The following is a 455,343-nucleotide window of genomic DNA, read 5'->3' on the forward strand; positions in this document are numbered from 1 at the left end:
TCGCAGTATGCAGACCGTCGAGCGTGTGCTTCCAACGCTCCTGCGCATCCCGGTACATCTGGTCGCCGCTGACGGTGGCGGCGTATTGCTCCGGGTACAGACGTGCGAACTCGCGGTCGAGGTTCTGCACATCAAAGGCCAGTCCCTGCGCCTCGGCGATCAGCCGCTCGGTCGTCGCCAGCGTCGAGCGCAGCCGGTTGACGATGTTGAAGTCCAGGCTCGCCAGGTTGCGTGCCTGGTTGATGAGCATCTGTGCTTCGTTCTGGAGCTGCTGGATCTGGTTGTTGATCTGCTCCAGCGTGCGGATCGCGGTCAGCGTGTTCTGCACCAAGTTCGTGGGATCAACCACGACCCATTGCGCCTGCGCGGTGGACACGGTGCAAAGCATGGCCGCGATGGCGGTGGCGATAAGACGCTTCTTCATGGCAGGTTCTCCTGTGGTGGTGGGGAAAGGACGGAAGGGGCCAATGGCGCGGCGCCGGGGAACTCGGCCAGCAGGTCGGCGGCCCAATCGAGGCCGCGATGGCGCAGCCACGCGCCGGCAAAACCGGGCACGCCGGCTTGCGCCAGCACGCGGTCGATGTCGCGCTGGTCCTGCGGGGTCGAAGCGCCCGCGAACGCGAGCGCGGCCGGCCCCAGGTCGAGGTCGAACAGGCGATTGCCCAGGCGCGACTGGTAGTAGTAGTCGCGCTTGGGCTCGGCGGTGGCAACGATCTCGATCTGCCGGCTGTTGAGGCCAAAGCCCTCGTAGATCGTCCGTATCTGCGGCTCGGTGGCCTGCGGGTTCGGCAGGAAGATTCGGCTGGCGCAGCTTTCGATGATCGCCGGCGCGATGGTCGAGTCCTTGATGTCGGCCAGCGACTGGGTGGCGAAGATGACGCTGACGTTCTTCTTGCGCAGCGTCTTGAGCCACTGGCGGATGCGCGCCGCGAAGGCCGGTTCATCGAGGAACAGCCAGGCTTCATCGAGGATCAGCAGCGTGGGCGCGCCGTCGAACCGTTCATCGAAGCGGGCGAACAGATAGCGCAGCACCGCTTGCACGGCGGCCGGGCTGTGCATCAGCTCCTCCATCTCGAAGCCCTGCACGTCGGCGCTGCCCAGCCGGTCGAGGTCGGCGTCCAGCAGCTTGCCGTGGGCGCCGCCGAGCACGTAGGGCGAGAGTGCCTGACGCAGCGCGTTGGATTGCAGCAGCACGGAGAGCCCCGTCATCGTGCGCTGCTCCGGCGGCGCACCGGCGAGGCTCCCCAGCGCCGACCAGATGGCGGCCTTCTCGTCCGGGCCGACGGTGACGCCTTCGTGCAGCAGGCGGCCTTCCACCCACTCGGCCGCCCAGGTGCGATAGCCCTCGCTGTCGATACGGGCCAAGGGCTGGAACGCGATGCCGCCATCGGCACCGAGGTCGTAGTGCTCGCCGCCCAGGCCCAACACCGTCGCCCGCATGGACCGCCCCATGTCGAAGGCAAAGATGCGCGAGCTGAAGTAGCGCCGGAACTGCATCGCCAGGACGGCAAGCAGGACCGACTTGCCCATGCCGGTCGGGCCAGCGACCAGCGTATGCCCCACGTCGCCGATGTGCGTCACCAGCCGGAACGGCGTCGCGCCATCGGTGCGCGTCACGATCAGCGGCGGGCCGTCGAGATGGTCGTTCTTCTCCGGCCCGGCCCATACCGCCGACAGCGGCATCATGTGTGCAAGATTCAGCGTCGAGACGATGGGCTGGCGCACGTTGGCGTAGGCGTGGCCGGGGATGGACGACAGCCAGGCGTCCACGGCATTGAGGGTTTCGGGGATGGTGACGAAGCCTCGGCCCTGGATGGCGCGCTCCACCATCCGCTGCTTCTCGTCGGCCACGGCCGGATCGGCGTCGAGCACCGTCACCGTGGCGGTGAGATAGCCGAAGGCGACCTGATCGCTGCCCAGTTCCTGCAAGGCGGCATCGGCATCGGCCGCCTTGTTGCTGGCGTCGGTATCCACCAGCGGCGATTCCTGCTGGAAGATGGTTTCGCGCAGCAGCGCGATGACGTTCTTGCGCTTGGCGAACCACTGGCGGCGCAGCCGGCCGAGTTCCTTTTCCGCTTCGGCCTTGTCCATGCACAGGAAGCGCGTGCTCCAGCGGTAGGCGAACCCCAGGTGATTGAGGTCGTCCAGCAGTCCCGGCCAGGTCGAGGTCGGAAAGCCCCGCACCGTCACCACGCGCAGGTGCTGGTCGCCCAGCGTGGGCGCCAGGCCGCCGGCCAGCATGGAGTCGGCCAGCAGCGCGTCGAGATAGAACGGCACCTCGGGCACCGCGACCCGATAGCGCCGGGTGGATACCGTGCCATGCAGGTAGGTCAGCGTCTGACTGTCATCGAGCCAGGCGACTTCCGGCATCACGCCATCGAGCAGATCGAACACGCGATCGGTTTCCGCTACGAAGGCGTCGAGCCGGCCGCGCCAGTCCACGCCATCGCCGGGCGTGTTCTCATAGAGCAGCCTGGCGGCACGGGCGCGCGATTCCTCCGGTGGCAGGAACGCGAGCGTCAGGTGATAGGCGCTCTCGAAATGGTGGGTCGATTCCTCGAACGCCGCGCGGCGTTCCTCATCGACCAGCCACGACAGCGGTTCGGGGAAGTCGGAATGCGGGTAGTCCGCCGCCGGCTGGCGTTCTGCCTCCACGAACAGCGCCCAGCCCGAACCCAGCCGGCGCAGCGCGTTGTTCAGCCGTGCGGTGGTGGCGATCAGCTCGCCCTGCGTGGCGCTATCGAGGTCGGGGCCGCGGAAACGGGCCGTGCGCTGAAAGCTGCCGTCCTTGTTCAAGACGACACCCGGCGCGACCAGCCCGGCCCAGGGCAGCCAGTCGGCCAGCAGCGCGGGTCGCTGGCGGTATTCGGCAAGGTTCAGCATGGCGGCATCCCCTCACACGTCCAGCAGCGGGCGGTGCTTGATGTGCCGGGCGAAGACCTGCATGAACTGCGGATCGACGCGCGCGCCCCACACGGCCAGCGAGTGGCCGACGATCCAGAGCACGACGCCGGGAATCCACAGTTGCAGGCCCAGCCCGACGGCAGCGGCCAGCGTGCCGTTGGCGATCGCCACGGTGCGCGGTGCGCCGCCCAGCAGGATCGGCTCGGTCAGCGAGCGATGCAGCGGCACCTCGAAGCCGAGCGCGAAGCCCGGCGTGCCTTCATCGGCGGCACTCATACGACGGCCCCGCCGGAGAACGAAAAGAAGGACAGGAAGAACGAGGATGCGGCGAACGCGATGGACAGGCCGAACACGATCTGGATCAGCTTGCGGAAGCCGCCCGACGTGTCGCCGAAGGCCAGCGCGAGGCCGGTCGCGATGATGATGATGACGGCCACGATGCGCGCGACCGGCCCCTGGATCGACTCCAGGATGGATTGCAGCGGCCCTTCCCAGGGCATCGAGGAACCGGCAGCCTGCGCGGTGCCGGCCGTCATCAGCATGATGGCGGCCAGCAGCAGGCCGCGATGGGCCGGCCGGGCCAGGCGCCGGAGGCGTGCAAGGATGGGAACCGGATTTACGGAAAGGCGGAAAGCAGGAACGTGCATCTGCGTCATGGCAGTTCTCCAAGTGGGTCGAGGGACGGGGAAGGCGCAGCGGCGGCGGCTGCGAGGGAAACCGGCGGCAGCTCGGGAAACGGCGTTTCCAGCGCGTCCGCCAGTTGGTAGCCGGCGGCGTCGAAGCCGACGACGCGGGCGATGCTTTCGACGTGGCGCTTGCGGCCACGCCCGGCGATGTGGATCACGACGTTGACCGCCTCGGCGATCAGCGCACGCGGCGGGTTCACCGCCACTTCGAGAATCAGTTGTTCCAGGCGCAGCAGCGCGCCCAGCGCGGAACCGGCGTGGATGGTGGCGATACCGCCGGGGTGGCCGGTGCCCCACACCTTCACCAAGTCCAGGGCTTCGCCGCCGCGCACCTCGCCGACGATTACGCGGTCGGGGCGCAGGCGCATCGTGGCGCGCACCAATTCCTGCATCGACACGACGCCGGCGCGGGTGCGCAGCGGCACGTGGTCGCGGGCCGCGCATTGCAGTTCGATGGTGTCTTCGAGCACCAGCACGCGGTCGCCGGTGGCGGCGATCTCGGCCAACAAGGCATTGGCGAGCGTGGTCTTGCCCGTACTGGTGCCGCCCGCGATCAGCACGTTCTGCCGTTCGCGTACCGCCCGCCGTAGGAACTCGGCCTGTGGCGCGGACAGGATGCCGTCGACCACGTAGCGATCCAGGCCGATGATGCTCACGGCCCGCTTGCGCAGCGCGAAGGCCGGGCCGGGCGCGGCCGGCGGCAGAATGCCCTCGAAGCGTTCGCCGGTTTCCGGCAACTCGGCGGTCAGCAGCGGCTGGCCGCGATGCACTTCCGCACCGACATGCGCGGCCACCAGGCGGATGATGCGTTCGCCATCGGCCTCGGACAGTTCGACGCCCAGCGGGGCGCGGCCCGACGACAGCCGATCCACCCATAGGGTGCGGTCGGGGTTGAGCATGATTTCCACCACGTCGGGGTCTTCCAGCGCGGTGGCGATCAGCGGCCCCATTGCCGTGCGCAGCATCTGGATGCGGCGATCCAGAGCAGCGGCGGTGGATGACTTCGGTGCGGCGCTCATGACGCACGCTCCCGCGCCTCGGCCAGCGCCGCCGCATCCTCCATCCGCACCGGGTCAGGGTGCAGTTCTTCCACCACGTCGCGCACCAAGCTGCGGCCGCGCAGCAGGTGGCGGCCAAGCTGTTCCACGAACTGCTCGAAGCGCGCCTTGCCCTGCGCGCGGGCCGCGTCCTGATGGGCTTCGGGAATCGGCGTGCTGACGGTCAGGAAGTAGCGGATGAACAGCGCCAGCGTTTCGATTTCGATGTTCTGGTCGCGCTCCAGGCGTTCGGCCTGGCGCGACAGGCGATCCAGCCGCCTGGCGATGGCCGCCTCGCGCTGGTCGCCGGCATCCGGCGATAGCCAGGACGCCAGGGCGGCGGCAACGATGCTGGATTTCGAGACGCCTTTCTTGGCGGCCAGTTCTTCGAGGCGCTTGGCATGTTCGGGCTGGATGAACAGGTTGAGGCGGTACTGGCTCATAGTTCGATTCCGTCGTTGGGATTCAGCGATGCCAGCCGGGCCGTGCGCTGCATGGCCGGGTCGAGCTGGCCGGGAAGCGGCAGCGGCAGGTCGTCGTCGTCATCGAGCAGCGCCAGGTCGTTGCCTGCGTGCTGCGGCTCGGGGCTGTATTCGGCGACTTCGGATAGCTCGGGCTGGCGACGTGGGCCGCCGTCGTCGGCGGTGCCCAGGCCATCGGCGGATGTCGTTGCAGGGGCGTCGGGCACGGCAGGAATCGCCAGGCCGCTCCAGTCATCCGGCCGCGAGGGCGGCGCATCGGCGTACTGCCCGGCTGCGAGCGCCGGCGGCGGCAGCACGCGCCGCTTGAAATTGGCGTCGGCGTAGTAGCGCAGCTTGTTCGCCTTGATGGGCGCCACGCTGGACACCATCACCACGGCCTCGTCGGGCGGAAGCTGCATCACTTCGCCCGGCGTCAGCAGCGGGCGAGCCGTCTCCTGGCGCGACACCATCAGGTGGCCCAGCCACGGCGCGAGCCGGTGGCCGGCGTAGTTGCGCTGCGCACGCAGTTCGGTGGCGGTGCCCAGCGTCTCGGAGATCCGCTTGGCGGTGCGCTCGTCGTTGGTCGCAAACGTCACGCGCACATGGCAGTTGTCGAGGATGGAATGGTTCTGGCCGTAGGCTTTGTCGATCTGGTTGAGCGACTGCGCGATGAGGAAGCTGCGGATGCCGTAGCCCGCCATGAAGGCCAGCGCCGTCTCGAAGAAATCGAGCCTGCCAAGCGCCGGGAACTCGTCGAGCATCAGCAGCAGCTTGTGGCGGCGCGCGATGCCGTCGCTGCCGTCGAGCGATTCCGTTAGGCGCCGGCCGATCTGGTTGAGGATCAGGCGAATGAGCGGTTTCGTCCGCGAAATGTCCGAAGGCGGGACCACCAGATACAGCGAGACGGGATGCTCGGATGCGATCAGGTCGGCGATGCGCCAATCGCAGCGCGAGGTGACTTCGGCCACCGTGGGGTCGCGGTAGAGGCCAAGAAACGACATGGCGGTGCTCAACACGCCCGAACGCTCGTTATCCGACTTGTTGAGCACTTCGCGCGCAGCGGACGCGACAACCGGGTGCGGTGCATCGCCCAGGTGCTTCGTCGTCATCATCCGGTGCAAGGTCAGCTCGAACGGGCTGGCCGGGTCGGACAGGAAGTTGGCGACGCCTCGCAGCGTCTTGTCCTCGCCCGCGTACAACACATGCAGGATGGCCCCGACCAGCAGCGCGTGCGAAGTCTTCTCCCAGTGGTTGCGCTTCTCCAGCGCGCCTTCGGGATCGACCAGGATGTCGGCAATGTTCTGCACGTCGCGCACCTCATGCGCGCCGCGCCGGACTTCCAGCAGCGGGTTGTAGGCCGCCGACTTCGCATCCGTGGGGTTGAACAGCAGGCAGTGCGAGAAGCGCGAGCGCCAGCCTGCGGTGATCTGCCAGTTCTCGCCCTTGATGTCATGGATGACGGCCGAAGCCGGCCAGGACAACAATGTCGGGACGACCAAGCCCACGCCTTTGCCCGAGCGCGTGGGCGCGAAGGTCAGGACGTGTTCCGGGCCTTCATGTCGCAGATACTCGTTGCGATACTTGCCGAGGAAGACGCCGGCCGGCTGCGTCAGCCCGGCTTTGCGAATGTCGTCGGCTTCGGCCCAGCGCGCCGAACCATAGGTCGTGACCAGCTTGGCCTGCCGCGAGCGCCACACCGACATGGCGATGGCCACCACCACGGCCAGCAGGCCGCTGCCGCCCGCGAAGGCCCCGCCGATGTCGAAGACCTGCGGCGCGTAGGCATCGAAGAAGAACCACCACTCGAACAGCCGCCAGGGGTGATAGACCGGCGTTCCGAAGAAATCGAACCAGGGCGAGCCAAGGCGTAGTTGATAGCCCAGGGCGGCGGCTGTCCATTGTGTGGCACCCCACACACCGGCGATCACGATGCCGAAGACGGCGGCGATCTGCCCGAACAACACGCCCTGACCTTGCATGACTGGCCTCCGATTTCCTCTGCGCTGATTCCTCGTTCACGCGCAGCACAAGGACGTGCCGCATGAAGTGAGGATCAGTGCCGGGTCGGTGCCGGTCAAAGACCGTTATCGGGAGAAAGGTCGAGTAATCGGAAAGAATTGGGGCTGCATCGCGCCAAAGAAAAACGCCGCAAGCGAAGGCGCGCTGCGGCGTGTCGAGCAGAAAAGCAGAGGTTTCGTGGTGGAGCACCCACGGTCAGAACTTCGGCGGACTCTCCGGCGGCGTGTAGGGCGTATTGCCGTCGCCATAGAACCGCTTGCGCGTGGCTTCGGCGACTCGATTGCAAAGCACGTCGCCCAGCTTGGGGCGATCCGTCTTGCATTGCTGGCGCAGTTCTTTCAGCCGCACGGGATCGGATGCCAGTTCTTCAACGCTGGGCGCGTCCGTCTTCTCTGGCGTGTCAGTGGGGCCGCAGGCCGTCAGCACCGCAGCAGCCAGCAGGAACGGAATGGTCTTCTTCATGGTTCGGATTCCTCCGGGACATCGGGTTCATCGCCTGGCGTCGGCCTGGCGGCCTCGGGCGAGTCGATGGCCTGCACGCGCTCGATGAAGCGAGCCAGCGTCTCCGATGGTTCGGCATCCAGGCGCAGCAGATAGGTGGTGAGCACGGGCGAACATCCCGCCAGCGCCCGTGCGACCACGCCTTGTTCGCGGCTGGCCGTGATGTGCGCTGCGCCCGTCAGCCCTAGGGCGAACCCGGCCGATACCAAGGCCATCATCAGGTCGCAGGACGCCACCCGCTCGGCCACCAGCGGTTCCATGTCCACGCGGCGCAGCAGGCGATCCACTTGTCGCGCGTGGCCTTCGCACGCCACCGGGTCGCAGAGCACCAGTGGGAAGCGCAGCACTTCTTCCAACGGAATCCGCTTGTACCTGAGCAGGTCATGCCGGGCCGGCACGGCCACCATCAGCGGATCGTTCCAGACAGGCATCGCTACGATGCCGTCACCTGCTTCGTCGGCGCGAGCGAACCCCACGTCGTACAGGTCGTCGTGCAGGCCCTTGATCTGCTGCGACAGCGGCACCTCGGTCAGGCGGATTTCGACTTCGGGTTCTTCCTGCCTGCACAGCGCCAGCAAGGCCGGCAGACGCGACGGCGTAATGCCGTCGGACAGGGCGATGCGCAACTGGCCGTGGAAGCCATTGGCCGCGGCCTTCGCACTGTCGCGCGCCTGCTGCAAAGCAGTGAACACGCGCGGCACGTGATCCAGGAACAGTTTGCCCGCACGGGTCAGTCGCGTGCTGCGCGTGGTGCGGGCGAACAGCGCCACGCCCAGTTCTTCCTCCAGCTCCTTGATGGCGCGTGACAATGGCGACTGCTCGATGTGCAGGCGCTCAGCTGCACGGGCGAAGTGCAATTCTTCGGCGACAGCCAGGAAGCAACGAAGATGGCGAAGCTCCATAACGTTCGCTCATTCCAACCAGGTAATTGGCTGAAAATCCACGGATTCACAGCATGCTCGCACGCGCGCCACTCCATCCAAGAAGTACGGCGTATGCTCGTGTCGGAACAGTGCCTCGGCATCGACCCAACGCTCCAGCAGGAAAAATCGGTTTTCCGATAGGCTTCCTCGGGCAATGCGATAGTCCAGACATCCTGGATCTTGAATGGCGGCCTCGCGTAATGCCTGCAGCACGTCACGCATTTCCTCTATGCGATCACTCGATGCCTTCAATGCGATGATCAATTCAACAACCGGCATGTCATCCTCATTGGAATTCAGCGGCATCGTCTCGTAGGCATACATGCTTGCCACCTTCGACAGTTGATGGAATCAAAGGCCATTTTGATGTCTTGGCGCTTTCCCTTACCGTCTACCACCACCAACCGCGGTAACCCCAGACAGGACCGTAGTAGGGATATGGATAGACCACGCGCGCTTCCTTCGTTTCGGGCCACAGATAAATCACGCTGGCATTGACTCTGGGCAATGTGTAGTCGTACTCGCCGATCTTGGTCGTGGTAGTACCTTCGATCGTGCCCACGACGGTGACCTCGCGTCCCGGGGCGAACACGACTGGATCGTAGAAGTCCGCGTGACAGGCGACGAAGCGTCCGCCTGCCGCATCCGGTGTGCTGCGGTTCGGGCGAGCATGGCTGTCGAGAGGTCGAGAGATCAGTTGCACGCAGGTCGAGTCCGGTCCTGGCTTGGTTTCGACGATGCTGCCACCCCAGCGCACTTGCGCAACGGCCTGCGCGCCGGCCGCCACATCGTGCGGGCTAACTTGGGTGAATGTGCCTTGCAGCGGCTTGGGCGCGGTGGCACAGGCGGTAAGGGCGATGCAGGCAGCAAGGGAAAGCAGGATACGAATTTCCATGAAGCTCTCCGATGGAGCAAAGGACGAGAATTGCAGGGACGGCCGTGATGGGGCCAATAGGACCCGAAACTCGCGCAATTTCTTCCCAAGGGCGGTAAGGTGGGCGCCGCTACGGAGACGGCCAGAGGGAGGAGAATCCGCCCCGCAGCGGCACCCAGACAAGCATCAGCGGCAGGACACCACCTCACCCGAGGCGTTGGTGCAGCTGCCGGTGTGGGTGAGCGTGCCGTTGCTGACTTCGGTCGAACCGGAGTAGCTGTTGCCATTGCGACCAGTCATCTCAGTGCTGCGGCTGCCGGAATAGCTTCCATCGTCGGTCTTGGCGAAGTTGCTGCTGCGACTAGCACTGCCCCCATTGGCACCTTCGACCGAGGCGTTGTAGTTGTAGCCGGCATTGCCTGCGCCATCCCGGTAACCGTTGGCCGTGCGGCTCGCACGCCCGCCATTCGCCCCTTGGACGGAGGCGGTCGCGCTCCTCCCGGCGCTGCCATCGGCATTGCGATAGGCATTGGCCTGATAATGGGCGCTCCCGCCATAGATGGTGCCGGCGCTGCCGGAGCGACTGGCGCTGCGATTGCCGTTTCCGTCGGCGCTGAAGTTACGGGTACGAGCATAGACGGCCGAGGGGTGTGTTGGCGTCGAGACGATGACCGGCGCGGGTTTCCTCACAACGACGGCTGTGGCGGGCGGTGCTGGCACCGCGACTACGACTGGCGCCGGTTTCCGTACTACGACGGTCGCTGCCGGCGGCGCGGGCGGCGGGACTACGACAACCGCAGCGTGCGCGCTGCTGATGTCCGCGAAGGGGATGGCGACGGCGGCCAGGACGGCCAGTTTCGAAATGATTTTCAGTAAATACATGGTGGGACTCCTGTGCTATGGGATAGGGGAAATGGCGGCGCGGGGACGCCGCGCTTGAAGGTGCCGGCGGTGGGAATCGCACGCTCTGCCAAGGATGCTCACCGACCATGCGTCAACATCCGCATACACTTCCCACGCGCCGGCGTAAGTAGGAGTGGCCGGTCTTGCTCCGATCTACCGTCAGAATCGACGTGCCAGGAATGCAGACATGCTGCGCTGGGTCTCGTCCTCGACCAGCGGACTGGCGCGCGCTTCGGACTGCAGCCTCGCGATCCGCAGGCCCGCGCCGAGGATCCATTTGGGAGATACCGCGTAACTGATCCCCGCCTGCATCGCGATTTCCTGAAGGCCACCGGAAGGCTCGTATTGCGCGAGTTCGGTACTGCCAAGCGGGACACCGAAGTAGGTCCGCATGTTTTCGTCATCTGCCCAGGTCGCCGACGGTCCGAAGGTGATACGCAGCCTGGGATTCAGGGTAATAACGCGCTCCAGACGGAGCGTCGCGATCATTCCTTGTTCGCTGTCGCCCAGCGCCTTGGCTCCGGTCAGCGTGGCCGATACCTGCTCATAGTTCCATTGCGCGAACACCAATGCGGCGCTGCCTCGCTCGATGTCTTCCACACCCGCTTCTCGCTGGCGATTGTCGGCTTCGCGAGGCTCGTTGGCTTGGGTGGAAAATCCTGCGCCGAAACGCCAGCCGCCATCGGTTTTCCATGCTGCGCCGGCTTGAAGTGGCGATCCGCCAAACGGGTTTCCCACGTAGAACGCACTTCCCGAGAAGCGCAGGCTCAGGACAGGAAGAGGAATGGTTCGCTGGTCATCGCTTCCCGGCGCATCCGGGATTGACGCCGCGCCCAGGCCGATCAGACCATGCATCTTGTGATCGTCGTCCGACGACCATGCATCTTGCGCACGCGCGTTGATCGGCTTGGCTGAAAGGAAGAGAGATGCGAGCGCAAGCACCGCACCCGTGAACTGCTTTGGCATCGGGCGATTCCTCGCGAAGGAAGAGAGCCCCGTTCACCGGCCCGGGAGAGACCGGGAGATGGGTGTGCCGGTGAACGGGGAGGAAACTGGCTATGCGAGGCTTAGTTGCCCCTGCCGGCCGCGGCCGCTTGCTGGGCGAATGCGCGGAGCTGATCCAGGGTCACGTAACCGTTTCCGGCGGCGTCGATCTTGGAGAAGTTCTTGGCGATCCGAGGCATGCCCCTCTCGGCCTCGGCTTGGGTCAGCTTGCCGTCCTGATCGGTGTCGGCCTGCTTGAACCGCGCTTCCAGCTGCTCGGCGGCCTTGGCACGATCAGCGCCGCCGAACTGCGGCGCGGCCAGGGCCAATCCAGGCAGCACCAGCAAGGAAGTCAGAATGAGGGATCGCATTTGGCAGTACTCCTATTGGGTTGATGGAATCAGGCGGAGTAGATCCGGCCTGATGAATCCATGCTAGGAAGTGCTGCTGCGAGAGGTGTTGCGCTCGGTAAGGCAGATGTTTCATTTCCTTACAGAGGTTTGGCGCGTACAGATGACCTTCAGTTCGGCGATGCCTGAACGGGCAGCACGATGGTCGCATGCAGGCCGCCTTCAGGCGGACTTTCCAGGCGCAGATCCCCGCCATGAATCCTTGCCAGGCGGTCCACGATCGCCAGACCCAGACCCGTGCCTCCGTTGTTCGAGCGTGCATCGTCGGCACGCGTGAATGGCCGCGTCAGGTACTCCACCTGGTCCGGCGGAATGCCGGGGCCAGCGTCACGAACACGGATGCTCACACATCCATCGCCGACCTGCGTGTCTACGGCCAGCCCTGTCTTGCCGTAGCGCACGGCATTTTCCATCAGGTTGGCGATGGCACGTTGCAATGCCAGCGGCCGCAAGCACATCGTAGGAAGGGCAGGGTCCAGATTCAGAGCGAAAGTGTCCCCACGCTCGCCGAATTCCGCGGCAAGCTGCTGTACGAGGATGTTGACGTCGAGTATGGACGGTGCCTCGTCACCCTCGGTTCGGCCGAAGTCCAGGAACTGGCCGAGGATTGCATCGATCTGCTGGATGTAGCCGCTGGCGGTGTGCTCGTCCAGCTGGTCCATGGCCAGCAACAGGCGCAGCTTGGTCAACGGCGTTCGGATGTCGTGCGAGATGCCGGCCAACATCAGCGTACGCATGCCTTCGTTGCGTTCCAGGTTCTCGGCCATGCGATTGAACTGCCTCGTGACCGCTGCCAGTTCGCTGGGTCCGTCTTCGGGCAGTCTACCGGGCGCCCGGCCGCTACCCAGGGCATGGGTTGCGCGTTGCAGCTGCCGTAGCGGGCGATTGATTCTTCGCTGGATGAGCCAGGCAGCCAGCAACATCAGGCCGACGATCAGCCCCGAAGTGGCCACGGCGACGGTCATGGCCCGGTCGCGCAGCTGCACATGAAGCGGTAACGATAGCCAGTAGGCCTGATCACCCACCTGCATCCGTACATGGGCAGCGCCCAGGTGCGTGATCGCCGGCCGGCTGCCTGGCGGCAGTTGTCTCTCCAGGCGCCGGGCAAAATCGGTCAGCCAAATGCCGCCGCTCTCCTCCCCGTGAGAAGCATTCCCCTCAATGGCGGGGCTGATCTTCATGGCGCCTTCGGCGTTGATCCGCCGGATCACGTCGTCGCGCTCGCCAGGAGGCAGTGCCGCGAGGATGACGCGTTGGGTGTTGATCTGCGAGGCGACAAGCGTCGCCAGCCCTTCGCTGCGGGGCTTCTGCAGGAGTTGGTAGAAGGTCGCGAACACCGAGAACTCCAGCGCCAGCGCCAGAACCATCAGCAGCAGAAAATTACGCGCCAGTAGCGACCTGGGCCAGGGCAGTTTCATTCGGAGGCCTGGGCAACGAACATGTAGCCTACGCCCCATACCGTGCGGATGTAGCGTGGTGATGACGGGTCGTCCTCGATCTTGCGTCGTAGACGCAGGACCTGCACATCCAGGCTGCGATCGAGCGAGTCGTACTCGCGCCCCTTCAGCTTCTCCAGCAGATGCTCGCGGCTCAAGGGGCGCCCGGCATTGGTCGCCATAATGCGCAAGAGCTGAAATTCCGAACTGGAGAGCGCCAGTACCTCACCATGGCGTGTCACCTCCATCCGAGTCAGATTGAGAATGAAGGGCCCGAAGTGGATGACGTTGCCACCGGCCCAGCGGCCATCGCAGTTCACCATGGACTGCCGGCGCAGGATCGAATGCAGCCGTGCAATCAGCTCGCGCGGGTCGAAAGGTTTCGCCAGATAGTCGTCAGCGCCCATTTCAAGGCCCAGGATCCTGTCCACCGCCGCCCCGCGTGCGGTCAGCATCAGGATGGGAACGGTGCTTCCCTCCGCGCGCAGGCGACGGCAAATCGACAAGCCGTCCTCGCCAGGCATCATCAGGTCCAGGATCAGTACGTCGAAGGGTTCACGCCGTAGTCGTTCGTCGAGTCGGTCGGCGGAAGCCAGAATCTGTACGTCGAAGCGATGCTCGCCCAGATAGCGGCGCAGCATGTCGCGCAATTCCAGGTCATCGTCGACGACCAGTATTCGGTGCGGTGCATCTTCCACGGAGTCTGCCATTCACGAAGGGTTAGACAAATTCTTCGCGCAAGAGGCGTTGCCTTGCAACCGCAACCGCACCGTCAGGGCATGATGAATCTCGGAAATAGCCCTTTTGTTTCAGCCACTTGTCCATGACGGTCGACCAAGGCTGTAACCGAATGTAACAACATGTGCGCAGTTTGAAGCCGATTGGGCAGGCGGCGTTCGTACCATGCCGCCCCGACGAGGAAGGTTCGTAACGGCCCCGCATCGATCCATGCCGATCGGGGCTCGGCCCTTCCTTCTCTCCCTTCCTTGCTTCCGTGTGGCCTATTCCAGTGAAAGTCCGACGTTGGCGCCCTGTGGCGCTGCTTACCCTTTTGCTCGTTGTGATCGTTCTCGTAGCCAGCTTACTAGTTAGACATCGTCAAGCAGGCCAAGGCGACGAGAATGTATCGCGGGTCGTGCGGACCACAGCGATCGCCGTACGCGACGTGCCTGTATTTCTGAACGCGGTCGGTACCGTCACGCCATCGACCACGGTCATCGTGCGTGCCCAAGTACAAGGCACGTTGGCCTCGATCAACTTCAGGGAAGGACAAGTGGTCGCCCGCGGCGATCTGCTGGCTACGATCGATGATCGTGCGTTGCGGGCGCAGTTGCAGACGGCGGAAGGCGCGCTGCTGCGAGATCGCGCACAACTCGCCAACGCGCGCCGCGACCTGGATCGCACGCGGGCGCTGGTCGACATTGGCTCCGCCTCGCGCCAGCAGCTCGACACGCAAGAGACTGCGGTCCAGCAGGCCGAGGGCATAGTCAAGGCGGACTCGGGCTCGGTGGACAACCTGCGCGTACAGCTGAGCTATACCCGGATCACCGCGCCCATCGACGGTGTGGTGGGCCTGCGGGCGGTGGATCTTGGCAATCTTGTGCAATCCGGTGATGCCAACGGCGTTGCCACGCTGACGAGCGTATCGCCGACGACGGTGAAGTTCGCGCTATCGATCGACCAGATGTCCCGTGTACTCAACGCACGGCGACAAGGTCCTGTACGGGTTGATGCGTTGGGCCGGGACGGCGGCGACGTGCTTGCCGAGGGCAGCCTGGAGGCCATCGACAACCGCGTGGACGCCGCAACAGGAACGGTGATGTTGCGCGCCCAGTTCAACGATGCCGCGCACCGATTGTTTCCCAACCAATTCGTCAGCGCGCGGGTCCATCTGCAGACACTGGAAAACGCCATGGTCGTGCCGCTTTCGGCGATCCGGTACGGCAACCAGGGTGCCTATGTCTTCATGATCAAAGACGACAAGGCGCATCTGCAGAACGTAACGATGGGGCCGACCCTGGACAGCCAAAGCGTGGTGGTCGCCGACGCGCTCAAGCCCGGCATGCAGATCGCAGTCGACGGCATCGACGCGCTGGAGGACGGTGTTGCGGTGCGCGTGGTCGCGCCGGCGCAAGCCGGGCGTTGAACCTACGCCATGAATCTCTCCAGCACCTTCATCCGCCGGCCGGTGGCCACCGCACTGCTGATGGTCGGCGTACTGCTTGCCGGTCTTATCGGCTATCGCAGCTTGCCGATCTCGGCACTGCCAGAAGTCGACTATCCCACCCTGCAGGTCTACACCGAGTATCCCGGCGCTGGACCCGACGTAACCGCGAACACCCTTACCGCACCGCTCGAGCGCCAGCTGGGACAGATCGCGGGACTGGAGCGTATGCGGTCGAGCAGTGCCAATGGTGCCTCGGTCATTACGTTGCAATTCGGCCTGTCCACCTCGCTGGAGGAAGTGGAGCAGGAAGTGCAGGCCGCGATCAACGCGGCGCGGGCACGCCTGCCCGACGACCTGCCTTATCCCCCGGTCTACAGCAAGGTCAACCCAGCCGACACGGCGGTGCTGACGCTCGCCATGACGTCCGACGTGCTGCCGCTGACGCAGGTGCAGGCGTTGGCCGAGACGCGCATCTCGCAGAAGATCTCGCAGATGTCCGGTGTCGGGCTGGTAACGGTCAGCGGCGGCCACCGTCCCGCAGTCCGCGTTACGGTCGATACACGCCAGCTCGCCAGCCACGGGCTGACGCTGGCAGACGTCGAGGCGGCCCTGACCGCCGCCAACGTCAACCTTCCCAAGGGCACCATAGACGGTCCGACGGTCGCCTACGCGATCGGCGCCAACGACCAGTTGGTCGAACCGGAAGAATATGCATCGTTGGTGCTGGCCTGGCACGATGGTGCGCCGCTGTATCTGCGCGAAGTGGCGCAGATCGCCACCGGAGCGGAAGACACGCGACAGGCGGCCTACGCGAACGACACGCCGGCGATCCTGATCAGCATCCAGCGCCAACCCGGTGCCAACGTGATCAGGACCGTCGACGGCATTCGCGCCGCGCTGCCGAGCCTGTCGGCCGCCCTGCCCAGCTCGGTCCGTCTGCAGATACTGAGCGACCGAACCGAGACGATCCGCGCATCGGTTCACGACGTGCAGGTCGAACTGCTGATTGCGATCGTGCTGGTGGTAGCGGTGATCTGGGTATTCCTGCGCAACTGGCCAGCGACGATCATCCCGGGCATCACCGTCCCATTGTCCCTGCTTGGCACGGTGGCGATCATCTATGGGCTGGGGTTCAGCCTCAACAATCTGACCCTGATGGCGTTGACCGTGGCCACTGGCTTCCTGGTCGACGATGCCATCGTGATGATCGAAAACATCAGCCGGCACATGGCGATGGGCAAGTCGCGCATGCAGGCCGCTTTGGAAGGTGCCGGACAGGTCGGCTTCACCATCGTATCGCTGTCGGCAGCCTTGATCGCGGTAATGATCCCGCTGTTGTTCATGGGCGACGTGGTTGGCCGCCTGTTCCGCGAGTTTGCAGTGACCCTCTCGGTGGCCATCGTGGTGTCGGCAGGCGTGACCCTGACGCTGGTACCGATGCTGTGCGCGCGCGTGCTCAAGCCGGAGGCCGAGCACGACGAGGCAGGGTTCTTCGTGCGCCTGGAGCGTGGCTATGCACGATTGCTGGATCGCCTGATGCAGCGCCGTGCGGCGGTCATGCTTGCCGTGGCCGGCGCGACGGTGCTGACCCTGGCGCTGTTGTGGGCGCTGCCGAAGGGCCTGTTCCCGGTGCAGGACACCAGCATGCTGCAGGGCGCGCTGCAAGTCGATGCGCACAGTGCGTTCTCGCGCATCCAAGAGCGCGAGCAGGCCGCAGCGCGGCTGGTGGCTGCCGATTCGGCCGTGGAGAACATCTCCATCAGCGCCGGCGTGAGCCAGACCAACACCGCGCTCGGGACCGTGCCAATGCTCGTGCGCCTGAAGGCGGGAAAGGACACCAGCGCCACAGTCATCAAACGCCTCGCCGACAAGGCGCAGCGCGCCGGTATGGTGCTGCACCTGCGCCCGGTCCAAGACCTGACACTCGATACCCAGTCCTCGTCCATGCCCTATGCGGCAGGCCTAGAGTCCACCGATCGTGGCCTGCTGGCCGAGTGGACGTCGAAGCTGATGGCCGCCATGCGAGCCGATCCAGCGTTCTCTGCGGTGGACAGCCAGGCAGCCCGCCGGGGCCTGCAGGCACGTTTGGACGTGGATCGGGTCGCGGCTTCGCGCCTGGGCGTGAACATGCGCAGTATCGATGACACACTGTACGCAGCGTTTGGTCAGAATCAGGTCTCGACCATCTATACCGACCTGAGCCAGTACCACGTCGTACTGGCCGCCAAGGGCGGCCTGCAGGACATACGGGACGTGCTGCAGCGCATCCACGTACCCGGCACCAATGGCACCCCTGTCTTGCTGGCCGCGCTGGCCACGATCGACGCGGGGGACGCGCCGGTATCATTCGAGCGTCAGGGGCAGTTCCCTTACGCCGATATCGGTTTCGATCTGGCCGATGGCGTCACCCTCGGCGACGCGGTGAAGCGGCTGGACTCCATTGCCAAGGACATCGGCCTGCCGGCTGCGGTCACGCTGCATCTGGAAGGCGCGGCCGGCAGCCTGGGCGGCGCCATGTCCGGCCAAGCCATTCTGATGCTGGCGGCGGTGCTGGTGGTGTATCTGGTGCTGGGCATGCTCTATGAGAGCTTCATCCACCCGTTGACGATCCTGTCCACCTTGCCCTCGGCAGTGTTGGGTGCGCTGGCGGCGCTGATGTTGAGCGGCAGCCAGTTCGACGTGATCGGAACCATCGGCGTGGTGCTGCTGGTCGGCATGGTCATGAAGAACGCGATCATGATGATCGATTTCGCGCTGGAGCTGGAGCGTGACCACAGCCTGGACGGTACCGAGGCGATCAAGCGCGCCTGCGAGCAGCGCTTCCGGCCGATCCTGATGACCACGCTGGCCGCATTGCTGGGCGCCGTTCCGCTGGCGTTCGGCAGCGGCATGGGCGCGGAGCTGCGCCACCCGCTGGGCCTGGCCATCATCGGTGGGCTGATCGTGAGCCAGTTGCTGACACTGTTCTCCACGCCGGTGATCTACCTGTTGCTGCGTCCGGCCGAGCAGGCCCTGGCCAAGCGGATCTAAGCCATGGCGATCGATCTGTCCGGTCCGTTCGTGCGTCGGCCGGTGGCCACCACTCTGATCGCCGTCGGCATCATGCTGCTGGGCCTGCTGGCCTTTCGCATGCTGCCGGTGGCTTCGCTGCCGCAGGTGGAATTCCCCACCATCGCCGTTACCGCCAACCTTCCCGGTGCCGATCCGGATACCGTCGCCAGTTCGTTGGCCACGCCACTGGAGCGCCAGTTCAGCGCCATCGCCGGGATCACCGACATGACGTCGGTCAGCTATAGCGGCTCGGTGCGCATCGTGATCCAGTTCGACCTGGCCCGCGACGTGGACGGCGCCGCACGCGACGTGCAGGCCGCCATCAACGCCGCGATGAGCCGCCTGCCCAGCGACATGGACGGCGTGCCGACCTATCGCAAGGTCAACCCCGCCGAAGCGCCAATCATGGCGCTGGCGCTGACCTCGCAGACCGATGACAGTGCCGCGCTGTACGACGCAGCATCCACGTTGCTGCAGCAGAAGCTGCTTCAGACCGAAGGCGTGGGCGATGTGCAGGTCGGTGGCGGCGCGCTGCCGGCCGTGCGTGTGGAGCTGGACGGGCAGCGGCTGAGCCAGTACGGGATCGGTCTGGACCAGATCCGGCAGTTGCTGAACGGTGCCAATGCGCGTCGCGCCAAGGGATCGGTGCAGGTCGGCGACGCCGAATACGCGCTGGCCGCCAACGACGATCTGCTGCAGGCGGCCGCCTACCGGGACCTGGTGGTGCGCGACAACGCCGGCGCGGTGGTCCGGCTGTCCGACCTGGGCTCGGTCACCGATTCGACGCAGAACGTCCGCAGCTTCGGCTTGATGAACGGGCGGCCGGGCGTGGCACTGATCATCAGCAAGCGCCCCGGCGCCAACGTGGTCGAGACCGTGGACCGGGTCCGCGCGCAGCTGCCGGAATTGCAGGCCGCCGTGCCCGCCACCATGAAGCTGGACGTGATGCTGGACCGGACCCAGACCATCCGCGCCTCGCTGCACGAGGTGGAGCTGACGCTGGTGGTGTCGATCCTGCTGGTGATCGCGGTGACAGCGGTCTTCTTCCGCGACTGGCGCGCCACCCTGGTGCCGGCGGTCGCGGTGCCGCTGTCGCTGCTGGGTACCTTCGCAGTGATGTGGGCGCTGGGCTACAGCATGAACATCCTCTCGCTGATGGCGCTGATCGTCGCGGCCGGATTCGTTGTGGACGACGCCATCGTGGTGGTGGAGAACATCATGCGCCACCAGCAGATGGGCAAGAGCCGCGTGCAGGCGGCGCTGGACGGCGCGCGCGAGGTTGGTTTCACCGTGTTCTCAATCAGCGTCTCGCTGGTGGCGGTGTTCATTCCGCTGCTGCTGATGTCTGGCCTGGTCGGACGCCTCTTCCGCGAGTTCTCGGTCACGCTTGCGGCCGCGGTGCTGGTATCGATGGTCATCTCGCTCACCGTCACCCCGATGATGAGCCGCATGCTGTTGCGTCCGGCGGACGACGCGCGGCACCCCGATGGGCAGGGCGCTTCCCCCGATGGCTTCTATGGACGCACACTGCGCTGGACGCTGCAGCGCCCGCGGCTGATGGCCTGGGCTACCGCTGCGGTCGTCGGCCTGGGACTGGTCGTGTTCGCGGTCATGCCCAAGGGCTTCTTCCCGCAGCAGGACACGGGCTTGCTGCTGGGCCAGGTCTATGGGCCGCAGAACATCTCCTTCGGGCAGATGCGCGATCGCTTCAGCGAAGTGGTACGCATGTTGCGCGGCAATCCGTCCGTCGACCAGGTGATCGGCGTCCTCGGGGCTACCGGCAGCAGCGCCTCCAACGCCGGCGCGCTCTACGTCACGCTCAAGCCGCTGCACGATCCGCGCCAGGACAGCGCGGATGTGGTCATCGACCAGTTGCGCAAGACCTTCGCCAATGAGGCCGGCGTGCAAGTGACGCTGCAGGCCGTGCAGGACATCGGCGTCGGCGGGCGGCAGTCGGCCGGGCAATATCAGTTCACCTTGTCGGCCGACAACCGCGCGGCCCTGGATGTGGCCGCTGCGCGGGTCGAACAGGCCATGCGCAAGGTTTCGTTGATCACCGACGTCAGCTCCGACCTGATGGACGGCAGCGTCGAGGCGCAGATCGAGATCGACCGGCCCGCTGCCGCGCGGCTCGGCGTATCGGCGCAGGCCATCGATCAGGCGCTCTACGATAGCTTCGGCCAGCGCCTAGTTTCCACGATCTACCGGGAAATGAACCAGTACCACGTGGTCATGGGGCTGGACCCGTCGCAGGCTGGCAACCCCGCGACGCTGGACCAGATCTACGTCACGCCTGGTCACGGCAGCGAGCTGGTGCCACTGTCGGCAATAGCGCGCTGGAGCGTGCAGAAGACCAGCCTGTCACAGTCCCACCAAGGCCAATTCCCCGCCGTCACGCTGTCCTACAACCTCAGTCCCGGCGCTTCGCTGGGACCGGCGCAACGCGCGATACGGCAGGCGGTCGATGCGCTGCACCTGGACCCAGGCATCGCCGCGGCGCCTGCAGGCAATGCCAAGGCCTTCGCCGACACGGTCAAGACGATGCCGTTGCTGATTGTCACCGCGCTGCTGGCCGTATACATCGTGCTGGGCATGCTCTACGAGAGCCTGCGTCATCCGCTGACCATCCTCTCCACCTTGCCCTCTGCCGGCATCGGTGCGCTGATCGCGCTGGCGGCGGGGGGCTTCGAGTTCAGCATCATCGCGCTGATCGGCGTGATCCTGCTGATCGGCATCGTCAAGAAGAACGCGATCTTGATGATCGATTTCGCATTGCAGGTCGAGCGCGCCGAGGGACTGTCTCCGCAGGAGGCGATCCTGCGTGCCAGTCTGGTGCGGCTCCGCCCCATCATGATGACCACGCTTGCGGCAATCCTGGGAGCAGTCCCCCTGGTCATCGGTTCCGGCTACGGCTCCGAGTTCCGGCAACCACTGGGCGTGGCGATCATCGGCGGGCTGATGCTCAGCCAGGTGCTGACGCTCTATTCGACACCGGCGATCTATGTGCTCATGGATCGATTCGGCACCCTCCACCGCAGGACCCCACCATGACACGCATTTCCCGATCTCGCAGGCGCCTGCTCGCCAGCGCGCTACTGCCTCTGGCGCTGGCGGCCTGCACCGTGGGCCACGACTATGTCCGGCCCGACCTGCCCGTCCCCGAACGGTTCGAGGAGGGCGGCATGGTGTGGACGCGTGCCGACCCGGAACCGACTGAATGGTACGGCGAGGCCTGGTGGCAGGCCTGGCACGATCCCGACCTCAATGAGCTGCAAGAGCGCGCGCAACAGGCCAACCTGTCCATTGCGGCAGCGGACGCCGCGTGGCGCCAGGCTCAGGCGGCAATCGGCGAGGTCCGTGCGGCCGGGAGGCCGCAGGTCAGCATGGGCGTTTCGCAAAGCCGCAGCGAGAACACGGCGGCTGCGCAGGGGCTGGGCGAGGGACAGGTGCGCCAGCAAGCTACTGCACAGGGTACCGTGAGCTGGGAGCTGGACCTGTGGGGAGCCGTGCGCAGGCGCGCCGAAGCCCAAAGTGCGCAGGCCGAGGCCTCGGCGCAGGATCTGCATGCGCAACGGCTGAGCATCGCCGCGACCGTGGCCAGCACCTATCTGTCGTTGCGCCAGACCGAAGTGCAGATGGCGCTACTGGAGAATCAGGTCGATGCCAACGGCCGACTGCTGGAGATGACCGAACGGGCGAATGAGCTTGGCACCGCCTCGCCCAACGACGTGGTGGAGACGCGCAACGCACTGGACAGCAGCATCATGGGACTGGAAGCGGCCTCGGCCACGCGCGCCCGGTGCCTGCATGCGCTGGCCGCGCTCACCGGGCAGGCACCGTCATCGTTCGTGCTGGCTCCCAGGCCCGAATACGGGTTCGAGGCACCGGCGCCCCCGGCGGTGATGCCGGCCGAACTGCTGCGGCGCCGCCCCGACGTGATGGCGGCCGAGGCACGGGTCAAGGCTGCCAATGCGCAGGTGGGAGCCGCGCAGGCCGCGTATTTCCCGAGCCTGGGGTTGTCGGCCAACGGTGGCTATGTCGGCGGCAGCGTCGACGATCTGCTCGATGCGCCGCTGCGAACCTGGTCGCTCGGCGCGCAACTGCTGGGCACGGTGTTCGACGGTGGTGCGCGTCGATCGCAAACGGCGCAGGCGCGCGCCGGCTACGAGGCTACCGTTGCCCAGTACCGTCAGAGCGTGCTGGGCGCACTACAGGAAACCGAGGATGCGCTGTCGGACTATGGTTATCAGCAACGCCAGGCCGCATACGCGGCGCGTGCGACCTTCGACCGCCAGGAAGTCTGGCAGCGCAAGCAACGCGAGCAGATGCTGGGCACGGCGAGCGAGCGCGACGTGCTGGTGGAGACGTTGAGCATGCTCGATGCGCAACAGACCGCGCTGAGCGCGCAAGGCGCATTGGCCCAGGATGCGGTGGCGCTTTTCAAGGCGGTTGGTGGCGGCTGGCAGGAGTAGCAAAGTAGTCGAGGGATTTTCCAGCAACGCCCGCCGATCGGCATCTTCGGCGACCTGGACTCGACGGTTCGAGTGCTAAACCAGCAACCCATCCATCGGGCGCACCTTGCCGCTATCCGGGAACACCGCCGTGTCCAGTGTTCTCATGTCCAGCCGCAGGTGCCCGGCAAGCACGCCCTTGAACAAGGCCCTCATGTCCGTCGTCACGCGCACGTCCCGACCTTCGTTGAGATCGCCCGGAGCCAGTCCAGGCCACTGCCCGGCAATATGCCCCCCGCGAACCGCCCCGCCGGCCAGCAAGGCCAGCCCTCCCGTTCCATGGTCGGTCCCCCCGGTGCCGTTGACTTTGGCGGTCCGGCCAAACTCGCTCACCACGACCACCACCGTGCGGTCCCAGATCGGCTGCGCGGCCTCGTGGAAGGCCCGCAGTCCCACGTCGAGCTCGGACAGCTTGTTCTTCAGGATCGCGGCTTCGTTGGCGTGGGTGTCCCAGCCGGAATCCTCCACGAACCCGATTCGCGGTCCGTCGGCCTTGGCCATGAAGCGCCCCGCCGCCGTGGTGGCGGCCACCATGCGCGCTGCGCGGCCGCCCACGCCGGCGACTGTTCCCTGGGTGGCCATTGCCCGGGAAAAACTGGCGGATAGCGCCGCGTCATGCGAATAGAGGGGCTCGAGCCGCTGCAACAGGATCGGATTGACGTCCTCCGGCAGGGGCGGCGACCAGGTCGCGGCGTCCCCCGGGCCACGCATGATCAGCGGCATCACGCTGCCGATGGCCAATGCCTCGCCATCGGCCATTGCGCCGGCACAGCGGTTGAGCCAGCCGGTCCCGGCGCCACTGGGGCGACCGGTGCCATTCTCCAGGCAGTTCTGGGCGTCGAAATGCGAACGCTCCTGATACGGAGGGGCCACCGCCACCACCGGCAGCAGCTGCTTGCGCCGATAAAGATCGTGCGCGAAGGACAGCGACGGATGCAGCGCGAAGCTGCCATCCAGCGCCGGTGCATCGTCGGGAACCAGGCTGCCGCGCAGGCTGCGGTATTGGGGATCGTCGCGGGGAATCAGCGTATGCAGTCCATCCAGTCCTCCGCGCAAAAGCACGACCAGCAGCCGGGTATCGCCCGCTGTCCGGGCCTGGCCCTGCCACGGCCACAGGGTCAACGTGGTCACCGCGCCGGCAGCGCCCAGGAACATGCGTCGGGTCAGCGTCATGGTCAGATCCTCCACTGGAAGGCGGGGCTGGCGAACAGGAGGGCGAGGCCGTCACGCGGCGACTCGGCCCGGCGCAGGGCGGACCGCGTTTCTTCGTCCAGCGTGTCGGCGAAGATGGCGCGGGCGGTACCTTCCGGATCGAGCCGATCCTCCGGTACGGCCTCGGCCAGCGCCTGCGCACTCTGGATCCGCTTCCAGAGCGCATCCGGACCGCTCCACTGTGCGGCCTCGTCGGCGAAGCCGGCGGGCGAGCGCGGGGTGAACGGCGGTTGTCCCATCCTGTCCAGCAAGGTGTACAGGGCCTGCGGGCGGGAGCTGTCCAGCACGCCGCCGGCGCGCACAGCCGACAGCAGATAGTCGTCGGGCGTCTTGAACTTGCGTGCCGACTCGCCCCAGGCGGCCGGATGGCGGATCAACGCGGCATATACCTGCGCCAGGTCGCCGCCGGAAGCGAGCCAGGTTCTTGCCATCGCCTCCACCAGCGCCTGCGGCGGCTCGTCGCTGACCAGGTGGCGGGCGATCTTCCACGACACGTGCCGTGCGGTGGCGGGATGGACCGCAAGATCGGCCAGGACGGCCTGGCCCTGCGCCAGTCCGTCCTCGGCGTAGCGCTTGCCCATCACCACGCGCGATCCGCCTTCATGGGCGTTGGCGCGGAACATGAAGGCACGCACCGGCGCGCCGCGCTCGAAGTCCTGCGGCGCCGGCACGCTCCATCCGGTGATGGCCTTGGCCAGCTCGGTCACGTCCGCCTGCGAATACCCGCCTTGCACCCCCAGCGTGTGCAGTTCGAGGATCTCGCGGGCCAGGTTCTCGTTGAGCCCGAGTTCCCGCTCCGGATTCCGCCGATGTGCGCGGACTGCCAGTTTCGAGTCCGCCCCGGCCGATCGCGTGTTGTCCAGGAATCGCAGCATCGCCGGATGGGTTTCCACCGCCAGCAGCATGTCGGCGAATCGCCCCAGCACGTGCGGGCGGATCGCTTCGCGCTCCATCGGCGCGGCATAGGGCGCCGCCACGCGCTTGTCCACGGACACGGCGAAATGGTTCGACCAGAACCGCACCATGCGCTCCCTGAAGCTGGTCGGGCTGGCCACGGCAACCTGGTGGCGCAGCAGCAGTTCATGCAATTGCGCCTGCCGCTGGCGCCTGGCCAGCGGCATCGCGCCCCCGGCCGGGCCGCGTTGCCTGGATTCGCGCCGGGTTTGCCGCAGGGCAATGTCCTGGCGCAGATATTCCAGGCTGCCGGGCAATTCGGCCAACGCCGGCTCCGAAGCCGGCATTCGCAACTGCGCCAGGAGCCATTCCTGCGGGTCGGTGATCGAATCGATCTCACCGGGCCGGGCGCCCAGGCCAAAACGATTGGCCGCGCTGACAGCGTGCTGACGGTTCATGCGTGACGACCTTCAGTGCTCATGTGATGAGACATCGTTCGAGGTGGCGTCCGACAAGCGGGTCCGGGACGCACGTTCAACGGCAACGGTCGAACCGATCCGGCGATGCCCCCGGCCCGCCGCGCCAGCCCGGCGGGTTTTCCCAGTTGGTGCCCCGGCCACCGGCCGGACCTGGCGGGTTGTTGTCGATATCCATCCAGCAGCGGCGGCCCTGGTTCCACAAGCCGTATCGCGGATGCCAATAGCCCCAGCGCGGGCTGTAGTAATAACCGCCGCTGACGAGCTTGAACTCGTAACGCACGCCGTCGCGCCGGTAGAAACGCTGGTTGGGCGAAGCGCCCGGACCGCCACGCCAGCCCGGCGGGTTTTCCCAGTTGGTGCCGGGGCCGCCGGCGGGGCCGGGCGGATTGTTGTCCCAATCCCGGTGCTGGGCGGCAGCACAGCCGGTAACGGCCAGTGTGGAGAGCAGCATCGGGGCGATCCAGCGAATGGCAGTGTGCATTGCATGCTCCTTCTTGCTCGATGTGGAAGACACGCCAGGGACAACGCCTTGCTGGATGCCGCGCTGACGTGTCAAGTGATCACATTTGGGTAACAGCCAGCTACGTGATCGCCCCAGTCAGACGACCGGGGCGCCGCGCGTCTGGCTATCAAGGCCGCTTGATGCCATAGCCATGGGCCTGGCCTTTGCCTCGTACGGCGGCCTTGCCCTTGACGGAACCATCTCCGATGGCCACGCCCCGTCCGGCCACCGAACCGGTGCCCGATTTGCGGTGGATCCGGCCATCTTCGCCCCGGTAATACACCGTCCCCGTTCCGCTGGCCTGACCTTTGCCGATGGCCGCCCCTGTTCCCGTGGCCGTGCCGCTTCCGATGGCACCGCTGACAGGGGTGTTCCCATGCGTGGGCCGGACGGCGCCATCCCCTTCGACCCGCCCATGGCCGGCGACCAGTGCCTTTCCGTCCACCTCGCCTGCGCCCACCGCGACGCCACGGCCATCCACGGTTCCGGTACCCGATTTGCGATGGATAAGTCCATCTTCGCCGCGGTAGTAGACCGTGCCGGTCCCGCTGGCCTCCCCTTGGCCGACAGCGAGGCCTTGTCCATTCGCCGAGCCTTGGCCTGCCGCCATCCCGTTGCCGCTGACGCCGGTATCCTGGGCGGCCCACGCCGGTGGAACGGCCAAAACCAGCATCAGGATCACCGTATTCTGCTTCTTCATCGTCGTATCTCCATGACTGTCCCGGATCGGACACCGCCAGTCTCGAGAGCGATATCGGAAGGAATCCGGAAAGCCGGCTGGATGCGCTGCGGCTGGTTGGTTTAGGTTTAGCCGGCACCGCAGAGGCACCCCATGCAGCAGAGCCCCCGCATCCTGGTCGTCGACGACGAACCCAACCTGCGCCGCGCCGTGGAAGTCGCACTGCGCTTGCGCGGGTTCGAGGTCGACACGGCCGCCAACGGTCGGGAGGCGTTGGCGCGCATCGCACAGCGCCGCCCGGACGCCATCGTGCTGGACCTGGCCATGCCCGACATCGATGGCCTGGCGCTTCTCCCGCTCATCCGCAAACGCACACAGGTGCCGGTCCTGATGCTCACGGCAAGCACCGAACTGGGGGACAAGATCGTGGCGCTGGAGGGCGGGGCCGACGATTACCTCACCAAGCCCTTTGCCATGGACGAACTCAAGGCGCGGCTGGTGGCGCACCTTCGGCGCGGAGCGGGATCGAGCGACCTGCTGGCGTATGCGGATCTGCGTGTCGATCCACTCAGGCGCCGCGCATGGAAGTCGGATTCGCCATTGGCCCTGTCCGCGCGTGAGTTCGATCTGCTGGTCGGCCTGATGCGCGAGCAGGGGCGGGTCTTCCGCAAGAGCCAGTTGCTGGAGTCGGTCTGGGGAGTGGACGCCGAAGTCGGTACGGAAACGGTGGATCGATTCGTGTCCTTGCTGCGTGCGAAGCTGGAGGCCGATGGAAGCCCGCGTCTGGTCCAGACCGTGCGCGGCGTGGGCTACACACTGCGCATCGAGGAGAAAATCGGATGAAGCGCTCCACGCGAACGGCTTGGATTTCGGCCGCGGTGTGCTGCGTGCTGGCGTTGGCGATCCTGCTGATGGCCTTGCTGGTCTATCCGCGCGTGGGTCCGGGCGTGCTGAAGCGCTATTGGGCAGTGTCGGCCATCAGCCTGGTGCTGTCGGCGCTGGTCGGATACCTGATCGCGCAACTGGCCCAGGCCACGGTCGCACGCGACGCCCAGGCAAAGGAGTCAAGGTTGCGAAGCCATCTGGCCGAGGCCGGGCACGAGTTGCGAACGCCATTGGCGGTGATGTCCGCCTCGCTCGACAACCTGCGGCACGCCATCCGCCCTGGCGATACCAGCGCCTATACCCAGCTCGATGGCCTGCAGCAGGAGGTCAAAAGGATGAGCGCCCTGGTCGCCGACGTGTTGCTGCTGGCCCGGCTGGATGTCATGCGTCGCCCATCGAACGAATGGATCGCGCTCGTGCCGACGCTGGAAGAACTCGCGGCCGAGGTCAGGCAACTGGAACCGGATCGCGTGATCGCCGTACAGGCGGCTCCCGGACTTCGTGTTTGCATGGACCCGACCATGCTGCGCGAGATCATCCGCAACCTGCTGGACAATGCGCGCAAGTACGCTCCCGGATCGCCCATCGACCTGCGGGCGACCGCAGACAACGGCATGGTCCTGATCCAGGTCGGCGACCACGGCCCCGGCATGGACGAGGAAGACCGCATCCTGGCCTTCGAGCGCCACTACCGCGGCAGTACGTCGGTCGGGAAACCGGGCAGCGGGCTCGGGCTGGCCATCGTCCAGGCGGCGGTGTCGAAGCACGGCGGCTCGGTTGATCTGGACAGCCAGCCGGGCCGAGGCACTTACGTCCGTGTTCGCGTCCCCATGAATCAATGAAATTCATCCTGCAGGCTTGTCCGCCCACCCTTCATAACTCCAATGACAGATTCAACTCGAAAGCCGGGCGCAGCTAGGACGGAAGCGCAATGGTTCAGGGTCACGCCGCGGCACTATTTACGCCAGCCTGTGACCCAATTACCTACCTGATGCGAGTACCGTCGATCGCCAGAAGGTCTGGCAGGGCAAGGAGCGCGGACAGGTATTGGGAATAGTGAGCGAACGAGACCCGCCGATAGAGAAGTCGAGCATACCGCGCTCACAGGTGCATTGGCCGCAGGATGCGGTGGCGCTTTTCAAGGCGGTTGGTGGGGCTTTGCTTATGAGCAACAGTTCTATCCGATGCCAGGCCAGCGCTGAGGCCCAAACTCCCAGGACACCCCGCCACCGCGCACCGTCGCGGCGAGTTGCTGCCCCAGCCGCTGTTCGATCACCGGCCGCCACGGTACCAGGCTGAACCCCATGCCATCATCGAGCATCGCGTAGCGACCGCTGGCGAGCATGACCGAGCGACGGTAGATGCCGGCCACGCGCTGACCGTCGGCGATGGGCCTATGCTCCAGTCCGGTGTCGGCGGCAATGTCTTTCGTGGCTTGCGCCAATTCCCGATTGCGCAGCGTAGCCAACAGATTCCGGGTGAGGATCACGCGCTGGCCGCGCTTCTCGGCCAGCCCCCGTTCGGCCAGGAAGTCGGCACGCTGCTGCATCGCCTGCTTGGCCTCGCCACCAAAGCCCAGGTCGCCCAAGCCTCGGCCGCCGTTAATCAACTGCTGATCCAGCCAAGTGGCGCCGATGACGCGGGCCTGCCGCTCGATGGGTAGGTGCGATTTCAGCTCCACCGCCACACCGCCCAGGCGCTGCGCGTCGTAGCGGCGGCCACGCTCGGCCAGGTCGTCCGGCACCTTCCATAGCCCGTCGGCCACGCGCTCCACGATGCCGGCCCGGCGCAGGGCTTCCAGTCGGCGGACATGGGCCGCAACGACTTCCTGCGGGTCACGACCGGGCTTGGCTCGGCCTTGCTCAATCGCCAGGTGATGATCGGTGCGATACAGCCCATCGCTCGCCAGCGCGGCGATGTTCCTGTCGGCGGCGCGCACGTCGGCCGATCCCTTCACCTCCACCACGGCGCCGGTCGGATAGTTCGCCAGCTCGTCGCGGGCGTTCAGCGCGACGTAGTGGGCCTTGCCGTCCACGCCGTCGATGACCAGATAGCCGCGGTCGTGCAGTTCGTCGGCCAGCCCCTTGGCTGCTACGCGGCCGAAGATGGTGCGGCCGTCATCGCCCGGCTCGAACACCGCCAGCTCGCGCGGCTGTCCGCTCATGGCGCGCTGCATCGTGCGGATGATGTCGCCACGCTCGCCCAGGGCGCGCAAGGTCTTCTCGGCATCGGTATGGATGGCCCAGGAGCCCGGCTGCGCCTCGTCGGCCAAGCCCAGGCGCTGCAAGCGCTGCAGGCGGCCGATCAGCAGCAGGCGCTGGCGCTGCAAGCGGGGTTCGTTGAGCCGTTCGACATGCACCAGGCCATCGTCGCTGGCCTCGCGCTTCAAGGTGCGATCCAGGCTCGTCCACCGCTCCTGTTCCACCTCGCGCCCCAAGGTCTGCTGGATCTCCAGCTCGGTGCGCGGCCCCAGCCATTCGGTCGCCAGCTCGGCGGCGCGGTGGCGGAAGCCATCGGCGATGTAGTCGCCCGCGATGATGAGGTCTTTGCCGGTGTCGTCGCGCCCGCGCACGATCAGGTGGGTGTGCGGGTTGTCGGTGTTCCAGTGATCGACCGCCACCCAATCCAGCCGCGTGCCCAGGTCGGCTTCCATGCGATCCACCAGATGCCGGGTGTAGGTGCGCAGGTCGTCCAGTTCGGCCCCGTCCTCCGGCGAGACGATGAAGCGGAAATGGTGGCGGTCATCGGCGCAGCGTTCCTTGAAGGCATCGAGGTCAGCTTCGTCGGCCTGTGGCCCGTAGGCCCGGCCCGGTTCGCCATCGCGACCCGCGCCGTCGCGCTCGATGTAGCGCAGGTGCTTGGCGAGCGACTGTGGGCTGGCCCGTTGGTGATTGACCAGCAAGGTTTTGATGGTCACGCGCCGCGACATGGGCGTCAGCTTCGCGCCGGCGAAGCGCGCCGCCGTATGGCCGCGCCCCAGGCGTGAGCCGGGACGCTGGCCGGTGGCAGCCGCCCCAGGACGGCGCACCGCCGACTTGCCGCTGCTGGCTTTTCCGGCCTGCTTGAGCACCTTGGAAACGAAGCTCTGCCCCTGGCCCTTACCCCGGTTCTTCGGGGCGCTGGGGCGCACGCGGAAATCGTCGTCGCGGCGGTCGGTCATGGCCGTTCTCCCTGCAAGCTCTGGCGTGTCCGGTCGTGCGAAGCACGCGGACATGCCCGCATTGGCGCGACCTTCGCGCCGAACGCGGCACGGCGGCGAAGCCGCTCCGTGCCGCGCCACCCCCATGTGCAGACTGGCTTTCGACGCGGCCCGGTGCCACGTCCTTTTGTCTTGCCTTCCGCCTTTGCCCCTCGCTGTCGCTCCGGGCGTCGGCGGCCCGGCGGCGCTGCGCTGCTTGCAGCCAGCCCGCCGGCGAACGCGCCAATGGCCGCAGGCCGGGCGCGTTCGAGGCAAGACGCCTGCACGCTGGACGGCTGCGCCGGATGTTGCGCGAAGCGCGGCGCGAATGCGCCCGCGCTGCACGCGCGACGACACGGCGGCGGCAGCCGGAACGGCATGCCCGATGGCACGATGAGAGGCACGGCAACGTGCAGTGAATCGGCGGCCATCATGGGCGTGTCTTCAGCCAGACCGGGTGCGCGACGCCGATCACGGCGGATGCGCTGACCGGGCCGAAATAGCGGCTGTCGAACGACGCCGGATTGGTCACGCTCAACAGGAACAGCTCGCCCGGTTCGAGGCGGCGGCAAAGCTGCAAGGATGGCAGCGGCCGGCCCAGCCGGTCGGCAGGCAGCGCAGCGGCCGCAGGCACGCCGTCGATGCGTAGCTGCCCGGCGACGATGCAAACGTGTTGCGGCGCGACTGCGCCCACACGTTTGAGCAGCGGAACGCGGGTCGGCAGGTAGCCGCGCTGCGCAGCCAGCATGGCGGCCCTGTCGGGCAGCGGCACCAGCACGATGCTGTCCACGGACAACGGACGTGGCAGCGAGGCGGTGCGCGGGTCGAACGGTTCGATGCGATACCAGCCGATCGCCACGCTGTCGGACGGGTTGTAGGTCAGACGCGGCAGCGGCGACACGAAAGCCGCCCAGGCCAGCGCAGCGAGGCCGACGGCAGCGAAGCCCGCCAGCACGATGCGAACGCGCAGGCGCGAGCGAGGATGCGGCGCGACTTCGTGCGTGCATGTGGTGTTGGATTGGGTCGTCATGGCAGCGCCTTTCCGGCCAGCCGGGCGGCGTGCCGCTCGGCGGTGTATTCGGGCAGCGCCAGGCGGGCCGCCAGGCGGTTGCCCAGCGTGCGCCAGTACGCGGGCGACACGTCGATGGCGGCGATGCCTTGCCCTTCGATGCCGTCGATGCGTTCCAGCACGGCACGCACCGCGTTTTCGCCTTCGGCGTGCAGCAGCAGGCGTGCGCCTGGCCGCACGCCAGGGATACGCTGCATGTCGTCCAGCGGCGTGGCGGCTTGCATCACCATGAGCTGCCAGCGGATCGTGCCGTAGTCGTTGGCTTGCCAGCGGATACGGCAGAACACCATGCGCGGCAGGAACACCGCACAGCGCCGCCAGCGGTCGAGCCGCAGCGTGCGCGCAGGTTCGCCGAAGCGCAGATAGAGCTTGAAGCGCGGCTCGATGTAGGCGAGCGATACGCGGGTCATCGGCACGTTGCCGGGTCGGCCGGCGAGTGTTGGAAGCGAATGCGGCGGCGTAGCCGTGGCCGCGTTCGCGGCGGTCGCGGCGGTCGCGAGGGATGCGTTCATGGCGTGCTCTCCATGCGGTTCTCGGGAAACTCCCGTTCCAGCAGACCGCGCAGCAGTTCGGCTACGGTCACGCCCTGGCCGAAGGCGGCGATCTTGATGCGTGCGCGCAGCGCGGGCGTCACGTCGAGCGTGAGGCGTGCGGTGTAGAGGTCGCCTTTGTTGAGTGCATCGGCATCGCCCTGGCGAATCCACGCCTCGGCGTGCGGATTCGCGGGCGGACGTGCGCCGATGCCGACGCGCTTGCTGCGCGGGCCGCTCATGTCGGCCACCGCAGCAGTTCATCGGTGAGCGCGGCGATCTCGCGTGCGGCGGCGCTGTCGGGCGCGATTTCGCGGGCGAGCCGGCCAGCGGCCACGCTGTCGGCGAAGACGATGCGCTGGCGCACTTCGCTGCGCAGTGCCGGCAGCGGCTGTTCGGCCAACGATTGCCGTGCTTCCCTGCCGATGATGGTGGTACTGACACGCCGGTTGATGACAAAGGCCGCGCGCAGCGCAGGCCGGAACACCTGTGCCTCGCGGATCAGCGCCACCATCTCGGCGCTGGCCCAAAGGTCATACGGGCTGGGCTGCACGGGAATCAGCACGCGCTCGGCCGCCAGCAGCGCGGAACGCGCCAGGGCGGCGATGCGCGGCGGGCCGTCGATGATGATGTGATCGGCGCGGCGGGCCAGCTCCGGCGCTTCCTGATGCAGCGTTTCGCGGGCGAGGCCCACGGCGCTGAACAGCCGTGGCAAGCCCTGCTGGCTTCTGCGCTGCGTCCAGTCCAGCGACGAACCCTGCGGGTCGGCGTCCAGCAGGATGACGTGCAGACCGCGCATCGCCAGCTCGCCGGCGATGTGGGTGGCGAGTGTGGTCTTGCCGACGCCGCCTTTTTGATTGAGAAACGCGAAGATCATGGCGCGGCCCTCCCTGCTGGAAAGCCGGCCTGGCCGTGCCGTTTTGCGGTTGTCCACCGAAACGGCGCGCTTCTACTAAAAGTTAGAGATTTATAGTTAGGTAAGTTAGAGGGGGCGAAAACCCGCGCCGTTACTGGCTTTGCGGCGTTTTCGTACTCCTGATAGCACGATAGGCGTACTCCCGATAGCACGATACCCTGTACTCCTGATAGCACGAGGCCGTCCACACCTTTTCCCTCAGTTATCCCCGTGCCGTGAACGGCACGGGCCGGAAGGTCAGCAGTTCCAGCCTTTCGCCCGGCATCGGCTCGATGCCCAGGACGTAGCCGGGCAGCGACTGCCGCGCGACCAGCACGCGCAGGTCGTAGGCGAAGTCCGAGAAGCGCGCCGCGCTGCCGGACTTCCGGTGCAGGTGCCGGAAGTCGAATTGCCAGCCGTGTTCCTGCCGCCCGCCGTGCTTGCGCACCAGGCGGTACAGCCAGCGTTCGATACCGCCCTTCAAGCGGAAATAGGCCGGGTCGATGGTCAGTACCAGGGCGGCGTCGAGTACGCCGGCATAGAACCAGTCCGGCAGGATCAGTTCGATGCCCAGCGGCGTGCCGCTGGCGTCGGCCAGCTCGCGCCATTCGTTCACCCACGAAAAGCGATGCAAGCGCCGCCCGGTGGTTTCGCGGATGGACGTGGCCACGCTGGTCGATTGCAGCCGGTCGAGCGCGGCTTTCAGGCGCTTGTAGTCGTTGAGGGACGTGCCGCGCCCGATGAAGCGCAGGATTTCGTAGGGCGTGGCGTGTATCCAGCGCGACGGGCGAATGCCTGCGTCGCGCGCCTCCACGATCTGCGAGGCCGCCCAAATCAAAACGTCGGCATCCCATATCGTGGCGATGCCGTGCTCGGCCGTGCCTTCCACGCGGATGGTGATGTTCCCGCTGCGGAAGTCGATCGGCGCCGTGCGCCGCGACTTCGCCAGCGAGAAGAACGGAAAGGCCATCAAGTCCTGGCTGTCGCGCGGCGCCATGCCGTCGCCCGGCAGCGCGCGGAACAGGTCGAGCTGTTCCCGCTGCTGCGATCGCTGCCTCGACGGCAGCGATGGGCTGGACATGACGATGGCCACCGGCGAGCCGACGATCAGCGGCCATCACGGTAGTCGCCCGCGTGACGCTCGGCATATTCCGGGTCGGACGTGGCCTCGTAGCTGCGCTGGTCGGCCCAGGCATCGAGGTCGGCCACCGCGTACATGACGCGGCGGCCGAACTTGCGGAACTTCGGGCCGCCGCCGATCACGCGCTGTTTCTCCAGCGTGCGCGGCGACAGCCGCAAGTATTCGGCGGCTTCGTCGTTGGTCAGGTAGCGTTGGGGCTGCACGGGCGCAGCGACAGCAGTGGCGGCAGGCCGCAAGGGAGCGGGTCGCATGGGATGTACCTCCATCAAGCCCGGCCACACCACGCAGCCGGATAGAGGCACTTTCAAGAAAGCAAGGCTTCCTGCTCAGGGACGTTTTGCATGGGATGCAGCGCGTCCCTGTGCAACGGGCGGAAGCTGTGCAAGGCGGCGGTAGCCGCCGCGCATCAGCGCATCGCCCCGGCGCACCAGTCGCCGCACGCGGGCGCGCAAGGCGCTATCGGCGTACCAGTCGTCTGCGACTGCATCGGCACCGAACAGTCCTTCGGCCACTTCGCGCAAGGATGCGCCCGCCAGGGTGCCGTCGAGCGCCTGGAGCGTGTTCAACTCCAGCAATGTGGCGAGTGTCGGCCGTGGCCGTGCCGTTCCCGCGGGTAAGGTGTCGCCAGCGATGGCCAGCTTGTCCAGCTCAGCCGCCAGTGCCTGATAGCGCCCGCAGGATGCGCCGCAGGCGCGAATGGCATAGGCGTAGGCCATACCGTCGGCCAAGCCGGGAGCGATCACCAGCCGCAGGCAGCAGCCCGGCCATCGTGTCAGCAGCACCAGGCGCTTGCCATCGTGGACCAGGCGTTTCTGGCCGGGAATGCGCCAGAACGCGAAGGCCACCGCATCGGGTGGCGGGTCGGCATCGGGATAGAGTTGCACGACAGCATCGTGGTCAGGGAACCAAGCCGGATGCGCGTCGCGCGCATCCAGGGCGGGATCTTCCAGCAGGCGCAATCCCCAGCGCGCGGCGGCCTCTGGCCGGCGGCGCCGGCGCAGCCAGTCGCGGCGGTAGTCGGGGTGGCGACGCAGGTATTCCCACGCCAGCGCGGGGCCGTCGAGGTGCAGCGTGTAGAGATACGCGGCGGTCGGATACCAGTGTTCGGCGCTCGGGTCAGCCATGACGCAGCCTCCTGTCATTCAGCAGGAACGTCGCCACGGATTCCGCCGTGCGGGAGCTATCGAGTCGCCATCAAGTCGTCATCGAAATCGGGATAAGCTGTAACTGCTGGTGTCAAGACTGATTCGCTCCAGGGCATTGCGGAAATCGTCTGAATGCGACGGCTGGGCCGCCACGAAAATGGCGCGCAGCATGGAGCACCGTGCAGCAGCCCGCACCAAAGATCATGACTGTTTGCAACAGAACGCACCGCTTCGGTGCAAGAGTGCGGATTCAGACTGCGCAGGTCTTGGGTAAGACTGAAATAGTCAGAATGCGCTGTTGTTGCTGGGGGTTGGTCAGTCGGTGATCGAGCCGTTTTCTTCGGCCAGCCGCAGGTACTCCGATAGCCGCCGCACCGGCTGGAAGTAGCGATCACGCATCACCGGCTGCTTGCGCGGCCCGACGATGGACGCCAGATCGGACAGCTTCACATGGCCCAGGCCGGGCATGCCTATTCCGAGGTCGATCAGCCCCCAGGCCGTATCGCCATCGGCCGGATCGAGTGCGGCCAGCAGCCAGGTGGCGTGCGCGTCAGGGGTGAACAGTCGCACCACTGGCATAGGGTCGATGCTCCGGCCGTCGGCGCGGCACGCGCCGACGGCGAGCAGTTGCGCTCGCTGTTCAGTGGTGACAAGCGGCTGGGTCATCCCCCGAATCCCCACGCATCCGAGGATGCACGGATACGATTTTCCAACGAAGCGCGGAACCGCTGAAGCGGATGCGTGCTTTGGCGGGAAAGCACGAAGGCGCAAGCCATCGAATCCGTACATGCACGGAAACGCAGAAGCGGAATTACGCAGGCCAGGAAAGACACAGATGCGGCGCCCCGATTCTGTTGGAACCCGTCCATGCGGATTCCCGTAAAGACACGAAGCGGATTGCTTCGCAGAAATGAACACTATAGATTGTAGCCCTATTGGGTTCAATGGGCTGTCATCTTGGTTTTCTAGGGGAAACCAAGTTGGCGGCAGCGAAACACTCATTGGCGACGGCCATACGGACGGTCAGGAAGGCGCGTGGCTTGAGCCAGGAAGCGTTCTCCGACGTGTCCAGCCGTACCTACATGAGTTCGTTGGAGCGCGACTTGAAAAGCCCGACCATGCACAAGCTGACCGAGCTGTGCGAGGTCATGGACGTGCATCCGCTCACGTTGCTGACGCTGGCCTATGCAGGCGACGACATGGACAAGGTAAGGCGTGTGCTTAAGCAAGTAGAGCAAGAGCTGCTATCTATCGAGCAACGGGATGTTCATGGATAAGAAGACCCAAGGCGCGTGGCTGTTGCACCACGCAAGAAAACTTCAAGCAACAACGAACCAAGATTTCGACTCGATCGCCTTCGCTGGGAAAAGTGGCACGTTGTTATCCGCAATCTCTGCGGAAAGGCAAAGCGTTGTCACGCAACAACGCCTAGAGGCACTCGCACGTGCCAACCACATCAGCCCCAAAACGGAACTCCCTGCAATCGTTGCCGAACTCGCGCGGCAAAGACTAATCCTGCCGGGCAACGGGGGGGTGGAAGTCCTTGGCTTGACTGGACATAGTGTGCTTGAGCACACATCCAGAATTTTCGATGAAAGCAGCCACGAGGCACATGAAGAAGCCGTAATCTTCGTATCAGAGATTGCCTCCGAGACGCCCACGACGGACAAAGCTATCGCCGAGGTCGTTTCCGATCACTTGAAGCTTTCACGCAAGGAGGTCGGTGATACGTTGGATCTTGCGACCAACATCGGCTTCTTTGACTCTGAGCCGATCTCGGCTCAAGAGAAACTGCTTTTCAATGGCAACCTGTTCCGGCGCGATGATGCGCGGAAGGTCAATGCAATTCTATCAACCTTGAAAGCCCCCGAGGCTGCGCTTCTGACAGAAGTTAATCAGAAGCTTCAAGAAACAGGTTGCCTGCCATTGGAGACGGTTAACAGGATTCTAGGGCAGGATCTTTTCGCACGTCTTCACTCCATTGGTCTGTTCGATGTCAGCGTTGTCGGCAATGATCAGGGCAAGAGCCACTTCGTTACCCGTCCGGCTGCATTCTCCAAATTCAGCAACTCCATTGCGGACGATGCGCTGGATTTAGCCAAGGCGCTGGTAGCCTCGCTCACCTACGGGATGACCGTCAGCAGCTACTACCGCGGCCGTATCCAGATGGTCTCGGCACTCATGAATAAGCTGATCGCAGGCCATAGCGTCGGTCCCGCCACCGCCATTGGAAGCGACTATCAAGCCCTTGAGTTGAAAGGCGTCGTCGCTGTGACGCCTGCTGATAACGGCATGTTCACCATGAGGCTCCTGAAGCCAGAAGTGGGGCGACTTGCGCTCGCCGTAATCGAAGATGGCGACATAACGGCCGAGAGCGTTTCGCATATTCCTGGTGCACGTATCACTGAATACGTCGCGCCGGAATTGAATCGAGAGGTGCAGCGGAAAAATGCCACAGAGGCAGTGAAACTGAAGGCGCGCAACCTGCTCCAAGAAATTCGAACCGGCGGGCTCAAGCGATGAAAAGCCAACCACTAAAGGGCTCTGTCGCCGAGGAAGCACTGCGGAATTATTTCCTAAGCATTGGCTACTATGTTGCCAGAGGCATCAAGTTTACATTCCATCGATTCGATGTGACGGATGTCGATCTGTGGCTATACGCGCGCAATTCGCCTCTCAGCAGAGAACGCATCTGCGTCGACATCAAGAACAAGAAGACACCGCAGGCTCTTGAACGCATTTTTTGGGCAAAGGGCCTACAGTCAGTTCTAGGTCTTGACTCGTGCATTGTCGCGACAACGGATTCTAGGCCGGATGTTCGCGAGTTTGGCCTCCAACACAATGTCCGGGTATTGGATGGTAAGTTCCTTTCGCGATTAACCAATAGCGCACGCAGCCACAAGGAGCGCATCACCGAGGAAGATTTCCTTGCGGATCTTGAATCGGGCTCTCTAGGTCGATTAAGTGGTGACTGGCGTGGTAGGTATGAAGAAAGCAAATCTCGCCTGCTTCACTCCTTGAACTTCGACGGATGCAATGCCTGGCTTGAAGACATCGAATATTTGCTGGCCCAAATCGCCTCCGGAAATCGGGCATGGAGACTCTTCTATGCCTCATGCTCGCATTTCATGATCGCGATGGACTTCATCCTCAGGGAATTCATTGCTGAGGATCAGGAGCAACGCCGTCAGATCATCGAGCGTGGAATACGCTACGGCGTATCAGGGCAGGCTTTCACGGAGAAGGTCGGTCGCATGGCGGCAGCACTAGTGGAAGGCGTTGCGGCTCAACCTGGTCTCGCTGATACGCTGCAACAGGAACTTCAGCAACAGGCTAGTAACGTCAAAGCCGATCTGTTGGCCGAGTTCTTCGCCAGAAACCTAACGGGGTCAGCGGCGTTCGATGTGGCACTTGCGTTAGAGTCCGCAGCCTTCTCTCCCCAAGCTCCCACGCCATCCGCACTGCCTTCACAGGCGCAGGCGGTGGTTGGGGTGATCGCTGATTTTTGCGGCGTAGATCGGAAGATTGCGCTCGCCTAACGCTCAGGCGAGCGATTGGAACTGAGAGATGCCGCGCCCCGCCGCAATGGGCGGGGCGCGGTGGGCGGCCGTCAGGCCGCCTTGGGCTTGCTGCGCGACCAGATCAAGTCGTGCGTGCCGTCCTCGTTCTCGATCAGGCGGGCATAGACCGTCGCCGGGAACGAAGGGTCGTCTATGCTCACGGACAGGTACTCGCGCCCGGCCTCACTGGTCTTCTTCCACGCCGCGCCGATCTCGTGGCCGGCCGCCTGAAGGTGGAAGTCGGGGGCGTTCTCGCTGTCGCCCTTGTCGTTGGGAACCAGCTTGACCTTGACGTTGAGGGTCAGGGTGCGGAGCTGGCCGGTGAAGCCGTCTTTCTCTGCGGTGAAGGTGCCGATGTTAGCCATGATGTTTCTCTCCTTTCGGTTTGAACAAGGTCGCGCCAGTGCGTCCTTGTTGTGATCCGGCCGGCGGGGGATGGGCTGGCCGCACCGCGCAGCGGTCGCAATACCGTGGAGAACCTGGAAGCGAAAAGAATTTGTCCCGCGAGGAATGCGCGCAGCGCAGGGGAAATTGTTTTCGCTGGAAGGTTGCGGCCATGAAGCCCAAGGCGCAGCCGTGCCACCGCCAGGATTCACGACAAGCCAAGGACGCACGGGCCGCCCGCTCCCGAATGGAGACGTGGCCGACTCGGCATCCCCGCGTGACGGCTTCACCGGCTTGCGCCCTGACACTGGCAAGGCCAACACCCCAACGACAGGCGAGAACGCTTCTTGCCGCAGATTGCGACGACGTGATTGAGGCGTGGCGTGGATGCGCCATAGCGAAGCCGGGTGGCTTGTCGGTGAACCGTCCTTCGTGACGTACAGGCGCGAACCGCCAGCGTCGAGGACGGCACGCTTTGGCACAACCTGCCGCAGCAAGCCGGGGCGTAGCCCCACAAGCCCCGCCCATTGCGGCGGGGCGCCATCGAAACCTTGCCCGCGCCAGCGGGCGCCGATCGCCGTACCGCGCGCAAGGCACTTGCACGTCCGCCACGTCGCCGCCTGGTCGAAGGCGGCGACGTGGCGATTTTGCTTTGGACGCTGGAACCGGGCGCGGCCACCGCCGCGCCCGGATTTTCGACCACCGGCCCCAAGGCGGAACGGCTTGGGGCCGGTGCGGCTCGTTATTCCTTGGTTTCGATAATCCACCACATGGCACGCGGCAAGGCGCGGCCCGTGATGGGGTGAATGTCGGTGAGGTCGGCGCGGGCCGACCAGCCCGAGGGTGGGCGGTAGCCGCGCACGTCGCCTTCGCCGTGCCAGCGGCGGGCGCGTACTGCGCCGGGCGCATAGATCGCCGCCATGCGCGGGCGGCTGGTGGTGGTGCGGGCCATGGGGGCTTCTCCTTCAAGCGAAGCGCCCCGGTCGAGGCCGGGGCGCTTGCCTTCGGCGCGGGTCAAGCGGCCAGTGCCTCGGCGGGTTCATCCGCCATTGCCTCGGCATCCTCCGGGGCGTCCTGCGCCTGCGTTTCCTCCGGCGCAGCTTCCGGGCCTTCGGCCTTGAAGATGGTGGGCATCCAACCCGTACCATCGGCCAGCCGTTCCGCCTCGCTGGCAATGTCGGCCTTCTTCAACTTCGTCAGCCGGGCAGCGTGCGACGGTGCAAAATCGCCCACGGCTTCCAGAATCGCGGCCTTCGGCACATGCTGGAAATACCCGTCTGCGGTGGGCTGCCACCATGCGGCCATGTCCAGCCCCACAGCCTGCGCCAGTTCCGCGCCCGGCTGCTGCGCCGTGGCGCGAGGCGTCACCACGTCCACGGTCGCCGCCACACATACCGCCAGCAGCCGCACCAGTTCGCCTTGCTCTATCGCCAGCAGCGCGGCGAACAGTTCGGCGCTGTCCTGCGGCAGCGCTTCGCCCGCGACCTGCTGCAACTCGCGCAGGGCGACGGCGGCGGGCGACTCGGGCCAGTCGGGGGCCATGCCTTCCAGCCGGTCTTGCACTTTCAGGCTCACGCCCAGCGGCAAGTCGTGGCCGTAGTGGTTGTCCTGCAAGACGCTCTGCACCATGCCATGCACCAGCGCGGCCAGCGCGACTTGCGGATGGCGGGCGACTTCGATTTGCAGCGCGGCGGTGCGGTGCGCGCTCAAGCGCTGCGCCAGCCGGTCGGACAGGCTCGCGGCCTTGGGCTGTTCGGCGTCCTCGCCTTCGTCGTCGTTCCCGGCTTCGCTTTCCGCGCTGCCGAACCCCTGCCGCAAGCGTTCCAGCGTGCGCAACGCCTTGGCTTCGGCCTCGCGCAGCAACCCGCGATGAATCATGGCTTCGCCGCTGCGGTCGAGGGTGACGATGGCACCGGCCACGGCGCGCACATCCGGGGCGTAGCCCTGCAAGGCTTCCTCCACGGCTTGCAGTTCCCCGGCAACCTGTTCGCGGCGCGGTTCCAGCGCTTCGGTCTTGTCCTCGTCCTCGGCGTCGTAGGCTTCTTCCAGTTCGGCGTAGATCTTGTCGAGGCGGGTTTGCAGCGAGGCGATGCGGCGGGCTTCGCGGGCGTTCGGTTCGCGGCGCTGGCGCGGCGCGTTCTGGAACGCCTGCCGCTCGGCGTAGCTCATATGCGGCACGGCTTCGACCCACGCCCAACCCTCGGCGCGCACGTCCCCGGCCAGCGCATCCAGCTTGCCACGCACCAGCGTTTCCAGCAGCGCGGCGTCGGTCAGGTAGGTTCCGGCATCGCCTTCCGCGAACAGGTCGCGGCGGATGCCGCCGCCCGCCGCCGTGTAGGCGTCCAGCCCGGCGAAGCGCACCAGCGGATGCGTGGCGTCGATTTCGCGTTCGGTCAGGCGTTCGCGCAGCGCGGACGCGCCACGCTGCCATTCGGGCGCACCGTAGAACGCGCTTTCCTGTGCGGCGTGGTCGTCGGTGATGGTCAGGGCCATCAACTGTTCCAGCGTGACGGCTCCGGCCCGGTAGTCGGCCAGCAGGCGCGGCGAGACGTTGGCGAGTTTGAGACGGCGCTGCACCACCAGCGGGGTCACGCCGAAGTCGGCGGCAATGTCTTCGATGGGGCGGCCTTCCTTGACCAGTGCGGCGAACGCCTCGAACTGGTCGGCCGGGTGCATCTGCTCGCGCAGCAGGTTTTCCGCGAGGCTGACGGTACGGGCCGAAGCGTCGGGCACCAGCAGGCACGCCACTTCGTAGTCGGCAGGGATGCGCTTCTTCTTCGCCAGCAGCTTCAAGGCGGTCAGGCGTCGGTCGCCGGCCACCACTTCGTAATGCTCGCCATCAGCGGCAAGGATGACGACGAGGTTTTGCAGCGGGCCGACGCGGGCAATGCTCGCGGCCAGTTCGGGGATGGACATGCGCGAGGTCGTCCGCGCGTTGCGCTTGGAGCGGCGCGGCAGCAACTGCGAGAGCGGAACCAAAATCAGGTTCTTGGTCGGGTCGGCCACTTCCAGCGGCGCGGCGGTTTCGATGGCGCGGGTTTCGATTTGGGTATCGGCGTTCATGGTGATAACTCCTTGCGGTTAGGGATGCAGCAGCGAGAGAAGCGGCAAGGGCTGCTGCCTGCCCCTGCCGCGTGGGGATTCAGGCTTTCAACTGGCGCATGCCATCGGCCAGCAGCCAAAGCGCACGGTTGAGGCGGATGTTTTGGTCGATGCCCTGCACCGGGCGGGTTTGCTGGCGGCGTCCGTTGGCGCTGCGCCCGCGCAGGCCGCCTTGGGTCAGGTTCTCTTGCGTGCGGTTGAACACGCTCCACAAGTCCGGGCGGCGGTCGTCGTGGCGGCGCGGCATCAGGATTTGCGATTCCGTGATGGGCGCGGGCTTGTCGGGGTCGTCGTACTTGAGGGCCAGCGCGGCGCGGGCGAACACTTCGGATTCGCCATCGCTCAAGGTGATGGCGCGCATGGAATCGCGGGATTCCTGCACGCGGTCGAAGCCTCTCAACACTTCGTAAGCGCCTTCGATGATGGAACCGGCCACGTCGCCTTTGTGGGGCACGCGCACGTCCGCCACCGTGTCGCCGCAGACAAGACCATTGCTGCACACGAACCGGAACATTCCGGCCAGCATCTGATAGCTGCTCGTGCCGTCATGCGAGTTCAACAGCACGATTTCATTGGCTTCCGCGCCGTTGATCTGGCTGGCGTGGCGCAGGCGCAGCATGTGCTTGGTGTAGTCGCGGCGGTCGTCGTGGCGCACGCGGGTTTGCGCTGCCATAAAGGGTTCAAACCCTTCCTTGCGCAGTTCTGCCAGCACGGCGGCGGTGGGGATGTAGGCGTACCGTTCGGAACGGCTTTCGTGCGGGGCGTCCGCGAAGATGGACGGCGCGACCTTGCGGATTTGATCGTCGGACAGCGGGTAGTCGCTGCGCAGCGACGGGGAACGGGAAGCGAATCGGGATGCGAGTTGCATTGCATTTCTCCTGACGAAAAGGGTTTGCTGTTCAAACCGCACACCGGATTCCTAGATTCGGAGCCCAGCCTTTCGGCTGTTTGGTGCGGTCGGCACGAGGAACCCGGTTGGCCCTGTTGCCACCGTCTTTCCTGAGTTCATCGCCCGCGACGGTCAGGAGCGCGCGGACGGGGGACCGTCAAGGAAACAAGCGCAGGGTTGGTGCGGCCCGCAGGCGCAGCCGAGGACACGGCCCTGCGCGCCTTGACGGCACACGGGCGCGGGCTACAGTCGCGGACAAGGTGATGAAGTCAGGGGAGACGGCTGGACAAGGCAATGCCCCCCCAACACGCCGACCGTACGGCAAGCGAAGCGCGCAGGCCCGGATCGAGGAATCCGGGCCGGAGGCGTCAGCCGAGCGGAGCGAGGGAACGATGGAAGCCCTGCAGGGGCGAGACGCTGCAGGCGGCTCGATGCGCTACGCGCACGACAGCGCGACCGGCCATCTCCCAGGTGGCCGGGGACGCCCGGACTGCACCTGCGTGGGTACCTCAGAGTCGGTTCATCGACAGTCGCTCGGGTACCGACAAATCCGGCAGGGTTCAATACGCTGTGAAGGGTCTAAAACATCAAGGACAAGACCGTGAGTTCGTCTCAAACCATGATTCCGCAGCAAGCCTGCGAAAAACTCCTCTTGGAGGGGAGGCAGTACAACATCGAACACCACATCCTGCCCAGCGAGAACGCTGTCGCGGATCGACTGCTGGCGCGTGGCGTCGAGTTGAAGGACGCCTATGATGAATTGCACGAAAAGCTCCATTCCCACCCGCCGGCGCTCCAGGTCTTTCTTGGCCTCGTGTTGAGCACCGCCGCTTTCTGGAATCCACAGAAGATGCAGGAGGCTCGCGCTGCACGCAGCGATCTATCCAACGTCAATCGGCAAATCGCGAGGAAGGCAGACGAGTTGGCGGCGCTGCTGGAACAGCGCTCAGACCTGCACGACACCTCGGGCTTCAGCAGCGAAACCCACTATCACGTTGGCGAAGTGATCGAAGCGGCATCCCGGGACAACTACCTGTTTCAGTCTTACGTCCAAGAGAAGCTGGATGCACTTCGTGGCCAGTTTGATTTGAAGTATTGGCCCTCGCTGAGTGACTTCATGCGCGAACTGGCATCGGATGCGGAGAAGGCGGAGATGGCGGCCACAGACCCGCTGACGGCCGCCGCCACTGCGGCGACACGTCCCTCCAATGCCGACTTCTTCAAGGCACTGTTCGCCTCGATCGAGGAAAACAGCGCGGAGAACCACGGCCAACTGCCGAGGGGGTTCAAGCTCACAGACCGGACATTGGCCTCATTGGCGAACTGTGCGTTGGATCTGAGCCCGCACGAGCTGCTGGACGAGGCCTACGTGAAGCGCCTGCGTCAGCGTGAGCGCAACGGAACCGAGTAGCGGCTCGATTCAGCCTTAAGGGCTCAACGCTAGGACAGGCGAAACGTACACGACAACTTCATTCGATGTAGGCCACGAAGTTGGCGAGTGAGGAATTAACACCCATCTCATGGTCTGCTGGAGAAATACTCACACAGTCGCCTTTGGGGGTAAGCGGAACGCGCAGGCCCGAGTGGGCCGGAGGCGCCAAGGATCAAAGCAGGATGGCCGCGACTCTGCACGTGGCGCGGCCCGCGAACCCGACGGCGGAACGCGCCGGGACGCACAGCCTTGGCTTTCGTGGATGTTGGGCCGCGGGTCGGCCAGAATGTGCGAAGCGCTTTGTTACTATTCCAAAGGCTGGTCCCGGGCGATCGGGCATCCGGAAGAATCCAAACACATCTGTAGGGACGACATGACGACGTCACAGCCGACCACCTTCGGTCAACAACTTTTCTTCAGTCCGGAATCCGGCGCTTGGAAGTCCCTCAGGCCGGATGTAACTGGCGAGGCTGACGACGCAAAGAGGCAGCAGATTTTGTCTGAAGCCGCTGCTGCACGCGAAGAACTGAAAGCGGTATTGCTTTCCTCGCTTCAGATGCAGCATGTGGTCGCCCTTGCAGGAAGTGGGACGTCTCTCGGAGAGATCAACGGTCCTTCGATGTGGACGTTGTGGGATCACTGCGTGAACTCGAATCCTGACACTGGAAAGGATGAGCGGAAGCCGACCGAACAGGCTAATGCCGTAATTGCTGAGATCGGCTATGAGACTGCCGTTGAACAGGAGAACATCGAGGCTTTGCTTTCGCGTTGCGATGCATATCTTCAGATCAAAAAAAGCGAGCAGGTCGAGAAATTTGTCTCCGTCTCAAAGGGTGTGATCTTAAAAGAATGTTCCGCCTTTCTCGATGGCGCCGACGATTCCAAGTTGGCGAGCCATCGCACTTTCCTGCATCGACTGTCTCGACGCCGCGTTCGCGACTCGCGGATGAAATTGTTCACGACGAACTACGATCTTTGCTTTGAGCGCGCTGCGGGCAAGCAGGGGCTGGTTTTGCTCGACGGCTTCTCATTTACACAGCCCCGGCAGTTTGATCCGCGGTTCTTCCTGTACGACATCGTCCGTCGGCCTTCGACAGGCGATGAGGTTGGCAACCCGTTGGAAGGCGTGTTTCACCTGTACAAGCTGCATGGTTCGGTTAACTGGGATCAATCCAGTTCGGGCGATATCGAGATCAAGACTGACCCGACTCCGGAGACGGCCTGTCTGATCTATCCCGCCAAAGGTAAATACCAACAGTCCTACGTCCAACCGCACTTGGAACTGATCTCGCAGTACCTGGCGGCGCTGCGAGAACCAAATACTTGCCTCATCGTATCGGGCTTCGGTTTCAATGATGATCACTTGTCGGAACCCATTGTCGCGGCGGTTCGCACCAATCCGCATTTGCGGTTGATCATCGTCAATCCCTCGGCGGATGATCTGACCTCTCGGAGCAAGGAGAACAACCGATACTGGGATGCGCTCTACAACCTCGCCAAACAGGGCGAGGACGTGTGGCTGATCAATGCCACGTTCAGCGAGTTCGCCGAGATGATTCCGGACCTCAAATCGCTGACGCCCGCGCAGCGGCTCACGCGCGACATCAAGTCGCTGGTCAAACCGACATGAGTACCGCGCTTGACGTCACCGACGCTTTTCCGCGCGGATTGCTCCGACCGGAGTTGTATGTTGGCCAGTTGTGCTCCGTTTCCGCCCAGGTGGTGAAGTTCAATCTCAACGAGGCGGGCTCGCCCAGCGGTTCCCACTTTCTGGGTGGCCGATACGGAAAGGGTGAAGTTGGAGAGTTCGTCCTGATCGAGGGACAGATCAACCTCCTGCTTGGACGGGTGGTCGAGATCCATTTGCCAGATGCCGACAGGCGCCTGATCGACACCTCGCATGGCAGGGTGCCAGATTTGGACGGCATCGGGACGATCCAACTGCTGGGCTCCATCGCAATGGACTCACTTCGAATCTCGGCGGGCGTTGACTCCTATCCTCGCCTGGGCGACCGCGTCTACGCTGCGCCGCACAGCTTCATCGCCAACTTACCGAAGTTCATGGAGGCGGCGGAGGCCGAAGCCAGCCACGTCCTTCTCAAGCTGGGCTCGATCGATGTCGCGCCTGAAAGCTACGTGTCGGTCAAGCCGGAGAAACTGTTCGGCCGACACTGCGCGATTCTGGGCGCCACTGGCGGCGGCAAGAGTTGGACGACCGCTCGGATCATCGAAGAATGCCTGCGCTACAAGACCAAAATTATCCTCTTGGACGCGACGGGGGAGTATCGCGGGTTTGACGGAAAGCACGTCTCCAACTTTCACTTGGGCGCGCCGGTCAACACTGCGAAGTCGTCCTCTCCTTGCGCCTTGCCGCAAACGTCTTTTATTGAATCGGACTTCATCGCGCTGTTTGAGCCTGCCGGCAAGGTTCAGGGACCGAAGCTGCGCGCGGCGATCCGCAGTCTTCGACTTGCCACCCTCGCTCCCCATATTTCGACTGGTGGGATCATCAAAAAGATCGATCAGTCCAAAGTCCCGATCTTGGCAGAAGAGGCCAAAGCTGGCATTGCGGAGAAGCTCGACGATCCACAGCAAGCGTTCGACGTGTGGAAGCTCGTTTCACAGATCGAGCAGGAGTGTGTCTACCCGGACGGATTCGGTGTGGCCCGGGGGTCGAAGGACACCACCAAATGGGGTGGCGACTCAGGCGAGGTCTCGTACTGCCTGTCCTTGATGTCGCGCATTAGCGGCATTCTCAGTTCATCTTCCTTCGATTGTGTCTTCAAGTCGAAGGCTCCTGCATTGACGGAAAGCATCTCGTCCTTCGTCTCCAACGAAGATCGGTTGCTTCGGATATGCCTGAGCGGCGTTGCCTTTGAGTTCAAGGCGCGCGAGATCATCGCGAACGTGATCGGACGGCATCTTCTCAACATGGCACGCGATGGCGCATTCAAGAGTTGCCCTGTTGTCATCATCGTCGACGAGGCACATAACTTTCTCGGGCGGCATATCGGAGGCGATGACGCGGTCGCCCGCCTGGACGCATTCGAGTTGATCGCCAAAGAGGGCCGGAAGTACGGACTCAACATCTGTCTGTCAACTCAGCGCCCACGCGACATAACGGAAGGTGTTCTGAGCCAGATGGGAACACTCGTGGTGCATCGGCTCACGAATGATCGGGACCGCGAGGTTGTCGAACGCGCCTGCGGCGAAATTGATCGGTCCGCTTCGTCGTTCCTGCCCAACCTGAAGCCCGGCGAGGCTGCGATCATCGGCGCCGATTTTCCTATTCCGTTGACCATTCAAGTCTTCCCGCCGAGCGCGAAACCTCTTTCTGACGGCCCCAACTACCAAACCCACTGGAAGGCGTAGTTCTTATTCGCGCTGCGCCCGCCAGACTGCGTCAGCCTACCGGCAGTCGAAGCAGCTTGAAGTAGAGGGGTAGGCACAGATACATCAGACTCAGAACCCAAAGCCTTGTTCTTGATGATCTGTATAAGTAGACCTTGGCGTTAAATCCATTCGAGCGATGTAATGCTTGCCTGTCCGCCCGATCCAACCTCGACAAAGAGTGCGTGCTCGTATCCCAGTTGGCGTTTGTAGCCGAGGAGCTTCCGGCGATCAATACTTCGGTCTACGTGGCTTGTTGACTTCTTGAACTCGACAACGAGAAAGTTCTCTTTCTTTCCGCGCCGATGGGCTATTACATCTGGAAAGACTGTTTTCGCCTCCTCGTCCTCGCTGTCTGGATATAGCTCCATGTGGCCAAGCCGCTTGGGCTCGACGCCATCTCGGTTGAACTCGCAGTCGATCTCCCATTCCCTCAGATGGGACTGCAAATGCATAGCAAAGCGGAAAGTGATGGAGCGCTCGTTGGCATCGATGTAGAGTAGGCGACTGTCTCTTTCCAGCAGATCGCGCAAAGCAAGCAGCACAGCTTCACCAGGCGGATAAAGACGCAGGTAGGCTTCTTGTTCCGCTAAGAGGGGACGAAACACTGACTCAAACGAGAAAGCCTCCATCGCTACCAAGCCTTCGTCCTGAAAAGCCTCCCGTGCTCACCCTCGTCGTGCAATGTGACCACGATCTCATCGGCCGAGAACACCGGCTCATCGTCTTCGGCCCGCGTTGGCAGGTCAGAATCAATCAGCGTGATGATGGGTTGGAGCCCCAGGTCGGCATACCGGCGAATGACCGTCAGCAGATTTTCCTTTTTGCGATCATCCAGAGACTCGAACACGCCGTCGTGGTAAACGAAGCGCGGGAACTTGTCGTCCAAGTGGGCTCGCAGGATGGCCAAGTCAAAGGCGATGCACAGCAGTTTCCTGTACGTGTGCCCAAGGTCGGCGCTGGTTGCGTTGCCTGATTCGTCAAGAATTTCCGCCCTGAACTCCAGATGCCCCGCTTGGTTCGGCGATACGCTCAGCAGCGCCTTGCGGTCGATCACCTCTTCGACAATCTCGCTGAAGAACACGCGGATTGCCGAGAACAAACTGTTCTGATCGGAGTTCTGCTTCTCGACATCCGCCTCGATCTGTGTCTGTAGATGCCCACGCTCTTCGGTCAACGCCCTTATCTCGGTTCGCAACTCCTGCAAACGATGCAGGAAGCCGCGTTGACGCTCCAGGGAAGTGATGTCAGCGCGCAGCGTCACCATCTCGTCCGAGACCTGCTTGTACTTGCCAAAGATGTCGGTTCCACTCAGAAATGAAAGCATTTCCGATCGTTTTTTGCCCAAGGTATTCAGTTCTGCATTGATGCGCTTAAGCTCAGCTTCGACCTCTGCGCGTTCTTCCTGCAGATAGCCGCGGCGCTCATCGGTAATTGCCCGATTGAAGGCAATCAACTGCTGGAAGTCTTTCTTGATCTGCCCCTTGAACAGAACGCCGGCTTCCTCGAACAGGCGCTGCGCTTCGTCAGGGTTGAAGAGGATCTGATCCTCTTCCAGCGAGGTGATGATCTTCTTCTTGTTCTGGTTGAGCGAGTAGCGTTCGGCATTGAGCGACGCGATGCGTTCGTCGATGTCATCAACCAACTGTTTGGTGCTGTCCTTGTCCTGGGCGCGGAAGTCGAAGGCGTCAAGCAGTTTCTGCTTTTTCTCAGCCTCTTTTTGCTTGAGCAGCAGGATGCCCTCGATCTTGCTGATGTCCTCAATGGACCCGCCCAGCTCGTTCTTGATGGTCTGCGCGGTGGACTGCTTCTCCGCAAGCTGCTCTTCCTTCTCGTAGTGCTTCGCCACGAGTTGAGCGTCAAAGCCGAGAACGTGAGCCAGGAAAGGCTTCCAATCCGAATGCGCAGCCGCGAACTTGCGCAGATGAAACACATCGCGGAAATCATCCTGGGAGCGCAGCAGGTAGCCTAAGCCTTTGCGGAACGCCCAAGGCTTGAGTGCGCGCCAGTCAAGCAATCCATCCAACAGGTCACGCGCCCGCTCGAAGGGCATGTCCTGGTGATCCCATTCCACCAGCGGTAGCCCCGACAAGTCCTGATGCCCGGCCTCATGGCGCTTGAAGCTGATCTTGGTGGCTTCTTCCACACCGCGCCGGATCGTCACGAACGAAGCATCTTCCAGCTCGATCTCCAGGAAGAAGATGAAGTCCTTGAACAATTCGACGTGTTTGAAAAGAAAGAACTTGGGATCGCGCTTGGCAAGGAAGCCAAAGTCGAGCAAACGCCCAAGCGTGGTCTTGCCGAGGTTATGGGTGTCCTTGTTTCGGTTCTCCGGCAGGCGAATTTCAGCCATGACGACGTTCAGGCCCTGGACGAACTCCACAGGCTCGAACAAGTCAGGCTTGCTGGAATAAAGTCTAGACAGCTTCATTTGGCCCCATGTATTCCACGGCGTCGGTCTTGGGGCGATATTCGATCAGGCCCATGAGATACAGAAAATTCAGTGCCGGCAGGAACAGCACGTCCCCGCCGACGACACTTTTTTTCGCGAACGTGCGCAGCACGTCGTACTCATCCACGCGCCGGGCCTTCAGGCGAGCCAGCAGCAGCAACGAGACGTTGATGACCGTGCGATCAGGATGAGAGTGCTTGGTCGGCCGCAGCATCGCCCACCTCCCCGATATCGCAATTCCAGTACATGTAGAACAGCACGGCGCGAGTCAGGCGCTTGTGGGCGTGCTGCCGCAAGACAGGATCGCGGTTGAACAACAGGTCCACTAGATACTCCATGACCTCGTCGAAGGTCTGGTAGTCCTTGCGCTTCGCGATGATCTTGAGTTGGAACTCATCGACCACCGACTCGTACATGCGCAGCAGGTCGAGGTTTTCCGGTGCTGCCAAGAAAGCCCGAATTTGAGCCGTCTCCTTCAGGTATTTCCGCCGCTGCGCCTTGGCGTAGTCGGCACTCATGTTGTTGAGTGCGTTCTTCTGCTCGTACGTCACGCGCGCAGTCGGTGGATCGTCTAGCAGTGCGATCACGCCGTCTTTCTGGCGCGCCAATGCCTGCACTACTTCGGCCAGATCATCGGGGCTGACGATCAACGGTGAATCGACCGGATCAAGGTCTGCTTCCCTCGCAACCTCGGGGAAGCGCTTCAGCCAGATTTCCAGTTGCTCCAGTCCGCAGAGATAGATCGACGAGGCGGGAATGCCGCACTGAGACGCGATGTAGTCGCGTATCTCGGTTTCGGCGTTGCCTGCCAGCCGACGGTTGGCGAACAGCATGTAGTGATCGAGCTGCCTGGCCTCGCGCAGTTTCTTAACGCGGGGAATTTCTTTGCCCAGCACAGTGTTCGCGGCCGTCGTGCTGAAGAAGTCGGACTCGGAGAAGTTACGGTTATAGCCGTTGGTATGCTTGGCCTGGACGATGGTTGTACCGACCCACGGGACCGTCTTGCTCGGGTGCAGTTCCGCCGTTCCTATGAACTTGGCATCGCGCCCGCCATCAGGCCCTTTCGCAAATCCCTGTACCGAGACCCCAAGCAACCGCTGGCACAGGAGAACGACTAGTGTCTCGAACTGGCCATCACTGAGGTCTTCGTATGCGAATTTCATTGCGGCTCTTGCTCGCTCGAATCGTTAAGCTGCGACCGTGATGCCGGCGGCATGCGCGCGCCGCGCCGGCCGAACGACGATCTCGACATGCTGGTCCAGCGAGACAAGCGCCTGCATCAAGCGTTCAAGTGAGATGTTTTGCAGCTTGTAGCGTCGCACCTGAGACACCTTAGGCTGTGTCATGCCGGTGATGTGAGCGGCTTCGGTCTGGCTGAGGCTACGCTTGTCGATCAGCTCGTTCAGCTTGACCGCCAAGACGGCTTTCGCCGACAGCTCTTCCGCGTCGGCGAATCCGAGGTCGGCCAGCACGTTGTCGGTGCCTTGAGGATGGTCTTTGCGCGTCATCACGATCTCCCGCTCGCACCATATCGGGCGAGCACTGCCTTTAACCGCTTCTCGATCAACTCCACGTCCGGCTGCGGTGTGGCAATGCCGGACTTGGACTTCTTCTGAAACGCATGTAGCACATGCACCGCATCGCCGACCCGTACCGTGTAGACGGCGCGGAAGGTGTCGCCCCGATGGTCTTCCACCAGCTCGTACACCCCGGAGCCGAGCCCCTTCCAAGGCTTGGCCACGTCCGGCGTACCCCCCAACTGAACGACGAACAGTGCCACGCCCATGTCTTTCTGCACGGGGACGGGGAACACCTTGAAGTCCTTCTTCGAGGAGCCTTCCCAGAACAGGAGCTTGCGTTTCTCCCTCATCATTATATCTGTTCGGATATAGAAGGCAAGTATGGAAATTGTCGCAACTGCGATGCGACAATCGAGCCATGAGGTTGGGCGCTCGGATACGGCAGCTTCTCCAGCGTCTCCAGCGCGACGGCGGATAGCCCAGGAAGCCCGAACTGGATCATGCCGTCGCCTCCGCAGGGCGCAGCGCACCCGTGATGGCCTGCCGCCGGCTCGCCACCAGTTCGGCCGCATCGCGCACCGGCTTGTCCTCGGTGTGGACGTAGTGCATGAACATCGCCACCGTCTTGTGGCCCGTCAGCTTCATGCCGACCTTGGTCGGCACGCCCGAATTGGCAATGTCGGTCGTAGCCCGGTGGCGGATACCGTGCGTGCCGACATGCGGCACACCGGCGGCCTTGAGTACGCGCTTCCAGCCGCCATAGTGTTCGCCATGCGTCAGATGCCGGGCCGGGTCGTTGGGCGACGGCAGGACGTAGGGGCAGCTCTCCCGGCGCGGCGCCGTCGAAAGCAGCCGATAGGCTTCTTCGCTCATGGGCTTGGAAATGCCGCCGGTCTTGCTGTCGGGCCAGACCACGCGGCGCTTCTCCAGATCAATCCAGTCCCACTCCAGCGGACAGATTTCGGAGCGGCGGGCGGCAAACTCGAATTGCAGGCGAATCGCCAGCGGGATGACGTAGTTCTCCAATCCTTCCGCCTCCACGTGTTCCAGATGCCGGAAGATCCTCACCAGCTCGTCGTCCACGATGAGCCGGGTTTCCTTGCCGGGCGGGAACATCGGGACGTGGCGGCACGGATTGGTGCCGTCCGGACGCAGCCCCCACACTTCGGCCAGGTTGAACATCTTGCGCAGCACGCCGAAGGTGCGGTTGACCTCGGCCGGCTTGTGGGCCAGCTTCTTCATCAGCGCGGCCACGTCCGGGCGCTTCACGTCCTGCACCTTCATCCGCCCCATGATCGGGATGATGCAGCGGTCGATTACGCCCTGATAGCCCCGCTGAGTGCTGGGCTTGTTGCGCTGCCTGGAGTAGTCCTCCATGAAGGTGAGGCAATACTCCTTCATGGTCTGTGCCTTGCGGGCGGCAGCTTTGGCCGCGCTCGGGTCGCCGCCCCGGCGCACCTCGGCCAGCCACTCCTGCGCCATGACACGGGCCTGCTCGACGGTCAGTTCCCCGTACTGGCCCAGGGCGGGCTTGCGGCGCTCGCCGGCGTTCGTGCGGTACTGGAGCATGAACACCTTGCGGCCGGCCGGGGTGATCTTGCACAGGAAGCCGGGCACCACGGTGTCCCGCAGTTCGATGGCCTGCGCCTGGGGCTTGGCGGCATCGACAGCGGACTTGGTGAGTTTGATTCTTGCCATGATGACTCCTCGGAAACCTCGGATTCCGAGAGCCACATGGGAGCCACGCGACCGGAAGCCGGGTCAAATTTCGGAAAGCACCGGCATATGATGGACGCGCCTAAGTCATTGATAAACCTGCTGTAGCGGGTTTGGGCGCAGTCCAGCGAAGTGCCGGGCTGGAGTCATCGTCAAACAAAAAAAAAGGCCCGCTTGCGCGGGCCTTTTTCATGTGACGGCTGCAGACCGGTCAGATCGGCTGCACGGCGTCGGCCTGCAGGCCCTTCTGGCCCTGCACGACGGTGAAGGTGACCTTCTGGCCTTCCTTCAGGCTCTTGAAGCCCTGGGTCTGGATGGCGCGGAAGTGCACGAACACGTCTTCGCCGTTTTCACGGCTGATGAAGCCGAAGCCCTTTGCATCGTTGAACCACTTGACAGTACCGTTCTCGCGTTCGGACATCTCACTAACTCCCTGATGACTCTCTCTTGTTGTTGGAAACGCCTTGTGGGCGGCTGACAAGCAAGGGGGAAGCGAGGTGCATCGATGCAGCGGATCGGGAAGATCTTGCTTCATCAGGCCACGATCCACGGTGACCTTGCCAAGCTCAGCGACTGCAACTTAACCCGGCCAAAACGAAAAAGCAACTGGCAAAATCTTTCACTGTCAACCCCAAAAAGACAACCATACGGGACAGCATGGGCCTCTCATTCATCTTGTATCTGCTAGCGGTCATTTTTGTCCTGGTTGGTATAGCCGGCATCGTCCTGCCGGCACTTCCAGGCATCCCGCTGGTGTTCGTCGGCCTGCTGCTGGCGGCGTGGGCCGACGGCTTCACCCATGTCGGCTGGCCGACCCTGCTGGTACTGGGCGTGCTGACCCTGCTTTCACTGCTGGCCGATGTGCTGGCCACGGTGGTCGGGGCCCAGCGTGTCGGGGCCAGCCGCAAGGCGCTGTGGGGCACCTTCATCGGCAGCATCGCCGGTCTGTTCTTCATGCCCATCGGCCTGTTCGCCGGCCCGCTGGTCGGCGCTCTGCTGGGCGAGTACTGGCACACGCGCGAGCTGGGCCGCTCGACCAAGGTTGGCCTCGCCACCTGGCTGGGCATCCTGCTGGGCCTGGCGCTGAAACTGGCGATGGTCATCGCGATGCTGGGCCTGTTCGCGTTCGCCTGGTTCCTGTAACGCACGATCTTCACGCCACGCGCACACCTGCGCCGGGCATAAGACTCCGTAGGGCTGGCCGTTGCTGCGGGCAGCCGCCACACTGTGCGTCTTCCCGTAGTCATCCCGAAGGGCCTGCTGCAATGACCCTCCCGCCGTTGCTCCCCCGTCTGGCGCCGTTGGCGCTTGCCCTGGCCAGCGCGCCGCTGGCCGCGCAGGAAATCGCGCCTGCCACGACCACCACGCCGGCCGGTTGCGCGGCCATTGAAACCGACGCCGCCCGACTGTCGTGCTACGACCGCCTGTTCGGCCGTACCGCACCGGCCACCGCCGAGGCCGATGCCGCCGCGCAGCAGGCCGCGCAGGCGCTACGCGAACAGCGTCGCGCCGCCCGCCTGAGCCAGGGCGAAGAGAACCTGCGGGCGCGGGTCGGCGATGTGCTGCGCCCCGCCCCCGACGACAGCGCCCTGGCCAATGCAGGCCGCGGTTCCCTGCTGGACAGCCGCTGGGAACTGGCGGAAGACTCGAAGCTGGGACCGTTCCAGCTGCGGGCCTACAAGCCGGTGTACCTGCTGCCGGCGTTCTGGACCAGCGACAAGAACCAGATGCCGCAGTCGCCGAATCCGGCCAACAGCGTGACCGGGCCGCAGGCGCTGGACAGTGCCGAGCTGAAGTTCCAGATCAGCTTCAAGACCAAGATCGCCGAGAACCTGTTCGGCGACAACGGCGACATCTGGGCCGGCTATACCCAGAGCTCGCGCTGGCAGGCCTACAACGCCGAGAATTCGCGCCCGTTCCGCGAGACCAATTACGAGCCGGAAGTGATGATGGTGTTCCGCAACGGCTACTCCATTGGTGGCTGGCGCGGACGCATGACCGGCATCAGCCTCAACCATCAGTCCAACGGCCGCGCCGATCCCCTTTCGCGCAGCTGGAACCGGGTGATGCTCAATGTTGGGCTGGACCGCGAGAACTGGGCGCTGGTGCTGCGGCCCTGGTACCGCATTCCCGAAACGCGCAGCGATGACAACAACCCGGACATCGAGGATTACATGGGCCGCGGCGACGCGACCCTGATCTGGAACCGCAATGGCCACGAAGTGTCCCTGATGGCGCGCCATTCGCTGCGTACCGGCGACCGTTCGCATGGCGCCCTGCAGCTCGACTACGGTTTCCCGATCAGCAACCTGCTGCGCGGCCACATCCAGGTCTTCGACGGATACGGCGAAAGCCTGATCGACTACAACCACAAGGCCACCTACGTGGGCGTGGGCGTGTCGCTGCTGGAATGGTTCTGATGGGCGTGACGATCTGGCACAACCCGGCGTGCAGCAATTCGCGCGGCGCACTGAAGCTCATCCGCGACGCCGGCATCGAGCCGGAGGTGATCGAGTACCTGCAGGCACCGCCCGACGTGGCGACCCTGCGCCAGCTGCTTGCCGAATCCGGGCTGGCCGCCGCCGACCTGGTGCGCAGCAAGGAACCGGAGTTTGCCGGTCTGGCGCTGGCCGGGGCCGATGAGGCGACCCTGCTGGCGGCGATGGCGGCGCACCCGCGCCTGATCAACCGGCCCGTGGTGCGCACGGCCAAGGGCACGCGCCTGTGCCGCCCGCCGGAAACGGTGCTGGAGATCCTGTAGCCCGGACGCACCACCCGGCAGCGCCGGGCCATGCCCGGCGGCACGCACTCGGCCCAACGCCGACGATCACCGCCAGTCGCTGATGCCTTCGCGTCGATAGACTTCCGCGAAGGCGGGGCGCGCCTTCAGCGCGGTTGCGTGCGCCTTCAGCACCGGCCAGGTGTCAGTGGGCCGGGGCATGTTGCGCGACCAGCGCATCAGCATCACCAGCATGAAATCGACCACGCTGGGCGCGTCGCCCAGCAGGTAAGGCCCGTGCGCCTGCAGGTGCGCAGCCACGTGCTGCCAGGCCGCCTCCAGCTGCTGCCGGGCCATCGCACGCGTTGCCTCCACGCAGGCCTCGCCCGCCGCTTCGTGCGGATAGAACCATGCACGATAGGCAGGCTGCAGGGTGTTGGCGCACCAGAACATCCAGCGATAGGCCTCGCCCCGCGCGGGCGTGCCCACGGCCGGCAGCAACCCCGCTTCGGGATGGCGGTCGGCCAGGTACAGTGCGATGGCCGCCGCCTCGGTCAACAGCAGGCCATCGATCTCCAGGGTCGGCACCCTCCCGGCCGGATTCAACGCCAGGTAGTCCGCCGCCTTGTGCTCGCGCCTGTCGAAATCCAGCAGCACCAGTTCGTGTTCGATGCCCAGCTCGATCAGCAGCCAGTGCACGACCAGCGAAGCAGTACTCGACGAACCATACAGGGTGGTGCTCATGCGCGGGATCCATTGCGGGTGGAGCCAGCGATTATGCGCCCGCCCGGCGGCCACTGCTCAACCGCAGCTGCTCATGCAGGTATCGCGACGTTCGCCGCAGCTCATCATCGGCTGCCGCAGCGTGCAGTCATGCGCCTTCAGTTCACAGGAGCGGCGCAGATCGGCATTGGCGATGTCCTTGCAGCGCTTGTCGGCAGCCGGAGCCATCTGCTGTTCGCAGCTGCTCTGCCGACTGCCCAGGCTGTCCGCCTGCGCCATGCAGCTGCGATGGCTGGCCTGGCACTGCATGCGGCATTGCGCCGATGCGCTGAAATCCGCTCCTTCATACGAAGAGGAGGTGCTGCTGCAGCCGGCCAGTGCGAACAGCCCGGCAAGCGCGAAATTCCGTAACAGCGGCATGAACGTTCCCGGTTCGAGTCGCATGGAAACTAGCAGATGTTCCGTGCCGGCTCGTTAAACGACAAACGGCGCCAACAGGCGCCGTTTGCCACCAAGCGTGTGCCGCGCTTACTCCACCACCACCGGAATCTTGCCGATGCGGGCCTGCCATTCGCGCGGGCCGGTCTTGTGCACCGATTCGCCGGTGGAGTCGACCGCCACTGTCACCGGCATGTCCTGCACGGTGAACTCGTAGATCGCTTCCATGCCGAGATCGGCGAACCCGACCACCTTGGCCGCCTTGATCGCCTTGGACACCAGGTAGGCCGAGCCACCGACCGCCATCAGGTACGCCGACTTGTTGTCACGGATCGCCTCGATCGCAGCCGGGCCGCGCTCGGCCTTGCCGACCATGCCCAGCAGACCGGTCTGTTCCAGCACCTGGCGGGTGAACTTGTCCATGCGCGTTGCCGTGGTCGGCCCGGCCGGACCGACCACTTCATCGCGCACCGGATCGACCGGGCCGACGTAGTAGATGAAGCGTCCCTTCAGATCGACCGGCAGTTCCTCGCCCTTGTTGAGCATGTCAACCATGCGCTTGTGCGCGGCGTCGCGGCCGGTCAGCAGCTTGCCGTTGAGCAGAAGCGTCTGGCCCGGCTTCCAGCTGGCCACCTCCTCCGGGGTGATCGTATCCAGGTCCACCCGGGTGCCCTTGGAGGCGTCGTAGGTCAGCTTCGGCCAGTCCTCCAGCGACGGCGGATCCAGCATCACCGGACCGCTGCCATCCAGGGTGAAGTGCGCGTGGCGGGTCGCGGCGCAGTTCGGGATCATCGCCACCGGCAGGTTGGCCGCGTGGGTCGGGTAATCGTTGATCTTGATGTCCAGCACCGTGGTCAGGCCACCCAGGCCCTGCGCGCCAATACCCAGCGCATTGACCTTCTCGTACAGCTCCAGGCGCAGCTCTTCGATCCGGTTGGACGCTCCACGGGCCTGCAGCTCGGTGATGTCGATCGGCTCCATCAGCGCTTCCTTGGCCAGCAGCATGGCCTTCTCCGCAGTGCCGCCGATGCCGATGCCCAGCATGCCCGGCGGGCACCAGCCGGCCCCCATGGTCGGCACGGTCTTGAGCACCCAGTCGACGATGGAGTCGGACGGATTGAGCATGGCGAACTTGGTCTTGGCTTCCGAACCGCCACCCTTTGCGGCCACGATCACATCCACCTTGTTGCCCGGCACGACCTTGACGTTGACCACGCCCGGGGTGTTGTCCTTCGTGTTGATGCGCTTGCCGGCCGGATCCGCCAGCACCGACGCACGCAGCTTGTTGTCCGGATGCAGATAGGCGCGGCGCACGCCTTCATTGGCCATGTCTTCCACGCCCATGGTGGCGTCGTCCCAGCGCACGTCCATGCCGATTTCCAGGAACACGGTGACGATGCCGGTGTCCTGGCAGATCGGACGATGGCCTTCGGCGCACATCCGCGAATTGATCAGGATCTGGGCCATCGCCTCCTTCGCGGCCGGCGACTCCTCGCGCTCGTAGGCAGCGGCGAGATTCTTGATGTAGTCGACCGGGTGGTAGTACGAGATGTACTGCAGCGCGTCGGCGATGGACTGGATGAGGTCTTCCTGCTTGATCGATGTCACGGCTTGCTCGCTTGCTCGTGGCTGGCGGGGGTAATCCGCCCATTTTACCCCCTCCCCGGCTGCGGGTAGAGTCTATGGGGTCAGAACCCTTTCCCGGGGAAAGGGATCTGACCCCAAGCCCTTGTCACGCCCCTGCCCGCTGCGGCGTCCTTGCCCGCATGAACGCCGAAACCGCCTTCCAGACCCACCGTCCGCGCCTGATGGCCCTCGCCTACCGCCTGCTGGGCAGCCGCGCCGACGCCGAGGACGTCGTCCAGGACGCCTGGCTGCGCTGGTCCGGCGCCGACCCGGCCAGCGTCCGCGATGCCGAGGCATGGCTGGTCACCACCACCACGCGCCTGGGACTGGACCGTCTGCGTGCGGCCAAGCGCGAGCGCGCGCATTACGTGGGCCCGTGGCTGGCTGAACCGATGGCGGTCAGCCTGGAGCCCGACCCGGCGCCCGGCCCGGCCCAGTTGCATGCCCTGGCCGATGATGTATCGGTGGCCTTCCTGACCCTGCTTGAACAGCTCGGCCCGGAGGAGCGCGCCGCGTTCCTGCTGAAGGAAGCGTTCGACCACGACTATCGCGAGATCGCCGACCTGATCGGCCACAGCGAGGCCAACTGCCGGCAACTGGTGCACCGGGCCCGGCAGCGGCTGCAGGCCGGCCGGCCGCGCTTCAATGCCGACGCCAGCCAGCACCGGCAGTTGCTGGCACGCTTCATGGATGCATCCCAGCGTGGCGACAGCGAGGCGATCCAGGCCCTGCTGCATGCCAACGCGCTGATGGTCTCCGATGGAGGCGGCGTGGTCACCGCAGCGGTGCGCCCGCTGCGGGGTGCCGAACGCATCGGCCGCCTGTTCTGGGCCATTGCCCGCCGTGGCGGCACGCACCCGGCCCGGCTGGGCTACGTCAACGGCGAGCCGGCCATCCTGGGCTTCGACGGCGATCGCCTGCATTCGGTCACGACCATCGAGGTGATCGATGGCCGCATCGCGCGCCTGTACAGCGTGCTCAATCCGGAAAAACTGCCTGCGGTTGTCACGCACGCAGACGCGGCGGCGTCCTGGTAAGGGAAGGCGGCCATCGGGGCCGCCGTGGAGCCCACGATGTCCAACCCCGCCTCACCCCGCGTTCCCTATACCCGCCTGGCCGCCAAGGCTTTCAAGGGCCTGCTCGATACCAGCCAGGCAGTGCATGACAGTTCGATCGATCCGACCCTGATGGAACTGGTGTTCCTGCGCGTGTCGCAGCTCAACGGCTGCGGCTACTGCATGGACATGCACGGCACGGCGCTGCGCAAGGGCGGCATCGAGCCGCGCAAGCTGGACACCCTGCCCGCTTGGCACGAAAGCCGCTTCTTCGATGCGCGTGAGCGCGCTGCGCTGGGCTGGGCCGAGGCCCTGACCCGGCTCACCGACGGCGCGCCATCGCAGGCGGCGTTCGATGCGCTGGCACCGCACTTCGATGAGAAGGGCATCAGCGACCTGAGCATGGGCATCGCGGTGATCAACGCCTGGAACCGCCTCGGCGCCGGCCTGCTGCCGCCGCTGCCCTGATCCACAAGAGTGCGGGGCCTCGCGCAGCGCGGCTCCGCACCGGTGGCGCGCTGACGCGCGCTCCCTGCGGGCGTCGCATTCATGCCTTCGCCACGGCTCCGGCGCGCACAATGGCGACATGCCTTCAGCCGAAAAGAAACCCAGCCTGCGCCAGCGCTTCAATGCGATGCGCAACGTGCCACCGTTCCTGCGGCTGGTGTGGAAGACCAGCCCCGCACTGACCCTGGTCAGCCTGGGGCTGCGCCTGATCCGTGCCCTGCTGCCGGTCGCCATGCTGTATGTGGGCAAGCTGATCATCGACAGCGCGCTGCAGCTGAGCCGGCACGACGCCGGCTTTCCGCCGCTGGGCGAGGCCCTGGCCAGCGGCCTGCTCAATCCGCTGCTCGGGTTGCTGGCCCTGGAGCTGGGCCTGGCCATCGTCTCCGACCTGCTGGGCCGGATGGTGGCCTACGCCGATGCCCTGCTGTCGGAGCTGTTCGCCAACGCCACCAGCATCCGGCTGATGGAGCACGCCGCAACGCTGGATCTGGAGGACTTCGAGGATCCGGACCTGCAGGACAAGCTGGACCGCGCACGACGCCAGACGATGGGCCGGATGAACCTGATGAGCCAGCTGTTCGGCCAGGTGCAGGACGCCATCACGGTGGTCAGCCTGGCGGTGGGCCTGCTGGTCTACGCGCCGTGGCTGATCCTGCTGCTGGCGCTGGCCCTGGTGCCTGCCTTCATCGGCGAATCGCACTTCAACGCCGCCGGCTACAGCCTGAATTTCCAATGGACGCCCGAGCGCCGCCAGCTCGACTACCTGCGCCAGCTCGGCGCCAGCGTGGAGACGGCCAAGGAAGTGAAGATCTACAACCTGCACCGCTTCCTGGTGGAGCGTTACAGGAGCCTGTCGGTGGCGCTGTTCAAGGCCAACCGGGCGCTGGCCCGGCGCCGTGCCGTGTGGGGCACCCTGCTGGCCGCGCTGGGCACGCTGGGTTATTACACCGCCTACGCCTACATCGCCTGGCGCACGGTGCGCGGCGATTTCTCGATCGGCGACCTGACCTTCCTCGCCGGCAGCTTCCTGCGCCTGCGCCAGCTGCTGGAGGGCCTGCTGATCGGCTTCTCGCAGGTGGCCAGCCAGGCCCTGTACCTGGACGATCTGTTCTCGTTTTTCCAGATCCAGCCGGAGATCCATTCGCGCGAGGGCGCCGCAGCCGTGCCGCAGCCCATCCGCCAGGGCTTCGTGTTCGAGAACGTCGGCTTCCGCTATCCCGATGCCGAGCAATGGGCCGTCCGCCACCTCGATTTCCAGCTGCATGCCGGCGAAGTGCTGGCACTGGTCGGCGAGAACGGTGCCGGCAAGACCACGCTGGTCAAACTGCTGGCACGGCTGTACGAGCCTGACGAGGGGCGCATCCTGCTCGACGGCCGGGACCTGCGCGACTATGACCTGGATGACCTGCGCGCCAATCTCGGGGTGATCTTCCAGGACTTCGTGCGCTACAACCTGAGCGCCGGGGAGAACATCGGCGTTGGCCAGGTCGAGGCGATGGCGGACCGCGAACGGGTTGCCGATGCCGCGCGCCGGGGCATGGCCCAGGAAGTGATCGAGTCGCTGCCACGCGGCTACGACCAGCTGATCGGGCGTCGCTTCAAGGAGGGCGTGGACCTCTCCGGCGGGCAGTGGCAGAAGATCGCCATCGCCCGCGCGTGGATGCGCAATGCGCAGGTGATGATCCTGGACGAGCCGACCGCAGCGCTGGATGCGCGCAGCGAGTTCGAGGTATTCCAGCGGTTCAGGGAACTGGCGGACAATCGCACTGCCGTACTCATCTCCCATCGCTTCTCGTCGGTGCGCATGGCCGACCGCATCCTGGTGCTGGCCGATGGCCGGATCGAGGCCAGCGGCACCCACGAGCAGCTGATGGCCCAGGGCGGCCGCTACGCCGAACTGTTCGAGCTGCAGGCCGCCGGCTACCGCTGAGAACGCCTCTCGTTCCGCCTAATGAGAACCTGTCTCATTTGAGATAGAATTACCCCGACGACTTCCAACAGATACGCCCATGTCTTCCGCTTTCGGCGCCGAAACGGTGCTTGAGGTCCGCCACTGGACCGATGCCTACTTCAGCTTCACCCTCACCCGCGACAGCGGTTTCCGCTTCGAGAATGGCCAGTTCGTGATGATCGGCCTGGAAACCGACGCCCGGCCGCTGCTGCGCGCCTACTCCATCGCCAGCGCGAACTGGGAAGAGCAGCTGGAGTTCTTCAGCATCAAGGTGCAGGACGGCCCGCTGACCTCACGCCTGCAGCACATCAAGCCCGGCGACAAGGTTCTGGTGGGCAAGAAGCCCACCGGCACCCTGCTGATCAGCGATCTGCATCCCGGCAGGAACCTCTACCTGCTGGGCACGGGCACCGGCCTGGCGCCCTGGCTGTCGATCATCAAGGACCCGGAGACCTACGAGCGTTTCGAGAAGGTGATCCTGTGCCACGGCGTGCGCTACGAGAAGGACCTGGCGTACCGCGACTATTTCGAGAAGGACCTGCGTGAGCACGAGTTCCTCGGCGAGATGATCGGCGACAAGCTGTTGTACTACCCGGCCGTCACCCGCGAACCGTTCGCCAACCAGGGGCGCCTGACCTCGCTGATGGAAAGCGGGGAAATGCAGCGCACTCTGGGCCTGCCGGAACTGAGCCCGGAGAATGACCGCGCGATGATCTGCGGCAGCCCGCAGATGCTGGCCGACCTGCGCACGGTGCTCGATGCCCGTGGCTTCCAGGTCTCCCCGCGCATCGGCCAGCCCGGTCACTACGTGTTCGAGCGCGCCTTCGTCGAGAAGTGACCCGTAGCGCCGGGCCTGCGTCCGGCGCTGCTGCGGGAAGCGGCAGCCCTTACTGCCGGGACTGCAACGCTTTCTCGATGTCCCCGCGAAGGTTTTCCGGCTTGTCGGTCGGCGCGTAGCGTTTCAGCACCTGCCCGTCGCGTCCGACCAGGAACTTGCTGAAGTTCCATTTGATCGCGCTCAGCCCCAGCAGGCCGGTCTTCTCGGACTTCAGCCACTTCCACAGCGGGTGTGCACCGTCGCCGTTGACCTGGATCTTCTCCGACAGCGGGAAGTCCACTGCATAGGTCAGCGCACAGAAGCTGCGGATCTCCTCGGCATTGCCCGGTTCCTGGTGGCCGAACTGGTCGCAGGGGAAGCCGATCACCACCAGGCCCTTCGGGCCGTACTCGCGCCACAGCGCCTCCAGTCCCTCGTACTGCGGGGTGAAACCGCACTTGCTGGCCACGTTGACCAGCAGCAGCGCCTTGCCGCGGTACTGCTCCAGGGCCTGCGGCTGGCCGTCCAGGTCGGTGAAACCGAAATCGAACGCAGTGGTCATGGCAGATCTCCGCAATGGGGGGTTCCGATGGTATCCCCGCCCATGCCTTTCGACACAAGCCCGATCCCATTACCCCGGGTTAACCTCGGGCACTTGTCTGCCTTACCGGAGTACCGCCTTGACCACCCGCCTTGCCCTTGCCGTGGCCATGACCCTCGGCCTTGCCCTGCCCGCCTATTCCGCCGGCGCCGCCACCCCGGCTGCCAGCACCACCGCACAGCAGGCCAACCCGTTCTTCGCCGAAAGCCCGCTGGCACTGCACTATCCGCAGTTCGACAAGATCAAGGACGGCGACTTCGCTCCGGCCTTCGACGCCGGCATGGCGCAGCAGCTGAAGGAAATCGAGGCCATCGCCAACAACAGGGCCAAGCCGACCTTCGACAACACCATAATCGCCCTGGAAAAGAGCGGTGACATCCTTGACCGCGCGACCACCGTGTTCTTCGCCCTGGTCGGCGCGGACACCAACGACACCCGCAAGAAGCTGCAGGCCGACTACTCGGCCAGGTTCGCCGCGCACAGCGATGCGATCGCCCTGAACAGCAAGCTGTTCGCGCGCATCCAGGCGCTGTATGACACCCGCACGCAGCTGGGTCTGGACGCCGAAGGCGTGCGCCTGGTCGAGAAGTACTATGACAACTACGTGCGCGCCGGCGCCAAGCTGTCTGACGCGGACAAGGCGAAGCTGAAGGAAATGAACGCCGAGCTGGCCAACCTCGGTACCCGCTTCAGCCAGAACGTGCAGTCGGAAGTGAACGCTTCGGCGATCACCGTTGATGACGTGAAGGAACTGGATGGTCTGTCCAGGGAGCAGATCGCCGCCGCCGCCGAAGCCGCCAAGGCCCGTGGCCTGGATGGCAAGTATGTGATCACCCTGCTCAACACCACCGGCCAGCCCCCCCTGACCAACCTGGCCAACCGCGCCCTGCGCCAGAAGATCTACGAAGCATCGGTCAGCCGTGGCAGCCGCGGCGGCGAGTTCGACAACACCGCCATCGTCTCGCGCATCATGCAGCTGCGTGCCGACAAGGCCAAGCTGATGGGTTTTGCCAACTTCGCTGCGTACAACCTGACCAACCAGACCGCCAAGACCCCTGAGGCGGTCAACGCAATGCTGGGCAAGCTGGCCCCGGCCGCAGTGGCCAACGCCAAGCGCGAAGCGGCCGACCTGCAGGCAATGATCGACCAGGAGCAGAAGGCCGCGGGCAAGCCGACGTTCGCACTGGAGCCGTGGGACTGGGCCTTCTACAGCGAGAAGGTGCGCCAGGCCAAGTACAACTTCGACGAGTCGCAGCTGAAGCCGTACTTCGAACTGAAGAACGTGCTGGAGAACGGCGTGTTCTTCGCCGCCAACCAGGAATTCGGCCTGACCTTCAAGCAGCGCACCGACCTGCCGGTCTATCACGATGATGTCACCGTCTACGACGTGTTCGACGCCGACGGCAGCCAGCTGGCGATTTTCCTGTTCGACCCGTACGCCCGTGCCTCCAAGCGCGGCGGCGCATGGATGAACTCGTATGTCTCGCAGTCGAAGCTGACCGGCTTCAAGCCGGTGGTGGCCAACCACCTCAACATCCCCAAGCCGCCGGCCGGCCAGCCGACCCTGCTGACCTGGGATGAGGTGACGACCACCTTCCACGAATTCGGCCACGCCCTGCACGGCATGTTCTCGAACGTGAAGTACCCGTACTTCTCGGGCACCTCGGTGCCGCGTGACTTCGTCGAGTTCCCCTCGCAGGTCAACGAGATGTGGGCCGATGACAGCGCCATCCTGAAGAATTACGCCAAGCACTACCAGAACGGCACCGCGATGCCGCAGGCACTGCTGGACAAGGTGATCGCCGCGGCCAAGTTCAACCAGGGCTTCGCCACCACCGAGTACCTGGGTGCGGCCATGCTGGACCAGCGCTGGCACCAGATCGGCCCGGATCAGGTGCCGGCCGCCAAGGACGTGATGGCCTTCGAGCGCGCCGCGCTGGAGAAGGACGGCATCTACTACGCACCGGTTCCGCCGCGTTACAAGACCCCGTACTTCAGCCACATCATGGGCGGCTACTCGGCCGGCTACTACGCCTACATCTGGTCGGAAGTGCTGGACGCCAACACCCAGAAGTGGTTCCGCGAGAACGGTGGCCTGAGCCGCAAGAACGGCGACCACTTCCGCGCCACCTTGCTGTCGCGTGGCGGCAGCGTCGACGCGATGCAGCTGTTCCGCGATTTCGCCGGCCACGAGCCGCAGATCGAACCGCTGCTGGAGAAGCGTGGCCTGACCGGCACCGGCAACTGATCGCCGGTACGCTGAGCTGAAAACAGAACCGCCCGGGAAACCGGGCGGTTTTTTCGTTGTGATTGGGGTCAGAGCCCATTTCTGCGAAAGGGATCTAACCCCGCTCTGGCTTCATCGCGGCGCCACATAGCCTCCCGGCACACCTTCCGGCGACAGCACCAGTTGCCACAACTGCGCGTGCCGGCAACGGAAGGTCGCCATCGAACCGGCCAGATAGAAGCGCCACATCCGCCGGAAATGCTCGTCATAGCGCGCATCCAGCCGCGGCCAGGCCGCCTCCACGTTGCGCCGCCACGCCTGCAGGGTCAGGTCGTAGTCGGTGCCGAAATTGTGCCAGTCCTCCAGCACGAACCGCCCCTCGAATGCCCTGCTGATCTGCGCCGCCGAGGGCAGCATCGAGTTGGGAAAGATGTAGCGCGCGATCCACGGATCGGTACGATGCCGCGACACGTTGGTCCCGATGCTGTGCAGCAGCAGCAGGCCACGTGGCGACAGGCAGCGCCGCGCCACCTCGAAGAAACTGCGGTAGTTCTTGTCACCGACGTGCTCGAACATGCCGATCGAGAAGATCGCATCGAAGGGTTCGTCCAGCGCGCGGTAGTCCTGCAGGCGGATCTCGATCGGCAGACCGGCGCACAGCTCGCGCGCGAATTCCGCCTGCTCCTGCGAGATCGTTACACCGACCCCGCTGACTCCATAGCGTTCAGCAGCGAACTTCAGGGCCTCGCCCCAGCCACAGCCGATATCCAGCACCCGCTGGCCCGGGCGCAATCCCAGCTTGCGGCAGACCAGGTCCAGCTTGGCTTCCTGTGCAGCGTCCAGGTCATCGGCCTGCCGCCAGTAGCCACAGCTGTACACCAGGCGCCGGCCCAGCATCGCCTGGTACAGATCGTTGCCCAGATCGTAGTGGCGACGGCCGACTTCGTAGCTTCCCTGCCCGGCCTGCAGGTTGAACAGGCGCGCCTTCAGCGCGTCGGCCACTTCCCGCCAGCCGTGCACCCGTTCGTCCAGATGCGCCTGCATGAGGTGGACCAGGAATTCGTCCAGGACGTTGGCGTCCCACCAACCATCCATGTAGCTCTCGCCCAGGCCGAGCGAACCGTGCGCCATGACCCGTGCGAAGAACCTCGGATCATGTACCTGGATGTCCTGTGGCCGGGAGCCGCCAATGCGGACCCCGGCTTCGTGGAGCAGGCCGCTGACCCGCTCCTGCAACCCTGTATCCACGCCCCCTCCTCGTCTGCGCTCAACCGCGTGCGAACAGCTCCACGTAATCCTTGGCCACGTGCGGCAACAGCACCGCCGCCGGCACATCGGCGGTCTGCGTTCCATCCGAGTATGGACCCACCTGGTAGGGCGGGAAAACAAAGCGCAGCGCGGTGATCTGCCCCTTGTCGTCGGTCAGCGGCTGGAACTGGCTGAAATTGTCGGGCTGCGGGCCGGTGCCATCGGCGATCATGCGCGATGCATTGCGCAGCGACTCCTGCAGCTCGGCCGGCTCCATGTCCTCGCCGCTGAGGCGTGTCGCCACGCGCTCGCGCAGCTGGTCCGCGACGAAATCGCTGATCGCCTTCCAGCCCTTGCTGTCGGTCACCAGCTTGTCGGCGCTGAGCATCTGCTGTTGCTCCGGCAGCCAAACGAAACGTGCCACCAGGGGTTCGCCGTGGGCGCCGCCGGTGTAACGGCTGCCATCGGCACTCACCACCACCAGCTGCGGCGTCTCCAGCACCTTCTCGAAGCTCAGCGAGAGTTCGTAGGGCATGGTCGGCTTGTCGTTGCCCAGCCCATCGAGCGCCTGCTGCAGCTCGCTGCGGGCCGTGGTGGCGTAGTCCTGGAGCGCACGCGCCAGGCCCGGATAACGGTCGATGCCTGCCGGATAGCTGATGCCCACCACCTCGCGTTCGTTGTTCTCGATCACGTCGCGCAGGTCGAGCGGTGCTTCCGCAGCGGGCGCCTCGCCCGTGGCGGAGGCATCGACCGCCGGCGCCGCGTCGGCCACCGGTGCCGGGGTTTCGGCTTCACGCTGGCAGCCCGCCAGCAACAGCACGCCTGCCACACCGGCCAGCACGCTTCCGCGCAGCAGCCGGTTGTTTCCAATCTTCATCGGGATCCCCTGTTCATGTTCATCCATCATCGCCCGCCCTGGCTTAAGCGTAGCCCGCTGGCGTCATCCCGCCAGAAGGTCGTGATACTCCTCATGCCGCTGCAGGAATGCCTCGGCGTAGGCACACGCCGGCACGACCTTGTACTTCTGCTCCCGCGCGAACCGCAGCGCCACGCGGGTCAACTCGCCGGCGATGCCCCGGCCGGCGATCGGCTCGGGCACCTCGGTGTGGGTGATGACCATGCGTCTGCGCTTGATCTGGTAATCGAGCACCGCCACCTGTCCACGCACACGGGCAGTGAAGCGATGGTTGGCCTGGTCGTGATCGACCTCGTAGGCCAGACCGGGGGGCGTGACCGAAGCCATGGGACTGTCTCCTGCGGCGACTGCGTGGATGGTGCGCAGCCGGGCGCCATGATCGCGTGAAGCCTGAACAGGGGCAAGTCCAGGCCCTCCACGTCAGTTTGCGACCCTAAAGCTGGAGCGCCCGCGGCCGCTATCGCCTGCGGAGGGGTCCGGCCACGCTGGCACGGCCCTTGCGACCGTAGACCGTGCGACTGCCGTGGAGGCCCCCGATGCACCCCAGCGATTCCCATTCCGATACCGACCGCGCCCTGCTGGAGGGTCTGCTCCAGCTCGCCGTGGAAGGCCAGACCGACGAGCAGGCCTTCCAGCGTATCGGCGAGGAAGTCTTCGCCCGCCTGCTGGACACCTACGGCCAGCAGACCCGGGCCTGACCACGAGCGGGGGCCCTGCCCCGGGGCCGGATCCAGCGGATCCGACCCCAGGCCCTCAACCGCCGCCCAAGCGGAAGGTCGGGTTGGACAGTTCGCGCAGGAAGTGGGTGAAGATGCTCGGCTGCATGGCCAGCATGAAGATCACGCCGAATGCCGCGCCGGCCAGGTGCGCGCTGTGGTTGATGCGGTCGCCGCCGCGCTTGTCCATCCAGATGCTGTAGCCGACATAGAACGCGGCGTACACGATGGCCGGTGCCGGGATGAAGAACACCAGGATGATCGACCACGGCTTGATCAGGATGAAGGCGAACAGCACCGCCGACACCGCACCCGAAGCCCCCAGGCTGAGGTAGTTCGGATTCTTCTGGTTCTTCAGGTAGCTCGGCAGGATCGAGACCACCAGCGCGCCGATGTAGAACGCCGGATAGGTCAGGTAGCTGCCGGTCAGCTGCACCATCACGCTCTCGATGAATCCCCCGAAGAAGAACAGGGTGATCATGTTGAAGATCAGGTGCGACCAGTCCGCGTGGATGAATCCATAGGTCACCAGCCGGTCGTACTGGCGGTGGCGGTCGATGGCCGGTGGCCACAGGATCAGGCGGTCGGCCAGCGCGCGGTGGTTGAACGCCCTCCATGACAGGATGGCGGTGATGGCGATCAACAGCAGATTGACGGGGGTCATGTCAGGCTCAGGCAGCGCGGTAGTTGTCGACCATACGATAGCGTTTCGCGTACCAACCGAAGGCCAACGCCGCGATGAAGGCGAAGCCGGCGAAGAAGAACATCAGGAAGGCCGCCTCGCTCAAGCCGGTGCCGGCGATCTGGTGGGTCACCGTTTCGTTGCGTACGGCCGCATTGGACAGCAGCACCCACAGGTTGCCGATGGTGGTGGTCAGGTTCCAGAAGCTCATCACCACCCCCTTCATCGCCTGGGGCGCCTGGCTGTAGGCGAACTCCAGGCCGGTCGCGGACACCAGGACCTCACCGAAGGTCAGCAGCGCGTACGGCAGGATCTGCCAGAAGATCGACATGGCATTGCCGCCATCCATCACCACCTGGATGCTGCCGACGACGATCCAGGCCAGGCCGCTGAAGGCGATGCCGGCGGTCATCCGGCGCAGCGCGGTCGGCTCGAAGCCGAAGCGGCGCAGGGCCGGGTACAGCACCAGGTTGTTGAACGGGATGAGGATCATCACCAGCAGCGGGTTCAGCGCCTGCATCTGGGAGGCGGTGAACCAGCTCGGCATCTGCATCTGCTGTCCCTGCAGCACCCAGGTCGAGGCCTTCTGGTCGAACAGCGAGAAGAACGGCGTGGTCAACGCGAAGATCACCAGCACGCGCAGCACCGAACGCACGCCCTCCACGGCTTCGGCCGGATGGTGCGCGCGGGCGCGGTCCAGCTGCAGCCAGGTGCCGCCACCGACACCAGCCAGAATCGCCACCAGCGCAAGGCACAGGCAGATCACGATGCCCAACGAGCCGACCAGGCCGAACGATGCCACCGCCAGCACCAGGCCGGCCACGGCGATCGCCAGGCCCGGACGGCCCTGGCCCGCCACCCGCGCGGTCAGCGCCGTGCGCGCCACGTTGGCGAACGAATGCGGGTCCTTCGGCGGCAGCGGCACCAGTACGTAGCGCTTGCGGCCAAGCCAGAACACGAAGGTCGCCACGAACATCAGGATGCCCGGAATGCCGAACGCCCACTGCGGGCCCCAGTTCTTCAGCACCAGCGGAATCAGCAGCGACGCAAACAGCGAGCCGAAGTTGATGATCCAGTAGAAGGCATCGAACACCAGCTTGGCCAGGTGCTTGTTGCTCTGGTCGAACTGGTCACCCATGAACGAGGCCACCAGCGGCTTGATGCCACCGGCACCCAGCGCGATCAGGCCCAGGCCGAGGAAGAAGCCCTGGCGGCTGTTCTCGAACAGCGCCAGGCACAGGTGGCCGGCGCAGTAGACCAAGCTGAACCAGAGGATCGTGTGGTACTTGCCGAAGAACCTGTCGGCCAGCCAGCCGCCCAGCAGCGGGAAGAAGTACACGCCGATCATGAAGCTGTGCATGATGTCCTTGGCTTCACCGGCACGGCCTTCCGCAGTGATTTCCTGCAGCAGCAGCGAGGTGATCAGGAACTGCACCAGGATGTTGCGCATCCCGTAGAAGCTGAACCGTTCGCAGGCCTCATTGCCGATGATGTACGGGATCTGGCGCGGCATCTTTCCCTGGCCGGCGATGGGGGCGACTGCGTCGTGGCTCATCCTGTAAGGCATTCCTGCAAAGCGAAAGCCGCAAGGTTACCGGAACCTGCGGGCTGGAAGCACGCTGCGGGGCTGCATGACAGCGCCGCCGATCCATGGCAGGCGGTACCGGTGCCCTGCCGGAAGTCACGGCACCTGCACGACAAAAGCGTAAACTTATCGTTATGCGCGCCCTCGTCCTCGTCCGCCCCCTGCTCGGCTGCTGCCTGTTGCTGCTTGCATTGCCGGCACCGGCGCGGCCGCAGCAGGCCGCGGACACCGCGACCCTCGACGCGCAGGCCCGGCAGCTGACCGTGGCGGCCCTGGAACTGCCCGGGCGGGACGATGCGCAGTGGAAGCAACGCCGCGAACAGGTGGCGCAGCTGTTGACCGAGCTGCAGCCGGACGTCATCTCGGTGCAGCAGGTACGGCAGCAGCAGGGGCGCAACCCGGCCTGCTGGCTGGCCAATCGGCTGCGCTACAGCTGCGACTTCGTCACGGCCGACCCGCCCAGCCAGCCGCTGCGGCACGGCAATGCGATGCTGACGCGGCTGCCGGTCAGCGAGGATGGCGTGACCCTGCTGCACCCGCCCGGTACGTTCAGCGCGGCGGGCATGATGCGGCTGCGGCTGGGCGAGGCCCTGGTCAATGTCTACGTGACCCGCCTGCGCCCGGAACCGGATGAAGCGGCGGCCCGCCAGCACCAGACCAGCGATCTCATGGCCTGGATCAGCGCGACCGCAGAAGGCCTGCCCAGTGTGATCGCAGGCGATTTTTCCGCCGGCACGGTGGAACTGGTGCGCGCTACGCCGGGCTTCCAGCCGGCCCGGCGCAGCCCGGGCGGCCGGGCGGAAGCGTCAGCTTCCGGTGCCAGCGGCGCCAGCGGTCACGGCCTGGATGTGCTGTTCCAGGTCAAGCATTTCGGTGGCATCCGCCAGCAGCCCATCCTGCTGCCGGCCGACGGCGAGCTGCCTGGACTGCGCCTGGGGATGATGGCCACCCTGCGCCTGCAGGGCGATACGGCCACCGCGGAATAGGCCCGCCCTTGGCTCCGGTGGGTGCCGACCTTGGTCGGCACATTCCCACCGCGCTCGCACCATCGCCCGTGCCGACCAAGGTCGGCACCCACCAGGTCCCGCCCGACGTCCAGAAGCTGGCAAACAAAAAGGCCGGGGTCTCCCCCGGCCTTCTCATGTCATCCCGTCACCGCCTTCAGGCGATCGCGTCCTGGTAACGGCGCTCGACTTCGTTCCAGTCGATGACGTTGAAGAACGCGCCGATGTATTCCGGACGACGGTTCTGGTACTTCAGGTAGTACGCGTGCTCCCACACGTCCAGACCGAGGATGGGCGTGTTGCCTTCCATCAGCGGGCTGTCCTGGTTGCCGGTGCTTTCCACCACGACCTTCTTGTCGGGGGTGACGCTCAACCATGCCCAGCCGCTGCCGAAGCGGGTCAGCGCCGCCTTGGTGAAGGCGTCCTTGAACTTGTCGAAACCGCCCAGGTCCTTGTCGATGGCCTTGGCCACGTCGCCCACCGGGTTGCCGCCCGCGTTCGGTGCCATCACCGTCCAGAACAGCGAGTGGTTGGCATGGCCACCGCCGTTGTTGCGCACCGGGCCCTGCAGGTTCTCCGGCAGCGACTTCAGCTTCTTCACCAGCTCTTCCACCGGCAGGTCAGCGTACTCGGTGCCTTCCAGCGCCGCGTTGACGTTGTTGATGTAGGTCTGGTGATGCTTGGTGTGATGGATCTCCATCGTCGCCGCGTCGATATGCGGCTCCAGCGCGTCGTAGGCGTAGGACAGCTTGGGCAGGGTATAGGCCATGATGCATCTCCTGATTGCGAGGGCACCCGACGGTGTCGGGTGTAGCGCGGTGAATGATGGGGACAGACCACTAGATTACCAAGGGGGATGTAAAGGAAATTGCGTCCTGCCGGTGAGCATGCCGGCAATTGTTACGCAGCGGTGACGCGGCGGTTCCTCATGCAGCGTGCAGCGCACAGGCGCTACAGTGCATGCACCACCCTCACCCGTTCGTGCCCATGCGCAACCCCCGGCTGCTGATCACTGCCATCGCCCTGCTGCTGCTCGGCCTGGTCGTCAACCACGTCATGCAGCGGCCGCCGGCACCGCAGTTCGCGCCGGACCTGCAGGGCGCCCCGACCCGGACTGCCCCCACCCCGGCACACCGCGATGGCGCACGCAGCGGCCTGCCCGCCTTCCTTCCCGCCGAAGCACGCCAGACCATCACCCTGATCCAGCGGGGCGGGCCCTTCCCGCACCGCCAGGATGGCAGCACCTTCGGCAACCGCGAGCAGCGCCTGCCGCAGCGGCCGCGTGGCTACTACCGCGAGTACACGGTCGACACCCCCGGTGCGGGCAACCGGGGGGCACGCCGCATCGTCACGGGCGGCGATCCAGCAGAGGCGTGGTACTACACCGATGACCATTACGGCTCATTCCGCAGCTTCACCGTTCCATCCCCCGGAGACGCTCGATGAGCCACGATGATTTCGGCCTCGGCCTGCACGACATCAACAACGCCGGCGTGTATGCCATCGACAGCGCGGACATCGGCGCGCTTGCCGCGGCCATGCGCGATGCCGGCCTGAAGGTGATCCGCATCGATCTGGAGGGCGTGACCGACAAGCGCACCCTGCTGGCGCGGCTGTCCGCGCAGCTGGACTTCCCGGCCGGTTTCGGCGGCAACTGGGATGCCCTGTCGGACAATCTTCGCGACCTGCAGTGGCTGCCGGCCAGCGGTTATGCGCTGTTCCTGGCGGATGTCGACGCGCTGCGCGCTGGTGCAGCCAAGGATTTCGACACCCTGCTCGACGTGCTGGACGAAGCCTGCCGGGATTGGGTCGGCCGCGACGTGCCGTTCTGGGTGTTCCTGTCACAGAGCGAGTAAAGGGGCGACGCCGACCAAGGCCGGCCGCCCGCAATGGTTCCGGCGAAGAGCCCCCCTTGTTGTTCAAAGGGGGCGCGCCAACGGCGCGGGGATAAGGAAACATGCGTGGACAATGGGAGCCGCTAGCGGCTCCCATTGTCTTCCTGCAGTTCCTTCTTGAACGGGATATCCGGCGGCGGCCGGGCCACGGCCGGCTGGTCCTGCATGTTCGGGTCGGTCAGGCCGCAGCCGCCACCCGCCTGCAGAATGGAGATGACGCAGGAAATCCGGGTGCTGGTGCCGGGAAGCGGAATCTCCATCGCCTTGACGCCCTTGCGCACCCACTCGGCCAGCAGCGACTCCTGCGGCACCCAGTATTTGTCGAACGAGGTGGGCGTGTAGTCGTAGGGCGGTCGCTTCAGCCATGTCCCCGACTGGGCGATGCGTTCCTTGCTCCAGCCGTCGTTGTCCCCCCCGGGAGCGCCGCGCTCCGCATTGCCGGGGCCGTCCTGCCCCGGTACCCGCACGCTGCCGTCGGCATTGAACAGGCCGTTGCCCCGGCCCGCGCTGCTCGCCTGCGCGGCGCCGCTGCGGGCGCCATCACGAGTGCGATCGGAGGCCCCCCAGTCGTCGCCCCGGGCCGGCGTAGCCCAGTTGCCCGGGGTCGGCGTCGGGCGGGCACCGGCCTGTGCCGGTGTCGTGGCGGCGGCTGATGGGCGCGCCGCGGGACTGCTCACCGCAGCCGCGCTGCCCTGGGCTGCGGGGGCGGAGGTTGCCGCACTGCCACTGGAAGGCGCAGGCGAAGCGACCGGTGCAGACGCCACCTCACGTTCGCGCACCTGCACGTCGCGGCCTGCGGGCGCCCGTACTGCAGGCTCACGGCCTGCGATCGGCGCCATCCGCACCTGCGGATCGACAACCGCCTGCACTTCGCGTTCGCGCACCTGCACATCCTGCTGCGGAACGCGGATCGGTACTTCCGCTGCGCGCACCGCCGGAGCCACAACGGGTGTCTCCACGATGGCCACCTCACGTTCCTGCACCTGCGGCTGGCGGATCTGCGGCACCCTCACCTGCACATCCGGCGTGCGCAGCGCTTGCGGTGTGGGCGGCGCCTCCAGCGGCTGCACGCTGCGCTCGCGTACGCTGGGCGTTGTGTCGCGCGGCACGATGCTCACTTCGGTGCGCGGCACGCTGACCGGCGGCACCACGAAATCGGTCGTGGCCTGCGCCACGTCGGTCGCCTGGACCGGCGAAGGCGGCGGCGTGGCCGGTGGGGCCGGCTCGGTCGGCATGGCTTGCGGAGGCGTACTGGCGGCAGCGGGGGCCGCAGCAGGGGATGGCTGCGGGCGCGCCGCGACCGGTCGCGGCTGCGGCGCAGTTGCCGATCCTGCCGCGTCTCCTGCAGCCGTGCGGCCGGCTGCAGCTGCTGCAGCCGATTCGGCGCCGGGCTGGTCGCCTCCGCCCTCCTGGCTGGCGCGGCCGACAAACTCGATCTGCACGCGCTCACCGTCGGATCCCTGCTCGGCGGGCACCGAGGTGCGGATCACCGCCACCCACAGCAGCAGCAGGAAGAACAGCAGGTGCAGCAATGCACTGGCGACGGCCGACGTCCAGCGCATCCAGCGCTGGTCACGCGGCGCCGGCTCCCAGTCCTGCCACAACAGGCGCCGCAGCGCCTGCCAGCGGGGCAGCACCGGCAGCGTCCCGGGGCGTCCCGGCAGAGGCCTGGGCAGCAGCACCGCGATCACCTCGCGGGCATGGAACGGGCGTGGCAACGGGCTCAGCGAGCGCAGCCACAGCGCCCAGCCATAAGGCAGGCGCGTGTTCTTCTCCAGGATGATCGGTTGCTGCTGGCGCGCCAGCAGCAGGTCGATGAGTTGCTCGGCTCTGGGCAGAGGCACGCGTCGGCGATCAGGCGGCGTTGCCGCGCGGGATGTACGGTGCGTGGCCGCTGTCGTGGTCGGTCGCGTCGCGCACTGCGGTCACGCCGGGTACCCGGCCCATCAAGGTCTTTTCGATGCCCTGCTTGAGGGTCACATCGGCCATGCCACAGCCCTGGCAGCCACCACCGAAACGCAGCAGCACCACGCCCTCGGCCGAGACTTCCTGCACTGCGACCTTGCCGCCATGGGAGGCGAGCTGTGGATTGATTTCATTCTCCACCACCCAGTGCACACGCTCGACCAGCGAAGCGGCCTCCCCGGGCGCTTCGCCCTTGATGCGCGGCGCCTTGATGGTCAACTGCTGGGCACCTGCCGCGCCAGCCACGATGTCGATCTCCGCACCATCGAGCCAGCCGACGCTGCCGGCGTCGACATACAGGGTGAACCCGTCGCAGTCCACGGCCCACTCGTCGCCGTGCAGGTCCGAGGGTTCGGCAAATTCCAACCGCGCATCGGCACGCGGAGTGCCGGGATCGACCGCGCTCAGGCGTACGCCCATGCCGGGCGCGCCCTCGCGTTCGATCAGCTTGCGGAAATGGGTCTGGGCAGTGTCGGAGATCTGGATCATCAGGCTATTCTAGCCAAGTAAGTGTCAACCGCTCATTCGGTTTATACACCGTCCGGCGCATTGTTCAGTCAACACGAGGTGGAGATTCCCATGGCCGACCTGATTCCACTGGCCCAGGCCCGTTGCGTACCGCGCAAAGGCAGCGACCACAAGCTGGGCGAGGCCCGGCTGGCCGAGCTGCTGCCGCAGATTCCCGGCTGGGAACTGGCCGAGGGCGGCCAGGCGCTGCTGCGCACCTTCCGCTTCAAGGACTACTACGCCACCATGGCCTTTGTGAATGCACTGGCCTGGATCGCCCACCACGAGGATCACCACCCGGACCTGGGCGTGCACTACGACCGCGCCGTGGTGCGCTATTCGACCCACGACGTCGGCGGCCTGAGCGAGAACGACTTCATCTGCGCGGCCAAGACATCGGCCCTCACGGAGCAACTGCCATGAATGTGCGAGTGCTGAGCCTGTCCCTGATCGCCGTGACCGGCCTCGCCGGCTGTGGCGCCTCCGAGCCGTCGCCGCCCGTGCCGCCGCCGACCGAGGTGGCTGCGGTGAAGACGCCGCCGCCGCAGTACCCGCTCGAGCTGGCCTGTACCGGTACGGGCGGCACCAGCACCTTCAAGGTGACCATCGGCACCGACGGCAAGCCCAGCGAAGTGACCCTGCTGAGCGGCGCGGGCAACCCGCAGCTGGATGAGCTGGCCAGGAATGCCGTGCAGGGCTGGCAGTTCAAGGCCGCCACCCGCAACGGCCAGGCCGTGCCCGCCACCATCCAGGTGCCGGTCAGCTTCAACCCGCCGCAGCCGAAGCCGGACCAGTGTTTCGCGGTGGAAGAGCGCCTGCGCCGCGGCGGCTGACCGCACACCATGACGAGGCCAGCCGACGCCCGCCTCGCCCTTGCTGCCCCGGCAGTGCCCGGGGCGGTTGTCTGTTGACCAGGACCGCGTCGGTACATGCTGCAGATCCCCCCCGAAAACATCTGGATCGCGCTGGCGGTCACCCTCGCGGCCGGCCTGGCGACCGCCATCGGCAGCCTGCTGGTGCTGTTCTCGCGCCGCCCCAATCCGCGCCTGCTGGCGTTCGGCCTGGCCTTCGCCGGCGGCGCGATGGTCTACGTGTCGCTGTCGGAGATCCTCAACAAGTCCATCGCGTCGTTCGCCCTGGCCTATGGCGAGCGCACCGGCTTCACCTACGGCACGCTGGCGTTCCTGGCCGGTGTGATCGTGATCGTGCTGATCGATCACTTCATTCCCAATCCGCACGACAGCCTGGACAAGCAGGACCCTGCGTTCCGCGAGAACAGCCGCGAGTACCTGAAGCGGGTCGCGCTGCTGACCTCGGTGGCGATCACCGCACACAATTTCCCGGAAGGGCTGGCGACCTTCTTCGCTACGCTGGAAAGCCCGTCGGTGGGCATGCCGCTGGCCTTCGCCATCGCCATCCACAACATTCCCGAGGGCATCGCAATCGCGGTCCCGGTGTACTTCGCCACCCAGAACAAGTTCTATGCGTTCGGCGCCAGCCTGCTGTCAGGCCTGGCCGAGCCGGTGGGGGCCATGCTGGGCTACTGGCTGCTGTCCGGATCGCTGTCGCACGCCACGTTCGGCTGGGTGTTCGGCCTGATCGCCGGCGTGATGGTGTTCCTGGCCCTGGATGAACTGCTGCCGGCGGCCAAGCGCTACGCCAAGGGTCACGAAACGGTGTACGGCCTGGTTGCAGGCATGGGAACGCTGGCGGTCAGCCTGGTGCTGTTCAAGTGGTGAGCGGGTTGCGACCAACGGGCTGAGCCCCCTCGCGGCTGGCGGAGCGAGATCCCGGGGTTGGACCAGGCTCTGACAGGCTATAGGCGCGCCAGCCGCGCGATGAAAGAATGAAAAAGCGAAGCCCGCGCTGCGCGCGTCAGTCGAGCGTGGCTCGACTGTACAAGGGCTGCGTGCGGGTATGGGTCTACGCTGCGGCTGTCAGGTCCGCCTTGTAGCGAGCCGAGGAGCGCAGGGCACCGGCGCGCAGCGCCGGCGCGGATGGCGGCGTGTTTCTTTGGCTACTTTCTTTGCACGAGCAAAGAAAGTGAAAAGCCCACTCATCGCAGGGAAGCGACGGTGCCGACCAAGCACCCGGCGCCGCCGAACCGCCGTCAGCGCAGGCGGTCCAGCGCCTCGACCAACTCATCCGCCAGCGGAGCGTTCAGCACGTAGGGGGTCTTGCCGTCGTCCAGCGCGAACTCCAGCGAGGCCGCGTGCAGGAACAACCGCTTCAGGCCGATCTGCTCACGAAGCCGCTTGTTCACCGCAGGATCGCCGTACTTGTCGTCACCGGCCACCGCATGCCCCAGATGCTGGGCGTGCACCCGGATCTGATGGGTCCGGCCGGTCTCGATGCGCACCTCGCAATAGGAATGGCCCCCACGCCGCTCCAGCACGCGGAAATGACTGATCGATTCCTTGCCGATCGCATTGACCTGGACATGTCGCTCACCGCCCTGGCGCAGGCCCACGTGCAGCGGCGCGTCCACCGTCATCACCCCGTCGGGCATGCGCCCGGTCAGCAGGGTCAGGTAACGCTTGCGGATGCCGGCGCCATGGTCTTCACGCAGCAGCGCCTGCAGCTCGCTCAGCGCCGAGCGCTTCTTGGCCACCACCAGCAGGCCCGACGTATCGCGGTCGAGACGGTGCACCAGTTCCAGCGTCTGGCCCGGGCGCAGGGCGCGCAGGGTCTCGATGGCGCCGAAGCTGATCCCGCTGCCGCCATGACTGGCCACGCCCGAGGGTTTGTTCAGCGCCAGCAGCCGTGCGTCTTCGAAGACGATGGCCTGCTCCAGACGCCGCATGAACGACTCGGGAGGGCCGGCTTTGTCTCCCTCCTCGGTGAGACGGACCGGCGGCACCCGCACCTCGTCGCCCGCCTCCAGCTTGCGCTCGGCCTTGGCGCGGCCGCCATTGACCCGCACCTGGCCGCTGCGCACCAGCTTGTAGACCAGACTGCGCGGGGCCCCTTTCAGCTGGCCGAGCAGGAAATTATCCAGGCGCTGGCCGGCGCGGTCGGCGGGAACGGTGATCATGCGCACGGATGGCTTGTCGCCAGCTGGCTTGGTGGGGTCTTGGGCGGTCATCAGGCTGTTTATTCTGTTACACTCGGGGGGCGAGATAAGGGATTGATTTCGTTGGAAGTTACTCAGGGCCAGAAGCCCAGCTTCCGACGAATCCGGCACAGTGCGCGACCACCGCCCGCGGGGCGGCCATGTTAGCGGCTCACCGGCCTTCCCGGCCATCGCCGGATGCCTGACACGCAACCGTGCTGAACATGTCCCGCGTGGCGCTCCAGCCTGGCTGACAGCTGCCTGCGGCCCTGCAACACCCCAAAAACCATATGAGTGAAGCGCTCCCGCGGCCTGCCGTGGTGTCGTAGCGCTGGAAACCCAAGCCCCCCTCCCCGCGCTTGCGCGAATGGGTGGCGAGCCGTATCCAGAGGCGAAACCCCATGGCGTTCCGCGCGGTAGCCGCTTGCGAGGAACGCAACAATGAAGCGAATGCTGATCAACGCCACGCAGGCTGAAGAGCTGCGTGTTGCCATCGTGGATGGCCAGTCGTTGTATGACATCGACATCGAGCAGCCGTCGAAGGAACAGAAGAAGTCCAACATCTACAAGGGCCGGATCTTCCGCATCGAGCCCTCGCTGGAAGCCGCCTTCGTCGAATATGGCGGTGGCCGCCATGGCTTCCTGCCGCTGAAGGAAATCTCCCGCGATTACTTCCAGGCCGGTGTCGACCACAACAAGGCCGGCATCCGCGAGCTGCTCAAGGAAGGCCAGGAAGTGGTGGTCCAGGTCGACAAGGAAGAGCGTGGCAACAAGGGCGCCGCCCTGACCACGTTCATCTCCCTGGCCGGCCGCTACATGGTGCTGATGCCGAACTCGCCAAGTGCCGGCGGCGTCTCCCGCCGCATCGAGGGCGAAGACCGGGCGGCCCTGAAGGACGCACTGGACAAGCTGAACATTCCCGACGACATGGGCGTGATCATCCGTACCGCCGGCGTCGGTCGCGATGCGGAAGAGCTGCAGTGGGATCTGGACTACCTGCTCAGCGTCTGGCGGGCGATCGCCGAGGCGGCGCTGAGCAAGCCGGCCCCGTTCCTGATCTACCAGGAATCGCGCCTGATCGTGCGCGCCCTGCGTGACTACCTGCGCGCCGACATCGGCGAGATCCTGGTGGACACCGAGGAGATGTACGAGCACGCCAGGGAATTCATGCAGCAGGTAATGCCGCAGACCCTGCGCAAGCTCAAGCATTACAAGGACGACATCCCGCTGTTCAACCGCTTCCAGATCGAATCGCAGATCGAAGGCGCCTACGAGCGCAACGTGCGCCTGCCGTCGGGCGGCTCGATCGTGGTCGACCAGACCGAAGCACTGACCGCCGTCGACGTGAACTCCTCGCGCGCGACCAAGGGCAGCGACATCGAGGACACCGCCTTCCAGACCAATCTGGAAGCGGCCGAGGAAGTGGCCCGCCAGCTGCGCCTGCGCGATCTGGGCGGCCTGGTGGTGATCGACTTCATCGACATGTCCTCCAACAAGCATCAGCGCGAGGTCGAGAACCGCCTGGCCAACGCGCTGAAGTACGACCGCGCACGCGTGCAGGTCGGCCGCATCTCGCGCTTCGGCCTGCTGGAAATGAGCCGCCAGCGCCTGCGCCCGAGCCTGGGCGAATCGAGCCAGATCGTCTGCCCGCGCTGTGATGGCCATGGCCGCATGCGCAGCGTCGAGTCGCTGTCGCTGTCGATCATCCGCGTGGCCGAAGAGCACGCGATGAAGGAGAACACCGGTCAGGTGCTGGTGCAGGCGCCGGTGGAGATCGCCAATTACCTGCTGAACGAGAAGCGCAGCGCGCTGCGCGAAATCGAACAGCGCCATGAAGCGCCGATCGTGATCGTCGCCGACGAGCAGCTGCACACCCCGCACTACACGGTCACCCGCCTGCGTGAGAACGAACTGGGCGAGGAAAGCAGCCGTCCGAGCTACCAGCGTGGCACTCCGCGCAAGCTGCCTGTGCACGCCCTCACCAAGGGCCAGCTGAACATCCCGCCGCCGGTGGTGACCCAGGTCAAGCACACCTCCCCCGCCCCGGTGCGTGAGGAAGTGGAGCCGGCTGCAGCGGCACCCGCGCCGGTGGTGGCTGCGCCCGCCGCCCCGTCGACCGGCGGTGGCGTGATCGGTTGGATCAAGCGCGTGTTCGGTGGTGAGCCGGCACCCGCCCCGGCGCCGCCGGCCGCCCGCCAGCCGCAGCAGGACGGTGGCCGCAGGGAGCGCAACAAGGATCGCAACAAGGACCGCAAGGACCGTCGCGACGACAATCGCGGCAACGGCAATGCGCAGCAGCAGAAGGAGGGCGGCAACCGCAAGGATCGCGGCGAACAGCGCAAGGACGGCCGTCAGGGTGGCAATGGCAACACGAACGGCAACGGCCAGCCGCAGGGCAAGCAGAAGGACGGCCAGCAGCCGCAGCAGCAGAACAAGCCGCGCAACGAGCAGCAGGGCCAGAACCCGCAGCAGCCGAAGCTCAAGCAGCCGAAGCAGCCGCGTCCGCAGCAGGACGGCGACAAGCCGGCCGAGAAGCCGCAGCGTGGTGCCGCAGAAGCCCAGACCGACACGGCGACGGCATCCGCTGCGGTGGCGGCCAGTGCCATCACCGCTGCTGCGGTGGCCGCGCGGGAGGCTACGGCGCCGGTCGCGCCGGTGGTCGCACAGCCGCCGGTCGAAACCGCGGCGCCGGCCGAAGTCGCGCCTGTCACCGCCGTTGAAGGTGACGCCACTGCCGTGACGGGCGAAGAGGCACCTGCCGACACCACGGGCGAGCAGGCCGGCGAAGGCGCGACCCGCCGTCGTCGTGGTCGTCGTGGTGGCCGCCGCCGCCGCCGTGGTGGCGCCGAGAATGCGGCCGGCACCGATCCGCTGGGCGAAGACCAGGATGACGGTGACGAAGGCGATGACGCCGACAGCACCGACAGCGCCGAGCCGCGTGTCGACCACGCTGCCGGGTCAGCACCGGTTGCAGCCACGCAGCCCGCCCGCTCGCAGCCGGAGTTCGACTTCGATGATGACGTCGAGCCGTCCATCGTCGAAGGCGAGAAGCCGGCCCGCGTTGCGGCCGCTGTCGCCGCCGCACCGGCCGCCGTGGTCAGCAGCGCCGTGGTTGAAGCCGCCGCGCCGGTGACCGCCGCGCCTCCGGCACCGGTCGAGACCGCTGCCAAGGCAGAACCGGCACCATCGCCGGTGCAGACCAGCATGCTCGACGCCATCGACGCCGCGACACCCGCACAGCCCGTGGCGGCGGCAACCCCGTCGGCGGACGCCGCACCGGTGATCGAAGCAACGCCGGTCGTGGCCGAAGCGGCCCCTGTGGTGGACGTGAAGCCGGTCGTGGTCGAGCCTGCACCCGTCGTGGAGTCGAAGCCGGAGGCTGTTGAAGCAGCGCCCGTGCCTGAAACCGCACCGGTGGCTGTTGAGGCGGCCCCGGTGGTTCAAGTGAAGCCGGTCGTCGAGCCTGTCGTGGTTGCCGAAGCCCCGGTCGCACCGGTGGCCGTGGAAGCCCCGCCGGTGGACGCCCCTGCGCCGGTCGCCGATGCCGTCGTGACGCCGCCCCTCGACCCGGTCGCGGATGGCCATGCCGATGCTGCCGCCCAGGCGGCCGAAGCCAAGGCTGACGAAGAGGACGACGAGGCCGCCAAGCGCACGCCGCCGGCCAACTGACCGCTCGTTGATCGGGTGACAGCAGAACGGCGGGGATCGATGATCCCCGCCGTTTCTGTTTGTGCATCGGGCTGTATCGTGCCGACCGGGGATAGGCCGCTGGGTCGTTGTTCAGGGTTTCGGCGCGAACTGCAATCGCGTCCAGACGCCGTAATGGTCCGAAGCCCAGCGCCCGCTGTCATCCGGCTGGTCGAACAGAAGCCTGGCCTCACGCGCAACCAGCTGATCCTGCTGGAAGAAGATGTGATCGATCCGCGAGGGCGCCTGGTAATAATGCCGGTTGAGGGTGCTGACAGCCGCCAGGTCGGTGTTCACATGCACGCTGCCATAGCTGTCGCCATAGTGGCTGCGCAGCTCGCTCAGGTCACCCGCATCGACCAGCGCGTTGAAGTCACCTGCGATCACCACCGGCGCGCCATCCGACGTTGCGGCGATGAAGCGCAGCAGATCTTCCACCTGCGTCCGCCGGATGCGCTTGCCGCTTTCATCGCTGCGCTCATTGAGATGGGTTGCATAGAGGTTGACTGGCCGGCCCTCCACCTCGATGCGCAGGTGCGCCACCGTGCGGTAGTCGTCCAGCGGCAGCAGCAGGTGCTCGCCCTGGGCGAGGATCGGCTGTCGCGTCAACAGTGCGTTGCCGTAGCGCTTGGGCGCGCCGACCGGATCGGTGGACACGAACACGTATCGGTAGCCCAGCTGGCTGGCGAGCCATTGCGCCTGGTTGCGCACGTTGCGCCGCTGGATCACTTCCTGCAGCGCGATCGCATCAGGTTGCAGGCGCTTGAGTTCTGCCAGGATGGTACGACGCCGGCTGGGCCAGTCCTCGCGGTCGTGGTGCAGGTTGAAGGTGACCATGCCCATGCCAGGCGCGCGCGCGGCTGCGTCCCCATCGTCCGCCGGTGGTACGTCCGCCATCGCCGCGGCAGGCAGCGCCAGCGCGATCGCCATGCCCAGTGCGGACGCTGCCGCGCGCGCACGCCATGCCTTCCTACCCATCCTTACTGTCCCTTGCGCTCGGAGCGACGCACTGCCGCCGGCACTTCGATCTCGACGCGGGCCGGCAGTTCGTGCACATGCAGTTCGCGGTCGATCCATTCACCCGGCGCGCCATTGATGGTGGCGTCACCCGGTTCGCCCGCATAGGGCCACGGAAGCACGACGCCTCCAGCCGGTGGCACCAGGCCGGGCTGCACCTCCAGCACCAGCAGCTTGTCACTGCGCCGCAACCGGTAGTTCAACTGCCCCTGCGGCGTACGCAGGCCCTGCACCGCGATGCCCTCACCCTGCAGCCAGGCCGTTGGAACGCCGCCGGCCAGCACCAGTGACTCATCCATGTCGCGGCTGTAGGCGAACATGTCCAGCGCCGAGCGCACGAAATCCGACGCGACCCATGCATGCGGCAGGTCGCCGACGAAGAACGGCTTGCGCGCTGTCCGCGAGACCACTTCCGCCCATTGGTTCCATGCCTGCGGGGCACGGTCCTTGAAGAAGAACTCGGTCGCCTGCCAGGCGCGGTCGCGCCAGCCCAGGCGCACGAAGGCGGCGACGTTGCGCCACTCATACGGCGTGTAGTCCTTCCATTCGCGCTTGCCATCGCGACGCGCGACGAATTCCTTCCAGTAACGCTCGAAGGTTGCTTCCAGGGCCTGCTGCGGCAGCCGGCCCTGCTCGCCCCCGGGCGCCAGCGCGATGGTCGTCGATGTCGCATCGAAATCGCCCAGCTCGGCCGAGCCCGGCAGGTAATCGATGTTGTGCTGCTGCATGGCCGACAGCAGCGATGCCTGCAGGTCGTCGCGGAACTGATCGCGTGACTCGGCGATCTGCATCGCCTCCACCTTGCCCAGCTGCGTCGCCAGCAGCGCAGCGTCCTTGTAGCCACGCAGCGCCCAGAAGTTGTCCCAGTACGAATGCATCGGCTTGGCCGAGTATCCTTCGTGGCTGATCGAGGCCGGCATCATCCCGTAGAAGGCCGGGTTGCGTGCACGGTTCTCCTCGGTGCGCTCGCTGGCACGCAGCTGCTCCATGTACTGATAGGCCCCCTGCACATGCGGCCACATCAGTTCCATGAACGTGCTGTCGCCGGTGTAGCGGCCATACTCGGCGATGTTGTAGATCAGCTCGCCATGGCTGTCGTTCTCCGGCACCGGGTCGCTGCCACGTGCGTCGACGCAGCACGGCACCTTGCCATTCTCGAACTGGAACGGCGCATACCAGTTGAGGTAGTCACGCACCGCGTCGCTGCGGCCCATGCGCAGCAACCCCTCGGAGATCATCGCGCCGTCGCGGATCCAGCTGCGCGCATACGAGCGCGTGCCCGGCTGCAGGCTTGGCCCGACGCGCGAGATCAGCATGTGCGCTACCGCGGTGCGCAGCGTATCGACCATCGGCTGGCCCGCCTTCGGAACCTGCAGCGACACCACGCCGAGCTTGGCACGCCACATGTCGGCAACCTGCTGCTGCGCCTTTGCCACGTCCACGGCCTGCGGCGCCCAGCCACCGGTCTGCGGCAGTACCACCGCCACTTCGCGGCTTTGCCCGGGTTCCAGGGTGATCGTGTACAGCAGCGCGCCCGACGCCATGCCGGTGCTGTCCTTCACCGTGGTCGTCGCCGGCAGCTTGCCCGAGGCGAGGTGCATGGCATCGAGCTTGCCGTCGAAAGAGGTGGCAAAACGCGCATCAGGTACCTGCAGCGGGTAGATGCGTGGCTCGCCATTGATGCGGACCAGCTGCTCGCCGACGTCGAGGCTGTCGATGCGGCTGAAGCCGCCGGTGGTGTTGAGGAACTGGGTTGGCGGATTGACCTGCCAGGGGCGGATGGCCAACGCCAGCGTGTACTCGTGGGCCACCTTGTCCGGATTGCTCAGGCGGTAGCGACCGATCAGCTGCGCACGCTCGGGCGTGCCCTGCACGAATCCGGTGACCGCCAGCCCCACCTTCTCATGCACCCAGTCGACATTGGCGATGGGCAGGTAGCGATCCTGCAGCGACTGGGTGATGGCCACATCGCTCCAAGCGATCAGCTTGCCATCCAGGCGGACGAACGGCTCGATGCTGAAGCTGCCCTTGGCAGGCTCCAGCGCACCGTCTTCGCTGATCAGCGCCTGTTGCTGGCCGCCATCCAGACCCAGCAGGGTCCAGTACGGCTGTTCGCCCACGAACGCGCGCGGTACCGCACCGCGTGGGAGGTCAGCGGCAACCGACGACAGGAATGCATTGGGCGTGGCTGCGAAGTCCAGTGGCTTGAGCGTGATGTCACGGATGCCATAGCGCCAGTTCGGACCTCCCTGCAGGTCGAAGCGCACATAGCGCGCATCGGTATCCGGCAGCGCCAGCCAGTCACGGCCACCGCCACCGGCGGTCACTTCGCGTGCCGTGCGCCAGTCGCGTCCATCCACGGACGTGCGCACGGTGTAGCGGGTCGCCTGCAGGTCCGGCAGCCAGTCGATCACCGCGCCGCCGATCTCGCGGCTCTTGTGCAGGTCCAGGCTGATGGTCTGCTGCTTCACCCCACCGCTGATCCAGAAGGTATCGCTCTTGCCGTCCACCATCCGGTCCTGCAGCGCCGTGGCGGTGTCGGCGATCACCTCCGGCCGCAGCGGCGATTCGTCCCGTGCGGGCAGGCCCTGCAGGGTCAGTCTGTCGAAGCACACCGTGCCGCGTCCGCCGACCTTGCTGTAGATCGTGAACTCGACTGCGGCGCTGCGCGCCATTTCCTTCTCCGGCGACGGCCCCCACGCCTTGTCGATCTGCCGACGCCGGTACTCGACCGGCGTCCACGACCTGGGGAAACTGTAACCGGGGCGGTTGACCCACCACACGTTGTCACCACTGGCGTCGATCAGCTTGAACTGCAGATCATTGGCCGGTGAATCACCGCGCAGCTGGAAGCCGAAGCGGTAGTTGACCGGATACTCGACCGCCAGCGCGCGACGGATGCCGACGTAGCCCGATACGTTGTGGAAGTCGTAATCCAGGCACAGCGCGCGGCCGCCACCCGCGCCGCTGACCGGGCGCAGCGAACCGCTGACCTGGTCGGACAGCACCAGCTTCCAGGCACTGACATCGTCGAAGTCGTCCAGCACCTTCGGCGCCGGCAGCGCCGGAGGGGCGGCGATCGCCAGGGAGGTCCACAACAGGCCCAGTCCAACGGCGATCGCACCCTTCATCCCTTCACGCTCCCCAGCAACAATCCTTGGATGTAGTACCGCTGCAGCACCAGGAACAGTGCCAGCACCGGAACCACGGTAACCACCGCGCCGGCCATCATCATTTCCACGTCCATGATGTGTTCGCGCGAGAGGGTGGCCAGGGCCACCGGCAAAGTGTAGTGCTCCTGATCGGTCAACACGATCAGCGGCCACATGAAATCGTTCCATGCGCCCATGAAGGTGAAGATCGCCAGGGTCACCAGCACCGGCTTGAGCATCGGCAGCACGATCTGGAAGAAGATGCGCAGCTCCCCTGCCCCGTCGATGCGCGCGGCCTCCAGCAGTTCGTCCGGGATCGAGCGCGCGTACTGCCGCACCAGGAAGATGCCGAACACGCTCGCCAGCGCCGGCACGATCACGCCACCGAAGCTGTTGACCAGCCCCAGCTGCTTCATCAGCAGGAACAGCGGCAGCATCGCCACCTGGGCGGGAATGACCAGCGCCGCCATCAACACCTGGAACAGGCGCTCACGGCCAACGAAATTCAGCTTGGCGAACGCATAGCCGGCCATCGTATTGAGCAGCAGCGAACCCAGCGTGATCGCCAGCGACACCAGCAGGCTGTTGGCGAAATTGCCGCCCATGCCGGTACGCGCGAACAGCTCGTGGTAGTTGTGGGTGGTCACCTGCGAGGGCAACAGCGGAGGCGGGAAATGGCTGGCCTCGCCCTGCGGCATGAACGAGACCGAGACCATCCACAGCAGCGGCGCCAGGCTGACCAGGGCCAGCACCAGCAACGCGCCGTTGATCCACCACGGATGCCAGCGCGACTGGCCGATTTCACGACTCATACCAACTGCCTCCTGCGGCCAAAGCGCAGCATCACGGTGGTCACCGCCAGGATGATCAGGAACAGCAGGAATGCCACCGCGGAGGCGCGTCCCAGGTTCCACCACTTGAAGCCTTCCTCGAACATGAAATACAGCACGCTGACCGTGCTCTGCAGCGGGTCGCCACGCGTCATCACGTAAGGCTCGGCGAACAGCTGGAAGTAGCCGGAGACGGTGATCACTCCGACCACGAGCAGCACCGGGCCGAGCATGGGCAGGGTGATGTGCAGGAACTGCTTCCAGCGCGAGGCACCGTCGATCCGCGCCGCTTCGTACAGATCATGCGGGATCGCCTGCAGGCCGGCCAGGAAGATCACCATGTTGTAGCCGAAGTTCTTCCACACCGCGAACAGCATGATGGTAGGCATCGCCCAGTTCGGATCGCCCAGCCAGTCGATCGGGCTGATGCCCAGATGGCCCAGGCCGTAGTTGACCAGGCCGTAGCTGGTATGGAACAGGTAGCGCCAGATCACCGCCACCGCCACCAGCGTGGTCACCACCGGCGCGAACAGCGCGGTGCGGAACAGCGCCTTGAAACGCGCGGCAGGCGCGTTCAGCAGCATCGCCGCGCCCAGTGACACACCGATCGACAGCGGCACACCGATCAGCACGAAGTAGCTGGTGTTCCACAGCGACTTCCAGAACATCGGGGTCTGCAGCAGGTCGATGTAGTTGCCGAGGCCGACGAAACGCAGGTTGCTGCTGTCGGCCAATGCGTACAGGTCGAAGTCGGTCACGCTGAGCGCCAGCGCCGAGGCGACCGGCAGGCCGAAGAACACCCCCAGCACGATCAGCGATGGGCCTGCGAAGATCCATCCGGCCAGCGAAGTTCGTTTCATTGCGCGCTCCCGTCGGCCAGGGTGCTGCTTGAACGCGTCGGCGAAGGCGCGCGCTCCTGCAGGCGTTGTTGTTCATGCATCCAGCGACGCTTGGCCAGCACCTTGTCCACGCGCTGGTCCAGCTCGGCCACGGCGTCGTCCTGGGGCATCCCGCCGCGCACCACCTTTTCGGTGACGATGCGCATTTCCTGCACGATGCGCTCCCACTCAAGCACCTTGGGCGTCGGCCTGACCCGCTCCAGCTGGTCGCGGAACGCCGCCGCCAGCGGATCACCGGCCAGGGACGGTGCATCCCAGGCACTGCGACGCGGCGGCAGATCACCGATGATCGAATGGAAACGGGCCTGGATTTCCGGGCGCGACAGGAACTCGATCAGCTTCCAGGAGGCTTGCTTCTGCTGCGATTTGCGGAAGATCACCAGGCTGGTACCGCCGGCGATGCCCGCACCGGGGCCATCCGGACCCGGCAACGCGGCGGTGCCCCACTGCCCTTCCAGCGCCTTCGGCTGCAGCTTCTTGAACTCGCGGATGTTCCAGGGGCCGGAGATGTAGAACACGTTGAAACCGCGGAAGAATTCATCCCAGACATTCGAGATCTGCGTCTCGGACATCTTCGGCGCCCAGCCCTGCTCGAACATGTTGGCGTAGAAGGCCAGCGTGCGGCGGAAGCCCGGGCTGGAGAAGTTGCCACGGGTATCGTCGTCGCGCAGCAGCGGATCGGGTTGCTGCAGCGCCAGCGACAGCTGCTGCTCGAACTCGTTGATCGGCATCAGCACGGCATAGCGGTTCGGGCCCTGCATGCGCTTGATCGCCGCCATCTGTTCGTTCCACTCCTGCCAGGTCCGCGGCGGGTGGTCATAACCGGCCTTGGCCAGCAGGTCCTTGCGGTAATAGATCAGGCGGGTATCGACGTACCACGGCACGCCCACCAGCTCGCCATGGATCACGTTGGTATCCCAGATGCCCTGGAAATAATCCTTCGGGTCGACCACCGCCGAGCGCTGCACGAACGGTTGCAGCGGCGTCAGCGCATCGAGCTCGGCGAATTCGGGAACCCAGGTGTTGCCCAGCTGGCAGACATCGGGCAGGCCATCGGCGGCGAACGCGGTGAGCAGCTTCTCGTGCGCCGCGGTCCATGGGATGTTCTGCACATCCACCTTGATGCCGGGATTCTCGGCCTCGAATTCGTGGATCAGCTCGCTGACCACTTCCGCTTCGCGCCCCATCGCCCAGAAGCGCACGGTGGTGGTGCCCGGTTCGGTACGGGCGCAGCCCGCCACGACCAGCGCGGCCAGGGCCGGCAGCGCCCAGCGGCGCATGCGATGGAGCCAGTTCTGCACAGCGTTACTTTCCCTGGCCTGTGGTGCGGTTGGCATTGTTCTTCTGTTCCTGTGCGGCGGCCGCGCGTGACTCGGCGATGCCGACCGCGCGCGCCGATGCAGCCTTCTCGTCCTTCTGCAGTTCCAGCGGCTGGAACGAGCCCTCGGGGGCCAGCCAGCCGCCGCTGAATCCGGCGCGCTCCAGCCCCTTGCGGATGTAGGGGTTCTTCTTCATGACTTCCCACACGAAGTCGTTGCGGTAGTTGGCGATCATGGTCAGGATCGGGCCTTGGTCGATGGCGATGTAGTCGCTGGCGACCCAGCCACGATCCGGCACCAGGCGCCCGGTCTTGATCGGAATGTCGTAGCTGAAGCTGGGATTGAACGAATCCAGGAAGCCGTAGCTGGAATAGATGTAATCGCCGAAGCGCTTGTGCATCTCCAGCGTGGCCGGAATGACCTGCTCCGGGGCGAACACGATCGAGGCCACCGCCGCGGTCGGCGCGATGGTGCCGTCGTCGAAGTTCTCGCGCAGGCCGGCGCCGCGCGAGGAGTAGTGGCGGAACTGGCGCTGCTCGCCGCGATATTCCTGGGTGGTGTTCTGCGGACCATCGCTGGCGGTCAGTCCCCACACGTTCTCACCGTACTCCTTCCACTGCATCGGGTTGGCGATGGCGTACTCGCGCTGGGCCAACGCGGCCGAGCGGCTGTTGAGGAAGTAGGTGCTGCCGCGCTCGCGCATGTAGGCATCCTGGATATCGCGGAAATCGATCCAGACATGGCTGTACTGGTGGCCGAACAGTGGCCCGAAGGACAGGTATTCCTGGCCCTGGTAGACGCCCCAGTCGTTATCGTAGGTCCGGGTCCACACCGTCCATGCGTCGGGGCTGACCGGATGCGTGGGCGAGCCGAGGGCAAGGATGTACACCATCATCGCCTCGTTGTAGCCCATCCAGTCGTGGTCGATGAAGCCGCTTTCGGGGAACCAGCCCATCGAGATCAGCGGCGCGCGCTGCTGCAGCCACGGCCAGTCGATCTTCCTGTACAGGGTATCGGCAATCTGCCGGATTTCCTTCTCGCGCGGATCATCGCCGTCGTAATAGGACTGCGCGAACAGCACGCCCATCATCAGCAGCGCGGTATCCACCGACGACAGTTCGACCCAGCTGTCGTAGCGGCGGCCTTCCTGCATGTCCAGGAAGTGATAGTAGAAGCCCTTGTAGCCGGCTTTGCCGGTGCGCTGCGGGCCCATCGGCACGTCACGGAAGAACTTCAGCGTCGTCAGCGTGCGGTCGATCGCCTGGTTGCGGCTGACCCAGCCATTCTCGATGCCGATCGGATAGGCGGTGAGCGCGAAGCCGACCGAGGCGATGCTGGCGAACGGGCGTGACGGATAACGGTCCGGTGTCAGGCCGTTCACTTCATTGGTGGTGTCCCAGAAAAACTGGAAGGTGCGGCGTTCAATGTCATCGAACAGCGGCGGCAGTTCCGGCTTCATCGGCCGCGGCGGTGCGTCGGCCTCGATCAGGATCACCGGCGGCCGGGGTTTGGCGGGCTCCTGCTGGGCCGGCTTGCAGGCGGCGATGGCCAGGGTCATCGCTGCGGCGGACAACAGGTGGCGTGCCTGCATGGCGCGGTTCCTCCGGTGGACTGATCGATGGGAAAGCATAACGTCCAATGATCTGAAATCGTTTACAAACCACACATTTAAAAAAGCCACGGGAACGTGGCCTGACAGCGCGATCATCGCAGTTGCCGATGCCGCCGGCGAACCGGCGGCATCGACTCCTGCAGCAGGCGTACCCGCTTAGAAGCGGAAGCCCACTTCCGCCTTGATCTGGCGGGGCGTACCGATGATGTCACCGGTCTCGTTGTAGCTGGCCTGCAGCTTGCCGTTGGTCTTGACGTAGTTGTAGGTGGAGAAGTTGTCGAAATCGAACACGTTGATGATGTCCAGGCGAGCGTACAGCTCGGTATCACCCGGCATCTTGAACGTCTTCGTCGCCTGCAGGTCGACCGAGCGGTAGCCGAAGATCTTGCCACCCACCAGGAACTTGCCGTTGGCGTTGGGCACGGCCGCCTGCGGGGTCGGCAGGGTGTAGCCGCTGGCCTGCGGCACGGGGTACCAGTCGTTGACGGCCGTCGGCGTTGCCAGGGTGATCTTGCCGCCGAAGGTGATGCCCCAGAAGCCCGCGTACGAACCGGTCACCACCAGGCGGTGACGGGGAGCGCCGTTGGAACGGATGGTCGGGTAATCGCCGATCAGGCCACGGTCGAAGGCGTACTTCTCGTTGATGTCGCGGTTGTGGCGTGCGGTGGTCCAGGTGTAGGCGATCGAGGTGCCCCAGCCGCTTTCCTTGGTGAACGGCTTCTGCGCCGACAGCAGCACCTGCGTGGCGCGGGTCTTGATGCCCTGCTGGCCGATGATCAGGCTGCCGAAGCCCGGCACGTTGCAGCTCCAGGCCTGGCTCAGGCCCGGCTCGGTACCGCCGCACAGGCGCGGATCATCGAAGAACTGGCCGGTCGGGTAACGGTTGCCCAGGGTGAAGGCGAAACCGTCGTAGCTCAGGGTGCGGGCGATGGTGGCATCGGTCAGCCAGTCACCGATCTGGTTGCTCATGCCCAGGCTGAACTGATCCGAGTACGGCGCCTTCAGCTTGTTGTTCAGCAGGTCGACCTCCAGGCCGGCGTTGCTGGTCGATCCCACCAGCGCCTGCAGGTTGCCGATGCCGTTGAGCAGGTTCGGATTCCAGTCGTAGCAGGCGGCCTGACCGTTGATGCAGGTCCCGGTGGCCGGGTTGCGGAAGTAGATGGTCGGCTGCGGCAGGGCCAGCTTGGTGGTCTCCAGCTGCAGGTTGTCGAACAGGTCGCGGTCGTAGGAACGGCCGGCACCACCGTGGATCACATGCTGCTCGTCGGCGTTGATGTCATACGAGAAGCCCAGGCGCGGCTGCCAGGCATCCTTGAATGCCTTGCGGTTGTGACCGTTGCTGATGTAGTCGCTGATGTCCAGGCCGCCCAGCGCCAGCGAATCGGCGTAGGTCTGGCCGGCGGGTGCGCGCGGATCCTGCGAATAGATGGCATCGACCACCTGCTGCGGGGTCACGAAGTCCAGGTAGGACGGGGTCTTCTCGTAGTCCCAGCGCAGGCCGATGTTCAGCTGCAGGTGGTCATTGACCTGCCAGTCGTCCTGGATGAACACGCCGTACTGCTTGGACTTGGAGCGTACTTCGCCGGACACGCCCGACACGCCGGTCACCGGCTTGACGAACTGCGCCTTGTACGGAATGGAATCCGGGAAGTCCGGATCACCCAGGGTGTAGGTGAAGGTCGGGTTGATCTGCGCCGCATCGGAAGCGTACAGGTCGATCTGCTTGTACTTCACGCCCATCTTGACGGTGTGGTCGCCAGCCCACTGGATGCCATCCAGGGTCAGGTTGTCTTCGATCGACCAGCCCTTCTGGCCCTTCACCTGCGAGTCCAGTGCCGAGGCGCCACCGATCTTCACGATCGTGCGGTCTTCAGGACCGTCCGGCGCGGTGTAGGTGATGCCGTTGGCCAGGGTCAGCGGGGTCGGGTTGTTGAACGAATCTTCGTGGGTGACCATCAATTCGTTGTAGTAGCGCTCGCCGCTGTGGTTCCAGCGCAGCGCGTAACGACGGTCGGTATTGACCACTTCACGGCCGGCTTCCGGCGAGGTCTGGCCACTGAACTGCGACTGCGTTTCGTCGCGGTCCTGGAAGGTCAGCTCGATGCGATCGTTGTCGGTCGGCTCGAAGTCGATCTTGCCGAAGATCAGGTCCTGCTGGAACGGCTGGCTGGCCGGGCCGAGACCGGCGGCGCCGGCGGGCGGCAGCAGACCGGCGGCACCGGTGACCGCACCGTCCGGTGCGATGGTGACCGGCAGGTCGAAGCGCTTGGCTTCGTAGGTCACGAAGAAGTGGGCCTTGTCCTGGATGATCGGGCCGCCCAGCGCGAAGCCGTATTCCTTCTCGGCCGACACCTGCTTGTCCTTGCCGCCCTGGCGTTCGGCCGGGGTCTTGGCGCGCATGTCCTCGTCGGTGTAGCGATAGAACGCCTCACCCTTGAATTCGTTGGTGCCGGACTTGGTCGCGGCGGTCACCGCAGCGCTCGAGACCTGGCCGTACTCGGCCTTGTAGTTGCCGCTGATGACCTTGTATTCGCCAATGGCCAGCTGCGGGAAGGGGTTGCCGGCGCTGCCGGACTGGCCGGCCACACCGCCGCCCTTGACGTAGCTCTTCTGGCCCACGCCATCGATGTACACGTTGGTGCCATCGGCATTGGTGGCGCCGCCGCGCAGCGAGGTGTTGCCCTTCGCATCACGGGTGAAGATCAGGCCCGGCACCGCGTCGGCGAACTCCAGGAAGTTGCGCGACACCTGCGGAGTGGTCTGGATCTGCTGCAGGCTGACGGTCTTGCCGACTTCGGACGTGCGCACTTCCTGCAGCAGGGTCGGCGCGACGACGTTGACGGTGTCCAGGTTGGTGGCCGCGGTTGAACCCGGGGTACTGCTGGCAGCGCCAGCGAAGTTCAGGGTGGCGGTGGAGGCCACGGTCACGGTGACCTTCTGGGTCTGGCCGTTGGCCACCACGTCGTAGGTGCCCGGGTCCAGGCCCATCAGCGAGTAGCTGCCGTCGGCGCGGACGGTGCCGCGGCGCACGGTGCCGGTCGCAACGTTGGTGGCGGTGACTTCCGAACCGGCCTGTGCGCCGGCAACCTGGCCGCGCAGGCTGGCGTTGGCCGACTGCGCCAGGGCGTTCGGGGCGGCGGCCAGCATCAGGCAGCTGACCAGTGCGGTGCTCAGCAGCCGGCGCGCCGGCGTGCGGATAGTGGAATGCATCATCAACTCAATCTCCGGGTGGCGGCGACCGCGTGTGCGGTCCCCTGCGATCAATCAAAAAAGAAGGAACGCCTCCGGCTTCAACGGCCGGATGGCGGAGTGGTGGAATCGCGAACAACGAGACGGGGTACCAGGGTCTGCTTGTCCCCGGCCCCTTCCGTGGAGGTGCCGTCCATCAACTGCATCAGGCGCGTCATCGCCCGATCGCCGAGCTCGGCGATGCTGACCTGCATGGTGGTCAGCGACGGGTGAACGAAACGTGCCAGCGGAATGTCATCAAAACCCGCCAGGGCGACATCGGACGGAACATGGACGCCTGCCTGCGCAAAGGCGTACAGGCAGCCAAGTGCCATCATGTCGTTGGCGGCGAACACGGCATCGGGCAGCGTGCCGGCTGCCAACAACTCCTGACCGGCGCGATGGCCGGAAGCTTCGTCGAAATCACCGGGCAGCTCGATGCCTTCGGCGCTGCCGCCGGCAGCCGCCAGCGCGTCACGGAAGCCGCGCAGGCGCTCGCGCGCGTCGAAGTTGAGGTCCGGGCCAGAAATGAACGCGATGCGCCGGTGACCGGCATCGAGCAGATGACGGGTCATCGCCATTGCGCCCGCGTGGTCGTCGATGCTCAACACCGGATGATCCTGCCCAGGCAGGTAGGTGTTGATCAGTACGGTGGGCAGCGACTGCGGCAGGTTGTCGGTCAGGAAGCCGGGGCTCTCGGCATAGGGCGAGAGCACCAGCAGGCCATCGACACGCCCGCGCATGGCGCGCAGGGCAGCACCCTGCTGCTCCTGGTCGCCGTGGTAGCTGGACACCAGCAGATGCTGGCGGCGGCTGCGGGCAACGCCGTCGATGCCGCGCATCAGCTCGGAGAAGAACTCGCCGTACAGGTCCGGCAGCACCACGCCGACCGTGTTGGTGCGGCGGCTGCTCAGGCTGCGGGCGGCGGCGTGCGGGGTGTAACGCAACCGTGCGGCCACCTCCAGCACAAGCTGGCGGACCGGTTCGGCGACATTTTCATGCCCGTTGAGCGCGCGGGAAACCGTGGCCACGGAGACCCGGGCTTCGCGTGCGACATCCTTGATTGTAATGGCTGCCTTGTTCACGAAGCCGCCCTCCACGGCTTGGACCTACCAGCATTGGCGCGGAATGTAAGCGTTTCCATCTGGGCTTGTAAACTGTCCGTTAGACGAATGTCCTGAAATGGACATGGAAATCTGTCCCTGACGGCCCACGCACGGACCGGCAATGACAGTGCGGGACAAGGGCTCAGCCCTGTTCTGACGGTGCCAGCGCGCGGATGGACAGCGCGTGGATGTCGGTCTCCATCATCGCGCCCAACGCCGCGTATACCGCGCGGTGGCGGGCCAACGGGCCGAGGCCGGCAAAGCGCTCGCTGACCACATGCACGTTGAAATGGCCACGGCCATCGCGCGCGCCAGCGTGGCCGGCATGACGATGACTGTCGTCCTCGATCTCGAGCACGCTCGGGGCCAGCGCCTGCTGCAGCGCATCACGAATTCGCTCGATCCGGTCCGCGTTCACGGCAACACCTGGCGGAAGGGCCGCACCTGCACCCTCACGTAGACACCTGCGGCCACATAGGGGTCCGCATCGGCCCAGGCCTGTGCCTCCGGCAGCGACCCGAAGCGGGCGATCACCACCGAACCACTGAACCCCGCCGGGCCTGGATCTGCGCTGTCGATCGCCGGACAGGGCCCGGCCAGCAGCAGTCTTCCTTCATCACGCAGCGCGTGCAGCCGCGTCAGGTGTTCCGGCCGGGCCTGCAGCCGTTGCGTCAGTACGTCCTGGCCGTCATAGCCTTCAATCACATACCACACCGGCATTTCCTCGCTCGCGTTGTCGGGTCCGCCGATTCTAGCCAAAGCCCCCTCGCCCTGGCCGCAGCTGGACACTGGCGCGGCAAAGGCTTACCCTAGAGTCCATTGCACGTGGCTGGATGCAGCAACCCGTCGGTTTTTGCGGCCAACGCAGCCCCCGACGACCGACCTGCCGCTTCCGGGCAGGCCACGTAGACGACCTCCCCGTAGTCCCGTCGCTGCCGTCTCCTGCGGCGCGTCCTGCTGTTTGATATGTGTGGAATCGCGCCGAGACAGGCGCGCCTGGTGCCTTGGGGCCCGCGGTGCACGCGCGGCACCGGGTGCCGCGACTGGTCCGTTGCAATCCTGATGTCCATTAGATGACTTCCGAACTCGCGCTCGACGCGAACCCGCCAACCCGGCCGCCCGCCCCCCAGCAGCAGGAAATGCCGCTGGCCGTCGTGCATGGGCAACCGGTCCTGCAGATCCCGCAGGACCTGTACATCCCGCCGGACGCACTGGAAGTCATCCTGGATGCCTTCGAAGGTCCGCTGGACCTGCTGCTGTACCTGATCCGCCGGCAGAACCTGGACGTGCTGGACATCCCCGTGGCCGAGATCACCCGGCAGTACGTGGAGTACATCACCGTGATGCGCGAGCTGCGCTTCGAACTGGCGGCCGAGTATCTGGTGATGGCAGCGATCCTGGCCGAGGTGAAGTCGCGCATGCTGCTGCCGCGCCCGGTCAGCGACGAAGGCGATGAAGCCGATCCGCGCGCCGAACTGGTGCGTCGGCTGCAGGAGTACGAACGTTTCAAGCAGGCGGCGGAGGACATCGATGCCCTGCCCCGCCAGGACCGGGACACCACGGTGGCCCATGCCTTCATGCCCGAACGCGCCACGGTGAAACTGCCGCCGCCGGTGGATCTGAAGGAGATGCTGCTGGCGCTGCACGATGTGCTCAAGCGCGCCGAGCTGTTCAGCGGCCACGCGATCAAGCGCGAGGCGTTGAGCGTGAGGCAGCGGATGGGCGAAGTGCTCGGCCGCATGGAAGACGGCAGGTTCTACCGTTTTGAAAGCCTGTTCACTGCTGAAGAAGGCAAGCTGGGCGTGCTGGTCACCTTCCTGGCCGTGCTGGAACTGGCCAAGGAACAGCTGCTGGACATCGTCCAGGAGGAACCGCTGGCGGCGATCTACGTGAAGTCGCTGGCGGCCGGCAACACCAATGCCCCGCTGCAGTTCAGCAGCGAGTTCGACGACAACGACGCCGCCAACGAGAACGAGTGAGCGCTGCCTGCCGATGGATCAACCGCTGATCAACCGCATTGTCGAAGGTGCCCTGCTGGCCTCCAGCCAGCCGCTGACCCTGGCCCAGCTGAAGGACCTGTTCCCGGAGGAGGAACCAGCACCGCCAGGCAGCATCGAACGTGCGCTGGAGCACCTGCGCGAAGGCTGCGAAGGCCGCGGCGTGGAACTGGTCGAGGTCGCCTCCGGCTTCCGCTACCAGGTCACCGGCGAGGTGCATGGCTGGATCAGCCGGCTGTGGACCGAACGCAAGACCCGCTACACCCGTGCCACCCTGGAAACGCTGGCGCTGATCGCCTACCGGCAACCGATCACCCGCGGCGAGATCGAGCAGGTGCGCGGCGTCGCTGTCAGCAGCAACATCATCCAGGCACTGGAAGAACGCGAATGGATCCGCGTCGTCGGCCACCGCGACGTGCCCGGCAAGCCGGCACTGTTCGGCACCACCAAGGGCTTCCTGGATTACTTCGGCCTCAAGCGCCTGGATGAGCTGCCGCCGCTGTCGGAGTTGAAGGACCTGGGCGAGCTGGAACCACAGCTGGCCCTGGACCGCGATGCACCGGCTGCCGCCAGCGCCGACGGCCCCGACGTCTCGGCCGAGCCGGACGGGGCCGCCAATGATGATGCCGGCCTGGCCGGTGACAACACCCCGCATTCCGCCGACGCAGTCCCTGCGGCGGCCACCGATGAGCAAGCACCTTCGCCCCTCGATGATGGGCACCCCGATTCCGCGCCGGGCGAGCGCGCGGTGCCAGTGAACGAACGCGAAGACAACGCCGTCGCGACGACGACCGTGGCTGTTGACCAAGCCGATTCCGAACCAGAGGCCGACCTCGAAACCGTCGGCCGGAGCAAAACTGATGAGTGACACCCCTCGCAAGCTGTCGTTGAACAAGCTCTCGCTCAAGCGCGAAGCCACCTCCGAACAGTTCAAGTTGGAAGAACGCCTGCACAAGGTCCTGGCCCAGGCTGGCCTTGGCTCGCGCCGCGCGCTGGAACAGCGCATCGCCGAAGGCCTGGTCAAGGTCAACGGTGAAGTCGCGCAGACCGGCATGTCGGTCAAGAGCGGCGACAAGATCGAACTGGACGGCCGCGGCTTCGTCGCCACGGCCCTGTCCGAACCCTCGCGCGTGCTGGTCTACAACAAGCCGGAAGGCGAAGTGACCACCCGCGAAGACCCCGAAGGCCGTCCGACCGTGTTCGAATCGCTGCCGCCGCTGAAGGGCGCGCGCTGGATCGCGATCGGTCGCCTCGACATCAACACCACCGGCCTGCTGCTGGCGACCACCGACGGTGAACTGGCCAACGCGATGATGCACCCGTCCTTCGAGGTCGAGCGCGAGTACGTGGTCCGCGTGCGTGCACCGGAAGGCCAGGAAAAGGTGGCCGATGCCATCGTCGACCGCCTTGCCCGTGGCGTCGCGCTGGAAGACGGCCCGGCCAAGTTCGACGAGATCGAACGCATCGGCGGTACCGATTCGCACGACTGGTTCCGCGTCGTGGTCAAGGAAGGCCGCAACCGCGAAGTGCGCCGCCTGTGGGAATCGCAGGGCTGCCAGGTCAGTCGCCTCAAGCGCACCCGCTACGGCCGGGTCAGCCTGCCGCGCGAACTGGCCCGTGGCCAGTCGGTCGAGCTGCCGAGCGCCCAGGTCGAAGCGCTGCGTGCTGAACTGAAGCTGGAAGAAGGCGCTCCGTCGGCCCTCACCCTGCAGCCGGTGATCGGCCAGCGCCGCGCCGCCAAGACCACCGTGCGCGTGCGCGAAGGCGGCCGTGGCAACGCTTACGTCAATGGCCACAGCACGGCCGACGAAGGGCGCGAACTGCGCCGTTTCGACACCCTGCGCGAAGACCGTGGCCGTGGCCGCGGCGGCAAGGGCGGGGGCTTCAAGGGCGGCCTCACGGTCAGCGGCGAAGCCGCGGCCAAGCAGTCGCAGAAGCCGTTCAAGCAGCGCAAGCCGAAGAATGACCGTTCGCTGCCGGAAGGCAATCCGGCTGCGTTCCGGACCTGGTACGTGCCCGATGGCGTCAGCACCGGCCCGAGCGGCCACCGCAACGCCGGTCCGGGCGCGCGTGGTCCGGGCGGCGGCCAGGGCCGTCCTTATGGCAAGCCGAAGGGTCCGGGCGCCGCAGGCGGCCAGGGTCGCGGCGGCGCCGGTGGCCAGGGCCGTCCCGGCGCGGGCAACCGCAGCCAGGGCGCGCAGGGCAACAAGCATCCGTACGGGCATCCGGGCAACGCCCCGAGCTTCCCGTCCGACCACGCCAACCCGGGCTTCAATCCGTATGGCAGCCCGAAGCCGGCGCAGGGTGCCCGTCCGGGCAGCCGCGGTCCCGGGGGCGGCAACCGTGGCCCGGGTGGCCCCGGTGGCAATCGCGGCCCCGGCGGTCCGGGGGGCAACCGCGGTGCGGGCGGCCCCGGCGGCAATCGTGGCCCGGGTGGCCCCCGTCGCGGCGGCCCGCGCGGCGGCTGATCGGCAGCACGCCTGACATGAAAAACCCCGGCATTGGCCGGGGTTTTTCGTTATCGGGTGCCGCCGCGACGGGAACTGATCAACGCCGGCTGATGGTGAAGGCCGTGCCGTCCACACCCAGGTCCCAGCCCTTGCCGGTACCGGACAGCGCCAGCGAGATGTCGCCCTTGGTCATCACCTGCGCATTGCTGGATTTCACCGCACCGGCATGGGCCCCCACCGACGCGTAGGTACCGAGCAGTTCATCCACGCTGACGGCGCCGGTGAAGCTGCCGCGCCCGTCGGTGATCTTCGATTTGCCAACGGTCAGGCCACCGCCCTTCATCTGGATGCGCACCGGCAGACTGGCACCGTTGCTGCAGCTGACGGTGCCGGTGCCCGAGGCCGTCTTGTAGATCAGCGACCAGCCGGACAGGTTGTAGCGCAGGTGGCAGTCGAGGTTGCCACCGGCATGCGCGGCCGGAGCCAGGGAGGTGGCGGCCAGCGCCAGCAGCAGGGCAAGGGACTTGTTCATCGGCAGGACTTCCACAGCGTTCGGACTGCCGGCGAATCTAGCAGCGCGCGCGTGCAGGGTGAATGCAGGCGCGCACGGTGATGCGGGCAGCGTTCAGCCCTTCGTTCAGGCCTGCACGTCCAGATGGAAAGCATCGGCATCGAGCATCGCCGGGAAGCGCGCACGGTGCAGCGCCAGCGCGTCGGCCGAGAGGGTGGTGGTCACCACCTGCTCGCGCTCGCGGATCTCCACCTGCGGCTGGCCGAGGAAATCCAGCACGGCGCTGTCGCCGGCATAGTGCAGCTGGTTGCCGTCCACGCCGACACGGTTGACCGCAGCGACGAAGCACAGGTTCTCGATCGCACGTGCGCGCAGCAGCGTCTTCCACGCGTAGGCACGCGCCGAGGGCCAGTTGGCAACGAAGATCTGCAGATCGAAATCCAGCTGTTCGGGCCGTTCCACGTTGTAGCGGTTGCGGCAGAACACCGGGAACCGCAGGTCGTAGCAGACCTGCGGATTGATGCGCCAGCCCTTCCATTCCACGCAGAGGCGGTCGCGGCCGGCGGCATAGCGCTCGTGCTCGCCGCCATAGCGGAACAGGTGGCGCTTGTCGTAGTACTGCAGTCCACCGTCGGGGGTCGCGAACAGCAGCCGGTTGTACACGCCCGCGCCGTCGCGCAGCTGCACGCTGCCGACCACCGCCGCGTCCAAGGTTCTGGCCTGTTCGCGCACCCAGGCGACGGTGGGGCCATCCATTCCTTCAGCCTGTGCGATGGCCTCGTTGGAGAAGCCACTGGTGAAGGTCTCCGGCAGGATCACCAGATCGGTGGTGCCGGCGAGCGGCGCCAGCAGCGCGCCATAGTAGGCGCGGTTGCCGGCCGGGTCATGCCAGCGGGTGTCGCCCTGGACGAGGGAAATGCGCAGATCCTGCATGGTCGTCACTCCGCTCACAGCAGGCGCAGGCGTTCGATCGCCGCGTCCAGGGTCGCCTCGTTCTTGGCGAAGCACAGCCGTACCAGGCGCTGGCCGGTCGGTGCGGTTTCGTAGAACGGCGACAGCGGGATGGCGGTGACGCCCTTCTCGATGGTCAGCCACTTCACGAACTCATGGTCGGGCAGATCGCTGATGGCCGAATAATCGACCAGCTGGAAGTAGCCGCCCGGCACCGGCAGCGGCTTCAGTCGCGTACCGGCCAGCTGCTCGCGGAAGCGGTCACGCTTGGCCTGATAGAACGCGCCCAGTTCCAGGTGGTGCTCCGGTTCGTCGCGGATCATCGCGGCAAAGCCATACTGGGCCGGGCCGAAGCTGGTGAAGGTGTTGTACTGGTGCACCTTGCGGAATTCCGCGGTCAGCAGCGGCGGCGCCACCGCATAACCGATCTTCCAGCCGGTGCAGTGGTAGGTCTTGCCGAAGCTGGAGATGACGAAGGTCCGCTCGCGCAGTTCCGGGTAGCGCAGCACCGATTCGTGGCGGCGGCCATCGTAGATGATGTGCTCGTACACCTCATCGGAAATCAGGTAGATCTGCGTGCCACGCAGCACGTCGGCCAGCGCCTGCATGTCGGCCTCGTCCAGCATCGCACCGGAGGGGTTGTGCGGGGTGTTGACCATCAGCATGCGGGTGCGCGGCGTGATGGCCGCACGCACGCGGTCCCAGTCCACGGCGAACGTCTGCGGGTCCAGCGGCACGTGCACGGCGGTTGCGCCGGCCAGCTCGATGGCCGGCTCGTAGCAGTCATAGGCCGGGTCCAGCACGATCACTTCCTCGCCGGCGCGCACCACGGCGTGGATGGCGTTGAAGATGGCCTCGGTCGCGCCGCTGGTGACGGTGATTTCGGTGTCCGGGTCGACCTGGGCGCCGTACAGGTCCAGTGACTTCTGCGCGATGGCCTGGCGCAGCGGCGCCACACCGGTCATCGGCGGATACTGGTTCAGGCCGGCCGCCATCGCCCTGGCGGTTTCGTCGATCAGGCGCTGCGGCGCGGAAAAATCCGGAAACCCCTGGCCCAGATTGACTGCACCGTGCTCGGCAGCGAGCTGGGACATGACGGTGAAGATGGTGGTACCGACCTTGGGCAGCTTGGTGGTGGGTTGCATCGGCCTGGGCTAATGGGAACAAGGGCTGGAAGTGTACGAAATCCGGACCCGGCCTGCGGCGCGGGCCGGTCGTGACGGGTCATGCCGGGCGGCTGTTTGCACATGCCCTTTCAGCGGGATACCGCGCTTGACGCTCGCCGGGCGTGGCCCGGCGCTACCGGGCGGATTTCATCGCTACAATTGCCGCCGCACTCCGGCATGAAGATCCCTGCCCCTTGGACACCCCTGCATTGCTGGCCGCCAGCGGCCTGAGCTTCTCGCGCAATGACGCGCCCGTGTTCGGCCCGCTGGACTTCCACGTGGATGCTGGCGAGGCGCTGCTCGTGCAGGGCGGCAACGGTGCCGGCAAGACCACCCTGCTGCGCGTGCTCGCCGGCCTTGCGCGACCCGGCGCCGGCCAGGTGCGGATCGACGGCAGGCCCGCCAGCAACGCCGAACGGGCGCGCTATGTCGCCTATCTCAGCCATCTTCCCGCGCTGAAGCCGGACCTGGACACGCTGGAGAACCTGCACTTCCTGTGCGGCCTGCACGGGCGCCGGGCGCGGCAGATGCCGGGCAATGCACTGGCCATCGTCGGCCTGGCCGGGTATGAGGACACCCTGGTGCGGCACCTGTCCGCCGGACAGAAGCGGCGGCTGGCGCTGGCCCGCATCTGGCTCTCGCCCGCCCCGCTGTGGCTGCTCGACGAGCCCTACGCCAACCTCGACCTGGAGGGCATCACCCTGGTCAACCGGATGATTTCGGCACACCTGCGCGCAGGTGGCGCCGCCCTGGTCACCACCCATGGGGCCTACGCCGCACCACCGGTGCGTACCCGCCAGCTCGACCTCGGCGGTGCCGCATGATCGCCCCGGGTACCGAACCAGGCCTGTGGCAGACCGCGCGCGCGCTGGTCAGGCGTGACCTGCGCCTGCTCTGGCGCCGCCGCGGCGATGCGTTGCAGCCGCTGCTGTTCGCCCTGCTGGTGGTGGTGCTGTTCGCACTGGCACAGGGACGCGATCCACAGCCGCTGGCGGCGACCGCTGGTGCGGTGCTGTGGCTGGCGGTGCTGCTGGCCGGGCAGCTTGCGCTGGATTCGCTGTTCCGCTCCGACGCCGAGGATGGCTCGCTGGAGCAATGGCTGCTGGCACCGGTGCCACTGGCGTGGCTGGTGCTGGTGCGGGTGCTGCTGCACTGGGCCACCACGGCCCTGCCACTGATCGTACTGAGCCCGCTGCTGGCGGAAATGCTGCATCTGCCGCATGACCAGCTGCCGATGTTGCTGGCATCGTTGCTGCTGGGAACACCGTTGCTGAGCCTGATCGGTGGTGTGGTCGCTGCACTGACCGTGGGCATCCGGCGCTCTGGTATTCTCGTGGCGTTGCTGTCGTTGCCGTTGTACGTGCCGGTGCTGGTCTTCGGTGCAGGCAGCCTGGCTGCAGCCAGCCGTGGACAGGATCCGGTCGGCGCGCTGCTGATGCTGGGTGCCGGCCTGCTGGTGGCACTGGTGCTGGCACCGCTGGCGACTGCCGCTGCGATTCGTATTTCTCTGAGTTGATCGAGCTGAGAGCCAATCCACCCCTGCTGGATAGCCGTCACGCATGAATCCGATTGTCCGCTGGTTCCACCAACTCGGTTCTCCGCCCACGTTCGATCGTTTCGCCGCCCGCTGGTCGCGGGTGTTCTACCTCGCGGCCGTGCCGGTCCTGCTTGTCGGAATCTGGCAGGCATTGCTGGTGGTGCCGCCGGAAGCCCGGCAGCTGGACAGTTTCCGCATCCTCTACATCCATGTGCCCAGCGCCTGGATGAGCCTGTTCGTATTCGCGCTGATGGCGCTGTACGCCGCCATTGCCCTGATCTGGCGGATCAAGGTCTGCGAGATCCTGGCCATGGCGTGCGCGCCGATGGGCGCGGGGTTCACGCTGATCACCCTGCTCACCGGCAGCATCTGGGGCAAGGGCACGTGGGGGACCTGGTGGGACTGGGACCCGCGCATGACCAGCGAACTGGTGCTGCTGTTCCTGTATCTGGGCGTGATCGGCCTGTACCACGCCATCGAGGACCGCCGCAGTGCCGCCCGTGCGGCCGGCCTGCTGGCCATCGTCGGCGTCAGCCTGCTGCCGGTGATCCGCTATTCCGTGGACTGGTGGGGTGGGTTGCACCAGCGCCAGTCGATCAACGTGTTCGGTGAATCGGCCATCGACAGTGCCATGATCGCCCCGCTGTGGTGGATGGTGATCGGTACCAAGTTCTGGTTCGCCGGTTCGGTGCTGGCCAAGGCGCGCGCCGACAATCTCGACCGCGAGGCCGGCAAGGCCTGGGTCGGTGGCCGCATCGACGCCGCGCAGGCTGCTGCGGAGAACCCGAAATGAGCCACCTGCCCTACGTGATCGGTGCGTACGCTGTGTTCGTGCTGGTGCTCTGCGCCGACGCGCTCGGTTCCTGGCTGCGCCTGCGCGCCGCCCGGCGCATGGCACAGGCCCGGCAGCAGCGGCAGCAGGCACGTGCCAGCGCCCAGGATGTCCCGCCGTCGCTGTCCACGGAGCTGGAACGATGACACCGGTCCAACGCCGCCGCCTGGCCTGGGTCCTGCTGGCCCTGCTCGCTTCCGGCCTGGCCACCGCGCTGGTGGCGATGGCACTGGAGCGCAACATTGCCTACCTGTACACGCCCTCCGAAGTGCTGCGTGGCGACGTCGAGCCGCAATCTCGGTTCCGCCTCGGCGGCATGGTGGTGAAGGGTTCCTTCAATCGCCCGCCCGGCTCGCTGGAAGCCCACTTCCTGGTCACCGATGGCGATGCCCAGCTGGCGGTGACGACCTCGCGCATCCTGCCGGACATGTTCGCCGAAGGCACGGCCGTGGTCGCCAGCGGCCGCCTGCAGGAGGGCGCGCTGCAGAACGCCGTGTTCGTCGCCGACGAAGTGCTGGCCAAGCACGACGAGCAGTACGTGCCGAAGGAAGTGGCCGACAAGATGGGCCAGGCCCATCTCAAGCACGACGTGCCGGTGACGGCACCCGAGGTCCGCTGAGTGCTGCCCGAACTGGGTCAGATCCTGCTGCTGTGCGCACTGCTGGCGTCGCTGCTGCTGGCCGGCCTGCCGCTGGCCGGCGCCCATCGCGGCAACGCGGCGTGGATGGCGGTGGCACGGCCGGCCGCTTACGCGCAGCTGCTGCTGGTGGCCGGTGCATTCGCGGTGCTGACCGCCACCTTCGTGCAGCAGGACTTCTCGGTGCGCTACGTGGCCGAGAACTCCAACTCACTGCTGCCACTCATCTACCGCTACTCGGCGGTGTGGGGCGCGCACGAAGGCTCGCTGCTGATGTGGGCGCTGGTGCTGGCGCTGTGGACTGGAGCGGTCGCGCTGTTCTCACGGCACCTGCCCCGGCACGTGCAGGCGCGCGTGCTGGCGGTGATGGGCATCGTCAGCGTGGGCTTCCTCGCCTTCCTGATCTTCACCTCCAACCCGTTCCTGCGCTTGAACCCGGCCCCGCTGGAGGGCCGTGACCTCAATCCGCTGCTGCAGGATCCGGGACTGATCATCCACCCGCCGATGCTGTACCTGGGCTACGTGGGTTTCGCGGTGCCGTTCGCCTTCGCCGTGGCCGCGCTGCTGGAGGGACGCGTGGACGCGCGCTGGCTGCGCTGGACGCGGCCATGGACCAATGTCGCCTGGGCGTTCCTGACCCTGGGCATCGCCCTGGGCAGCTGGTGGGCCTACTACGAACTGGGCTGGGGCGGCTGGTGGTTCTGGGATCCGGTCGAGAACGCCAGCTTCATGCCGTGGCTGGTGGGCGCCGCACTGATCCACTCGCAGGCGGTCACCGAGAAGCGCGGCACCTTCGGCAGCTGGACCCTGCTGCTGGCGATCGCCGCATTCGCGTTGTCGCTGCTGGGCACGTTCCTGGTGCGCTCCGGCGTGCTGACCAGCGTGCACTCGTTCGCCGCCGATCCTTCGCGGGGCCTGTTCATCCTCGTGTTCCTGTCGCTGCTGGTCGGTGGAAGCCTGCTGCTGTACGCACTGCGGGCGGGCCAGCTGAGCATCGACGCCGATGATGCCCGCCGCGGCTTCACCGCGACCTCGCGCGAAACGCTGCTGCTGGCCAACAACCTGCTGCTGGCCACCGCCTGCGCGATGGTCCTGCTCGGCACGCTGTACCCGCTGCTGGCCGATGCGCTGTCGCTGGGCAAGATTTCGGTCGGCCCACCCTACTTCGGCAGCCTGTTCCTGCTGTTGATGGCCCCGTTGGTGCTGCTGCTGCCCTTCGGCCCGCTGGTGAAATGGCAGCGCGACCAGCCTTCGCGCGCCATGGCCCTGCTCGCCCCCTGGCTCGGCCTGGCGGTACTGCTCGGTGCGCTGGCCTGGTGGCAGGCGCCGCAGAACGGATGGAAAGCCGGCATCGGCGTCGCCGCGGCGGCCTGGGTCGCGCTGGGCACCGCCCGCTTCGTCTGGCAGCGGTTGCGTGGCAATGGCCGCTTTACTGCCGAAATGCTCGGCATGATCGTTGCCCATGCCGGCGTCGCCGTGTTTCTGGCGGGCGCGTTGCTGGTGGAAGCGCTGAACGTGCAGCGCGAAGTGGCGCTGGCACCGGGCCAGCAGATCGTGGTCGGCGGTCACGAAGTGCGCTTCGAAGGCGTGGATCACCGCGAGGGCCCCAACTTCATTGCCGACCGCGGTCATCTGCGGGTGTTCCGCGACGGCCGCGAACTGGCCCTGCTGCATCCGGAGAAGCGGCAGTACGCCAGCGGTGGCCAGGTGATGACCGAGGCCGGCATCGATGCGCGCATCGGCGGTGATGTCTACGTGGCATTGGGTGAGCCGCTGGGCAACAATGCATGGGCAGTCCGCGTCCACATCAAACCGTTCGTGCGCTGGATCTGGCTGGGCGCGCTGCTGATGGCCCTGGGTGGATTCATCACCGCCGCTGACCGCCGCTTCCGTCGTCCGTAGGAGTTTCCATGTCCGAGTCCCCCGCCCCGCGCCCCTCCCGCCCGCTGCCGCCGGTCGCCATCGTTATCGGCGTGCTGTTCTTCTTCGGCCTGCTCGGGTTGATGATCTACGGCGTGATGAAGTCGGGCGACCCGCAGCGCGACGTGCTGCCTTCGGCCCTCATCGACAAGCCCGCCCCCGCCTTCGCGCTGCCGGTGCTGCACGATCCGCAGATGATCGTGCGCAGCGAAGAACTGCGCGGTGCGCCCTATCTGCTGAACGTCTGGGGCAGCTGGTGCGCGGCCTGCCGCGAGGAACACCCGGTACTGACCCGTTTCGCCGAGAGCAAGCGCGTGCGCGTGATCGGCTACAACTGGAAAGACGACCCCACCGATGCCCTGCACTGGCTGGAACAGCTGGGCAATCCGTTCATGGTCGTGCTCAGCGACATCGAAGGCCGTACCGCGATCGACTGGGGCGTAACGGCCGCGCCGGAGACCTTCCTCGTCGACGGCAGCGGCATCGTGCGCTGGAAGTACAGCGGAGCGATGACGCAGAAGGTGGTCGACGAGAAGCTGATCCCGGCGCTGGAGAAGATCGAGAAGGCTCAGAACGATGCGGCCGGTTCGCAGCGCGTTGCTCCGTAGCGGCCTGCGCGGGCTGCTGGTACTGCTGCTGGCCGGGTCGTTGCCCGGCCTGGCGCAGCAACCACTGCATGACCCAAAGCCGCTGCAGTTCCGTGATGCAGCGGAGGAGCGTCGTTTCCACGACCTCGCCGCGCAGCTGCGCTGCGTGCAGTGCCAGAACCAGTCGCTGGCCGATTCCAACGCCCAGATCGCCCAGGACCTGCGCCGGGAGGTACTGCAGCTGATGCAGCAGGGCCATGACGATACGCAGATCAAGCGCTTCCTCGTCGCCCGCTATGGCGACTTCGTGCTTTACCAGCCCCCACTGCAGCCGGGCACCTGGTTGCTGTGGGGTGGTCCGCTGCTGGTACTGGGCGCCGGCGCGCTGGTGGTGGTGGGCATCGTCCGCCGTCGTGCCCGCACCGTGGCCGCCGCACCGCCGACATCGGCCGACGTGGGAGAGGACTGGTGAACGATTGGCTGCTTTTCGCGGCTGCCGCCAGCGCTGCGCTCACTGCGCTGCTGGTGTTGTGGCCGCTGCGGCGGCAAGGCCGCACCGGCTTCGTCGTCGCCGTGGTTGCCGTGGGCATCGCCGGCGCCTGCCTGTACCAGCTGGTGGGGAACCCGCAGGCGGCACGGGTGCAGCCGGCGCCATCGGTGGCGACCCTGCGCGAGGGCGTGCAGGCCCTGCAGGGCGCGCTGCAGCGCGATCCACAACGTGCCGATGGCTGGGCCCTGCTCGGCCGCTCGCAGAGCGAACTGGGCAACGCCGCCGCGGCTGCCGAAGCCTTCGCACGCGCGGTGGCACTGGCACCGGACGACCCGGGCGTGCTGGTGGAAGCGGCACAGGCGCGCGCCCAGGCCGATGCCGGAAAGCAGTTCGACGACACCGCTGTATCGTGGCTGCAGCGGGCGCGCACGCTGGCGCCCGAAGCCGAACGGGCCAGCTGGCTGCTCGGCATCGCCCTGCGCCAGCGCGGCCGCAACAACGAAGCCGCCGATGTCTGGAGCGGCCTGCTGCCGCACCTGGAACCGGGTGCCGCGCAGGCGCTGCAGGCACAGATCGCCATTGCCCGCGAAGCGGCCGCACAGGCACATGATCCGGCCCCGGCGACCTCGCCTGCACTGCTGCAGGTGCGTGTGCAGCTGCCCGTCTCCGTGCAGCATGCGCAATGGCCCGCGGGCGCGCAGATCTTCGTGCTGGCACGTGCGGTCGGCGGCCCGCCGATGCCGGTCGCGGTGCGCAAGCTGCCTCTGGCTGGTTTTCCCGGCACGGTCGGACTTGGCGACGGCGACAGTCCAATGCCCACCGCCCCCCTGTCAGCGCATCGCGAGGTGGAAGTGCTGGCGCGGATCTCGCGCAGTGGCAGTGCCAATCGCGGCGACGGTGACCTGCAGAGCCTGCCGGTAAAGGTGACCCTGCCGCATGAGGACGTGGTGGAACTGCGGTTTCCGTAACACCGCACCGCTGCGCTCGCCGGGCACGGCCCGGCGCTACCTGTGCGCTTGCCATCGGTAGCGCCGGGCCATGCCCGACAGAGGGTTGGCGTGCGACATTCGCCCGCTGATGGAAACCAGCGTGTCGCCAGCTCCACATGTGGCCCCGCTAGAATGCCCGCATGACCGAATTCATTCCGCCCGGCACCCGCTTCCATGCCCTGCCTTCGCCCTTCCCGTTCAAGCGCGGCGGCGCCCTGCACGGTGCGCGCGTGGCCTACGAGACCTGGGGCACGCTGGCTGCCGATGGGGGCAACGCGATCCTGATCGTCACCGGCCTGTCGCCGGACGCACATGCCGCCGGCAACGCAGGCAATCCCGCACCGGGCTGGTGGGAGGCGATGCTCGGGCCGGGCAAGCCGATCGATACCGACCACTGGTTCGTGGTCTGCGTGAACTCGCTGGGCAGCTGCAAGGGCTCGACAGGACCGGCATCGATCAATCCGGCGACCGGCGAACCGTACCGACTCGACTTTCCCGAACTGTCGATCGAAGACGGCGCACGCGCCGCCGTCGAGGTGGTGCGTGCGCTGGGTATCGAACGGCTGGCATGCGTGATCGGCAACTCGATGGGCGGCATGACCGCGCTGGCGGTGCTGATGCTGCATCCGGGAATCGCGCGCAGCCACATCAACATTTCCGGCAGTGCGCAGGCGCTGCCGTTCTCCATCGCCATCCGATCGCTGCAGCGGGAAGCGATCCGTCTCGATCCACGCTGGAACAGTGGCCGCTACGACGACACCCAGTACCCTGAATCCGGCATGCGCATGGCGCGCAAGCTGGGGGTGATCACCTACCGCTCGGCGCTGGAATGGGACGGCCGCTTCGGCCGCGTGCGCCTGGATTCGGACCAGGCCGACGACGATCCGTTCGGCCTTGAGTTCCAGGTCGAAAGTTATCTCGAAGGCCACGCGCGCCGCTTCGTGCGCTTCTTCGATCCGAACTGCTATCTGTACCTGAGCCGCTCGATGGACTGGTTCGACCTGGCCGAGTATGCCAATGGCGATGTCATGGCTGGACTGGCCAGGATCCGTGTGGACAAGGCGCTGGCCATCGGTGCCAACACCGACATCCTGTTCCCGGTGCAGCAGCAGCAGCAGGTGGCCGACGGCCTGCGCGCCGGCGGCGCCGATGCACGCTTCACCGGACTGGACTCGCCGCAGGGCCATGATGCCTTCCTGGTCGATTTCGATCGGTTCGGCCCGGCTGTTCGCAGCTTCCTCGACACGCTCTAGTGGGATGGCGGCGTCATCTCGCGCTGGCCGCCTTCGGCGCGCTGATCGCACTGACGATCAGCGGCGTTCTGCCCCTGTGGCTGGGCGGCTGGTGCCTGCTGGCCAGTGCCGTGTCGTTTGGCCTGTATGGCCATGACAAGCGCGCCGCACAACGCAACCACCGGCGCATTCCGGAACGGACACTCCAGCTGCTGGCCTTCGCCGGCGGCTGGCCCGGCGCATTGCTGGGCCAGGCGACGTTCCGCCACAAGCATCGCAAAGCCGCGTTCCAGTGGGTGTTCGGGTTGTGCGTGCTGGCCAATGTGGCCTCGATCGCCGTGATGCTGCGCGAATTTTCCTGATGAGGCGCGCCGCTCACACCTCGCGGATCAGCACGCCATCGCGCAACCGGTACTGCGCGTCGACCACGCCATCGGGCAGGTCGTCATGGGTGATCATCAACAGGCTGCGACCGTCCAGCAGGCCGGCCAGATCCTGCAGCAGCGCATGGGCCGTGTCCACGTCCAGGCCTTCGGTCGGTTCGTCCAGCACCAGGATCGGCGCGTTGCGCAACAGCGCGCGGGCCAGCGCCAGGCGTCGCGCCTGACCCGCGGACATCGTCGCACCGTTCTCGCCAACCCAGGCCAGCAGGCCACCATTGCGCTCGGCCCACTCGCCCAGCCGCACCCTGTGCAACACCGCCCACAGTGCAGCATCGTCGGCATCAGGATCCCCCAGGCGCAGGTTCTCCGCCACGCTGCCGGCGAACACCGGGGCGTTCTGCGGCAGCCAGGCCAGCTGCCGATGCCAATCGGCCTGGGCGAAATCACGCAGGTCCCGCCCGCCATAGGTCAGCCGGCCCTGCTGCGGATCCCACAGGCGCAGCAGCAGGCTGGACAACGTGGTCTTGCCGCAGCCACTGTCGCCACGGATCGCGATGCGCTCGCCGGGCGCCAACGTCAGCTGCAGCCCGCGCAGCACCGGGCGTACCGCCCCCAGCCACTGGAAGTGGACGTCATCCCAGTGCACGCGTGCGTGCAGCGGAACCGGCTGCGGTGCCAACGGTTCGTCCACGGCCGGCGGCTGCTCGACGATGGACTGCAGGCGATCGGCCGAGATGCGACCGGACTGCAACGACTGCCATGCCAGGCCCATCCCCGCCCACAGTTCGATCAGCGCCACCGTCAGGAACACCAGTCCGGCTGCCATTTCAGCCGCGATGCGCTGCTGCTCGGCCGCATGCAGGGCCAGTGCCAGCATGGCCACCAGGCCGAGCCCGGCCACGCTGCCGTGCAGTGTCGACGCGGCGATCAGGCGCCAGCGGCGACGGCGATCACGCGCGGCCAACTGCTTGGCGGCCACCCGCACCTTCAGCTGCCACGCCGCATCGGCATGCAGCGCCGCCAGATCACCCGCGCCTTCCAGTCCTTCAAACGCGGCCGTGCGCAGTGCGGCTCGATGCGCGGCGCGATCCGCTTCCTCGCCATCGCGGCCACGCACGCCCAGCCACGGCACACCGAACGCAATCAGCGCAGCCAGCACCGCCAACAGCACCGCTGCCGACGGCAGGATCATCGCCGCCGACAGCACGGCTACCATCGACAGTGCCCCCAGCGCGACCAGCGGGCCCAGCGCGCGGACCAGCAGGCCGTCCACTTCACCGATATCACCGAGCAGGCGCGCGAGCAGCTCGCCGGTGCGGGTGGCACCCAGCCGCGCGGGCGCCAGCGGCAGGGCACGCCGGAAGAACCACACCCTCAGGTCGCGGGCGATGCGCAACGTGGCATCGTGGCCAACCAGCTTCTCGAAATAACGGGAAACGATGCGTGCCATGGTCAGGCCACGGATGCCGGCCGAAGGCGAAAAGAAGTTGAAGCCCTGGCCGAGACCGGCGGCACCGGCCAGCGCCGCTGCGGTGAGGAAGCCACCGGACAGGCCAAGCAGGGCGGTACCTGCCAGCATCGTGGTCCACAGCAGCAGCATGGTCAGCAGCAGGCGCGGCCGCTGCTGCAGGAACACCGCACGCAGCGTATCGGGCGAGCGGCTCATGTGTGCACCGCCTGCGCCGGCTCGACCAGACGTCCTTCCGGCAGCAGCAGGCAGCGATCAGCCCAGGCGATCACGGCCGGGCTGTGGGTGGCAACCACCACGCTGCGACCGCGCGCGTAGGCGGCAAGACTGCGCAGCAGCGCGGCCTCGGTATCTGCATCGAGGAAGGCGGTCGGCTCATCCAGCAACAGCACCTGCGGGTCGCGCAGCAGCAGGCGGGCCAGGCCGATGCGTCGTGCCTCGCCTCCGGACAGGCCGAAGCCGCGTTCACCGATGATCGTATCCAGCCCCTGCGGCAGCCCCTGCGCGAACGTGAGCACCTGCGCTGCCTCGGCCACCGCGCGCAATCGTGCATCACTGGCGCCAGGATCGGCCAGCCGCAGGTTGTCGGCGATGCTGCCGTGGAACAGATAGGGGCGCTGGCTGGCATAGGCCACCTGCACGCCGGGGCGCAGCATCAGCCTGCCCTCGCGCGGCGGCAGCCAGCCGGCCAGTGCCTCCAGCAGCGTGCTCTTGCCGCTGCCGCTGGCACCCACCAGTGCCAGCCGCTGGCCTGGCTCCAGCAGCACATCCACGCCCTGCAGCACATCCTGCGACGCGCCCAGCGGGCGCAGCACCAGGCCCTGCGCCTGCAGCGGCGGCAGGGCGGCCTCGGCCGGCTCCACTGCCAGCGGCACGACCTCGTTCTCGATCAATCCCTGCTCATCCGGCAACGACTGCAGCAGGCGCTCCACTTCGGCTGCCGCGGCCAGCGCGTTGGCACGATCGTGATAATGCGCGGCCAGCCGTCGCAGCGGTGCATAGAATTCCGGTGCCAGCAGCAGGCAGAACAGGCCGGCGCCCAACGTCGGCACGGCCGCATGCAGCGACATCATGCCCAGATAGCTCAAGCCCAGGTACAGCGCGACCATCGCCACGCTGACGGAAGCGAAGAACTCCAGCACCGTGGACGACAGGAACGCGATCCGCAGCACCTTCATCGTCCGCATCCGCACGCCCTCGGCAGCGGCTTCTATGCCCGCCAGCTCAGCCTCGCCCCGTCCGTACACGCGCAGCAGGCCCAGGCCCTTGATACGGTCGGCGAAATGGCCGCTCATGCGCGCCAGCTCACCCAGCTGCGCGCGACCTGCCGCTTCGGCGCCCCACCCCACCAGCATCATGAAGAACGGCACCAGCGGCGCCGTGAACAGCAGGATCAGCGCCACCACCCAATCCACCCAGGCCACCGCGGCCAGGATCAGCACGGGCACCACCACCACCTCAGTGCGCACCGGCAGGAAACCGCTGTAATAATTCTCGATCGCATCACCGTGATGCAGCAGCAGCTCGCCCAGCTCGCCGGTGCGGCGCTGCCGCAGCCACAGCGGCCCGTGGCCGAGCAGGCGGGCGAACACGCGCTCGCGCAGGGCCAGGCGGGCAGTGTCGGCAACATCGCCGACGGCAGCCTGGGTCGCGCTGCCCAATGCCGTGCGCAGCAGGAGGATCAGCGCCAGTGCGGCCAGCACCGGCAGGCCCGAGGACAGCGGCGCCTGCTCCACCAGCACCTGCTGCACCAGCCAGGCGATGGCGGCGGCCTGGCCGATCAGCAGCGCGCCGGACAGGCTGATGCATACGGCCGCCAGGCGCTGGCGGCCCCGTGCCCCCCGCGCAAGGTCGGCCAGCCACGCGGTGCGGGCACGCCGCTGCCGGTTCGTCTCGGCTTCCGGCGAAAGGACGGTCGGTTCGGCAGCGCTCAAAGGGTCTTCACAGGGAGTGGAGGATGGATGGCATTGTAGGCACAGGCAACAGCCTCCCCCTGCGGCCAGGGGTCGCAGTTTTCACAGGGCCCGCATACGATCTCTTCGCGTACCTGTTCATACATTGATCTGGATCAAGGCTGTCTGAAGTAGTCGGTCACATCATTCACGTCGTAGACCACCCTTCCCGCCACCTGCAACGGCACTATCCAACGAGGTAGCCAGGCCATGATTGATCAGACAGTCGTAGAACTGTCGCGGCTGCAATTCGCGCTGACCGCGATGTACCACTTCCTATTCGTACCACTCACCCTGGGCCTGTCGTTCATGGTCGCCATCATGGAGAGTGTGTACGTGATGACCGGCAAGGAGATCTGGCGCCGGATGACCCTGTTCTGGGGCGTGCTGTTCGGCATCAACTTCGCCATGGGCGTGGCCACCGGCATCGTCATGGAATTCCAGTTCGGCATGAACTGGTCGTACTACAGCCATTATGTGGGTGACATCTTCGGTGCGCCGCTGGCGATCGAAGGGCTGATGGCCTTCTTCCTGGAAGCCACCTTCGTCGGCCTGTTCTTCTTCGGCTGGAACCGCCTGAGCAAGGTCAAGCACCTGACGGTCACCTGGCTGATGGCGCTAGGCACCAACCTGTCGGCGGTGTGGATCCTGATCGCCAACGGCTGGATGCAGAACCCCACCGGCGCGGTGTTCAACCCGGAAACCATGCGCATGGAAGTGGTCGATTTCATGGCTGTGGTGTTCAACCCGGTGGCGCAGGCCAAGTTCGTGCATACCGTCAGCGCCGGCTACGTGACCGGCGCGGTGTTCGTGATGTCGATCAGCGCCCTGTCCCTGCTGCGCAACAAGCACAAGGACCTGGCCCGCCGTTCGTTCGCGGTGGCCGCGGCGTTCGGCCTGCTGTCATCGCTGTCGGTGGTGGTGCTGGGCGATGAGAGTGGCTACGCCGCCAGCGAGCACCAGAAGATGAAGCTGGCCGCGATCGAGGCGATGTGGGAGACCGAGCGTGCCCCGGCGGACTTCACCGCCTTCGGCATTCCCAACCAGCAGACGCACCAGAACGACTATGCGGTGAAGATCCCGTACCTGATGGGCCTGATCGCCACCCGTTCGCTGGACCAGCCGATCCCGGGCATCCTGGAACTGGTGGAGCGCGCCGAGCACCGTGTACGCGGCGGCCAGCTCGCCTACGGTGCGCTGGAACGCCTGCGCGCCAACAAGAACGACGTCGAAGCCCGTGAGATGTTCGACCGCCACTGGCAGGATCTGGGCCATGGGCTGCTGCTCAAGCGCTACCGCGAGGACATCCTCAACGCCACCCCCGAACAGATCTCGCAGGCGGCAATGGATACCGTGCCGCGCGTGATGCCGCTGTTCTGGACCTTCCGCGTGATGGCGGGCCTGGGCTTCTATCTGATCGCCTTCTTCGCATTGGCCTTCTACTACTCGTGCCGCAACAACTTCCAGGACAAGCGCTGGTTCCTCACGCTGGCCCTGTGGACGCTGCCGGCACCGTGGATCGCGATCGAATGCGGCTGGTTCGTGGCCGAGTACGGCCGTCAGCCCTGGGCGGTTGATGGCGTGCTGCCGACGTTCTACGCGGCATCGGGCCTGGCCCTGCACCAGATCGTGCTGACCCTGGCCGGCTTCACCGCGATCTACACCGCACTGATCGTGGTCGAGATCAAGCTGATGCTCAAGGCGATCCGCAAGGGTCCGGACGAGGTGCTGCCGTCGCTGCAGTCGCCCCGCCCGCATGCTTCCCACAATGCCGCAGCGCCGGCCGCCGGCCAGGCCTGAGGCAGGAGAAAACCAAGATGGATTTCATTCTTCTGGACTACACCACGCTGCGCGTGATCTGGTGGCTGCTGCTCGGCATCCTGCTGATCGGCTTCGCGGTGATGGATGGTTTCGACCTGGGAGTGGGCACGCTGCTGCCTTTCGTGGCCCGCACCGACGCCGAGCGCCGGCTGGTGATCAACACCATCGGCCCGGTATGGGAAGGCAACCAGGTGTGGCTGATCCTGGGTGGCGGTGCGATCTTCGCCGCCTGGCCGCCGCTGTACGCGGTCAGCTTCTCAGGCTTCTACCTGGCGATGTTCGTCATCCTGTTTGCCCTGATCCTGCGCCCGGTCGGCTTCAAGTTCCGCAGCAAGATGCCGGGCGAGCGCTGGCGCAACACCTGGGACTGGGCGCTGTTCATCGGCGGCTTCATCCCTGCGCTGATCATGGGCGTGGCGGTGGGCAACGTCCTGCTGGGCGTGCCGTTCCACTTCGATGACAGCATGCGCATCTTCTACACCGGCTCGTTCTTCGGGCTGCTGATGCCGTTCGCGCTGCTGGCCGGCCTGCTCAGCGTTTCCATGCTGGTGGCCCACGGTGCGGCGATGCTGGTGATCAAGACCGACGGCCCGGTGGCTGAACGCTCGGCGCGCTTTGGCAGCATTGCCGCGCTGATCGCCTTCGCACTGTTTGCGGTGGGGGGAGCCTGGGTGGCCTTCGGCCTGCCGGGCTACCAGATCACCTCGCAGGTGATCACCGACGGCGCCACCAACCCGCTGCTGAAGAGCGCCGAGCTGGGCGCGGCCGGCGGCTGGATGCGCAACTACAGCACCATGCCGGCGACCCTGCTGGCGCCGCTGGTCGGCCTGCTTGGCCTGCTCGCCAGCGCGGTGCTGCTGCGTGCCCGTCGCGGCGGCCTGGCCTTCATCGCCTCCGGCGCAGCCATCGCCGGCATCATCCTGACCGTCGGCTTCGCGATCTTCCCGTTCCTGCTGCCGTCCTCCAGCCAGCCCACCTCCAGCCTGACCGTGTGGGATGCCTCGTCCAGCCATCTGACCCTGTGGATCATGCTGCTGGCCACGGTGGTGTTCCTGCCGATCATCCTCGCTTACACCACCTGGGTGTACCGCGTGCTCAAGGGCAAGACCACCAGCGATGAAATGGGCAGCAACCCCAACGCCTACTGATCCCCTGCCTCCCAAGGAGAACCGAACATGTGGTATTTCGCCTGGATCCTCGGCGCCGGCCTCGCCTCGACGGTCGCCATCCTCAACGGCATGTGGTTCGAAGCCCGCGAACAGAACCGCATCGACACAGAGAATCGTCGCTGAAATGTAAAAAAACCTTGCCGCCCAGGCCTTCACACGGTATCTTAGGCGGCTCCTTCGGGGTGTAGCTCAGTCTGGTAGAGCGCTACGTTCGGGACGTAGAGGTCGCAGGTTCGAATCCTGTCTCCCCGACCACTTCGGTGGTCGCATTGAAGCCTGGTGAAGTCGTCCAGGCTTTTTTGTTCCCTGAAGAGCCGCTGCCCCGGCAGCGTGAAGGAAACGGCGTTCACCCCTTGCCGCCATCGGGGTGAATGGCTAGAATAGGCGGCTCCCTTCGGGGTGTAGCTCAGTCTGGTAGAGCGCTACGTTCGGGACGTAGAGGTCGCAGGTTCGAATCCTGTCTCCCCGACCACTCCGGTGGTCACCAAGAAGCCTGGAAGACGCCATCGTCCTCCGGGTTTTTTTGTGTCTGCGGTCCAGCGACCCGCCGGACGCGACGCCGGAGAGGCGCGCCGCAGCGTGCCGGAAAGTGCCGATAGCGACAGATTGCGCCGACAGGACCTCGCCCCGCCCGCCAGCCACGTACAATGATGTCCACTCCCCCACCTGCCGCGTCGGCGTAGACCGATGCCGGCGCTGCACGCCACTGTGGCGGCGTGCGACACCTGCAAGGACCACCATGAGCTCCTCCTCATCCGAATCGCCGTCGCTGCTGCACGGCCGCGTTCTGGCATTCGCCGCCATCCTGCTGGCGGCGGTCAACCTGCGCACTGCCGTCACCTCGATCACCCCGCTGCTGGACGTACTGGGCCAGCAGTTCGGATTCGGCACCACCATGACCGGCGTACTGGGCATGCTGCCGACCGCCTCGTTCGCGCTGTTCGGCGTGGCCACGCCGGCCGTGGCCCGGCGCCTGGGCCTGGAGCGCACCACCCTGTTGGCGATGATCCTGGCCACGGCAGGCCTGCTGCTGCGCTCCAGCGCCGGCAACGTCGGCACCCTGTTGCTGGGCGCGGTCGTCGCGCTGGCTGGAATGGGCATCGGCAACGTGGTGGTGCCGCCGCTGGTGAAGCGCTATTTCGCCAACAAGGTCGGCACCATGAGCACGCTCTACATCAGCGTGCTGCAGCTGGGCACCATGCTGCCGGCACTGCTGGCGGTGCCGGTGGCCAGCGCGGCCGGCTGGCGCGTATCGCTGGGCATGTGGGCATTGCTGGCATTGGCCGCCGCGCTGCCGTGGCTGGTACTGGCCAGGCGCGCGCCGAAGCCGCAGGCCGACGCTGCCGATCCCACCGCGCAGCCTCACGGCAAGGTCTGGCGAACCTCGTTGGGCTGGAGCATGACGCTGATGTTCGGCATGACATCGTTGATGACCTATTCGATGTTCACCTGGCTGCCGCGCATCGTGGTCGAAGCCGGCGCCACACCTGCGTTCGGTGGGGTGATGGTGGCGGTGTTCTCGGCGCTGGGCCTGTTGCCGTCGCTGGTCATTCCGTCGATGGCGGTGCGCCTGCAGAATCCGTTCCCGCTGGTCCTGATCGGCTATTCGTCATTCGTGATCGCCTTTGCCGGCCTGCTGCTGGCCCCCATGAAGGCGCCGCTGCTGTGGGCCTGCCTGCTCGGCGTGGGCCCCTCGACCTTCCCGCTGGCACTGACCCTGATCAATCTGCGCACCCGTACCCCAACCGGTTCCGCCGCGCTGTCCGGCTTCATGCAGGGCGTGGGTTACAGCTTCAGCTGCCTGGGTCCGTTCCTGGTCGGTTGGCTGCATACCGTCAGCAACGGCTGGACGCTGCCGTTCGGCTTCCTGTTCGGCTGCGCCACGCTGATGCTGTGCGCATCGTGGGTGGCCTGCAAGCCGCGAAAGCTGGAAGACCTCTGGTAAACGGCTCGCCGCCGGCGCAGGCCTGGCGGCTGCCGGGGTCAGACGCGCGTCTGACCCTCGCCGCGGACCACGAAGCGCTCGACCGTGAGCGCCTCCAGGCCCATCGGACCATAAGCATGCAGGCGCGTGGTGGAGATGCCGATCTCGCTGCCCAGCCCAAGCTGGCCGCCGTCCGAAAAGCGCGAGGACGCGTTGACCATCACCACCGCCGAGCGCAGCGCATTGACGAACCGCTCGGCATTGACGGCATCGGTGGTCGCGATCACTTCGGTGTGATCGGAGGTGTAGCGGCGGATATGCGCGATTGCCCCATCGAGATCATCGACGACGCGCACGGCCAACACCAGATCGAGGAATTCGGCTGCGTAGTCCTCGTCGGTCGCCTCGGTGCTGCCCGGCAGCAACGGACGCGCGTGGGCATCCGCGCGCAGTTGTACGCCCCGTTCGCCAAGCGACTGCGCCACGCGCGGCAGGAACTCCGCCGCCACGCGCCGATGCACCAGCAGCGTCTCCAGTGAATTGCATGCGGCCGGCCGGCTGCACTTGCCATCTACCAGCAGGCCGATGGCCTGGTCGAGATCGGCGCTGGCATCCACGAACAGATGGCAGACGCCCTTGTAGTGCTTGATCACCGGCACGCGCGCGTGTTCGGCGACAAAGCGGATCAGGCCTTCGCCGCCCCGCGGAATCGCCAGGTCGATCAGCTCGTGCAGCTGCAGCAGCTCCAGCATCGCCTCACGCCGCAGGTCGGTCAGTACGGTCACCGCTGCGGGGGGAACGCCGTTGGCCTGCAACGCACCGGCCAATGCCTGGGCAATGGCGGTATTGGAATGGATCGCCTCGGAGCCCCCACGCAGGATCACGCCATTGCCCGCCTTCAGGCACAGTGCGGCCGCTTCGGCGGTCACGTTCGGGCGCGCCTCGTAGATCATCGCGATCACGCCCAGCGGCACCCGCACTTTCTGCACGCGGATGCCATTGGGGCGGACGTCGTTGCGGGTCACCTGCCCGACCGGATCGGGCAACGCGGCAACCTCACGCACCGCGTCGGCCATCGCCAGCAGACGCGGCGGGTCCAGTGCCAGCCGGTCCAGCATGGCACTGCCGACGCCCTTGTCGCGCGCGGCGGCCAGGTCGCGTGCATTGCCGGCCAGGATCTGGCCGGCATTCACTTCCAGTGCCTGTGCCATGGCCCGCAGCAGCGCGCGCCGCGCTTCGCTGTCGAGGCCTGCAACCGCCTGCGCCGCATCACGGCAGGCGCGTGCCTGTGCTTGGATGTCACTCATCGGGGTGTCCTGCGGTCCGGTCATGGCAGCACCAGATCGTCACGATGGACGACGCTGCCCCCATAGTTGTAGCCCAGCACGGCCTGGATGTCGCGCGAATGGCGGCCAGCGATGCGGCGCACGTCGTCAGCCGCGTACTGGCTGACACCACGGGCAACGCAGACCCGCCCTTCGGCGGTGTTCCAGCACACCTGCACCATGTCGCCCCGGCGGAAATCACCGTCGGCACCGGTGATGCCGCCGGGCAGCAGCGAAGCGCCCTTCTCGCGCATCGCCTGCGCCGCGCCGGCGTCGATCACGATCGCGCCATCGGCCAGGGGGGCATGGCGCAGCCAGTGCTTGCGCGCCGCTTCACGGCTGCGTGCGGCATGGATCCGGGTGCCGAACAGGCGATCCTGCGCCAGCGCGCGCACCACCTCGCCGCTGCGGCCGTTGAACAGATAGGTTTCGATACCCAGCCGGCCGGCCTTGGCGGCGGCCTCCAGCTTGGTACGCATGCCCCCGGTGCCCGCGCGCGAGCCGGCGCCGCCGGCCATCGCCAGCACGTCCGGGCCCAGTTCCGGCACATCGTGCAGCGGCCGTGCGTCGACCACGGTGCGCGGGTCGGCGCTGTACAGGCCATCGATGTCGGTGGCGATGAACAATGCGTCGGCATCGACCAGCGCCGCCACGGTCGCGGCGAGGTTGTCGTTGTCGCCGAGCTTGAGTTCATCCACCGAGACGGTGTCGTTCTCGTTCACCACCGGCAGCGCACCCAGCCGCAGCAGTTCGGTGAGGGTGGCGCGGGCGTTGAGGTAGCGGCGGCGGTTGCGCAGGTCGTCGTGGGTCAGCAGCACCTGCGCGACCGGGCGCTCGAAGAAGCGCTGCCACAGGCCGATCAGCTGCGCCTGGCCAAGCGCAGCCAGTGCCTGCCGCGCGGCCATCGCAGCGCCCGGCGCATCGGCACGCGGCAGGATCGCGCGGCCGGCGGCGACCGCGCCCGACGAGACGATCACCACTTCGCGGCCAGCCAGCACATTGGCCGAGACGAACTGGGCCAGGCCAAGCGCGTGGCGTGGCGACAGGCCGCCTCCATCGGCAGCGAGCAGGCTGCTGCCCACCTTCAGGACGGCACGTCGCCATGGCGGCAGCGCCTGTTCGGGAAACGGCGAAGCGACGGGGGCGGCGTGCGGGGTCATGGCCGGGCTCTCAGCGCGTATTCCATTCGTGCACGGTCAGCTCGGAGGCCTGCATCGTCACCAGCGGATCCGTGGCGACGATGGCCTGCGCCTGTGCGAGGCTCTCCACGTTGCACAGCACGTAGGCACCGCCGCTGCCGTCGGCGAAACCACCGGTGAGCTGCAGTTGGCCCTGCGCACGCAGTCCATCGAGGAAATCCAGATGCGGCTGCACAGCGGCGGCACTGAAGCCGGGCCGGCGCATGGCCAGGACCAGATAGACGGTGCCCGCCATCAGGACAGCGCCTGCCAGCGCGCGCGCAGCTCATCCAGGCGCAGGTCCGATGCCGAACCCGGCGAGACACGCGCGGCCAGGCTGCCCTCCGGCGTGCGTCCCTGCCCTGCGCTGTCGGCACCTGCCGCGGCGGCCTTGTAGGCGTCGCGGAACGGCACGCCGGCCACGGCGGCCTCGACCGCGACGTCGGTGGCATACATGCCGGAGTCGATCGCCGCGCGCAGCCTGTCCTCGCGCCATTCCAGATTGGCCAGCAGCGCCGGCAGCAGTTCCAGCGCGGCCAGGCCGCGACCGAAGCCGTGGAAGATGGCCCCCTTGGACGACTGCAGATCACGATGGTAGCCGGACGGCAGCGACAGCAGCTGTTCGATTTCGGTGCGCGCCGCAGCAACGCTGGCATGGGTGGCACGCATCAGTTCGATCACATCGGGGTTGCGCTTGTTCGGCATGATCGAGCTGCCGGTGGTGTACTGCGCCGGCAGTGCGACGAAGCCGAATTCGGCGCTGGTGAACAGCGACAGGTCCCAGGCGATGCGACGCAGGTCCAGGGTAGCGCCACCCAGCGCCTCCAGGGCGGCCAGCTCGAACTTGCCGCGCGACAGCTGTGCATAGATCGGTGATACCTGCATGCGCGCGAAACCGAGCGCGGCCGTGGTGTGTTCACGGTCCAGCGGCAGGTTCACGCCATACCCGGCGGCGGTGCCCAGCGGGTTGGCATCGACCAGCGCATGGGTGTCACGTGCACGGATGGCATTGTCGATGAAGGCTTCAGCCCAGCCGGCCCACCACATGCCCGCCGAGGACACGACGGCTCGCTGGATGTGCGTATAGCCCGGCACCGGCAGGTCCTTTTCCGCCTGCGCGCGGTCGAGCGCGACCTTGGCCACCTCGGCGCTGAGCTGGGCGACGCGCTGCAGCTTTTCCTTCAGCCACAGGCGCGTGGCGACCAGGATCTGGTCATTGCGGCTGCGACCGGTGTGGATCTTGCGGCCGGCATCACCCAACCGCTCGGTCAGGCGCGCTTCGATCGCCGAGTGACCGTCTTCATAGCGCGTATCCAGCACGAAACGGCCTGCGCGGAAGTCGTCTGCCAGCACCTCCAGCTCGCGCAGCAGGCCCTCCAGCTCGCTGGCGGCGAGGATGCCGATGTGCTGCAGGCCCTGTGCATGCGCGGCGCTGGCCGCGATGTCATGCAGGAAGAACTCACGGTCGAGGATCACGTCATCGCCGGCGAGGAAGGTCTGGATCTGGGCGTCGACAGCGACGCCGGGTTTCTGCCAAAGAAGGTCTGCCATGGGGGCTCCGGATGCGGGTTCAGTGCGGGATCGACGTCAGTTCGTCGATGCCCAGCGCAAGGTTGAGATTCTGCATGGCCTGGGTGGCCGCGCCCTTCAGCAGGTTGTCCAGCGTCGCCACCACCACCACCCGCTTGCCACCCGGGGCCAGGGTGAAGCCACCGATCTGGGCACCGTGGCGGCCGGCGATGCGGCTGACCCACGGCGCGTCATCCACCACCTCGATGAGTGCTTCGCCGGCATAGGCCTGCTGGAAACGCTCGACGATCTGCTCGCGCGTCTGTGCGCGGTTCAACCACAGATTGGCGGTCAGGGTGATGCCGCGGAAATGGGGCGCCACATGCGGCATGAACTCCACTGCCACCCCCAGCTGCACCGACACCTCGCGCTCGTGCACGTGGTTGGTCAGCGCGTACGGCATCAGGTTGTCGGCCAGCAGCTCGACGTTGTTCTTGTCGGAGGGCGTGGTGCCCGCACCGGAATAGCCGGACACGCCGAAGCACTGCGGCGGCCCGGCCAGCAGGTCCAGCAGCGGATGGATCGCCAGCTGCATCGCGGTGGCGTAGCAGCCAGGATTGCTGATGTGCTTCTGCCCGGTGTAGCGACCGCGGGTCAGCTCCGGCAGACCGTAGTACCAGCTGTGATCGAAGCGGTAATCGGCCGACAGGTCCACGATCACCGTATCGGGCCGGGCGCTTTCAAGCGCGGCCACGAACGGTGCCGCCAGACCATTGGGCAGCGCCAGGATCACCGCGTCCACGCCCTTGGCCGCCACCGCCTCGGCGTCGAGATTTTCGTAGCGCAGGTCACCCTGCACTTCCGGGTGATGGTCAGACAGGCGCTGCCCTGCACGTTCGCGCGAGGATACGAACGCCAGGCGCAGGCGCGGATGCGCGGCAACGAGCTTGATCAGTTCGGCACCGGTATGGCCACGGGCACCGATGATGCCCAGGGTGAAAATCGAATCGTTCATGCGTGGCTGTCCAGACGGTACTGCAGGTGGCGCTTCACGCCCTGCCATTCCGCATCGATGATGGAAAAGATGACGGTGTCGCGCGGCGTGCCGTCGGCATGCCGCTTGTGGTTGCGCAGCACGCCATCCTGCTTGGCCCCCAGGCGGGCGATGGCGGTGCGCGAGGTGGTGTTGAACCAGCTGGTTTCCAGCACCACGCTGATGCAGCCCATGACCTCGAAGGCATGCTGCAGCAGCAACAGCTTGGCCTCGGTATTGGCACCGGTACGCTGCGCGCGCGGTGCATACCAGGTATAGCCGAGACTGAGCTTGGGCACGGCGGCATCCAGGTCATAGAAGCGGGTGCTGCCGACGATGTCGCCAGCGGCATCACGGATGACGAAGGGCAGCACCCTGCCCTCCGCCTGCGCCTGCAGTGCGGCCTGTACGTAGGCGCCTGCCTGTGCCGGCGCCGGCACCTGGGTGTACCAGAGCCGGTCCAGTCCGCTGCCTTCCAGCGCGGCACGCAGGCCGTCCACGTGTCCCTGCTGCAAGGGCTGCAGCGTCACATGCTGGCCGCGCAGGGTCGGCACCGTCGCCCAGGTGTCGGTGACGGTCATCGTTCAGCCCTGCAGGCTCGGTGCGCGTGCAGCGCAGTGATCGACATAGGTGCGGATGCGGTCGATGCCATCGGCACCGAACCAGAAGACCTTCCACTGATCCTGCTTGTAGCAGCCGTCGGATTCGGCGTAGTAGAAGTGGTTGATCGGATTGCCGTGACGCGAGCGCCAGAACAGCTGAGGCGTTTCCTCCAGCATCACGTTCCAGACCGCACGCCCCAGGCCCTCGCCCTGCGCATCATCGAGCACGGCGAACTTGTCCAGATAGACACCTTCGGCCTCGTTGGTCAGGATGACGGCCGTCCGATAGTTCTCGCTGACGTACGCGCGCAGCAGCCTGGTCTTCTGGAAGTAGTCCGGCACCAAGGTGCGGCCGAAGCTGGATTCGATCAGGCCCTTCAGGCGTGGCAGGTCCAACGCGTCCCACGTGGCCGCACGCAGCACCTTCTCGCCCTTGCGCACCAGCGTGCCTGAGCCCTTGTGGGTAAACAGTTCCTTGGCCAGATCAGCCGGGCGGGTGATCGACACCGACGATTCCAGCGGCAAGCGATCGAGCAGATCCTTGATCTGTTCGATCTTGACCTTCATGCCGCCGTGGATCCACGGCTGTGCGATCAGGTGGTCGTACTCGGTGGACAGGTTGATCGAATCGATGACGTTCCCCGCCTCGTCCAGCAGGCCACCGGTACCGGTCAGGAAGATGATCTTGTACGGCTGCAGTTCCTGCACCAGTTCGTTGGCGGCAAAGTCGGCATTGACGTTCAGGATCTGTCCGCCGGCGGTCTCACCCAGGCTGGTGATGACCGGGATCGATCCGGCGCGCAGGCTGGCTTCGATCGGCGCCAGGTTGACCTTCTTCACTTCACCGACCAGGCCGTAGGTGTCCATGTCCAGGTACTCGGCCTCGAACACGCCACCGGTGATCGAGGTGGCACGCGCTCCATTCTGCTGCAGAGCTTCGACCAGGCGCAGGTTGGATTGCTGGAACACCCGGCGCACGATCGCCAGTGCTTCCGGCGAGGTCACGCGCAGGCCGTTGACGGTCTGCTTCTCGATGCCGGCAGCGGACAGCTCGGCGTCCAGCTGAGGGCCGGCACCGTGCAGCACGATCGGGGTCAGCCCGACTTCCTGCAGGAAGGACAGCGAGGAGGTCAGCGCTTCAAGATCGTCGCGCAGCACGGCGCCACCGACCTTGACCACGGCGAAGCGCTTGGCGTCCAGCTGCGAGAAGCGCTTGAGGTACTGGCTGATCTCCTTCGCGCTGGCCATGCTGGACAGCAGGCGCACGATGGTCTGGCGGGTCTGGCGGTGGGGCTGGAGGGCAGGAGACATTTCGGTTTCGTCACGGGCGGCGGTCGCCGCGTTGCAGTTCCACCATGCCGGGGCGTGGCGGCGTTGTGGGGTTGATCAGGCGCCGGCGCCGATGATGCGGTGCACGGCGTCGGTATAGCGTTGCAGCTGCTCCAGCGTCACGAACTCATCGGCCGTGTGGGCCTGGGCAATGTCGCCGGGGCCGAACACCAGCGTGGTATAGCCTGCCGCGGAGAACAGCGAGGCCTCGGTCCAGAAGTCCACCGCGTTGCCGATCGGCAGCTCCAGCGCATCGGCCACGTCACGCGCCAGCAGACGGCGGTTCTCGGCTTCGGCGATGTCACCGGCCGGGAGGCTGGGGCCACGGAAGGTTTCGGTGAACAGCGCGGCTTCCGGTTCGGCAAGACCCGCGAAGGTCGCCAGCAGCGCATCGATGTCCATCGAGGGCAAGGGGCGGAAGCCGAAACGCACTTCGGCTGCCGGTGCGATCATGTTGGCCTTGATCCCGCCTTCGACGCGCCCGATGTTGAAACGCAGGCCGGTCAGGCCACCGAAGCGTGCAGATGCAAGGGAATCCACATGATCCAGGGCCCGATTGCCCCAGCGCATCGCCTGGTGCAGCGCACTGGCGGCGGCATCCTGCCTGCCGGACGCATGGCCCGCACGGCCGGCGAACTGCATCAGCACCGAGCTGATGCCACGGTGCGCGAGCACGGCCTCGCTCATGGTCGGCTCGGCCACCAGCACCGCGTCATAGGCAATGCCACGGGCCAGGAACGCGGCGATGCAGCGTGGATCGTTGGCTTCCTCGTCGCTGGAGAACAGGAACGCGGCGTCGCCGTCACTGGCATTGGCCGCAGCCACCAGCGCCGCCGCAGCGCCCTTGATGTCACACACGCCCAGGCCGACCACACGATCGTCCAGGCGGCGCATCACGTGCGGGTCGGCAGTCCAGTGTGGCGAATCCGGCACCGTGTCCAGATGCACGTTGAACAGGTACTTCGGTGTGCCGCGCACGGCATACAGGCTGACCGCACCGGCCCCGTGATCGATCACTTCAACGGTGAAACCCGGCAGGTTGGCGCGCAGGTAATCGAAGATGCCAGCGGTGCTGATCGCGCGCGGCGGGTTGCGGGTGTCGAAGGACACCAGGGCCTGCAGGTGATCGAGTGTCTGTTCAAGCATGAATCAACAGTTCCTGTGAAATTCCGCCGGGCATGGCCCGGCGCTACCGTATCGCCTCTGCTGGAGCGCCCCAGCGCAATCGCGGTCAACCGCGATTGACCTGCGCGTACAGCGTGGAGCTCATGCCGAACAGCTTGATGAAGCCTTCCGCCTCTTCCACGCCCCAGTCGGCCGACTGCGCATAGGTGGCGCCCTTGGTGTTGAGCAGATGCGGCGACTTCACCGCCACCGCGTCCACGCGCCCGCCACGGGTCTCCAGTACCACTTCGCCGTTGACCTTGGCCTGCGAGGACTTCAGGAACGCTTCGATGTCGGTCTTCAGCGGGTCGTGATAGAAGCCTTCGTAGACCAGCTCCACCCACTTGCGCGCCACGTCCGGCTTGAAGCGGTTCTGCTGCTTGGTCAACACCGCGTCTTCCAGCGCGCGGTGGGCGGCCAGCAGCGAAACCAGGCCAGGGGCCTCGAACACGATGCGGCCCTTCAGGCCGATCACGGTGTCGCCGGTGTACACGCCACGGCCCACGCCGTACGGCGCGAACAGCTTGTTGAGCTGGGCCAGGATCTGGTCGCCCGGCAATGCCTTGCCGTCGAGTTCGACCGCTTCGCCCTCGACGAACTTCAGGGTGACGGTCAGCGCCTGTTCCGGCCATTCACTGCGCGGCGAGCACCAGCCACGTGCGCCCTCGCCCGGAGCTTCCCAGCGGTCGATCTCGCCACCGGACATGGTCACGCCCAGCAGGTTCTCATTGATGGTGTAGGCCTGCTGCTTGGCGCGCACGCCGAAACCACGCTCTTCCAGGTACTTCTGCTCGTAGGCGCGGGTCTGGGTGTGTTCCTTCTGGATTTCGCGGATCGGCGCGATGATCTGGTAGTCGCCCAGCGCCTTCACCGCCAGATCGAAGCGGACCTGGTCGTTGCCCATGCCGGTGCAGCCGTGGGCGATGATGTTGGTGCCCAGCTCGGCGGCACGCTTCAGCGCGGCATCGACGATCAGGTAGCGGTCCGAGACCAGCAGCGGGTACTGGCCCTGGTAGCCCTCGCCCGCCCACACGAACGGCTTGACGAAGCCCTCCCAGATGGCCGGGCCACCGTTGACGGTGACATGGCTGGTCACGCCCAGCTCGGCGGCACGCTTCTCGATGAAATCACGCTCTTCATCATCCACGCCGCCGGTGTCGGCGAACACGGTATGCACGTTGTAGCCGCGCTCCTGCAGGTACGGCACGCAGAAGCTGGTATCGAGGCCACCGGAGAAGGCGAGGACGACGTCTTTGTTGCTCATGGGGGGTAATGTCCTGGTAGCGCCGGGCCATGCCCGGCGGGGTTTTTGAATGGGAAAGAATCAGCGCCCGGCAACCGCCGCCATGATCGCCTTCTGTACGTGCAGGCGGTTCTCGGCCTCGTTGATGGCGATGCACTGCGGCGAGTCCATCACCGCGTCGGTCGCCTTCACGTTGCGGCGCAGCGGCAGGCAGTGGCTGAAGACACCGTTGTTGGTCAGTGCCATCTTGCGTTCGTCGACGATGAAGTGCTTGAACTGGTCGCGGATCGGCTTTTCCGGCTCCCAGTTGCCGAAGAACGGCAGCGCGCCCCAGCTCTTGGCGTAGACCACATCGGCACCGGCGTAGGCGCTGTCGATGTCATGGCTGATCTTCAGCGAACCGCCGCTCTCGGCCACGTTCTGCTCGGCCCAGCCCATGTAGCGGTCGTCGAGAATGTAGTCGGCGGTCGGGCACAGCAGGGTCACGTCCATGCCCATGCGGGTGGCGATGGTCAGCGCCGAGTTGGCCACGGCGGTATTCAGCGGCTTGGGATGATAGGTCCAGGTCAGCACGTACTTCTTGCCGCGCAGGTCCTGGGTGCCGAAGTGCTCCTGCAGCGCCATCACGTGAGCCAGTTCCTGGCACGGGTGGGTGATGGTCTCCATGTTGATCACCGGCACCGGCGAATACCTGGCGAAGCTGTTGAGCACGATGTCCTGGCGGTCATAGGCCCAGTCCACGAACTTCGGGAACGCGCGCACGGCGATGATGTCGCAGTAGCGGCCCAGCACCTTGGCCACTTCGGCGATATGTTCTTCGGTATCGCCGTCCATCACCGTACCGAGGTTGAACTCGATCGGCCACGCATCCTTGCCCGGTTGCAGCACCACCGCGTGCGCACCCAGCTGGAACGCGCCCAGCTCGAAGCTGGTGCGGGTGCGCATCGACGGATTGAAGAACACCAGCGCGATCGACTTGCCCTTGAGCTGGTCGCCGAGCTTGTTGCGCTTGAACAGCGCTGCCTGGGTCAGCAGCGCATCAAGCTCGCTGCGGCTCCAGTCCTGGGTGTTCAGGAAGTGCTTGGGGGACATCATCTTTCCTTGCGTGGCGGCGTCAGGTTCGACGCGGTGGAAGGGAAATGCGGAAACCAAAGGTGGGGTGAAATCGTTGCAGTTGAAGCTTTCAGGAAGCGGAAACGAAAAAACCCAGCCGGCGGGCTGGGTTTCTATCGGACGAACAGCAAAAAGCTCCGGTTACCCAGCGAGAATGTGGGGTTCCGGTCGACGGGCACGCGAGGTCATGCCCGACGCCTGTCGGGCTGCGCTGCTGTCGTGCTGGAAGTCGGTGAGCTTCATGGCCGGGCATCTTTGCACGCGGCCGGCGCCGGCGCAAGGGGCCGGGGTCCCAGAATCAGGGATTGCTGGCGGTGCCCTGCTCCGGGCCGACCCAGGGCGTGATCGAGACCCGGACCTTGAGCCGGTTGCCAGGGTCTTCCGGCAGGCGCGAGCGGTACTTGGTGCCCCTGTAGACGTAATCCACGTCGTAGGCGATGGGCCGACGGAACTCGCGCCCGACGGGAACGATCCGGCAGTCGCGGGTCAGCATCGGCCCGTTGTTGGTGGGACCGGTGGGCGCGGCCGGCGTCTCGGCTGCGGTCTCGTCCACCGCCTCCTCGTCGCTGCGCTTGAACATCGAGCGCACCGAGTCCCAGAAGCGGCTGATCCGGCCCTTGTCCTCCGTCGGCTCCTCGCCGGTGACGTTCACCGGGGCCAGGGTCCGGGTCGACACCGGCTCGCAGTGCTCCTCGGTCCGGGTCGCGCGCAAGGTCTGGAACACCGGCTCGACGTTCAGCACCTGGGCGTAGTCGAACTTCACGTTCTCCACGATCACCACCCGGTTGCGGGGCTCCCCCTCCTGGGCCAGAGCCACGGCCGGCAACGCCGACAGCCAGGCCAGGGTCAGCAACGCGGTGGATTTCATTGGCGACGGGAGCAAGGACACGGCAATAGTGTAGGCAGTGACGAGCGCAAGGGGCTGAACATTACCCGTCCGCGCCGCTCCTGCCCACCCCACCTGGGTGGCCCCTGGGTCCACCGGTGGCAGGCGGTCGCCCCAAAGGGGGCCGACACGTTCTAAAATCGCAGGCTTGTCCCCCAGCCACACCCCCATGACCCTGCGCCTGCACAACAACCTGACACGCCAGCTCGAACCGTTCATTCCGCTCGACCCGGCCTGTCCGACCCTGTATGTGTGCGGCCCGACGGTCTACAACTACGTGCACATCGGCAATGCCCGTGGGCCGGTGGTGTTCGGCGTGCTGGCCGACCTGCTGCGGCGGCGTTTCGGCGCCCTGCGCTACGCCCGCAACATCACCGACGTGGATGACAAGATCAACACGGCCGCGCGCGAACAGGGGGTGCCGATCAGCACCATCACCGACCGTTTCGCCGCCGCCTACCGCGAGGACATGGCCGCGCTGGGCGTGGTGCCGCCGGACATCGAACCGGAAGTGACCGCGCACATGCCGCAGATCATCACCATGATCGAGCAGCTCATCGCCAACGGTCATGCCTATGCCGCCGAGGGCCACGTGCTGTTCGCCGTTGCCAGCTTCGATGGCTACGGCAAGCTCTCCCGCCGCGACCCGGAAGAAATGCTGGCCGGCGCCCGCGTCGATGTCGCGCCGTACAAGCGCGATCCAGGCGATTTCGTGCTGTGGAAGCCGTCCACCGACGACCTGCCGGGCTGGGCCTCGCCGTGGGGCCGTGGCCGCCCCGGCTGGCACATCGAATGCTCGGCGATGGCTGCCGCCCATCTGGGCGAGACCATCGACATCCATGCCGGTGGTGTCGACCTGCAGTTCCCGCACCACGAGAACGAAATCGCGCAGAGCGAATGCGCCCATGGCGGAAAGATCTTCGCCCGCTTCTGGCTGCACAACGGCATGCTCAATTTCGGCGGTGCCAAGATGAGCAAGTCGCTGGGCAACATCGAACGCGTGCACGACCTGGTGCGCCAGCACCCGCCGGAAGCGCTGCGTCTGGCCCTGCTGTCGGCCCACTACCGGCAGCCGCTGGACTGGTCCGACGCGCTGATCGAACAGTCGGTGCGCACGCTGGACCGCCTCTACGGCACCCTGCGCGAGCTCGCCGCGGTTCCGGCCGTGGCGGTGATCCCGGCCACGATCGAGGCAACCCTGGATGACGACCTCAACACGCCGCAGGCACTGGCCGAACTGGCGCGCATCGCCGCCGAAGCACGCCGCGCCATCGAGCCGGCCGAACAGGCGCGCCTGAAAGGCGAGCTGCTCGGTGCGGGTCTGGCGCTGGGCCTGCTGCAGGCCGACCCGGCGCAGTGGTTCGGCACCGTTGCCCACGATGATGGCGAGGATGCGCGCATCCAGGGCCTCATCGATGAACGCGCCGCCGCCAAGAAGGCGCGTGACTTCGCCCGCTCCGACGCCATCCGCGACCAGCTGGCCGCCGAAGGCATCGTGCTGGAAGACACCCCGCAGGGCGTGCGCTGGTCGCGCAAGCGCGGCTGATCCGCGCCCGCCACGCCCCCACCGAAGAGATTGCAGTGATCGACTCCCCGTTCCCGCTTGAACCCACCACCGCCGAGGCCCAGGCCGCCATCGCCGAGGAATTCGGCTTCTTCGGCGACTGGTCCGAGCGCTACCAGTACCTGATCGACCTCGGCCGCAAGCTGCCGGCCTTCCCCGAAGAGTGGAAGACCGAAGAACACCGCCTGCTCGGCTGCCAGTCGATGGTCTGGATCGTTCCGGAAGGCAATGCGCAGTCGCTGCGCTTCCACGCCATCAGTGATTCGGCGATCGTCTCCGGCCTGATCTTCCTGGCCCTGCGTGTCTATTCCGGGCGCTCGGCACAGGAAATCCTGGACACGCAGCCGAGCTACATCCAGGACATCGGCCTGGCCCGCCATCTTTCGCCGACCCGCAGCAACGGCGTCGCAGCGATGCTGGCCTTCATCCGCGAGACGGCGCAGGCCCAGCTGCAGCGCGGACACCCGTGAGCGGGACCGTCCCGGCCGAAGACACGGCGCTGGGCCTGCTGGCCCGGCCGGGCTTCGCCAAGCTGCTGGCCTACCGCATCTTCGCCATGTTGTCCTACCAGGTGGTGGCCGTCACCGTCGGCTGGCACATCTACGAAGTTACCCGCAATCCGTTCTCGCTGGGCCTGATCGGTCTGGCCGAAGTGCTGCCGTTCTTCTGCGTGGCCCCGTTCGCCGGCTATCTGGTCGACCATCTACCGCGGCGCAAGCTGGGAATGGTCGCCTGCTCCGGCCTGATCGCCACCGCACTGGTACTGACCAGCGTCGCCATGGGCTGGCTGCCGTTCCACGGCGTATGGCCGATCTATGCGGCGATCGCACTGACCGGCATGGTCCGTGCCTTTCTTTCGCCGATCTACAATGCATTATTCGCCCGCGTGCTGGCGCGCGAGCAGTTCGCACGCGGTGCGGGACTGGGCGCCGTGGTGTTCCAGGCCGGCATGGTGGTGGGTCCGGCACTGGGCGGCGTACTGGTCGGCCTGGGAGGCAAGGGGCTGTCCTATGGCGTGGCGACGGCCTTCGCGTTGGTGGCAGTGGCCTGCCTGGCCACGCTGAAGGTGGAGGAACCGGTGCACAGCGGCCCCGCAGCACCGATCTTCCAGAGCATCGCCGAAGGTGCGCGCTTCGTGGTCGGCAACCGCATCATGGTCGGCGCGATGGCGCTGGACATGTTCTCGGTGCTGCTGGGCGGTGTGGTGGCAATGCTGCCCGCCTTCCTGCATGAGATCCTGCACCATGGACCCGAAGGGCTGGGCATCCTGCGCGCTGCGCCCGCTCTGGGCTCGATCGGCGTGGGCCTGTGGCTTGCCCGGCACCCCCTGCACCGCAACGCCGGCCGGGTGCTGTTGTCTGCGGTCGCGGGCTTCGGGTTGTGCGTGATCGGTTTCGGGCTGTCGCAGCACTTCTGGCTGTCGGCGCTGATCCTGCTGTTCTACGGCGCCTTCGATGGCGTGTCGGTGGTGGTCCGCTCGACCATCCTGCAGCTGGCGACGCCCGAGGAAATGCGTGGGCGGGTATCGTCGATCAACGGCATCTTCATCAGTTCGTCCAACGAACTGGGCGCCTTCTATGCCGGCACGATGGCACGACTGCTGGGCCTGGTACCGGCAGTGGTGCTGGGGGGCTTCGCGGTGCTGAGCGTGGCCGGCATCACGGCATGGAAGAACCCGACGCTGCGGAAGTTGAATCTTCGCGACCTGCAGTGAACCTGTAGAGCCGAGCCCATGCTCGGCTGCGCATTTCCGTGCGCCCACGCAGCGGTTGCGCCGGGCCGCGCCCGGCGGGCTTCTTCCGCGACCGCGGCGGGGTGTAACTTTCTTTGCTCGTGCAAAGAAAGTCACCAAAGAAACACGCCGCCATCCGCGAGCCGGCGCTGCGCGCCAGTGCCCTGCGCTCCTCGGCGAATCAGGGGACGGCGCGGAACTCGCTTCGCTCGGACACCCGCGCCTCTTCGCCCCTGATTCCCCTGCGGTGCTCGGCTCGCTACAAGGCGGACCCAACAGCCGCGAGCGCATGCATGACCGCTCCTGGTAGAGCCAAGCCATGCTTGGCTGCTTTTGCTATTCCTTGCCCTCCGGCTTCGGCCTGAGCCGAGCGTGGGCTCGGCTCTACGGCCGCGCACGCAGGGAAGCGTCGAGAGCCTGTCGGTGGGGGCCGGGCAGAACCGTCCGCGGCATGGATACCGCGGCCGAGCTTACACCCGCGGGCTCCACCCGATACCCGGAAGGCGCTGCTTTAAACAGCCAACGTGAACCCAACAAAAAACCCGGCCAAGGCCGGGTTTTCTGCATGACCAGACAACGACCGGGAATCAGTCGCCCTGCTGCTTCTGCAGGTGCTCCCAACGCTCCTGGGCGTCGATGGTGCGCTCGGCCGTGAGACGGGCTTCCAGGCGCTCCAGACCGATCTCTTCACCCGTGTCCACGCAGTAGCCGTAATCACCGGCTTCCAGGCGCTTGAGCGTGCTGTCGATCTTGCCGATCAGCTTGCGGTAGCGGTCGCGGGTGCGCAGTTCCAGCGAGTTCTCGGTCTCGCGGGTCGCACGCTCGGCCTCGTCGCCGATATCACGCACTTCCTCGCGCAGATTCTCGATGGTCTGCTTGGACTCCTCCACCAGGTCCGCGCGCCAGTTCTGCAGGCGCTGGCGGAAGTACTCCTGCTGCAGCGGGCTCATGTATTCCTCTTCCGACGACGGCTTGTAACCGGCCGGCAGGATCGGGCGGCCGGTGGCCTCGTCGGTCTTGTACTCGACGACCTTGTACTTGCTGCGCGGGGCCGGGGCGGCCGAGCGGGCGGCGACGGCCACGGCGACCTTGCCGACAGGGCGCGACACGGTCTTCGGAGCGGGATCGGATTTCACGGCGGTTTTGGCAGGCGATTTCGAAACGGGCACGGGATTCTTGGATTGCGGGGCGGTCGACGCGGAAGGTGCAGCGGCCGAGGCCGGCTTGGGTGCCGGTTTGGCTGCAGCACCTGCCGCGGTCTTGGCCGGGACAGGCTTGGCCGGAGCCTGCGTTGCGGCAGGCTTCGGTGCGGACTTCACTACGGGGGCCGGTGCCGGCTTTGCAGCCGGCGTGGCGATATTCTTGGTGACCTTCTTTACAGCGGCAGGCTTGGCCGCCGGCTTGAGCGCCGCGGCCTTCTTTGCCGCTGGCGGTGCAACCGGCTTTTTCACCGCCGCCTTCGGCGCCGGCTTGGCTGCCGGCTTCTTCGCAGCCGGTTTGGCAGCAGCCTTCTTGACCGGCACCGCCTTGCTGGCGGCCTTTTTCACTGCCGGCGCCTTCTTGCTGGCAGCAGCAGGTTTGGCCTTGACCGGCGCAGCGGCCTTCTTGACGGCCGCTTTGCTTGCCTTGGCCGGCGTTTTTTTCGCGGTGGCCTTCCTGGCCGCCGGTTGCGAGGACGCTGCCTTGGTCGCCGGCTTGGCCGCCGGCTTCTTGACAACGGGCTTTGCCGCCAACTTCTTCACAACAGGCTTGGCGGTTTTCTTGGCGGCCTTTGCGGCCTTCTTTGCAGTTTTTTTAGCAGCCACGAAACGCTCTTCCTTGGATTCCCCGGGGCCCGGGAAAGCGGGCCTTTATAGCCTACCCGACCCGCAGCAGCAACCTCGACAGCCCCGCTCCATTCAGTCCTGGAGTCAAGGCCCCCAAGGGGCAGTCCGACGAACACGGACCGCCTCGCGCGGTACGGAACCTGGCCGGCACCCGAAGGTGCCGGTACCGGTCGCAGGCCATCGGCGACATGCGACCAACGGCCCATCCTGCACAAATGCGGCCTTCATGCCAACTGGCATAAGATGACTGGGTGATCTCGCGCCTGCTCATTGCCCTGCTGCGCTTCTACAAGCGCTTCATCAGCCCCCTGCTGGGGCCACGCTGCCGTTTCGTGCCCAGCTGTTCTGAATACGCGATGGAAGCCATCTCCCTGCATGGCCCGCTGCGCGGCAGCTGGCTGGCCGCGCGCCGGCTCGGCCGCTGCCACCCCTTCCACCCCGGCGGTGTCGACCTCGTGCCCGAACGCACCGACACCCCTTCATGCCGTTGCACAGGAAAACACTGACATGTCCTCCACGCTCATCACCAATGCCCGCATGGTCAATGAAGGCCGCACCTTCGACGGCGACCTGCGCATCGAGAACGGTCGCATCGCGCAGATCGGCACCGGGCTGGCGCCGCGCGAGGGCGAAGAGGTGGTGGACGCCGCCGGCCGCTGGCTGTTGCCCGGCATGATCGACGACCAGGTGCACTTCCGCGAGCCGGGCCTGACTCACAAGGGCGATATCGCCAGTGAATCGGCAGCGGCCGTGGCCGGTGGCCTGACCAGCTTCATGGACATGCCCAACACCAATCCGCCGACGCTGGACTCCACCATCCTGGAAGCCAAGTACGAACTGGCGCGTGGCCGCGCCTGGGCCAACTACGGCTTCTACCACGGGGCCAGCAACGACAATCTTGAGGCCATCCGCCAGCTCGATCCGAAGAAGGCGCCGGGCGTGAAAGTGTTCATGGGCGCGTCCACCGGCAACATGCTGGTGGACAACCCGGAAACACTGGACGCGATCTTCCGCGAGTGTCCGACCCCGATCATCACGCACTGTGAAGACACGCCGATGATCGATGCCAACCTGAAAGCCTTCCAGGAAAAATACGGCGACGCGCTGACCCCGGACATGCACCCGGACATCCGTTCGCGCGAAGCCTGCATCAAGTCGACGCGGCTGGCGCTGTCGCTGGCACGCAAGCACGGCACCCGCCTGCACGTCCTGCATATCTCCACCGCCGACGAACTGGCACTGTTCGAGAAGGGCCCGCTGATCCGGGCCGATGGCAGCCGCAAGCAGATCACCGCCGAAACCTGCGTGCACTTCCTTCACTTCGCCCGCCCGGATTACTCCACCAAGGGCAACCTGATCAAGTGCAATCCGGCCATCAAGGACGTGGCCGACCGCGAGGCGATCACCGCCGCGCTGGCCGACGACGTGCTGGACGTGCTGGCCACCGACCATGCCCCGCACACCTGGGAGGAGAAGCAGAAGCCCTATGCGCAGGCGCCGTCCGGCCTGCCGCTGGTGCAGTACGCGCTGGTGGCCGCACTGGAGCGCGTGCACGAGGGCAAACTGACCCGTGAGCAGGTGGTGCAGAAATTCGCGCATGCCCCGGCCCAGCTGTTCGACGTGGAACAGCGCGGCTTCCTGCGCGAAGGCTATTTCGCCGATCTCGTGCTGGTGGAAGACGTGCCGTTCACGGTCAAGCGCGAGGACGTGCTCTCCAAGTGCGGCTGGTCGCCGTTTGAAGGCACGACCTTCCGGTCGCGCATCGCCTCCACCTGGGTCAACGGCCAGCGGGTGTGGGACGGCAGCACGCTGGTGGGCGAGCCGGCCGGCCAGCGCTTGACCTTCGACCGCTGATGCGTGGGTTCCTCATGCTGGGGGTGCTGGTTGCCGCCCCCCTCTGGGCCGTATCTGCGGCACAGGCCCAGGATGGCATCGGCAGCCTGATCGACAGCCGCGTGGTGTTTCCTGCCAGTGCGTCGCAAGGCGCGCTGGTGATCGGCAAGGTTCCCGCCGGCAGCCGGGTGCAGTATGCCGGCCGCTCGCTGCGCGTGAGCGGTTACGGCAGCGTGGTGTTCGGTATCGGCCGTGATGAAAAGGGACCGCTGCGCGTGCAGGTGCAGCGCCCGGACGGCGGCAGCGAAACGGCCACCATCTCGGTGACGCCGCGTGACTGGCCGACCGAACGGGTCAACGGTGTACCGCCGAAGACGGTCAATCCTCCGCCCGCCATTGCCGAACGGATCAAGCGCGAGCAGGCACAGGTAACCGCCGCGCGTGCCCGCGACGATGACCGCACCGACTTCACCCAGACCTTCATCTGGCCGGTGCAGGGCCGCATCAGCGGCCGCTTCGGCAATGCCCGCGTCTACAACGGCCAGCCCGGTGCCGGCCATTCCGGCATGGACATCGCGGTACCGACCGGCACGCCGGTGAAGGCACCCGCCGCCGGGGTGGTCACCTTTGCTGGCCCCGACCTGTACCTGACCGGTGGCACGCTGCTGATCGACCATGGCTACGGCGTCAGCTCGAACTTCCTGCATCTGTCGCGCATCGACGTAAAAGTTGGCGACCGTGTGGAACAAGGCCAGGTGATCGCCGCAGTCGGCGCCACCGGCCGTGCCACCGGCCCACACCTGCACTGGGGCATGAACTGGTTCGAGACCCGCATCGATCCGCTGCTGGTGCTGGAGCGGAAGTAACCCGCGTGCCCCCTCGCCGGGCATGGCCCGGCGCTACCAGAGCCACCAAACGGTAGCGCCGGGCCATGCCCGGCGGCGCAGCGGCAACGGAATCAACAACCTGCAACCCGGTAGCGCCGGGCCATGCCCGGCGAGCGCAGCGGCAACGGAATCAACAACCCGCAACCCGGTAGCGCCGGGCCATGCCCGGCGAGCGCAACGGCAACGGAATCAACAACCCGCAACCCGGTAGCGCCGGGCCATGCCCGGCGGCGCAGCGGCAACGGAATCAGCGACACGCGACCCGATAGCGCCGGGCCATGCCCGGCGAGCGCAACGGCAACGGAATCAACAGCCCGCAACCCGGTAGCGCCGGGCCACGCCCGGCGGCACAGCGGCAACGGAATCAACGACACGCAACCCGGTAGCGCCGGGCCATGCCCGGCGGCGCAGCGGCAACGGAATCAACAACCTGCAACCCGGTAGCGCCGGGCCATGCCCGGCGAGCGCAGCGGCAACGGAATCAGCCGCGTGCGGCCCACCACACCCGCAGCAGGGTGCGCAGCGGGGTCGCCTCGATCGGCTTGCCGGCCGCCTGGGCCGTCAGGCGTGCACGGGCCAGGCTGGACCACACGCGGCGCGGGCGCGGGCCTGGCACGCGCGTGCCCCACCCCTTCAACAGGTGCTGCGCCCAGCGCTGCGCGGCGGAGCGGGTGTCCTCGTCCAGCAGGCTGCGCGGCACGCCGGCCACGCCTGCGTCCTGCAGGCGCTGGGCCAGCGTCTGCAACTGCACGGCCCGGCCCGCACCGGTCCGCGGCCTGTCATCGAACAACACCACTTCCACGGCCGCGACCGCTTCAGCGTAGCGGGCCAGCGCGGCTTCGGCACTGGCCGCATCCGGCGCGACGGTGCGTGCCTCCACCAGATCCGGCAGCGTTTCCGCCAACCGCGCCCACGGCGCACGCACCGGTTCCAGCACACGACCCAACGGATGGCGCGAACGCTGTCCTTCCCAGCTGCGCAGCTCCTCGCCCCACCATGCCAGCTTGGCATCGGCCGGCAACGGATCGCCGCTGGTATTGAGCATGTCGTCGAATTCCTGCAGCAGCGCGAACCACGCTACGGCCAACTCACGGTGCGATTCGGCCACGAACGGCGCGGCCACCGACCATTCCGGCCAACGGCTGCGCCATTTGTCGAGGAAGCTTTCCAGCGCGGTGCTGCTCACTACGATCGTCCTTACGGGAGGGCCGGGCGTGCCGGCCGGGTTGGCCACAGGCTGGCCAGTTGCAGAAGTGCGGCGTTCTCGACCAGTACATCGGCCTGCCAGGCCAACGGGTCGTCGCTGTGCAGGCGGTAGCCCCACAGCGCTGCCACCGATGGCATGGCCGCGGCGCGCGCCGCGATGATGTCGCGCTCGTCGTCGCCGACATACACGCAGTCGCTTGCCGCGACACCGATCGCCTGCGCAGCGTGCAGCAGCGGCAGCGGGTGCGGCTTGCGCTCGGCCAGGCTGTCGCCGCCGACCAGCACGGCGCAGCGCTGCTGCCAACCGTGCTGCGGCAGGATCAACCGCGCCAGGTACTCGGGCTTGTTGGTAACGATGCCCCATATCGTTCCAGCAGCATCGAGCGCGGCGAGCATGCCGGCGACGCCATCGAACAGCACCGCGTGCTGGCCGATCAACGCTTCATAGCGCTGCAGGAACTCCGGGATCAGCGCGTCGCGCGCATGCGCATCCAGGTCCGGGAAGGCCGCCGCGATCATCGCCCGCGAGCCCTTGGACACCACCGGGCGCAGCTGCGCCGGATCGATCGGCGCGCGTCCACGCTCGGCCAGCATGGCGTCGCAGGTGGCAACGAAGTCCGGCGCACTGTCCAGCAGGGTGCCGTCCAGGTCGAACAGCACCGCGCGCGGGAAGTGCGTGGCGGTCATGCCGGCTTGACCGCGTAGGCCAGGTAGTTGATGTCGGTGCGGGTGCTGAGGCGGGCACGGTTGCGCCACGGCTCGTATGCCATGCCGCTGACATCGGCCAGCTGCAGATCAGCCTCGCGCAACCAGCGTGCCAGTTCGGCCGGCCTGATGAATTCCTGGTAGTGGTGGGTGCCCTTCGGCAACAGGCGCGCCACGTATTCGGCACCGACAATGGCCACCGCGAATGCGGCGGCCGTGCGGTTGATGGTCGACAGGAACAGGTGCCCCCCCGGCTTCAGCAGCCGCCTGCAGGCCTCGATGATCGCGCCGGGGTCCGGCACGTGCTCGAGCATCTCCATGCAGGTCACCACATCGAAGCTGCCCGGCTGTTCAGCGGCCAGGTCCTCGGCGGCCTGCACCCGGTAGTCGACCTTGGCACCACTTTCCAGTGCGTGCAGCCGCGCGACCTTGACCAGCTCCGGGGCCAGATCGATGGCGGTGACATCGGCGCCGGCCTGGGCCAGTGCTTCGCTCAGCAGGCCGCCACCGCAGCCGATGTCGAGCACGCGTGCGCCGCGCAGCGGCACGCGGTCGGCCACGTACTTCAGGCGCACCGGGTTCAGTGCATGCAGCGGCTTCTGCGGACCATCGGCGTCCCACCAGCGGTTGGCCAGTGCGGCGAACTTGTCCAGCTCGGCCTGATCGAAATTGGAGGAAGCATGGGGGGCAGTCATGGGGAATCCTTGCAGCGCCGGGGTTCAGGCGCGGATATGGCGGATGCGCTCGCGCCACTGGCGCGCGTTGGCGATGATGCCCGGCAGGTCCATGCCGACCAGCTCGCGCTGCACCAGCTTGGGCTTGCCGGCAATCCAGACGTCGCTCACCTGCTGCCGGCCGGTGGCGTACACCAGCTGCGAAAGCACGTTGTGCAGCGGCTGGGTTTCCAGCGCGGACAGGTCCACGCAGACCAGATCGGCCTGCTTGCCCACCTCGATCGAGCCGATCCGCTCGCCGAAGCCCAGCGCACGGGCACCGCCGAGCGTGGAAGCGCGCAACGTGGTGGCCGCGTCCAGCGCAGTGGCGTCGTTGGCGACAGCCTTGGCCAGGATCGCCGCGGTGCGGTTCTCGCTGAACATGTCCAGGTCGTTGTTGCTGGCACAGCCATCGGTACCGATGGCCAGGTTCACGCCTGCGCGCTGCAGGGCGCAGGCGGGGCAGAAGCCGGAGGCCAGTTTCAGGTTCGATTCCGGGCAGTGCACCACGCTGACGCCACGCTCGGCGCACAGGTGGATCTCCGCGTCGGTCAGCTGGGTCATGTGCACCGCGATCAACCGGTCATTGACCAGGCCCAGGCGATCAAGCCGCGCCAGCGGACGCTGGCCATGCAGCCTGATCGAGTCGCTGACTTCCTGCGCGGTCTCATGGGTATGCAGATGCACCTGCATGTCGAGCTGGTCGGACAGCATCCGCACCCGCTCGAAATTGGCATCGCTGACCGTGTAGGGCGCATGTGGTGCGAACGCGACGCCGATCAGACTGTCGTTGCGCCACTGGTCGTGCAGTTCCCCGGCCTTGGCGAAGTACTCGTCGTCGCTCTTCGCCCAAGCGGTCGGGAAATCGATGATGACCGCCCCCACCAGCGCGCGGAAACCATGCTTCTTGTAGACCGCCGCCTGCACGTCGCCGAAGAAGTAGTTCTCGTTGGCGCAGGTGGTGCCGCCGCGCAGCATCTCGGCAATGGCCAGCGTGGTGCCGTCGGCGACGAACTCGGGGCCGATCACCGCCGCTTCCACCGGCCAGATGTGCTCCTGCAGCCAGGTCATCAGCGGCAGGTCATCCGCAACGCCGCGCAGCAGGGTCATCGGGTTGTGCGTGTGCGCGTTGACCAGGCCCGGCATCAGCGCGGCGTCCGGACGGCTGACCACCTGCGCGGCACGGAAGCGCGCCCGCGCTTCGGCACGCGGCAGCACGGCCACGATCTCGCCGCCACGCACGGCTACGGCATGGTCTTCCAGCACCACGGCATGCGGTTCGATCGGAACGACGTAGCCGGCTTCGATGAGCAGGTCGCAGGCTTCGGGGAGGTGCGGGCTGTCGCTCATGCAGGCTCACTTGGCTGGGGGGAGAACCTCACGGGAGGCGGTAGCGCCGGGCCACGCCCGGCGGCTGTCCGTTGCGGCACCGAGGACGCCGGCAACGGGTTCCGGGCGATGCCCGGAAAGCCGGGCCTGGGCCCGGCTCACAGGTCATCCGGCTGCGCCGGATTACTTCACGCGCGAGGAGTACTCGCCCGAACGGGTGTCGACCCGGATGACTTCATCCTGGTTGACGAACAGCGGCACGCGGACCACGGCACCGGTTTCCAGCGTGGCCGGCTTGCCGCCACCGCCGGAGGTGTCACCGCGGACGCCCGGATCGGTTTCGGTGATCTTCAGCTCGACGAAGTTCGGCGGCTGCACGAAGATCGGCGCACCGTTGAACAGGGTCACGATGCAGGCTTCCTCGCCCTTCAGCCACTTTTCGGCGCCGCCCATGCCGGCCTTGTCGGCCTGGACCTGCTCGAAGGTCTCCGGATCCATGAAGTGCCAGTACTCGCCATCGCTGTACATGTAGTTCATGTCGGTGTCGACCACGTCGGCCACTTCCAGGTCGTCGGTCGCCTTCATGGTCAGTTCGACCACGCGGCCCGAACGGATGAAGCGGTACTTGACGCGGGTGAACGCCTGGCCCTTGCCCGGCTTGACGTATTCGGTATCGGTGATGACCGCCGGTTCATTGTTGACCAGGATCTTCATCCCGTTCTTGACGTCATTCATGCCCACAGTGGCCATGCTCAAGCTCCTCAAATGGCAAAACCGCCGCGGGTGCGGCGAGCCGGTAGAATGGAAAGCCCACCGGATGCCGGTGGGCGACTGTTTTTCTGCCCCCATGATAACCGCAGGCCCCCTCTCCATGCAGCTTTCCGCCTTTCCCCGCCCGTCGTCGCCGGGTGCACCCGCACGCTGGCAGGAACTCTGGCGCCAGGCGCTGCGCGACCCGCACGCACTGCTGGCGCGGCTGGAGCTGGATCCGGTCGCACTGGGCGTGTCCGAGGCGGCCATGGCCCAGTTCGCGCTGCGCGTACCGGACGGGTTCGTGGCCCGCATGCGCAAGGGCGATGCGGCCGACCCGCTGCTGCGCCAGGTGCTGCCGGTCAATGACGAGATGCAGGTCGTTCCCGGGTTCAGCTTCGACGCGGTGGGCGATGGTGCGGCCAGGAAGGCGACCGGGGTCATCCAGAAGTACCGGGGCCGGGCGCTGCTGATCGCCACCGGCAGCTGTGCAATCAATTGCCGCTACTGTTTCCGCCGGCACTTCGACTACGCCGCTGAGAATGCCGCCAAGGGCGGCTGGTGGGAAGCGGTGGACGCCATCGCCGCCGATCCGGATATCGACGAAGTGATCCTGTCCGGGGGGGATCCGCTGTCGCTGGCCACCCACAAGCTGGTCGAACTGACCGACGCGCTGCGGCGGATTCCGCACATCCGTCGCCTGCGCATCCACACCCGGCTGCCGATCGTGCTGCCGCAACGGGTCGATGACGAGCTGCTGGCCTGGCTGGGCAGCCTGCCGTGGCCGCTGGCGATCGTGGTCCATGCCAACCATCGCAATGAGTTCGATGCCAGCGTGGACGCGGCAATGGCGCGCCTGCGTGGCACCGGCGCCCAGCTCCTGAACCAGGCAGTGCTGCTGCGTGGCGTCAACGACAGCGTGCAGGCGCTGCAGGAACTGAGCGAACGCAGCTTTGCCGCCGGCGTGCTGCCCTATTACCTGCACCAGCTGGACCGGGTCGAGGGCGTGGCCCACTTCGAGGTGGATGACACCCGCGCCAGGGAGCTGATCGCCGGCCTGACCGCGCGCCTGTCCGGCTACCTGGTTCCCAAGCTGGTGCGGGAACTCCCCGGCGACCCGAGCAAGCGCCCGCTGTAACGATCCCGCCGGGGTCAGAGCCGTTTCCTGCAGAAAGGGATCTGACCCCTGAACCAGGATTCAGACGCCGGACTCGATCATCCGCACCACTTCGGTCGCGGTGACCGGGTGGCTCAGCCAGTAGCCCTGGCCAAGATCGCAGCCGCGCTGGGCCAGCAGCTCGAACTGCGCCTGCTGCTCGATGCCCTCGGCAACCACCGTGATGCCCAGCGCGTGGGCCATGGCGATGATCGCCGTGGTCAGCGCCAGGTCGTCCGGATCACGCTGCATGTCGGCAATGAAACTCTTGTCGATCTTCACGCCGTCCACGGGTACCTGGCGCAGGTGGCTCAAGCCCGAGAAGCCGGTGCCGAAGTCGTCCAGCCACACCTTGACGCCGGTGCGATGCAGCTTGTCCAGCAACTGCGCGGCCACCATCTCATCACCGATCACGGCGGTCTCGGTCAGTTCCAGATGCAGGCGCGAAGCCGGCAGCCCCGACTCATGCAGGCACTGTGCGACCAGTGACGGCAGCTCGCCGCCACGCAGCTGCCGGGGCGACACGTTCACCGACACGAACAGATCATCGCCGCCCGCACTGCGCGGCCACTGCGACGCTTCCATGCAGGCCGCGCGCAGCACCTTCGGCCCGATCACCTCGATCAGCCCGCTCTGCTCGGCCACTTCGATGAACACCGACGGCGGGATCGTGCCCAGAGTGGGGTGCTGCCAGCGCAGCAGCACCTCGACGCCGACCATCCGCCGGTCGCGGGTGCGGAAGATCGGCTGGTAGGCCAGGCGCAGCTCGCCGCGCTCCCAGGCGCCGCGCAGTTCCTGTTCCATGTGCACGCGGCGCTCGACAGCATGGTCCATCGCCCGGCTGTAATACCGGTAGCAATTCTTGCCGGCCATCTTCGCCTGGTACATGGCGATGTCGCCGTTCTTCAGCAGTGTGGTCGCGTCTGCGGCATCGTCCGGGAACAGGGTCACGCCGATGGAGGTGCCCAGGAACAGCTCCCTGCCCTGCACCACCAGCGGCTTGCCCAGTTCGCGCACCAGCACCTCGGCCAGCAGCCGCGCATTGGCAGCGACATCGCCGTCGCCGACCAGGATCACGAACTCGTCGCCGCCAAAACGGGCCAGCAGCGCCTCATCGCCGCCGGCCTCGGCGACGGCGCGGCCGATCCGCTGGGCAAACTGCAGCAGTGCTTCGTCGCCCGCTTCATGCCCGAGCGTATCGTTGACCCGCTTGAAATCGTCGATGTCCGCAAACAACAGGCCCAGCCGCTGCTTGGACGCACGCGCGGCCATCAGCCGGTGGTCCAGGGCTTCGCGGAACGCCAACCGGTTGGTCAGGCCGGTCAGTGCGTCGGTGTAGGCCATATGCCGCACCTCGCGGTCGTGGCGGGCGATGGCATCACGCATGCGGGCGAACCCCCGCACCAGCTCGCCGACCTCGTCGTCGCGGGTATTCTCCAGCAGTGGCGCCTGGTAGTCGCCGGCTTCGATGCGACGAGCCGCCACCGCCAGGTCGCGGATCGGCGCGACCAGGGTGCGCTGCACGTAGAAGATCACCGCCACGCCGATCACCACCAGCAGGCCGAGCATCAGCAGCAGCCAGCCCAGATGACGGCTGCCGACCTGCTGCAGGCGCTCGCCCAGCGTTGCGTTGGCGGCCTGCTCGCGCTGCTGCACTTCGTCCAGCGCCATGCCGACGCGGACGCCGCCGATGCGCTGGTTGCCGACCATGATCGGCATCGTGTTGTCGAGCACCTTTGGCGACTGCTGCACCACCAGCGTCCGCGCGGCGATCGCGCCCGGCGCAAGGGGGTCTCCCATCGGCTGACCGAAGGCGGCGACCTCCACCGAACCGTCGTGCACCAGCCGGCCACGTTCGTCGAACACCAGCACATAGCGCACCACGGGCTGCCGCGACGTGCTGCGCACCAGTGCGCCGACCTGGTCCAGATCGTGGTAGTACAGCGGGTTGGCCAGCGCATCGGAAAGCTCACGGGCGATCGCTTCGCCGCGGCTGCGCACGCTGCGGTCGAACAGTTCATGGATGACGCCGCCGCTGAGGTTGCGCACCTCGCTCTGCATCGCCGCCTGCCGCCCCAGCAGCACCGCCAGGATCGCCACCACCACAAGCATCGCCCCGCCCATCGCGAGCAGGAACCGCGCCTGCATTCCCGAGCCGAGCCACTTCATTCCACTTCCATCCGCACGCGCGTCAATCCTTGTTTCAATTCATCCAGCCGCTGCTGCGCATGCGCGTCGACGCGGTGGAAACCGGAAGTACCAAAAAAACGGTGCAGCGCTACCTGTGCCTGCGGATCACTGGCCGCCTGCAGCAGGACCTCCTGCAGGCGATCACGGACGCGTGCATCCAGGTCGGCGCGCACCACCTCCACGGCGCGAGGATAGGGCTCCGTGCGCAACAGTTCTCGGAAGTCGCGCCGGAACGCCCGCGGCATGCGCCGCTCATCGTTCCAGTCCACGCTGCTCACCGCGCCCGCATCGGCCACGCCCTTGTGCACGTAGGTGGCGATGTTCAGCTCGCTGCGGGCGAACACATAGCCGACGCTGTCCGTGCCCGGAGCGTCCCACGTACCCGCGAGGATCTGTGGGGACAACCCGTGGCCCAGCAACGTCATCACCGGCACTAGGTAGGCGCTGGTGGATGCGGTGTTCTGCAGCGCAAGGCGGTGGCCCCGCAGGTCCTCCAGCCGCTGGAACGGGCTGTCGCGGCGCACGAAGAATACGGTCTGGTACTCACGCACGCCATTGCGCTCGGTCAGCAGCAACGGCCGCGCACCGCTGCGCTGCCCCAGCGCCACTGCGGTTCCGGCGGTTTCCGTGACCCAGTCGACCTGCCCCCGCCGCAGATAGCTGGCCATCTGCTGCGGATCACGCGCCATCAGTATCCTCCCCTCCTGGATGCCGACGTCCTGCATGCGTGCCACCACGTAGTCCAGCAGCGGCTGCAGCTGCTGGTAATGGGCCTTGGGATCGTCGCTGATCCGGCCCAGCACCAGCACCGGATCCGGCGCAGCACGCACCGTTCCGGCCAGCAGGACCATGGCCAGGCTCAGCAGCGCCCCCTGCATTGCCGTTCGCAGACCCGACACCGGTTTCATCCCCCCCTGGGTATCCGGACAGACTACCCGAAAAAATGAGAACGTCGTCAGCCGTTGTGACTGCCCGGCTTGGCCAGACGCGCCATGCGCTGGGCATCGGCCAGGATGCCGCGCAGCAACCGCACTTCCTGCTCGCTCGGCTCGCTGCGCAGGAACAGGCGGCGCAGCTTGCGCATCGCCGACTCCGGCGCACGGCCCTTGTGGAAATCGATCTCGTCCAGGGTGTCGCCAAGCTGGGCGAAGAAGCTCTCCATCTGTTCGTGGCTGGCCACCTGCTCACGAAAGCCCGGTTCGGCGCCAACGGCAGGCTGGGCGCCAAGCAGCTGCATGCGCACCTCGTAGGCCAACACCTGCACGGCGGCGGCGAGGTTGAGCGAACTGAACGCCGGATCGGACGGAATGTGCACCGCCGCGTGGCACAGCTGCAGCTCCTCGTTGGTCAGGCCGGTCCGTTCCCGGCCAAACACCAGCGCCACCTCGGCACCCTCACCGGCCTTGGCGACCGCACGGGCCGCTGCGTCGGCGGGCAGGTACTCCTCCAGCTGGACCCGGCGTGCGCGGGCGGTACACCCCAGCACCAGACGGCAGTCGGCGACGGCCTCGGCCAGGGTGGCCACCACGGGCGCATCGCCGAGCACGTCCTCGGCGCCGGCCGAGCGGCGGAATGCCTCCTCGTCCAGCGGTTTTTCCGGGGCCACCAGTACCAGGCGGGCCAGGCCCATGGTCTTCAGGGCGCGGGCGGCGGCGCCCATGTTGCCGGGATGCTGGGTTCCGACCAGGACGAATCGGAGGCGGGTAGCGGCGGGGAACTGGGACATGAACAGGGAAAAGGTCGAGCTGGACGATGACCAATGGTAAACTGTGCGGCCGGCCACTGCGCCGGACCCGCTCTTTTCCCCCGCCAGCCCTACCCTTCTGCCTTTCCGGGAGCCCACGCCATGCAGAAACCCGCCGTCACCGTCATGGTCAAGGCCGCCCGCCTCGCCGGCAACGTCCTGTTGCGCAACATCAACAAGCTCGAGGCACTGAACGTGGTGCAGAAGGGGCGGATGGACTACGCCAGCGAAGTCGATGCGGACGCGGAAAAGGTCATCGTCAAGGAGCTCAAGCGCGCGTATCCCGAGTACGGCGTGTTTGGCGAGGAAGGCGGCGTGCAGGGCGAACATCGCCACATGTGGGTCATCGATCCGCTGGACGGCACCAGCAACTACCTGCGCGGCGTGCCCCACTACTGTGTATCGATCGCCCTGGTCGAGAACGGCGAGCCGACCGACGCGGTCATCTTCGATCCGCTGCGCAACGAGCTGTTCACCGCCAGCCGTGGCGCGGGCGCCGTGCTGAACGACCGTCGCATCCGCGTGGCGGATCGCAAGGACCTGGGCGGCACCATGATCCAGACCGGCTTCGCTCCGCGCGAGCGCGCCCGTGCCGGCGCCCAGTTGAAGGCGGTCGATGCCCTGCTGGTGCAGGCCGAGGACATCCGCCGTACCGGTTCCGCTGCGCTGGACCTGGCCTATGTCGCCTGCGGTCGCGCCGACGCCTACTTCGAGGCCGGGGTCAAGGCCTGGGACATCGCGGCCGGCGTGCTGCTGGTGCGTGAGGCCGGTGGCAAGGTGTGCGATTTCAAGGGAGCGCCGCTTGCACGCATGGACAACCGCGGTCCGGAAACCCAGCAGGTGGTGGCGGGCAACCTGAAGGTGGCCGAGTCGCTGCAGAAGGTGCTGGTCAACACGGGCTATGCAGCCGAGTTCGACGCGAAGTTCTGAGCTTCCCTGTAAAGCGGTTCATGGAGACGGCACCTGCGAAGGTGCCGTTTTCGTATCCGCAGTGATCGTGCTTGTCACTTTCTTTGCTCGTGCAAAGAAAGTAACCAAAGAAACACGCCGCCAGGACGCGAGCCGACGTGCTGTGCACGCCGGTTCCCTGCGCTCCTCGGTCCGTCGAGGGACGGTGCGGGAACTCGCTGCGCTCAGACACCCGCACCTCTTCGCCCTCGCCGGACCTGCGGTGCTCGGCTCGCTCAAGGCGGACCCAAGGTCAAGAACCACAGCTGCACGACGATGACGGGTAGCGCCGGGCCATGCCCGGCGAGCGAAGCGGCCGCTTCGCCTTCGACCTTGAAAGTGACACCCCTCCGCAGTCGCGGAAACGATCCTGCGGGCGCGCGTCGATGCTGCCGACGCGCAAACAGAAACGCCCGGCACGGGGCCGGGCGTTCCTGTAGCAGTGCGTTGCAACCGGAGGCTTACACCACCGTCGAGGCCCGCAGCGCGGCGATGCGCTCTTCCAGCGGCGGGTGGCTCATGAACAGCTTCTTCGCGGTCGAACCGGCGATGCCGAAGGCGGCGATCTGGGTCGGCAGCGTGCTCTGGCCGTGGTTGAGCTGCAGGCGCTCCAGCGCGGCGATCATCTTCTGGCGACCCGCCAGCGAGGCACCACCGGCATCGGCGCGGAACTCGCGATGGCGCGAGAACCACATCGAGATCATGGTCGCGAACAGGCCGAACACCATCTCCAGCACGAACACGATGATGTAGTAGGCGAACCCGCGGCCGCCGCCTTCGCGGTTGCCCGACAGCGCGCTGTCGATGACGCCGCCGACCACGCGCGCCAGCACGATCACGAAGGTATTCAGCACACCCTGCAGCAGCGCCATGGTGATCATGTCACCATTCGCCACGTGGGCGATCTCGTGGCCCAGTACGGCTTCGGCCTCATCTTCGCTCATGTTCTGCAGCAGACCGGTGGACACCGCCACCAGCGCGTTGTTGCGGTTGGCGCCGGTGGCGAATGCGTTGATCTCCGGGCCATCGTAGACCGCCACTTCGGGCATGCCGATGCCGGCCGCCTTGGCCTGTCGCTCGACGGTAGCCAGCAGCCAGCGCTCGGTCTGGTTGCGTGGCTCGGTGATCACCACCGCGCCGGTGGAGCGCTTGGCCATCCACTTGGACAACAGCAGCGAGATGAAGGAACCGCCGAAGCCGAAAATCGCAGCCATCACCAGCAGGCCGCTCATCTGGTTCGGATTGACCCCCAGCAGCGACATCACGATGCCGGCCAGGATCAGCACTGCAAAGTTGGTGGCTAGAAAGAGTGCGATGCGGGTAAACATGGGAAATTCCGGCTCGGAAGGGGTCGATATCCGCCAATTTGCGGTGCGGTCAGCTTGAATTCAAGCACCAACCTGACCGACGATTCAGCCAGCATGACCTCCCCCCTTTCCTGCGGCCGCTTCGCGCCCTCGCCTACCGGCCTGCTGCACCCCGGCTCCCTGCTGGCTGCATTCGGCAGCTGGCTGCTCGCGCGCCATCACCATGGCCTGTGGCGGCTGCGCATCGAGGACATCGATCCCCCACGCACCGTGCCCGGGGCTGCTCACGCGCAGTTGCAGGCACTGGCGGCATTCGGCCTGGCCCACGATGGTCCGGTGCTGTGGCAAAGCGAACGTGGCGATGCTTACCAGCAGGCTCTGGACAGGCTGCTGGCCAGCGGGCAGGCCTTCATCTGCCACTGCAGCCGCAGCGAACTGGCAGCCCGGGGCGGCATCCACCATCGCTGCGTCGCGCGTCAGCCCCGACCGGACCCTGCCGTCCGCTTCCGCGTACCGGCCGGCAGCGTGGTGCAGTTCGACGATGGCCTGCGCGGCCGCCAGGTGCAGGACGTCCACGCCGAGGTGGGTGATTTCGTGCTGCGCCGCGCCGACGGGTGCTGGGCCTACCAACTGGCGGTGGTGGTCGACGATGCCGCGCAGGGCGTCACCGACGTGGTGCGCGGCGCCGACCTGCTCGACTCCACCGCGCGGCAGATCCTGCTGCAACAGGCACTCGATCTGGCAGTGCCGCAGTACTGGCACCTGCCCCTGCTGCTGGACGCCCCGGGGCGCAAGCTGTCCAAGTCGCTGGCCGCGCTGCCGGTCGACAGCGCCCGCCCGGTGCCGGTGCTGCGTCAGTTGTGGGGCCTGCTCGGCCAGTCGCCCGCCGCGCTCGAGGGTCACGACGATCTGCACGACCTGCTCGCGGCGGCCCGGCAGGCATTCGATCCGGCCCGCCTGCCGCGCACGGACATCCTGTTGCCGACGGGCGCACTTTCCGCGCCGATGTTGCAGAATCCCCCTTCCCCCACCTGAAACCCGGACTGCATTCCATGACATCTCGCGTCGCACTGGTCACCGGCGGAACCGGCGGCATCGGCACCGCCATCTGCCAACGCCTGGCCGACCAGGGCCACCGGGTCGCCACCAACTATCGTGATGAAGCCAAGGCCCGCGCCTGGCAGCAGGCGATGACCGAACGCGGCTTCAACGTGTCCATCTTCGCCGGCGACGTGTCCGATCCTGACAGTGCCGAAGCGATGGTGCGCGCCGTCGAAAACGAACTGGGCCCGGTCGAGATCCTGGTCAACAACGCCGGCATCACCCGCGATACGACCTTTCACCGGATGCGTGCGGACCAGTGGCATGACGTGATCAACACCAACCTCAATTCGGTGTTCAACGTCACCCGCCCGGTCATCGAAGGCATGCGTCGCCGCGGCTGGGGCCGGGTCATCCAGATCAGCTCGATCAACGGTCTGAAGGGCCAGTATGGCCAGGCCAACTACGCCGCCGCCAAGGCCGGCATGCACGGCTTCACCATCTCACTGGCGCGCGAGAACGCGGGCTTCGGCATCACCGTCAACACCATTTCGCCGGGCTATGTCGCCACGGACATGGTCATGGCCGTGCCGGAGGAAGTGCGCGCCAAGATCATCGCAGACATTCCGACCGGGCGCCTGGGCAAGCCGGAGGAGATCGCCTACGGCGTGTCCTTCCTGGTGGCCGAGGAGGCCTCGTGGATCACCGGCAGCAACCTGGACATCAACGGCGGCCACCACATGGGCTGGTGATCCGCGCGGGCGCGGCCGGTCACGTGCCGGACCGCACCTGCCTGCGGTCATGCTGCGCAGCACGCAAACCCTTGTTGCGCAACATGATCCGCCGTGAAAGCCAAGCCTGGCGGGGGCTGGGGCGGTTGCAACGGCTGCTGCACTGCGCCATGCTGCGCGTCTACTGTGACGAGTGACCGCTTCATGGCTGCGACCCGCATCATCAAGAAGTATCCGAACCGCCGTCTCTACGACACCGAGATTTCCAGCTACATCACCATCGAGGACGTCCGCCAGCTGATACTGGACGGTGAAGACTTCGAGGTCCGCGACGCCAAGAGCGGTGACGACCTTACCCGTTCGGTCCTGCTGCAGATCATCGCCGACCAGGAGCAGGACGGCGAGCCGATGCTCTCCACCCAGTTGCTGAGCCAGCTGATCCGCTTCTACGGCGACTCCCTGCAGGGATTCATGGGCAACTACCTGGAACGCAGCATGCAGGTGTTCCTGGACCAGCAGCAGCAGTTCCGCCAGCAGATGGGCAACCTGCTGGGCCAGACGCCGTGGGCGATGATGAACCAGCTGACCGAACGCAACCTGGAGCTGTGGCAGGAATTCCAGCGCAGCATGGGCACCGGCTTCGGCGGCCCCCGCGCCGGCGGAACCGGCACGGGAACCGGAACCGGCAGCAAGCCGAACGAACCGGGCACCGGCACCGGCGGCAAGACCCGCCGCTGAGCTACGGCAGGGACTGACATGAAAACGGCGCGCCACTGGCGCGCCGTTTTCGTCTGCGGGTCATCCGCAGGCAGACGTCAGCGCTTCGCCTTGCACGCCGTGCAGACGCGCTCGACCTTGTAGCCCTTCGCCCTGAGCTTCTCGACCACGCCATCGCTGCCGAGCAGATGCAGCGTGCCAACCACCACCAGCGTGCCACCCTGCCCCGCCTGCAGATAGGGCACCAGCTTCGGCACCCAGGCATCATTGCGGCCGGTATTGATGCGCTGATACAGCTGCGGATACTGCTGGCGCATCTCGGCAGCCATTTTCGTCCACAGCAGGCGCTCGTCACCGCGGCGCCATGCGTCGTGCAGCATGCGCGCCTGTTCATCACCCTTGTCGGCCTGATCGAGGGCTTCGGACAGCATCTGCCGCTGCTCCTGCACCGACATCCCATCAAGCATGCCGATCTGCGTATCGATGTCCTCCAGACCACCGGTGCTGCGCCCGGTCGCCTGTGCGCGCTCCATGAAGTGACGGTCCAGACCGAGGGCCGGGTCCAGGCCCATCTTCTGCATCTGCCCCACCGAAATGCTCAGGCCGACAAACCAGGGCTTCATGCCCTGCATCTGCGCCAGCGGCAGCTTGTTCACGGCGGCGAAGGCCTGCAGCTTCTGCCAGGTCGCTGCATCGAGATCACGCTTCAGTTCGCTGCCGTCGGTGCGCACGGCGGCCTGCACCATGCGGCTGGCCAGCTGCGGCGACTGCATGTCTTCCGGCGAGAGTTCGAACAACACGCGCTGCGAGGCCCCGAAGGCCTGCTCCACGTCGGCCGACAGCGGATAGTCCTGCGGCTTCAACAGATGGAACGAGCCCAGCAGATACAGCCGTGAATCGCCGGGACCGGTGACCTTCCACAGCAGCGGTACCGGCGGCTTGACCGACGCACCTTCAGCGGCCGGGGCATTGCGGCCCTGCGCCAGAGGCGCCACCGCGCAGGCCAGCAGCAACACGGCGGCGTGGAACAGGTGTCTGATCATCATGTCAGCCTTCTCCTTCAGGCAGGTGGTAGGCCTTTTCGCCCGCGTCCACGCGAAGGTCCAGCCGGTTCTCCGGCGGCGCCAACGGGCAGGTCGCGTAGGGCGTGAACGCGCAGGGCGGGTTGTAGGCGTGGTTGAAATCGATGAGCACGCGGCCATCAGCGCCGGGTGCGCCGGTATCCAGATAGCGGCCAGCGGGATAACTGCCGCGGCCGCTGGTGCGGTCAGCGAAGATCAGGAACAGGGGCTCGCCGGGGGCACCGATTGCCTCCAGCCGCCAGGTCCGGCCATCACGCTCAAACTCGACCGCACCGGCGTTGGGCATATCGGTGGTCAGTCCGGTGATGTCGACGATCGGCAAGGTCTTGCCCGGTGCGTGCGCAACGAAGCGCGCCTGCACCTGCCAGTCGGGCCCTCCCGGCCAGTACTGCAGGCCGGCGAAGTCCCGGCGTGCAGGCGCGTCGGCATGCTTGACCCTCAGCGCATCGCGCGGACCACGCCGGATCAGGCTGAGCTGGCCCTTGCCACCGTCGAAGGCAAGCAGGGTGGGCTGCGGATCCTTGTCGGTATCCATGCGGATGCGCCCTCTTACCGGCTGGCCGTTGTGGGTGAGCTCCGCCCCGGCTTCCGGCGTGAACCACCATTGCCGCCCCTCGCGCCGCAGCAGGCCGAGCTTGTCCGGCCCCACTGCCAGACGGATGCCATTGGTGGCACCGCTGCCAACGAAGTGCGAGCTGTTCTGCAGCCAGTGCAGCCCGACCAGCGCCGTCCAGCCATCAGGCCGCGTCAGATCCTGATAACGCGCCACGCGCCATTGCGGCTGCGCTGCGGCGTATGCCGGGTCTTCCACCACCGCAGGCGCCGGCGGCGGCGCCGGGCTGCAGGCTGCCAGCAACAAGACAGCCAGAAGGCCGCCCATTCCCCGATACGCCATCGATGCTCCCCTCAACGTCCGCGCAGGAACCAGCGGTCGATCTCCGCCAGCGAAAAACGGGCCCAGGTCGGCCGGCCGTGGTTGCACTGGCCGGATCGCTCGGTGATCTCCATGTCGCGCAGCAGGGCGTTCATTTCCGGCACCGTCAGCCGGCGATTGGCACGCACAGCGCCATGGCAGGCCATGGTCGACAGCAGTTCATCGCGCGCGCTCGCTACGCGGCGGCTCTGGCCGTGCTCACGCAGGTCGGTCAGCACATCGCGCAGCAGCCCCTCCGGCTCGGCGTGGGCCAGCAGCGCGGGAATGCTGCGCACATGCAGCGAGCCCGGGCCGGCCCGCGTCACCTCGAAACCAAGCGAGGCCAGCGTCGCGGCCTCGCTCTCTGCGGTATCCGCTTCGCGTTCGCCCACCGCCAACGTGATCGGCACGAGCAACGGCTGCGACTGCAGGCCGATACCATCGTGCGCGTTCTTCAGCCGCTCGTAGCCGATGCGTTCGTGCGCCGCGTGCATGTCGACCACGATCAGGCCTTCGGCATTCTCGGCCAGGATGTAGATGCCGTGCAGCTGCGCGATCGCATACCCCAGGGGCGGCACGCCCGCGTCCGCACGGGTGTCCGGCAGGCCGTTTCCGCTCTGCATCGCAGGCTGCGCGGTGTCGCCTTCGCCTGCAGCAGGCGTGGCATAGAGCGCAGCGTAGGCGGCCGGCGCATCGGCAACCTGCAGGCCCAGCGGCTGCTGCGGGCGCCATCCCTGATATCCGCCACCGCCGCCCGCCCCCGGAGCAGGACCACGGACCAGACCGAATCCGGACGCGCCCACGGTCGATGCCGCCGCTGCTGCCCCCGCTTCCGCTGCCTGCCCGGCACCTGCACCGATCTCCTGCGCCGACACGCCGGCTCGGGTATCGGCCAGCGCGTCCTTCAACGTGCGATAGACGAAATCATGGACCAGCCGCGCATCACGGAAACGCACTTCGTGCTTGGCCGGATGCACGTTGACGTCGACGCGCGTGGGGTCGAGTTCCAGGAACAGCACGTAGGCCGGTTGCCGGCCATGGAACAGCACATCGCCGTAGGCCATCTTCACCGCGTGGGCAACGCTGCGGTCGCGCACCGAACGGCCGTTGACGTACAGGTACTGCTGGTCGGTACTGGCCCGCGAATAATGCGGCTGCGCGATCCAGCCGTGCAGGCGCAGGCCCGCGCCGCTGTGGTCCACGCGCACCGCCTGCAGCGCGAAATCATCGCCCAGTGTCTCGGACAGGCGCGCGTCCGAATACAGGTCACCCGGCTTGTAGCGGCGTGATGCCTTGCCATTGTGCGAGACCCGCAGCTCGACGTCCGGCCGCGCCAGCGCCAGCGAGCGCAGCCATTCTTCGATGTGCCCCAGTTCGGTGCGCTCGGCGCGCAGGAACTTGCGTCGCGCGGGCACGTTGTAGAACAGCTCGCGCACTTCCACCGTGGTACCCGGTGCGTGCGCGTGCGGCGTGACCTCGCCGATCTTGCCGCCATCGATCTGCAGCGCGGAACCGTGCTCGTCATCTGCGCGGCGCGACGCCAGGGTGAAACGACTGACCGACGCGATCGATGGCAGCGCTTCGCCGCGGAACCCGAGCGTGGCCACCGACTCCAGATCGTCCAGGTTGGCGATCTTGCTGGTGGCGTGCCGCGAGACGGCCAATGGCAGCTGCTCCGCTGCGATGCCACTGCCGTTGTCGCGGATGCGGATCAGGCGCACGCCGCCTTCTTCCAGGTCGATGTCGACACGGCTGGCGCCGGCATCGATCGCATTCTCGACCAGCTCCTTGACCACCGACGCGGGGCGCTCTACCACCTCGCCGGCGGCGATCTGGTTGATCAGGATGTCCGGCAAAGGCCGGATCGGGCGCGGGCCGGGCGCGCTCATGGGGCAAGGTAGGCAGCAGACTTCATGCGTCGATGATAGCGGAGGTACCGCGTGGAGAGTCGAGCCGGGTCACCTGCGCGATGCCGATGATGCGCCACGCCCCAGGCATGGCCCGTCCAACAGGGTGCGGCCTACTTGCTGCCGCCGGCCATGGTGGCGGCCGCGTCGATCTCGGCCTGTGCGCGGGCCGCGTAGAGCGTCCCCGGCGGCGGCTGCCGGCTGAAGAACGTGTGCACGCCATCAAGCACCGCACCGGCGATCTTGCGCTGGTAGCCCGGGTCGATCAGGCGGCGCTCCTCGTCCGGATTGGAGATGAAGGCGGTTTCCACCAGCATCGCCGGCATGTCCGAGGTGCGCAGCACCGCGAAGTTGGCGCGCTCGATGTTTGGCTTGTGGTTGTTGCCGATCCGCTTCAGTCCACCCAGTACGTGGCCGGCCGCATCTTCGGACGCTTTCATGTAACCGCTCTGCGCCAGATCGAGCAGAACGTTGGCCAGCGTGCCTTCAGTCTGCTGCAGGCGCACACCACCGACCAGATCGGCGGCGTTTTCCTTGTCCGCCAGCCAGCGCGCACGCTGCGACGAGGCACCCTTGGTGGACAGCACGTACACCGATGAACCGGTCGCCGAGCGGTTCTCGGCGGCGTCCGCATGAATCGAGATGAAGATGTCAGCCTTGTTCGCGCGGGCCTTCTGTGCGCGCATCGGCAGCGGGATGAACACGTCGCTGTCGCGGGTCAGATAGGCTTTCAGGCCCGGCGTGGCATTGACCTGACGGGCCAGCTCACGCGCCACCGCCAGGGTGACGTCTTTCTCGCGCTTGCCGGTGGGCCCGATCGCGCCCGGATCCTGTCCGCCGTGGCCGGGATCGATCGCCACCACCAGGTGCCGCATGCCAGGCTGCATGCGGATGCGCGAAGCGTCGCTGGGCATCGCCGGACGCGGCGGTTCGGGCGGCGGCGATGCCGGTACCGGTGCCGGGGCTGGCGGATTGCTCACCACCGCAGCGGTGCGCTGGCCGGCCAGGATCGCCGCGGGCGACGATGCCGGCGGGGCACTGCTGGCGCTGGTGCCCGCAGCGGCCACCTGCACGGGCGCGGTGGACGGCGCCGGCGTGGGCGCGGCCGGGGCGGCAGCCGTGGCACTGGCCTGCTGCTGCACCTGCGCGGTCAACAAGGCGGTAGCGCGGGCGGCGTCGCTGCGCGTCTGCATGCTGGGTGCCGTCGTCTGCGTGGTCGTGGCAACCGGAGCCGGCGCCGCAGCGGCCACGCCCGGGCTGTCACCCGGCCATTCGATCACCAGCTTCGACGCCTCTCCTTCGCGCTGCATCTGCGGGCGGAACGGCGCCACGGACTCCGCAAGATCGAAAACAACACGGAAGGTGCCCGGAACCGGTTGTCCGGTGCGCACTGCCGTCACCACGCCCTGCGCGGCCGGCATCTTCAGGTTGCGCACGGCAGTGGAGTCCGGGAAATCGACCACCAGCCGGTTCGGGTTGGCCAGCGACAGCGTCTTGTAGCCGCCACTGCCAACCAGAGAGATTTCCGCGCGGGTGCCGGTGGAACCTGTATTCAGCTGTACCTGGCGGACTTCACCCGCCCACGCGCTGAGGCACGCCAGACCCAGTCCGACGGCGGCACAGATGGCGATGAGACGGTTCCCCAGGCGCATGGCTCAGGATTCAATCACCGCGCTGAACGGAATGCAATACCTTTTTCCTTAATAATCCGTAACCTGCCGATCTTTGTTCTCGTCAGGCGACAGAAACAGGCCGCAAGTCTCCACCTTCGGCCAACCGCTGCAGCCATTCCCGGCCGGCGTCGCTGAGCCCACTGAGACGCGCCCGGCGCCCCTGGCCCTCGATCTCCAGCGCCACGACCAGGTCCGTCGGCGGCAATGCGCCCGCCCCCCGTTCCGGCCACTCGACCAGCCACAGCACCGCACTGCCCTCGTCCAGGCCCAGGAAATCCAGTTCCCCGGCCTGGCCGATGCGGTACAGGTCCAGATGCCACGCCTCGCCACCACTGGCCAGCGGATAGCGCTCGACCAGGGTGTAGGTTGGGCTGCGGATCGCACCCTGCACGCCCAGCGCACGCAGCAGCGCACGCGCCGTGGTGGATTTGCCGGCGCCGAGGTCGCCGCGCAGCTCGATCAACGCCTGCGGCGGTCGCGTGGCCGCCAGCCATTGCCCGAGACGTTCGGTGGCATCGCTGTCGGCAAGGAAGAATTCGTTCATGGGGAGCGTTCCGGATTGGCCAGCCGCCGCAGGGGCGCCAGCAGGTCGGTGGGAAGCAGACCACGCGCGCCGTCGATGGCAGCGGCGTCGCCGGCAAGCGCGTGCAGCAGGGCGCCGCCTGCTGCGGCATCGAATGCGTCCAATCCCTGCGCGCGCAGTCCAGCAATGACGCCGGTCAGCAGATCTCCCATGCCGCCGACCGCCATGCCCGGATTGCCGGCCGCGATCAGCCGCGGCAGCCGCGCAGGTGCCGCGACTACACTGCCGGCACCCTTCAGCACCACCGTGGCGTGATAGCGCTCGACCAGCGCCTGCGCGCTGCCGAAGCGATCGGCCTGTACCTCGGCGGTACTGCAGCCCAGCAGGCGTGCAGCCTCTCCCGGATGCGGCGTCAGGATGGCATCAGGCACCGCGTGCGGGTTCTGCGCCAGCAGATTCAGGGCATCGGCGTCGATCACCAGCGGACGCCCGCAGGCGAGCACGCTGGCATGCAGCGCACGCGCCCAGTCGTCCTGGCCAAGGCCCGGCCCGATCGCAACCACCCGTGCGCGGTCCAGCAGCGCAGGCAACGCCGCGCCATCTTCCAGCGCATGCGCCATCGCCTCGGGCAGGCGCGCAAGCATCGCCCCCACATGCTCACGACGGGTGCCGACACTGAGCAGTCCGGCACCGGCACGCAGTGCGGCCTCGGCCGCCATCACCGCTGCGCCACCACTGCCGTGGTTGCCGCCCACACACAGCACATGCCCGGACTCGCCCTTGTGGGTGTTGGCCCGGCGCGGCGGCAGCAGCGCCCGCAGACGGTCGCCGACCCAGCGTTCCGCGCTGGCCGCGATGCCTTCCCGCGCCGCCTCCGGCAGGTCCAACGGCGCCAGCCGACGCTGGCCGACATGATCCAGCGCGTCGCCGGTGTACAGGCCCCGGTGGCAGACAATGAACTGCAGGGTGACCGCCGCGCGCACCGCAACGCCGGGAACGCCGCCCTGATCGGCATCGACACCGCTGGGTACATCCAGTGCCAGCACCGGCGCCGGAGAGGCGTTGAGTGCTTCGATCAGCGCCTGCGCCATGCCGGCCGGGGCCCGATCCAGGCCGAGACCGAACAGCGCATCCACGCCGACGTCGGCGACCGGCAGCTGGCCGTCGAATTCGATGCTGCTGCCGCCGGCGGCAGCGAATTCCGCCGCTGCCTGCTGCGCCAGCGGCGTGGCGGGCAGCCTGCCCGGCAGGGTGATCACCTGCACCTGGCGGCCCGCCTGCAGCGCATGGGTCGCCAGTACGTAGCCATCGCCGCCGTTGTTACCGGCGCCAGCCACCACATACAGACTGCGGGCATCCGGCCATTGCTGCAGCAGGCACTGCCAGCCCGCCAGGCCAGCCTGCGCCATCAGGCTCCAGCCACCATCACCGGCAAGCGCCGACGCGCGGGCGTCCAGCGCGCGCGCAGCAGCGGTGTCGAACAGAAGAGAGAGATCGGGCATGCCGGGATTTTATACTGGTGCACATGTCCTCCGTCCCCGCCCCTGCCCCAGCCGACCCGGTCCAGGCCGTGCAGCGCATCCGCGAACTGGCCCGTGCACACGGTTTCCAGCGCTGCGGCATTGCCGGCATCGAGCTGGGCGAGGACGAGGCACACCTGGCCGACTGGCTGGGCCAGGGCCTGTACGGGACCATGGACTGGATGGCACGCCACGGCACGCTGCGCGCACGCCCGGCGGAACTGCTGCCGGGCACGGTGCGGGTCATTTCCGTGGGCATGGACTACAGTCACCGCGACGATACCGAAGCCTGGGCGACCCTGGCCGATCCCGGCCGCGCCTACGTGGCGCGCTACGCGCTGGGGCGCGACTACCACAAGCTGATGCGCAACCGCCTGCAGAAGCTCGCTGCGCGGATCAACGATGAAGTCGCGCCACTGGGCTACCGCGTTTTCGTCGATTCGGCACCGGTGCTGGAACGGGCCCTGGCCCGCAACGCCGGGCTCGGCTGGATCGGCAAGCACACCTGCCTGATCGATCGCCAGGGGGGCTCATGGTTCTTCATCGGCGAGATCTACATCGACCTGCCGTTGCCGGTCGACGCGCCCGCCACTGCGCACTGCGGCACCTGCACGCGCTGCATCGACATCTGCCCCACGCGCGCCATCACCGGCCCGCAGCGGCTGGATGCGCGCCGCTGCATTTCCTATCTGACCATCGAGCATGACGGCGCGATCCCCGAGGACATGCGGCCACTGATCGGCAATCGCATCTACGGCTGCGACGACTGCCAGCTGGTCTGCCCGTGGAACAAGTTTGCCAAGCGCACCGATGAAGCCGATTTCCGCGCACGCAACAACCTGGACACCGCGCGCCTGGATCAGCTGTTCGCCTGGGACGAGGCGGAATTCCTGCGCCGCACCGAGGGCAGCCCGATCCGTCGCAGCGGCCATGAGCGCTGGCTGCGCAACATCGCTGTGGCACTGGGCAACGCGCCGACAGCGCCGCAGACCCTGGCCGCACTGCAGACCCGCATCGATGATCCCTCGCCGCTGGTGCGCGAGCACGTGCAGTGGGCGCTGGCACAGCACCGCACGACCTGAGCCGGGCGTGCCCGGCGCGCGCCAACGTGCGATCCTGAGTGCCCGCTCCACCCGCAGCGCGCCGTACCCATGCAGCCACGCAACAACGACATTCTCACTCCCAGCCAGCTCAACACGCTGGCGCGCGACCTGCTGGAAGGCAGCTTCCCGGCGATCTGGGTCGAAGCCGAACTGGGGAGTGTGGCCCGCCCTGCGTCCGGGCACCTGTACTTCACCCTGAAGGACGCACGGGCACAGCTGCGTGCGGCGATGTTCCGGATGAAGGCGCAGTACCTGAAGTTCGTACCGCGCGAGGGCATGCGCGTGCTGGTGCGTGGCCGGGTGACCCTGTACGACGCACGCGGCGAGTACCAGATGGTGCTCGACCACATGGAGGAAGCCGGTGAAGGCGCGCTGCGGCGGGCGTTCGAGGAGCTGAAGGCGCGCTTGGACGCCGAAGGCCTGTTCGATCCTGCACGCAAGCGGGCGCTGCCCGCGCATGTGCGGCGGCTGGCGGTGATCACCTCGCCGACCGGCGCCGCCGTGCGCGATGTGCTGAGCGTACTGGGCCGTCGTTTCCCGCTGCTGGAGGTGGACCTGCTGCCGACCCTGGTGCAGGGCTCCAGCGCCGCCGCGCAGATCACCCGCCTGCTGCAGGCAGCCGATGCCAGTGGTCGCTACGACGTGATCCTGCTGACCCGCGGCGGCGGTTCACTGGAAGATCTATGGGCGTTCAACGACGAAGCGCTGGCGCGCGCGATCGCCGCCAGCGATACGCCGGTCGTGTCGGCCGTCGGCCACGAGACCGACTTCAGCCTGAGTGATTTTGCCGCCGACCTGCGCGCGCCGACACCGTCGGTGGCGGCCGAGCTGCTGGTCCCCGACCAGCGTGACCTGGCCCTGCGCCTGCGCCGCAATGCCGCGCGGCTGGCACAGCTGCAGCGCCACGCGGTAGGACAGGCCATGCAGCGCGCCGACCGTGCGCTGTTGCGATTGAATGCGCAGAGTCCGCAGGCCCGGCTGGACCTGTTGCGGCGCCGCCAGCTTGAGCTGGGCCGGCGGCTGCACGCGGCCTTCAACCAGCAGCAGGAGCGCCGTGCCGCGCGCCTGCGCCATGCTGCCGCGGTGCTGCGTGGCCATCATCCGCAGCGCCAGCTGGACGCGATGCAGCGTCGCCTGTCGGCCCTGCGCGGACGCCCCCATGCAGCGATGCAGCGGCTGCTGCAACGCGATGCGCTGCACCTGCGCGGCCTGGCCCGGTCCCTGGAAGCGGTCAGTCCATTGGCCACGGTGGCACGCGGTTACAGCATCGTGACCCGTGCCGATGATGGTGCACTGGTACGACAGGTTGAACAGGTCCAGCCCGGCGACGCACTGCAGGCACGCGTGGGCGACGGCGTCATCGACGTGCAGGTCACCTCGGTCAGGTAAGCGGGGGCCAAGGCGCAGCCCGGCGTGCGCCTTCCTACCTGGCCGCCTCGCAGAACTGCTTCCGGTACTCCAGCGCCTTCGGCATCAGGGCCTGCAGATTCTGGATCCGGGTTCCCGGGTTGGGATGGGTGGAGGCAAACTCCGGCGGCGACTGACCACCACTGGCCTGGCCCATCCGCTGCCACAGCGGCACCGCTTCGCGCGGATCGAAACAGGCAGCCGCAGCCAGCATCAGCCCCACCTCATCGGCCTGGGTCTCGTGGCTGCGTGCGTAGGGCAGCAGATAGCCATAACCCATCGCCGACATCACCATCTGCTGCTGCTGCGCATCCATGCCACTGGCAGCCCCGGCCATCTGCCCGATCTGGGTCAGCTTCTGCTGTGCCATGCGCTGCGCTCCATGGCGCAGCAGCGCATGGGCGATCTCATGCCCCATCACCACCGCCATCGCATCCTTGGTCCGCGCCACCGGCACCAGACCGGTATAGACCGCCATCTTCCCGCCCGGCAGGCAGAAGGCGTTGGCCTGCTCGGAGGGGATCACGTTCACCTCCCACTGGAAGCTGCGCGCGAAATGGGCCGGCTCCACGCCATGCTCCCGCGCCAATGCGGTCTCCACCACATCGACCTTGGCGATCAACCGCTCGGCAATCGCACGCACGTCACGCGAGATCTGCGCGTTCGGGTCCAGTGGCCGCTCCTGCGCCAGGATCTGCTGGTAGGCCTGCAGGCCCAGCGCGGTTTCCTGCTGGGCATCCAGGCTGCTGTCGATCATGACCTTCTCGCCGGTATAGGGATCGACCGTCCGGTTCGAAAACCAGTAAAAGGCCGCGTAACCCGCCGCCAGCAGCAGTACCCACCAGCGGATGTTGCCGAACAGGCCACGCCGCTGCGGGCCCTGCGGCGAGCGGGAAAATGGGTCGTTGCGCATGCGGTGGTCTTCCGGCTGGCCCCGCCGGCCGGCGGGCACGGCGCAATCTTAGTGTGCCGGAGCCCGCGCCGGGTGAAGCCGGCCGCTCAGATGCCGCGTACCAGGCGGAACCCGATGCGGGCGTTGGTGGTGTCCGAGTCCTGCGACTGCCGCCAGGCCGCCCGGGTCTGCTCGGGAGAGTTCGCCCAGTTGCCTCCGCGGATCACCCGCGCCCGGCAACCCGGGTTGAACCAGGCCACGCCGTCGGAGGGCGCACGCCGGTAGCTGGAATGCCAGCAGTCGGCCACCCATTCGCTGAGATTGCCGGCCATGTCGTGCAGGCCGAACGCGTTGGCCCGGAAGTTCGCCACCGGCGCCGGGCCCCACCAGCCATCGCCATAGCCGATGAACGCGTTGTGCCAATGCCGGCCAGACGGCGAGACATCCTTGCTGCCGGTGAAGTTGCCGCTGCCCGGCGGGGGCGTGCCTGCATCCCCCCAGGGATAACGGCCGCTGCTGCCGGCGCGCAGCGCATACTCGAACTCGGCCTCGCTGGGCAGCCGGTAGCTGTAGCCGGTCTGCTCGGACAGCCACGCGGCATAGTTTTCCGCGTCGCGCACGCTCACATGCATCACTGGCGCATTGCCCAGCGCGCGCGCGCCGTCGTAATCCGAGCGCCAGTCGACACCGCTGCGGCGGATGAAGTTGCCGCTGCGCTCGTCATAGACCACCGAATGACCGCGACGGGTCGCGCGTGGGCGGGCATTGGTGGCTTTGACGTAGCGCTCGAAATCGCTGACAGTCACCTCGGTGATGGCCATCGCGAAACCGCGGTCAAACCGCACGTAATGCGAAGGGCGCTCGGCATCGGTGGCGCCGGGCTCGGCATCCCCTGCGCCCATCTGGAAGCCGCCATGCGGCACCACCACCATCTGCGGGCCACGCCCGCCATCGCGCATCGCGTCGCTGAACACCTGGCCGGGACGGAAGCTGCCGTAATGGGTTGCCAGATCGATGCGCTCGCGCAGCTGCGCCACGACCGCGTCGCCGGGCAGCGCGATGCGCAGTGCTTCGGCCAGCTTCTCGCGTGCAGGTTTCAGGCCCTGCGGCGTCGCCAGGTCGCGCAGGCCCTCGTCGCGCAGCTGCGCCAGGGTGTTGGCCCGGATCTGCTCGATGCGCTCGAAGGCGTCGGCGATGGTCGGAGAGGAATCACGGACCTTGCTGGCTTCGGCCAGCCAGGTGCCGGCACTGGCGAAGTCACGGCGGCGGGCGGCCTCCTCGGCACGCCGGATCAGGCCGCTCTCCGCCGCAGCAAGGCCTTGGCGTGCGCGGCGGTTGCCCTCGTCAAGCGCCAACGCCTCGCGGAAACTGCCGATCGCGCCGTCACCGTCCTCGCCGATCCGGTCCGCGCGCAGGTCCTCCTCGCCGGCCCGGTTGTAGGCCACCACGCGTTGCGCGATCTCCACCCGCGCCTGCAGGGCACGCACCTTTTCATCGTCAGGGGCCAGGGTCAGCAACACCAGCGCCTGGCGTCCCGCTTCGGCCAGCGCCTCGCGCTGCTGCAGCGGCCGTACCAGCAAGGCGTCGGTCTGCTGCAGCAGGCGCTGGCGGGCACGCTGCAGGCCAGCACGGGCCTGGCGGTCGTCAGGCACCTCCTCCTGCACCGCCAGCCACAGCGGGATGGCGGCATCGCCATCCTCGTACAGCCGATCCTGGGCAAACGCCTGCTCGGCGGCCCTGCGCAGCTGCGCCAGGCTGCGCCCCTCCCGATCGACACGGGGCGGCGTCCACTGCTGCACGTCTTCGGCGGCATCCTGACCGGCGATGGTCACGCTGCCCTGCACCGCCGGCCGATCCTCCGGCGCCGGCGGCGATGCCGCCTGGCCGGAACCCTCGCCGGCCTTGCCTGCCGGTGTCGGCGGTGACGGGGTGCAGGCGACCAGAGCCAGGGCCAGGCTGGCGCACAGCGCGGACGACAGCGGAAAACGCAAGCAGAGCCTCCTTCGGCACGGACGCGGACCGACGTTAGGCTATTCTCCCCTGCCTGAGCAAACCCGAGTAGCAGGCCCTGACCCGTGGCAATCTGGATCACCACCCCCGCCGAGCTGGATGCGTACTACCAGCAGCGTCCCACCCGCATCGGTCTGGACACCGAATTCATCCGTGAACGCACCTTCTGGCCGCAACTGGCGCTGGTGCAGATGGCGGTCGGCGAGGACATCCTGCTGATCGATCCGCTGATTCCCGGCATGCCCGAAGCACTGGCCCCCTGGCTGACCGATACGTCGATCATCAAGGTGATGCACAGCGCCAGCGAGGATCTGGTGGCCTTCAAATGGACCTGCGGCGTGCTGCCACGACCGCTGTTCGATACCCAGATCGGCGCGGCGCTGGCCGGCATCGGTGCCGGCATGGGCTACCAGAAGCTGGTGCAGGAGATCACTGGCGTGACCCTGGCCAAGGGCGAGACCCGCTCGGACTGGATGCGCCGCCCGCTCTCCGAGTCGCAGCTGCAGTATGCCGCCGATGACGTCGAGCACCTGTTCGCGCTGCATGACGCGATCGACGCGAGACTGCAGGCGATGGGACGCCAGCAGTGGCTGCACGACGACGCTGAACGCCTGTTGGCCAGCGTCGCCAACGATGAGGACCGCTGGCCGCACCTGTCCATGCGCTCGGCCCAGTTCCTCGATGCCGAGGCACAGCGACGCCTGCTGCGCCTGCTGCGCTGGCGCGATGTGCAGGCACGCCAGAGCGACCGGCCGCGCAGCTGGATCCTGGACAACGAACTTGCCGCCCTGCTGGCGCGCTCGCCACCGGCCGATGTCGACGCGCTCGCCAAGCTGTTCGAGCCGTTCCCGAAGGCGCCGCGCAAGCTGACAGCCGCCGTGTGGCAGGCCCTGGACACTCCGCTGGCCGACGAGCAGGACGCGCCGCTGGCAACCCAGCCCACCGACAGCAGCAAGAAGACGCTGAAGAAAATGCAGGACGCCGTGGCCGAATGCAGCCGCGAACTGGGCCTGGCGGACGGCGTACTGGCCTCGCGCAAGCACCTGGAAAGCTACCTGGAGCACCGCCAGTGGCCGTCGGCGCTGGCCGGATGGCGCCAGCAGGCGCTGGAATCGCGCCTGCAGCCATTGTTGCCGGTGCGCTGACAACCCGCTGCAGCAACGGAAAGGGGCGGCCAGGATCACCGGGCCGCCCCTTCCCGCAACCGTTCGATTACCAGTTCATGTTCAGCGACACACCCACGGTACGCGGCTCGTTGTACACCGCGGCCATGTAGTTCTCGATCACGCCCTTGAGATTCTTCTCGTTGGTGATGTTGCGTGCGAACAGCGCGACTTCATAGGCACCGTAGTTGCCGGAGTAACCGATCTTCAGGCCGCCCTCGAAGTCCCCCTTGGAGTTGAACTCCTTGCTGTCATACAGCACGAAGCTGGTATAGCCCTGCTTGTTCCAGTCGGTGGACACGAACATCGTGGCCGCGTCGCTGACCGGGAAATCGTAGCGTGCGGCCAGGTTGACGTTGTACTTCGGTGCGTTCGGCAACGGGTTGCCGTCGATCTGCGCGAAGGTGTTCGCACCCACCTTGATGGTCGGATCATCCACCGTGCACACCACCTGGCCATTCAGGCCGCAGACCTGCGCGTACACGCGCTTGTCCTTGATTTCGCTGTGCAGCAGGCTGACACCGGCGCTCAGGGTCAGGTTGGGAACCGGACGCAGTTCCATGTCCGCTTCGAAACCATACGCCTTGGCCTTGTCTGCGTTGAACAGCACGCCGTTGCCGTCCGAATCGTTACCGTTGAGCTGGATATCGTTGACGGTGTAGGTAAACGCGGTGGCGTTCAGGCGCAGGCGGTTGTCCCACAGGCTGCTCTTCACGCCGGCCTCCCAGGACAGGATGGTCTCCGAGTCGGCGGTGGTGAAGTCGGCATTGAACACCGCCGAACGGCCCTGGATGGTGGGCCCACGGAAGCCGCGCGCCACCTTCGCATAGACGCTGACGTCCGGCGTGATCTGGTACATCGCACTCAGGTCCCAGCTGGGCGTGGTATCGGACATCCTGACGTCGGTGCGGCCCTTGTAGGTCACCACCCCGGCAGCGGTGTCGGCGGTCTTCAGCAGCCGGGTGTGCTTCTCGTCGCGGGTCTGGCGCAGGCCGGCGGTCACCGTGAACCTGTCGGTGAAGGCGTAGCTGAGCTGGCCGAAACCGGCCCAGGAGGTGTTCTTGTTGCGCAGGCGTACCCAGTTGTTCGGATTGCGCGCAGCGCCCTGCAGGAACCAGGCACGCTGGTAGAAGTCGGTGGTGTCGCTGCCGTTGAAATAGAACGCGCCGGCCTGCCACTGCAACGCGCTGTCGTCATGGCTGGCCAGACGGAATTCCTGGGTCCACTGGTCCAGGTCGCGGATCCGGCCCATCGACTGGCCGTAGCCGTTGGGCACGCCGTTGACCGGATAGTTCACCGCAGCACCGCCATCGGTATCGCCACGGCTGTAACCGGAGGTGGTTTCATACGCGGTGATCGAAGTGAAGTCGATCGCGCCGAAATCATAGCGCGCCTTCACCGAGCCACCGTAGGTCTTGTAGGCCTGCGGGTTGTTGTCGGCTTCGTCGTAGGCGACCTGGTCGCGCGGCACGTCGGTGCGGTTGGAACCCTTGGTCAGCGCACCGCGCAGGAACAGGGTCGAGGTGCCTTCGTAATCGCGCGCGTGTGCCGAGGCAAGGATCGAGAACTGCTCGCTCGGCGTCAGCAGCAGTTGGGCGCGGACGTTGCGGTCATCGAAACCGCCCATGGCGTTCTTCTTCGGGCTGACGGTGCCATCCGCACTCGGGCCGCTGTAGGTGTTGTCGACATAGTCGTCGCGATGCTGGTACAGGGCCGACACGCGGAACGAGGCGATATCGTTGATCGGACCGCCAAAGCCGCCATCGATCGACACGCTGTTGTAACTGGCGTAGCTGGCGCTGACGCGGCCGGTGTAGTCCTGCGTCGGCTTGAGCGTGTCGAACTTGACGATGCCGGCCGTGGTGTTGCGGCCGAACAGCGAACCCTGCGGGCCGCGCAGCACTTCTACCTGGTCCACGTCGTAGACCGGATTGGACTTGAGCACCACGTGCTCCAGCACCACGTCATCCTGGATGATCGACACCGGCTGGGAAGCACCCAGATAGAAATCGATGTTGCCCAGCCCGCGGATGTAGAAGCGCGGGAAGATGCGACCGGTGGTGGTTTCCGCATACAGGCTCGGCACGCGGCCGGACAGCGCCAGCAGGGTGTCGTCGCCGCCGGCGGTGAAGTCGCGCATGCGCTCGCCCTGCACGACGCCCACCGACACCGGCACCTCCTGCAGGTTCTGCTCACGGTGTTCGGCGGTCACGGTGATGGTATCCAGCCCGGTGGGGGTCGGCGCACTGTCCTGCGCCGCGGCGCCGAAGCTGCCGACCAGCGCCAGGCCTGCGCAGGCCAGCGCGAGCGGATGGCGACGGAAGGAAACGTGGGAAGACGACATGCCCGACAGACGGCGGGAATCGGTATGGGAAGGCATCGAAAGCTCTGAGGAGACGTCCGGGCGGCCTGCGCGGGCCGGGCGGCGAGAAAGGGAACTGCTGCGCAGACTCGGGATTATCCTCCAAATTGTTACGATTTCGTTTCGCGCAACGGAATCGCACGAAAGCCGGCGGACTCGGCACAGTCGCCTATGGCCACGGCCGGGCGCGTCGCTTGGCAAGGCCGACCGCCAGCGATACAATGACAGCGCACTACGGGGCCATAGCTCAGCTGGGAGAGCGCGTCGTTCGCAATGACGAGGTCAGGAGTTCGATCCTCCTTGGCTCCACCATCCACGTGCCCACCAGGGCATGAAAAAGGCCGGAACTCCTGACACCCAGGGTCCGGCCTTTTTCGTTCTACACTCCGGGCAACCGGCAATGTACTGGATCGATGAAGATCACATCACTCTCCCCCATTCTGTCAGTGAACGATATCGGGGAGTCGATCGAGTTCTATCGGCGTGTGCTTGGCTTCGACCTGGCCTGGTCGTGGGGCGAACCGGCCGACATCGCGGCTGTGTGCCGCGATGGAGTCGAGATCACCCTGACCCGTCGCCCTGGTGCCAAGCCCGCTGGGGGCTCACATGTCTACCTCAATGTCACAGATGTCGACGCCTTCCATGCGAGGCTGCTGGACGCTGGCATCGCGATGCTGGTCCCCATCGGTGACCGGGCCTATGGCATGCGCGACTTCCGCGTGGCCGATCCCAGCGATAACGAACTCAGCATCGGGCAGCCGTTGGCCCCGGTAGACGACGCTTGAAGCAATGACGCGTCAGGCAGGCTCCTGCCCCCCATCCTTGCGCCGTGGACTGCGCGAGTGGGTGTCACGTACCTGCTGGTCGCGCTGTCCCGGACGCTGCTTGGCGACGTCGTCCTGCTTCCGGTCCTGGCGGCTTTCCTGCACCCCCTGGCGTGGATCGGGCGTGTCCTTTTCGTGTCTGCTCATGCGTGGCTCCGCCGCCGGCGGAGGCCGGCGCTGGTGCCACGCTAGAGGTCGCCGGGTAACGGACGGGTCAGTCCGGCGCGAACGCCATGTGCAGCCGCCTGCCGTCCGCTCAGGTGCGATTGATGGAGACCCCGCCGTCCACGCGCATCGCACTGCCGGTCACGAAGCTGCCTTCATCACTGGCCAGGAACAGCGCAGCGTTGGCGATCTCTTCCGGCCCGGCCAGGCGCTTGAGCGCATGCAGCGACCGCACGAAGTCCAGCGCATCCTCGTCTGGCGCAGCCTGCCGGCCCATCTCGGTGTCGGTGCCGCCGGGCAGCAGCACGTTGCAACGCACGCCCCGTGCGCCGTACTCGGCGGCGATCACCTGGCTCAGGCCGATCAGCCCGGCCTTGCTCGAGGCGTAGGCGGCCATGCCGGGCAAGCCGACGGTATGGCCGACGATGGTGCCGACGAACACCAGCGAGCCGCCGCCCCGCGCCAGCAGGGCTGGCAACTGCGCACGCGCGGCGTGGAAGGCTGCATCGAGGTTGGTGGCCATCACCTGCCTCCAGGCGTCCACCGGAAACTCCGCAGCGGGCACGCCCGGCCCCAGCATCCCGGCATTGTTGATCGCGATGTCCAGGCCTCCGAAGGCCCGCTTCGCCAGGTCGACCAGCACCTGTGCAGTGTCCGGCCCGGCGACATCGGCGGCATGCACCACCGCCTCGCCGCCGGCAGCACGGATCTGATCGGCCAGCGCCTGCAACGGCTCCGGCTGCCGCGCGTTGAGCACCAGCCTTGCGCCCTCGGCGGCGAAACGCAGCGCGCAGGCGCGGCCGATGCCGGCGCTGGCACCGGTGATGAGGGCGATCTTGTCGTGCAGGCGCATGTTCGGGGTCCAGGCAGTGAAGTGGACCCTACGATGTCGCGCCCCTGCCCCGTTGACACTCCGTTTCCGGGCCCTGCCGGCGCGTGCAGGAAACGGAGTTTCCGCCAGCGGGGCACGTGCCAGAATCGACGCATGGACACTGCCATCGCAACCACCGATGCCCGCGTCGAACGCGTCTGCCGCCACCTGCAGGCCCGTCTCGACGAACCCTCACTGCAGGAGCTTGCCGAACTGGCGGGCTGCAGCCCCACCCGGCTGCATCGCCTGTTCAAGCAGGCCACCGGACTGACCCCGAAGCAGTATGCGGCGGCCCTGCGCGCCGATCGGCTGCGCACAGGACTGCAACAGCAGGCGCGCATCACCGATGCTTTCCACGACGCCGGCTTCGGCTCCAGCGGCCGCTTCTACGAGAACGCGCCGCGCCTGCTGGGAATGACGCCCCGGCAATGGCGCAGCGGTGGACGCGGTGAGGTGATCCATTTCGCCATCGCCGAAAGCTCGCTGGGCAGCGTACTGGTGGCCAGCAGCAGCATCGGCGTGGTGGCGATCCTGCTCGGCGACGATCCGGAGGCGCTGCTGCAGTCGTTGCAGCAACGCTTCCGCCAGGCGGAGCTGGTCGGCGCTGACAGTGGCTACGAGCAGCTGGTGGCGCAGGTGGTCGGCCTGGTCGAGGATCCGGCACGTGGCGCGACACTGCCACTGGACATCCGCGGCACCGCCTTCCAGCAGCGCGTCTGGCAGGCGCTGCAGCAGATTCCCCAAGGGCAGACCGCATCGTATGCCGACATTGCCGCGCGCATCGGCGCGCCGCGTTCCAGCCGCGCGGTCGCGCGTGCCTGCGCCAGCAATCCACTGGCGGTGGCAGTGCCATGCCATCGCGTGGTGCGCCGCGATGGCGATCTGTCCGGCTATGCCTGGGGTGTGGCCCGCAAGCGCGAACTGCTGCGCCGGGAGAACGCCGCCAACGGCTGATGCCGCCCCATCAGGACCGGTGGATGCCGACCGTGGCCGGCTCGCGCCGTGGCAGCGCCGGGCCATGCCCTGCGGACACCGGCGAGAGCTCAGTCCAGCTTCACCACCAGCTTGCCGAAGTTGCGCCCCTGCAGCAGCCCGAAGAAGGCATCCGGTGCGCTCTGCAGCCCTTCGACCACGTCCTCGCGGTACTGGATGCGCCCTTCCCGCAGCCAGTGCGCCATCTCGCGCTCGAACTGCGGCCACAGGTGGTTGAAGTCGTGCACGATGAAGCCGCGCACCGTCAGCCGCTGCCGCAGGATCTGGCTGAACAGTGCCGGCAGGCGATCAGGTCCGGGATGCTCGACGCCGCGCGCGTTGTAGGTGGCGATGGTGCCGCAGACCGGAATGCGGGCGAAATCGTTGAGCAGTGGCAGCACCGCGTCGAGTACGTGGCCGCCGACATTCTCGAAGTAGACGTCGATGCCGTCCGGCACGGCGGCGCGCAGCTGCGCGGCGAAATCAGCCGCGCGATGGTCCAGCGCCACATCCACGCCAAGCGATTGCAGGTAGGCACGCTTGCCATCGCCACCGGCAATGGCGACCACGCGGGCGCCCTGCAGTTTGGCCAGCTGGGCGACGGTTGCCCCCACCGGCCCGGTCGCAGCGGCGACCACCAACGTCTCGCCCGGCTGCAGCCGGGCGATTTCATGCAGGCTGGAATACGCGGTGAATCCCGGCATGCCATACACGCCCAGCGCCGTGCTCAGCGGCAGGCCCGCCGGGTCCAGCCGGCGCCCCAGCACCTGCGCATCCAGCACCGCATGGGTCTGCCATCCACCGGGCGCCAGGAACAGCTCGCCCACCGCGATTCCCGCCGCATTCGACTGCAGCACTTCGGCGACGGTCTGCCCTTCCATCACCGCACCCACGGCAACGGGAGGCGCATAGGAAGGTCCCTCGTCCATGCGCCCGCGCATATACGGATCCAGCGACAGATAGCGGTTGCGCAGCAGCACCTGTCCTGCTGCCGGCGCCGGCAGCGGCGACTGCTCCAGGCGGAAATTGGTAGCGATCGGCGCACCCTGCGGCCGCGAGGCGAGCACGATGCGGGTGGTGGTCGGTTGATCAGCCATGGGATGGACTCTGCTGCGGACAGCATTGGACAGGAGGGGCGACAATACGCCGCGACGATCGGCGCGTGCGGCGGCGAAAACAGCGTTCCATCGCCTGCCTGATGCAACCGCGGCCGCATGTCTTGCCCCTGCATGTTTGCCGATGCGGGCGGCCCGCTGATTTCCGCTGCAGGCGACGATCCTCGCCGCCGCCGCGACCACCCGTCTCGTCCGCCATCGACCGGCGCCGCCACCTCGGCACGACGCAGGATCAACCACTTGCGCCCGCGCAGACGGCAATGTGAAGGTTTTTTTCCAAAATGCTTGCCGAAGACAGCCGACCTCCGTAATATGCGCGTCCTTGGCAGCGACGTCGCTGCAACGAAACACGTGGCCGAGTAGCTCAGTTGGTAGAGCAGGGGATTGAAAATCCCCGTGTCGGCGGTTCGATTCCGTCCTCGGCCACCACGTTCGAAGGCCTGCAGAAATGCAGGTCTTTTTTTTCCGGCCACCGCTGTCGATCGCGGTCTGCCGCACAATCTGGCCGAGTAGCTCAGTTGGTAGAGCAGGGGATTGAAAATCCCCGTGTCGGCGGTTCGATTCCGTCCTCGGCCACCATGCTTGAAGACCTGCAGAAATGCGGGTCTTTTTTTGTTTCCGGCGCGCCATGCAGGCGGTTGACGAAACATTCACACCGGCACGCAGCACGCCCCCTACGCTCCAGTGTCCTGCCGGAGTTTGCCGATGCATCTGCGCCCTGCCCTGTTCGCCTGCCTGCTGCTGGCTTCGCTGTCCGCGACCGCCAGCGAACCCGTGCGTGCCGTCGATGCGCTGGACATCGACCGCTATGCCGGCCAGTGGCACGAGATCGCCCACCTGCCCGTGTCGTTCCAGAAGCGCTGCGTCGGCGACATCACCGCACACTATGCACTGCGCCGCGATGGCCGCATCAGCGTCACCAATGCCTGCCGCAATGGCGACGGCGAACGCGTGGTGGCTGAAGGCGTGGCCCGGCCCGTGGCCGGACATCCCGGCCAGTTGCAGGTGCGCTTTGTCCCCGACTGGCTGAGCTGGGTGCCGCTGGTCTGGGCCGACTACTGGGTGCTGGCGCTGGATCCGGACTACCAGTGGGCGTTGGTCGGCGGCCCTGACCGCAAGTATCTATGGATCCTGTCGCGCCTGCCGGAGATGGACCGCGCACGGTTCGAACAGCTGAAGGCCAGGGCCGAGGCGATGGGCTACGACCTGGCACCGCTGCGCCTGATGGCGCCGATACGCGACGCACCGGCCGACTGAGCCGCTCCGCGCGGCTGCGCGCAACGCGCCCGCTCCGGCGCTGCGCGTGCCCGGCCGCCATCTTCACGCGCTACCCTCTGCGGCGGATCGCCACAGGCGATCCACTGAACCATACGCCGTAGTATGCTTACGCCAACGCACCCCCTTCAGAGGACTTGCGCCCATGTTGCACCGTTTCCGTACCGTCTTGATCGTCCTGTGCACCCTCGCCCTCGCCGCCTGCAGCGACGGCATCGTCAAGCGCGTCTCGGAACCGGCCGCCAGCCTGCAGCAGCTGACCGTCCGCGCCGACGGCAACTGGACCGTGGCGCTGCGCCTGCAGAACTACAGCTCGATGCCGATGACCTTCGACGATGTGTCCCTGGCGCTGAGCGTCGGCGACAGCGAAGCCGGCACCCTGCAGGCCCGTCCCGGCATCTCCATCGGCGGCACCTCCGCCGACGTCATCACGGTCGACCTGGTGCCCAGCTCGGCCGCACGCCTGGTGGTGGCCGATGCGCTGGCCGGCAACCGCACCCTGGCCTATGGCCTGAAAGGTTCGGTGACAGCCACGCCGCAGGAAAAGAAGCAGCGCAGCTTCGACGTCAGCAGCCGCAGCACGTTGAACCAGGCGCCGGGCCTGCCGGGCGTGCTGCGCTGAACACAACTTTCCATCGCGGCGCACCGCGCCGCTCTCCCTGTCCCTGATCGAGACGTATCCGATGAGCAGCTACACCGCCCCGCTTTCCGACCTCCGTTTCGCCCTGCACGACGTGCTCAAGGTCGAACCGCTGTTCGCCCGCCTGGGCTTCACCGACGCCACCGCCGACGTGGTCGATGCCGTGCTGGAGGAAGCCGGCCGTTTCAGCGCGAGCGTGCTGGCCCCGCTCAACAGCGTGGGCGATGAAATCGGCTGCGTGCTCGACCAGGCCACCGGCGAAGTCACCACCCCGCCTGGCTTCAAGCAGGCCTATGACCAGTTCGTCGACGGCGGCTGGACCGGCCTGACCGCCGCACCCGAGCTGGGCGGCCAGGGCCTGCCGCACACCCTGGGCGTGCCGCTGAACGAAATGATCAACGCTGCCAATCTGGCGTGGGGCAATTTCCCGCTGCTCTCGCACGGCGCCATTGAAGCGCTCAAGCAGCACGGCGAAGCGTGGCAGCACGACGCCTTCCTGAAGCCCCTGATCGAAGGCCGCTGGACCGGCACCATGTGCCTGACCGAACCGCACTGCGGTACCGACCTGGGCCTGCTCAAGACCAAGGCCGAGCCGAACGCCGATGGCAGCTACGCGATCACTGGCACCAAGATCTTCATCACTGCCGGCGAGCACGACCTGACCGGCAACATCGTGCACCTGGTGCTGGCCAAGCTGCCCGACGCGCCGCCGGGTGCAAAGGGAATCTCGCTGTTCGTCACCCCGAAGTTCAAGGTCGACCGCGAGGGCAACATCGGCGAGCGCAACGCGCTGCGCTGCGGCTCCATCGAGCACAAGATGGGCATCAAGGGCTCGGTCACCTGCGTGATGAACTTCGACGGCGCGCAGGGCTATCTGGTCGGCCAGCCGCACAAGGGCCTGCAGGCAATGTTCACCATGATGAACACTGCGCGCCTGGGCGTCGGCCTGCAGGGCATCGGCCTGTCCGAACGCGCCTATCAGAACGCGCTCAAGTACAGCCGTGAGCGCCTGCAGTCGCGCGCCCTGAGCGGCGCGAAGTTCCCGGACAGGCCGGCCGACCCGATCCTGGTCCATCCGGACGTGCGCCGCATGCTGCTGACGGTGAAGTCACTGGTGGAAGGCAGCCGCCTGCTGGCCCTGCACGCGGCCACCCTGATCGACATCGCCCACCGCGCCGACGACGCCGCCGAGCGCGAGCGCGCCGACACCCTGGTGAGCTTCCTGACCCCGATCTCCAAGGCGTGCCAGACCGAATGGGGCATCGAGAACACCTACAACGCCCTGCAGTGCTTCGGTGGCCACGGCTACATCCGCGAACACGGCATGGAGCAGCTGGCGCGCGATGCACGCATCACCACGTTGTATGAAGGCACCACCGGCATCCAGGCCCTGGACCTGATCGGCCGCAAGACCGCCTCCAGCCAGGGGGCAGGCCTCAAGCTGATGCTGGCCGAGATCGAGGCCTTCGCCAGGGAACACGAGGGCAACGAAGCGCTGGCCGAGTTCATCGGCCCGCTGCGCGCCAAGGCGGCCGAATGGGGCAAGCTGACCATGGACGTGCTGCAGCGCGCGGCCGGCAACCCGGACGAGCTGGGTGCGGCCAGCTACGACTACCTGTTCTATTCCGGCTACGTGGTGCTGGCGTACTGGTGGGCACGCAGTGTCGCCGCCGCCGACGCCAGTGCGCACGGCGCGGCATTCGCGCAGGGCAAGCGCGAGACCGCGCGCTTCTACTTCGCCCGTGTGCTGCCGCGTACGCTCAGCCATGCTGCCGCGATCCAGGCCGGTGCGGCGCCGCTGATGGCGATGGACGACGAGCGCTTCGGCGCCTGAGCCCATCCCGCCGGTAGATCCACGCCATGCGTGGATGAGGGGTCAGAGCCTTTTCCTTCGGAAAGGGATCCGACCCCGGCCTGAACGCCCTCGATCCCTCTGGAGAAAAGCCCCCCTTTGTTAAGGGGGGCGCGCCAACGGCGCGGGGGACAGGAGGAATGCGCGGACCTGAATCTTGCGATTTGCGTATCGCCGACGGGCGATACACAAATCGTCAACATTCAGGTATAAGCTGTTCTCCCGATGGAGACAGACACTACACGCTTGGGTCTGATCGAAGCCGGAGCCCCGCTTTCTGCTCCGGGCGTCGAAGCATCGCCCAACGTCACGACGTTGCACCGCCCCGGTTCGGTCCGGCTGCTCTCGCTCGACGCCCACGGACGCGTACTGGACTGGATCACCTGGCAGGATGCCGCCTGCCTCTACGCCCGCGAGGCCGTCGCCTGGACCCTTGGCGACCCCTGCCTGCACATCCACGGCGGAACCAACCGGTTCAGCGGCCTGCAGAGTGGCCTGGACCTGCATCCGATCATCGCCGCGCGCGGCCACGCGCGATCCCGTGCCATCGACCCTACCCCGAACCTGACCAACCCGGCCCTGTTCGCCCGCGATTCGCACCTGTGCCTGTACTGCGGCCAGCAGTTCAACCGTCCCTCGCTGACCCGCGACCACGTCATGCCGCTGTCCAAGGGCGGGCTGGACTGCTGGGAAAACGTGGTCACCGCCTGCTTCCACTGCAACTCGCGCAAGAGCGACCGTACCCCGCAGCAGGCCGGCATGCCGCTGCTGGCGGTGCCCTACCGGCCCAGCTGGATCGAGCACCTGATCCTGTCCAACCGCAACATCCTGGCCGACCAGATGGCGTTCCTGAAAGCGCAGCTGCCCAAGCGTTCCAAGCTCAGCACCTGAACCTGCCGGCCGGCAACCCTCACCGTCCTGTCACGGACGGCGGCGTTTGCTTGCCCCACCCCCGTTTGAGGGCGAAAATGGTCGTTCAGAACACGTGCGAACATGATGATCGACTCTGCCCGCTATCCCCGCCTCGCGCACATCCAGACGCCGGATGACCTGCGCACGTTCGACGAATCCGAGCTGAGGGCGGTCGCCGACGAACTGCGCGCCTACCTCATCGAATCGGTGGGCAAGAGCGGCGGACACTTCGCCGCCGGCCTGGGCGTGATCGAACTCACCGTCGCCCTGCACTACCTGTACCAGACCCCGCATGACCAGCTGGTCTGGGATGTGGGCCATCAGACCTACCCGCACAAGATCCTCACCGGCCGCCGTGACGAGATCCACACCGTCAAGCAGAAGGATGGCGTGGCGCCGTTCCCCAAGCGCGAGGAAAGCGAGTTCGACACCTTCGGCGTCGGCCATTCCTCGACCTCGATCTCGGCCGCACTGGGCATGGCCATCGCCCGCCAGTCACAGGGCGACGACCGCAAGATCGTGGCAGTGATCGGTGACGGCGCGATGACCGCCGGCATGGCCTTCGAGGCGCTGATGCACGCGGGCGGCATGGAGCCGGAGCCGAATCTGCTGGTGATCCTCAACGACAACAACATGTCGATCTCCGAGGCCGTCGGCGGGCTGACCAAGATGCTCGGCCGCGCCACCGGCAGCCGCACGCTCAATGCACTGCGCGAAGGCGGCAAGAAGATCCTGGGCGACAAGAAGAACAATCCGGCGCGCTTCGTGAAGCGCTGGGAAGAGCACTGGAAAGGCATGTTCGTGCCCTCCACGATGTTCGAGGAGATGGGCTTCCACTACACCGGCCCGATCGACGGCCATGACCTGCCCGCCCTGCTGTCCACGCTGAAGACGCTGCGCGCCTCCAAGGGCCCCAAGCTGCTGCACGTGATGACCACCAAGGGCAAGGGCTACGAGCCTGCCGAAGGCGACCAGATCGGTTATCACGCAGTGGGCCCGTTCGATCCCGACAAGGGCCTGGTGGCCAAGACCGGCGCCAAGAAGCCGACCTACACCGACGTGTTCGGCGACTGGCTGTGCGACGCTGCCGCCGCGGAGCCACGCCTGTACGGCATCACCCCGGCGATGCGCGAAGGCTCCGGCCTGGTGCGCTTCAGCAGGGAATACCCGCAGCGCTACTTCGACGTGGCGATCGCCGAGCAGCACGCGGTCACCCTGGCCGCCGGCATGGCCACCCAGGGCGGCAAGCCGGTGGTGGCGATCTATTCCACCTTCCTGCAGCGCGCGTACGACCAGCTGGTGCATGACGTGGCCATCCAGGACCTCGACGTGCTGTTCGCGATTGATCGCGCCGGCGTGGTCGGACCGGATGGAGCGACCCATGCCGGCAACCTCGACCTGAGCTTCCTGCGCTGCGTGCCGAACATGGTGGTGATGGCCCCGTCGAACGAGGCAGAGTGCAGGCAGATGCTCAGCACGGGCCTGCAGTACGCCGGTCCGGCTGCGGTGCGTTACCCGCGTGGCAGCGGTACCGGCGTCGCGGCCGGCAGCGACCTGTCCACGCTGCCGATCGGCAAGGGCGAGCTGCGCGTGCAGGGCAGCCACATCGCCCTGCTGGCGTTCGGCAGTACCGTTGCCGCCGCCGAACAGGTGGGCCGCGAGTTGGGCCTGAGCGTGGTCAACATGCGCTTCATCAAGCCGCTGGACCGCGACCTGGTACTGGCAATGGCCGCCCAGCACGAAGGCCTGGTGACCATCGAAGACAACGTGGTAGCCGGTGGTGCCGGTTCCGGCGTGGCCGAACTGCTCAATGCCGAAGCGGTGCTGCGACCGATCCTGCATCTCGGCCTGCCCGATGCCTACCAGCATCATGCCAGCCGCGAGGACCTGCTGGCAGAAGCCGGCATCGATGCCGCCGGGATCCGCGCGGCCGTGCTCAAGCGCTGGCCGCAGCTGGCTGCCACCCTTCCGCCGCTGAGCGCGGCGGGCTGACCGTTCCGGGTGGAACCGGGCAGGCGCCCGGTTTCCCCGCGCCTGCTGCGGAACGACGCGCGGTCCCTGTTCAACCGTAGCTGATCGCTTCCACGAACGCGCCGCTGGCTTCCACGCGCACGGCGGCGCGCTGCCCGGTGTCCACGAAGTGCAGCCGGGCCAGGGCCTGGGCGAAATCGAAGGCCCGGGCGCCGTCGCGGAACTCGATCGGCTCCGGTCTATCCGGGTGCAGAACGCGCCATTGGCGCTGTTCGCACTGAAGGCGGATCAACATGCAGCTCACTCCTTGAGGCAGCGTATCGATGATGGCGGAAGGCGTGCACCGGTGCCGGCACGGATTGCCGATGCAATCAAGACACCCCGTGTCCTGATTGCAGACGATACGGCGTTCAAACTGTGAGCAATATCAGATTTTTCTGATTTTGACGCAGATGGCCGGAAGGACTCAGTTCACCTGGAACTGGGCGCGACAACCATCGCTGACCCAGATGCCGCGACGGTCCCAGCCCCAGGTCCGGCCTTCGATACAGGCACTGCGGGAGTCCTGCCGGATCAGGCGTACGCTGCGGCGGACCCGGGTGTCACAGTATTCCTGTCGATGGCCGTTGGAATGACAGGCGATGACTTCGCCACCGCGGCCATTCCCGTTCCCCCATCCACCGCCCCAGCCGCCGCCACGACGCGATTCGCCGACGAACTCGGCCCGGCAGCCCCGGGTCACCCACACCCCGGAACGCGACTGGCCCCAGGTCTCGCCCTCCACGCACGGCGAGCCGGACAACTGGCGGATCAACCGGGGCCGCCCTTCCAGGCGGCACTCATTGCTGCGGTTCTTGATCGATTCGCATCGCACGATGCCGCCGCCGTCGCGGCCGCCATGGCGATCATCGTCGTAACCGTAGTACTGCGCCTGCGCGCTCCCGGCGGCGGCCAGCATCGGCAGCAGTGTGCAGGCCAGGGTGCGCCAGGTGAGTGCGTTGCCCATCGAAATCTCCAGATGAATGCGTGGCGGCAAGCATCCGGGATTCGCAGCGCGGCGCACAGAGGGCAACGCACCGCCGGTTCTTTCCCCATTCAAACAGCTCAACCGCGGCTGACTGCGCCGCAGGGTCGGCCGCTAGGCACCGATCCGCAGTACATCCACGCCCCCCCCCAGCGCCTCCACACGCACGATGCAGTGTTGGCCCGTGCGTCGGTGATGCTCCTGGGCCAGTTCGGCGGCGACATCGAACGCGTCGGCGCCACGGGCGAACGAAGCGGTGGTGCGCGCCTCGGGGTCCAGCACGTACCAGTGCTGGGCATTGCAGTGAACGGTAAACACCATGATCGACTCCAAAGGAGGGAATGGGCGGGGCGCCGAAACGAAGTGAGAGCGCCGATACCTGTTCAGGCTAGCGAGCGCTTCAGGCAGGGCCTATCAGATTTGTCCGAAAAATCCCCGCCGGCGGATCGGAATTCGCGCTTCGTCACATCCCTGAGCCCGTTCACCCCATGACTTTCGTGATTCTTGTCACGAAGTCAGCTTGGCTTCACACTATCGTCACCAACAGGGGCCCCTTCCACATGCGCACCTTCCAACCGCCGCAGCGCTCGACGCTGCTGAAGTTCTACTTCGCAGCCTGCTACCTGGTCCTGATCGAGGAACTGATCCGCGCGTCGATGAGTTGAGCGCTTGCCGCTGCTGCTGGCCCGCCGCACACTGATGGTTTAGGCCACGGAGTGTCCTCGATGAAAGCCCTCATGCTGGCGCCGATGCTGCTGGCCCTGGCCGCCTGCGCGGCACCGCAACAGACGCCCGTGCGCGAAGCGGCAGCCACTTCCGTCCCCGTAGTCGGCGGTGATCGCGATGCCCATGGCTGCATCGGCTCGGCTGGCTACCAGTGGTGCGAGCGCAGCCAGCGCTGCGAGCGCCCCTGGGAACTGGCCCAGGCGCAGGGCCTGGCCAACACCGCCGAGGCGATCGACGCCTACTGCGCGATGCCGGCACAGCCGGCGCGCAGATGAGCGCCGCCTCCATGACGGCGCTCAGTCCCCTGCCCACGCTTGCGCGCGGCCGCTATCGCCATTTCAAGGGCGGCGAGTATGAAGTGATCGACATCGTGCGCAGCAGCGAGACCCTGCAGCCGATGGTGCTGTACCGCGCACTGTATGGCGAAGGCGGATTGTGGGTGCGACCGTACGCCATGTTCGTAGAACAGGTACCGGGCGCACTTGGCACACAGCCTCGTTTCGCACGTATCGAAGACTGAAGACTGCGCGTCTCGCGTGGCAGCGCACGCCTGCGCGCGCTGCCACGCAGGCGGCCGCTAGCTGACCTTCTTCGCGACGGTCATGCCCAGCAGGAACAGCACCACGGCAATGATGATGCCGGCCCAGAACAGGAACTTGGCGATACCCACCGCGGCACCCGCGATGCCGCCGAAGCCGAGCACGCCGGCGATCACACCGATGATGGCGAAGATGATGGCCCACTTGATCATGTCGATCCTTTCCCCACAGGGACTGAAAACAGTGCGATCAGCCTAGGCCGCAGCCGATGCCAGCCTCGTGAGGGAGCCGCGCGTGCGGCGTGAAGCCGCATACGGATCAACGGGGCCGGAAGCGCAGCAGGGCCACCGCGAACGCCAGGAACACGCTGCCCACCAGCCGCTCGAACCAGCGCCGGGCGAACGGCCGGCCGAGCCAACGGCGCAGGCCATGGCCACCGGCGGCATACATCACGTACCAGAACAGCTCGCAGCTGGCGAAGGTTGCCACCAGGACGCTGTACTGCACGGCCTGACCCCGCGCGGGATCGACGAACTGCGGCAGGAACGCCGTGGCGAACAGCAGCAGCTTGGGATTGCTCAGGCCCACCAGCAGGCCGCCGCGGAATACCGCCCAGGCTCCGTCCGCTGGCAGGACCGTCGCCGGGGCCTCAACGTCCACCGGCGCTGCCGGCCGGCTGCTGTCGCGCCACGCTTTCAGGCCCAGCCAGGCCAGGTAGGCCACGCCCAGATAGCGCAGCACTTCAAACAGCATGGGTGAGGAGTGCAGCAGTGCGCTCAACCCGGCGGCGGAGGCCGCCAGTACCGCCAGCATGGCCAGCAGGCAGCCGGCCATGGCCGGGAGGCTGGCGCGGAATCCCAAGCCGACGCTGCGTCCGAGGATATGCAGCATGTTCGGTCCAGGCGTGCCACACAGCACGAACACCGTAGCCAGGAACCACCACCAGGTCTGCAGGGACATTCGGCCATCCACGAAAGAGAACCGTCCCAGCATAGGCGGTGGCTCACCGCGACGTCACATACAGCGCGATGCCGATGCGACGGTTACAGGCGGCCACTCACGCATGAACCTGCCGTGCCGCGCGCAGCTCCGACCACGCCGTACCCAGCACACGCATCGCCGACCGCAGAAACAGCACCAGCAGTGCGGCCGCCACCAGCAGATCGGGCCAGCCCGCACCGAACAGCGCCACCAGCCCTGCAGCCAGCAGCACCGCCGAGCCCTCGTACAGATCGTTGCGCGAGCACTCCCAGGCGGACGCCAGGTTGACGTCATCGTTGCGATAGGGTGTGAGCAGCCACAGGCACAGTGCATTGGCTGCCAGATTGAGCAGGGCGGCCAAGCCCATGCTGGCGAACAGCGGCACCTCCGGATGCAGCAGGCGCCAACCGATCTGCACCGCCACGGCCACCGCTGCGGCAAGGATCAGCAGCCCCTTGAACAGCGCCACACGTGCCTTGGCGACGATGCCCGCACCCACCACCGCGAGGCTGAGCGCATAGGTGGCCGCGTCGCCCAGATTATCCAGCGCACCGGACAGCAGTGACGAAGAATGGCTGTACCAGGCAGCCAGCACCATCATCGCGAACGTGGCAAGGTTGACCAGCAGCACGATCCGCAGCACGCGGCGGTGACGCGCCTGCATCGCCGCCAGGTCCATCGTCCTGCCGCAGCCACAGCATTCGCCCATCACCCTGCCCTCGATCATCGATGGCCGCATTATCGCGCCTGTCAGCGGTCGCGGCGACATCGCCGCCCGCCTGTGCTGCAATGGCGCCTCCCCACCTGGAGCGGCACATGAAGACCCTGGGCCTGATCGGCGGCATGAGCTGGGAGAGTTCGGCGCAGTACTACCGCCTCATCAACGAAGAGGTGCGCCGTCGCCTGGGGGCCGCGCACTCGGCGCAGCTGCTGATGTGGTCGGTGGATTTCGCTCCGATCAAGCAGTTGCAGCACGACGGCGACTGGGATGCGCTTGCGCGGCACATGGTGGATGCGGCAGAGCGGTTGCAGGCGGGCGGCGCCGATGTACTGCTGATCTGCACCAACACGATGCACGCGCTGACCGCACAGATCGAAGCAGCCTGCCCGCTGCCGCTGCTGCACATCGCCGACCCGACCGCCACCGCCATCGTGGCGGCCGGTTGGCGCAGGGTGGGCCTGCTCGGTACTGCTTTCACAATGGAACAGGACTTCTACCGGGGACGCCTGGCCGGTCGCTTCGGGCTGGAAGTGCTGGTACCCGACGCCGAAGATCGCCAGCAGGTCCACGACATCATCTACCAGGAGCTGATCGCCGGCGTGGTCAGCGAGCGCTCGCGACAGGTCTACGCAGACGTGATCGCGCGGCTGGTGGCGCGTGGTGCCGAAGCGATCATTCTCGGCTGTACCGAAATCATGCTGCTGGTACGCCCGCAGGACAGTGCGGTGCCGCTGTTCGACACCACCAGCCTGCACGCCCAGGCAGCGGTTGACGCCGCGCTGGCGGGATAGACGGCCGGCGTGGACGCGATCACTCCGCCCCCTGCACTTCCAGCGCCGTGACCAGCCAATCCACCACCGCCTGCGAGTCGCACAGGAAGAAGATCGCATCCCCGGACCGCGCCTCGGTCAACAACCGATAGACCGTGATCGCCACCGCCGACTGGTTGGCGATGAACACTTCGGGGCTGCGCGGCCCCTCGTTGTGCCGGGAAACGGCCTGCAATGCGCGGCGCGCAGCCACCGTTGCGACCGGGTCGGCACTGCGGGTCAACTCGGGCCCACGCAGGCCCCAGCTGACAAAGACGTGCTTGCCCTTGAACGTGGTGTCCAGGACCTGCACCTCGGCGGCACCTGCCTCAGCCGAGCGATGAATGACGGTACTGCTGATCAACGCAACCCCCTGTGGTCGTCGTGGTCCGCGCATCCACCTCCACGGACCCGCTGCACGCCCGTGACCGCAGCCACATGCTGCGCCAGCGGACGCGGAAGAGAGACGGAAGGAGAAGCCGATGCGATCGGATGTGCAGCGATGATACGGGATGTCGGTCACGCATGGGCCGGCGTACACGGCCGCATCGCCCATCGGTTCACCCACAAAAAAGCCCACGCATCGCTGCGCGGGCCTTCTGTTCCATCACAGTGGTCGGGACGGCCGGATTCGAACCGACGACCCTCTGCCCCCCAGGCAGATGCGCTACCAGGCTGCGCTACGCCCCGACTGATGCTGCGATGTTCCCGCCAGTGCGGCGGGGCGTGAAGTATAGCGGATCACGCGGGATTTGGGTCACCGGCGAAGCAATTGCAGCACTTCTTCCAGCTCCATCCGCACCTGCTTGATGATCTGGTTGCTCAGCGCCGATTCCTCGCGGGCATCGGGGCCCTCCAGACGCAGGCGGGCACCGCCGATCGTGTAGCCCTGTTCGTACAGCAGGCTGCGGATCTGCCGCACCATCAGCACGTCATGGCGCTGGTAGTAGCGGCGGTTGCCGCGGCGCTTGGCCGGCTCAAGGCTGGGAAACTCTGTTTCCCAGTAGCGCAGCACGTGCGGCTTGACGTCGCACAGCTCGCTCACTTCACCGATGGTGAAGTAGCGCTTGGCCGGGATCGGCGGTAGTTCGCGGTTACTGCCCGGATCCAGCATAAGCTTCCACCCTTTCCTTGAGCTTCTGGCCCGGACGGAAGGTGACCACCGTACGGGCGGAAATCGGAATTTCCTCGCCGGTCTTCGGATTGCGGCCCGGACGCTGGTTCTTGCGCCGCAGGTCGAAATTGCCGAAGCCCGACAGCTTCACCTGACGTCCCTGTTCCAATGCTTCACGCAGCACATCGAAAAACGCGTCGACGAATTCCTTGGCTTCACGCTTGTTCAGACCGACTTCGTCGAACAGCTTTTCCGCCATCTCCGCCTTGGTCAATGCCATTGCCTGCTACCCCCGAGTGCTGCCCGCTCAGCCGCGGATCCGGGCGTGGTGTTCACGCTCGATGGCGGTGACCGCCTCGGCCACCACCGCATCCACGTCGCGGTCCGTCAGAGTGCGCGACTTGTCCTGCAAAATCAAGCCCATAGCGAGACTCTTGAATCCCGGCTCGACCCCTTGGCCCACATAGCGGTCGAACAGGTTCAGCTCGCGCAGGAGCGGGCCGGCGGCCTGGCGGACCGTGGCGGCCAGATCGCTCCAGGCCACCTGCTCCGGCACCAGGAACGCCAGGTCGCGGCGCACCGCCGGGAAGCGCGACAGCTCGCCGGCACGCGGCAGGCGGCGCGCCGACAGCGGCTCCAGGTCCAGCTCGAAGGCGTAGACGTCGGCCTCGATGTCCATCGCCTTGGCCAGGCGCGGATGGATCTGGCCGATCCAGCCGATCGCAACGCCGTCGCGGAACACCTCGGCCGAGCGCGCCGGGTGGCCATGCGCACGGCTCGACGGGCGGAACTCCAGCGAGGCACCACTGGCAGCAGCCAGGGACTCCAGATCACCCTTCAGGTCATGGAAATCGACCTTGCGGGAAGGCAGACCCCACTGCACCGCCTGCGCATCGCCGCACACCGCGGCAGCAACACGCGGAGTTTCCAGCGGCGCCGGCTGGCCCTCCCCGGCCTGGCGGGCGAACACGCGGCCGATCTCGAACAGGCGCACCCGGCCCAGCTGGCGCGCGGCGTTGCGGCCCAGCGTGGCCACCAGGCCCGGCAGCAGCGACGGGCGCATCACCGCCAGTTCGGCCGACAGTGGATTGGCCAGCGGCACCAGATCGTCGCGCAGCTGCCACTGGGTCAGCAGCGCATCGTCGACGAAGGCGAAATTGAGGGTTTCCTGCAGGTTGCGCGCGATCAGCTGGCGACGCACGCTGAGGGTGTCGAGCTGGGTCTCGCTCGGCATCGCCACGCGCGCGGCACCGCCCGGCAGGGTGGTGGGAATCTGCTCGTAGCCATGGATGCGGGCCAGCTCTTCGATCAGATCCTCTTCGATGGCGATATCGAAACGGCGGCTCGGTGCGGTGACCTGCCAGCCGTCGGTCGTAGCGACCACCTCCATGCCGAGCGCGCGCAGGATGCGCTCCACTTCGGCATCCTCGATGGTGATGCCGAGCACGCGGGTAATGCGCGCGCGGCGCAGCGCGATGGTGGCCGGCCGGGGCAGGTCAGCCTCGCGCACGGCCTCGGTGACCGGTGCCGGGGTGCCGCCGGCCAGGTCCAGCACCAGGCGGGTGGCGTACTCGATGGCGGTGCGCGGCAGCGCCGGATCGACGCCGCGCTCGAAGCGGTGGCCGGCATCGGTGTGCAGCCCCAGCTTGCGGCCACGGCCCATGATCGCTGCCGGTGCGAAGTGCGCAGCCTCCAGGAACACGCTGGTGGTCGCGTCGGTCACACGGGAATCGAAGCCCCCCATCAGACCCGCCAGGCCCACCGCGCGATCAGCATCGGTCACGACCAGGAAACTGTCGTCCAGCACGGCATCGCGGCCATCGAGCAGCGTCAGGCTCTCGCCTGCGCGTGCGCGCCGCACGGCGATGCTGCCCTGCAGGGTGCCCAGGTCATAGGCATGCATCGGCTGACCCAGTTCCAGCATCACGTACTGGGTGATGTCGACCAGCAGCGACACCGGACGCACGCCACTGCGGCGCAGGCGCTCGGCCATCCACAGCGGGGTCTTCGCCGCAGGGTTCAGGCCCTCGATGACGCGCCCCAGGTAACGCGGCGCCTCGGCGCCGGCGTCGAGCCGGATCGACAGCTCGCGGCTGCCGACGGCGGCGACCGGTGCTGCAGCGAAGTCCAGCACCTGGCTGCGGGTGGCGGCCGCCACGTCGTAGGCGATGCCGCGCACGCTGAAACAGTCGGCACGGTTCGGGGTCAGCTTGATCTCGATGCTGGCATCGGGCAGGCCCAGGTAGTCGACCAGGGCCTGGCCGACCGGGGCATCCGCGGGCAGTTCCAGCAGGCCGGAAGCATCGTTGTCCAGGCCCAGCTCCTTCGCCGAGCACAGCATGCCGTTGGACTCGACACCCCGCAGCTTGGCCGGCTTGATCTTCAGTTCGCCGATCTGCGCACCGACCATCGCCAGCGGCGCGACCAGGCCCGGACGTGCGTTCGGTGCGCCGCAGACGATCTGCAGCAGCTCGCCCTGCCCGGCATCGACCCGGCAGACCTGCAGGCGGTCCGCTTCGGGATGGCGCACGGCCTCGACGATGCGCGCCACCACCACGTGCTGCAGGCCCTCGCCCAACGCGGTCACGTCTTCCACTTCCAGGCCGATCGCGGTCAGCACCGCACTCAGCTCATCGCGCGACGCGCGGGTGGGGACGTGGCTGCGCAGCCAGTTTTCGGAGAATTTCATGTTGTCACCCTGGTGGACCCGGCGCAGGCGCCTGGGCCGTCGAATGTTTGAGTCCGCCAGGCTGGGCCCGGCGTTGCCGAATGCGTTACGCGAACTGCTTCAGGAAGCGCACATCGTTCTCGAAGAACGCGCGCAGATCGTTGACGCCGTAGCGCAGCATCGCGAAACGCTCCACGCCCATGCCGAAGGCGAAACCGGTGTAGCGCTCAGGATCGATGCCGACGCTGCGCAGCACGTTCGGATGGACCATGCCGCAGCCAAGCACTTCCAGCCAGCGGGTGCTGCCATCGGGCTGCTGCCAGGCGATGTCCACTTCCGCACCGGGCTCGACGAACGGGAAGTAGCTGGGACGGAAGCGCATCTCGAAGTCGCGCTCGAAGAAGGCACGGACGAATTCGGCAAGCGTGCCCTTCAGGTCGGCGAAGGTCGAGTGCTCGTCCACCAGCAGGCCTTCGACCTGATGGAACATCGGCGAGTGGGTCTGATCGCTGTCGCTGCGGTACACCTTGCCGGCGGCGATCATGCGCAGCGGCGGCGCATGGTCGCCCATGTAGCGCACCTGCACACCGGAGGTGTGCGTACGCAGCAGGCGGCCGTCACCGAAGTAGAAGGTGTCATGCATGGCGCGCGCCGGGTGGTGCGGCGGGAAATTCAGCGCCTCGAAGTTGTGCCAGTCATCCTCGATCTCCGGCCCTTCCGACAGCTCGTAGCCCAGCCGGCCGAAGATGCCGGTGATGCGCTCCAGGGTACGGGTGATCGGATGCAGGCCGGCGCGGTCGCCGTTGCGACCCGGCAGGGTGATGTCGATGGCTTCGGCGGCCAGGCGTGCATCCAGTGCCGCGTCTTCCAGCAGCGCCTTGCGCTCGCCCAGCGCGCGGGTCAGCGCGTCGCGGGCCTGGTTGATCGCTTCACCGGCAGCCTTGCGCTCGTCGGCCGGCAGGGCGCCGAGCTGCTTGAGCTGCGAGGTGATGCTGCCACTCTTGCCAAGCAGGGCCACGCGCAGCTGTTCCAGCACGTCGGGGCTCTGTGCGGCGGCCACATCGGCCAGCGCCTGGGTGGTGAGGGATTGGATGTCGCTCATGGGGGGGGGCCGGAACTCCAGTCGATCTGCCATCGCGATGCGCGAAGGGCCGACCCCTGTCGCCACCGCCGTCCCGGCGCTGCCGCCATGGCCTCGCCGGGACCCAAAAAAGAATGGGGAAGGACTTGCGCCCTTCCCCATGCATTGCCTTGACCTGACACCGTTCCGGATGAACGGTTACGGCATCGGGAAGGACTTATGCCGCCAGCGCGCCCTTGGCCTTTTCGGCCAGCGCAGCAAAACCGGCTGCGTCGTGCACGGCGATGTCAGCCAGGACCTTGCGGTCCAGGGTGATGCCGGCCTTCAGCAGACCGTTCATGAAGCGGCTGTAGCTCAGGCCGTTGATGCGGGCAGCCGCATTGATACGGGTGATCCACAGCGAACGGAAGTTGCGCTTCTTCTGCTTACGGCCGATGTAGGCGTACTGCTGTGCCTTGATGACCGCCTGCTTGGCGACGCGGAAGACCTTGCGGCGGGCGTTGTAATAGCCCTTGGCGAGATCCAGAATCTTCTTGTGGCGGCGACGCGCCTGTACGCCACGCTTAACTCGTGCCATTTTTCAGTTCCTCAGAGGTAAGGGAGCATGCGGTCCAGACGGCCTGCGTCTTCTGCACGGACATGGCCCGTCTGACGCAGATTACGCTTACGCTTGGTCGCTTTCTTCGTGAGGATGTGGCTACGGTTGGCGTGGCCGCACTTGTACTTGCCCGAGGCGGTCTTGCGGAAACGCTTGGCCGCTGCCCGGTTGGTCTTGATCTTGGGCATTGCAATGTCCTTGATGGGATTTGACCCTGGTTTCTGACTGATCTGGCGGCGGCCTGGGCCGCTCTTTCCGTCCTGCCATGATCGGCGTACGACCCGTCCTGGGTGGGTCGAGCCGGGCATGATACAGGCAAAACCGCCCTGCCACCAGCCCCAGCACCCCTTGCGCCGGCATTTCACCGGCATCCTGCAAAAGCAAAGGGACGCCAGTGGCGTCCCCTTACCCTGAACCATTCAGCCAGGCGCCCCGGAAGGCGGCCCGTCAGGCCTCAGGTCTTCTTCTTCGGCGCGATCATCATGACCATCTGACGCCCTTCCAGGCGCGGACGGGATTCAATGACGATGTCCTCGCCCAGATCGGTCTCGATCCGGTTGGCCATTTCGCGACCCAGTTCCTGGTGGCTCATTTCACGGCCACGGAAACGGATGTTGACCTTGATCTTGTCGCCTTCTTCAAGGAACCCGCGCATCTTGCGCAGCTTGATCTGGTAGTCGCCCTCGTCCGTGACCGGACGGAACTTCACTTCCTTGATCTCGACCTGCTTGGTCTTCTTCTTGGCCTCGCTGGCCTTCTTCTGCGCTTCGAACTTGAACTTGCCGAAATCCATGATCTTGCAGACCGGCGGATCGGCCTGCGGCTGGATTTCGACCAGGTCCAGGCCTTCATCTTCGGCCATGGACAGCGCTTCGTCGCGCGACAACACGCCGATCATTTCTCCGTCACTGCCGATCACGCGGACGCGCGGCACACGGATTTCCTGATTCTTGCGGTTCTGTTTGTTGTCAGGGGTGCTGATATTACGTTCTCCCAAGGGTATCGAACCGGTCCGGGTGCCTGTGCCCCCGGACCGGACCTTTGCTTACGCGCCCTCGGCCTGGAGCCGCTCGATGAAGGCCTGCAGGCTCATGCTGCCCAGGTCTTCGCCAGAACGCGTACGCACCGCCACAGCCCCATTTTCCTTCTCGCGGTCACCAATGACCAGCAGGTAGGGCACGCGCTGCAACGTATGCTCGCGGATTTTATAGCCGATCTTCTCGTTACGCAAATCCGAGCTGACGCGGAAGCCTTGCTCCGCAAGGGTTTTGGTCACGCCCGAGACGTAGTCGGCCTGGGCGTCGGTAATGTTGGCCACCACCACCTGGGTCGGCGCCAGCCAGGCCGGGAACTGGCCGGCATGGTGCTCGATCAGGATGCCGATGAAACGCTCCATGGAGCCGACGATCGCCCGGTGCAGCATGACCGGGTGCTTCTTCTGGCTGTTCTCGTCCACGTACTCGGCGCCCAGGCGGCCGGGCATCATGAAGTCGACCTGCATCGTGCCCAGCTGCCAGGTACGGCCGATGGCATCCTTCAGGTGGTACTCGATCTTCGGGCCGTAGAAGGCGCCCTCGCCCGGCAGCTCCCGCCACTCCACGCCGCAGCTGGCCAGCGCCGAGCGCAGTGCGCCTTCGGCCTTGTCCCAGGTGGCGTCATCGCCCAGCCGCGATTCCGGCCGCAGCGCGATCTTGATCTGGATCTCCTCGAAGCCGAAGTGCCGGTAGACCGCCAGCGCCTGCTGGTGGAAGGCGGTCACTTCGGATTCGATCTGCGCCTCGGTGCAGAACACATGGCCGTCGTCCTGGGTGAAGCCGCGCACGCGAAGGATGCCGTGCAGTGCGCCGGAGGGCTCGTTGCGGTGGCAGGAACCGAACTCACCGTAGCGGATCGGCAGGTCGCGGTAGCTGTGCAGGCCCTGGTTGAACACCTGGACGTGGCCCGGGCAGTTCATCGGCTTGACCGCGTAGGTGCGCTTCTCCGACTCGGTGAAGAACATGTTGTCCTGGTAGTTGTCCCAGTGACCGGACTTCTTCCACAGGCTCACGTCCAGGATCTGGGGGCAGCGCACTTCGCCATAGCCGCTGTTGCGATAGACCTTGCGCATGTACTGCTCGACCACCTGCCACAGCGCCCAGCCCTTGGGGTGCCAGAACACCAGGCCCGGCGCCTCTTCCTGCAGGTGGAACAGGTCCTGCTGCTTGCCGATGCGGCGGTGGTCGCGCATTTCGGCTTCCTCGATGCGCTTGATGTAGGCATCGAGCTGCTTCTTGTCGGCCCAGGCGGTGCCGTAGATGCGCTGCAGCTGCTCGTTCTGCGCGTCACCACGCCAGTACGCACCGGAAATGCGGGTCAGCTTGAAGGCCTTCAGGAAGCGCGTGTTCGGCACGTGCGGGCCACGGCACATGTCCACGTACTCCTGGTGGTAGTACATGCCCATGGCCTGGATGTCGTCGGACATGTCCTCGATCAGGCGCAGCTTGTAGTCCTCGCCACGCGCCTTGAAGATCTCGATCACTTCCGCGCGCGGCGTCATCTTCTTGATGACGTCGTAGTCCTGGGCGATCAGTTCACCCATGCGCTTCTCGATCGCGGCCATGTCGTCCGGGGTGAACGGGCGCTCGGAGTAGATGTCGTAGTAGAAGCCCTCGGCGATCACCGGGCCGATGACCATCTTCACGTCCGGGTACAGCTGCTTGACGGCATGGCCGACCAGGTGGGCGCAGGAGTGGCGGATGATCTCCACGCCCTCCTCGTCCTTGGCGGTGATGATGCGCAGGCTGGCATCGTGATCGATGACGTCGCTGGCATCGACCAGCACGCCATCGACCGAGCCGGCGATGGTCGCCTTGGCCAGGCCGGCACCGATCGACTGGGCGACGTCCATGACGCTGACGGGGTTTTCGAACTCGCGGCGGCTGCCGTCGGGAAGGGTAATGTTGATCATCGCAGTGGCTTCGTGCGGGGGCCCGCGCTGCGGGCTGGAAAGCGGCTCCGGGCAGGCGCCCGGGCAATAAAAAAGCGCCGCGAGGGCGCCTGGAACGCAGGGCCTTCGGGGGCAGGTCAACCGTGGGCGGTGGTAGTGCTCATGTCGCACGCTCGGCCGGCGCTGGGCGCGGGCCACCTTGTTCCAGTCAGGATAATGACTGCGATTTTAGACCAGTGCGCGGGAAAGCCCAAGCACTCCCCGTCGCGCCCCTGAATGGCCGTCGCTGGCAGCCTGAAATCGCAATGATTACCATATCCAGGCAGCCCGCCCCGTGCCAGCCTGCCCGCTTTCCCCCAGGACCTCGTGATGCGCCACCCGCTCCGACCGGCCTACGCCGGCCCCGCCCGTGTCCCGCGTTCGCCGCCCTCGCGCCGCGCAGGCTGCCGGCAATGATCACTGTCGGCCTTTCCACGCTCGGCTTCTGCAGCCTGGGCGTGCTGTCTGCGATGTTCTCGGCGACGGCCTTCTATGCCGCCTCGCCGCATTGCCGCTGGCCGCGCCTGCGCCGGGCTGGCCGGCTTGGCCGACAGATCGGCCTGGTTGCCGCTGCGGCCGCACTGTGGCTGTGGATGGCCGAACTGGGCTTCGCCGCCGGGCTGGTGGCGATGCTGTGCACCTGGATGCTGGCGGCGATGCTGCTGCCGGCCATCGCCGCCTGGCACCGCCCCGGCGCGGAGCCGCGCTGATGTGGGCCCGCGCCCTCGCCGGCATCTTCGCCGGCTTCCTGCTGGCCGCGGCCGCCACCGGACTGGTGGCCTGGCTGCCGCCCGGCCCATGGCAGCACGCCCTGGTACCGGCCCTGATCGCCTTCATCCCGCTGTGGATGCTGGCCGCCCTCTGGGCGTTCAGCTTCCGCCGCGCCGCGCACGCCTGGCTGGCCCTGGCCGGCAGTGCTGGCGCCGGCTTCGCCGTGCTCGGCCTGCTGCGCCTGGCCGGTGCGGTGCAATGAGACCGTCCCCATGAAGTTCTCCTCGCAGACGCTGCGAACGTTCACCACCCTGCACACCTGGGTCGGCCTGGTCGCCGGCTTTGGCCTGTTCGTGGCCTTCTATGCAGGCGCCCTGACCCTCTTCCACCATGACCTGCCGTTGTGGCAGACGCCGGGCGCGGCGACGGCATTGCCCGCGGACCTGGATGACGCACAGCACCTGCTCGAGGACGTGCTGGCAGCCCACGCGGAGGCACGCCGCCATGTCGGCATGACCTTCCCCGGCACCGACCATCCGCAGCCGCTGGCCTACTGGCAGACCGATGACGGCAGCTGGCGCTATGCGTGGCCGGGACACACCGCCGGCAGCCCGACGCCGCCGCAGACCGGTCTGGCCGAACTGGTCAACGAGCTGCATTACAGCCTGGGCCTGCCGGTGGCCGGCGTGTATGTAATGGGCATCGTCAGCCTGCTGTACGGCATGGCCCTGCTCAGCGGCCTGGTGATCCACCTGCCGAAACTGCTGGGTGACCTGTTCGCGTTGCGCCCGGGCCGCAACCTCAAGCAGCAGTGGCAGGATGCGCACAACGTGATCGGCGTGCTCAGCCTGCCCTTCCATCTGATGTTCGCCGTCACCGGTGCCCTGCTCTGCCTGGCGTTCGTGCAGATGGCGCTGCTCAATCCGCTGATCTTCGATGGCAAGCTGCTGCAGGCCGTGCCGACCGCGATGGATACCGCTCCGGTGCGCGAGGCCAGCGGCGTTCCGGCACCGCCGGGCAGCCTGCAGGTCCTGCATGCGCGGGCCCTGGAAGTGGCCCGCGCACAGGGCGTGGCCAACTTCGAACCGGCCTATCTGAAACTGGCCAATGGTGGCGACGCCAAGGCCACCATCGAGATCACCGGCGAATCCACCGGCACGCTGGGCCCGCTGGGCGCGGTCGCCCTGGATGTGGCCACCGGCGACGTGCTGGCCACGCAGCTGCCGGGCCAGCGCGACGCCAACCACGCCACGCTGAGCGCCGCCTATGCGCTTCATTTCGGTGAGTTCGGCAACGGCGTGGTGGTCTGGTTGTACTTCCTGATGGGGCTCGGCGGCGCCTTCCTGTTCTATTCCGGCAACCTGCTGTGGATCGAATCGCGACGCAAGCGACGCCAGCCCGAGCAGTCGCGTGCGGCCGTCAACATGGCGCGTGCCACCGTCGGTGTCTGCATCGGCCTGTGCGTGGCGATCTCGTTGGCGTTCGTGGTAGCGCTGGTGCTCGAACGCGCAGCACCCGCGGCGGTCGACCCGGGCATCCGTTGGGCCTGTTTCAGCAGCTGGGCCGCGTGCGCGCTGTGGGCATTCCTGCGCAGGCCCGCACAGGCTGCCCGGGAACTGCTGTGGGCCGCTGCGGCCGCGACCGCGCTGGTGCCGGTCCTGCATGGTGCATTGAACGGTGACTGGCTGTGGCGTGCCGCCGCTGCCGGGCACTGGCCGCTGTTCTGGATCGACGCCGTCGCCCTGGCGATGGCCTTCGGCTTTGCGCGCCTGGCGCTGGCCAGCCAACGCCGGGCGCGCAACGGCGACCCCAACAGCGTCTGGGCCGACTGACCGCCCCGCCGGGCCATGCCGGCGGAGCGCGGCGCCTTCAATCGCCCACGCGGGCCTTGTGCCAGGGCGCCAGCATCGCGTTGAGCAGGCTGGCCTGTTCATCGTCGCCGGTCAGCTCCCACATGAAGACACCGGCCAGCCCCTGTTCGCGGGCGAACTGCGCCCGCAGGCCGATCGAACGCGGGTCTTCATAGCTGATGAAGACGTTCTCCCGCGGGTTGTACAACCACGGGCTCTGCGCCTGCGGGTGCCAGTGCCTGGTCCAGCCCGGCTGATCGAGGTAACGCGCCTTGATCACCCGCCAGTCGCCGGCATCGGCCGGCGCACTGTAAGCCTGGTACAGGCCGTCAGCAGTCTCCCCGGTCACCTTGAAGCCGCGCCCGTAGAACGGCACGCCCAGCACCAGTTTGTCCGCCGGCACGCCATGTTCGCGGTAGTACTGCACCGCACCGGCCACGTTGTTCCACCGCCGCAGCTCCGGCGCCAGCGGGTCGGCCGGCACTTCATGCAATGGCGCGTTGAAGGTCGACACGGCCGAAAAACCGGTACCCATGTCGTAGCTCATCAGGTTGATGAAATCGAGTATCCGGGCCAGCGCCGGCAGGTCGTAGCTGGCGGCGGGATCATAGGGGCCATCGGTCTGCAGCCGGCCAGCGGCCAGCGCGGCGGTCAGCAGCATCGGCTGCCCTGCCCTGCGCCCGTACGTATCGAGCGCGGTACGGAACGCCTGCGCCAGGCGCGTCATGTTGGCCCGGTCCTGCGGACGATGCGCCAGTTCCCTCGGGCCGCCACTGACCGGGAACTCCCAGTCGATGTCCACGCCATCGAAGCTGCCTGCGTGCCGTTCAAAGAACAGCGTCATGCAGGAGTCGACCAGGCGCCTGCGGCTGGCTTCGGTCAGCGCGGCATCGGAGAACCCACCGGCGCCCCAGCCGCCGATCGAGATCAGCGTGCGCAGATGCGGATGCGCTTTTTTCAGGTCAGCCAGCTCTGCAACGTTCTTCGATGCGTCCGCACCGATCACGCATCGGCCGTCTTCGATGGTGGAGAACGCGTAGAACAGATGCGTCAGGCGCTCGGCTGGAATGCCCGACACCGGATAGCGCCCGGCCGAGCCACCGGGGTAGTAGGCGCCGAAGATGGGCGACTGCGCCGGCGCAGCGTGCACTGCGCCGGGCACGGCAGCGGTGACGAGTACGGCAAGGACGGCCAGGGTCTGGCGGAACATGGGATCTCCCGGTTCGAAGGCGCAGCCACGGTAGCAAACCGATCACGCCCCGGCGCGGCTTCATCGAATGTCGTCCACTGGACAGGCACGGACGCCCGCAGGATGACATCGACATGTCCCTGACGCCCCACGGCAGGACAGCGCGCTGCCGTCGCCGGTACTGACCCTTCAGAATTCTTCAGACACGCTTCCAGCACTTCAGCGAAGGACCGGGCTCAAATCCAGTCTCCTTTCCGATGGAGCCCGACCATGCGTCCGTTGATGCCCTTCCTCCTTCTGCTGCTGGCATTCATACCCCACACCACCGGCGCCGCAACGCCTGCCTCCGTCCGCCTGCCCGCCCTGGAGCAGGCCATCGCCCGCGATGACCTCAAGCAGATCCGCAGCGTGCTGCTGCAGGTCGACGGCAACGTCGTCTACGAGGGCTACTTCAACGGCGCGGACGCGGGCACCCTGCACGATGTGCGCTCGGCCAGCAAAAGCGTGACAGCACTGCTGATCGGCGCCGCCATCGGCGAGGGGGCGCTGCCGGGCGTGCAGGCCCGGGTCTACGACTACTTCCCCGGATTCACCGCGCGCCACGTCGTCGACCCGCGCCTGCGCGCCATCACCCTGCAGGATCTGCTGACCATGAGCAGCCTGTGGGAATGCGACGACGAGAACCCATTCTCGAGCGGCCACGAAGAGCGCATGTACGTGAGCGAGCGTTGGCTGGACTTCGCCCTGTCCCTGCCGGTGAAGGGCTTCGCGCCCTGGATGCAGCGACCGGAGGACAGCCCTCATGGCCGTTCCTTCGCGTACTGTACGGCCGACTCGTTCGTGCTCGGCGCCGTGCTCGAGAGGGCCACCGGCATGCCACTGTCGGACTATGCCGCCCGGACACTGGAGCGTCCGCTGGGCATCACCGAGAGCCACTGGAACCGTTCACCGGAGGGCATCGGAATGGGAGGGGGCGGCACGCGCTACCGCAGCCGCGACCTGGCGCGGCTGGGGCAGCTGGTGCTGGATCAGGGGCGCGGCAATGGCCGGCAACTGGTTCCCCGTGATTTCATCGCTGCAATGATCCAGCCACAGGCCCGCACTGGCGATGGCAGCGAGTACGGCTACCAATGGTGGGGCCTGCAGCTGACGGTGCAGGGCAGGCAGCGGACCGTGTGGGCGATGTCCGGCAACGGCGGCAATTATGTCTTCCTGATTCCTGACAGGAATGCCGTGGCCGTAGTCACCAGCCAAGCCTACAACCGCAGCTTCGCCCATCCGCAGTCGCGGCGGATTCTCACTGAGTTCCTGCTTCCGGCACTGCGCTGAGACCGGACAGATCGGAGGGTCGCCATGCGGCGGCGAGGACCTGCGCGCGCTGCCTGGCGACATCCGCATCGATACGCGCCAGCAGCGGCTCCCACTCCGGCGCGCTGCGCAGCGGAGCATACAGCGGCGTGGCACGCAGCCATGCCGCATCGCGTAAGCCATCGTCCACCGCCTGGTGCAGCGCGGCCACGGCGGCCTTCGCATCACCCACCGACTGCAACAGCAGAGCCCGCTCGAGCGCAGCATCGGCCCAACCATCACCCCTCCCCGCCGGCAGGCGCTGCAATCGCGCACGTGCCCATGCCGGATCGATGGCCGTCGATCCGTACAGGCCCGCCAGCGTCTCTCCCAACGATTGCTGCGGCCGCAGCCGGTGCGCCGTCGCGAACGCCTCGGCCGCCGCCGCGGTGTCACCGGCCAGCAATGCCAGTTCTCCCTGTAGGCGCAGCAGCTGGGGATGTGGTGTGCCACGCGTCAATGCGATGGCCAGCTCCTCCCGGGCGCGCCCGGCGGCCCCGGCAACGTACAGGCTGCGCGGCCACGCGATGTTGGCGAACACGTTGTCCGGGTAAAGCTGGAAGTTGCGCGCATGGCGCTGCGCTGCCGCCTGGGTGAAACCGAGCAGTTCCATTTCGCGCGCCACCTGCACATCACGGAAGCGGATGCGTTCGGGTGCCTTGAGTGCGAGGTTGGCGCGCAGCGCCAGCGACAGGCGGCCCTGCTCCTGCTGCAGGTAGGCCAGCGATGCGCGGGTGCGCTCGTCCGCAGGATCGAGCTGGATCGCGCGCGCGTAGTCGGCTACCGCATCGTCCATCCGCCCAAGGCAATCATGCGCATACCCGCGCAGGGCGTACGTAGCACCGTCATGCGGCGCCCGTGCACGTTCGGAGTTGGCCAGCGCCAGCGCTTCGTGCATCTGCTGCGGAGAACCGTTGAACAGGCATCCCTGCGCCGACAATGCACGTGCCAGCCCACGCCGGGCCGCGCTGGATTCTGGATCGACCTGGAGTGCCTGGCGGTAGAGGGCGATCGCGCGTTCGTTGTTGCTCGCCTGGCCGATGCCGGCGTAATAGTCCGCGCGCTGCAGCAGGGACGTCGCTGCGGCGGGCGGAGCCTGGTCCGGCCACGCCAGCACCGCCACCGCCAACCCGCCCACCGCCACCAGCGCTGCAGCCCACCACCAGCGCCCTCGTGACGATCCGATCACTGGCGGCGGTGCCATCGGTATCGGTGCGGCGCACAGCTGATAGCCGCGCCCGCGCACCGAACGGATGTAGCGCGGCCGACGGCTGTCATCGCCGAGTGCCTGCCGCAGCAGTTTCACCCGCTGACTGACCGCATCCTCACCAACCACCGCAGGTGCCCAGACCTGGGCCGCCAACGTGTCGAAATCCACCACACGGGTGCCGTGTGCAAGCAGCACGTCGAACAGGGTCCAGCTCAGGCCACTGATGGGCAGGGCCTCACCGGCCCGGCTCACGCGCTGCGCCGGGCGGTCGATGTCCAGGTCGAGCAGGCGCAGGAGGTCCATGACAACAGCATAGCGGCAAGCCCGCTCAGGATGCCGGACAAAGAAAAAGCGGGCCGAAGCCCGCTTTCTCATTCCAGCGATGTCAGCGGCGGTGCTCAACCCGGGTTGACACCTGCCGTGATCGACCGTGGGTCGATCATTCGGCGCTGGCGCCCTCGCCTTCTTCCACGGCCTTCATCGACAGACGGATACGGCCCTGCTTGTCGACTTCCAGCACCTTGACCTTGACCACATCGCCTTCCTTCAGCTTGTCGCCGACCTTCTCGACGCGCTCGCTGGAGATCTGCGAGACGTGGACCAGGCCGTCCTTGCCCGGCAGGATGGTGACGAACGCGCCGAAGTCCATGATCTTGGCGACCTTGCCTTCGTAGATGCGGCCCGGCTCGACGTCCGAGGTGATCTGCTCGATGCGGGCCTTGGCGGCCTGGGCAGCGATCGCGTTGACCGAGGCAATGACGATGGTGCCGTCATCCTGGATGTCGATCTGGGTGCCGGTTTCCTTGGTGATGGCCTGGATGGTCGAGCCACCCTTGCCGATCACTTCGCGGATCTTGTCCGGGTGGATCTTGATGGTCAGCAGGCGCGGCGCGTAGTCGGACAGTTCCGAACGCGGAGCGGTCAGGCCGTGGGCCATTTCGCCCAGGATGTGCAGACGGCCAGCCTTGGCCTGCTGCAGCGCCTGCTTCATGATCTCTTCGGTGATGCCTTCGATCTTGATGTCCATCTGCAGGGCAGAGATGCCCTCAGCGGTACCGGCCACCTTGAAGTCCATGTCGCCCAGGTGATCTTCGTCACCCAGGATGTCGGACAGGACGACGAAGCGGTCGCCTTCCTTGACCAGACCCATGGCGATACCCGCCACCGGGGCCTTCACCGGCACGCCGGCGTCCATCAGGGCCAGCGACGAACCGCAGACCGAGGCCATCGACGAGGAACCGTTCGACTCGGTGATTTCCGAGACGACGCGGATGGTGTACGGGAAGGCTTCCAGCGACGGCATGACAGCCAGCACGCCGCGCTTGGCCAGGCGACCGTGGCCGATCTCGCGGCGCTTCGGACCCATCATGCGGCCGCACTCACCCACCGAGAACGGAGGGAAGTTGTAGTGGAACAGGAAGTTTTCCTTGTACTCACCGGCAACGGCATCGATGACCTGACCGTCGCGGGCGGTGCCCAGGGTGATGGTCACGATGGCCTGGGTTTCGCCGCGGGTGAACAGCGAGGAGCCGTGGGTACGCGGCAGCACGCCGGTCTTCACGGAGATCGGGCGGACGGTATCCAGCGCACGGCCGTCGATGCGGACCTTGGTGTCCAGCACCGAGTCGCGCATGGTGCGGTATTCCAGTTCGCCGAATTCCTTCGACAGCTCGGCCGGGTTCCAGCCTTCGGCAGCCACGCGGCCGGCCAGGGCTTCGACCACGTCCTTCTTGATCGCCGAGATGGCATCGCGACGCTGCAGCTTGTCACGCACCTGGAAGGCTTCGCCCAGGCGCGGGCCGATGGCTTCCTTCAGGGCGGCGATCAGCGCTTCGTTCTTGGCCGGGGCTTCCCAGGTCGACGGCTTGGTGCCGGCTTCGACGGTCAGCTCGTTGATCGCGTTGATGACCTTCTGCATTTCGCGGTGACCGAAGGTCACGGCGCCCAGCATCACTTCTTCCGACAGCAGCGCGGCTTCGGATTCGACCATCAGCACGGCGTTGGAGGTACCGGCAACGACCAGTTCCAGCTGCGAGTCAGCCAGTTCACTGACGGTCGGGTTCAGGATGTACTCGCCGTTCTTGTAACCGACCTTGGCAGCGCCGATCGGACCCATGAACGGGGTGCCGGCCAGAGCCAGGGCCGCCGAAGCACCGATCAGGGCCGGAATGTCACCGTCCACGTCCGGGTTCAGCGACATCACCGTGGCGATGATCTGCACTTCGTTCTTGTAGTCTTCCGGGAACAGCGGACGGATCGGACGGTCGATCAGACGCGAGATCAGGGTCTCCTTCTCGGTCGCACGGCCTTCGCGCTTGAAGAAACCACCCGGAATGCGGCCGCCGGCGTAGAACTTCTCCTGATAGTCGACGGTCAGCGGGAAGAAGTCCTGGCCTTCGCGCGCGCTCTTGGCGGCGACGGCGGTGACCAGCAGTACGGTGTCGTCCATCTTGACGATGACGGCGCCGCTGGCCTGACGGGCGACTTCGCCGGTCTCAAGCGTGACGGTGTGCTTGCCGTACTGGAAGGTTTTGGTGATTTTTGCCACGGAGGGTGTCCTTGGGGATGCTGTCTGCGAATTTGGACCGTCGGCGACCCTTGCCGCCAGCGGGTGACCGGATCGTTCCGGCCTGAATCGGGGATTGCGGTACTACAAAACAAAACCGCGGCGCATCGCTGCGCCGCGGGGGATTCGTTGCTTAGCGACGCAGGCCAAGCTTCTCGATCAGGGCCTTGTAACGCTCGACGTCCTTCTTCTTCAGGTAGTCGAGCAGGCTGCGACGGCGGTTGACCATCTGCAGCAGGCCGCGGCGGCTGTGGTGATCCTTCTTGTGGGTCTTGAAGTGACCGGTCAGCAGTTCGATGCGGGCGGTCAGCAGGGCCACCTGGACTTCCGGGGAGCCGGTGTCGGCGGCGCTGCGCTTGTTGTCTTCAATGACCTTCTGGGTGTCGATCGACATGTCTTTTTCTCAGTGATGCGTGGCCGGCAGGAACGCGCTTCGCGCACCGCCAGGCTCGCCGTGGACTACAGGGATGAAACCTGCGCGGGGCAGGCTGCCAGAAAATGGCCGCGAAATTGTAACGGCCAGGGGCTCCGGGGACAAGGACCGGGGCTGAACCGCCCCGCCCTGCTCAGAGGTTGAAGCGGCGCTGCGGGGCCAGCAGGCCACTGTCATCGACCTGACCGAGGCCCTGGACAGCGGCGTCCGGACCGAACACCGCCACCAGACCGCGCGGCCAGCCGGCATCGCGCAACCGCTGTCCCATGCAGAACCGTTGCGTCTGGCCGGCGTCCAGCTCGACCCGCGGATACCCGGCCAGACCGTCGGCCAGCGGCAGCAGCAGCGCATCCATGGCCGCCAGGTCGCCCGTTTCGACCATGGCCCGCAGCTGGTCCAGGGTGACCATCGCCGGCTCGCGGAACGGCTCCACCCACAGCCGGCGCAGGGCGCTGATGTGCGCACCACAGCCCAGCGCCTCGCCGAGATCACGCGCCAGGCTGCGGATGTAGGTACCCGAGCCACAGGTGACGCGCAGGCGCAGCCGCTCGGGCTGCTGTTCCAGGACCTCGATGGCATGCACCTGGACCTGCCGCTCCGGCGCCTCGATGGCGTCGCCGCGGCGGGCCTTCACGTACAGCGGCTCGCCTCCCTGCTTCAGCGCTGAATAGATCGGGGCCCGCTGGCGGATGCTGCCGGTCAGCGGTGCCAGCGCGGCCTGCAGAACGTCAGCAGTGATCTGCGGTACCGGGCGCTGCAGCAGCACCTCGCCTTCGGCGTCATCGGTGTCGGTGGTCTGGCCGAGCACGATCTCGGCGTCATAGGCCTTGGCCGAGCCCAGCAGCAGGCCGGCGATCTTGGTCGCCTCGCCGAAGCACAACGGCAGCAGGCCGGTGGCCAGCGGGTCGAGACTGCCGGTATGCCCGCCCTTCTCGGCACGGAACAGGCGGCGCGCCACCTGCAGGGCAGCGTTGGAGCTCATGCCGGTCGACTTGTCGAGCAGCAGGATGCCGTCCAGGCGGCGGAACTGAATTCGGGTCATGACAGATACGGGTGTAGCGCCGGACCATGCCCGGCAAGCGCGCGGCGCGGCCTGCATCAGACATCGCGCAGCCGGAATGCAGCAACGCCGGGCATGCCCGGCGTCGCGCGGTTATTCTTCGTCGCTCTCGCGGCGCTTCTCGGCAGCCACGGTGTCGGGCAGATCGCGCAGGATGTTGTCGATGTGCTCGCCCCGATCAACCGAGTCGTCGTAATGGAAATGCAGCTCCGGCACGTGGCGCAGCTTCATCGCCCGGGCCAGGTCCATGCGCAGGCGATAGCCCAGTTCCTTCAGGCCGGCCACCGCTTCGGCCGAACGTTCCGGCATCAGCGCGGTGACGAAGACCTTGGCATGGGCCATGTCGCGGGTGATTTCCACGTCGGACACGCTCACCGAGGGCAACCCGTGCTCGCGCACGGCGTTGTGCACCAGGGTGCCGAGTTCACGGCGCAGCTGGGCGGAGACACGGTCGGTTCGATGGAAAGTCTTGGGCACGCGGTCGGGCTCTTGAATTGAATGTGACCCGACCAAGGTCGGGCCCTACCGGGAGAGACGGCCCGACCGGGGTCGGGCGCCACCAGGGGTGGACCCGCCCGCGAGGGCCGGTCCGTTGCAGCATTACAGGGTACGCGGCACTTCGATGCGCTCGAAGCACTCGATCTGGTCGCCCGGCTTGACGTCGTTGTAAGCCTTCACGCCGATACCGCATTCGGTACCGTTGCGGACTTCCTCGACGTTTTCCTTGAAGCGACGCAGCGATTCCAGCTCGCCTTCGAACACCACCACGCTGTCGCGCAGGACGCGGATCGGCTTGCTGCGCTTGACCACGCCTTCGATGACCATGCAGCCGGCGACGGCGCCCAGCTTGGAGCTGCGGAAGACATCGCGGACCTCGGCGATACCGATGATCTCTTCGCGGATCTCCACGCCCAGCAGACCGGAGGCCACCTGCTTCACCTGATCGATCACGTCATAGATGATCGAGAAGTAACGCAGGTCCACGCCGTTGGATTCGATGATGCGACGGGCCGAAGCATCCGCACGCACGTTGAAGCCGATGACGGTGGCCTTGGAGGCGGCAGCCGAATTGGCGTCCGACTCGGTGATGCCGCCCACGCCGGAGTGGATCACGTTGATGCGGATGTCGTCGTTGGACAGCGCGACCAGGGCCTGGCTCAGCGCCTGCACCGAACCCTGCACGTCGGCCTTGATGACCAGGTTGAGGACCTGCTGGCCCTCACCCTTGCCCAGGGTCGCCATGATGTCTTCCATCCGGCTGCCCGCCGTGGCGACCAGGCGCGACTCGCGGCGCTTGGTCTCACGCTGCTGGGCAACGTCCTTGGCCAGACGCTCGTCCTCGACCACCACGAAGTCGTCACCGGCTTCCGGCACGCCGGACAGGCCCAGGACCTGCACCGGGATGGACGGGCCGGCAAACTCCGGCTGCTTGCCGGTTTCGTCGAACAGCGCTCGCACGCGGCCGTACTGGATGCCGCACACCAGGTAATCGCCCTTCTTCAGGCGGCCCTGCTGCACGAGCACGGTGGCGACCGGGCCGCGGCCCTTGTCCAGCGACGATTCAATCACCACGCCGGACGCGCGGCCTTCATCGACAGCCTTCAGCTCCAGCAGTTCGGCCTGGATCGAGATGGCGTCCAGCAGGTCGTCGATGCCCAGGCCGGTCTTGGCCGAGATCTCCACCATCTGGGTGTCGCCACCGAAGTCTTCGGCCACGACCTGCTCGGTCAGCAGTTCGTTCTTGACCCGCATCGGATCGGCGTCGGACTTGTCGATCTTGTTGATTGCCACGATCAGCGGCACGCCGGCGGAACGGGCATGCTGAATCGCTTCCTTGGTCTGCGGCATCACGCCGTCATCGGCAGCGACCACCAGCACCACGATATCGGTCAGCTTGGCACCGCGGGCACGCATCGAAGTGAAGGCCGCGTGGCCCGGGGTATCCAGGAAGCTGATCACGCCCTTCGGCGTATCCACGTGGTACGCACCGATGTGCTGGGTGATGCCGCCGGCTTCGCCGGTGGCGACCTTGGTGCGGCGGATGTAATCCAGCAGCGAGGTCTTGCCGTGGTCGACGTGGCCCATGATGGTGACCACCGGCGGGCGCTGCACGGCTTCGCCCTGGTTTTCACCGGTCGATGCCAGCAGTGCGTCTTCGGCGTCGTTGTCGTTGGCACGGATCGCCTTGTGGCCGAGTTCCTCGGTCACCAGCGCCGCCGTGTCGTGGTCGATGGACTGGGTGATGGTGGCCATCACGCCCATCTTGAACAGCGCCTTGACCACCTCGCCGCCCTTCAGCGCGAGCTTCTGCGCCAGGTCGGCCACGGTGATCGTGTCGCCGATCGCCACTTCACGCACGACCGGTGCGGTCGGACGTTCGAAGGCATGCGGACCGGCGTTGCTGCCACCGCGCGACATGTCGCGACGGCCGCCGGCCTGGTTCCGGCCGCCCGGACGACCACGGGTCGTGCTGTTGCTGTTGCCACGACGTGCACGGTCGGCGGCCGACAGGTGCATCTGGCCGGAGAAACGATCGCCCGGGCCACGCTCGTTGCGCGGCGCGCTGCGGTTGTTGCGGTCATCGCTGCGTGGCGGAGCGCCACGCGGGGCAGCCGGGGCTGCGGCCGGGGTACGCGGCGGACGCGGTGCGGTTTCGTCGATCGGAGCGCGCGTCTTCGGCTGGCTGGCGGCCAGCGCCTCGGCGGCCTTGGCGGCAACCGCTGCTTCCTCTGCAGCCTTCTTCTCGGCTTCGGCACGCTCCTTGGCGGCAATCTCTTCCTCGCGTGCACGGACGATGGCCTCGTCGCGCAGACGGTCCTTCTCGGCCAATGCCTGCTGTTCGGCGAGGTTGCGGGCGCGCGACTCTTCCAGCTTGCGCAGGATGTCGGCGCGCTCTTCGTCCGGAGTCATCGCACGGCCACCATCGGACTTGACGTAGGTACGCTTCTGGCGCACCTCGACATTCACGGTCGTCTTGCTGCGACCGGAATTGACCGTCACTTCCTGCTGTTTACGGCGGTTGAGGGTGATCTTCTTTGCAGACTGATCGGTCTCTTCCGGCGCCTGCTCGGGCTTGCCGTGCGAACGACGAAGGAAGCCCAGGAGCTTCACCTTCTCGGTGCTGGTCACGACCTGGTCGGGACCGCTGAACTTCATGCCGGCACCGGCCAGCTGTTCAAGCAGTTTTTCGACCGGTGTGTTGACCAGTTCGGCAAGCTTGCGGATGGTGGTTTGCTGCGACATTCGGATCCTATGATCTTGTGGGCGCCCCCCCGCATCTGGAGGTGGCGCGGATTCTACGCCCTGAGCGGCTCAGGGCCCTGTTCATTGCCGGCTCATTCGCCGCGTTCCAGTCGGGCGATCTCCTCGGCACGCGCGGCCAGGATCAGCGCGGCGGCGCGCTCCTGGTCCAGCCCTTCGATGCCGAAGTCCACGACCTCGTCGGCGGCCAGGTCGGAGAGATCCTCGCTGGTGCGCACGCCGTGGCCGGCCAGCGCATACGCGGTGGCTTCGTCCATGCCCTTCAGGGACAGCAGGTCCTGCGCCGGCTGGCCGTCTTCAAGGCCTTCCTCGACTGCCAGGGCCTCATTGAGCAGCGCATCGCGGGCACGAGCGCGCAGCTCTTCGACGATATCCTCGTCGAAACCTTCCACGGCCAGCAGTTCGCCGACCGGGACATAAGCGATTTCCTCGACGGTGCCGAAGCCTTCGCTGACCAGGATGCCGGCGATCTCCTCGTCCACTTCCAGCTTGTCCATGAACAGCTGGCGGGCCGAAGCCTGCTCGGCCTCCGACTTGGCGGTGACCTGGTCCTGGGTCATCACGTTGAGCTGCCAGCCGGTCAGGCGGCTGGCCAGGCGCACGTTCTGGCCACCCTTGCCGATCGCCTGGGCCAGGCGGTCCTCGGCAACGGCCAGATCCATCGAGTGCTTGTCCTCATCGACGATGATCGACTGCACCTCGGCCGGCGCCATCGCATTGATGACGAAGTTGGCCGGGTTGTCGTTCCACAGCACGATATCCACGCGCTCGCCATTGAGCTCGTTGGACACCGCCTGCACGCGCGAACCGCGCATGCCGATGCAGGCACCGATCGGATCGGTGCGCTGGTCGTGGGCCAGCACGGCGATCTTGGCGCGGTCGCCCGGATCGCGGGCACAGGCCTTGATTTCCACCAGGCCCTGACCGACTTCCGGCACTTCCAGCTTGAACAGCTCGATCATGAACTCCGGTGCGGCGCGGCTGATGAACAGCTGCGGGCCACGCGGCTCCGAGCGCACTTCGGCCAGGTAGCCGCGGACGCGGTCACCGGCGCGCAGCACGTCGCGCGGAATGCCCTTGTCCTTCGGGATGAAGCCTTCCGCGTTGCCGCCGAGGTCGACGTAGATGTTGCCGCGCTCGGCACGCTTGACCACACCGGTGATCAGCTCGCCGACGCGGTCCTTCCATGCGTCCACGACCTGCTGGCGCTCGGCTTCGCGAACGCGCTGCACGATCACCTGCTTGGCGGCCTGGGCGGCGATGCGGCCGAAGTCCGGGTTCTCGATCTGCTCTTCGATGTAATCGCCGACGTCCACGCCCTCGGCTTCATCGATGGCGTCCATCAGGCGGATCTGGCGGTCGGGCGACTCCATGACCACGTCATCGGCCACCACTTCCCAGCGACGGAAGGTTTCGTAGCTGCCATCCTTGTGGTCGATGACCACGCGGGTCAGCACTTCCTCGTCGGGATAGCGCTTCTTCGCTGCCGAGGCCAGGGCGGCCTCGATGGCATCGAAGATCACTTCACGCGGCACGCCCTTCTCGTTGGCGACCGCGTCGACTACCAGCAACAGTTCCTTGCTCATTGGCTCACTCCGCGCGCGGCTTCTTTGCCGCCGGCTCGTTGGAAGAAGAATTCTTGTTCGGCTTCGGACGCTTCGGTGCCGGACCGGTCGGCTTGCTCGGGGCCAGCCCCAGCGCCACCCAGTCGGGCAGGATCCGTGCCTTGTCGATGTTGTCCGCCGACACGACCACTTCGGCCTTGTCGACGATGAAGGTGATGGTGCCCGCAACCTCGTCGGTCGCTTCGATACGGCCCTGCAGGCGACGTCGGTTGTCCTGCGGCAGCTTCAGGGTGACCTTGGCCGACTCCCCCAGGTGGCGAGTGAACTGCTCCAGGTTGAACAGCGGACGATCGACGCCCGGCGAGGACACTTCCAGCGTGTAGTTGCCGCTGATCGGGTCTTCGACGTCCAGCTGCGCCGACACTTCGCGGCTGACCCGCTCGCAGTCGTCGACATTGATGATGCGCTCGGGCTGTTCAGCCAGCGGCACGTCGATGTAAAGGCGCAGGGTCGCACCGCCGGGGGCCGGCAGATACTCAACGCCCAGCAGCTCCAGGCCCAGCGACACAACGGTCGGGGCGAGCAGATTCGCGATGTCGGTTGCCTTGTCGCTCACAGCCTGCCTTGATCTCTTGGTTGGGTGCCGGCCATGGCCGGCGTGAACATGACGCCCCGGAAACGACAAAGGGCCCGCAGGGCCCCTTTTTCCGGAAAGACTCCGGTGACTGGATTCCGGTTGCAGCACGCCTCGAAGGCATGTTGCGAGCCCTCCTTCCGGGTGAGGTCTCCCCAGGGGAGCGCCGCCTTCAGGGGTACTGCTTAGGCCGATGATGATAGCGGCTGCACCGCGCTGGTGCAAGGCAGGGACCCGGGGTCAGATCCCTTTTCCACGGAAAAAGGGATCTGACCCCGAACACGTGGAAAGCACACAGACCTCAAAGAAAAACGCCTTCGAAGCAGCACTTCGAAGGCGATCTCTTTACTTGGTAGCGGGGGCAGGATTTGAACCTGCGACCTTCGGGTTATGAGCCCGACGAGCTGCCAGACTGCTCCACCCCGCATCAGAAGCGGAATCATGAGGCATAACTGCAATAAATGCAAGCTTTCCCTCATTCATCAAGCCGGATGGCGCCGGTCTGATGTTGGTAGCGGGGGCAGGATTTGAACCTGCGACCTTCGGGTTATGAGCCCGACGAGCTGCCAGACTGCTCCACCCCGCACCGGAAGTGTTTGAGCTGCTGCCCCACCCTGGCGAGGGGGCTGTCGCAACGATGTTCTGGCTGAACCGCTGCAGTGACAACTCAGGCTGCGCATATTACACGAATCGCGCAGCTTTGTGTCAACTTTTATGCAAGATGCGCAAAAGCCTGCTGGCACCAGACCATGATCGGGTTCCAGGCCAGGCCCAGCGCCAGCAGCGCCAGCGCGTTCACGCCCAGCACCAGGCCCAGCACGCGATCGTTGCTGCGCGGAATGGCCTCGCCCACCGGCTCATCGAAGTACATGACCTTGATGACCCGCAGGTAGTAGAAGCAGCCGACCACTGCGCACAGCACGCCGAGGATCGCCAGCCACAGCAGGCCGCCGTTGACGGCCGCACCCAGCACCGCCAGCTTGGTCCAGAAGCCGAGGAACGGCGGAATGCCCGCCAGCGACGCCATGATGCACAGCACCAGGCCGGCCATCCACGGGTTGCGCGCGTTGAGGCCCTTGAAGTCCTCGATGTTCTCGGCCTCGAAGCCGGCACGCGACAGCGCGATGATCGCGCCGAAGGCAGCGGTGGACATGATGGCGTAGGCCAGCGCATAGAACAGCGCGGCGGCGTAGCCCTGCGAGCCACCACCGGCGATGCCCATCAGCAGGAAGCCGATGTGCGAGACGGTGGAGAACGCCAGCATGCGCTTGAGATTGCTCTGCGCGATCGCCATCAGGTTGCCGATCACCAGCGATACGGCGGCCAGGCCGGCGATCAGCAGCTGCAGCTCGGTCGACAGCGGGCCCACGCCCATTTCCAGCAGGCGGTAGGCCATGCCGAACGCAGCCAGCTTCGGTGCCGAGCTGATGAACAGCGCGATCGGCGCCGGAGCACCCTGGTAGACGTCCGGCAGCCACATGTGGAACGGCGCCGCGCCCAGCTTGAAGGCCACGCCCGCGATCATGAACACCGCGCCGGTGATCAGCAGCACGCGCTCTTCGGAATGCGGGATGGCATCGCGGATCACGTCCAGGTGCAGGCTGCCGGTGGCGCCGTAGATCAGCGACATGCCATACAGCAGCAGGCCGGAGGCAAGCGAACCGAGCACGATGTACTTCATCGCCGCTTCCGAGGCCAGACCGCTGTCACGGTTGCTGGCCACCAGCGCATACGAGCACAGCGCCAGCAGTTCCAGGCCCAGGTAGACCATCAGCAGGCTGCCGGCCGAGACCAGGATCATCATGCCGGCCGTGCCGAACAGGATCAGTACCGGGATCTCGCCCTGGAACAGATTGCGGTCGCGCAGGTAGCGCCAGCCGTACACAAGGGTCAGGCCGCTGAGCAGCACGATCCCGGTCTTCATCACGTCCGCGGCGGTATCGCGCACGAACATGCCATGGAAGACCTCTCCCTGCCCGCCCACGCCGGTCGCCAGCATGAACAGCACGACGGCCAGTGCAGCAACCGAGAACAGGTGGGTGACGATCTTGTTCCGCTCGCTGACGAACAGGTCGAGGATCATCAGGGCGAAGGCGCTGCCGATCAGCACCAGCTCGGGGGCGAGCGGAGGCAGGTCAGCAGCGGTCAATGGCAGCAGCGGCGAGGTGGTCATCATCAAATCCTGGAATTACAGCAGCTTGCTGGATGCGATCTGCATCGCCAGCTTCGCGATCGAGGGCTCCATCAGGTCGGTCAGCGGCTTGGGGTAGATGCCCAGGGCAAGCACGCCGATGGCGAACACGCCCAGCACCAGCCATTCGCGGCCGTTGATGTCCTTCAGTTCGGCGACATGGCTGTTGGCCACTTCGCCGAAGAAGATGCGCTTGTACAGCCACAGGGTATAGGCCGCACCGATGATCAGGGTGGTGGCCGCGCCCAGGGCGATCCACGGATTACGCTGGAAGGCGGACAGGATGACCATGAACTCGCCGACGAAACCGCTGGTGCCCGGCAGGCCCGCATTGGCCATGAAGAACAGCATGGCGAAGGTGGCGAACCAGGGCATCACGTTGACCACGCCGCCGTAATCGGCGATGCGGCGGCTGTGCATGCGGTCGTACAGCACGCCGACGCAGGAGAACATCGCACCGGACACGAAGCCGTGCGAGATCATCTGCACCATCGCGCCCTGCAGGCCCAGGCGGGCGGCATCGACGTTGCCGGCTTCACGCACCAGCCACAGGGCAATGAAGGTACCCAGGGTGACGAAACCCATGTGCGCGATCGACGAGTACGCGATCAGCTTCTTCATGTCGTCCTGGACCAGGGCGACCAGGCCGACGTAGATCACCGCGATCAGCGACAGCGCGATCACCAGCCAGGCCCATTCCAGCGAAGCATCCGGCACGATCGGCAGGTTGAAGCGCAGGAAGCCGTAACCACCGATCTTCAGCGCGATGGCGGCCAGGATCACCGAACCGGCGGTCGGCGCTTCCACGTGCGCATCCGGCAGCCAGGTGTGCACCGGGAACATCGGCACCTTGACCGCGAAGGCGATCAGGAAGGCGAAGAAGATCCAGGTCTGCTCCTTGGCCGTCAGCGGCAGCGCGTACAGATCGGCCAGCTGGAAGCTGCCGCCCTTCATGTACAGGTAGATCAGCGCCACCAGCATCAGCACGGAGCCGAGGAAGGTGTAGAGGAAGAACTTCAGTGCGGCGTAGATGCGACGCGGGCCACCCCAGACACCGATGATGAGGAACATCGGGATCAGCATCGCTTCGAAGAACACGTAGAACAGCATCGCGTCCGTCGCGGCGAAGATGCCGACGGTGACGCCTTCCAGGATCAGGAAGGCCGCCACGTACTGGTTGACGCGCTTGTCGATCGCGCTCCAGGCACCGATCAGGGCAAGCACGCTGACCAGGGTGGTCAGCAGGATCAGCGCCACGGCGATGCCGTCCACGCCCAGGTTGTAGCCGATCTTGTACGCCGGGATCCACGCATGGGTCTCGACGAACTGCAGGCCATCGATGCCCGGGTTGTAGCCGCCCAGCAGCGAGAGGCTCGCCACGAAGGTCAGCACCGCCACGCCCAGCGACGCCCAGCGGGCGGTCTGCGCATCACGGATCGCAAGGATCAGGGCACCACCGATGATCGGCAGCCAGATGAGGACACTGAGTAGAGGCCAGTTCGACACGTCTTCTTATTCCGTACAGGTCATCAACGCAGGTAATGCATCAGCACGCCCAGCAGGGCAATCAGGCCGATGATCATCGCGAAGGCGTAGTGATAGAGGAAACCGGATTGGGTACGACGCAGCACGCCGGCTGCGACGTCCACAACACGTGCCGAGAGATTGACCACGCCGTCGACGATGTTGCTGTCGATCCAGCGCGAGACCCTGCCGAGCTTGACGCTGCCACCGGCAAAGCCATCGATCCACAGCTTGTCGAAGCCGTACTTGTTTTCCAGCACCGACACCAGCGGGGCGAAGGCCTTGCGTGCCTTGCCCGACAGGTCCGGCTTCCACAGGTAGAACAACGCGGCCAGCAGGAAGCCCGCCAGGGTCAGCCAGAACGGCGGCAGCATCATGCCGTGCAGCGCGAACGCCACCGGGCCATGGAATTCCTCGCCGAGGAAGGCCACGGTGTTCTTGGCCGGATCGTAGAAATCAACGATGCCGGTGAAGAACGTGGTCGCCTGGCCCTTGATCGCCTCATGGGCGTGGTGGCCGGCCCAGTCGGTGCCGTGCAGCATCGGACCGATGCTGAAGAAGCCGATGGCGATCGACGGGATGGCCAGCAGGATCAGCGGCAGGGTCACCACCCACGGGGTCTCGTGCGGCTCGTGCGCGCCGTGGCCATGACCGTGGTCGTCATGGTGGGCGTCGGCATGATGCGCATCGGCGGCATGGTGATCGTCATGGCCGTGGCCATGATCGTCATGCGCGTCGCGGAAGCGCTCCTTGCCATGGAAGGTCATGAACAGCAGGCGGAAGCTGTAGAAGCTGGTCACCAGCACGCCGCCCAGCACCGCCCAGTAGCCATAGGTGGCCACCCAGCTGCCCTGGATATGGGCATGGATCTCGGCGGCCTCGATGATGGTGTCCTTCGAGTAGAAGCCGGAGAAGAACGGCGTACCGACCAGGGCCAGGGTACCGATCCACATGGTGATGAAGGTGATCGGCATGTACCTGCGCAGGCCGCCCATCTTGCGCATGTCCTGCTCGTGGTGCATGGCGATGATGACCGAACCGGCGCCGAGGAACAGCAGCGCCTTGAAGAAGGCGTGGGTCATCAGGTGGAACACGGCAGCCGAATAGGCCGAAACACCCAGCGCCACGGTCATGTAGCCCAGCTGCGACAGCGTCGAGTACGCGACCACGCGCTTGATGTCGTTCTGCACGATACCGATCAGGCCGGTGAAGAAGGCCGTGGTGGCACCGATGAACAGGATGAAGTCCAGCGCGGTCTGCGACAGCTCGAACAGCGGCGACATGCGGGTGACCATGAAGATACCGGCGGTCACCATGGTCGCGGCGTGGATCAGCGCCGAGATCGGCGTCGGGCCTTCCATCGAATCCGGCAGCCACACGTGCAGCGGGACCTGGGCCGACTTGCCCATGGCGCCGATGAACAGGCAGATGCAGATCAGGGTGGCGATCGACCAGATCACCGGCTCGTTCAGCAGCTGCATCCCGAACAGGGTGCCGTCCCAGATCTGCAGCTGGGCGCGCGGGTCGGCCAGCATGCTGGCCTGCGAGAACACCTCGGAGTAGTCCAGGGTGCCGAACACCCACAGCACGCCGGCGATACCCAGCAGGAAGCCGAAGTCACCGACGCGGTTGACCAGGAACGCCTTCATGTTGGCGAAGATCGCGGTCGGGCGCTTGAACCAGAAGCCGATCAGCAGGTACGACACCAGGCCCACCGCTTCCCAGCCGAAGAACAGCTGCAGGAAGTTGTTGCTCATCACCAGGGTGAGCATCGAGAAGGTGAACAGCGAGATGTAGCTGAAGAAGCGCTGGTAGCCCGGATCGTCCTGCATGTAGCCGATCGTGTAGATGTGGACCAGCAGCGACACGAAGGTCACCACCACCATCATCATCGCGGTCAGCTTGTCGACCATGAAACCGACGTGGGCCGAGTACTGGCCGACTTCGAAGAAGGTGTAGACGTTCTGATTGAACGGCTGCGCCCCACCCCACAGCAGCTGGTACAGCGTGTACATCGACAGGCCGCACGCAACCGCAACGCCGAGGATGGTGATGGTCTGCGCGCCGAAGCGCTTGACCTGGCGACCGAACAGGCCGGCGATGATGCTGCCGAACAGCGGTGCAAGCACCACTGCGATCAACAGACTCTTGGAGAGAGTGATTTCCATCTGTAGATCAGCCCTTCAGCGAATCGACTTCGCCGACATTGATCGTGCGGCGGGTACGGAACAGGGTCACCAGGATCGCCAGGCCGATGGCGGCCTCGGCAGCGGCGACGGTCAGGATGAAGAACACGAACAGCTGGCCGGATGGATCGCCCAGCTGGCGCGAGAATCCGACGAAGTTGATGTTCACCGACAGCAGCATCAACTCGATGGACATCAGCAGCACGATGATGTTCTTGCGGTTGAGGAAGATGCCGGCAAGGCTGATGCAGAACAGCACCGCGCCCAGCGCCAGGATATGGCCCAGAGTGATCATGCCTTGGTCTCCTCTTCGCCGGCCGCAGGCGTGCTGTTGCTGTGCACCACCGGCTGCTCGGCACTCATCTTGACCACGCGCAGGCGATCGTGCGCCTTGACCATGGTCTGCTGCGTCGGGTTCTGGCTCTTCAGGCCTTCGCGGCGACGCAGGGTCAGCATCACCGCGGCCACCACGGCCACGGTCAGGATGACGGCGGCGAACTCGAACGGCAGCAGGTACTCGGTGAACAGGCTGCGGGCCAGCCAGGTGACGTTGGACGTGTCAGCGGCCAGAGCGGCCGCATTGTCGGCCGGGAACGGATTGACCGCCCTGCCCTTGACGCCGATCAGCATCAGCATCTGCACCAGCATCGCCACGGCCACGATCAGGCCGACCGGCAGGTAACGCACCCAGCCCTCACGCAGGTTCGACGGATCGATGTCGAGCATCATCACCACGAACAGGAACAGCACCATCACCGCGCCGACGTAGACCAGCACCAGCGCCACACCGAGGAACTCGGCGCCCACCAGCAGCCACACGCAGGCAACGGAGAAGAAGGTCAGCACCAGGCACAGAACGGCGTGCACGGGGTTGCGCACGCTGATCACCGCCGCGGCGGAGATGCCGGCCACGATGGCGAAGACCCAGAAAGCGATATTTACCCAATCCATCTCTCGACCTCAGCGGTAAGCGGCATCGGCGGCGCGACGCTCGGCGATCTCGGACTCGAGACGGTCGCCCAGGGCCAGCAGCTGCGGCTTGGTAACGATGTTTTCGCCACGATTCTCGAAGTGGTACTCGAGGATGTGGGTTTCGACGATCGAGTCCACCGGGCAGCTTTCCTCACAGAAGCCGCAGAAGATGCACTTGAACAGGTCGATGTCGTAGCGGGTGGTGCGGCGGGTGCCGTCCTCGCGCTTGGCCGAATCGATGGTGATGGCCAGCGCCGGGCAGACCGCCTCGCACAGCTTGCAGGCGATGCAGCGCTCTTCACCGTTGGGATAGCGGCGCAGCGCATGCAGGCCACGGAAGCGCGGCGACTGCGGGAACTTCTCCATCGGGTACATCATCGTGTACTTCGGCCTGACGCTGTACTTCAGCGTCAGCCAAAGGCCGGCCAGCAGTTCGAGCAGCAGCAGGCTCTTGAAGTAATGGGTAATCCTGTTCATCACTTTAGACGCCCTTTTGAATCACGCCGAAGAACACCATGACGGCGGTGACCGCGATCCAGAAAATGGTCAGCGGAATGAAGACCTTCCAGCCCAAGCGCATGATCTGGTCGTAGCGGAAGCGCGGGAAGCTGGCACGGAACCAGATGTAGGCACTGGCGAAGAAGAACACCTTGACGAACAGCCACGGCGCGCCACCCTTCCAGATCCAGTCGACCAGCGGCGACACAGTGCCCGGATCGACCCAGCCCTGGATCGGGCTCAGCCAGCCACCGAGGAAGAAGATCGAGATCAGGAAACTGATCAGGATCATGTTCGCGTACTCGGCCAGGAAGAACAGCGCGAACGCGCCGCCGGAGTACTCGACCATGTGGCCAGCGACGATTTCCGACTCGCCTTCCACCACGTCGAACGGCGCACGGTTGGTCTCGGCCACGCCGGACACCCAGTACACGACGAACAGCGGGAACAGCGGAATCAGGAACCAGTCGAAGAAGCCGGAACTGCCGGCCTGGGCCATCACGATGTTGCTCAGGTTCAGGCTGCCCGAAGCGATCATGACGCCGACCAGGGCGAAACCCATCGCGATTTCGTAGCTGATCATCTGCGCCGAGGCACGCATCGCACCCAGGAACGCATACTTCGAGTTGGACGCCCAGCCGGCCAGGATGATGCCGTAGATGCCCAGCGAGGTCATCGCCAGCAGGTACAGCAGGCCGGCATTGGCGTTGGACAGCACGATCTGCGAATCGAACGGAATCACCGCCCAGGCCGCGAACGCCGGGGCCAGGGTGATCAGCGGTGCCAGCAGGTAGATCGCCTTGTTGGCGTTGCTCGGCTGGACCACTTCCTTGAACAGCAGCTTGAAGACGTCGGCGAAGGCCTGGAAGATGCCCATACCCACGTACATCGGGCCGTGGCGGACGTGCATCCAGCCGATCAGCTTGCGTTCCCAGACCACGTAGAAGGCCACCGAGACGATCACCGGTACGGTGATCACCAGGATCTTCAGGATGATCCAGAGCAGCGCGCCGATGTCACCGAGGCCGAGCAGCCACTGGTGCAGCGGATCGACCGCGTTCAACAGCAATTCGTTCATGCAGCCACCACCGTTACGCGAGCGGCACCCAGCGGCGCGGTCGCGCCGTGGCCCGATTCAATCCAGACCGAACCCGCAGCGACGCGGGCGTCGACCAGCACCGGCAGGGTGGCGCGACCGGCATCGGTGCCGACCTTGGCCATCTGCCCTTCCTGCAGCTGCAGGCGTGCGGCATCTTCCGTGTTGAGGACGATGCGCGGGGCGTTGTTCAGCGGATGCGACTGCAGCGCCGGAGCGCGGCGGACCACGGCATCGGTGCGGTAGATCGCCGCCGTCGAGGCCACTTCCAGGCCTTCGCCTGCAACGGCCGGCTGGGCCGACGCAGCCACGGTGACCGATACCGGTGCCAGGCTGGCACGCAGGCCCGCCAGATCGATGAAGTCGAAACCGGCCACCGCCAGCTCACCGCCCAGCGCACGCAGGACGCGCCAGCCTTCGCGGGCCTCGCCCGGCAGCTTGCCACCGGCACGGGCCGACTGTTCGCGGCCATCGAGGTTGGTCAGGGTGGCGTCGATTTCCGGCAGCGCACCGATCGGCAGGATCACATCGGCGACGTCGCGGGTCGAGGCGCAGGCGAAGTGGCTGAACGCCACGACCTGGGCACCGGCCAGCGCCTTGCGCGCGGCAGGCGCATCGGCGAAGTCCAGGCCCGGCTCCAGGCCGTACACCACGTAGGCCTGGCGCGGCTGCGCCAGCATCGCGGCGACGTCCCTGCCGGCCGGCAGCACGCCCGCACGGGTCAGGCCGACAGCGTTGGCGCCCTGCGGAATGCGGCACAGGCGAGCACCGGTGGCGGTGGCGAAATCACGCGCGGCGGCGCGGATCGCGGCAGCCTGCGGGTGGTTCTCGGCGATGGCACCGACGATCAGCACGGTGTTGCTGCCACCCTGCACCGCCGAACGCAGCTCGGCATTGGCCAGGGCATCGACGAACTGCGACGGTGCGACGATCTGCTTGCCGGCGATGCTGAAGGCGAAGTCGAAGTCGACCGGGTTGACGACGTGGATCTTCGCGCCGTTCTGGGTCTGCGCCTTGCGCAGGCGGGCATGCAGCAGCGGCAGTTCATGGCGGATGTTGCTGCCCAGAATCACGATGCGGTCAGCGCCTTCGATCTCCGCCAGCGGCAGGCCGAACACTTCGGCGGTGGCGGCGTCGGAGAAATCGCGGTTGTTGATGCGGTGATCGATGTTGCCCGAACCCAGGCCCTTGGCCAGGCGCGCCAGCAGAGCGCCTTCCTCGTTGGAGGTCGACGGGTGCACCAGCACGCCCAGGGTGTCGCCCTGGTTCGCCTTGAGGATGTCGGCGGCAGCGGCCAGGCCTTCGGCCCAGCTCACTTCCTTCCACTCGCCGTTGACCTTGCGCAGCGGCTTGACCGCACGGTCTTCGCTGTACAGGCCCTGGTGCGAGTAGCGGTCGCGGTCGGACAGCCAGCATTCGTTGACCGCTTCGTTGTCGCGCGGCACCGAACGCAGCACTTCACCGCGGCGCACATGCAGGAACAGGTTCGAACCCATCGCGTCGTGGTAACCCAGCGACTCGCGCGCGGTCAGCTCCCACGGACGGGCACGGAACTGGAACACCTTGTTGGTCAGCGCGCCGACCGGGCAGACGTCGACGACGTTGCCGGACAGTTCGGTGGTCAGGGGCTTGCCGTCGTAGGTACCGATCTGCAGGTTCTCGCCGCGGTACATGCCACCCAGTTCATAGGTGCCCGCCACTTCGGCGGTGAAGCGGACGCAGCGGGTGCACTGGATGCAGCGGGTCATCTCGGTGGCGACCAGCGGACCCATGTCCTCGTCCGGGACCACGCGCTTGCGCTCGTTGAAGCGGCTGACCGAACGGCCATAGCCCAGTGACACGTCCTGCAGCTCGCACTCGCCGCCCTGATCGCAGATCGGGCAGTCCAGCGGATGGTTGATGAGCAGGAACTCCATCACCGAGCGCTGGAACTTCAGCGCCTTCTCGCTGCGGGTGGCGACCTTCATGCCGTCCATCACCGGCGTGGCGCAGGCCGGCGCCGGCTTCGGCGACTTCTCCACGTCCACCAGGCACATGCGGCAGTTGGCGGCGATCGGCAGCTTCTCGTGGTAGCAGAAGCGCGGAATCGGAATGCCGGCCTTGTCGGCGGCCTGGATGATCATCGAACCCTTGGGCACGACCAGGGACTTGCCATCGATCTCGATGGTCACATGGTCCGGTGGCACGTTCGGGTTTACGGGTTGCGCGCTCATGCGGCGGCTGCCTCCACCTTCTTGCCGTCAACCATCGAATGACCGTTGACGATGTAGTACTCGAATTCGTCCCAGAACTGGCGCAGGAAACCCTGGATGGGCCATGCCGCCGCTTCGCCGAACGCACAGATGGTGTGGCCTTCGATCTGGCCGGCCACCGCCTTCAGCTGGTGCAGGTCTTCCATCGTGGCCTTGCCGGCGACGATGCGCTCGAGCACGCGGTGCATCCAGCCGGTGCCTTCACGGCACGGCGTGCACTGGCCGCAGGATTCCTTGTGGAAGAACTGGCTGATGCGGCAGGCGAACTTGACGCAGCACACGCTGTCATCCAGCACCACGACCGCCCCGGAACCCAGGCCGGAGCCCAGCGCACGGATGGTGTCGTAGTCCATCGGCAGGCCCTTCAGCTCCGCCGCGGTGAGCACCGGCATGGAGACGCCGCCCGGAATCGCACCCTTCAGGGTACGGCCCGGGCGCAGGCCACCGGCCATTTCCAGCAGCTCGTCGAAGGTGGTGCCAAGCGGCACTTCAAAGTTGCCGCCGTTCTGCACGCAGCCGGAGACCGAGAAGCACTTCGGGCCGCCATTGGCGGTCCGGCTCAGGCCCTTGAACCACTCCGGACCGTTGCGGATGATCGCCGGCACCGAGCCGTAGGTCTCGGTGTTGTTGATCGTCGACGGCTTGCCGTACAGGCCGAAGTTGGCCGGGAACGGCGGCTTGTAGCGCGGCTGTCCCTTCTTGCCTTCCAGCGATTCCATCAGCGCGGTTTCTTCGCCGCAGATGTAGGCACCGGCACCGAGAGCACCGTAGATGTCGATGTCCACGCCGGAGCCCAGCACGTTCTTGCCCAGCCAGCCGTTCGCGTAGGCGTCGGCCAGGGCCTGTTCGAAGTGCTCGAAGGGCTCGTGGTGGAACTCGCCGCGCAGGTAGTTGTAGCCCACGGTCGAACCGGTGGCGTAGCAGGCGATCGCCATGCCTTCCACCACCGAATGCGGGTTGTAACGCAGGATGTCGCGATCCTTGCAGGTGCCCGGCTCGGATTCATCCGAATTGCAGAGGATGTACTTCTGCATGTTGCCCTTGGGCATGAAGGACCACTTCAGGCCGGTCGGGAAGCCTGCGCCACCGCGGCCGCGCAGGCCGGAGGCCTTGACCATCTCGATGACCTGCTCCGGCGGGATCTTCTCTTCGAGGATCTTGCGCAGGGCGGCGTAGCCACCGGTCTTGAGGTAGCTTTCGTACGACCACGGAGTGTCGTAATGCAGGGTGGTGTAGACCACCTGGTGCGGCAGCGGAGCGGGACCGACCGGGCCCTTGGATTCGTGGTGATGTGCCATGCCCTTACTCCAGCCCGTCCAGCAGCTCGTCGACCTTTTCCAGGGTCAGACGCTCATGGTAGTGACCGTTGATGACCATCATCGGCGCACCGCCGCAGCCGGCCAGGCACTCTTCCTCGCGCTTGAGGTAGACGCGGCCGTCCGGGGTCGATTCGCCGTGCTTGATGCCCAGCTTCTTCTCGCAGTGGCGCACGATGTCCTCGGCGCCATTGAGCCAGCAGCTGATGTTGGTGCAGATGGCCACGTTGTTGCGGCCCACCTTCTCGGTCTCGAACATCGAGTAGAAGCTGGCGACCTCGTAGGCCCACACCGGCGGCAGGTCCAGGTACTTGGCCACGCCGGCGATCAGCTCGTCGGTCAGCCAGCCCTCGTTCTGCTCCTGGGCCGCATGCAGGCCCTGCAACACGGCAGAGCGCTTGCGGTCCGGCGGGAACTTGGACAGCCAGTGATCGATGTGAGCGCGGGTCTTGTCGCTCAGCACCACCATCGGGTCGACGTCGCGCGCCGCCTCGAAATTACCTGTCGCCTTCATCGGCCGACCTCAGCGAAATGCATAACGTGAAATTCCAGGAACTGCGGCGCCGGCTTGCGCCGGCTGCCTGCAGCAGGCGTTGGCGTGGCAGACGGCATTACCGGTCAACCTCGCCGAACACCAGATCGTAGGTACCGATCATCGCCACCACGTCGGCCAGCATGTGGCCGCGCACGACCGAGTCGATCGAGGACAGGTGGGCGAAGCCCGGCGCACGCAGGTGCACGCGGAAGGGCTTGTTGGCGCCGTCGGAAACCAGGTAGCAGCCGAACTCACCCTTCGGGGCCTCCACCGCCGAGTAGGTCTCGCCGGCCGGCACGCAGTAGCCTTCGCTGAACAGCTTGAAGTGGTGGATCAGCGCTTCCATGTCGTCCTTCATGTCCTCGCGGCTGGGCGGAGCGACCTTGAAGTTCTTGACCATGACCGGGCCGGGGTTGGCCTTCAGCCATGCCACGCACTGCTTGATGATGCGGTTGGACTCACGCATCTCGGCGACGCGGACCAGATAACGGTCGTAGCAGTCGCCTTCCTTGCCCAGCGGAATGTCGAAATCAACGGCATCGTACTTGGCATACGGACGCTTCTTGCGCAGATCCCAGGCGATGCCCGAGCCGCGCAGCATGACGCCGGTCATGCCCCACTGGTGCGCCAGTTCCGGGGTGACCACGCCGATGCCGACGGTGCGCTGCTTCCAGATGCGGTTGTCGGTCAGCAGGGTTTCGTACTCGTCGACGCGACCCGGGAACTCATTGGTGAAGTTCTCCAGGAAATCCAGCAGCGAGCCCTCGCGCGAAGCATTGAGCTGCTTCAGCGCCTTGCCCTTGTGCCAGCGGGATTCCTTGTACTTCGGCATGTGGTCCGGCAGGTCGCGGTAGACACCGCCCGGACGGTAGTACGCCGCGTGCATGCGCGCGCCGGAAACCGCTTCGTAGCAGTCCATCAGCTCTTCGCGCTCGCGGAAGGCATACAGCATCACCGCCATCGCGCCCAGGTCGAGCGCGTTGGAACCCAGCCACATCAGGTGGTTGAGGATGCGGGTGATCTCGTCGTACATGGTACGGATGTACTGCGCACGCTCCGGCGCCTCGATCCCCATCAGGGTCTCGATCGCGCGCACGTAGGCGTGCTCGTTGCACATCATCGACACGTAGTCCAGGCGATCCATGTAGCCGATCGACTGGTTGAACGGCTTGGACTCGGCCAGCTTCTCGGTACCACGATGCAGCAGGCCGACGTGCGGGTCGGCGCGCATGATGGTCTCGCCGTCCATCTCCAGGATCAGGCGCAGCACGCCATGCGCGGCCGGATGCTGCGGGCCGAAGTTCATGGTGTAGTTGCGGATTTCCTGCCGGCTTTCGGCGGCATTGCTGGCGAACGCTTCGCCGGCCTGGTGTACGTGGCTCACTTCACTGCCTCCTGCGCGCGCTCGCCGGCTGCGGTCTGCAGACGGGCGTCGTCGCGGATCACGCGCGGTACGCCGACACGCGGCTCAACCGAGGTGACCGGTTCGTAGATCACGCGCTTCTTTTCTTCGTCGTAGCGCACTTCGACATTGCCGATCAGCGGGAAGTCCTTGCGGAACGGATGGCCGACGAAACCGTAGTCGGTCAGGATCCGGCGCAGGTCCGGGTGGCCTTCGAAGATCACGCCATACAGATCGAACGCTTCGCGCTCGAACCAGTTCAGGCCCGGCCAGATGCCGGTCAGCGAGGACACCACCGGCAGTGCTTCGTCAGGTGCGAAGCAGCGCAGGTGCATCATCAGGTTGTGCTGGTACGAGCGCAGCTGCGCCACCACGGCAAAGCGCTGGGTCGGCATGTGCTGCGGGCGGGCGCCTTCGGCACTCTCCTCGCTGGGGAACTCGCCCCACGCGAAGCGGCCCTGCGCCTTGCCCTCGACGCCGCGGCTGAAGCCGTGCGAGGACACGTCGGCGGTGTCCCATTCGTCGGAGCCATAGCCCAGGTAGTCCACGCCGCAGAGGTCCACGGCCTGCTCGAAACCAAACTCGTCACGCAGCGCCAGGGCGGTGGCGTGCCACTCGGCGGCAGGCACTTCCAGCGTCACTTCGCCGCGGGGTTCGACCACGATGACCTTCGCACCAGCGAAACGTGCGGAGAGTCGGTCGATGAAGGATGCTTGCTCTGCCATGGGGGCTTGGCGCGCTCTTGTCAGGTGAAGGGGTCAGCGGGCGATGGTCTGTGTACGCCAGATCTTCTTCTGCAGCTGCAGGATCCCGTACACCAGCGCCTCGGCGGTCGGCGGGCAGCCCGGGACGTAGACGTCCACCGGCACCACGCGATCACAGCCGCGCACGACAGAATAGGAATAGTGGTAATAACCACCGCCATTGGCACAGCTGCCCATGGAGATCACCCACTTGGGGTCGGGCATCTGGTCGTAGACCTTGCGCAGTGCCGGGGCCATCTTGTTGACCAGCGTACCAGCGACGATCATCACGTCGGACTGGCGCGGCGACGGGCGGAACACCACGCCGTAACGGTCCAGGTCCAGGCGCGCGGCGCCGGCGTGCATCATCTCCACGGCACAGCAGGCCAGGCCGAAGGTCATCGGCCACATCGAGCCGGTACGCGCCCAGTTCAGCAGGGCGTCGACGCTGGTGGTGACGAAGCCTTTTTCCAGCAGGGGATTGTCGCCTTCCGGCCGCAGGATGTCATCAACCCGCCCTTCCGGGGTCGGATTGTTCATCAGGCCATCGAGCGTCTGAATCACTCCCATTCCAGCGCTCCCTTCTTCCAGACGTAAATGAAACCGAGGAACAGCATGCCGACGAACAGGCCCATGGTGACCAGCGAACGGGCACCCAGCTCCATGAAGACCTGGGTCCACGGCACGATGAAGATGATTTCCAGGTCGAAGACGATGAACTGGATCGCGATCAGGTAATAGCGCACATCGAACTTCATGCGCGCGTCTTCGAACGCCTCGAAGCCGCACTCGTACGGCGAGAGCTTTTCCAGATCAGGGCGGCGGGGACCGAGGAGTCGGCCGACCAGCATCAGCACGACGCCGATACCGGTGGCAACGATCAGAAACAGCAGAGACGGCAAATATTCGGCCAGCACAGCGATTCTCTCTTGCCTCTGCCGCTGCGCCTGCAGGCGCTTTGGCATGGGGGAGTGGACGGAAATCACCCTGGCGCATTGCGCGCCAGGTGAACCCGCTTTACTTACAAATGGTGCCCAAGAGGGGACTCGAACCCCTACGACTTGCGTCGCTACCACCTCAAGGTAGTGCGTCTACCAATTCCGCCACCTGGGCAAACGATCACATCAGACTATCTTCCCGATGCGCCGCGTATTGTAACCGGCTTCAGTCTTTCTGGGAGCCTTCCGACGGCTTTTCTTCACCAGAAACCGAAGATTCCGCCTGAGCCGGCACAGTCGCCGCCGGAACCGGGGCTGCCGGGACCTCATCGGCCTTCGGAACGGCCGGCAGTTCGCCTGCAGGGGCGGCCGGAGCGCTGGCCGCCGGGGCGGACATCAGACCCAGGTCCTGCTCGGCGGCAGGACGGCTGCCGTGGCCGGCATACCAGGCCATGAAGAGACTGATGCCGAAGAACACCACGGCCAGCCACTTGGTCGACTTGGACAGGAAGTTCGAGGCGCCACGCGCACCGAACACCGTTCCCGAGGCACCGGCACCAAAGCCCGAACCAGCCGCTGCGCCCGAGCCACGCTGCATCAGGATCAGCGCGATCATGGCTACGGCAACCAGCACGTAGACGACATTGAGGATCAACATCAGCATTGGAAATCCGCCCTCGGACAATACTTCTAGGATTTAGTTCGCGGCCGCCGCCTTCGCGATGGCCAGGAAGTCCGCGGCCACCAGGGAGGCGCCACCGACCAGCCCACCATCGACATCCGGCTGCGCGAACAGTTCCCCGGCATTGTCGGGCTTCACGCTGCCGCCGTAAAGAATGGGCAGTGAATCAGCAATTCTAGCATCGATGCGCGCGACTTCGCCACGGATGAACGCGTGCACCTGCTGCGCCTGCTCCTTGCTCGCGGTGCGGCCGGTGCCGATCGCCCAGACCGGCTCGTAGGCGACCACGGCGCTGGCGAAGCCGTCGGCACCGACGAGATCCAGCACCGGCGCCAGCTGGCTGGCGATGACCGCTTCGGTCTGTCCGGCCTCGCGCTGCTCCAGGGTCTCCCCCACGCACAGCACCGGCACCAGGCCGGCATGCAGCGCAGCGGCAAACTTGCGGGCAACCAGTTCGCTGCTCTCGTGGTGGTACTGGCGACGCTCGGAATGTCCAACCAGGCCGTAACGGGCACCGACCTCGTGCAGCATGGCCGCGCACACTTCGCCGGTGTAGGCCCCCTTCTCGTTGCTGCTCACGTCCTGGGCACCGAAGGTCATGCCGGTCGCGCCGAACTCCTCGACCAGCTCGCCCAGGTACGGCAGCGGCGGCAGGATGACGACATCGACCCCGTCCAGCGGCAGCCCCGCAGCCACCTGCCCCAGCAGTTCATTGGCGAATTGACGGCTGCCATGCAGCTTCCAGTTTCCGGCGACGATCTTGCGGCGCATGAGCGGGTGGCTCCTGTGTGAAGTCAGCCGGTCATGATACCCGTTACGGCAAAAATCCGTTTCCGTGTAAGCGGTTACATGGATTTCCAGCCAACGGCGCGGCCCCTCGTGGCGGGGTGGGGTTGGTCGCGAGGAGCCCCGGGTAGTTGATCGGCCTGGCCGGGCGGGCGGGACTGCGCAGGGGACGCTGCAAGTACGTCCCTGTAAGCTCGATCGCCGCATCCATGCGGCTCACGCCCCTGCGCAGCCCCACCCGCCCGGCTTCTGACATATTCCGGCGGTTCCGCCCGCCACGGAAAGAGAAAAGAAGATCAAAGGCAAAAGCGGCATTGCGGGTGACTGCCGGGGTCAGATCCGGATCTGACCCCTGCCCCACCTCGACCTGACAGATCCCATCCAACCGTCACCGGGAAACTGTCGAAGGCGGGGAGGTGTCGGATGGCGGGGTGTCCGCGGCATGGATGCCGCGGCCAAGCCCCCAGGGATGGGTTTACGGCGTCCCCGCCATCCGACGCCTCCCCGCCTCCCCACGGAACATCCCAGAGCCGCTTTGGCTTTGGCTTTGGCTTTGGCTTTGGCCTCTGCGGGTGCAGGGTGCCGCCCTGCCGGGCACCTTCCACTGCGCTCGCCAGGCACGGCCCGGCGCTACCCGTAATGGAAAGGCCGCCTCGCGGCGGCCTTTTCATTACTTCAGCTTGATCTCGCGCAGGCGTTCCTCGAGGAAGCCGTGGGCGGTGATCGGCTCCGGATACCGGCTCGGGTTCTCCGGGGTGATGCAGGACGGCAGCACGTCGATCAGGAAGTCCGGGTTCGGGTGCAGGAAGAACGGCACCGAGTAGCGCGGCTGGCGGGCCAGCTCGCCCGGGGGATTGACCACGCGATGGATGGTGGAGGGATACACGTGATTGGTCAGGCGCTGCAGCATGTCGCCGATGTTGACCACGATGGTGTCCGCATCCGACGTGAACGGCACCCACTTGCCATCGTGCGACTGCACCTCCAGGCCCGCCGCACTGGCACCGACCAGCAGGGTGATGAAGTTGATGTCGCCATGCGCACCGGCACGCACGTTGGGAATGTCGTCGGTGGTGATCGGCGGGTAATGGATCGGGCGCAGGATCGAGTTGCCGAAATTGGTCTTGTCGGCGAAGAAATCCCCCGGCAGGCCGATGTGCAGCGCCAGCGCCGACAGCACGCGCGACCCGAGGTTGTCCAGCGCCTGGTACAGGCCGTAGCCCCGCTCACGGAAGCCCTCGACCTCGGTCGGCCACAGGTTCGGCGGCATCACGTCGCGGTACCTGGAGTCGTCGCCGATCTCCCGGCCGATGTGCCAGAACTCCTTCAGATCGAAGTGCTTGGACCCCTTCGCGGTTTCCACGCCGAACGGGGTATAGCCACGTGCACCGCCCCCGCCGGCCACGTGGTACTTCCGCTTGATCTCCTCCGGCAGGGCGAAGAAGGCCTTGAAGACATCGTAGGCCGCGTCGATGTCGGCCTGCGGAATGCCGTGGTTGCGGATGCCCGCGAATCCCCATTGGCGATAGGCCGCCCCCAGCTCGGCCACGAAGGCCTCGCGGTCGCTGTCAAAACGGGTGATGTCGAGGGTCGGGATCTGGCTCACAGCGGTTCCTGGCTTGTCATTGGGTCTGGAGGGCCGCCGCATTCAGGGCCCACCTGAACATTGTGACAGATCGCCCGCAGGTCGACACCGATACGTTGAAACAAACCGATACAATGCGCGACCCGCGCGCGGATCCGCCGGCCGCGGCGGCGCCGCCCCCTTGTCCCGCTCCTGCTGAACACGTACCGACGATGCCCTCCGCTCCACCCGCCGCCGATCCAGCTTCCCGACCCGGTTGTACCCAGCACTGGCGCCGGCTGGCCTGGTGGTCCTTGTTCGTGGCGGCGAACGCCGTACTGGCAGCCGTCATCACCCTGGGCAACGTGCCGCTGCGGGACAACCCCGGCGGCCCCGTCGGCCTGGCGTATCTGGCCGTTGCCCTGCCCGGCCACCTGCTGGCGTTCGGCGCGCTGGCCGGCCTGCTGCCGCTGCTGCTCGGACTGTGGGCCCGCAGCGCGCGTCCTCTGAGCATCGGCGCGGTGGTGCTGCAGGGCCTGTGGCTGTGCCTGCTGCTGGTCGATGCCAAGGTGTTCGCGCTGTACCGCTTCCACCTCAATGCCATGGTGGCGAACATGGTGTTCGGCGGCGCGCTGCACGATCAGGTCGCACTGTCGTGGAAGACCTGGCTGCAGGCGATCGCCCTGGTATCGGCCATCTTCGCCGCCGAAGCCCTGCTGGCGTGGGCCTGCTGGAAGCTGCTGCCCGCCCTGCCCCGACGGCGCCACGTCCTGCAGGCATGGACACTGGTCATCCTGCTGATGGCAGGTGGCCAGGTGGCGACCGCCTATTACGATGCACGCGGCGAGCGTGACGTGATCAGCCAGTGGAACTACCTGCCCTGGGCGCAGCCGATCACCGCCAAGAGCTTCATGCGTCGCCTGGGCGTGGTCAGCCAGCAGCAGGCGGGCCTGCCCGACCCCCGCCATGCCCAGCTGCACTACCCGCTGCATCCGCTGCGCTGCCAGAGCCACCGGCGGCCGAACGTGCTGATGGTGGTACTCGAATCACTCCGCCACGACGTGCTGACGCCACAGATCATGCCGAACACCACGGCATTGGCGCAGTCCTCCCGCGTCTACGAGCATCACTTCAGCACCGGCAACGCCACCCGCTACGGCCTGTTCGGCCTGCTCTACGGCCTTCCCGGTGGCTACTGGGCAAGCATGCTTGACGAGCAGCGTGGCTCGCAGCTGTTCCAGGTCCTGGGACAGCAGGGCTATGACCTGCACCTGTACGGCAGCGCGCCGATGTACAGCCCTGAATTCGACCGCACCGTGTTCGCCGATGTCCGTGACCAGCTGCACCAGGGGCCGTCGGCACTGAAGCCCGATGGCCGCGACCGTGCCATCGTCGCGTCGCTGCAGCAGGACATCCGTAACAGCCAGGCCGCGCAGCGCCCGTGGTTCGGTTTCGTGTTCCTCGACTCCACCCACGCGCCCTACCACCTGCCGGCCGACTATCCGCCCCTGGCCACGCCGATGGCCGCGGACATCGACTTCCTCAAGTTCGGGCCGGACCACGATCCGACGCCGGAACTGAACCGCTATCACACCTCCGTCCACTACGCCGACAGCCTGGTCGGATCGCTGCTCGATACCCTGCGTGCGCAGGGCCTGGAGCAGGACACCATCGTGCTGGTCACTGGCGATCACGCAGAGGAGTTCAACGACCTCGCGCTGAACTACTGGGGCCACAACGGCAACTTCTCCGACTACCAGTTGCAGGTGCCGTTCGTGCTGCACTGGCCGGGCGAGGCCAGCGGCCGTGATGCGCGCACCAGCTCGCATGAGGACTGGGTGCCCACGCTGATGCGGCACGCCCTGGGCTGCGAGAACCCGCTGGCCGACTACAGCACCGGCCAGGATCTGCTGGCGGCCCCGGAAGGGCTCCGTGCCCTGGTGGTGGAGAGCTGGTCGCAGCGCGCCGTCCGCCACGGCGATGCCCTCTACGTGTTCGACAAGTTCGGCAATGCCACCGCGCTGGATCGGCACTATCGCCCACTGCCACAACAGGCGCCGGACGCAGCCGCGATCCGTTCCGCCTGGGAAGCGCTGACGCGCTTCCGCAATCGTTGATATCAAGGATCGAGTCCGCATGAAACGTTCGCTGCGCATCCTGCACACCGAAGCCGCCAAGGGAATGGGCGGGCAGGAGATCTACATCTTCCGCCACATGCAGGCCATGCGCGCGCGCGGCCACGACGTCTCGCTGCTGTACCAGCCCGAGGCACGGCTGGCGCAGCTGGCGCGCGATGACGGCTTCACCGTGCATACGCTGCGCATGGGAGGGCTGGCGCGCCTGCTGCGCGGCATCTGGTCGGTTTCGCGCCTGGTGCGCCGCGAACGCTATGACGTGGTGAACACCACCAGCCGTCGCGACGCCTTGATTGCCGCCGCCGGCGCCCGCCTCGGCGGTGCGCCGCTGGTGGTACGCTCGCGCCACCTGATGAGTCCGGTCAACTCGCTGCTGACCTATACCGGCCTGCCGCACCGGGTGCTGACCGTCAGCAGCTTCGTCAAGCAGCTGCTGGCCGACCGTGGCATTCCCGCTGAGCGCATCGGCATCGTGCCGCCGATCGCGGTTCCACCGCGCTGGACCGATATCCGCAAGGAAGATCCGTGGCAGTGCCTGCAGGACGTGCGTGCCGAAGTCCGTGCCGAGCTCGGCTTCGGCGAACAGGACATCGTGGTCGGCTGCGTGGCGGTGCTGCGCGAGCCCAAGGGCCATGCCGATCTGCTGCAGGCAATGGTGCCGCTGTGCAAGGCCAATCCGAACCTGCACCTGGTGGTGATCGGCGACGGGCAGCCAGTGATGGAGCGCCTGCAGGCGATGTGCGCCGAGCACGGCCTGCAGTCGCAGGTCCACCTGCTCGGCTACCGCGACGGCGCCTGCCGGCTGATGGCCGGCTTCGATATCTTCGCCCTCGCCTCGCACAAGGAAGCCGCCGGCACCGTGTTTCTGGAAGCGGCGTACGTCGGCGTGCCGATCGTGGCGACGCGGGTTGGTGGCGTGCCGGAGATGGTCGTGGACGGCAGCAATGCGATCCTCACCCGGCTGGGCGACAATGCTGCCCTGACGGGCGCTCTGCGCCTGCTGGTGGACGATCCGGAACGGCGCCGGCAGATGGGCCGTGCCGGCTGGGAATGGATGCGCGCTGCGCACCGCTTCACACCCACCGGCCACGGCGAGACCACCGAACACTACTACCGCCAGTGGCTGAAGGAGCTGGGACATGGCTGATGCCCGAACCGTACCGGTGCTGATGCACCATCACGTCAGTCCGTCGCCCGGCATGATCACGGTGTCGCCGGAGAATTTCGAAAGCCAGATTGCCTGGCTGGCCAACAGTGGCTGGACCTCACTGACACTGGAGCAGTACGCCGGGTTCCTGGCCGGCAGGCCGGTGCCGCGCCGGTCGATCGTCATCACCTTCGACGATGGCTACCTGGACAACTGGGTCTACGCGCATCCGATCCTGCAGAAGTACGGCATGCACGCGGTGGTGTTCGTGGTCACCGGATGGATGGGCGAAGGCCCGGTGCGGCCGCATGCAGGCCTGCCCGGCGCGGTACTGCCGGCAACGCCGGACCATCGCGGCTGCGAGGCCGCCATCTACGAGCAGGGGCGCAGCGACGATGTGATGATGCGCTGGAGCGAAGCGCGCGCGGCGATCGACGCGGGCACCTTCGAGGTGCATTGCCATACCCACACCCATACACGCTGGTTGCGCCGCGACGACCTGGACCGCGCGCAGCGCCGGGCCGGCATCAGCAACGACCTGGCACTCTCGCGCCAGGTCCTGCAGGACAAGCTGGGCGCAGTTTCGGACACATTGTGCTGGCCGTACGGTGACTTCGACGATGACCATGTCGAAGTCGCGCGCGAGCAGGGGTTCCGTTACCTGCATACCACCCACCCGTTCGGCCGCAACGTGATCGGCGGCGATCCCGAACGCATCTACCGCTTCGCGATCCGCAACCGGCCGGCCAGCTGGTTGCGCAAGCGCATCGCGCAGAGCTACAACCCGTTGATCGCGCCGCTGTTCAACGGCTTCAAAGCCCGCCAGAAGAAGATGGTGCCGGGCCCCTGAGTCCGCCTCGGCCCAGCAGCGGCCCTCTGAACAGAAAACGCCCCGGTCGTCCGGGGCGTTGTCCGTTGCGGAACCACCTCCGGGCTCAGGCCGCGGCGGCGGCCTTCACTGCGGCCGACAGGCGATCCAGCGTGTCCTGCATCAGTGTTGCGTCATCGGCCTCGACCGTCACCCGCACCACCGGCTCGGTGCCGGACGGGCGCAGGAATGCGCGCCCACGGCCGGCCACGGCCTGCTGCGCCTCCAGCAGTGCCGACTGCACGCTTTCGGCCTGCACGGTGGTCTTGGCCGAGACATTGCCCAACCGCACGTTCACCGTCTTCTGCGGGACCTTCACCAGCGGCTGCAACGCCTGCCGCAGTGTCTGTCCGCTGCTGCGCAGCGCAAGCAGGACCTGCAGCGCACTGACGATGCCGTCACCGGTCGTGGCCCGGTCCAGGCACAGCAGATGGCCCGAGGCTTCGCCACCGAGCACGCCGTCACCTTCGATCAGCGCCTGGTGCACGTAGCGGTCGCCGACGTTGCTGCGCTGGAACGGGATCTGCAGGTCGGCCAGCGCCTTCTCCAGTCCATAGTTGCTCATCAGCGTGCCGACCACCGGCCCACGCAGGCGACCTTCCGCCTGCCAGGTGCGTGCCAGGATGTACAGCAGGTCATCGCCGTCGACCGGATTGCCCTGGTCGTCAGCCATCAGCACGCGATCGCCGTCACCGTCGAAGGCGATGCCGAGATCGGCACGGGTCTCGCGGACCTTGGCGGCGAGGTTGTCGATATGGGTCGAACCGACGCCGGCATTGATGTTCACCCCGTTCGGCTCGGCACCGATGCCGATGACCTCGGCACCCAGCTCGCGGAACAGCAGCGGGGCGATCTGGTAGGTGGCACCATGCGCGCAGTCCAGCACCAGACGTACGCCACGCAGATCGAACGCACGCGGCACGCTGGCCTTGCAGAACTCGATGTAGCGGCCTACCGCCTCGCGCGCGCGCGACGCCTTGCCCAGCCGCTCCGATTCAGCCGTGGTGAACGGCACGTCCAGTGCGGCTTCCAGCGCCAGTTCGGTGGCGTCGTCCAGTTTCTCGCCCTGTGCGGAGAAGAACTTGATGCCGTTGTCGTAATGCGGATTGTGCGAAGCACTGATGACGATGCCTGCATCAACGCCCAAGGTGCGGGTCAGGAACGCCACCGCCGGGGTGGGCATCGGGCCCAGCAGCTGCACATCTGTGCCGGCGGCGACCAGGCCCGCCTCCAGCGCCGCCTCGAACATGTAGCCGGAAATGCGGGTGTCCTTGCCGATCACCACGATCGGGCGGCGCCCGTCCTGGCCGTGCCGGGCCACCAGCACGCGGCCCAGCGCATTGCCCAGGCGCAGCACGAAGTCGGCCGAGATCGCTCCCTCACCGACACGTCCGCGGATGCCATCAGTACCGAAGTACTTGCGGCCTCCCATCAAGCCACCTCCGGCGCCGGCTGGCGGCCCAGCATCGCCAGCAGGTCGGACAGGCGGTCACGCATTTCGCGGCGGTCGCAGATCTGGTCGATGGCACCATGCTCCAGCAGGAATTCCGAACGCTGGAAACCTTCCGGCAGTTTCTCGCGCACGGTCTGTTCGATCACGCGCGGCCCGGCGAATCCGATCAGCGCCTGCGGCTCGGCGATGTTGATGTCACCCAGCATCGCGAACGAGGCCGACACGCCACCGGTGGTGGGATGGGTCAGCACCGAGATGTACGGCAGGCCGGCTTCACGCAGCTTGCCCAGCGCAGCCGAGGTCTTGGCCATCTGCATCAGCGAGAACAGGCCTTCCTGCATGCGCGCGCCGCCACTGGCGGAGAAGCAGACGTAAGGCGCGCCGATCTCCACGGCAGCCTCGGCCGCCAGCGAGAAGCGCTCGCCGACCACCGAACCCATCGAACCGCCCATGAAGGCGAAATCGAACGAGGATGCGACCAGCGGACGGCCCTTGAGCAGGCCGCGCATGGCGATCAGCGCGTCGTACTCGCCGGTGTTCTTCTGCGCGATCTTGATGCGCTCGCTGTACTTCTTCTGGTCCTTGAACTTCAGCAGGTCGGTCGGCCCCAGGCGCGCGCCGATCTCGGTGGTGCTGTCCGCATCGAACAGCGCGGCCAGGCGCGCGCGCGCGCGGATCGCCATGTGGTGGCCGCACTTCGGGCAGACCTCCAGGTTCTCTTCCAGTTCCGGCCGGTACAGCGCGCTGCCGCAGTTGCTGCACTTTTCCCACAGGCCCTCGGGGACGCTGCGCTTCTTGCTGGGGGTGTTGTCGGTGCGGATGCCGGACGGCATCAACTTGCTGAGCCAACTCATGCGGGAGGACACTTCCGTTCAGGGCGGCCCGGGGGCCGCAAAGGCGGACAGTCTAGCTCCGCTTTCCCCGCCCGTGCACCCCTTGCCGGCCTGTGGGCGGCGGCGGAAAAACCATGCTGGGACGTACGTTTAGCGCAGGCAGCACCGGGCCACGCCCGGCGGATACGCCGTAGCGCGCACCGCCGGGCATGGCCGGGCGCTGCCGTCAGGCGTCCAGGGCCTGGCGCAGGGGCGCCAGGAATGCGTGCGCCCGCTGGGCCGCCTCTTCGGCCGAGGTCGCTTCGGCCAGTGCCGCGACCAGGGCGCTGCCCACCACCACACCGTCTGCCTCGCGCGCCATGGCCGCCGCACTGGCGGCATCGCGGATGCCGAAGCCGGCCACCACCGGGACCGTGGCCCGTTCACGCAGCGCCTGCAGGCGTACGCTGGCGGCCTCGCTGTCGAGGCGGTCGGACGCACCGGTGACACCGGCAAAACTGACGTAGTACAGGTAGCCCCGCGCCAGCGCGAGCAGTTTGTCCGCGCGTGCCGGGCTGGTGGTCGGGGAGGCAAGCAGGACCAGGGCCAGGCCTTCCGCATCAAAGGCCTGCTGGGCTTCGCCGGCTTCCTCCGGCGGCAGGTCGACCAGCAGCACGCCATCTACGCCGGCGGTCACCGCGGCCTTGGCGAATGCCGCGTAGCCATGGATCTCCACAGGATTGAGATAGCCCATCAGCACCACCGGCGTCTGCGTATCGCGCTGGCGGAACTGCGCTACCGCCTGCAGGACGTAACGGCTGCCTGCACCGCGCGCCAGCGCACGTTCGGAACTGCGCTGGATGGTCGGGCCGTCGGCCATCGGATCGGAGAACGGAACCCCCAGTTCGATCACATCGGCGCCCGCCTCAACCAGTGCATGCATGACCGGCACGGTTGCTTCCAGCAGAGGATCGCCAGCGGTGACGAAGGGAATCAGTGCCTTGCGCTGCTGTTCGCGCAGGCGCTGGAAACAGGCGTCGAGTCGGGATACGGGCATGTCAGGTACATCCTTCGATCAGGTCAACGGCGCCGCTGGCGCCCCAATGCATTCTGGATACGGTGCCATCCACGATCTCCACGCGGATCGCCAGATCGGAACCGGGGTCCTGCCAGAGCAGGGATTCGCCGGCGTCGGCATCAGCGCCCAGGGCAGCGGCGATGACGCCCTGCGGCATCTGCTGCAGCACCTGCGCACGCGGCATGTCCAGGCGCAGTCCGAACGGCCCGGGCTGGGTCACCACCAGTCCCGAATCGTCGATCGGAGCCAGGTCGAAACGCACCACGTTGCCGTCCTGCACCAGCATCGCCACGCCCTCGGGCAGCGTGCCGCGCTCGTAATAGTCGCAGCGCCCGGCCGTCGCCTCGGCGAGGCCAGCCGAGTGCCACTGCGCCTCGGCCTGCAGTTCGCTGAAAGGCTGGCCGATCAGCACCTCGCCGGCATGGTCCAGCGCGACCGAAGCCACCGTCGGCGCGGCCACGTCATCTGCGACCTCCCCTGCTGCAGGCAACGGTGCATCCTCGATCGGGTGATGGGCGGCATCGTCGTCGTTGCTGGCCACCTGGCGGGCCGGGGCGATGGCCGCCGGAGACGTCGCCGCGGGCGCCAGCACCGGCGGATCGGGCGGCGTGCAGCCGCCCAGCCCCACTGCCAGTACCAGCGCGCCACCATGGCGCAGCATGGGACTCACAGCACCAGCCCTTCGCGTGCGGCGATGGTATGCACGTCCTTGTCGCCACGCCCGGACAGATTGCACAGCACGATCTGGTCGCGCGGACGCTCGCGCGCCAGCTTGATCGCCTGCGCCAGCGCGTGGCTGGACTCCAGCGCCGGCAGGATGCCCTCGGTGTGTGCCAGCAGATGGAACGCCTGCAGCGCTTCTTCGTCGGTGATGCCGAGATAGCGTGCGCGCCCGCTGTCGGCCAGGAACGCGTGCTCCGGGCCGACCCCCGGATAGTCCAGGCCGGCCGACACCGAGTGGGTCTCGATGATCTGGCCGTCGTCGTCGCACAGCACGTAGGTGCGGTTGCCATGCAGCACGCCTGGACGCCCTGCTGCGATCGAGGCGGCATGGCGGCCTGTGTTGATACCGTCACCGGCCGCTTCGGCGCCGACGATCTCGACCTGGCGGTCGTTGAGGAAGGCATGGAACAGGCCGATCGCGTTGCTGCCACCGCCCACGCACGCCGTGATCGCATCCGGCAGCCGGCCGTACTCGGCCAGCATCTGTTCGCGCGCTTCGCGGCCGACGATGGCATTGAAATCGCGCACCATGCGCGGATACGGGTCCGGGCCGGCCACGGTGCCGATGATGTAGAAGGTGTCCTGCACGTTGGTCACCCAGTCGCGCATCGCTTCATTGAGCGCATCCTTCAGGGTCGCCGAACCGGAGGTGACCGGCACCACCGTCGCGCCGAGCAGCTTCATCCGGTAGACATTGATCTTCTGCCGCTCGATGTCGGTGGCGCCCATGTACACCACGCACTCCAGGCCCAGGCGTGCGGCAACGGTGGCGCTGGCGACGCCATGCTGGCCGGCGCCGGTCTCGGCGATGATGCGCGTCTTGCCCATCCGCGCCGCCAGCAGCGCCTGGCCGATGGTGTTGTTGATCTTGTGCGCGCCGGTGTGGTTCAGGTCCTCGCGCTTGAGCAGGATCTGTGCGCCGCCGACGTGGTCGCTCAGGCGCTGGGCATGATAGATCGGGCTCGGCCGGCCCACGTAATGAGCCAGATCGCGGTCGTAGGCCGCCTGGAACGCGGGGTCCTGGCGGGCCTGGTCATAGGCCTGGGCCAGCTCCTGCAGCGGACCGACCAGGGTTTCGGCGACAAAGCTGCCGCCATAGCGGCCGAAGTGGCCCTGGGCATCCGGGAAGGCGTGGTAGTCGGCAATGGGGGAGGCAGACATGGCAGGGACCGGTGATTCAGACAGGTGGATACTCTAGCGCACGGGTCATGACCGGAAAATGGATATTATCTGGCACCTATCGTCAGGAAATCTCACATGAGCCGATCCCTGCTGCCGCCACTCAATGCCCTGCGCGCGTTCGAGGCCACCGCCCGTCTGGGCGGTGTGGGCCGCGCCGCGCAGGACCTGCATGTGACCCATGGTGCGGTCAGCCGGCAGCTGAAGCTGCTGGAGGATCATCTGGGCCTGGCCCTGTTCCAGCGCGCCGGGCGTGGCCTGCGCCTGACCGCATCGGGAACACTGTTGCAGGCGGCCTGCAGCGAAGCCTTCGCCGGCATCGAAGACTGCGTGCGCGAGCTGCGGCGGCCCGCGGCGTCGCCAGCGCTGGTACTGGGCTGCAGCGGCAGCGTGCTGGCGCGCTGGATGATTCCGCGCCTCCCCGCCCTGCAGGCCGCACTGCCCGGTGTGCGCCTGCAGTGGTCGGCACTGGACGGCAGCTTCACCGAGGCGCAGGCGGCACTGGATGCGGTCCTGCTGCTGGCGCAGGGGCCGTGGCCACGGGGCTGGCAGGTGCGCGAGCTGGCGCCCGAGCGGGTGGGCGTGGTGGTGGCACCGTCACATCCGGCGGCGCAGCGCCTGCGCCATGTGCCGCCCTCGGCACTGCTGCAGGAGACGCTGCTGCACACCAGCTCACGGCCACAGGCGTGGCCGACGTGGGCGCAGGCGCACGATCTCGACCCCGCCCGGCTGCGGCTGGGCACGGGTTTCGAACACCTTTACTACCTGCTGGAAGCGGCGGTGGCCGGGCTGGGTCCAGCGATCGCGCCGGAGCCGCTGGTCGCTGAGGATCTCGCGGCAGGCCGGCTGCTGGCCCCATGGGGTTTCTCCGCCACGGGCGGCTTCTGGGTCCTGGCGCGGCCGGAGGGCCAGGCCGACGCACGCGTCGACGCCCTGGCGGACTGGGTCGCGGCCCAGCTGAGGTAACGTGACGCCGCAGCCTCCCGGTCCTACTCCAGCACGGTGCAGTCGGCGCGGCGCACTTCCTCGACGAAGGTGCGCATCCTGTAGCCGTCCTTGATGCCCGGCTCCAGTTCAATGCCGCTGGAGACGTCGACGCCCCACGGAAGGGTCGCCAGCACCGCGTCGTACACATTGTCCGGGGTCAGACCGCCGGCCAGCAGGAATGGCCGATGCAACCCGGTCGGGATGCGGGTCCAGTCGAATGCAACACCGGTACCGCCACCGCCACCCGGTGCGTGGCTGTCGAACAGGAAGCCGGCCGCGCTCGGATAGCGCAGTTGCAGGGTACGCGCGTTGACTTCCTCACGCCCCCCCATCGCGACCGCCTTCAGGTAAGGCATGTTGAAGCTGCGGCAGAAGCTCTCGTCCTCCTCGCCATGGAACTGCAGCAGGGTGGGCCGCACGGTGCGCAGCACTTCGCGCACCTCTTCCTTGCTGTTGTTGCGGAACAGCGCCACCACGTCGACCATCGGCGCGATCGCCTGGCGCATCGCGCGCGCTTCGGCGGGCGCAACCCGGCGGCTGCTCTCGCGGGCGAAGATGAAACCCACCGCATCCACGCCGAGCTCGCCGGCCAGGCGCACGTCGCCGGCACGGGTCATTCCACAGAACTTGATGCGTGTACGGTAGTAGGAGCGGCTCATAGCGTGACCTCGGCGGGCAGATGCCAGTTGTCGGGGTACAGCGGTCCAATAAACACCAGGCCCTGCGGCGGTGCAGTGGGACCGGCTACGGTGCGATCCCTTCCGGCCAGCAGCTCGGCGATCCACTCCACCGGTTTCTCGCCGCTGCCGACCAGGATCAGCGAACCGACGATATTGCGAACCATGTGATGAAGGAATGCATTGCCCTGTACCGCCACCTCGATCACCTCGCCGTGGCGGCTGACCTGCAGTGACTGCAGCTCGCGCCGCGCATGCAGGGCCTGGCACTGGACCGAGCGGAACGCGCTGAAGTCGTTCTCACCCAGCAGCGCCTGCCCGGCCGTGTGCATCAGCGTCGCGTCCAGTGCGCGACGCTCCCAGCTCAGCGTCTGCCGGTCCAGCGCCGGCCGTACTTCGCGATTGAGCAGCCGGTAACGGTAGCGGCGCGCCCGCGCTGAGAACCGCGCATGGAAATCCTCCGCCACCGGTACGCACCAGCGCACCGCGATCGAGCGCGGCAGGCGGGTGGTGGTACCCAGCATCCAGGCGCGCGGGTCGCGCACTATGTCGGTATCGAAATGCACGACCTGGCACTGGCCGTGCACGCCGGCGTCGGTTCGGCCAGCGCAGACCACCTGCAGCGGCGCGTCGGCCACCGAAGACAGGGCCTGCTCAAGACTGGCCTGGACGCTGGGACCGCCCTCTCCCAGGTTCTGCCAGCCTCTGAAATCGCTGCCGTCGTACTCGACGCCAAGCGCATAACGCATGTGCTACCTCGATGTTGCGGAGTGGACGACGCTCAGGCCGGATCGCGTTCCGACCAGACCGCCAGTTCATTGCCACCGGGTTCGACGAACTGGAAGCGGCTGCCGCCCGGGAAGGAGAACACCGGCCGCACCACCTCACCACCCGCCTGGCGCACGGCCATTTCGGCGGGGGCCAGCTGATCGGCGTACAGCACCAGCAGCGGGGCACCTTCAGTAGCGCGTTGCGGCTGGCCGCGGAAGAAGCCCCCCTGCAGGCGACCATCGTCGAAGGCGGTGTAGTCGCTGCCGTAATCGACGAACGACCAGCCGAACACCTTCTCGAAGAAGGCACGGCTGGCGGCCGGGTCGCGGGACGCGAACTCAACATAGTCGATGCGACGCTCGCGGGTCATGGCAGGGTCCTTGTCGAAGGTATCGGTCACGGCAGCCGGGCCAGCAGCTCGCGCGCCTGCGCCTGGCAGTCCGGGTCGCCCCCTTCGGCAACCTCCAGCAGCAGGGTACGCGCGGTCTGTGCGTCGCCCAGATCCAGGTAGGCGATCGCCAGCTCCAGGCGTTCCTGCCCAGCGCGGGGCGACCAGGTGTCGCCGGCATCCTCCACCGACGGGGCGTCGTTGTCCTGCAGATCGGCGGGCAGGTCGAACACGCCGCGGAACTGCGGCTGCTGCTCGGCATGCAGCGCGTAGTCCGGGACCGAAACCCCGGAATCGGCTTCCTGGGCCGTCGGCCGGCCAACACCCCTCTCGTCCACCGGTTCGTCCCAGCGCGGCAGGTCGGTCACGGGTTCCGGCAACGGTGCCTCGTCCTTGCCATCGCCCGACGGCTGCTTGTCCGTGCCGCCCGATCCGTCTTCGGATCGGGCGTCGGCGATCGTCGCCCAGGCCGGCATCGCCGGCTCCTGGCGCCCGCTGTCGGCATCGGCGGTAGACCACGCAGACTGCTCGGCCAGCGTATCGAGCGCGGCACCGGCTGGCACGGCCGCCGCCAGAGCTGTGGCATCGTCTTCCTCGCGCAGCGGCGGCAGCGGCGATGGCTTGCGACGGCGCAGCAACCATGCGGCGCCTGCCAGCACCAGCAGCACCGGCAGTCCCAGCCAGTACCACGGCGTTCCGGCGTCACGCGCGCCCGGCGCCTGTGCCAGCCGTTGCTGGGCCGCCGCCAGGTCGTTGTCCTTCATCGCGATCAGCGACTGCTGTTGTGCCTTCAGCGTCTCCAGTTCGGCCACACGCTGTTTCAGCTCGCCGATCTCGGCATCGCGGGTGGCGATGTCCTCGCGCGCCTGGCGAAGTTGTTCGTTGCCCAGCATGTCACCCTCGCTGCCGGCTCCGGTGCCGGTGGTTGTGCCCGCGTGCGCGGCGTCGGACGCCAGCGCCGGGGCGATCTCAAGTCGTGCCCCGGCCGCGGCGGCCGGAGAAGTGGCCCGCGCAGCGACCGCAGGTGCAGGAACGCCTGCCGCCTGCGGCACGGTACGCGCCTGCCGCCACTGCGCGGCGTGTTCGCGGACCAGGGCACCGGCTTCGGCCGCATCCACAGCCGCCAGCGCGTCACTGCCGGGCATGCGCAGTACCGCACCCTGTTTGAGCAGGTTGATGTTGCCCCGGATGAAGGCCTCGGGATTGGCACGCAGCAGCGCAATCATCGCCCGGTCGCGGCTGACCTGGTTGCCGCGGGCGACCGCGCTGGCGATCTGCGACAAGGTCTGCCCGCGCTGCACGGTAATGCTGCCATCGGCAGCCGGCGGCAACGACGGTGCAGCGGCAGCGCGCGGACGCACCGGTGCAGCCGCCGTGGTCGCACTGGCCGGCGTCCCGCCCTGTGCAGGCGCCGGTACCGCCGCCTCGGCGGGCGGATCGCGGGCGATGGTATTGGAGAGCGTGCCCGCCGGTGCGACGATTTCCGGTTCCGCCACGGCCAGCGCGCTGGAGGGCGCATCGATCAGGGCCGAATACTCGCGCACCAACCGCCCCTGCCCCCAGTCGGCCTCGACCAGGAAGCTCAGCGACGGCGTCTCCACCGGCATCTGCGAGGTGACCCGCACCACGGCCCGCCCCTGCGCATTGCGGGTCAGCTCGAACTGGAGCTCGCCCACCAGGCCGGTCGGCTGTTGCAGGCCGACACGTTCGAACGTGGCTGGCGATGCCAGCGCCACGCGCAGATTCTCCAGCTCCGAAGGATCGGCGGACACCACCGGAATCTCCGCCAGCAGCGGCTGACCGGGTCTGGACAGGACGCGGATGTCGCCCAGCCCCAGCGCGAACACCGGACTGCTGGCCAGAGCCAGCAGTGCGGCAGACAGATAGGTGAGCGGGCGCGATGCGCCCTTGGCCCGTTTATTCATGGGCGACACTATAAAGCGTGCGGACCGGGGTCCGCACGCACAGAGCAGCCCAGGGCGCCCGGGCTGTCGATCAACGCTGCTCGGCAGCGACCAGCTCTGCCAGCTGCACCGCGTTCAGGGCTGCGCCCTTGCGCACGTTGTCCGACACGATCCACAGATTGAGGCCACGCGGATGCGACAGATCCTCGCGGATGCGGCCGACGTACACCGCATCGGTGCCCGATGCGTGGGTGACCGGCGTCGGATAGCCGCCGGCTTCATGGCGGTCGACCACCTCGATGCCGGGCGACTGTTCAAGAAGCGCACGGGCCTCGGCCACGGTGACCTTGTCGCGGGTCTCGATCGCCACCGACTCGGAATGGCCGTAGAACACCGGCACGCGCACCGCGGTCGGGTTCACCAGGATGCTGTCGTCGCCCAGGATCTTGCGGGTTTCCCACACCAGCTTCATTTCTTCCTTGGTGAAGCCGTTGTCCTGGAAGTCGTCGATGTGCGGGATCAGGTTGAAGGCGATCTGCACCGGGAAACGCTGCGGATCGATCTCCTGGAAACTCAGCAGCTGGCCGGTCTGCTTGCCCAGCTCCTCCAGTGCGGAGCGTCCACCGCCGGACACCGACTGATAGGTGGAGACGTTGATGCGCTCGATGCCATAGCGACGATGCAGCGGCGCCAGCGCGACCAGCATCTGCATGGTCGAGCAGTTGGGGTTGGCGATGATGCCGCGCGGACGATTGCCGATCTGGTCCGGATTGACCTCCGATACCACCAGCGGGACGTCATCGTCGTAACGGAAGGCCGAGGAGTTGTCGATCACCACCGCACCGGCGGCGGCGAACTTCGGTGCGTACTCCTTGGAGACGCTGCCACCTGCGGAGAACAGGGCGATCTCCACACCCTTCGGATCGAAGCTCGCCAGGTCCTGGATCCTGACCTTCTCGCCGTTGAACTCGACCTCACCACCGGCCGAACGCTCGGAGGCAAGCAGGCTCAGGGTTCCGACCGGGAAACCGCGCTCGGCCAGGATGGCCAGCATGGTCTCGCCGACGGCGCCGGTGGCACCGACGATGGCGACATGGAAGCGGCGTTGTGCATTGCTCATGGGGGAACTCTCAAGAAAACGGATGGGAAAAATTCACGCACGACAGCTGGGTTCGGGGAACCTCCTCGGACGGAACGCGCGGAGGCTCCCTATCGTTTCCCGTTTTTTTTGCCCAGGGCGGCACGTGCGGCCAGCGCCGCGTCGGCATTGATCGCGCTCGGCATGTGCGCCGGCCCGCCGGCCAGGCCGAGCGCGGCCAGCAGGTTGTCCACGGCCCGCTGCACCATCGCCGTACGCGTGGCCAGCGAAGCGCTGCCGATGTGCGGGGTCAGCACGACGTTGCGCAGCGCCAGCAGTTCCGGGCGTACGGCCGGCTCGCCTTCGTAGACGTCCAGCCCGGCAGCGGCCAGGCGCCCATGGGCCAGTGCATCGGCCAGCGCTGTTTCGTCGACCAGGCCTCCGCGCGCGATGTTCACCAGCGTGGCCGTCGGTTTCATCTTCGCCAGCGCAGCGGCGTCGATCAGGTGGTGCGAGGCCGGGGTGTAAGGCAGCACGAGCACCAGATGGTCGGACTGCGCCAGCAGCGTATCCAGATCGACATAAGCGGCACCGACTGCTGCTTCGGCATCTGCTGGCAGTCGCGAGCGGTTGTGGTACAGCACCTTCATGCCGAAACCATGCGCGCCACGACGGGCGATGCCCTGGCCGATCCGCCCCATGCCGAGAATGCCCAGGGTGCTGCCGTGGATGTCGGCACCGAGCATGGTCTGGAACGACCATTGCTGCCAGTGCCCTTCACGCAGCCAGCGCTCGGATTCGGTGATCCGGCGCGCGGCGGCCATCAGCAGTGCGAAGCCCAGATCGGCGGTGGTCTCGGTAAGCACGTCGGGGGTATTGCTGGCCAGGATGCCCGCCGCGCTGAGCGCGGTCACATCCAGGTTGTTGTAGCCCACGCCGACGTTGGCAACGACCTGCAGCCGCGAGGCATTGGCCAGCTCGGCCGCGCCGATACGCTCGTTGAGGGTGATGATCGCGCCATCGGCGCTGGCCAGTTGTGCGGCGATCTGCTCAGGCGACCACACGGTGACGGCGTCGGTGGTGCGCAGCTGCACGCGATCACGCAGCGGCGCGATGGCCGCCTCGATCAGCGGCTGGCTCACCCACACCGTCGGCCGCGTTTCAGCCATCGACCTGCCCGGGAATGCGGGGCGTGATGGTGCCGACATCGCCGCATTGCGCGCGGTGACGCAATGCCTGGTCCATCAGCACCAGCGCCACCATCGCTTCGGCGATCGGCGTGGCGCGGATGCCGACGCAGGGATCATGGCGGCCAGTGGTGACCACTTCGACCACGTTGCCGGCGGTGTCCAGCGATGGGCCCGGCAGGCGCAGGCTGGAGGTCGGCTTCAACACCATCGACGCGACCACCGGCTGGCCGGTGGAAATGCCGCCCAGGATGCCGCCCGCGTGATTGCTGGCGAAACCCTGCGGGGTCAGCAGGTCACGGTGTTCGGTGCCCTTCTGGGCCGCGCTGGCGAACCCGTCGCCGATCTCCACGCCCTTGACCGCGTTGATGCTCATCAGCGCCGCCGCAAGCTCGCCATCGAGCTTGCCGTAGATCGGCTCGCCCCAGCCCGGGGGCACGTTGTCGGCAACCACGTCCACGCGCGCGCCGACCGAATCGCCGGACTTGCGCAGCGCATCCATGTACGCCTCCAGCTCCGGCACCTGCGCGGCGTGCGGCCAGAAGAACGGATTGTCTTCCACCGCCGACCAGTCGAAACCTGCAGGAGTGATACCGCCCAGCTGCGACAGATACCCGCGCACGGTGACGCCGAAGCGCTCGGCCAGCCACTTCTTGGCGACCACGCCCGCGGCCACGCGCATGGTGGTCTCGCGCGCCGAGGAACGGCCACCGCCCCGCGGATCGCGGATGCCGTACTTGTGCCAGTAGCTGTAGTCGGCATGGCCCGGCCGGAACTGCTGGCCGATGTTCGCGTAGTCCTTGCTGCGCTGATCGGTGTTGCGGATCAGCAGCGCGATCGGCGTGCCGGTGGTCAGGCCCTCGTACACGCCGGACAGGATCTCGACCTCGTCGGCCTCGCGCCGCGCCGACGTGTGCCGGCTCTTGCCGGTGGCACGGCGCTGCAGATCGTGGGCAAATTCGGCCGCGTCCAGCGCCAGCCCGGGCGGACAGCCATCGATCACGCAGCCGATGGCCGGCCCGTGCGACTCGCCGAACGTGGTGACGGTGAACAGCTTGCCGAACGAATTGGAGCTCACGGCCGTTGCGCCGCCAGTTCGGTGATGCGGGCGCTGTGGGCGATCAGCTCGCGGCATTCGACCGCGAAAATGCCCATCTGCCCGACCTTGAACTCGATCCAGGCGAAGTCCACTTCCGGCAGGAGCTTGACCAGGTGCTGCTCGGACTCGCCCACTTCGCAGATCAGCAGGCCGTCCTCGCTCAGGTGCAGCGGCGCATCGCGCAGGATCTTCAGCACCAGGTCCAGGCCGTCATCGCCGGCACGCAGGCCCATTTCCGGCTCGTAGGAATATTCCTGCGGCAGGGCATCGGTCTCGTCGTTGGTGACGTACGGCGGGTTGGTGACGATCAGGTCGTAATGGCGGCCGGTCAGGCCACTGAACAGGTCGGACTTGATCAGCGTGACGTTGTGCGCCTGCAGGCGCTCCTTGTTCTCTTCGGCCAGCGACAGTGCGTCGTCGCTCAGGTCCACGCCGTCCACCTCCCAGTTCGGGTAATAGTGGCCCATGGCGATGGCGATGCAGCCCGAACCCGTACACAGATCCAGCGCGCGGCTGACGTCGCGGCCGGCCAGCCAGGGTTCGAAACCACACTCGATCAGCTCGGCGATCGGCGAACGCGGCACCAGGGCGCGCGCGTCGCTCTTGAAGCTCAGGCCGGCGAACCACGCCTCGCCGGTCAGGTAGGCGGCCGGGATACGTTCGTCGATGCGGCGCTGGAACAGCTCCAGCACCCGCACCTTCTCCTCCTGCAGCAACCGCGCCTGGCCATACGCCGGGCCCAGGTCATGCGGCAGGTGCAGGCTGTGCAGCACCAGTTGGGTCGCCTCGTCCAGGGCGTTGTCGTAGCTGTGCCCGAAGGTCAGCCCGGCGGCGTTGAAACGGCTGGTGCCGTAGCGGATCAGGTCGATGATCGTGTGGAGTTCGGCGGCCGTTTCAGCGGTCATGGCGGTACTGCGGGCAAAGTGGCCCCCGATTATAGGGGCTGGCGCCTGCGCCGGCATCCGTTGCGACGGAAACGATCAGGCCGCAGCCGGTATGATGGGGACCACTTCGCGCGGGGGCTCCCATGTTCAATCGCAACGTCGGCATCATCCTGCTGATCGCCCTGGCGGCGGGCCTGGGCCTGCTCGCCGCGCAGCAGGTCTTTGCTCCGAAGCCCCCGGCCGGCCAGCCGGCCACCGAAGCGATCACCCTGTACCCGCAGCCGCGCGAGCTGCCCGACTTCAACCTGGCCCAGTCCGATGGCACGCGGCTCATTCCGGGCGAGTTGAAGGGCCATTGGACCCTGGTGTTCCTGGGGTTCACCTTCTGCCCCGACGTGTGCCCGACCACCCTGGCCGAACTGGCCGGTGCGCAGCAGCAGTGGGAAGCACTGCCCGACGGGCTGCGTCCGCGGGTGCTGTTCGTCTCCGTCGATCCCGAGCGCGACAGCGCCACCCGCCTTGGCGAGTACGCGCACGGCTTCCACAGGGACACCCTGGCGGCCACCGCCGACGTCCCTTCGCTGGAACGCTTCGCCACCGCACTGGGCTTCGTGTTCCAGAAGGTGCCGGGCAAGCATTTCGATGAGAATCCCGAGGATTACACCGTCGAGCACTCGGCCAGCCTGGCCGTGCTCGATCCGCAGGGCCGGCTCGCCGGCCTGGTGCGCCCCCCGTTCAACGCGCCGGCGATCGCCCGCGACCTGCAGAAGCTGACCGAGAAAACCGCCCCATGAGCCTCACCACCGCCCTGACATACGCCCTGCCCCATCGCCTGTTGTCCTCGATGGCGCGCTCGCTGGCGTACTCGGACAACCCGCGCGTGTCGCGCTGGCTGATCGACACCGTCAGCCGCAGGTTCAACGTCAATCTGGACGAAGCCGCCAACCCCGACCCGCGCAGTTACGCCACCTTCAACCAGTTCTTCACCCGTGCGCTGAAACCGGGCGCACGCGTGGCCGATGCCGATCCGCGCACCCTGGTGATGCCGGCCGACGGCCGTGTCAGCCAGCTCGGCAACATCGAGGCCGGCCGCATCTTCCAGGCCAAGGGCCAGTCGTTCACCGCCGCCGAGCTGCTGGGCAGCGCCGAGGACGCCAAGCCGTTCAACGACGGCCTGTACGCGACCGTCTACCTGTCCCCGCGCGACTACCACCGTGTGCACATGCCCTGGACCGGCACCCTGCGCGAGACCGTGCATGTGCCAGGCCGCCTTTTCAGCGTGGGTCCGGCCGCCGTGGCAGGCGTGCCACGCCTGTTCGCACGCAACGAGCGCCTGGTCTGCCATTTCGATACCAGCTTCGGCCCGATGGTGAGCGTGATGGTCGGCGCGCTGCTGGTCTCCGGCGTGGAGACAGTGTGGAGCGGCGAGGAGATCCCGCAGTACGGTGACCGCATCACCCGCAAGGACTATCGCGGCCAGGGCATCCGCCTGGAGCGCTTCGCGGAGATGGCACGCTTCAACTATGGCTCCACCGTGGTCGTGCTGCTGCCGCCGGGCGTGGCGGAGTTCGCTCCACACCTGGCTGCGGAGTCACCGGTGCAGCTCGGCCAGGCCCTGGCCACGCTGCGCTGACAATCCCGCCACCGGGTTGCTGCGTAGCGCCGGGCACGCGCCCTGCACTACGCACAGGCCCCTACTGCAGGGTGGGGGCCGGGCCGACGTCCATGCCGTCGTAGTCTTCCACACCCATCTGCGCTGCCAGCGCTGCCAGCTCCTGGTTGCGGCGATCCAGCGACGCTTCGTCGTGGACCTCCACGCGCTCCACATGCAGCACGTGGAACGGCGCGTCCCCCTCGTCCGGCTCCTGCTCGAACACCTCCACCAGGGTGTAGCCCTGCGCCTGCAGATGCGCGGCCAGTGCCTGCAGCGGCTCGGCAGTGGAATGCACGAAGAAATAGCCCCACAGCAGCGGGCCGCTGATGTCCCAGTCGGTGTTTTCGCGCAGATTGGCGAACAGGTTGCGGGTTGCTTCAAGGTCCATGGCAGTTCCAGAGGTCGTGGAGATTACTTTTCGCAGCCCTGCAGCTTCAGCGCCTGGCCTTGGCGCAGGCTGTAGGCCGGTGCCTTCAGACCGTTGGCGCGTGCCAGCGTCGGCACGTCGCACTGGAATTTGGCCGCGATGCGGCCCAGCGTCTCGCCGCGGCCGACCTTGTAGCTGCGTGCCGGCTTCGGTCGCGCGGCCGGTGCCGGCCGAGGCGCGGCCACTGCCGCCACCGGTGCGGTCGGTACGCTGGTCGAACTGGCTGCATCGGCCACCGGCACCACGCCGCCCACCGCCACGCTGCCGGTGTAGCTGGCAGCGCTTGGCCGCACGATGGCGGCATTGAGGTCGGCCGTGATCAGGGTGCGCGCCAGGTCGGCACGCGGTCCGCTCACGCAGTTGCGCTGATACAGGCTCGCGATGCGGGTGGTTGCGTTGATCAGGGTGCCGGCCGGAATCCAGCCATCAGCCTCATAACGCGGATTGAGGTTGCGCAGCGCACGCATGTAGCCATCACGGGTGCCGTGGCTGCCCAGGCAGATGGTCAGCTCGTAGATGGTGGTCGAGCGCGCCAGGCGCAGGGTGGCCGGCTGCGCGCTGATCTTCGGGAACTCCACGCCGTACTGCTGGGGGTGCAGGAAGATCCACGCCGCAGCGATCACCATCGGCACGTAATCCTTGGTTTCACCGGGGAACTGGTTGTAGACACGGTCGACCCAGAAGCTCTGCCCCGGATTCTCGCGCGCCACGCGCAGGGCGCGCCCTTCACCCCCGTTGTACCCGGCCAGCGACAACTCGATGTTGTTGTTGAGCTCGCGCATGCGCTCGTTGAGATAGGTCGCACCGGCTTCAGCAGCGCTGTGGGCATCGAAGCGGGTATCGAACCCGGTGCCGTCCGGACCGAGGCCGAAACGCCGCCCGGTGGCCGGCATGAACTGCATCAGGCCGGCGGCGCCAGCGCGCGAGGACGCATGCACGCGGCCATTGGATTCCTTGGCCATGATGCCGAACAGGAGCGCTTCGGGCAGGCCGCGCTTCTCCCACTCCGGCCACATCACGGCACGCAGGTTCTGGTAGTTCTCGTAGCTGGTCAGCAGCGCCGGACGCATGTCGGTCAGCCAGCGGCGGATGCCGGCCTGGACGGCCGGGTTGTACTCGACCATGTTGTCGAAGGCGTGCCGCTTGTCGTTGAGCAGTGCCGCTGCGCGTGCGGCTTCCGGCACGTCGGCGGTCAACGGACCGATATGGTCGGGGTCGGCTTCCAGCCGCTCGGCGGGCAGTTCACCGCCCTCGTCTTCCGCGGCCGCATCGGCATCGCGCTTGAGCAGGCGCTTGTAGGTGGCCAGCATGTTGCTCATCTGACAACCCTTCTGCTTCACGCACTCACTGATGACATCCTCCATGTCCTCCAGCGCCGCGTCGGCCTCGTTGCTGCCCTTGGGGTCGGCGTTGGCCACCAGCAGCAGCGCATCGCTGTAACGCTTCTCGGCAGCCGTCATGCGCTGCTGCAGGGCATCTACCTTCACTTTGTCCCGGGCGGAAACCCGCTGGGCGTGGGCATCGGGGGCCAGGGAAACCAGGCCAGCCAGGGCCAGCAACGGCCAGGTGCGGGAAATCAGGACAGGAACGGGCATTTTTGGCACTGTGTGCGAAACAGGCAGGCAGAGTAGCGGCGCCGCCAAGGTCGGGGCAAGCCGACCTTCGGGCCGTCATCGCTGCCGGTTAACATTGGGCGCATTCACCACAAGGGCTGGACCATGGATCCGATTCTGCTCGGCAAAGGCATCACCGACGATGTGGCCGTCACCCTGCTGCCGAAACTCGGCAACCGCCACGGGCTGGTGGCGGGCGCCACCGGCACCGGCAAGACCGTGACCCTGATGACCCTGGCCGAAGGATTCTCGCGGCTCGGGGTTCCGGTGTTCCTCGCTGATGTGAAGGGCGATGTGTCCGGCCTGGCCGTGCCCGGCACGGGCAGCGAAGCGCTGCTGAAGCGCGCCGCGGACATCGGCGTGGCCGACTATGCGCCGGCAGGCAGCCCGGCCATCTTCTGGGACCTGTACGGAAAGCTCGGCCACCCGGTGCGCACCACCGTCAGCGAGATGGGGCCGACCCTGCTCGCGCGCATCCTCGAATTGAATGACACCCAGGCCGGCGTGCTGGACATCGTGTTCAAGCTGGCCGACGACCGCGGCCTGCTGTTGCTGGACATGGATGATCTGCGGGCCCTGCTCGGCCTGGTCGCCGAAGAGCGCAAGGACATTTCCACCGAGTACGGACTGGTCAGCGCGCAGTCGATCGCAGCGATCCAGCGTGCCGTGCTGCGGCTGGCGCAGGACGGCGGTGAGAATTTCTTCGGCGAGCCGGCACTGGAACTGGCCGACATCATGCGGGTCAATCACGACGGCCGCGGTGTGATCGGCATCCTCGCCGCCGACCAGCTGGTGCTCAAGCCCAAGCTGTACTCGACCTTCCTGCTCTGGCTGCTGTCGGAACTGTTCGAACAGCTGCCGGAAGTGGGCGACCTCGACAAGCCCAAGCTGGTGTTCATCTTCGACGAGGCCCACCTGCTGTTCGACGATGCGCCATCCTCGCTGGTGCAGCGCATCGAGCAGGTGGTGCGGCTGATCCGCTCCAAGGGCGTGGGCGTGTACTTCTGCTCGCAGTTCCCCGACGACGTGCCCTCCAACATCCTGGGCCAGCTCGGCAACCGCGTGCAGCACGCGCTGCGGGCCTTCACGCCGCGCGACCAGAAGGCGGTCAGGACCGCTGCCGAAACCTTCGTGCCGAACCCGAAGCTGGACGTCGCCAAGGTGCTGAGCCAGCTCGGCACCGGTGAAGCACTGGTTTCCACGTTGCAGGACAAGGGCGTGCCGATGCCGGTCCAGCAGACGATGATCGCGCCGCCCCGCTGCCGGATGGGGCCGGTCACCGAGGCCGAGCGCGCACAGGTGCGTGCCGGCAGCCCGGTCGGCAGCCGCTACGACACGGCGGTCAACCGTGAATCGGCCGCCGAGCTGCTGGCCCAGCGGGCGCAGAAGAGCGTGGAGCAGGCCCAGACCCCGGCCGCGCGCAGCCGCGAGCAGGACGAGGCACAGGAAGGTGGATTCGGCCAGGCGATCAAGGATGCGATCTTCGGCACCAAGCGTCGCCAGGGCATGATTGAAACCATGGCCAAGCAGACCACGCGCACGGTCGGGACCAAGCTGGGCAACCAGATCGTGCGCGGCATCCTGGGCGGCATCTTCGGCGGCAAGCGCTGAGGCCCTTTCGTATTCCTGAGAAAAAGCTGTATTACATGTCCCGTTGGCGTCCGCCCGCAGAGAAAAGCACCGCCCTGATCACCGCCGCCGGCCACGCCCGGCTGAAAGCCGAGCTGGACGACCTGTGGCGGGTACGCCGGCCCGAGGTGGTGAAGGCGCTGGCCGCTGCCGCCGCCGAGGGCGACCGCTCGGAGAACGCCGAGTACACCTACCGCAAGAAGCAGCTGGGTGAAATCGACCGCCGCGTGCGCTACCTGACCAAGCGGCTCGAATCGCTGCGCGTGGTCGATACCACGCCGACCGATCCACAAGCGGTGTTCTTCGGTGCTTGGATCGAACTGGAGAACATCGACAGTGGTGAGACCAGCCGTTACCGCATCGTTGGGCCGGATGAAACCGACGCCGGCCTGGGCTGGATCAGCATCGACTCGCCGCTGGCGCGGGCCGTGCTGAAGAAGCGCCTGGACGATGAGTTCTCGGTGGAACTGCCGGGCGGCCGGTTCACTTTCGCGGTGATCAGCGTCGAGTACCCGTCTTCGTAACACCGAGCCCTCCCGGCGTTGCCGTCAATCCAGCGCCGGGCATGGCCCGGCGCTACCGGGGCAAGAGCGGCGGCGGGTACAGGCGGCCCTGCCGCAGCGGGCGGAAGTAGTCGGCGTTGCCATGGAAGGTGGCGTCCTGCTGCGGGTGCCAGCCGGGGATTCCGGCCAGTGGCAGCGGGCGCAGCTGCAGCGGATCGGTCACCGTCGCGCCCTGCTCGATCGCCCGGGCCACGGTCTCGATGCAGGCACCCTCATCATCGCCGCGCACCACCACGCACTTGCCGACCAGCAGGCGCCCCGGCAGCAACGCCTGTTCCATCAGTGCATGGCCGAACACCGCGGCGATGGTGATGCGACCGGCCTGCCAGTGCGGCGGCGCGAACAGCATCGGCCAGTCGTGGGCGTCCCACGCAGCGATCAGCGCATCGTCCTGGACGCACACGATCACGCCGGTCTCGTCGAACTGGGTCAGCGCCGCCTGCGCGCGATTACGTTGACCGGTTGGCATCGTGGCGACGTGCAGGCATTGCCGCCTGTTGAGCGCGTGCTTCAGCTGCGGGTGACACGCCCACACCAATGCATTGAACAGATCGTGCCAGCTCGCCGCACGGGTGGCGATACGCCCCTGCGCGATGCGCGTTTCGTAGTGCAGGCCATCGGCCAGCAACGCCGCATCCTGCTCGACCAGTCGCCGCCCGCGCAACGCCAGCCGCGCATCCAGCTCGGCAACGGTCGGCCAGCGGTCGCCGGACAGAAGATCGCGGAAGGCACGCACCCGGGCAAACAGCGGATGATCGAACACCGCCGGGTCCACCGCCGCGCGCGGCGGCGGCACGAATCGCCGAGGGCTGCCAGCGTGGCCGGCAGCACCCTCGGCCATGATCAGAGCACCTTCAGGTCGAAGGCCGGGCGCGTGGTCGGCGGCAGCGCGTCGCCATACAGATCGTGTTCGTCGCTCTCGGTGATCTCCACGTTGATGAATTCGCCTACGCGCAGCGGCACCTGGTCGGCATTCTGGATATGCACCAGTCCATCAATTTCCGGTGCATCGGCCCTGGAACGGGCCACGGCGATGTCACCTTCGATGGCATCGACCAGGCACTGCTGCACCGTGCCGATCTTGGCCTCCAGACGTGCGGCCGAGATCTGTGCCTGCTTTTCCATGAAGCGCGCCAGGCGCTCCTGCTTCACCTCTTCCGGGACAGGGTCCGGAAGAGCGTTGGCGGTAGCACCCTCGACCGGCGAATACGCGAACGCACCCACGCGGTCCAGCTGCGCCTCATCGAGGAACGACAGCAGCTCCTCGAACTCCGCTTCGGTCTCGCCCGGGAAACCGACGATGAAGGTCGAACGCACGGTGATGTCCGGCGCGATGCGACGCCAGTTCTGCACGCGCTCCAGCGTCTTCTCTACCGCACCGGGGCGCTTCATCAGTCGCAGGATACGCGGGCTGGCGTGCTGGAACGGAATGTCCAGGTACGGCAGGATGCGGTTCTCGGCCATCAACGGCACCACGTCATCCACGTGCGGGTACGGGTACACGTAGTGCATGCGCACCCACGCGTCCAGTTCGGACAGGCCCTCGCACAGCGCCTTCAGGCGGGTCTGGTAGGCCTTGTCGCGCCACATCTTCTCGGCGTACTTCACGTCCACGCCGTAGGCGGAGGTGTCCTGCGATACCACCAGCAGCTCACGCACACCGCCCCGGACCAGGCGCTCGGCTTCGCGCAGCACTTCATCGACCGGGCGCGAGACCAGCTTGCCGCGCATCGACGGAATGATGCAGAAACTGCACGCGTGGTTGCAGCCTTCGGAAATCTTCAGATAGGCGTAGTGGCGCGGGGTCAGCTTGATGCCGTAGTCGGGCACCAGGTCCACGAACGGATCATGCCGGGGCGGCAGCGCCTCATGCACCGCCTCCATCACGCTCTGGTAGTCCTGCGGGCCGGACACCGCCAGCACGTTCGGGTACGCCTCACGGATCTGTTCGGGGCGCTTGCCCAGGCAGCCGGTGACGATGACCTTGCCGTTCTGGTTCATCGCCTCGCCGATGGCGTCCAGCGACTCCGTCACCGCCGAGTCGATGAAGCCGCAGGTGTTGACCACCACCACGTCGGCCGAGTCATAGGACGGGACGATGTCGTATCCCTCCGACCGCAGCTGGGTCAGGATGCGCTCGGAATCGACAAGGGCCTTCGGGCAGCCAAGGCTGACGAAGCCGACTTTGGGGTTCAGCTGGGACATGGAATCGCGGGACTCTGGGGGCCTGGGCCCCTGCCGGAGTGGCAGGGGTTCCTGGGGGCCGGGGCCTGAAAGGGCGCCAGTATACCGGGGTTGGGGGCCGCGCTCTGAACGGCCCCGGGGTGTACTGAGGGGAGCGCCCCGGATTCTGCCCCACGTGCCATCTCCATCAGCAGGGTACTCGTGAATGGGTCAAGGCCCCCGGCGGCATGTGCTGAAACTCCGGCTCGGCCCGGCGGAACGCGCCCCGACGGCTCGACGCTCACGGAGAGGCAATCGTCTCACGGTCCACCGTCGCCACGGCCTCACGGGAGCGTTGATTGCGACATCAATAGACGTTGATTGATCCGTTGTTTGTTGGGCCCGCGTATTCATCGCTCGCGGAGGTCATGCAGCGCCTGTAGATTTCCCTGCCAACGAATTCTGGAAACGAGCAGTTCCCACCGAATTGAAATTGACTCCGATTGGCGCACTCCCACTGGGCGCCAATGCAAAAACGTAATACCCCGCCTTGGGCTGCGTCATGTCGCTGGAGGCTGGATTCGAATCCTCCGCCGGATCTGAATCACCCTCACAGGACCAACCAACGACTGCCGACTCGCCAGATATCACGGTTTCGCCACGGCGCGCCTTGGAGTTCATGACTTCGCAGGCGGCCTGGTGGTAGAGCTTTGTGGCTTCATTCTGATCATCGTAACCATATACAAAACCGCCCTTTCCATCCTTGAAAAGGCGCACCTGGATAGCCACGTCGCCGCCTTCGAAATCAGAGAGGCGCACCGTCCGCTCAACCCACTGCCTGCCATCCGATGACGCCATCTGGCGGTCCTGGTACGACGATTGGTTGGCCATAGCCACCGTGTGCATTGTTGCCATCCCCAATGCACACAGAAGGCGAAATTCCTTTTTCATTTCATGAAACTCCATTTATCGGGCGCCTGCGCCTTCACGCCGCGCCCCGGAAACATGCCGAGATATGATCAGCCCCACATCGCCCCTCCAGACTGGAGTTCCGCGAACGAAACGCTATCTGCTCGCCCTCTTGGCTTCAGCAGGTGCTTTACTGAATCTACTGTCAGAGCCAGGCCGGATCAGATGTCAGAATCCCTGGCAGGATCGTCCGCGACGCATTCGGTCAAGTCGCGATCCGACGTCGCTCGATGCATCAGCCGCCCGATCACGCACAGCCGCAGACGCCGCGCTAACCCGCCCAGCGCCGACAATGCAGGCCTGTCCACTGCTATGAGGAAACCGACGATGTCCGAATGGATCACCCTGGATACGCATCATGGCCCGGTCCGGGCCTGGCAGGCCCTGCCAGCGGGCACGCCGCGTGGCGGCCTGGTGGTCGTGCAGGAGATCTTCGGCGCCAATCCGCACATCCGTGGCGTGGCCGAGCGCTTCGCCGCCGAAGGCTATGCCGTGCTGGCGCCGTCGTTCTTCGACCTGGTCGATGGCCCGGACGCCGACCCCGACGCCCTGCCCTATGACCCTGAAGGGGTGAAACAGGGCCTGGAACGGGTAAGTGCGCTGGGCATTGAACGGGCACTGGAAGTGGTGCGCGCCGCAGCAACCCGGCTTGCCCCCTTCGGCAAGGTCGGCACGGTCGGCTACTGCTGGGGCGGAACGGTGGCGATGCTGTCCGCGCTGCGCCTCGGCCTGCCCTCGGTGAGCTATTACGGCGCACGCAATGTGCAGTATCTGGACGAGACACCGAAGGCGCCGGTGATCTTCCACTTCGGCGCGCAGGACCGCAGCATCCCGCCGGAGGCCGTGGAGGCGCATCGCCAGAAGCTGCCGCAGATGGCGACCTATGTCTACCCGGCCGACCATGCCTTCAACCGCGAGGTCGGACATGCGTATGATCCAGACAGCGCCACCCTGGCGCTGCAACGCACCCTGGACTTCTTCACGGAGCATCTTGGATGAGCGATTTCGAACTTGATTCCCGCCTGGCCACCGACAGCGTTCTGGTGGCGCAAGGCCCGCTGTCGCAAGTGCGGTTGATGAACGACGAACGGTTTCCCTGGCTGATCCTGGTGCCGCGTCTGGCCGGGGTAACGGAGTGGATCGAACTGGACGGCGACCAGCAGGACAAGCTGCGCACCGAACTCAACCGCGCCTGCAAGGCCCTGAAGGGCTCCGACGGGGTGGAGAAGATCAACATCGGCGCATTGGGCAACATCGTGCGCCAGCTGCATTTCCACGTGATCGGCCGCCACGACGGCGATCCGGCGTGGCCGGGACCGGTGTGGGGCAGCGGTCCTGCGCACCGCTACGAACCGGACGCCCTGCAGCAGCATGTCGCCTACTGGAAGGAACGGCTAGGATATCCGGCCCACTCCTGAGACCGTGCCGACACGATGCGATTCAACCTCGTCGCCGCCATCCTGCTGATCCTGATCGGCCTGTTCATGCTTGCCAGCAACCTGGGCTGGACGCACCTGAACCTGTCCAAGCTGCTGCTGACCTGGTGGCCGGTGGCCCTGGTCGGCGTCGGCATCGCCATGCTGTTCGGCCGCGGCAAATAAGCGAAGGCGGCGCAAGCGCCGCCTTCGATCGAGCGACGCCGGGCATGGCCCGGCGCTACCGGTCCGTCAGGTGCGCGGCAGGGTGACGCCGGTCTGGCCCTGGTACTTGCCACCACGGTCCTTGTAGGACGTTTCGCAGATATCATCGGCCGCCGCCTGGAAGAACAGCATCTGGGCCACGCCTTCGTTGGCGTAGATGCGCGCCGGCAGCGGCGTGGTGTTGCTGAACTCCAGGGTCACATGGCCTTCCCACTCCGGCTCGAGCGGAGTGACGTTGACGATGATGCCGCAACGCGCGTAGGTGCTCTTGCCCAGGCACACCACGAGGGTGTCGCGCGGAATGCGGAAATACTCCACGGTACGCGCCAGCGCGAAGCTGTTGGGCGGGATGATGCATTCGTCGGCGGTGATGTCGACGAAGCTGCCCGAATCGAAGTGCTTCGGGTCCACGATGGTCGAGTTGATGTTGGTGAACACCTTGAACTCGCGCGAGCAACGCACGTCGTAGCCGTAGCTGGAGGTACCGTAGCTGACGATGCGCTGGCCGTTGACCTGCTTCACCTGCCCGGCCTCGAACGGCTCGATCATGCCGTGCTGTTCGGACATGCGGCGGATCCAACGGTCACTCTTGATGCTCATGCTCTGTCCTGGGTGCGAGGGGGCGCGAGGATTCTAGCAGGGGGCCGGGCGCCACCGCCCTCCCCGGCCGGTCCCTACAGCAGCGACGACAGGATCGGGATCGAGGCACGCGGGCGCTTGCCCACTTCCTCGATGAGCCGCTGCGCAGCGTGGCGATAGGCCTGGGCCGGCAGGGAATCCGGCTGCGCGGCGGTGATCGGTGTGCCTGCGTCACCCTGCTCACGGATGCCGATCTGCAACGGCAGCGATCCCAGCAGCGGCACGCCGTACTGCGCCGCCATACGCTCCCCGCCCCCCTCGCCGAACAGGTGCTCGACGTGGCCGCACTGGCTGCAGGTATGTACCGCCATGTTCTCGACGATGCCCAGCACCGGCACTTCGACCTTCTCGAACATCTTCAGTGCCTTCTTCGCATCCAGCGTGGCGATGTCCTGCGGCGTGGTGACGATCACCGCACCGGCCAGCGGAATCTTCTGGGTCAGCGTCAGCTGGATGTCACCGGTGCCGGGCGGCAGGTCGATCAACAGGAAGTCGAGGTCGTCCCACAGGGTGTCGTTGAACAGCTGGGTCATTGCCGAGGTCGCCATCGGCCCACGCCAGATCATCGGCGTGTCTTCCTCGATCAGGTAACCGATCGACATGGTGTCCACGCCGAAGGCACGCAGCGGTTCGATGCTCTTGTTGTCCGGGCTTTCCGGGCGGCCGGACAGGCCCAGCATGGCGGGAACGCTGGGGCCATAGATGTCCGCATCGAGCACGCCCACCCGCGCGCCCAGCTGCTGCAGCGCCACCGCCAGGTTGACGGCCGTGGTGGACTTGCCGACACCGCCCTTGCCCGAGCCCACCGCGATCACGTTGCGGATGCGCGCGTGCGGTGCCAGCCCCTTCTGCACCTGGCTTGCATGGGGACGACGGGTCGGACTGTTCACTGCGGGCTCCGGCGGAAAGTCAGGAAGGAGAACCCGACATCATACAAGCTGGGCGCAAGCTGACTTGATTCAGGATTGCCCAGATCCGCGCATGGATTCTCAAGTCGGCGCCCCACGGCGACGTTGCCTCTCTGCCCCCGCTGGGTGCACAGGTGGAAACTTTCACGTGCAGTTGACGGAAGGGCAGCACTCGTTCATCTTCCGGTCATCTTGATGCGAATCGCCACAAGGAACTGTCGATCATGGAAACCCGCCTCACGCGTGCCCGTCTGGGTGCCACCACCGCACTGCTGCTTGGCCTGCACGTCATCCACGCCTCCGCCACACCGTTGCCGGTCGAGGATTTCGCCAAGATCCCGGCCATCCAGTCTGTCAGCATGAGCCCTGACGGCAAGCAGCTGGTTGCAATCATTGCTGCGCCGGGCAGCAACAATGGCGATACCGCATTGGCCAACTGGAACCTGGACGTGCCCGGTTCGGCGCCCGTGGCGATCACGCCTTCCGGTGATCGCATGAAGTTCATTGCCGCCAGCGCGCTCAAGGCGGGTCGCAGCCTGGTGATCGGCCGACAGGAGCTGACCGCGCAGTTGTCCGGCTGCGGTGAAGGCAACTCGGTCGGCTCAACCAAGACGTTCCTGTCCAAGGCATTCCTCACCGACAGCAGCCAGACAAAGTTCGACGAGGCTTTCGCGGACAACACCCGCAAGCTCGGCATCAGCGAACAGACCCAGCGCTGCCTGGAGCTGGCCGGCACCGCGTCCCTGGTGCATTCGCTTCCGCTGGATCCGGACAAGGTGATCATCTCGCAGATCAACCAGACCAATTTTTCGGCCAGCTATTACCTGTTCAACCTCAAGACCGGGCAGACCGAGCTGCTGTTCCGTGGCGACGCCCGCTCCACCCCGGGCCTGTTCCACCCGCGCAACGGCGAGCTGCTGACGCGTACGCAGATCGAGCCGGCCGGCTCGAACGACTACGAGCAGCAGATCCTGGTCAAGAACAAGGCCAGCGGCCAGTTCGAGAAGCACGACACGCTGACCACCCGCCTGTCCGATCGCTACACGATGGAGGTGGTCGGCATCGATGACCAGAACGGCAAGCTGTACATCCTCACCGACAAGTTCTCCGACCAGGTACAGGCCCGACTGTACGACCCGGCCAGCAGAACGTTTGACAACGAACCGCTGGCGGCTCATCCCGAGTATCCGATCGGCGGCCTGATCCTGGGCACCAAGCCCAGCAACTTCAACCAGGTGCTGGGCTTCTATGTCGACGGCCCGCGCCGTGAAGCGGTCTATGTCGATCCGCAGATGAAGGCCCTGTACGACGGCCTCAAGCAGGCGTATCCGGGCAAGTACATCGCCATCACCGGTTACAACGATGATCTGTCCCGCGTGCTGTTCACCACCAACAGCGCGAGCTCGCCCACCAGTTACCAGATCCTGGTGGATCGCAAGCAGGTCACAACGCTCGGCAGCGAACGCCCCTGGGTGGACGGCAAGCAGATCGGCGAGCAGCGCTGGGTGACGTACACGGCCCGCGACGGCCGCAAGATTCCCGCCATCGTCGACCTGCCCGCAGGCTGGAAGAACGGTGACGCGGCGTTGCCGGCGCTGGTCCATCCGCACGGCGGCCCTTGGGCCCGTGACTACACCGGCTGGGATGCGTCCGGCTGGGTGCCGTTCTTCACCTCGCGCGGGTACGCGGTGATCCGGCCGCAGTACCGCGGCTCAACCGGGTTCGGGCGTGAGCACTGGATCGCCGGCGACAAGCAGTGGGGCCTGACGATGCAGGACGACAACGATGATGCGGCTGCCTGGCTTGTGCAGCAGGGGATAGCGGCCAAGGACCGCATCGCGATCTTCGGCTATTCCTACGGCGGCTTCGCCTCGGCCGCTGCGGTCGTGCGCAGCCCGTCGCCCTATCAATGCGCCATTGCCGGCGCCCCCGTAACCGACCTCGCCCGCCTGGGTGTTTCCTGGAGCGAGAACCGTCTGCAGCGCATCCTGCAGGGACAGACCGTGAAGGGCATGGACCCGATGCAGAACACCGCCAAGGCCGCCATCCCCCTGCTGACCTTCGTGGGAGACCGCGATGTGCGCACCCCCGCGTCCCACGCCAGGAATTTCTACAACGGCGTCAAGGACAAGGTGCCCGCACGCTTCGAACTGATTCCGGACATGCCGCACAGCATGCCGTGGTACCCCAGCCACTACCGCGCGACGCTGCCGCTGATGGCGGACTTCCTCAGCAAGGAGTGCGGACCGGGCGGCCTGTAAGCAACCGGACGCTGGCCCGTTCATGGACCCCGCTGGCTTGAACCCGGCGGGGTTTTTTCATGCGCCGTTCACTGAATTTCCCCTTAGCAACAACGGGTTACAGCAATTCTCCATTCATGTTGCATTTACTTTACGTGGCACATACACTCCATTAACCGAAGCATAACAAGTGGGGATCACATCGAAATGCGCAACGCCAACCGCCACATCAAGCCAAGCCGCGTCCCGCTCACTCTCGCTGTGCTGGCCTGCCTGCAGGCCGCACCGGCCCTGGCCCAGGAGACCACCCAGCAGGAAGCCGCGGCGTCAAGCACTTCCGCCCACAACCAGCGCGCCACCGACCTTGACAAGATCACCGTCACCGGATCGCTGATCCGTCGTGCGGATTACGAAACGTCGTCGCCGGTGTTCACCATCGACACCGAGCACAACGCTGCCCAGGGCCAGGTGTCGGTGGGCGAGTTCCTGCAGAAGTCCGCTATCGGTGCTGCTGAAACCCAGATCACCCACCAGTTCGGTGGCTTCGTCGTTGACGGTGGTACCGGCGTGCAGACGTTCTCGCTGCGCGGCCTGGGTGCCAACCGCACCCTGGTGCTGCTGGACGGCCAGCGTCCGGGCCCGGCCGGAACCCGCGGCGCGGTCGGCGCATTCGACCTGAACGTCATTCCCACCGCCATCCTGCAGCGTGCGGAAATCGTGAAGGACGGTTCCTCGTCCATCTACGGTTCCGACGCCGTGGCCGGCGTGGTCAACCTGATCACCAAGAAGAATTTCGAGCGCCCGGAGCTGACGGTCACCGGCCGTATCCCGACCGAAGGTGGCGGTGAAGTCTTCCAGGGCTCGCTTGCCAATGGCTGGAACTTCGAGAAGGGCAGCATCGTCGCTGCCGTCGAATGGTACCGCCACAACGAGCTGACCCGCGGCGACCGCGACTTCCTGAACTGCGGCAATGATCTGATCAAGGACGCCAACGGCAACCGCATCGACCGGCAGGATCATTCGATCACCGCCGGGACCAATCTTGCGAACTGCAACAACATGCTCATCAACGTCATCGATGAGTACGACTCGCCGATCCGTTACATTCCCTCGCCGGACGGCAGCACCGTGGGTCCGTTCCCGGGCTATCGCCCGCGCGCCAACCGCACCTACGCCAACGGCAGCCCGGTCGCCTACTACGAAGAACCGCTGAACTTCGATGCATGGGGCCAGGCTCACATCATCAACCGCCAGGAGCGCAAGTCGGCCTACTTCGCTTCCGACTTCGGTTTTGACGGGTTCAACTGGAAGACCCAGTTCCTCTACAACAACCGCAAGACCAACAACTTCCAGTGGCGCCAGTTCTTCCCGACTGTCGAGGCACCGGGCACCACCAACGGCTACGCCCAGCCCGTCCTGCCGTTCAAGTCGTCCTCGCAGACCGAGGTCGACTACTACTACCTGGCGAACAAGTTCGATGGTCTGTTCTCCGGCAGCTGGGGCTGGGAAGTCAATGCCAATGCCAGCCGCTCCAGCGGCAAGTACAGCTCGCTGGGCATCCGCAACTCGATCACCGGCGATCTGACCACTCCGAACGCAGGCGATACTCCGGCAGCGAACTACTTCGACCCGGGCTATCTGAGCGGCGCCAAGGTTGACGAACTGGTCGACATCCTGGGCATCACCGCCACCGGCAAGACCACCTATGACACCGTGACGGTCAATGCGATCTTCTCCGGTGAGCTGTTCGACCTTCCCGCAGGTGCGCTGGGCGCCGCGTTCGGCCTGGAATACCGCTACTACTCCATCGAAGATACGCCGGACGCCAATTACAAGGATCTCTGGGGTGCATCGACGGCCGACGTGACCAAGGGTAACGACAAGGTGAAGGAAGCCTTCGTCGAGTTCGACATCCCGCTGATCAAGGGCGTCACCGGTATCGAATCGCTCACCGCCAATGCTTCGGGCCGCATCTTCAAGTACGACTCGGTCAGCGGCAGTGACAAGGTCTGGAAGGCCGGCCTGAACTGGCAGATCATCCCGTCGCTGCGTCTGCGCGGTACCGTCGGTACCTCCTATCGTGCACCGGGCCTGTACGAGCTGTACCTGGGCAACCAGACCGGCTTCCAGGCGCAGACCGCGATCGATCCCTGCATCCGCTGGGAAGAGAGCGACAACACCAATATCCGTGCCAACTGCGGTGCCGCCGGCATCCCGGGCGATTACATCGGCGCAGGCTCCAGTGCCACCGTGTTCACCAGCGGCGGCGCCGGCAACCTGGTTCCGGAAACCTCCCGCGCCAAGAGCGCCGGTATCGTGTTCACTCCGTCGTTCGCTGACCTGAGCGTGGCGATCGACTACTTCGACTACGATATCCGCGGCCAGATCACCTCGCTGGGTGCACTGGACATCACCACCGGCTGCTACGGCTCGAACACCTTCCCGAACCGTTACTGCGACCTGCTGGAGCGCAACCCGACCACCGGCCCGGACGCGAATTCGATCCGCAACATCTACGCCCAGTACCTGAACATCAACCAGCAGCGTACCCGCGGCTGGGACATGACCCTGAACTGGGAACATGAGTTCGGCTTCGGCAAGTTCGCCCTGGATTCGCAGGTCACCTACACCGTGGAAGACGTGGCACAGCTGTTCGACAGCGCCGAGGCCAGCGGCCTGGCCTCCTCGGATCAGCTTGGCCTGATCGGCCGTCCGGACCTGGTTGCCAACCTGGGCCTGACCCTGACCCGCGGCGACTGGGAATACAACTGGCTGACCCAGTACATCGGCAAGACCGAGAACACCAATCTCAACTCGCGCTTCACCTACCAGGGCCGTCCGGACTCGTACCGCGACCTGGTCGCCGACGCTCGCGTGTATCACACCGCTTCGTTGAGCTACAAGCAGGCCGACTGGGAAATCCTGGTGGGCGTGGCCAACGTGTTCAACACCAAGCCGGCACTGATCTCCACCGGCGCCGGCACCCGCTACGGCAACACCGCTGCCTTTGCCACCCAGTACGACCTGTACGGCCGCACCCCGTTCGTGCGTCTGAAGTACAGGTTCTGATAGGGCCGTAGTCCGCAGCACCCCGACAGACCCGGCTTTTGCCGGGTCTGTCTTTTGCAGGGCCCGATCCAGCCCCTTGCACCCGCCCATGACCTTCGACACCCTTGCGGGGTAGGCTGGCGGCGTATCGTTCGGCCCACGGCCGTCCCCGCGGCTCTTCCCTGACTCACTCGGCCTGGAGGCCAAACATAGTGATCACGCGTACTCCCAAGATCGTGCTGCTCAGCCTGGCCGTGTCGGCCGTGCTGGCCGGCTGTGGCAAGAACGAAACCCCGGCCAAGGAGGCCGCCGCGCCTGCCCCGGCCGCCGCCGAAGCCACCACCTACACCCTGGATGAGAGCAAGCTGCCGGCCTATAACGCCTTCCAGCCCAGCGATCTGGACACCAACCTGGACGCCTGCACCGCATTCGGCGACTACGTCAACAGCAAGTGGCTGGCCGCCAACGAGATTCCCGGCGACCGCACCAGCTGGGGCGCGTTCACCATCCTCGACGAGCGTTCGGTGGCAGTGCAGCACCAGCTGGCCGAGCAGGTCGCGCAGGTCAAGAACCCGAGCCACATCGAGAAGATCGTCGGCGACCTGTGGGCCACCGGCATGGATGAGGCCAAGATCAACGCCCAGGGCATCGAGCCGCTGAAGGCCGACCTGGCCGCCATCGACGGCCTGCAGGACAAGGCCGCCATCGCCGACTACCTGCGCACCAGCGCAGCCAAGGGCGAGAACGTGCTGTTCGGCTTCGGCGCCGAGGCCGACTTCAAGAACTCGACCATGAACCTGGCCTATGCCAGCCAGGGCGGCCTGGGCCTGCCTGACAGCACGTATTACACCGACGCCAAGAACGCCGACAAGCTCAAGGCCTACCAGGCGCACGTCGCCAAGGTGCTGGAACTGTCCGGCGTCCCGGCAGCCGACGCCGCCAAGCAGGCTGAGGACGTGGTCAAGTTCGAGACCCGCCTGGCCAAGGCGTCCAAGTCGCGCGTCGAACTGTCGCGCAATGTGGAGCTGTACTACAACCCGGTCACCCTGGCTGACGCCGACAAGCTGACCCCGAACTTCAGCTGGACCGAGTTCTTCAAGTCGCAGGGCGTTGCTGCGCCGGAGAAGTTCTCGCTGGCGATGCCGGCCTTCCATGAGGAAGTGAGCAAGGCGCTGGGCGACACCGACCCGTCGGTCTGGCGCGCCTACCTGCGCTTCCACACCGTCGATGGCGCCTCGCCGTACCTGGCCGATGCCTTCGTCCAGGAGAACTACGCGTTCTACGGCAAGACCCTCAACGGCCAGAAGGAACAGAAGCCGCGTTGGAAGCGCGTGCTGGGCACCATCGAGAACGATGCCGGCGAAGCGTTCGGCCAGCTGTACGTGAAGGTTGCCTTCTCGCCGGAAGCCAAGGCGAAGATGGAAGAACTGGTGAAGAACCTGGCTGCCTCGCTGAAGGAACGCATCCAGGGTCTGAGCTGGATGAGCGAGGAAACCAAGGCCAAGGCCATCGCGAAGTGGGAAACCTTCACTCCGAAGATCGGCTACCCGGACAAGTGGCGTGACTGGTCGGGCCTGCAGACCCAGCGCGACAGCTACCTGGCCAACGTGCGTGCGGCCAACGAGTTCAACTACAAGTTCAACCTGTCCAAGATCGGCAAGCCGGTGGACAAGACCGAGTGGGGCATGACCCCGCAGACGGTCAACGCCTACTACAACCCGCTGCAGAACGAGATCGTGTTCCCGGCCGCCATCCTGCAGCCGCCGTTCTTCGATCCGAAGGCAGACGATGCGCTGAACTACGGTGGCATCGGTGCGGTGATCGGCCATGAGATGACCCATGGCTACGACGATCAGGGCGCGCGCTTCGGGCCGACCGGCAACATGGAAGACTGGTGGACGCCGGCCGACAAGAAGAACTTCGAAGGCCTGACCGGCAAGCTGGTCAAGCAGTTCGACCAGTACAAGGTTGACGGCCAGGCCGTGAACGGCCACCTGACCCTGGGCGAGAACATCGCCGACCTGGGTGGCCTGGCCACGGCCTACGATGCGCTGCAGAAGGCCTCGGCCGGCAAGGAAGATCCGAAGGTCGACGGCTTCACCCGCGATCAGCGCTTCTTCTTCAACTGGGCCACCGTGTGGCGTACCAAGTACACCCCGGAAAACGCCAAGGTCCGCCTGGCCACCGATCCGCACGCCCCGGCGCAGTTCCGCGCGATGGGCGCGCCCTCGAACCTGCCGACCTTCGCGGCCGCGTTCCAGTGCAAGGCCGGTGCACCGATGGCGCGCAGCGGCGAGCAGCAGGTGGTGATCTGGTAAGCCACGGCTGACGCCAAGGCAGACCTGCAAGGGCCCGGGATCTCCCGGGCCCTTGTTTTTGCGCGACCCGCCACGGCCGCCAGGCATACCGTGATACGTGCATGCTGCGCCCATGCGCGGCTTGCTATAGTGCGCCCGCCCTCAATCCATCATGGATTCGTTCTACATGCCCAATTTCCGTCCGCTTGCCATCGCCCTGGGCATCAGCCTGGCGACCCTGGTCCCGAGCCATGATGCGTTCGCCGCGAAGAAAAAGGCCGCCCGCGCCCCGGCCGTCAGTGCCCAGTGCAGCGACTTCTACGGCGCCACCAACGCTGGCTGGCTGAAGGCCAACCCGGTACCGCAGACCGGAGCCACCACCGCGCTGGGCCAGCTGGTCGAGCGCAGCAGGCAGCAACAGCGCGAACTGCTCGATGCGGCCATGACGTCGCCGCAGGGCAACGTGCAGAAGCTGCTGGGCGACTTCTGGGCCAGCGGCCTGGACGAGGCGGCGGTGGAAGCCGATGGCTCCAATCCGATCGCGCCGCTGCTGACCCGCATCAATGCGATCAAGAAATCCAAGGATGTGCCGGCGTCGATCGCTGCACTCCATCAGGTCGGCATCCCGGTCGCCTTCAACTTCGGTCCGGACGTCGACCTGAAGGCACTGGACCGTCATATCGGCTACTTCATGCAGGGCGGCATGGGCCTGCCGGATCCGGCGTTCTATACCCGCACCGATGCCGATACCGTGGCGCTGATGGGCCGCTACCGCACCTACGTCAAGCAGATCCTGGCACTGACCGGTACGCCGGCAGCCAAGCTCGATGCGGAGTCGCAGGCGGTGATCGCGCTGGAAACCGAGCTGGCGCGCAATGCACAGTCGCTGGCCGGCATCAACAACCCGTTCAACAACTACGCGCCGATCTCCACCAAGGAGCTCAACAGCCGCTACCGCAACCTGCAGCTGGAGGCCTTCCTGAAAGTACAGGGTGTGAACGACGATCTGGTATCGCTGGCCGACCCGGGCCTGTTCCAGCAGCTGGATGGCATGGTCACCAAGCTCAAGCCGGACCAGTGGAAGGCCTACCTGCGCTGGCGCGTGGGCGACTCGATGGCGCCGTACCTGTCCAAGGCCTACCGGGACGCCGAGTTTGAGTTCCGCGGCCGCGTACTGCGCGGGCAGACGCTGCCGCCGCAGCGCTGGGAAGCGGTGCTCGATGCCATCAATGTGGCGGCCGGTCCGATGGTCGGCCGCGAGTACGCTGCCCGCCATCTCTCGGCCGAGGACCGCCGGCAGGCGGCATGGATCGTCGACAAGGTCCGCGAGGTGCAGATCGAGGCCGTCAGGAACAGCACGTGGATGAGTGCCGAAGCCAAGGCTGAAGCACAGGCCAAGCTGGCGGCGCTGAAGATCGAGATCGGCACCCCGCTGCGCGACCTCGACTACACCGTGCAGCCGATGGGCCGGGGCTCGTTCGGTGGCAACATGCTGATCGCCTCGACCTGGCGCCATCGCGAGGAGATGAAGCGCATCGGCAAGGGCAATGCCGACCGTCGCTGGGACGTGCTGCCGCAACAGCCGTCGCTGGCCTATGACCTGGCGCAGAACCGCCTGATCGTCACCGCGGCCATCCTGCAGGGCCCGGTGTTCAACGCCAAGGCCGACAGCGCCGACAAGTTCGGCAGCTTCGGCGGCCTGGTCGGCCACGAGCTGACCCGTGCCATCGATGCCAAGGGCGCGCTGGTCGATGCCAAGGGCGAACTGCGCAGCTGGTGGACGCCGGCCGACAAGACGGCCTGGACCCTGCTCGGCAGCCGCGTGGCCGCCCAGTACGGCGCCTATGAGTTCCCGGGCGTGAAGGGCGCCAAGGTCAATGGCACGTTGACCCAGGAAGAGAACCTGGCCGACATCGCCGGCCTGGAACTGGCCTGGGCGGCCTACACCGCACAGGAGCCGAAGGCCAAGCCGGCCCAGCAGCAGGGCTTCTTCCGTGCCTGGGCCGCGTTGTGGGCGCAGCAGCTGTCGCCCAACGAAGCCGCACGCCGCCTGACCGCCGACATCCGCGCGCCGGGCATGTGGCGCACCAACGGCACGCTGGCCAACCTCCCGGCGTTCGGCGCCACCTTCAGCTGCAAGGCCGGCCAGCCGATGCAGCGCAGCGATGCCGAGCAGATCAAGGTCTGGCGCTGAGCCAGCCGGCCGTGACACGAAGGGCGCCCTCGGGCGCCCTTTTTTTTGCGCATGCAGCACGATCCGCCATTAACACGCGGCATGCTATCGCTGCGCCTTCGTCCTGCAGCGGAACCCGACCATGGCGCACAAGAACACGATCTGCATCTGGTACGACAGCGAAGCACTCGAGGCCGCCACGTTCTACGCCGGGATCCTGCCCGACAGCGCGGTAACGGCCGTGCATCACGCACCGGGTGACTATCCGGACGGCAAGGAGGGCAACGTGCTGACGGTCGAGTTCACCGTCTGCGGCATTCCCTGCGTCGGGCTCAACGGCGGCACCGCGTTCAGGCACAGCGAAGCGTTCTCGTTCCAGATCCAGACCGAGGACCAGGCCGAGACCGACCGCCTGTGGAACGCGATCGTCGGCAACGGCGGGCAGGAGAGCCAGTGCGGCTGGTGCAAGGACCGCTGGGGCATCTCATGGCAGATCAGTCCGCGCATGCTGATCGAAGCGGTGACCAGCCCGGACAAGGCCTTGGCCAAGCGCGCCTTCAACGCGATGATGCCGATGAAGAAGATCGACATCGCCACCATCGAAGCGGCGATCCGCACCGCATGACCGCGTGGGATGCGGTCATCGTCGGCGGTGGCCACAATGGCCTGGTCTGCGCGGCCTATCTTGCCCGTGCCGGCAGGAAAGTACTGGTGCTCGAACGCCGTGGCGTGCTCGGCGGCGCAGCGGTCACCGAGGAATTCCATCCGGGCTTCCGCAACTCGGTCGCCTCGTACACCGTCTCGCTGCTGCAGCCTAAGGTGATCGACGAGCTGCAGCTGCACGCGCATGGCCTGCGCGTCGTCGCCCGCCCGGCCAACAATTTCCTGCCGTTGCCTGACGGCCGCTATCTGCTGTCGGCACCCGGCCGTACCCAGGCCGAGGTGGCGAAGTTCTCCGAACGGGATGCGCAGCGCCTGCCAGCCTATGAGGCGAGGCTGGAGGTCTTCGCCGACGTGCTGCGCGCCTGGGCCCTGCGCGCGCCGCCGGACCTCGGCGTCGCAGGCGGCTGGCGCGCATTGCCGGCACTGTGGCGGATGGGCCGGCTCGGCCGGGAACTGGCAGCACTGTCCCCTGCCCTGCGCCAGGAGCTGCTTGATCTGTTCACGCTGTCGGCCGCCGACTATCTGGACCGCTGGTTTGAAAGCGAGCCGATCAAGGCCCTGTTCGGATTCGATGGCATCGTCGGCAACTACGCCAGTCCGTACACGCCCGGCAGTGCCTACGTCCTTCTGCACCACGTGTTCGGCCAATGCAACGGAGTGAAGGGCGCCTGGGGCCATGCGATCGGTGGCATGGGCGCGATCAGCCAGGCCATCGCTGCATCGGCGCGCGCGGCCGGCGCAGAACTGCGCGTGGATGCCGGCGTGAAGCGGCTGCTGGTCGAGCACGGACGCGCGGTGGGCGTTGAGCTGGCCGGCGGGGACGTACTGCGCGCGCGCGTGGTGGTGGCCAACGTCAATCCAAAACTGCTCTACGAGCAGTTGCTGGAACCGGAGCAGGTGCCCGCGGCGACGCGCGAACGCATGGCGCAGTGGCGCTGCGGTTCGGGCACCTTCCGGATGAACGTGGCGCTGTCGCGGCTGCCGGACTTCCACGCCCTGCCCGGCGCCGGTGAGCACCTCAGTGCCGGCATCATCATGGCGCCCAGCCTCGACTACATGGACCGCGCGTGGCTGGATGCGCGGCGCGACGGCTGGTCGCGCGAGCCGATCGTGGAGATGCTGATTCCCAGCACGCTGGACGATTCGCTGGCGCCGCCGGGCCAGCACGTCGCCAGCCTGTTCTGCCAGCATGTGGCACCGGTCCTGCCCGGGGGTAGGCATTGGGACACGCATCGCGATACCGTCGCCGACCTGATGATCGCCACCGTCGATCGGTATGCGCCCGGCTTCGCCGACAGCGTGCTCGGTCGGCAAGTGCTGTCACCGCTGGATCTGGAGCGGACGTTCGGCCTGGTGGGCGGCGATATCTTCCACGGTGCGCTCAGTCCCAACCAGCTGTTCTCGGCGCGGCCGATGATCGGCCAGGCCGGCTACCGCGGTGCCCTGCCCGGGCTTTACCTGTGTGGTTCAGGCACGCATCCCGGCGGCGGCGTGACCGGCGCGCCGGGCCACAATGCCGCGCAGGTGATCCTGCAGGATCTGTAGGGGTGTGCCAACCACGGCTGGCACCTGCCGCATCAGATGACCCTGCGGATCATTTGACGCTGCGCAGATGATTCGGACGGTTCGGCGGGCCGGGGGGACGGCGCTTGTTGAACGGTGGCTGGCCGCGCCAGTAGCGGATCAGCAGCCAGCCGAACAACATGCCACCCAGGTGCGCGAAGTGCGCCACGCCCGGCTGCCAGCCGGTCATGCCCAGCACCAGTTCACCGACACCGAACAGGATCACGAACGTGCGCGCCTTCATCGGAATCGGTGGGAACAGCAGCATCACCCGCTGGTTCGGGAACAACATGCCGTACGCCAGCAGCAGGCCGAACACACCACCGGACGCGCCCAGCACCGTGGCCGGATTCTCCAGCAGCGTCCCCACCAGCAGCTGGCAGACGCCGGCGCCGGCCACGCACACCAGGTAGTAGAGCAGGAAGCGCTTCTCGCCCCAGGTCTGTTCCAGCGGCGCACCGAACATGAAAACGGCCAGCATGTTGAAGAACAGGTGGCCGAAGCTGCCGTGCAGGAAGCCGTAGGTCAGCAGCTGCCACGGCTGGAAGTTGCCACCCGGGGAGAACGCATCGAAGCCCTGCTGCAGCGGCTGCAGCATGAACGGCTCGAAGGTCTGGTTGCCGAGCAGGAACGGCTGCTGCAACAGGAACAGGATCGCGTTGGCGATCAGCAGGGCCTTGGTGACGGTTGGCAGTCGCGGGAACATGGGGACACCGGCATGGAACGGTCTCCATCATAGCCGCACCGTCGTGTCGTGTCGGCGACTGCCGCGTGCGGCCCGTTCAGACCCCGGTCGCGCTCAGCCCGGTCCCCACACGGCTTCATCCAGCGCCGCCGCCGGGTCGGACGCGGGCATCCGCACCCGGCCGTTCTCCACCACCACGCCTTCCGCGCGCAGCCGTTGCGACTGTTCCCGCCAGCCCGCCGACCCCTCCGCCATGGCAATGCGCCCGTCGGAGCGCAGCACGCGGTGCCAGGGCAGTGTCGGGTCATCGTTCTGGCCGAGAATGCGTGCCGTCAAGCGTGCCCGCCCCGGCAGGCCCGCGCGCATCGCTACCTGTCCATAGCCCATCACCTGTCCCGGCGGGATCGCGTAAATCACCGCCAGGATGCGTGCACGCGCCTGCTCCGGCGTCAGCGGCGCAAGCGCGTCACCAGCAGCACGCCGAGCAGGACCAGCACGGTGCCGGCGATCTGCGCCGGCCCCATCGGTTCGTCGAGCAGCCATAGGCTCATCACGATGGTGGAAACAGGGCCCAGCATACCGACCTGCGCTGCCAGCGAGGAACCCACGCGCTGCACCGCCAGCATGATCGCCAGCACCGGCAGCACGGTGCAGACCGTGGCGTTGACCAGCGACAACCACTGCACCGGTGCAGGTGCCTGCCACAGCAGTGGCAGCGGATGGGTGATGGCGAAATGCAGCAGCACCAGACCGCTGGCCACGCAGCTGGCGTAGGCGGTCAGGCGCACCGCGCCGATCCGTGCCACCACCTGGCCGCTGCCGAACAGGTACAGCGCATAGCTGAGCGCGCTGCCCAGCACCAGCAGGCTGCCGACGATGATCTGCCCGCCCTCCCGCTGCAGATCGTGGCCGAACGCCAGCAGCACCCCCAGGTAGCTCAGCACCAGCGCGACGACCTGCCAGCGCCCTGGCCGCTGCCGCGCCAGCAGCACGTTGATCAGCAGCACCAGCGTCGGGTTGAGGTAGAGGATCAATCGTTCCAGCGTGACGCTGATGTACTGCAGACCCTGGAAATCCAGCAGGCTGGACAGGTAGTAGCCGGTGAACCCCAGCCACAGCACGCGCGCCCGGTCTGCCCACGACAGCGGCTCGACACGGCGCGAAGCCCACACCGCCATCAGTGCGAACAGGGGCAGTGCCATCAGCATGCGCAGCGCCAGCAGCGTGGTCGCATCGACACCGTGGCGCAGGCCGAGCTTGACGATCACCGCCTTGCCGGATGCGGCAACGGCGCCGATCGCCGCCAGGCCGATTCCCCCCAGGGCGATGCGTGGGGATGCGGTGGCGATGCGCGGGGAGGAGCTTGACATGGGAACAGCGGCGGGCCGCGCAGGGCGGCCCGGGGGTGCGTGTGGACGCCCATTGTCGCATGGCCCGACGCGGCAACCGCAGCGTCAGCGCATCAGCACCACTTCCTCTGCGGAGGTCGGGTGGATCGCCACCGTGTCATCGAACTGTGCCTTGGTCGCTCCCATCTTCACCGCCACCGCGAAGCCCTGCAGGATCTCGTCCGCGGCCTCGCCCAGGAGGTGCACCCCCACCACGCGCTCTTCCGGCCCGGCGCAGACCATCTTGAACAGGCTGCGCTGGGTACCGTTGGCCAGTGCCTGCAGCATCGGCCGGAAACGGCTGTGATAGACCGTCACCTGCTCGAAGCAGGCACGCGCCTCCTCCTCACCCATGCCCACCGCCCCCAGCGGCGGATGCGAAAACACCACGCTGGCCACATTCTCATAGTCCATCTTCGACTGTGGGCGGCCACCGAACAGACGGTCCATCAGCCGACGCGATGCAGCCACCGCCACCGGGGTCAGCCCCACCTTGCCCGCGATATCCCCCACGGCATGGATGCTGGGTACCGCCGTGGTCTGCCATTCATCCACTTGCACCTGCTCGTGCTCGCCGATGTCGATGCCCAGCGCCTCCAGGCCCAGGCCCCGGCTGTTGCCACGGCGGCCGGTGGCGAAGAACACCGCGTCGAACACGCTGTCCATGGGGCCATCATGGCCGAAGGCGCGGACGCGCTCACCGTCGCGCTGCAGTTCGCGCAGGCGGTAATCAAAGTAGATGCGCACGCCCTGCTGGCGGAGGTTTTCCGCCAGCTGATCGGTCAGCTCGTAGTCGAAGCGTTCCAGCAGACGCTTGCCGCGTACCAGCAGGCTCACCCGGCTGCCCAGCGCCTGCAGCAGCCCGGCCAGCTCCACCGCGATGTAGCCGCCGCCGATGATCGCGACCTCGGCCGGGGCAGCACGCAACTCAAAGAAGTCGTCGGATACCAGGCCCAGCTCCGCGCCGGGGATGTCCGGACGCTGCGGGTGCGCTCCGGTGGCGATCAGGATGTGGTCGGCGGTGTAGCGCACGCCGTCGCTGCAGGCCACCGTGTGCGCGTCGAGCAGGTGGCCGCGCGCCGGAATGCGGACGACGCCGGTTTCATCCAGGCGCTTGTGGTAGCTGGTATGGATGTTGCTGATGTAGGCCTGGCGATGGATCACCAGTTCCTTCCACGACAGTGCCGGTCGTGGCGGCACATCGAAGCCCATCGCGCTTGCCAGGCCGATACGCTCGTGCAGATCGGCGGCCAGCCACATCGCCTTCTTCGGTACGCAGCCAACATTGACGCAGGTCCCGCCCAGTTCACCGGGTTCCAGCAGCGCTACGCGCTTGCCGTACTGCGCGGCGCGGATGGCGCCGGCCAGGCCGGCAGAGCCGCCGCCAAGGACGATCAGGTCGTAATCATGGGAAGCCGTGTTCATCGGAATCGCTCGGGTCGGTAAGGGGCAGGATCGATCGCTGGCGTGCGGCCACAGACGAGATCGGCGATCAGCTGGCCGGTGCCGGCACTCATGCTGATGCCGAGCATGCCATGCCCTGCCGCAAGCCAGACGTGAGGATGGGCAGGCGCGCGGCCGATCAACGGTACATCGTCCACGCTCATCGGACGCCAGCCGCACCACTGCTCCTGCAGCTGCGCGCCACGAGGCATGCGCAGGTGGCGATCAGCGGCCAGCTGCAACGCCTGCAGGCGCTGCGCACGCAGCTGCGGGTCGGCACCGGCGAATTCCATCGTGCCCCCCAGTCGCAGCGCGTCGCGCCAGGCGATCACGAACACGGAGTGATCTTTCAGCACCGCCGGACGGGCCGGCACCAGCGGCGGGCGTGACCAGGTCAGCGAGTACCCCTTGCCGGGCTGGATCGGCACCCGCAGGTCGAGCAGCCGTGCCCATCGCGGCGACCACGGGCCGGTGGCCAGCACCAGTTCGCGCGCGCGCAGCGTGCGTCCGCCGGCCTGTACCCGGACCCCGTGTACGTCGCCGCTGAAGCCCTGCATCTCGACCTGCTCGTCGATCTCGACGCCCTGCGCACGCAGTACCCGCGCCAGCTCCGCAGTGAAACGGTCCGGGCGCAGCTGCGCGTCGCCGGGGAAATGGATCGCACCGGCAAGCCGATCATGGAACGCCGGATTGTCGCGTGCGTAGTGGCCGCCATCGATGCAGCGGGTCGCAATGCCGTGCGCATCCAGCGCCTCGCACTGGGCGATATGCTGATCGAAGCTGCGTGCATCACCGAACACGTAATCCAGGCCGCGCGTCTCGAATTCACAGTCCAGCCCATGGGTTCCCACCCATTCGGCCAGGCGCACGCGGGAATCATTCAACAGCGCAGCGCGCGCGCGCGTGGCCTGCAGCCAATGCCGCGCATTGCAGCGCGCGCTGAACTGCAGCAGCCAGCGCCACAGCGCGGGATCGAGGCGGCTGCGCACATAGAGTGGCGCGCGTGGGTCGAGCATCCAGCGCAACGCACGCAGCGGCACACCCGGCGCGGCCAGGGGCGGTGCATGACTGGGCGTGACGGTGCCGCAGTTGCCGTACGACGTCGCTGCGCCCACGCGGCCACGATCGATCACCCGTACCTGCCGTCCCTGTCCGCACAACGCCAGCGCAGTCGCCAGGCCGATGGCACCGGCACCGATCACGATCACGTCATCGCGCGCCCCCTGCATCGGTCAGCCCTTTCCAGCCTCGCGGCGCATCGGCGGCCACTGGCGATAGGTCATCGCCCGCCACAGCCACTCCATCGGTCCGAAGCGGAAGCGGCGCAGCCAGGCATGGGAAAGGGCGACCTGCGCGGCGAACAGCAGCACAGCGAAGAGCAGCTGCACGCTGCGCGGCATCACGTCGAAATAGCCCAGGCCATGGTGGTAGAACACCCAGGTGCACAACAGCGACTGCCCCAGGTAGTGGGTCAGCGCCATCCGGCCGACCGGCGCCAGCCAGCCCAGCCGCGCGCGCCACTGCACGATCCAGGCGAGGTAGCCCAGGCACATCGGCAGCGCGCCGATCATCACCAGCGCCATCGCCGAGGTCACACCAAGGTCGTAGGCACCGGGTGCCAGGTAGGGTTTCCAGGCCACACCCAGCACGGTGACCAGCAGGCCCAGCGGCAAGGCGACCCAGCGCAGCGCCGCGAACAGGCGCGGATGGCGTTCCGGCGCGGCCAGCGCGCCACTGCCGGCCAGTCCACTGCCGATCAGGAACATGCCCAGTACCGCCGGGCCGGTGATCAGCAGCGCCCCCATCGACGAACCAAACTCATGCAGGCGCTGGATGCAGGCCTGGATCCAGTTGCCGTGTCCGTAGACCATGCGCTCCCGGGCGATGCTCTGCTGCGCGTCGACCAGCATCTGTTGCGCGTCCTGCGGCGTTGCCAGTGAAACCATGGCGCCGAGCAGCAGCATCATCGCCGCGCCACCGAGGTAGACGATGACGCCCATCCACGGCAGCCAGCTGCGCGGTGCCTCGCGGCACGCCAGCAGGGGCAGCGACGCCAGCGCGTAGAGCACCAGGATGTCGCCGGACCAGACCAGCAGCGCGTGGCACAGGCCGATCAGCATGAGCCCGGCGCTGCGGCGCAGATAGAACGGAGTGAACTCGCGGCCGGCGGTCTCGGCGCGCTGTGCCATCACTGCGAATCCGGCGCCGAACAGCAGCGAGAACAGGGTGAAGAACTTGCCCTGCACGAACACATAGACGAAGGCGTCGGCCCAGTAATCGATCCCCTGCCAACGCACGTCGATACCGGTGAATGCCAGGTCCAGCGGTCCGCTGAAGGCCTCCATGTTCATCAGCAGGATGCCCAGCAACGCGGCCCCGCGCAGTATGTCCAGCACGGCGATGCGGTCGCCGGAGGCGACCGGCTGCAGGGAAGACGAAGCGCTGTTCACAGGACATCCGGCGGGCAGGTCCTTCATTATGCAGCCCGCCTGCGCGCCGTGGACGACCGCGCGGTGTTCCAGACATGCAACGGCCCGCCGAAGCGGGCCGTTGCTGCCGTCACGATCGCAGGGCGATCAGTGCGCGTGACCGCCGTCGCCGTGAACGTGGCCGTGCTCGATCTCTTCCTTGCCGGCTTCGCGCACGTCGACGATTTCCACGTCGAAGTGCAGGTCCTTGCCGGCCATCGGATGGTTGAGATCGACGTCGACCACGCTCATGCCGACCTTCTGCACGGTCACCGCACGCGGGCCGAAGTTGGTCTGCAGCACGACCTGCTGGCCCGGCGCCAGCTTGGTATTGCCGAAGTGCTTCTTCGGCACGCGCTGGGACAGGCCTTCGCGGCGCTCGCCATAGGCGTCGGCCGCCGTGACGTCGACACTGAAGGTGGCGCCGGCTTCCTTGTCCATCATGGCGTTTTCCAGGCCCGGGATGATGTTGCCGTGACCGATCAGGATCGCCAGCGGCTCGCCGCGGTCCTTGGACGATTCGATCGGCTCCTGGCCGACTTCGGAAACGGTGTAGTGGAAGCGGACAACGCGGTCTTTTTCGATCTTCATGCGCGACTCTGTCTGGTTCTGCCGGAGGCAGACGGGTTGGGGCGGGTTGTCGCCCGGCGGGGACGCCGCCATCATGACGGCCAATCCAAGGTGGCGCATTATCCGGAGAACATGCACATCACGCCAGTTTCGTCCGGCCCGCGCCGGCTGTCCGTGCCCGCCCTGCTGCTGGTCCTGCCCCTGCTGCTGACCGCCTGCGGCGGCGGCAAGGCCACCCGGACGGCGGCGCCCCCGCCGTCGGCGCACTGGCCGGCGACCACCCCGGACAATCCCGAGGCCGCCAATTCAGTACTGATGCGTGCCATCAGCCTGGTCGGCACGCCCTACCGTTACGGCGGCAACACCCCCGAATCGGGCTTCGACTGCAGTGGCCTGGTCGCCTATGTCTACCGCGAGATGCTGGATCTGAAGCTGCCGCGCACCTCGCGCGACCTGGCCGCCGTACAGGGCCCGAGGATCGATCCGAAGCGTCTGGCCACGGGTGACCTGGTGTTCTTCGGCAGCCGCGGCAACGTCACCCATGTCGGCATCTATGTCGGCGAGGGGCGCTTCGTGCACGCCCCCAGCACCGGCGGCACGGTGCGCCTGGACTCGCTCAGCGGGCCCTACTGGAAGGACCACTACACAGGGGCCAAACGCGTCCTTCGCTAAAATGAACAGGCGACATGTTCAAAATTGAGAATTGCGTCACAGTGGAAATAACGGTTTTATAACGGAATTTTTAACTTATCAGTGCTTTTACAGGGCATGATGCCCCATCGTTTTTTTTCTGTGACCGACGCGTGACGACTGACGACCTGACGTGCAAAGGCCAGACCGCCGCTTCTCCGCGTAGTGTCCGCCCTGTTCTTCTGGGCTTGGCACTGTGCCTGACCAGCCTCCCCGCCTGGTCGCAGACCGTTCCCTCACGCGCCGACGCTGCTCCGGTCCCGGCGACCGACAATGGCGTACGTGTGACGGGCAAGACCGACGCCGCGGCCCCCCAACGCAGCCGCACCGATGCAGCCGCCAGTGCCACGCTGGCCGCCCTGCTGCCGCACCTGGCCGCCAACGACACCATTCCGCTGATGGACCGCTCGGCCATGGTCGCCGGCGATCTGAGCCGCCTGCTCGCCAACTACGACACCAGCAGCGCTGCCAATGGCAGCGTTGTCGGCAGCGCCGCCGACAATGGCAAGGTGCAGTCGCTGCTGCGGCGGGCGATGACCCTGCTCGGCACCCCCTATCGCTGGGGTGGCAGCAATCCGGACAGCGGCTTCGACTGCAGCGGCCTGGTCGGCTACGTCTTCCGTTCGGCGCTGGGCATCGAACTGCCGCGCGTCTCCCGCGAGATGGCACACGACAACAACGCCGAGCTGATCAACGACCGTGCCGCCCTGGCCGCGGGTGACCTGGTGTTCTTCGGTCGCAAGGGCCGGGTCGACCACGTCGGCATCTATGTGGGTGACGGCCGCTTCCTGCATGCCCCGAGCGCAGGCAAGGATGTCCGGGTGGACACCCTGCTCAGCGGCTACTGGGGCAACAAGTTCATGCAGGCGCGCCGCGTCGAGCTCTGACGCCGCCTTTCCAGGCACCGCCTGATAGCTGAAAGCCGCTGCCCTGCAGCGGCTTTTTTGTTGCCCGCGGAATGCCTGGGATGCGTCTTCCCTTCCCTGGCCCGGCGGGCACGCCCACAACGAAAAGGCCCGCCAGTCCGGCGGGCCTTCATCTCTCGCATGACAGGCCGCTGCGCGGCGTCTCAGCTGCGTGGCGGAGTAGGGTCCGGGTCATCCACGCCCACGTTGCTGGAGGGATTGTCGTACACCGACTGGTCGAGCAGGCCGGTCTCCTTGGCCACCAGCACCGGCACCAGCATCTGACCGGTCACGTTGGTCATGGTGCGCATCATGTCCAGGATACGGTCGATGGCATACAGGTAACCGATGGTCTCCAGCGGCAGATTGGCGGCACTGAGCACCACGGTGGCCATGATCACGGCCGTACCCGGCACACCGGCAGTACCGAAGCTGCCCAGCACCGAGGCGATCAGCACCACCACGTACTGCTCCGGTGTCAAAGGCACGCCGCTGTACTGGGCGATGAAGACCGCGCACAACGCGGGGTAGATCGCGCCGCAGCCGTCCATCTTGATGCTCGCACCCAGTGGCACCGCGAATGCACCGTAGTCCTTGTTGACGCCCAGGTTGTGGGTGATCGAACGCAGCGCCACCGGCATCGCGGCGAAGCTGGAGGAGCTGACGAAGGCGACCTGCATGCCTGGCGCCGCGCCGCGGAAGAACTTCAGCGGGTTCAGGCCGTGCGCCAGCAGCAGCGCGCTGTAGACGACCACGATGTGCAACGCACAGGCCACGTACAGGGCCAGCACGAAATGCCCCAGCGGCAGCAGCTTTTCGAAACCGTAACTGCCCACCAGGCCGGCAATCAGGCCGAAGGTACCGATCGGGGTGACTTCCAGCACGAAGCGGGTCACCTGGATCATGATGTCGCTCATCTGGCCGACCAGCTTCCGCGCCTCGGTCACCTTCTCGCCCAGCTTGACGATGGCAAAGCCCACCAGGCCGGCGAAGAAGATCACCGGCAGGATCGAGCCCCTGCCAGCGGCCAGCACGGTCTCGCCGGCGGCATTGACGCGGGTGCCGATGCCGGACAGTGCATAGAAGACGTTGGCCGGCACCACATCCAGCAGCACCTGTACCACGCTGGGAACCTCGCGCGGTACATAGTTGCTGGCCATGGACAGCTGCAGGCCACCAGCACCGGGCTGCAGCACGGTGCCCACGCCCAGGCCCACGCACACCGCCAACGCCGCGGTAATCACGAACCACAGGAAGGTGCGGCCACTGAGCGCTGCAACCGACTTCTGGCCATGCAGTGACGAGATCGCGTTGATGACCGCGAAGAACACCAGCGGCACCGCGATCATCTTGATCAGGGTGACATACAGCTCACCGAGCGGACCGAACCACGTTTCCGCAGCGGGGCCGAGCGCCCAGCCGGCCAGCGCACCAAGCACGAAGCCGCCGACCACGCGCTGCCAGAATGGAATCCGCAGCCAGGCAGAGACCAGCGTCATAGGCAATCCAGAGGGGGGAAGGAAGGGATGCTGGCACGATAGCCCAAGGCGGCCCGCAGAACGACCGTCCGCCCGGCAAATCAGTGTGTCATCGGCGTGCCTTGCGAGGGCGGGCATAATGAACGTCCCGTTACAGTTTGTGAGATCCCAGCGTCCATGCGCCGTTCCGTCTCCCTGTTGGCCACGTGTGCCACCACCCTGCTGCTCGGCGCCTGCGCCAGCACCCCCCCCGCTTCCGCGCCGGCAGGCCTGAAGGTCGCCGTCGAGCCGGTTGCACACCCGGCCGGCGAGACGCCGCAATGGTGGTACCGCAGCGGCGCCGCCCAGGCCGCCGCCAATGGCGCGATGGCCGGCAAGGCCCGGAATGTCATCCTGTTCCTCGGCGACGGCATGAGCCTGACCACCGTGGCCGCTGCGCGCATCTACGAAGGCCAGAAGAAGGGCGGATCGGGTGAAGAGAACCTGCTGTCCTGGGAACGCTTCCCCGCCACCGCGTTCAGCAAGACCTACAACACCGACTCGCAGACCCCGGATTCGGCGGGCACCATGACCGCCATCACCACCGGCGTGAAGACCCACATGGGCGCGATCGGTGTCAGCGCAGGCGCCCGCACCGATTGTGCCGACAGCCTGTCCAAGGGCCTGCTCACCTGGCTGCAGCTGGCCGACAGCGCCGGCCTGGCGACCGGCATCGTGTCCACCGCGCGCCTGACCCACGCCACCCCGGCGGCCACCTACGCGCACTCGCCGGAGCGCAACTGGGAGAATGACACCGATCTGACCGAAGCGGCCAAGGCCGCCGGCTGCAAGGACATCGCCCAGCAGCTGCTGTCCACGTCGCGCTATGGCCGCGGCCCGCTGGTCGCGCTCGGCGGTGGTCGCGGTGAATTCACCACCGTGGAAGAGCGCGATCCGGAATACGACGACAAGGTCGGCCAGCGCCTGGATGGCCGCAGCCTGGTACAGGAATGGCAGCAGGCGCATCCGCAGGGTGCCTACGTGTGGAACAGCAGGCAGCTGGCCGCCGCCGCAAATGCGCCGGCCATCCTCGGCCTGTTCGAGCCGGACCACATGCGCTACGAGTACGAGCGCCCACAGGATCCGGCCGGTGAGCCGAGCCTGGCCGAGCTGACCGCTGCTGCGATCACCAATCTGTCGCGCCATCAGGAAGGTTACGTGCTGATGATCGAAGGCGCTCGCATCGACCATGCCAACCACAGCGGCAATGCCTATCGCGCACTGACCGAAACCGTGGCGATGTCCGATGCGGTGCGGGTGGCGTCGGAAATGACGTCGGCCGACGACACGCTGATCATCGTCACCGCCGACCACTCGCACACCCTGAACTTCGTCGGCTACCCCGCGCGCGGCAACCCGATCCTGGGCAAGGTGAAGGACAAGGGCGGTGAGGACGGCGCCGGCAAGCTGGACTACGCGCTGGACGGCAACGGCCAGCCTTACACCACCTTGAGCTACGCCAATGGACCGGGCCACACCGGCAGCACCAACCAGCAGCCGGCGGGCAGCAAGCGCTACCCGCACAACCCGAGCAGCTTCGAGCCGGCCAAGGGGCGTCCGGACCTGCACGATGTCGATACCGAGCATCCGGACTACATGCAGGAAGCGCTGGTGCCGATGAAGTCCGAATCGCATGGTGGCGAGGACGTCGGCATCTGGGCGCGCGGTCCCGGCAGCAAGGCGATCCGCGGCACGCTGGAGCAGAACACGATCTATCACATGATCGTGCAGGCAACGCCGGCGCTGCGCGATCGCCTGTGCCAGGCGGGCACCTGCGATGACAAGGGCGTGCCGGTGCAGCTGCCGGCGCCCAAGGCCTTCGAACGCAGCGTCGACGGAAAGTAACGGCACGGCGGACGCAGTGTGCAGCCGGGCCATGCCCGGCTGCATCCCGCCCGGGAATCGAAGGCGCGGCGCGACCCCGCCGATCACCCTACACTTCACCCGTGACTGCCTTCCCCGCCCTGGTTTCCCTCGATGCACCGCTGCTGGTCGGCTACAGCGGCGGACTGGATTCGACCGTCCTGCTGCACTGGCTGCGGCGCTGCACGCAGGCGGCCGGCGTGGGACTGCGCGCCGTACACGTACATCACGGGCTGCAGCCCCACGCCGATGCCTGGGTCCACCATTGCCAGCAGCAGTGCGCGGCCCTGGGCATCGAACTGGTCGTCCACCGCGTGCAGGTCGAGACCGGCACCGGTCTGGGCCTGGAGGGTGCAGCCCGGCAGGCGCGTCGCGCTGCTTTCGTTGCCTCTCTGCGCGACGGAGAGACGCTGGCCCTGGCCCAGCATCAGGACGATCAGGCTGAAACTTTCCTGCTGCGCGCGTTGCGCGGTTCCGGTGTCGATGGCCTGGCGGCAATGAGCGGGGACAGCATGCTCGCCGGCCACCGGCTGTGGCGGCCGCTGCTGCAGGTCCCGCGCGACGCTCTGCATGAGTATGCGCGGGCCCACGATCTGCACTGGATCGAAGACCCCAGCAACGACGACGCGTACGCCGACCGCAATTTCCTGCGCCTGCAGGTGCTGCCGCTTCTGCGCCAGCGCTGGCCGCACGCCGCAGCGGCCCTGGCCGGCAGTGCCGATCATTGCGCACGCACCCGCGGCCTTCTGCAGGAAGAGGACACTGAACTGCTCGCACACCTGGAAGCAGCCCCGCGCGTGCTGTCCTTGCAGCTGCTGCGGCAGGTCTCGCCGGAACGCGCCGCACGCGTCCTGCGCACCTGGGTGGCCAGCCATGGCGCGGCCCCGCTTCCGGGGCGGGTGCTGCAGCAGATGCTCGAGGAAATGCTGCCCTCCACTTGCGACCGGCAGGCGCAGGTGCGCTGGCAGGATCACGTCATCCAGCGATGGCGCGAGCATGCCTATCTGCTGCCGGCCGAGCTGCCCGCCCTGCCACCGGACTGGCAGCAGGAGTGGGACGGCCGGGCGCCTCTCGCCTTGCCTGATGGCGGCCAGCTGCGCCTGCTGGGCGCCGCGATGTTCCAGCAGCCGATGCAGGTGCGTGCACGGCGTGGCGGCGAGCGCATCGTGCTGCCGGGACGCAGCCACGCACATGCCTTGAAGGACTGCCTGCAGCGTGAACATCTGGCCCCCTGGCGGCGCGCGCAGCTGCCGCTGCTGTTTGCTGACGGCAGCCTGCTGGCCGCCGCCGATGTGGTGATCGCCGCACCGCTGCAGGCCTGGCTGCACGCTCACGACGCCCAGCTGCGGTGGCAGCCGGGTGGCTGGTGAATTGACCCCTGCGCGCGTGCCGTCCACACTTGCCGCATGGCCAAGAAGTCCCCCGAAAACGCCTCCCCTGTTGCCCAGTTCGAGCAGTCGCTCGAATCGCTGGAGCAGCTGGTGGAGCAGATGGAAACCGGCGAGCTGAGCCTGGAAGCGTCGCTCAGTGCTTACGAACGTGGCGTGGGCCTGTACCGCCAGTGCCAGCAGGCGCTGGAGCAGGCCGAACTGCGCGTCCGGCTGCTCAGCGATCCGGCACAGCCCGATACGGCAGAACCCTTCGATCCGCCCAGCCATGACGGCTGAGGCGGCGTTCGCGCGCTGGCGCGACCGGATCGAAAGCCTGCTCGATGCCGCCCTGCCCTCGCCGGCCGATGCACCGCAGCGGCTGCACCAGGCCATGCGCCATTCCGTCCTCGGCGGTGGCAAGCGCATGCGTCCGCTGCTGGTCTATGCCACTGGCCAGTTGTTCGGCGCTCAACCGGAAAGGCTCGACGCGGCCGCGATGGCGGTGGAACTGATCCATGCCTATTCGCTGGTGCACGACGACCTGCCGGCAATGGACGACGATGCCCTGCGCCGTGGCAAACCCACCACCCACATCGCCTTCGACGAAGCCACCGCGATCCTGGCCGGCGACGCCCTGCAGACCCGCGCCTTCAGCCTGCTGGCCGAGGCACCACTGCCGGCAACACTGCGCGTGGACTGCCTGCAGGCGCTGGCACACGCCTCCGGTGCCGCCGGCATGTGCGGCGGCCAGGCGCTGGATATCGATGCCACCGGACAGCAGCAGTCGCTGGCCGCGCTGACCCGGATGCATGCGCTCAAGACCGGCGCGCTGATCCGTGCCGCGGTACGCATGGGCGCATTGTGCGGCGATGCGCCGGAGCCGCAGCGGGTGCAGCTGGACGCATTCGCCGATGCACTCGGCCTGGCGTTCCAGGTCCGCGATGACATCCTCGATGTCGAAGCCAGCTCCGAGCAGCTGGGCAAGACGGCAGGCAAGGACCAGGCGCAGGACAAGAGTACCTTCCCCGCCCTGCTCGGCATGGAGGGAGCGAAGGCGCAGCTGCGCGAACTGGCGGCCCGCATGCAGGCTGCTCTGGCGGGCTACCACGAAGAGGCCGATGCGCTGCGCGCGCTGGCCAGGCTTGCGGTGGAGCGCGATCACTGACGTGGTGCGCAACGAAAACGCCCGGCAATGCCGGGCGTTTTCATGTCCGCATGCAGCCGGTCTTACTTGATCAGGCGCAATGCGAACGGGTAGCGATAGGCTTCGCCGTTGTTGGCCTTGACCGCGGCAATGATGCAGAACACCAGGCTGACCAGTCCGACGATCGGCATCAGGATCGCGCCGATGACCACGATGGTCAGGATGATGCAGACCACCATCGCGATGGCCACGGTGATCTGGAAGTTCAGCGCTTCCTTGGCCTGGTCGGTGACGAAGGACTTGCCGGCGTCGTCCTTGTTGATCAGCCAGATGATCAGCGCGCCGATGAAACCGGTGAAGATGCCCAGCAGGTGCGCGGCCAGGGCCATGGTGCGCTGGTCTGCCGGGACATCGGCGGTGACCGGCGGCGGCGGCGGGACGTTATCGAATTCACTCACGACAAAACTCCTTTTCATTGGGTGGTCTTGACCCACCGGCATCAGGCCGGTTGCGTCAGGCGGCCATAGCTTACGCCATCGACGCCATCAATCATTACCGGCGATGGTCATCCGCCCCACCAGGATCGAACCGGTCCGGATGTGCGAGCGCGGATCGACATCGCTGCCCACCGCTTCGATCGCCATGAACATCTCGCGCAGGTTGCCGGCAATGGTGATGCCGTCCACCGGGTACTGGATCTCCCCGTTCTCGACACGGAAGCCACCGGCCCCCCGCGAGTAGTCACCGGTCACACCATTGACCCCCTGCCCCATCAGCTCGGTCACCAGCAGGCCGCTGCCCATCTGCCGGGCGATGTCTTCCAGCGGCCCGGCGTTGGCCGCCAGCTGCAGGTTGTGCACGCCGCCGGCATTGGCCGTGGTCTGCAGGCCCAGCTTGCGGGCCGAGTAACTGCCCAGTACGTAGCGCTGCAGCACGCCATCGCGGACCAGTGCCGACGCGCGGGTCGCCACGCCATCGCCGTCGAAGGCGGCCGAGCGCAGGCCGCGGCGCAGGTGCGGCAGCTCGTCGATCTGCATCCAGTCCGGGAACAGTCGCTGCCCGGCGCTGTCCAGCAGGAAGCTGGCCTGGCGGTAAAGCGCGCCACCGGACACGGCCGACAGCAGATGGCCCACCAGACTGCGCGCCACTTCCGGGGCGAACAGCACCGGCATGCTGCCCGTAGCCAGCGAGCGCGGTTGCAGGCGGGCCACGGTACGCGCGGCGGCCTGGCGGCCGACCTGGGCCGGATCTTCCAGGTCCTGCCTGGCCAGCGCACTGGTGTACCAGCCGTCGCGCTGCATGCCATCGCCCTGGCCGGCAATCAGCGCACAACCGATCGAATGGTGGGTGCCGCGCTCACGGCCAATGAAACCGTGCGAATTGGCGTACACCGACAGGCTCTGCGAGGTGGACACCGCCGCGCCATCGGAGTTGCGGATCTGGGCGTCGGCCTCGCGCCCGGCGGCCTCGCAGGCCAGCGCCAGGTCCACCGCTTCGTCGGCCTGCAGGACCCACGGATGCCAGCCGTCCAGCTCGGGAAACGCCTTGGCCATCAGGGCGGCATCGGCCAGTCCGGCAGCCGGGTCATCTTCGGTGTGGCGGGCGATCGCGCAGGCCTGCTCCACGGTGGCCGACAGGCTGGCCTCGTTCAGGTCGCCGGTGCTGGCGCTGCCCTTGCGCTGGCCGAAGTACACGGTCACGGCAATGCCGCGGTCGCGGGTGGACTGTACGGTTTCCACTTCGCCCAGGCGCACATTGACCTCCAGGCCGCGGTCCTCGCTGCAGCTGACCTCGGCCTGGCTGGCCCCCAGCGCACGGGCACGCTCGAGCAGCTGCTGGGAAAGGTCGGCCAGCCGTTCCAGGCGGGCCGGGCTGTCGTCGCCGACAACCACTTCAGGGGCGATCACGTTCAATGCTTTATCCTGTACAGGTTGGGCCCGGCATCACGCCGGGCGACTTTTTTGAAAGCAGGTGTGGACGATGCGCGGACGCGACGAAGAAACCGGTGAATTCCTTGACAAGAGCCGCAAGCAGAAGCGCGGCGAAGCCCTGGAAGTCCTGGCCCTGGGTGAGAAGCTGGTGTCGCTGACCCCGGCCCAGCTGGCGCGCCTGCCGATTCCGGAGGATCTGCTGCCGCATATCGCCGAGTGCAAGCGCATCACGGCCCACATCGCCCACAAGCGGCAGCTGGCGTTCCTGGCCAAGCACATGCGCCGCGAGGAAGACGAAACCCTGGAGGCGATCCGCGATGCGCTGGACGCCAACAGCGAAACCTCGCGCCGCGAAGTGGCGATGATGCACCGCGTGGAAGACTGGCGCGAGCGCCTGCTGGACGACGGCGACAAGGCGCTGGCCGCGCTGCTGGACGAGTATCCGCAGGCGGATCGCCAGCAGCTGCGCACGCTGGTGCGCAACGCCCAGGCCGAGAAGGCGAAGAACAAGCCGCCGCGCGCCTACCGCGAGATCTACCAGGTGCTGCGCGGGCTGATGCTGCCGGCCGCGCTTGGCCTGAAGGTCGCCACCGGCGACGACACCGGCGCCGATCTGGACGACGCGACCGACGAGGACTGAGTCCCCGCCGGCCGGGGCGCTGGCCGGGGCCGTTGCCATGTTCAGGCCTGGGTGCCGCCGACGGTCAGGCCCTCGATCAGCAGCGAGGGCTGGCCGACACCCACCGGCACGCTCTGCCCGTCCTTGCCGCAGATGCCCACGCCCTCGTCCAGGGCCAGGTCGTTGCCGACCATGCGCACCTTCTGCATGGTTTCCGGGCCGTTGCCGATCAGGGTCGCGCCCTTCACCGGCGTGGTGATGCGGCCATCCTCGATCAGATAGGCCTCGGTGGCCGAGAACACATACTTGCCACTGGTGATGTCGACCTGGCCACCGCCGAAGTTGACCGCGTACAGCCCCTTCTTCACCGAGCGGATCATCTCCTGCGGATCGTGCTGGCCGGCGCGCATGTAGGTATTGGTCATCCGCGGCATGGTCAGGTGCGCGAACGACTCGCGGCGCGCGTTGCCGGTCGGTGCCATGCCCATCAACCGTGCATTGAGGCTGTCCTGCATGTAGCCGACCAGGATGCCGTCCTCGATCAAGGTCGTGCACTGGGTCGGATGGCCTTCATCATCGACGTTCAGCGAGCCGCGACGGCCGTCCAGGGTGCCGTCATCGACGATGGTCACCCCCGGGGCCGCCACGCGCTCGCCGATGCGACCGGCGTAGACGCTGGTGCCCTTGCGGTTGAAGTCGCCCTCCAGCCCATGGCCGACCGCTTCATGCAGCAGCACGCCAGGCCAGCCCGGGCCGAGCACCACCGGCATCACACCGGCCGGCGCCGGCACCGCGTCCAGGTTCACCAGCGCCTGGCGCAGCGCCTCGCGGGCGAACGCTTCCGGCCGGCCATCGGCGAACAGTTCTTCGTAGCCATAACGGCCACCACCGCCGGCATAGCCGGACTCGCGGCGACCGTTCTGCTCGACGATCACCTGCACGTTCAAGCGCACCAGGGGGCGGACGTCGGCACCCAGAACGCCGTCGCTGCGCGCGATGAGCACGGTGTCAACGCCACCGGACAGGCTGACCATCACCTGCTTCACCCGCGGATCGGCGGCACGCAGATAGCCATCCAGGCGCTTGAGCACTTCAACCTTGGCCTCGTTGCCGAGCCCATCGATCGGATCCAGCGCCGGATACAGCGCGCGTGCATTGCCGCGCAGCAGCGAGCGGCCCGCCTGGGCACCGCCCTCGCGCGAAATCGCGCGTGCCGACTGCGCCGCCGCCAGCAGCGCATCGGCATGGATGTCATCGGAATAGGCGAAGCCGGTTTTCTCGCCGGCAATGGCACGCACGCCGACCCCCTGCTCGATGGAATGGGCACCGTCCTTGACGATGCCGTCTTCCACGCTCCAGCTCTCACGCCGGGCGTGCTGGAAATAGAGGTCGCCGAAATCGACACCGGGGCCGAGCAGCTGGCCGAAGGTGCGCTCCAGTCCAGCGGTATCCAGGCCGCCGGGGCGCAGCAGGCGGTCTTGGGCAAGCGTCAGGGCGATATCAGTCATGGCTCTCGATCTGGGGATGCAGGGGCACTCAGGCAAGCCCCGGGGAATGGGAGGCCGCGCTCAGCGCGACCGCGGCAGGTCGGTCACGGCCGGTGGAAGGGTCGGCGCAGGTGCGGGAGCCGGCGGGGTCCGTTCGCGGCTGCGTTCGATCACCTCCACCTTCGGCTCCTTCCAGGGACCGGTCACCTTGTAGGTACGGGCGCCGATCTCACCCAGCGGCTTGGACAGCACCGCATTGGTCGCCGCCCCCAGCGCCGCCCCGACCGGGCCACCGGCCACTGCGCCGACCACGGTCAGCAGATTGCCGGCACGCGGATTGACGTCGATGGTCTGGTCGAACTGCTGCTGGCGCAGGTCGGCCTGACCGCGGATGGTGATGTTCGCCGCAGGCCCTTCGATCAGCACCTTGTCGGTGCGGGCCACGCCCTGGCCGAACTGCAGGCTGCCCTCGATCTGGTTGAACGCGAAGCCCTTGGAGAAGAAATCACGGAAGTCGAACATCAGCCGCCGCGGCAGCTGGGCCACGCTGAGCAGACCCAGCACGCGACCGGCACCGGGGTCCAGTTCCAGCAGCTGACCGTTGCGCGCATGGATATCCAGCTGGCCCTGCAGATTGCCCAGCTGGAAGTCCGACGGCCCGCCATTCCACGACGCCTGCAGCTGCGCCTGGCCGGCGCCGCCACGCAGCTGGCCACCGTAGTCGAGATTCTGCATCAGCGCGCCGAGATCCTCGCTGCGCACCTGCGCGTTCAGCTCGGTGCGGGCGCCGCTGCTGCTGCCCAGCCAGCGGCCGGTGATGTCGATCTCCTGGTCGGGCGCGCGGAAGCGCAGGGTCTGCACCTCCAGGCCGTTGCCCCGCGGGCGGGTGCGCAGCACGGCCTGGCCGAGCGCCACCTTGCCGAACTTCAGGTCGGCGATGTCCAGCGCGAACGGCGGCAGTCTGGCCGGATCCATGTCGTTGGCACCGGCCTGCACCCGGGCCGGTGCCGCTGGCGCATCGGGTGCGGCCGGCAGTGACTGCCAATACGCCCGGTCGAGCTGGCCGCTGATGGTGCCGCCCTCGGCATTGGGCACGCTCAGGCGGCCAGCCAGCGAAGGGCCGTCCAAGCGCACATCCAGCGCCTGCGCGCCCGGGCGCAGTTGCAGGCGGGTCTGCTCGAACACCCCTCCGATCAGCATCAAGCGGCCGACCTGCACGTCGATCGCCCGCAACGGCATCGGATCGCCGTCGCCGTCTCCGCCGCGGGCCAGGCCGATCCACTCCAACGCGTCCAGGGTCGGGCTGTGACCGTTGACCGCCAGCCCGCTGGAAGGCGGCTCGCGGTCGACCTGGCCGCTGCCCAGGGTCACCTGCACGCCGGTCTGATTGTTATGGCTGCGCGCGGCCAGGGCCAGGCGCTGGCCAAACGCCACGTCGATGCGGCCATCCCCCATCGGCAGCTGCGCAGTCACGGTGGTGGCCAGTGGCTCGTCGGCGGGCTTGTCCAGCGGGGCGGGAAGATCCAGGCGCGTGCCTGCCAGATCCGAGCGCAGGCGCAGTTCGCTGGGAGGAGCAGGCGCGCCTGGCGCGACCTTCGGCAGGTTGACGGCGATGGTCCAGGGCGAGGTACCGGTGATGTAGGGCTTGAGCCAGGCCATTTCCGGCGCGCGGTCAATCAGCACGCCTGCATCAAGGCGCGCCGAAAGCTCCGACTCGAAGGCCAGCTTCGGGTCACGCACGAACCCACCCGCGCGCAGGCTCAGTTGGCCGTCCTGGCCCAGATGGCGCACCGCCAGTTGCTCGGCGGCAAAACCCCCGTTGCCGTAGCGGGCCGACCCACGCATGTTGTCGAATTCCAGCGCGAAGCGCTTCTCCACCAGCTTCACGCCGGCCAGATCGACCGTGCCCTGCAGGTGACCTCCCCCTTCGTCGGCATGCAGCGGCTGCAGCAGGTCGAAGGTCACCTGCGCCGGCCCGGCGGCGGTCAGGTTGTCCAGCGTCTCGCCGTATTCCTGGTGCAACGGGCTCTGCCGCAGCAGCGCCAGCAGCTTTCCGGCTTCGCTGCGGGTATCGGCACGCACGTACAGCGGCTGCTGGCCGAAATCCTTGATGCCGGCCTCGAAGTGCTGCACCGGCACGCCTGCCAGGTCACCGCGCCCCTGCATGTGGAAGCCAGGACCGATGAAGGCGATGTCGGCGTCAACCTGGCTCATCAGCGGCCAGTCGCGCTGGAAGCGGATGTCGCCGCGGGTGATATGGCCGGTGGCCTCGAACCGCCCGTCGTTGTTGTCGAAGGGCCAGTCGTCGAGGTCACCGGTGACCAGGCCGATACCATCACGCACCTGGCCGCCGGCCAGCGCCATGTCCAGCCAGTCGGTGGCTCCCTTGCTCATCCTGGAATGGATCCAGAAGCGCTTGGCGGCCGTCATCGGTACATCGTCCAGCTTGGCCGCCAGCTGCAGCCACGGACGCGTGCCATTGCCCTGGAACCACACACCGCCGCGCAGATCGGCTGCGTAATCCGTGCCTTCCACACGCAGGGCGGCCGTGCCGATGCGCCAGCCGCCGCCTTCGTCGCGCCACCCTACCACCTGGCCTGCCAGGTGCAGGTCATGGCGCACGCCGAAGCCGGTCGGCCAATCGAACTGAAGCTCGCGCTGCGGCTGCAGCTGCAGGCGGAAGCCATCGGCGTCGCCTTCGAAATGGCCGCCCAGCCCTCGCAGGCCAGGTGCGTCACCGACGCTGGCAAAACCCAGCGACTGCAGCTCGCCCTGGGCCCACAGCGGACCGTTGCGCGTGCCGGCCAGCTGCAGTTCCCGCAGATCCAGCTGCGGCTTTGACAGGAACAGCCAGCGCCGCAGGCCAGGGTCCAGGCGGTCACTCAGCGCCAGCGCACGCAGCGCGGTACCGGCCTGCACCGCCCCGCTGCGGATGCCCAGTTGCGTGCCGACCTGCAGTTGCAGTCCATCAAGCTGCTGCGCGCCGGTGTCGTCCACCAGCCGCAGGCGCGGTACCTGCATCGCCCATCCGTCCGCCTGCCGCTGCCAGCGCAGCAGCGCCTGCATGCGCTGCAACTGCAGCCGGGGCACTGCCAGCCCCGGCATCGGTGCGCCGTCGATGCGCAGATCCCGCAGATCCGAATCGGTGGTCAGCGCCACGGGGACGAAATCGCGCAGGGTCAGCCACACATTGAGTTCGCCGCGTCCTTCACGCAGGCGCACGCCCCCGGCCGCCAGCAACGGCGACCAGGCGCGGAAATCGATGGGATCGGCGCCCAGCCATGCCTCGCCGTCGCCACGCACACGGTCCACATCCAGCACGGCGGTCAGCGGCAGGGCGTCGGTCTGGGCCCAGGCCCGCACGCCTACCCGCAGGCGGTCGCCATTGACGCGCAGGCGCAGATCGACGCGCGGCAATACGGTGTCGATGCCGAGCGCCGGGGCCTGCACGCCCAGCCGGCCGCCGATCACCTGCAGCTCGCCCAGCCGGCGCAGCGCCTCCAGCGGGTCACCCCCGCTGCTGGGCTGCGGCAGGCCACGCACCGACCAGCGACCGTCCTCGCTCTGCTGCAGATCCAGGGCCAGGCCGCGCAGACGCAGCTCGGTCAACGAACGGCCCGGCAGCAGGCCGCTGTACATCGACACCAGGATTTCAGCCTCGCCGACCGCCAGGCCCTGCCCGGCGCCAATGCGCAGGCCCTTCAGCTGCAGCAGCGGGCCACGACGGGTCCACGCCGTGTCCAGCTGGTCGAAACGGACCGGCTGGCCTGCGCGCTCGCTCAACCAGGCGGCGATCCTGTCGGGGTGTCGCTCGGCCAGCGGCAGCAGCTGGCTGAAGGTGCCCACCAGCAGCGCCAGCCCGACCAGGGCCACCGCACAGGCAGCAATGAGATGACGGCGGATCCTTCGCAGTCGCAGGCGCGGCGGCGCGCTCATCGGCCGCCGCCGACCTTCGGCCGGCGTGGATCAGAGCAGCACAACATCGAACTGCTCCTGCAGGTACTGCTCATCCGCCTGGAAGCGGATGCTCTTGCCGAGGAACTCTTCCAGCTCGGCCACCGCCGCGGATTCCTCATCGGTGATGCGCGCCACCACCTTGGTCGACGCGATCACCAGCAGGCGCGCGGCATCGAACTGGCGCACCGCGCGGGTGATCTCGCGGAAGATCTCGTAGGTGACCGTTTCGGTGGTCTTGATGGTGCCGCGACCGCTGCACTGCGGGCAGGTCTCCGACAGCTGGCGCTCCAGGCTTTCGACCGTGCGCTTGCGGGTCATCTCCACCAGGCCCAGCGGCGAGAAGTCGTAGACCGTGGTCTTGGCATGGTCCCGCGCCAGCGCCTTTTCCAGGGTCCGCAGCACCTGGCGGCGGTGCTCGGCATCATCCATGTCGATGAAGTCGATGATGATGATGCCGCCGAGATTGCGCAGGCGAAGCTGCCTGGCCACGGCCTGCGCCGCCTCCAGGTTGGTGCGGAACACCGTCTCCTCCAGGTTGCGCTGGCCCAGGAACGACCCGGTGTTGACGTCGATGGTGGTCATCGCTTCGGTCTGGTCGATCACCAGGTAGCCACCGGACTTCAGCGGCACCTGCTTGTCCAGCGCGCGGCCGATCTCGTCCTCCACGCCGAACATGTCGAAGATCGGGCGATCGCCGGAGTACAGCTCCAGCTTCTCGGCCAGCACCGGCATGTACTTGGCCACGAAAGCCTGCAGCTGCGCGAACGTTTCCTTGGAATCGACCTTCACCTTGTCCACGTCCTTGCGGATCAGGTCGCGCACCGAACGCAGCGGCAGGCTCAGGTCTTCATAGATCACGCTGCAGGGGGTGGCGTCGCGGCCGCGGCGCTCCACCACGTTCCAGACCCGCGACAGATAGGCGATGTCCTCGGCGATGGCTTCGGCCGGCTGCCCTTCGGCGTTGGTGCGCACGATGTAGCCGTAGCCGCCGTGCTGTGCCGACAACTCGGTCACCAGCGCCTTCAGGCGCGCGCGCTCGGCCTCGTCCTCGATGCGCGCGGAGACGCCCACCACTTTCGATTGCGGCAGCAGCACCATGTAGCGCGACGGGATGCTGATCTGCGTGGTCAGCCGCGCGCCCTTGGTACCGATGGGATCCTTCACCACCTGCACCACGATGTCCTGGCCGTCGCGCAGCAGCTCGACGATCGGCACGCTGGCCGGTGGTGGCAGCGTGGTGTTCTCGGTGTCGGCACTGGCCACCGGCGCTGGCCGCACCACGTCGTTGGCATGCAGGAACGCAGCGCGCTCAAGGCCGACCTCGACGAAGGCGGCCTGCATGCCCGGCATCACCCGCTGCACCTTGCCCTTGTAGATGTTGCCGACCACACCCCGGCGCCAGCCGCGCTCGATGTGCAGTTCCTGCAGCATGCCATTCTCGATCACCGCGACCCGGGTCTCGCGTGGGGTCACATTGACCAGGATTTCCTCAGACATCTGCAGCCTCCCTGGCGGCGTTGGCAATGGGAGCCGGCACGCCGCAGCGCGCCAGCAGACGATCGGTGTGCAGCAGCGGCAGCCCCATCACACCGGAGTAGCTGCCGGACAGGTGTTCGATCCAGCGCTCGGCCCCACCCTGGATGGCGTAGGCCCCGGCCTTGTCCAGCGGCTCACCGGTGGCCACATAGGCGGCGATGTCGGCGGCGCCGATCGCAGCGAACGTGACCTCGGACACCACCAGTTCGCTGTCCAGCCCGGCCGCGCCGACCACCACCACGGCCGTCATCACCTGGTGCGTGCGTCCGGCCAGGCGCGTCAGCATTGCCCGGGCATCGGCGGCATCGACCGGCTTGCCGAACACCTCGCCATCAAGCACGACCTCGGTATCCGAGCCCAGCACCCGTGCGTCCGGGTCATCGGCCAGCACCCGGGCCAACCCGGCGCGCGCCTTGTCGGCCGCAACCCGGCAGACGTACTGTTCGGCGCTTTCACTGGGCGCGCGCTGCTCGACAACCTCCAGGTCAAGCGCCTGGAAGGGGCGTCCGAGTCGGGCCAGCAGCTGGTTGCGTCGGGGGGAGCGGGAAGCAAGATAGAGCATCGGCACAGCATAACCTGAGGCCGCCGCCTGAATCGTCGGCAACCTGCTCCCGCGTGCCTTCAACCCCGAACGGACTCACAGCGCGTTCATCGCTACGACACCACCCTCACGCCACAACAAGGAGATCCCATGCGCCTGACCGCCTCCCCGCTGCTGCTTGCCCTGTCCCTCGCCCTTGGAGCCTCGATGTCCGCCCATGCCGCCCCGCCGCCGCCGATCGCCGCCCCGGCCGAGGGCACCCTGCTGAACATTTCGGCCAACGCCGAAGCGACCCGTGTGCCGGATGTGGCCACCCTGTCGGCCGGCGTGGTCACCCAGGCCGCCGACGGCAACAGCGCCATGCGCCAGAATGCGCAGCAGATGGACAAGGTGCTGGCCGCGATCAAGGCGGCCGGCATCGCCGAGCGCGATGTGCAGACCAGCGGCGTCAGCCTCAACCCGCAGTACCGCTATACCGACAACGAAGCGCCGAAGATCACCGGCTACCAGGCCAGCAATACCGTCAGCCTGAAGGTCCGCGACATCGCCAAGCTGGGCCGGGTGCTCGATGCGCTGGCCGCCCAGGGCGCCAACCAGATCAACGGCCCCAGCTTCGAGATCGACCAGCCGGAGCCGGTCTATGACGAAGCCCGCCTGGCCGCGCTGAAGAAGGCACAGGCGCGCGCCCAGACCTATGCCAAGTCGCTGGGCCTGCAGGTGCGCCGCATCGTCAGCATCTCTGAAAACAGCAACGGCGGCTTCCGCCCGGTGCCGATGATGCGGGCACAGATGGCCTCGGCCGCCATGGACAAGGCCACGCCGGTCGCGCCGGGCGAATCCACCGTTTCGGTCAACCTGGACGTGGTGTTCGAGCTGGGTCGCTGACGACCCGGCACGGCGGGGGCACTGTCCGCCGGACAGCGCCCTGCCCTGATCTGCTGCCCACGGGGCCGGATGCCTTTCCAGCGGAAAGGTCTCCGGCCCCGTTGCGTAGATGAAGGCCAGTTCAACATCGCCTGACATGCCTCTAGGCAGTGGCGGCCACGACGCGCTAATGCTTGGCTGCCAGCCGCGTGCGGCAAACCCCGATGGCGGCCCTGGTGCGTTGACGTCTTTCGACACTGGCACGGAGGTGGACCATGGTTCGTACGTATCCCGTTGCATCCGCGCACTTCGACCCCGCCCGCATCGCCGCCTGGAGCGCGGCCATCGCACTGCATCTGCTGGCGTTGCTGCTGCTGCTCATCCCCGCCACCTATCAGGCGGTACAGGCCCCGCGTGACACGACCACGGTCCGCTGGATCGAAAAGTTCGAGACACCGGAACCTCCGCCGATCCTGCCCACCGAACCCGAACAGGTGAAGGTCGCCCCCCGCTCCCAGGCGGTGCCGACCGCACCGGCGCTGCCAGCCCCCACCGCAACGGTCGAAGACGCGCCGGGCATCGTCCTGCCGGCCGCCGAACCGACCGCGGTGATGGCGCCGCCGACGCCGGCGGCAGCTACGCCGCTGGCGGGAGCCCAGCTGCAGTACCGCAGTGCGCCGCCCCCGGCCTATCCCATCCCCGCGCTGCGCAACCGCGAACAGGGCACGGTCCTGCTGCGCGTGGAAGTGGACAGCAATGGCCAGCCTGTCGCGGTCAGCATCGAACGCAGCAGCGGTTCGCGCAGCCTGGACCAGGCCGCACGCCAGCAGGTGCTGCGCCACTGGCGGTTTGAACCCGCCCAGCACGACGGCGTGGCGGTGCCTGCGATCGGCATGGTGCCGGTGCAGTTCTCGCTGCCTGACTGACCGTCGCACCGGCCCGGCCTCACGCCGGGCCGGAATCCGCGACCGGGTTTGCGAATCCGCACACCGCCCGTCCGCGCACCGCCGATTAAGCAAAATTTCACGACTCCGTCACCTGCCGGAAACCTAGATTGGCCCGTCCCGGACCTGATCCGGCGACAGCCCTCAACACAAGGTTTTCCAGTTAGGAGAGAAGCTGTGAAACACCCGATCCATCGGCCCGCCAGCCGCCGTGACACCCTGGCATCGTCCATCACTCACATCCTTACCGGCAGCGCCCTGCTGCTGGCCGGCGCCGTGGTTTCCTCCTCCGCCTTCGCCCAGGAGCAGGCCACCAATCTCGACCGCATCACGGTCACCGGCTCGAACATCCCGCGCACCAATACCGAGACACCGTCCCCGGTGCAGGTGGTGACCCGCCAGGAGATCGACCGCACCGGCAAGACCACGGTCGCCGAATACCTGCAGACCCTGACCGCCGACGGTTCCGGCTCGATTCCCAAGACCTTCGGCAACGGCTTTGCCGGCGGCGGCGCCGGCATCTCCCTGCGTGGCCTCGGCGCCGGCTCGACGCTGGTGCTGTTGAATGGCCGCCGCATGGCCACCTACGGCCTGGCTGACGATGGCCAGAAGGTCTTCACCGATCTGAGCACCATTCCGCTGGATGCGGTGGAGCGCGTGGAAGTTCTGAAGGACGGCGCATCGGCGATCTATGGCTCCGACGCCATCGCCGGCGTGGTCAACATCATCCTGCGCAGCGATTTCCAGGGCGCGATCCTGCGCGGTTCCTACGGCGTCTCCGGCGACGGCGACGGCGATGCCAAGAAGGCGACGCTGACCGCAGGCACCGGCGACCTGGCCACCGATGGCTGGAACGCATTCTTCAGCCTGGACGTCGGCAAGACCGACGCGATCAAGATCGGCGATCGCAAGAACCGCAAGTGGATCGGCACCGGTGACATCCGTCGCTGGGGCTATTCCGCCGCCGACGCGCAGTTCCTGGGCGGTGCCTACCTGTCCGGTGGTACTGCCGGTGGCGTGGGCCCGAACGGCTCGGTGTTCGACGACCGCAATGTCGACGACGACAATCCCGCGTTCCTGGTGGCGCTGCCGGGCTGTGCCAATCTGACCAGCATTCCCGGCCAGACCGATGCGACCGCACAGCAGCAGGGCTGCCTGTGGGATCCGGCGCAGAAGTTCCGTGACCTGAGCCCGGAAGAGAAGTACATCAACGTGTTCGGACGTGCCAGCTTCGCCTTCGGCGAAGGCGGCGAGATCTACACCGAGATCGGCTACTCGAAGAAGGAAACCACCTTCAGCAACACGCCCTCGGGCGTGTCCGGCGGCTGGGGCTACCCGGAAGGACCGGTCAACGCCAACAGCGGTTCCGGTGCCACCGTGCTCGGCCCGGATCATCCGGACAACCCGATTCCCGGCCAGGCCTCGCGCCTGCGCTATTCGGCCTGGGACGTTGGTCCGCGCGTGACCAACAACACCAACGAGTTCAACCGCTTCCTGGTGGGCGTCAAGGGCAACTGGGGCGACTGGAACTATGACACCGCCTACCTGCACTCCGGCACCGACCTGATCAACCGTCGTACCGGCTTCCTGCACTACGACAACGTCCGCTGTGCACTGGCCAACCCGAACTGTGCCGGTGGCGTATGGCGCATCGGCGACAACGCCAACCTCAACTCGCAGGCGCTGTACGATTTCATCTCGCCGGAGATCAGTGCACGCGCCAAGTCCAGCCTGGACATGTTCGACTTCACCGTGTCGCGCAGCCTGATGGACCTCAAGGGTGGCCCGCTCGGCCTGGCGATGGGCACCGAGTGGCGCAAGACCAGCAACAGCCTGACCCCGCAGACGTTCACCGACACCGGCGACATCATCGGCCTGGGCTACTCGGCCTATGACGGTACCCAGAACGTGTACGCCGGATACGTCGAACTGTCCGCGCCGGTGCTGGAACAGCTGGAGCTGTCCGGTGCACTGCGCTACGACAAGTACGAGAGCGGTGAAGGCAAGGCGACGCCGAAGCTGGGCGTGAAGTGGACCCCGGCCGACTGGATCGCGCTGCGCGCCAGCTACGCCGAAGGTTTCCGCGCGCCGAACCCGGCCGAGAACGGCGACGGTGGCCTGGCCGCCTTCTCCAACGCCCGCGACCCGGTGCGCTGCGCCATCAGTGAAGCCGAATGCACCGCACGCTCGGTGGCGATCATCACCCGCCCCAACAGCGACCTGAAGCCGGAGGAATCCAAGAGCTATTCGGTGGGTATCGTGCTGCAGCCGACCTCCTCCACCTCGATGACGGTGGATGCGTGGCAGATCAAGCGCACCAACGAAATCGCCCAGGGCAGCACCGCCGACGCCATTGCCGCCGGCAACGTCCTGCGCGACACCAACCTGCTCAACGGCATTGCCGGCACCGGCAGCATCCTGGCGGTCAACACGCAGTACATCAACGCCGCGTCCACCCGCGTGCGCGGTATCGACACCGATATCCGCCAGACCTTCGATATCGGTCCGGGCCAGCTGGAAATGGATCTGCAGTGGAGCCATGTGCTGAAGTTCGAGCGCACCGATGCCGATGTGACGGTCGACTACGCCGGCACCCACGGCAACTGCGACGTCACCAACTGCATCGGCACGCCGAAGGACCGCATCAACTTCGGCACCACCTGGAGGCAGGGCCCGTGGAGTGTCAGCGGCGTCGCCAACTACATCAGCAAGCTGGAGAACAAGGACCGCCGTGGCGGCGACTACCTGGCGTTCTACGAGGATGGCTCGCCGGTCGAGAAGATCTCCTCGTTCACCACCTTCGACCTGTCCGGTCGTTGGAACATCACCGAAGCCTTTGAACTGAACGCATCGGTGCAGAACGTGTTTGATCGCATCGCACCGCTCGATCCGACCACCTATGGCGGCGTGAACTACAACCCGCTGCACTTCAGCGGAGCCATCGGCCGCTACTTCACGGTCGGTGCCAAGTACACCTTCAACTGATCGTCGCTGCAGCATCACCTTCGGAGGCCCGGGCACATGCCCGGGCCTCCGTCGTTGCAGATGTTGCATGCGGCTTCACGGCACTGCCGCTACTGTGCCCCTGCGGCCGCGCTGCCGCAGGGGAGATTCATGGCTGCGACCTCACAACGGCTGGGCCTGGCTGCACTGACCGCTCTGGTGGTCGGCTCGATGGTCGGCGCCGGCATCTTTTCCCTGCCACAGAACGTGGCGCGCAGCGCCGGTCCGGCCGCCGCGATCATCGGCTGGGCGGTGAGTGGCGCCGGCATGCTGATGCTCGCCTTCGTGTTCCAGGCCCTGGCCAACCGCCGGCCGGACCTCGATACCGGCATCTACGCGTATGCGCGGGAAGGCTTCGGCAACTACATCGGCTTCTCCGCGGCATGGGGCTACTGGGTTGCCTCGGTACTCGGCAACGCCAGCTTCTTCGTGCTGATCTTCAGTGGCCTCGGCCACTTCATGCCGGTGTTCGGTGAAGGCAATACGCCGGCAGCGGTGGCCGCCTCGTCGCTGCTGCTATGGACCGTGCACCTGCTGGTGCTGCGCGGCCTGCGCACTGCCGCCATCGTCAACGGCCTGGTCACGGTGGCCAAGCTGCTGCCCATTGCGTTGTTCCTCATCCTGGCCGCCGGCGCGTTCCGCATGGACGTGTTCGGCGCCGATTTCCTGGGTACGCCCGCACTCGGCGATCTCGGCCAGCAGCTGCGCGGCATGATGCTGGTGACCGTATGGGTGTTCATCGGCATCGAAGGCGCCAGCATCTATTCCCGGCGCGCTGCGCGTCGTGCCGATGTAGGGCGCGCGACCGTGATCGGCTTTCTCGGCGTATGGCTGCTGCTGGTCCTGGTGAGCCTGTTGTCGATGGGCGTGCTGTCGCAGGCCGAGCTGGCTGCCCTGCCCAATCCATCGATGGCCTACGTGCTGCGCGCCATCGTCGGTGAATGGGGCGCGACCGTGATCATCATCGGTTCGATCATCTCGGTGCTTGGCGCGCTGCTGGCCTGGGTGCTGCTGTGCGCCGAGGTGCTGTATGCGGCTGCCGGCGACGGCACCATGCCCGCGTTCCTTGGCCGCGAGAATGCGCGTGGCGTGCCGGCCAATGCGCTCTGGCTGAGCAACGGCCTGATCCAGTTGTTCCTGCTGCTGGTGCTGGTGAATTCCGGCAGCTATACCGGCCTGGTACTGCTGGCTGCATCGATGAGTCTGGTGCCCTATTTCCTGTCCACGGCATTCGGCGTGCAGCTGGCCTGGCGTGGTCAGGCCTATGCGGGCGGCGAAGCGGGAATCCGCTGGCGCGACTTCAGCGTCGCGCTGCTGGCGAGCGCATACGCGCTGTGGCTTGTGTATGCCGGTGGCCTGCACAACCTGCTGCTGTCGGTGCTGTTGTATGTGCCGGGCGTAGCGCTGTTCGCGCTGACCCGTCGCCAGCGTGGCGAACAGGTGTTCACGCCTTGGGAGTGGGTGCTGTTCGGCGCCATCCTGGCAGTTGCGATCGCCACACTGATGGCGTTCTGGCGAGGAGCGCTGACTCTGTAGAGCAAAAAAAAACCTGCATCTCGCGATGCAGGTTTCTGAAAGTGGCGCCCGAAGTTGGACTCGAACCAACGACCCCCTGATTAACAGTCAAGTGCTCTAACCGGCTGAGCTATTCGGGCAGACGAACAGTATAACGGCTCTTCACGCGCGATGGTAGGGGTGATTTGCAATCATTGCGGCGGCCCGGTACAGCTGTTCCGCCACGACCAGCCGCACCAGCATGTGCGGCAGCGTGAGCGGACCAATCGACCACTTCTCGTCGGCCAGTGCCGAAACTTCGGGCGAATGCCCCTCGGGACCGCCGATCAGGAACGCCAAGTCCCTGCCCTGTCCCCGCCAATGCTCCAGGCGCTGCGCCAGCTGTTCGGAACTGAGCTGGCGGCCGGGCACATCCAGCGCCACGACGTAGGCATTCTTCGGCAGCGCGGCGATCACCCGCCGACCCTCGTCCTCGGTGGCACGGCGTGGATCGCGGCCTTTGCCGCGCAGGCCGGGCTCGATCTCGACCAGCTCGAACGGCAGCCAGTGCGAGAGCCGCTTCTGGTACTCGGCGAACCCCTGCGCGACCCAACTGGGTGCGCGTTCACCGGTGGCGATCAGGCGGGCTTTCATCAGCGCTCCTCGAAAACGTCGACGGCGCCATCGGCGCCGTCGAAGGGATGCATCAACGTGCGGCTCAGGCCACTTCGTCGTCGCTGGACGGCGGCTGGTCACCGACCGTCCACAGGCGCTCGAGGGCGTAGAACTCACGCACGCGCGGCAGCATCACGTGGACGATCACGTCGCCCAGATCGACCAGTACCCACTCGGCTTCGCGCTCGCCCTCAACCCCGAGCGGCATCACGTCGATCTTCTTGGCGAAGCGCACGACCTCGTCGGCGATCGACTTGACGTGGCGGGTCGAAGTACCCGAGACGATCACCAGGTAATCGGCAACGCTGGACCGGCCGCGCACGTCGATCTCGACCAGGTCCTTGGCCTTCAGGTCTTCGGTGGCTTGACGGACACTGGCCAGCAGTTCCGGCACGGACGGCGGCGGGCTGGGCAGATCGACCTTGATGGTCTGGGGCTGGGTCTGGTTGCTCAAAGTGGATCGACTCGATAAACGTGGGGGCGATTATACGGGGATGGCGCGGTCGCGGCATTCACGGTGTTGCCGGATGGTACAGCCGCTGCGCGGCCACGTAGTCGGCCACCGCCGGCGGCAGCAGGGCACGCCAGGGCCCTGCCGCGGCGATCTGCGCGCGCACGGCGCTGGCCGATTCCCCGCGCAACGGATGGTGCAGGCGCAGGATGCGGCCGGCCGGACTGGCAAACAGGTCCTGTTCGCTGTCGGCCCACCGCCCTTCCAGGACACGGCCGAGCTCGCCGTCGACCGAGGCCTGCAGTGGACTGCCCGGCCGCTCCGCCACCACGAAGTGGGCCAGGCCGAACAGCGCCTCCCACTCATGCCAGCCGGGCAAGCCCAGCAGGCTGTCGGCGCCGACCAGCCAGGCCAGGGGCCGGCTGGGACCGAGCTCGCCGCGCAGTTCGCGCAGGGTATCGACGGTGTAGGACGGGCGACCGGGAAAGCGCGCGGCCCGATCCAGTTCGTGCCGGTCCAGCAGCAGCCCCGGCTCGTCGCCGATGGCCAGCGACAGCATCGTGCAGCGCTGTTCGGCGGTCGCGCCGGGAACCGGGCGGTGCGGTGGATCGGCCGCCGGCAGCATCCGCACCGCGACCTGCAGCTCATCGCGCGCGGCGCGCGCGATCGCCAGGTGCCCCAGGTGCACCGGATCGAAGGTGCCCCCGTAATAGACCCGCAGGCTCATCGATCAGGCCCGGGCCAGCAGCCGCACAGCGCGCGGCTCGGCCACGGCCACCAGCAGGCGCTCCAGCGCCAGCCAGGCGTCGCCGTCGGCGCGCCCCTTGGCGATGCGGTCGACCAGCCCGGCCTCGGCCACGAAACGTTCCCAGCGCTTGCCTTCCGGATGCCGCTGCAGCGCACGCTTGTACGGTGCCTGCCGCGACTCCCAGATGCCGCGCGATTTCATCTCGGCGGCAAGGTTGCCACCGCGTGCCTGCACCCGCGCCAGCCCGGCACCTGCCAGCAGTTCCCGGATCACGATCGGCATCAGCGCGGCCACCGCCTCGCCTTCGCCGCGCAGGCCGGCAAGCATGCGCAGCACCGCCGCCGGTTGCCCGGAGAACGTGGCTTCCACCAGCCGGAATACGTCATAGCGGGCGGCATCGGCCACCAGCGATTCCATCCGTTCCACGTCCAGCGCGTGCCCATCGGCCAGCAGCGCCAGCTTGTCGATCTCCTGCGCCGCGGCAAGCAGATTGCCTTCCACGCGCTCGGCCAGGCGCTGCACTGCGGCCGGATCCGCGCGCAGGCCTTTGCTGCGCAGGCGACGCTCGATCCAGTCGGGCAGTTCATGCGGCTTGATCGCCCAGGCCACCGACAGCACGCCGACCCGGCCCACCGCTTCAGCCCACTTGCCCTGGTGCGCCTTGCTCCATTCGTTGGCGGTGATCATCAGCACGACGTCCGGTGCCGGATCGGCGCAGAACCGGCTGATCACCTCGGCGCCGTCCTTGCCCGGCTTGCCACTGGGCAACCGCACTTCCACCAGGCGACGGGCACTGAACAGGCTCGGCGCGTTGAAGCTGGCGTCGAGCTGGCCCCAGTCGAAGTCGCGACCATCGGCGTCGAACACCTCGCGCTCACCGATGCCGGCGGCGCGCGCCCGCGCACGGACCGCGTCGGCGGCTTCCAGCACGCGCAGCGTCTCAGGACCGGCGATCAGGTACACCGGCGACAGCGGGGTATCAGCGCCCTGGCTGGCCAGCTGCTCCGGACGCAGTTCCATGCCGGTCCCGGTCAGGGCTTGATGGCCGGTGCCGGTGTCGGCTCGGCCGGACCCGCAGGATCGACCGGCTTCGGCGCGGACAGGCTGCCCCCCTTCGCGACTTCGGCACGGACCACGCTGTCGATGCGGCGGATGATCGAGGCCGACATTTCCCGGCGCAGTTCATCGGCCAGGATCTCGCGCTCGGTGGTGGTACCGGTCGCGTCGGTGGGCGGCGACACGTAGTCGCGCGACAGTTCGATCACCTGCTGCGGCACCAGTTCGCTGCCATCCTCGCGACGGAAGATGAAGATCACCGCGTAGCGCAGGCTGTATTCCTGCGCACGACCCTGCGAGTCGATCGCGATCGGCAGGTCGCCCCAGCGTTCGGACAACACCTGCAGCTGGGTGCTGGGTTCGTTGCCATCCTCGCTTGCCAGCTTGGCGCCGGACGCCTGCAGACTGCGGTTGAGCAGCTTGACCAGTTCACTGTACGGGGCCGTGGAGACCACCTTCACCGGCGCGGTGTCGGTCGGCAACATCAGCTTGTTGCGCAGATGGAAGCCACAGCCGGCAAGGCCGAGGACAAGAACGAGGGCAAGCAGGAGTCGGGTCATGGAGAACAGTCTGGCGGAGCCGGGCGATCACGGCAACAGACAGCGTGCCCGAGACCGCGTGAACGCAGGGCCATCAACCGCATGCCCCCCGCGTTGCTGGAACACCGGCCGCCGGGAGGGCGGCCGGTGCGGGGTACATCAGGCGGCGACGATGTTCACGATCTTGCCCGGGACGATGATGATCTTGCGCACCGTCAGGCCTTCCATGAACTTCGCTGCATTCGGCTCGGCCAGGGCCAGCGCCTCGACCTGCTCGCGAGCGGCATCGGCGGCCACTTCGATGGTGCCGCGCAGCTTGCCGTTGACCTGCACGGCCAGGGTCAGCGCGTCGCGCACCAGCGCGCTGGCGTCGGCCTGCGGGAACGGCTGGTCCTCCAGCAGCGTCTCGCCATGGCCAAGCACCTGCCACAGGGCGTGGCTGGCATGCGGGGTGATCGGATTCAGCAGCAGCACGATGGCCTGCAGTGCTTCCTGGCGCACCGCGCGGCCCTGTTCGCTGCCGTCCTCGAACTTGGCCAGCGCGTTCATCAGTTCCATCACCGCAGCGATCGCGGTGTTGAAGCTGTGGCGGCGGCCATAGTCGTCGCCGACCTTGCCGATGGTCTCGTGGGTCTTGCGGCGCAGCGCCTTCTGGCCACCGTCCAGCGCGGCCACGTCCAGCGCCGGGGCGGTGCCCTCGGCGGCATGCTTCTGCACCTGGGCCCACAGGCGGCGCAGGAAGCGGGCCATGCCGTCCACGCCGGCCTCGTTCCACTCCAGCGACTGTTCCGGCGGCGCGGCGAACATCGAGAACAGGCGCACGGTGTCGGCGCCATACTTGCCGACCATCGCCTGCGGGTCCACGCCGTTGTTCTTCGACTTGGACATCTTCTCGGTGCCACCGACCACCACCGGCTGACCATCGGCGATCAGGGTCGCGCCGGTGATGCGGCCGCGCTCGTCACGCTGCACTTCCACGTCGGCGGGATTGATCCAGTCCTTGGAACCGTCCGGGTTCGGACGGTAATAGGTCTCGGCGATCACCATGCCCTGGCACAGCAGATTGCGGGCCGGTTCGTTGCTGTCCACCATCCGCGCGTCACGCAGCAGCTTGTGGTAGAAGCGGAAGTACATCAGATGCAGGATCGCGTGCTCGATGCCACCGATGTACTGGTCCACCGGCAGCCAGTAGTTGCCGCGCTTGTCCACGGCATCACGCGCGCCCGGCGAGGTGTAGCGCGCGTAGTACCAGCTCGACTCCATGAAGGTGTCGAAGGTATCGGTCTCGCGCTCGGCTGCACCGCCGCACTCCGGGCAGGTGGTCTTGCGCCACTCCGGGTCGGTCTTGATCGGCGAACCGGTGCCGGAGAACGCGACGTCCTCCGGCAGCACCACCGGCAGCTGCTCTTCCGGCACCGGTACCGCGCCGCACTTGGCGCAGTAGATCACCGGAATCGGGCAGCCCCAGTAGCGCTGGCGGCTCACGCCCCAGTCGCGCAGGCGGTAGTTGACGCGGCGCTGCCCCTGCGCCTTGCGCTCGAAACGCTCGGCCAGGGCTTCAAAGGCGCCCTGGAAATCCAGCCCGTCGAACTCGGCCGAATTGATCAGTTCGAAGGCACGGTTCTTGTCGCTGTACCAGTCCTGCCAGCGCGCGCCATCCCAATTGCGCTCGTCGTCATTGCGCGGATCCTTCAGCGCGATGACCTGCACGATCGGCAGGCCGTACTTGTTGGCCACTTCGTTGTCGCGCTGGTCATGGCCGGGCACGGCCATCACCGCACCGGTGCCATAGCCCATCAGCACGAAGTTGGCGACCCAAACCGGCACCTTCTCGCCGGTGACCGGATGGATGGCGCGCAGGCCGGTATCCATGCCGCGCTTTTCCTGGGTTTCCAGCTCGGCCTCGGACACGCCGCCCTGCTTCATTTCCGACAGCAGCGCGGCCAGTTCCGGATTGTTCTTCGCTGCGTGCAGCGCCAGCGGGTGCTCGGCGGCGATCGAGACGAAGGTCACGCCCATCACGGTGTCCGGGCGGGTGGTGAACACGCGCAGCGGATCCAGCACGCTGCCATCGACGTCGCGCACGTCGAACTGGATCTCCAGGCCCTCGGAACGACCGATCCAGTTGCGCTGCATGGTCTTGACCGATTCCGGCCAGCCGTCCAGCTCGTCCAGGCCGTCCAGCAGCTCCTGGGCGTAATCGGTAATGCGCAGGAACCACTGCGGAATCTCACGCTTCTCGACCAGCGCACCGGAACGCCAGCCACGGCCGTCGATGACCTGCTCGTTGGCCAGCACGGTCTGGTCGACCGGGTCCCAGTTCACCACCGCGTTGCGACGGTAGGCCAGGCCCTTGCGCATCAGACGGGTGAACATGCGCTGCTCGTGGACGTAATAGTCCGGGCGGCAGGTGGCGAACTCGCGCGACCAGTCGATGGCATAGCCCAGCGACTTCAGCTGGCTGCGCATGTGGTCGATGTTCTTGTAGGTCCACGCCGCCGGCGCGGTCTTGTTCTTGATCGCCGCGTTTTCCGCCGGCAGGCCGAACGCGTCCCAGCCCATCGGCTGCAGCACGTTGTGGCCGGTCATGCGCTTGTAGCGGCTGATCACGTCACCGATCGTGTAATTGCGCACGTGCCCCATGTGCAGCGCACCGGACGGGTACGGAAGCATCGACAGGCAGTAGTACTTCGGCTTGTCGGAAGTCTCGTCGACCTCGAACGCGCGGGTGGCGTCCCAGTACTGCTGGGCGGCGGATTCAACCTGCTGCGGGTCGTAGGCGTTGGGTTCAGCGCTGGTCATGGAACACGCGGATGCGGCGGCAAAGCGGTACAGCGTACCGCAGTGCGGCAAACGTCTCCAATCCTGTCCGACGGCTGTGGGCCCGGTGGCGGCCCCGCGACCGTCTCAACGGGCCCGCGACAGCGGCAGCGCCAACGCCAGCCAGACCGCCCAGCATGCGAAGGCCAGCCGCTGCGACAGAGGCGCCGGCAGCACGCCCTGCAGGGCGAAGGCTGCCAACGCGGCAACCACACCACAGGCCAGCGCCACCCCGCCCAATGCCCGACCCTGTGTGTCGCGCAGGCGCGCCGTGCCCAGCAGCAGAGCGCCGGCAACGAAGCCCAGCACCCATACCATCCAGGCGCTGGCATGCAGCTGGCTGGCCAGCCCGTGCAGGTCATCCACATCCAGCGGCAGCACGCCCATGGCGGCGAACGCCAGGCCGGCCAGCAGCAGCATCTGGCTGCCCACACGCGGGGCCCAGCCCGCGGTGGCCGGCAGCTGCCGGCGCAGGCATTCGGCCACCACCACCGCCAGCAGGCCCGGCAGCATGAAGCCCAGCAGATTGAAGCCCAGGGCATGCGGCATCCCCTGCGCGCCCAGCAACGCCACCGGATGGCGGGCCTGCGCATAGCCGTCGAGGCCGGCACCGAAGCCGATGACCGCAGCCACGAAGACGAGTGCGGCGATCACGCCCGACAGGCGCAGCAAGGGGGACGGCGACGACATGCAGGCTCCACGACAGCGGCAACAGGAAGGCCGCATTGTCGGCCATTTGCAGCGGCCCGGGTTGAGACGGACAGGTTCCGCCACCATAGAATCCCTCTCCAGATGCCAAGCGATGCCTCCTCCATGACCGAGACGACCTACGTATTCGACGCCACCACTGCGACCTTCGAGGCCGAAGTCCTGCAGAAGTCGCTGCAGACGCCGGTGCTGGTCGATTTCTGGGCCACCTGGTGCGGTCCGTGCAAGACCCTGGGACCGATGCTGGAAAAGCTGGCCGGCGAGTACAACGGCGCCTTTGAGCTGGCCAAGGTCGATGTCGACAAGGAACAGCAGATCGCTGCCGCCTTCCAGATCCGCTCGGTGCCGACCGTGTTCCTGGTCAAGGACGGGCAGCTGGTGGACGGCTTCCCCGGCGCCATCCCGGAGGGCCAGCTGCGCGAGTTCCTGGCCCAGCACGGCATCGTCCCCGCTGATGTCGGCGATACGGTCAGCGAGGAGGAAGCACCGCTGGACCCACAGGCACAGGTGGACGTGCTGCGCGCGCAGATCGCCGCCGAACCGGACAAGGACGAGCTGAAGCTCGACCTGGCCCTGGCCCTGCTGCAGATCGGCGGCGTGGATGAAGCCGGTACGCTGATCGACCGCCTGCCGGCCAACTTGGCCACCGACGACCGCGCCGTGCGCGCCCGTGCACGCCTGGCCTTCGCGTCCGCACTCAAGGACGCCCCGGCCGCCGAGGTGCTCGAATCACGCATCGCCGCCGATGGCAGCGACCTCAAGGCGCGCCATCTGCGGGGCGTGCAGCTGCTGCTGGAGGGCCAGGACGAGGCGGCCCTGGCCCAGTTCCTGGAAATGCTGCGGATCGACCGCGGTTTCGAGGACGGATTGCCGCGCAGGACCCTGATCGACGCCTTCAATGTGATCTCCGACGAGGACCTGGTCGGGCAGTACCGCAGGAAGATGGCCTCGCTGCTGTTCTGAACGGAAGCCTGTCCCGTTCAGAATCCCTGCACTGAACGCGGGCGATAATGTGATCGATGGCGGCCGTTCGGCCGCCGCGATCCATTCGGGGGGATGAGGGTCGGGGCCATTGGGTCTTGCTGCTGCGCCTCCGCATTGCCGGGACTGCAAACTGTGACCTTCGTCCGCACTTCGCCTTTCATTACGCGCCTCCAACGTGTCCTGCTGTGTGCCCTCCTGCTGCTGCCGGCCATCGCCGCCGCACAGGACTGGAACTACCGGGTCCGTCCCGGTGACACCCTCTGGGACCTGGGTGGCCTGTACCTGAAGCCTTCCGTGCCCTGGCAACAGCTGCAGCAGCACAACCGCATCGCCAATCCCTATCAGCTGCCGCCGGGCCAGCTGCTGCGCTTCCCGATCAGCTGGCTGCGCACCGAGCCTGCGCCGGCACGGGTCCTGTCCGTGCGCGGCAAGGTCGGGCTGGTGGGCGGCGATGGCAGCGCCACCCGCGCGGTGCGGGCCGGAGAGCAGCTGCGCATCGGCGACACCGTGGAAACCGAAGGCGACTCCAGCATCACCCTCGAATTCGCCGATGCCTCGCGGTTGCAGCTGCGCGAGTATTCGCGCCTGCGCCTGGACCAGCTCAGCCGCTACGGCCGAACCGGCATGGTCGATACCCGCCTGCGCCTGCAGCAGGGCCGCGCCAGCAACCGGGTCACCCCGGCACGCGGCCCGGCATCGCGCTACATCATCGATGCACCGACGGCGACCAGCAGCGTGCGCGGCACGGTCTTCCGCGTCAGCGCCGGCGATGGCGATGCCGGCCGGATCGGTGCCACCGAAGTGCTGGAAGGACGGGTGCAGGTCGCCAACACCCACGGCCAGCGCCTTGTCCGTCCGGGCCAGGCCAGCCGCAACGCCAGCGCCGACAAGGCGCCCGCCGCCGTGGCCGCGCTGCTGCCGGCGCCGACGCTGCGCCAGGATGAGCTGAGACTGGCCCCCCTGCCGAGCCTGCTGGCCTGGGACCCGGTCGCCGAGGCCGACCACTACCGGGTGGAGGTGGTGCAGGCGGCTACCCCGGAAATCCTGCTGTTCGCCGCCACCACCGCCGACACGCGACTGGCGATCGGCGATCTGCCGCCCGGCGAGCTGCGTGTGCTGCTGCGTGCGGTCGACGCACAGGGCGTGGAGGGCCTGGACGCCAGTGCCGACTTCGAACTCAGCGACCAACCGCCGCCGCCGTTGACCGTCTCTCCGCTGCACGGCCAGACCGTCAACAGCGATCGCCCCCGGTTCCGCTGGACCCAGGCCCCGGGCGCGAGCAGCAGCGTGCTGCAGGTCGCTGCAGAACCGACGTTCACGCAGCCGCTGCAGGAGCAGGCCAGCACCGGTACCGACCTGCGCCTGGCGCAGCCCCTGCCGCCGGGCCAGTACTACTGGCGCGTTGCCTCGCGCGATGACAACGGCCACCAGGGGCGCTATGGACAAGCGCTGCCACTGCAGCTGACCAACGAACCGGTGGACCCTGCCCTGCAGCCGCCCGAGGCGGCGCATGGCCAACTGACCCTGCGCTGGCAGGCCGGCAGCGAAGGCCAGCGCTACCGCGTGCAGGTGGATCGTCGTGGCGACTTCGCCAGCCCGATGCTCGATGAAACCGTCGAGCAGCCCCAGGTCAGCTTCAAGCGGCCATGGAGCGGCACCCTGCACGTGCGCGTGCAGTACATCGACGACGACGGGCACGCAGGCGATTTCTCGCCCGCGCAGCAGGTCAAGCTGCCCTGCCGCCTGTGCTACGGCGCCGGCGGCGGCGGTGCGCTGCTGCTCTGGCTGTTGTTATGAGGCGTTCGCCGCTTCCATGGTCCCGACGGATCGCACTGGCCGTGCTGGCCGGTGTGCTGACGGCCGTGGCCAGCCATGGCCAGTGGCTGTGGCGCCAGGATGAAGCGGCCTACGACGCGATGGTCGGCGGCTGGGACTATCGACCCGACCCCAGCGTGCTGATCATCGCCATCGACGAAGGCAGCCTGCAGCGCATCGGCCAATGGCCATGGCCGCGCTCGGTCCATGCGCGTCTGCTTGATCGCCTTACCGACGCCGGCGCCGAACGCATCGCACTGGACCTGATGCTGTCAGAACCCGACCGCCGCGACAGCCGCCAGGACGAAATCCTGGCCGCCGCGATCCGGCGCAATGGCCACGTCGTACTGCCCGTGCTGGCGGCGCCGGCAGCCGGCGACCGCATGGCCGAGGAGCTGCTGCCCATTCCACTGATCGCGGCCAGCGCTGCGGCGATCGGCCACAGCGATGTCGAAGTGGATGGCGATGGCGTCGCCCGTGGGGTGTACCTGCGCGCCGGCATCGGCCAGCCGCATTGGCCTGCGCTGGGCCTGGCCCTGGCCGGACTGCCCGCCAGCGCGATCGACGGCCTGCCCGACCCCGAGCCGGAGGTCGATTCCCCCTATCAGTGGCGCCGCGACGATTACGTGCGGGTGCGCTACGCCGGCCCGCCGGAACGATTGCCGCAGGTGTCCTATGCCGACGTGCTCGAGGGCCACGTGGACATGGCGATGCTGCACGGGCGACGCATCGTGGTCGGCATGACCGCCAGCGGCATCGCCCCGCGGCTGCTCACGCCGACCACGCGCGAGTACTGGATGAGCGGCAGCGAGTACCAGGCCAACATCGCCTCGATGCTGCTGCAGGGCAGGCAGATCCACGTCCTGCCACGGCTCTGCCAGGACGCCATCGGTGGCCTGCTGGTGGCGCTGTGCGTGATCCTCCTCGGTCTGCGCCTGCCGTGGCTGACGGCGCTCTGTTCGCTGCCGCTGGCCCCGCTGCTGAGCTGGGCGCTGCTGCGCGCCGGCAACCTGTGGTGGGCACCGGCCAGCGCGATGCTGGGCATCGTGCTGGTGCTGCTGGCCTGGGCGATATGGCGGATCGCGGCCTGGCACCGGCTGGCCAACCGTGACGCGCTGACCGGCCTGGGCAACCGGCTGCGTTTCGAACAGTCGCTGCAGCAGGAATGCGATGCCGCACGGCGCAGCGGCAAGCCGCTCACGCTCGCGCTGATCGACGTCGATCACTTCAAGCACCACAACGACCGTCACGGTCACCAGGTCGGCGATCGCGTACTGCGCGAAGTGGCGCGGCAGATCGCCGCGCACGCGCGTCGCCCGCGCGACAAGGCGGCACGCTACGGCGGCGACGAGTTCGCGCTGGTGCTGCCGGATACGCCGGCCGAGGGCGCGCGGCAGGTGATCGAAGACCTCATCCAGAGCATCCGCGCCCTGCCAGCACCGGGCGAAGGCCATGACGGCGGCATCACCCTGACCATCGGCGTCTATACCCGCATCCCCAATGGCGAGCTGCAACCCCATCATTTCGTGGAAGGTGCCGACGCGGCGCTGTACCAGGCCAAGGCCAATGGTCGCGACGGCTACGTGATCGACGCCGCAGGGTGACACGCGCCGCGCCGCGCACAGCTACAACATACGCATGCGAATGGTTAGACTTGGGGCCCGCCCCTCCGCCCTCGCGATGCACATGAACGCCCGCCTGTTCCGTTTCGGCATCAACCTGTGGCCGCCCTTCCTGTTCACCGGCATCCACGTCACCCGGGTCAGCCCGGACTACCGGCAGATCGACGTCGAGCTGCGCCAGCGCCCCTGGAACCGCAACTACGTGGGCACCCACTTCGGTGGCAGCCTGTTCGCGATGACCGACCCGTTCTGGATGCTGGGCCTGCTGCATATCCTCGGCCGCGACTACTACGTGTGGGACCGCGCCGGCGCGATCGACTTCCTCAAGCCGGGGCGCGGCACCGTGCGCACGTCGTTCCGCATCGACGATGCGCTGCTGGACGAACTGCGCGCCGACGCTGCCGGCGGCGGCAAAGTGCTGCGCTGGTTCAGCAACGATGTGGTCGATGAAAGCGGCGAGGTGGTCGCCCAGGTGCGCAAGCAGGTCTACCTGCGGCTGAAGCCGCACGCACGCTGATCCCGGCCGCATTCCCCTGCATCATCGGCAAGCACTGGCCGCTACAATGCGCCCATGTCGCTCGAAGCCCCCTCCCTGGTCCCCCGCCCCTCCCTGCAGCGCCTGTTCCTGACCGGCCTGCTGACCCTGCTGCCGATCTGGCTCACCTGGGTCGTGGTCAAATTCGTGTTCGTACTGCTGTCGGGTATTTCCAGCCCGCTGGTGGTGCCCCTGTCGGAGCAGATCGCGACCAGCTTCCCGCATTACCTGGGCTGGGTGCGCGCGGAGTGGATCCAGAACACCATCGCGCTGCTGGCCACGCTGCTGGTGATCCTGGCCGTGGGCGTGGCCAGCCGCCGCGTGCTCGGCCAGCGCCTGCTGCGCTGGATCGGCGCGGTGATCAAGCGGATCCCGCTGGCCAGCATCATCTACGACAGCGCCAAGAAGCTGCTGGACATGCTGCAGACCGAACCCGGCAGCACGCAGCGCGTCGTGCTGATCGACTTCCCGCACCGCGACATGAAGTCGGTCGGCCTGGTCACGCGGGTGATCAAGGAACACGGTACCGACCGCGAACTGGCAGCGGTGTACGTGCCGACCACGCCGAACCCGACCTCCGGCTATCTTGAAATCGTGCCGGTGGAACTGCTCACACCCACCGACTGGACCGTGGACCAGGCGATGAGCTTCATCATTTCCGGTGGTGCTGTGGCGCCAGCCAGCGTGCCGTTCACCCGCGCGGGCGAACGCACCGAATGAGCACGACGCCGGTCGAGCGCCCGCTGCAGGACCGCGCGGTCCTGCTGTTCATCGTGCTGGCCGCGTTCTTCTGCGGCAATGCCGTGCTGGCCGAGCTGATCGGAGTGAAGATCTTCGCGCTCGAAGACACGCTCGGCATCGACCCGCTGAACTGGAACCTGTTCGGCCAGACCGGATCGTTGAGCTTCACCGCCGGCACACTGCTGTGGCCGGTGGTGTTCATCATGACCGACACCATCAACGAGTTCTTCGGCAAGCGCGGGGTGCGTTTCATCTCGTGGTTGGCGGTGGTGCTGATCGCCTACGGCTTCCTGTTCGCCTTCGCGGCGATCTCGCTGGCGCCGGCCAGCTGGTGGGTCACCTCGATGAACGCCCATGGCGTGCCCGACTACCAGGCCGCGTTCGCAGCGGTGTTCGGCCAGGGCATGTGGACCATTGCTGGTTCGCTGGTGGCCTTCCTGCTCGGCCAGCTGATCGACGTGGCCGTGTTCCACCGGATCCGGCAGGCCACCGGCGAGCGCCACGTCTGGTTGCGCGCTACCGGTTCCACCGCGGTCTCGCAGCTGGTGGACAGCTTCGTGGTGATCTGGATCGCTTTCGTGCTCGGCCCGCAGCAGTGGCCGACATCGCTGTTCCTGGCGGTGAGCAGCGTCAACTACGTCTACAAGATGGGCTTTGCGATCGCCCTGATTCCCCTGCTGTACCTGATGCGCCGTGCGATCACCCGATACCTGGGTGTCGAGCGCGCGGCCGCGCTGCGGGCTGCGGCCGCGGCTGACTGAAGACCCAGCGGGCGCCAGCTGACTGCGCCCCCGCGCTGGCCGTACGCGGCCGGATCGTGCAAGCTCCACGGTCTGTGTTCCACGGAAGCTCCTGATGCCGTATTCCACCCGCGCCCTGGCCGCCGCCATTGCCGCGTTGTTCCTGTTCAGCGCCGTTCCGTCGGCCGAAGCTGCGAAGAAGAAGGCCAGCCGGCCCGCTGCGACGCAGAGCCGTCCGGCGGCCAAGCCCAAGGCGCGGCCCAGCACGCGCGCCACCGTACCGGCACGCAGCGCCACCCGCTCCCCCGCGCGCCCGGTCGCCGCCGCCCGCACTGTGCCCAAAACGGTCCAGCTGGAGCGCCTCTATGACGAATACTGGGATGCGTCGATGCGGTTGAACCCGCTGCAGGCGACCTTCCAGGGCGAAACCCGCTACAACGACCAGCTGCCGAACATCCTGTCCGCGGCGTGGCGCCAGCAGTCGCATGACTTCACCGTGGAGTGGCTGGGCAAGGTCGAGAAGATCGGCAGCGACGGCCTGCAGGGCCAGGACCTGCTGAGCTACGAGATCTTCGTGCGCGACGCGCGCGCGACCTTGGCCGCCGAGCCGTATCCCAGCTGGATGATGCCGATCAGCCAGTACTACAACGTCGGCAGCATCATGGCCATTCTCGGTGCCGGCGCGGGTGCGCAGCCGTTCAATACCGTGCAGGACTACGACACCTGGTCGCGCCGCTCGCTGGGCATTCCGGCGCTGTTCGACCAGGCCATCGACAACATGCGCCAGGGCATGAAGGCCGGTGTGGTGCAGCCGCGCGACCTGATGGAAAAAGTGCTGCCGCAGCTGGATGCGGTGATCAAGCCGACCGCCGAGGAGAGCATCTTCTGGTCGCCGATCCGGACCATGCCGGAGTCGATTTCCGCCGAGGACAAGGCGCGCATCAGTGCCGAGTACAAGCGCATGATCGAACTGCGCATCATGCCGTCCTACCGCGCACTGCGCGGCTTCATCGCCACCGAGTACCTGCCGGCCACGCGGACCAGCAGCGGTCTGGGCGCCCTGCCCAATGGCCAGGCGTGGTACGCCAACCTGATCGTGCAGACCACGGCCAGCGAACAGACACCCGCGCAATGGCATGCGCTCGGCGAACAGCGCGTGCAGGAGCTGCAGGCGCAGATCGCCGCAGTGATGAAGGATGCGAAGCTGCGCGGCACGCCGACCAAGCTTCTGCGCAGCATGCGCAGTGATCGCCAGTTCCAGTATGGCGACGCCAACGCGCTGCTCGGCCGCTACCGCCAGGTGCAGCAGCAGGTCGCCACGCGCCTGCCGCAGGTGCTCGACACGCTGCCAAAGGCTGCCCTGGACATCCGAGCAGTGGAGCCCGAGCGTGCGCTCACCGCGGCCGCGGCCTCCTACCAGCCGACACAGCCCGGCGAGGCCGGGGTGCTGTATGTGAACACCCGCGACCTGCCCAGCCGCAAGCGCTGGAACGTGCCGGTGCAGTACCTGCATGAAGGCATTCCCGGCCACCACGTGCAGCTGGGCCTGCAGCAGGAGCTGGCCAAGCAGCCGCGCTTCCGGCGTGCCGGCGGCGACCTGGCCTTCATCGAAGGCTGGGGCCTGTACTCGGAAACGCTGGGGGAAACGCTGGGCGTCTACACCGATCCCTACGACCGCATCGGCTATCTCTCCTCGCGCCTGCTGCGCGCAGCGCGCGTGGTCGCCGACACCGGCGTGCATGCCCAGGGCTGGAGCAAGCAGCAGGCCGTCGCCTACCTGCAGAAGACCGTGGACATGAGCAGCGATGATGCCAATGCCGAAGTGGAGCGGATCATGGCCCAGCCCGCGCAGGCGCTGTCCAACGTGGCCGGCCTGACGACCCTGCTGGCACTGCGCGACAAGGCCAAGGCACGCCAGGGTGCGGCATTCGACCTGCGCCGTTTCCATGCCGAACTGCTGAAGGACGGCTCGATGCCGCTGGACGTGCTGGAGCGGAAGATGGAACGATGGCTGTCACAACCGCCGGGGGCCGCGCCGCCCCCCTGATCGCCACGGAGCCCTCATGCGTCCCGCCACCGTCGTGTTCGCTGCCGTACTGGCCCTGCTGCCGCAGGCCGCGCCTGCCGCACCGGCGGTGATGCCACCGGATGCGGGCATCGATGGCCTGATGCAGGCCTACGATGGCCAGGTGCCGGGAGCAGCGGTACTGGTGCTGCACGACGGGCAGGCGGTGTTCCGCCGCGGGTACGGCCTGGCGGTGGTCGAAGATGGCACCGCGGTGACCGCAGCCAGCAATTTCCGGCTGGCCTCGGTGAGCAAGCAGTTCACCGCCGCCGCCGTGCTGCTGCTGGTGGAAGAGGGCCGCCTGGGCCTGGGCCAGCCAGTGCGACGCTGGCTGCCGGAACTTCCCACTGCGGCCTCCTCCGTCACCCTCCGTCACCTGCTGTCGCATACCAGCGGTCTGCCCGACTATGAGGACCTGATGGACCCCACCGACAGCCGCCAGGTGCACGACGCGGACGTGCTGGCGCTGCTCGCGCGCGAGGACCGGCTGGATTTCACACCGGGCACTGCGTACCGCTACAGCAACAGCGGTTATGCGCTGCTGGCGCTGATCGTCGGGCGCGCGTCGGGCCAGGATTTCGCCACCTTCCTGCAGCAGCGGATCTTCGGCCCGCTGCACATGACCCACACCGTCGCCCACCAGGACGGCGTCGATACGGTCACTGCGCGGGCCTACGGCTACAGCTGGCTCGACGGTCGCTGGCAGCGCACCGACCAGAGCACCACCAGTGCCGTGCTGGGTGATGGTGGCATCTATTCCTCGCTGGACGACCTCGCCCGCTGGGATGCCGCACTGTACGACGACCGCCTGCTGTCAGCCGCATCGCGGCGGGCCATGTTCAGCCCGGCCACCGCAACCACCGAACCGGACGTACCGCATTACGGCTTCGGCTGGCGCCTCAACGGCCGCATGCAGTGGCACAGCGGCGAAAGCATCGGCTTCCGCAACGTCATCCTGCGCTATCCGGACCGGCATCTGACAGTGATCGTGCTGAGCAACCGCAACGACCCCGAACCCTATCCGCTGGCGCTGAAGATCGCCCAGCGCTGGCTGGACATCCTGCAATGACCGACGATCCGACCGCCCTGCTGGGCATCCATCATGCCGCGCTGATCTGCAGCGACTATGCGCGCTCGAAGGATTTCTACGTGCGCATCCTCGGCCTGCGCGTACTGGCCGAGAACCACCGTGCCGCGCGCGATTCGTGGAAGCTGGACCTGGCACTGCCCGATGGCGGCCAGCTGGAACTGTTCTCGTTCCCGTCACCACCGCCCCGGCCCAGCCGCCCGGAGGCACAGGGCCTGCGTCACCTGGCCTTCCGCGTGGCCGCGCTGGAGCCATTCATCCAGCGCCTGGCCAGCTGCGGCGTGGACTGCGAACCGGTCCGCGTGGACGAATACACCGGCCGCCGCTTCACCTTCTTCGCCGACCCGGACGGCCTGCCGCTGGAACTCTACGAAGTCGGCTGATGGCTCGGGGTCAGATCCCTTTTCCATCGGGAAAGGATCTGGCCCCACTCACCTGCTCGACCCGGCACCCCCTTCCCCATACCCCGCCGAATGGGTATACAGTCGGCGTGTACCGGCACCGTGCCGGAATGAACCCTGGGAGGGGACCATGCGCAAGACTTTCAAGACCCTGCTGCTGGCGCTGCCGCTGTGCCTGGCGGCGCTCTCGGCGCAGGCCGCCGATGGCGCGGCCGGCCGCTGGAAGACCATCGACGACAAGACCGGCCAGGTGAAGTCCATCGTCGAGATCAGCCAGGCCGCCAACGGCACGCTGTCCGGCAAGGTGGTGGACATCCTGGACTCGGACAAGGGTCCGAACCCGGTCTGCGATGGCTGTGAGGGTGCCAACAGGAACAAGCCGGTGAAGGGCATGACCATCCTCTGGAACCTGAAGGCCGACGGCGCCAGCAAGTGGTCCGGCGGCACCATCCTCGACCCCGCCAACGGCAAGACCTACAAGTCGAAGATGGAACTGCAGCCGGGTGGCAACAAGCTGGACGTCTCCGGCTGCATCGCCTTCATCTGCCGGGCGCAGACCTGGGTACGCGAGTAAGCCACCGGCCCGTCCGTGCATGCCCGTGACCCGGCCCCGGCCGGGTCACCTCGTTGCGGGCATGCGATAATCTGCGGTTCCCCTCGGCTTCACCCCGCGACCATGACCCGTACCGCGCTCGTCACCACCGCCCTGCCCTACGCCAACGGCCCGCTGCATCTGGGCCATCTGGTCGGCTACATCCAGGCCGACATCTGGGTGCGTGCACGGCGAATGAGCGGCGGCAGGACCTGGTTCGTCTGCGCCGATGACACCCATGGCACGCCGATCATGCTCGCAGCCGAGAAGGCCGGGGTAACCCCGGAGGCCTTCATCGCCAGCATCCAGGCCAGCCATGAACGTGATTTCGCCGAATTCGGCGTGGCCTTCGATCACTACGATTCGACCAATTCGGCAGCCAACCAGGCGCTGACCGAGGCGTTCTACCTGAAGCTGGAAGCGGCCGGCCACATCAGCCGCCGTTCGGTGGCCCAGTTCTACGACCCGGCCAAGGGCATGTTCCTGCCGGACCGCTACATCAAGGGCATCTGCCCGAACTGCGGCAGCGCCGACCAGTACGGCGACAACTGCGAAGTCTGTGGCGCGACCTACAGCCCCACCGATCTGAAGGAGCCGAAATCGGTGATCTCCGGCGCTACGCCCGAGATCCGGGATTCGGAGCACTTCTTCTTCGAGGTCGGCCGCTTCGAGGGCTTCCTGCGCGAATGGCTGGCCGGCGACGTCGCGCTGCCCGGGGTGAAAGCCAAGCTGATGGAGTGGCTGGACGCCGATGGCGGCCTGCGCGCGTGGGACATCTCGCGTGACGCGCCGTACTTCGGCTTCCAGATCCCGGGCCATCCGGGCAAGTACTTCTACGTCTGGCTGGACGCGCCGATCGGCTACCTGTCCAGCTTCCAGACCCTGTGCGGCACGCTCGGCGAGGATTTCCAAGCCCACCTGCGCGCCGGCACCGCCACCGAGCTGCACCACTTCATCGGCAAGGACATCGTCAATTTCCATGGCCTGTTCTGGCCGGCGGTGCTGCACGGCACCGGCCACCGCGCGCCGACCCGCCTGCACGTCAACGGCTATCTGACCGTTGACGGCGCCAAGATGAGCAAGTCGCGCGGCACCTTCGTGATGGCGCGCACCTTCCTCGATGCAGGACTGGAACCGGAAGCGCTGCGCTACTACTACGCGGCCAAGTCCGGCGGTGGCGTCGACGACCTCGACCTGAACCTGGGTGACTTCGTTGCCCGCGTCAACGCTGATCTGGTCGGCAAGTTCGTCAACCTGGCCAGCCGCTGCGCCGGCTTCATCAGCAAGCGTTTCGACGGCCTGCTCGCCGGGCAGCTGCCCGATGCCGCCCAGTACCAGCGCTTCATCGACAGCCTGGCGCCGATCCGCGAAGCCTACGAGCGCAACGATCCGGCGGCGGCGATCCGCCTGACCATGACCCTGGCCGACGAAGCCAACCGCTACATCGACGACGTCAAGCCGTGGGTGATCGCCAAGCAGGAAGGCGCCGACGCGCAGCTGCAGGCCGTGTGCAGCCAGGGCCTGAACCTGTTCCGTGTACTGGTCACCGCACTGAAGCCGGTACTGCCTTCCACCGCCGCCCAGGCCGAGGCGTTCCTGGCCGCGCCAGTGGCCGACTGGACCGACCTGGCGCAGCCGCTGCTGGCCCATCGGATCGCTGACTACACCCCACTGTTCACCCGTATCGACCCGAAGAAGATTGACGCCATGATCGACGCCTCCAAGGACACCCTGCAGCCGACCGCCGCTGCCCCCGCCGCCAAGGCCGACGCTGCCAAGCCGGCGGCTGCCGTGCCGGCCAGTGCCGCAACGGCCAGCGCCGAGGCACCGGCCTACATCGGCATCGACGACTTCGCCAAGCTCGACCTGCGCATCGGCAAGGTGCTGGTGTGCGAGTTCGTGGAGGGTTCGGACAAGCTGCTGCGCTTCGAGCTGGATGCCGGCGAACTGGGCAAACGGCAGATCTTCTCCGGCATCCGTGCCAGCTACGGCGAGCCGGAAGCGCTGGTCGGCCGCAGCGTCGTGTTCATCGCCAACCTGGCCCCGCGCAAGATGCGCTTCGGCCTGAGTGAAGGCATGATCCTGTCGGCAGGTTTCGATGGTGGCGCGCTGGCGCTGCTGGACGCCGACAGCGGCGCGCAGCCGGGCATGCCGGTCCGCTGATGCACTGCGCGGGTGCGGCCACGGCCGCTCCCGCCGGTCACGGCAACGACGGGACGCACCACGGGAGGCATCGGAATGGAACTGGCGCTGTTCGACTTCGACCATACCGTCACCACCTGCGATACCTATGGCCGCTTCCTGCGCCGCGTGGCCACCGCCGAGCAGCTTGCGCAGGCGTGGTGGAAGGTGGGTCCGTGGCTGGCGGCGTACCGGCTGAAACTGATCTCGGCCGAACGCATCCGCGCCCGCGTCACCCGCCTCACCTTCAGCGAGCGCCACGCCGACGACATCGCAGCGCTGGCCACCGGCTTCTCGCGCGAGTTCCTGCCCGAGGTGGTGCGCCCGGAAATGCTGGAACAGATCCGCTGGCACAAGGAACAGCAGCACACCGTGGTGGTCGTGTCCGGTTCGCTGGATCTGTACCTGCGTCCCTGGTGCGAAACGCTGGGTCTTGAACTGATCTGCAACCGCCTTGAAAGCCGGGACGGACGCCTGACCGGCCGGTACCACGGCGGCGATTGCGGTCCTCGCAAGGTCGAGCAGATCCGTCGCCGTTTCGATCTGTCGCGTTACACGCGCATCCACGCTTATGGCGACAGCGCCGAGGACCGGCCGATGCTGGCCCTCGCCCACGAACGTTGGTTCCGTGGCAAACCCCTGAAATGATCCATACGCGCAGCCTTCGCCACGCATGAGCCTGATTCCGCCGCTGACCGAACGCCTGGACCGACTGTTGCCGCAGACGCAATGCGGACAATGCGGCTATGACGGTTGCCGCCCCTATGCGCAGGCGATGGCGCGCGGCGAGGCGGGCGTGGACCGCTGCCCGCCGGGCGGCGATGCGGGCGCGCGTGCACTGGCCCAGGTACTGGGTGTGCCGGCACTGCCGTTTGATCGTACGCGCGGCGAACACAAGGCGCCGCAGGTTGCGGTGATCGTCGAGGCCGACTGCATCGGCTGCACCAAGTGCATCCAGGCCTGCCCGGTGGACGCGATCGTCGGCGGCGCGAAGTACATGCATACCGTGATCGCCGACCTGTGCACGGGCTGCGAGTTGTGCATTCCACCGTGTCCGGTGGACTGCATCGTGCTGCGGGAACGGTAGCGGTGCCAGCTCCCTTCCGGCAGGAAAGGGAGCTGACACCCTCCCGCCGTTACGGCACGGCCGCCGTCACCACGATCTCGACCTTCCACTCGGCGTGTGCCAGCTTGGCTTCGACCGTGGCACGGGCCGGGGTCGCACCCTCGACCACCCATTCGTCCCACGCCTTGTTCATGCCGTCGAAGTCGGCCATGTCGGCCAGGAACACTTCCGCGCGCAGCACATGCTGGCGATCACTGGCCACCAGTGCCAGCAGCTTGTCGATCTCGGCCAGCACCTGCCGGGTCTGCCCGGTGATGTCCTGGCTGGTGTCCTCCGGAATCTGGCCGGAGAGGTAGGCAACCTTGTTGTACACGGTCATTTCGGACATGCGCGGTCCGACGTCGTAACGCTCCATCATGGGCGTGGCTCCTGCGGGTGATCAGGCCTGCATTGTCCTCCAAACCGGCGGCGGGTGGGTGTCCTGCACCACCGCTGTTCAAATGCCTTCGAGAGGCGCACGATGCGCCACGCCCGCGTTGACACCGCCCTCGCCCTCCCTGCCGCACCCTTGCGCCGATGACCGCCCCTTCCGATCCCGCAACCGCTCCGTCCATCCCGGTCTGGAAGCGGTTGCTTACCATCTTCGTTCCCCTGCTGATCCTGGCCGTGGCCCTGCATGGCCTGGCCGGCGAGTTCGACGAACATGGCTACCGCGCCATCCGCCAGGCGTTCCATGCACTCAGCGCAACGCAGATCGCACTGACCGTGACGCTGGGCCTGGCCAGCTACGCGTGCCTGATCGGCTTCGATGCCATCGGCCTGCGACGCAGCGGCATCCGCGTGCATCCCGCGCGCATCGGCATCACCGCGTTTCTCGCCCACACCCTGGGCCAGACCGTCGGCTTTGCGGCCTTGACCGGCGGCGCGGTGCGCCTGCGGGGCTATCGCGGTGCCGGGCTGGATCTGGCCCAGATCGGCCAGGTCGTGCTGATGAGCACGCTCGGTTTCATGTTCGGTGCATGGCTGTTGATCGGCCTGGCGTTATGCCTGGAACCCTCAGCGGCGGCGCTGGCGCTGCCGTTGGATTCCGGCGCCGTGCGCGCGGTCGGCATTGCCGCCCTGCTCGCCTATCTGGCCACGGTGCTGCTGGTCGGCCGCAGCGGACGCCAGTTCCGTGTGTTCGGCCACGCCCTGTGGCTGCCCGACCGGCTGACCATGCTCGGCGTCACCGCGCTCAGCGTGATCGAACTGGTGCTGGCCAGCGCAGCGTTCTACGTGCTGCTTCCGGACTCCACGCCCACCGGGCTTCCCGGCTTCGTCGGCCTGTACCTGGTGGCGGTGCTGGCAGGCCTGGTCTCGACCGTTCCGGCCGGCCTGGGCGTGTTCGAGTGGAGCCTGCTCAAGCTGCTGCCGCAGGTGGCACCGGCGGCGGTGCTGGCGGCCGCGCTGATCTACCGCGTCACCTACTACGTCCTGCCGCTGCTGCTGGCCACCGTGCTCGCGCTTGCGCCTGCACTGCGGCGACCGCTGCGGGCCAGCGCCGGCGCCACCCGCGCCGGCTGGAACGCGCTGCGCCCCTGGCTGCCGCAGATCATCGCGCTGGCGGCTTTCAGCATCGGCGCCGCCCTGGTCATCGATGGCACCTTGCCGACCCCGCGTCGCCACCTGCTCAATGCATCGCTGCCGATCCTGGAAACATCGCACCTGATCGGCAGTCTTGGCGGTGTCGCCCTGCTGCTGATCGGCCAGGGCCTGGCCCGGCGCAGCCACGCCGCGTGGATGCTGGCGATGGCGGTCTGCGTGATCACGCCGCTGCCGCTGTGGCTGCGCGGCGGCCAACCGTTGATCGCGGTATCGGCCGTACTGGTCGCGATGGCACTGTGGGCCGCACGCCGTGAGTTCTACCGCCAAGGTGCGCTGCTGGATGAGGCGTGGTCGTGGCCATGGTTGCGCAACCTGGGGCTGGTCCTGGTCGCGGTCACCTGGCTGCTGTTCTTCACGTACAGCCATGTCGAGTACCAGAACGAACTCTGGTGGCAGTTCGCACTGTCCGGCAACGCACCGCGTGCGCTGCGTGCGCTGCTGGTGGTAGCCATCGCCCTGGTGATGTTCGGCCTCGCCCGCCTGCTGCACAGCACGCGCAGCCCGCTGCCGGCCGCTGACGAAGCCACGCTGCAGGCGTTGGCACCGGTGCTGGCCAGCGCCACCGACACCCAGGCCTGCCTGGTGCTGACCGCCGACAAGGCAGTGCTGCGCGACGATGCCCGGCAGGGCTTCGTGATGATGCAGCGCTACGGCGGCTCGTTGATCGCGATGGGTGATCCGGTCGGCCCGCCGGAGGTCGCACGTGCGTTGATCTGGCGTTTCCGTGAGGAAGCCGACCGCCTCGGCCTGCGCCCGGTGTTCTACCAGGTGGGCGAAGCCTACTGGCAGACCTATCTGGATCTCGGCCTGGGCCTGGTCAAGCTGGGCGAGGAAGCGATCGTGCCGCTGCACGACTTCGGTCTGGAAGGCCGCGAACGCGCCGACCTGCGCCAGGCATGGAACCGGGGCAAGCGCAGTGGCCTGTCGTTCCGGGTGGCGCCGGTGGAAGAGGTCCCCAGCCTGCTGCCGCGCCTGCATGCGATCTCCAATGCCTGGCTGGAAGACAAGTCCGGTGACGAGAAAGGATTCTCGCTGGGCAGCTTCGATCCCGATTACCTGGTGCGGTTCCCGGTCGCGCTGGTCGAGGCCGAAGGTCGGATCGTCGCCTTCGCCAACCTGTGGCAGGCGCCAGCCGGTGCCGAGCTGTCGGTGGACCTGATGCGGCACGTCAGCGACGCGCCGAAAGGCACGATGGATTTCCTGTTCATCGAACTGTTCCTGTGGGGCCGGGCCCAGGGCCATGCGCGTTTCTCGCTGGGCATGGCGCCCCTGTCCGGGCTGGCCCAGCATCGCCTGGCGGGCCGCTGGAATCGTCTTGCCGGCCTGCTGGCACGGCATGGTGAGCGCTTCTATGGCTTCAGTGGCCTGCGCCGCTTCAAGTCGAAGTTCGATCCGCAGTGGCGCCCGCGCTACCTGGCGGCGCCCGGTGGCATGCACCTGCCGGCAGCCCTGCTGGACGCCACCCGCCTGATTTCGCTGGATCCACGCCGCGGCTGAGCCACCCGACCGCCGGGCATGGCCCGGCGCTGCTCCTGCAGGCGTGTGCTGATTACGCGCCGCGCTTGAGGATGACCTCGGCCAGACGATCGTAGTCGCCACCGAAATGGTGGTCGCCAGGCAACCGGATCCTGCGCACGCCCTCGTTCGCAGGCAGGTCCGGACACAGCGCGTCCTCATCCTTGTCGCCATAGACGCACAGGGTCTTGGCCGCCGGCAGCCTGGCCACTTCCGGCGCGATCGGCAGGCCATCGCCGCCACCGCCCAGCCAGTTGCTGACATGGAACTCGAAATCGGCCTTCCGCCCCACGGAGAGCAGCACGATGCGCTCGAGTGCTTCGCGGCTGCCGGCATCGAGCCGGTTGATGGTGGCCGGCAGCACGTCGGCGCCCTGCGAGAAGCCGATCAGCATCACCTTGTCGCGCCGCCATTGCTGGCGGTAGTGGTCGATGATCTTCTGCAGGTCAGCGGCAAACCCCTCCGGCGTGCGTTCGCTCCAGAAATAACGCAGCGAATCGATGCCCACCACGGCCACGCCGTGTTCGGCCAGCGACGAGGCCACGTCCTTGTCCAGTCCCGCCCAGCCGCCATCACCGGAGACGAAGATCGCCAGCGTATCGCCGTCACCGTGCGCGGGGACTTCCACCACGGGCAGGCCCTTCAACGCCGCCGGCGGCGGTGCCAGGCTGATGCCGGCCTGCGCACCGATCACCCGCGCGGCAGCCACCAGTCCCGGCGTGGCATCGCCGCGGGCGCTGCGCTTGAATCCGCGCGCCATCGCGACCTGCTGCACGAACGGACCCGCTCCCTGGCCCCTGCAGCCCATATCGCCGATGGCATTCAACCAGGGAAAGTTCAGTTCGGCCGGTTGCAGCCGCCCCTCCTTGACGCCGTCTCCGCAGACCATGCGTTCGTGGGCATGGTCGGGACAGAAGCCGGAGGTCAGCAGGCCGGCGAACACCTGGGTGTCGGCCTGTGCGGCCAGGCTGTAAGCCAGCTCGGCACCCTCACCATCGCCGCCGACCAGCGGCAGGTGATATCCCGGCAGGTGCAGGAACGCCTGCACCCAGCGCGAGAAATTCTCGACGTCGCCAGCACCGAACGAACAGGTGCTGTCGCCTTCGCGTTCAAGCACGCCCCGCAGGTGCGCCACATCCACCGCCGCCACCAGCGCACCGTCGGCACGCAGTGCTTCGATCGGCGCCAGGCTGGCAGCGCCATAGGGACCTTCGTGGAACCAGATCACCACCCGCTGCGGCACTCCCGCCGGCAGATGCACCGGCACCTGCTCGAATCGGCCATGGCTGACCTGCTGCACGGATGCCGCGGCCACCGCCGGCAACGCCGCCAGTGCCATCACCAGTCCCATCGCCCTGCCCAACCCTGCACGCGTCATGTCGCAACCCCAGTGGAATGCGCACACGATACGCCGCCACCGCGTGCACGACACGTACCGGTCACGGCCGTTCGCCGGGCCCGCGGCCAGGGTTCAGGCGCGTGTGCGCGCCAGACCGCGCCGGTACAGGGTGACGGCCAGCCAGAGCAGCCAGCCGACGATCACGGCGATCACCAGCTTCTGCCCCAGCCCGCGCGGCGGCCCGTCACGCCAGAGCACATGCAGCCACAGCAACGCGAAGGCCAGCCAGGCCCAGCCCCACAGCAGGGCAGCACTGCGCTGCCAGCCCGGCTCGCGACGCAGGTACCACGCCTGCAGCAGCATGCCGACGCTGGCACACAGGAAGGCCGTGTTGGCAGCCACGCCATGCACCAGCGGCGCCAGCAGCGGCGTCGCCTGCGGCAGCCAGCTGTCGCCGATGGCGACCGTCGCCAGGCCCAGGGCGGACACGGTGAACAGCAGCGGCGCGGCCGCGCTGCGGCGGGGCCCCACGCTGTGACGATAGAGCGCGATGCCGAGCGCGGCGATCGCCACCGCCAGCAGGCAGTAGGCGGCGCGCAGCGCCAGACCCCAGGGACCGTGCAGGTACAGGCTCAGGGTCGCGCGCATCCAATCCAGATCAGCGCGCGCGAACTGCGTCCACAGGGCCGTCGCCACGAACAACAGGAGCGCCACCAGAGCCAGCAGCGCAGCCGGACGCGCTCCGGTCATGGCGTGGCCTCCGGGTGGCGAGCCTTCCATTCGGCCAACGCCTTGCGGTAACGCTGCAGCTCTTCGGCATACAGATCGAGTACGCACAGCGGGCAGCCGCTGCCGCAGCACTCGTTGGGACCAGGTTCTTCCGGTGCGGTCGGCCGGGGATCAGGATCGGGAACGGACACGGTGGGCGGCGCTACCTTGCAGATGCAGGCCGCCAGTGTAACTGCCCCGCTCAGGTGTCCAGCCGGCGGCGCAGGTTCGCGCGTGCCGCGGCATCCAGGCGCTGGTGGAAGAAGTCGCTGAGGAAGATCCGCGGTGCGCGCAGCAGCCCCTGCAGGAAGCGGCGGCGGCCGGCGCGGTACAGGAAACCGGGGACCACCCCCTGGTACTCCTCGGCCACACCACGATCGTAGGCATCGAACACCGGTGCAGGCGCACCCAGGATCGCCATGTCGCAATCCAGGAACAGCGCCGCTTCGGCGTCGACATCCGCAGGACCGAGTTCGCCATGACGGGCAGTCAGCAGGATCAGCTGCTCGACGCGGGCGGCGTCGATGCCCGCCAGCGCAGGCTCCTGCGCGATGGCCTGCACGGCCAGTGCCGCCGAGCGTGCCTCGTTGTCCTTGCGTCCCGCCTCGTAGACCGCATCGTGGTAAAGCGCGGCCAGAAAGACCTCGGCGGGCTGCCGCCAACCCGGTCCATCGGCAACGTCCTGGCAGTGCTGCAGCACCGCGCGCACGTGGCCGAAGTGATGGTACGCGCGTGGCGGCGTGGCATATCGGTCCTGCAACGCCTGCCACTGCGCCGGATCGAGCGGGATCGGGGCGAAATCCATGCCGGCATGATCCTGCCAGACGCCCCGGCCAGCAAGCTGGACAATAATTCACCACGCACTCACAGCCGCCGTCCGGCAAGGGCGGAGCACAGTTGTCCACAGCTTTGCCGAGCGCTGGTCCACATCGCCTGTGGATGACCGCGCCGCCGACCGACGGTCGATGCACGGGCGCACGGGCAGGACTACACTCGGCGGCAGGCGGATGCGCCCGCCGCTGCCGGGAATTGCCATGCAACGTCCTGCCACCCGATTCCTGCTGCTCGCCCTGCTCGCGCTGGCGGCGCCGGCCGCTGTCGCCCTGGACGGTCCTGCCGCCGCACCGGCCGCTCAGTACCGCCCCGCCCCAGCGAGCGTGCCGACCGCAGACGAAGTGCTGGCGATTCCGCCGGCGCTGCGCGCGATGCTGACCCGACAGGTGATCGCGCGCAGCCACTCGCGCGACCAGCGCCTGCAGGCCCTGGTGGAGATGATCTTTGATCGGCAAGGACTGGATCTGCAGTACGACGCCGACGCGACCTATACCGTCGGCGAAGTCTGGCAGTACCGCCGCGCCAACTGCCTGGCATTCACGCTGCTGTTCGTGTCGCTGGCACGCGAGGCCGGCATCCAGGCCCGGGTGCAGGAAGTCGGCAGCGTGGTGTCCTGGTATCAGGAGCAGGACCAGGGCGTGGTCTACAGCGTCGGCCACGTCAATGCCGGGGTCGACGTCGGCGGCCGCTTCGGCACGGTCGATCTGGACCGCAACGTGCTGTACGACCGCCACGGCCCGCAGCCGATCGACCGTGCCCGTGCGTTGGCGCACTTCTACAACAACCGTGGCGCCGAACGCATGGCCAGCGACGATCTGGATGGTGCCCGGGTGTTCTTCGATGCAGCGGTCGCGCAGGACGCGCGATTCGCACCGGCCTGGAACAACCTGGGCGTGCTGGACAACCGGAAGGGAGACACCGCCGGCGCACGTCGTGCGCTGGAAATGGCATTGCGCCTGGACGGCCGTCAGGATGCGGCACTGAACAACGCCAGTGCGCTTTACCGGCGGTTGGGCCTGGTGGCAGCAGCGCAGCAGCTGGAGCGCCGCCTGCGCGCCGTGCAGCGCGAGGATCCGTTTGCCCAGTACATGCTCGGGGCCCGCGCCGAACGCGCGGGCGACCTGGCCGAGGCCATCCGCTGCTACCGCCGGGCGGTGCGTTTGTACGATGCCGCACACCAGTTCCATTTCGGCCTGGCGAGGGTGTACTTCCTCGCCGGCCAGCTGGCCCGCGCCGACAAGGAACTGACACGGGCCCAGGAACTCGGCGGGGCGCCGCAGCAGGCCCGCTACCAGGCCAAGCTGGACAGCCTGGCCCGCTGGCGGGCGCAGCAGCAGGCCAGGCGCTGAGGGCCCGTCAGGCCTTCTTGAGGAAGCAGGTTTTCAGCACCAGCCCCTTGATCTTGTCCGAGTTGCCTTCGATGTGCTCCGCATCGTCCTCGACCAGCCGGATGTTGCGGATCACCGTGCCCTGCTTGAGCGGAATCGAGGAGCCCTTGACCTTCAGGTCCTTGATCACGGTCACGGTGTCGCCGGCCTGCAGGGTGTTGCCGTTGCTGTCACGCACGACCAGCGCCTGCCCCGCGCCCTCCTCGGCGGTCCATTCGAAGCCGCAATCGGCGCAGATCCACAGCGCGCCATCGGCATAGGTGTTCTCCAGGGTGCACTGCGGACAGGCGGGAACGGACGACATTGCAAGTACCTCAAAATGAATCAACGGCCGCCATTGTAACCGCCCGCTCTTTTCACCCGTTCTCCCGCGGCCGCTCCCCCTGCCCGCCCGAGATGGCCGGCAGGCGCTTGCAGCGGACCGCAAACTGCAGCAGAGTGCGCGGCCCTTGTCCGTCCCTGGAATTCCGCATGCGCCTCGGCATCGACTTCGGTACCAGCAATTCTGCCGCCGCCATCGTGCACGAGGGCCGCCTGTTGCCGATCCGCTTCGGCGATGCCGAACAGTTCCGCACCAGCGTCTATTTCCCAGGCGTGGTACCCGATCCGGACGACTTCCAGCCCGATGCCAGCCAACAGCATGCGCTGGAGCAGATGATCGACAGCGCGGCGCGTGCCGCCCGCGCTGCCGGCCAGGAGCGCCCGCCGCAGGCACTGCGCCGCGAAGCATTGCGCGCACTGCGCCGCGAATGGATGGAAGCCCGTGCCCGCGAAGCGCGCAGCGCCAGCGACCTGCTGCAGAACGCGATCTACGGCGATGACGCGCTGGAAGCCTATTTCGAGGAGCATGAAGGCAACCTCGTGCAGAGCCCCAAGTCGATGCTCGGCTACAACCTGCACCCGCGCGCGAAGCAGACCATCACCGGCATTGCCGCGCATATCCTTGAGCACATCCGCCTGACCGCCAGCGCGCAGCTCGGCCAGCCGCTGCGCACCGCCCTGCTCGGCCGCCCCGTGCAGTTCCGCAGCTCGATCGGCGAGGCCGGCAACGCGCAGGCGCTGGACATCCTGCGCGAGGCGGCGGCGCAGGCCGGCTTCGACCGCATCGATTTCCTGGAAGAACCTGCCGCAGCGGCGATGCACTATCACGCCGGAAGCGCGACACGGCACCGGGCCGTGATCGTCGACATCGGCGGTGGCACGACCGACATCGCCCATGCCGAAGTGGGGGGACCAGTGCCCCCGCATATCCACCGTGCCTGGGGCATCGCCCGTGGCGGCACCGACATCGACCTGGCCCTGAGCCTGTCCAGCTACATGCCGCTGTTCGGTCGTGGCATCACCCGCGTGCCCGCCCACCACTACGTGGAAGCCGCCACCGTGCAGGACATGACCCGCCAGCGCGACTTCCGCCAGCACAACTACGATGCGGTCGACGCACCCTGGGGCCCGCGCCTGCAGGCACTGCAGGACACCGGCAACACCGCGCGCCTGTACCGTGATGTCGAGCGCGCCAAGATCGCCCTGAGCAGTTCTGCCACGCACCGCAGCACGCTGGACTACATCGGCCGCGACCTGCACGCCGACAGCAGTGCCGAGGGCCTGGCCAGTGCGGCCCATGGCTACCTGGAACAGATCCGCACGCTGCTCGCCCAGGTGCGCAGCGACATCGGCGGCGACCCGGACGCGGTGTTCCTGACCGGTGGCATGTCCCGTGCGGGCTACCTGCGCCAGGCCGTGGCGGAGGCGTTTCCGGGTGCCCGGATGGTCCACGGGGAGCCTTCACTCGGGGTGGTACAAGGCCTGGCGCTGGCCGCAGCCAGCCGGGATTAACAAAACGTTACGCAGGGTTTGCTACCCTCGGTAGGCTTGATCCACAGCTGTACCTTCCATCGGCCCTGCCGGTGTGTGTTCCGGGTGCAGCGCGGCCCGCCACGCGGGTCTTGCGGCCGTGCCTTCCTGGCTCGTTCATGGCCGCGCATCACCCGAGCCGCCATCGAGACCCGCTTTGGGCACCCGCCAGGCCCCTGTGGCCTTACAACCTGACGCCGCACCTGCACCCATCGACTGCCGCCGTTGTGACGCGGTCTGTTGCCGGCTGCCGGTACTGCTGCAGCCCGGCGACCACGTGCCCGGCCAGTTCCTCGCGCGCGACGCCCACGGCCGGGCCGTGATGGCGCGCAACGAGGAAGGCTGGTGCGCGGCGATCGATCCCTATCACCTGCGCTGCACGATCTATTCGCAGCGCCCGGCGATCTGCCGCCAGTTTTCGATGGGCGGCGATGACTGCCGCCGCGAGCGGCAGGATTACCTGCGCCAGGCCGATGCCTGTGCGCTTTCCTCCCCTTCCACCTGACAGGAGCAACCATGCCCCGCAAGGCAAAGACCCCCGCGAAGGCTAACAACAGCATCCGTAGCGAACGCAAGGGTGCAGCCGCCAGTACTGTGGTCAGCAGCGACTCGATCGCGTCTGACCTGGCCGCGTTCCGCAAGGCCGGTGGCAAGATCGAAGTGCTGGGTACGACCTGGGCGCTGAAGAAAGCCAGCTGACCCTCCCTGACCGCGGCGGCGCTGCCGCCGCGGCCTGCCGGTCGATGCTCAGCGGTCCAGTCGGACCCGCACGCTGCCCGAATGCGACTGGATGCGGATATCGCCGTCACCGCCCCCCAGCCGCGTGTCGAGATTGCTGCCCGGCCCATAACGCGGCCGCTCCACCGTGCCGGCATCACTGTTGATCGAGCCGCTGAAGCTGTTCACCGACAGCTGCGCCGATATGGTCCGCGGCAACCGCAGATTGACCGATGCGCTCACCGATTCGACGTTGATGCGCCCCCCTGGCGCCAGACCGGCAGCGGCCAGTTCGATGCTGCCTGACACCGTCTCCACCGCCAAGCGCTGGATGCGCCCCGCATCGACATCCACGCGTCCGGACACGGTCTGCGCACCGATGTCGCCGGACACGCCTCCCCCCGCGTCAATGCGGCCGCTGACGGTGTTCACGTCCAGCCGCGGCGTCTGCAGGCGGGCAGTGACGCTGCCGCTGACCGTGTTGAGCTTGGTGTCGCCGCTGCGGCCTGCCGCGGACAGGCTGCCGCTGACCGTATCGGCCTGCAGCCGACGCACATCGATGCCACTGATGTCCTGGCTCGCACTGACGGTGCTGAGCAGCAGTTCCGCCGAGCGCGGCACGTTCAGCACCAGGGTGGCCCCGCCATTGTTGCTGCGGCGTGGATATTCCACCTCCCACCGCACGCGGTTGGCACTCTTCTCCTGACGCAGTTGCAGGCCTTCGCTGAGGCTGCCGGTGAGCTGGACCTCGTTGCGGTCCCAGCCGCGCACGGTGACCTTGCCGGCCACGTTGCTCAGTTCAATCCGGCCACCGGTGGCGAGTGCATGGCGTTCGTCGACACGCGTGTCGGCCAGTGCCACAGCCGGTACCAGCAGCAGCGCGGCGCAGCAGAAAAGAAGGGGTCGCATCATGGGTCTCCTCAGGTTGTCAGTCCGGCGGCGGCCTGCGCCGCCTGCCGGGTCAGTTCCAGCCGCAGCGCATAGGTGCGCTTGAGCTGTCCAAGCAGGTGCGGCGCACGTGGATCCTGCGCCATCGCCGCGCGGATCTGCTCCGCGCTGCGGTCGAGTTCGTGCAGGGCCGGTTGCCACTCCGCTGCCCCGCCCTGCGGCAGGGAGGCCACCGCCTGCTGGTACTGCTCGGTCATCGCTGCGGCCTGCAGCTGCAGCCCGGAAGGCGCCGGCGTGGCCTGCGGCGGCTGCCACCACGGTGCCACCGCGTAGACCGCCAGGCTGGCGGCCAGCGCCGCGCCCACCGGCAGCCACCAGCGCCGTCGCGGACGCGGCGTCATCGCCACCACCGTGCCTGCTGCCGGGAGCGGTCCGGGGGCGGACCCGCGCGGTGGCAGGCTGGCCGACAGCCGCGCCCAGCCGTCCTCCGGAACGCTGCGCTCGCGGGGCAAGGCGCGCAGGCGCGCGAGCAGGTCGTGGTCGTGGTCGTGGTCGTAGTCGGGGTCGTTCATCGTCATGTCATGTCTCCCAGCCGTGCACGCAGCAAGCCACGCGCACGATGCAACTGTGCCTTGGAACTGCCGACAGCCATCTGCAGCTGCTCGGCGATTTCCTGGTGTTTCCAGCCTTCAATGTCGTGCAGCACCAGCACCGCCCGCGCCCGCGGGGGCAGCGTCGCCAGCGCACGTTCCAGGTCGCGCTCGGTGCCGGCGCAGCGGTCATGCACGGCCAGCTCCGGTACACCACCGTCCACGTCATCCAGGCTGTCGTGATCGTGTCCTCCCGCCCGGCCGCGCAGTTCCATCAGCGCGGCGTTGACCCCGAGACGATGCAGCCAGGTCGACAGGCTGCTTTCGAAGCGGAACCCGGGCAGTGCCTTCCACGCCTGCAGGAACGCTTCCTGCAGCGCATCCTCCGCACGTGCCTGCTGGCCGCCACACAGCCTCCACAGCACGGCGAACACCCGTGGCGCATGGCGTCGATACAGCAGTTCGTAGGCCGCTGTATCGCCACCGGCTGCCGCCCGTACCAGGGCGGGTTCGTCGACGGCGTCGGAGGCAGCAGGCGGTGCGGGCATGGTGGTGTCGAGCATAGTCCTTGGATGCGCCAGTCCCGCAGAAGGTTTAGATCCGATTCCTGCCAGGCACGATGCAACCTTTTCGGCGGCCGCTGCATCCATGGAGGGTCCTTCATGAAATACCGTCCGGGAGCTCGCCATGTCCAGCCCATCGTGTGCCGCCCTGCTGGCCGTCGCTGCCTGCGTCGCGCTGCAGGTGCTTGGCCTGTCGCTGCAGCTCCACCCCGAGCGCGGCCGGGCCTGCCTGCAGCAGCAGCGCCAGGAGCTGGTGTGCCTGGCGTGGAGGCCGATGGTCGAATCGCCGGCACGTGCCGGGTAACATCGGCGACCACCACCGCTACCTGCTGTCGCCCCATGATGTTGTCGCTGAAGGATCACCTGCCGGCCTGGACCCATCCCTGGCTGCACAACATGGGCATCGCCCTGCAGATCGCGCTCGTCCTGCTGGCCGCCTGGCTGCTGCGGCTGCTGGCGCGCCGCCTGATCCGCCGATTCGCCGATCACTACACCCTGCCGCCGGAAATGGTGATGGGCGCGCGCCGCATCACCAGTTTCGTGGTCTATTTCAGTGCACTGCTGTACATCCTGAGCCTGCTGGGGGCCTCACCGGCAGTGCTGTGGACGGCATTCACGGGCTTTGCAGCCGTCGGTGCGGTGGCCTTCTTCGCGGCCTGGAGCGTGCTCTCCAACATCTTCTGCACGCTGCTGATCTTCACTACCCGCCCGTTCCGCCTGCATGATTACATCGAGGTGCTGGAGAACGGCGAGAAGCCCGGACTGAAGGGCCGGGTGATCGATGTGAACCTGATCTACACCACGTTGCAGGAGACCGGCGAAGGCCACGAAGGCACGGTGCTGCAGCTGCCGAACAACCTGTTCTTCCAGCGCACCGTACGCCGCTGGCGCGATCCGGCACAGGCGCCGGGCGGCATCCAGGGCGACGGCTGAGCCGCCCACATCAACGCAGCTGGCTGTCTTTGCTGCCGCGACGGTTGTAGCTGCTGTGCGCCTGCTCTTCCTCATCGTGCGCCTGCTGGCAGGCCACGCACAGCCGCACGCCGGGCACGGCGTTGCGCCGCGCCAACGGAATCGGTGCGTCGCATTCCTCGCAGTGCTCCAGACCCGGGCCCTGGCGCAGCTGGCGCCGCGCGCGGGCAATCGCATCGTCTACCGTCGCGTCGATCTGGTCCTGGACCGCGCCGTCTCCCGCCCAACCGGTAGCCATGTCCGTGCTCCACAGGTGTGTGGCCTGATATGGGGACGATACACCCACGGAAAAGGCCGGGCAGTGCCCCGCCCGGCCCGTGCTTCAGCTACCTGTCTGCCCGTGGGGACGCCTGCGGCAGCGGCTTACCAGACCAGATCGTCAGGAATCTGGAACTGCGCGTAGTAGGCATCATCTTCGGCGTTGCCGGTGGAGATCTCCTCCGTCGAGCCCGGCTGCCCGTGGTCGACCACGATGGCTTCCGGCGCGCGCTCGCGCACCTTTTCCGCCGCAGCACGGGGCAGCAACGCGTAACCCTCGCCCTGGGCGACGATGACCAGCACGCCCACCGACAGCGCCTTGCGCAGCTTGGGGTCGATCAGCAGGGTGCGGATCGTGCTGCCATCGCTGAAGCGATACTCGTCCTCGCCCTTATGCGGCACGGCATGGGCAGCGATGATCTGCTTTGCCTGCGCCTTCTGCTCGGCCAGCCTGGCCTGTGCGTTGCGCTCGGCGGCCAGGGCACGATCACGCTCGATCTTCTCGGCGCGGGCGCGTTCAGCCTCACGCTGGACCTCGGCCGACGTCGATTCAGCCTTGCCCTGGCGCGCCTTGGCCTGTTCGCGTGCGGCGGCGCTGGCCTGCGACTTCTTGGCCAGGCCGGCCTTGAGCAATTGTTCCTGCAGCGCGTTGGGCTTTGCCATGGTCGGTGCGTACCGCGTGTAATCTTGGATGCCCCCATTCTACCGACGCCCCGCCGCCCCTGCATGGCAGTCCTGAAGTACCTCACCGGTTATCCCGAACCCCTGGTCGCCCAGGTCAGCGAACTGCTGGCGCAGGGCCGGCTCGGCCCGTGGCTGCAGCAGCGCTATCCCGAGCCCCATGAGGTGCGCAGCGACCGCCAGCTCTACGACTACACCCAGGAGCTGAAAGACCGCTACCTGCGCAAGTCGGTACCGCTCAACAAGGTCTGCTACGACAACACGCTGGAAGTGATCAAGCATGCATTGGGCACGCATACCGCCATTTCCCGCGTGCATGGCGGCCGCCTCAAGGCCAGCCGTGAGATCCGCATCGCCACGGTGTTCCGGCAGGCGCCGGCCGCCTTCCTGCGCATGATCGTGGTGCACGAGCTGGCGCATCTGAAGGAAGCCGACCACAACAAGGCCTTCTACCAGCTCTGCCAGCACATGGAGCCCGATTACCTGCAGCTGGAATTCGACACCCGCCTGTACCTGACCGAGCTGGCCAACCGCAGCCAGCGCTGACCGCGCGCAGGGGCTACACTGCGCGGCCCCCGCCCGACCTGCCCGCCCATGGAACCGATACGCCTCGACAAACGCTTGTCCGCCCTGCTCGGCATCCCGCGCGGCGAAGCGCGGCGCTACATTGAAGGTGGCTGGGTCACGGTCGATGGCGAGGTGGTCGAACAGCCACAGCGCCCGGTCGATGACACTGCGGTGATCGTGGTCGATGAACAGGCCAATGACAGCAAGGCCGAGCGCGTGGGCATGCTGCTGCACAAGCCGGCTGGTGCTGCCGCCGAAACCCTGTGTGCGCTGGTCAGCAGCAACAGCCACAGCGCTCTGGACGCCAGCGGCATCCGGCCACTGCAGCGCCATTTCCACGGGTTGCAGCTGGCTGCGTCCCTGCCCGCGGCAGACAGCGGCCTGGTCGTGGTCAGCCAGGACCCGGCCACGCTGGCCCACCTGCAGCGCAATCTCGGCCGCACCGAACAGGAGTATCTGGTCGAAGTGGCAGAAGGCGGGCCGGAACGGGGCCCCTGGCTGCTGGCCCGGCTGCAGCAGGAGTCGGGCGGGGCCAAGGTGAGCTGGCAGAGCGAGCAGCGGCTGCGCTTCGCCGGCAAGGGGCTGACGGCCAAGGGCCTGAAGACCGCGGTGGCTGCCGCTGGCCTGCAGGTCACCGCCCTGCGCCGCCTGCGCATCGGCCGGGTGGCACTGGGCCCGCTGCCGCCGGGACAGTGGCGCTACGTGGGCAGCGACGAACGGTTCTGACGCCCGCCGCCGCGCGGCACGCCGATCCACTAGCATGGGGCCATGAGCCCGCCTGCGCCTGTGTGGCGACGCCTGTTGCGCGTCGTTGCGATCATCTTCGCCATCCTCCTGCTGCTGGTCCTGTCCGGACTGCTGCTGGCCGACCACCTGACGCCACAGGCGCACGGTGAGCCGTCGCACGTACTGCCGCTGCAACCGGCGCAGACCCGCATCGACCAGCAGGTCGTGCCGCTGCAGGAGGCGCACCCCGGGCAATCCGGCGTGGCCTTCCTCGGCGATGGCATGGATGCATTCGCGGCGCGCGCGATGATCACCGCGCAGGCCGGGCGCAGTCTGGACCTGCAGTACTACATCTGGCACGACGACCTGATCGGTCACCTGATGGCCAGAGCGCTGCATGACGCCGCCGAGCGCGGGGTGCGCGTGCGCATCCTGCTCGACGACATGAATGCCAAGGACAAGGACGCGCTGATGATGGCGCTGGACCGGCATCCGAACATCGAGATCCGGCTCTACAATCCGTTCCGCAACCGCAGCGGCATCCTGCGCATGGTGGAGATGGTGCAGCGCTTCTTCAGCGTGAACCACCGCATGCACAACAAGAGCTGGATCGCCGATGGCCGTGTCGCCATCGTCGGTGGCCGCAACATCGGCGAGGAGTATTTCAGCGCGCGCACGGATGTGAACTTCCAGGACCTGGACCTGCTGGTCGCCGGCCCTGCCGTTGCACAGGCGAACCGGATATTCGACGACTACTGGAACAGCCCGGCGGCGATTCCGGTCTCCGCGCTGGCCTTCCATACCGACGCGCAGCTTCGCCTTCTGGTGCGTGAGTCCGACCATGAAGCGCAGCGCGATGCTGCCCGGCCCTATCTTGTGCGCGTGGCCGAATCACGCCATCGGCAGCGTCCCAGCCCCGAGCCGCTGCACTGGAGCAGCACCGTGCGCATCGTCTCGGATCCGCCGATGAAACACCGCAACGACGACCGCGGCAGCTGGCTCGTTACCGGGCTGATCGGTGAACTGGAGTCCGCGCGCAGCAAGGCCTTGTTGATTTCGCCCTACTTCGTGCCGGGCAACGAGGGCCTGGACGGGCTCTCGGCAATGGCGTCGCGCGGCGTGCACGTGGGCATAGTGACCAACTCCCTTGCCGCCAACGACGTTGCGGCCGTGCACGGCGGCTACATGGGCTACCGCGTGCCCCTGCTGAACGCCGGCGTGCACCTGTATGAGCTGAAGGCACAGGGCCAGGCGGGCGATGCAGGCCTGTTCGGCAGCAGCGGGGCCAGCCTGCACACCAAGGCCTTCCTGGTGGACGACCGCCGTGGCTTTGTCGGTTCCTTCAACCTCGACCCGCGCTCGGCCTATCTCAACACCGAAATGGGGGTGCTGTTCGACGACCCCGTGCTGGGCGCGCAGCTGCGCGACGAGTACCTGCGCCTGGCCGACGCCAGGCACAGCTGGTGGCTGGCAGTGGACAACCGCGATCGGCTGCGCTGGCTGGAGCGTGAGCCTCCGCCGCGCTGGGTGGAGGACGAGCCAGGTGCTACGCGGCGCCAGCGCTGGCTGTCGCGGATCATCAGCTGGCTGCCGGTGGAATCGCAGCTGTAGCGCTCAGTGTGCCCTGGCCTCGCCTTCATGCGGGGCGTCGTCCAGTGTTTCCACGCTGCGACCATGCAGGCGCCGCCAGATCCAGCGAAGCGCATGGGGCGGAGCCGACGGCAGCTGCTCCAGCAGGGCCAGCATGCGGCCCTGGGTGGCGTGGCCATGCCGGCACAGCAGGCTCGCCGCCGCCGCTGCGCTGCCCAGCCGCAGGCTGTCGGAAAGAGGGCCCGAGGCGTCGGCCGCCAGGGTCTGGTGTACCGGGTCGGGCAGCTCCCAGGCGGCGGCCACCCGCTGTGCCAGCGGCAACGACCACTGCTGCAGCAGCTGCAGGGCCAGGGCCGGCTGCACGTCCTCGCCGCGCGCCTGGGCTTCCTGCAGCAGCTGGCGCATCACCAGCGCCGCACCGAGTCCCTGCACCAGGCCCAGCCACTGCGCGGCGAAGGCATCGCCGGAGTTCACGCTGCGTGCGTGGTCGGCAGCAGCACGCGATGCCAGCAGGGCGTGCTCCCAGGTGATCGTGCTGAACTGCGGGAACCGCTCGCACTGAACCTGCATCACCGGCTGCACCAGCACCGCACTGATGATCTGCCGCACGCCTTCCGTGCCGACCAGGGTCACCGCCCGCTGCAGGCTCTCGACCGGGCGTTCGTGCACCTTGTACGCGGGACTGTTGGCGATGCGTAGCAGGTTGCCCGTGAGTACCGGATCCTGGCCGATGATCGCCGCCATCACCCGTGCCGAGGCGGCATCATCGTTGACGGTCTGGATCAGCTGCGGCAGCAGCTGCGGCCGGCGCGGCAGCTGCCGCGTCGCCCAGTCGCGATCCTGCAGCGCGTCCGCCACCGCCTGTGCCAGTCCGGCGCTGGCGGCATCGACAGGGCCGGGCTCGCCCGCCAGTCGCGGGTACAGCGCCAGCGCGTGCAGGCCACGCTGCAGCTGCGCGGCGATCTCTCCCGGGGGCACTGGGTCTCCCTGCAGGCGGGCAGCCGCAGCGGCCACCGCCTGACGCGGCCCCGCCGACAGACGCGACGGCGCCGCGCCGGTCAGCGACGCAAGCCAGCCGCGTACCCTGCGTGCCCAGGCCAGCGTCACCGGCCGTGATCCTGTCGATGTTGTACTGCGCTCGCCATGGCCCGTCTCTGTCTCTTCACACGATCCGGCCACTGGCCATCGACGCAGCATCGGCCGCGCTTTCATCTTCTTTAACCCGCAGTGCCCGTCGACGTCGACGGCAGACACTCGGGGAATGGACTAGAATGGCGCCGCGCGACCCGTCCCCCTGCACCGACGACGTCGCTTTTTTTGTTTTGGGACCCTACCGTTCACTGGTCGTTCGCTGCAGTTCGCCGCCGTTCGCACCATCGGAGACGCCATGCTATTCGAAACCCTCGCCACCACCGGCCACGAACAGGTGGTGTTCTGCCACAGCCATGACGCCGGCCTGAAGGCGATCATCGCCATCCACAACACCACCCTGGGCCCGGCCCTGGGCGGCGTGCGCATGCGTCCCTATGCCAGCACCGACGAAGCGCTGGCCGACGTGCTGCGGCTGAGCCGGACGATGACCTACAAGAATGCGCTGGCCGGCCTCAATGTCGGTGGCGGCAAGGCGGTGATCATCGGCGATCCGAAAGCGGACAAGACCGAAGTCCTGTTCCGCGCCTTCGGTCGCTATGTCGATTCGCTGGGTGGCCGCTACATCACCGCCGAAGACGTCGGTACCGACGTCAACGACATGGAGAACATCTACCTGGAAAGCCAGTTCGTGACCGGCGTCCACCAGGTGCATGGCGGCTCCGGAGATCCCGCACCGTTCACCGCCTACGGCGCGCTGCAGGCGTTGATGGCGTCGATGCGTTTCAAGTTCGGCCACGAGGAAGTGGGCAAGACCAGCATCGCAGTGCAGGGCCTGGGCCACATCGGCATGGAACTGGTCAAGCTGCTGCGCGACCGCGGCGCGAAGCTGTATGTCACCGACCTGGACGCGGCCCTGGTCGATCGCGCAGTCAGCGATTTCGGCGCCGAAGCAGTGAAGCCGGACGAGATCCACGAAGTGAATGCCGACGTCTTCGCGCCGTGCGCGCTGGAAGGCTCGATCAATGCCGACACCCTGCCGCGGATCAAGGCCAAGATCATCTGTGGCACCGCCAACAACCAGCTGTCCAGCCTGGAAATCGGCGATGAACTGCACGCGCGCGGCATCCTGTACGCACCCGATTACGCGGTCAATGCCGGTGGCGTGATGAACGTGTCGCTGGAGATCGATGGCTACAACCGCGAGCGCGCGATGCGCCTGATCCGCAGCATCTACCACAACCTGACACGCATCTTTGAACTGTCGCAGCGCGAGAACATCGCGCCGCAACGTGCGGCCGACCGAATCGCCGAGAGCCGCATCCTGTCGATCGGCAAGCTGAAGATGCCGCTGGGCCGCAGCACCCCGCGCCTGGGCAATCTGCGCGGCGGTTGACCGCCCCTGCCGGGCCTCGGCACGGCGCCCCTCCGGGCGCCGGCAACCCGATGATGGATCAGAACCCGGCGCTGTAACGCAGTGCCGCTTGCCGTGCGTCATCACCGCCGACACGCTGATCGATGCCCAGGCTCAGACGGCCACTCCGCCCCCACCACGACTCCAGCGCAAGCCCGAGCAGGGCGCTGCCACGCGGTGAGTCGGCACCGGGCAACGGTGCCCACGCGTCGACACCGACGAAGCTGGCCTGCCACTCCCCGGCGCCGCCCTGAAGGCGCTGCTGCCATTCGGCGTGCCCGCGCAGCGTCCAGCGTCCCCAGCCGCGCTCGCCGCGCAGCCCCGCCAGCAGTTGGCTGCGCTGCGTACGATTGGCTTCACCCCGCAGGCCTAAACCGAAGCCGCCGCGCTCGTTGAACGCCGCGGTATCCACCCGCGTGGCACTGGCACCGACATACGGTGTCAACGACGCGCCGACGGTGCCGAAGCGATAGCCGCTTTCGACACTGGCGCTGCTGAATCGACCGCCGTAGCGCGCGGAAACGCCGTAGGCACCTGCACCCAGCAGCAGCTGCCGGTCCAGTTCGCGGGTGAACCGCCCTGTGCCGAACTGCGCCAGTGCATAACCGCGCCCAACGCTCCAGCCGGCATACAGCTGTGCCTGCGCCTGGCGGTCCTGCCCGCGGTCACCGTTGAAGGCACTGCCACCGTTGCTGCGTGTTTCACCGAACGCCATGCCCAGCAGGCCATGGCTGCCCAGCGGCACGTCCTGACCGGCCATCCAGCCCCGGCTGTCGGTGGCGCTGCCAGCGAAACTGCCCTGCCCTGCCTCGCCCAACGTGCTCTGCCAGGCACCGCGCAGTGCAGGCAGAGCCTGCACGCGATCGAAACGGGCGGCCACCGCGCGTCGCGACATGTCGATGCTGTCGAAGGTCGCCGCCTCGGCACGCGTGTGGGCCTTGCCGGACAGGCTCTCCAGCGTGGCCGCCAGGCCCGTGCTGCGCTGCAGGCCGGCCGCTGCGCCACCGAATGGTGAATCCTGCAACGCGTGGTTGCCGTCCAGTTCGACGAACGCGCCTTCCAGCCGCGCCGCAGTTGTCTGCACACCGGCATCGAGCCCACGCGCAGCGGCGGTGACACTGATCCGGGTCAGGTTCAACCATGCGTTGTTGCTGTCATAGCCATAGCTGGTCTGCAGCAGGGCCAGCCCCTGCAGGCCACTGGATGTGGCCGCGGTGCTGAAGGTGCCGGTCAGGCCGGCTGCGGCGTGGATCAGATCCTGCCGGGTACCGTCCTGCGGCACGTAGCCATCGACGAATCCGTGGACGTGCACGCCACCGTCCAGACGGGCGCTGCCAGTGACCTGCAGCGCGTTGGCCCCCAGCGCGATCATCAGCTGAGCGCCGGCCTGCTGCACGTAGTTGCCTTCGATGGTCGCCGTGGTGTTGGCAGTGGTCAGGAACACGCTGCTGCCGTTGGTCACATTGCCGACCACGCGGGGCGTGCCGCCATTGAACTGCAGGCCGCTGGATGATGGATCGGCCTGCGGCAGGATGCTCACGCTGGAACGGATCACGCCGCCGTCGCGCAGCGACAGCACACCGCCTTCGATGCGGGTGGCACCGCTGTAGCTGCTGTTGCCGGTCAACGCCAGCACGCCGGCGCCCTGCTTGACCAGGCCGCCACTGCCGACGATGTCGTTGCTCCAGACCGAACCGGTGGATGCTGCGTCGACATTGGCAATCACGTCGCCCCAGTCGAAACGTCCCGGCCCGTTGATGGCCCTGCCGATGTCGAGCAGGCCGTAGCCGAACACCGGGTCCACGCCGGGGGCGCCGATGTCCTTGGCCGTGCCGAGCAGGGTCTGCCGTACCAGGTTGTTGTCGAAGTACGGATACCGCTCCCAGACCAGCGCGGCCGCGCCCGACACCAGAGGTGCGGCGAAGGACGTGCCGTAGTTCCAGAAGTAGCTGGTGCCCGCGTCATCCGGATAGACCGCGCTGCCGGGCGCCGCCAGACAGTAGCGCGCCGCCTGGCCGCAGGCATTGGCGTAACCGGCCAGCGTGTCCGGCGCGTAGGGATCGACGGCCGTGGCCACCAGCCAGCCGCGCTCCAGATCCGCAGCCGGGCGCGAGCCTGCCACGCCCGCCTGGCCCGGCAACGCCGCCAGGCTGCTGGGCTCGCTGCGCGCGTCGTTGCCCGCGGCGAACACCACCAGCCCGCCGTGATTGATGACGAAAGGCCGGTACTCGCCGGCGACCTGGGCGGTGGTGGGCAGGTCGGTCCAGTACAGCCCGCCCCAGGAATTGTTCATCACCTTGACGTTGTAGCTGATCAGGTCGCGGTGCACCTGGGCCACGCCGAGGGTGCCGCTGAAGGAATTGCCCTGGCCGCTGCCGTCGTCTGCCGGCGGCTTGTCGGAGATGATCCGCGCCGACACGATCTGCGCACCGGGAGCGATGCCGCCGGGCCAGCGCCCGACCGCTGCGCCCGCGGCCAGGCTGGCAACGGCAGTGCCATGGCCGACCACATCGTCCACCCCCAGATTGTTGCGGGCAGGGTCGATGTAGGTGAGGTTGGCCAGTACCCGCCCGTTCAGCGCGGCGGCCGTGCGCTGCACGCCCGAATCGACGATGCCGATGCGCACACCTCTGCCGGTGGCACCCGTGGCCTGCGCGGCGCGCGCCTGGGTGACCGACAGGTGCGCATCGAAGGCCGGCTCCAGCGGTTTGGGCGGGGGCGGCGTGGTCGGCGGCGGTGGTGCGGGCGGCGGCGTGGTGGGCGGCGGGTCAACGCGCACGTTGCCACCGCCACCTCCGCCCCCACACGCCGTCAGCGCCATCGCCAGCGCCGCTGCCAGGACCGACCGTGCCATCGTCGTGCGTTCCATCGATTCCATCCCATGAACGTTGGCCCGCCTTCATCCCGGCGGGCATGCGGCGCCATCCAGCGGCAGCCATCCCCGACCCTCTATACTTGGGCCGACCCCCACGCAGTCTGCCGGGAAACCGGAGCGCATCCAACGCCCCCGGTCTCCTTTCCGAACATTGCTTACGCATCAACGAGATTGCCATGTCCAACATCGTCATCGCCGCCGCCAAACGCACCGCCATCGGCTCCTTCCTCGGCCAGTTCAACGGTGTGCCGACCCCGACCCTCGGCGCGGCCGCCATCGCCGCAGCGCTGGAGCAGTCCGGTGTCCCGGCCAGCGACGTTTCCGAAGTCCTGATGGGCTGCGTGCTGCCGGCCAACCTCGGCCAGGCGCCCGCCCGCCAGGCCGCGATCGCCGCCGGCATCCCGCTGTCCGTCGGTGCCAGCACCCTCAACAAGGTGTGCGGCTCGGGCATGAAGACCATCATGCTCGGGCATGACCTGATCAAGGCCGGTTCGGCCAAGGTCGTGGTTGCCGGCGGCATGGAGTCGATGTCCAACGCGCCGCACCTGCTGCCCAACTCGCGCACCGGCAACCGTTTCGGCAACTTCCAGGCGGTGGACCACATGGCCCACGATGGCCTGGTCAACGCCTACGACGGCAAGGCCATGGGTGAATTCGCCGAATGCGCCGTGGACAAGTACCAGTTCAGCCGCGAGGAGCAGGACGCCTTCGCCATCGAATCGGTCAAGCGCGCGCAGGCCGCGCAGGCCAACGGTGCGTTTGCCGACGAGATCGTCGCGGTGAAGGTGGCCACCCGCAAGGGTGAGGTCGAGGTCGACACCGACGAACAGCCCGGCCGCTCGGACATCGCCAAGATTCCGACCCTGCGCCCGGCATTCAAGAAGGACGGCAGCGTGACCGCTGCCAGCTCGTCCAGCATTTCCGACGGCGCCGCCGCCGTGGTGCTGCTGACCGAGGAAGACGCCAAGGCCCGCGGCATCACCCCGCTGGCACGCATCGTCGGCCACGCCACGCATTCGCAGGAGCCGGAGTGGTTCACCACCGCACCGATCGGCGCCATCCACGCATTGCTGCAGAAGACCGGCTGGTCGTTGGACCAGGTGGATCTGTTCGAAATCAACGAAGCCTTCGCCGTGGTGGCGATGGCCCCGATGCACGAACTGGGCATTCCCCACGACAAGCTCAACGTGAATGGTGGGGCCTGCGCATTGGGGCATCCGATCGGCGCATCCGGGGCACGCCTGGTGGTGACCCTGGTCAACGCCCTGCGCACGCGCGGTGGCAAGCGCGGCATTGCCACCCTGTGCATCGGTGGTGGCGAGGCGACCGCAATTGCCATCGAATTGATTTAAAAAGGTTTAACTGCGATTTCGCAAAAATGAATGCGGGATCGCTTGACAGCCAAACGTGGCTTGTCATCATGTTGTCGGCGCGCAGTTGCGCGTTGCCTAATCTAACGACGAGGATTCACACAATGAGCATCAACAAGCTGCTGGTCGCGATGTCCCTGGCTCTGGCCCTGGCCGCCTGCTCGAAGCAGGAAGCTGCCCAGGACGCCGCTGCTTCGGCCAACGAAGCCGCCACCGAAGCCCAGGCTGCTGCCGATCAGGCCGCCGCTGCTGGCGCCCAGACCGCCGACGCTGCCCAGCAGGCCGCCGACACCGCCGCCACCGCTGCTGACGCTTCGGCTGACGCCGCTGCCCAGGCTGCTGGCGCCGCTACCGACGCTGCTGCTGAACAGGCCAAGGACGCTGCCAAGGCTGCCGAAGGCACCGCCGAGCAGGCCAAGGACGCTGCTGAAGAAGCCAAGAAGTAATAACTTCTTTCTTCACGCTGTTCTGGAAAAGCCGCTGGTTCGCCAGCGGCTTTTTCTTTGCATCGCGTTCCGCGACCCCGCCTTCACAAGGGCGTGAATAGGCTGGCGTCCCCATCCATTGCCGCAGTGCACTACCGGAGATCGCCATGAAGATCCGCTCGCTGACCCTGTCCCTGCTGGCCGCTTCGCTGCTGATCGGCCTGGCCGCCTGCAAGGGCCCGGAAGCCGAACAGGCCCGCCAGGATGCGCGGCAGGCTGCCGACAGCGCAGGCGCCGCCGCCCGTGACGCAGTCGACCAGGCCGCCGCAGCTACCCGCGAGGCCGCCGACAAGACGGCAGCTGCATCTGAGCAGGCGGCTGCCGATACCCAGCAGGCGCTGGACAAGGCGGCCGACGCTACCGCCAATGCTGCTGACCAGGCCAAGGTTGCCGCCACCGACGCCGCTGCACACGCCAGCGATGCGACCGCAGACGCCGCACAGAAGGTCGCCGACAAGGCGCGTGATGTCGCAAATGACGCGAAGGCGAACGCGGCCAAGGAAGAAGCCAAGCACTGAGCCGCGTCCGGTACTGCAGAGCGCCGCAGCCACGCTGCGGCGCTCTGCAGAATTCCGCGCTACGGCAGCGCGCGCGCCAAGATTTCCGGCAGGTCCAACCCGGCCGGCAGCGTCCCGAACACCCATCCATGTTCACCGTCGAGCCGGCTGCGGATGAACGCATCCGCCAGCGGACTGCGTGCACGCAGCAGCAGCGCCGCCTGCAGCAGCAATGCGGTGCGCTCGCAGAACATCCGCGCCTGCGACTCTTCCGGTGCCGGGGCCGTTACCCAGCGCTGCAGCGCAGCGGCATAGCGCGCATCGCGATCAGCCACCGCCGACAGCTCGCCTTGCAGTGCGGCCAGCGTCTCCGGTTCGCGGGCCAGTGCCCGCAGCACATCCAGGCACTGGATGTTGCCACTGCCTTCCCAGATCGAGTTCAGCGGCGCCTGCCGGTACAGGCGCGGCAGCATTGATTCCTCCACATAGCCCGCGCCGCCCAGGCATTCCTGCGCCTCGTTGACGAAGGTCGCCGCCCGCTTGCACACCCAGTATTTGCCCAGCGCCGTGCCCAGCCTGGCCAGCGCCGCCTCGCCGGCATCGACGGGTGCATGATCCACCGCGCGTGCGATGCGCATGGACAGCACTGTCGCCGCTTCCGATTCCAGTGCGAGGTCGGCCAGCACGTTGGCCATCAACGGATGCTCCACCAGCAACCGGCCGAAGGTGCGGCGGTAGCGGGCATGGTGCAGCGCCTGCGCCAGCGCCATGCGCATTTCCGCTGCGGCACCCAGCATGCAGTCCAGGCGGGTCATCATCACCATGCCGATGATGGTGGCCACGCCACGCCCCTCTTCGCCCACCCGCCACGCCTGCGCGCCGCAGAACTCGACCTCGCTGGATGCGTTGGCCCAATCGCCCAGTTTGTCCTTCAGCCGCACCAGGCGGAATGCATTGCGGTCGCCATCGGCAAGCCGGCGCGGCATCAGCAGGCAGGTCAGTCCGCCCGGTGCCTGCGCCAGCACGAGGAAGCCATCGCACATGGGTGCCGAGAAGAACCACTTGTGGCCGACCAGCCGATAGCGCTCGCCGTCGATGGGCTCTGCTCGCGTAGTGTTGGCGCGCACATCCGAGCCCCCCTGCTTCTCGGTCATGCCCATGCCCAGGGTGATGCCGGCCTTGTCGGCCACCGGTACGTCGCGCGGGTCGTACACCGGTGCGGCGGCCTTGCGCGCCCATTCGGCCAGGTTCGGCTGCGACCGCAGCACCGCTACCGCCGCATGGGTCATCGTCAACGGGCAACTGGTACCGGCCTCGGCCTGGTGGTGCAGATAGCTCAGCGCCGCGCGTGCAACATGCGCACCCGGCTGCGGCTCATGCCAGGACAGGCCGGCCACGCCATGCGCCTTCGCGGCGGTCATCAGCTGGTGGTAGGCCGGATGGAACTCCACCGTATCGATGCGATGCCCCTGCGCGTCGTGGGTGCGCAGGCGCGGGCGGTCGCGGTTGGCATCGAATCCGAGCCGGTACAGCTCGTCACCGGCCAGCGCACCGTACTGCGCCAGGCGCGGGACGAAGGCTGCGGCGCCTTCGCGATGCACCGCCTCCATCAACGCTGCGTCATCGGTCCACAGCTGGCGCCCGGCGAACGGTGGCGGCTGATTGAGCACCACATGGGTCTCGAAGGGGGCAGTGCTGCTGAAACCCGGTCCACTCATGCGATCCATCCGGCGGCAAGAGGTATGCGATCCGATTGTGCCGCATGCTGCGCCAAGCCCGCGTTCAGGCCGGTTCTCACCCCGTGCACGAGCCGCGCGCCACAGTGCAGCCATGGCAGGCAACGACGATCTTGTGGTGCTGCGCCCGGAAGGGCTGTACTGCGCTGCTGGCGATTTCCACATCGACCCCTGGCGGCCGGTGCCGCGCGCGGTCATCACCCATGGCCATGGTGACCACGCGCGCCCGGGCATGGGCGAATACCACTGCAGCACGGGCAGCGCGCCGATCCTGCGCTGGCGGCTGGGCGACGTGCCGCTGCACGCGCATGCCGAGGGCGCACCCTTTGCGCTGGGCCGGGTGCAGGTGTCGCTGCATCCGGCCGGTCATGTGCTCGGCTCCTCGCAGGTGCGCATTGATGATGGCCGGCAGGTGTGGGTCGCCTCCGGCGACTACAAGCGCCAGCCCGACCCCACCTGTACGCCGTTCGAAGTGGTGCCCTGCGATACCTTCATCACCGAGGCGACCTTCGCCCTGCCCATCTACCGCTGGCCGGACACCGCAGCCGTGGTTACCGAGATCGCGTCCTGGCGCGAGGAATGCGCGCAGCGCGGTGAAGCCGCCGTCCTGCTCTGCTACGCGTTGGGCAAGGCCCAGCGCGTGCTGGCCGAGCTGCTCGCACGGGGCGAACCGCCGGCATGGCTGCACGGTGCCATCGCCAATGGCGTGGCCGTCTATCGCGCTGCGGGCATCCCGATGCTGGACACGATCGCCGTCGCCGAACAGGGGCGCCAGGCCGATGCGGCCGGACGGCTGATCCTCGCCCCGCCCTCGGCCGCCGGCACGCCCTGGCTGCGCCGCTTCGGGCGCCACCAGCTGGGTTTCGCCTCCGGTTGGATGCAGCTGCGCGGAAACCGCCGGCGCCGCAACGTCGATCGTGGCTTCGTGATTTCCGACCACGCCGACTGGCCCGCGTTGCTGCGTACCATCGAGCAGACCGGCGCACGCCGCGTCATCGCGACGCATGGCAACACCGATGCGCTGATTCCGTTCCTGCGCGAACGCGGCGTCGCCGCGGAGGCTTTCCGCACCGATTTCGGGAGCGAGGAATGAAGGCCTTCGCCGCGCTGTACCAACGCCTCGATCGCAGCACCGCCACGCTGGACAAGCGCGCGGCGCTGGTCGATTACTTCCGTCACGCGCGACCGCACGATGCGGCCTGGGCCCTGTTCCTGCTCAGTGGTGGCAAGGTCGGGGGGGCGCGCCGGAAGATCGCTGCCAGCGGCGAGCTGCGCCGCTGGATCGGCGAGGAAGCCGGACTGCCTGCGTGGCTGGTCGAGGACAGCTATGCGCAGGTCGGCGATCTGGCGGAGACACTGACCCTGCTGCTGGACGACCCAACGGCAATGGCGCCGGACCGCCCTCTGGCCGACTGGATCGAACAGCATCTGCTGGCCGTGGCCAATCAGCCCGACCCCGAGCGACGTGCAGCCGTGGTCGAGGGCTGGCGCCAGCTGCCCGCGAACGAACGCCTGGTGTTCAACAAGCTGCTGACCGGTGCACTGCGCGTCGGCGTGTCGCAGCGGCTGGTCCAGCAGGCACTGGCCGAACTGTCCGGGCTGGACATCGCGCGCATCGCGCAGCGCATGCTGGGCACCTGGGTGCCCTCGCCCACCCTGCTCGCACAGTTGCTGTCGCCGGAAGAACTGCCGCTGGACCGTCAGCAGCCGTATCCGTTCTTCCTCGCTTCGCCGCTGGAAGGTGAGCCCGGTGATCGCCTGGGCAGCATCGACGACTGGCTGCTGGAATGGAAATGGGACGGCATCCGCCTGCAGCTGCTGCGTCGTCGCGGCGAGGTGGCGCTGTGGTCGCGTGGCGAAGAGCGCCTGGACGGCCGGTTCCCCGAGATCGAGCAGGCCGCCGCACTGCTGCCGGAGGGATCGGTGCTGGATGGCGAACTGCTGGCCTGGGATGAGCCGGCCGATCTTCCGAAAGCCTTCACCGCCCTGCAGACCCGCATCCAGCGCCGCAAGCCGGGCGCCACCACGCTGCGTACGACACCGGTGCGGATGCTGGCCTACGACCTGCTCGAACGCGATGGCAACGACCTGCGCGCATTGCCGCTTCAGCAGAGGCGCGTGCAGCTGGCGGAACTGCTCGGCACGCTCGGCGATGCGCGCATCCAGCTGTCGCCGGAGGTGCCCGCTGCGGACTGGGCACGGGCGGCCGCGCTGCGCGACGCGGCGCGCGAGCGCGGCGTGGAGGGCCTGATGCTGAAGCGCCGCAACTCGGCGTATCAGTCCGGCCGGCGCCGTGGTGACTGGTGGAAGTGGAAGGTCGATCCACTCACCATCGATGCCGTGCTGCTGTACGCACAGGCCGGCCATGGCCGGCGCAGCACGCTTTACACCGATTACACCTTCGGCGTATGGGACGGCGATGCGCTGGTTCCGGTGGCCAAGGCCTACTCGGGCCTGGACGATCAGGAAATCCTCGCCCTCGATCGCTGGATCCGCGCCAACACCCGCGAGCGCTTCGGGCCGGTACGCAGCGTCCGCGCCGAGCAGGTGTTCGAACTCGGCTTCGAGGCGGTCAACCGCAGTGCACGGCACAAATCAGGAATCGCCGTGCGTTTTCCGCGCATCCTGCGCTGGCGCCACGACAAGCCGGCCAGCGAGGCCGATCAGCTGGCGACGCTGCAGGCCCTGGCACGATGACGCGGAGCGAGGCCCTGCAGCGGCTGAACGGCTGGTTTGCCAGCCGCGGCTGGAAACCCCTGCCCTTCCAGCGCGCCATGTGGCGTCACTACCTGGCAGGCGAATCGGGCCTGCTGCATACCCCCACCGGCAGCGGCAAGACGCTGGCGATGTTCGGCGGACCGCTGCTGCAGGCGATGATCGCGCCCGCACCCGTACCCGCCCGCCCCAGCGCGGTGCGCCCATTGCAGGTGCTGTGGGTGACCCCGCTGCGTGCCCTGGCCAGCGACACCGCACGCGCACTGCAATCGGTCGTCGATGGCCTGGGCCTGGGGTGGCGCGTGGGCCTGCGCAGCGGCGACGCCAGCCAGCGCGAGCGGCGCCTGGCGCGCGAAGGGCGCATCGACGTGCTGGTGACCACGCCCGAATCACTGGCACTGCTGCTCACCTACCCCGATACCCTGCCACGCATGCATCAGCTGCGCTGCGTGGTGGTCGACGAATGGCATGAACTGCTGGGCAACAAGCGCGGCGTGCTGCTGCAGCTGAATCTTGCACTGCTGCGCGACACCACGCCTGCGTTGCAGCTGTGGGGATTGTCGGCCACGCTGGGCAATCTGCCGCAGGCGCGCGACGTGCTGCTGCCGGACAGGCCGGATGCACCCATCGTCGAAGGCGCGCGCCAGCGTCCGGTCACCGTCAGCAGCCTGCTGCCGGCACCGGGCGAGCGCTTTCCCTGGGCCGGACATCTTGGCCTGGCGCAGCTTCCGCGCGTGCTGGAAGCGCTGATGACCGCGCGCAGCAGTCTGCTGTTCACCAACACGCGGGCGCAGGCCGAACTGTGGCACCAGGCGCTGGCGGCGGTGTGGCCGGAGGATGCCGCCACGCTGGCGTTGCACCACGGTTCGCTGGACCCCGCACTGCGTCAGCAGGTGGAAGACGGCCTGCGCGCCGGTGCGATGCGCTGCGTGGTTGCCACCTCCAGCCTGGATCTGGGCGTCGATTTTCCCGAAGTGGACCAGGTACTGCAGCTTGGCAGTCCGAAGGGCGTGGCGCGGCTGCGCCAGCGCGCCGGCCGTGCCAGGCATCGCCCCGGCGCCAGCGGCAGAATCCTGTGCGTGCCCAGCCATGCGCTGGAACTGGCCGAGTACGCCGCCGTCCGCCGCGCGCTGCGCGACGGCGTGGTTGAAGCCAGGCGACCGCCAACCCTGTCGCTGGACGTGCTCGCCCAGCATGCGGTCAGCCGCGCGTTGGCGGGGGGATTCACCAGCCGCTCGCTGCTGGCGCAGGTGAGGCGCACGCACGCATTCGCGCAGCTGGACGACGCGCAATGGCAGGCTGTCCTGGACTTCATCGTGCAGGGGGGACGGGCACTGGCGCAGTACCCGGACTTCCACAAGGTGGTGCTCGACGCGGACGGCTACCATCGCGTGCACGACCGCCGCCAGGCCCTGCGCCATCGCTTGTCGATCGGCACCATCAGCAGCGATGGCGCCGTGCGTGTGCAGTTCCTGCGCGGCGGTGGCCTCGGCTCGGTGGAAGAACAGTTCGCCAGCCGCCTGCGCAGAGGCGATCGATTCCAGTTCGCCGGGCGCATGCTGGAGCTGGTGCAGCTGCGCGACATGACCGCCTATGTGCGCCTGGCCCGCAAGGGCGGTGAAGGCACCGTCCCGCGCTGGCAGGGCGGCCAGCTGCCCCTGTCGATGCCGCTCGGGCGCGAGCTGGAAGCGGTGCTGTCCGGCGCGGACGACAGCGCAGAGTCGCGCTGGCTGGCCCCCCTGATGGCACTGCAGTCACGCCTGTCTGCCCGGCCATCGCCCGTGCACCTGCTGCTGGAGGACGTCCGGCGCCGCGAAGGCCAGTTCGTGTTCGTCTATCCCTTTGCCGGACGCCACATCCACGAGGCACTGGCGGCGTTGCTGGCGCTGCGCTGCACGCGCCAGCAGCGCAACAGCATCGGCTATGCCGTCAATGACCACGGGCTGGTGCTGGCACCGACGCAGCCGATCGAGCTGCAGGCGGAGCAATGGAAGGAACTGTTCGCGGCCGATCAGCTGCTTGAGGACCTGCGTGCCGCCGTCAATCTGGGCGAGCTCGCGCGACGCCAGTTCCGCGGAATCGCACGCGTCGCTGGCCTGCTGGTACCCAGCCTGCCCGGTGGCGCGCCGCGCTCGCTGCGCCAGCTGCAGGCCTCGGCCGGACTGCTGTACGACGTGCTGCGCGAGCACGACCCCGATCATCTGCTGCTGGCATTGGCCGAGCATGAAGTGCTGCAGGACAGCCTGGATCTGCCGGGCCTGCAGCAGGTGCTCGAACGCATCTGCACGCAGTCACTGTCACTGCAGCATCCCGCCTCGCTGACACCGCTGGGCTTCCCGCTGTGGGCCGAGCGCCTGCGAGGACAGTTCAGCAATGAAGACTGGCGCACCCGCGTGCTGCGTGCCGCACAGCAGTTGGAGAGACGCCATGGCCGATGAGCTGGCCGTGACGCTGGGCGGTGAACCCATGCTGCTGCTCGGTGCGCGCGCACTGTGGTGGCCGGCCCGGCAGGCCTTGCTGATCGCCGACCTGCACCTGGGCAAGGCCGACCTGTTCCGCCGCGCCGGCATCGCGCTGCCGTCCGGCGGCACCCGCGACGACCTGCAGCGCCTGCAGAGGCTGGTGCAGGCAAGGGCTTGCCGCGAGCTGTGGATACTGGGCGATGTGCTGCATGGGCCGGCGCATCGTGCGGCGTGGTACCGGCAATGGCTGGGATGGCGAGAGCAGCACTCCGCGCTGGCGGTGCATGTGATACGCGGCAATCATGATCGGCACCTGCCGCACGCGGCGCTGCAGGTGGAGCTGCATGAGGAGGTGCAACTGGGCGCGTTCCTGCTGTGCCATGAACCACGGCACATGCCCGCGGCGCACGTCATTGCCGGCCATATCCATCCGCAGATCGCACTGCCGGCGCTGCGCCGCCGCTTTCCGGCGTTCTGGCTCCGCGAAGGATTGACGGTGCTGCCGGCATTCTCCGCCTTCACCGGCGGCTGGGTCATCGCACCGGCGCAGGGTGAACGGCGCATCGCCTGTGTCGAACAGGGTCTGGTGGCGATGCCTGGCCGGTAAGGCCAGCGGGCGCGACAGTCAGGCCGGCCGGACGCCCGCCAGCGCCGGCATCAGATGGAAATCGGGCGTGTCGTTGCTCTGCCGGCGCGGCAGTGCCTGGACGGCCGACAGCATTTCCTGCGCGCAGGCGCGGATGTGCGTGTGGTGTTCCGGCAGCGCATGACTGATCAGGCTGCCCACATGGAACTCGAACACATCCTCCAGAACGTCGGGCTGGTCCTCGTGCAGCATCTGCAGCAATCCCCGCAGCTTGCAGATTTCCGATTCCAGCTCTTCGACCGCGAACAACATGGCGTCCTCCTCGTGAACTCGCAGCACATCCGGGCCGCAGCAGGCCGCGACGGCGGCGCCACCCGGGCCACGCGATGTTCGAATCACGGAGAGGAAAACGGGCGACGCAGCTGTGGCGTGCTTCACTCTTGTCGCACAGACGCGGTGAGGTAACCGTTAATTCACGTGATGATGCGATTCACGCAGCCGCCGTGGCAGCCTGCGTGGCAAGCGCAACGGGCGGCCGGGCCAGGGCTTCGAGGAAGGCTGGATCCAGAGCAAGCGAGCCGAACCAGCCGTGCTGGGTTCCACTGAGCACCCGCAGCATGTGCCCGCGTCCCCCCGGCAGCCGCCCCATCGGGCCAAGCAGCGCGTCACGTGCCTTGGCCCACGCATCGCGATCGGACTGGAACAGCGGCGTCAGCCAGCGGCTCCAGCGCTGGTACACCGCCACATGCGCACGTCGCTGCGCCTGGTAAGCCTGCAGTGCCGTCTCACCAGCGCCATGCACACGCAGCGCGTCTCGCAGCGCCAGCGCATCGAGCAGCGCCATGTTCACCCCCTGCCCCAGCTGCGGGCTCATCGCGTGCGCTGCATCGCCGACCAGGACCATGCGCCCCTGATGCCAGCGGGTCATCACCGCATCGCGGTAGACCGCCCGGGACAGCTGTCCGGCATCGTTCAGGTGATCGAAGCGTGCGCTGGCCTCGGGCCAGAGCGCATGCAGTTCCTGCAGCCATGGTTGCATGCCTTCATCTTCCCAACGCGCGAAGTCGGCGCGTGGCAGGCTCCAGAAAAAACTCAGGCGCGGGGTGTCATCACCCGGACGCGTGCCCACCGGCAACAGGCCGATCATCTTGCGCGCGGCGACGTAGCGTTGGCGCAGCTGCTGCACGTGCGGCCACTCTCCGGCCGGCAGCAGGCACCACAATGCGCCCCACGGATAGACGCGGTCGAGGCCAGCGCCGCCGGCAATGGTCGCGCGCAGGGACGACGCTGCGCCGTCGGCCGCCACCACCAGGTCAAACGGGCCATGCGTGCGGCCTTCGTTGTCGCGCAGTTGCCCCCGCGCGGTATCGACCGCGTCGATGGTGGTCCCCGCATGCAGTTGGCCGGCGCCATCGCGGGCCTGGTCCAGCAGCGAGAACAGGGCGCCGCGCTGCATGCCCAGACCGTGCAGGCGGACATCGAGGCCGCCATAGCCCATGTCCATCACCGCACGCCCGCACGGCGTGTCGCCATAAAGCCGATGCACCGGCGCGGCATGCGCGCGCACGGCCTCCAGCAGTCCCATCTGCCACAGCACCTGCAGGCCGCTGGGCTGCAACAGGAAACCGGCGCCGACCGGCCCAGGGGTCGGCACGCGCTCGAAGATCTCCACGTCGTGCCCGTCACGGGTCAGCAGGATGGCCATCGCCTGGCCAGCGGTGCCGTATCCAATCACGGCAATGCGAAGTCGTTCCGTCATCCGCACATTGTGCCCCAGCCGGATCCGGATCGTTCTCCAAGCCGCGCACGGGCGGGCCGCCCAGTGGGCGAATGTCCCCCGGCGCCGGCCTGCGACCGTCGCCTCCTCCTTTACTTCGCCCACTGGGCGGCCCGCCCGCGCGCGGCTTGGAACTGGTCCCATGCGATGGGCGCAAAAAAAAACCCCGCCGGAGCGGGGTTCTCAACGCACTGTCGAGTAGATCACTCGGCCGGCGTGATGTTCGAAGCCTGGGCACCCTTCGGGCCCTGGGTCACGTCATAGGTGACACGCTGGCCTTCCTGCAGGCTGCGGAAGCCCTTGGAGTTGATGGCGGAGAAGTGCGCGAACACGTCGGCGCTGCCATCCTCCGGCGAGATGAAGCCAAATCCCTTGGCGTCGTTGAACCACTTGACGGTACCGTTCGGCATGGTGATGCGAGACCTTATGCAATGAATGGGTGGTGTACGCTGAACCCGCGTACCGGCTGAGTATGCAAAGCTTGCTCGGCGAAGACAATCACCCCCGTGCCAATTCGCCGATCAGTTCCGGAAGTCCATTGCTCGCCGCCTGCACATTGGCCAGCACTTCGGCCATCGTGATCTCCTCGCCATCACCACAGCCCGCGGCCCAGTTCGCCACGATCGCCAGGCACGCGTAATCCAGCCCCAGCTCCCGCGCCAGCGCGGCTTCGGGCATTCCGGTCATGCCCACCAGATCGCAGCCATCGCGCCGCATGCGGGCGATTTCCGCGATGGTTTCCAGCCTCGGCCCCTGCGTCGCACCGTAGCAGCCACCGTCATGGACCGTGACACCCGTCACTTTGGCTGCGGCCAGAATCTTGCTCCGCAGCATCGGCGTGTACGGGTGGCCGAAGTCCACATGCAGCACCTCGGTACCCTCTTCTTCACAGATCGTGCTGATCCGGCCCCAGGTGTAGTCGATGATCTGGTCCGGGCAGGCCAGCACGCGCGGCCCGACCTGCTCGGTGATGCCCCCGACGGTGTTCAGCGCCAGCACGCGCTGGGCGCCGATCTGCTGCAGCGCAGCCAGATTGGCGCGGTAGTTGATCTTGTGCGGCGGCAGCGAGTGGCCCTCGCCATGGCGCGCAAGGAACGCCACGCGGTTGCCCAGCAGCGTGCCCACGCGCACCGGGCCGGAGGGACGGCCGAAGCGGGTCTCGACCTCGTGGGTCTGCACATCGTCGAGCTTGGCCAGGTTGTAGACACCGGTACCGCCGATCACGGCCAGGGCGATCTGTTGCATCGAAAGCACTCCAGAGAAAGACGAACGCCGGCACCCGAGGATGCCGGCGGCGGCAAAGGACGGCCGCGGACGGCCGTGCCTGTTATTCCTTCATCGCGTAGATGGCCGGCACGCAGCGCAGGGTCTCGTTGACGTCCATGCCGAAACCGAACACGTAGCGGTCGGGCAGTTCGATACCGGCGTAGTCAGCCGTCACATCCGGCAGCCCGCGATCGTGCTTCTTCACCGTCATCGCCGCGATGCGCACGTCGGTCGCGCCCTGTTCCAGGCACCAGGTGCGCACGCCCTGCAGGGTGTAGCCCTCATCGAGGATGTCATCGACCAGCAGCACACGGCGGCCGAACAGCGCGGTGGCCGGCTTGTGCTTCCACACCAGGTCGCCGCCGGTGGTTTCACCGCGATAGCGGGTGGCGTGCAGGTAATCGAACTGCACGTCCTGGCCGCGCGCACCCAGCTCCAGCGCCAGCTGGCCGGCGAACGGCAGCGCACCGTGCATGATCGACAGGAACAGTGGCACCTCGCCCTTGTAATCGCGCGCGATGGCGTCGGCGATACCGGCGATGGCCTTGTCGATGGTGGGGCGGTCAACCAGCAGGTCGGCCTGGGCCAGGGCCTGGGAAATGGTGAGGTTCGGCATCAGACGGTTCTTCCAAGGGTTTCAAGCAGACGGGATTGAGTGTCGCCATGGCGGGCATCGGCCAGCAGGCCATCCCAGCCAAGCGCGCCGCGGCCGAGCAGGCCAAGCAGCGCAGCGGTATTGAGGGAGCGTCCCTGCACCGCGTGCAGGGCTTCATCGACCAGCTCGGGATGGCAGACCAGCACGACGTCGCAGCCCGCATCCAGGTGCGCGTGCACGCGTGCCGCAACGCCACCGGCATGGTGCGAAGCGGCCATGCCGATGTCGTCGGAGAACACCACGCCGCGGAAGCCCAGCTCGCCACGCAGCACCTCCTGGATCCAGCGCGGCGAATAGCCGGCCGGTTCCGGCGCCACCTGCGGGTAGATCACGTGCGCCATCATCACGGCGTCGGCACCGGCGGCAACACCGGCCCGGAACGGCACCAGGTCCTGCGCGCGCAGTTCGTCCAGCGTCCGCGGATCGACCGCGGTATCGACATGGGTGTCTTCCAGCACGGTGCCATGGCCGGGAAAATGCTTGAGGGTGGCCGCCATGCCGGCCGCGTGCATGCCGCGTACGTAGGCCTCGGTGAACGCAGCCACGACCTGCGGGTCTTCACTGAAAGCGCGGTTGCCGATCGCAAGGTTGCCACGGCCCAGGTCGACCACCGGGGCAAAGCTCAGGTCCACGCCACTGGCGCGCACTTCGCTGGCCATCAGCCAGGCGTGCTGCTCGGCCAGCGCCAACGCGGCGCCGGGATCCTTCGCATAGCCGGCACCGATCTCCTGCAGCGGCGGCAGATCGCTGTAGCCCTTGCGGAAACGCTGCACGCGACCGCCTTCCTGGTCGACGCAGATCAGCTGCGGGCGCGGCGCAGCCTCGCGGATCGCGGCGCTGAGCTCGCTCACCTGCTGGCGGGAGGCGAAGTTGCGCGTGAACAGCACCACCCCGGCAACGGCATCGTGCTGCAGCCAGTCGCGTTCCTGGGGGGTCAGTTCAGTGCCGGCAACGCCGATCAGCAGCATGGTCGTTCTCCACAACGGGCGCCCGCATGGCGCAGTGCCGCATTGTCGCAGAACCGGCCGTTGGACGCAGGTGGGGGCGTCCATCGCGCGCCCCCCTCGAAGGATCAGACCCTGCAGCCGTCCGCACCACAGGCGTCGTCGCCGCTGCGTCCGGTTGCCGTGCCCTGCTCCGCCGCGATCTGCCGCAGCGCCTGGGCGAAGGCTTCCGGAGGCTGGGCGCCGGAGATCGCCCAGCGGCCGTCGATGACGAAGGTCGGCACCGAGGAAATACCCAGCGCACGGGCCTGGTCCAGTCCCGCTTCGACCTCGGCCAGGCCCCGTGAGGAGGCCAGCATCTGGGCGATCTCTGCCGCATCCAGTCCGCCTGCCACACCGGCCCGGGTCAGCACCTCTGTGTCCGCCAGATTCTGGCCGTGCTCGAAATGAGCGCGGAACAGCGCCTCTCCGACCGCGTCCTGCACACCGTGCTGGCCGGCCAGCCACAGCAGCCGGTGCGCTGGCAGGGTGGTCACCCGCACTTGGCCCTGGCTGAAGTCCATGGGCAGGCCTTCGCCACGGGCGGTGGCCTGGGTCTGGCCGAGAATCTGCTCTGTGCGCTCGACACCGCCGAATTTGCGCGCATACGCCTCGCGCAGCGGCACCGGCGTGGTGCCCGCATCCGGGTCCAGCTGGAAGGGCTGCCAGTGGATGTCGAGTACTGGGGCATCGGCCCCCAGCAACTGCACCCCCTGCTGGAAACGGTGCTTGCCGATCCAGCACCAGGGACAGACCACGTCGGAGTAGATGTCGATTCTCATCCCACCGACATGGGGTCCGGGCGCCCCGAAAAAAGGGGGAACGCCCCTTTCACCAGCGTGAATAGGGATGACTGGCCAGTGCGACGTTGTAGTAGCGCGGGTCGTCGGTGACCTCCGCGCCGGCCCAGTCCGGCAGGACGATGGCCTGCCCGGCGCTTTCCAGCTCGACTTCGGCCACCACCAGGCCGGCGTTGTCACCCAGGAACTCATCCACTTCCCAGGTCAGGCCGGCATGCTCGACCAGGTGGCGACGCTTGTCGATCAGGCCCCCCACGCACAGCGCCAGCAGCGCGCGCGCATCCTCCACCGGAATCGGGTAATCAAACTCCTGGCGGGTATGGCCGATCGTGCGCGACTTCAGGTTCAGCGCGGCGTGCTCACCTTCGATGCGCACCCGCACGGACGCGTTCTGGCGACCGCTGTCGAGCGCGCCCAGATCGTTGATGTAGCCCTGCGCCATCGGAATCACCCGGTGTGCGGCCGCACGCCAGCCGTCGCTGCTGACGAGGAATTTGCGTTCGATCTCGATGCCCATCGCGCCATTATGCGCGATGGGCATGACAGCGGGTCAGCGCTTTTCGAACACCGCGATGCTTTCCACGTGCGCGGTGTGCGGGAACATGTCCATGGCGCCGGCACTGACCAGGCTGAAGCCCTGCTCGTTCACCAGATAACCCGCGTCCCGGGCCAGCGATCCCGGATGGCAGCTGACGTACACGATGCGCTTGAACTGCTTCAACGGCAGCTGCTGCAGCACCTCGATCGCGCCCGAGCGCGGCGGGTCCAGCAACAGCTTGTCGAAGCCCTGGCGCATCCACGGCGTGGCGCGCTGGTCCTGGGTCAGGTCGGCGCTGTAGAACTGGGCGTTGCCCAGCCCGTTGCGCTCGGCGTTCTCACGTGCGCGGGCAACGAGGCCCGCGTCGCCTTCCACGCCCACCACCTCGCGCACTCGGCGCGCCAGCGGCAGGGTGAAGTTGCCCAGCCCGCAGAACAGGTCCAGCACGCGCTCGTCCTCACCCGGCTCCAGCAGATCCAGGGTGTGAGCGATCATCTTCTCGTTGAGCTTGGCATTGACCTGGATGAAATCCAGTGGCCGGAATGCCAGTTCGACATCCCACGGCGCCAGCCGGAACGACAGCGGCACGCCCTGCCCGTCCAGCGGATGGACGGTGTCCACGCCACCGGGTTGCAGGTAGATGGCGAATCCGTGCTGCTGGCCGAAGCTGGCCCATGCGGCGCGGTCGGCATCACTGAGCGGCTGCAGATGACGCACGGTCAGCGCGATGGCCTGGTCACCGCCGATGAATTCGATCTGCGGGATGTCGCGCTTGCCGTCGAGCGACTCGATGAAGGTCGACAGCGCCTGCACCTTGGTGCCCACTTCGGGGATCACGGTCAGGCACTGGCTGAGATCGGCGACGAAGCGCGGGTCCTGTTCACGGAAGCCGACCAGGGTCTTGTCCTTCTTCTCCACGCGGCGCACCGAGAAGCGCCCCTTGCGGCGGTAACCCCAGCTGTCGCCGACCAGCGGTGGCAGCACGCGGCCCGGCTTCACGTGACCGATGCGTTCCAGGTTGTCCATCAGCACGCGCTGCTTGGCAACGATCTGCTGGTCTTCATCCAGGTGCTGCAGCACGCAGCCGGCGCAGGTGCCGAAATGCGGGCACTTCGGCGTCACCCGCTGTGGCGAGGCCTGCAGCACTTCCACGGTGCGTGCTTCGTCGAAATGGCGGCTACGGGCGGTCTGTTCAGCCATGACCACCTCGCCCGGCAGGGCGCCGCTGATGAAGGTGACCTTGCCACCTTCGCCTTCACGGCGGGCGACGCCGCGACCATCATGGCTTAGGTCGAGGATCTCGGTCTGGAACGGGGTACGGTCGATGCGGGAGCGGGATCGGGCCACGTGGCAACAGGCTGCGGGCGAAAATGGGCGCGTATTGTCGCAGATCCTGACCGGCGGGGCCTGCCGCCGCTTGCGCCAGCCGCCGCCGTGCTTGATGATGTCAACCAGCTGACATGGAGGCAGCCCCTGATGCAGATGACCCCGAGGGCCGGTCGGCCCCGCTTCCTGCTTGTCGAGGACGACATCATCAGCCGCGGGTTTTTCAAGGCGGCGTTGGAAACCCTGCCGGCGGACGTCGATACCGCGGACTCCCTTGCCAGTGCCCTGGCAAGCGCCGAGCCCGGGGCTCACGACCTGTGGCTGATCGACGTCAACCTGCCCGACGGCAATGGCGCGCAGCTGCTGCGCGAACTGCGCCGTTCGCATCCGGACACGCCTGCCCTGGCGCATACCGCCGACGGCGACACGTCCATCCATGCGCGCCTGCGTGAGGCCGGTTTCAGCGACACCCTGGTCAAACCGCTCGGCCGCGACCAGTTGCTGAAGGCGGTCCGCCGCGCCCTGGTCAACTCGCCGGCCGGCATCGCCGTCGCTCCGGCCCCCGCTGCGATCGAGCTGAACGGGCAGGACTGGGACGAGACCGCCGCTCTGGCCGCTCTCAATGGCCAGCGCAACCACCTGATCGCCCTGCGCGAGCTGTTCCTTGCGGAACTGCCGGGCGTCCGCGATGCGGTGGAGCAGGCCGTGGACCAGCATGATGAACGCCAGCTGCGCAGCCAGCTGCACCGGCTGCAGGCAAGCTGCGGCTTCGTCGGTGCCGCACGGCTGGGCCGCGCGGTGCGCCAGCTGCACCACATGCCGGAGTCGGACCTGGCACAAGCGGGCTTCCGCGCCGCGGTAGCGGCACTGCTGCACTGAGGGTTGCCCGGCACGGGTGCGCCCTGCCCCGTCGGATATCGAAATCAATCCGGGGTCAGATCCCTTTCCCTGCGGAAGACGGTTCTGACCCCGCCCGCCTACCGCCGGGGGGCCAACTGCTCCAGCAGCTCCCAGGACTTCAGCCCCCGTGGCCCCAGGTGGTGCGCCAGCACCCGCCGCATGGGCAGCCGCAGGCTCGCCAGATCGGCAGGCCCCGGCTCCTCGTCGGCCGCCAGCGCCAACAGCGCCGAACCGGTGGCCGCCGCACTGCGCTCTCCACCGCGCTCGCTGAGCAGCCGTTGCGGCCCTTCCTGCGGATCCAGCGCATAACGCGCTGCCGGATCGATCGGCTGACCATCGCTGGCGCTTTCCAGATCGAAACCGAGCCCCAGTGCGGCAAGCAGCTCGCGCTCGAAGCGGCGCAGCGTCCAGGCCAGTCCGGCACCCACTGCCAGCCGCGCGCGTGCCTCGCCGTACGCCAGGTACACCTCCGGCAACGGATCCTGGCGTGGCGCCAGCCGCAGCGTCAGTTCACTCAGGTAGAAGCCGGCCAGCATGGCCTGGCCGACCAGCCGCGGCGCCGCGTCCAGCGCTTCGGCGGCACGCAGCTGCGCCAGTTCGCCGCGCTGCTGTGCGCTGAAGCGGATCCACTGCAGCGGCTGCAGGGCCGCGCGCAACACCTGGCCCTTGGCCGTGGACACGCCGCGCGCAAGCAGGCCGATCCGGCCATGCTCCGCGCTCAGCACCTCCACCAGCAGGCTGGTTTCGCGATAGGCCCGTGCATGCAGCACGAACCCCGTGTCGTCCTCGATGATCACCGAAGCGATCGCCGTGGCTTACTCGTAACCGAAGGCCTTCAGCGCGGCCTCGTCGTCGGACCAGCCTTCACGTACGCGCACCCAGGTTTCCAGGAACACCTTGGCACCGAACAGACGCTCCATCTGCAGGCGCGACTTGGCCCCGATCTCCTTCAGGCGCGCGCCCCCCTTGCCGATCACGATGGCCTTCTGGCCTTCCCGCTCGACCCAGATCACCGCGCCGATGCGCAGAAGATTGCCATCCTCGGTGAAGCGCTCGATCTCCACGGTGGTGGCATAGGGCAGCTCCTCGCCAAGCTGGCGCATCAGCTGCTCGCGTACCAGTTCACCGGCAAGGAAACGCTGGCTGCGGTCGGTGATCTCGTCCTCGCCGAACATCGGCGGGGCTTCCGGCAGCAGCTCCAGCACGTCACGCACCAGGGCGTCCAGGCCGTTGCGCTTCTGCGCCGAGATCGGATGCACGGCGGCGAAATCACGGCCGGCGGTCACCTCCTGCAGGAACGGCAGCAGCGCGCCCTTGTCCTTCAGGCGATCGATCTTGTTGACCACCAGCACCACCGGGATACCAGCATCGCGCAGCACGTTGAAGGCCAGGCTGTCTTCGTCATCCCAGCGCCCGGCCTCGATCACCAGCAGGCCTGCATCCACGCCTTCCAGCGAGCCGCGCGCGGCGCGGTTCATCACCCGGTTCATCGCCCGCTTCTGCACCTTGTGCAGGCCCGGGGTATCGACCAGCACCAGCTGGCCTTCCGGATAGGTGGCGATGCCGAGCAGGCGGTGGCGGGTGGTCTGCGGCCGGTTGGAGACGATGCTGACCTTGGCCCCGACCAGGGCATTGGTCAGGGTCGACTTGCCGACGTTCGGGCGGCCGATGACGGCCACGCTGCCGCAATGATGGGAAGTTTGTTCGCTCACTTGGAATCCAGTTGTTCTAGGACGGCTGCAGCCGCCTGTTGTTCGGCAAGCCGCCGCGAGGCGCCTTCGCCCTCGGTGCTGGCGGCCGGGTCGGCCACGTTGCAGCGTACCCGGAAATGTTTGGCGTGGTCGTCACCGGATTCTGACACCAGTTCGTACTGGGGCAACGCCTTCTGCCGGGCCTGCAGCCATTCCTGCAGGCGGGTCTTGGGGTCCTTCTCGGGGCGCCCGGTGGCCGGCAGCGCTTCCATCGAGGCCGTGAACCAGGGCAGCACCGTCTGCCGGCACGCGTCAAAACCGGCGTCCAGGTAGATCGCGGCCACCACCGCTTCCAGTGCATCGGCCAGGATCGAGTCGCGGCGGTGCCCGCCCGACTTCATCTCGCCCGCGCCCAGGATCAGCCGTTCGCCCAGCTGCAGGGTACGGGCGATCACTGCCAGCGCCCCTTCACGCACCAGCTCGGCGCGGGCGCGGGTCAGCGCGCCCTCGTCGGCCTTGGGCCAGCGCTGGTACAGCGCCTCGGCGACCATCATGTTGACGATGCTGTCGCCGAGGAATTCCAGGCGCTCGTTATGCGGCACGCCGGCACTGCGATGGGTCAGCGCCTGCTTGAGCAGCGCCGGGTCGCGGAAGGCATGGCCGATCAGGTCGCCACGTTGGATGAATTTACTGGGCACCGCTTCGGGTCAGGTCCTGGGAAGAATCGAATTTGCCAACCACATCGAGGTTGCCGATCAACGGGCGACGCACTTCGTAGTTGACCTTGAGGGTCCAGCCATTGTCGCGGCGATCGAACTTGACGTTGCCCGGCTTCACGTTGTCCGAGTAGTTGATGTACAGCCGCTTGAAGAACAGATCCTGGATCCGTGCCGGCTCCATGCTGGCCACGCCCGGCTGGCTGGCCAGGCTCTTCATCGCCGAACGTACCGCGTAATACTCCTGGTACATCGGGAACAGCTTCATGCCGATGTAGATGAAGAAGCCAACCACGACCAGGACCACCAGAAACGAGGTCAGGGTGATGCCGCGCTGCGTGTTCATCGTCTTCATTGCGTTCTCCCCAGATACGCGTTGGATGTGAAAATACTCAGTTGATGCCCGAGCCGATCCGCGAAGGCTCGAAACCGTCCTTGCAGAACCAGCCCTGGCAGTTCAGCCAGATCAGGAATGCCTTGCCCCGCAGGTTCTCTTCCGGCAGCAGCCCCCAGAAGCGCCCATCATCGCTGTTGTCACGGTTGTCGCCCATCACCAGGTACTTGCCGGCCGGCACCGTCCACTGGCCCTGGCCACGCGGATAGTCGGTCTCCAGCACGGTATGGGTGCGGCCCGGGAGATGCTCGACCAGCAGGTTGGCGCCCTCGCCCTGGCCCTTGTGGCCGGCGTAGATGCCCTTGTTGTCGTACTTCACCGGCTCGCCGTTCAGCACCAGGCTGTCGCCCTCGAACACCACGGTGTCACCCGGCACGCCGATCACGCGCTTGATGAAGTTCTCGCCCTTGGCCGGGTCGTTGTCGCCGTGGCCCGGGAAGTGGAACACCACCACATCGCCGCGCGCGGGATCACCCACCGGCACGAAGCGGGTATTGGTGATCGGCAGGCGCAGGCCATAGGCGAACTTGTTGACCAGGATGAAGTCACCGATCAGCAGGTTCGGCATCATCGAGCTGGACGGGATCTTGTACGGCTCGGCGATGAAGCTGCGCACGACCAGCACGATCGCCAGCACCGGGAAGAATGCACGCGAGTAATCCACCAGCACCGGCTCGGTGTCGAGCAGGCCTGCACGCTGGGCGCGGCGCCTGGCGAAGTACAGCTTGTCCGCAAGCAGGATCAGGCCCGAGGCCAGGGTCAGCACGACCAGGAGGATCTCAAACAGTTTCATTCAGGGTCCTTTGCAACGTCACCGGACGACCGGCCCCGGAGGGCCGGTGCGCGCTTACTTGTTGTCCATCTGCAGCACGGCCAGGAACGCTTCCTGCGGGATTTCCACGCGGCCGACCTGCTTCATGCGCTTCTTGCCTTCCTTCTGCTTTTCCAGAAGCTTCTTCTTGCGCGAAACGTCGCCACCATAGCACTTGGCCAGCACGTTCTTGCGCATGGCCTTGACCGTGGTACGGGCGATGATCTGCGAGCCGACAGCCGCCTGGATCGCCACGTCGAACATCTGCCGCGGGATCAGGTCCTTCATCTTCTCGCACAGCTCGCGGCCGCGGCGGTCGGCATGGCTGCGGTGGACGATCAGCGACAGCGCATCGACCTTGTCGCCATTGATCAGCACGTCCACGCGCACGAACGGGCCGGCATCGAAGCGCACGAAGTGATAGTCCAGCGACGCGTAGCCGCGGCTGACCGACTTCAGCTTGTCGAAGAAGTCCAGCACCACTTCGGCCATCGGCAGCTCGTAGCTGATCTGCACCTGGCTGCCCAGGTAGTTGATGCCGATCTGGCTGCCGCGCTTCTCCTCGCACAGCTTGATGATGTTGCCGATGTACTCCTCGGGGGTGAGTACGTTGGCACGGATGATCGGCTCGCGGATCTCCTGGACCTGGTTCACCGCCGGCAGCTTGGCCGGGTTGTCCATGTTGATGATCGAGCCATCGGTCTTCAGGACCTCGTACACCACCGTCGGCGCGGTGCTGATCAGGTCCAGGTTGTATTCGCGCTCCAGCCGTTCCTGCACGATCTCCATGTGCAGCATGCCGAGGAAGCCGCAGCGGAAACCGAAGCCCATCGCCTCCGAGCTTTCCGGCTCGAAGCGCAGCGCGGCATCGTTCAGGCGCAGCTTGTCCAGCGCCTCGCGCAGGTCCGGATAGTCCTCGGCGTCGACCGGGAACAGGCCGGCGAACACGCGCGGCTGCATTTCCTGGAAGCCCGGCAGCGGCTTCGGTGCCGGATCACCGGCCAGGGTCAGGGTGTCGCCCACCGGCGCACCATGCACGTCCTTGATGCTGGCCGTGACCCAACCCACCTCACCCGCGCGCAGCGCCGGCAACACCTTGCGCTTGGGGGTGAACACGCCGACGTTGTCGACCTGGTGGTTGCGGCCGGTGGACATCACCTGCAGCTTGTCGCCGGCCTTGATCTCGCCCTGCATGACGCGCACCAGCGAGACCACGCCGAGGTAGTTGTCGAACCAGGAGTCGATGATCAGCGCCTGCAGCTTGTCGGTATCGCGCGGCTGCGGCGGCGGAATGCGATGGACGATGGCCTCCAGCACGTCCTGCACGTTCAGGCCGGTCTTGGCGCTGACCGGCACGGCGTCGCTGGCGTCGATGCCGATCACGGCCTCGATCTCGGCCTTGGCGCGCTCGATGTCGGCCGTAGGCAGGTCGATCTTGTTGATCACCGGCACCACTTCCAGACCCTGCTCCACCGCGGTGTAGCAGTTCGCCACCGACTGCGCTTCCACGCCCTGGGCAGCATCGACCACCAGCAGCGCGCCTTCGCAGGCGGCGAGCGAGCGGCTGACTTCATACGAGAAGTCGACGTGGCCCGGGGTGTCGATGAAGTTCAGATGATAGGTCTGCCCGTCCTTGGCCAGGTACGGCAGCGATACCGACTGCGCCTTGATGGTGATGCCACGCTCGCGCTCGATCGGGTTGGAGTCGAGTACCTGCGCTTCCATCTCGCGGGCCTGCAGGCCACCACAAAGCTGGATGATGCGGTCGGCCAGCGTGGACTTGCCGTGGTCGACGTGGGCGATGATGGAGAAGTTGCGGATGTTCCGCATCGAATCAGATGACATAGGTGGCGGCGGCGCGCGGCGTCGTCAGGGTAACGGTGGATTATCGCACGGCCGGGGCCCGCCCGCGAAAGGCACCGCGCCGGGCCAGGGCCGGAACGACCGAAGCCCCGCCTGAGCGGGGCTTCGGGGGGCAGCGGCTGCCGGAGCAGCCCCGGTCCTTACTCGCCGGCCTTGACCGCCACGAAGGCGCTGTTGCCGTTGCCGGTGCGGACCAGCAGCATCACCACATCGCCCTTCTTGTAGCTGGACAGCGCGCGGTTCAGCGACTCCACGCCGCTCACCTGGGTGCTGGCCACCTGCAGGATCACCATGCCCGGGGACAGGCCGGCATCCCGGGCGCCCTGCCCCTTGACTCCGGTGATGCGCACGCCCTCGCCCGATTCCAGGCCCAGCTGCTTGCGCTGCGGCGCGGTCAGATCGCTGACGTCCAGGCCCAGCAGGGCATTGGCACCACTCTGCGGAGCGGCATCGGCCCTGGCGATGGCGGGGCTGCGGGCGCTGGCCTGGTCATCCTCGGCCAGCGCGGTCAGGGTGGCGCTCAGGTCGCGCGGCTTGCCGTCACGGATCACGCCCAGGGTGACCCGGCTGCCCGGGGCCATGGCGCCGATCAGCGGCGGCAGATCGGACCAGCTGTTGACCGGTGCGCCGTTCACGGTGCGGATCACATCCCCCACCTTCACACCGGCGCGGGCGGCCGCCGAATCCGGCACGATCTGGTTGACCAGCGCACCCCGGCTGTCCGGCAGGCCCATGGCCTGCGCCTTCAGGCCGTCGATCTCCTGCACCACCGCGCCCAGCTGGCCGCGGGTGACCCGGCCGGTCTTCTTGATCTGTTCGACCGCGCTCATCGCCAGGTCGATCGGAATCGCGAAGCTGATGCCCATGTAGCCACCGGACGCAGAGAAGATCTGCGAGTTGATGCCCACCACTTCGCCCCGGGTGTTCAGCAGCGGACCGCCGGAGTTGCCCTGGTTGATCGCCACGTCGGTCTGGATGAACGGCACGTAGCGCTGGTCCGGGCCGCCGGTGCTGCGGCCGAGGGCGCTGACCACGCCGGCGGTGACCGAGTGGTCGAGGCCGAACGGCGAGCCGATCGCGACAACCCACTGGCCCGGCTTCAGGCTGTTGGAATCGCCGACACGGACGGTCGGCAGGTTCCTGCCTTCGATCTTCAGCAGGGCAACGTCGTACTGCTGGTCGCTGCCCACCACCTTGGCGGTGAACTCACGGCGATCGCCCAGCTTGACCTTCACCTCGCTGGCGTCGGCTACCACGTGGTAGTTGGTCAGCACGTAGCCGTCGGGCGAAATGATGAAGCCCGACCCCATGCCGCGGCCCTTGATGCTGGGACCGCCGTCGGGGCCGCCCGGCCCCTGTCCCGGCATCGGGAAGTCCGGGCCGAAGAAGCGACGGAAGAACTCCGGCATGTCGTCGTCCCCCATCGGCCCACGCGCCTGGCGGTTGCTGCGGACGATGGTCGTGTCGACGTTGACCACGCCCGGGCCGACCTGCTCGACGAGGTTGGTGAAATCGGGCAGGCCGGTGACCAGCGGCTGCGCCGGAGCGCGCGGCGCGGCCGCGGCCGCGGCCGGCGCGGTCTGGGCAGCCGGGGACGGCGCCTGGGCACAGGCCACCAGCGGCAGGGTCAGGGCCAGCAGGCCGATGGCCTGCGTGCGGAATCGGGGAGTCATCGGACGGCAACCTCCGGATCGGATGGAAGGGAGAAGAAGGGCCCCGCGATCGGCGGGGCGTGGCGGCACCCGGCTCAGTCGCGCGGGCGGGGCGGCGGCGGCAGGTCGTCCTGCAGGCGCGGCTCGAAGGGGTAGAACGTGGCGCTGTCAGCATGCGCCGGGAAGCTGGCGTTGAGCGCGCCCCCCGCGGCCGGAGCCAGGCTGGAGCGCGGCCACGGCCGGGCCTGCAGGCCAGCCACCTCGCCGAACGGCAGGTTGCGGCTGGCACCGGCCGGCACGGTCGGCACCAAGGGCGCCTGGGCGGCGGCCACGGCCCGCTGCGCCCCGCCGTCACGCTGGGCCACCCGCGCAGCCTGCTGGCCGCGGGTGGCACTGGCGCTGGCGCGGCGTGCGTCCTGGCGACGGCTGGCGGCCAATGCGGCCGCCGGAACACTGGCCACCGCCACCACCGCCGGATCGACCGAGGCTTCGGTCACCGTCGCGGGCGATACCGGTGCCGGCGGCAGCTCGGCCTGGCTGGCGACCACCTGGGGTGCCAGCGGCTCTCCGGGAGGGGTCTCCTTCAGCTTCTCGCCGCCGATCAACAGGGCCACCGCAGCGACCGAGGCAGCCAATGCGGCACCGCCTCCCCAGGTACGCCAGCCACTGCGGCGCACCTGCCGGTCCTGAGGCCCGGACCGGGGCGTGGGTTCGGCGGCGATGGCAGAGGCAACCGCGGCGCTGAAGCCGGCGGGCGCAAGCACCGACGCCTGCCCGCGCATCACGTCGCCCAGCAGCTGCCAGCGCTCCTGGCAGCCGGCCAGTTCCGGGTCATGCTCCATGCGGCGCAGCAGGAAGCGGGCCTCGTCGGCCCCCAGCTCGCCATCGACCAGGGCCGACAGCTGTTCCCGATGGCGCTGGTCAAGCCGCAGCCCGGCCGGCGATTGATGATTCTGCGATTCGTTGAATGGATGACTGGTCATACGCGGCTCTTCTCGCGGGTGGCGCTGCCGATGTCCAGCAGCGGCCGGAGTTCGGTGTCGATCGCCTCGCGCGCCCGGAAGATCCGAGAGCGCACGGTGCCGATCGGGCACCCCATCTTCTGCGCGATTTCCTCGTAGCTCAGGCCTTCCACCTCGCGCAGGGTGATCGCCGACCGGAGTTCTTCCGGCAGCGCGTTGACGGCCTTCATCACTGTCTGTTCCAGCTCCTGGCGCATCAACTCGCGTTCGGGCGTGTCGGTGTCGCGCAGGCGCGTGCCGCTGTCGAACTGTTCGGCATCGCCGATGTCGATGTCATCGGTCGGCGGGCGTCGATTGTGTGAAGCCAGGTAGTTTTTGGCGGTGTTCACGGCGATCCGATGCAACCAGGTTGAGAACTGGGCATCGCCACGGAAGCTTCCGATCGCGCGGTAGGCGCGTATGAAAGTGTCCTGGGCGACGTCCTGACATTCACTCCAGTCGGCGATGTAGCGACCGACCAGGGCCACGACCCGATGCTGGTACTTGCGCACCAGTACATCGAAAGCCGCGCTCTCGCCGCGCTGCACGCGCCGGACCAGTTCCAGATCCAGCTCCTGTGGTGTTTCAACCTCGGCCATGGGGGGCCGCACTCCTGTCAGCCCAACCGACGTCGGGCAATGAGACTGCCAATCCCGGGAAAAGTTCAGTCGCCGATCACCCGGCGCCGCACCAGCTTTTAACCACTGTTCCGTTAGCGTTCTGTTCCACGGCCATGGATCCGGAACCGCCACTCCCCTGCTATAGGGATTTGACGCGGGGGAAACAACCTCTGGATCATAGCCGCTTCTCCATACACAACCGGATGGAACGTCCATGCTCTCAGGCTTCGATGGTCTCCGCTTCAGCCACTGGCACCCCGAGATCCGCGACGACGGCGTGGTGGTCCTGTCCCTGGATCGTCAGGACAGCAGTGTCAACGCGATGTCGCAGGACGTGCTGCTGGAGCTGGGCGATCTGCTCGAACGCATCGCGCTGGATCCGCCGAAGGGCGTGGTGATCCAGTCCCTGAAGAAGGCCGGCTTCATCGCCGGCGCCGATCTGAAGGAATTCCAGGAGTTCGACCGGCGCGGCACCGTCAACGATGCCATCCGTCGCGGCCAATCCACCTACCAGAAGCTGGCAGAGCTGCCCTGCCCGACCGTTGCAGCCATCCATGGCCACTGCCTGGGTGGCGGCACCGAGCTGGCCCTGGCCTGCCGTTACCGCGTGGCCTCCAACGACAGCAGCACCCGCATCGGGCTGCCGGAAACCCAGTTGGGCATCTTCCCCGGTTGGGGTGGAAGCGCGCGCCTGCCGCAGCTGGTCGGCGCCCCGGCGGCGATGGACATGATGCTGACCGGCCGCACCCTCTCGGCCTCGGCCGCGCGTGGCATCGGCCTGGTCGACAAGGTGGTGGCACCGGCGGTGGTGCTCGACACCGCCGTCGCACTGGCGCTGGCCGGCACCACGCGGCCGTTCAAGCAGCGTGCGCTGGCATGGGCCAGCAACACCTGGCTGGCGCGCAAGGTGCTGGCACCGCAGATGATCAAGCAGGTCGCGCGCAAGGCGAAGAAGGACCAGTACCCGGCGCCCTATGCACTGATCAGCACCTGGCAGCGCAGCGCCGGCAAGCCGGTGCAGGCCCGCCTGGATGCCGAACGCCGCGCGGTGGTCAAACTGGCCAGCACGCCGACCGCGCGCAATCTGATCCGCATCTTCTTCCTGACCGAGCGCCTGAAGGGTCTGGGCGGCGGCGATTCCGGCATCCGCCACGTGCACGTGGTCGGCGCCGGCGTAATGGGCGGTGACATCGCCGCGTGGGCGGCCTACAAGGGCTTCGAGGTCACCCTGCAGGATCGCGAGCAGCGCTTCATCGATCCGGCGATGGAACGCGCGCAGGCACTGTTCGCCAGGAAGGTGAAGGACGAGAGCAAGCGTCCGGCGGTGGCGGCGCGGCTGCGGGCGGATCTGGAGGGCAAAGGCGTGGCCGCCGCTGATCTGGTGATCGAGGCGATCATCGAGAACCCGGAGGCCAAGCGCGCGCTGTACCAGACGCTGGAGCCGGGCATGAAGGCCGATGCGCTGCTGACCACCAATACCTCGTCGATTCCGCTGGTGGAACTGCGCGACCACATCCAGCGCCCGGCGCAGTTCGCCGGCCTGCACTACTTCAATCCGGTGGCACAGATGCCGCTGGTGGAAATCATCCATCACGACGGCATGGCGCCGGAGACCGAGCGCCGTCTGGCAGCGTTCTGCAAGGCGCTGGGCAAGTTCCCGGTACCGGTGGCGGGCAGCCCGGGCTTCCTGGTCAACCGCGTGCTGTTCCCGTACATGCTGGAGGCGGCCACCGCCTATGCCGAAGGTATCCCGGGCCCGGTGATCGACAAGGCAGCGGTGAAGTTCGGCATGCCGATGGGCCCCATCGAGTTGATCGACACGGTCGGCCTGGATGTCGCCGCCGGCGTGGGCCGCGAGCTGGCGCCGTTCCTCGGCCTGCAGATTCCGGCGGCACTGCAGACGGTGGAAGCCGACAAGCGCGGCAAGAAGGATGGCCAGGGCATCTACACCTGGGAGAACGGCAAGCCGAAGAAGCCGGATGTCGCCAGCGACTACCAGGCCCCTGCGGACCTGGAAGATCGCCTGATCCTGCCGCTGCTCAACGAGGCCGTGGCCTGCCTGCACGAAGGCGTGGTGGCCGATGCGGACCTGCTGGATGCGGGCGTGATTTTCGGCACCGGATTCGCGCCGTTCCGCGGGGGTCCGATCCAGCACATCCGCGCGGTGGGTGCCGATGCGATCGTCGAGCGCCTGAAGGCGCTGCAGCAGCGTCACGGTGACCGCTTTGCCCCGCGCCCGGGCTGGGACAACCCTGCCCTGCGCGAACCAGTGGTGTGATGTGATGTGATCGGCCGGGCCTGCGGCCCGGCACCCGCAGAGGCAACGTCAAGTTCCACAGCAGAAGCCAGAGCCGGAGCAACAGCCGGCTCTGGCTTTTCTGTTTGTCGGGCGGGGCGGTGTCGGGTTGCGGGGACGCCGTAAACCCGTCCCTGGGGGCTTGGCCGCGGCATCCATGCCGCGGACACCCCGCAACCCGACACCGCCCCACCCCCGACAGTTTCCCGGTGACGGTCGGTGAATCTCGATTCCGGTGTGGATCACTGCGAACTGGTGGGTGTCGACCTTGGTCGCCACCAGGAGCGAAGCGACCGGCGTTTGATGTTGATTTTCTTTTTTCTTCTCCGTGGCTGGACGCACACGGAAACTGTCAGGGGCCGGGCGGGGTGGGTTCGCGGGGGTGTCCGCGGCATGGATGCCGCGGCCAAGCCCCCAAGGACGGGTTCACGGCGCCCCCCGCGAACCCACCCCGCCCGGCCAAGCGCGGCTGTTGCTTTACTCGGCCAAGCAGCCAGCCACGAGGGGCTGCGCCGTTGGCTGGAACACCCTGTTACCCGCATGGGGCATGTGCCCGTCACGGCCGCATGCCATGCTGGCACTCTTGATCCCTGCCAGCGAGACGCCCGCATGACCACCATCATCGCCCCGCGCGTACACGACATCGGCGGCCTGGAAGTCCGCCGCGCCGTCCCCACCCTGCAGGCCCGCAGCATCGGTTCGTTCGTATTCGTCGACCAGATGGGCCCGGCCGTCCTTACCGCAGGTACCGGCATCGACGTGCGTCCTCATCCGCATATCGGCCTGGCCACCGTCACCTTCCTCTGGTCCGGCGCCATCGGCCACCGTGACACGCTCGGCTCGGACCAGGTGATCCGTCCCGGCGACGTCAACTGGATGACCGCCGGCCGCGGCATCGCGCACTCCGAACGCACGCCCCCGCCGGAGCGCGGTCACGACCATCCGATCCACGGGATGCAGACCTGGGTGGCATTGCCGAAGTCGCACGAGGAAGTGGAGCCGGCGTTCTATCACCACGCCGCCGCGACCCTCCCGGAGCAGCGCCGCAACGGTGCCTGGCTACGCGTGATCGCAGGCCGCGCCTATGGCGAGGAGTCGCCGGTGAAGGTCTTCGCAGACACGCTCAATGTAGCCATCGACCTCGATCCCGACGCGGAGATCGACATCGATGACGGCCACCGCGAGCGGGCGCTGTACATCCTCGAAGGCCAGGCGCAGCTGGATGGTGTGGACATCCCGGCGCAGCACCTGGTGATTCCCGAGGCCGGCGCGCGCGGCCGGCTGCGCGCGAAGACCCCGCTCAAGGCCATGCTGTTCGGCGGCGAACCGCTGGATGGCCCGCGTCACCTGTGGTGGAACTTCGTCTCCAGCTCCAAGGAGCGCATCGAACAGGCGAAACAGGACTGGGAAGCCGGCCGGTTCGGCAGCATTCCCGGCGACGACAAGGAGTTCATCCCGCTGCCGCAGTACTGAGCATCGCGCGCTGCACACACCCTGAGGTGTATCCCTGCACCGGCCCTTGACGCTATCGTCACTCGCCGGTCACTGAAATGTGACCTGTTTCACATTTTAGTTCATCAAAGGAGTGCAGTTCATGAGCATGGGTAAACGCTTGGCCGCCGAGTTCCTCGGCACTTTCTGGCTGGTTCTGGGTGGCTGTGGCAGTGCGGTACTGGCTGCCAAGTTCGGCGGCGACGGCAATCCGCTGGGCATCGGCTTCCTGGGCGTGGCACTCGCGTTCGGCTTGACCGTGGTCACCGGCGCCTACGCGTTCGGTCACGTGTCCGGCGCGCACTTCAATCCGGCAGTCAGCGTGGGCCTGTGGGCCGGCGGCCGCTTCCCGGCCCGCGACCTGGTGCCGTACATCATCGCCCAGGTCGCGGGCGGCCTGCTGGCCGGCTTCATCCTGCTGCAGATCGCTTCCGGCGCCAGCGGCTTCGCCATCGACGGCAGCCAGGCCGGGGCCTTCGCCAGCAACGGCTACGGTGCGCTGTCGCCCGGCGGGTACAGCGTGGCGGCCGCCTTCCTGTGCGAAGTGGTGCTGACTGCGGTATTTCTGGTCGTGATCATGGGCGCCACCCATGGCAAGGCACCGGCAGGGTTCGCTCCGCTGGCGATCGGTCTGGCATTGACCCTGATCCATCTGATCAGCATCCCGGTCACCAACACGTCGGTGAACCCGGCTCGGTCCACCGCGGTGGCGTTCTTCGCCGGCAGCGGCGCGGTCGGCCAGCTCTGGCTGTTCTGGGTCGCCCCCCTGCTGGGCGGCATGATCGGCGGCATCATCTACAAGTGGGTCGGTAACGACCGTTGAGTGCTGCCCGGACGATTGCGGCCGACAGTCGGCCGCAATGGTTACGGTTGTAACCGCAATTTGTGCGGGCACTCACGTTCCGTTAAGGTCTGTTTGACCGCCTGTGCACATGCCCGGCGGGGATGGCATCCGGGGATGGGATGCCACGGCCGCCAGCAGCATGGCGGCGTCACACGACACGCCACCTTGGGGGATGCATGAAGTTCGCGCCTGTTGTCCTGTCGAGCCTGTTGTTTGCCGCGGCCCAGGCCGCCGCGCAGGCACCCGCCGAATGTCCTTCGCTGCCGGCGAGCAGCGGCCTGAAATGGCAGCAGCACGTGCAGTCGGACTTCCTGCTCTGCCGCGCCAGCACCGAGGATGGACGGGAAGTACTGAGCCTGATGCTGAGCGCACGCGATCCGGCGATTCCGCTCAGCCGCTCGCTGCGCCAGGAAAAAGGCAGTTTCGCCGGCGAGTCACTGTACTGGTACCAGCCCGATCTGGGTGGACAGCAGCCGCCGGGATACGCCGAACGACGCATCAGCGTGATCAAGCTGGACAAGGGCCGTTATGCGCAGATTGCCCTGTACCCGGGCAGCACACAGGAACTGGGGTCGCTGCAGCAGCTGGCGCAGGGCATGAGCCTGACGCCCTCGGCCGTAGCCGCCGGACGTTGACGGTGATGGGGATGACTGCCTGGCAGCATCCCCGCCGGATCGGACGCGTTGGCGGCACCGCCGGGCATGGCCTGATGGATGTCCGTTACGCGTGTCGTGCCGGAGATCCGCCGGGCATGGCCCGGCGCTACCGACCTCTTCCGCCGGGCATGGCCCGGCGCTACCGGCTTCCTCCTGGGGGGCGGCGTCGGCCCTCAGAACCTGCCTTCCTGGAAATCGACGAAGGCCTGCATCAGTTCCTGGCGCGTGTTCATCACGAACGGGCCATGCCGCATCACCGGCTCCCGCAGTGGCCGGCCGGCCACCAGAATCAGCCGCGCCCCTTCGCTGCCAGCCGAAACGTGCAGCTGTTCACCGCCACCGAGCACCGCCAGTTCCTGGCGCGCCACACCACGTGCGGCATCCTGCTCGCCGACCGTGATCGCGCCCTCGAAGACATAGGCAAACGCGTTGTGGCCTTCGGGAAGCGTGTAGGTCCAGGCACGATCGGCCTCGAGGCGGACGTCCAGATACAACGGATCGGTGGCCGGCTGCACGATCGGGCCGGTGGTGCCATCGACAGTACCGGCGATCACCTTCACCTCCACACCCGGCTCCGGCTGCACCACCGGAATGCGTTCCGGCGCGAACTCCTGGTACTTCGGGTCCGTCATCTTCTCGCGCGCGGGCAGGTTCACCCACAGCTGGAAACCGCGCATCTGCCCGCTTTCCTGTTCCGGCATCTCCGAATGCACCAAGCCCCGGCCTGCAGTCATCCACTGCACGCTGCCCGGGGTCAGCAGGCCCTCGTTGCCGTGGTTGTCGCGGTGGCGCATGCGTCCGTCCAGCATGTAGGTGACCGTCTCGAAACCGCGGTGCGGATGCTCCGGGAAACCGGCGATGTAGTCTTCGGCGCGGTCCGTACCGAATTCATCCAGCAGCAGGAACGGATCCAGATCCGGCAGCGTCGGGCCGCCGATGACACGGGTCAGGCGCACGCCGGCGCCGTCGGACGTGGGCATGCCACGGATGGTGCGCAGGACGCGGACCGGTTCGGGAAGGCTCATGGCGACTCCTGTTGGATGGATGCCACTGAAGATGGACGCCGCGGCGCCGTCCGCCAATGGATGACGCCGCAACCGATTGTTCCATCCCTGGTGTTCGCCGGGCGTCATGCCGGCGGTTCCGCGACACGGATGTCTGCCCGCAGCCCATGCCGCACACGCGGTCACCACCTTCGTACGACCAAAGTACTACCGCCGATGGGCCCCGCACGCATTGACCCTGTAAAGGGCACGCGGGACTCTTTGAATGTCTTTCCGGGAGAGAGCACCTCATGAAAGGGTTTGCCAAACTGGGTTGGGCGGCACTCGCCCTGCTCGGCGCGTTCTGTCTGGGCACCGTGGCCTTGCGCCGCGGCGAACATATCAACGCGCTGTGGATCGTCGTCGCCGCTGTTTCGATCTACCTGATCGCCTATCGCTTCTACAGCCTGTTCATCGCCAACAAGGTGATGCAGGTGGATCCGACCCGGGCTACGCCGGCGGTGATCAACAACGATGGCCTGGACTACGTGCCGACCAACAAGCACGTGCTGTTCGGCCACCACTTCGCGGCCATCGCCGGCGCCGGTCCACTGGTGGGCCCGGTGCTCGCGGCGCAGATGGGCTACCTGCCCGGACTGCTGTGGCTGGTGGTGGGCGTGGTGCTGGCCGGTGCGGTACAGGACTTCATGGTCCTGTTCCTGTCCAGCCGGCGCAACGGCCGCTCACTGGGCGATCTGGTCCGCGAGGAAATGGGACAGGTGCCCGGCACCATCGCGCTGTTCGGCGCGTTCCTGATCATGATCATCATCCTGGCGGTGCTGGCGATGGTGGTGGTCAAGGCGCTGGCGGAAAGCCCCTGGGGCATGTTCACGGTGATAGCCACGATGCCCATCGCGATCCTGATGGGCATCTACATGCGCTACATCAGGCCGGGCAAGATCGGCGAGATCTCGGTGGTGGGCCTGGTGCTGCTGCTGGCCGCGATCTGGTACGGCGGCAAGGTTGCTGCAGATCCGGTGTGGGGCCCGGCCTTCACCTTCACCGGCACGCAGATCACCTGGATGCTGATCGGCTACGGCTTCGTCGCTTCGGTGCTGCCCGTGTGGCTGTTGCTGGCACCGCGCGACTACCTGTCGACCTTCCTCAAGATCGGCACCATCGTCGCTCTGGCCATCGGCATCCTGATCGTGATGCCCGAGCTGAAAATGCCCGCACTGACCCAGTTCGCCGCCAGTGGCGATGGCCCGGTGTGGAAGGGCGGCATGTTCCCGTTCCTGTTCATCACCATTGCCTGCGGCGCGGTATCCGGTTTCCACGCGCTGATTTCCTCGGGCACCACGCCGAAGCTGCTGGCCAATGAATCGCACATGCGCTACATCGGCTATGGCGGCATGCTGATGGAATCGTTCGTGGCGGTGATGGCGCTGGTGGCTGCGTCGATCATCGATCCGGGCATCTACTTCGCGATGAACAGCCCGGCGGCGGTGATCGGTGCCGATGCGGCGTCTGCCGCGCACTACATCACCAACACCTGGGGCTTCACCATCACGCCGGAACAGCTGACCGCCACGGCCGCCGCGATCGGCGAACCGACGATCCTGCACCGCGCCGGTGGTGCTCCGACGCTGGCGGTGGGCATCGCAATGATCCTGCATGAAGCCATTCCCAGCGGCAGCGACGCGATGATGGCGTTCTGGTACCACTTCGCCATCCTGTTCGAAGCGTTGTTCATCCTGACCGCCGTGGATGCGGGCACCCGCGCAGGCCGCTTCATGCTGCAGGATCTGCTGGGCAACTTCATTCCGGCGCTGAAGAAGACCGAGTCGTGGACGGCCAACATCATCGGCACGGCCGGCTGCGTGGCGCTGTGGGGCTACTTGCTCTACACCGGCGTGGTCGATCCGTTCGGCGGCATCCAGACCCTGTGGCCGCTGTTCGGCATCTCCAACCAGATGCTGGCCGGTATCGCGCTGATGCTGGGGACGGTGGTGCTGTTCAAGATGAAGCGTGACCGCTACGCGTGGGTGACCGCGGTACCGGCCACCTGGCTGCTGATCTGCACCACCTATGCCGGCTTCATCAAGATCTTCGACAGCAACCCGGCGCAGGGCTTCCTGGCGCAGGCGCACAAGTTCCAGGCCGCCATCGCCAGCGACACCATCACCGCACCGGCCAAGTCGGTGGCGCAGATGCAGCAGATCGTGGTCAATGCCTACGTCAACACCGGCCTGACCGCGCTGTTCCTGCTGGTGGTGGGCGCGGTGCTGACCTATTCGATCCGCACGATCCTGGCCGCACGCCGCAATCCGCAGCGCAGCGACCGCGAGACCCCTTACGTGGCGCTGAAGCCGCATGAAATGGTGGATCTGTAATGAGCACGCAACTGGTTCCCGTTGGCCAGTACCAGGCGCACCGCCGCGTGTGGCGGCGCCTGGTGCAGACGGCACGCCTGTGCTGTGGCATTCCTGATTACGACAACTACGTCCGGCACATGCTGGAGAAGCATCCGGACCAGGAACCGATGGACTACAAGACGTTCTTCCGCGAACGTCAGGAAGCGCGGTACGGCGGACGCAACGGCGGCCGCTGCTGCTGAAAGGCAGGACGGTGCTGGATCTGTTGTAGATCCACGCATCGCATTGAGTCCGGGGTCAGATCCGTTTCCTCCGGGAAACGGATCTGACCCCTTCTCTGCTCATGGGTCGGCATGAAGTGCATCCACGCATGGCGTGGATGTACCGCAGATCGCGGGAAAGCGCAGCCATAGCGACCCGCGCTCAGCCGTTGGCCATCCACTTCAGGATCAGGCCGGTGACATAGGCCAGCCCGGTGCCGGTGGCATAGCCCACCGTGCCGAGCAGCACGCCGACCGGTGCCAGTGTCGGATGGAAGGCCGCAGCCACCACCGGCGCCGATGCCGCCGCGCCGATGTTGCCCTGCGAACCAATGGCGAAGAAGAACAGCGGTGCACGGACCAGCTTGGCCACGGCCCACAGCACCAGCACGTGGGTCGCCATCCAGATCGCGCCGAGCAGGAACAGCCACGGCCGATCCAGCAGCGACAGCAGGTTCATCTGCATGCCGATGCAGGCGATCAGGAAGTACAGGAACACCGTGCCCAGGCGCGAGGCACCCGCCGCTTCCAGACGACGTGCACGGGTGAAGCTCAGGCCCAGACCCATCGCGGTGGACAGCAGGATCACCCACACGAACTGGCTGTCCAGGCTGAACTGGCTGGCCCAGCTGACGTTGGCCTTGAACCAGCCCGACAACGGCGCGGCGATCGCATGCGCCAGGCCGACACCGCCCAGGGCAACGCCGACGATCACCATCAGGTCGGTCATGCTGGGAATACGCGCGTTCTGCGCTTCATAGGCGCTGATGCGCGCCTTCATCTCGTCGATGGCACGGGTATCGGCACCGTTGCGGGTATCGATCTGCTGCGCGCGGTTGGCCAGGAACAGCAGGATCGCCATCCACAGGCTGGCGCAGGCCACGTCGACCACGGCGAACTGGCCGAACGTGGTCGCATCGGTACCGAACACTTCGCGCATCGCAACCATGTTGGCGCCGCCGCCGATCCAGCTGCCGGCCAGCGCGGCCATGCCGGCCCAGGTATCACCGGCGACCGTTTCCGGGTGGATCAGTTTCATCACCTGGAACGAGACGATGGCGCCGAGCATGATGCCGGCGGTACCGGCGCAGAACACGAGCAGCAGCTTCGGGCCAAGCTTGATGACCCCTTTGAGGTCGATCGACAGGGTCAGCAGGACCAGCGCGGCCGGCAGCAGCACATCGCGTGCGACTGGGTTGTACAGCGACGTGTTGTGGCCATCGATGACACCGGCGGTGTTGTAGATGGCCGGGATGAAGTAACACAGCAGCAGAGCCGGCACCCAGGCGAAGATCTTCTTCAGCAGGGGGGTGGGACCACTGGCAGCCCAGAAGATCAGGGCCAGGGTGGCGGCAATCAGGCCCAGGCCAACGATATCGTTGCTGATCAGGGCAGTAGCGGGTTCGGTCGGCATGGGATCCTCTGTCGATCGAAAGAGCGGAAAAAAAAGCGCCGCATAAGGCGGCGCGGATCGAGATTAACACCGTCTTCACGCTGGGTCATGTTGCAGTGCCGGCCTCGCCTTTCACGGTACGGAGCGTGTCCATGCAACTTGGTGCCTTCTCGGTCAGCCTTTCGGTCAGGGATCTGGCCGCCTCCCGCGCATTCTATGAGGCACTGGGATTCTCGGTGACCGGCGGCGATGCAACGCAGAACTGGCTGGTGCTGCGCAACGATGGTGTCGTCATCGGCCTGTTCCAGGGCATGTTTGAAGGCAACCTGCTGACCTTCAACCCGGGTTGGGACCAGCACAAGCAGGAACTTCCCCACTTCCAGGACGTGCGTGAGCTGCAGGCCGAACTCGATGGCAAGGGCATCGAACTGGCGGTGCGCACCGACCCTGACGGCCAGGGCACCGGCTACCTGCAACTGTCCGATCCGGACGGCAACGTGATCCTGGTCGACCAGCATGTGCCGAGGCCGAAGGCCTGACCCCGGGACTGCGGTCATCCGCCTGGGCGCGAGGCACCGAAATCCAGGGTGGCCTGCGTTCCGCGCGGCTGGCAGGGCTGCAGCTGCAGGGTCCAGCCCAGGTGCTCGCACAGGCGCGCGATCAGGTCCAGGCCGATCCCGCCACGATCGACACGCTCCCCCCGGGCCATGCGTGCGTGGATCGCAGCGATCTCCTCCGGGCTCATGCCATGCCCCGGGTCCTGCAGGGTCAGCACCGCCGAAGCGCTCAGGCGCAGCTCGATGCGCCCGCGGCCGCTGTTCTCGATCGCGTTGCGCAACAGGTTGCCGATTGCCGCCTGCACCACCGCCAGCGGGGCGACGATGTCCACCGGCGCGGCCTGGATACCGATGCTCAAGTCCTTGTCGCCCAGCAGATGGCGATGATGCTCGACGATGTCCGGCAGCAGCTGGTCCAGTGCGATGCGCTCGGCACGCGCCGCCAGCCGCGCCGGATCGCGCGCAAGCACCAGCAGCAGTTCGATCAGCTGCTCCACGCCCTGCGCGGTGCGCAGCACGCGCTGGATCTGCTGCCGGGCACGGTCTGGCAGGCCCGGCTGCTCCAGTGCCAGCTCGGCGGCGCCGGTCATCACGGCAATCGGGGTGCGCAGCTCATGGCTGGCAGTGCTGATGAAGACCCGCTCGCGTTCAACGAACTGCTCGTTGCGTTCGAGGTAGTCGTTCAGCGCATCGGCGATGGTGTGCAGCTCGGAACTGCCACGCGGGTCGACATCGATGCGCTGGCCCTGCGCGCCCGGCCGCAGCGCGCCGATGCGCTGCGCCAGCAGGCTGAGCGGACGCACCATGCGCTCCATGCCGAAGGACGCCATCAGCACGGTGACGAAGATCATGATCACCCCGGCCAGCATCACCCACCGCGTGGCGAACTGCTCAAGGTCGTGAAAGTCGGAGATGTCCAGCACCAGCGCAACGCGCCCCATCGAGTCCGTATCACGCACCATGACCGCCGTTTCGCGGTCCTTCACCATCACCCCGTCATGCAGGCCGGGATGCAGGGTGCGCAGGCTGTCAGGCAGGTTCACCGCGTCGAAACGGTACAGGCTGAGCGTGTCCGAGTCCTGCCACCGGTAGTGTGGCTCGTGCTCGACATGCTCGACGATGCTGTCCAGTTCGGAGTTGAGCAGCGCGCGCCAGGCCGCGTGTTCGGCGTGCTCGTGCACATAGTTGCCTACGCTGAACACTGCCAGCGAAAGCAATGTCAGGTAGCCCAGCAGCCACCACAGCACGCGGCGGTACAGCGGGCCGGGTCTACGCGCCTTCATCGTCATTCCTGCCGGCCTCGGCGGCGGTGGGCAGGGCCAACCGGTAGCCGACCCGCGGCAACGTGTGGATCAGCTTGTCCACGAACGGTCCATCCACGCTGCGGCGCAGTTCGTAGACATGCGAGCGCAACAGGTCGCCATCCGGTGGCTCGTCGCCCCACAGGGCGAACTCGAGCTGCTGGCGGGTGACCGCGCCGGGGCTGGCGCGCATCAGCACTTCCAGCAGCTTGCGGCAGGCCGGATACAGATGCAGGACCTGTCCGGCGCGCTGCGCCTCCAGGGTCGCCAGGTCCAGCACCAGGTCCCCCACCTGCAGGCGCTTGCGGGGGTTGCGCCCCTGCGCCCGCTGCAGCAGGGCCTCCAGCCGCACTTCCAGCTCCGGCAACGCGAACGGCTTGGTCAGGTAGTCATCGGCGCCGGCACGAAAGCCGGCAATCTTGTCCGGCAGTTCGTCGCGTGCGGTCAGCATGATCACCGGCACCTCCGAGCCGTGCTCGGCACGCAGGCGGCGCAGCACTTCCGGCCCCTCCATCCGTGGCAGCATCCAGTCCAGGATCACCGCGTCATAGGGATGGCTGCCCGCCAGATGCAGACCGGTGATGCCATCGGGGGCCACATCCAGCACATGACCGCGCGACTCGAAGTAGTCGAACAGATTGGCCACCAGCTGCCGGTTGTCCTCGATCACCAACAGGCGCATGCATGAAAGTTCCACGGAAGTTCGTACCATGGTAGCGCCACGCATGTCGGAATGAGGTCGCCCCGGCGATACTCCGACGCTTTTCCCACCCCCGCCGCCTCAAAATGGCCGTTTTGCTCCCGGAGCCTGCCGTGCCCGTAGCCCTGCCCCGCCGTTGGCGCCTGCCCCTGCTCTGGCTGTTGATCATCGCGGCACTGGCTGCCGGCATCGGCATGCGCCAGCCGCAGCCACCGGACGAACCCCGCTTCGTACTGGCCGCCAGGACCATGGTGGAAAGCGGGGAATGGCTGCTGCCGCACCGTGGCAGCGAGCTGTATGCGGAGAAGCCGCCGGTGTTCATGTGGCTGCAGGCGGCGGCGTACGAAGTGGTAGGCAGCTGGCAGTGGTCGTTCCTGCTGCCTTCGCTGCTGGGGGCCCTGCTCAGTCTATGGTTGGTGTCGGATTTGGCACGCCGACTGTGGTCGCCGCGCCACTCCCTCTATGCCATCGGCGCCCTGTTCTGCACCCTGCAGTTCGGCCTGATGGCCAAGCGTGCGCAGATCGATATGGTGCTGGTGGGGATGACCACGCTGGCCCTGTGGGGCCTGCTGCGGCATCTGTGCGAGCGACGCAATGTGCCGGCGCTGTGGCTCGCCGGCTTTGCCGCCGGCCTGGGCACGGTGACCAAAGGCGTAGGTTTCCTGCCGCTGCTGATGGTGCTGCCCTGGTTCGGCTGGTGGCTGTACCAGCATCGCCGCGGCCGTCGCATCGAGGGTCCGCACCCGGCAACCCTGCTGTGGCTGATCCCTGCATTCCTGCTCGGCGTGGCCGTCTGGCTGGCCCCGCTGGGCTGGGCCCTGCTGCACGAACCCAGTGCTTCGCTGCAGTCCTATGCGCATGAACTGCTGTTCAAGCAGACCGGCACCCGCTATGCCAACGCCTGGCACCACCGGCAGCCGGTCTGGTACTACCTGCAGGTGATCCTGACACTGTGGCTGCCGGGTGCGCTGTTGCTGCCGGTGCTGGCTCGCCCGTGGTGGCGGCGCCTGCGCCGTGGCGACCGCCGGCAGTGGCTGCTGCTGGGATGGGCGCTGCTGGTGCTGGTGTTCTTCAGCGCCAGCCCCGGCAAGCGCGAGGTTTACCTGCTGCCGATGCTGCCGGCCGTGGCCCTCGCCGCCGCGCCCCTGCTGCCCGGCCTGCTGCGCCGGCTGTGCGTGCGCCGGTATCTGTTCGGTTACAGCCTGGTGCTGATGCTGGCAACCGCCGTGCTGGGCGTGATGCTGCTCACCGAAAGTCACTGGGCGCAGGCGCAGCTGCAGCGGCGGGCGATGCCCGACACCCTGCTGCCGGTGCTGGGTGACGGCCTGCTGACGTTCGCGATCGCCGTGGCCACCTTGGCCGTGTGGTTGCGCGTGCGGCGCGCCGCCACCCTGGTACTGCTCACCCACGGCCTGCTGTGGATGCTGTATGGGCTGGTGCTGATTCCGGCGTTGGACCCCTACGCGTCGTCGTCGGCGCTGATGCGCCGGGTCGGCGCGAGGATCGGCCCCGATGCCGAACTGGCACTGGTGGCATGGCGCGAGCAGAACCTGTTGCAGGCCGACCGCGCCGTGCGCGAGTTCGGCTTCAAGCGGCCCTGGCCTGAACAGTGGCACGACGCAGGTCCCTGGCTGGCCGAAGCACCCGACCGGCGCTGGCTGCTGGTGCTCGACAAGGCGATGAGTCCCTGCGTGGATGCCACCCAGGTGATCGACATCGGCGTCGCCAACCGCAACCGCTGGCAACTGGTGCCCGGCATTGCCTGGGATGCCGGCTGCCACGCCGAGCGGGCCGGCGCCAACGAAGAAGAAGACTGAATCATCCCCCACGCGGGCCGGCGGTTAACCCGGCCCGAACGCAGGTCCGACCCTTCTCCGACATCAACCTGACGAGCATGGCGCCGGTTCATCGTCACGGTGTTTTCCTGCATGTCCGTCCGTCCTCCCGTCTCCGCGGTTGCTTCGGCCTACTCCACGCTGGCATCGCGGTTCGCCGTGACCCACCTGTGGCTTCCACTGCTCATCGTGCTGCCCCTGTTCGCAGTGTTCATGGAGGGGGGAGTCGATCAATGGCTGGCTGACCACCTGTTCCGGTTGGAGGGCGGCCAGTGGGCACTGCAGGACGCGTGGTTCACCCGCTCGCTGGTGCACCGGGGCGGCAAGTGGTTCAGCACCGCCGCAGCGCTGGTGGTGATACTGCTGAGCTTTCACCACTGGCGCCGCGGACGTGATCGCACCCTGCGATGGGCGCTGCTTTATGTCGTAATTGCCTTGGCGCTGGGAACCGGTGGCGTGTCGCTGCTGAAGTCGCTGGTGCCGATGGACTGCCCGTGGGATCTGCTGCGCTACGGCGGCCACCAGCCTTATATCGGGCTTTTCAGCCATCGTCCGGCCGACATGCCGATGACTGCGTGCTTTCCTGCCGGCCATGCCAGCGCCGGCTATGCCTGGCTGAGCCTGTACTTTTTCGCCCTGCTGTGGCGTCCTGCCTGGCGCTGGACCGGCCTGGCACTGGGCCTGGGCAGCGGGCTGCTGTTCGGCATCAGCCAGCAGCTGCGGGGTGCACATTTTCTGTCGCATGACCTTGCCACAGCCCTGCTGTGCTGGCTGCTGTCACTGGGGCTGTACGTTCTGGTCCGCCATCACCTGGACCGCACCAACCGCCTGGAGGCGAACGCATGAATGCTTCGGTTCAACGCTCGCTCCGTGTGCCATCGCTGGCCGGACTGCGCAGCTGGCGGCCACAGCTGTCCACCGAGGCGTTGATCGCGCTGACCAGCCTGTTCTTCGCCCTGGCCGGCAACGGCCTGTTCTGGCGCAGCGCGATGGCCAGCCACCCGGAGAGCCTGCGCTACGCGGTGTCGCTGCTGCTGTTGCTGCTCGGCACGCATGGCCTGCTGCTGGGCCTGCTGGTCTGGCGCTGGAACGCCAAGGTGGTGATCAGCGCGCTGCTGCTGGTAACGGCCTTCGCCGCCCACTACATGAGCCGTTACCACATCTATCTGGATGCGGACATGCTGCGCAACGTGCTGGCGACCGATCCGAAGGAAAGCCGCGAACTGATGACGGTCTCGCTGCTGTGGCCGGTACTGCTGCTGGCGGCACTGCCGATGGTGCTGGTGTGGCGGGTGCAGCTGCAGCGGCGCAGCTGGGGGCGCAGCCTGCTGTGGCGCCTGGGCTTCCTGGCGGTAGCTGCGGTGACCGCTGTTGGCGGTGCACTGATCTCGTTCCAGGACGTCTCCGCACTGATGCGCAACCAACGTGAAGTGCGTTACCTCGCCACCCCGGCCAACGTGCTGCTGGGTCTTCCACGTGCACTGCGCGGCGACAACCCGGTGCAGCGCGCGCCGAAACTGCCGATCGGCACCGACGCCAAGGCCACCCCACGCGCTCCGGCGAGCAAACCGCGGCTGCTGGTAATCGTGATGGGCGAGACCGTGCGCGCACAGAACTGGGGCCTCAACGGCGGCCGCAACACCACACCGGAACTGGCCCAGGCACCGGTGATCAACTTCCCCGACATGCACTCCTGCGGCACCAGCACCGAAGTTTCGCTGCCCTGCCTGTTCTCGCCATGGGGACGCCACGACTACGACGAGAAGAAGATCCGCGCGCACCAGTCGCTGCTGCACGTACTGAACCGTGCCGGCATCGCACCGCTGTGGCGTGACAACCAGTCCGGCTGCAAAGGCGTGTGCGAAGGACTGGACTTCCAGTCGCTGTCCGATGCGACCACCCCGGGCCTGTGCGCCGACGGCCGCTGCATGGACGAGATCCTGCTGCAGGACCTGGCCACCCAGGTGCGTGCCAAGCCCGGCGACCGCGTGGTCGTGCTGCACCAGCTGGGCAACCATGGCCCGGCGTATTTCGAGCGCTATCCGGCCGCCTTTGCCCGCTTCAAGCCAACCTGCGACACCCGTGACATCGGCCGGTGCTCACGCGAAGAGATCACCAACAGCTACGACAACGCGGTGCTGTACACCGATCACTTCCTGAGCAAGACCATCGGCACGCTGCAGGGCATGCAGGACTACGACACAGCGATGATCTACCTGTCCGACCATGGCGAATCGCTGGGTGAGAAGGGCCTGTACCTGCACGGCGTGCCCTATGCGATCGCCCCGGCCGAGCAGACCCGCGTACCGATGACGATGTGGTTCTCGCCGGGCTTCGCCAGCAGTCGCGGGCTGGACCTGCAGTGCGTGCGAAAGCGTTCGGCAGCGTATACCGACCACGACAACCTGTTCCCGTCGGTGCTGGGCCTGATGCAGGTGAAGACGGCGCTGTACGAGCGCGATCGCGACGTGTTCGCCGGCTGCGAGAGTTGAGGGGTGTTCGGCAGGGCTTGCAGCCCTGCACCTGCAGAGGCAACGGCAGCAGCAACAGCGTGCAATCCGTGGGTAGGCGGGGTGGGTCCGGTGGCGGGGGACGCCGTAAATACGTCCTTGTAGGCTCGGTCGCCGCATCCATGCGGCTCACGCCCCCGCCACCGGACCCAGCCCGCCTTCGACAGTTTTCCGCAATCTGTTGGACATGCCGATGGGGTCGGATCCGTTTTCCGGAGGAAAACGGATCCGACCCCAATTTGATTGTCGATACCTGACAGATGTGTCGACCAAGGTCGACACCCACCAACGGCCGCCGCGATCTGTCAGAGGTGGGGCGGTGCGGGCTTGCAGGACCGTTGGCGCCATGGATGGCGCCATCGAGCCCCAAGGATGGGTTTACGGCGTGTCCTGCAAGCCCACACCGCCCCGCCATCCCACGGATAGCCCGCTGTTGCTGTTGCTTCTGCCGTTGACGTGCCTTGGCTTCTGCGGGTGCAGGGCTGCAAGCCCTGCCGAACCCCACCAACCTTCCACACTTGCGGTGGGCACGCGCGCCCACTAGCCTTCGGCCGTCGTTCACCACCCAAGGACCGCCCGTGAAACACCGTCATCTCCTGCTGGCCGCTGCTGTCGCCGCCGCCACGCTGGCCCTGGCTGCCTGCAAGAAGGAAGCGTCCCCCGGCGCCGAGACCGCCGGCAGCAGCGCACCGGCCGGCGAGACCGCCGACCAGTTCGTTGCCCGCATCAATGCCGAATACAAGGCTGCCTATCCGGAGATGACCTCGGCGCAGTGGCTGTCTTCCACCTACATCAACAGCGATTCGGAGCGCATCGCGGCCAAGGCCAACGAGCGTTCACTGACCCAGCTCAACAGCTGGATCGAGCAGGCCGCGAAGTTCGAGGGCCAGCCGATGAGCGCAGACAGCAAGCGTGCGATCCATCTGCTGAAGCTGATGTCCTCGATGCCGGCACCGCGCGACCCGGCCAAGCTGGCCGAGCTGACCCAGATCGCCACCCGCATGGAGGGCAGCTACGGTGCCGGCAAGTACTGCACCGATGCCAACGACCCGGCCTCCTGCCGCCAGCTGGGGGAACTGGAACAGGTGCTGGCACGCAGCCGCGACTACGACGCGCAGCTTGATGCCTGGCAGGGCTGGCACAGCACCACGCGGAACATGCGTGGCGACTACCAGAAGTTCGTCAGCCTGGTGAACGAAGGTGCAAAGGGCATGGGCTTCACCGATGCCGGGCAGATGTGGCGCAGCGGCTATGACATGCCGCCGGAGCAGATCGGGCCGGAAACCGACCGCCTGTGGGAGCAGGTCAAGCCGATGTACGAGCAGCTGCACTGCTACGCGCGCGGCAAGCTGGACAAGACCTACGGCAAGGACAAGGCCGAGGTGGGTAATGGCCTGATCGCCGCGCACCTGCTGGGCAACATGTGGCAGCAGGACTGGTCCAACCTGTGGGACCAGCTGGAGCCCTATCCCGGTGCCGGAAGCCTGGACATCACCGCCGCACTGGAAAAGCAGTACCAGACCAACCTGAGTGCTGCGCTGGCCAAGGCTGGCAGGGATGCCAGCGTCGCGGGCCAGTACAGGGCCCAGCGCGAGGCCGAACTGCGTACCGCGAAACAGATGACCGAGCGCGCACAGGATTTCTACGTGTCGCTGGGCATGCCCTCGCTGCCGCAGTCGTACTGGGACAAGACCCAGTTCATCAAGCCTGACGACCGTGACGTGGTCTGCCACGCCAGCGCCTGGGACATGAACATGGAAGGCGATGTGCGCACCAAGATGTGCATCAAGCCGAACGAAGAGAACTTCACCACCATCTATCACGAGCTGGGCCACATCTACTACGACCTGGCCTACAACCCGTTGCCGCCCCTGTTCCAGGGCGGCGCCAACGATGGCTTCCACGAAGCAATCGGCGACACGATCGTGCTGGCGATGACGCCCAAGTACCTGAATTCGATTGGTCTCGTTGATGCACCGCAGGAAAGCCGCGAGGCCGTGATCAACGCGCAGATGCGCATGGCGCTGTCGGGCGTTTCATTCCTGCCCTTCGGCCTGATGATCGACCGCTGGCGCTGGGGCGTGTTTGATGGATCGATCACCGCCGACAACTACAACAAGGCATGGTGGGACCTGAAGGCCAAGTACCAGGGCGTTGCCCCGGCCAGCACCCGCGGCGAGGAGTTCTTCGATCCGGGCGCGAAGTACCACGTGCCGGGCAATACGCCGTACACCCGCTACTTCCTCGCCCGCATCCTGCAGTTCCAGTTCTACAAGGGCCTGTGCGATGCATCGGGTTACAAGGGCCCGCTGCACGAGTGCACCTTCTACGGCAACAAGGAAGCCGGCCAGAAGTACTGGGCGATGCTCAGCAAGGGCGCCAGCCAGCCGTGGCAGGCCACGCTGAAGGAGCTGACCGGCACCGACAAGCTGGATGCCGGCCCGATGATCGAGTACTTCAGCCCGGTCAATGAGTGGCTCAAGCAGCAGAACGAAGGCCAGATGTGCGGCTGGCAGGCCAGCGCGGCACCGGCGGCGAAATGAGAAAAGGGGCGGATCCGCGAGGATCCGCCCCTTTCGTTCCGGTAGCGCCGGGCCATGCCCGGCGGCTTTTATCGCACCGCTGCGCTCGCCGGGCATGGCCCGGCGCTACCCCTTCTTCGCGGCCAGCTGCGCGGCCAGCGCGGACTTGAATTCCTCGAACGTCTGCCCTTGTGCCTGCGCTTCGGCCTGCGCGGCGTCGCGCAGCGCGTCGGAGTACATCAGTCGCACCGGGGTGCCGCTGCGCTCATGCAGCTCGCCCGCCTGCATGATCATCGCCAGCACGTGTGCCGCGCTGTGGGTCTGCCCGGCAATGCGGCCATCCATGCCCAGTACCCACTCGCCGTCGCGACGGACGATACCGGCCAGCAGGGTGCGCTGCGGGTCGCGCAGCTCGGCGTGCGGCTCCACGGGCGAAGCCTGCGCAGCGGCGCGGCTGGCGGCCTGCGCTTCCTTGCGGCGGCGCTGGTCGCGGCGGATCTTGGAGGAGATGGACATGGACGCTACCGCTGCGTGGGGGGCGCAAGGATAACGCACCCCGGCCGTTGCGCCGCTTCACGTCGCCTGGCGCGCGCCGCGACGCAGCCCGCGAGCCGTCGCCGCCGTGGGCTCACGCCTCCGTGCAGGCCGCCTGGGCGGTGCGCTCGCGCAGATGCTCCCAGTACCAGAACACAAACCCGGCGGCGAAGAAGCCGGCCTGGCCCAGCGCCAGATGCAGCGGGCTGGCACTGAGCAGGGGCGACACGACACCGGCCACCACGGTGCTGATCATCAGCTGCGCGAAGGCCTGCAGCGACGAGGCCAGGCCGCGCTGGTGCGGATACATGTCGAGCACGGCCAGCGCCAGGATCGGGAAGATCAGCGCCATGCCCATGCCGCCCAGGAAAATGGGCAGTACCGCCCACGGCAGCGCGAACTGCGGCGCCAGCACCACGTAGCCGACGTTGAGCAGTGTCGACAGCGCGCACAGGGAGAAGCCGATGGTCACCTGCCGGGTCGGCGTGGTGTGCCCGGCCATGCGCCCGGACAGGAACGCGCCGGCCGTCATGCCACCGATGGTGGGAATGAACAGCCAGGCGAAGTCGCCTTCGCCCAGATGCAGGTGCTGCATCACGAACACCGGCGCGGACGCGATGTACAGGAAAATGCCGCCGAAGCCGATGCTGCCGGCCAGTGCCAGGCGCAGGAAACGCGGGTTGAAGCCGATGCGCACATAGTCACGCAGCAGTGCGCGCGGCGACAGCGGTACCCGCGCCTCCGGCGGATGCGTTTCCGGCAGGAAGCGCGCGGTGGCCACCAGCAGCAGCAGCGAGAACACCACGAGGAACCAGAAGATCAGCGGCCAGCCGGCACCGCTGAGCAGAATCCAGCCACCGATGATCGGGGCGATGGCCGGCGCGATGCCGAACAGCATCGAGACCTGGCTCATCAACCGCTGGGCGTCATGGCCGTGGTACAGGTCACGGATCACCGCGCGGCCGACGATCATGCCCACGCCCGCCGACAGGCCCTGCAGCGCGCGGAACGCCAGCAGGGTCGGCAGGTCAGTGGACAGCGCGCAGCCGACCGAGGCCCCGGCAAATACCACCAGGCCACCGAGGATCACCCGCTTGCGGCCCCAGGCATCGGACAGCGGCCCGTGCGCCAGGCTCATCAGGCCATAGAACAGCAGGTAGACGCTGATGGTCTGCTGGACGGCCACCTCATCCACCGCCAGGCGCTGGGCCAGCTGCGGGAAGGCCGGGAAAATGGTGTCGATGGAGAACGGGCCGAACATGGCCAGGCCCGCGAGCAGCAGGGCCATGCGACGGGTGGACGGAGCAACAGCGGCGGTCATGTGAACGGTGTCCGGCAAGGCCATGCGCGGCACGCACGGCGGGCGCCGGTCCCGCTGCAGCAGGGACGGCGCCAGATGAATTCGGGTATCCGCCCATGATAGGCGGGGAATGCGCCCGATGCCATGCAGCACCGCACAAAACGCACGCCCCGGGCCATCGGCCATTCAGGCGCCGGCCCTGCCCGGGCGGCCCCGGCAGCAGGCCATAACCGGCTATAATCGGCGGGCAACACGGTGGGAGAAGCGGAACACCGCTGCCGAAGGCGCAACGCCCGTAATCGCTCAGGCCCGATACCACCCGCAACACAACTCTGGAGAGACCGGTTCGATCCGGCGCCGAAGGGGCACGAAGCTGCGGCCAGCCGCGCTTCCAAACTCTCAGGCAAAAGGACAGAGGGGCGCCCAGCAGCCCGCCATCCGGCGGCTTGTGCCCGTGCGTGTGCCCTTTCCTGACGGATCCTTCGCCATGTCCCAGAACACCCCTTCCCTGCGTGAGCTCGAGCACCACAGTGCGTTCGTCGAGCGCCATATCGGCCCCAATGACGCCGAGATCGCGCAGATGCTCGACGTCGTCGGCCACGCGTCGCTGGATGCGATGACCGATGCCATCGTGCCGGCCAAGATCAAGTCGCCGGCAGCGCTGGCGCTGCCGGAGTCGATCACCGAAGTGGAGGCGCTGGCGAAGATCCGCGCGATCGCCGACAAGAACACCGTGCTGCGCAGCTTCATCGGCCAGGGGTATTACGGCACCCACACGCCGAACGTGATCCTGCGCAACATCCTGGAAAACCCGGCCTGGTACACCGCCTACACCCCGTACCAGGCAGAGATCTCGCAGGGCCGCATGGAAGCGCTGATCAACTTCCAGACCCTGTGCGCCGACCTGACCGGCATGGAGATCGCCAACGCCTCGCTGCTGGACGAAGCCACCGCAGCGGCCGAAGCGATGACCCTGGCCAAGCGTTCGGCCAAGTCGAAGTCGGACACCTTCTTCGTGCACGATGCCGTGCACCCGCAGACCCTGGAGCTGCTGCGCACCCGCGCCGAGCCCATGGGCATCGTGCTGCGCGTCGGCACCCCGGCCGAAGCGCTGGAAGCAGACAGCTTCGGCGTGCTGCTGCAGTACCCGGATACGTTCGGCCAGGTGGCCGACTACCGGGCACTGGTCGAGGCCGTGCATGCACGCGGCGGCCTGGTCGCCGTGGCCACCGATCTGCTGGCGCTGACCCTGCTCGCCGCACCGGGCGAATGGGGCGCGGACATCGTGGTCGGCAACAGCCAGCGTTTCGGCGTGCCGTTCGGCTTCGGTGGCCCGCACGCGGCGTTCATGGCCTGCCGCGATGCCTACAAGCGCTCGATGCCCGGCCGCCTGATCGGCGTCTCGATCGATGCGCAGGGCAACCCGGCCTACCGCCTGACCCTGCAGACCCGCGAGCAGCATATCCGCCGCGAGAAGGCCACCTCCAACATCTGTACCGCACAGGTCCTGCTGGCGGTGATGGCCTCGATGTACGCCGTCTACCACGGTCCGGAAGGCCTGACCCGCATCGCCCGCCGCACCCACCGCCTGGCCGCGATCCTGGCCGCCGCACTGCGCAAGGCCGGCGTGCAGGTTGCTGGCGACTTCTTCGACACCCTGCACGTCACCGGTGTGCACGCCGATGAGATCCACGCCAAGGCGCGCGCCGCCGGCTACAACCTGCGCGCGATCGACAGCGACTCGGTCGGCATCAGCCTGGACGAGACCGCCACCCGCGCCGATGTGGTTGCGCTGGCCGCCGTCTTCGGTGCCCAAGCCGATGTGGATGCGCTGGATGCCAGCACCGCCGACGCGCTGCCGGCCGGGCTGCTGCGCCAGTCCGCGTTCCTGACCCATCCGGTGTTCAACACGCACCACAGCGAGCACGAACTGCTGCGCTACCTGCGCTCACTGGCCGACAAGGACCTGGCGATGGACCGCACGATGATCCCGCTGGGCTCGTGCACCATGAAACTCAACGCCACCGCCGAGATGATCCCGGTGACCTGGCCGGAGTTCTCGCAGATCCATCCGCTGGTGCCGGCCGACCAGGCGCTGGGCTACAAGGAACTGATCGAGTCGCTGGAAGCGATGCTGGTCGAATGCACCGGCTACGATGCGGTCAGCCTGCAGCCGAACTCGGGTGCACAGGGCGAGTACGCCGGCCTGCTGGCGATCCGCGCCTACCACCGCTCGCGCGGTGAGGAGCATCGCGACATCTGCCTGATTCCGGATTCGGCCCACGGTACCAACCCGGCCTCGGCACAGATGTGCGGCATGAAGGTGGTGGTCACCAAGACCGATGCCAACGGCAACGTCGATGTCGAGGACATCCGCCTCAACGCCGAGAAGTACAGCGACCGCCTGGCCGCGATCATGATGACCTACCCGTCCACGCACGGCGTGTTCGAGGAGGAGGTGGTCGAGATCTGCGAGATCATCCACAAGCACGGCGGCCAGGTGTACACCGACGGTGCCAACATGAACGCCCTGGTCGGCGTGGCCAAGCCGGGCAAGTGGGGTTCGGACGTTTCCCACCTGAACCTGCACAAGACCTTCTGCATCCCGCACGGCGGCGGCGGCCCGGGCGTCGGCCCGTGCGCGGTCAAGGCGCACCTGGCCCCGTTCCTGCCGGGCAAGCTGGGTGACAACGGCCCCGTCGGCATGGTCAGCGCCGCCAGCTTCGGCAGCGCCTCGATCCTGCCGATCAGCTGGATGTACATCGCGATGATGGGCCGCGAGGGCCTGCGCAAGGCGACCCAGGTCGCGCAGCTCAATGCCAACTACATCGCCAAGCGCCTGGCGCCGCACTTCAGGACGCTGTACACCGGCCGCAACGGCCTGGTGGCGCATGAGTGCATCCTCGATGTGCGCCCGCTGGAGAAGAGCAGCGGCATCGGCGCCGAGGACGTGGCCAAGCGCCTGATCGACTTCGGCTTCCACGCGCCGACGCTGAGCTTCCCGGTGGCCGGCACGCTGATGGTCGAGCCCACCGAAAGCGAGTCGCTGCATGAGCTGGACCGCTTCATCGATGCCATGATCCAGATCCGCGAGGAAATCCGTGCGATCGAGGATGGCCGCCTGGACCGCGAGGACAATCCGCTGAAGAACGCGCCGCACACCGCCACCGCGGTGACGGCCAGCGAGTGGACCCACGCCTACCCGCGCGAGCTGGCCGCCTTCCCGCTGCCCAGCCTGAAGCTGCAGAAGTACTGGCCGCCGGTGGCTCGCGTCGACAACGTCTACGGCGACAAGAACGTGATGTGCGCCTGCATCCCGGTCGACGCCTACAAGGACGATGAAGTCGAAGCGTGATTGACGGAACGGCCCGCGCAAGCGGGCCGTTTTCGTTTACGGTAGCGCCGGGCCATGCCCGGCGAGCGCAGCGGCTGAACCGATCACGGATCCGGCATCTGCCCCAGGCTCAACTGCCAGGACACACCGAACCGGTCCTGCACCCAGCCGTAGCGGTTGCTGAAATCGTAGTCGCCCACCGGCATCAGCCAGTGCCCGCCCTCGCCCAGCACGCGCGCCGCGCGCTCGAACTGTTCGGCGCCACCGCACTCGACGAACAGCGAGATCGACGGACTGAAGGTGAAGTCGTGCACATCCAGGCTGTCGAAGCACAGATAGTTGGTGCCGCCGAGCATGAAGGTCGCCTGCCGCACCTGGCCGGGCACTCCCGCCCCTGCGCCGTCGGGATGGCGTTGCAGGGCAAGCAGCCGGAAATCGGCGAATGCCTCGGCGTACAGGGCCAGGGCCGCCTCGGCCTGGCCGGTGAACATCAGGAACGGACGACTGCGCAGCATGGGGTGCTCCAGTTCAGCGGGCCGATGACGGCCCCGCGAACAGGATGGCACGCAGAATGTATGCCCGCTGTAGAGCCAAGCCCACGCTCGGCTGTACGGATCAGGCCTCGCGCATGCGGCGCGCGATCGCACTGCCGGCCGCGATCGTGGCGGTCAGGGCCACCATCGACAGGAACTGCAGGCGCGTATGCGCCTCGCTCAGCAGCAGGCCGAAGATCAGTGCCAGGATCGCCAGGGCGCAGCAGGTCAGCCACGGGAAACCGGCCATGCGGAACGGCAGGCGCGAGCCGAGGCGGTCCGCACGGCGGCGCAGCACCAGTTGAGAAAGCAGCGACAGCGTCCACACCAGCAGGCAGGTCGAGCCGACGATGTTCAGCAGTACCGGCAGCACCTTGTCCGGGAACAGCAGTTCCATCACCGTCGCGGCAAACCCGAACAGTACGCTGGCCAGAACGGCGATCACCGGCACCTGCCGCGGGTCGGTCCAGCCCAGCACGGCCGGTGCCTCGCGGCGCTGCGCCAGCGAATACATCATCCGCGACGCGCCGTAGAGGTTGGCGTTGAGGGCCGACAGCAGGGCGATCACTGCGATCAGCGTGATGGCCGTGCCCGCCCCCGGAATGCGGGCCGCATCCAGCACCGCGGCGAACGGCGACTTCAGCGCTTCGCTGGTCCACGGCACCACGGCGATGATCACGCTCAGCGAGCCGATGTAGAACACCAGGATGCGCCAGGCCACGGTGCGGATGGCGCGGGCGATGCTGCGCTCGGGATCCTCGGTCTCGGCCGCGGCAACGGCCACGATCTCGGTGCCGCCGAAGGCGAACACCACCACCAGCAGGGCTGCGCCGATGCCGGCCAGGCCCTGCGGTGCAAAACCGCCGTGTGCGGTGAAGTTGCTCAGTCCCGGAGAGGTCACCTGCGGCAGCCAGCCCATCAGCAGCGCGAAACCGATGGCGATGAACGCCAGGATCGCCACCACCTTGAGAATGGCGAACCAGAACTCGAACTCACCGAAATTCCTGACCCCCAGCAGGTTGATCGCGGTGAAGAACAGCATGAACGCCAGGGCGGCCATCGGCACCGGAATGGCAGGCCAGACCGTGGCCAGCAGGCCCGCCGCTCCCACGGCCTCGGCGGCGATCACGATCACCAGCTGTACCCACCAGAGCCAGCCGACAGTCGCCCCTGCCGTGGCGCCCATGGCGTCGGCGGCATAGACCGAGAACGCGCCGCTGGTCGGCTTGGCCGCCGCCATTTCGCCCAGTGCGTTCATCACGATGATCACCAGTGCGCCGGCCACCAGGTACGACACCAGCACCGCCGGGCCGGCCGCCTGTACGCCCACACCGGAGCCCAGGAACAGGCCCGCGCCGATGGCGCTGCCCAACCCCATCATGATCAGCTGGCGTGGCTTGAGCGAATGGCCCAGGCGGGAGGGCGAGGCAGGCGTAACGGGGCTGGCGGGCATCGGCAGGAGTGGGCGGCGGCTACAGGGGCGTCACCTTACCCTGTCCCGCGCCTGTGGGGATAGGCACAGTGCAGCAGGCCGCTCAGGCCAGCGCCGGCTCGCCGATGCGGGCGCGGTAGGCGCGCGGCGAGAAACCGGTTTCGGCCTTGAACTTGCGGGTGAACGCGCTCTGGTCACTGAACCCGCAGGCCTGGCCGATGCAGGCGATGCTGTCGTCGCCATGCAGCAGATGCATGGCCATCTGGATCCGCAGCCGCGTCAGCACCTGCTGCGGGGTCATCTGGAACACCTTGCGGAAGCTGCGCTCCAGCTTGGACAGCGAGAACCCGGTGATGTCCAGCAATGTCTGCATGCGCACGTTCTCGGCGTAATGCGCGTTGAGATGGGCCAGGGCCAGCCGTAGCTGCTCGTACTGCGTTCCCAGGCTGTCTTTCTGGCCCAGGTCGCGCGAGATGCCGATCAGGCCCTCGATGCTGCCGTCGACCACCAGCGGCCGCTTGCAGGTCAGGCACCAGCCCGGCTCGCGGTTGGCGAACAGGTGCAGCTCCATCAGGTTCTCGATCACCTCGCCGGACAGCACGCGTGCGTCCTGGTCGACATAGTCCGCACTGAGGCCGGTCGGGTAGATCTCGGCCGCGGTACGCCCGATCACGTCCTTGCGCGCGCGCAGGCCCAGCCGCCGCAGCATGGTCTGGTTGACGTGGGTGTAACGGCCCTGGCGGTCCTTGATGAAGAACAGCACGTCCGGGATGGCGTCGAACAGGGCTTCGATGTCGGCGGGCTCGACTCGCATGCGCCAAGCATAGCCGAGGCGCCCTTGTCCGCGCGATCACCTGCGCGGGACCGGGGCTTAACGTCTGGCGCGCGAGGGTAGAGGTTGACTTCCCCGCTACAGGACCTGGACCCATGGCCGCCAGCAAGCCCACCGGCAAGCGCGCACCCGCCCCCTCCCCCGACCATCGCCGTGGCGACGGCGACGAACTGCACCTGCACGCCGGCGGCACGCACCCCCCGATGACCACGGCCCAGGGCATCCCCGTCGCCGACAACCAGAACTCGCTGCGCCAGGGCCCACGAGGCCCCACCCTGCTGGAGGACTTCATCCTCCGCGAGAAGATCACCCACTTCGACCATGAGCGCATCCCGGAGCGCATCGTGCATGCCCGCGGCAGCGCCGCCCACGGCTATTTCGAACTCACTCACTCGCTGGCCAAGTACACCCGTGCGCGCATCCTTGGCGAAGTCGGAAAGAAGACTCCGGTGTTCACCCGCTTTTCCACCGTGGCCGGCGGTGCCGGGTCGGTCGACACCCCCCGCGACGTGCGGGGTTTCGCGGTGAAGTTCTACACCCCTGAAGGCAACTGGGACCTGGTGGGCAACAACATCCCGGTGTTCTTCATCCAGGACGCAATGAAGTTTCCCGACCTGGTGCATGCGGTGAAGATGGAACCGGACCGCGCGTTCCCGCAGGCAGCGAGCGCGCACGACACGTTCTGGGACTTCATTTCGTTGATGCCCGAATCGATGCACATGATCATGTGGGCGATGAGCGACCGCGCCATTCCACGCTCGCTGCGCATGATCGAAGGCTTCGGCGTGCACAGCTTCCGCCTGTTGAACGAGGCCGGCGACTCCACCTTCGTCAAATTCCACTGGCGGCCGAAGCTGGGCATCCAGTCCACGGTGTGGGACGAGGCGTTGAAGCTGCAGGCCGCGGACAACGATTTCCATCGGCGCGACCTGTTCGAGGCGATCGAGCGTGGCGACTTCCCCGAATGGGAACTGGCCGTGCAGCTGTTCACGGAAGAGGAGGCCGACGCATTTCCGTTCGATCACCTGGACCCGACCAAGATCATTCCCGAATCGCTGGTGCCGCTGAAGGTGATCGGGCGCATGGTGCTGGATCGCTGGCCGGACAACTTCTTCGCCGAAACCGAGCAGGTGGCCTTCTGCCCGGCCAACGTGCCGCCCGGCATCGACTTCAGCAACGACCCGCTGCTGCAGGGCCGGCTGTTCTCCTACCTGGATACCCAGCTGATCCGCCTGGGCGGACCCAACTTCCACCAGATCCCGGTGAATGCGCCGAAGTGCCCGTTTGCCAACCACCAGCGCGATGGGCATATGCAGATGCAGGTGCCCAAGGGCCGCGTGGCCTACGACCCCAGTTCGCTGGAGGACGACAGCCCGCGCGAGACACCGGCCGGATTCCGCAGCCATGCCAGCGCGGATGACGGCCGCAAGGGGCGCACGCGTGCCGAGAGCTTCGCCGACCATTACAGCCAGGCACGGATGTTCTTCCGCAGCCTGGAAGCACCCGAGCAGGCCCATCTGGCCTCGGCACTGGTATTCGAGCTGTCCAAGGTGGAAACGCCCAAAGTGCGCGTGCGTACCGTCAGCCACCTGCGCAACATCGACGAAACCCTCGCGCAGCGGGTGGCGGAAGGACTGGCGCTGCCCGCCCTGCCCGACCCGGCACCCACTGCTACGCCGGCACAGGACATGCCCCCCGCACCGGAAGTCCGCGTGATCGGGCGCAGCAAACCCACCCTGCAAGGGCGCTGCATCGGCATCCTGTTTGATGAAGGCTCCGATGCCGGTGTCATCAGCAGCCTGCGCAAGGCCGCAGAGAAGGCCGGCGCGGCGGTGAAGCTGGTGGCTCCCAAGGTGGGCGGCGCCACCCTGAGCAACGGCAAGCTTCAGGCGGCCGACGGGCAACTGGCGGGGACTCCATCGGCGGTGTTCGATGCGGTCGCGATCGTGCTCAGCGAGGAAGCCGGCAAGCGGCTGTCCAGGGACAGCGCCGGGCTGGAATTTGCCAGCACCGCGTGGGCACACCTGAAGGCCATCGGCAGCGATGACGGAGGCCAGGTGCTGCTCAAGGCGGCGCGCGTCGGCAAGGATGCGGGCATCGTCGACGCGGGCGATGCAGACGCTTTCCTCGCCGTCGCCGCCACCCGCCAATGGGCCCGCGAACCGAAGCTGCGGCAACTGGCCTGACGGCCTCACCCTCATCGCCTGCAAGGAGACGTGTCATGCCCCGTGGAGACAAATCCGCCTATACCGACAAGCAAAAGCGCCAGGCCGAACACATCGAGGAAAGCGAGCGCGAGCGTGGTGCCAGTGAGAGCACCGCCGAGCGCATCGCGTGGGCCACCGTGAACAAGCAGGATGGCGGAGGCAAGCGCAGTGGCAGTGCCCGCAAGGGCGCCAAGAAGACTGCGAAGAAGGCGGCGAAGAAGGCACCGGCAAAGAAGGCCGCAACGAAGAGCACTGCGGGAAAAGCACCGGCGAAGAAGGCCGCAAAGAAGACTGCCGCGAAGAAAGCGTCCGCGAAGAAGTCCACCGCCAGCACGCGCAGTGCAGCCGCAAAGAAGGCAGCGGCAACCCGGGCGGCAAAGAAGGCGGCACGCTCGACCGCCGCGAAGAAGGCGGCGCGCACCCGCGCAGGCGGTTGAGATGCACCCGGCAGCGCAGCGGGCACACGATGCCTGCGGCCCTGCACGGTGACGTGGCGCACGCCGGGCAGCATCAGCACCCGGCGGCGCCACGGCTCAGTCAATCGCCGGCCCGGCCCTTGGGCGCGGGTGCCGCCACGGCCACCGCCTGCAGCTTGCGCACCGCAGCGATCGGAATCGCTTCAGCCCGTCGCTGCTGCGGCCACCAGACGAACAGGAATGCGCTGCTGGAGCCCAACAGGCGCGCGGTGCCGGGCAAGGGCGCCGCGTCGCCGTTCAACTGCAGGCGGATCACTTCCCCACGTCCCTCGTTGCGGATCTGCTGCCCCCGCACCTGCACGTAGTTGGCCGCGCCGATGGCCATGAAAGCGGCCACGGCCAGGGTCATCGCCGTCAGCGGCCGCAGACCTACGCCCTCCCAGCTGGTCAGTACCGAGCGCATGAGCACCGCCCGCCATGCCCAGTTGCGTGCGCGCAGTTGCTCGAGCTTGGCCGCATTGCGCATCCGTAGCGTGTCCGGCCAGCTCACCAGCAGCACCAGCAGCACGCCCGCAGCCAGCAGCAGTGCATAGGCCGGGTCACGGATGCCGGCCACCAGGAAATCGCTGGGCTGCAGGTAATCCAGAATCGACAGCTCGAATCCCCGGTAGAACCAGAAGCTGCACCACAGCCCCAGCAGCGACACCAGCAGATAGGCAGTGGTGAACAGCAGTGCCGGCTCACGGCGCATGCGGGACAGCGCCTGCATCACCGCCGAGTCATCATCACCACGGGTCAGCGGCAGCATCGACCAGTCGGTCGCTGCTTCCGGCTCCGGCGGCGCCGCAGCCACCTCGATGCCCTGCACCCGCGGCACATCGCCATAGGTCCCTTCCGGTTCCCTGTTGTCCATGCCCGCTCCCCTTTTCAGCGAGCATCGCCGAAAAAGGTGGCGCGCGGTAGACCACCGGCCTGCGGCATACTCCACGGTGCCGCAGGGCGCAGAGCGGAGGAAAGGGCCATGAAACGATGGACTGGCATGTTGGGGCTGCTGGCGTGGCTGTGCGCCGCGTCACCGGCCGTTTCCGGCAATGCGCGGGCTCCCGCCGCGCCAGCGGACGATGTGGGTACCGCGCAGGCCGTCGCACAGGCTGAAGCGCGTGGCCGGCAGATGTTCGAGCACGACCTGGCGGCCGAGCGCGCAACCGACGCCCTGCTCGAACAGGGCATGCGCGGCGACACCCGGGTAAGGGGCTGGATAACCGAACAGCGCGGCAGCCACTACGAAGTCAGCATGATCGGCGACGGCGCAGTGGTCCTGTATAGGGCCGCCACCGACGCGCAGGGAAGGATGACCGGCGCAACCGAGACTCTGGATGTTCCAGCGGCGCCAACGACCTACCAGGCCGGCGCTGCCGCCGCACGGGCGCTGGCGTTGAACAGCGCCTTCGACGCCTGCGCGCAGACCTACAACAGCGTGGTTCTTCCGGCGCCCGGTACGGCCGCCGATGCGTGGACGGTCTACCTGCTGCCCGCCACCACCGATCCTGCCGTAGTTCCGCTGGGCGGCACGCATCGTCTCGACATCGCCCACGGCCGGATCGTCTCCCGCCGCGCCTTCACCCACAGCTGCATCCAGCTGAAGCGTGCGCCACCCGGTGCGGCGATGTTCATCACCCATCTGCAGGACCCGACACCGACCGAGATCCATGTGTTCTGGAGCCTGTGGGCCCGCTCGCCGCTGTACGTCTCCACGGGTAAGGACGTGATCTGGAAGATCGAGGACGGCCGCATCCGCCGCATGCAGGACTGACCGGCCACCACGCGCGAACACGTGGCGGCCCGTGCCTTCAGGCGGCTGCCGACGGTCAGGCCGCGCGTGCTGCCACCGTGCGGACTGCACCGCTCTGCTCGATATGGAACACCGCGACCGACGCGGTCAGCGCATTGGCCTGCTCTTCCAGCGCGCGGCTGGCGGCAGTGGCTTCTTCCACCAGTGCGGCATTCTGCTGGGTCACCTGATCCATCTGCACCACCACCTGATTGACCTGTTCGATGCCGGCCGCCTGTTCCTTGCTCGCCGCAGCGATGTCACTCATCAGCTGGTTGGTGCGTGCGCTGGCCTGTGCCAAGCGGGCAATGGCTGCTTCCGACTCGACCGTAACCGCCAGACCGCTCTGCACCTTGCCTGCCGCCTCTTCGATGAGTTCCTTGATCTCCTTGGCGGCGATGCCCGCACGCTGCGCCAGCGTGCGCACTTCACTGGCGACCACGGCAAAGCCGCGGCCCTGCTCACCCGCGCGGGCAGCTTCCACCGCAGCGTTCAAGGCCAGGATGTTGGTCTGGAAGGCGATGCCATCGATGACCGTGGAGATTTCCGAGATGCGCGCCGAGGACTGATCGATCTCTCCCATCACAGATGCCATCTGTGCCATTGCCTGTTCGGTGGCCCGCACCGCCGCGCCGGCAGCGTGTGCCTCGCTGTCGGCCTGGCGGGCCAGCTCGGCATTCTGGCGGACGGTCGAGGTCAGTTCTTCCATCGATGCCGCCGCTTCTTCCAGGTTGGCGGCCTGCTGTTCGGTACGGCGCGACAGGTCGCTGTTGCCGGCGGCGAGCTCCTGCGCGGCAGTGTTGATGCTGTCGGCAGCGTCCTGGATGCCGCGCACGATACCGGTCAGCTGGGCCGTGGTGGTGTTGGCATCGTCGCGCATGCGGGCGAACACGCCGTCGTAGTGACCGTCCATGCGCGCAGTGAGGTCGCCCCCGGAGATCGCGCGCAGCACATCGGAGACGTCGGCGATGCTGGCCTGCGAACTGGCCATCATGCCGTTGAGCTGCTCGACCATCGCCCTGAACTGATACTGGAACGCACTGGCATCCCCACGCACGCTGAAATCTCCAGCGCGCGCCGCGCGGACCAGGTCGTCAATCTGGGTGTTGACTGCCAGCAGGCTCTGTTTCACTGCGGCCAGGGTGCGGGTCAGCGTACCCTTCTCGCCGGGATAGTCCGGAAGGTCGCGGCTGAGGTCGCCGATGGCATAGCGCTGCATGACCTCGGCCATCAGCAGTTCCACCTGCACGTGTGATTCCACCAGGCTGTTGGTGGCCTGCATCATGCGCCCGAAATCGCCCGGAAACGCGCTGGCGTCCATGCGGTAGCGGATCGCACCCGCCTCGTGCTTCTCGGCCATGTGCATCTGCGCCCCGATGGCGGCCTGCACGCTCTGCCGCACGCTGGCCATCGCCTCGCCCAGCCGGGTCAGCTCGTCACGGCCGCCGAGGCGGAATTCCTGGTCCAGCTGGCCCTTGGACAGGCGCTCGGCCAGGTTCACCGCGCGTGCCAGCGGACCGGTCAGGCTGCGACCGATCATCACCGAGGCGGCAATGCCGACCAGCAGGGCCACGCCTCCCAGCACCAGCAACTGCAGCAGACTGCGTTCACCCAGGCGGATCGCCTCGGCGGCGGCCTCGCGGCTTTCCTTCTCTTCGAAGTCGACTCCCTCGGACAACGCCTTGTTCCAGCCGTTGGCCGCGTCCTGCACCGGCCCCAGGGTCAGTGCCACGGCAGCGGGGTAGTCGCCCTGCTCCATCAGTTCGCTGGTCTGCTTGTTGAGCGGGCGCGCAAGGGCGCGCTTGGCCGCGATGGTTTCAGCGATGGCCTTGCCCTCTGCATCGCCCGGCAGTGCCTGATAGGCGGACCAATCCGCCTCGTAGCGCTTGACCAGGTCGGCAATGCGCTTCTCGTCGCTGCCGCGGTCTTCGCCCTGGCGGATCAGCATTTCGCGGCGCACTACCATCATCTGGTTGTTGGCATCGAGCATCTGCGACAGCAGGCGTACCTTGGCCACACTGACGTCGACTACCTGCTGCATCGCGCGCTTCTGCACGACACTGGCGGTGGCGCCGGTGGCCACCACGGCCGCGACCAGCAGCAGCAACAGGCCAAAGCCCAGCCCAAGACGCCAGGCAACCCTGACATTCCTCAAGTAATCCATGGGTACATCCAAAACGGGGGGATGCGCCCGTATCGGCCGCGCCACCGGCAATCTTGATCGGCAACGAGCACGGGCGTCGGCAGCCGTTCACCTTGGTGAGGCCCCGCCCCGTACTTCTGCGACAAGGGCCTGAGCCACGCCGGGGCTGCCCTGCTCATGCCGGCATCAGGTTGCTTTCACGGAGGCTGCGCAGCCTCTGCGGGCAGGGTGGAGCTGCCATCTGCCGGAGATCTTCATGCCCGTGTACCGCCCCGCCCTGCTCGCCCTGTCCTTGCTGGTGTCGCCCGCCTTCGCGCAGGTACCGCCGCCGGCCCAGCTGCCGGAGCCCATTGCCGAGAAGGCCGGACCCGATACAGCAGCCCGCTCGCCGCTGCACGCCCAAGTGTTGCTGGATCGCGCCAATTTCTCCCCGGGCGAGATCGACGGTGAAGTCGGCAGCAACCAGCATCGGGCCGTGGCCGGCTTCCAGGCGGCACACGGCCTGACGGTGAGCGGAGAGCTGGACGACAGCACCTGGGAGGCTCTCCAGGCCGAGACGATCGCGCCGCTGGCCAGCTACACGCTGACGGCCGAGGATGTTGCCGGTCCTTTCCAGTCCATTCCCAAGAAACCCGCCGCACAGGCAAAGCTGAAGTCGCTGGGTTACAGCAGCGTCGAGGAAGCGCTCGGTGAACGCTTCCACGCGTCCCCTGCCCTTCTGAAGTTGCTCAACCCCGGCGTCGATCTGGCCAAGGCCGGCAGCCGCATCCAGGTGCCCAACATCGCCCCCGCGGCATTGCCGAAGGCGGCGAAGATCGTGGTCGACAAGTCCGATTCCACTCTTCAGTTGCTGGATGCGCAGGGCAAGGTGATCGCACAGGTGCCGGTTTCGTCCGGCAGCCAGCACGATCCGCTGCCGATCGGTGAATGGAAGATTCTCGGCGTCCATCGCGACCCGCCGTTCCACTACAACCCCAAGCTGTTCTGGGATGCGCGCAAAGGCGAGAAGAAGGCCACGCTGCCGCCCGGTCCGAACAATCCGGTCGGCCGGGTCTGGATCGATCTGTCCAAACCCCACTATGGCCTGCACGGAACGCCGGTACCCGGGCATGTCGGCAAGACCGAATCGCATGGCTGCGTGCGCATGACCAACTGGGATGCACTGCGCGTGGCCGATGCGGTGGATACCTCCGTCCCCGTGGTTATGCAGGAGTGAGCCGATGCGACTTTCGCAGTTGATCGTGCTGGGCGTGCTGATGGGTGTGGGAATGGGCTGGTGGCTGCGCCGCGATGCGGGTGAGCCAGTAGCGGTTGCCCGGCCTGCAGCACCACCTGCGGTGGCTGCGGCGCCGGAGGTTGCGGCTGCGACGCCGCGTGTGGGCGCTGCGGCTCCCACGGCGGTGCCGCCGTCCAGCGCCACCGATGCGGCAAGCGGCCTGCTGCTGCCGGTGCAGGGCGTACTGCCTTCGCAGCTGCGCGATACCTTCACCGATGCCCGCAGCGAAGGGCGCGTGCATGATGCAATCGACATCATGGCCGACGCAGGAACTCCGGTGCTGGCAGTGGCCGATGGGACGGTGGAAAAGCTGTTCGACAGCAAGCGTGGGGGGCTGACGATCTACCAGTTCGAGCCGAGCGGGCACTGGTGCTACTACTATGCCCACCTGCAACGCTATGCCGATGGCCTGGCCGAAAAGCAGGTGATCAAGCGTGGCGAGGTGATTGGCTACGTAGGCAGCACCGGCAACGCCAGCGCCGAGGCCCCGCACCTGCATTTCGAAGTGCACGTGCTGGGGCCGGAGAAGCAGTGGTGGAAGGGGGAATCGATCAATCCGTACCCGCTGTTGCAGGCGGGAGGGTAGCGCGTGTGCCGCGTGGCAGAGCCAGTCGCAGTGATGCCCGATTTGGGCACGATCCTAGCCGTATTGGGTATCTGACAAGTACCCCGCCGGGCATGCCCGGCGCTATCGGCGTCGCCACCGCCACAGCGCGATGCTGGCGGTCGCCAGCCCGCCACCGGCAATCAGTAACAGCAGTGCCAGGGGCTGCCAGAAGAAGAACGGCCACAGACCTCCAGCACGGTCAGCCGCAGCCAGGAACCCCCCGCGCGGACGTGCGTCGCCGCGCCCATAGCCGAAGTACGAGGCGGCAATTCCAGCGGACTCAACCGATTCCAGTGCGCGGGTGATGCCGGAGCCCGGCACGTCCGAACGCGCGCCAGCGCGGAAGTCAGTCTGAAGCGCGTGAACCCACCCGATACCTCGCCAGATGGCGAGGCCAGGCATCGCACATGCGGAAGGGCGTCAGGCCGGCCTGACTTCTCTGCAGACCGGCTCGGCAAGTTCGCGGCAGGCGAAGAACAGCCCTTCCACCCCACCTTCGTCCAGGTGCCTGCGCGGCGTCGCCGTAGTGGCGCAACGGTTGGCCGCATGCAGCATCTCCACCGCGGTGAGGATGCCCACGGCCGCACGGTCGATCCGCGCCAAGGACTGACGTCGTCCGTCGGACAGGTTCTCCTCCGGCCACAACATGCCATCGGAGCCCTAGCCATCACGGATGCGGGTGAGGCAGCCCTGGAACGTGCTGAGATCGTCGGCGGGATTGGCGTCGTCGTTGATGGGCTCAACAACATGGAACGGCGGGGTCTTGCGAGCGGTCATGGTGTCGGCTTCCGTGGCTGTACTTGACAGCGCCACCGCCGACAGATGAAACCGGCCCAAACTGAAGCGCCGCGACCCCACAGGGAGTCGCGGCGCTCTTTTTTCAATTGAACAGCGTTACCACCACGCCGGACATGGCCCGGCGCTACCTCAGGCGAACGGATCCTGCAGGACCATGGTGTGGTCGCGATCGGGGCCGGTCGAGACGATGCTGATCGGGCAGCCCGCCAGCTCCTCCAGCGAACGCAGGTAGGCGCGCGCGGCCGGCGGCAGGTCATCCCACTGGGTGATGCCGTGGGTGTTCTCGCTCCAGCCCGGGAACTCCAGGTACACCGGGGTGCACTCTTCCCAGCCCTGCGCGTCCAGCGGCGCGTACTCGGTACGCTTGCCGCGGTATTCGTAGGCGATGCAGACCTTCAGCTTCTCCATGCCGTCCAGCACGTCCAGCTTGGTGATACACAGGCCGCTGATGCCGTTGATGGCCACGGCGCGCTTGAGCGCGACGATGTCCATCCAGCCGCAGCGACGCGGACGGCCGGTCGAGGCGCCGTACTCGGCACCGCGGTCGCGGATGCCCTGGCCGATCTCATCGTCCAGTTCGGTCGGGAACGGACCGCCGCCGACGCGGGTGGCATAGGCCTTGGCGATGCCCAGCACGTAGTCGATCGCATCGGCACCCACGCCGGCACCGGCCAGTGCGCCGCCGACGGTGGTGTTGGAGCTGGTGACGTACGGATAGGTGCCGTGGTCGATGTCCAGCAGCGCGCCCTGCGCACCTTCGAACAGCACGCGCTTACCCTGCTTGCGCAGGTCGTGCAGGATGCCGGCGACGTCGGACTTCATCGGCTCGACGTACTCGCCGAAGGCAAGTGCCTCGTCGTAGGTCTTCTGGAAGTCGATCGCGTCGGTGTTGAGGTACTTGGTCAGCACGAAGTTGTGGTAATCCAGCGCGGTGCGCAGGAGTTCTTCCAGCTGCTTGGGGTAATGCAGGTCGGCGATGCGGATGCCGCGACGCGCCACCTTGTCTTCGTAGGCCGGGCCGATGCCACGCCCGGTGGTGCCGATCGCCTTGCCGCCGGCAGCGCGTTCGCGCGCCTGGTCCAGGGCGATGTGGTACGGCATGATCAGCGGCGCGGCCGGGGAGATCTTCAGGCGCGAACGCACTTCCACGCCGGAGGTTTCCAGTTCGGCGATTTCCTTCTGCAGCGCGGCCGGCGAGATCACCACGCCGTTGCCGATCAGGCACAGTGCGTCGTCGCGCAGGATGCCGGACGGGATCAGGTGCAGGACGGTCTTCTTGCCGTTGATGACCAGCGTGTGGCCGGCATTGTGGCCGCCCTGGAAGCGCACGACCGCGCCGATTTCCTCAGTGAGCAGATCGACGATCTTGCCCTTGCCTTCATCGCCCCACTGGGCACCCAACACTACGACAGACTGACCCATGACGGGCTCCTCGATTTGTTGCGGCCATCGGGGCCGCGGACGGGTAAACCGTGGCGGGGGTGGCCAGCGCGGTCATGGCGGCTCCAAACGGGGAGCGGCCGGCGATGGATGGCCCAGACACGGAAAAAGCCGAACGGGGGAGGCCCGTCCGGCTTTTGTGCATTATCCGGGTTTCCGGGGTCGGGTGCCACCTTTCCGACGGACGGCTTCACCCAGCGGTCAGGGGCCCGAAACGGGGTCAGATCCCTTTCCTGCGGAAAGGAATATGACCCGCTGCTAATGCCGTGCCCACCACAGCAGGCTCAGGCCGGCCAGCAGGATCAGGCCGCCAAAGCTGCGCAGGGCCGGTCCAGGCAGGTCCAGCAGGCGCTCGGCCATGCGCTTCCAGGCCAGCGGGGCCGCGAACAGGAACAGGCCTTCCAGCACCGCGACCAGGCACACGGCCGCGAACAGGTCTTTCATCGGGAACTCCAGAAATGGCACGGGGCCCGGCATCTGGCCGGGCCCCGTGGGTAGTGCGTGCGACCTCAGCGATCGCTCTTGAGGTACTGCAGGAACGGGTCGTTCTTGTCGAGCACGATCACGCCGTTGCCATCGGTCATGGAGCCACGGTAGGCCTCCAGGCTGCGGTAGAAGGCGTAGAACGCCGGATCGGCAGAACCGGCCTTGCCATAGATGCGCGCGGCATCGGCATCACCTTCACCGCGCAGGCGCTGGGCATCACGCTCGGCTTCGGCGATCAGCACGGTGCTGTCGCGGTCGGCCTGGGCGCGGATCGTCAGCGACTGTTCCTCGCCTTCGGCGCGCAGCTTGGCGGCCTCCTGCTTGCGCTGGGCGCGCATGCGCTCATACACGTCGTTGATGACCTGGCTGTCGGTCGGCAGATCGACCTGCTTGATGCGCAGATCGATCATCTGCATGCCCAGCCCTGCCACCGCCTCGTTGATCCCCTTCAGCTGCTCGGCGATCAGCTCGCTGCGGTCGCCGGACACCAGCTGCTGCAGGGTGCGCGAGTTGATCTGGTTGCGCAGCGAGTCGGTGATGATCGGTGCCAGGCGGGCATTGGCGATGCGCGGATCGCCGCCGGTGGCACGGAAGTAGTCACCCACGTTGGAGATGTAGCCGATCGCGAAGAAGTCGACGCTGACGTCCTTCTGCTCGGCGGTGAAGTAACGCGCAGGGGCGGTATCAAGCACCTGGAAGCGGCGGTCGAAGACCTTCACCGTTTCCACGATCGGCAGCTTGAAGTGCAGGCCCGGCTTGATGTCCGAGCGCACTACCTTGCCCAGGTTCAGGACCATGGCGGTCTGGTCCTCGCGGACCACGTACACCGAGCCCAGCAGGCCCAGCACCACCGCCACGATCACGGCGATCCAGATTGGACTCTTCATCGGCTGCCCTCCTCACGGCCGCTCGGTCGCCCGGTCGGGCGGCCCGTGGGCCGGCCCGGGTCACGGGAAGGTTCCGCTGCCGTGGTACCCGGCAACGAAGGCATCACCACGTCCGGATTCGGCACGCCGGCGGCCGACGTCGCAGGACGGGTATCGCCGGTCATCGGCACGTAGATCAGCTGGCGGCCATCGCCACCGATCACCTTGCGGTTCTCGCTCAGCACCTGCTGCACCGTTTCCAGCCACAGGCGCTTGCGGGTCACGTCCGGCGCATCCTTGTACTGGGCCTGCAGCAGGCTGAATCGCTGCGCATCACCCTCGGCCTTGGACACCACGGCCTGCTTGTAGCCTTCGGCGGTGGTACGGGCGCGCGAGGCCTGGCCTCGTGCTTCCGGCACGACCTTGGCGGCGTAGGCCTGGGCTTCGTTGATCAGGCGTTCCTTGACCTGCTGCGCACCGTTGACCTCGTCGAAGGCCGGCTTCACTTCCTCCGGCGGACGGGCGTCCTGCAGGGTCAGGCCGGTGACGGTCAGGCCGGTCTTGAACGCGCGCAGCAGCGCCTGCAGGCGCTCCTCGGCAGCCGCGGCCAGCGGGCCACGGTTGTTCAGCACGGCGTTCAGATCGGCACGACCGACTTCCTCGCGCACGGCACTCTGGGCGGACTGTTCCAGCACCTGGTTGGCATCGACCGTGCCGAACAGGTACTGCTGCGGATCATCGATGCGGTACTGGACGTTCAACGACACGTTGACGATGTTCTCATCGCGGGTCAGCACCGGAACCTGGATCGAGAAGGTCTTGATCTCGGTCGCGTTGACCTTGGTGACCGACTCGATCGGCCACGGCAGCTTGAAGTTCGGTCCGGGCTGCAGGATGCGCGAGAACTGGCCGAAGCGCAGCACCACGCCACGCTGCTGCTCGCCGATCAGCTGGAAGCTGGAGAACAGCACCAGCAGCACCAGGGCGGCCACCACCCAGCGGACGATGCCGCCATCGAACAGATCCTTCAACGGCCCGGGCAGCCCGCCCCAGCCACCACCATTGCCACCGCCGCGCGACCCGAACGGCCCGCGTCGATTGTCCTCGGGGCCTTGTCCGCCCTTGTTGCCGCCGGGTGTATTCCAGGCCATGCACGCTCCATCAAGATATGGGCTGCGGCGCGGGCCCTTCCCGCGGCGCCAGCCGTGAACCATCACCGATCATACAAGATGGGGCGGATCGGCAGGATCGAAAGGGGGCGAACGGGGTAAGGTGGCGTTTTCCTCGAAGTCAGGCACGCTGATGGTCCCCACCACCCCGTTCACCGCCTTCCGCATCGAAAGCGACGACGCCGGCTACCGCAGCGGCCTGACCCGGCTGGGGGTCGACGACCTCAACCCCGGGCAGGTGCTGATCCGCGCCCGGTGGTCCTCGGTCAATTACAAGGACGCCCTGGCCGGCACCGGCAAGGGCCGGATCCTGCGCCGCTTCCCGCTGGTGGGCGGCATCGATGTGGCCGGCACGGTCGTGGCCTCCACCGACCCGGCCTGGCGCGAGGGCGACGCCGTGCTGGCCACCGGCTGCGGCCTGAGCGAAACCCGCGACGGCGGCTACAGCCAGTACGTGCGGCTGGAGTCGAGTGCGGTGATCGCGCAGCCGCCCGGGCTCAGCCCGCGCGAGGCGATGGTGCTGGGCACGGCCGGTTTCACCGCCGCGTTGGCGCTGCTGCGCCTGCAGGACAATCGGCAGACCCCGGATCTGGGCCCGCTGGCGGTGACCGGCGCCAGCGGTGGCGTGGGTGCCCTGGCGCTGTCGATCTTCAGCCGCGCCGGCTATACCGTGCACGCCATCAGCGGCAAGCCGGAGCAGGCCCGCTTCCTGCGCGACATCGGCGCCAGCGAGGTTCTGCCACGCGAGGCGTTGGCCGATACCGGCCCGTTGCAGACCGGGCGCTTCGGCGGGGGCCTGGACAATGCCGGCGGCGACATGCTGGCCAGCCTGCTGGCGCAGACCGTGCCCTACGGCAGCGTGGTCAGCGCGGGCCTCGCCGCCAGCCCGAAGCTGGACATGACGGTGATGCCCTTCATCCTGCGTGGCGTATCGCTGCTGGGCGTTTCTTCGGCCAACGCGCCACGCGCCCTGCGCGAAACCGTCTGGGCGCGGTTGGGCGACGACTGGAAGCCGCAGCATCTGCAGCAGATCTGTACGGCGGAAGTCGGCCTGGAGGCGCTGCCGGAGGTGTTCGAGCGCATGCTGGCCGGCGGTTCGCTGGGACGCACGGTGGTACGGATCGACTGAACGTTGCAGGCAGGCGACGGACGGCAGGCGCCGCCCTCCCGCCGGTAATCCGCCCGCACTACACTGCGGGCATTACCTGGGGAACAACATGGCACGCATTCTGATCGTCGACGACTCACCGTCGCAGCTGTTGGGGATACAGCGCATCGTCGAGAAGCTCGGGCACCAGATCCTGACCGCCACCGATGGCGCCGCCGGGGTGGAAGCCGCCCGTGCCGAGCTGCCCGATCTGGTGCTGATGGACGTGGTCATGCCCAACCTCAACGGTTTCCAGGCGACCCGCACCCTCGCCCGCGACGAGGCGACCCGGCACATCCCGGTGATCCTGGTGACCACCAAGGACCAGGACACCGACCGTATGTGGGGCATGCGCCAGGGCGCCAAGGCCTACATCACCAAACCGTTCTCGGAAGATGAGCTGTCCGAGGTGCTGGAGCGGGTGTTCGCCGGGCAGGGCTGAAGCCGCAGCATGCGCGGGTAGCCCCGGGCCATGCCCGGCGAGCGCAGCGGGTCAGGAGCCGCGGGGCATGGCCCGGCGCTACCCCTGGGTTGATTCACCGAGGGCGCTGCACAGGACGTCAGATTGATTCGCCGAAGGCCTTGGCCAGGTTGCGGTATGCCTTCTTCTGCGCTTCGTCGGTGGCGGCCGGGGCAATGATCTCCAGCTCGACGATCTGATCGCCATCGGGATTGCCCGGCAGGCCGCGGCCGCGCAGGCGAAGCTTGCGACCGGCTTCGGAATCGGCCGGAATCTTCAGCTCCACCGCGCCGCCCAGCGTGGGCACGCTGATGCTGGTGCCCAGCGCCGCCTGCCAGGGCGTGACCTGCAGCGAATACAGGATGTTGCGGCCATCGACCTCGAACTGCGGGTGTGCGGCGTACTCCACCTCCAGCAGCAGGTTGCCACCGTGGTTGCCCTGCCCCGCCAGACGGATCACCTGGCCGGGACGGATGCCCTTGGGCACGCGCACATCCAGCTGCCTGCCGTTGACGGTGATGCGCAGGCTGTCGCCGTTGTAGGCAGCCTCCAGCGGCACCGACAGCTTGGCGCGGGTATCGCGGTTGGGTGCATGCCCCTGGCTGCTGAATCCCGGGCCCGGTGCCTGGCCACCGCGCTGGCGGGCGAACAGGCTCTCGAAGAAGTCGCTGAAGCCGCCATTGGGGCCACCACCGCCGAACACTTCCTCGAAATTGAAGCCACCGCCACCGTAGTTCGGCGGCACATTGAATTCCTCGCCCGGCCGGTAACCCTGCGCGCGCAGCTGGTCATAGGCCGCGCGCTTTTCCGGATCGCGCAGCGCCTCATAGGCTTCATTGACCGCCTTGAACCTGTCTTCGGCCCCGGCCTCCTTGCTGACGTCCGGGTGGTACTTGCGTGCCAGCCGGCGGTATGCAGTCTTGATCTCCGCATCACCCGCACTCGGTTCCACCCCCAGGGTGGCGTAGTAATCCTTGAATTCCATCCAGCTACCTCGATTCGCTTCGGCCGCGCCGGTGGCGCCGCCCCGGGTTCATTCTACGCGCCGGCGATGCTACGCCGCCCCTCGTGCGGCCCCGGTGAGGCCGACTGATCCTGCGCAATGCGCCTGCCATCGGCCTGCGCCACGCTGTGGCTGGAACCCTGGCGCGTGCCCCCTGAAGATGGGGCCTGCACGCGGGGTTTCCAATGTCTTGACGCCCCTGTCCCATCCCGCCCACTAGCCTGCCCCAGCAAGGAGTCCATCATGACCATCCATGTCGGCGACCGCATTCCGGAAGTGACCCTCAAGCGCATCCGCGAGGGCATCGAGACGCTCGATACGCACTCGCTGTTCGACGCCCGCAAAGTGGTGCTGTTCGCCGTGCCCGGCGCCTTCACCCCCACTTGCTCGGCCCGCCACCTGCCCGGCTTCGTCGAGACGTTCGAGGCGTTCCGCCAGCGCGGCATCGAGGTCTACTGCGTGGCGGTCAACGATCCGTTCGTGATGAAGGCCTGGGCCGCTGACCAGCACGTACCCGAGGGCCTGCTGATGCTGTCCGACGGCAATGCCGAACTGACCCGCGCGCTGGGCCTGGAACTGGATGCCAGTGCTTCGGGCATGGGCATCCGCTCGCGCCGGTTTGCCCTGTACGTGGACGACGGCGTCGTCCGCGCGGCCTGGATCGAGCAGCCCGGGCAGTTCGAAGTGTCCTCGGCCGAGTACGTGCTGGAGCACCTGCCCACCTGATCTTCCACCGCAAGAGGAAACGGCCAGCCATGTCCAATACGCCAGCCAACGCCAACACGTCTTCCCACCCGCTTCCCGGCATCAGCGACCGCAAGGTCCTGCGCCAACGCGCGCGGCGCAATATTGAAGATGGCGCGATCACCGAAAGCTACAGTGCCGACCGCAAGGCCGTGATCAAGCTGCTCAACGACGCCCTCGCCACCGAGTATGTCTGCGTGCTGCGCTACTACCGGCATTACTTCACCGCCAAGGGAATGCTGGCCGATGCGGTCAAGGCCGAGTTCCTTGAGCATGCGCAGCAGGAACAGGCGCATGCTGGCAAGCTGGCCGAACGTATCGTCCAGCTCGGCGGCGAGCCGGACCTCAATCCGGACACGCTGAGCGCGCGTTCGCATGCCGAGTACAAGGAGGGCAGCGACCTGCGTGACATGGTTCGCGAGAATCTGGTCGCCGAACGCATCGCCATCGACAGCTACCGCGAGATGATCGACTTCATCGGTGATCGCGACACGACCACCAAGCGCATCCTCGAGGAGATCCTGGCGCAGGAAGAAGAGCACGCCGATGAGTTCGCCGACCTGCTGGACGGGTGGATCGGGGAATAGCGCTGCGCGTATCGGATATCGCGTGCCGGCCGTGGGCCGGCACCTACCGGAGGACGTTGAAACGCACCTGCGTCCACGCGCCATCGGCAGCCAGCGCGGTCAGCGTATGGCTACCCGGTTCGGCGAACTCGCGCTGCATCAGCTGAGATCCCCGGGTCTGTGCGATCCAGCGGCCATCCAGCAGCCAGTCCACTGCCTGCTCGCTGCCCAGCGCGCGCAGCTGCAGGCGCACACCGTGTTCGGCATTGGGCGCGCGCGCCAGCGTGGCGCCGTCATTCAGACCGTCCACGTGCAGCGCCACGCTGGCCTCACGGCCATCGTCGCGGCAGTCCGGTGACAGCGCCGGCAGCTGCGACAGCTCCCGGGTCGCCTTCGGCAGCCACGGCGACAGCAGCGCCGGCCAACGGGCGATTTCGCGCGCCACCTCCTCATGGGGCAGACGACAATCGGCCGAGACGCGCAGACCGGTGCGTGCATCTGCCAGGTAGCGCTGACGGCCCGGTTGCCAACGCCGGGCTTCGCGCTCGGGGAACGTGAGCGGTACGGCGCCGTCGAGCAGGTACGCCGGCATCCGCCGCTGGCACACGGCCGGCGGCAATCCTTCGGCGCGTTCACCGGTCGGCCAGCAGATGTCGCCCTGGCTGACGCTGGCCGGCATCGGTGCCGCCGCCGAATCGCCACGCTGGCGCGGCAGACTGTCGACCACCTCGAACATCAGCGGCAGCGCGGTGACCGCGCCGTACTGGCCCGGCAGGGGCGTGCCGTCGGGCCGCCCCACCCATACGCCCACGGTGTAATGCCGCGTGCTGCCGATGGCCCACGCATCGCGGTAGCCGTAACTGGTCCCGGTCTTCCAGGCAACGCGGGGGCGCCCTCCCACATCGAAGGTGCCCACGCCATACCCCGGACGCGGGTTCGACTCCAGCATCTCACGTACGATCCAGCTCGCCCCCGGCGACGCCAGCCGCCGCTCGATCATCGGCTCATCATCGGTGTAGCGCACGCGGCCGGCGATACCGTTGCGGTTCAGTGCGGCGAATGCCCCGACCAGATCTTCCAGCCGCGCGCCGGTGCCACCAAGTATCAGCGAGAGATTGGGGGGGCTGCCCGCGGGAAAACGCAGCTGGATGCCGGCGTGTGACAGGCGCGCGGCAAAGCGCGCGGCGCCGACCCGCTGCAGCAGGTCCACCGAGGGTACGTTGAGCGACAGGCGCAACGCACTGGAGGCGCCGATCGGGCCATTGAACGCCATGTCGAAGTTGCCGGGCCGGTAGCTGCCGAAGCTCTGCGGCGCGTCCACCAGCAGGCTCTCCGAGTGGATCAGGCCATCATCCAGCGCCATCGCGTACAGGAACGGCTTGAGGGTCGAACCCGGCGAGCGCCAGGCCTGAACCATGTCGACGTGGCCCAGGCGCTGGCGGTCGCCGAAGGACAGCGTTCCCACGTAGGCGCGCGCCTGCAGGGTCTGGTTGTCGACCACCAGCAGTGCCGCCGACGTCCGCTCCGGCAGGCTCGAGAAATAGCTGGCCACGCGCTCTTCCAGTGTGCGCTGCAGGCCGATGTCGATGCTGCTCCGGATGCGCGCCTGGCCGGGGTGTGCCGCATGCAGCCGCTGCGCCAGCAATGCCGCATGCAGTGGCGGTCGCAGCGACCGCGCCACCACGTTCTCGATGCGTGCATCCTCCACCTCATCCGGTGTCCACGCCCCCCGTTCGGCCATGCGTGCCAGCACCTTGTCACGTGCCTTCTGCGCCGCTTCCGGATGGCGGTCCGGGCGCAGGCGGCTGGGTGCCTGTGGCAGCACCGCCAGCAACGCGGCCTCGGCATGTGACAGCTGCGCGGCCGGCTTGCCCAGGTAGGCCCAGCTGGCAGCCTCCACGCCCTCGATGGTGCCGCCGTAGGGCGCACGCTCCAGATACAGGGCCAGGATCTCCCGCTTGGAAAGATGCACTTCCAGCTGCAGGGCCCGCAGCACCTGCTTGAGCTTGCCCCACGGGGTACGCGAATGCGGGTCGAGGATGCGTGCCACCTGCATGGTCAGGGTCGAGCCACCGGAAACGATGCGGCCGCCGCGCAGCAGCTGGCCGCTGGCACGCAGGATCGCCAGCGGGTTGATGCCCGGATGGCGCCAGAACCAGCGGTCCTCGTAGGTCAACAACGCCTGCAGGTACAACGGCGAGACGCTGTCGATCGAGGCCGGATAGCGCCACACGCCCTCGGCATCGGCGAACGCACGCAGTGGCGTGCCGTCGGCAGCCACCACCAGGGTGCTGGTGTCGCGCTGCTTCGGCAGTGGCGGCGGGAAAACGATGTCCAGTACCAGCAGCAGCGTCAGCAGACCCGCCGTTCCCCAGCGCAGCCACGGCCACAGCGGCCGCAGCCAGCGGCGCAGGTCCGCCCGCCGGGTCGTCATCGCGTTCTTCATTGCAGGTTGCCAGCAGGACGGGCCGCGCCGTCGCGGCCCGTCCGCGCGGTCACGGCTGCACCACCGTGATCGTGGTCGGGTTGCTGCGGCCGACGCCACGCAGCTGCGGCCGGTACATGTCTTCCACCAGCGGCGGCGGCACCGAGTAGGTGCCCGGGGTCACCGCACGCACCAGGTAGAACACATTGGCCTTTCCGCCGCGCGAGAGCTTGAGCGCTGCCACGTAGCGGTCGTCGCGGAACTCCTCATGCTTGGTATCGGCCGCGTCACCGCGGTCGCTGATGGTGATGCCATCGACGACCACGTCCGCCCACTGCTTCGCATCGCCCAGGTTGAAGTTCTCGATCTCCAGGCCGGCCGGCAGCAGGTCGGTCAGCAGCGCATCCGGCATGGTGGTGTCGGCACTGACGGTGACCCGCACGATCAGCGCTTCGCCTTCCTTCAGCGGGCGCGGCGACCACGGCTTGCCGTCGGTACCGAAGTAGCTGCGCTCGACACCGATCACACTGTTGTCCGGCGCGGGCGCACTGCGCGGGATGCCCGCCACATCGATGCTGGCGAACATCGGGGGCTGGCCCTGCGGAGTGAAGCGCACTCCGCTGGCCAGTTCGCTGGCGCTGAAGGTGCGGCCGAACAGCTTGCGCTCGCTGATCGATTCACTGTTGCCACCGACCACCAGCTCGCCGGCCACCAGTGCCTTCTGGTTGGCCGCCAGCGCCTTGCCGAGGCGGGCAATGGCGACCTGCTCCTGCGTGCTCAGCCACATCCAGCCGGCGTTGCGGCGCGCATCCAGGCCGCGGCCGAGATCAACCGCACGCGCATCCCATGCCGGCTTCGCCAGCTTGTTCTCGTGGGTCAGCGCGATCATCAGCGCATCATCACGGATCGCGCTGCCGTAGTCGCCGAAGTACGACGGGCGCTCGCTGCTGGACTTGGCGAAGGCAGCTTCCAACGCGGCCTGGCCACGCTTGGCGTCGCCCTGCAGCGACAGCGCCACGCCCAGGTGGACCAGCGACAGGCCGCCAACCGCCTTGCTGCGCTCGTTGTCGTACAGCGTACGCAGCGTACCCAGCGGCGCACGGTTGACCCGGGCCAGCACGTAGCCGGAATACGCCTGGTTGGCGAACTTCAGTTTCTCGCGCTCGTCCTGCCCGTAGAACGGGTTGCCGCCGGACAGCAGATCCTCGCTGAGACGGTTCAGTGCCTTCTGCAGCACGTTGTCCGGTACGGCGAAGCCGGCATCCCGGGCATCAAGCAGGAACTCGGCGATGTACGGGGTCAGCCACGGGTTCACATAACCATCGTCGCCCCACATCGAGAAGTTGCCGTTGGCCACCTGCATCGACGCCAGGCGGCCGAACGCGCCCTCCATGCGTTCGCGGCGGGTCTTGGCATCCAGGCCGTCTGCGCCGAGCATCGACGACGTGGCCTGATCCAGGATCAGCGCAGCGTAGCCCTTGCTGGTGGTCTGCTCGGCGCAGCCATACGGGTAATTCAGCGCGCCCTGCAGAGCACTGGCAAACGGAATCGGGGGCAGCGGGCTGACCAGCAGGCGCGCATTGACCGACTCGGACATCAGGCCATCGGCCAGACCGCTGTCGAGGCTGACCGCCGCCAGCGGGTCGAGCGTGCGTACCTGCGAGCGCAGCACCTGCGGCCATGCGGCACGCACCGGCAGGTCGTAGCGGCGGTCGGCCTTGAAGCCATTGCCTTCCACACGCACCCGCACCTTGGCCACGCTGTGGCCTTCGCGTGCCGACAGCGGGAAGCTCAGCGTGGTCTTCGCATCGGCGTTGAGCTGCACGCTGCGGCTGCCCTCGCCAAGGGCCAGCGGTCCCTCGCTGTCCACGCGCACGTTGAACTGGCCGGGCTTGCCGGTGAAGTTCTGCACGTCCAGCGTCACGGTGCTGCGGTCGCCCGGGGCGAGCACGCGCGGCATGCTGGCCTCGGCCAGGATCGGTGCGCGCACCACCGTTTCCACGTCGCGCTTGCCGTACTGGTCATCGCTGTACACCAGCGCCGACACGCGCAGCGTGCCGTTGAAGTCCGGCACCTTGAGGCGGATGCGGGCATTGCCCTTGGCATCAAGCTGTACCGGGCCGGAGAACAGATCCACGGTCTGCACGCGCGCGGTCGGCCGCTTGGCCTGAGGCAGGGACTGCAGCGCCATGTCACCGCCGAACTTCAGCTTGCCGGCGCCGCCGTCGAAGCTCTCGATCACCCGGCTGTAGATGTCATAGGCATCGATGCCGAGGCGGCGCTGGGCGAAGAAGTGCGCGCCGGCATCGGGCACGGGGAAACGGGTGATGTTGAGGATGCCCACATCCACCGCCGACACGGTGACGTGCGCAGCCTTGCCGGCCAGCTGCGGTGCGCTGACCGTCACCGGCAGATCCTGTTCCGGGCGCATCTGCTTCGGCGCCACCAGGCCGACGGCCACGGTGCGGCCCCTGCGGTCCATCGGTACGTGCACCACGCCGACCGCGCGCGCCGGGGTGATCTTGCTCGGCGCACTGCCGCCCCGGAACACCAGCGCGGTGATGTAGACATCGTGGCGCTCCCAGTCAGCGGTGACCGGGATGTTGAAGGTGGCACCGGGCTTGGCGTCGATGTCCTGCACGTACAGCATGCGATCGGTCTCGACCATCAGGATGCCCTTTCCGGCATGCGGCGGGGTCACCGTCACCTGCAACGTATCGCCCGCCTTGTAGCCGGTCTTGTCCAGGCCCAGCTTGACCTTGTCCGGACGCGCATCGAGACCGCGATTGTCATCGCCCCAGCTCCAGCCGGCACGGAACGGATAGCGGCTGGTCAGGCCGGTGCCCGGATCGAACACGTCCACCCGGTACTCGCCCCACTCGACCGGAACATCGAACGCCACCGCACTGCTGCCGGCATCGACCGTGCGGGTTTCCTTGTTCTCGAACCGACGGGTGAAATCGTAGTCCCAACGGTTGTCGTTGAAGGTCCAGTGATAGTCACGCAGCTCGCGCACCAGGGTGATCTTCAGGCCCTTGGCCGGCTGCGGCCGGCCGGCCGCGTCCACGCGCACCAGTTCGAAGCGTGCATTGCTGTTGGAGTCGGCACCATCGTCGGGGTTGAACAGCGGACGCACGCCGACCAGTGCATTGGCCGGCCACATCACCCGCTTCAGGGTGCGGGTCACGGTCCGCCCACCGGTCTCGTACAGGCTGCCGGACAGCACCACCGCGATCGGCGCCTTGGCCTTGGCCGCTTCTTCCGGCAGCGTCACGTCCTCGCGCAGCTGGCCGTTGGCCGGCAGCGTCGTGTCGATCACGTCCTTGGCCTCGCGCGGCAGCTGCAGGGTCGGGTCGCCGAAGAAGTAGCCCGGCAATCCCTCGACCGGCTGCTGTTCGGCTGCCACGGCCAGGCGCGCGGTGAAGCGGTTGCCGTCAGCCGGCGCGCCGTACAGATACGCGCCATCGGCCTGCAGACGAAGATCTTCGCCCGGCTTGAGCGTCTTCTGCGGGCTGTCCAGGTCCAGCTTCATCCGTTCGGGCAGGAACTCTTCGATGCGCAGGGTCATGCCCTGGATCGCTTCCTTGCTGGCCGGATCGGTACGGAACTCCACCTGCCAGCGTCCTGTCGGCGCCTCGGCCGGGATGACCTGCTCGAAGGCGATGTAACCCTGCCCGCCCGGCTGCAGGCGGGTCTCGCGGAAGGTCTTGCCGTCGGGCTGCTTCAGGCGCAGGAACACCGGCTGCGACTTGACCGGCTTGCCATCATTGTCGCGCAGCAGCGCAGACAGGCGCACGGTCTCGCCCGGCCGATAGAGGTCGCGGCCGGACCATGCGTAGACATCGAACCAGGCATTGTCACGGCCGGCAACGGCAAACTCGCTCAGGTCCAGGGCCGGCTGGTTGAAGGGCAGGAAACTGGTGTCGCGACCACTGCTGGCCACCAGTACGTGGGTGGCGTCGAGCGTGTAGTTCAGCAGCGCATTGCCGTTGCCATCGGTACTGCCCTTGAGCACCACCTCGCCCTTGCCGTCGAGCACGCGCAGCTCGACGTTCTTCAGCGGTGCGCCGTCCTTCAGTCCGGCGGTGTGGACGAACAGCTTGTCCTTGTAGGCGCGCGTGTGCAGGCCGATGTCGCTGACCGAGAAGAACGCGGTGTCGAACTCGCCCTCGTAATCGCCCGTGCGCTTGAGCAGTGCGAAGTACAGGCCCGGCTCCTGCAGCTCCTTGATGTCCTGGGTTGGCAGGTAGGTCAGCACCCGCTCGTTCTGCTTGCCGCCGAGGATGAAGCGGTTGACGTAGACCGGCTCGGCCAACGCATTGATCGGGCTGCGCTCGTAGTCGCTGCTCAGTTCCCAGCTGCCACGACGGCCGCCGCGCTGGTACTGGCTGAAGAAGGTCGGCAGATCCTTCTCGCGCACGCGCAGGAATTCGACGTCGACCTCGGGAACATTCACGGAGACAACGGGCAGGCCGCGGCTGTCCTTGGCCGGCAGCACGCTGCCCTGCGAGGCGAAGCCGGCCACCGGCTTCAATTCGCCACTGAACACCTTCTGCTTCAGCTCCTTGCCCAGCCGGCTGCCATCGGCGGCCAGCAGGTCCGGCGATACCACCAGGCTGAACTCCTTGCCGGCTTCGACGAACGGATAGCGCAGGGTCAGTCCGTCATCGGACAGGGTCCAGCTGCTGTCGTCGGTGCCGACCTTCTCTTCGAAGCGCACCAGCGTGTCGAAATCCTGCGTGCCGACCAGCGGGCGCGAGAACTCCAGCGCCAGCGACAGGCCGTCGTTCTTCTGGTCCGGGTAGGCGCGCAGCAGGGTGAACTCCTTCACCTGCTCGGCCTGGGTGGTAATGGCCTCGCCACTGGCCTTGGGCAGCTGCCCGCTGTCGTTGCGGCAACCGGCCAGACCCAGCAACAGGCCTCCTGCCAGTACCGCCGCCGCCCATCCCCACCGCTTGCGCCGTGCCGGACCGCTCATGTCGTCACTCCTTGATCGAGGCGGCCATTATAGGCGCGCCGCGTCAAGGAGTTGGCGCCGATCCGGCAGGACTGCATCGGAACGGTAGCGCCGGGCCATGCCCGGCGGTCCCGGTAGCGGCCAACCTTGGTTGGCGTTGGGCCCGTGCCAACCAAGGTTGGTACCTACCAAGGCGCGCCCTACCCCGGCCGGTACAGATCCACGTAGTCGGTCACCGGCATGGCCGCCAGCGCCACCGGGTCCAGCGAGGCCGCCAGGATGCGCTGCTGCTGGGTGGTGGGGAACCGATGGGCCAGATGCCGCCGGAACTTGTCCATCAACAGGGGCATGCCCTCGTCGCGTCGCCGGGCGTGGCCGAGCGGGTACTCGACCAGGACCTCCGGCAGTTCGCTGCCGTCGTTGAAGCGGACGGTCAGGCCGTTGGCGATGCTGCGCTTGTCCGGGTCCAGGTAATCCGCGCTGAGCTGCGGGTCTTCGTGGCAGGTCATCCGCGCGCGCAGCGCATCGATGCGTGGGTCAGCAGCGACATCGTCCTCGTAGTCCTCGGCCACCAGCCGCCCATGCAGCAGCGCGATGGCGACCATGTACTGCACGCAGTGGTCGCGGTCGGCCGGATTGTGCAGCGGGCCGCGCTTGTCGATGATGCGCATGCAGGCCTCCTGCGTGCGGATGGTGATATGCGCGATGTCATCGACGCTGCGCCCGCCTGCCCGCAGCTGCGCGTGCAGCGCGACCGCGGCCTCCACTGCGGTCTGGCCGTGGAACTCGGCGGGAAAACTGATCTTGAACAACACGTTCTCCATCACGTAGCTGCCCAGTGACCGCCCCAGCGTCACCGCCTGGCCGTGCATGGAGACCGCTTCGAAGCCCCAGGTGGGAGCGCTCAACACGCTGGGATACCCCATCTCGCCGCTGGCCGCCATCAGCGCCAGGCGCACGCCGCGGCTGGTGGCATCGCCGGCGGCCCAGCTCTTGCGCGAACCGGTGTTGGGCGCATGCCGGTAGGTCCGCAGCGCCTGGCCATCGACCCAGGCCAGCGACAGCGCATTGAGCATGCGCTCGCGATCCAGCCCAAGCAGGCGGGCGACCACGGCGGTGGTGGCGACCTTCACCAGCACCACGTGGTCCAGCCCGACCCGGTTGAAGGAATTCTCCAGGGCCAGCACGCCCTGGATCTCGTGCGCCTTGATCATCGCCACCAGCACATCGTGCACGGTCGGCGGCGGACGACGCAGGGCCACGGCATTGCGCCCCAGCCAATCGCAGACGGCCAGGATGCCACCGAGATTATCCGACGGATGACCCCACTCGGCGGCCAGCCAGGTGTCGTTGAAGTCGAGCCAGCGCACCATCGCGCCGATATTGAACGCCGCCTGCACCGGATCCAGCACGTAGTGCGTTCCCGGCACGCGCGCGCCGTTGGTCACGCTGATGCCCGGCACCAGCGGCCCGAGCAGCTTGCTGCAGGCCGGGAAGGACAGCGCTTCCAGGCCGCAACCGAGGGTATCCAGCAGGCAGTAATGCGCGGTCTGGAATGCCAGTGGCGAGTCGATGCGCACGTCGCGCACGTAATCGACGATGTCCACCAGCAGCGCATCCCACGCGGCACGTTCGTTGGACGGGGTGTGGCTGTCGGACATCGTCTGTTCTCCGCTGACGCCGGACCACGCCCGGCGGTTCATGGGCGGGCCCTGCCGCGCTCGCCGGGCATGGCCCGGCGCAACCGCCATGGTCCCGCGTTACAAGGTGTCGGCCGGTACGCGCACGCTGCCTTCCATCAATACACGGGCGCTGCGGCTCATGATGGCCTTGGTCACTGTCCACTGGCCGTCAACGAGACCGGCCTGGGCGCCCACGCGCAGCGTGCCGGACGGATGCCCGAAGGTCACCGCCTCGCGCTGGCCACCGCCGGCGGCACGGTTGACCAGCGTGCCCGGAATCGCAGCAGCGGTACCGATCGCCACGGCGGCAGTGCCCATCATCGCGTGATGCAGCTTGCCCATCGACAGCGCACGCGCATGCAGATCGATGGCCGATGCCGGGATTGCCTTGCCGCTGGACGATACATAGTCCTGTGCCGGTGCCACGAACGCCACTTTCGGCGTGTGCTGGCGGGTCGCCGCCTCTTCCAGCGTCGAGATCAGGCCCATGCGCAGCGCACCGTGCGCACGGATGCTCTCGAACTTCTGCAGGGCGGCCTTGTCGTCGTTGATCGCCGGCTGCAGCTCGGTACCGCTGTAGCCCAGATCGGCCGCATTGAGGAAGATGGTCGGGATGCCGGCGGTGATCATCGTCACCTCGAAACTGCCCACGCCCGGCACATCCAGGGTATCGACCAGGTTGCCGGTCGGGAACATCGCGCCCGCGTCGCCATCATCGGAGGGATCTATGAACTCAAGCTGGATCTCGGCGGCCGGGAAGGTCACGCCATCCAGCTCGAAATCACCGATCTCCTGCACCTCGCCATTGCGCATCGGCACGTGGGCGATGATGGTCTTGCCGATGTTGGCTTGCCAGATGCGCACGGTGCACAGGCCGTCGCGCGGCACCCGGGCCGGATCGATCAGGCCGTTGGCGATGGCGAACGGACCCACCGCAGTGCTGAGGTTGCCACAGTTGCCGCTCCAGTCGACGAACGCGGTGTCGATCGAAACCTGGCCGTACAGATAGTCCACATCGTGATCGGGCACGGACGCACTGGAGATGATCACGCACTTGCTGGTGCTGGACGTGGCCCCGCCCATGCCATCGGTGTGCTTGCCATAGGGATCGGGCGACCCGATCACGCGCATCAGCAGCGCATCACGTGCCGGGCCCGGCACCTGTGCGGCTGCGGGCAGGTCCTGCAGGCGGAAGAACACGCCCTTGCTGGTGCCACCGCGCATGTAGGTGGCGGCAATGCGGAGTTGCGGAAGAAAGCTCATGGAACGGTTCCTTGCAATGAAAGACGGCCCGTTGCCGGGCCGTCGGTTGTCTCATGCCACCCGGGCACCTTCGAGGAAATCCTGGGCGAAGCGCTGCAGTACACCGCCCGCTTCGTAGATCGCCACTTCCTCGTCGCTGTCCAGGCGACAGGTGACCGGCACGATGATGTCCTGCCCATCGCGGCGGTGGATGACCAGGGTCAGGTCGGCGCGCGGCGTGCGCTCGCCCACCACGTCGAAGGTCTCGGTACCGTCGATGCCCAGGGTCAGCCGGGTGGTGCCCGGCTTGAACTCCAGCGGCAGCACGCCCATGCCGATCAGGTTGGTACGGTGGATGCGCTCGAAGCCTTCCGCCGCGATCGCTTCCACGCCGGCCAGGCGCACGCCCTTCGCCGCCCAGTCACGCGAGCTGCCCTGGCCGTAGTCGGCACCGGCGATGATGATCAGCGGCTGCTTGCGCTCCATGTAGGTCTCGATCGCCTCCCACATGCGCATCACCTTGCCCTCCGGCTCCACCCGCGCCAGCGAGCCCTGCTTCACGCTGCCGTCGTCGTTGCGCACCATCTCGTTGAACAGTTTCGGGTTGGCGAAGGTGGCGCGCTGCGCGGTCAGGTGGTCGCCGCGGTGGGTTGCGTAGGAATTGAAGTCCTCTTCCGGCAGGCCCATCTTCGCCAGGTATTCGCCGGCGGCACTGGAGGCCAGGATTGCGTTGGACGGCGACAGGTGGTCGGTGGTGATGTTGTCCGGCAGCACCGCCAGCGCGCGCATGCCCGCCAGCGTGCGTTCACCGGCCAGCGCCCCCTCCCAGTACGGCGGGCGGCGGATGTAGGTGCTCTGCGGGCGCCAGTCGTACAGTGGACTGACCGCCGCACCCTGCTCCACGCGTACGTTGAACATCGGATTGTAGACGCTGCGGAACTGCTCCGGCTTCACCGCCGCCTTCACCACCGCATCGATCTCGGCATCGCTCGGCCAGATGTCCTTCAGGCGCACCTCGTTGCCGTCGGCGTCCACGCCAAGCACGTCCTTCTCGATGTCGAAGCGCATGGTGCCGGCAATGGCATAGGCGATCACCAGTGGCGGCGATGCCAGGAAGGCCTGCTTTGCGTAAGGATGGATGCGGCCATCGAAGTTGCGGTTGCCCGACAGCACGGCGGTGGCATACAGGTCGCGGTCGATGATTTCCTGCTGGATCGCCGGATCCAGCGCACCGCTCATGCCGTTGCAGGTGGTGCAGGCGAACGCGACGATGCCGAAGCCGAGCTTTTCCAGCTCCGGCAGCAGGCCGGCCTCTTCCAGATACAGCTGCACCGCCTTTGAACCCGGGGCCAGCGACGACTTGACCCACGGCTTGCGCAGCAGGCCGCGCTCGTTGGCCTTGCGCGCCAGCAGGCCGGCGGCGATCACGTTGCGCGGGTTGGAGGTGTTGGTGCAGCTGGTAATGGCGGCGATGATCACCGCGCCATCAGGCATCAGGCCCCGCAGCTGCTCGGCCTTGCCGGCATCGAGCTTGGCTGCGTCGGCGATGCCGCGCTCGGCCAGCTCGGCCACCGGCAGGCGGCGATGCGGATTGCTCGGGCCCGCCATGTTGCGGACCACGCTGGACAGGTCGAAGCGCAGCACGCGCTCGTACTGCGCCGTGGCCAGCGCATCGGCCCACAGACCGGTGCTGCGTGCGTAGTTCTCCACCAGCGCCACCTGCGATTCCTCGCGGCCGGTCAGGCGCAGGTAATCGATGGTCTGCCCGTCGATGTAGAACATCGCCGCGGTCGCGCCGTATTCCGGGCACATGTTGGAGATGGTGGCACGGTCACCGATGGTCAGCGCGGCCGCACCCTCGCCGAAGAATTCAAGCCAGGCGCCCACCACGCGTTCCTTGCGCAGGAACTCGGTCAGGGCCAGCACCACGTCGGTGGCGGTGATCCCTGGCTGTGGCCGACCGGTCAGTTCCACGCCGATGATGTCGGGCAGGCGCATCCACGACGCGCGGCCAAGCATCACGTTCTCGGCCTCCAGGCCGCCGACACCGATGGCGATCACGCCCAGCGCATCGACGTGCGGGGTATGGCTGTCGGTGCCCACGCAGGTATCCGGGAAGGCCACGCCGTCCTGCACGTAGATCACCGGCGACATCTTCTCCAGGTTGATCTGGTGCATGATGCCGTTGCCCGGAGGAATCACATCCACGTTCTGGAACGCCCGCTTGGTCCAGTCGATGAAATGGAAGCGATCCTCGTTGCGGCGATCCTCGATGGCGCGGTTCTTCTCGAATGCCTGCGGATCGAAACCACCGCACTCCACCGCCAGCGAGTGATCAACGATCAGCTGTACCGGCACCACCGGGTTGACCTTGGCCGGATCGCCGCCCTTGTCGGCGATCGCATCGCGCAGGCCGGCGAGATCCACCAGCGCGGTCTGGCCGAGAATGTCATGGCACACCACGCGCGCCGGGAACCAGGGAAAATCCAGGTCGCGGCGACGTTCGATCAGCTGCGTCAGCGAGGCGGTGAGCAGGGCCGGATCGCAACGGCGCACCAGGTTCTCGGCCAGCACGCGCGAGACATACGGCAGCGTGGCGTAGGCGCCGGGTTGGATCGCATCGACCGCAGCGCGCGCATCGAAGTAATCCAGCGGGGTGCCGGGGAGGGTCTTGCGGTAATCGGTATTCATGGGCTGGCGGAATGCTTGGGGCGGGCCGGATGCCGGCGAGCGGCAATGAAGGCATCCGGCCGGCACTGGGCCGACCGGATGGATGGATCACGCGGCGGTCAGGCGCGCTTGTCGATGGCCACGAACTCGCGATCTTCCGGGCCGATGTAGTTCGCGCTCGGACGGATGATCTTGCCGTCGATGCGCTGCTCGACGATGTGCGCGCTCCAGCCGGCGGTGCGGGCGATGACGAACAGCGGGGTGAACATCGCGGTCGGCACGCCCATCATGTGGTAGCTGACGGCGCTGAACCAGTCCAGGTTCGGGAACATTTTCTTGATGTCCCACATCACCGTTTCCAGGCGCTCGGCGATGTCGTACATCTTCATGCTCGACTGCTCTTCGGACAGCTCACGGGCGACGTCCTTGATCACCTTGTTGCGCGGGTCGGACACGGTGTACACCGGGTGGCCGAAGCCGATCACCACTTCCTTGCGCTCGACGCGGGCCTTGATGTCCTCTTCGGCCTCATCCGGGCTGTCGTAGCGCTTCTGCACCTCGAAGGCCACTTCGTTGGCGCCGCCATGCTTGGGGCCGCGCAGCGCGCCGATGCCACCGCAGATCGCACTGTACATGTCGCTGCCGGTACCGGCGATGACACGGCAGGTGAAGGTGGACGCATTGAACTCGTGCTCTGCGTACAGGATCAGCGAGGTGTGCATCGCCTTCACCCACGAATCCTGTGGCTTCTCGCCGTGCAGCAGGTGCAGGAAGTGGCCACCGATGGAATCGTCATCGGTTTCCACGTCGATGGCGCGGCCGTTGTGGCTCCAGTGGTACCAGTACAGCAGCATCGAGCCGAGGCAGGCCATCAGCTTGTCGGCGATGTCGCGTGCACCCGGATGGTTGTGGTCATCCTTTTCCGGCGCCACGCAGCCGAGCACCGACACGCCGGTGCGCATCACGTCCATCGGGTGTGCCGACGGCGGCAGTTCTTCCAGCGCGGCTTTCACCGCGGCCGGGATGCCACGCAGCGACTTCAGCTTGGCCTTGTACGAAACCAGCTCGGCGCGGGTCGGCAGCTTGCCGTGCACCAGGAGGTACGCGATTTCCTCGAATTCGCTGGTGCTGGCCAGATCCAGGATGTCGTAGCCACGGTAGTGCAGGTCATTGCCGCTGCGACCGACGCTGCACAGCGCGGTGTTGCCGGCGGCAGTGCCGGACAGGGCGACGGACTTCTTCGGCTTGAAGGTCGGGGTTGCGGTCGTATCGTTCATGTTTCCCTCCGAAAACTTGATGGTGCAGGGTACTGCTTATTTCTTGGCGGCGAACAGTGCGTCGAGCTGCTGCTCGAACGCGTGGTAGCCGATGCGGTCGTACAGTTCTTCGCGGGTCTGCATGGCGTCGACCACGCTGCGCTGGTGACCGTCGCGGCGCACCGCCTGGTAGACGTTCTCCGCCGCCTTGTTCGCCGCGCGGAACGCCGACAGCGGGAACAGCTGGATGGCGACCCCGGCCGAGGCCAGCTCGTCGCGGCTGAACAGCGGCGTGGCACCGAATTCGGTGATGTTGGCCAGCACCGGCACCTTCACTGCATCGACGAAGCGGCGGTAGGTGTCCAGATCGTAGGCGGCCTCGGCGAAGATGCCATCAGCGCCCGCTTCGACACAGGCGATGGCGCGCTCGATGGCCTTGTCCACGCCGTCCACCTGGATGGCATCGGTGCGTGCGATCAGGAAGAAATCCGGATCGGTCTTTGCATCAGCGGCGGCCTTCACGCGGTCGACCATCTCACCCTGCGAAACGATCTCCTTGCCGGGACGGTGACCACAGCGCTTGGCGCCCACCTGGTCCTCGATGTGGCAGGCGGCCGCGCCGGCCTTGATCAGCGACTTCACGGTGCGCGCGATGTTGAACGCGCTGGGTCCGAAGCCGGTATCGATGTCCACCATCAGCGGCAGGTCGCAGACGTCGGTGATGCGGCGCACGTCCACCAGCACGTCTTCCAGGGTGTTGATGCCCAGGTCCGGCAGGCCCAGCGAGCCTGCGGCAACACCACCGCCGGACAGGTAGATGGCGCGGAAGCCGGCGCGCTTGGCCAGCAGGGCGTGGTTGGCGTTGATCGCACCGATCACCTGCAGCGGCGATTCGGCGGCCAGAGCCTCGCGGAAGCGGGCACCGGCGGAAGAAGGGGCGGAAGCGGTCATGCGGCAATCCATGTTGAGGAACAGGTGGGCAGGCGCAAGCACCATGCCAAGCTGCAAGCGATTGATTTCAAAGGCATGACCGATCGACAGCACTGAAACATATGAAACATTGAAACAGATGTATCATGAAACACTCCTGTCCCGGTGTCCGCCCCATGTATCTGCCCCGCTCGCCCCTGCGCCATGCCGACGCCGACCCCGGTCGCCCGGTGATCTGGACGGTCAGCGTTTCGCGGCTGACCGGCCTGCTGGGTGACGTCATTCCCGAGTTCGACCGCCGCGCGCGCATCGAGCAGATCAACCTCGGCTTCGAAGAGGCGGTGGAGGTGATCGGCCAGCGCCTGCGCCGCGAGCACTGCGACGTGGTGATTGCCGGTGGCTCGAACGCGGCCTGGCTGCGCAGTCGGCTCGACCTGCCACTGGTGCCGATCCAGGCCAACGGCTTCGACCTGATGGAGGCTCTGGCGCGCGCGCGCCGCATCGCCGCACGTATCGGCCTGGTCACCCATGCCAGCGACGTGCCGGTGTTCAGCGGCTTCCAGCAGAGCTTCGGCCTGGATATCGAGCACCGCCGCTTCGTCACCCGCGAAGATGCGCGCGACTGCATCGCCGATCTGCGTGCCAACGGCATCGAAGTGATCGTCGGCACCGGGATGGCCATCGACCATGCCGAGCAGGCCGGGCTGCCGGGCGTGCTGCTGTATTCGGCCGACTCGGTGCGGCAGGCCTTCGAGCATGCGCTGGAACTGACCCAGACCCTGGCACGCTCGGTGGGTCCACGCCCCACCATGCGGCGCAGTGCCGCCCCGCGCGGCGATGCATACGCGCTGCTCGGCGACAGCGAGGCGATGGCGCAGGTGCGCGCACAGATCGCGCTCTATGCACCGCACGACAGCACCGTGCTGGTCACCGGCGAGACCGGTACCGGCAAGGAACTGGTGGCACGGCAACTGCACGCCGCCAGCGGCCGGCGCGGTCGTTTCGTCGCGCTGAACTGCGGCGCGATCAGCGAATCGCTGCTGGAAGCCGAACTGTTCGGCTACAGCGATGGCGCCTTCACGGGCGCACGTCGTGGCGGCCGGGTCGGCCTGGTCGAAGCGGCCGATGGCGGCACACTGTTCCTTGACGAGATCGGCGAGCTGCCCTTGCCGCTGCAGACCCGCCTGCTGCGCGTGCTGGAAGAACGTGAAGTGCTGCGCGTCGGCGCCACCGAACCAACCCCCGTGGACCTGCGGGTGGTGGCCGCGACGCTGCAGTCGCTGGAGCATCGCGCAGCAGCCGGCAGCTTCAGGCGCGACCTCTACTACCGGCTGGCGGCACTGCGCATCGCACTGCCCCCGCTGCGTGCCCGGCGCGCTGACATCCCGCTGCTGACCCGGCACTTCTTCCGCCAGCTGCGCGGTGTCGACGCCCCCCTGGACCAGGACGCGATGGCAGTGCTGGGTGCCGCCGACTGGCCGGGCAATGTGAGAGAACTGCGCAATCTGGTCGACCGCCTGCGCATCCACTGGCAGCCGGCAGACGGGATGATCGACGCTGGGCGCCTGCTGCAGCTGGCGCCGGAACTGGCGCGCGAAAGCACCCCGTCCCTGCGGCTGGAAAGCAATGGCAGGCGCCCGGCACGGGCCCAGCTGCAGGCGCTGCTGCGGGAACACCGCAATGACCGCGAAGGCATGGCCCAGGTGCTCGGCGTGTCACGCACCACCTTGTGGCGCTGGCTGCGCGCGGAAGGACTGTAGGCAGGCGCAGCGCGGACCGCGCGGCGCGCCGCCAGCCAAGGTTGGCACTACCCCCGCGTGGCCGCGTCCAGCGGCATGCGGAAATAGACCACCCGCTCGGTCTCTTCAAAGCCACAGGCGCGGTGTGCCGCGTGCGCCTCTACATCCTCCAGGCGGCTGTCCGAGGCCAGCTCGCTGCAGCCCGCGTCCCGCGTCCACGCCTGCACTTCCGCCAGCAGGGCACGGCCGACAGCGCGGCCCTGCCACTGCGGCGTTACATACCAGCCTTCCAGGAACCCGACCGGCGAGGAACCGGTGCCGTTCACATAGTCGTGGCGCAGGCGCACCTCGGCGAAACCGACCGCCTCACCATCAGCCGCGCACGCCAGGAACACCGCACCTTCCGGATCGGCCAGCGACTGCGCCAGCTCCTCCAGTGGATCATCGGCGTCGGGCCACAGGCCCACGCGCAGCTGCGACCATGCAGCGGCATCGGCCGGTGTGGCCTGGCGGATCGTGGCAGCGCAGCCGCTCACGGATACAACAGGCGCTTGCTCCAGTGCCCCTCGGCGCCGGCTTCGTAGCACCACCGCTCGTGCAGGCGGAACTGCGCGCCGTACCAGAACTCGATGCGGTCGGGCACCACGCGCAGGCCACTCCAGCCGTCCGGACGCGGCACGTCCTTGCCCTCGAAACGTGCCTCGACCTCGGCCACGCGCGCATCGAACTCTTCGCGCGTTGCAAGCGTCTTCGACTGCTGCGAGGCCCACGCGCCGATCTGGCTCATGCGCGGACGGCTGGCGAAATAGGCGTCTGCTTCCGCATCGGCCACCTGTTCGACACGGCCTTCGATGCGCACCTGGATGCCGGCCTCGCGCAGGCTGCGCCACAGGAACAGCAGGGCCGCCTGCGGATTGGCCCGCAGCTCCTGGCCCTTGTGGCTGTCCAGGTGGGTATAGAACACGAAGCCACGCTCATCGAAGGCCTTCAGCAGCACGGTGCGCGCCGATGGACGACCGTGCAGGTCGGCACTGGCCACGGTCATCGCGTTGGGCTCGACCTCGCGGCTCTGTTTGGCCTCGTCGAACAGGGCCGCAAACGTGGACAGGGCTTCGGCGTACAGGTCGCTCATGATTGCGTTCTTCTCACACGGATTGATCTATTGTGGCGGCATGGTCGCTGCTGCGTATATGCCCCAGGTGAAAGGATTTCCCGAAACATTGGCCGAGCAGGCACTGGATGATGCGCTGGGCAGCGGCGCGGCGGTTCCAGTATTGGCGATCAGCGGGCTGCAGGGGAGCGGCAAATCGACGCTGGCCGAGCAGGTGGTGGCGCGCGCCCGGAACCGGGGGCTGAACGCCGCGACCCTGTCCATCGACGATGTCTACCTGACCCGCGCGCAACGGCAGCGGCTGGCACGCCAGGTCCATCCGCTGCTGATCACCCGGGGGCCGCCGGGCACCCACGACCTGCCGCTGGTCCACGCGCTGCTCGATGCCGCCGCCGCGCGCGAACCACTGGCGCTGCCGCGCTTCGACAAGCTGGCCGACGAGCGCCTGCCGCAGGCGCAGTGGCCACGGCTGGAAAAGCCGCTGGACCTGCTGGTGTTCGAAGGCTGGTTCCTGGGCACACCGGCGCAGGAGGAATCCGAACTGGCTCAGCCGTTGAACGCCCTTGAACGTGATGCCGACAGCGATGGCCGCTGGCGCCACTGGTGCAACCAGGCCCTGGGCCGCGACTACCCGGCATTGTGGCAACGCTGTGACCGCCTGTGGTTCCTGCAGCCGCCAGACTTCTCGGTGGTACCGCGCTGGCGCTGGCAGCAGGAGCAGAACCTGCAGGCGGCCCAGCCCGGCCGGCATGGCATGAGCCGGCCGCAGCTGGAGCGCTTCGTGCAGTACTTCGAGCGGGTCAGCCGGCAGGCGCTGCATGCACTGCCGGCCCTCGCCGACCGGGTGGTGGTGCTGGACGCGCAGCGCCAGATACAGGCACTGCGCTGAGCCCCCTCATTCCACCAGGAAGGTCACCCGCAGATTGACCCGCCATTCGGTGATCTCACCGCTGCCATTGGTGACCACCTTGGTCTCGTTGATCCAGGCCCCCTGGATGCCCTTCACGGTTCCGGAGACCTTCTTCAGGCCGCTGCGCACGGCATCCTCCACGCTGGTGGGCGAAGAGGCGGTGATTTCGATGACCTTGGCAACCGACATGGCCTGTACTCCGTTGAACGCGGGAATCCCCGCAGGAAGTCCCACCCTGACGTGAAGGACGTAAAGGCCGGGGCACGGAGGTGTTAGCATCAGGGCGCATGAATCCTGCTCCGAACCTGATCCTGATCGGCCCGATGGGCGCCGGCAAAACCTGCATCGGCCGCCGCCTCGCCGAGCGCTTCACGCTGGACTTCGTCGATGTCGACCAGTCCATCGTCGACGCCGCCGGAGCCAGCATTCCCACGATCTTCGAGCACTCCGGCGAAGCCGGCTTCCGCAGCCTCGAGCGCGACGCGCTGGCCCGCCTCCTGCAGGGCCACGGCCAGCTGGTCTCGACCGGCGGCGGAGCGGTACTGGACCCGGACAACCGGGCATTGATCGCCCACCGTGGCTTCGTGGTCTACCTGCGCGTCAGCGTGACCGCGCAACTGGAACGGCTGGCCCGTGACAAGGCCCGGCCGTTGCTGCAGCGCCCCGACCGCGAGCAGGTGCTGCATGACCTGGCCGCCCATCGCGATCCGCTGTACCGCGAACTGGCCGACCTTACCCTTGATACCGACCCGTACACCGCTGCCGACGCCACCGCCCAGCTGGTCGTCAAGCTCGCCGCGCAATGGCAGCGCCAGGACCTGATCGCATGACTTCCCCCACTCCGCTGCAGGTCGCCGTTGGCGGTGACCGCCCTTACACCATCTCCATCGGCGCCGGCGTCCAGAGCGATGGCCCTGCCCTCGCCCGCCACGTGCGGGGGCGCCACGTCCTGCTGCTCAGCGACAGCGACGTCGCCCCGCTGTACCTGGCGCGGCTGAAGCAGACCCTGCTGGCCGCGCGTCCGGATCTGGTCGTCGGCGAACACGTGCTGGCTGCCGGCGAAGCCTCCAAGACCCTGGCCGAATTCGGCCGCGCCATCGAAGCGCTGGCAGCCCTGGGCGCCACCCGCGATGCCTGTGTGTTCGCGCTCGGTGGGGGCGTCGTCGGCGACCTGGCCGGCTTCGCCGCAGCCTGCTGGATGCGGGGCATCGACTGCGTGCAGCTGCCGACCACGCTGTTGGCGATGGTCGATTCGTCGGTGGGCGGCAAGACTGCCGTAGACATTCCTGCCGGCAAGAATCTGGTCGGTGCCTTCCATCCGCCGCGCGCGGTGGTGGCCGATACCGGCGTGCTGGCCACCCTGCCGCCGCGCGAACTGCGCGCGGGGCTGGCCGAAGTGGTGAAGTACGGCGCACTGGGCGATGCGGATTTCTTCGACTGGCTGCAGCACCACGCCGACGCGCTGTCCGCTGGCGAGGACGTGGTGCTGGCCGAAGCCATCGCCCGCAGCTGCAGGCACAAGGCCGCCATCGTCGAGCGCGATCCGTTCGAGAAGGGGGAGCGTGCGCTGCTGAACCTCGGCCACACCTTCGGCCATGCCATCGAAACCGAACAGGGGTATTCGGCGCCGGGCCGCGATGCGCTGAACCATGGCGAGGCGGTGGCAGTGGGCATGGTGCTGGCGGCCAGGCTGTCCACCGATCTCGGCCTGGCCGACGATGCCGACCGCGCGCGCCTGCAGGCGCTGCTGGAAAGGCTCGGGCTGCCGGTCGCGATCCCGGCCGGCCTGGATCCGCAGGCCCTGCTCGGCCGCATGCGGCTGGACAAGAAGAACGTGGCCGGTCGACTGCGCCTGGTGCTCTGGCGCGGCATGGGTCGGGCCGAGGTGGTGCCGGACGTGGATGAAGCAGCGGTATTGAAGGTGCTGGGCCAGGGTTGATCGCTTCCGCGTACGCCGGGCATGGCCCGGCGCTACCCGGGGTTTCCCGAGCGTCCGCCGGGCATGGCCCGGCGCTACCCGGGGTTTCCTGAGCGTCCGCCGGGCATGGCCCGGCGCTACCGCGTTGCGGCCGGGGTCACCCTGGCCCCGCTACAATCGGGCCATGCATGTCTACCTGCAACATCCCGAGGCCGGTGCGCAGGCACCGCGGTTCCTGCGCCTGAGCCTGCAGCCGGATCTTTTCGGCGGCTGGGAGCTGCTGCGCGAAAGCGGCCGCGTCGGTGGCCGCTCGCAGCTGCGCCGCGAGCTGTTCCTGCAGGCCGACGAAGCCCGCCACGCCTTCGAGAAGGCGCGCGATGCCGAACTGCATCGTGGCTTCCAGATCCTTTCGCACGGCGACTGACGCCGCTGCCCACCTTCGATCCAAGGAACGTTCAACGTGACCAGCCCTCTCCGCAACGATCGCCTGCTACGCGCTCTGCGCCGCGAACCGGTGGATTGCACGCCCGTCTGGCTGATGCGCCAGGCCGGCCGCTACCTGCCGGAGTACCGCGCGACCCGGGCCAAGGCCGGCAGCTTCCTGGCGATGGCCAAGAACCCGGAGATCGCCTGCGAAGTCACCCTGCAGCCGCTGCGGCGTTTCCCACTGGATGCCGCCATCCTGTTCTCGGACATCCTCACCATCCCCGACGCGATGGGGCTGGAGCTGTACTTCGTCGAAGGCGAAGGCCCCAAGTTCCGCCACCCGGTGCGTGACGAAGCCGCCATCGCCAGGCTGGCGGTGCCGGACATGGAGCAGGACCTGGGCTACGTGATGGATGCGGTGCGCCTGATCCGCCGCGAGCTGGATGGCCAGGTGCCGCTGATCGGTTTCTCCGGCAGCCCATGGACACTGGCCTGCTACATGGTGGAAGGCGGCGGCAGCAAGGATTTCTCGCGCATCAAGGCCATGGCGCTGAACCACCCGCAGGCCCTGCACCGCCTGCTGGAGGTCACCACCGACGCGGTCATCGCCTACCTGGGCGCGCAACGCGCCGCGGGCGCACAGGCCCTGCAGGTTTTCGACACCTGGGGCGGCGTGCTGTCGCCGGCGATGTACCGCGAATTCTCGCTGCGCTACCTGCAGCGGATTGCCCAGGGCCTGGACCGTGGCGAAGGCAGCGAGCGTACGCCGCTGATCCTGTTCGGCAAGGGCACCGGCCTGCACCTGGAAGCACTGTCGCAGACCGGTGCGGATGCACTGGGCCTGGACTGGACGCTGGACCTGGACGAAGCGCTGCGCCGCACCGGTGGTCGCGTTGCCCTGCAGGGCAACCTCGACCCCACCACGCTGTACGCTTCGCCCGATGCGATCGCCACCGCTGCCGCGCGCGTGCTCGATACCTACGCCGCCGGCAATGGCGGGTCGCGCGAGGGCCACGTGTTCAACCTGGGCCATGGCATGTCACCGGACATGGACCCGGCCCACGTGCAGGTACTGGTCGACGCGGTGCACGCGCACAGCCAGCGCTGAGCAGTGCGCATGCGGTTGCGGCGCGGTGTTGATCGCGCCGTGACCCGCAGTGCGCGATCATGGCGCCCCCACGTTGCACCGGCCACAACCCATGTCCACATCGCCATCGACCTACAACCGCCAGCGCCCCCTGCTGTGGCTGGTGTCCCTGGCGATCTTCATGCAGATGCTGGACTCGACCATCGTCAACACGGCGCTGCCGGCGATGGCGGCCAGCCTGGGCGAGAGTCCGCTGCAGATGCAGTCGGTGGTGTTCAGCTATGCACTGGCGGTCGCCACGTTCATTCCCGCCTCCGGCTGGATCGCTGACCGCTACGGCACCCGGCGCACCTTCCTGGTGGCGATCATCCTGTTCACCCTCGGCTCGCTGGCCTGCGCGCTGGCCCAGCACCTGCATCAGCTGGTGGGTGCCCGCGTGCTGCAGGGCATCGGCGGTGCGATGCTGCTGCCGGTCGGCCGCCTGGCGGTGATGCGTTCGGTGCCGCGCGAGGACTTCCTGCGTGCGATGAGCTTCATCGCCATCCCCGCCCTGATCGGCCCCTTGATCGGCCCGACGCTGGGCGGCTGGCTGGTCGAGATCGCCTCCTGGCACTGGGTGTTCCTGATCAACCTTCCGATCGGCGTGATCGGCTTCATCGCTGCGATGAAGATCATGCCGGACCATTACGCCAGCCACCGCACCCGCTTCGACCTGCGCGGCTACATCATGCTGGCCTTTGCGATGGTGGTGCTGTCGCTGGCGCTGGACGGCATCTCCGGGCTGGGTACGCCGCACGCGCTGGTGATGCTGATGACCGTGGCGGGGCTGGCCGCACTGGTGGGCTATTGGCTGCACGCGGCCAACTCGACCGCGCCGTTGTTCTCGCTGGCGCTGTTCCGTGTGCCCAGCTATCGCATCGGCATCCTCGGCAACCTGTTCTCACGCATCGGCAGCAGCGCCATGCCGATGCTGATTCCGCTGCTGCTGCAGGTGGGCCTTGGCCTGGGACCGATGAACGCCGGACTGATGATGGTGCCGGTGGCCGCGGCCGGCATGGTCTCCAAGCGGCTGGCGGTGAAGCTGGTCGAACGCTACGGCTATCGGCGCGTGCTGATGACCAACACCGTGCTGGTGGGCCTGGCCATGGCCAGCTTCATCCTGATGACGCCGGGCCAGCACCTGGGCTGGCGCCTGCTGCAGCTGGCCTTCTTCGGTGCGGTCAATTCGCTGCAGTTCACCGTGATGAACACCGTGACCCTGCGCGATCTGGATCGGGAGTTCGCCAGTTCGGGCAACAGTCTGCTGTCGATGGTGATGATGCTGGCTGCCGGCTTCGGCGCGGCGGCGGCGGGCAGCCTGCTGGCCGCCTTCGGCACGCACCTGGAGGGCCACGGCGCGACGGCGGCGTTGCACGCCACGTTCCTGTGCGTGGGCGCGATCACACTGACTTCGACGATGATCTTCTGGCAGTTGCCGGACACCAAGCCCGAACCCCGCCAGGTCGAACACGTCGCGGAGTAGCCTGCCGGACTGTGCCCGGCCTCAGCGCCCCAACACCTTGGCGATGGCCTCCACCAGCAGCTCGCCCGTGACCGGCTTGCGCAGGAAACCGCCGATCCCGGCCGCTTCCACCTGCTTCTGCAGGTCCGGGTCCGTGCGCGCGGTCACCGCCAGCAACGGCAGCGTGTACCCCTGGTTGCGCAGATGCTCGGCCAGCTCGAAGCCGCTGAGGCCCGGCAGGTCCAGGTCAAGCAGGGCCACATCGAAATCACTCCCGCTGATCTCGCGCAGCGCCGCCAACGCATGCCCGGCATGCACCACCTCATGGCCGCGCGCACTCAGAAGACCCTGCACGACATCGGCCACCGTCGCGTCATCCTCCACCAGCAGCACGCGCAGGGGGGGCATGTTCGCTACTGCATCCTCGCTCCGCGCGGCGCTGTCCGCATCGGCGTCGGCGTCCACTTCCAGCGGCAGGGGCAGCATCACTCCAAAGCAGGTTCCGCGCCCCAACTGGCTTTCGACCTGGATCCGGCCCTGCATCGCCTGCGCCAGCTCGCGGCAGATCGCCAGCCCCAGGCCACTGCCACCATACTGCGCCGCGGTACGTGCACCGTCAGCCTGCTCGAACCGGCGAAACAGGCGCAGCTGCTGTTCCTGGCTGATGCCCGGCCCGGTGTCACGCACTTCGAACTGGAGTGCGCGCATCGCCTCATCGCACCGGGCATGCAGGGTGATGGTGCCACGGCTGGTGAACTTCACCGCGTTGGACAGCAGGTTCAGCAGGATCTGCCGCACCCGGATCGCATCGCCGGTGGCCTGCAGGCCGGGCGGCAAGCGATTGTCCAGGACGAAACGCAGTCCCTTCTGCGCGGCCAGCGGCCCCATCAGCGCGGCCAGGTCCTGCAGCAGGCAATGGAGCGCGAACGGCCGGGACTGCAGTTCCAGGCGCCCCGATTCAATTCGCGCCAGGTCCAGCGCATCGTTGACCAGATGCAGCAGATGCTCGCCCGCCTGGCGGATGGACTGGGTGTAGCCGCGCTGCTGAGGATCCAGCGGCGAGGACAACAGCAGCTCGCTCATGCCCATCACACCGGTCATCGGCGTGCGGATCTCATGGCCCAGATTGGCCAGGAAGCGTGTCTTGGCCGCCGAGGCCTGCTCGGCCAGTTCCTGCTTGTGCAACGCCAGCTGGTAGGCGTGGCGACGCTGCAGGCGGCGACGGTACAGCCACGCAAACCAGCTGGTCAGCAGCAACGCGATCGACGTCAGCACCAGCAGGCCCGACAGGCTGCGCCACCACGGCGGCTGCACGCGGAACTCCAGGGTCTGCACCCGCGACCAGACGTGGTCGGCCGAGCGCGCCTGCACTTCCAGACGATAGCTGCCCGGCGGCAGCCGCGAGAACAGGCGTTCACCGGCGGGCCCGACCTCGACCCAGTCCGGGTCATAGCCGGCCAGGCGGTAGCGATACGAATTGGAGGCCGAATCGGCGAAGGACAGCAGGCGCGCCACGATGCGCAGATCGCGGTCGCCGTCGGCGATCAGCAACGGTGCGTCGTGGGTCAGGTCCAGCACCTGCTCGTTGCGGCGCACCTCCACCCGCTCGATCACCAGCGGTGCGCGGCGCACCGAAGGCCGCACCTGTTCCGGATCGAACACCACCACGCCGGCCGGCGTGCCTGCCACCAGCCGTCCCGAAGACGTCGCGATCAAGGTATGCGCGCGGAACTCCTGGCTGGGCAGGCCATCGTGCACGCCATACAGGCGCACGCTCTGGCCGTCCGCGCCGACCCGCACCAGGCCGCGTGCGCTGGTGGCCCAGGCCACACCCTGCGCATCGACCACCAGACCGGTGGCGGAAACCGCCGGATATCCCTGTTCGGCACCAATGACCCCCTGCCGCTCCAGACGCCCCTGGCTCCATCGATAGCGCGACAACCGGCCGTCCTCGGACAGCCACACCTGGCCGTCGCTGCCGGTATACGCCGCGTACAGTGCCGTTGCCGGCGCGCCGGGCACCGGCTGGAAGCGCTGCTGCTCAGGCTGCCACTGCAGCAGCCCGCGGCTGCTGGCCAGCCACAGCTGGTTCTGCGGACCGCATACCAGATCCTGGTTCAGCTGGCCGGTCTGCAGTCCGTTCTGGCCATTGTCCAGTTCGAGCAGCAGCCGACCTTCCAGATCGCGCTGCTGCAGGCCGGCGGGCATCATCAACCACAGGCTGTTGCTGTCGCAGATCATCAGTGCGTCGACATCGCCCTCCATCGCGGCATCGGCAGGCGCGTCGCGTCCCCAGCGGCGCAGCTCGTCGCGTGCCGGGTCATAGCGCAGCAGCGCTCCGGACGAACCGATCCAGACCCGGCCATGGCGGTCCTCGCGAACCGAGGTCAGCCAGTGGATGCCATTGACGCCGCGCCGGAACTGCTCGATCCGGCCGGTACGGGGATTGAAGCGATCCAGCGCGCCGTGGCTGCCGACCGTCCAGACACCTCCGTTGCTGGACGCACTGGTGCCGAGTACGTAGGCGTTGCGCAGTGACGATGCATCGTCCTCCAGACGCGAGAACACCGAGAACTGCCACCACCGTGGCAACAAATGCCAGAGACCGGCATTGGTGCTGGCCAGCCAGATGCCGCCCTCGCGATCCTCGTAGGCGCCGGTCCAGTTCGGCCGCACCTGGCCGCGCGCGATCGCGCTGTACAGCGGCACCGTCTGGTACTGGCCATCGACCGCGCGACCGAGTCCGCTGCGGGTGTCCAGCCAGTAGCCCCCCTGCTCATCGCGCAGCATCATGCCCAGCACCTCGTCGCCGGCCGGCACCGACCAGGGTTGCCGCTCGAAGCGACCATCCGGCCGGCGCACGAATGCGCCGGCCAGCGTGCTGATCCACAGGCTGCCGTCAGGTTCGGCGGTCAGACCGTTGATCAGCTGGCCGGGCACCTGCTCGTCGCCGACCCGCTCGAAATCGCTGCCGGTCCAACGCGCCACGCCATGCTTGGTGCCCACCCACAGGCTGCCGTCGGGCAGCGTGGCCAGATAGGGCACCGCAGCGGCCGGCAGGCTGCGCGGATTGTTCGCCTCGGGCAGGAAGCGCTGCACGCGATCATTGCCATCCACCCGGTACAGCCCGCCTTCGTGGGTACCGAACCAGATCGAGCCATCGGGGGTGGCGGCCAGGCTCCAGATCGTATTGGTGCTCATCAGCGGCTGGCTGCTGCGGTCGAAGAACCGCAGCTGCCGGCGGTCGGCCGACATCCTTACCAGGCCGGCATTCTCGGTGCCGATCCACAAGCGGTTGCGGGTATCGACCAGTACGGTCCAGATGCGGTTGTCGCGCAGGCCGTCCTCGGAGCGCCAGACCCGGTAGTTGCGGCCGTCGTATCGGGCCAGCCCGTCATTGGTGGCGATCCACAGGTAGCCGTAGCGGTCCTCCGCCATGCGGTTGACAGTGTTGGACGGCAGGCCATCGAACACCGTCACCTGCCGGGGCGTGGGCGGTACCGGCTGTGCGGCAGCGGGCGCCAGGCAGCACAGCAGAAGCATCAGCAGCATCGCCGCCCGCAGATACGCCACTGATCGCCTCCTCACGCGTTCCCAGATGGTGCCCGTCGTGCGGGCGTCGGCATGGTAAACCGAAAGTCGCGCCGTTCACGCCCGGCGCCGGCGCAATCAGCTCTCACCCTGGCGCTTGCTGCGAGCCTGCACGATGGCCGCCACCAGCATGTCGCCCGTGACCGGCTTGCGCAGGAAGCCATCGAAACCGGCGGCCAGCACCTGCGCCTCCGCATAGGCATCGGACCGCGCGGTCACCGCCACCAGTGGCAGCTCGTAGCCCATGGCGCGCAGCTGACGGGCGATCGCCGTTCCGTCCATGGCCGGCAGATCCAGGTCAAGCAGACCGACATCAAACCCCTCGGTCGCGATCTCCGACAAGGCCCCCAGGCCATGCAGCACATGCACTACTTCATGGCCACGACCGCGCAGCAGGCCGGCGATGACGTCCGCTACCGTGGCGTCATCTTCGACCAGCAGGATGCGGAGCGGCGGCAGCGGCGGTGGCGACGCCCTGTCCGAACCACTGTGGGCAGCCTGGCGGGTCCACGGCAGCGGCAGCTGCACGCGGAACCGTGCGCCCCTGCCCGGCTGGCTGTCGACATCGATGCGCCCCCCCATCGCCACGGCCAGTTCCTGGCAGATCGCCAGGCCCAGCCCGCTGCCGCCATAGCGCGACGCTGTCCGTGGACCATCGGCCTGCTCGAAGCGATGGAACAGACGCTGCTGCTGTTCGGCATTGATGCCGGGGCCGGTATCGAACACCTCGAAGCACACCCCGCCGCCATCCTCCTGCAGCCGCACGCCCAGGCCGACCTGGCCGCGCTCGGTGAACTTGATGGCATTGCCGAGCAGGTTCAGCAGGATCTGGCGGATGCGCATTTCATCGCCACTGACGCTGATCGGGCCGGGCAAGGCATCCTCGCGTACAAAATCGAGCTGGCGCTGCTGCGCCATCGGCCGCATCAGCATCTGCACCTGGTCCAGCAGCGCGGCAAGATCGAACGGGCGCAGGTCCAGCTCCAGCCGCCCGGCTTCGATCCGGGCCAGGTCCAGGGCATCGTTGACCAGACGCAGCAGATGGCTGCCCGCCTGCTGGATCGATCCGGCATAGCTGCGCTGTACCGGATCCAGTGATGTAGCCAGCAGCAGTTCGCTCATGCCCAGTACGCCGGTCATCGGCGTGCGCACCTCATGACCCAGCGTGGCCAGGAAGTGGCTCTTGGCCTGCGAGGCCTGCTCGGCCAGCTGCTGCTTGTGCACGGTCAGCTGCCACTGCTGGCGCCTTCTCAGACGGCTGCGGATCGCCCATGCCAGCACCAGCAGCAGCAACGAGCCCAGCAGCAGGTAGCCGAAGATCGCCATGCCGCTGCGCCACCAGGGCGGCAATACCTTCACCTGCAGCCGCTGCGACGGCGTCCACGGACCACTGTCGGTGGCCGCCTGTACTTCGATCACGTAGGCACCGGGCGCGAGGCGTGACAGCGTGCGCTGGCCGTCGCCGCCCTGCTCCACCCAGTTCTGGTCATAGCCCTGCACACGGAACCGATAGCGGTTGCCCTGCGGGTTGCCGTACGAGAGCAGCCGCGCGTCGATCTGCAGATCACGGTCATCCGGACCCAGCAGCAGCACCCCGGTGGTCGGCAGGGGTTGCCAGCCGCGCGCATCGTCGCGACGTACGCGCACCTGCGCGATCACCAGCGCGGAGGATGGCAGCGGGGTGTCGGCGGCATTGACGTCGAAACCGACCGCGCCGGTCTGGGTCACCGCGAGCACCCGGCCATCGGCGTTCACCGCAGGCGGTCGGCCGGTGAATTCGGCATCGGGCAGTCCGTCGCGCTCGGTGAACTGCCTCAGCCGCTGCGTTTTCGGATCCCAGCGCAGCAGACCGCGCGGCGTGGTGGCCCACAGGCGGCCATCGTCGGCCAAGGCCAGCCCACCCATGCTCAGGGGTGGCACGCCGGCGGCAGCATCGACGCGCTGCACCAGGCGCAGGCTCATGCCGTCCCACTGGTAGCGCTCGAAGGCGCCCTGGCGGGCGAGCCACAGCTGCTGCGGATCGATCCACACCAGGTCATAGATCGAGCCCCGCGAGACGCCCGGAACCGCCTCGAAGCGCTCACCCTGCTGGCGCCAGAGGCCCATGTCACCCATCACCCAGGCCTGCCCGCGCGGATCGAATCGAATCTGCTCGATCGGCGCATCGCCCAGGCCGCGGAATCCCTCGACGGGGAAACTGCGCAGCACCCGGCCATCGTCAAGGCGCTGCTGCACGCCGACGTTCATCACCGACACCCAGGCGGTGCCATCCGGCGCCTGCCGCATCAGGTCGATGCGCTGGCGCAGGTCTGAACCGCCGTCGATGCGCCAGTCCTGGGTTGCGCGGGTGGCCGGGTCATAGACGGTGATGCGCCCGGCGCGGCCCAGCCAGAGGCGGCCGTCCGGCCGCGGCAGTACCGACCAGACCGCGCCACTGCCCAGTTCGCGATCACTGGCAAGCACACTCAGCACGCCCTGCGCATCGATCCGGTACACGCCGTGTGCCGAACTCACGTAGTAATTCCGGCCATCGGTGGCCGCACTGAGCAGGTACTGGCTGTCCAGCGGTTTGCCGTCGAGCTGGTTCCAGGTGGAGAAGCGGCGCCAGTCCGGCGGCAGATAGGCCAACCCCTGGCTCAGCAGAGCCACCCAGACCCCGCCTTCGTGGTCCTGCAGCAGATCGAGCACGCCGCTGTGGGCGGTCAGGAAGCCGCTGCCGCGATCACCCTCCAGGCGCCGCAGTGTCTGCGCATCACCGCGCAGCAGTCCATCCGAGGTTCCTGCCCAGTAGCCTCCCTGCCGGTCCGCCAGCACCAGTGCCGAGCGCAGGCGATCACTGCCGGCCCAGCGTGGACGGCTGACGCGGTCCTGGGCATCGATGCGGAACAGGCCTTCGTTCTGGCTGCCGACCCAGATCGATCCATCGGGGTCGCGGCTGAGACGCAGCACGCTGACCGTGCCCAGCTCGCGCGGCGCGATGGCCTCGAAGCCGTTGCCGTTCCAGCGGGCGACACCGGCCTCGGTACCGACCCACAGGCGGCCCTGCGCGTCGACCAGGCTGCTGAAGATGGTGTTGCTGGGCAAGCCGCCGGGGCGCTGCGGATCATGCTGGAAGAAGCGCAGGCTGCCATCCTCGCCGAAGCGGCACACGCCATGGCCGCTGGTGCCGATCCACAGCGCATCGTCCGCATAGGCCAGTGTCCAGAACTGGCTCTGGCATTCATTGTTCACCGCGTCGAAGCTGGAGAAACGCTCGCGATCCGCGTCCAGCCGGGCGATGCCCTTGCCGTTGATGCCGACCCACACCCGGTCCAGCGGATCCACCAGCAGGGTCTCGATCTCGTTGCCCGGCAGCGAACCCGGCCGCTCCGGTTCATGCTGCCAGACCCGCAGCGTCGTGCCGTCGTAGCGGGCCAGCCCACCATCGGTGGCCGCCCAGATGTACCCCTGGCGGTCCTCGGCCAGGGCCACGACCATGCGCGACGGCAAGCCCTCGGCGGCGCCGAAGCGGCGCAGCCGTGGTGTCTCCCCAGCCATGTCCAGGGTCCCGGCCACCGTGGCGCTTGCCAGCAGCAGCAGACCCGTTACTGCGATGCCTCGGCACCACAGACGCCAGCCACTCGTCATCCTGAACCCCCGATCCAGCCGCGATTGTCACACAGGCCCAGGCTTCACGACTGCAACAGCCTGTTTCCAGTGGCATCGCCACCACGAACTGTTGCAGCCATGCACGCAGCGTTGTCAGGGGGCTGTGCGTATGATCGCAGCGTCCCCTCCCGGAGCCCGCCATCGATGCGACCCCGCCTGCTCCTGCTGCCGTTGCTGCTCGCCGCTGCGCCCGCCTGGGCACAGCTCGATACCTACCGGCTGGATCCGGTGCACACGCGGGTGCTGTTCACGATCGATCATGCCGGCTACTCGCAGGCCATGGGGACGGTATCGGGCAGTGAGGGCCACCTTCAGTTCGATCCCGACAATTGGCGCGAGGCAACCCTGCAGGTCGATGTACCGGTGGCTCGGCTGGATCTGGGTGATGCCAAATGGAACCAGGCCACGCTGGCCCGCAGCCTGCTTGATGGCGAGCGGTTTCCCAGCGCCCGGTTCGTATCGTCGCGGGTCGAACCGATCGATGCGAACCACGCCCGTGTGTTCGGCACGCTGACCCTGCGCGGGGTCAGCCAGGAGGTCGCGCTGGATGTGACCCTCAATGCCATCAAACGCTATCCGTTGCCGCCGTTCCGCCGCACCGCCGGTTTTTCCGCCAGCACCACGTTGAGCCGCCGCGCGTTCGGCATCACCGCCTGGCCCGGGGTGATCGGCGACGCGGTACAGGTACGGATCGAGGCCGAGGCCTTCCTCGACCGCAGCGACAGGCCGGGAACTCCTGCCCCGGTTCCCCACTCCGACAGCAAGACGGCCCCCAAGGACCCCGCATGACCGCCAAGAACTCCCCTGCCGCCTGGGGCAGTGTCAGCCAGACGCTGCACTGGTTGATCGCACTACTGATCCTCGCCCTGGGTGTGATCGGCCTGACCATGGGCGAACTGCCCAGGACGCCCAAATACTTCTGGGTCTACACCGCGCACAAGTCGATCGGCATCACCGTGCTGGCCCTGGTGCTGCTGCGCCTGGTCTGGCGCCTCTACGCCGGTGCGCCCAAGCCGGTGCCGGGTGTGCCCAGCTGGCAGGAGCGCATCGCCAGCGCCACCCACGTGCTGCTGTACGTGCTGATGTTCGCCATTCCGCTTTCGGGCTGGCTGTACGACTCTGCCAGCGGGCTGCGGCCCTTCCGCTGGTTCGGCCTGGTCGATGTGCCCAAGCTCAGCGGACCGGATCCGCAGGTCGTCGCCGTGTCGCATGCGATCCATGAGTACGGCTTCTGGCTGCTGATCGCTGTGGTGCTGGCCCATGCCGGCGCTGCCCTTTACCACCACCTGTTCCAGCGCGACGCGACGTTGAGCCGCATGCTGCCGCGTGGCTGGCTTGCCTCTCCCCAGAAGGACTGACCGATGAATCTGAAACTGACCACCCCGGCGGCCGTGGCCGCTGCCCTGGCCGGCATGCTGGCCACTGCCCCGGCGTTGGCCGCGGACTATGCACAGGCTCCCGGCGCGGGCTCGATCCTGGTATTTGCCAGCAAGTACGACGGCGAAGTGTTCACCGGCAGCTTCCCGGGCTTCGCCACCAAGCTCAGCTTCGATCCCGCCAATCCGGCGGCCGGCTCACTCGACGTCGTGATTCCGCTGGCCGGCGCCAGGAGCGGCAACAGCGATCGTGACTCGACGCTGCAGAGCGCGGACTTCTTCAATGTCGGCAAGTTCGCCACCGCGCGTTACACCGCGAAGGGCTTCCGCGCCATCGGCAATGACCAGTTCGCCGCCGATGGCACGCTCGAGCTGCGTGGTGTCAGCAAGCCGGTGACGCTCACCTTCACCTGGAAGCCGGGCACGCAGCCGGTGCTGACCGGCAAGGCCACCGTCAAGCGCCTGGACTTCAGCGTCGGCGCCGGCGATTGGGCCGACACCAAGACCATCCCCGACGAAACCGCGATCAGCACGATCGTGAAGTTCGACGCGAAGTAAGCCACGGGCCATGCCCGGCTCCACCTTGGAACGGTGATACAGGGTGGCGCCGGGCCATGCCCGGCGGCTTCACCCCGCAGCCAGCCAGGCCCGCACCCGCGCCGCATCGAAGGGCCAGTCCAGTTCGCGGCCGCCCGCCTCGTCGCGCAGCACCGGTACCCGCGCGCCGTAGTGCGCCTCCAGCGCTGGATGGTCATCCAGGAACACCGATTCGAACTCGGGCGCGCGTGCCTTGGCCAGTTCGGCCAGGGCCATATCGCACAGGTGGCAGTCGTCACGCTGGAACAGGGTCAACACCGGCTTGCCTCGCTTGGCGGAAATGCTGCGCCGCAGCCATCGGAGGGCCCGGCAAGCCGCTAGAATAGCCGCTTGTCCGGTACCCGCAGTTTGGCATCCATGGCTGTCAGCACGTTCGACGTTTTCAAGATCGGCATTGGCCCGAGCTCTTCCCACACCGTCGGACCGATGAAGGCCGCCGAGCGGTTCATCCATCGCTGGCTGCTCGACCCCGGCCGCCTGCACGAGGTCGCACGCATCCGCGCCGACGTCTACGGTTCGCTGGCGCTGACCGGTCGCGGCCATGGCACCGACAAGGCAATCCTGCTTGGCCTGGAAGGCCAGCGCCCCAACCTGATCGATCCGGACATCATTCCGTCCACGCTGGAGCGCATCCGCAGCAGCAAGCGCATCCAGCTGATGGGCCAGCATGAGATCGCCTTCGACGAGAAGCGCGACCTCGGCATGAACAAGCGGCAGAAGCTGCCGTACCACACCAACGGCATGCGCTTCACCGCGTACAACGCCGACGATGAAGTGATCGCCACGCGCGACTATTACTCCGTTGGCGGTGGCTTCGTGGTCAACCAGGACGACGCGGCCGATGACCGCATCGTGCCCGACGAAACCCCGCTGCCCTATCCGTTCAAGAGCGGCGACGAGCTGCTCGCGCAGACCGCGCGCAGCGGCCTGAGCATCGCGCAGCTGATGTTCGAGAACGAGAAGTGCTGGCGCAGCGAGGACGAGATCCGCGCCCAGCTGCGCGAGATCTGGAGCGCGATGCAGTCATGCGTGACGCGCGGCATCCGCGAGGAAGGCGTGCTGCCGGGCGGCCTGAAGGTCGGCCGTCGCGCGCCGGCGCTGTACCGCGAGCTGTCGTCGAAGCCGGAAGCGGCGATGCGCGATCCGCTGACCACGCTGGACTGGGTCAATCTGTACGCGCTGGCCGTGAACGAGGAAAACGCCGCAGGTGGCCGCGTGGTGACCGCGCCGACCAACGGTGCGGCCGGCGTGCTGCCCGCGGTGCTGCATTACTTCGACCGGTTCTGCCCGGGCGCGAACGAGCAGCGCGTGTTCGACTTCCTGCTGACCTCGGCGGCGATCGGCATTCTCTACAAGGAGAATGCTTCGATTTCCGGTGCCGAAGTGGGCTGCCAGGGCGAAGTGGGCGTGGCCTGTTCGATGGCGGCCGGCGGCCTGGTCGCGGCGCTGGGTGGCAATCCAAGCCAGATCGAGAATGCCGCGGAAATCGGCATGGAACACAACCTCGGCCTGACCTGCGACCCGATCGGTGGGCTGGTGCAGATTCCCTGCATCGAGCGCAACGCGATGGGCGCGGTGAAGGCGATCAATGCCTCGCGCATGGCGATGCGCGGCGATGGCAAGCACAAGGTGTCGCTGGACAAGGTCATCAAGACCATGCGCGACACCGGCCGCGACATGCAGGACAAGTACAAGGAAACCAGCCGCGGCGGCCTCGCGGTGAATGTCATCGAGTGCTGATGACGGTCATCTTCCGGACGACACCGTCACCGCATTGCGGTTAGGCTCGGGCATCCCCTGTCACGGAATGTCCCATGCGCGTGATCGCCGCCGCACTGCTGGCCTGCCTGCCCCTCACCGCCGCTGCCGCTCCCGCCTATGGGCCGCGGCTGGAGGGCTTCGATTACGGCTATCCGGTACAGACCTTCACCCTGGAATCGCAGCAGCAACCGCTGCAGATGGCCTATCTGGACATCGCGCCGACGACCGCGCCGATCGGCGTGGTGGTGCTCCTGCATGGCAAGAATTTCTGCGCGGCGACCTGGAAGGAAACCATCCCTCCCCTGCTCGCCGCCGGTTACCGCGTGATCGCACCTGACCAGGTCGGCTTCTGCAAATCCAGCAAGCCCGAGCGCTACCAGTATTCATTCGGCCAGCTCGCCGCCAACACCCATGCACTGCTGCAGCAGCTGCAGCTCGGCGGCCTGCCCGTGCACCTGGTCGGCCATTCGATGGGGGGCATGCTGGCGGTGCGCTATGCACTGACCTATCCGCAGGACCTGCGCAGCCTGTCGCTGGTCAATCCGATCGGCCTGGAGGACTGGAAGGCACTGGGCGTGCCGTGGCGGAGCGTCGATGCCTGGTATGCCGGCGAGCTGAAAACCAGTTACGAGAGCATCCGCCGCTACCAGATGGACGTGTACTACGACGGCACCTGGAAGCCTGCCTATGAAACCTGGGCACGCATGCAAGCGGGCATGTACGAGGGCGACGGCAGGCAGGCGGTGGCCTGGAGCCAGGCACTTGCCTCGGACATGGTGTTCAACCAGCCGGTGGTGTACGAGCTGAAGAATCTGAAGGTGCCGACCGCGCTGTTCATCGGCCAGAAGGACCGCACTGCGATCGGTCGTGACCTGGCACCGGCAGAAGTGAAGGCACGGTTGGGCAACTATCCGGCGCTGGGCAAATCGGCCGCTGCGGCGATTGCCGGCGCGACGCTGGTCGAATTCGCCGAACTGGGCCATTCGCCGCAGGTACAGGACCCCAGGCAGTTCAATGCCGCGCTGCTGAAGGTGTTGAAAGGGCGCTGAAACTGCGGATCCGCCGGGCATGGCCCGGCGCTACCGGGACGAACACGACATTGCAGGTAGCGCCGGGCCATGCCCGGCGGGCGCAGCGGTATGGGTAGCGCCGCGGTGTGGGTAGCGCCGGGCCATGCCCGGCGAGCGCAGCGGTGCGGACAACACCGGGCCATGCCCGGCGGGCGCAGCGGGACCCTGCTCATCCCACGATGCGCAGCACGTCATCCAGCAATGCGGCAGCAGTGACTTCCGCGCCCGCTCCCGGCCCCTGGATCAGCAACGGCTGGGTGCGATAGCGGTCGCTGTGGATGGCGACGCGGTTGTCGGTGCCCGCCCCCTGCGCCAGTGGATGATCGGCCGGCAGTTCACGCAGCCCCACCTGTGCGCCGTCAGCGTCGACCCGGCCGACGAAGCGCAGAACACGGCCGCTGTCCGTCGCCTGCTGCCAGCGCGCCCGCAGCGGTGCGTCCAGCTGCTCCAGTTCGGCCAATGCGTCGTCCAGCGGCAGCGCAGCCAACGCCGAAGGCACCAGTGAATCCACGTGCACCTGTGCGGCATCCAGCGCCAGTCCGCTGCTGCGCGCCAGAATCAGCAGCTTGCGCCGCACATCCTCGCCGGACAGATCCAGGCGCGGATCCGGTTCGGTGTAACCCGCGGCCAGCGCCTCGCGCACTGCAGCCGAGAACGGCGAACGGCCGTCATAGCGATGGAACAACCAGGCCAGGGAACCGGACAACACCCCCTCGATCGCGTGGATGTGATCCCCCCCGGCCACCAGCGCGCGCAGGCTGCTCAACAGCGGCAGTCCCGCCCCCACGGTGGCACTGTCGCCGTACCGGGCGCCGCTGTCGGCGCAGCTCTCGGCGATGGCCTTCGCGCGTGACAGCTGCCCGCCCCGGCCCAGCTTGTTGGCCGTCACTACATGCACCCCGCGCGCCAGCCACTGCGCATGGCGGGCGGCCACGTCTTCGCTGGCGGTGGCATCAACCACCACATCGCCACGCTCCAGCCCTTCGGCACCGGCCCACGGTGGCACGCTCTGGCCGCCACGCGGTGCGCGCCGCGCCAGTTCCAGCGGCAGGGCCAGATCGCGGTCGATGGCCAGCGCAGTGCGCGAGTTGGCCAGCCACTGCACGCTGGGCAGTTCCAGGCCGCGCGCCTGCAGGGCCTGGTAGCGCTGCACGAACGCAGAGCCCACCGTCCCGGTGCCCAGCAGTGCCAGGCGACCGCCGCCCAGCGCCGGAATCTCGGCAGCCAGCGCGCTCATGCGTCCACCACCTGTTTGCGACGTGCGGCAGCGTCGATCACCGCTTCGGCGCGGGCCAGCGCCGCACCCAGATCGGCCAGCAGGTCGCGCTCGGCCTCGATGCCGACCGACAGGCGCAGCAGCCCTTCGCTGATGCCAGCGGCAGCACGCGCCTCAACGCTCATCGCTGCGTGGGTCATGGTCGCCGGATGCGCGACCAGGCTTTCCACGCCGCCCAGCGATTCGGCCAGGGTGAAGCAGCGCAGTCCATCGACAAACGCGCGCACGGCAGCGTGCGGATCCTCGCCGGCGCAGTCGGCCAGCTCGAACGACAGCATCGCGCCGAAGCCGCTCTGCTGGCGTGCGGCGATGGCATGACCGGGATGGTCGGCCAGGCCGGGGTAATACACCCGGGCCACGGCGGGGTGCGCGTCCAGCAGCGCGACGATCGAGGCCGTGTTCTCCTGGTGCACACGCAGGCGTGCATCCAGCGTGCGCAGGCCGCGCAGGGTCAGGAAAGCGTCGAAGGGAGAGCCGGTCAGCCCGAGTGCGTTGCCCCACCACACCAGCTGTTCGTGCAGCGCGGGATCACGTGCGATCACCGCACCGCCGACGACATCGCTGTGGCCGTTGATGTACTTGGTGGTCGAATGCAGCACCAGATCGGCACCGAAGGAGAGCGGCTGCTGCAGCGCCGGCGACAGGAACGTATTGTCGACCGCCACCAGCGCCCCGGCCTTGTGCGCCGCCTCGATGACGAAGCGCAGGTCGGTGATGCGCAGCAGTGGGTTGGAC

At 67.0% G+C, this 455,343-nt stretch carries 415 protein-coding genes, 10 tRNA genes and 1 riboswitch (2 of these 426 only partly in view); of the genes, 172 read left to right on the top strand and 253 right to left on the bottom strand.

Annotation, left to right across the window (positions count from 1 at the left end):
* The 16 genes from trbJ to ACZLIF_RS13670 form a co-directional block, all read right to left on the bottom strand.
* A protein-coding gene (gene trbJ, locus ACZLIF_RS13595; RefSeq protein WP_478462640.1) for a P-type conjugative transfer protein TrbJ crosses the window boundary here: on the bottom strand, positions 1–388 show its 5' portion. The gene continues 305 nt to the left of window position 1, outside the view; only the first 388 of its 693 coding nucleotides appear in the window; it begins with the start codon at positions 386–388; the stop codon falls past the left edge of the window.
* A gap of 32 nt (positions 389–420) precedes the next feature.
* A complete protein-coding gene (gene trbE, locus ACZLIF_RS13600) occupies positions 421–2,883 on the bottom strand; it encodes a conjugal transfer protein TrbE (protein ID WP_014646146.1) in 2,463 nt (820 codons plus the stop codon).
* 12 nt (positions 2,884–2,895) lie between these two features.
* Positions 2,896–3,180 carry a VirB3 family type IV secretion system protein gene (locus ACZLIF_RS13605; RefSeq protein WP_014646145.1) on the bottom strand — a complete coding sequence of 95 codons (285 nt, stop codon included), beginning with the start codon at positions 3,178–3,180 and terminating at the stop codon, positions 2,896–2,898.
* Positions 3,177–3,560, bottom strand: coding sequence for a TrbC/VirB2 family type IV secretion system protein (locus ACZLIF_RS13610; RefSeq protein ID WP_014646144.1), 384 nt, complete (start codon positions 3,558–3,560; stop codon positions 3,177–3,179). The genes ACZLIF_RS13605 and ACZLIF_RS13610 overlap by 4 nt, the downstream gene beginning before the upstream one ends.
* Positions 3,557–4,555 carry a P-type conjugative transfer ATPase TrbB gene (gene trbB / locus ACZLIF_RS13615; RefSeq protein WP_425478574.1) on the bottom strand — a complete coding sequence of 333 codons (999 nt, stop codon included), beginning with the start codon at positions 4,553–4,555 and terminating at the stop codon, positions 3,557–3,559. The genes ACZLIF_RS13610 and trbB overlap by 4 nt, the downstream gene beginning before the upstream one ends.
* 50 nt (positions 4,556–4,605) lie before the next feature.
* On the bottom strand, positions 4,606–5,070 hold the full coding sequence (locus ACZLIF_RS13620; protein ID WP_014646142.1) for a ribbon-helix-helix protein, CopG family: 465 nt from the start codon (positions 5,068–5,070) through the stop codon (positions 4,606–4,608).
* Positions 5,067–7,067, bottom strand: coding sequence for a conjugal transfer protein TraG (locus tag ACZLIF_RS13625; RefSeq protein WP_019184027.1), 2,001 nt, complete (start codon positions 7,065–7,067; stop codon positions 5,067–5,069). Before ACZLIF_RS13625 ends, ACZLIF_RS13620 begins: the two co-directional genes overlap by 4 nt.
* Positions 7,068–7,302: 235 nt before the next feature.
* Positions 7,303–7,569: an EexN family lipoprotein gene (locus ACZLIF_RS13630; protein ID WP_014646140.1), complete on the bottom strand. Its 267-nt coding sequence runs from the start codon at positions 7,567–7,569 to the stop codon at positions 7,303–7,305.
* Positions 7,566–8,510, bottom strand: coding sequence for a LysR family transcriptional regulator (locus tag ACZLIF_RS13635; protein WP_014646139.1), 945 nt, complete (start codon positions 8,508–8,510; stop codon positions 7,566–7,568). The genes ACZLIF_RS13630 and ACZLIF_RS13635 overlap by 4 nt, the downstream gene beginning before the upstream one ends.
* Positions 8,511–8,519: 9 nt before the next feature.
* Positions 8,520–8,855 (bottom strand): putative quinol monooxygenase, encoded by a 336-nt coding sequence (locus ACZLIF_RS13640; protein ID WP_034010246.1) that lies wholly within the window; start codon positions 8,853–8,855, stop codon positions 8,520–8,522.
* A gap of 67 nt (positions 8,856–8,922) precedes the next feature.
* Positions 8,923–9,426 carry a Slp family lipoprotein gene (locus tag ACZLIF_RS13645; RefSeq protein ID WP_019184026.1) on the bottom strand — a complete coding sequence of 168 codons (504 nt, stop codon included), beginning with the start codon at positions 9,424–9,426 and terminating at the stop codon, positions 8,923–8,925.
* 165 nt (positions 9,427–9,591) lie between these two features.
* Positions 9,592–10,287 (bottom strand): hypothetical protein, encoded by a 696-nt coding sequence (locus ACZLIF_RS13650; RefSeq protein WP_099589019.1) that lies wholly within the window; start codon positions 10,285–10,287, stop codon positions 9,592–9,594.
* A gap of 180 nt (positions 10,288–10,467) precedes the next feature.
* Entirely contained in the window at positions 10,468–11,274 is an 807-nt protein-coding gene (locus ACZLIF_RS13655; protein ID WP_019184024.1) for a MipA/OmpV family protein, read from the bottom strand.
* Positions 11,275–11,375: 101 nt separating this feature from the next.
* Positions 11,376–11,663, bottom strand: coding sequence for an EF-hand domain-containing protein (locus ACZLIF_RS13660; RefSeq protein ID WP_034010244.1), 288 nt, complete (start codon positions 11,661–11,663; stop codon positions 11,376–11,378).
* A gap of 149 nt (positions 11,664–11,812) precedes the next feature.
* Entirely contained in the window at positions 11,813–13,120 is a 1,308-nt protein-coding gene (locus tag ACZLIF_RS13665; RefSeq protein ID WP_019184023.1) for an ATP-binding protein, read from the bottom strand.
* Positions 13,117–13,836 carry a response regulator gene (locus ACZLIF_RS13670; protein WP_014646135.1) on the bottom strand — a complete coding sequence of 240 codons (720 nt, stop codon included), beginning with the start codon at positions 13,834–13,836 and terminating at the stop codon, positions 13,117–13,119. The genes ACZLIF_RS13665 and ACZLIF_RS13670 overlap by 4 nt, the downstream gene beginning before the upstream one ends.
* A 437-nt stretch (positions 13,837–14,273) precedes the next feature.
* On the opposite strand from ACZLIF_RS13670, the gene ACZLIF_RS13675 reads away from it, so the two are divergent.
* Genes ACZLIF_RS13675 through ACZLIF_RS13690 form a run of 4 tightly spaced genes read left to right on the top strand, consistent with a single transcriptional unit; the run spans position 14,274 to position 22,828 of the window.
* On the top strand, positions 14,274–15,284 hold the full coding sequence (locus ACZLIF_RS13675; RefSeq protein ID WP_014646134.1) for an efflux RND transporter periplasmic adaptor subunit: 1,011 nt from the start codon (positions 14,274–14,276) through the stop codon (positions 15,282–15,284).
* Between the two features lie 9 nt (positions 15,285–15,293).
* Entirely contained in the window at positions 15,294–18,335 is a 3,042-nt protein-coding gene (locus tag ACZLIF_RS13680) for an efflux RND transporter permease subunit (protein ID WP_014646133.1), read from the top strand.
* A gap of 3 nt (positions 18,336–18,338) precedes the next feature.
* Positions 18,339–21,407, top strand: a complete 3,069-nt coding sequence (locus ACZLIF_RS13685; protein ID WP_019184021.1) for an efflux RND transporter permease subunit — start codon at positions 18,339–18,341, stop codon at positions 21,405–21,407.
* Positions 21,404–22,828 (top strand): efflux transporter outer membrane subunit, encoded by a 1,425-nt coding sequence (locus ACZLIF_RS13690; protein WP_034010241.1) that lies wholly within the window; start codon positions 21,404–21,406, stop codon positions 22,826–22,828. The genes ACZLIF_RS13685 and ACZLIF_RS13690 overlap by 4 nt, the downstream gene beginning before the upstream one ends.
* 75 nt (positions 22,829–22,903) lie before the next feature.
* Here ACZLIF_RS13690 and ACZLIF_RS13695 read toward each other — a convergent pair whose 3' ends face one another.
* The 4 genes from ACZLIF_RS13695 to ACZLIF_RS13710 form a co-directional block, all read right to left on the bottom strand.
* Positions 22,904–24,040, bottom strand: a complete 1,137-nt coding sequence (locus ACZLIF_RS13695) for a DUF1501 domain-containing protein (RefSeq protein ID WP_014646130.1) — start codon at positions 24,038–24,040, stop codon at positions 22,904–22,906.
* 2 nt (positions 24,041–24,042) lie between these two features.
* Positions 24,043–25,431: a DUF1800 domain-containing protein gene (locus ACZLIF_RS13700; RefSeq protein ID WP_014646129.1), complete on the bottom strand. Its 1,389-nt coding sequence runs from the start codon at positions 25,429–25,431 to the stop codon at positions 24,043–24,045.
* A gap of 76 nt (positions 25,432–25,507) precedes the next feature.
* The gene (locus ACZLIF_RS13705) at positions 25,508–25,933 is read right to left on the bottom strand and encodes a hypothetical protein (RefSeq protein ID WP_014646128.1); all 426 of its coding nucleotides are present in this window, start codon (positions 25,931–25,933) and stop codon (positions 25,508–25,510) included.
* A 148-nt stretch (positions 25,934–26,081) separates the two neighbouring features.
* Entirely contained in the window at positions 26,082–26,654 is a 573-nt protein-coding gene (locus ACZLIF_RS13710; RefSeq protein WP_014646127.1) for a PE-PGRS family protein, read from the bottom strand.
* A 132-nt stretch (positions 26,655–26,786) separates the two neighbouring features.
* On the opposite strand from ACZLIF_RS13710, the gene ACZLIF_RS13715 reads away from it, so the two are divergent.
* Together ACZLIF_RS13715 and ACZLIF_RS13720 are read left to right on the top strand one after the other, a co-directional pair.
* A complete protein-coding gene (locus tag ACZLIF_RS13715; protein ID WP_014646126.1) occupies positions 26,787–27,476 on the top strand; it encodes a response regulator transcription factor in 690 nt (229 codons plus the stop codon).
* Positions 27,473–28,360: a sensor histidine kinase gene (locus ACZLIF_RS13720; protein ID WP_014646125.1), complete on the top strand. Its 888-nt coding sequence runs from the start codon at positions 27,473–27,475 to the stop codon at positions 28,358–28,360. The genes ACZLIF_RS13715 and ACZLIF_RS13720 overlap by 4 nt, the downstream gene beginning before the upstream one ends.
* Positions 28,361–28,695: 335 nt before the next feature.
* Here the strand turns inward: ACZLIF_RS13720 and ACZLIF_RS13725 are convergent, their stop codons facing one another.
* From ACZLIF_RS13725 to ACZLIF_RS13765, 9 genes are all read right to left on the bottom strand, one after another.
* Positions 28,696–30,678, bottom strand: coding sequence for a relaxase/mobilization nuclease and DUF3363 domain-containing protein (locus tag ACZLIF_RS13725; protein ID WP_014646124.1), 1,983 nt, complete (start codon positions 30,676–30,678; stop codon positions 28,696–28,698).
* A 448-nt stretch (positions 30,679–31,126) separates the two neighbouring features.
* Positions 31,127–31,726 (bottom strand): S26 family signal peptidase, encoded by a 600-nt coding sequence (locus ACZLIF_RS13730; protein ID WP_014646123.1) that lies wholly within the window; start codon positions 31,724–31,726, stop codon positions 31,127–31,129.
* Positions 31,723–32,277, bottom strand: a complete 555-nt coding sequence (locus ACZLIF_RS13735) for a DUF2840 domain-containing protein (RefSeq protein ID WP_478462047.1) — start codon at positions 32,275–32,277, stop codon at positions 31,723–31,725. The genes ACZLIF_RS13730 and ACZLIF_RS13735 overlap by 4 nt, the downstream gene beginning before the upstream one ends.
* A complete protein-coding gene (locus ACZLIF_RS13740; RefSeq protein ID WP_014646121.1) occupies positions 32,274–32,537 on the bottom strand; it encodes a hypothetical protein in 264 nt (87 codons plus the stop codon). Before ACZLIF_RS13740 ends, ACZLIF_RS13735 begins: the two co-directional genes overlap by 4 nt.
* Positions 32,534–33,172, bottom strand: a complete 639-nt coding sequence (parA, locus tag ACZLIF_RS13745; protein WP_014646120.1) for a ParA family partition ATPase — start codon at positions 33,170–33,172, stop codon at positions 32,534–32,536. Before parA ends, ACZLIF_RS13740 begins: the two co-directional genes overlap by 4 nt.
* A 241-nt stretch (positions 33,173–33,413) precedes the next feature.
* Positions 33,414–34,283 (bottom strand): replication initiator protein A, encoded by an 870-nt coding sequence (locus ACZLIF_RS13750; protein WP_014646119.1) that lies wholly within the window; start codon positions 34,281–34,283, stop codon positions 33,414–33,416.
* A 14-nt stretch (positions 34,284–34,297) separates the two neighbouring features.
* Entirely contained in the window at positions 34,298–34,582 is a 285-nt protein-coding gene (locus tag ACZLIF_RS13755) for a helix-turn-helix transcriptional regulator (RefSeq protein ID WP_014646118.1), read from the bottom strand.
* 75 nt (positions 34,583–34,657) lie between these two features.
* Positions 34,658–35,455 (bottom strand): DUF2285 domain-containing protein, encoded by a 798-nt coding sequence (locus ACZLIF_RS13760; RefSeq protein ID WP_014646117.1) that lies wholly within the window; start codon positions 35,453–35,455, stop codon positions 34,658–34,660.
* Between the two features lie 336 nt (positions 35,456–35,791).
* Positions 35,792–36,142, bottom strand: coding sequence for a DUF2958 domain-containing protein (locus ACZLIF_RS13765; protein WP_034010237.1), 351 nt, complete (start codon positions 36,140–36,142; stop codon positions 35,792–35,794).
* A gap of 374 nt (positions 36,143–36,516) precedes the next feature.
* On the opposite strand from ACZLIF_RS13765, the gene ACZLIF_RS13770 reads away from it, so the two are divergent.
* From ACZLIF_RS13770 to ACZLIF_RS13780, 3 genes are read left to right on the top strand one after another with little or no spacing between them, the layout of a single operon-like run.
* Positions 36,517–36,753, top strand: coding sequence for a helix-turn-helix domain-containing protein (locus ACZLIF_RS13770; protein WP_014646115.1), 237 nt, complete (start codon positions 36,517–36,519; stop codon positions 36,751–36,753).
* Positions 36,746–37,999, top strand: a complete 1,254-nt coding sequence (locus tag ACZLIF_RS13775; protein ID WP_034010257.1) for a hypothetical protein — start codon at positions 36,746–36,748, stop codon at positions 37,997–37,999. Before ACZLIF_RS13770 ends, ACZLIF_RS13775 begins: the two co-directional genes overlap by 8 nt.
* Positions 37,996–39,015 carry a hypothetical protein gene (locus tag ACZLIF_RS13780; RefSeq protein WP_034010234.1) on the top strand — a complete coding sequence of 340 codons (1,020 nt, stop codon included), beginning with the start codon at positions 37,996–37,998 and terminating at the stop codon, positions 39,013–39,015. The genes ACZLIF_RS13775 and ACZLIF_RS13780 overlap by 4 nt, the downstream gene beginning before the upstream one ends.
* Positions 39,016–39,086: 71 nt before the next feature.
* On the opposite strand, the gene ACZLIF_RS13785 is transcribed toward ACZLIF_RS13780, so the two are convergent.
* From ACZLIF_RS13785 to ACZLIF_RS13800, 4 genes are all read right to left on the bottom strand, one after another.
* Positions 39,087–39,401: a DUF736 domain-containing protein gene (locus ACZLIF_RS13785; RefSeq protein ID WP_014646114.1), complete on the bottom strand. Its 315-nt coding sequence runs from the start codon at positions 39,399–39,401 to the stop codon at positions 39,087–39,089.
* Positions 39,402–40,162: 761 nt separating this feature from the next.
* Complete coding sequence (locus ACZLIF_RS13790; RefSeq protein ID WP_014646113.1) at positions 40,163–40,372, bottom strand: hypothetical protein; 210 nt, start codon at positions 40,370–40,372, stop codon at positions 40,163–40,165.
* 62 nt (positions 40,373–40,434) lie between these two features.
* Positions 40,435–42,483, bottom strand: a complete 2,049-nt coding sequence (locus ACZLIF_RS13795; protein ID WP_014646112.1) for a ParB/RepB/Spo0J family partition protein — start codon at positions 42,481–42,483, stop codon at positions 40,435–40,437.
* A gap of 79 nt (positions 42,484–42,562) precedes the next feature.
* Positions 42,563–43,390, bottom strand: coding sequence for a DUF932 domain-containing protein (locus ACZLIF_RS13800; protein WP_014646111.1), 828 nt, complete (start codon positions 43,388–43,390; stop codon positions 42,563–42,565).
* 622 nt (positions 43,391–44,012) lie between these two features.
* On the opposite strand from ACZLIF_RS13800, the gene ACZLIF_RS13805 reads away from it, so the two are divergent.
* The 3 genes from ACZLIF_RS13805 (at position 44,013) to ACZLIF_RS13815 (ending at position 48,215) form a co-directional block, all read left to right on the top strand.
* Positions 44,013–44,822 (top strand): hypothetical protein, encoded by an 810-nt coding sequence (locus ACZLIF_RS13805; RefSeq protein WP_014646110.1) that lies wholly within the window; start codon positions 44,013–44,015, stop codon positions 44,820–44,822.
* Positions 44,823–45,216: 394 nt separating this feature from the next.
* Entirely contained in the window at positions 45,217–46,473 is a 1,257-nt protein-coding gene (locus tag ACZLIF_RS13810; protein ID WP_128987718.1) for an SIR2 family protein, read from the top strand.
* The gene (locus ACZLIF_RS13815; protein WP_014646108.1) at positions 46,470–48,215 is read left to right on the top strand and encodes an ATP-binding protein; all 1,746 of its coding nucleotides are present in this window, start codon (positions 46,470–46,472) and stop codon (positions 48,213–48,215) included. Before ACZLIF_RS13810 ends, ACZLIF_RS13815 begins: the two co-directional genes overlap by 4 nt.
* Positions 48,216–48,355: 140 nt before the next feature.
* Here ACZLIF_RS13815 and ACZLIF_RS13820 read toward each other — a convergent pair whose 3' ends face one another.
* The 8 genes from ACZLIF_RS13820 to ACZLIF_RS13855 form a co-directional block, all read right to left on the bottom strand.
* Complete coding sequence (locus tag ACZLIF_RS13820; protein WP_051007147.1) at positions 48,356–48,865, bottom strand: hypothetical protein; 510 nt, start codon at positions 48,863–48,865, stop codon at positions 48,356–48,358.
* Positions 48,866–48,867: 2 nt separating this feature from the next.
* Complete coding sequence (locus ACZLIF_RS13825; protein ID WP_230374612.1) at positions 48,868–50,628, bottom strand: DUF2326 domain-containing protein; 1,761 nt, start codon at positions 50,626–50,628, stop codon at positions 48,868–48,870.
* Positions 50,629–50,650: 22 nt separating this feature from the next.
* Complete coding sequence (locus ACZLIF_RS13830) at positions 50,651–50,899, bottom strand: ABC-three component system middle component 8 (RefSeq protein ID WP_014646106.1); 249 nt, start codon at positions 50,897–50,899, stop codon at positions 50,651–50,653.
* The gene (locus tag ACZLIF_RS13835; RefSeq protein ID WP_014646105.1) at positions 50,868–51,848 is read right to left on the bottom strand and encodes an ABC-three component system protein; all 981 of its coding nucleotides are present in this window, start codon (positions 51,846–51,848) and stop codon (positions 50,868–50,870) included. The genes ACZLIF_RS13830 and ACZLIF_RS13835 overlap by 32 nt, the downstream gene beginning before the upstream one ends.
* Before the next feature lie 24 nt (positions 51,849–51,872).
* Positions 51,873–52,193, bottom strand: a complete 321-nt coding sequence (locus ACZLIF_RS13840) for a helix-turn-helix domain-containing protein (RefSeq protein ID WP_014646104.1) — start codon at positions 52,191–52,193, stop codon at positions 51,873–51,875.
* Entirely contained in the window at positions 52,193–52,555 is a 363-nt protein-coding gene (locus ACZLIF_RS13845; protein ID WP_034010229.1) for a type II toxin-antitoxin system RelE/ParE family toxin, read from the bottom strand. Before ACZLIF_RS13845 ends, ACZLIF_RS13840 begins: the two co-directional genes overlap by 1 nt.
* A 148-nt stretch (positions 52,556–52,703) precedes the next feature.
* Positions 52,704–53,903: a tyrosine-type recombinase/integrase gene (locus tag ACZLIF_RS13850; protein ID WP_478462051.1), complete on the bottom strand. Its 1,200-nt coding sequence runs from the start codon at positions 53,901–53,903 to the stop codon at positions 52,704–52,706.
* 229 nt (positions 53,904–54,132) lie between these two features.
* Positions 54,133–54,342, bottom strand: a complete 210-nt coding sequence (locus ACZLIF_RS13855; RefSeq protein WP_053516923.1) for a cold-shock protein — start codon at positions 54,340–54,342, stop codon at positions 54,133–54,135.
* 236 nt (positions 54,343–54,578) lie between these two features.
* Here ACZLIF_RS13855 and ACZLIF_RS13860 point away from each other — a divergent pair, with 236 nt between their 5' ends.
* The 3 genes from ACZLIF_RS13860 (at position 54,579) to arsC (ending at position 56,682) form a co-directional block, all read left to right on the top strand.
* On the top strand, positions 54,579–55,064 hold the full coding sequence (locus ACZLIF_RS13860) for a DUF456 domain-containing protein (protein ID WP_053516922.1): 486 nt from the start codon (positions 54,579–54,581) through the stop codon (positions 55,062–55,064).
* Between the two features lie 122 nt (positions 55,065–55,186).
* Complete coding sequence (locus tag ACZLIF_RS13865; protein WP_128987940.1) at positions 55,187–56,341, top strand: phospholipase A; 1,155 nt, start codon at positions 55,187–55,189, stop codon at positions 56,339–56,341.
* Entirely contained in the window at positions 56,341–56,682 is a 342-nt protein-coding gene (gene arsC, locus ACZLIF_RS13870) for an arsenate reductase (glutaredoxin) (RefSeq protein ID WP_074899313.1), read from the top strand. The genes ACZLIF_RS13865 and arsC overlap by 1 nt, the downstream gene beginning before the upstream one ends.
* Before the next feature lie 66 nt (positions 56,683–56,748).
* On the opposite strand, the gene ACZLIF_RS13875 is transcribed toward arsC, so the two are convergent.
* The 3 genes from ACZLIF_RS13875 to ACZLIF_RS13885 all read right to left on the bottom strand — a co-directional run bounded on the left by ACZLIF_RS13875 (position 56,749) and on the right by ACZLIF_RS13885 (position 59,409).
* Positions 56,749–57,384, bottom strand: a complete 636-nt coding sequence (locus ACZLIF_RS13875; protein ID WP_128987939.1) for a glutathione S-transferase family protein — start codon at positions 57,382–57,384, stop codon at positions 56,749–56,751.
* 57 nt (positions 57,385–57,441) lie between these two features.
* The gene (locus tag ACZLIF_RS13880; RefSeq protein ID WP_053516936.1) at positions 57,442–57,783 is read right to left on the bottom strand and encodes a hypothetical protein; all 342 of its coding nucleotides are present in this window, start codon (positions 57,781–57,783) and stop codon (positions 57,442–57,444) included.
* A 108-nt stretch (positions 57,784–57,891) separates the two neighbouring features.
* Positions 57,892–59,409, bottom strand: a complete 1,518-nt coding sequence (locus ACZLIF_RS13885) for a fumarate hydratase (protein ID WP_065181962.1) — start codon at positions 59,407–59,409, stop codon at positions 57,892–57,894.
* A 158-nt stretch (positions 59,410–59,567) separates the two neighbouring features.
* On the opposite strand from ACZLIF_RS13885, the gene ACZLIF_RS13890 reads away from it, so the two are divergent.
* The 4 genes from ACZLIF_RS13890 to ACZLIF_RS13905 all read left to right on the top strand — a co-directional run bounded on the left by ACZLIF_RS13890 (position 59,568) and on the right by ACZLIF_RS13905 (position 63,778).
* Positions 59,568–60,464 carry an RNA polymerase sigma-70 factor gene (locus ACZLIF_RS13890; protein ID WP_128987938.1) on the top strand — a complete coding sequence of 299 codons (897 nt, stop codon included), beginning with the start codon at positions 59,568–59,570 and terminating at the stop codon, positions 60,462–60,464.
* 36 nt (positions 60,465–60,500) lie between these two features.
* On the top strand, positions 60,501–60,950 hold the full coding sequence (locus ACZLIF_RS13895; RefSeq protein WP_128987937.1) for a carboxymuconolactone decarboxylase family protein: 450 nt from the start codon (positions 60,501–60,503) through the stop codon (positions 60,948–60,950).
* A gap of 118 nt (positions 60,951–61,068) precedes the next feature.
* On the top strand, positions 61,069–62,919 hold the full coding sequence (locus ACZLIF_RS13900; RefSeq protein ID WP_128987936.1) for an ABC transporter ATP-binding protein: 1,851 nt from the start codon (positions 61,069–61,071) through the stop codon (positions 62,917–62,919).
* Positions 62,920–62,998: 79 nt separating this feature from the next.
* Positions 62,999–63,778 (top strand): ferredoxin--NADP reductase, encoded by a 780-nt coding sequence (locus ACZLIF_RS13905; RefSeq protein WP_053516913.1) that lies wholly within the window; start codon positions 62,999–63,001, stop codon positions 63,776–63,778.
* Positions 63,779–63,827: 49 nt separating this feature from the next.
* Here the strand turns inward: ACZLIF_RS13905 and ACZLIF_RS13910 are convergent, their stop codons facing one another.
* A complete protein-coding gene (locus ACZLIF_RS13910; RefSeq protein ID WP_128987935.1) occupies positions 63,828–64,319 on the bottom strand; it encodes a glutathione peroxidase in 492 nt (163 codons plus the stop codon).
* 118 nt (positions 64,320–64,437) lie between these two features.
* Between ACZLIF_RS13910 and ACZLIF_RS13915 the strand changes: the two genes are divergently transcribed.
* Positions 64,438–66,606, top strand: coding sequence for a M3 family metallopeptidase (locus ACZLIF_RS13915; RefSeq protein WP_128987934.1), 2,169 nt, complete (start codon positions 64,438–64,440; stop codon positions 66,604–66,606).
* Positions 66,607–66,717: 111 nt separating this feature from the next.
* On the opposite strand, the gene cfa is transcribed toward ACZLIF_RS13915, so the two are convergent.
* Genes cfa through ACZLIF_RS13930 form a run of 3 tightly spaced genes read right to left on the bottom strand, consistent with a single transcriptional unit; the run spans position 66,718 to position 69,076 of the window.
* Positions 66,718–67,833, bottom strand: coding sequence for a cyclopropane fatty acyl phospholipid synthase (cfa, locus tag ACZLIF_RS13920; protein WP_065175474.1), 1,116 nt, complete (start codon positions 67,831–67,833; stop codon positions 66,718–66,720).
* A 19-nt stretch (positions 67,834–67,852) separates the two neighbouring features.
* Positions 67,853–68,737, bottom strand: a complete 885-nt coding sequence (locus ACZLIF_RS13925) for a DUF3298 and DUF4163 domain-containing protein (protein WP_065175544.1) — start codon at positions 68,735–68,737, stop codon at positions 67,853–67,855.
* A 36-nt stretch (positions 68,738–68,773) separates the two neighbouring features.
* Positions 68,774–69,076 (bottom strand): GNAT family N-acetyltransferase, encoded by a 303-nt coding sequence (locus ACZLIF_RS13930; protein ID WP_053516908.1) that lies wholly within the window; start codon positions 69,074–69,076, stop codon positions 68,774–68,776.
* Between the two features lie 209 nt (positions 69,077–69,285).
* On the opposite strand from ACZLIF_RS13930, the gene ACZLIF_RS13935 reads away from it, so the two are divergent.
* Positions 69,286–69,447 carry a hypothetical protein gene (locus ACZLIF_RS13935; protein ID WP_164972342.1) on the top strand — a complete coding sequence of 54 codons (162 nt, stop codon included), beginning with the start codon at positions 69,286–69,288 and terminating at the stop codon, positions 69,445–69,447.
* 55 nt (positions 69,448–69,502) lie between these two features.
* Here ACZLIF_RS13935 and ACZLIF_RS13940 read toward each other — a convergent pair whose 3' ends face one another.
* Together ACZLIF_RS13940 and ACZLIF_RS13945 are read right to left on the bottom strand one after the other, a co-directional pair.
* Complete coding sequence (locus tag ACZLIF_RS13940; protein ID WP_053516907.1) at positions 69,503–70,129, bottom strand: rhomboid family intramembrane serine protease; 627 nt, start codon at positions 70,127–70,129, stop codon at positions 69,503–69,505.
* A gap of 7 nt (positions 70,130–70,136) precedes the next feature.
* Positions 70,137–71,702, bottom strand: coding sequence for a POT-type proton-dependent oligopeptide transporter (locus tag ACZLIF_RS13945; RefSeq protein ID WP_053516906.1), 1,566 nt, complete (start codon positions 71,700–71,702; stop codon positions 70,137–70,139).
* Between the two features lie 164 nt (positions 71,703–71,866).
* Between ACZLIF_RS13945 and ACZLIF_RS13950 the strand changes: the two genes are divergently transcribed.
* On the top strand, positions 71,867–72,718 hold the full coding sequence (locus ACZLIF_RS13950; RefSeq protein ID WP_128987933.1) for an endonuclease/exonuclease/phosphatase family protein: 852 nt from the start codon (positions 71,867–71,869) through the stop codon (positions 72,716–72,718).
* Between the two features lie 175 nt (positions 72,719–72,893).
* On the opposite strand, the gene ACZLIF_RS13955 is transcribed toward ACZLIF_RS13950, so the two are convergent.
* Complete coding sequence (locus tag ACZLIF_RS13955) at positions 72,894–73,505, bottom strand: superoxide dismutase (protein ID WP_049458515.1); 612 nt, start codon at positions 73,503–73,505, stop codon at positions 72,894–72,896.
* Positions 73,506–73,723: 218 nt separating this feature from the next.
* On the opposite strand from ACZLIF_RS13955, the gene ACZLIF_RS13960 reads away from it, so the two are divergent.
* Complete coding sequence (locus ACZLIF_RS13960; RefSeq protein WP_128987952.1) at positions 73,724–74,182, top strand: guanyl-specific ribonuclease; 459 nt, start codon at positions 73,724–73,726, stop codon at positions 74,180–74,182.
* Positions 74,179–74,592: a barstar family protein gene (locus ACZLIF_RS13965; protein ID WP_128987931.1), complete on the top strand. Its 414-nt coding sequence runs from the start codon at positions 74,179–74,181 to the stop codon at positions 74,590–74,592. Before ACZLIF_RS13960 ends, ACZLIF_RS13965 begins: the two co-directional genes overlap by 4 nt.
* 122 nt (positions 74,593–74,714) lie before the next feature.
* Here the strand turns inward: ACZLIF_RS13965 and ACZLIF_RS13970 are convergent, their stop codons facing one another.
* Positions 74,715–76,475, bottom strand: coding sequence for a hypothetical protein (locus ACZLIF_RS13970; RefSeq protein ID WP_128987930.1), 1,761 nt, complete (start codon positions 76,473–76,475; stop codon positions 74,715–74,717).
* Between the two features lie 10 nt (positions 76,476–76,485).
* Positions 76,486–77,085, bottom strand: coding sequence for an NfuA family Fe-S biogenesis protein (locus tag ACZLIF_RS13975; protein ID WP_065175480.1), 600 nt, complete (start codon positions 77,083–77,085; stop codon positions 76,486–76,488).
* A gap of 90 nt (positions 77,086–77,175) precedes the next feature.
* On the opposite strand from ACZLIF_RS13975, the gene ACZLIF_RS13980 reads away from it, so the two are divergent.
* The 3 genes from ACZLIF_RS13980 (at position 77,176) to zupT (ending at position 78,842) form a co-directional block, all read left to right on the top strand.
* The gene (locus ACZLIF_RS13980) at positions 77,176–77,526 is read left to right on the top strand and encodes a 4a-hydroxytetrahydrobiopterin dehydratase (RefSeq protein WP_053516899.1); all 351 of its coding nucleotides are present in this window, start codon (positions 77,176–77,178) and stop codon (positions 77,524–77,526) included.
* Complete coding sequence (locus ACZLIF_RS13985) at positions 77,523–77,936, top strand: energy transducer TonB (RefSeq protein WP_053516898.1); 414 nt, start codon at positions 77,523–77,525, stop codon at positions 77,934–77,936. The genes ACZLIF_RS13980 and ACZLIF_RS13985 overlap by 4 nt, the downstream gene beginning before the upstream one ends.
* Before the next feature lie 96 nt (positions 77,937–78,032).
* On the top strand, positions 78,033–78,842 hold the full coding sequence (gene zupT / locus ACZLIF_RS13990; RefSeq protein WP_053516897.1) for a zinc transporter ZupT: 810 nt from the start codon (positions 78,033–78,035) through the stop codon (positions 78,840–78,842).
* Positions 78,843–79,213: 371 nt separating this feature from the next.
* Here the strand turns inward: zupT and ACZLIF_RS13995 are convergent, their stop codons facing one another.
* Positions 79,214–80,188, bottom strand: a complete 975-nt coding sequence (locus ACZLIF_RS13995) for an RluA family pseudouridine synthase (protein ID WP_065181953.1) — start codon at positions 80,186–80,188, stop codon at positions 79,214–79,216.
* A 408-nt stretch (positions 80,189–80,596) separates the two neighbouring features.
* Here ACZLIF_RS13995 and rne point away from each other — a divergent pair, with 408 nt between their 5' ends.
* Positions 80,597–83,824 carry a ribonuclease E gene (gene rne / locus ACZLIF_RS14000; protein WP_128987929.1) on the top strand — a complete coding sequence of 1,076 codons (3,228 nt, stop codon included), beginning with the start codon at positions 80,597–80,599 and terminating at the stop codon, positions 83,822–83,824.
* Between the two features lie 111 nt (positions 83,825–83,935).
* Here rne and ACZLIF_RS14005 read toward each other — a convergent pair whose 3' ends face one another.
* The 10 genes from ACZLIF_RS14005 to ACZLIF_RS14050 all read right to left on the bottom strand — a co-directional run bounded on the left by ACZLIF_RS14005 (position 83,936) and on the right by ACZLIF_RS14050 (position 97,719).
* Positions 83,936–84,820 carry an endonuclease/exonuclease/phosphatase family protein gene (locus tag ACZLIF_RS14005; protein ID WP_128987928.1) on the bottom strand — a complete coding sequence of 295 codons (885 nt, stop codon included), beginning with the start codon at positions 84,818–84,820 and terminating at the stop codon, positions 83,936–83,938.
* A gap of 2 nt (positions 84,821–84,822) precedes the next feature.
* Entirely contained in the window at positions 84,823–87,990 is a 3,168-nt protein-coding gene (locus ACZLIF_RS14010) for a discoidin domain-containing protein (protein ID WP_128987927.1), read from the bottom strand.
* Positions 87,987–88,823 carry a carbohydrate ABC transporter permease gene (locus ACZLIF_RS14015; RefSeq protein ID WP_053516890.1) on the bottom strand — a complete coding sequence of 279 codons (837 nt, stop codon included), beginning with the start codon at positions 88,821–88,823 and terminating at the stop codon, positions 87,987–87,989. Before ACZLIF_RS14015 ends, ACZLIF_RS14010 begins: the two co-directional genes overlap by 4 nt.
* Positions 88,820–89,701, bottom strand: a complete 882-nt coding sequence (locus tag ACZLIF_RS14020; protein WP_065175483.1) for a carbohydrate ABC transporter permease — start codon at positions 89,699–89,701, stop codon at positions 88,820–88,822. The genes ACZLIF_RS14015 and ACZLIF_RS14020 overlap by 4 nt, the downstream gene beginning before the upstream one ends.
* The gene (locus tag ACZLIF_RS14025; protein WP_065175484.1) at positions 89,698–91,020 is read right to left on the bottom strand and encodes a sugar ABC transporter substrate-binding protein; all 1,323 of its coding nucleotides are present in this window, start codon (positions 91,018–91,020) and stop codon (positions 89,698–89,700) included. The genes ACZLIF_RS14020 and ACZLIF_RS14025 overlap by 4 nt, the downstream gene beginning before the upstream one ends.
* A 25-nt stretch (positions 91,021–91,045) precedes the next feature.
* Positions 91,046–92,650 carry a glucoamylase family protein gene (locus tag ACZLIF_RS14030; RefSeq protein ID WP_053516886.1) on the bottom strand — a complete coding sequence of 535 codons (1,605 nt, stop codon included), beginning with the start codon at positions 92,648–92,650 and terminating at the stop codon, positions 91,046–91,048.
* A gap of 177 nt (positions 92,651–92,827) precedes the next feature.
* Positions 92,828–95,884, bottom strand: a complete 3,057-nt coding sequence (locus ACZLIF_RS14035; RefSeq protein ID WP_128987926.1) for a TonB-dependent receptor — start codon at positions 95,882–95,884, stop codon at positions 92,828–92,830.
* A 77-nt stretch (positions 95,885–95,961) separates the two neighbouring features.
* Positions 95,962–96,999 carry a LacI family DNA-binding transcriptional regulator gene (locus tag ACZLIF_RS14040; protein ID WP_053516884.1) on the bottom strand — a complete coding sequence of 346 codons (1,038 nt, stop codon included), beginning with the start codon at positions 96,997–96,999 and terminating at the stop codon, positions 95,962–95,964.
* Between the two features lie 148 nt (positions 97,000–97,147).
* Entirely contained in the window at positions 97,148–97,423 is a 276-nt protein-coding gene (locus ACZLIF_RS14045; RefSeq protein WP_074899338.1) for a BolA family protein, read from the bottom strand.
* Positions 97,420–97,719, bottom strand: coding sequence for a YciI family protein (locus ACZLIF_RS14050; RefSeq protein WP_128987951.1), 300 nt, complete (start codon positions 97,717–97,719; stop codon positions 97,420–97,422). Before ACZLIF_RS14050 ends, ACZLIF_RS14045 begins: the two co-directional genes overlap by 4 nt.
* 359 nt (positions 97,720–98,078) lie before the next feature.
* On the opposite strand from ACZLIF_RS14050, the gene ACZLIF_RS14055 reads away from it, so the two are divergent.
* The 3 genes from ACZLIF_RS14055 to ACZLIF_RS14065 are packed head-to-tail and all read left to right on the top strand — an operon-like array spanning position 98,079 to position 101,470.
* Positions 98,079–98,984: a segregation and condensation protein A gene (locus tag ACZLIF_RS14055; RefSeq protein ID WP_053516881.1), complete on the top strand. Its 906-nt coding sequence runs from the start codon at positions 98,079–98,081 to the stop codon at positions 98,982–98,984.
* Between the two features lie 13 nt (positions 98,985–98,997).
* Positions 98,998–99,870, top strand: a complete 873-nt coding sequence (gene scpB, locus ACZLIF_RS14060; protein ID WP_128987925.1) for an SMC-Scp complex subunit ScpB — start codon at positions 98,998–99,000, stop codon at positions 99,868–99,870.
* Positions 99,863–101,470 (top strand): pseudouridine synthase, encoded by a 1,608-nt coding sequence (locus ACZLIF_RS14065; protein WP_128987924.1) that lies wholly within the window; start codon positions 99,863–99,865, stop codon positions 101,468–101,470. Before scpB ends, ACZLIF_RS14065 begins: the two co-directional genes overlap by 8 nt.
* A 79-nt stretch (positions 101,471–101,549) precedes the next feature.
* Here ACZLIF_RS14065 and ACZLIF_RS14070 read toward each other — a convergent pair whose 3' ends face one another.
* The 3 genes from ACZLIF_RS14070 to ACZLIF_RS14080 form a co-directional block, all read right to left on the bottom strand.
* On the bottom strand, positions 101,550–101,984 hold the full coding sequence (locus tag ACZLIF_RS14070) for a hypothetical protein (RefSeq protein WP_053516878.1): 435 nt from the start codon (positions 101,982–101,984) through the stop codon (positions 101,550–101,552).
* Between the two features lie 105 nt (positions 101,985–102,089).
* Positions 102,090–102,896, bottom strand: coding sequence for an amidohydrolase (locus tag ACZLIF_RS14075; protein WP_065175487.1), 807 nt, complete (start codon positions 102,894–102,896; stop codon positions 102,090–102,092).
* A 14-nt stretch (positions 102,897–102,910) separates the two neighbouring features.
* Positions 102,911–104,059 carry a pyridoxal phosphate-dependent aminotransferase gene (locus ACZLIF_RS14080; protein WP_111186422.1) on the bottom strand — a complete coding sequence of 383 codons (1,149 nt, stop codon included), beginning with the start codon at positions 104,057–104,059 and terminating at the stop codon, positions 102,911–102,913.
* Positions 104,060–104,202: 143 nt separating this feature from the next.
* Here ACZLIF_RS14080 and ccmA point away from each other — a divergent pair, with 143 nt between their 5' ends.
* The 11 genes from ccmA (at position 104,203) to ACZLIF_RS14135 (ending at position 112,666) form a co-directional block, all read left to right on the top strand.
* A complete protein-coding gene (gene ccmA, locus ACZLIF_RS14085; protein ID WP_428992327.1) occupies positions 104,203–104,904 on the top strand; it encodes a heme ABC exporter ATP-binding protein CcmA in 702 nt (233 codons plus the stop codon).
* Positions 104,901–105,596 (top strand): heme exporter protein CcmB, encoded by a 696-nt coding sequence (ccmB, locus tag ACZLIF_RS14090; protein ID WP_053516872.1) that lies wholly within the window; start codon positions 104,901–104,903, stop codon positions 105,594–105,596. Before ccmA ends, ccmB begins: the two co-directional genes overlap by 4 nt.
* A gap of 43 nt (positions 105,597–105,639) precedes the next feature.
* Entirely contained in the window at positions 105,640–106,410 is a 771-nt protein-coding gene (ccmC, locus tag ACZLIF_RS14095) for a heme ABC transporter permease CcmC (protein WP_128987923.1), read from the top strand.
* Positions 106,407–106,595, top strand: coding sequence for a heme exporter protein CcmD (ccmD, locus tag ACZLIF_RS14100; protein ID WP_053516869.1), 189 nt, complete (start codon positions 106,407–106,409; stop codon positions 106,593–106,595). The genes ccmC and ccmD overlap by 4 nt, the downstream gene beginning before the upstream one ends.
* The gene (gene ccmE / locus ACZLIF_RS14105; RefSeq protein ID WP_111186423.1) at positions 106,592–107,068 is read left to right on the top strand and encodes a cytochrome c maturation protein CcmE; all 477 of its coding nucleotides are present in this window, start codon (positions 106,592–106,594) and stop codon (positions 107,066–107,068) included. The genes ccmD and ccmE overlap by 4 nt, the downstream gene beginning before the upstream one ends.
* Positions 107,069–108,988, top strand: a complete 1,920-nt coding sequence (locus ACZLIF_RS14110) for a heme lyase CcmF/NrfE family subunit (protein ID WP_128987922.1) — start codon at positions 107,069–107,071, stop codon at positions 108,986–108,988.
* An 8-nt stretch (positions 108,989–108,996) separates the two neighbouring features.
* Positions 108,997–109,614 carry a DsbE family thiol:disulfide interchange protein gene (locus ACZLIF_RS14115; RefSeq protein ID WP_053516864.1) on the top strand — a complete coding sequence of 206 codons (618 nt, stop codon included), beginning with the start codon at positions 108,997–108,999 and terminating at the stop codon, positions 109,612–109,614.
* A 4-nt stretch (positions 109,615–109,618) separates the two neighbouring features.
* Positions 109,619–110,065: a cytochrome c-type biogenesis protein gene (locus tag ACZLIF_RS14120; RefSeq protein ID WP_053516933.1), complete on the top strand. Its 447-nt coding sequence runs from the start codon at positions 109,619–109,621 to the stop codon at positions 110,063–110,065.
* Entirely contained in the window at positions 110,059–111,051 is a 993-nt protein-coding gene (locus tag ACZLIF_RS14125) for a tetratricopeptide repeat protein (protein WP_478462642.1), read from the top strand. The genes ACZLIF_RS14120 and ACZLIF_RS14125 overlap by 7 nt, the downstream gene beginning before the upstream one ends.
* Before the next feature lie 161 nt (positions 111,052–111,212).
* Positions 111,213–112,325, top strand: a complete 1,113-nt coding sequence (metX, locus tag ACZLIF_RS14130; RefSeq protein WP_128987920.1) for a homoserine O-acetyltransferase MetX — start codon at positions 111,213–111,215, stop codon at positions 112,323–112,325.
* Positions 112,325–112,666, top strand: coding sequence for a DUF1294 domain-containing protein (locus tag ACZLIF_RS14135; RefSeq protein ID WP_053520347.1), 342 nt, complete (start codon positions 112,325–112,327; stop codon positions 112,664–112,666). Before metX ends, ACZLIF_RS14135 begins: the two co-directional genes overlap by 1 nt.
* Positions 112,667–112,679: 13 nt before the next feature.
* Here ACZLIF_RS14135 and cydC read toward each other — a convergent pair whose 3' ends face one another.
* The gene (gene cydC, locus ACZLIF_RS14140; protein WP_128987919.1) at positions 112,680–114,353 is read right to left on the bottom strand and encodes a thiol reductant ABC exporter subunit CydC; all 1,674 of its coding nucleotides are present in this window, start codon (positions 114,351–114,353) and stop codon (positions 112,680–112,682) included.
* On the bottom strand, positions 114,350–116,089 hold the full coding sequence (cydD, locus tag ACZLIF_RS14145; RefSeq protein ID WP_128987918.1) for a thiol reductant ABC exporter subunit CydD: 1,740 nt from the start codon (positions 116,087–116,089) through the stop codon (positions 114,350–114,352). The genes cydC and cydD overlap by 4 nt, the downstream gene beginning before the upstream one ends.
* A 228-nt stretch (positions 116,090–116,317) precedes the next feature.
* Between cydD and ACZLIF_RS14150 the strand changes: the two genes are divergently transcribed.
* The 6 genes from ACZLIF_RS14150 (at position 116,318) to ACZLIF_RS14175 (ending at position 121,042) form a co-directional block, all read left to right on the top strand.
* Entirely contained in the window at positions 116,318–117,907 is a 1,590-nt protein-coding gene (locus ACZLIF_RS14150; protein ID WP_478462061.1) for a cytochrome ubiquinol oxidase subunit I, read from the top strand.
* A 17-nt stretch (positions 117,908–117,924) separates the two neighbouring features.
* Positions 117,925–119,076 (top strand): cytochrome d ubiquinol oxidase subunit II, encoded by a 1,152-nt coding sequence (gene cydB / locus ACZLIF_RS14155; RefSeq protein ID WP_053520343.1) that lies wholly within the window; start codon positions 117,925–117,927, stop codon positions 119,074–119,076.
* 27 nt (positions 119,077–119,103) lie between these two features.
* On the top strand, positions 119,104–119,220 hold the full coding sequence (gene cydX, locus ACZLIF_RS14160) for a cytochrome bd-I oxidase subunit CydX (RefSeq protein WP_053520342.1): 117 nt from the start codon (positions 119,104–119,106) through the stop codon (positions 119,218–119,220).
* Between the two features lie 55 nt (positions 119,221–119,275).
* Positions 119,276–119,352, top strand: a tRNA-Pro gene (locus ACZLIF_RS14165).
* Positions 119,353–119,492: 140 nt separating this feature from the next.
* Positions 119,493–119,569: transfer RNA gene (locus ACZLIF_RS14170), tRNA-Pro, on the top strand.
* A gap of 267 nt (positions 119,570–119,836) precedes the next feature.
* Positions 119,837–121,042 carry a CynX/NimT family MFS transporter gene (locus ACZLIF_RS14175; protein WP_053519699.1) on the top strand — a complete coding sequence of 402 codons (1,206 nt, stop codon included), beginning with the start codon at positions 119,837–119,839 and terminating at the stop codon, positions 121,040–121,042.
* Positions 121,043–121,080: 38 nt separating this feature from the next.
* On the opposite strand, the gene ACZLIF_RS14180 is transcribed toward ACZLIF_RS14175, so the two are convergent.
* The 11 genes from ACZLIF_RS14180 to ACZLIF_RS14230 all read right to left on the bottom strand — a co-directional run bounded on the left by ACZLIF_RS14180 (position 121,081) and on the right by ACZLIF_RS14230 (position 132,385).
* On the bottom strand, positions 121,081–122,352 hold the full coding sequence (locus tag ACZLIF_RS14180) for a glutamate-5-semialdehyde dehydrogenase (RefSeq protein ID WP_128989541.1): 1,272 nt from the start codon (positions 122,350–122,352) through the stop codon (positions 121,081–121,083).
* Positions 122,349–123,506 carry a glutamate 5-kinase gene (proB, locus tag ACZLIF_RS14185; protein WP_128989539.1) on the bottom strand — a complete coding sequence of 386 codons (1,158 nt, stop codon included), beginning with the start codon at positions 123,504–123,506 and terminating at the stop codon, positions 122,349–122,351. Before proB ends, ACZLIF_RS14180 begins: the two co-directional genes overlap by 4 nt.
* A gap of 10 nt (positions 123,507–123,516) precedes the next feature.
* Positions 123,517–123,780 carry a YciI family protein gene (locus tag ACZLIF_RS14190; protein WP_065181936.1) on the bottom strand — a complete coding sequence of 88 codons (264 nt, stop codon included), beginning with the start codon at positions 123,778–123,780 and terminating at the stop codon, positions 123,517–123,519.
* Positions 123,780–125,075 (bottom strand): argininosuccinate lyase, encoded by a 1,296-nt coding sequence (gene argH / locus ACZLIF_RS14195; RefSeq protein WP_065181935.1) that lies wholly within the window; start codon positions 125,073–125,075, stop codon positions 123,780–123,782. Before argH ends, ACZLIF_RS14190 begins: the two co-directional genes overlap by 1 nt.
* A gap of 19 nt (positions 125,076–125,094) precedes the next feature.
* Positions 125,095–126,048, bottom strand: a complete 954-nt coding sequence (argC, locus tag ACZLIF_RS14200) for an N-acetyl-gamma-glutamyl-phosphate reductase (protein ID WP_128989537.1) — start codon at positions 126,046–126,048, stop codon at positions 125,095–125,097.
* Positions 126,045–126,647, bottom strand: coding sequence for a GNAT family N-acetyltransferase (locus tag ACZLIF_RS14205; RefSeq protein ID WP_128989535.1), 603 nt, complete (start codon positions 126,645–126,647; stop codon positions 126,045–126,047). The genes argC and ACZLIF_RS14205 overlap by 4 nt, the downstream gene beginning before the upstream one ends.
* 3 nt (positions 126,648–126,650) lie before the next feature.
* A complete protein-coding gene (locus ACZLIF_RS14210) occupies positions 126,651–127,979 on the bottom strand; it encodes an acetylglutamate kinase (RefSeq protein WP_128989533.1) in 1,329 nt (442 codons plus the stop codon).
* A gap of 75 nt (positions 127,980–128,054) precedes the next feature.
* Positions 128,055–129,143 (bottom strand): acetylornithine deacetylase, encoded by a 1,089-nt coding sequence (locus tag ACZLIF_RS14215; RefSeq protein WP_053519691.1) that lies wholly within the window; start codon positions 129,141–129,143, stop codon positions 128,055–128,057.
* Between the two features lie 85 nt (positions 129,144–129,228).
* Positions 129,229–130,425 carry an argininosuccinate synthase gene (locus ACZLIF_RS14220; protein ID WP_053519690.1) on the bottom strand — a complete coding sequence of 399 codons (1,197 nt, stop codon included), beginning with the start codon at positions 130,423–130,425 and terminating at the stop codon, positions 129,229–129,231.
* Between the two features lie 60 nt (positions 130,426–130,485).
* A complete protein-coding gene (locus ACZLIF_RS14225; protein WP_053519689.1) occupies positions 130,486–131,496 on the bottom strand; it encodes an N-acetylornithine carbamoyltransferase in 1,011 nt (336 codons plus the stop codon).
* A 319-nt stretch (positions 131,497–131,815) separates the two neighbouring features.
* Positions 131,816–132,385 (bottom strand): glycine zipper 2TM domain-containing protein, encoded by a 570-nt coding sequence (locus ACZLIF_RS14230; RefSeq protein WP_053519688.1) that lies wholly within the window; start codon positions 132,383–132,385, stop codon positions 131,816–131,818.
* Between the two features lie 187 nt (positions 132,386–132,572).
* Between ACZLIF_RS14230 and cysS the strand changes: the two genes are divergently transcribed.
* Genes cysS through ACZLIF_RS14245 form a run of 3 tightly spaced genes read left to right on the top strand, consistent with a single transcriptional unit; the run spans position 132,573 to position 135,681 of the window.
* The gene (cysS, locus tag ACZLIF_RS14235) at positions 132,573–133,949 is read left to right on the top strand and encodes a cysteine--tRNA ligase (protein ID WP_065181932.1); all 1,377 of its coding nucleotides are present in this window, start codon (positions 132,573–132,575) and stop codon (positions 133,947–133,949) included.
* 35 nt (positions 133,950–133,984) lie between these two features.
* Positions 133,985–134,437, top strand: a complete 453-nt coding sequence (locus ACZLIF_RS14240; protein WP_053519686.1) for a SufE family protein — start codon at positions 133,985–133,987, stop codon at positions 134,435–134,437.
* The gene (locus ACZLIF_RS14245) at positions 134,434–135,681 is read left to right on the top strand and encodes an MFS transporter (protein WP_128989531.1); all 1,248 of its coding nucleotides are present in this window, start codon (positions 134,434–134,436) and stop codon (positions 135,679–135,681) included. Before ACZLIF_RS14240 ends, ACZLIF_RS14245 begins: the two co-directional genes overlap by 4 nt.
* 605 nt (positions 135,682–136,286) lie before the next feature.
* Here the strand turns inward: ACZLIF_RS14245 and dksA are convergent.
* The gene (dksA, locus tag ACZLIF_RS14250) at positions 136,287–137,504 is read right to left on the bottom strand and encodes an RNA polymerase-binding protein DksA (protein ID WP_128989529.1); all 1,218 of its coding nucleotides are present in this window, start codon (positions 137,502–137,504) and stop codon (positions 136,287–136,289) included.
* A 272-nt stretch (positions 137,505–137,776) separates the two neighbouring features.
* Between dksA and yidD the strand changes: the two genes are divergently transcribed.
* The 3 genes from yidD to ACZLIF_RS14265 are packed head-to-tail and all read left to right on the top strand — an operon-like array spanning position 137,777 to position 140,224.
* Positions 137,777–138,031: a membrane protein insertion efficiency factor YidD gene (gene yidD, locus ACZLIF_RS14255; RefSeq protein ID WP_053519683.1), complete on the top strand. Its 255-nt coding sequence runs from the start codon at positions 137,777–137,779 to the stop codon at positions 138,029–138,031.
* Position 138,032: 1 nt separating this feature from the next.
* Complete coding sequence (locus tag ACZLIF_RS14260; RefSeq protein WP_128989527.1) at positions 138,033–139,379, top strand: dihydroorotase; 1,347 nt, start codon at positions 138,033–138,035, stop codon at positions 139,377–139,379.
* Positions 139,379–140,224: a M23 family metallopeptidase gene (locus ACZLIF_RS14265; protein WP_164972391.1), complete on the top strand. Its 846-nt coding sequence runs from the start codon at positions 139,379–139,381 to the stop codon at positions 140,222–140,224. The genes ACZLIF_RS14260 and ACZLIF_RS14265 overlap by 1 nt, the downstream gene beginning before the upstream one ends.
* A gap of 502 nt (positions 140,225–140,726) precedes the next feature.
* Here ACZLIF_RS14265 and ACZLIF_RS14270 read toward each other — a convergent pair.
* From ACZLIF_RS14270 to efp, 5 genes are all read right to left on the bottom strand, one after another.
* Positions 140,727–141,431: a squalene/phytoene synthase family protein gene (locus ACZLIF_RS14270; protein ID WP_111186434.1), complete on the bottom strand. Its 705-nt coding sequence runs from the start codon at positions 141,429–141,431 to the stop codon at positions 140,727–140,729.
* An 11-nt stretch (positions 141,432–141,442) separates the two neighbouring features.
* Positions 141,443–142,138, bottom strand: a complete 696-nt coding sequence (locus ACZLIF_RS14275; protein WP_128988750.1) for a phosphoglycolate phosphatase — start codon at positions 142,136–142,138, stop codon at positions 141,443–141,445.
* Positions 142,135–142,851, bottom strand: coding sequence for a bifunctional 2-polyprenyl-6-hydroxyphenol methylase/3-demethylubiquinol 3-O-methyltransferase UbiG (gene ubiG, locus ACZLIF_RS14280; protein ID WP_065175506.1), 717 nt, complete (start codon positions 142,849–142,851; stop codon positions 142,135–142,137). The genes ACZLIF_RS14275 and ubiG overlap by 4 nt, the downstream gene beginning before the upstream one ends.
* Positions 142,852–142,875: 24 nt before the next feature.
* Positions 142,876–144,219 (bottom strand): TRZ/ATZ family hydrolase, encoded by a 1,344-nt coding sequence (locus tag ACZLIF_RS14285; RefSeq protein WP_053520086.1) that lies wholly within the window; start codon positions 144,217–144,219, stop codon positions 142,876–142,878.
* A gap of 162 nt (positions 144,220–144,381) precedes the next feature.
* Entirely contained in the window at positions 144,382–144,948 is a 567-nt protein-coding gene (gene efp, locus ACZLIF_RS14290) for an elongation factor P (RefSeq protein ID WP_053520087.1), read from the bottom strand.
* Positions 144,949–145,069: 121 nt separating this feature from the next.
* Between efp and epmB the strand changes: the two genes are divergently transcribed.
* A complete protein-coding gene (gene epmB, locus ACZLIF_RS14295; protein WP_164972372.1) occupies positions 145,070–146,086 on the top strand; it encodes an EF-P beta-lysylation protein EpmB in 1,017 nt (338 codons plus the stop codon).
* Positions 146,087–146,146: 60 nt separating this feature from the next.
* Here the strand turns inward: epmB and ACZLIF_RS14300 are convergent, their stop codons facing one another.
* From ACZLIF_RS14300 to ACZLIF_RS14310, 3 genes are read right to left on the bottom strand one after another with little or no spacing between them, the layout of a single operon-like run.
* Positions 146,147–148,273 (bottom strand): putative bifunctional diguanylate cyclase/phosphodiesterase, encoded by a 2,127-nt coding sequence (locus ACZLIF_RS14300; RefSeq protein ID WP_053520089.1) that lies wholly within the window; start codon positions 148,271–148,273, stop codon positions 146,147–146,149.
* Positions 148,270–149,202, bottom strand: coding sequence for a phosphate/phosphite/phosphonate ABC transporter substrate-binding protein (locus tag ACZLIF_RS14305; protein ID WP_128988754.1), 933 nt, complete (start codon positions 149,200–149,202; stop codon positions 148,270–148,272). The genes ACZLIF_RS14300 and ACZLIF_RS14305 overlap by 4 nt, the downstream gene beginning before the upstream one ends.
* Positions 149,203–149,249: 47 nt before the next feature.
* Entirely contained in the window at positions 149,250–150,020 is a 771-nt protein-coding gene (locus tag ACZLIF_RS14310; RefSeq protein ID WP_053520091.1) for an RNA methyltransferase, read from the bottom strand.
* Positions 150,021–150,140: 120 nt separating this feature from the next.
* Here ACZLIF_RS14310 and ACZLIF_RS14315 point away from each other — a divergent pair, with 120 nt between their 5' ends.
* Complete coding sequence (locus ACZLIF_RS14315; RefSeq protein ID WP_053520092.1) at positions 150,141–150,968, top strand: inositol monophosphatase family protein; 828 nt, start codon at positions 150,141–150,143, stop codon at positions 150,966–150,968.
* A 479-nt stretch (positions 150,969–151,447) separates the two neighbouring features.
* Here ACZLIF_RS14315 and htpX read toward each other — a convergent pair whose 3' ends face one another.
* On the bottom strand, positions 151,448–152,314 hold the full coding sequence (gene htpX / locus ACZLIF_RS14320) for a protease HtpX (protein WP_053520093.1): 867 nt from the start codon (positions 152,312–152,314) through the stop codon (positions 151,448–151,450).
* Between the two features lie 93 nt (positions 152,315–152,407).
* Here htpX and gluQRS point away from each other — a divergent pair, with 93 nt between their 5' ends.
* From gluQRS to phaR, 3 genes are all read left to right on the top strand, one after another.
* Positions 152,408–153,328: a tRNA glutamyl-Q(34) synthetase GluQRS gene (gluQRS, locus tag ACZLIF_RS14325; protein WP_128988756.1), complete on the top strand. Its 921-nt coding sequence runs from the start codon at positions 152,408–152,410 to the stop codon at positions 153,326–153,328.
* A 17-nt stretch (positions 153,329–153,345) separates the two neighbouring features.
* Positions 153,346–154,086, top strand: a complete 741-nt coding sequence (gene phbB, locus ACZLIF_RS14330; protein WP_128988758.1) for an acetoacetyl-CoA reductase — start codon at positions 153,346–153,348, stop codon at positions 154,084–154,086.
* A 183-nt stretch (positions 154,087–154,269) separates the two neighbouring features.
* On the top strand, positions 154,270–154,803 hold the full coding sequence (gene phaR / locus ACZLIF_RS14335; protein ID WP_128988760.1) for a polyhydroxyalkanoate synthesis repressor PhaR: 534 nt from the start codon (positions 154,270–154,272) through the stop codon (positions 154,801–154,803).
* 77 nt (positions 154,804–154,880) lie between these two features.
* Here the strand turns inward: phaR and ACZLIF_RS14340 are convergent, their stop codons facing one another.
* The 6 genes from ACZLIF_RS14340 to ACZLIF_RS14365 all read right to left on the bottom strand — a co-directional run bounded on the left by ACZLIF_RS14340 (position 154,881) and on the right by ACZLIF_RS14365 (position 162,382).
* On the bottom strand, positions 154,881–155,828 hold the full coding sequence (locus ACZLIF_RS14340) for a TraB/GumN family protein (protein ID WP_128988762.1): 948 nt from the start codon (positions 155,826–155,828) through the stop codon (positions 154,881–154,883).
* A 1-nt stretch (position 155,829) separates the two neighbouring features.
* Positions 155,830–156,759 (bottom strand): DUF1684 domain-containing protein, encoded by a 930-nt coding sequence (locus ACZLIF_RS14345; protein WP_128988764.1) that lies wholly within the window; start codon positions 156,757–156,759, stop codon positions 155,830–155,832.
* An 11-nt stretch (positions 156,760–156,770) separates the two neighbouring features.
* Positions 156,771–158,666 carry a DNA mismatch repair endonuclease MutL gene (gene mutL / locus ACZLIF_RS14350; RefSeq protein ID WP_128988766.1) on the bottom strand — a complete coding sequence of 632 codons (1,896 nt, stop codon included), beginning with the start codon at positions 158,664–158,666 and terminating at the stop codon, positions 156,771–156,773.
* 131 nt (positions 158,667–158,797) lie between these two features.
* Positions 158,798–160,336, bottom strand: coding sequence for an N-acetylmuramoyl-L-alanine amidase (locus ACZLIF_RS14355; protein ID WP_128988768.1), 1,539 nt, complete (start codon positions 160,334–160,336; stop codon positions 158,798–158,800).
* 82 nt (positions 160,337–160,418) lie between these two features.
* Positions 160,419–160,901, bottom strand: coding sequence for a tRNA (adenosine(37)-N6)-threonylcarbamoyltransferase complex ATPase subunit type 1 TsaE (gene tsaE, locus ACZLIF_RS14360; RefSeq protein WP_111186443.1), 483 nt, complete (start codon positions 160,899–160,901; stop codon positions 160,419–160,421).
* Positions 160,898–162,382 carry an NAD(P)H-hydrate dehydratase gene (locus ACZLIF_RS14365; RefSeq protein WP_128988770.1) on the bottom strand — a complete coding sequence of 495 codons (1,485 nt, stop codon included), beginning with the start codon at positions 162,380–162,382 and terminating at the stop codon, positions 160,898–160,900. The genes tsaE and ACZLIF_RS14365 overlap by 4 nt, the downstream gene beginning before the upstream one ends.
* A 23-nt stretch (positions 162,383–162,405) precedes the next feature.
* Between ACZLIF_RS14365 and queG the strand changes: the two genes are divergently transcribed.
* Both queG and xseA read left to right on the top strand, forming a co-directional pair.
* Entirely contained in the window at positions 162,406–163,482 is a 1,077-nt protein-coding gene (gene queG / locus ACZLIF_RS14370; protein ID WP_111186445.1) for a tRNA epoxyqueuosine(34) reductase QueG, read from the top strand.
* Positions 163,483–163,551: 69 nt separating this feature from the next.
* Positions 163,552–164,892 carry an exodeoxyribonuclease VII large subunit gene (gene xseA / locus ACZLIF_RS14375; protein WP_128988772.1) on the top strand — a complete coding sequence of 447 codons (1,341 nt, stop codon included), beginning with the start codon at positions 163,552–163,554 and terminating at the stop codon, positions 164,890–164,892.
* Positions 164,893–164,926: 34 nt separating this feature from the next.
* Here xseA and ACZLIF_RS14380 read toward each other — a convergent pair whose 3' ends face one another.
* Both ACZLIF_RS14380 and ACZLIF_RS14385 read right to left on the bottom strand, forming a co-directional pair.
* Entirely contained in the window at positions 164,927–165,823 is an 897-nt protein-coding gene (locus tag ACZLIF_RS14380) for a M48 family metallopeptidase (RefSeq protein ID WP_053520218.1), read from the bottom strand.
* A gap of 86 nt (positions 165,824–165,909) precedes the next feature.
* Complete coding sequence (locus tag ACZLIF_RS14385) at positions 165,910–167,793, bottom strand: formylglycine-generating enzyme family protein (protein ID WP_128988775.1); 1,884 nt, start codon at positions 167,791–167,793, stop codon at positions 165,910–165,912.
* Positions 167,794–167,877: 84 nt separating this feature from the next.
* Here ACZLIF_RS14385 and rnd point away from each other — a divergent pair, with 84 nt between their 5' ends.
* Positions 167,878–168,957, top strand: a complete 1,080-nt coding sequence (rnd, locus tag ACZLIF_RS14390; protein ID WP_053520336.1) for a ribonuclease D — start codon at positions 167,878–167,880, stop codon at positions 168,955–168,957.
* Positions 168,958–169,024: 67 nt separating this feature from the next.
* Here the strand turns inward: rnd and ACZLIF_RS14395 are convergent, their stop codons facing one another.
* Positions 169,025–171,355 carry a TonB-dependent receptor gene (locus ACZLIF_RS14395; protein WP_128988777.1) on the bottom strand — a complete coding sequence of 777 codons (2,331 nt, stop codon included), beginning with the start codon at positions 171,353–171,355 and terminating at the stop codon, positions 169,025–169,027.
* A 218-nt stretch (positions 171,356–171,573) separates the two neighbouring features.
* Between ACZLIF_RS14395 and ACZLIF_RS14400 the strand changes: the two genes are divergently transcribed.
* Both ACZLIF_RS14400 and ACZLIF_RS14405 read left to right on the top strand, forming a co-directional pair.
* Positions 171,574–171,649: transfer RNA gene (locus tag ACZLIF_RS14400), tRNA-Ala, on the top strand.
* A 101-nt stretch (positions 171,650–171,750) separates the two neighbouring features.
* On the top strand, positions 171,751–172,122 hold the full coding sequence (locus ACZLIF_RS14405) for a VOC family protein (protein ID WP_128988787.1): 372 nt from the start codon (positions 171,751–171,753) through the stop codon (positions 172,120–172,122).
* 12 nt (positions 172,123–172,134) lie between these two features.
* Here the strand turns inward: ACZLIF_RS14405 and ACZLIF_RS14410 are convergent, their stop codons facing one another.
* Positions 172,135–172,308: a hypothetical protein gene (locus ACZLIF_RS14410; protein WP_164972374.1), complete on the bottom strand. Its 174-nt coding sequence runs from the start codon at positions 172,306–172,308 to the stop codon at positions 172,135–172,137.
* A gap of 109 nt (positions 172,309–172,417) precedes the next feature.
* Entirely contained in the window at positions 172,418–173,179 is a 762-nt protein-coding gene (locus ACZLIF_RS14415) for an SDR family oxidoreductase (protein WP_128988789.1), read from the bottom strand.
* 132 nt (positions 173,180–173,311) lie between these two features.
* On the opposite strand from ACZLIF_RS14415, the gene ACZLIF_RS14420 reads away from it, so the two are divergent.
* Positions 173,312–174,151, top strand: coding sequence for a bifunctional transcriptional activator/DNA repair enzyme AdaA (locus tag ACZLIF_RS14420; protein ID WP_128988791.1), 840 nt, complete (start codon positions 173,312–173,314; stop codon positions 174,149–174,151).
* Between the two features lie 89 nt (positions 174,152–174,240).
* On the opposite strand, the gene ACZLIF_RS14425 is transcribed toward ACZLIF_RS14420, so the two are convergent.
* Entirely contained in the window at positions 174,241–175,266 is a 1,026-nt protein-coding gene (locus ACZLIF_RS14425) for an NADP-dependent oxidoreductase (protein ID WP_053520341.1), read from the bottom strand.
* Positions 175,267–175,637: 371 nt separating this feature from the next.
* Here ACZLIF_RS14425 and ACZLIF_RS14430 point away from each other — a divergent pair.
* The 7 genes from ACZLIF_RS14430 to dxs all read left to right on the top strand — a co-directional run bounded on the left by ACZLIF_RS14430 (position 175,638) and on the right by dxs (position 181,955).
* Positions 175,638–175,713, top strand: a tRNA-Phe gene (locus tag ACZLIF_RS14430).
* Between the two features lie 74 nt (positions 175,714–175,787).
* A tRNA-Phe gene (locus tag ACZLIF_RS14435) sits at positions 175,788–175,863 on the top strand.
* Between the two features lie 126 nt (positions 175,864–175,989).
* Positions 175,990–176,541 carry a lipocalin family protein gene (locus tag ACZLIF_RS14440; protein ID WP_128988793.1) on the top strand — a complete coding sequence of 184 codons (552 nt, stop codon included), beginning with the start codon at positions 175,990–175,992 and terminating at the stop codon, positions 176,539–176,541.
* Positions 176,542–176,704: 163 nt separating this feature from the next.
* The gene (locus ACZLIF_RS14445) at positions 176,705–177,181 is read left to right on the top strand and encodes an LEA/WHy family protein (RefSeq protein ID WP_065181910.1); all 477 of its coding nucleotides are present in this window, start codon (positions 176,705–176,707) and stop codon (positions 177,179–177,181) included.
* 61 nt (positions 177,182–177,242) lie between these two features.
* Positions 177,243–179,033, top strand: coding sequence for an acyl-CoA dehydrogenase C-terminal domain-containing protein (locus ACZLIF_RS14450; RefSeq protein ID WP_128988795.1), 1,791 nt, complete (start codon positions 177,243–177,245; stop codon positions 179,031–179,033).
* A gap of 243 nt (positions 179,034–179,276) precedes the next feature.
* Positions 179,277–179,942 carry an HNH endonuclease gene (locus ACZLIF_RS14455; RefSeq protein WP_053518701.1) on the top strand — a complete coding sequence of 222 codons (666 nt, stop codon included), beginning with the start codon at positions 179,277–179,279 and terminating at the stop codon, positions 179,940–179,942.
* Between the two features lie 105 nt (positions 179,943–180,047).
* Entirely contained in the window at positions 180,048–181,955 is a 1,908-nt protein-coding gene (gene dxs, locus ACZLIF_RS14460) for a 1-deoxy-D-xylulose-5-phosphate synthase (RefSeq protein WP_128988797.1), read from the top strand.
* A gap of 70 nt (positions 181,956–182,025) precedes the next feature.
* On the opposite strand, the gene ACZLIF_RS14465 is transcribed toward dxs, so the two are convergent.
* The 3 genes from ACZLIF_RS14465 to ACZLIF_RS14475 all read right to left on the bottom strand — a co-directional run bounded on the left by ACZLIF_RS14465 (position 182,026) and on the right by ACZLIF_RS14475 (position 183,279).
* Entirely contained in the window at positions 182,026–182,229 is a 204-nt protein-coding gene (locus ACZLIF_RS14465) for a hypothetical protein (RefSeq protein WP_053518700.1), read from the bottom strand.
* A 171-nt stretch (positions 182,230–182,400) separates the two neighbouring features.
* Positions 182,401–182,940 (bottom strand): DUF3011 domain-containing protein, encoded by a 540-nt coding sequence (locus ACZLIF_RS14470; RefSeq protein ID WP_128988799.1) that lies wholly within the window; start codon positions 182,938–182,940, stop codon positions 182,401–182,403.
* Positions 182,941–183,072: 132 nt separating this feature from the next.
* Positions 183,073–183,279 (bottom strand): hypothetical protein, encoded by a 207-nt coding sequence (locus ACZLIF_RS14475; RefSeq protein WP_128988801.1) that lies wholly within the window; start codon positions 183,277–183,279, stop codon positions 183,073–183,075.
* Positions 183,280–183,683: 404 nt separating this feature from the next.
* Between ACZLIF_RS14475 and ACZLIF_RS14480 the strand changes: the two genes are divergently transcribed.
* Positions 183,684–183,959: a hypothetical protein gene (locus ACZLIF_RS14480; protein ID WP_128988803.1), complete on the top strand. Its 276-nt coding sequence runs from the start codon at positions 183,684–183,686 to the stop codon at positions 183,957–183,959.
* 11 nt (positions 183,960–183,970) lie between these two features.
* Positions 183,971–184,204 (top strand): DUF1653 domain-containing protein, encoded by a 234-nt coding sequence (locus ACZLIF_RS14485; protein WP_128988823.1) that lies wholly within the window; start codon positions 183,971–183,973, stop codon positions 184,202–184,204.
* 57 nt (positions 184,205–184,261) lie between these two features.
* Here ACZLIF_RS14485 and ACZLIF_RS14490 read toward each other — a convergent pair whose 3' ends face one another.
* The 3 genes from ACZLIF_RS14490 to ACZLIF_RS14500 all read right to left on the bottom strand — a co-directional run bounded on the left by ACZLIF_RS14490 (position 184,262) and on the right by ACZLIF_RS14500 (position 185,913).
* A complete protein-coding gene (locus ACZLIF_RS14490; protein WP_006380555.1) occupies positions 184,262–184,435 on the bottom strand; it encodes a DUF1328 domain-containing protein in 174 nt (57 codons plus the stop codon).
* Between the two features lie 106 nt (positions 184,436–184,541).
* Positions 184,542–185,183: a LysE family translocator gene (locus tag ACZLIF_RS14495; protein WP_065175529.1), complete on the bottom strand. Its 642-nt coding sequence runs from the start codon at positions 185,181–185,183 to the stop codon at positions 184,542–184,544.
* Between the two features lie 97 nt (positions 185,184–185,280).
* Positions 185,281–185,913, bottom strand: coding sequence for a cation efflux transmembrane domain-containing protein (locus ACZLIF_RS14500; protein WP_080375309.1), 633 nt, complete (start codon positions 185,911–185,913; stop codon positions 185,281–185,283).
* A 107-nt stretch (positions 185,914–186,020) separates the two neighbouring features.
* Between ACZLIF_RS14500 and ACZLIF_RS14505 the strand changes: the two genes are divergently transcribed.
* A complete protein-coding gene (locus ACZLIF_RS14505) occupies positions 186,021–186,716 on the top strand; it encodes an aspartate/glutamate racemase family protein (RefSeq protein WP_053518692.1) in 696 nt (231 codons plus the stop codon).
* Between the two features lie 19 nt (positions 186,717–186,735).
* Here the strand turns inward: ACZLIF_RS14505 and ACZLIF_RS14510 are convergent, their stop codons facing one another.
* The 10 genes from ACZLIF_RS14510 to thrS all read right to left on the bottom strand — a co-directional run bounded on the left by ACZLIF_RS14510 (position 186,736) and on the right by thrS (position 195,142).
* A complete protein-coding gene (locus ACZLIF_RS14510; protein WP_128988805.1) occupies positions 186,736–187,131 on the bottom strand; it encodes a hypothetical protein in 396 nt (131 codons plus the stop codon).
* Between the two features lie 216 nt (positions 187,132–187,347).
* A tRNA-Pro gene (locus ACZLIF_RS14515) sits at positions 187,348–187,424 on the bottom strand.
* Between the two features lie 67 nt (positions 187,425–187,491).
* Positions 187,492–187,848 (bottom strand): MerR family transcriptional regulator, encoded by a 357-nt coding sequence (locus ACZLIF_RS14520; protein ID WP_053518690.1) that lies wholly within the window; start codon positions 187,846–187,848, stop codon positions 187,492–187,494.
* A complete protein-coding gene (locus ACZLIF_RS14525; RefSeq protein ID WP_005410432.1) occupies positions 187,829–188,128 on the bottom strand; it encodes an integration host factor subunit alpha in 300 nt (99 codons plus the stop codon). The genes ACZLIF_RS14520 and ACZLIF_RS14525 overlap by 20 nt, the downstream gene beginning before the upstream one ends.
* 27 nt (positions 188,129–188,155) lie before the next feature.
* Positions 188,156–190,537, bottom strand: coding sequence for a phenylalanine--tRNA ligase subunit beta (gene pheT / locus ACZLIF_RS14530; protein ID WP_128988807.1), 2,382 nt, complete (start codon positions 190,535–190,537; stop codon positions 188,156–188,158).
* Between the two features lie 85 nt (positions 190,538–190,622).
* Positions 190,623–191,618, bottom strand: a complete 996-nt coding sequence (locus ACZLIF_RS14535) for a phenylalanine--tRNA ligase subunit alpha (protein WP_128988809.1) — start codon at positions 191,616–191,618, stop codon at positions 190,623–190,625.
* 196 nt (positions 191,619–191,814) lie between these two features.
* Positions 191,815–192,174, bottom strand: a complete 360-nt coding sequence (gene rplT / locus ACZLIF_RS14540; RefSeq protein ID WP_005410435.1) for a 50S ribosomal protein L20 — start codon at positions 192,172–192,174, stop codon at positions 191,815–191,817.
* A gap of 11 nt (positions 192,175–192,185) precedes the next feature.
* Entirely contained in the window at positions 192,186–192,383 is a 198-nt protein-coding gene (gene rpmI, locus ACZLIF_RS14545; RefSeq protein WP_005410436.1) for a 50S ribosomal protein L35, read from the bottom strand.
* 266 nt (positions 192,384–192,649) lie between these two features.
* A complete protein-coding gene (gene infC / locus ACZLIF_RS14550) occupies positions 192,650–193,192 on the bottom strand; it encodes a translation initiation factor IF-3 (protein ID WP_079222586.1) in 543 nt (180 codons plus the stop codon).
* Between the two features lie 48 nt (positions 193,193–193,240).
* Positions 193,241–195,142, bottom strand: coding sequence for a threonine--tRNA ligase (thrS, locus tag ACZLIF_RS14555; protein ID WP_128988811.1), 1,902 nt, complete (start codon positions 195,140–195,142; stop codon positions 193,241–193,243).
* 431 nt (positions 195,143–195,573) lie between these two features.
* Between thrS and ACZLIF_RS14560 the strand changes: the two genes are divergently transcribed.
* From ACZLIF_RS14560 to ACZLIF_RS14570, 3 genes are read left to right on the top strand one after another with little or no spacing between them, the layout of a single operon-like run.
* Positions 195,574–195,870, top strand: a complete 297-nt coding sequence (locus tag ACZLIF_RS14560; protein WP_053518685.1) for a hypothetical protein — start codon at positions 195,574–195,576, stop codon at positions 195,868–195,870.
* Positions 195,870–196,133 carry a hypothetical protein gene (locus ACZLIF_RS14565; RefSeq protein WP_053518684.1) on the top strand — a complete coding sequence of 88 codons (264 nt, stop codon included), beginning with the start codon at positions 195,870–195,872 and terminating at the stop codon, positions 196,131–196,133. The genes ACZLIF_RS14560 and ACZLIF_RS14565 overlap by 1 nt, the downstream gene beginning before the upstream one ends.
* Positions 196,134–196,143: 10 nt before the next feature.
* Positions 196,144–197,703, top strand: coding sequence for a PepSY-associated TM helix domain-containing protein (locus ACZLIF_RS14570; protein ID WP_128988813.1), 1,560 nt, complete (start codon positions 196,144–196,146; stop codon positions 197,701–197,703).
* 37 nt (positions 197,704–197,740) lie between these two features.
* On the opposite strand, the gene ACZLIF_RS14575 is transcribed toward ACZLIF_RS14570, so the two are convergent.
* Positions 197,741–198,931, bottom strand: a complete 1,191-nt coding sequence (locus ACZLIF_RS14575) for a glycoside hydrolase family 18 protein (RefSeq protein WP_128988815.1) — start codon at positions 198,929–198,931, stop codon at positions 197,741–197,743.
* Positions 198,932–199,180: 249 nt separating this feature from the next.
* On the opposite strand from ACZLIF_RS14575, the gene ACZLIF_RS14580 reads away from it, so the two are divergent.
* Entirely contained in the window at positions 199,181–200,239 is a 1,059-nt protein-coding gene (locus ACZLIF_RS14580; protein ID WP_128988817.1) for a serine hydrolase domain-containing protein, read from the top strand.
* Here ACZLIF_RS14580 and ACZLIF_RS14585 read toward each other — a convergent pair.
* The 28 genes from ACZLIF_RS14585 to ACZLIF_RS14720 form a co-directional block, all read right to left on the bottom strand.
* Entirely contained in the window at positions 200,208–201,770 is a 1,563-nt protein-coding gene (locus ACZLIF_RS14585; RefSeq protein WP_128988819.1) for a winged helix-turn-helix domain-containing protein, read from the bottom strand. The two genes, ACZLIF_RS14580 and ACZLIF_RS14585, sit on opposite strands and share 32 nt — an antisense overlap.
* A 136-nt stretch (positions 201,771–201,906) precedes the next feature.
* Complete coding sequence (gene pnp / locus ACZLIF_RS14590; protein ID WP_053518678.1) at positions 201,907–204,015, bottom strand: polyribonucleotide nucleotidyltransferase; 2,109 nt, start codon at positions 204,013–204,015, stop codon at positions 201,907–201,909.
* Positions 204,016–204,166: 151 nt separating this feature from the next.
* Positions 204,167–204,427 (bottom strand): 30S ribosomal protein S15, encoded by a 261-nt coding sequence (gene rpsO / locus ACZLIF_RS14595; RefSeq protein ID WP_005417886.1) that lies wholly within the window; start codon positions 204,425–204,427, stop codon positions 204,167–204,169.
* 172 nt (positions 204,428–204,599) lie between these two features.
* Positions 204,600–205,508, bottom strand: a complete 909-nt coding sequence (gene truB / locus ACZLIF_RS14600) for a tRNA pseudouridine(55) synthase TruB (protein WP_065181858.1) — start codon at positions 205,506–205,508, stop codon at positions 204,600–204,602.
* A 111-nt stretch (positions 205,509–205,619) separates the two neighbouring features.
* The gene (gene rbfA / locus ACZLIF_RS14605) at positions 205,620–206,003 is read right to left on the bottom strand and encodes a 30S ribosome-binding factor RbfA (RefSeq protein WP_053518676.1); all 384 of its coding nucleotides are present in this window, start codon (positions 206,001–206,003) and stop codon (positions 205,620–205,622) included.
* 123 nt (positions 206,004–206,126) lie between these two features.
* Positions 206,127–208,769 carry a translation initiation factor IF-2 gene (gene infB / locus ACZLIF_RS14610; protein ID WP_053518674.1) on the bottom strand — a complete coding sequence of 881 codons (2,643 nt, stop codon included), beginning with the start codon at positions 208,767–208,769 and terminating at the stop codon, positions 206,127–206,129.
* Positions 208,770–208,861: 92 nt separating this feature from the next.
* A complete protein-coding gene (gene nusA / locus ACZLIF_RS14615) occupies positions 208,862–210,373 on the bottom strand; it encodes a transcription termination factor NusA (RefSeq protein ID WP_053518673.1) in 1,512 nt (503 codons plus the stop codon).
* A gap of 4 nt (positions 210,374–210,377) precedes the next feature.
* Positions 210,378–210,968 (bottom strand): ribosome maturation factor RimP, encoded by a 591-nt coding sequence (rimP, locus tag ACZLIF_RS14620; protein WP_128988821.1) that lies wholly within the window; start codon positions 210,966–210,968, stop codon positions 210,378–210,380.
* 368 nt (positions 210,969–211,336) lie between these two features.
* Positions 211,337–211,413, bottom strand: a tRNA-Met gene (locus tag ACZLIF_RS14625).
* An 82-nt stretch (positions 211,414–211,495) separates the two neighbouring features.
* Positions 211,496–211,572, bottom strand: a tRNA-Met gene (locus ACZLIF_RS14630).
* A 126-nt stretch (positions 211,573–211,698) separates the two neighbouring features.
* Complete coding sequence (gene nuoN / locus ACZLIF_RS14635; RefSeq protein WP_053519920.1) at positions 211,699–213,159, bottom strand: NADH-quinone oxidoreductase subunit NuoN; 1,461 nt, start codon at positions 213,157–213,159, stop codon at positions 211,699–211,701.
* Positions 213,160–213,174: 15 nt separating this feature from the next.
* Complete coding sequence (locus ACZLIF_RS14640; RefSeq protein WP_053519919.1) at positions 213,175–214,683, bottom strand: NADH-quinone oxidoreductase subunit M; 1,509 nt, start codon at positions 214,681–214,683, stop codon at positions 213,175–213,177.
* A gap of 23 nt (positions 214,684–214,706) precedes the next feature.
* Positions 214,707–216,869 (bottom strand): NADH-quinone oxidoreductase subunit L, encoded by a 2,163-nt coding sequence (gene nuoL / locus ACZLIF_RS14645; protein WP_053519918.1) that lies wholly within the window; start codon positions 216,867–216,869, stop codon positions 214,707–214,709.
* Positions 216,870–216,876: 7 nt separating this feature from the next.
* Positions 216,877–217,182 (bottom strand): NADH-quinone oxidoreductase subunit NuoK, encoded by a 306-nt coding sequence (nuoK, locus tag ACZLIF_RS14650; protein ID WP_053519917.1) that lies wholly within the window; start codon positions 217,180–217,182, stop codon positions 216,877–216,879.
* Positions 217,179–217,838, bottom strand: coding sequence for an NADH-quinone oxidoreductase subunit J (locus tag ACZLIF_RS14655; RefSeq protein WP_128988555.1), 660 nt, complete (start codon positions 217,836–217,838; stop codon positions 217,179–217,181). The genes nuoK and ACZLIF_RS14655 overlap by 4 nt, the downstream gene beginning before the upstream one ends.
* A gap of 9 nt (positions 217,839–217,847) precedes the next feature.
* A complete protein-coding gene (nuoI, locus tag ACZLIF_RS14660; protein ID WP_053519915.1) occupies positions 217,848–218,336 on the bottom strand; it encodes an NADH-quinone oxidoreductase subunit NuoI in 489 nt (162 codons plus the stop codon).
* 4 nt (positions 218,337–218,340) lie between these two features.
* A complete protein-coding gene (gene nuoH, locus ACZLIF_RS14665; protein ID WP_053519914.1) occupies positions 218,341–219,435 on the bottom strand; it encodes an NADH-quinone oxidoreductase subunit NuoH in 1,095 nt (364 codons plus the stop codon).
* Positions 219,432–221,666: an NADH-quinone oxidoreductase subunit NuoG gene (gene nuoG, locus ACZLIF_RS14670; RefSeq protein ID WP_128988553.1), complete on the bottom strand. Its 2,235-nt coding sequence runs from the start codon at positions 221,664–221,666 to the stop codon at positions 219,432–219,434. Before nuoG ends, nuoH begins: the two co-directional genes overlap by 4 nt.
* Positions 221,663–223,003 carry an NADH-quinone oxidoreductase subunit NuoF gene (gene nuoF, locus ACZLIF_RS14675; protein ID WP_065175540.1) on the bottom strand — a complete coding sequence of 447 codons (1,341 nt, stop codon included), beginning with the start codon at positions 223,001–223,003 and terminating at the stop codon, positions 221,663–221,665. Before nuoF ends, nuoG begins: the two co-directional genes overlap by 4 nt.
* 4 nt (positions 223,004–223,007) lie before the next feature.
* Positions 223,008–223,535: an NADH-quinone oxidoreductase subunit NuoE gene (gene nuoE, locus ACZLIF_RS14680; RefSeq protein WP_006381132.1), complete on the bottom strand. Its 528-nt coding sequence runs from the start codon at positions 223,533–223,535 to the stop codon at positions 223,008–223,010.
* Between the two features lie 97 nt (positions 223,536–223,632).
* On the bottom strand, positions 223,633–224,940 hold the full coding sequence (locus ACZLIF_RS14685; RefSeq protein ID WP_053519911.1) for an NADH-quinone oxidoreductase subunit D: 1,308 nt from the start codon (positions 224,938–224,940) through the stop codon (positions 223,633–223,635).
* A complete protein-coding gene (locus ACZLIF_RS14690; protein WP_065181852.1) occupies positions 224,937–225,683 on the bottom strand; it encodes an NADH-quinone oxidoreductase subunit C in 747 nt (248 codons plus the stop codon). Before ACZLIF_RS14690 ends, ACZLIF_RS14685 begins: the two co-directional genes overlap by 4 nt.
* Positions 225,684–225,716: 33 nt before the next feature.
* On the bottom strand, positions 225,717–226,271 hold the full coding sequence (locus ACZLIF_RS14695) for a NuoB/complex I 20 kDa subunit family protein (RefSeq protein WP_005410463.1): 555 nt from the start codon (positions 226,269–226,271) through the stop codon (positions 225,717–225,719).
* Positions 226,262–226,618, bottom strand: a complete 357-nt coding sequence (locus ACZLIF_RS14700; protein WP_053519909.1) for an NADH-quinone oxidoreductase subunit A — start codon at positions 226,616–226,618, stop codon at positions 226,262–226,264. Before ACZLIF_RS14700 ends, ACZLIF_RS14695 begins: the two co-directional genes overlap by 10 nt.
* A 111-nt stretch (positions 226,619–226,729) precedes the next feature.
* Positions 226,730–226,814: transfer RNA gene (locus ACZLIF_RS14705), tRNA-Leu, on the bottom strand.
* A 51-nt stretch (positions 226,815–226,865) separates the two neighbouring features.
* The gene (secG, locus tag ACZLIF_RS14710) at positions 226,866–227,303 is read right to left on the bottom strand and encodes a preprotein translocase subunit SecG (RefSeq protein ID WP_065175541.1); all 438 of its coding nucleotides are present in this window, start codon (positions 227,301–227,303) and stop codon (positions 226,866–226,868) included.
* A 33-nt stretch (positions 227,304–227,336) separates the two neighbouring features.
* Positions 227,337–228,092: a triose-phosphate isomerase gene (tpiA, locus tag ACZLIF_RS14715; RefSeq protein ID WP_065175542.1), complete on the bottom strand. Its 756-nt coding sequence runs from the start codon at positions 228,090–228,092 to the stop codon at positions 227,337–227,339.
* Positions 228,093–228,777: 685 nt separating this feature from the next.
* The gene (locus tag ACZLIF_RS14720; protein WP_128988891.1) at positions 228,778–229,755 is read right to left on the bottom strand and encodes an isopenicillin N synthase family dioxygenase; all 978 of its coding nucleotides are present in this window, start codon (positions 229,753–229,755) and stop codon (positions 228,778–228,780) included.
* A 149-nt stretch (positions 229,756–229,904) separates the two neighbouring features.
* Between ACZLIF_RS14720 and ACZLIF_RS14725 the strand changes: the two genes are divergently transcribed.
* From ACZLIF_RS14725 to ACZLIF_RS14735, 3 genes are read left to right on the top strand one after another with little or no spacing between them, the layout of a single operon-like run.
* Positions 229,905–231,788: a DUF3413 domain-containing protein gene (locus tag ACZLIF_RS14725; RefSeq protein ID WP_111186386.1), complete on the top strand. Its 1,884-nt coding sequence runs from the start codon at positions 229,905–229,907 to the stop codon at positions 231,786–231,788.
* A 19-nt stretch (positions 231,789–231,807) separates the two neighbouring features.
* On the top strand, positions 231,808–232,953 hold the full coding sequence (locus ACZLIF_RS14730) for a glycosyltransferase family 4 protein (protein WP_128988889.1): 1,146 nt from the start codon (positions 231,808–231,810) through the stop codon (positions 232,951–232,953).
* Positions 232,946–233,803 carry a polysaccharide deacetylase family protein gene (locus ACZLIF_RS14735; RefSeq protein ID WP_128988887.1) on the top strand — a complete coding sequence of 286 codons (858 nt, stop codon included), beginning with the start codon at positions 232,946–232,948 and terminating at the stop codon, positions 233,801–233,803. Before ACZLIF_RS14730 ends, ACZLIF_RS14735 begins: the two co-directional genes overlap by 8 nt.
* An 85-nt stretch (positions 233,804–233,888) precedes the next feature.
* Here ACZLIF_RS14735 and glmM read toward each other — a convergent pair whose 3' ends face one another.
* The 5 genes from glmM to trpB all read right to left on the bottom strand — a co-directional run bounded on the left by glmM (position 233,889) and on the right by trpB (position 239,048).
* Positions 233,889–235,253, bottom strand: coding sequence for a phosphoglucosamine mutase (gene glmM / locus ACZLIF_RS14740; RefSeq protein WP_053520077.1), 1,365 nt, complete (start codon positions 235,251–235,253; stop codon positions 233,889–233,891).
* Positions 235,253–236,128 carry an acetyl-CoA carboxylase, carboxyltransferase subunit beta gene (gene accD / locus ACZLIF_RS14745; protein WP_053520076.1) on the bottom strand — a complete coding sequence of 292 codons (876 nt, stop codon included), beginning with the start codon at positions 236,126–236,128 and terminating at the stop codon, positions 235,253–235,255. Before accD ends, glmM begins: the two co-directional genes overlap by 1 nt.
* Positions 236,129–236,333: 205 nt before the next feature.
* A complete protein-coding gene (trpA, locus tag ACZLIF_RS14750) occupies positions 236,334–237,143 on the bottom strand; it encodes a tryptophan synthase subunit alpha (protein ID WP_128988885.1) in 810 nt (269 codons plus the stop codon).
* Position 237,144: 1 nt separating this feature from the next.
* Positions 237,145–237,834, bottom strand: a complete 690-nt coding sequence (locus ACZLIF_RS14755) for a hypothetical protein (protein WP_128988883.1) — start codon at positions 237,832–237,834, stop codon at positions 237,145–237,147.
* Positions 237,831–239,048 carry a tryptophan synthase subunit beta gene (gene trpB / locus ACZLIF_RS14760; RefSeq protein WP_053520073.1) on the bottom strand — a complete coding sequence of 406 codons (1,218 nt, stop codon included), beginning with the start codon at positions 239,046–239,048 and terminating at the stop codon, positions 237,831–237,833. Before trpB ends, ACZLIF_RS14755 begins: the two co-directional genes overlap by 4 nt.
* A gap of 96 nt (positions 239,049–239,144) precedes the next feature.
* Here trpB and ACZLIF_RS14765 point away from each other — a divergent pair, with 96 nt between their 5' ends.
* Entirely contained in the window at positions 239,145–240,032 is an 888-nt protein-coding gene (locus tag ACZLIF_RS14765; protein ID WP_128988881.1) for a LysR family transcriptional regulator, read from the top strand.
* 23 nt (positions 240,033–240,055) lie between these two features.
* Here the strand turns inward: ACZLIF_RS14765 and ACZLIF_RS14770 are convergent, their stop codons facing one another.
* The 8 genes from ACZLIF_RS14770 to prmB all read right to left on the bottom strand — a co-directional run bounded on the left by ACZLIF_RS14770 (position 240,056) and on the right by prmB (position 248,062).
* Positions 240,056–240,712, bottom strand: coding sequence for a phosphoribosylanthranilate isomerase (locus tag ACZLIF_RS14770; protein ID WP_053520071.1), 657 nt, complete (start codon positions 240,710–240,712; stop codon positions 240,056–240,058).
* On the bottom strand, positions 240,709–241,479 hold the full coding sequence (gene truA, locus ACZLIF_RS14775; RefSeq protein WP_128988879.1) for a tRNA pseudouridine(38-40) synthase TruA: 771 nt from the start codon (positions 241,477–241,479) through the stop codon (positions 240,709–240,711). Before truA ends, ACZLIF_RS14770 begins: the two co-directional genes overlap by 4 nt.
* Before the next feature lie 32 nt (positions 241,480–241,511).
* On the bottom strand, positions 241,512–241,871 hold the full coding sequence (locus ACZLIF_RS14780; RefSeq protein WP_074900255.1) for a VOC family protein: 360 nt from the start codon (positions 241,869–241,871) through the stop codon (positions 241,512–241,514).
* Positions 241,872–241,897: 26 nt separating this feature from the next.
* Positions 241,898–243,814: a motility hub landmark protein FimV gene (locus ACZLIF_RS14785; protein WP_128988877.1), complete on the bottom strand. Its 1,917-nt coding sequence runs from the start codon at positions 243,812–243,814 to the stop codon at positions 241,898–241,900.
* Between the two features lie 70 nt (positions 243,815–243,884).
* Entirely contained in the window at positions 243,885–244,913 is a 1,029-nt protein-coding gene (locus ACZLIF_RS14790) for an aspartate-semialdehyde dehydrogenase (RefSeq protein WP_053516858.1), read from the bottom strand.
* An 89-nt stretch (positions 244,914–245,002) separates the two neighbouring features.
* Positions 245,003–246,040, bottom strand: a complete 1,038-nt coding sequence (locus tag ACZLIF_RS14795; RefSeq protein ID WP_053516856.1) for a 2-hydroxyacid dehydrogenase — start codon at positions 246,038–246,040, stop codon at positions 245,003–245,005.
* Positions 246,033–247,136 (bottom strand): chorismate synthase, encoded by a 1,104-nt coding sequence (gene aroC / locus ACZLIF_RS14800; protein WP_053516854.1) that lies wholly within the window; start codon positions 247,134–247,136, stop codon positions 246,033–246,035. Before aroC ends, ACZLIF_RS14795 begins: the two co-directional genes overlap by 8 nt.
* The gene (gene prmB, locus ACZLIF_RS14805; protein WP_053516852.1) at positions 247,133–248,062 is read right to left on the bottom strand and encodes a 50S ribosomal protein L3 N(5)-glutamine methyltransferase; all 930 of its coding nucleotides are present in this window, start codon (positions 248,060–248,062) and stop codon (positions 247,133–247,135) included. The genes aroC and prmB overlap by 4 nt, the downstream gene beginning before the upstream one ends.
* Positions 248,063–248,184: 122 nt before the next feature.
* On the opposite strand from prmB, the gene ACZLIF_RS14810 reads away from it, so the two are divergent.
* A complete protein-coding gene (locus tag ACZLIF_RS14810) occupies positions 248,185–248,835 on the top strand; it encodes an SCO family protein (RefSeq protein WP_065181843.1) in 651 nt (216 codons plus the stop codon).
* Positions 248,832–249,674: an archaetidylserine decarboxylase gene (gene asd, locus ACZLIF_RS14815; RefSeq protein ID WP_053516850.1), complete on the top strand. Its 843-nt coding sequence runs from the start codon at positions 248,832–248,834 to the stop codon at positions 249,672–249,674. The genes ACZLIF_RS14810 and asd overlap by 4 nt, the downstream gene beginning before the upstream one ends.
* Before the next feature lie 61 nt (positions 249,675–249,735).
* On the opposite strand, the gene ACZLIF_RS14820 is transcribed toward asd, so the two are convergent.
* Together ACZLIF_RS14820 and ACZLIF_RS14825 are read right to left on the bottom strand one after the other, a co-directional pair.
* Complete coding sequence (locus ACZLIF_RS14820) at positions 249,736–250,083, bottom strand: ribonuclease E inhibitor RraB (RefSeq protein WP_053516848.1); 348 nt, start codon at positions 250,081–250,083, stop codon at positions 249,736–249,738.
* A gap of 23 nt (positions 250,084–250,106) precedes the next feature.
* Positions 250,107–251,717: a transglycosylase SLT domain-containing protein gene (locus ACZLIF_RS14825; RefSeq protein ID WP_128988875.1), complete on the bottom strand. Its 1,611-nt coding sequence runs from the start codon at positions 251,715–251,717 to the stop codon at positions 250,107–250,109.
* Between the two features lie 123 nt (positions 251,718–251,840).
* On the opposite strand from ACZLIF_RS14825, the gene ACZLIF_RS14830 reads away from it, so the two are divergent.
* Entirely contained in the window at positions 251,841–253,346 is a 1,506-nt protein-coding gene (locus ACZLIF_RS14830) for a helicase HerA-like domain-containing protein (protein ID WP_053516846.1), read from the top strand.
* Positions 253,347–253,381: 35 nt separating this feature from the next.
* Entirely contained in the window at positions 253,382–253,888 is a 507-nt protein-coding gene (gene greB, locus ACZLIF_RS14835) for a transcription elongation factor GreB (protein ID WP_053516845.1), read from the top strand.
* A 52-nt stretch (positions 253,889–253,940) separates the two neighbouring features.
* Here the strand turns inward: greB and ACZLIF_RS14840 are convergent, their stop codons facing one another.
* The 3 genes from ACZLIF_RS14840 to ACZLIF_RS14850 form a co-directional block, all read right to left on the bottom strand.
* On the bottom strand, positions 253,941–254,774 hold the full coding sequence (locus tag ACZLIF_RS14840; protein WP_478462644.1) for a DUF3025 domain-containing protein: 834 nt from the start codon (positions 254,772–254,774) through the stop codon (positions 253,941–253,943).
* Positions 254,771–256,132 carry a 30S ribosomal protein S12 methylthiotransferase RimO gene (rimO, locus tag ACZLIF_RS14845; protein ID WP_053516842.1) on the bottom strand — a complete coding sequence of 454 codons (1,362 nt, stop codon included), beginning with the start codon at positions 256,130–256,132 and terminating at the stop codon, positions 254,771–254,773. Before rimO ends, ACZLIF_RS14840 begins: the two co-directional genes overlap by 4 nt.
* A gap of 384 nt (positions 256,133–256,516) precedes the next feature.
* On the bottom strand, positions 256,517–257,041 hold the full coding sequence (locus ACZLIF_RS14850; RefSeq protein ID WP_128988871.1) for a hypothetical protein: 525 nt from the start codon (positions 257,039–257,041) through the stop codon (positions 256,517–256,519).
* A gap of 345 nt (positions 257,042–257,386) precedes the next feature.
* On the opposite strand from ACZLIF_RS14850, the gene ACZLIF_RS14855 reads away from it, so the two are divergent.
* Genes ACZLIF_RS14855 through ACZLIF_RS14865 form a run of 3 tightly spaced genes read left to right on the top strand, consistent with a single transcriptional unit; the run spans position 257,387 to position 258,660 of the window.
* A complete protein-coding gene (locus ACZLIF_RS14855) occupies positions 257,387–258,058 on the top strand; it encodes a dienelactone hydrolase family protein (RefSeq protein WP_065174892.1) in 672 nt (223 codons plus the stop codon).
* Complete coding sequence (locus tag ACZLIF_RS14860) at positions 258,055–258,477, top strand: HIT domain-containing protein (RefSeq protein WP_053516834.1); 423 nt, start codon at positions 258,055–258,057, stop codon at positions 258,475–258,477. Before ACZLIF_RS14855 ends, ACZLIF_RS14860 begins: the two co-directional genes overlap by 4 nt.
* A gap of 15 nt (positions 258,478–258,492) precedes the next feature.
* On the top strand, positions 258,493–258,660 hold the full coding sequence (locus tag ACZLIF_RS14865; RefSeq protein ID WP_005410498.1) for a LiaI-LiaF-like domain-containing protein: 168 nt from the start codon (positions 258,493–258,495) through the stop codon (positions 258,658–258,660).
* A gap of 66 nt (positions 258,661–258,726) precedes the next feature.
* Here the strand turns inward: ACZLIF_RS14865 and dcd are convergent, their stop codons facing one another.
* Both dcd and apbC read right to left on the bottom strand, forming a co-directional pair.
* Positions 258,727–259,299 (bottom strand): dCTP deaminase, encoded by a 573-nt coding sequence (gene dcd, locus ACZLIF_RS14870; protein WP_065174891.1) that lies wholly within the window; start codon positions 259,297–259,299, stop codon positions 258,727–258,729.
* Between the two features lie 74 nt (positions 259,300–259,373).
* Positions 259,374–260,228, bottom strand: a complete 855-nt coding sequence (gene apbC / locus ACZLIF_RS14875) for an iron-sulfur cluster carrier protein ApbC (RefSeq protein ID WP_053516830.1) — start codon at positions 260,226–260,228, stop codon at positions 259,374–259,376.
* Between the two features lie 242 nt (positions 260,229–260,470).
* On the opposite strand from apbC, the gene ACZLIF_RS14880 reads away from it, so the two are divergent.
* The 6 genes from ACZLIF_RS14880 to ACZLIF_RS14905 all read left to right on the top strand — a co-directional run bounded on the left by ACZLIF_RS14880 (position 260,471) and on the right by ACZLIF_RS14905 (position 272,212).
* Positions 260,471–262,507, top strand: a complete 2,037-nt coding sequence (locus ACZLIF_RS14880; protein WP_128988869.1) for an alpha/beta hydrolase family protein — start codon at positions 260,471–260,473, stop codon at positions 262,505–262,507.
* A 186-nt stretch (positions 262,508–262,693) separates the two neighbouring features.
* On the top strand, positions 262,694–265,555 hold the full coding sequence (locus tag ACZLIF_RS14885) for a TonB-dependent receptor plug domain-containing protein (protein WP_128988867.1): 2,862 nt from the start codon (positions 262,694–262,696) through the stop codon (positions 265,553–265,555).
* A 194-nt stretch (positions 265,556–265,749) separates the two neighbouring features.
* A complete protein-coding gene (locus ACZLIF_RS14890; RefSeq protein WP_180876129.1) occupies positions 265,750–267,852 on the top strand; it encodes a M13 family metallopeptidase in 2,103 nt (700 codons plus the stop codon).
* A 166-nt stretch (positions 267,853–268,018) separates the two neighbouring features.
* Complete coding sequence (locus ACZLIF_RS14895; protein ID WP_053516862.1) at positions 268,019–270,025, top strand: M13 family metallopeptidase; 2,007 nt, start codon at positions 268,019–268,021, stop codon at positions 270,023–270,025.
* 121 nt (positions 270,026–270,146) lie between these two features.
* Entirely contained in the window at positions 270,147–270,629 is a 483-nt protein-coding gene (locus ACZLIF_RS14900; RefSeq protein WP_053516822.1) for a VOC family protein, read from the top strand.
* Positions 270,626–272,212, top strand: a complete 1,587-nt coding sequence (locus ACZLIF_RS14905) for a phytoene desaturase family protein (protein WP_128988865.1) — start codon at positions 270,626–270,628, stop codon at positions 272,210–272,212. Before ACZLIF_RS14900 ends, ACZLIF_RS14905 begins: the two co-directional genes overlap by 4 nt.
* Positions 272,213–272,261: 49 nt before the next feature.
* Here the strand turns inward: ACZLIF_RS14905 and ACZLIF_RS14910 are convergent, their stop codons facing one another.
* The 7 genes from ACZLIF_RS14910 to ACZLIF_RS14940 all read right to left on the bottom strand — a co-directional run bounded on the left by ACZLIF_RS14910 (position 272,262) and on the right by ACZLIF_RS14940 (position 278,805).
* The gene (locus ACZLIF_RS14910; RefSeq protein WP_053516819.1) at positions 272,262–272,936 is read right to left on the bottom strand and encodes a rhomboid family intramembrane serine protease; all 675 of its coding nucleotides are present in this window, start codon (positions 272,934–272,936) and stop codon (positions 272,262–272,264) included.
* A 93-nt stretch (positions 272,937–273,029) separates the two neighbouring features.
* Positions 273,030–273,458 carry an MGMT family protein gene (locus ACZLIF_RS14915; protein ID WP_241685965.1) on the bottom strand — a complete coding sequence of 143 codons (429 nt, stop codon included), beginning with the start codon at positions 273,456–273,458 and terminating at the stop codon, positions 273,030–273,032.
* Positions 273,365–274,285, bottom strand: a complete 921-nt coding sequence (locus ACZLIF_RS14920) for a DMT family transporter (RefSeq protein ID WP_128988863.1) — start codon at positions 274,283–274,285, stop codon at positions 273,365–273,367. The genes ACZLIF_RS14915 and ACZLIF_RS14920 overlap by 94 nt, the downstream gene beginning before the upstream one ends.
* Before the next feature lie 84 nt (positions 274,286–274,369).
* Positions 274,370–275,728, bottom strand: a complete 1,359-nt coding sequence (gorA, locus tag ACZLIF_RS14925) for a glutathione-disulfide reductase (protein ID WP_074899444.1) — start codon at positions 275,726–275,728, stop codon at positions 274,370–274,372.
* Positions 275,725–276,975: an NAD(P)/FAD-dependent oxidoreductase gene (locus tag ACZLIF_RS14930; RefSeq protein ID WP_065174883.1), complete on the bottom strand. Its 1,251-nt coding sequence runs from the start codon at positions 276,973–276,975 to the stop codon at positions 275,725–275,727. Before ACZLIF_RS14930 ends, gorA begins: the two co-directional genes overlap by 4 nt.
* Positions 276,976–276,978: 3 nt before the next feature.
* Positions 276,979–278,223, bottom strand: coding sequence for a DUF418 domain-containing protein (locus tag ACZLIF_RS14935; protein ID WP_128988861.1), 1,245 nt, complete (start codon positions 278,221–278,223; stop codon positions 276,979–276,981).
* Positions 278,224–278,322: 99 nt separating this feature from the next.
* Entirely contained in the window at positions 278,323–278,805 is a 483-nt protein-coding gene (locus ACZLIF_RS14940; RefSeq protein ID WP_053516805.1) for an FKBP-type peptidyl-prolyl cis-trans isomerase, read from the bottom strand.
* Positions 278,806–278,916: 111 nt separating this feature from the next.
* Here ACZLIF_RS14940 and ACZLIF_RS14945 point away from each other — a divergent pair, with 111 nt between their 5' ends.
* Together ACZLIF_RS14945 and ACZLIF_RS14950 are read left to right on the top strand one after the other, a co-directional pair.
* Positions 278,917–279,456 (top strand): C40 family peptidase, encoded by a 540-nt coding sequence (locus tag ACZLIF_RS14945; protein ID WP_053516860.1) that lies wholly within the window; start codon positions 278,917–278,919, stop codon positions 279,454–279,456.
* 131 nt (positions 279,457–279,587) lie between these two features.
* On the top strand, positions 279,588–280,361 hold the full coding sequence (locus ACZLIF_RS14950) for a C40 family peptidase (RefSeq protein WP_053516803.1): 774 nt from the start codon (positions 279,588–279,590) through the stop codon (positions 280,359–280,361).
* A 182-nt stretch (positions 280,362–280,543) separates the two neighbouring features.
* Here the strand turns inward: ACZLIF_RS14950 and ACZLIF_RS14955 are convergent, their stop codons facing one another.
* On the bottom strand, positions 280,544–281,878 hold the full coding sequence (locus tag ACZLIF_RS14955) for a dicarboxylate/amino acid:cation symporter (RefSeq protein ID WP_065181834.1): 1,335 nt from the start codon (positions 281,876–281,878) through the stop codon (positions 280,544–280,546).
* A gap of 156 nt (positions 281,879–282,034) precedes the next feature.
* Between ACZLIF_RS14955 and ACZLIF_RS14960 the strand changes: the two genes are divergently transcribed.
* The 4 genes from ACZLIF_RS14960 (at position 282,035) to ACZLIF_RS14975 (ending at position 286,294) form a co-directional block, all read left to right on the top strand.
* The gene (locus ACZLIF_RS14960; RefSeq protein ID WP_128988859.1) at positions 282,035–283,741 is read left to right on the top strand and encodes an alkaline phosphatase; all 1,707 of its coding nucleotides are present in this window, start codon (positions 282,035–282,037) and stop codon (positions 283,739–283,741) included.
* Positions 283,742–283,842: 101 nt separating this feature from the next.
* Positions 283,843–285,129: a tRNA lysidine(34) synthetase TilS gene (gene tilS, locus ACZLIF_RS14965; RefSeq protein WP_478462079.1), complete on the top strand. Its 1,287-nt coding sequence runs from the start codon at positions 283,843–283,845 to the stop codon at positions 285,127–285,129.
* 36 nt (positions 285,130–285,165) lie between these two features.
* Positions 285,166–285,426, top strand: coding sequence for an exodeoxyribonuclease VII small subunit (locus ACZLIF_RS14970; RefSeq protein ID WP_065174877.1), 261 nt, complete (start codon positions 285,166–285,168; stop codon positions 285,424–285,426).
* Positions 285,416–286,294 (top strand): polyprenyl synthetase family protein, encoded by an 879-nt coding sequence (locus ACZLIF_RS14975; RefSeq protein WP_053516794.1) that lies wholly within the window; start codon positions 285,416–285,418, stop codon positions 286,292–286,294. Before ACZLIF_RS14970 ends, ACZLIF_RS14975 begins: the two co-directional genes overlap by 11 nt.
* 62 nt (positions 286,295–286,356) lie before the next feature.
* On the opposite strand, the gene ACZLIF_RS14980 is transcribed toward ACZLIF_RS14975, so the two are convergent.
* Together ACZLIF_RS14980 and pmbA are read right to left on the bottom strand one after the other, a co-directional pair.
* Positions 286,357–286,731, bottom strand: coding sequence for a DUF4870 domain-containing protein (locus ACZLIF_RS14980; protein WP_053516791.1), 375 nt, complete (start codon positions 286,729–286,731; stop codon positions 286,357–286,359).
* Positions 286,732–286,818: 87 nt separating this feature from the next.
* A complete protein-coding gene (gene pmbA / locus ACZLIF_RS14985) occupies positions 286,819–288,186 on the bottom strand; it encodes a metalloprotease PmbA (protein WP_128988855.1) in 1,368 nt (455 codons plus the stop codon).
* 67 nt (positions 288,187–288,253) lie between these two features.
* On the opposite strand from pmbA, the gene yjgA reads away from it, so the two are divergent.
* Complete coding sequence (gene yjgA, locus ACZLIF_RS14990) at positions 288,254–288,844, top strand: ribosome biogenesis factor YjgA (protein WP_053516786.1); 591 nt, start codon at positions 288,254–288,256, stop codon at positions 288,842–288,844.
* 41 nt (positions 288,845–288,885) lie between these two features.
* On the opposite strand, the gene tldD is transcribed toward yjgA, so the two are convergent.
* Genes tldD through ACZLIF_RS15010 form a run of 4 tightly spaced genes read right to left on the bottom strand, consistent with a single transcriptional unit; the run spans position 288,886 to position 296,365 of the window.
* Complete coding sequence (gene tldD, locus ACZLIF_RS14995; protein WP_065174873.1) at positions 288,886–290,331, bottom strand: metalloprotease TldD; 1,446 nt, start codon at positions 290,329–290,331, stop codon at positions 288,886–288,888.
* 60 nt (positions 290,332–290,391) lie between these two features.
* Positions 290,392–294,246 carry a YhdP family protein gene (locus ACZLIF_RS15000; protein ID WP_128988853.1) on the bottom strand — a complete coding sequence of 1,285 codons (3,855 nt, stop codon included), beginning with the start codon at positions 294,244–294,246 and terminating at the stop codon, positions 290,392–290,394.
* A gap of 30 nt (positions 294,247–294,276) precedes the next feature.
* Positions 294,277–295,764, bottom strand: coding sequence for a ribonuclease G (gene rng / locus ACZLIF_RS15005; RefSeq protein ID WP_053516779.1), 1,488 nt, complete (start codon positions 295,762–295,764; stop codon positions 294,277–294,279).
* Complete coding sequence (locus ACZLIF_RS15010; RefSeq protein WP_065174871.1) at positions 295,757–296,365, bottom strand: Maf family nucleotide pyrophosphatase; 609 nt, start codon at positions 296,363–296,365, stop codon at positions 295,757–295,759. The genes rng and ACZLIF_RS15010 overlap by 8 nt, the downstream gene beginning before the upstream one ends.
* Positions 296,366–296,494: 129 nt before the next feature.
* Here ACZLIF_RS15010 and ACZLIF_RS15015 point away from each other — a divergent pair, with 129 nt between their 5' ends.
* The 4 genes from ACZLIF_RS15015 (at position 296,495) to ACZLIF_RS15030 (ending at position 302,691) form a co-directional block, all read left to right on the top strand.
* Complete coding sequence (locus tag ACZLIF_RS15015) at positions 296,495–297,229, top strand: SIMPL domain-containing protein (RefSeq protein WP_128988851.1); 735 nt, start codon at positions 296,495–296,497, stop codon at positions 297,227–297,229.
* Between the two features lie 254 nt (positions 297,230–297,483).
* The gene (locus tag ACZLIF_RS15020; protein ID WP_128988849.1) at positions 297,484–298,134 is read left to right on the top strand and encodes an energy transducer TonB; all 651 of its coding nucleotides are present in this window, start codon (positions 297,484–297,486) and stop codon (positions 298,132–298,134) included.
* Between the two features lie 195 nt (positions 298,135–298,329).
* Positions 298,330–301,137, top strand: a complete 2,808-nt coding sequence (locus ACZLIF_RS15025; RefSeq protein WP_065181829.1) for a TonB-dependent receptor — start codon at positions 298,330–298,332, stop codon at positions 301,135–301,137.
* Positions 301,138–301,266: 129 nt separating this feature from the next.
* Positions 301,267–302,691: a basic amino acid/polyamine antiporter gene (locus ACZLIF_RS15030; RefSeq protein ID WP_128988847.1), complete on the top strand. Its 1,425-nt coding sequence runs from the start codon at positions 301,267–301,269 to the stop codon at positions 302,689–302,691.
* A gap of 42 nt (positions 302,692–302,733) precedes the next feature.
* Here the strand turns inward: ACZLIF_RS15030 and ACZLIF_RS15035 are convergent.
* The 8 genes from ACZLIF_RS15035 to ACZLIF_RS15070 form a co-directional block, all read right to left on the bottom strand.
* Positions 302,734–302,810, bottom strand: a tRNA-Asn gene (locus ACZLIF_RS15035).
* Positions 302,811–302,832: 22 nt separating this feature from the next.
* Positions 302,833–303,303, bottom strand: a complete 471-nt coding sequence (rlmH, locus tag ACZLIF_RS15040; protein ID WP_019662111.1) for a 23S rRNA (pseudouridine(1915)-N(3))-methyltransferase RlmH — start codon at positions 303,301–303,303, stop codon at positions 302,833–302,835.
* Between the two features lie 64 nt (positions 303,304–303,367).
* Positions 303,368–303,778 carry a ribosome silencing factor gene (gene rsfS / locus ACZLIF_RS15045; RefSeq protein ID WP_053520119.1) on the bottom strand — a complete coding sequence of 137 codons (411 nt, stop codon included), beginning with the start codon at positions 303,776–303,778 and terminating at the stop codon, positions 303,368–303,370.
* Between the two features lie 58 nt (positions 303,779–303,836).
* Positions 303,837–304,502, bottom strand: a complete 666-nt coding sequence (gene nadD / locus ACZLIF_RS15050) for a nicotinate-nucleotide adenylyltransferase (RefSeq protein ID WP_053520120.1) — start codon at positions 304,500–304,502, stop codon at positions 303,837–303,839.
* Between the two features lie 3 nt (positions 304,503–304,505).
* Positions 304,506–305,543 carry a DNA polymerase III subunit delta gene (gene holA / locus ACZLIF_RS15055; protein ID WP_053520121.1) on the bottom strand — a complete coding sequence of 346 codons (1,038 nt, stop codon included), beginning with the start codon at positions 305,541–305,543 and terminating at the stop codon, positions 304,506–304,508.
* 11 nt (positions 305,544–305,554) lie between these two features.
* Positions 305,555–306,139, bottom strand: a complete 585-nt coding sequence (locus ACZLIF_RS15060) for an LPS-assembly lipoprotein LptE (RefSeq protein ID WP_128990301.1) — start codon at positions 306,137–306,139, stop codon at positions 305,555–305,557.
* A 138-nt stretch (positions 306,140–306,277) separates the two neighbouring features.
* A complete protein-coding gene (leuS, locus tag ACZLIF_RS15065) occupies positions 306,278–308,920 on the bottom strand; it encodes a leucine--tRNA ligase (protein ID WP_128990303.1) in 2,643 nt (880 codons plus the stop codon).
* Positions 308,921–309,025: 105 nt separating this feature from the next.
* Positions 309,026–309,628 (bottom strand): DUF998 domain-containing protein, encoded by a 603-nt coding sequence (locus tag ACZLIF_RS15070; protein WP_065181828.1) that lies wholly within the window; start codon positions 309,626–309,628, stop codon positions 309,026–309,028.
* Between the two features lie 123 nt (positions 309,629–309,751).
* Here ACZLIF_RS15070 and trxA point away from each other — a divergent pair, with 123 nt between their 5' ends.
* From trxA to rnfB, 13 genes are all read left to right on the top strand, one after another.
* Complete coding sequence (gene trxA / locus ACZLIF_RS15075) at positions 309,752–310,609, top strand: thioredoxin (protein WP_053520124.1); 858 nt, start codon at positions 309,752–309,754, stop codon at positions 310,607–310,609.
* A gap of 153 nt (positions 310,610–310,762) precedes the next feature.
* The gene (locus tag ACZLIF_RS15080; RefSeq protein ID WP_478462082.1) at positions 310,763–312,427 is read left to right on the top strand and encodes a FecR family protein; all 1,665 of its coding nucleotides are present in this window, start codon (positions 310,763–310,765) and stop codon (positions 312,425–312,427) included.
* Positions 312,424–314,049 (top strand): CHASE2 domain-containing protein, encoded by a 1,626-nt coding sequence (locus ACZLIF_RS15085; RefSeq protein WP_128990305.1) that lies wholly within the window; start codon positions 312,424–312,426, stop codon positions 314,047–314,049. The genes ACZLIF_RS15080 and ACZLIF_RS15085 overlap by 4 nt, the downstream gene beginning before the upstream one ends.
* Positions 314,050–314,131: 82 nt before the next feature.
* Positions 314,132–314,584, top strand: a complete 453-nt coding sequence (locus tag ACZLIF_RS15090; protein WP_065174907.1) for a DUF4442 domain-containing protein — start codon at positions 314,132–314,134, stop codon at positions 314,582–314,584.
* Between the two features lie 54 nt (positions 314,585–314,638).
* Positions 314,639–315,322 (top strand): DUF502 domain-containing protein, encoded by a 684-nt coding sequence (locus ACZLIF_RS15095; RefSeq protein WP_053520126.1) that lies wholly within the window; start codon positions 314,639–314,641, stop codon positions 315,320–315,322.
* Positions 315,319–316,104, top strand: a complete 786-nt coding sequence (locus tag ACZLIF_RS15100) for a queuosine precursor transporter (RefSeq protein ID WP_053520127.1) — start codon at positions 315,319–315,321, stop codon at positions 316,102–316,104. The genes ACZLIF_RS15095 and ACZLIF_RS15100 overlap by 4 nt, the downstream gene beginning before the upstream one ends.
* A 94-nt stretch (positions 316,105–316,198) precedes the next feature.
* Positions 316,199–318,130 (top strand): DUF885 domain-containing protein, encoded by a 1,932-nt coding sequence (locus tag ACZLIF_RS15105; RefSeq protein WP_128990307.1) that lies wholly within the window; start codon positions 316,199–316,201, stop codon positions 318,128–318,130.
* 16 nt (positions 318,131–318,146) lie between these two features.
* Positions 318,147–319,217 (top strand): serine hydrolase domain-containing protein, encoded by a 1,071-nt coding sequence (locus ACZLIF_RS15110; protein ID WP_128990309.1) that lies wholly within the window; start codon positions 318,147–318,149, stop codon positions 319,215–319,217.
* On the top strand, positions 319,214–319,618 hold the full coding sequence (gene gloA2, locus ACZLIF_RS15115; protein ID WP_053519946.1) for an SMU1112c/YaeR family gloxylase I-like metalloprotein: 405 nt from the start codon (positions 319,214–319,216) through the stop codon (positions 319,616–319,618). The genes ACZLIF_RS15110 and gloA2 overlap by 4 nt, the downstream gene beginning before the upstream one ends.
* 148 nt (positions 319,619–319,766) lie before the next feature.
* On the top strand, positions 319,767–320,210 hold the full coding sequence (locus tag ACZLIF_RS15120) for a DUF2147 domain-containing protein (protein WP_128990311.1): 444 nt from the start codon (positions 319,767–319,769) through the stop codon (positions 320,208–320,210).
* A gap of 102 nt (positions 320,211–320,312) precedes the next feature.
* Positions 320,313–322,391 (top strand): methionine--tRNA ligase, encoded by a 2,079-nt coding sequence (gene metG / locus ACZLIF_RS15125; RefSeq protein ID WP_128990313.1) that lies wholly within the window; start codon positions 320,313–320,315, stop codon positions 322,389–322,391.
* A gap of 75 nt (positions 322,392–322,466) precedes the next feature.
* Positions 322,467–323,057 (top strand): HAD family hydrolase, encoded by a 591-nt coding sequence (locus ACZLIF_RS15130; protein WP_065174860.1) that lies wholly within the window; start codon positions 322,467–322,469, stop codon positions 323,055–323,057.
* Positions 323,058–323,082: 25 nt separating this feature from the next.
* The gene (gene rnfB, locus ACZLIF_RS15135) at positions 323,083–323,496 is read left to right on the top strand and encodes an Rnf electron transport complex subunit RnfB (protein WP_080375344.1); all 414 of its coding nucleotides are present in this window, start codon (positions 323,083–323,085) and stop codon (positions 323,494–323,496) included.
* Between the two features lie 49 nt (positions 323,497–323,545).
* On the opposite strand, the gene ACZLIF_RS15140 is transcribed toward rnfB, so the two are convergent.
* Positions 323,546–323,893 carry a RidA family protein gene (locus tag ACZLIF_RS15140; RefSeq protein WP_049426796.1) on the bottom strand — a complete coding sequence of 116 codons (348 nt, stop codon included), beginning with the start codon at positions 323,891–323,893 and terminating at the stop codon, positions 323,546–323,548.
* 158 nt (positions 323,894–324,051) lie between these two features.
* On the opposite strand from ACZLIF_RS15140, the gene mprF reads away from it, so the two are divergent.
* On the top strand, positions 324,052–326,616 hold the full coding sequence (gene mprF, locus ACZLIF_RS15145) for a bifunctional lysylphosphatidylglycerol flippase/synthetase MprF (protein WP_128990315.1): 2,565 nt from the start codon (positions 324,052–324,054) through the stop codon (positions 326,614–326,616).
* A 52-nt stretch (positions 326,617–326,668) separates the two neighbouring features.
* On the opposite strand, the gene ACZLIF_RS15150 is transcribed toward mprF, so the two are convergent.
* The 4 genes from ACZLIF_RS15150 to ACZLIF_RS15165 form a co-directional block, all read right to left on the bottom strand.
* Entirely contained in the window at positions 326,669–328,012 is a 1,344-nt protein-coding gene (locus ACZLIF_RS15150; protein ID WP_241686016.1) for a virulence factor family protein, read from the bottom strand.
* Positions 328,013–328,105: 93 nt separating this feature from the next.
* A complete protein-coding gene (locus tag ACZLIF_RS15155) occupies positions 328,106–328,723 on the bottom strand; it encodes a DUF998 domain-containing protein (protein WP_053519940.1) in 618 nt (205 codons plus the stop codon).
* Complete coding sequence (locus tag ACZLIF_RS15160; protein ID WP_065174857.1) at positions 328,720–328,893, bottom strand: oxidoreductase-like domain-containing protein; 174 nt, start codon at positions 328,891–328,893, stop codon at positions 328,720–328,722. Before ACZLIF_RS15160 ends, ACZLIF_RS15155 begins: the two co-directional genes overlap by 4 nt.
* A 50-nt stretch (positions 328,894–328,943) precedes the next feature.
* Entirely contained in the window at positions 328,944–329,546 is a 603-nt protein-coding gene (locus tag ACZLIF_RS15165; protein ID WP_053519939.1) for an HD domain-containing protein, read from the bottom strand.
* Positions 329,547–329,775: 229 nt separating this feature from the next.
* Here ACZLIF_RS15165 and ACZLIF_RS15170 point away from each other — a divergent pair, with 229 nt between their 5' ends.
* Positions 329,776–330,924 (top strand): tetratricopeptide repeat protein, encoded by a 1,149-nt coding sequence (locus ACZLIF_RS15170; protein WP_065181978.1) that lies wholly within the window; start codon positions 329,776–329,778, stop codon positions 330,922–330,924.
* 7 nt (positions 330,925–330,931) lie between these two features.
* On the opposite strand, the gene ACZLIF_RS15175 is transcribed toward ACZLIF_RS15170, so the two are convergent.
* Positions 330,932–331,267: a zinc ribbon domain-containing protein YjdM gene (locus tag ACZLIF_RS15175; protein ID WP_053519938.1), complete on the bottom strand. Its 336-nt coding sequence runs from the start codon at positions 331,265–331,267 to the stop codon at positions 330,932–330,934.
* 167 nt (positions 331,268–331,434) lie between these two features.
* Here ACZLIF_RS15175 and ACZLIF_RS15180 point away from each other — a divergent pair, with 167 nt between their 5' ends.
* The 3 genes from ACZLIF_RS15180 to ACZLIF_RS15190 all read left to right on the top strand — a co-directional run bounded on the left by ACZLIF_RS15180 (position 331,435) and on the right by ACZLIF_RS15190 (position 333,513).
* On the top strand, positions 331,435–332,796 hold the full coding sequence (locus ACZLIF_RS15180) for an Hsp70 family protein (protein ID WP_128990317.1): 1,362 nt from the start codon (positions 331,435–331,437) through the stop codon (positions 332,794–332,796).
* 265 nt (positions 332,797–333,061) lie between these two features.
* Positions 333,062–333,319 (top strand): YkgJ family cysteine cluster protein, encoded by a 258-nt coding sequence (locus tag ACZLIF_RS15185; protein WP_053519949.1) that lies wholly within the window; start codon positions 333,062–333,064, stop codon positions 333,317–333,319.
* An 11-nt stretch (positions 333,320–333,330) separates the two neighbouring features.
* Positions 333,331–333,513, top strand: coding sequence for a hypothetical protein (locus ACZLIF_RS15190; protein WP_053519936.1), 183 nt, complete (start codon positions 333,331–333,333; stop codon positions 333,511–333,513).
* A gap of 48 nt (positions 333,514–333,561) precedes the next feature.
* Here ACZLIF_RS15190 and ACZLIF_RS15195 read toward each other — a convergent pair whose 3' ends face one another.
* From ACZLIF_RS15195 to ACZLIF_RS15205, 3 genes are read right to left on the bottom strand one after another with little or no spacing between them, the layout of a single operon-like run.
* Positions 333,562–334,443, bottom strand: a complete 882-nt coding sequence (locus ACZLIF_RS15195) for a DUF4097 family beta strand repeat-containing protein (RefSeq protein WP_128990319.1) — start codon at positions 334,441–334,443, stop codon at positions 333,562–333,564.
* 8 nt (positions 334,444–334,451) lie between these two features.
* Entirely contained in the window at positions 334,452–334,991 is a 540-nt protein-coding gene (locus tag ACZLIF_RS15200) for a hypothetical protein (protein WP_478462646.1), read from the bottom strand.
* 2 nt (positions 334,992–334,993) lie between these two features.
* A complete protein-coding gene (locus tag ACZLIF_RS15205; protein WP_065174854.1) occupies positions 334,994–335,572 on the bottom strand; it encodes an RNA polymerase sigma factor in 579 nt (192 codons plus the stop codon).
* 124 nt (positions 335,573–335,696) lie between these two features.
* Here ACZLIF_RS15205 and ACZLIF_RS15210 point away from each other — a divergent pair, with 124 nt between their 5' ends.
* Together ACZLIF_RS15210 and ACZLIF_RS15215 are read left to right on the top strand one after the other, a co-directional pair.
* Positions 335,697–335,876 carry a hypothetical protein gene (locus ACZLIF_RS15210; protein ID WP_053519558.1) on the top strand — a complete coding sequence of 60 codons (180 nt, stop codon included), beginning with the start codon at positions 335,697–335,699 and terminating at the stop codon, positions 335,874–335,876.
* Between the two features lie 35 nt (positions 335,877–335,911).
* Positions 335,912–336,505: a mechanosensitive ion channel family protein gene (locus ACZLIF_RS15215; RefSeq protein WP_080375333.1), complete on the top strand. Its 594-nt coding sequence runs from the start codon at positions 335,912–335,914 to the stop codon at positions 336,503–336,505.
* Between the two features lie 10 nt (positions 336,506–336,515).
* On the opposite strand, the gene ACZLIF_RS15220 is transcribed toward ACZLIF_RS15215, so the two are convergent.
* Entirely contained in the window at positions 336,516–336,782 is a 267-nt protein-coding gene (locus ACZLIF_RS15220; RefSeq protein WP_053519557.1) for a DksA/TraR family C4-type zinc finger protein, read from the bottom strand.
* Positions 336,783–336,907: 125 nt separating this feature from the next.
* The gene (locus ACZLIF_RS15225; RefSeq protein WP_053519556.1) at positions 336,908–337,465 is read right to left on the bottom strand and encodes a DUF2058 domain-containing protein; all 558 of its coding nucleotides are present in this window, start codon (positions 337,463–337,465) and stop codon (positions 336,908–336,910) included.
* A 63-nt stretch (positions 337,466–337,528) separates the two neighbouring features.
* On the opposite strand from ACZLIF_RS15225, the gene ACZLIF_RS15230 reads away from it, so the two are divergent.
* From ACZLIF_RS15230 to ACZLIF_RS15240, 3 genes are read left to right on the top strand one after another with little or no spacing between them, the layout of a single operon-like run.
* Positions 337,529–338,029, top strand: a complete 501-nt coding sequence (locus tag ACZLIF_RS15230) for a M48 metallopeptidase family protein (protein WP_128990321.1) — start codon at positions 337,529–337,531, stop codon at positions 338,027–338,029.
* A gap of 48 nt (positions 338,030–338,077) precedes the next feature.
* Positions 338,078–338,776, top strand: coding sequence for an RNA pseudouridine synthase (locus ACZLIF_RS15235; protein ID WP_065181817.1), 699 nt, complete (start codon positions 338,078–338,080; stop codon positions 338,774–338,776).
* Positions 338,777–338,818: 42 nt separating this feature from the next.
* On the top strand, positions 338,819–340,387 hold the full coding sequence (locus ACZLIF_RS15240) for a phospholipase D family protein (protein ID WP_128990323.1): 1,569 nt from the start codon (positions 338,819–338,821) through the stop codon (positions 340,385–340,387).
* A 3-nt stretch (positions 340,388–340,390) separates the two neighbouring features.
* On the opposite strand, the gene ACZLIF_RS15245 is transcribed toward ACZLIF_RS15240, so the two are convergent.
* Entirely contained in the window at positions 340,391–341,473 is a 1,083-nt protein-coding gene (locus tag ACZLIF_RS15245; RefSeq protein ID WP_065181815.1) for an HDOD domain-containing protein, read from the bottom strand.
* Between the two features lie 280 nt (positions 341,474–341,753).
* On the opposite strand from ACZLIF_RS15245, the gene ACZLIF_RS15250 reads away from it, so the two are divergent.
* Positions 341,754–342,851, top strand: a complete 1,098-nt coding sequence (locus tag ACZLIF_RS15250) for a Glu/Leu/Phe/Val dehydrogenase dimerization domain-containing protein (protein ID WP_053519551.1) — start codon at positions 341,754–341,756, stop codon at positions 342,849–342,851.
* Positions 342,852–342,909: 58 nt separating this feature from the next.
* On the opposite strand, the gene ACZLIF_RS15255 is transcribed toward ACZLIF_RS15250, so the two are convergent.
* Entirely contained in the window at positions 342,910–345,738 is a 2,829-nt protein-coding gene (locus ACZLIF_RS15255) for a S8 family serine peptidase (RefSeq protein WP_478462085.1), read from the bottom strand.
* A gap of 182 nt (positions 345,739–345,920) precedes the next feature.
* Between ACZLIF_RS15255 and ACZLIF_RS15260 the strand changes: the two genes are divergently transcribed.
* The 3 genes from ACZLIF_RS15260 to ACZLIF_RS15270 all read left to right on the top strand — a co-directional run bounded on the left by ACZLIF_RS15260 (position 345,921) and on the right by ACZLIF_RS15270 (position 348,117).
* Positions 345,921–347,096: a thiolase family protein gene (locus ACZLIF_RS15260; protein WP_128990745.1), complete on the top strand. Its 1,176-nt coding sequence runs from the start codon at positions 345,921–345,923 to the stop codon at positions 347,094–347,096.
* 122 nt (positions 347,097–347,218) lie between these two features.
* Positions 347,219–347,560: a hypothetical protein gene (locus ACZLIF_RS15265; RefSeq protein WP_053519549.1), complete on the top strand. Its 342-nt coding sequence runs from the start codon at positions 347,219–347,221 to the stop codon at positions 347,558–347,560.
* Between the two features lie 146 nt (positions 347,561–347,706).
* Complete coding sequence (locus tag ACZLIF_RS15270; RefSeq protein ID WP_053519548.1) at positions 347,707–348,117, top strand: hypothetical protein; 411 nt, start codon at positions 347,707–347,709, stop codon at positions 348,115–348,117.
* 59 nt (positions 348,118–348,176) lie between these two features.
* On the opposite strand, the gene ACZLIF_RS15275 is transcribed toward ACZLIF_RS15270, so the two are convergent.
* Positions 348,177–349,814 carry an acyl-CoA dehydrogenase family protein gene (locus ACZLIF_RS15275; RefSeq protein WP_128990743.1) on the bottom strand — a complete coding sequence of 546 codons (1,638 nt, stop codon included), beginning with the start codon at positions 349,812–349,814 and terminating at the stop codon, positions 348,177–348,179.
* A 112-nt stretch (positions 349,815–349,926) separates the two neighbouring features.
* On the opposite strand from ACZLIF_RS15275, the gene ACZLIF_RS15280 reads away from it, so the two are divergent.
* The 4 genes from ACZLIF_RS15280 to pdeM are packed head-to-tail and all read left to right on the top strand — an operon-like array spanning position 349,927 to position 355,616.
* Positions 349,927–350,925 carry a ligase-associated DNA damage response exonuclease gene (locus ACZLIF_RS15280; protein ID WP_128990741.1) on the top strand — a complete coding sequence of 333 codons (999 nt, stop codon included), beginning with the start codon at positions 349,927–349,929 and terminating at the stop codon, positions 350,923–350,925.
* The gene (locus ACZLIF_RS15285) at positions 350,922–352,529 is read left to right on the top strand and encodes an ATP-dependent DNA ligase (RefSeq protein WP_128990739.1); all 1,608 of its coding nucleotides are present in this window, start codon (positions 350,922–350,924) and stop codon (positions 352,527–352,529) included. The genes ACZLIF_RS15280 and ACZLIF_RS15285 overlap by 4 nt, the downstream gene beginning before the upstream one ends.
* Positions 352,526–354,985 (top strand): ligase-associated DNA damage response DEXH box helicase, encoded by a 2,460-nt coding sequence (locus tag ACZLIF_RS15290; protein ID WP_128990737.1) that lies wholly within the window; start codon positions 352,526–352,528, stop codon positions 354,983–354,985. Before ACZLIF_RS15285 ends, ACZLIF_RS15290 begins: the two co-directional genes overlap by 4 nt.
* Positions 354,975–355,616, top strand: coding sequence for a ligase-associated DNA damage response endonuclease PdeM (gene pdeM / locus ACZLIF_RS15295; RefSeq protein WP_065181810.1), 642 nt, complete (start codon positions 354,975–354,977; stop codon positions 355,614–355,616). Before ACZLIF_RS15290 ends, pdeM begins: the two co-directional genes overlap by 11 nt.
* A gap of 18 nt (positions 355,617–355,634) precedes the next feature.
* On the opposite strand, the gene ACZLIF_RS15300 is transcribed toward pdeM, so the two are convergent.
* From ACZLIF_RS15300 to rlmD, 9 genes are all read right to left on the bottom strand, one after another.
* Complete coding sequence (locus ACZLIF_RS15300; RefSeq protein WP_053519542.1) at positions 355,635–355,907, bottom strand: hypothetical protein; 273 nt, start codon at positions 355,905–355,907, stop codon at positions 355,635–355,637.
* Between the two features lie 178 nt (positions 355,908–356,085).
* Positions 356,086–357,354 carry an FAD-dependent oxidoreductase gene (locus tag ACZLIF_RS15305; protein ID WP_128990734.1) on the bottom strand — a complete coding sequence of 423 codons (1,269 nt, stop codon included), beginning with the start codon at positions 357,352–357,354 and terminating at the stop codon, positions 356,086–356,088.
* Between the two features lie 221 nt (positions 357,355–357,575).
* Complete coding sequence (locus tag ACZLIF_RS15310; RefSeq protein WP_005410590.1) at positions 357,576–357,782, bottom strand: cold-shock protein; 207 nt, start codon at positions 357,780–357,782, stop codon at positions 357,576–357,578.
* Between the two features lie 88 nt (positions 357,783–357,870).
* Positions 357,871–358,617, bottom strand: a complete 747-nt coding sequence (locus ACZLIF_RS15315) for an S-methyl-5'-thioinosine phosphorylase (RefSeq protein WP_053520226.1) — start codon at positions 358,615–358,617, stop codon at positions 357,871–357,873.
* An 82-nt stretch (positions 358,618–358,699) separates the two neighbouring features.
* Positions 358,700–359,254 carry a hypoxanthine-guanine phosphoribosyltransferase gene (locus ACZLIF_RS15320; RefSeq protein WP_053520227.1) on the bottom strand — a complete coding sequence of 185 codons (555 nt, stop codon included), beginning with the start codon at positions 359,252–359,254 and terminating at the stop codon, positions 358,700–358,702.
* Complete coding sequence (nagZ, locus tag ACZLIF_RS15325; RefSeq protein ID WP_111186713.1) at positions 359,254–360,261, bottom strand: beta-N-acetylhexosaminidase; 1,008 nt, start codon at positions 360,259–360,261, stop codon at positions 359,254–359,256. The genes ACZLIF_RS15320 and nagZ overlap by 1 nt, the downstream gene beginning before the upstream one ends.
* Positions 360,262–360,365: 104 nt before the next feature.
* Complete coding sequence (locus tag ACZLIF_RS15330) at positions 360,366–361,058, bottom strand: DsbA family oxidoreductase (RefSeq protein ID WP_128990732.1); 693 nt, start codon at positions 361,056–361,058, stop codon at positions 360,366–360,368.
* A gap of 49 nt (positions 361,059–361,107) precedes the next feature.
* Positions 361,108–361,593, bottom strand: coding sequence for a CYTH domain-containing protein (locus ACZLIF_RS15335; RefSeq protein WP_053520230.1), 486 nt, complete (start codon positions 361,591–361,593; stop codon positions 361,108–361,110).
* 33 nt (positions 361,594–361,626) lie between these two features.
* The gene (gene rlmD / locus ACZLIF_RS15340; RefSeq protein WP_065181808.1) at positions 361,627–362,961 is read right to left on the bottom strand and encodes a 23S rRNA (uracil(1939)-C(5))-methyltransferase RlmD; all 1,335 of its coding nucleotides are present in this window, start codon (positions 362,959–362,961) and stop codon (positions 361,627–361,629) included.
* A gap of 129 nt (positions 362,962–363,090) precedes the next feature.
* Between rlmD and ACZLIF_RS15345 the strand changes: the two genes are divergently transcribed.
* Positions 363,091–363,819 (top strand): response regulator, encoded by a 729-nt coding sequence (locus tag ACZLIF_RS15345; RefSeq protein ID WP_053520232.1) that lies wholly within the window; start codon positions 363,091–363,093, stop codon positions 363,817–363,819.
* 98 nt (positions 363,820–363,917) lie between these two features.
* Here the strand turns inward: ACZLIF_RS15345 and recO are convergent, their stop codons facing one another.
* The 9 genes from recO to rpoE all read right to left on the bottom strand — a co-directional run bounded on the left by recO (position 363,918) and on the right by rpoE (position 372,567).
* A complete protein-coding gene (gene recO / locus ACZLIF_RS15350; protein ID WP_053520233.1) occupies positions 363,918–364,637 on the bottom strand; it encodes a DNA repair protein RecO in 720 nt (239 codons plus the stop codon).
* Between the two features lie 18 nt (positions 364,638–364,655).
* Positions 364,656–365,552, bottom strand: a complete 897-nt coding sequence (era, locus tag ACZLIF_RS15355) for a GTPase Era (RefSeq protein ID WP_053520234.1) — start codon at positions 365,550–365,552, stop codon at positions 364,656–364,658.
* Positions 365,549–366,229 (bottom strand): ribonuclease III, encoded by a 681-nt coding sequence (gene rnc, locus ACZLIF_RS15360; RefSeq protein WP_128990730.1) that lies wholly within the window; start codon positions 366,227–366,229, stop codon positions 365,549–365,551. The genes era and rnc overlap by 4 nt, the downstream gene beginning before the upstream one ends.
* Positions 366,219–366,602: a DUF4845 domain-containing protein gene (locus tag ACZLIF_RS15365; RefSeq protein ID WP_053520236.1), complete on the bottom strand. Its 384-nt coding sequence runs from the start codon at positions 366,600–366,602 to the stop codon at positions 366,219–366,221. Before ACZLIF_RS15365 ends, rnc begins: the two co-directional genes overlap by 11 nt.
* A 37-nt stretch (positions 366,603–366,639) precedes the next feature.
* On the bottom strand, positions 366,640–367,434 hold the full coding sequence (lepB, locus tag ACZLIF_RS15370; RefSeq protein ID WP_053520237.1) for a signal peptidase I: 795 nt from the start codon (positions 367,432–367,434) through the stop codon (positions 366,640–366,642).
* 54 nt (positions 367,435–367,488) lie between these two features.
* Positions 367,489–369,282 (bottom strand): translation elongation factor 4, encoded by a 1,794-nt coding sequence (gene lepA / locus ACZLIF_RS15375; RefSeq protein WP_065174904.1) that lies wholly within the window; start codon positions 369,280–369,282, stop codon positions 367,489–367,491.
* A 173-nt stretch (positions 369,283–369,455) separates the two neighbouring features.
* A complete protein-coding gene (locus tag ACZLIF_RS15380; protein ID WP_128990726.1) occupies positions 369,456–370,988 on the bottom strand; it encodes a DegQ family serine endoprotease in 1,533 nt (510 codons plus the stop codon).
* Positions 370,989–371,062: 74 nt separating this feature from the next.
* Entirely contained in the window at positions 371,063–371,950 is an 888-nt protein-coding gene (locus ACZLIF_RS15385) for a sigma-E factor negative regulatory protein (RefSeq protein ID WP_128990724.1), read from the bottom strand.
* Positions 371,947–372,567, bottom strand: a complete 621-nt coding sequence (rpoE, locus tag ACZLIF_RS15390) for an RNA polymerase sigma factor RpoE (protein ID WP_065174837.1) — start codon at positions 372,565–372,567, stop codon at positions 371,947–371,949. Before rpoE ends, ACZLIF_RS15385 begins: the two co-directional genes overlap by 4 nt.
* A gap of 235 nt (positions 372,568–372,802) precedes the next feature.
* On the opposite strand from rpoE, the gene ACZLIF_RS15395 reads away from it, so the two are divergent.
* The 4 genes from ACZLIF_RS15395 (at position 372,803) to ACZLIF_RS15410 (ending at position 377,854) form a co-directional block, all read left to right on the top strand.
* Positions 372,803–374,866 carry a 3-hydroxyacyl-CoA dehydrogenase NAD-binding domain-containing protein gene (locus tag ACZLIF_RS15395; protein WP_053520399.1) on the top strand — a complete coding sequence of 688 codons (2,064 nt, stop codon included), beginning with the start codon at positions 372,803–372,805 and terminating at the stop codon, positions 374,864–374,866.
* Between the two features lie 627 nt (positions 374,867–375,493).
* Positions 375,494–376,357: a pirin family protein gene (locus ACZLIF_RS15400; protein ID WP_053518997.1), complete on the top strand. Its 864-nt coding sequence runs from the start codon at positions 375,494–375,496 to the stop codon at positions 376,355–376,357.
* 121 nt (positions 376,358–376,478) lie between these two features.
* Entirely contained in the window at positions 376,479–377,198 is a 720-nt protein-coding gene (gene aqpZ / locus ACZLIF_RS15405) for an aquaporin Z (RefSeq protein WP_080375317.1), read from the top strand.
* 197 nt (positions 377,199–377,395) lie between these two features.
* Positions 377,396–377,854 (top strand): hypothetical protein, encoded by a 459-nt coding sequence (locus tag ACZLIF_RS15410; protein WP_128988015.1) that lies wholly within the window; start codon positions 377,396–377,398, stop codon positions 377,852–377,854.
* A 194-nt stretch (positions 377,855–378,048) separates the two neighbouring features.
* On the opposite strand, the gene ACZLIF_RS15415 is transcribed toward ACZLIF_RS15410, so the two are convergent.
* The gene (locus ACZLIF_RS15415; protein ID WP_111186345.1) at positions 378,049–378,900 is read right to left on the bottom strand and encodes a pirin family protein; all 852 of its coding nucleotides are present in this window, start codon (positions 378,898–378,900) and stop codon (positions 378,049–378,051) included.
* A 269-nt stretch (positions 378,901–379,169) separates the two neighbouring features.
* Between ACZLIF_RS15415 and ACZLIF_RS15420 the strand changes: the two genes are divergently transcribed.
* Positions 379,170–381,251: a carbon starvation CstA family protein gene (locus ACZLIF_RS15420; protein ID WP_053519002.1), complete on the top strand. Its 2,082-nt coding sequence runs from the start codon at positions 379,170–379,172 to the stop codon at positions 381,249–381,251.
* Positions 381,251–381,475: a YbdD/YjiX family protein gene (locus ACZLIF_RS15425; protein ID WP_053519004.1), complete on the top strand. Its 225-nt coding sequence runs from the start codon at positions 381,251–381,253 to the stop codon at positions 381,473–381,475. The genes ACZLIF_RS15420 and ACZLIF_RS15425 overlap by 1 nt, the downstream gene beginning before the upstream one ends.
* Before the next feature lie 181 nt (positions 381,476–381,656).
* Here ACZLIF_RS15425 and ACZLIF_RS15430 read toward each other — a convergent pair whose 3' ends face one another.
* Positions 381,657–382,907: a DUF819 family protein gene (locus ACZLIF_RS15430; protein WP_053519007.1), complete on the bottom strand. Its 1,251-nt coding sequence runs from the start codon at positions 382,905–382,907 to the stop codon at positions 381,657–381,659.
* Between the two features lie 131 nt (positions 382,908–383,038).
* Here ACZLIF_RS15430 and ACZLIF_RS15435 point away from each other — a divergent pair, with 131 nt between their 5' ends.
* Positions 383,039–383,425, top strand: a complete 387-nt coding sequence (locus tag ACZLIF_RS15435) for a VOC family protein (protein ID WP_128988014.1) — start codon at positions 383,039–383,041, stop codon at positions 383,423–383,425.
* 14 nt (positions 383,426–383,439) lie between these two features.
* Here the strand turns inward: ACZLIF_RS15435 and ACZLIF_RS15440 are convergent, their stop codons facing one another.
* Complete coding sequence (locus tag ACZLIF_RS15440) at positions 383,440–384,726, bottom strand: sensor histidine kinase (RefSeq protein WP_128988013.1); 1,287 nt, start codon at positions 384,724–384,726, stop codon at positions 383,440–383,442.
* Entirely contained in the window at positions 384,713–385,426 is a 714-nt protein-coding gene (locus ACZLIF_RS15445; protein ID WP_128988012.1) for a response regulator transcription factor, read from the bottom strand. Before ACZLIF_RS15445 ends, ACZLIF_RS15440 begins: the two co-directional genes overlap by 14 nt.
* A 131-nt stretch (positions 385,427–385,557) precedes the next feature.
* Here ACZLIF_RS15445 and ACZLIF_RS15450 point away from each other — a divergent pair, with 131 nt between their 5' ends.
* The 4 genes from ACZLIF_RS15450 to ACZLIF_RS15465 all read left to right on the top strand — a co-directional run bounded on the left by ACZLIF_RS15450 (position 385,558) and on the right by ACZLIF_RS15465 (position 392,332).
* The gene (locus ACZLIF_RS15450) at positions 385,558–387,261 is read left to right on the top strand and encodes an ArnT family glycosyltransferase (protein ID WP_128988011.1); all 1,704 of its coding nucleotides are present in this window, start codon (positions 385,558–385,560) and stop codon (positions 387,259–387,261) included.
* A 111-nt stretch (positions 387,262–387,372) separates the two neighbouring features.
* Complete coding sequence (locus ACZLIF_RS15455; protein WP_128988010.1) at positions 387,373–388,125, top strand: phosphatase PAP2 family protein; 753 nt, start codon at positions 387,373–387,375, stop codon at positions 388,123–388,125.
* Entirely contained in the window at positions 388,122–389,771 is a 1,650-nt protein-coding gene (locus ACZLIF_RS15460; protein ID WP_128988009.1) for a phosphoethanolamine transferase, read from the top strand. Before ACZLIF_RS15455 ends, ACZLIF_RS15460 begins: the two co-directional genes overlap by 4 nt.
* Before the next feature lie 596 nt (positions 389,772–390,367).
* Complete coding sequence (locus tag ACZLIF_RS15465) at positions 390,368–392,332, top strand: M2 family metallopeptidase (protein WP_074899520.1); 1,965 nt, start codon at positions 390,368–390,370, stop codon at positions 392,330–392,332.
* 105 nt (positions 392,333–392,437) lie between these two features.
* Here ACZLIF_RS15465 and ACZLIF_RS15470 read toward each other — a convergent pair whose 3' ends face one another.
* Together ACZLIF_RS15470 and ACZLIF_RS15475 are read right to left on the bottom strand one after the other, a co-directional pair.
* Complete coding sequence (locus tag ACZLIF_RS15470; RefSeq protein WP_128988008.1) at positions 392,438–392,827, bottom strand: hypothetical protein; 390 nt, start codon at positions 392,825–392,827, stop codon at positions 392,438–392,440.
* 112 nt (positions 392,828–392,939) lie between these two features.
* Positions 392,940–394,166, bottom strand: coding sequence for a multidrug effflux MFS transporter (locus ACZLIF_RS15475; RefSeq protein WP_128988007.1), 1,227 nt, complete (start codon positions 394,164–394,166; stop codon positions 392,940–392,942).
* A gap of 301 nt (positions 394,167–394,467) precedes the next feature.
* A riboswitch (glycine riboswitch) is annotated at positions 394,468–394,570 on the top strand.
* 62 nt (positions 394,571–394,632) lie between these two features.
* Here ACZLIF_RS15475 and gcvP point away from each other — a divergent pair.
* Positions 394,633–397,500 (top strand): aminomethyl-transferring glycine dehydrogenase, encoded by a 2,868-nt coding sequence (gcvP, locus tag ACZLIF_RS15480; RefSeq protein WP_065174824.1) that lies wholly within the window; start codon positions 394,633–394,635, stop codon positions 397,498–397,500.
* An 83-nt stretch (positions 397,501–397,583) separates the two neighbouring features.
* Here the strand turns inward: gcvP and ACZLIF_RS15485 are convergent, their stop codons facing one another.
* The 3 genes from ACZLIF_RS15485 to ACZLIF_RS15495 form a co-directional block, all read right to left on the bottom strand.
* Entirely contained in the window at positions 397,584–397,994 is a 411-nt protein-coding gene (locus ACZLIF_RS15485; RefSeq protein ID WP_053519027.1) for a VOC family protein, read from the bottom strand.
* 100 nt (positions 397,995–398,094) lie between these two features.
* Positions 398,095–399,465 (bottom strand): amino acid permease, encoded by a 1,371-nt coding sequence (locus ACZLIF_RS15490; protein WP_065174823.1) that lies wholly within the window; start codon positions 399,463–399,465, stop codon positions 398,095–398,097.
* Positions 399,466–399,547: 82 nt separating this feature from the next.
* On the bottom strand, positions 399,548–400,258 hold the full coding sequence (locus ACZLIF_RS15495) for an AraC family transcriptional regulator (protein WP_053519032.1): 711 nt from the start codon (positions 400,256–400,258) through the stop codon (positions 399,548–399,550).
* Between the two features lie 113 nt (positions 400,259–400,371).
* Between ACZLIF_RS15495 and ACZLIF_RS15500 the strand changes: the two genes are divergently transcribed.
* Entirely contained in the window at positions 400,372–402,462 is a 2,091-nt protein-coding gene (locus tag ACZLIF_RS15500) for a catalase (protein WP_128988006.1), read from the top strand.
* 35 nt (positions 402,463–402,497) lie between these two features.
* The gene (locus ACZLIF_RS15505; RefSeq protein WP_128988005.1) at positions 402,498–402,920 is read left to right on the top strand and encodes a hypothetical protein; all 423 of its coding nucleotides are present in this window, start codon (positions 402,498–402,500) and stop codon (positions 402,918–402,920) included.
* Between the two features lie 100 nt (positions 402,921–403,020).
* On the opposite strand, the gene ACZLIF_RS15510 is transcribed toward ACZLIF_RS15505, so the two are convergent.
* Entirely contained in the window at positions 403,021–403,812 is a 792-nt protein-coding gene (locus ACZLIF_RS15510; RefSeq protein ID WP_065182649.1) for a hypothetical protein, read from the bottom strand.
* Positions 403,813–403,920: 108 nt separating this feature from the next.
* Here ACZLIF_RS15510 and ACZLIF_RS15515 point away from each other — a divergent pair, with 108 nt between their 5' ends.
* A complete protein-coding gene (locus ACZLIF_RS15515) occupies positions 403,921–404,712 on the top strand; it encodes a hypothetical protein (protein WP_128988004.1) in 792 nt (263 codons plus the stop codon).
* A 55-nt stretch (positions 404,713–404,767) separates the two neighbouring features.
* Here the strand turns inward: ACZLIF_RS15515 and ACZLIF_RS15520 are convergent, their stop codons facing one another.
* Positions 404,768–406,894: a methyl-accepting chemotaxis protein gene (locus ACZLIF_RS15520; protein WP_128988003.1), complete on the bottom strand. Its 2,127-nt coding sequence runs from the start codon at positions 406,892–406,894 to the stop codon at positions 404,768–404,770.
* A gap of 235 nt (positions 406,895–407,129) precedes the next feature.
* On the opposite strand from ACZLIF_RS15520, the gene ACZLIF_RS15525 reads away from it, so the two are divergent.
* Complete coding sequence (locus ACZLIF_RS15525) at positions 407,130–408,089, top strand: L,D-transpeptidase family protein (protein WP_128988002.1); 960 nt, start codon at positions 407,130–407,132, stop codon at positions 408,087–408,089.
* A 4-nt stretch (positions 408,090–408,093) separates the two neighbouring features.
* Positions 408,094–408,735, top strand: a complete 642-nt coding sequence (locus ACZLIF_RS15530; protein ID WP_128988001.1) for a M23 family metallopeptidase — start codon at positions 408,094–408,096, stop codon at positions 408,733–408,735.
* A 441-nt stretch (positions 408,736–409,176) separates the two neighbouring features.
* Here the strand turns inward: ACZLIF_RS15530 and ACZLIF_RS15535 are convergent, their stop codons facing one another.
* The 5 genes from ACZLIF_RS15535 to hflK form a co-directional block, all read right to left on the bottom strand.
* Entirely contained in the window at positions 409,177–409,404 is a 228-nt protein-coding gene (locus ACZLIF_RS15535) for a hypothetical protein (protein ID WP_343132732.1), read from the bottom strand.
* A 279-nt stretch (positions 409,405–409,683) separates the two neighbouring features.
* Positions 409,684–410,976, bottom strand: coding sequence for an adenylosuccinate synthase (locus ACZLIF_RS15540; protein ID WP_053518619.1), 1,293 nt, complete (start codon positions 410,974–410,976; stop codon positions 409,684–409,686).
* A 276-nt stretch (positions 410,977–411,252) separates the two neighbouring features.
* Positions 411,253–411,438 (bottom strand): DUF2065 domain-containing protein, encoded by a 186-nt coding sequence (locus ACZLIF_RS15545; protein ID WP_053518621.1) that lies wholly within the window; start codon positions 411,436–411,438, stop codon positions 411,253–411,255.
* Between the two features lie 65 nt (positions 411,439–411,503).
* Positions 411,504–412,367: a protease modulator HflC gene (gene hflC, locus ACZLIF_RS15550; protein ID WP_053518623.1), complete on the bottom strand. Its 864-nt coding sequence runs from the start codon at positions 412,365–412,367 to the stop codon at positions 411,504–411,506.
* Positions 412,364–413,497 carry an FtsH protease activity modulator HflK gene (gene hflK / locus ACZLIF_RS15555; protein ID WP_065182642.1) on the bottom strand — a complete coding sequence of 378 codons (1,134 nt, stop codon included), beginning with the start codon at positions 413,495–413,497 and terminating at the stop codon, positions 412,364–412,366. The genes hflC and hflK overlap by 4 nt, the downstream gene beginning before the upstream one ends.
* 151 nt (positions 413,498–413,648) lie before the next feature.
* Between hflK and ACZLIF_RS15560 the strand changes: the two genes are divergently transcribed.
* Positions 413,649–414,644: a YhdH/YhfP family quinone oxidoreductase gene (locus ACZLIF_RS15560; RefSeq protein WP_065182641.1), complete on the top strand. Its 996-nt coding sequence runs from the start codon at positions 413,649–413,651 to the stop codon at positions 414,642–414,644.
* 88 nt (positions 414,645–414,732) lie between these two features.
* A complete protein-coding gene (gene pilH / locus ACZLIF_RS15565; RefSeq protein WP_053518630.1) occupies positions 414,733–415,104 on the top strand; it encodes a twitching motility response regulator PilH in 372 nt (123 codons plus the stop codon).
* Between the two features lie 118 nt (positions 415,105–415,222).
* Here the strand turns inward: pilH and ACZLIF_RS15570 are convergent, their stop codons facing one another.
* On the bottom strand, positions 415,223–416,107 hold the full coding sequence (locus ACZLIF_RS15570; RefSeq protein WP_128988000.1) for a DnaJ C-terminal domain-containing protein: 885 nt from the start codon (positions 416,105–416,107) through the stop codon (positions 415,223–415,225).
* Positions 416,108–416,368: 261 nt separating this feature from the next.
* On the opposite strand from ACZLIF_RS15570, the gene ACZLIF_RS15575 reads away from it, so the two are divergent.
* Both ACZLIF_RS15575 and ACZLIF_RS15580 read left to right on the top strand, forming a co-directional pair.
* Positions 416,369–416,851 carry a peroxiredoxin gene (locus ACZLIF_RS15575; protein ID WP_128987999.1) on the top strand — a complete coding sequence of 161 codons (483 nt, stop codon included), beginning with the start codon at positions 416,369–416,371 and terminating at the stop codon, positions 416,849–416,851.
* A 29-nt stretch (positions 416,852–416,880) separates the two neighbouring features.
* Positions 416,881–417,456 (top strand): ferritin-like domain-containing protein, encoded by a 576-nt coding sequence (locus tag ACZLIF_RS15580; protein WP_128987998.1) that lies wholly within the window; start codon positions 416,881–416,883, stop codon positions 417,454–417,456.
* 43 nt (positions 417,457–417,499) lie between these two features.
* On the opposite strand, the gene pbpC is transcribed toward ACZLIF_RS15580, so the two are convergent.
* From pbpC to prpB, 7 genes are all read right to left on the bottom strand, one after another.
* A complete protein-coding gene (pbpC, locus tag ACZLIF_RS15585) occupies positions 417,500–419,881 on the bottom strand; it encodes a penicillin-binding protein 1C (RefSeq protein ID WP_128987997.1) in 2,382 nt (793 codons plus the stop codon).
* A gap of 49 nt (positions 419,882–419,930) precedes the next feature.
* Complete coding sequence (locus ACZLIF_RS15590; protein WP_128987996.1) at positions 419,931–424,838, bottom strand: alpha-2-macroglobulin family protein; 4,908 nt, start codon at positions 424,836–424,838, stop codon at positions 419,931–419,933.
* Between the two features lie 179 nt (positions 424,839–425,017).
* Positions 425,018–426,478 (bottom strand): bifunctional 2-methylcitrate dehydratase/aconitate hydratase, encoded by a 1,461-nt coding sequence (locus ACZLIF_RS15595; protein WP_128987995.1) that lies wholly within the window; start codon positions 426,476–426,478, stop codon positions 425,018–425,020.
* Positions 426,479–426,577: 99 nt separating this feature from the next.
* Positions 426,578–427,762: a 2-methylaconitate cis-trans isomerase PrpF gene (gene prpF, locus ACZLIF_RS15600; RefSeq protein WP_053518644.1), complete on the bottom strand. Its 1,185-nt coding sequence runs from the start codon at positions 427,760–427,762 to the stop codon at positions 426,578–426,580.
* Positions 427,763–427,813: 51 nt separating this feature from the next.
* On the bottom strand, positions 427,814–430,432 hold the full coding sequence (acnD, locus tag ACZLIF_RS15605) for a Fe/S-dependent 2-methylisocitrate dehydratase AcnD (protein WP_065182635.1): 2,619 nt from the start codon (positions 430,430–430,432) through the stop codon (positions 427,814–427,816).
* Positions 430,433–430,530: 98 nt separating this feature from the next.
* Positions 430,531–431,688 (bottom strand): bifunctional 2-methylcitrate synthase/citrate synthase, encoded by a 1,158-nt coding sequence (prpC, locus tag ACZLIF_RS15610; protein ID WP_128987994.1) that lies wholly within the window; start codon positions 431,686–431,688, stop codon positions 430,531–430,533.
* A gap of 36 nt (positions 431,689–431,724) precedes the next feature.
* Positions 431,725–432,618 carry a methylisocitrate lyase gene (gene prpB, locus ACZLIF_RS15615; RefSeq protein ID WP_053518670.1) on the bottom strand — a complete coding sequence of 298 codons (894 nt, stop codon included), beginning with the start codon at positions 432,616–432,618 and terminating at the stop codon, positions 431,725–431,727.
* A 155-nt stretch (positions 432,619–432,773) separates the two neighbouring features.
* On the opposite strand from prpB, the gene prpR reads away from it, so the two are divergent.
* Positions 432,774–434,357: a propionate catabolism operon regulatory protein PrpR gene (gene prpR / locus ACZLIF_RS15620; protein WP_128987993.1), complete on the top strand. Its 1,584-nt coding sequence runs from the start codon at positions 432,774–432,776 to the stop codon at positions 434,355–434,357.
* A gap of 47 nt (positions 434,358–434,404) precedes the next feature.
* Here the strand turns inward: prpR and aacA are convergent, their stop codons facing one another.
* Positions 434,405–434,872, bottom strand: a complete 468-nt coding sequence (gene aacA, locus ACZLIF_RS15625) for an aminoglycoside 6'-N-acetyltransferase (protein ID WP_065182632.1) — start codon at positions 434,870–434,872, stop codon at positions 434,405–434,407.
* Complete coding sequence (gene pdxH, locus ACZLIF_RS15630) at positions 434,869–435,468, bottom strand: pyridoxamine 5'-phosphate oxidase (RefSeq protein WP_065182631.1); 600 nt, start codon at positions 435,466–435,468, stop codon at positions 434,869–434,871. The genes aacA and pdxH overlap by 4 nt, the downstream gene beginning before the upstream one ends.
* 40 nt (positions 435,469–435,508) lie before the next feature.
* On the opposite strand from pdxH, the gene ACZLIF_RS15635 reads away from it, so the two are divergent.
* Complete coding sequence (locus ACZLIF_RS15635) at positions 435,509–436,336, top strand: kinase (protein WP_128987992.1); 828 nt, start codon at positions 435,509–435,511, stop codon at positions 436,334–436,336.
* Between the two features lie 6 nt (positions 436,337–436,342).
* On the opposite strand, the gene ACZLIF_RS15640 is transcribed toward ACZLIF_RS15635, so the two are convergent.
* Complete coding sequence (locus ACZLIF_RS15640) at positions 436,343–436,546, bottom strand: dodecin family protein (RefSeq protein WP_053518657.1); 204 nt, start codon at positions 436,544–436,546, stop codon at positions 436,343–436,345.
* A 98-nt stretch (positions 436,547–436,644) separates the two neighbouring features.
* Between ACZLIF_RS15640 and ACZLIF_RS15645 the strand changes: the two genes are divergently transcribed.
* The 5 genes from ACZLIF_RS15645 to mdtD all read left to right on the top strand — a co-directional run bounded on the left by ACZLIF_RS15645 (position 436,645) and on the right by mdtD (position 441,310).
* Positions 436,645–437,187: a shikimate kinase gene (locus ACZLIF_RS15645; RefSeq protein WP_128987991.1), complete on the top strand. Its 543-nt coding sequence runs from the start codon at positions 436,645–436,647 to the stop codon at positions 437,185–437,187.
* The gene (gene aroB / locus ACZLIF_RS15650) at positions 437,184–438,296 is read left to right on the top strand and encodes a 3-dehydroquinate synthase (protein ID WP_128987990.1); all 1,113 of its coding nucleotides are present in this window, start codon (positions 437,184–437,186) and stop codon (positions 438,294–438,296) included. The genes ACZLIF_RS15645 and aroB overlap by 4 nt, the downstream gene beginning before the upstream one ends.
* Before the next feature lie 163 nt (positions 438,297–438,459).
* A complete protein-coding gene (locus ACZLIF_RS15655; protein ID WP_053518663.1) occupies positions 438,460–438,699 on the top strand; it encodes a WGR domain-containing protein in 240 nt (79 codons plus the stop codon).
* 36 nt (positions 438,700–438,735) lie between these two features.
* Positions 438,736–439,809 (top strand): uroporphyrinogen decarboxylase, encoded by a 1,074-nt coding sequence (gene hemE / locus ACZLIF_RS15660; RefSeq protein ID WP_065182628.1) that lies wholly within the window; start codon positions 438,736–438,738, stop codon positions 439,807–439,809.
* Positions 439,810–439,900: 91 nt separating this feature from the next.
* Positions 439,901–441,310, top strand: coding sequence for a multidrug transporter subunit MdtD (gene mdtD, locus ACZLIF_RS15665; RefSeq protein ID WP_065182627.1), 1,410 nt, complete (start codon positions 439,901–439,903; stop codon positions 441,308–441,310).
* A 21-nt stretch (positions 441,311–441,331) separates the two neighbouring features.
* Here the strand turns inward: mdtD and ACZLIF_RS15670 are convergent, their stop codons facing one another.
* Positions 441,332–444,862 carry a hybrid sensor histidine kinase/response regulator gene (locus tag ACZLIF_RS15670; protein ID WP_065182626.1) on the bottom strand — a complete coding sequence of 1,177 codons (3,531 nt, stop codon included), beginning with the start codon at positions 444,860–444,862 and terminating at the stop codon, positions 441,332–441,334.
* Positions 444,863–444,958: 96 nt separating this feature from the next.
* The gene (locus ACZLIF_RS15675) at positions 444,959–448,507 is read right to left on the bottom strand and encodes a sensor histidine kinase (RefSeq protein WP_478462091.1); all 3,549 of its coding nucleotides are present in this window, start codon (positions 448,505–448,507) and stop codon (positions 444,959–444,961) included.
* 165 nt (positions 448,508–448,672) lie between these two features.
* On the opposite strand from ACZLIF_RS15675, the gene ACZLIF_RS15680 reads away from it, so the two are divergent.
* From ACZLIF_RS15680 to ACZLIF_RS15690, 3 genes are read left to right on the top strand one after another with little or no spacing between them, the layout of a single operon-like run.
* Positions 448,673–449,317, top strand: coding sequence for a YceI family protein (locus tag ACZLIF_RS15680; RefSeq protein WP_053519879.1), 645 nt, complete (start codon positions 448,673–448,675; stop codon positions 449,315–449,317).
* On the top strand, positions 449,314–449,886 hold the full coding sequence (locus tag ACZLIF_RS15685) for a cytochrome b (RefSeq protein WP_065182624.1): 573 nt from the start codon (positions 449,314–449,316) through the stop codon (positions 449,884–449,886). Before ACZLIF_RS15680 ends, ACZLIF_RS15685 begins: the two co-directional genes overlap by 4 nt.
* Before the next feature lie 3 nt (positions 449,887–449,889).
* Positions 449,890–450,462, top strand: a complete 573-nt coding sequence (locus tag ACZLIF_RS15690; protein WP_053519881.1) for a YceI family protein — start codon at positions 449,890–449,892, stop codon at positions 450,460–450,462.
* A gap of 69 nt (positions 450,463–450,531) precedes the next feature.
* Here ACZLIF_RS15690 and ACZLIF_RS15695 read toward each other — a convergent pair whose 3' ends face one another.
* The gene (locus ACZLIF_RS15695) at positions 450,532–450,717 is read right to left on the bottom strand and encodes a thioredoxin domain-containing protein (RefSeq protein ID WP_053519891.1); all 186 of its coding nucleotides are present in this window, start codon (positions 450,715–450,717) and stop codon (positions 450,532–450,534) included.
* A gap of 141 nt (positions 450,718–450,858) precedes the next feature.
* Between ACZLIF_RS15695 and ACZLIF_RS15700 the strand changes: the two genes are divergently transcribed.
* Complete coding sequence (locus ACZLIF_RS15700) at positions 450,859–452,241, top strand: L-serine ammonia-lyase (RefSeq protein ID WP_074899552.1); 1,383 nt, start codon at positions 450,859–450,861, stop codon at positions 452,239–452,241.
* A 74-nt stretch (positions 452,242–452,315) separates the two neighbouring features.
* Positions 452,316–453,311: an alpha/beta fold hydrolase gene (locus tag ACZLIF_RS15705; protein ID WP_128987986.1), complete on the top strand. Its 996-nt coding sequence runs from the start codon at positions 452,316–452,318 to the stop codon at positions 453,309–453,311.
* A gap of 190 nt (positions 453,312–453,501) precedes the next feature.
* Here the strand turns inward: ACZLIF_RS15705 and ACZLIF_RS15710 are convergent, their stop codons facing one another.
* Together ACZLIF_RS15710 and ACZLIF_RS15715 are read right to left on the bottom strand one after the other, a co-directional pair.
* Entirely contained in the window at positions 453,502–454,569 is a 1,068-nt protein-coding gene (locus tag ACZLIF_RS15710) for a homoserine dehydrogenase family protein (RefSeq protein WP_128990781.1), read from the bottom strand.
* Positions 454,566–455,343: the 3' portion of an O-succinylhomoserine (thiol)-lyase gene (locus ACZLIF_RS15715; protein WP_053519885.1), read on the bottom strand. 458 nt of this gene lie beyond the right edge of the window; only the last 778 of its 1,236 coding nucleotides appear in the window; its start codon lies beyond the right edge, outside the window — the gene reads right to left on this strand; the stop codon is at positions 454,566–454,568. Before ACZLIF_RS15715 ends, ACZLIF_RS15710 begins: the two co-directional genes overlap by 4 nt.

The organism is Stenotrophomonas sp. 2201_Sma (genome assembly GCF_056486685.1).

Coding starts and splice junctions, on each gene's coding strand:
- acnD (WP_065182635.1), bottom strand. CDS start 430,432: ATGAATACCGATTACCGCAAGACCCTCCCCGGCACCCCGCTGGATTAC.
- ACZLIF_RS14260 (WP_128989527.1), top strand. CDS start 138,033: ATGTCCTCCACGCTCATCACCAATGCCCGCATGGTCAATGAAGGCCGC.
- ACZLIF_RS13695 (WP_014646130.1), bottom strand. CDS start 24,040: ATGACGCTGACCCGACGCATGTTCCTGGGCGCTGCCGGCGCGGTGACC.
- ACZLIF_RS14905 (WP_128988865.1), top strand. CDS start 270,626: ATGACCGCGTGGGATGCGGTCATCGTCGGCGGTGGCCACAATGGCCTG.
- ACZLIF_RS13845 (WP_034010229.1), bottom strand. CDS start 52,555: ATGAGGGAGAAACGCAAGCTCCTGTTCTGGGAAGGCTCCTCGAAGAAG.
- ACZLIF_RS14410 (WP_164972374.1), bottom strand. CDS start 172,308: ATGAGCAGACACGAAAAGGACACGCCCGATCCACGCCAGGGGGTGCAG.
- ACZLIF_RS14500 (WP_080375309.1), bottom strand. CDS start 185,913: ATGGGCGAATGCTGTGGCTGCGGCAGGACGATGGACCTGGCGGCGATG.
- ACZLIF_RS13635 (WP_014646139.1), bottom strand. CDS start 8,510: ATGGAGCTTCGCCATCTTCGTTGCTTCCTGGCTGTCGCCGAAGAATTG.
- ubiG (WP_065175506.1), bottom strand. CDS start 142,851: ATGACTGCCCCCCATGCTTCCTCCAATTTCGATCAGGCCGAGCTGGAC.
- ACZLIF_RS13730 (WP_014646123.1), bottom strand. CDS start 31,726: ATGACGACCCAATCCAACACCACATGCACGCACGAAGTCGCGCCGCAT.
- ACZLIF_RS15020 (WP_128988849.1), top strand. CDS start 297,484: ATGGTTCGTACGTATCCCGTTGCATCCGCGCACTTCGACCCCGCCCGC.
- thrS (WP_128988811.1), bottom strand. CDS start 195,142: ATGATCAACATTACCCTTCCCGACGGCAGCCGCCGCGAGTTCGAAAAC.
- ACZLIF_RS15210 (WP_053519558.1), top strand. CDS start 335,697: ATGTCCAGCCCATCGTGTGCCGCCCTGCTGGCCGTCGCTGCCTGCGTC.
- aroB (WP_128987990.1), top strand. CDS start 437,184: ATGACTTCCCCCACTCCGCTGCAGGTCGCCGTTGGCGGTGACCGCCCT.
- ACZLIF_RS14880 (WP_128988869.1), top strand. CDS start 260,471: ATGGAAACCCGCCTCACGCGTGCCCGTCTGGGTGCCACCACCGCACTG.
- ACZLIF_RS14415 (WP_128988789.1), bottom strand. CDS start 173,179: ATGCGCCTGCACGACAAGATCGCCCTCATCACCGGTGCCAGCGCCGGC.
- ACZLIF_RS13850 (WP_478462051.1), bottom strand. CDS start 53,903: ATGGCAAGAATCAAACTCACCAAGTCCGCTGTCGATGCCGCCAAGCCC.
- arsC (WP_074899313.1), top strand. CDS start 56,341: ATGGGCGTGACGATCTGGCACAACCCGGCGTGCAGCAATTCGCGCGGC.
- ACZLIF_RS15705 (WP_128987986.1), top strand. CDS start 452,316: ATGCGCGTGATCGCCGCCGCACTGCTGGCCTGCCTGCCCCTCACCGCC.
- ACZLIF_RS14860 (WP_053516834.1), top strand. CDS start 258,055: ATGAGCGATTTCGAACTTGATTCCCGCCTGGCCACCGACAGCGTTCTG.
- mprF (WP_128990315.1), top strand. CDS start 324,052: ATGACCGCCCCTTCCGATCCCGCAACCGCTCCGTCCATCCCGGTCTGG.
- ACZLIF_RS14575 (WP_128988815.1), bottom strand. CDS start 198,931: ATGTTCCGCCAGACCCTGGCCGTCCTTGCCGTACTCGTCACCGCTGCC.
- ACZLIF_RS15545 (WP_053518621.1), bottom strand. CDS start 411,438: ATGAAAGACCTGTTCGCGGCCGTGTGCCTGGTCGCGGTGCTGGAAGGC.
- ACZLIF_RS14075 (WP_065175487.1), bottom strand. CDS start 102,896: ATGCAGGATCTGCGCATTTCCCTCGTCCAGGGCGACACCCGCTGGCAT.
- ACZLIF_RS14265 (WP_164972391.1), top strand. CDS start 139,379: ATGCGTGGGTTCCTCATGCTGGGGGTGCTGGTTGCCGCCCCCCTCTGG.
- ACZLIF_RS14300 (WP_053520089.1), bottom strand. CDS start 148,273: ATGAAGTGGCTCGGCTCGGGAATGCAGGCGCGGTTCCTGCTCGCGATG.
- zupT (WP_053516897.1), top strand. CDS start 78,033: ATGCTGCAGATCCCCCCCGAAAACATCTGGATCGCGCTGGCGGTCACC.
- ACZLIF_RS14365 (WP_128988770.1), bottom strand. CDS start 162,382: ATGCCCGATCTCTCTCTTCTGTTCGACACCGCTGCTGCGCGCGCGCTG.
- ACZLIF_RS14015 (WP_053516890.1), bottom strand. CDS start 88,823: ATGAGTCGTGAAATCGGCCAGTCGCGCTGGCATCCGTGGTGGATCAAC.
- rimO (WP_053516842.1), bottom strand. CDS start 256,132: ATGTCCCAGCTGAACCCCAAAGTCGGCTTCGTCAGCCTTGGCTGCCCG.
- ACZLIF_RS13925 (WP_065175544.1), bottom strand. CDS start 68,737: ATGGATGAACATGAACAGGGGATCCCGATGAAGATTGGAAACAACCGG.
- ACZLIF_RS13720 (WP_014646125.1), top strand. CDS start 27,473: ATGAAGCGCTCCACGCGAACGGCTTGGATTTCGGCCGCGGTGTGCTGC.
- ACZLIF_RS15680 (WP_053519879.1), top strand. CDS start 448,673: ATGCGACCCCGCCTGCTCCTGCTGCCGTTGCTGCTCGCCGCTGCGCCC.
- prpR (WP_128987993.1), top strand. CDS start 432,774: ATGTATCTGCCCCGCTCGCCCCTGCGCCATGCCGACGCCGACCCCGGT.
- ACZLIF_RS15415 (WP_111186345.1), bottom strand. CDS start 378,900: ATGAGCCTTCCCGAACCGGTCCGCGTCCTGCGCACCATCCGTGGCATG.
- ACZLIF_RS15155 (WP_053519940.1), bottom strand. CDS start 328,723: ATGACCGGAGCGCGTCCGGCTGCGCTGCTGGCTCTGGTGGCGCTCCTG.
- ACZLIF_RS13900 (WP_128987936.1), top strand. CDS start 61,069: ATGCCTTCAGCCGAAAAGAAACCCAGCCTGCGCCAGCGCTTCAATGCG.
- ACZLIF_RS13710 (WP_014646127.1), bottom strand. CDS start 26,654: ATGAAGAAGCAGAATACGGTGATCCTGATGCTGGTTTTGGCCGTTCCA.
- ACZLIF_RS13765 (WP_034010237.1), bottom strand. CDS start 36,142: ATGACCCAGCCGCTTGTCACCACTGAACAGCGAGCGCAACTGCTCGCC.
- ACZLIF_RS13725 (WP_014646124.1), bottom strand. CDS start 30,678: ATGACCGACCGCCGCGACGACGATTTCCGCGTGCGCCCCAGCGCCCCG.
- infB (WP_053518674.1), bottom strand. CDS start 208,769: ATGTCGCAGCAAACCACCATCCGCAAGCTTGCCGAACTGGTCAACACA.
- cydX (WP_053520342.1), top strand. CDS start 119,104: ATGTGGTATTTCGCCTGGATCCTCGGCGCCGGCCTCGCCTCGACGGTC.
- ACZLIF_RS15410 (WP_128988015.1), top strand. CDS start 377,396: ATGAAGTTCGCGCCTGTTGTCCTGTCGAGCCTGTTGTTTGCCGCGGCC.
- ACZLIF_RS14520 (WP_053518690.1), bottom strand. CDS start 187,848: ATGCTGGATCCGGGCAGTAACCGCGAACTACCGCCGATCCCGGCCAAG.
- ACZLIF_RS15485 (WP_053519027.1), bottom strand. CDS start 397,994: ATGCTGCGCAGTCGTCCGTTCCTGATGTTCACCGGCCAGGCCGAGGCG.
- pdxH (WP_065182631.1), bottom strand. CDS start 435,468: ATGAGCGACCTGTACGCCGAAGCCCTGTCCACGTTTGCGGCCCTGTTC.
- ACZLIF_RS15130 (WP_065174860.1), top strand. CDS start 322,467: ATGGAACTGGCGCTGTTCGACTTCGACCATACCGTCACCACCTGCGAT.
- ACZLIF_RS14020 (WP_065175483.1), bottom strand. CDS start 89,701: ATGAAACGAACTTCGCTGGCCGGATGGATCTTCGCAGGCCCATCGCTG.
- ACZLIF_RS15300 (WP_053519542.1), bottom strand. CDS start 355,907: ATGTTGTTCGCGGTCGAAGAGCTGGAATCGGAAATCTGCAAGCTGCGG.
- ccmD (WP_053516869.1), top strand. CDS start 106,407: ATGAGCCACCTGCCCTACGTGATCGGTGCGTACGCTGTGTTCGTGCTG.
- efp (WP_053520087.1), bottom strand. CDS start 144,948: ATGGCCACTGTGGGCATGAATGACGTCAAGAACGGGATGAAGATCCTG.
- ACZLIF_RS14485 (WP_128988823.1), top strand. CDS start 183,971: ATGACGGCGCTCAGTCCCCTGCCCACGCTTGCGCGCGGCCGCTATCGC.
- truA (WP_128988879.1), bottom strand. CDS start 241,479: ATGCGTTATGCGCTTGGCGTCGAGTACGACGGCAGCGATTTCAGAGGC.
- ACZLIF_RS15175 (WP_053519938.1), bottom strand. CDS start 331,267: ATGTCGTCCGTTCCCGCCTGTCCGCAGTGCACCCTGGAGAACACCTAT.
- ACZLIF_RS14865 (WP_005410498.1), top strand. CDS start 258,493: ATGCGATTCAACCTCGTCGCCGCCATCCTGCTGATCCTGATCGGCCTG.
- ACZLIF_RS13980 (WP_053516899.1), top strand. CDS start 77,176: ATGGCCGACCTGATTCCACTGGCCCAGGCCCGTTGCGTACCGCGCAAA.
- pbpC (WP_128987997.1), bottom strand. CDS start 419,881: ATGAAGAACGCGATGACGACCCGGCGGGCGGACCTGCGCCGCTGGCTG.
- ACZLIF_RS15320 (WP_053520227.1), bottom strand. CDS start 359,254: ATGCCGAACCTCACCATTTCCCAGGCCCTGGCCCAGGCCGACCTGCTG.
- greB (WP_053516845.1), top strand. CDS start 253,382: ATGTCCCGTTGGCGTCCGCCCGCAGAGAAAAGCACCGCCCTGATCACC.
- ACZLIF_RS15235 (WP_065181817.1), top strand. CDS start 338,078: ATGGAACCGATACGCCTCGACAAACGCTTGTCCGCCCTGCTCGGCATC.
- ACZLIF_RS14570 (WP_128988813.1), top strand. CDS start 196,144: ATGAAGTTCTCCTCGCAGACGCTGCGAACGTTCACCACCCTGCACACC.
- ACZLIF_RS15445 (WP_128988012.1), bottom strand. CDS start 385,426: ATGCGCCTGTTGGTGATCGAGGACAACCGGCAGCTGGTGGCCAATCTG.
- nagZ (WP_111186713.1), bottom strand. CDS start 360,261: ATGCTGCTGATCGGCGTTGCCGGCACTGAACTGACCCCCCAGGAACGC.
- yjgA (WP_053516786.1), top strand. CDS start 288,254: ATGCGCGGACGCGACGAAGAAACCGGTGAATTCCTTGACAAGAGCCGC.
- ACZLIF_RS14580 (WP_128988817.1), top strand. CDS start 199,181: ATGCGTCCGTTGATGCCCTTCCTCCTTCTGCTGCTGGCATTCATACCC.
- prmB (WP_053516852.1), bottom strand. CDS start 248,062: ATGACCGCTGAAACGGCCGCCGAACTCCACACGATCATCGACCTGATC.
- ACZLIF_RS15240 (WP_128990323.1), top strand. CDS start 338,819: ATGAGCCCGCCTGCGCCTGTGTGGCGACGCCTGTTGCGCGTCGTTGCG.
- ccmE (WP_111186423.1), top strand. CDS start 106,592: ATGACACCGGTCCAACGCCGCCGCCTGGCCTGGGTCCTGCTGGCCCTG.
- ACZLIF_RS13605 (WP_014646145.1), bottom strand. CDS start 3,180: ATGAGTGCCGCCGATGAAGGCACGCCGGGCTTCGCGCTCGGCTTCGAG.
- ACZLIF_RS14030 (WP_053516886.1), bottom strand. CDS start 92,650: ATGCAGGCACGCCACCTGTTGTCCGCCGCAGCGATGACCCTGGCCATC.
- ACZLIF_RS14180 (WP_128989541.1), bottom strand. CDS start 122,352: ATGACCGGACCGCAGGACACCCCGATGAGTGACATCCAAGCACAGGCA.
- ACZLIF_RS13835 (WP_014646105.1), bottom strand. CDS start 51,848: ATGAAATTCGCATACGAAGACCTCAGTGATGGCCAGTTCGAGACACTA.
- ACZLIF_RS13840 (WP_014646104.1), bottom strand. CDS start 52,193: ATGACGCGCAAAGACCATCCTCAAGGCACCGACAACGTGCTGGCCGAC.
- ACZLIF_RS15540 (WP_053518619.1), bottom strand. CDS start 410,976: ATGGGTCAGTCTGTCGTAGTGTTGGGTGCCCAGTGGGGCGATGAAGGC.
- ACZLIF_RS14285 (WP_053520086.1), bottom strand. CDS start 144,219: ATGAGCGACAGCCCGCACCTCCCCGAAGCCTGCGACCTGCTCATCGAA.
- ACZLIF_RS13935 (WP_164972342.1), top strand. CDS start 69,286: ATGCACCCCAGCGATTCCCATTCCGATACCGACCGCGCCCTGCTGGAG.
- ACZLIF_RS15490 (WP_065174823.1), bottom strand. CDS start 399,465: ATGCCCGCCAGCCCCGTTACGCCTGCCTCGCCCTCCCGCCTGGGCCAT.
- ACZLIF_RS15255 (WP_478462085.1), bottom strand. CDS start 345,738: ATGGAACGCACGACGATGGCACGGTCGGTCCTGGCAGCGGCGCTGGCG.
- ACZLIF_RS14495 (WP_065175529.1), bottom strand. CDS start 185,183: ATGTCCCTGCAGACCTGGTGGTGGTTCCTGGCTACGGTGTTCGTGCTG.
- ACZLIF_RS15420 (WP_053519002.1), top strand. CDS start 379,170: ATGAAAGGGTTTGCCAAACTGGGTTGGGCGGCACTCGCCCTGCTCGGC.
- ACZLIF_RS13625 (WP_019184027.1), bottom strand. CDS start 7,067: ATGCAAGGTCAGGGCGTGTTGTTCGGGCAGATCGCCGCCGTCTTCGGC.
- htpX (WP_053520093.1), bottom strand. CDS start 152,314: ATGTTTACCCGCATCGCACTCTTTCTAGCCACCAACTTTGCAGTGCTG.
- lepB (WP_053520237.1), bottom strand. CDS start 367,434: ATGAAACTGTTTGAGATCCTCCTGGTCGTGCTGACCCTGGCCTCGGGC.
- ACZLIF_RS14055 (WP_053516881.1), top strand. CDS start 98,079: ATGACTTCCGAACTCGCGCTCGACGCGAACCCGCCAACCCGGCCGCCC.
- tpiA (WP_065175542.1), bottom strand. CDS start 228,092: ATGCGCCGCAAGATCGTCGCCGGAAACTGGAAGCTGCATGGCAGCCGT.
- ACZLIF_RS13630 (WP_014646140.1), bottom strand. CDS start 7,569: ATGAAGAAGACCATTCCGTTCCTGCTGGCTGCTGCGGTGCTGACGGCC.
- ACZLIF_RS15430 (WP_053519007.1), bottom strand. CDS start 382,907: ATGCCGACCGAACCCGCTACTGCCCTGATCAGCAACGATATCGTTGGC.
- ACZLIF_RS13780 (WP_034010234.1), top strand. CDS start 37,996: ATGAAAAGCCAACCACTAAAGGGCTCTGTCGCCGAGGAAGCACTGCGG.
- ACZLIF_RS14955 (WP_065181834.1), bottom strand. CDS start 281,878: ATGACGCTGGTCTCTGCCTGGCTGCGGATTCCATTCTGGCAGCGCGTG.
- ACZLIF_RS13965 (WP_128987931.1), top strand. CDS start 74,179: ATGAGCCACGATGATTTCGGCCTCGGCCTGCACGACATCAACAACGCC.
- ACZLIF_RS15685 (WP_065182624.1), top strand. CDS start 449,314: ATGACCGCCAAGAACTCCCCTGCCGCCTGGGGCAGTGTCAGCCAGACG.
- ACZLIF_RS14560 (WP_053518685.1), top strand. CDS start 195,574: ATGATCACTGTCGGCCTTTCCACGCTCGGCTTCTGCAGCCTGGGCGTG.
- cydB (WP_053520343.1), top strand. CDS start 117,925: ATGGATTTCATTCTTCTGGACTACACCACGCTGCGCGTGATCTGGTGG.
- rplT (WP_005410435.1), bottom strand. CDS start 192,174: ATGGCACGAGTTAAGCGTGGCGTACAGGCGCGTCGCCGCCACAAGAAG.
- rpsO (WP_005417886.1), bottom strand. CDS start 204,427: ATGTCGATCGACACCCAGAAGGTCATTGAAGACAACAAGCGCAGCGCC.
- ACZLIF_RS14395 (WP_128988777.1), bottom strand. CDS start 171,355: ATGCCTTCCCATACCGATTCCCGCCGTCTGTCGGGCATGTCGTCTTCC.
- ACZLIF_RS15530 (WP_128988001.1), top strand. CDS start 408,094: ATGCGACTTTCGCAGTTGATCGTGCTGGGCGTGCTGATGGGTGTGGGA.
- ACZLIF_RS14005 (WP_128987928.1), bottom strand. CDS start 84,820: ATGGGTAGGAAGGCATGGCGTGCGCGCGCGGCAGCGTCCGCACTGGGC.
- pheT (WP_128988807.1), bottom strand. CDS start 190,537: ATGAAATTCTCCGAAAACTGGCTGCGCAGCCACGTCCCCACCCGCGCG.
- ACZLIF_RS13960 (WP_128987952.1), top strand. CDS start 73,724: ATGCGCAACCCCCGGCTGCTGATCACTGCCATCGCCCTGCTGCTGCTC.
- ACZLIF_RS14475 (WP_128988801.1), bottom strand. CDS start 183,279: ATGGTGTTTACCGTTCACTGCAATGCCCAGCACTGGTACGTGCTGGAC.
- ACZLIF_RS13800 (WP_014646111.1), bottom strand. CDS start 43,390: ATGCAACTCGCATCCCGATTCGCTTCCCGTTCCCCGTCGCTGCGCAGC.
- ACZLIF_RS15100 (WP_053520127.1), top strand. CDS start 315,319: ATGAGCACGACGCCGGTCGAGCGCCCGCTGCAGGACCGCGCGGTCCTG.
- ACZLIF_RS14585 (WP_128988819.1), bottom strand. CDS start 201,770: ATGGACCTCCTGCGCCTGCTCGACCTGGACATCGACCGCCCGGCGCAG.
- ACZLIF_RS15560 (WP_065182641.1), top strand. CDS start 413,649: ATGGTCCCCACCACCCCGTTCACCGCCTTCCGCATCGAAAGCGACGAC.
- ACZLIF_RS15690 (WP_053519881.1), top strand. CDS start 449,890: ATGAATCTGAAACTGACCACCCCGGCGGCCGTGGCCGCTGCCCTGGCC.
- ACZLIF_RS15520 (WP_128988003.1), bottom strand. CDS start 406,894: ATGGATTACTTGAGGAATGTCAGGGTTGCCTGGCGTCTTGGGCTGGGC.
- trxA (WP_053520124.1), top strand. CDS start 309,752: ATGACCGAGACGACCTACGTATTCGACGCCACCACTGCGACCTTCGAG.
- ACZLIF_RS14065 (WP_128987924.1), top strand. CDS start 99,863: ATGAGTGACACCCCTCGCAAGCTGTCGTTGAACAAGCTCTCGCTCAAG.
- parA (WP_014646120.1), bottom strand. CDS start 33,172: ATGATCTTCGCGTTTCTCAATCAAAAAGGCGGCGTCGGCAAGACCACA.
- ACZLIF_RS13680 (WP_014646133.1), top strand. CDS start 15,294: ATGAATCTCTCCAGCACCTTCATCCGCCGGCCGGTGGCCACCGCACTG.
- mutL (WP_128988766.1), bottom strand. CDS start 158,666: ATGAGCGCGCCCGGCCCGCGCCCGATCCGGCCTTTGCCGGACATCCTG.
- ACZLIF_RS14465 (WP_053518700.1), bottom strand. CDS start 182,229: ATGTTGATCCGCCTTCAGTGCGAACAGCGCCAATGGCGCGTTCTGCAC.
- ACZLIF_RS13650 (WP_099589019.1), bottom strand. CDS start 10,287: ATGTATTTACTGAAAATCATTTCGAAACTGGCCGTCCTGGCCGCCGTC.
- ACZLIF_RS15645 (WP_128987991.1), top strand. CDS start 436,645: ATGAATCCTGCTCCGAACCTGATCCTGATCGGCCCGATGGGCGCCGGC.
- ACZLIF_RS15120 (WP_128990311.1), top strand. CDS start 319,767: ATGCGCAAGACTTTCAAGACCCTGCTGCTGGCGCTGCCGCTGTGCCTG.
- ACZLIF_RS14025 (WP_065175484.1), bottom strand. CDS start 91,020: ATGCGCCGCTGGGCGCTGCCGGCCCTGGCCGCGCTGGTCGTGGCGGGC.
- ACZLIF_RS13975 (WP_065175480.1), bottom strand. CDS start 77,085: ATGATCCAGATCTCCGACACTGCCCAGACCCATTTCCGCAAGCTGATC.
- ACZLIF_RS14310 (WP_053520091.1), bottom strand. CDS start 150,020: ATGTCCCAGTTCCCCGCCGCTACCCGCCTCCGATTCGTCCTGGTCGGA.
- ACZLIF_RS15425 (WP_053519004.1), top strand. CDS start 381,251: ATGAGCACGCAACTGGTTCCCGTTGGCCAGTACCAGGCGCACCGCCGC.
- ACZLIF_RS14790 (WP_053516858.1), bottom strand. CDS start 244,913: ATGAGCAATGCACAACGCCGCTTCCATGTCGCCATCGTCGGTGCCACC.
- ACZLIF_RS14785 (WP_128988877.1), bottom strand. CDS start 243,814: ATGAATAAACGGGCCAAGGGCGCATCGCGCCCGCTCACCTATCTGTCT.
- ACZLIF_RS14655 (WP_128988555.1), bottom strand. CDS start 217,838: ATGGATTGGGTAAATATCGCTTTCTGGGTCTTCGCCATCGTGGCCGGC.
- ACZLIF_RS13795 (WP_014646112.1), bottom strand. CDS start 42,483: ATGAACGCCGATACCCAAATCGAAACCCGCGCCATCGAAACCGCCGCG.
- ACZLIF_RS14445 (WP_065181910.1), top strand. CDS start 176,705: ATGTTGCACCGTTTCCGTACCGTCTTGATCGTCCTGTGCACCCTCGCC.
- ACZLIF_RS13865 (WP_128987940.1), top strand. CDS start 55,187: ATGACCCTCCCGCCGTTGCTCCCCCGTCTGGCGCCGTTGGCGCTTGCC.
- ACZLIF_RS13740 (WP_014646121.1), bottom strand. CDS start 32,537: ATGAGCGGCCCGCGCAGCAAGCGCGTCGGCATCGGCGCACGTCCGCCC.
- ACZLIF_RS15305 (WP_128990734.1), bottom strand. CDS start 357,354: ATGACGGAACGACTTCGCATTGCCGTGATTGGATACGGCACCGCTGGC.
- ACZLIF_RS13945 (WP_053516906.1), bottom strand. CDS start 71,702: ATGAGCCACGACGCAGTCGCCCCCATCGCCGGCCAGGGAAAGATGCCG.
- ACZLIF_RS13985 (WP_053516898.1), top strand. CDS start 77,523: ATGAATGTGCGAGTGCTGAGCCTGTCCCTGATCGCCGTGACCGGCCTC.
- ACZLIF_RS13880 (WP_053516936.1), bottom strand. CDS start 57,783: ATGCCGCTGTTACGGAATTTCGCGCTTGCCGGGCTGTTCGCACTGGCC.
- ACZLIF_RS15500 (WP_128988006.1), top strand. CDS start 400,372: ATGGCCGCCAGCAAGCCCACCGGCAAGCGCGCACCCGCCCCCTCCCCC.
- ACZLIF_RS13735 (WP_478462047.1), bottom strand. CDS start 32,277: ATGAACGCATCCCTCGCGACCGCCGCGACCGCCGCGAACGCGGCCACG.
- ACZLIF_RS14935 (WP_128988861.1), bottom strand. CDS start 278,223: ATGAAGGACCTGCCCGCCGGATGTCCTGTGAACAGCGCTTCGTCTTCC.
- ACZLIF_RS14210 (WP_128989533.1), bottom strand. CDS start 127,979: ATGTCTCCTGCCCTCCAGCCCCACCGCCAGACCCGCCAGACCATCGTG.
- ACZLIF_RS15090 (WP_065174907.1), top strand. CDS start 314,132: ATGAACGCCCGCCTGTTCCGTTTCGGCATCAACCTGTGGCCGCCCTTC.
- ACZLIF_RS15285 (WP_128990739.1), top strand. CDS start 350,922: ATGAAGGCCTTCGCCGCGCTGTACCAACGCCTCGATCGCAGCACCGCC.
- trpA (WP_128988885.1), bottom strand. CDS start 237,143: ATGCCCGTATCCCGACTCGACGCCTGTTTCCAGCGCCTGCGCGAACAG.
- nuoI (WP_053519915.1), bottom strand. CDS start 218,336: ATGAACAGGATTACCCATTACTTCAAGAGCCTGCTGCTGCTCGAACTG.
- ACZLIF_RS14035 (WP_128987926.1), bottom strand. CDS start 95,884: ATGATGCATTCCACTATCCGCACGCCGGCGCGCCGGCTGCTGAGCACC.
- ACZLIF_RS13995 (WP_065181953.1), bottom strand. CDS start 80,188: ATGACCGCCCAAGACCCCACCAAGCCAGCTGGCGACAAGCCATCCGTG.
- ACZLIF_RS15150 (WP_241686016.1), bottom strand. CDS start 328,012: ATGACGCGTGCAGGGTTGGGCAGGGCGATGGGACTGGTGATGGCACTG.
- ACZLIF_RS15675 (WP_478462091.1), bottom strand. CDS start 448,507: ATGACGAGTGGCTGGCGTCTGTGGTGCCGAGGCATCGCAGTAACGGGT.
- ACZLIF_RS14770 (WP_053520071.1), bottom strand. CDS start 240,712: ATGAGCCGCTCCTACTACCGTACACGCATCAAGTTCTGTGGAATGACC.
- ACZLIF_RS14975 (WP_053516794.1), top strand. CDS start 285,416: ATGACGGCTGAGGCGGCGTTCGCGCGCTGGCGCGACCGGATCGAAAGC.
- rnfB (WP_080375344.1), top strand. CDS start 323,083: ATGAGCCTGATTCCGCCGCTGACCGAACGCCTGGACCGACTGTTGCCG.
- argH (WP_065181935.1), bottom strand. CDS start 125,075: ATGGCAGACCTTCTTTGGCAGAAACCCGGCGTCGCTGTCGACGCCCAG.
- ACZLIF_RS13875 (WP_128987939.1), bottom strand. CDS start 57,384: ATGAGCACCACCCTGTATGGTTCGTCGAGTACTGCTTCGCTGGTCGTG.
- ACZLIF_RS15205 (WP_065174854.1), bottom strand. CDS start 335,572: ATGCTCGACACCACCATGCCCGCACCGCCTGCTGCCTCCGACGCCGTC.
- ACZLIF_RS14080 (WP_111186422.1), bottom strand. CDS start 104,059: ATGCAACCCACCACCAAGCTGCCCAAGGTCGGTACCACCATCTTCACC.
- ACZLIF_RS14220 (WP_053519690.1), bottom strand. CDS start 130,425: ATGAGCAACAAAGACGTCGTCCTCGCCTTCTCCGGTGGCCTCGATACC.
- ACZLIF_RS15195 (WP_128990319.1), bottom strand. CDS start 334,443: ATGATGCGACCCCTTCTTTTCTGCTGCGCCGCGCTGCTGCTGGTACCG.
- scpB (WP_128987925.1), top strand. CDS start 98,998: ATGGATCAACCGCTGATCAACCGCATTGTCGAAGGTGCCCTGCTGGCC.
- ACZLIF_RS14780 (WP_074900255.1), bottom strand. CDS start 241,871: ATGACCCGCGAGCGTCGCATCGACTATGTTGAGTTCGCGTCCCGCGAC.
- ACZLIF_RS13790 (WP_014646113.1), bottom strand. CDS start 40,372: ATGGCCCGCACCACCACCAGCCGCCCGCGCATGGCGGCGATCTATGCG.
- ACZLIF_RS15710 (WP_128990781.1), bottom strand. CDS start 454,569: ATGAGCGCGCTGGCTGCCGAGATTCCGGCGCTGGGCGGCGGTCGCCTG.
- ACZLIF_RS14490 (WP_006380555.1), bottom strand. CDS start 184,435: ATGATCAAGTGGGCCATCATCTTCGCCATCATCGGTGTGATCGCCGGC.
- metX (WP_128987920.1), top strand. CDS start 111,213: ATGACCGAATTCATTCCGCCCGGCACCCGCTTCCATGCCCTGCCTTCG.
- ACZLIF_RS15475 (WP_128988007.1), bottom strand. CDS start 394,166: ATGACCGCCGCTGTTGCTCCGTCCACCCGTCGCATGGCCCTGCTGCTC.
- ACZLIF_RS15510 (WP_065182649.1), bottom strand. CDS start 403,812: ATGGACAACAGGGAACCGGAAGGGACCTATGGCGATGTGCCGCGGGTG.
- ACZLIF_RS14690 (WP_065181852.1), bottom strand. CDS start 225,683: ATGGCAGAGCAAGCATCCTTCATCGACCGACTCTCCGCACGTTTCGCT.
- ACZLIF_RS14340 (WP_128988762.1), bottom strand. CDS start 155,828: ATGATGATCAGACACCTGTTCCACGCCGCCGTGTTGCTGCTGGCCTGC.
- nadD (WP_053520120.1), bottom strand. CDS start 304,502: ATGAGCCTGCGGGTCTATTACGGGGGCACCTTCGATCCGGTGCACCTG.
- ACZLIF_RS15275 (WP_128990743.1), bottom strand. CDS start 349,814: ATGAGTGGACCGGGTTTCAGCAGCACTGCCCCCTTCGAGACCCATGTG.
- pdeM (WP_065181810.1), top strand. CDS start 354,975: ATGGCCGATGAGCTGGCCGTGACGCTGGGCGGTGAACCCATGCTGCTG.
- ACZLIF_RS13785 (WP_014646114.1), bottom strand. CDS start 39,401: ATGGCTAACATCGGCACCTTCACCGCAGAGAAAGACGGCTTCACCGGC.
- nusA (WP_053518673.1), bottom strand. CDS start 210,373: ATGAGCAAGGAACTGTTGCTGGTAGTCGACGCGGTCGCCAACGAGAAG.
- ACZLIF_RS14855 (WP_065174892.1), top strand. CDS start 257,387: ATGTCCGAATGGATCACCCTGGATACGCATCATGGCCCGGTCCGGGCC.
- ACZLIF_RS13775 (WP_034010257.1), top strand. CDS start 36,746: ATGGATAAGAAGACCCAAGGCGCGTGGCTGTTGCACCACGCAAGAAAA.
- holA (WP_053520121.1), bottom strand. CDS start 305,543: ATGGAACTGCGTCCGGAGCAGCTGGCCAGCCAGGGCGCTGATACCCCG.
- ACZLIF_RS14920 (WP_128988863.1), bottom strand. CDS start 274,285: ATGTCAAGCTCCTCCCCGCGCATCGCCACCGCATCCCCACGCATCGCC.
- ACZLIF_RS15655 (WP_053518663.1), top strand. CDS start 438,460: ATGCATGTCTACCTGCAACATCCCGAGGCCGGTGCGCAGGCACCGCGG.
- ACZLIF_RS14355 (WP_128988768.1), bottom strand. CDS start 160,336: ATGCGCCTGGGGAACCGTCTCATCGCCATCTGTGCCGCCGTCGGACTG.
- tsaE (WP_111186443.1), bottom strand. CDS start 160,901: ATGAACGAATTCTTCCTTGCCGACAGCGATGCCACCGAACGTCTCGGG.
- ACZLIF_RS14305 (WP_128988754.1), bottom strand. CDS start 149,202: ATGAAACCGGTGTCGGGTCTGCGAACGGCAATGCAGGGGGCGCTGCTG.
- ACZLIF_RS15070 (WP_065181828.1), bottom strand. CDS start 309,628: ATGTCGTCGCCGTCCCCCTTGCTGCGCCTGTCGGGCGTGATCGCCGCA.
- ACZLIF_RS14565 (WP_053518684.1), top strand. CDS start 195,870: ATGTGGGCCCGCGCCCTCGCCGGCATCTTCGCCGGCTTCCTGCTGGCC.
- ACZLIF_RS15315 (WP_053520226.1), bottom strand. CDS start 358,617: ATGCAACAGATCGCCCTGGCCGTGATCGGCGGTACCGGTGTCTACAAC.
- ACZLIF_RS15580 (WP_128987998.1), top strand. CDS start 416,881: ATGTCCAATACGCCAGCCAACGCCAACACGTCTTCCCACCCGCTTCCC.
- nuoE (WP_006381132.1), bottom strand. CDS start 223,535: ATGAAGGCGACAGGTAATTTCGAGGCGGCGCGCGACGTCGACCCGATG.
- ACZLIF_RS14345 (WP_128988764.1), bottom strand. CDS start 156,759: ATGGCGTATCGGGGAATGGGCGGCCTTCTGGCTGTCTTGTTGCTGGCA.
- ACZLIF_RS13855 (WP_053516923.1), bottom strand. CDS start 54,342: ATGTCCGAACGCGAGAACGGTACTGTCAAGTGGTTCAACGATGCAAAG.
- ACZLIF_RS14940 (WP_053516805.1), bottom strand. CDS start 278,805: ATGAAGATCGAAAAAGACCGCGTTGTCCGCTTCCACTACACCGTTTCC.
- ACZLIF_RS14825 (WP_128988875.1), bottom strand. CDS start 251,717: ATGCCCGTTCCTGTCCTGATTTCCCGCACCTGGCCGTTGCTGGCCCTG.
- ACZLIF_RS14525 (WP_005410432.1), bottom strand. CDS start 188,128: ATGGCATTGACCAAGGCGGAGATGGCGGAAAAGCTGTTCGACGAAGTC.
- ACZLIF_RS14510 (WP_128988805.1), bottom strand. CDS start 187,131: ATGCGCGGACCACGACGACCACAGGGGGTTGCGTTGATCAGCAGTACC.
- ACZLIF_RS13685 (WP_019184021.1), top strand. CDS start 18,339: ATGGCGATCGATCTGTCCGGTCCGTTCGTGCGTCGGCCGGTGGCCACC.
- ACZLIF_RS15515 (WP_128988004.1), top strand. CDS start 403,921: ATGAAACGATGGACTGGCATGTTGGGGCTGCTGGCGTGGCTGTGCGCC.
- ACZLIF_RS14820 (WP_053516848.1), bottom strand. CDS start 250,083: ATGGACCTTGAAGCAACCCGCAACCTGTTCGCCAATCTGCGCGAAAAC.
- ACZLIF_RS15460 (WP_128988009.1), top strand. CDS start 388,122: ATGAATGCTTCGGTTCAACGCTCGCTCCGTGTGCCATCGCTGGCCGGA.
- ACZLIF_RS13815 (WP_014646108.1), top strand. CDS start 46,470: ATGAGTACCGCGCTTGACGTCACCGACGCTTTTCCGCGCGGATTGCTC.
- xseA (WP_128988772.1), top strand. CDS start 163,552: ATGCAGCCACGCAACAACGACATTCTCACTCCCAGCCAGCTCAACACG.
- secG (WP_065175541.1), bottom strand. CDS start 227,303: ATGCTGATGTTGATCCTCAATGTCGTCTACGTGCTGGTTGCCGTAGCC.
- ACZLIF_RS15345 (WP_053520232.1), top strand. CDS start 363,091: ATGCAGATGACCCCGAGGGCCGGTCGGCCCCGCTTCCTGCTTGTCGAG.
- ACZLIF_RS14205 (WP_128989535.1), bottom strand. CDS start 126,647: ATGACCGTCACCGACACCTGGGCGACGGTGCCGACCCTGCGCGGCCAG.
- ACZLIF_RS14505 (WP_053518692.1), top strand. CDS start 186,021: ATGAAGACCCTGGGCCTGATCGGCGGCATGAGCTGGGAGAGTTCGGCG.
- truB (WP_065181858.1), bottom strand. CDS start 205,508: ATGACCCGAATTCAGTTCCGCCGCCTGGACGGCATCCTGCTGCTCGAC.
- prpB (WP_053518670.1), bottom strand. CDS start 432,618: ATGACCGCTTCCGCCCCTTCTTCCGCCGGTGCCCGCTTCCGCGAGGCT.
- ACZLIF_RS14150 (WP_478462061.1), top strand. CDS start 116,318: ATGATTGATCAGACAGTCGTAGAACTGTCGCGGCTGCAATTCGCGCTG.
- ACZLIF_RS14850 (WP_128988871.1), bottom strand. CDS start 257,041: ATGAAAAAGGAATTTCGCCTTCTGTGTGCATTGGGGATGGCAACAATG.
- ACZLIF_RS15595 (WP_128987995.1), bottom strand. CDS start 426,478: ATGTCCGACAGCCACACCCCGTCCAACGAACGTGCCGCGTGGGATGCG.
- argC (WP_128989537.1), bottom strand. CDS start 126,048: ATGAACGATTCGATTTTCACCCTGGGCATCATCGGTGCCCGTGGCCAT.
- ACZLIF_RS15640 (WP_053518657.1), bottom strand. CDS start 436,546: ATGTCGGTTGCCAAGGTCATCGAAATCACCGCCTCTTCGCCCACCAGC.
- nuoH (WP_053519914.1), bottom strand. CDS start 219,435: ATGAACGAATTGCTGTTGAACGCGGTCGATCCGCTGCACCAGTGGCTG.
- ACZLIF_RS14795 (WP_053516856.1), bottom strand. CDS start 246,040: ATGGCTGAAACGCGGCCGACGGTGTGGGTGAGCCAGCCGCTGATCGAG.
- ACZLIF_RS14455 (WP_053518701.1), top strand. CDS start 179,277: ATGGAGACAGACACTACACGCTTGGGTCTGATCGAAGCCGGAGCCCCG.
- ACZLIF_RS14480 (WP_128988803.1), top strand. CDS start 183,684: ATGAAAGCCCTCATGCTGGCGCCGATGCTGCTGGCCCTGGCCGCCTGC.
- ACZLIF_RS15110 (WP_128990309.1), top strand. CDS start 318,147: ATGCGTCCCGCCACCGTCGTGTTCGCTGCCGTACTGGCCCTGCTGCCG.
- glmM (WP_053520077.1), bottom strand. CDS start 235,253: ATGGGAGGCCGCAAGTACTTCGGTACTGATGGCATCCGCGGACGTGTC.
- trbE (WP_014646146.1), bottom strand. CDS start 2,883: ATGCTGAACCTTGCCGAATACCGCCAGCGACCCGCGCTGCTGGCCGAC.
- dcd (WP_065174891.1), bottom strand. CDS start 259,299: ATGAGCATCAAGAGTGACCGTTGGATCCGCCGCATGTCCGAACAGCAC.
- ACZLIF_RS14735 (WP_128988887.1), top strand. CDS start 232,946: ATGGCTGATGCCCGAACCGTACCGGTGCTGATGCACCATCACGTCAGT.
- ACZLIF_RS15385 (WP_128990724.1), bottom strand. CDS start 371,950: ATGACCAGTCATCCATTCAACGAATCGCAGAATCATCAATCGCCGGCC.
- ACZLIF_RS14930 (WP_065174883.1), bottom strand. CDS start 276,975: ATGCAGGGGGCGCGCGATGACGTGATCGTGATCGGTGCCGGTGCCATC.
- rlmH (WP_019662111.1), bottom strand. CDS start 303,303: ATGAAAGCCCGCCTGATCGCCACCGGTGAACGCGCACCCAGTTGGGTC.
- ACZLIF_RS14470 (WP_128988799.1), bottom strand. CDS start 182,940: ATGGGCAACGCACTCACCTGGCGCACCCTGGCCTGCACACTGCTGCCG.
- ACZLIF_RS13955 (WP_049458515.1), bottom strand. CDS start 73,505: ATGGCCTATACCCTGCCCAAGCTGTCCTACGCCTACGACGCGCTGGAG.
- ACZLIF_RS13660 (WP_034010244.1), bottom strand. CDS start 11,663: ATGCGATCCCTCATTCTGACTTCCTTGCTGGTGCTGCCTGGATTGGCC.
- ACZLIF_RS15455 (WP_128988010.1), top strand. CDS start 387,373: ATGTCCGTCCGTCCTCCCGTCTCCGCGGTTGCTTCGGCCTACTCCACG.
- ACZLIF_RS13930 (WP_053516908.1), bottom strand. CDS start 69,076: ATGGCTTCGGTCACGCCCCCCGGTCTGGCCTACGAGGTCGATCACGAC.
- ACZLIF_RS15170 (WP_065181978.1), top strand. CDS start 329,776: ATGCAACGTCCTGCCACCCGATTCCTGCTGCTCGCCCTGCTCGCGCTG.
- ACZLIF_RS15525 (WP_128988002.1), top strand. CDS start 407,130: ATGCCCGTGTACCGCCCCGCCCTGCTCGCCCTGTCCTTGCTGGTGTCG.
- ACZLIF_RS14215 (WP_053519691.1), bottom strand. CDS start 129,143: ATGCTTGAACAGACACTCGATCACCTGCAGGCCCTGGTGTCCTTCGAC.
- trpB (WP_053520073.1), bottom strand. CDS start 239,048: ATGTCTGCCTCCCCCATTGCCGACTACCACGCCTTCCCGGATGCCCAG.
- ACZLIF_RS13820 (WP_051007147.1), bottom strand. CDS start 48,865: ATGGAGGCTTTCTCGTTTGAGTCAGTGTTTCGTCCCCTCTTAGCGGAA.
- ACZLIF_RS15695 (WP_053519891.1), bottom strand. CDS start 450,717: ATGGCCCTGGCCGAACTGGCCAAGGCACGCGCGCCCGAGTTCGAATCG.
- ACZLIF_RS15435 (WP_128988014.1), top strand. CDS start 383,039: ATGCAACTTGGTGCCTTCTCGGTCAGCCTTTCGGTCAGGGATCTGGCC.
- nuoL (WP_053519918.1), bottom strand. CDS start 216,869: ATGGAAATCACTCTCTCCAAGAGTCTGTTGATCGCAGTGGTGCTTGCA.
- ACZLIF_RS15000 (WP_128988853.1), bottom strand. CDS start 294,246: ATGAGCGCGCCGCCGCGCCTGCGACTGCGAAGGATCCGCCGTCATCTC.
- ACZLIF_RS15310 (WP_005410590.1), bottom strand. CDS start 357,782: ATGCCGAACGGTACCGTCAAGTGGTTCAACGACGCCAAGGGATTTGGC.
- aqpZ (WP_080375317.1), top strand. CDS start 376,479: ATGAGCATGGGTAAACGCTTGGCCGCCGAGTTCCTCGGCACTTTCTGG.
- ACZLIF_RS15095 (WP_053520126.1), top strand. CDS start 314,639: ATGTCGCTCGAAGCCCCCTCCCTGGTCCCCCGCCCCTCCCTGCAGCGC.
- asd (WP_053516850.1), top strand. CDS start 248,832: ATGAGCCTCACCACCGCCCTGACATACGCCCTGCCCCATCGCCTGTTG.
- ACZLIF_RS15220 (WP_053519557.1), bottom strand. CDS start 336,782: ATGGCTACCGGTTGGGCGGGAGACGGCGCGGTCCAGGACCAGATCGAC.
- ACZLIF_RS15010 (WP_065174871.1), bottom strand. CDS start 296,365: ATGCTCTATCTTGCTTCCCGCTCCCCCCGACGCAACCAGCTGCTGGCC.
- pilH (WP_053518630.1), top strand. CDS start 414,733: ATGGCACGCATTCTGATCGTCGACGACTCACCGTCGCAGCTGTTGGGG.
- metG (WP_128990313.1), top strand. CDS start 320,313: ATGACCCGTACCGCGCTCGTCACCACCGCCCTGCCCTACGCCAACGGC.
- nuoN (WP_053519920.1), bottom strand. CDS start 213,159: ATGACCACCTCGCCGCTGCTGCCATTGACCGCTGCTGACCTGCCTCCG.
- ACZLIF_RS15215 (WP_080375333.1), top strand. CDS start 335,912: ATGATGTTGTCGCTGAAGGATCACCTGCCGGCCTGGACCCATCCCTGG.
- gluQRS (WP_128988756.1), top strand. CDS start 152,408: ATGACCTCCCCCCTTTCCTGCGGCCGCTTCGCGCCCTCGCCTACCGGC.
- ACZLIF_RS13950 (WP_128987933.1), top strand. CDS start 71,867: ATGCGCGCCCTCGTCCTCGTCCGCCCCCTGCTCGGCTGCTGCCTGTTG.
- ACZLIF_RS14225 (WP_053519689.1), bottom strand. CDS start 131,496: ATGTCCCCCAAGCACTTCCTGAACACCCAGGACTGGAGCCGCAGCGAG.
- ACZLIF_RS13700 (WP_014646129.1), bottom strand. CDS start 25,431: ATGAACCGTCAGCACGCTGTCAGCGCGGCCAATCGTTTTGGCCTGGGC.
- ACZLIF_RS15015 (WP_128988851.1), top strand. CDS start 296,495: ATGCGCCTGACCGCCTCCCCGCTGCTGCTTGCCCTGTCCCTCGCCCTT.
- cysS (WP_065181932.1), top strand. CDS start 132,573: ATGACCCTGCGCCTGCACAACAACCTGACACGCCAGCTCGAACCGTTC.
- cydC (WP_128987919.1), bottom strand. CDS start 114,353: ATGAGCCGCTCGCCCGATACGCTGCGTGCGGTGTTCCTGCAGCAGCGG.
- ACZLIF_RS13610 (WP_014646144.1), bottom strand. CDS start 3,560: ATGACGCAGATGCACGTTCCTGCTTTCCGCCTTTCCGTAAATCCGGTT.
- ACZLIF_RS14730 (WP_128988889.1), top strand. CDS start 231,808: ATGAAACGTTCGCTGCGCATCCTGCACACCGAAGCCGCCAAGGGAATG.
- ACZLIF_RS15495 (WP_053519032.1), bottom strand. CDS start 400,258: ATGCGAGTCGAGCCCGCCGACATCGAAGCCCTGTTCGACGCCATCCCG.
- leuS (WP_128990303.1), bottom strand. CDS start 308,920: ATGACCAGCGCTGAACCCAACGCCTACGACCCGCAGCAGGTTGAATCC.
- ACZLIF_RS13640 (WP_034010246.1), bottom strand. CDS start 8,855: ATGTATGCCTACGAGACGATGCCGCTGAATTCCAATGAGGATGACATG.
- nuoK (WP_053519917.1), bottom strand. CDS start 217,182: ATGATCACTCTGGGCCATATCCTGGCGCTGGGCGCGGTGCTGTTCTGC.
- ACZLIF_RS15180 (WP_128990317.1), top strand. CDS start 331,435: ATGCGCCTCGGCATCGACTTCGGTACCAGCAATTCTGCCGCCGCCATC.
- rpmI (WP_005410436.1), bottom strand. CDS start 192,383: ATGCCCAAGATCAAGACCAACCGGGCAGCGGCCAAGCGTTTCCGCAAG.
- ACZLIF_RS13890 (WP_128987938.1), top strand. CDS start 59,568: ATGAACGCCGAAACCGCCTTCCAGACCCACCGTCCGCGCCTGATGGCC.
- ACZLIF_RS14720 (WP_128988891.1), bottom strand. CDS start 229,755: ATGCGGCGGCCCTCCAGACCCAATGACAAGCCAGGAACCGCTGTGAGC.
- ACZLIF_RS13755 (WP_014646118.1), bottom strand. CDS start 34,582: ATGCGACCCGCTCCCTTGCGGCCTGCCGCCACTGCTGTCGCTGCGCCC.
- ACZLIF_RS15085 (WP_128990305.1), top strand. CDS start 312,424: ATGAGGCGTTCGCCGCTTCCATGGTCCCGACGGATCGCACTGGCCGTG.
- lepA (WP_065174904.1), bottom strand. CDS start 369,282: ATGCGGAACATCCGCAACTTCTCCATCATCGCCCACGTCGACCACGGC.
- ACZLIF_RS15535 (WP_343132732.1), bottom strand. CDS start 409,404: ATGTTGTGGCCGGAGGAGAACCTGTCCGACGGACGACGTCAGTCCTTG.
- hflK (WP_065182642.1), bottom strand. CDS start 413,497: ATGGCCTGGAATACACCCGGCGGCAACAAGGGCGGACAAGGCCCCGAG.
- prpF (WP_053518644.1), bottom strand. CDS start 427,762: ATGAGCTTTCTTCCGCAACTCCGCATTGCCGCCACCTACATGCGCGGT.
- ACZLIF_RS14535 (WP_128988809.1), bottom strand. CDS start 191,618: ATGAGCGACATCCAATCCCTCACCACCCAGGCGCTGGCCGATGTGGCC.
- ACZLIF_RS15060 (WP_128990301.1), bottom strand. CDS start 306,139: ATGACCCGACTCCTGCTTGCCCTCGTTCTTGTCCTCGGCCTTGCCGGC.
- queG (WP_111186445.1), top strand. CDS start 162,406: ATGTCCTCCGTCCCCGCCCCTGCCCCAGCCGACCCGGTCCAGGCCGTG.
- ACZLIF_RS13940 (WP_053516907.1), bottom strand. CDS start 70,129: ATGACCCCCGTCAATCTGCTGTTGATCGCCATCACCGCCATCCTGTCA.
- phaR (WP_128988760.1), top strand. CDS start 154,270: ATGGCTGCGACCCGCATCATCAAGAAGTATCCGAACCGCCGTCTCTAC.
- ACZLIF_RS13705 (WP_014646128.1), bottom strand. CDS start 25,933: ATGCACACTGCCATTCGCTGGATCGCCCCGATGCTGCTCTCCACACTG.
- ACZLIF_RS13810 (WP_128987718.1), top strand. CDS start 45,217: ATGACGACGTCACAGCCGACCACCTTCGGTCAACAACTTTTCTTCAGT.
- ACZLIF_RS15260 (WP_128990745.1), top strand. CDS start 345,921: ATGTCCAACATCGTCATCGCCGCCGCCAAACGCACCGCCATCGGCTCC.
- ACZLIF_RS14830 (WP_053516846.1), top strand. CDS start 251,841: ATGGATCCGATTCTGCTCGGCAAAGGCATCACCGACGATGTGGCCGTC.
- ACZLIF_RS14175 (WP_053519699.1), top strand. CDS start 119,837: ATGAGCTCCTCCTCATCCGAATCGCCGTCGCTGCTGCACGGCCGCGTT.
- ACZLIF_RS15470 (WP_128988008.1), bottom strand. CDS start 392,827: ATGTCCATCTCCTCCAAGATCCGCCGCGACCAGCGCCGCCGCAAGGAA.
- ACZLIF_RS15380 (WP_128990726.1), bottom strand. CDS start 370,988: ATGACTCCCCGATTCCGCACGCAGGCCATCGGCCTGCTGGCCCTGACC.
- ACZLIF_RS15700 (WP_074899552.1), top strand. CDS start 450,859: ATGGCTGTCAGCACGTTCGACGTTTTCAAGATCGGCATTGGCCCGAGC.
- dxs (WP_128988797.1), top strand. CDS start 180,048: ATGATCGACTCTGCCCGCTATCCCCGCCTCGCGCACATCCAGACGCCG.
- ACZLIF_RS15280 (WP_128990741.1), top strand. CDS start 349,927: ATGGCAGGCAACGACGATCTTGTGGTGCTGCGCCCGGAAGGGCTGTAC.
- ACZLIF_RS14230 (WP_053519688.1), bottom strand. CDS start 132,385: ATGAAATCCACCGCGTTGCTGACCCTGGCCTGGCTGTCGGCGTTGCCG.
- ACZLIF_RS13895 (WP_128987937.1), top strand. CDS start 60,501: ATGTCCAACCCCGCCTCACCCCGCGTTCCCTATACCCGCCTGGCCGCC.
- ACZLIF_RS14885 (WP_128988867.1), top strand. CDS start 262,694: ATGCGCAACGCCAACCGCCACATCAAGCCAAGCCGCGTCCCGCTCACT.
- ACZLIF_RS15200 (WP_478462646.1), bottom strand. CDS start 334,991: ATGAACGACCCCGACTACGACCACGACCACGACCACGACCTGCTCGCG.
- ACZLIF_RS14405 (WP_128988787.1), top strand. CDS start 171,751: ATGAAGATCACATCACTCTCCCCCATTCTGTCAGTGAACGATATCGGG.
- accD (WP_053520076.1), bottom strand. CDS start 236,128: ATGAGTTGGCTCAGCAAGTTGATGCCGTCCGGCATCCGCACCGACAAC.
- trbB (WP_425478574.1), bottom strand. CDS start 4,555: ATGCTGCGCACGGCAATGGGGCCGCTGATCGCCACCGCGCTGGAAGAC.
- ACZLIF_RS15330 (WP_128990732.1), bottom strand. CDS start 361,058: ATGAGAATCGACATCTACTCCGACGTGGTCTGTCCCTGGTGCTGGATC.
- ACZLIF_RS14420 (WP_128988791.1), top strand. CDS start 173,312: ATGGACACTGCCATCGCAACCACCGATGCCCGCGTCGAACGCGTCTGC.
- ACZLIF_RS14190 (WP_065181936.1), bottom strand. CDS start 123,780: ATGGCGGGCACCGTCTATCTGGTCCTGGCCATGCGCCGGCCCGGCTTC.
- ACZLIF_RS15225 (WP_053519556.1), bottom strand. CDS start 337,465: ATGGCAAAGCCCAACGCGCTGCAGGAACAATTGCTCAAGGCCGGCCTG.
- ACZLIF_RS15575 (WP_128987999.1), top strand. CDS start 416,369: ATGACCATCCATGTCGGCGACCGCATTCCGGAAGTGACCCTCAAGCGC.
- nuoF (WP_065175540.1), bottom strand. CDS start 223,003: ATGGCACATCACCACGAATCCAAGGGCCCGGTCGGTCCCGCTCCGCTG.
- ACZLIF_RS14695 (WP_005410463.1), bottom strand. CDS start 226,271: ATGGGAGTGATTCAGACGCTCGATGGCCTGATGAACAATCCGACCCCG.
- ACZLIF_RS15165 (WP_053519939.1), bottom strand. CDS start 329,546: ATGGATTTCGCCCCGATCCCGCTCGATCCGGCGCAGTGGCAGGCGTTG.
- gloA2 (WP_053519946.1), top strand. CDS start 319,214: ATGACCGACGATCCGACCGCCCTGCTGGGCATCCATCATGCCGCGCTG.
- phbB (WP_128988758.1), top strand. CDS start 153,346: ATGACATCTCGCGTCGCACTGGTCACCGGCGGAACCGGCGGCATCGGC.
- ACZLIF_RS15590 (WP_128987996.1), bottom strand. CDS start 424,838: ATGAGCGGTCCGGCACGGCGCAAGCGGTGGGGATGGGCGGCGGCGGTA.
- epmB (WP_164972372.1), top strand. CDS start 145,070: ATGCAGCTTTCCGCCTTTCCCCGCCCGTCGTCGCCGGGTGCACCCGCA.
- ACZLIF_RS14900 (WP_053516822.1), top strand. CDS start 270,147: ATGGCGCACAAGAACACGATCTGCATCTGGTACGACAGCGAAGCACTC.
- ACZLIF_RS15230 (WP_128990321.1), top strand. CDS start 337,529: ATGGCAGTCCTGAAGTACCTCACCGGTTATCCCGAACCCCTGGTCGCC.
- ACZLIF_RS14070 (WP_053516878.1), bottom strand. CDS start 101,984: ATGAACAAGTCCCTTGCCCTGCTGCTGGCGCTGGCCGCCACCTCCCTG.
- ccmB (WP_053516872.1), top strand. CDS start 104,901: ATGATCGCCCCGGGTACCGAACCAGGCCTGTGGCAGACCGCGCGCGCG.
- ACZLIF_RS14440 (WP_128988793.1), top strand. CDS start 175,990: ATGCATCTGCGCCCTGCCCTGTTCGCCTGCCTGCTGCTGGCTTCGCTG.
- ACZLIF_RS15395 (WP_053520399.1), top strand. CDS start 372,803: ATGCTCTCAGGCTTCGATGGTCTCCGCTTCAGCCACTGGCACCCCGAG.
- mdtD (WP_065182627.1), top strand. CDS start 439,901: ATGTCCACATCGCCATCGACCTACAACCGCCAGCGCCCCCTGCTGTGG.
- ACZLIF_RS13620 (WP_014646142.1), bottom strand. CDS start 5,070: ATGAGCCAGTACCGCCTCAACCTGTTCATCCAGCCCGAACATGCCAAG.
- ACZLIF_RS13860 (WP_053516922.1), top strand. CDS start 54,579: ATGGGCCTCTCATTCATCTTGTATCTGCTAGCGGTCATTTTTGTCCTG.
- gorA (WP_074899444.1), bottom strand. CDS start 275,728: ATGAACACGGCTTCCCATGATTACGACCTGATCGTCCTTGGCGGCGGC.
- ACZLIF_RS14765 (WP_128988881.1), top strand. CDS start 239,145: ATGAGCCGATCCCTGCTGCCGCCACTCAATGCCCTGCGCGCGTTCGAG.
- ACZLIF_RS13905 (WP_053516913.1), top strand. CDS start 62,999: ATGTCTTCCGCTTTCGGCGCCGAAACGGTGCTTGAGGTCCGCCACTGG.
- ACZLIF_RS14450 (WP_128988795.1), top strand. CDS start 177,243: ATGAGCAGCTACACCGCCCCGCTTTCCGACCTCCGTTTCGCCCTGCAC.
- ACZLIF_RS15335 (WP_053520230.1), bottom strand. CDS start 361,593: ATGGGCATCGAGATCGAACGCAAATTCCTCGTCAGCAGCGACGGCTGG.
- ACZLIF_RS15635 (WP_128987992.1), top strand. CDS start 435,509: ATGGTCGCTGCTGCGTATATGCCCCAGGTGAAAGGATTTCCCGAAACA.
- ACZLIF_RS13715 (WP_014646126.1), top strand. CDS start 26,787: ATGCAGCAGAGCCCCCGCATCCTGGTCGTCGACGACGAACCCAACCTG.
- ACZLIF_RS13690 (WP_034010241.1), top strand. CDS start 21,404: ATGACACGCATTTCCCGATCTCGCAGGCGCCTGCTCGCCAGCGCGCTA.
- ACZLIF_RS15250 (WP_053519551.1), top strand. CDS start 341,754: ATGCTATTCGAAACCCTCGCCACCACCGGCCACGAACAGGTGGTGTTC.
- ACZLIF_RS13910 (WP_128987935.1), bottom strand. CDS start 64,319: ATGACCACTGCGTTCGATTTCGGTTTCACCGACCTGGACGGCCAGCCG.
- ACZLIF_RS13645 (WP_019184026.1), bottom strand. CDS start 9,426: ATGGAAATTCGTATCCTGCTTTCCCTTGCTGCCTGCATCGCCCTTACC.
- ACZLIF_RS13830 (WP_014646106.1), bottom strand. CDS start 50,899: ATGCTGCGGCCGACCAAGCACTCTCATCCTGATCGCACGGTCATCAAC.
- tldD (WP_065174873.1), bottom strand. CDS start 290,331: ATGACTGATATCGCCCTGACGCTTGCCCAAGACCGCCTGCTGCGCCCC.
- ACZLIF_RS14315 (WP_053520092.1), top strand. CDS start 150,141: ATGCAGAAACCCGCCGTCACCGTCATGGTCAAGGCCGCCCGCCTCGCC.
- ACZLIF_RS15440 (WP_128988013.1), bottom strand. CDS start 384,726: ATGAAGGCGCGTAGACCCGGCCCGCTGTACCGCCGCGTGCTGTGGTGG.
- ACZLIF_RS15505 (WP_128988005.1), top strand. CDS start 402,498: ATGCCCCGTGGAGACAAATCCGCCTATACCGACAAGCAAAAGCGCCAG.
- ACZLIF_RS14945 (WP_053516860.1), top strand. CDS start 278,917: ATGCACATCACGCCAGTTTCGTCCGGCCCGCGCCGGCTGTCCGTGCCC.
- nuoG (WP_128988553.1), bottom strand. CDS start 221,666: ATGAGCGCGCAACCCGTAAACCCGAACGTGCCACCGGACCATGTGACC.
- ccmC (WP_128987923.1), top strand. CDS start 105,640: ATGAATCCGATTGTCCGCTGGTTCCACCAACTCGGTTCTCCGCCCACG.
- rng (WP_053516779.1), bottom strand. CDS start 295,764: ATGTCTGAGGAAATCCTGGTCAATGTGACCCCACGCGAGACCCGGGTC.
- ACZLIF_RS15570 (WP_128988000.1), bottom strand. CDS start 416,107: ATGGAATTCAAGGATTACTACGCCACCCTGGGGGTGGAACCGAGTGCG.
- ACZLIF_RS14960 (WP_128988859.1), top strand. CDS start 282,035: ATGCGCCGTTCCGTCTCCCTGTTGGCCACGTGTGCCACCACCCTGCTG.
- ACZLIF_RS14810 (WP_065181843.1), top strand. CDS start 248,185: ATGTTCAATCGCAACGTCGGCATCATCCTGCTGATCGCCCTGGCGGCG.
- ACZLIF_RS13665 (WP_019184023.1), bottom strand. CDS start 13,120: ATGAAACTGCCCTGGCCCAGGTCGCTACTGGCGCGTAATTTTCTGCTG.
- ACZLIF_RS15290 (WP_128990737.1), top strand. CDS start 352,526: ATGACGCGGAGCGAGGCCCTGCAGCGGCTGAACGGCTGGTTTGCCAGC.
- ACZLIF_RS14380 (WP_053520218.1), bottom strand. CDS start 165,823: ATGCGCAACGACCCATTTTCCCGCTCGCCGCAGGGCCCGCAGCGGCGT.
- ACZLIF_RS15365 (WP_053520236.1), bottom strand. CDS start 366,602: ATGAAGACGATGAACACGCAGCGCGGCATCACCCTGACCTCGTTTCTG.
- rpoE (WP_065174837.1), bottom strand. CDS start 372,567: ATGGCCGAGGTTGAAACACCACAGGAGCTGGATCTGGAACTGGTCCGG.
- ACZLIF_RS15030 (WP_128988847.1), top strand. CDS start 301,267: ATGGCTGCGACCTCACAACGGCTGGGCCTGGCTGCACTGACCGCTCTG.
- ACZLIF_RS14895 (WP_053516862.1), top strand. CDS start 268,019: ATGCCCAATTTCCGTCCGCTTGCCATCGCCCTGGGCATCAGCCTGGCG.
- gcvP (WP_065174824.1), top strand. CDS start 394,633: ATGTCCCAGAACACCCCTTCCCTGCGTGAGCTCGAGCACCACAGTGCG.
- ACZLIF_RS14970 (WP_065174877.1), top strand. CDS start 285,166: ATGGCCAAGAAGTCCCCCGAAAACGCCTCCCCTGTTGCCCAGTTCGAG.
- prpC (WP_128987994.1), bottom strand. CDS start 431,688: ATGAACGATACGACCGCAACCCCGACCTTCAAGCCGAAGAAGTCCGTC.
- ACZLIF_RS13655 (WP_019184024.1), bottom strand. CDS start 11,274: ATGCCAAAGCAGTTCACGGGTGCGGTGCTTGCGCTCGCATCTCTCTTC.
- rne (WP_128987929.1), top strand. CDS start 80,597: ATGAAGCGAATGCTGATCAACGCCACGCAGGCTGAAGAGCTGCGTGTT.
- ACZLIF_RS14115 (WP_053516864.1), top strand. CDS start 108,997: ATGTCCGAGTCCCCCGCCCCGCGCCCCTCCCGCCCGCTGCCGCCGGTC.
- ACZLIF_RS15190 (WP_053519936.1), top strand. CDS start 333,331: ATGCCCCGCAAGGCAAAGACCCCCGCGAAGGCTAACAACAGCATCCGT.
- ACZLIF_RS15400 (WP_053518997.1), top strand. CDS start 375,494: ATGACCACCATCATCGCCCCGCGCGTACACGACATCGGCGGCCTGGAA.
- ACZLIF_RS14010 (WP_128987927.1), bottom strand. CDS start 87,990: ATGAAGGGTGCGATCGCCGTTGGACTGGGCCTGTTGTGGACCTCCCTG.
- ACZLIF_RS15140 (WP_049426796.1), bottom strand. CDS start 323,893: ATGATGGAGCGTTACGACGTCGGACCGCGCATGTCCGAAATGACCGTG.
- ACZLIF_RS14915 (WP_241685965.1), bottom strand. CDS start 273,458: ATGGCTGCTCGACGAACCGATGGGGCCGGCGCAGATCGCCGGCACCGT.
- ACZLIF_RS15270 (WP_053519548.1), top strand. CDS start 347,707: ATGAAGATCCGCTCGCTGACCCTGTCCCTGCTGGCCGCTTCGCTGCTG.
- ACZLIF_RS14425 (WP_053520341.1), bottom strand. CDS start 175,266: ATGGCTGATCAACCGACCACCACCCGCATCGTGCTCGCCTCGCGGCCG.
- ACZLIF_RS15265 (WP_053519549.1), top strand. CDS start 347,219: ATGAGCATCAACAAGCTGCTGGTCGCGATGTCCCTGGCTCTGGCCCTG.
- hflC (WP_053518623.1), bottom strand. CDS start 412,367: ATGAAGAGTCCAATCTGGATCGCCGTGATCGTGGCGGTGGTGCTGGGC.
- ACZLIF_RS14275 (WP_128988750.1), bottom strand. CDS start 142,138: ATGACCGCCACGCACTTCCCGCGCGCGGTGCTGTTCGACCTGGACGGC.
- ACZLIF_RS14725 (WP_111186386.1), top strand. CDS start 229,905: ATGCCCTCCGCTCCACCCGCCGCCGATCCAGCTTCCCGACCCGGTTGT.
- ACZLIF_RS13760 (WP_014646117.1), bottom strand. CDS start 35,455: ATGGCTGACCCGAGCGCCGAACACTGGTATCCGACCGCCGCGTATCTC.
- ACZLIF_RS15105 (WP_128990307.1), top strand. CDS start 316,199: ATGCCGTATTCCACCCGCGCCCTGGCCGCCGCCATTGCCGCGTTGTTC.
- ACZLIF_RS14910 (WP_053516819.1), bottom strand. CDS start 272,936: ATGTTCCCGCGACTGCCAACCGTCACCAAGGCCCTGCTGATCGCCAAC.
- proB (WP_128989539.1), bottom strand. CDS start 123,506: ATGACCCCGCACGCCGCCCCCGTCGCTTCGCCGTTTCCCGAACAGGCG.